We start from the raw sequence: 451,505 nt of genomic DNA on the forward strand, positions 1-451,505 counted from the left end.
GCATGTCATTCACCGGAGGAAGGCGGATCCAGGCGACTGGGTGGCCTGGATCCGCTTCCTAGTGGTCACACGCACTGCAAAGGGTTGCCGCTGGCCGGAATCTTTGAGGTCCGTTCGTCGGCGCCGCCCTACCGGTCTGTCCTGTGATCAGTGAAAGCGGGTCGTGCAGCGCGCTGTTGTCGAGACCATGACGGGACTGCCCTCGGGATCACGCTTGCTGCTGGGCGCGAACGGTTTCGCTGTCCGGTCTGGTCGTCACGGTCACCGATGGTGCTGTGCGGGGCCAGGTCCAGGCGTACCGCACGATGAGGGCGAGAAGGATCAGCTCCAGCACGATGCCGAGGCCGTAGAAGAACAGCCAGGACTCGCCCGCCGCGTTGAAGGCCGTGACGGGGACGTAGACCGAGGCCACGACGAGGTTCGTGATGCGGCTCGCCCGGGCGGGCAGCGTCATCGACAGCACGACCATGAAGATCGGGATGGCCACGAGGGTCAGCGCCGCGGTCGAGAAGGTCTGGGAGAGGTCGAACTCGAAGACCTTGCCGTCGAGGAGGTCGTCGATGACGCCGGGTGTGAAGAAGTTGAGAATGTCCACGTAGGCGTAGAGGAACATGAAGCTCGTCCACGCTGCGGCGAGCTTGGCCCTCACCGGGATCGGCTGGTCCTCCAGAGTGGTGGTGGGTCGACGTGTTCTCATCTTGGGCTCCGTTGTCGTGGTGAGGATCGGTACGTCCACGATCGCAGCGGACGGCAGCGGGCGGATCCGCCTGGAGGCCGGAGTTCCCCTGGCCGATGGCATGGCCCCTATCTCGTACTTTCGGCCGGGCTTGGCCTGGCGACCCGTGGTGGTCGGATGGGGCGTCCCCGGGCTGCTCTCGGTTCTCTTCGTTCGTGGCCTGTCTCCGCTACTCCAAGGCGTAGGCCCGGACCGAGAGGTCCGGGCCTACGTGGTTTTCGGGGCTATGCGGTTCGGCCGGCTAGGAGCGGAAGGGGCCGCTGATCTCGTAGGTGATGCCACCGCTGGAAGAGCCGCTCGTGCCTCGCTGGGAGGAGAAGTACATGCGGTTGCCGGCCGGGTTGAACGCCACGCCGCAAAGCTCTGACGAGCTCTGCCCGGTGACTCGGAGGAACGGTGCCACGACGTCGTCGGGGGTGATGATGCAGATCTCCATGTTGCCGCCGTCCTCGGCGACGTAGAGGTCTCCTGCCGAGGCGCCGGTGATGTTGTCGACGCCGGTGAGCGGTGGGTTGCTGGTCAGGTTGTCGTCGTAGACGACGTCGAGGGTGTTGGCGGCGGCGTTGTAGGCCCACACCTTGTTGTCGCCCTTGGTGGTGAAGTAGCAGATGTCGTTGCGGTAGTAGGCGCCTTCACCGCCGTTGAACAGCTTCATGTTCGACACCTGATCGCGCGTCGGCGTGGGCGATCCGTCGGGGTCGGGGACATCGGCCCAGGTGAGGTTCGTGGTGAGCACCTGCAACTTCCCGGCGGACAGGTCTCCCCAAGTGGTCGGGACGAAGCGGTAGAAGCCGCCGTCGCTCTTGTCCTCGGTCTGGTAGACGACCTTGCGCACCGGGTCGCAGGCCGCGGCCTCGTGCGTGAACCGACCCATCGCGGCACGACGGACGGCTGGCTTGACGCCCCACGGGTCGGTCTCCCAGCTGTAGCCCGTGTCGTGCTCCTCGCACGAGATCCAGGTGTTCCACGGCGTCGGACCGCCCGCGCAGTTCCGGGTGGTGTTGCCGAGGATGCGGTAGGCGTTGGTGATGTTGGCGTTGCTGTCGAACTTGATGGCGCTGACGCCGCCGGCACCGCTGCTCATCTCCGAGTTGGAGACGTAGATCCAGCCGGTTCCGTCGGCGAAGCAGACGCCGCCGTCCGGGGCGCTGTGCCAGGTGTACCCGGTGTTCGCGACAGTCCTCGTCGAGCGGGCGACCACCCGGCTGGTGAACCCTGGGGGCAGCATGATGCCGTTGGCGTCGGCGGCCTGAAGAGCGCCGTAGGGGCTCGGTCCGGTCTTGGCGGGGTAGGCGATGGCGGGACGAGTGACGCTGAACCCGAAGGCGACGGTTCCAGCGCCGACAACGGCGGCACGTAAGAAGTTGCGACGATCCATGGTGGAGTCCTTCTGGAGTCTCGGCAGATGGAAATGTGCGCGACAAACGCTAGAGATCCGGACCCTGGTCGAGGCGTCTTCAGGACGAACAATGCTCAACGCACAGGCGCCGACCGCGGCGGACAAGGAGCGGGCCATGCGACGAGCGACGACCAGGGACCTGGCCGAGCTCAAGCAGGTCCTCGAGTCCTGATAGGGCTTGTGGTCACGCCAGTGCCGCGAGGATCTCCTCGGCGGTCCGTAGACCCGAGCGGACGGCTCCCTCCATGTAGCCGCTCCATTCGGTGGCGTACTCCGATCCGGCCCAGTGGATCCGTCCGACGGGCTCGCGCAGGATCGGTCCGTAGTTCGTCCAGACACCGGGACCGAAACCGGCGCCGTAGCAGCCGCGGGTGAACTCCTCGGCGCTCCAGTCCTTCTCGACGTACGAGATCGGTGTGGCCGCCTCGCTCCCGAAATAGCGCACGAAGCAGTCGATGACGCCGCGGCGGCGCTCTCCGTCGGGAAGACGCTGCCAGCTGCGGGCCTCGCCTGCCTCGACGAAACCGATCAGGATGCCGACCTCCGCGCCGGGAGGGGACACGTCGAAGGTGATCTTGACCGGGCCGAGGTCGGACATCGCCTGGCCGTTGAGCCCCTGCTCGCGCCAGAACGGCTTCGGGTACGCCGCGAAGCACTTCACGACCGTTCCGGCCGGCACACGCTGCGTGAGCTGGTCGCGGCCGGCGGGAAGGATCGGGTCGTAGTCGAGCCGCCCGGCGAGGGTCGGAGGCAGGGTGACGAGAACGTGTCGTGCCGTGTGCGACTCGCCGGCGCGGGTGATGGCGGTGGCACTCGCGTCAGTCTGGACGATCCGTGCCACGGGCGACCCGAACCGTACGTCCTGGCTTTCGGCGAGGCGCTGCGAGACCAGCACCGATCCACCGACGACGCGGTCCTTCTGGGCGCCGCTGTCGGTGGAGGCGAGCGTCTCGAGATCGCCGTTGCTGATCGTGTAGAAGAGCGTGTGCAGCAGGGAGAGGTCGGAGGAGTCGGCCGAGTAGAGCGCCTCGGCCAGCACGCGGAAGTAGGACCGCCCGGTCGCCGTCCTCAGGTTGCGACGGATCCACGACTCGAAGGTCTGCCCGTCCAGCAGCGCGGCCTTGGGGTGAGCCCACGGACGCTCGACGTCGACGCCACGCGCGAGCCTCTCGTAGCGGGCCAGGCCCTGGGCGAGGTCGGCCAGGACGATCGGGTTGAACTTGGGCGTAGCGCCCTTCTGCGGTCCGAGCCGGGACTGCTTGCCGCCGAGGTCGAGGAGCAGCTCTCCGGCGTCGTTCCAGGTCGGGAAGGTCTCCAGGCCCAGCTCGTCGACGAGCCGGTACATCTCGGTGTGACCCTCCCCGATCCACGTGCCGCCGAGCTCGATCGGGTGCCCCTCGAGGATCCCGCCCTCGGTGCGACCGCCGACCCGGTCCCGTGCCTCCAGCACCACGACGGACTTTCCGGCAGCAGTGAGCTCGTGGGCCGCGCTCAGGCCGGCCAGGCCGGCTCCCACCACGACCACGTCGGTATCGTCGGGCATCGCGGGAGCCTCCGTTCACGTCGGTCGTACGGCTGAAATCACGGTACGACGTTCGCGGTGCGGCTGCGGCTGGATCGTTGTGCCTGACGGTCTTTGCCGACATTTGATGACAGGGTTTGGCCATGAGCGAGGACGCGGTCGAAGAGGAGACGACGAGGCTGCGAGCCCTCGGCGTGCGTGTTCGGCAGGGGGCTCGGGACCTGCTCCCGACCACGTCGTTGACGCTGCACGGGGGTGAGGTCGCGGTGGCCGTCGGCCCGCCGGGAGGCGGGCACACGTCGCTGGCTCTGGCGCTGGCCGGCCGGCTCCGGCTGGATGCGGGCAGGGTGGAGCTGGACGGGGACGCGTCGCCTCGGCTCCTGCAGGCGGCGGTGGCGCTGGTCGACGTGCCGGGGGTCTCCGAGCCGGACGAGGTGGTGCCGTTCCGCACGATCCTCGGTGAGGAGCTCGCCATGGCGAAGCACAGGCCGAGCGCTGCAGCCATCGACGGCTGGCTGGGGGAGTACGACCTGGCGACCGGCATCACCACGGAGGCCGTCCCGCCACGACCGCGCCTGGAGATCCTCGCCCGTATGGCGCTGCTGCGGCCAGGCACCCGCTTCCTCGTCCTCACCTATCCCGAGCGGCTCGGCCTGCCGGTCGCACTGTGGCTGGACATCGCCAACGACCTAGCCGGCTCCCAGAGCCGGCCCGGCGTCCTCGTCACCGCGAGTCGCGCGGTGACCATCCCCGCCGGCGTGCGTCGGTTCACCATCGGTCCGACGGAGGAAGCATGAACTCGCTGCGTATCGCCCTGACCGAGCTGCGCCGGATCACGGCCGGACGGCTGGCGAAGCTCGTCATCGTGGCGCTCGTCCTCGTCCCCACGCTCTACGCCGGGCTCTACCTCTACGCCAACCACGATCCGTACGCTCACTTCGATGAGCTCCCGGCGGCCCTCATCGTGGAGGACACCGGGGCCACCACGACCGACGGCACGAAGATCGACGCCGGACGCGATGTCGCCGACAAGCTCCTGAAGTCGGGCGACTTCGACTGGTCGGAGGTCTCTGCGGCCACGGCGGAGAAGGACATCCGGGAGGGCGACTACTACTTCGCCCTGCGGATCCCGGAGGGGTTCTCCCGGACGCTGACCGGGGCGGAGCGGCTCGACCCGAAGCAGGCGCAGATCCAGGTCATCACCAACGACGCCAACTCCTACCTGTCCACGACGATCGCGACCAACGTCACCGACAAGGTCCGCGACGCCATCGCCAGCGAGGTCTCCGAGCAGGCCGCGGCCAACTTCCTGCTCGGCATCTCCGATCTCCGCTCGGGTCTGGTGAAGGCCGCCGACGGTGCCGCGAAGCTGGAGAAGGGCGCGGGTACGCTCCGCGATGGAGCCGGGAAGCTGGCCACCGGAGCCGACGACCTCGAGAACGGCCTGAACACCATCGAGGGCAAGGTCACCGACCTGCCCAGCAAGACGCGCGAGCTCGCCACCGGCGCCCGCAAGGTCGCCGACGCCAACGGCGAGATCGCTGCCACCGGGCAGCGGGCCGCGACCGCGGTCGATGACGCCGTCGCCGCCTACGAGTCGAATCGGGACGACCTCGACGCCCGGCTCGCGGCGCAGGGGCTGGACGAGCAGCAGCGAGCCGAGGTGCTGGCCATCTATGACCGTGGCTCCGCCCCGCTCGACCGTGTCGACCAGCGGGTCGGCGACGTCTCCGGCCAGCTCGACCAGCTCGCCACCGGCGCTGACCAGGTGGCCGACGGCAACGAGCAGCTCGCCGACGCGATGCCCGATCTCGTCGCCGGGATCTCCCAGGCTGCCGACGGTGCCGGCGAGCTCAGCACCGGAGCGACCAAGCTGCGTGACGGCGCCGCCCAGCTCGCCACCGGCGCCGGCGACCTGAAGAAGGGGCTGCAGGACGGCGCCGCGCAGGCACCCGCCACCAACGAGGAGCTGCGGGACCGGATCGCCTCGACCATCGCCGACCCGGTCGCCATCGACTCGGTCTCCGAGGCGAAGGCGTCGTCCTACGGAGCCGGGCTGGCGCCGTTCTTCCTCGCTCTCGGCGCATGGATCGGCGGGTACGTCCTCTTCCTGCTCGTCCGGCCGATCTCGACCCGCGCGCTCGCCGCTAACCAGACCCCGCTGCGAGTGGCCCTGGGAGGCTGGCTCACCCCGGCGCTCATCGGCGTCGTGCAGATGGTCGTCGTGCTCGTGGTCGTCGGTCTCGCCGTCGACATCACCCCGGTGAACTGGCTCGGCACGCTGGGATTCCTGCTGCTCACCTCGGCGACCTTCATCGCGATCGTGCACATGCTCAACGCGCTCCTCGGTGCGCCGGGCCAGTTCCTCGGCCTGGTCCTGATGGTCGTCCAGCTCGTCACCGCGGGCGGAACGTTCCCCTGGCAGACCATTCCCGAGCCGCTGCACTGGCTCCACCACGTACTGCCGATGAGCTACGCCGTCGACGGGCTGCGCCAGCTGATGTACGGCGGGCTCTCGGGACGCGTCGTCGCCGACGCTCTCGTCCTGGCCGCCTTCCTCGTCGGCGCACTGCTGCTGACCAGCTACGGCGCCCGTCGGCAGCGCGTCTGGACGCCCAAGCGGGTGCGTCCGGAGATCGCCATCTGAGGTCAGTACGCCTCGCCGAGCCGTGCTTCGCCGGCGCGGCGAGCGTCCGCGGGGGAGACATGGGTGACCGAGAGGAGCTCCTCGCGACCGCCGGCCCCCTTGTCGATCGTGAGGACCAAGCCGACGTCCGGCGCGTAGAACTTGTGCTCCAGCACGTCGGGTTCGAGCGGGGTCGTGTCGGCGGTCTTCACCAGGTCGTCGTACTCACCGGCGGGGACGCCGGCCCGTTGGTCGAGGTCGAGGACCTCGCCGTTGTCCTCGGCATGGCCTTCGTAGAACTCCTGTCGGTAGGTCATGCCGACCTCGGGAGAGGCGGGCATGATCACTCCGGCCTCGGCGGCGTCCACCCCGGCCTCGAAGGATCCCTCGCGGGTGGTGACTCTCCCGTCCTCGAACTCCGCGGTGTCCTCGCCGAGGTACCAGACCGTGCCGGCCTCGTCCTGGGCGTACCAGTCGAGGGTGTCCTCGATGATCTCGCCGTCGAGGGTGACGGTGTCGCGTACGACCCGGGCGGTGACGCCATTCGCGATCTCGCGGGTCACCGAGGTGGCCGTGACGACAACCTCGACGATCTCGCCGTCCTCGGTGGTCTCGCGGTAGGTCCAGCGGGTTCCCGGGTCGAGCGGGAACCAGGGGTTCGTGATCTCGGTGCTGAACTCGGCGGGGTCGAGATCCACCCGCTCGTCGGATTGTGGGAGCGCCTCGCCCCGGGCGCCGCAGCCGGTGGCCATCAGGACGCAGCAGATCAGGGCGACGGAGAGGCGAGGCATCGTACGACCTCGGGTCAGTCGTCCGAGCGGGAGTCGTCGTCGCCCTCGGTGCCGACGACCTGGAAGTCCTCGTCGAGCTGGACGTCGACCTGGTTGCCGTTGTCGAGGGTCACCTCGACCTCGTACTTGCTCTCCTCGTCGTCGACCTCGGTCCCGGTGACGGTGCCGCCGCCGGTCTCCGCCAGCGCGGCCTGCTCGGCCTGCTCGAGCTCGGTGGCCGGGATGGGTTGTTCGTGGCTGTCGTCGTCGCCGGACAGGGCACGTGCTGCGCCGACGGTCCCGGCCGTGACCGCGGCCGCGCCGGCGACGACCATGGCGATGCGCTTGCGATTCATTCTCGGACTCATGTCACCGACGCTATGCCGGTCGGATGAGGAGCCGATGAGTCTCTCATCCGACCCTCATCTGCGCGCCTAGCATGAACAGCGTGCGGGTGCTGCTGGTCGAGGACGAGGAGAAGCTCGCCGCGCTCGTGGCCCGAGGGCTCACCGAGCACGGCGGCATCGTCGACGCCGTCGGGACCGGGAGGCAGGCACTCGCCTCGGCCCGCGGAGGCGAGTACGACGTGATGCTGCTCGACGTCATGCTGCCCGACCTCGACGGGTTCGAGGTCTGTCGCCGGCTGCGGGCGGCACGGGTGTGGACCCCGATCCTGATGCTGACCGCACGCACCGCGGTGGTGGATCGTATCGCCGGCCTGGACAGCGGCGCCGACGACTATCTGGCCAAGCCCTTCGCATTCCAGGAGCTGCTGGCCCGGATGCGTGCTCTCGCCCGACGTGGCCCGGTGCCGCGGCCGACGGAGCTGGAGGTGGGGGACCTGCGGATGGACCCGGCGGTGCGGCGAGCCTGGCGTGGGTCGACCGAGCTGTCGCTCTCGACCAGGGAGTTCGCCCTCCTGGAAGCCCTCATGCGGCGGTGCGACCAGGTGCTCACCCGAGACCAGCTGCTCGCCCTGGCGTGGGGCGACCAACACGACGTCATCTCCAACGTCGTCGACGTCTACGTTCGCTACCTGCGCGCGAAGATCGACCGACCCTTCGGCGTGAACACCCTGCACACCGTACGCGGCGTGGGCTACCGACTCACCGCGGAGACGTCGTGAGGGCCTGGCCGCCGGCACGATGGCCGTTGCGGACCAGGGTCGCGCTCGCCTTCCTGGCAGCGACAGCGATCGCGGTCGCCGGCCTCGGCGTCCTCGTCCAGCTGCGGGTGAGCGACGCGCTGGAGGATCGTCTCCGGGACTCGGTGGGGGCCGAGGCGGACCGGCTCGAATCGGCGTCGGGGCGCGACCGGCTGGAATCCGTCTCGGCTCTCGGCGGGGAGGTCCATGCCCAGGTCCTGACGGCACGGGGTGACGTACGGGCGTCCTCGAGGCTCGTCGCCGGCCCGCTCCTCGAGCCCGCGGAGCTCCGGGCATCGGGCAGGAGCGGCTGGCTCGAGAGGACCGTCTTCGTCCTCGACGACGACGCCGCAGCCGCGGGAAAGCCTGATCCGGAACAGGAGAGGCTCGTTCTCCTGGTCAAGCCGGTAGAGGAGGGCTTCTTGGTCGTCGGTACGTCGCGGGAGGACGCGGACGAGGCCCTCGCCACCCTGCGCAACCAGCTGCTGATCGCCGGGCCGCTCGCGCTGGCCGTGGCCGGTGGACTCGGATACATCGTCGCCGGTGCGGGTCTGCGACCGATCGAGCGGATGCGCGCCCGCGCGGCCACGATCTCCGCTCGCAGTGCCGGCGAACGCCTCCCGGTCCCAGAAGCCGACGACGAGCTGCGCCGGCTCGCGCTCACCCTCAACGCCATGATCGGGCGCCTCGACGAGGGCCTGCAGCGGGAACGCAGGTTCGTCGCCGATGCCAGTCACGACCTGCGTACGCCGCTGGCGCTGATGCTCACCGAGATCGAGCTGGCGCTGGCCGGAGAGCGGACCCCCGAGGAGCTCAGGCTGGCTCTACACTCCGTCGACGACGAGGTCCGCCGCCTGATCGCCCTGGCCGAGGATCTTCTCGAACGAGCTGGTTCCGGCGAGCTCTCGATGCCGATCGAGTCGCGTCCGGTCGACCTGGTGGACCTGGCCGCGCGCGTCGTGGAGAGGTTCCGGCCGGCCGCCGGGCGTCGTGGCATCGAGCTGACGGCGCCAGGACCCGTCGAGATCCATGGCGACGTCACCCGGCTCGACCGGGCCCTGTCCAACCTCGTCGACAACGCGATCCGGCACGGCGCCGGTGACGTCGAGGTCGCAGTCAGCGCTGAGTCCGGCAGCGCAGTCGTCACCGTCACCGACGAGGGCGACGGCTTCCCGGAGCACGCCTGGCCGCGAAACCCGGGCCTCGGCCTGATGATCGTTCGTGAGATCGCCCGGGCACACGGCGGCTCGCTCGGCGTGGAGCGCGTCAACGGCCACACCTGCGTACGTCTGATGATCGCGTCGCCGCAGGACCGGTAGCCGGCATCGGGCCGGACCAGACCCCGGCCGCGGTAGAGGCGATCGAGCATCCGCCGGCGGCCGTGGCCTTCGAATTCACGCATGGAAACAACAGACGGTTGACAACAGACAAATGATGTCTGATGATTCCAATGACGCCGGTGTCGGGCGGATCCTGCNAGGCGACCAGCGGCGGGAACCAGACGGTGAGCCCGCCGGCCCAGTCGATGTCGGGGCCCCAGGGCAGGTAGGCCAGCGTGTAGCCCAGCCGCGGCACCGGCCGGTGCAGCACCAGCCCGGTCCCGGCGAGCCGGTCACCGGCGTACCAACCCAGCGACTCGCTGCGCCACTCGGTCTTCACGTCGGCCCAGGCGGGGGTCTGCAGGAAGCTGACCGACCGCCGCGACCTGACGTGGTCGAGGTGCTCGGCGGGGCTGATCGGTCGGACAGTGAAGGTCACCGTGCCAGTCAACCCGTGAAGATGTCGTCAGGGCGTATGGCATTTCGGATACGTCGGCGATATGTCCTCAACCTAGGATCAGAGCATGCGGGTGCTGGTGGTCGAGGACGAGCCGTTGATGGCTGGAGCGATCCGGGACGGGCTGCGGCTGGAGGCGATCGCCGCCGACATCGCCGGTGACGGCGACACGGCTCTGGAGCTGTTGAGCGTCAACGCCTACGACATCGCCGTGCTCGACCGCGACATCCCCGGTCCCTCGGGCGACGAGGTCGCCAAGCGCATCGTCGCCTCCGGCACCGGGATGCCGATCCTGATGCTGACCGCGGCCGACCGGCTCGACGACAAGGCATCCGGGTTCGAGCTCGGCGCCGACGACTACCTGACCAAGCCGTTCGAGCTGCGTGAGCTGGTGCTGCGGCTGCGGGCGCTCGACCGGCGGCGTGCCTACAACCGGCCGCCGGTGCGGGAGATCGCCGGCCTGCGGGTCGACCCGTTCCGGCGCGAGGTCTACCGCGACGGCCGCTACGTGGCGCTGACCCGCAAGCAGTTCGCGGTGCTCGAGGTCCTCGCCGCCGCCGAGGGCGGCGTGGTCAGCGCCGAGGAGCTGCTGGAGCGGGCCTGGGACGAGAACGCCGACCCCTTCACCAATGCCGTACGCATCACCGTCTCCGCCCTGCGCAAACGTCTCGGCGAGCCCGCGATCATCGCCACCGTGCCGGGCGTCGGATACCGGATCGATGTCGATTCCTAGACGCCCGGGGATGAGCGTTCGACTCAAGCTGACGCTCAGCTACGCCGGGGTCATCGTGGTCACCGGAGTGCTGCTGCTCGCGGTGGTGTGGGTCTTCCTGCTGCGCTACGTCCCCGACGGGGTGTGGATGGAGTGGCCGCAGGAGCCGGGTCGGCCGAGCGCTCCCTTCGTCCCGAACCGCTCCGACCTCGAGCGTGCCTTCGTGCCGCGGGCGGCCACGATGATGGGCTTCCTGCTCGTGTTCGGGCTGGTCGGGGGCTGGATCCTCGCCGGCCGGATGCTCGCGCCGCTGAGGAAGATCACCGAGGCCACGCGTACGGCAGGCGATGGATCGCTCTCCCACCGGATCGAGCTCGACGGCCCCGGCGACGAGTTCCGTGAGCTGGCCGACGGCTTCGACGACATGCTCGCGAAGCTCGAGTCGCAGGTGGCCGAGCAGCAGCGGTTCGCGGCCAACGCCTCCCACGAGCTGCGCACCCCCCTCGCGATCACGCAGACTCTCCTCGACGTCGCCGGGAAGGACCCGAACCGTGATGTCGACGAGCTCATCGGCCGGCTGCGCCTGATCAACTCCCGCGCGATCGACCTCACCGAGGCCCTGCTCGTGCTCAGCCGCGCCGACCAGCGCTCCTTCGTCCGGGAGCCGGTCGACCTGTCGCTGGTCGCCGAAGAGGCGGTCGAGACGCTGCTGCCGCTCGCCGAGCAGCGCGGGGTGCGGATCGAGACCGCCGGTGGCCAGGCCTCGGTCAGCGGCTCGCCGGCCCTGCTGCTGCAGGTCGCGACCAACCTCATCCACAACGCGATCGTCCACAACCTGCCCGAGGACGGGTCGGTGACGGTCACCATCGGCGCCAACGAGAGGAGCGTCGTCCTCACCGTCGCCAACACGGGCGAGCGGCTCTCCCGCGAGCTCGTCGCGACGCTCACCGAGCCGTTCCAGCGAGGCACCCAGCGCATCCACGGCGACCACGCCGGTGTCGGTCTGGGCCTGGCGATCGTCAAGAGCATCACCCGCGCACACGACGGCAACCTCGCCGTCCTCGCCCGCTCCGGCGGTGGGCTCCGGGTCTCGGTCGAGCTGCCCAGAGCCTCCTGAGCCGGCGGTCAGCGCGGCGCGGCTCCCGTACGCAGCAGGTCCAGAGTGCGCGGCTCGATGAGCGTGGAGAGGGTGACCACGCTGGTCGAGCGGACGACGGCGTGGGACTGGTCGATGCGCACGAGCACCTCCTGGAGCTTCGCGTGCGACCCGGTCGCCACCTTGCAGAAGACGTCGAAGGAGCCGGTGGTGACGTACGCCTCCAGCACCTCGGGGATCTCGGCGAGGTCGCGACGTACGTCCTCGAGGGCTCCCTGGGAGATCTCCAGGGTCACGAACGCCTGCACCGTGTGGCCGGCGGCGGCCGGGTCGACCGTCGGTGCCCAGTCGCGGATCACCCCGGCCTCGGTCATCTTGCGCAGCCGGCTCTGCACGGTGGCGCGGGCGACGCCGGCGACCCGGGAGAGCTCGAGGTCGCCGACTCGCGGGTGGGCGTGCAGGGTCTCCAGCAGGGTGACGTCGAGGTCGTCGAGGTTCATGGCTCGATGGTAGTCAGATTGTCTAGCAAACCGTGGTTCAGACTGGTCTGATCTGACAGATTGCCCAGTGTTTGGTGGTCAACTTGTTTGGTGTGACTCGGCCCACTTGACTTGCCCGCATGACGCTTGCAGACACCCTGACCAACCAAGAGAAGCTCGCCGGACTCGGGCTGGCCGAGTTGGAGCAGCTCGTCGGCCTGGTGGCCTACGACGACACCTCTGACCCCTTCCCGGTGACCGGCTGGGACGCGGTCGTGTGGGCTGTAGGCAACGCCACCCAGACCGCCCACTTCTTCCAGAGCGCCTTCGGCATGGAGCTGGTCGCCTACTCCGGTCCCGAGACCGGCAACCGCGACCACCACTCCTACGTGCTGCGCAGCGGGGGAGTGCGGTTCGTGATCAAGGGCGGCGTCGCGCCCGGGAGCGAGATCATCACCCACCACGCCCGCCACGGTGACGGCGTCATCGACATCGCCCTCGAGGTGCCTGATGTCGACCGCTGCATCGAGCACGCCCGCAAGCAGGGCGCCCGCGTCCTGGAAGAGCCCCACGATGTGAGCGACGAGCACGGCACCGTACGCATCGCCGCCATCGCGACCTACGGCGAGACCCGCCACACGCTGGTCGACCGCTCCGGCTACGACGGCCCCTATCTTCCCGGTTACGTGACCCGCTCCTCGACGCTGAAGAAGCCCGAGGGCGCACCCAAGCGCCTCTTCCAGGCGCTCGACCACGTGGTCGGCAACGTCGAGCTCGGCAAGATGGACGAGTGGGTCGACTTCTACGGCCGAGTCATGGGCTTCACCAACATGGCCGAGTTCATCGGTGACGACATCGCCACCGACTACTCCGCGCTGATGTCGAAGGTCGTAGCCAACGGCAACCACCGCGTGAAGTTCCCGCTCAACGAGCCGGCCATCGCCAAGAAGAAGTCGCAGATCGACGAATACCTGGAGTTCTACCAGGGCCCCGGCGCCCAGCACCTCGCGCTGGCCACCGGCGACATCCTGGCCACCGTCGACGCGCTGCGCGACGCCGGGATCGAGTTCCTCAACACCCCGGACTCCTACTACGAGGACCCCGAGCTGCGCGCCCGGATCGGTGAGGTGCGCGTGCCGATCGAGGAGCTGCAGAAGCGCGGCATCCTGGTCGACCGCGACGAGGACGGCTACCTGCTGCAGATCTTCACCAAGCCGATCGGCGACCGCCCCACGGTCTTCTTCGAGCTGATCGAGCGCCACGGCTCCCTCGGCTTCGGCAAGGGCAACTTCAAGGCCCTCTTCGAGGCCATCGAGCGCGAGCAGGAGCGCCGCGGCAACTTCTGACAGAGCCCCCGCCGAGTCGGCTCATCCTGACCGAATTCCACGCCGAGTCGGCGCGTTATAACGCGCCGACTCNGTACGGCAGCATCAGCATGAACTGCGACGGCACCGGAGAGCCGATCACCGAGAGCACGGACTCGACGTTGGAGGCGAAGCCGAAGAGCAGCGCCGCCAGCGTCGCCTTGATCGGATCCCACTTGCCGAAGATCACCGCCGCCAGCGCGATATAGCCCGCACCGCCGGTCATCTCGCGACCGAAGGACGGCACCGAGACGAGCGTGTACGTCGCTCCACCGATGCCCGCGATCGCGCCGGCCAGGAGGATGGTGCGGTAGCGGGTCGCGATCACGTTGATGCCGACGGTGTCGGCCGCCTTCGGGTGCTCGCCGACCGCGCGCACGCGCAGGCCCCACTTGGACCGGTAGAGGGCCCAGGCGACGAGGAAGACGGCGGCGTACATGATGTAGACCAGCACCGTCTGGCGGAAGAAGATCGGGCCGACCACCGGGATGCCGGACAGCAGCGGGATCTCCAGGCGCGGGAAGTGCGGCGGGTTGTTGAGCGCCGCGGCGTTCTCCGAGAGGACCTGGGAGAACATGAAGCTGGTGAAGCCGATCACCAGCACGTTGAGGACGACACCGACGATGACCTGCTCGACCCAGTAGGTGATCGCGAACAGGCCCAGGAGCAGCGCGACCAGCATCCCCGCGACCATCGCGGCCACCAGGCCGACCCACGGACTGCCGGTGAGGGAGGCGACGATCGCGGCGCCGAAGGCGCCGAAGAGCAGCTGGCCGTCGATGGCGATGTTGACGACGCCCGACCGCTCACCGAGTACGCCGCCGAGCGCACCGAACACGAGCGGCACCGCCAGCGCCAGCGAGCCGGCGAGCAGACCGACCACGGGCAGCGTCTTGCCCGCGACCGCCCAGGCCAGGAACCCGGACACGGCGATCACGGCGAACGCCGCCACCAGCACCAAGGGAGTCTTGCGGCCGGCGCGAGCGTTCCAGGCGGCGTACGCCGTGCACAGGAGGCACAGCGCCACGGCCGTCCACACGATGCCGTTGGCCGGCAGCGTGATGTCGGGGATGGCGAACCAGTCACCGTCGCGGCTCCACCTGAAGGTGGAGTCGCCGGTGCGAGGAGCCAGGATGACGAGCAGTGCTACCAGCACGGTGAACACAGCCATGACGATGGGCGTCTTCCACAGGCCCGGGACGCGCTCGGCGACGACTGGTGCGTCGGAGTTGACCGGAAGATCGACAACGGACACGGTCCTCAGGCCTCCTTCGTGGGGAGTCGGAAGATCGCCTTCACCAGAGGTGGCGCGGCGAGGAACAGCACGATCAGGGACTGGATGACCAGCACGATGTCGACCGGGATGCCTTCGGAGGCCTGCATGAAGAAGCCACCGGACTTGAACGCGCCGAACAGGATCCCGGCGGCCAGGATGCCGAACGGACGCGACCGTCCCAGCAGCGCAACGGTGATCGCATCGAAGCCGATCCCGGCGTCGAGGCCGCTGGTCGCGCCGTCGGTCACCGAGCCGAGCACCTGGTTGACCCCGGCGAGACCGACCAGGGCGCCCGAGATCAGGAACGCGCTGAAGTAGGCCACCCCGACGTTGATGCCGGCCGCCCTCGCCGCCGACGGGTTCTCACCCACCGCGCGGAACCGGTAGCCCAGCGAGGAGCGGTTGAGGATCCACCAGACCAGGATCGTCGCCAGCACCGCCAGCAGGAACCCGGCGTGCAGGTTGAACTGCGGACCGAGCAGATCCGGCAGGACGGCCGACTCCGGCATCGGCGCGGACTTCGGGTTGCCCGAGCCGGGCGCCTGGAGCAGCGACTTGCGGGTCAGCGCGTAGAAGACCAAGTAGTAGCCGACGTAGTTGAGCATGATCGTCACGATCACCTCGTGGGCGCCGGTGAGTGCCTTGAGGATGCCGGCGATCCCGCCCCACAGGGCGGCGGCCAGCGCTCCGACGAGGATCGCCAGCGGCAGGTGCACGATCATCGGCAGGTCGAGCTTGACCGCGACGAACGCGGCCGCGGCGCCACCGAGCAGCATCTGACCGCGGCCACCGATGTTGAAGAGCCCGGCGCGGAAGGTCAGGCCGATGCCCAGCCCGGCCAGCGTCAGCGGCGCGGCGAACTTCAGCGTCTCGGTGATCGGCTTGATCTGCTGGACGAACGTGCCGCCGAGGTCGTTGTAGACCGAACCCCGCCACAGCGAGACGTACGCCCCCGAGATGGCCTCCCACGCGTAGAAGAACGTGTCGGAGGGGCGGGCGAAGAAGTAGGAGAGCCCGTAGCGGACGTCCTCGTCGGTGAAGAGGATCATCAGCGACCCGAAGAACATCGCGAGCAACACCGAGAGCACCGCGACCAGCGCGTTGCCGGTGGTGATCTCTCGCAACGCGACGTGCCAACGGCTCGCCTCCGGCGCCTGGTCGGCGTCGGAGGACGCCTTCACCGCCTCGGTCGTCTCGATCGACTCGGCTGCCTCGTCCGGCTCGGTCGCCTCGATCTTCTCGGCCGGTTCGTTCTCCGGCCCCTTCTCGCTCACGCGTCGCTCCCTTCAGGAGACTCGCCGGCCATCATCAGGCCGAGGGTGTCGCGCGGGGTGTCGGCGGGGACGATGCCCACGACCCGCCCGCGGTAGAGGACCATGATCCGGTCGGCGAGGGCGGCGACCTCGTCGAGCTCGGAGGACACGACGAGCACGGGGACGCCAGAGTCCCGGGCCGCCACGATCTGCTTGTGGATGAACTCGATCGAACCGACGTCGACGCCGCGGGTCGGCTGGGAGGCGACCAGGAGCCGCAGGTCACGGGAGAGCTCTCGGGCGACGACGACCTTCTGCTGGTTGCCGCCGGACAGCTGCCCGGCCAGGGTCGAGACCCCGGGGGCGCGTACGTCGTACTCGGCCAGCTTCTCCTTGGCGAAGGTGTCGAGCTTCTTGAGGTTCAGCGAGCCGCGGGAGACGAAGGGCTCGTCGTAGCTGCGGTTGAGCATGAGGTTCTCGGCGATGGTGAAGTTGCTGACCAGGCCCTCGACCTGGCGGTCCTCGGGGATGAACCCGATGCCCGCCTCGAGCGCCTTGCGCACCGAGCGGCCCACGATCTCGTGGCCGTCGAGGTTGATCGAGCCCTCGACGTGCGGAGCCAGGCCGACCATCGCCTCGGTGAGCTCGGTCTGGCCGTTGCCCTGGACCCCGGCGACCGCGAGGATCTCGCCCGCGTCGATGTGGAAGCTGATCCCGTCGACGTGTATGTGGCCGGTCTCGTCGGTCACGGTGAGGTCGGAGACGACCAGCGCGCGCTCGCCCGGCTCGGCCGGGTCCTTGTGCACCTTGAGCTCGACCGGGCGGCCGACCATCAGGGCCGCGAGCTCGGCGTTGGAGGCATCCGGGGACGCCTCGCCGACCACGGTGCCACGGCGGATGACCGTGATCCGGTCGGCCACCTCGCGCACCTCGCGCAGCTTGTGGGTGATGAACACGATGCCGGTGCCGGACTCCTTGAGCTGGCGCATGATCGCCATCAGCTCATCGGTCTCCTGCGGCGTCAGCACGGCGGTCGGCTCATCGAAGACGAGCACCTCGGCATCGCGCGAGAGCGCCTTGATGATCTCGACCCGCTGCTGGACGCCGACGGGGAGGTCCTCGACGAGCGCGTCGGGGTCCACCTGGAAGCCGAAGCGCTCGGAGATCTCCCGGACCCGCTTGCGGGCGGCGTCGAGGTCGAGGCTGCCGGCGAACCCGGTGGCCTCGTGGCCGAGCATGACGTTCTCGGCGACGGTGAAGACGGGGATGAGCATGAAGTGCTGGTGCACCATGCCGATTCCGGCGGCCATCGCGTCGCCGGGACCCTTGAAGCGCTGCGGCACGTCGTCGATGACGATCTCGCCCTCGTCGGCCTGGTAGAGGCCGTAGAGCACGTTCATCAGCGTGGACTTGCCCGCGCCGTTCTCACCGAGCAGGCAGTGGATCTCACCCGGCTCGACGGTCAGGGAGATGTGGTCGTTGGCGACCAGGGAGCCGAAGCGCTTGGTGATGTCGCGAAGCGCGAGTCTCATGGCACGGATCATTCCTTGCAGGGGTGGAGAAATTCCGGAAGTACGTGGTGAGGGGGCCGGGTGTATCCGGCCCCCTCGTCGTGGTGGTCCCGACGAGCGGGACCACCACCTAGGTCACTTCGCCAGGTAGGAGTTGACCTTGATCGAGCCGTCCTTGATGCCCGCGGTGACTTCCTCGATCTCGTCGGGGAGAGTCTCGGAGACCTTCGACTCGAAGTTGTGGAACGGCGCCAGGCCGACCCCGTCGTTCTCGAGGGTGCCGACGTACGGCGTCGGGTCGAACTTGTCCTCACCGGCGGCGAGGATGACGTCCGTGGTGGAGGTCTTCATGTTCTTCAGGATGGAGGTGAGCACGACGTCCTTGGTGTTCGGGTCGGTCTCGAAGAAGTCGGCGTCGACACCGATCAGGGCGACGTCCTTGCCGGAGTCGGCGATCGCGGTGAGCGCACCCTGGTAGATCGGGCCGCCGACCGGCAGGATCACGTCGGCGTTCTGGTCGATGATCTGGCGGGCGGTGTTGGTGGCCTTCTCGTTGGCGACGAACTCGCCGGTGAAGGAGCCCTTCTCGCCGCCCTCGTAGCCGACGACCTTGACGTCCTTGTTCTTGGTCTTCGCGTAGTACTCGACGCCCTGCTTGAACCCGTCCATGAAGATCGTCACGGTCGGGAACGGCTGGCCGCCGTAGGTGCCGACGACGCCGGTCTTGGTGTAGTCGGCGGCGACGTAGCCGGCCAGGAACGCGGCCTGGGCGGTGTCGTAGAGGATCGGCTTGATGTTCTCGGCGTCGGTCTTGCCGTCGAAGTCGGCGTCGGCCGCGTCGTCGATCAGGACGTACTCGGTCTCGGGGTTGGCCTTGGCGGACTCGATGGTCGCCGCAGAGAGGGCGAAGCCGACGGTCACGATGGTGTCGCAGCTCTGCCCGACCAGACCCTCGAGATTGGCGGCGTAGTCGTTCTCGCTGTTGGACTCGACGTCCTTGTACTTCGAGCCCAGCTCGTCGGCGGCGTCCTTCACACCCTCGAAGCTGAGCTGGTTGAACGACTTGTCGTCGAAGCCGCCCGAGTCGGAGACGATGCAGGGAAGGTAGTCGCTGTTCTTCTCCCCTGCGCGCTCGGCCGGCGCTTCGCCGCACGCGGCGAGGGCGGCAGCGGTCAGGACCGCGGCGAAGCCGCCGGCGGCGGCCTTCTTCATGTTGTTCTTCACTGGTGCCTCCAGGTCGTTGCTCCGCGAAGCGCGGCGCAAAGGACATTCATGTCCGAACGTTCTCCCCAAAGACCGAGCATTGCCAGGGATTACGCGAACGGTTACCAACTTTTGATCTCGACGAAGCCTAAGCCTCGTAGCTTGTGCTCGGTTGTCCGGACAGGCTTTAAGGTCGAACCATGACCGAGAAGCAGACGTACGCCGCAGAGGGCTTTGACTGGGAAGGCCTGCGTGCACAGGCGGTGGAGGCCGCAAAACATGCGTACGCGCCCTACTCCAACTACCCCGTCGGAGTTGCCGGATACGCAGACGACGGACGCCTGCTCAAGGGCTGCAACGTGGAGAACGCTGCCTACGGCGTGACGCTGTGTGCGGAGTGCGGGCTCGTCTCCTCGCTGCACATGACCGGCGGTGGCCGCCTCACCCATGTTGTCTGCGTCAACGGCTCCGGCGAGGTCATCATGCCCTGCGGCCGCTGCCGTCAGCTGCTCTGGGAGAACGGCGGCCCGGAGCTCCTGCTGATGACCGTCTCGGGCGTGAGGCCGATGTCCGAGGTCCTTCCGGACGCCTTCGGTCCGGAGAATCTCGCATAAGCCTCGTTCCGGTTCGAGAAGTGGTCACTTCGGGCCGTCTTCGTGGGCTCGAGGAGGCCCAAAGTGACCACTTCTCCGGGCGGTCGTGGGTGAGGGGCGTCATCCGGTAGCGGACCTGCGGCGGTCGCGCCTTACGCTGTCCGCATGGCGGAACATGATGCGGTCGAGGTGATCCTCGCCAAGCGCGACGGTGGCGAGCTGAGCGACTCCCAGATCGACTGGATGATCGCGGCCTACACGGCCGGGGTCGTGGCTGAGGAGCAGATGTCGGCGCTCAACATGGCGATCCTGCTCAACGGGATGTCGCGGCGCGAGATCGCGCGGTGGACCGCGGCGATGATCGCCTCGGGAGAGCGGATGTCGTTCTCCTCCCTGGACAGACCGACCGCCGACAAGCACTCCACCGGAGGCGTGGGCGACAAGATCACGCTGCCGCTGGCGCCGCTGGTCGCCGCGTGCGGGGTGGCCGTGCCGCAGCTGTCCGGGCGCGGGCTCGGCCACACCGGCGGCACCCTCGACAAGCTCGAGTCGATCCCCGGGTGGCGTGCGTCGCTGTCCAACGAGGAGATGCTGGCTCAGCTCGGGTCGGTCGGCGCGGTGATCTGCGCGGCCGGTGAGGGGCTGGCTCCGGCCGACCGCAAGCTGTACGCGCTGCGCGACGTCACCGGCACCGTCGAGTCGATCCCGCTGATCGCCTCCTCGATCATGTCCAAGAAGATCGCCGAGGGCACCGGCGCGCTGGTCCTCGACGTCAAGGTCGGCGCCGGGGCGTTCATGAAGACGCGCAGCGCAGCGCAGGAGCTGGCGCGCACGATGGTCGACCTCGGCACCGACGCGGGCGTCAACACGGTCGCGCTCGTGACCGACATGGCCACCCCGCTCGGCCTGACCGCCGGCAACGCCATCGAGGTCACCGAGTCCGTCGAGGTCCTGGCCGGCGGTGGACCCGCCGACGTCGTCGAGCTCACCGTCGCGCTGGCCCGGGAGATGCTGGCTGCTGCCGGTGTGTCCGGCCCGGACCCCGCCGACGTACTCGCCTCAGGCAAGGCCATGGACGCCTGGCGGGCGATGATCTCGGCCCAGGGCGGCGATCCGTCGGCGCCCCTGCCGGTCGCCCGCGAGACCCACGTGGTCACCGCGCCGACGTCCGGTGTCCTCACCAGGCTCGACGCGATGGCCGTCGGCCTCGCCGCCTGGCGCCTCGGTGCCGGGCGGGAGCGGAAGGAGGACGCCGTCCAGGCCGGGGCCGGGGTCACCTGGCACGCCCGCCCGGGCGACTCCGTCGCTGCTGGTAAGCCGCTGTTCACCCTCCACACCGACACCCCTGAGCGCTTCGACCGTGCGCTGGCCGCGCTGGAGGGTGGCTACGAGATCGAGGACGGGGCTGCGTACGAGGCGACGCCGCTGATCCTCGACCGCATCGGCTGACGCCTGGGGATAACCGGTCGCTTCGGGCCACTGCCGGAGTCCAGACTTCATCCATGAAGATCGTCAAGCCACCCAAGGCCGTCGCGGGCGACAAGGTCGCCGTGCTGTCACCCTCGTTCGCCGCGCCCGGGGTGGCACCGGCGATCCACGAGCAGGCGCTGACGCGGCTGACCGACGTGACGGGGCTGGTGCCGGTGGAGTATCCGACGACGCGGAAGGTCGGTGCGACGCCGCAGGAGCGGGCGGCCGACCTGAACGCCGCGTTCGGCGATCCGGAGATCCGGGCTGTGCTGGCGACCATCGGCGGCGAGGACCAGATCACCGTGATCCCGCACCTCGACGCCGACCTGGTGCGGGCCGACCCGAAGCCGTTCCTCGGCTACAGCGACAACACCAACCTTCTCAACTGGCTGTGGACCAACGGCGTCGCCGCGTTCCACGGTGGTTCGACGCAGGTCCACCTGGGCCCGGGGCCAGCGCTCGACCCCGTTCACGAGGCCTCGCTCAAGGCCGCGCTCCTCACCGGCGAAACCCTCGAGATCACCGAGCCGGGGGAGTCCGAGGACATCGGCCGTGACTGGAACGACCCGCGCGCGCTGACGGAGTACGGCGAGCGGGAGGCGACCGAGCCGTGGACCTGGGCCGGGCCGGCCCGCGAGGTGACCGGCCGCACCTGGGGCGGCTGCATCGAGATCCTCCAGTGGGCACTGACCGCCGGACGCTTCCCGGCCGACCCGGGGGTGCTGGCGGGCGGCGTACTCCTTCTGGAGACCTCCGAGGAGCTCATCCCGGCGCAGGAGTTCGGCTGGATCACGCGCTCGCTGGGCGAGCGCGGGCTGCTCGAGGCGATCGACGCGGTGATCGTCGCCCGCCCACCGACCTCGGACTTCGAACGCCAGCCGAGCGCCGAGGAGCGTGCCGCGAAGCGCGCCGAGCAGCGCGACGCCGCGATCGAGACGGTCGCCCGCTACAACCCCGACGCGGTGGTCGTCGTCGGCCCGCCGTTCGGGCACACCCGACCGCAGTGGATCGTGCCCTACGGCGGCGAGATGACCGTCGACGGCACGGCCCGGCGTCTGTGGGCCGACTACTCCTGAGCGGGCCTCAGGCCTCCAGCAGGAGCACGACGGACTCCGCGACACATGCGGGCTTGGCGGAGCCCTCGATCTCGATCGTCGTCTTCACGACGAGCTGGAGGCCGGTGGGGAGCTCGGTGACCTCGCCGAAGGTGATGACCGGGCGGATGCGGGAGCCGACCAGGACCGGCATGGGGAAGCGGACCTTGTTGAGGCCGTAGTTGAGCTTCGCGCCGGGGGTCTCCAGCGAGTAGACGCTCACGCCGAGGTAGGGGATGAGGGACAGCGTCAGGTAGCCGTGGGCGATGGTGCCCCCGAAGGGACCCTCCTTGGCCCGCTCCTCGTCGACGTGGATCCACTGGTGGTCGCCGGTGGCGTCAGCGAAGGCATTGACCCGGTCCTGGTCGACCAGGAGCCATTCGCCGGTGCCGATCTCGGTGCCTGCAGCGTCGGAGACTTCTTCGAGAGTGGTGAAAGTGCGCACCCCCGGAATCTAGCGGCATACGGAATGATGGGCCCATGGAACCGTCCGACATGCAGATCAAGGCCGCCCCGAAGGTGCTGCTCCACGACCACCTCGACGGTGGCGTACGTCCCTCGACCCTCATCGAGCTCGCCGCTGAGGTGGGTCACCAGTTGCCGGAGGGGACCCAGGACGATCCGGTCGCGCTGGAGGAGTGGTTCGTGACCAGCGCGGACTCGGGGTCGCTGGAGCGCTACCTCGACACCTTCGCGCACACGCTGGCGGTCATGCAGACGCTGCCCGCGCTGACCAGGGTGGCTCGGGAGTGCGTCGAGGACCTGGCCGAGGACGGCGTCGTCTACGCCGAGGTCCGCTGGGCGCCGGAGCTCCATCTGGCCAACGGTCTCGAGCTGGACGAGGTCGTCGCCGCCGTCCAGACCGGGTTCGACGAGGGCGTGACTGCGGTTGCGGCGACCGGTCGGAAGATCGTCGTACGCCAGCTGCTCACCGCCATGCGGCAGGCCGCGCGCGCCGCCGAGATCGCCGAGCTCGCGGTGACCTGGCGCGACCGCGGGGTCGCCGGGTTCGACATCGCCGGGCCGGAGAAGGGCTTCCCGCCGAGCCGGTTCCTGGCGGCGTTCGAGCAGCTGGCCGCCGACAACATGCGCTTCACGATCCACGCGGGCGAGGGCTTCGGGCTGCCCTCGATCTGGGAGGCGGTGCACCCCTGCGGCTGCGACCGGCTCGGTCACGGCGTACGCATCGTCGACGACATCACCCTCGAGGAGGGCGAGGCGCCGCGGCTCGGCCGGCTCGCCGCGTACGTCCGGGACCGGCGGATCCCGCTCGAGCTCTGCCCGCGCTCCAACGTGCAGACCGGGGCGGCGAAGTCGATCGCCGAGCACCCGATCGGGCTGCTCTACGACCTGGGGTTCCGCGTCACGATCAACACCGACAACCGGCTGATGTCACGCACCTCGATGTCGGCGGAGATGGCCGGCATCGTGAAGGCCTTCGGCTGGGGGCTGCCCGAGCTCCAGCGGCTGACGACCAACGCGATGAAGTCCGCGTTCATCCCCTACGACGAGCGGGTCGACCTGATCCACGAGATCAAGGACGCGTACGCGGCCCTGTGAGTCGCTGGATGGCGATGAAGCCGTGCTTCGGGTAGACCGCGGTGCAGCCCTTCGCGACCGCGTCCGCGACGACCTGCGGCTGCGCGCGCATCAGCGCCAGGCCCCGCTTGACCAACACGTTCGGTGGCTTGCGGCGCTCGCGGAGATCGCGGGTGAGCCGGCGCCAGAACGTCACCGTCGGTGAGTGGGTGACGCAGTAGGCGGCGGCCAGCAGCCCCGCTAGGCGGCACTCGGCCACGATGTCCTGGGCGAAGATCCCTTCGGCGACGAAGAACGGCGCGTCCCCGAGGGTCAGCGACTGCCAGCCGGTGCGGCCGTCGTGGCCGATGTCGTAGACGGGTACGTCGGCTGTGCCCGTCTCGCACAGCGCCGTGATCGCCTTCACCGCGTCCTCGGGATGCCAGGAGTCGGGATGGTCCCAATCGACCAGGCCCGCGTTGGGACCCTCGGTGATCCGGGGGAGCGAGGGGTCGGAGCCGTCCTTGTAGAAGTCGTCCAGCCTCAGGACCGGGAGGCCGAGCCGCTCGGCCAGGCGGGACTTACCGGCGCCCGAGGGGCCGGCGAGGACGATGACCTGAGCGCGCACCGGAGCATTCTCGCCTGTGGCGGGCCGAAGTCAGTAGCCGGCGCCGGGGGTCGACCCCGCCGACCCCGCCAGCAGCGCGCGCGAGCCCGAGACCCCGAGCCTGGTCGCCCCTGCGGCGATCATCTGCTCGGCCTGCTCCATGGTCCGTACGCCGCCCGAGGCCTTGACCCCGAGGTCGGGGCCGACGGTCTTCCGCATCAGCTCCACGGCGTGGACGCTGGCGCCACCGGCGGGGTGGAAACCGGTGGAGGTCTTCACGAAGTCGGCGCCGGCGTTGACGGCAGCCTGGCAGACGCCCACGATCTCGTCGTCCTCCAGCGCGGCGGACTCGATGATCACCTTGAGCACCGTCGGGGCCGGGGCCGCGGCACGCACGGCGGCGATGTCAGCTTCCACGTCGGCGTAGCGCTTCTCCTTCGCGGCGCCGATGTCGATCACCATGTCGATCTCGTCGGCACCGGCCTCGACCGCGGCCGCGGCCTCGGCGGCCTTGACCGAGGAGAGGTGCTTGCCGCTCGGGAAGCCGCAGACGACGGCGACCTTCAGACCGTCCGGGACGGTGACAGGGAGCATCGACGGCGAGACGCACACCGAGTAGGTGCCGAGCTCGGCGGCCTCTGCAATCAGCGCGTCGACGTCGGCGTGGGTCGCCTCGGGCTTGAGAAGGGTGTGGTCGATCAGCTTCGCGATCTCAGCGGGGGTAGGCACGGGGTCAGCATACGAGGGCTAAGGTTTGCGCCGTGAATGACGATCAGCCCGAGGAGTGGTTCCGCAACTCCAGCAGCACCGTGTGGGGATTCCTCTCGGCAGGGGCCGCGATCGCGGTCGTCGTGATCGACGCGGTCACCGGCTGGCACCCCGAGACGACGGCCGGTGGGGTGCTCTTCGCGCTGGTGGCGTACGCCGCGTTCGTCCGCACCAAGGTCGGGGTCAGCGAGGGCGACTTCGTGCTCCACCACCTCTACTCGACGGTGCGCTTCCCGATGGCCGCCCTGGAGAGCGTCTCGGTCGGCCGCACCCTCGGCGCCTACGCCGGCGGCCGCACCTACGTCAGCGGTGCCGTCGGGCGTCCGATGCGGGAGGCGATCAAGGGCGCCAAGCGCGACCACAAGCCGCTGAGCAACCAGGCCGACTTCATCGAGGACCGGCTCAACGCGCTGGCCCAGGACGCCCGCGACCGGCGCCGGATCAAGCGCGACTCCGACGAGCAGTTCGCCCTCGCCGAGGACGTACGCCGCAGCTGGGACTGGCCGCTGATCGCCATCACCGGCGTCGTGGCCGTCGCCTTCGTGGTCCTGCTCGTGATCTAGCCCGTCTAGACGCCGAGGGCGGCGCGGATGTCGACCTTGAGCGCGCCGAGAGCGATCTCGGCGTCCGTACGAGCCTGTGCCAGCGCCTCGGGGGAGTCGACCGGCTCGACGACCTCGAGGTAGCACTTGATCTTGGGCTCGGTGCCGCTGGGCCGCACGATCACCCGCGACCCGCCGGCCAGCTGGTAACGGATCCCGTCAGTCGGCGGCAGCCCGCCGATACCGGTGGTGAGGTCGTCGAGCTGCTGCACGGTGGCGCCGGCCAGCGCGGTCACCGGCCGGTCGCGGAGGCGCTGCATCGCGGCCGCGATCTGGGCCGGGTCCTCGAGCCGTACGGAGAGCTGGGTGGTGGCGTGCAGGCCGTGCTCGACCGCGAGCTCGTCGAGCAGGTCGGCCAGGCCACGACCCTCCGCCTTCAGCGACGCCGCCAGCTCGCACAGGAGCAGGAGCGCCGAGATGCCGTCCTTGTCGCGTACGTGCTCGGGGTCGACGCAGTAGCCCAGCGCCTCCTCGTAGCCGAAGGCGAGCCCGGGTGCGCGCGAGATCCACTTGAAGCCGGTCAGCGTCTCGGCGTAGGCCTGACCGGCGGCCGCGGCGATCTTGCCGAGCAGCGAGGAGGAGACGATCGAGGCTGCGTACGTCCCGGTCACGCCCTTGCGGATCAGGTGGGTCGCCAGCAGCGCGCCGACCTCGTCACCGGTCAGCATCCGCCACTTCTTGCCGACCGGGATGGCGGCAGCGCAGCGGTCGGCGTCGGGGTCGTTGGCGATGACCAGGTCGGCGCCCTTCTTGCTCGCCAGCGCCATCGCCCGGTCCATCGCCCCGGGCTCCTCGGGGTTGGGGAAGGCGACGGTCGGGAAGTCGGGGTCGGGCCGCTCCTGCTCCTTGACCACGAGCGGCTCGGGGAAGCCGGCGAACTTCATCGCCAGGTTCACCAGGTCGCCGCCGACACCGTGCAGCGGCGTGTAGACCGTCCTGAGGTCACGTGGGCCGCCTTCGGCGAGGAGCCCGACGACCGTGTCGAGATAGCTGTCGACCAGGTCCTCGCTGATCGTCTGACCGGCCGGTCCCTGCGGGACCGAGCTCACCTTGTCGACCGCCGCGATCCGCTTCGCGATCTCGATGTCGGCGGGCGGCACGATCTGCGAACCATCACCGAGGTAGACCTTGTAGCCGTTGTCCTGCGGCGGGTTGTGGCTCGCCGTCACCATCACTCCGGCGCTCGCGCCCAGGGCCTTGACGGCGTACGCCAGCACCGGCGTCGGCAGCGAGCGCGGCATCACCAGCGCTTGGAGACCCGCCCCGGTCATCACCTCGGCAGTGTCCTGGGCGAAGACGTCGGAGTTGTGCCGGGCGTCGTAGCCGATCACCACCGGTCCCTGCGCGCCGGTAGCGAGCAGATAGCGGGCCAGCCCCGCGGCGGCCTTGATCACGACCACCCGGTTCATCCGGTTGGGCCCGGCCCCGAGTGCGCCCCGCAGCCCGGCGGTGCCGAACTGCAGCATGCCGGAGAACCTGTCGGCCAGCTCGGCCGCGGCGCCCGGGGCCGTGGAGGTCAGGAGGCTCTCGAGCTCTGCTCGGGTCTGTTCATCTGGGTCTTCGGCCAGCCATTCCCGTGCCTGGACGACAAGCGCAGATTGATCTGTGGGGACCATGGATCTGACCCTAGGTCATCGGGAGCTCGAAGATGGAAGGGCTTCTGTGTTTTGTGGTTGGGTTTGCCGCCGACCCTTTCGGGGAGGGTGTTCTCGGCGGCAGGGTTTGGCGCGAAGGTTTGGGTTGGGCGCAGGCTTGGGGATTCTGGTTGGTGTTTCGTCCCGGTCAGCCGGGCTGGGTGGGAGGCGAACGAATTTTCGTTCGTCCGGAATTTGCCCCGGGACTCGCGAGGTGGGACCTCACGGGGAGGCGAACGAAAATTCGTTCGTCTCAAGATGCCGCCTCAGCCGGGGTGGGGTTGGTGGGGTGGAAGAAGTTTTTCTTTCACGCGGAGACCCCATGGCTGATGTAGGTGTGGAGCGGTCACCTGCCGTCCTTTACTCCGGGGCAGGTCGAGAAGACCCTCGAAGAAAGGGTCGGCGGCCCAGCCCAACCCCGCGGACCACTCAGATCTTGGGCAACAGATCGCCGAGAAGCGCGCCCATCCGGGTCGCGGCGTTGCGGCCGGCCTCGAGGACCTCGGCGTGATCGAGCGGCTGATCGGAGATGCCGGCGGCGAGGTTGGTGACCAGCGAGATCCCGAGGATCTCCATCCCGGCCTCGCGGGCCGCGATCGCCTCGAGGGTGGTCGACATGCCGACGAGGTCACCGCCGATGATGCCGGCCATCTTCACCTCGGCCGGCGTCTCGTAGTGGGGCCCGGGGAACTGGACGTACACGCCCTCATCGAGCGACGCGTCCACCTCCTTGGCGAGGCCGCGGAGACGCGCGGAGTAGAGGTCGGTGAGGTCGACGAAGTTGGCGCCGACCAGCGGAGAGGTGGCGGTGAGGTTGATGTGGTCCTTGATCAGCACCGGGGTGCCGGGGGACCAGGCCGGGTTGAGCCCGCCGCAGCCGTTGGTGAGCACCATCGTCGAGCAGCCTGCGGCCGCGGCGGTGCGTACGGGGTGCACGACGGCGTCGACGCCCTTGCCCTCGTAGTAGTGGGTCCGGCTGAGGAAGACCAGCAGGTTGCGGCCGCTCGCCGACCGGATCGAGCGGATCTTGCCGCTGTGACCCTGGACCGCGGCGGCGCTGAAGCCGGGCAGGTCGGTGGTGGCGATCTCGGTGTAGTCCTCGCCGAGCGCGTCGGCGGCGGGCAGCCAGCCCGAGCCCAGCACCAGCGCGATGTCGTGCTTCTCGATGCCGGTCTTCTCCGCGAGCGCGGTGGCGGCTTCCTTGGCGAGTTCGTAAGGCGTGGTCACTCGCTGAGTTTAGACCTGCCCGGACCTGCTCAGTCGTTGGACCGGCACGGCCGCGTACGCAGCGCGTGCACGTAGTCGGCCGGCGCCCCGGCCGCCTCGGCGGCATCGGCCAGCGCGCCCAAGTGGCGGGCGTCCGGGATGCCACCCTCGTACGTGTCCAGGACATAGGTCTCGCAGAGCAGGTCCTCGGCGAGCGCGGAGATCCGCACCTTGGTCTTGAAGTAGAGGCCGATGTCGGCCAGCTCCCACTTCTCCAGGGCTTCCATGTCCTGGTCCACGACGTCGTAGACCGCGACGAAGACCTGCTCGAACGGGTCCTGGACGATGGTGGCCGTCGGTCCGTCGCTGAGCACGTTGTCCTCGCCGCCGAAGGTGAGTCGCCAACCGCCCAGCCACCCGGTCGTACGCAACGGCGAATGCGGGCACCGCTCACTCATCAGCGCCGGGTCGAGATTGACGCCATAGGCCGCGTAGAGAGTCACGGGTCACGAGGTTACCGCCCAGTCCTCACCCGCTTGGGATCTATCTGTTATTGGCGGTCTACCCTTGGATGCGTGACCCACTTTGATGTTCTCGTCCTCGGCGCTGGCCCCGGTGGCTACGTCGCCGCCATCCGTGCCGCTCAGCTCGGCAAGTCCGTCGCCGTCGTCGAGAAGCAGTACTGGGGCGGTGTCTGCCTCAACGTCGGCTGCATCCCCTCCAAGGCGCTGCTCCGCAACGCTGAGATCGCGCACATCATCACCCATGAGAAGAAGACCTTCGGGATCTCGGGTGACGCGACCATGGACTTCGGCGCGACCTGGAAGCGCAGCCGCAGCGTCGCGGACGCGAGCGCCAAGGGCGTGCACTACCTGATGAAGAAGAACAAGATCACCGAGGTCGACGGCTGGGGCACGCTCACCGGCCCGAAGGCGATCGACGTCGAGGGCAACGACGGCGCAAAGACCTCCTACACCTTCGACAACCTCATCATCGGCACCGGCGCGACCGTCCGTTCGGTTCCGGGTGTCGTGCCCAACGGGCAGAACATCGTGACCTACGAGGAGCAGATCCTCACCGAGCAGCTGCCGAGCTCGATCATCATCGGCGGCTCCGGCGCGATCGGCGTCGAGTTCGCCTACGTGCTGAAGAACTTCGGCGTGGACGTCACGATCGTGGAGTTCCTCGACCGGATGGTGCCGACCGAGGACGCCGACGTGTCCAAGGAGCTGCTGCGTCAGTACAAGAAGCTCGGCGTCAACGTGCTGCTCTCGACCGCGGTCAAGGGCGCCGAGGACACCGGCTCTGGTGTGAAGGTCACCGTGGCCCCTGCTGCCGGCGGCGAGGAGCAGGTGCTCGAGGCTGACAAGTTCCTGGCGGCCTTCGGGTTCGCTCCGCGGGTCGAAGGCTTCGGCCTCGAGAACACCGGCGTCGAGCTCACCGACCGGGGCGCGATCGCGATCGACGCCCGTGGCCGCACCAACGTCGAGGGCGTCTACGCCATCGGTGACTGCACCGGCAAGCTGATGCTCGCCCACACCGCCGAGGCGATGGGTGTCGTCGCTGCCGAGACCATCGCCGACGCCGAGACCATGGAGCTCAACTTCGACATGATCCCGCGCGCGACGTTCTGCCAGCCGCAGATCGCCTCGTTCGGCTACTCCGAGGCGCAGGCCAAGGAGAAGGGCTACGACGTCAAGACGTCGTCCTTCCCGTTCTCCGCCAACGGCAAGGCCCGTGGCATGGCCGATGGTGTCGGCTTCGTCAAGATCGTCGCCGACGCCGAGCACAACGAGATCCTCGGCGCCCACATGATCGGCCCCGAGGTCACCGAGCTGCTGCCCGCGCTGACGCTCGCCCAGCAGTGGGACCTGACCGCCGACGAGGTCGCACGCAACGTCTTCGCCCACCCGACGCTCTCGGAGGCGATGAAGGAAGCCATCGAGGGCATCGCGGGTCACATGATCAACCTCTGACCTGAGCTACAACTGGCCGGCCGGTGCCCCTTGCTAGGGGTGCCGGCCGGCGGCATTTCCCGCCGTGGTCCTTCCAGTACCTAGACGCCCGGCGTGACCGGGCCGATCTCGATCCCGAGCAGGTCCCACGCCCGGCGGGCGGAGGTCTCGCGCGCCTCCGGGGTCGGCCCGTGCACCCCGCCGGAGACCATTGCGAGGGCGAGCAAGAGGTCGTCGGTGCCGAAGGTCTCCCTGGGGAGCGCGTCGATGGCGGTGCGTACCCGGTCGGCCAGGAACCGGGAGCTCTCCTCCCCGCTGAGCCGAATGATGCCGACGAAGGCGGTCGAGTGGATCATCTGCCAGGTGACGACGCCGAGCACATCGGCCAGCGTCGCATCGGGGCGGGCGGCGACCTGCTCGATCTCGCGTACGTTCTCCTCCAGCACCGCCGTGGCCAGGGTGAGCCGGTCGGGGAAGTGCCGGTAGAGGGTGCCCTGGCCGACGCCGGCGCGCTTGGCGACCGCCGACATCGGGGCATCGAGACCCTGCTCGGCGAGCACCTCGCGGGCGGCGGCGACCAGGAGGTCACGGTTGCGGACCGCGTCGCTTCGGGTCGGGTTGGCAGGGCTCGTCATCCCAGCAGGGTAGTGGCCCGCGGATCTTTTTCAGCCCCCGGTCCAATGCGGACAGAAACTGACCTGAACGACTCGTAGCGTTGCTGGTGTCAGAGGGAAACACCACCAAGGAGTCCATGTCATGACCGCAACCGCCGCCAGCGCCATGAAGACCAGCGCCACCGCCACCCTGTCCCGTGAGCGCACCGACCTGCTCGAGACCCTGGCCAAGCACCGCGGCTTCCTGCGCTACGCCGTCCGCAACCTGACCGACGAGCAGGCCCGGCTCACCCCGACCGCCTCCGCGCTCAGCCTCGGCGGTCTGGTCAAGCATGTGTCAGCCGGCGAGCGAGGCTGGGCCGACTTCATCGTCCGTGGCGCGGTGGCGCAGGAGCTCACCCCGGAGAAGTACGCCGAGTTCGCCGCCGACTTCGTGCTCGCCGAGCACGAGACGCTGGAAGGCGTGCTCGAGGCGTACGAGGCCGTGGCCGCCGCCACCGACGACCTGATCCGCACCGTCGATCTCGACGCGGACCACGCCCTGCCCGAGGCGCCGTGGTTCGAGTCCGGCGCCCGCTGGTCCAACCGTCGCGTGCTCGCCCACATCCTGGCCGAGACCGCCCAGCACGCCGGCCACGCCGACATCATCCGGGAGACCATCGACGGTCAGAAGACGATGGGCTGATTCTGCCGCTCCGGGGGCGTGGAAGAATGCGGCCCATGGCGCGGGTGACGATCATTGGTGGGGGTCCAGGCGGATACGAGGCGGCGCTGGTCGCACAGCAGCTCGGGGCGGAGGTCACGGTCGTCGACCGTGACGGCCTCGGCGGCAGCGCGGTGCTCACCGACTGCGTGCCGAGCAAGACCCTGATCGCCACCTCCGAGCTGATGTCGGACCTGACGCTCGCCCGCGACCTGGGCATCCACTTCCGCGACCACCAGGGCGACCCGGCCACGGAGCTCTACGCCGACCTCGGGCTGGTCAACAAGCGGGTCAAGTCGCTCGCGCTCGCGCAGTCGAGCGACATCGAGAGCCGGCTGACCCGCCGCGGGATCCGGATCGTCAAGGGCAGCGGGCGCATCGACGCCGACAAGCGCCAGGTGATCGCGACCCTGGCCGACGACGGCAGCGAGGAGGCCATCGACAACGATGCGGTCCTGATCTCCACCGGCGCCCGGCCGCGGGTGCTGCCCACCGCCCAACCCGACGGGGAGCGGATCCTGACCTGGGAGCAGGTCTACGACCTCGACGAGCTGCCCTCGCACATGATCGTCGTGGGCTCGGGTGTCACGGGTGTGGAGTTCGCCAACGCCTACCTCAACCTCGGCTCCCAGGTCACCCTGGTCTCCTCGCGCGACCGTGTTCTCCCGGGTGAGGACGCGGACGCGGCGACGGTCCTGCAGGACGTACTCGAGCGGCAGGGGATGAACATCCTCAGCAAGTCTCGGATGGAGTCGGTGACCCGCTCCGGCGACGTCGTCACCGTCAAGCTGACCGACGGCCGCGAGGTCACCGGCACCCACTGCATCCTCGCGCTCGGCTCGATCCCCAACACCGAGGGCCTCGGCCTCGAGGAGGCCGGCATCGAGCTCGACGAGGGTGGGTTCATCCGCACCGACAAGGTGTCGCGTACCTCCGCCTACGGCGTCTACGCCGCCGGCGACTGCACCGGCGGCTTCATGCTCGCCTCGACGGCCGCCATGGCCGGCCGGATCGCGATGCGTCACTTCCTCGGCGACGCGGTCATCCCGATGGACCTCAAGGAGGTCGCGGCCAACGTCTTCACCTCGCCGGAGATCGCCACGGTCGGCTACTCGCAGGCGCAGGTCGACTCGGGCGAGGTCGTCGCCGACACCCTGCGGCTCGACCTCAAGGGCAACCCACGGGCGAAGATGCAGGGCATCTCCGACGGCTTCGTCAAGCTCATCTCCCGCCCCGGCACCGGTGTCGTCATCGGCGGCGTCGTGGTCGGCCCGCGCGCCTCCGAGCTCATCCACCCCATCGCGCTCGCCGTCTCCACCGGGCTCACCGTCGACCAGATCGCCAACACCTTCACCGTCTACCCCTCGATCTCCGGCTCCACCGCCGAGGTCGCCCGCCGCCTCCACCACGTCGAGTAGTCACTTACGTCGGCCGAGATGGCAGACTCGGGCTGAGGCTCCTAAACCGGATGCGAGCAACGTCGGCACCTCGCTAGCGTGAGCGCCATGGGTAACTGCTGCATGACGATGATCGTTCGGATCCGCCGCCGCTGACGGCGCGGATCCCACCGAAGCACTCGTACGCATTCGCGCCGCCACCTGGCAACCCTGCCGGGCGGCTCCGAGTGCTACCCGCATGCCGCCCGGCTCCTTCTTTCTTGAGGAGCATCCATGTCCGACGTACGCCCTGGCCGGCACGAGCTCGGCCAGAACTTTCTCACCGACAGGTCGGTACTCGACCGCATCGTCCATCTCGTCTCGCAGCGGCAGGGTCCGCTGGTGGAGTGGGGCACCGGCAACGGTGCCGTCACGTTGGCGCTGGCTGAGCTGGGTCGCCCGCTGGAGGGGGTCGAGATCGACTCCCTCCGAGCCGCCGAGCTGCGCCGACGGACCGGAACGCACGTGTGCATCGCCGAGGGCGACATCCTGCGTCACGCGCCACCGCAGGACGCGGTCGTCGTCTCCAACGTCCCGTTCCACCTGACCACACCGATCCTGCGCCACCTGCTGGCCTCGACGACATGGCGCCATGCCGTACTCCTCACCCAGTGGGAGGTCGCCCGCAAGCGCGCGGGTGTCGGCGGCACGACCCAGCTCACCGCGCAGTGGTGGCCGTGGTTCACCTTCACCCTGGACCGCCGGGTCCCGTCGACGGCGTTCCGTCCGCGGCCCAACGTCGACGGAGGCCTGCTGCTCATCGACCGCCGTCGTGAGCCGCTGCTGCCGGAGTCGGAGCTCCGCGACTTCCAGTCGTGGGTGGCCACGGTCTTCAGCAGCCGAGGCCGCGGGGTCGCCGAGATCCTGCGACGCAACGGCGTCCCCGGTGCGCTCGCCGGCCAGATCGCCCGGCGACGCCGACGATCTCAGGCCCCCGTGCTGCCACGAGACCTGCGTGCGGAGGACTGGGTCGAGGCGTACGCAGCGGTCTGACCCTGCCGAGAAGGCGCGCGCGTCGGCCGAGATGGCACCGAGGTGCCATCTCGGCCGACGCGCGCGNCCGATCGACCTTGACTCGGCAGGGCAGAAGTGAGGATCCAGATGAAGAAGATCAAGGTTGCAGTGGTGTTGGCCGCTGCGAGCATCCTGGCCTTGACCGCGTGCGGCGGCTCCGGCGGGGGCAATGACGCGGAGTCGATCTCCATCGTCGGCTTCGCCGTCCCCGAGACGGCCAACAAGGCGATCGCCAAGGAGTTCAACAAGACCCCCGAGGGCGAGGGCGTCACCTTCCAGACCTCGTACGGCGCCTCGGGCGACCAGAGTCGTGCGGTCGAGTCCGGCCTGAAGGCCGACTACGTCCACCTGTCCGTGGGCACCGACGTACAGCGCCTGGAGAAGGCCGGCCTCGTCGACGCGTCGTGGGACGACGGCGACAACAAGGGCATCGTGTCCAGCTCGGTCGTCGTACTCGGCGTCCGTGAGGGCAACCCGAAGAACATCCAGGGCTGGGAGGACCTCGTCAAGCCCGGTGTCGGCGTGGTCACGGCCAACCCGGCCTCGTCCGGCGCCGCCCGCTGGAACGCGCTGGCCGCGTGGGGCTCCGTGGTGAAGAACGGTGGCACCGAGGAGGAGGGCAAGGCGTACCTCGACAAGCTCTTCAAGAACGTCGTCACCCTGACCAACTCCGGCCGCGACGCCACCACCGCCTTCCTCGGCGGCACCGGTGACGTGCTGCTCGCCTACGAGAACGAGGCGATCCTCGCGGCCCAGCAGGGTGAGGGCTTCGAATACATCATCCCGGACTCCACCGTGCTGATCGAGAACCCCGGCGCCATCCTCAAGGACTCCTCCAAGCCGTCTCAGGCCTGGCTCGACTTCGTCCTCGACCCGCAGGGCGGTCAGAAGCAGTTCGCGCTGACCGGCTTCCGCCCGGTCAACACCGCCGAGCCCGGCGTCGTCGACTGGGACGCGATCGGCCTCAAGCCGGAGGACATCAAGGGCGCCAAGGACCCGGCCGACCCGTTCCCGGCCCCGAAGCAGCTGCTCACCCTGGAGAACGACTTCGGCGGCCGCGACTGGTCGGGCGTCAAGGAGAAGCTCTTCGGCACCGGTGAGGACGGCGAGGCCCTCGGCATCGTGACCGACTCCATCGCCAAGTCCGGCAAGGCCTCGCAGTAGTCCGGTCATGACGACAACCATCCCTACGGTCCGGCCGGCTGCCCGTCGCAGCCGGCCGGGCAACACTCTGACTCGGTCCACTCTTGGGAAGACCAGCGGCATCGGGCTCGGTATCACGATGCTCTGGTTCAGCCTGCTCGTCCTCATCCCGCTGGTGGCGGTGATCATCACCGCCTCCAGCGGCGGCTGGTCCGCCTTCGCGAACCAGCTCACCAACGAGCAGACCGCGTCGGCGATCTTGCTGACGATCCGTGCGGCCATCGTGGTCACCCTGATCAACGTCGTCATCGGCACCGTCATCGCCTGGGTCCTGGTCCGTGACAAGTTCTGGGGCAAGGGCCTGCTCGAGGTCATCATCGACATCCCGTTCGCGCTGCCGACGATCGTCGCGGGCCTCGTGCTGCTCTCCCTCTACGGCGCCGAGTCACCCCTCGGCCTGCACTGGGCGAACACGTCGACGTCGGTCTACCTCGCCCTCGCCTTCGTGACGCTGCCCTTCGTCGTACGCATGGTGCAGCCCGTCCTCGAGGAGCTGGACACCGACGTGGAGGAGGCCGCGGCCTCCCTGGGGGCCTCCCGGTTCACCACGTTCTGGCGGATCATCCTGCCGTCGCTGGCCCCGGCCATCGCGGCGGGCGCGGCGCTCTCCTTCGCGCGCGGGATGGGGGAGTACGGCTCCCTGGTCCTGCTCTCGGGCAACCTGCCGTTCAAGTCCGAGGTCGCCTCGGTGCGGATCCTGTCCGCGATCGAGAACGACAACCCGGAGGGCGCGGCGGCGATCGCGGCGATGCTGCTGGGCGTCTCTCTCCTCGTCATCGTCGTCCTCGACCTGGTCCAGAGGAGGATGGTCCGCCGTGGCTGAGACCCGTCGCGCTCCGCGCACACCACTGACGTACGTCCTCCGCGTCATCGTCATCGCCTATCTCGGGCTCCTGGTGGCCTGGCCGGTGGTCCTGGTCGCCTGGAACGCCTTCCATGTGCCCGATGTCGGGTTCACGACCGAGGCGTTCACCGCGATCTTCGACGACCCGCAGATGATGCACGCGATCCAGCTGACCTGCGTGGCCGCGGTGGTCGCGACGCTGATCAACTTGCTCTTCGGTGTCTCGATCTCGCTGCTGCTGGTGCGTACCGAATTTCCTGGCAAGCGCCTCCTGAGCGCGATGATCGACCTGCCGTTGTCGGTCTCGCCGATCGTCGTGGGCCTGGCGCTCGTGCTGGTCTACGGCGGCCGCGACGGCTGGTTCGGGCCGATGCTCGAGTCGGCCGGGATCCAGATCATCTTCTCGACGCCCGGCATCATCATGGCGACCGCGTTCGTGTCGCTGCCGCTGGTGATCCGCGAGGTCATCCCGGTGCTCGAGGAGATCGGCACCGAGCAGGAGCAGGCCGCCGCGTCGCTCGGCGCGAGCAGCTGGCAGACGTTCTGGCGGATCACGCTCCCGGGCATCAAGTGGGCCGTCATCTACGGCGTCGTGCTCACCCTGGCCCGCTCGCTGGGCGAGTTCGGCGCGGTCAAGGTCGTCTCCGGCAACGTGCTCGGCCAGACCCGCACCGCCACCCTCGCGGTCGAGGAGAAGTACCTCAACTTCGACCAGCAGGGCGCGTACGCCGTCGCCTTCCTCCTCGCCAGCGTCTCGGTCATCTGCATCCTCATCGTCTTCGTGCTGCGCGCCCGCGGTGCGCGCGTGCGGTGAAAGGACACATCCCATGAGCATCGAAGTAAATGGTGTCAACAAGCGTTACGGCGACTTCGTCGCGCTGGAGGACATCAATCTGACCATCCCCACCGGGCAGCTGACGGCCCTGCTGGGGCCCTCCGGTGGCGGCAAGACCACGCTGCTGCGGGTCATCGCCGGGCTGGAGACGCCCGACACCGGGTCGGTCGTGATCGAGGGCAAGGACGCGACCTCGCTGCCGGTCCAGAAACGCAACGTCGGCTTCGTCTTCCAGCACTACGCCGCGTTCAAGCACCTCTCGGTCGCCAAGAACGTCGCCTTCGGGCTGGAGATCCGCAAGCGTCCCAAGGCGGAGGTCGCGAAGAAGGTCGAGGAGTTGCTCGAGCTCGTGCACCTCTCGCAGTTCGCCAACCGCCTGCCCTCGCAGCTCTCCGGCGGCCAGCGGCAGCGGATGGCGCTGGCGCGGGCCCTGGCCATCGAGCCGTCCGTGCTGCTGCTCGACGAACCCTTCGGGGCCTTGGACGCGAAGGTGCGCAAGGAGCTGCGTGACTGGCTGCGACGACTCCACGACGAGGTGCACGTCACCACCGTCTTCGTGACCCACGACCAGGAGGAGGCCCTCGAGGTCGCCGACGAGATCGTGGTCGTCAACCAGGGCGGCATCGAGCAGATCGGCACCCCCGAGCAGCTCTACGACGAGCCCGCCAACGACTTCGTGATGTCGTTCCTCGGCGACGTGACCACCCTGGGCGGGTCCCTGATCCGGCCCCATGACGTCGAGGTCACCCCGTCGCCGATCTCCGAGCACTCGCTCGAGGGCACCGTCTCGCGCGTCCTGCGGATCGGGTTCGAGGTGCGCCTCACGGTTCTCACCGACGACGGTGAGGTCGTGACCGCCGAGCTGACGCGTACGCATGCCCGGGCTCTGCAGCTCGAGGAGGGCGTCAACGTCTTCGTCACGCCGTCGCCCGGGGCTTACACGATGCCGGCGCCGGCGGCGTAGGGGCGGGACGGGATACCCGGTTAACCGGTAAAACTGGCACTTCTCAGGTGTTGCAATGCCAGAGAAGTGCAGGGATACCCGGTTAACCGGGTATCCCAACGCATCAGTGAGGAAGCCAGGCCTCGTCGCGCGCGGTGCGGGTGGTGACCTCGTCGGGCAGCTCGCGGGAGGCGAGCTCGGCGATCGAGACCTTTTCGAAGACCTCGCGCAGCGAGTCGCGTGCGGCGATCCACACGTGCTGGAGGACATCGGCGCGCTCGTTGTAGGTGACGCCTTCGGGACGCAGCCCGTAGACCGAGACCAGCGGACCGTCGACGGCGCGGATCACGTCGGCGACGGACACGTCCGATGCCTTGCGGGCCAGGCGCCAACCGCCTGACTGGCCGCGCTGTGAGATGACGACGCCGGCCTTGCGGAGGTCGGCGAGGATCGCCTGCAGGAACCCGTGAGGGATCTCCTGGGCGCGGCCGAGCTCCTCGGCGCTGACAGCTTTTCCGTCCTCGCGCGCGGCCATCTCGATGAGGGCGCGGAGGGCGTAGTCGGACTTGGCAGATACTCGCACGGCCACATTCTTGCAGATGAATGCAGAATTTCGCTCAATCTAGTGGTCAAGTCCACTTTCATTCACGAGCGTCTCGGCTCGCGCCTTGAGAGCCGCGGCGTGCCGCCGGAACCCGTCCGCGACGCGCGCGGGTCCGGCGAGCCCCACCAGCGGACCGGAGAACTCCTCGACCGTCTCGTAGCGCGTCGGCCCGCCGGGTCGCTGGGTCAGCCGCTGGTGACGTACGCCCCGCACCAGGCCGAGCCGCGCCGGCCAGCCCTCATAGACATAGGCCAGGTACGCAGCCTCGACCCCGTCCTCGCCGACCACCGGTGGCTCGAGCGCCGAGATCCGCTCCGGGGAGCGCGAGCGGCCGCCGTTCGCCCAGGTCACATGCAGCACGATCGGGTTGCCCACGGCCGCCGGCTGCGCCGTCTCGGCCCAGACGACGAACGGGTTCCAGGCGGCGTACGACTCGGTCGCGACCATCACCCGCCACACCACCTCGATCGGGGCGTCGATCTGGACCGAGGCTCTTGGGTGCTGGTAGCTCACGCCCGGAGCCTAGTGGCGCAAGTCCGTGGCCCCAGGGAACGTCCGGTATCGCGAATGGCGCGGTCACAATGCCCGCCGCCGCCAGGTTGACGGCCTGGTCGCGTGCCCCTCGCCGGGATTCAGTCGGCGAGCTCGATCAGGCCGTAGTGCCCGTCGTACCGGTGATACAGCACGCAACCCGCACCGGTGTCTGCGTCGAGGTAGAAGACGAACGGCTCACCGCCAGCCTCCAGCCGGGCTCGCGCCTGGCCCTGGGTCAGCGAGGGTGGTGGGGGTGCTTGGGTCACTGAGGCGGTGGCCCCGCCTGGCTCAGCCCGTTGGGCGTCGTGCCCACCTTCGGGGAGGTGGTGTACGAGGCTGGGCGCGCCCGAAGCGGCGTCTCGGTAGAGGAAGAAGTCGTGGTCGAGCAGGTCCATCTCGTACGCCGCCTCGTCGGGGTTCATCGGCGCGCTTGCGAACGACTTGTGCCGGACCACCTCCCGGGTCCCCTCCGGCCTCGGGAAGTAGGGGACCCGGTGGCGTGGGGGGAGGTCACCGCGGTGCCACCCGTGCTCGGCCGGGATGCCCGTCCGGCGGTGCCGGGTGCGGTTGCGATCCTGCAACTGTGCCAGCTGTCGGCGCAGCCGGTACTCCAAGTCGTCGACGGCCTCCGGCATGGTCGGGGCCGCTGTCTTCGCTCTCACCGTCAGCCCGTCGACGTTTGCCGACGCCTCCGCGATCGCATGGTCCTCCGCCGCTGGGTTATGTCGCCAGTCCAGCACGACGTGCGCCGTCAACACCGGTCCGTGCGCGACGCCCAGCGCGGTGGTGATCTTGTTCCGCGCGTACTCCCCGGCGTACTCTCCGACGTTGCCTCGCAGGGTGACTGCGACCGGGATCGGCTTCTTCGTGGACGTCATCGCCCCTCCTCTCGAGGCTCCATCAGCCCCTCTCGATGCAACCTCGCTCGGGCCGGCCGGGTTAGTGCCCAAGGTCCCGGGGCGGCGTGCCTCTCGGCCCGGCCCACCGCCACTCGGTTCGTCGACCGGCCGGGCCATTCGTCCGCACCGCGAGTGCTGATCGGCCCTACCTGCGAAGCAGTGGGCCCCCGACGCTGGTGATTGATCGACCGATGAGGAGGCGAGGGGATGCGCGACAGTCTCCGGCTGGGTCGGGTGGCAGGCTTCCCGGTCGCGGCCAACTGGAGCGTTCTGGTGATCGTGCTGCTCCTGGCCTGGGGGCTGGCCGGAGGGGTGCTCCCTGAGACGTCTCCGGGCCACGCGACCGCGATCTACTGGCTGGCCGGCATCGCCGGCGCGCTGCTGCTGGTCTGCTCGCTGCTTGCACACGAGCTGGCCCACGCGATCGTCGCGCGACGGGCCGGAGTCAGGGTCGAGGGGCTGACCCTGTGGATCTTCGGTGGCGTTGCCACCCTGCGCGACGAGGCGCCCAACCCGAAGGCGGACTTCCGCATCGCCGTCGCCGGTCCTGCCACCAGCGTGGGGCTCGCCTTCGCCTTCGGGCTCGCCTGGAGGGGTCTCGGCGCTCTCGGCCAGGAGGGGCTGCTTGGGGCCGTGGCTGCATGGCTGGCGAGCATCAACCTGCTGCTTGCCGTGTTCAACCTGCTGCCCGCCGCGCCGCTCGACGGCGGCCGGATCCTGCGGGCTTACCTGTGGCGCCGTCACGGCGACCGCGACCGTGCCTCCGAAACGGCCACCAATGCCGGCCAGGTACTCGGGTACTGCTTGATCGCGCTCGGCGTGGTCGCCTTCCTCGTGGGCGACCCCGTCGGCGGGCTGTGGACGGTCCTCATCGGCTGGTTCATCCTTGCCGTGGCGCGCGCCGAGCAGGTCGACTCCGCCACCCATCGCTACCTGCACGGTGTCACGGTCGGCGACGTGATGAGCCGGGACGTACAAACCATTGACTCCGAGCTGAGCGTCGAGGAGTTCGTGCCCCGCTACCTGCTGCACGGCCGGCACTCCGCCTACCCGGTCGTCGGACCCCGGGGTGAGGTCGAGGGTTTGGTCACCCTCGGGTGTCTGCGCGGGGTCCCGCCGGCGCAGCGGCCGGCGACACGCGTCGGCGACGTGGCAGTAGCGCTGTCAGCACTGGCCACCTGCGGGCCCGACGACTCCCTGGTCGACCTGCTGCCCCGGGTCACCCGCGAGTCCGGGCAGCGCGCCCTGGTCTTCGACCAGGGCCAATTGGTGGGCATCGTCACGCCGGCCGACGTGACCCGGGCCGTGGAGGCCGGGTCGCTGCGTGCGCAGGTGGGCGGTTAGGAACGCGTTCAGATGAGGCCCACCGACACGGCCCACCACTCACACGTGGGCAAGCTGGGAGGATCGGCTGATGCCATCGGCGTGCCGACCGTCGGCGTCGAGGAGGAGTTCACCCTGCTGGACCCGTACAGCGGCGCGGTTGTCCCGGCCGCGGTCGAGATCATTCGCGAATGCGGCTACCCGACACGCGTCGTCGCCGAGTCGATGCGGTTCATGGTGGAGACGCGGACGCCGGTGTGCTCCAACCTCGCGGAGGTCCATGACGCACTGAGCACCATGCGTCGCCGGGTCGCGGAGGTCGCGAGCCGCCACGGGACCGTTGCCGTCGCGACCGGAGTGGCTCCGTTCGGACTGCCCGACCCGCCACTGGTGACGGACGAACCTCGCTACAACGAGCTCGCGCAACGTTTCCCGACAGCCATGCGCGCCAACGGAACCTGCGGCTGCCATGTCCACGTCGGGGTGCCGGCCAGGCAGGTCGCCGTGGAAGCCCTGCTTCGGCTCCGACCCTGGTTGCCGCCACTCATAGCACTGACCGCGAACTCGCCCATCTGGGAGGGCGAGGTCAGTGGCTGGGCCAGCCAACGCTTCATCCTCGCGTCGCGCTGGCCGACTCTCATGCCCGCGCCACCGGCGGGTTCGGTCGAGGAGTACGACCAGATGGTCGACCAGGCGGTCGCGTCCGGCCAGGCGCTGGACACACGCAGCGTGTACTTCCTGGCGCGCCTCTCGCCCAGATACCCCACCATCGAGGTCAGAGCGGCCGACATGAGCTTGACCGCCGAGGAAACCGTGGCGTACGCGGGACTGGTTCGCGCGCTGGTCAGCATGGCAGTCGACGATGCCGCCGCTGGGCGACCCGTGGTACCCGTTCGGCAGGAACTGCTTAGACGGTCCTGTCGGTCCGCCGCCCGAGCGGGCCTCCGCGGGCTGGTGGCCGATCCGCAGACCGGCAGACCCGTCCGCTCCTGGGAGCTCATCGATGACATGGTCACACGAGTCCAGCCGCATCTGCGCGCACACGGAGACGAAGCCCTGGTGCTCTCCGCCATCAACCGTCTACGCGCCGTCGGTGGCGGGGCCGACAGGCAACGTTTCCTGTTCCTGCGAGCCGGGTCGCCTGCTGCCTTCGTCGCCGCGCTGGCGACGATGACGACTGGTGAACCCTACGGGGAATACTCCTTACCCCGTCACCCGTCAGGCCTCTGGCCTGGGCAAGCGCAGCGATTCAGCGGTAGTTGATGAACTGCACCGCGAAGTCGTAGTCCTGGCCCTTGACCAGCGAGATCACGGTCTGCAGGTCGTCGCGCTTCTTGGAGGAGACGCGGAGCTCGTCGCCCTGGATCTGCGCCTTGACGCCCTTGGGCCCCTCGTCGCGGATCAGCTTGGAGATCTTCTTCGCGTCCTCGGAGGAGATGCCCTCCTTGAGGGTGATCGAGATCTTCGACTGCTGCCCCGACTGGCGCGGCTCGCTCGCGTCGAGGATCTTCAGCGACTGCTTGCGCTTGATCAGCTTGTCCTGGAAGACCGAGAGCACCGCGCTGGCGCGGTCGTCGGCGGAGGCCGAGATCTCGATCCCTTGCTCACCGCTCCACTCGATGGTTGCGTTGGTCCCCTTGAAGTCGAACCGCGTCGCGACCTCCCGCGCGGTCTGGCTCAGCGCGTTGTCGACCTCCTGGCGGTCGATCTTGCTCACGATGTCGAACGACGAGTCAGCCATGACTCTCTCCTCTAGCTTCTGATCAAGTCTGTGGTGTCTCACCCTAGGACCTCGTGCCGTTTTCGTACGCCGCCAGCCCCTGCGCTATTGTTTATTGCTGTCGCGATCCCCTTCACGGGGGTTCGTGGACAACCCAGGCAGATTGCCCGAGCGGCCAATGGGAGCGGACTGTAAATCCGTCGGCTTTGCCTTCGAAGGTTCGAATCCTTCATCTGCCACGCCTGGGAGAACACCCCGGGTGACCAGCACAAACACTGGTCACTCGGGGTGTTTCGCGTTGCGTGACCGTGTCCGTGGCTGATCTCTCTGCCGGACTCTGTCCTGCACCGGTGGGGGCCTCGAGGGGCGGTATGTTCCGGTCATGGACCTGAACGCCTACCAGCAGGCAGCGCTGCGCACCGCGGCGACGAAGGGCACGGCCAACGAGGTCTTCCACCTGCTGCTGGGGCTGGTCGGGGAGACGGGCGAGATCGCCGAGAAGGCGAAGAAGATCGTGCGAGACCATGACGGCGACTTCGACCAGTGGGACCTCGATGATCTCGCCAAGGAGCTGGGCGACACACTTTGGTACCTAGCAGTCCTCGCTGACCACTTCGGGCTCCCGCTTGCGGACGTTGCCGAGCTCAACATCAAGAAGCTCGCCGATCGTCAGCAGCGTGGCGCAATCGGTGGAAGCGGCGACGATCGCTGACCGTTGGGGGCCTTGGAAGCCATGGCCCCGGTTCACGAAGGAGCACCATGACAGTCGATGCATCTCCATCCGCCGCGGAGAACGATGAGTTCTGGCGCGAGCGCCGGATCTGCTTCCTGACGACGAGCCGGCCGGACGGGAGTCCGCACCTCGTTCCGGTGGGGGTGACGTTCGATCCGGAAGCCGGGGTCGCGCGGATCATCAGCAGCGCGGGCAGCAAGAAGGTCCGGAACGTACGCGCGGCCGGAGACGCTGCGCAGGCGGCGGTGAGCCAGGTGGACGGGCGACGGTGGTGCACTCTGGAGGGCACGGCCGTGGTCAAGGACGACGCGGAGTCGGTGGCCGAGGCTGAGCGGAGGTACGCCGAGCGCTACCGGCAGCCCCGACCCAATCCGGAGCGCGTGGTCATCGAGATCACCGTGACCCGGGTGCTGGGCAACGTACGTCCTTCGGGCTGGTGAGCGCTCCTACGGGGAGCGGACTGTAGATCCGTCGGCTTTGCCGGGGTTCGCATCCCATGAGGTCAGGATGCGGAGGCGATCGTCCGACGGGCTGCCGGTGGGGGCGGTGAGCACCATCAGGCGCTGCCCGGAACCGTCGGGGCTCTGCCAGGTGTCGCAGTCCAGGGTCAGATCGCCGACCACGGGGTGGTGGTACTGCTTGGTCCCGAAGCTGGCGGAGTTCACATGCCGTTCGGCCCACCAGGTGCGGAAGTCGGCGTCCCTCACGGAGAGCTCGCCGACGAGCGCGGCCAGTTCGGGATCGTCGGGGTCTTTGGCCGCCTCCATCCGGAGGGCGGCTACGGCGTCGCGGGCGTCGTGTTCCCACGTGGCATGCAGTCCGCGCACGATCGGGTGGGTGAACATCAGGCGGATGTAGTTGCGCTCTGGCTCGGGAATCGTCGAGAAGTCGGTGAACAGGGCCGCGGCCGCTTGGTTCCAGTCGAGGACGTGAAGCCTTCTTCCGAGGACCAGCGCGGGCGTATCGACCAGCTGATCGAGAAGCCGGCGCGCGGCGGGCCGGATCTTCTGCACGGTCCGACGTCTTCTGGGGAGCGCATCGACCTTGCCCGCGATCTCATACAGGTACGCCTGCTGGTCCTCGTCCAGTCGAAGTGCGCGAGCCAGCGTCTCCAGGACGGATGCCGATGCCTTCACCCGCCCCTGCTCGAGACGGGTGTAGTAGTCCACGCTGATCACGGCGAGGGATGCGACCTCTTCCCGGCGGAGACCGCGTACCTTCCGGTGATTTCCCAGGTCAGGTAGGCCCACCTGATCTGGGGTCAGGCGTGCTCGACAGGCTTTGAGGAACGCTCCGAGCTCATCGGGCACCGCTGGGTTGCTCATGGATCAATTGTGGCCGGGGCGTACGCGGTCTGGGAGGGAAGGAACATTCCCCGGCAGATACTGGCCGCTTTTGCGGTCCTTCGAAGCGGTGGAACTTGGTGTGTGCCGGAGGCGGACGCCCCCGGTGCGGACCGGAGGGACCGGCCGCCAGCACGAAGGAGAGACCCCATGGTCACCATGCTCGATGTCACATTCGACAGCGCAGGGATTCAGATCGCTGCCCACCTCTACGTCCCCGCAGGCGCCAGCGCCGCGCCCGCCATCGTCGTCGGTCACCCGGGAACGGGTGTCAAGGAACAGGCTTCCGGCTTGTACGCCTCACGGCTGGCCGAGCAGGGCTTCGTGACGGTCGCCTACGACGCGGCGTACCAGGGCGCCAGCGGTGGTCTTCCCCGAGGGTTGGAGGACCCGGCTCAGCGCATCGAGGACATCAAGGCGGCCGTCTCCTTCTTGACCACCCGCCCGGAGGTCGACAGCGAGAGCATCGGGGTGCTCGGGATCTGCGCGTCGGGCGGCTACTCGCTCCCCGCGACAGCCGGCGACCACCGGATCAAGGCGCTCGGGACGGTCTGCGCTGTCGATGTCGCCCGCCAGTTCCGTCTCGGCTCCAACGGCACCCAGGACCCGGCCGTGTTCCAGGCGATGCTCGATGGGGCGGCGGCTGCCCGCACAGCCCGTGCCAATGGCGAAGACCCCGGGGTCCTGCCTCTCTTCCCGGCGACTGCGGACGAGGCGCGAGCCATCGGCGGGGAGCACGCGGCCGAGGGCTTCGACTACTACTGCACCCCGCGCGCCGATCACGAGCGAGCCGCCAAGGCATTCGACTGGACGAGCGTGGACAAGATGGCGACGTTCGACGTGTTCGCGCCGGTGCCGCTGATCGGGCAGCGATCGCTTCTCATGGTGGTCGGCACCCGTGCGGAGACGGCATGGATGACGATCGACGCCTTCCAGCGAGCGGTGGGGCCGAAGGAGATCTTCTGGGTCGAGGGCGCGAGCCACGTGGATCTCTACGACCGGGAGCCCTTCGTCGCCGCAGCCGTGGAGAGACTGGGCGCCTTCTTCACCCAGAACCTCGGCGTCCCAGTCAGCTGATCAAGTTCCTAGAGGAGCCCGCGGTCGCTCAGGACGACTCGGTCGTTGAGGTCCTGGACGTCGCGGCGGTTGCCGGTCGGGAACATGGTGCGGAACCGGCCGATCTGGCGGGGTGAGGCGGTGATCGGGTCGGTGAGCATGACCCACTGGACGTGCTCGGTGTAGGGCGCGGTCGTGAGGGAGCCGTCGTAGCGGTAGGACGTGTGCCGGCGGGGCAGGAGAGCGCCGATGTCGATGTGGCCGACGTGGTCGGCGGTCGAGCACTCGGAGACCAGGTGGTCGTAGAGGCGGGCAAGGGTCGGGTTGGTGAGCCCCGGGCGGACCCACACACCGACGACGAGGGTGTGGCCGGAAGCGTCCTGGTGCACGAAGTGCATCTCGATCGGGTAGTCCCGGGCGGAGAGCAGGTGCTCGCTCGGGGTGTGCCAGTGGAACTGCACCAGGCCGTACGTCACGCCGCCCATCTCGAGCGACCCGACCCCGGGCGGGAGCTCGGCGCGTACGGTCTCCTCGTCGCCACGGACGGTGCAGCCGTCGGGCTCGTCGGTGTCCTCGCGGATGTATTTCATCGTGACGGTCGCGTCGTGGGGATAGTGGACGTGCAGGGCGGGCAGGTGCGCGTGCTGAGTGTCGCCGCGGTAGATGCGGATGGGGCTCTGGTGCGGTGGGCCGGCGGAGGTCGCGGATGCGGCTGCTGACGAGGACAGAGCGGTGAGCCCCGCGATGGCGGCGGCTCCCTGGAGCAGTGCGCGACGGTTCAGCCCGACGGTGGTGCGGTTCATGTCAGATCTCCCGAGATCTACCGGGTCGAGGTGACCCGTGGACCGCAATACGTACCACGAATTGCGGTCGGCAGTGTCGTGTCCGCGACCTAGAGTCGTGATGACGCGAGAGGAGAATCCGATGAGCGTCCAGCTGAACCACACGATCGTCCACGCCTCCGACCGGGACGCGATGGCGACCCATCTGACCGAGATCCTCGGGCTTCCGGAGGCCCAGGTCTTCGGCCCGTTCCGGGTCGTCGAGCTCACCAACCAGGTCAGCCTCGACGTGGTCGAGGACCAGGACTTCCGGCCGCAGCACTACGCGTTCAAGGTGTCCGAGACCGAGTTCGACGAGATCTTCGGGCGGATCCAGGACCGCGACATCACCTACTGGGCCGACCCCTTCCACCGGCGGGAGGGCCAGATCAACCACAACGACGGAGGTCGCGGCGTCTACTGGGAGAGCCCCGACGGACACAACCTCGAGATCATCACGGTGCCGTACGGCGGCTGAGCGTACGCAGCTCAGGCCAGGTCGGCGGCGAGCTGCTTGCCGGCTTCGGTGAGCAGCGGGACGGCGCGCTCGATGAGCTCGTCGCTCATCCGCCCGGTCGGCCCGCTGATCGACATCGCCAGGCGCGGGGCGTAGTCGGGGACGGCGACGGCGACGCAGCGTACGCCTGCCTCCTGCTCGCCCTCGTCGATGGCGTAGCGGCGCTCGCGGACCTGCTCGAGCTGGTCGAGGTAGTCATCGCGCGAGGTGATCGTGGTCGAGGTGTAGGGAACCATGTCGGTGCGCCGGAGGATGTCGCGGACCTGGTCGGGAGCCATGTCGGCGAGGATGGCCTTGCCGACGGCGGTGCAGTGCGGGGAGACCCGGCGGCCGACCTCGGTGAACATGCGCATCGACTGGCGCGACTCGGTGTGGGCCACGTAGACGATCTGGTCGCCGTCGAGCATCGCCAGGTTGGCCGACTCGCCGACCTCGTCGACGAGCCGGGTGAGGTGCGGTCGGGCCCAGGTGCTGAGCATGCGCGAGGAGCTCTCGCCGAGCCGGATCAGCTTCGGGCCGAGGACGTACTGCCGGTTGGCCTCCTGGCGGAGGTAGCCCAGGTCGACGAGGGTGCGCACCAGCCGGTGGATGGTCGGCAGCGGCAGGCCGGAAGCCGCGGCGAGCTGGGAGAGCCCCATGGTCCCGCCGGCATCGGCCATCGTCTCCAGCAGTGCGAAGGCGCGCTCGATCGACTGCACCGCCCCGGTGCGTGCCTTCGGCGCCTTCTCGTTCTCGCTCACCTGAGCTCCCCGATCTATGGGTACTGTCTTCCGGATGACGGAAGTCTAGCGTCGTGTAGAGGAAATCTGGCTGGTTGCGTCCCTTGTCTGGCCGGATTAATATCCGCAATGCGGAAAGAAGAATCCATTCAAAGGAAAACTGAAGCCCTGGGAGGGTGGAGCTCGTGAACATTCAGATCACCGGTGGCGAGGTCGAGCGAGGAGCCGAGATCCTCACCCCCGAGGCCCTCGACTTCGTCGCGGAACTGCAGCGACGGTTCGGGGCCCGCCGTGACGAGCTCCTGGCCGCCCGCCGAGTACGCCGCGAGGAGGTCGCCCGCACCGGCCGGCTCGACTTCCTGCCCGAGACGGCCGACGTACGCGCCGGTGACTGGACGGTGGCGCCTGTCCCCGACGACCTCCAGGACCGCCGCGTCGAGATCACCGGCCCGACGGATCGGAAGATGACGATCAACGCCCTCAACTCCGGGGCGCGGGTCTGGCTGGCCGACATGGAGGACGCCAGCACGCCGCACTGGAGCAACGTGGTCGGCGGCCAGGTGAACCTGTACGACGCCGTGCGGCGGCAGATCTCGGCGATGTCCCCGCAGGGCAAGCTCTACGAGCTCAAGCAGGACCAGCGGCTGGCCACGATCGTGATGCGCCCGCGCGGCTGGCACTTCGACGACCTGCACGTCCTGGTCGACGGCAAGCCGGTCGTCGGCGCCCTGGTCGACTTCGGGCTCTACTTCTTCCACAACGCGCGCGAGCTCGTGGAGCGCGGGAGCGGGCCGTACTTCTATCTCCCCAAGATGGAGAGCCACCTCGAGGCGCGGCTGTGGAACGACGTGTTCACCTTCGCCCAGGAGAAGCTCGGGATCCCGCACGGCACGGTGCGCGCGACCGTCCTCATCGAGACGATCCCGGCCGCGTTCGAGATGGACGAGATCCTCTACGAGCTGCGCGACCACGCCTCGGGGCTCAACGCGGGCCGATGGGACTACCTGTTCAGCCTGATCAAGTACTTCCGCGACGCCGGCCCCTCGTTCGTGCTGCCCGACCGGGCGACGGTCGGGATGACCGCGCCGTTCATGCGTGCGTACGCCCAGCTGCTGGTGAAGACCTGCCACCGCCGCAACGCCCACGCCATCGGCGGCATGGCTGCCTTCATCCCGAGCCGCCGGGACCAGGAGGTCAATGCCACCGCCTTCGCCAAGGTCCGTGAGGACAAGGAGCGCGAGGCCGGCGACGGCTTCGACGGCTCTTGGGTGGCCCACCCCGACCTGGTCCCGATCTGCCGCGAGATCTTCGACGCCGTCTTGAGTGGACCGCTGGGCGACCGGCCGAACCAGGTCGACCGGCAGCGCGACGATGTCGAGGTGCGCGCCGAGGATCTGCTCGACGTCGCCTCGGCGGGCGGCGCGATCACCCTGGCCGGGCTGCGTGACAACGTCGAGGTCTCGCTGGTCTACCTCGACGCCTGGCTCCGGGGCGCGGGCGCCGTCGCCATCCACAACCTGATGGAGGACGCGGCCACCGTCGAGATCTCCCGTTCGCAGATCTGGCAGTGGATCCACAACGAGTCGAAGCTCGACGACGGCACCCAGGTGACCGCGGAGCTCGTACGCCGGGTCCTGGACGAGGAGATGGCGAAGCTGCTCACGGCGGCCGACGGGATCGAGCACCGTCTGGAGCAGGCCCGCACCATCTTCGAGGAGGTCGCGCTCGCCGACGACTACGTCGACTTCCTGACCTTGCCGGCGTACGAGCAGGTGGTGGGGGTATGAGCCATCTCGAGAACCTGATCGGCCGGCTCGACCGGGCGCTCGCCGGCGCCGATGCGGCGCTGGCTGCGAGCTATCCGGGGGATCGTGGCGTACGTCAGCCGGTGCACACCGTCTATGTCCCGGGCGACCGCTACGACGAGAAGACTGTCGCGGAGTGGTCCGCGGAGTCCGGTCAGGTGCTGGCCGAGCACGGGGGTTCGGCGGCCGAGGTCGCCGAGGCGTTCGGTCTCGCTCCAGGCCTGGCGGACGAGATCTACGATCGCGTGACGGCCAAGCTGGCCGCCGAGCCGATCGAGGACCTGCGGATCGACTTCGAGGACGGCTACGGCGCTCGGCCCGACGAGGACGAGGATGCCGCGGTGGTGGCGGCCGCCCGGGCGCTCGCCGCCACCGTCCGTGACGGCTCCGCGGCGCCGTTCCACGGCATCCGGATCAAGTCCTTCGAGGCCCCGACGCGACACCGCGGGCTGCGTACGCTCGACCTCTTCCTCGGCGAGCTCGTCCGCGAGGGCGGGCTGGGTGACGGCTTCGTCATCACCCTGCCCAAGGTGACCTCGGTCGAGCAGGTCACCGCGATGGTCACCGCGCTGTCCGCGCTCGAGGCTGCTCACGGGATCGACGCCGGGAGCCTGCGCTTCGAGATCCAGGTCGAGACGCCGCAGGCGATCCTCGGCTCCGACGGCACCGCGCTGATCGCGCGGATGATCGCCGCCGGCGGCGGCCGCGTCACCGGCCTGCACTACGGGACCTACGACTACTCCGCCTCGCTCGGGGTCGCGGCCGCTTTCCAGAGCATGGAGCACCCGGTCGCCGACCACGCCAAGGACGTGATGCAGGTGGCCGCCGCCGGCACCGGCGTCTTCGTCTCGGACGGCTCGACCAACGTGCTCCCGGTCGGAGACCCCGAGGCCGTACGCGCCGCCTGGCGGCTCCATTCACGTCTGGTGAGCCGGTCGCTGGCGCGCGGGATCTACCAGGGCTGGGACCTGCATCCGGCCCAGCTCCCCAGCCGCTACCTCGCGACCTATGCGTTCTTCCGGGACGGGCTCGAGGTCGCCTCCGCTCGCCTGCGCGCGTACGTCCACGGCGGCGACTCCAGCTATCTCGACGAGCCCGCCACCGCTGCCGCGCTCGCCGCATTCGTGCTGCGTGGCGTGGAGTGCGGTGCCGTCGCGGCCGACGAGGTCGAGACGCTCGCCGGAATCGACCAGGCCAAGCTGGCCGAGCTGGCTCGTCGGCGGATCGGCTGACGCCGGCTGTTTCATTGCGTCGGACATGGCGGCAGGCTGGGTAGCCTGCCGCCATGCGCGTCGAAGCCGAGTTCACCACCGAACCGTTCTGTGGCGAGGGCGAGCCTCCCGAGCACGCGACGGCGGCGCTCGCGGCCGCCCGCGAGGCAGGTCTGGAGTGTGACTTCGGGCCGTTGGGCACATCGGTGCGCGGCGAGCGGGACGCGGTGTTGGCCACGCTGGCCGAGGTGGTGGCCGCGGGCCTGGACCACGGCGCCGACCAGATCACCTTCCAGGTCCGGGTCGAAGGACACAGCGCGCCGCGGCGTACGGCCAGCGGGTTGGACGCGCTGCTCGCCGAGGTCGCCGACAGCCTCGGCGGCGACCTGGCAGCCCTGGACCGCCAGGGGAAGCAGCGCGCCGTGCGGCTGCTGGAGGAGCGCGGCGCGTTCGAGTACCGCAAGAGCGCCGAGATCGTGGCGGCGGCGCTCGGCGTCACCCGCTTCACGGTCTACAACTACCTGAACCGTGAACGGGAGTAGTCCCCAGACTTTTCAACAAACTGTTGACTGTGACGAGAGACACATGCAATCGTTGTTGCTGTACGGAAATTAGTTTCCGCATAGCGAGAGAGAACGGTTCATGGATCTCCAGAGCTTCAACACCTCACCGGCGGACGTCGTACGGCCCTTGCTTCAGGCCTGCTGCGACGCCCCGAGCTGGGTCGCCGCGGTCCTGGCCGGGCGCCCCTACGCCGACGAGGCCGATGTCGTCCGGGCCGCGGACGAGGCGGGCCGACGTTTCACCGCGGCCGACGTCGATCAGGCGCTGGCCGCCCACCCCCGGATCGGGGAGCGCGCCGAGGGCGAGCACGCCGAGGCTGCCTGGTCGCGGCGCGAGCAGGCCGCGGTCGGCACCGACCAGGCCACGGCACAGGCCCTCGCCGAGGGCAACCGGGCCTACGAGGAGCGCTTCGGCCGGGTCTTCCTGATCTGCGCCACGGGCCTCTCGGCCGACCAGGTCCTCGCCTCCCTCCGCGACCGGCTCGGCCATGAGCACGACGAGGAGGCGGCCGTGGTCGCCGACGAGCTGCGGCGGATCGCGCTGCTCCGCCTCGAGCGCGTCCTGGCCGCGGAGGTCTCGGCATGACCAGCGCCATCACGACCCACGTGCTCGACACCGCGCTCGGCCGCCCGGCCGCCGGTGTCCCGGTCCGGCTCAGCCGGATCGACGATTCAGACCATGTCCTCGCCGACGCCGTCACCGACGACGACGGCCGGGTGACCGACCTGGGACCCGATCAGGTCCCGGCCGGCACCTATCAGCTCCGGTTCGGCACCGCCGCCTACTACGCGGCGACCGGTCAGGAGTGCTTCTACCCGCAGGTCTCCGTCACCTTCGCGGTCACCGACCGGCGGCACCACCACGTGCCACTTCTGCTGAGCCCGTTCGCCTACTCCACCTACCGAGGGAGCTGACATGCCCATTCGTCTTGGACCCAACCAGTACGGCAAGGCCGAGAACCGCGTCGTACGCATCTACCGCGACACTCCTCGCCACCAGATCCGCGACCTCAACGTCTCCACCGCGCTGCGCGGAAGCTTCGACGACGCCCACACCAGCGGCGACCAGAAGGACGTACTGCCGACCGACACCCAGAAGAACACGGTCTTCGCCTACGCGAAGGAGATCGGCGTCGCCTCGATCGAGGAGTTCGCGCTGGCACTGGCCGACCGCTTCCTCGAGGCCTGTCCGGCTGCCGAGGGCGCCCGGGTCGAGATCGACGAGTACGCCTGGGACCGGATCCAGACTGATGATCCCGAGTCTGGCGGCGCGGGTCACGACCACTCCTTCGTCCGCTCGGGCGGCGGCGTACGGACCACCGTGGTCAATGTGGACGGCCGCGGGGAGGACAGGGTCGCCCATGTGGTGTCCGGCATCAAGGACCTGGTCGTGCTCAAGTCGACCGGCTCGGAGTTCCACGGCTTCCTCAAGGACGAGTACACGACCCTGCAGGAGACCACCGACCGGATCCTGGCGACCTCGCTCGTCGCCCGCTGGCGCTATTCGGGCACGGAGGTGGACTGGGACAAGTCGTACGACTCCATCCGGGCCCTGCTGCTGCAGCGGTTCGCGGAGATCCACAGTCTCGCGCTGCAGCAGACGCTTCACGGGATGGGCACCTCGGTGCTCGAGCAGCACGGTGACGTCGCCGAGATCAAGTTCTCCGCACCCAACAAGCACCACTTCCTCTCCGACCTCTCGCCCTTCGGCCTGGACAACCCCGGCGAGGTCTTCTTCGCCGCGGACCGGCCCTACGGCCTGATCGAGGCCTCGGTCGTACGCGACGAGGCCCCCGATGCAGGCAACGCCTGGCACGCCATCCCCGGATTCTGCTGAGGCCCGGCCGTGTTAGGTCGCAGGAGGCAGGCCACCGCGCCGATCACGACACGACCTGAGGACGAGCGGCATCCGCCGGGCCAGCTCCTCGCCTACGGCACGCAGCACATCCTGACGATGTACGGCGGCGTGATCGCGCCGCCGCTCATCGTCGGGGGTGCCGCGGGCCTGTCCGGCACCGACCTGGCGCTGCTGGTGACCGCGGGGCTCTTCGTGTCGGGCCTCGCCACGCTGCTGCAGACGCTCGGTCTCGGACCGTTCGGCAGCCGGCTACCGATCGTGCAGGGCATCTCGTTCGCCAGCGTGTCGACGATGGTCACCATCGCCAGCGAGGACGGGCTGCGCCCGGTCTTCGGCGCGATCATCGTCGCCGGCCTGATCGGACTGGTGCTCTCCTCGTTCTTCGCCCAGCTGGTCAGGCTCTTCCCCGCGGTCGTCACCGGCACGATCATCACGGTCATCGGGCTATCCCTGATGCCGGTGGCGTTCCGCTGGGCGATGGGGAACGACGCCTCCGCGCCGGACTACGGGTCGATGACGAACATCGCGTACGCCGGGCTGACACTGCTCATCATCCTGGTGATCAGCCGGGTGTTCCAGGGCGCGATCTCACGGCTCTCGATCCTCATCGGGCTCGTCGCCGGGACCGTCATCGCCGCCATCGCCGGCCGGGCCGACTTCTCCTCGGTCGGCAAGGCCGACCTGGTCGCGGTCCCGCCTTTGCTGCACTTCGGGACTCCGACCTTCGAGGTCGGGGCGATCGTCTCGATGACGATCGTGATCCTGGTGATCATGACCGAGACGACCGCGGACATCCTGGCGATCGGGGAGATCGTGGAGACCGACGTGGACGCCAAGCGCGTCGCCCGTGGTCTGCGCGCCGACATGGCCGCCACGACGGTCGCCCCGCTGTTCGGCACGTTCCCGTGCAGCGCGTTCGCGCAGAACGTCGGCCTGGTCGCGCTCACCGGCATCCGGAGTCGGTACGTCGTGGCGACCGGTGGTCTCGTGCTGTTGCTCCTCGGGCTGCTGCCGGTGGTCGGGGCGGTCGTGGCCGCGATCCCGTATCCCGTGCTCGGCGGTGCCGGCATCGTGCTGTTCGGCTCGGTCGCGGCCAGCGGGATCCGTACGCTCTCGCGCGTCGACTACGAGGACAACCTCAACATGGTGATCGTCTCCGTGGCTCTCGCCGTCGGGATCCTGCCGATCGCCGCCCCGACCTTCTGGGACGCCTTCCCGTCCTGGCTCGGAGTGGTCATGCACTCCGGCATCAGCGCCACCGCCCTGGTCGCCGTCGTCCTCAACCTGCTGTTCAACGAGATCACCGTCGGCAACCGCTCCGGCGCCTCGGTCTTCGCCGCCTCCCAGGATTCTCGGGAGGGCTTCGGCGACCGGCTCGACGACGACATCGAGCGTTCGTGACCGGCTGAGGAATGCCGTACGTCGCAGCGCCCGCTCCCGTAGACGGGCGGGCGCTACCGCAATCCCGATTTTCGTCATACGATTTCCTTATGGGCACTGACGAGCAGATCCAGAAGTGGGCGGACGAGGCCGAGGCGGGTTACGACGTCGAGGAACTGAAGCGTCGCGGGCGCGGTCGCCCGGGGCGGGGCGCCGAGCCGATGCAGGTCGTCGCCGTCCGTCTCACCGCCGAGGAGCTCGAAGCCTTGGATGCGCTGGCCGAACGAGAGCACTTGTCCCGATCCGAGGCGATCAGGCGTGCCCTGGCCGGTTACGCCGCGTGAAAGTCCATCCCAGCGCGCTCAAGCACGGGGTGGCGCATGAGGATGCGGTACAGGCGGCTGACTGGTCGCAGTGGATCGAGCCACTCGAGGAAGACGACTGGCCACACCGTGAGCTGCGTCTCGGCTTCGACACCCGGGCGCGCCTGCTCGAGACGGTTGTGCTGATCTTCGAAAGCGGCGACGAGATGGTCATCCACGCGATGCCGGCCCGAAAGCAGTACTGGGACTTGCTGCCCTGAGCACGGTGCCTGCTTGTTTGCTGAGGAATTGCCGTACGTCGGTCGAGTCGGCCCGTCCTCACCTGAAAACGCGCCGAGTCGGCTCGTCATGACGAGCCGACTCGGCATGCATTTGCGTCAGCCCACGAGGTGAGGGTCGGGGGTGTCGACGAGCTCGCCCTCGATCCAGACGCTGCGTACGTCGGCGGGGGTGCCCAGGGCGAACATCTTGGCCAGGGCGTCGCCGGGGTCGGCGGCGTGGGTGAGGCCGACGTCGAGGGGTGTGCTCGCGGCGGGCTTGATCCACTGGGCGTCGAAGCGGCGGCCGACGCAGAAGTCGCCCACCGCGGCCCCCAGGCCGAGGGCCTCCGCGCCGGCACGCGTGGCCAGGTGGAGGAGGTGGGCGGGGGTCAACGGGTGACCGGCCTCGCCGAGGAGCTGCTGGGCGACGTACGCACTCAGGCCCTCCTTCAGCAGGGAGAACCCGGTGCCGGCGCCGACGTCGGAGCCCATCGCCACGCGTACGCCGTGGGCGCGGTGGCGGGCGAGTGGGAAGAGGCCGCTGCCGAGGGCGGCGTTGCTGGAGGGACAGTGCGCGACGGCGGCGCCGCGGGCGGCCAACAGAGCCAGCTCGGGGTCGGTGGGGTGCACGTTGTGCGCCAGGACGGTGCCGGGGCCGACCAGGCCGTGCCGATCGTAGGAGGTCACGTAGTCGCAGCCGAAGAGCGCCTCGACGGTCTCGATCTCGCGGGTGTTCTCGTTGACGTGGGAGGTCAGCATCGCCCCCGGTACGGCACGGAGCACGTCGGCGCAGGCCGCCAGCAGCGGGTCAGAGCACGACAGCGAGAACCGCGGCGTCACGGCGTAGCGGGCCCGGCCGACGCCGTGCCAGCGCGCCGCGAGCGCAAGGGACTCCTCGCGGGCCCGGTCCGGGTCGGTGAACAGGTCCTCGCGGATGAGCCGGTCGCTGACCACGAGGCCGCTGGTGATCCGCAACCCGACGCGGGCGGCCTCGGCGAAGACGGTGTCGACCGCGGGCGCGAAGTGGCTGCCGAAGACCAGTGCGGTGGTGGTGCCGGCGCCGACCAGGCCGCGGACGAAGTCGCTGGCCACGCCCTCGGCGTAGGCCGGGTCGGCCAGGCGCGCCTCCTCGGGGAGGGCGCACTGGTCGAGCCAGTCGAGCAGCGGCAGGCCGAGGCCGCCGATGACGCGTACCTGCGGGAAGTGCACGTGGGTGTCGACGAATCCGGGCAGCACGAAGCCGCCGGAGAGGTCGACGACCTCCTCCTGGGGGTGCTGGCGGTGCAGATCGGCGTAGCTGCCGCGGGCGCGGATCACGCCGTCGCGTACGAGCAGAGCGCCGTCCTGCTCCGTGCGGAGCCGACCGCCGGTGAAGGGGTCGTCGGGGGTGTCGAGGAAGGTTCCTCGGAAGAGCGTCATCGTGGGGTTCACCTTGATCGTTGTTCGGTTGATGCGGGTTCGCCCGCGAAGATCTGGAGCAGCCGGGCCGCGACGCTGACCGCGATCGTGGCCGGTTCCTTGCCGCCGAGATCGGGAAGTCCGATGGGTGTGGTGATGCGGGCGATCGCCTCAGGGGCGTGGCCCTCGTCGGCGAGCTTGGCCCGGAACCGGCTCCACTTGGCGCTCGAGCCGATCAGCCCGATCGACGCCAGATGCCCGGCGCGAAGCGCAGCGTCGCACAGCGCGGCGTCCTCGGCGTGGTCGTGGGTCATCACCAGCACATGAGTGCCCGGCGGCAGCTCGCCGATGACGAGCTCGGGCAGCACCGGCACCTGGTGGACGTGGATGCCGGCGACGGCGTCGTCCAGTCCCCGCAGCTGCTCCGGCTCGAGCTGGGCCGTGCGGGAGTCGACCAGGTGCAGCTCGAGATCGTGGCGGGCGAGAATCCGCGCCAGCTCGAGCCCGACGTGGCCCATCCCGAAGATGGCCACGGACGGAACGACGGGAAGCGGCTCGAGCAGCAGCTCGACCTCGCCACCACAGCACTGGACGCCGTGCTGGTAGGGCGCCTTGTCGGAGAGCGACACCTTCAGGGTCTCCGGCACCGCACGGTCCTCGGTGAGCATCGCGCGGGCGCGCTCGATCGCGACCGCCTCGAGGTTGCCGCCGCCGACGGTGGCCCAGGTGCGGTCGGCCGAGACGACCATCTTCGCCCCGGCCTCGCGCGGTGAGTGGCCACGCACGGACGTCAGCGTCACGAGTACGCCGGGAACGCGCTGCTCACGCAGCCGCTGGACGGCTTTCAGCCACTCCATGTCATCACTTCCTCGCGGGGCATGGTCTCGGGCACCTCGGGCGTACGTGCCCTGTCGAGCGCCCAGAAGACCGCCTCCGGAGTCGCCGGTGAGGCCAGGTCGACGCTGATGCCGGCCGGGCCGAAGGCGGCGGCCGCCTCGCGCAGCGCCTCGCGGACGGAGAAGGCGAGCATCAGCGGGGGCTCGCCGACGGCCTTGGAGCCGTAGACGGCGCCCTCCTCGTGGGCCTTCTCGAGCAGTTTCACCCGGAAGTCCTCGGGCATCTCGGAGAAGCTCGGCAGCTTGTAGGTGCTCGCCGCCTGCGTCGCCAGCCGGCCCCGGTTGGGTCCGTCGGAGGTGTCCCAGCGCAGGTCCTCCAGGGTCAGCCAGCCGGCGCCCTGCACGAAGCCGCCCTCGATCTGGCCGATGTCGATCAGCGGGCTCAGGCTGTCACCGACGTCGTGGACGATGTCGACGCGCCGCAGCGTGTAGGCACCGGTGAAGCCGTCGACCTCGACCTCGGAGGCCGCGACCCCGTTGGCGAAGTACTTGAACGGCTCACCCTGCATGACGTTGGGGTCCCAGTGCAGGCCCTCGGTGCGGTAGAAGCCGGCCGCCCACAGCTGCACCCGCTGGTGGTACGCGGTGTTGACCAGCTCGTTCCAGCCGATCTCGCCGGAGGCGGGGGAGAGACCGTGGACGACACCGTCGTCGAAACGTACGTCGCTGGGGCTGATCCCGAGCCGGCCGCCGGCGACCTGGGCGAGCCGCTCGCGGATCTGCTCGCAGGCGTTCTTGATCGCGGCCCCGTTGAGGTCGGCGCCGGAGCTGGCCGCGGTCGCCGAGGTGTTGGGCACCTTGTCGGTGCGGGTGGGGGCGAGGCGTACGCGGGACAGGGGGAGGCCGAGCGCGGTGGCGGCCACCTGGAGCATCTTGGTGTGCAGGCCCTGGCCCATCTCGGTGCCGCCGTGGTTGATCAGCACCGAGCCGTCCTTGTAGACGTGGACGAGGGCGCCGGCCTGGTTGAAGGCGGTGAGGTTGAACGAGATGCCGAACTTCACCGGCGTCATCGCCAGGCCCCGCTTGGTGTGCGGGTGGACGTGGTTGAACTCCGCGATCTCCGCGCGCCGCCGCGCAACCTCGCCGGACGAGGCGACCTGGTCCCAGCACGCCGCCAGCCGGTCGGCCTGACGCACGGGCTGGCCGTAGGGCGTCGTCTGGTCCTGCTGGTAGAAGTTGCGGCGGCGCAGCTCGAGCGGGTCGATGCCGAGCAGCGGGGCGCACCGGCCGAGCAGGTCCTCCATGACGAGCATGCCCTGCGGTCCGCCGAAGCCGCGGAAGGCGGTCTGCGAGGTCTTGTTGGTGCGGGCGACCCGGCCATCGACGCGGATGTCGGGCACCCAGTAGGCGTTGTCGATGTGGCACAGCGCGCGGGCCAGCACCGGCTCGGAGAGGTCGAGGCTCCAGCCGCCGTCGGCGGTGAGGGTGGCCTCGAGGCCGAGGATGTGACCCTCGTCGTCGAACCCGACGCGCCAGGTGCTGTGGAAGCCGTGGCGCTTGCCGGACATGGTGATGTCCTGGGTGCGGTTGAGGCGCAGCCGCACCGGCCGCCCTGTGAGGGTGGCGCCGAGCGCGGCGATGGCGGCGTAGCCGTGCGGCTGCATCTCCTTGCCGCCGAACGCGCCGCCCATCCGCAGGCACTGGACGGTGACCTCGTGGCTCGGGACGCCGAGCACGTGAGCGACGATCTCCTGGGTCTCGGAGGGGTGCTGGGTGCTGCTGTGCACCAGCACCTGGCCACCCTCGTCGACCAGGGCGAGGGAGACGTGGGTCTCGAGATAGAAGTGCTCCTGGCCGGCGAACTCGAACTCGCCCTCGAAGACATGGGCGGCGTTCTCCAGGGCCGTCGTGACGTCGCCGCGCTCGAGGTTGCGCGGGGTGCCCTGGAAGCTCTCCGCCGCGATCGCCTCGGTCACGGTGACCAGCGAGGGCAGCGGCTCGTAGTCGACCTCGACCGCGGCCGCGCCCAGCCGGGCGGCCTCCTGGGTCTCGCCGAGCACCCAGCACACCGCGTGGCCGTGGAACATCACCTCGGTAGGGAAGAGCGGCTCGTCGTGCTTGACGCCCGCGTCGTTGATGCCGGGTACGTCGTCGGCGGTCAGCACGCGGACGACCCCCGGGACCGCGTACGCCGGTTCGGTCCGCAGCGCGGTGACCAGGGCGTGCGTGTGCGGGGCCTGGACCGGCCAGGCGTGCAGCGTGCCGGCGATCCGCCCGACCAGGTCGTCGGTGTAGAGCGCCTCGCCGGTGACGTGCAGCGCGGCGCTCTCGTGGGGCAGCGGGATCCCGACGATCGGGTTCTCGGGGCGTTCGGACAGGGCGCTCATGCCGGCACCTCCTGACGGTCGGTGTGGGTCTCCGGGTGGGTGTGGAACAGGCGCAGCAGGGACTGGCCCAGCATCGCCGAGCGGTAGGACGCGCTGGCGCGGTGGTCGTCCATCGGTGTGCCCTCGCCGGCCAGGACGGCCGCGGCGCGGCGTACGGTCTCCTCGGTCCAGGGCCGGCAGACAAGGGCGTCCTCGGTCGCGACCGCGCGCAAGGGCGTCGCGGCGACACCGCCGAGGCCGATCCGGGCGCGGACCACGGCTCCGTCGGCGATCTCGAGCGCGTAGCCCACGGCCACGCTGGAGATGTCGTCGAAGCGGCGCTTGGCGATCTTGTGGAAGCCGACGAGAGAGGCCAGCGGCAGCGGGAGCCGTACGCTGCGGATCAGCTCGTCTGCGGCCCGGACCGTCTCGCGGTAGCCGGTGAAGTAGTCGGCCAGCGGTACGACCCGCTCACCGCGGGGCGAGGCCAGGACGACGTCGGCGTCGAGCGCGAGCAGCGCCGGCGGGGCGTCGCCGATGGGAGAGGCGGTGCCGATGTTGCCGCCGATCGTCGCGCCGTTGCGGATCAGCCGCGAGGCGAACTGCGGGAAGAGCTCGGCCAGGAGCGGGACCCGCCCGTCGAGGCGCCGCTCGATCTCGGTCAGGGTGAGCGCGGCGCCGATCTCGATCATGTCGTCGCCGACCGTGAGCGAGCGGAGCTCGGGCAGCCGGTCCACCGCCACGACCAGCGGCGCCCGGCGGCCGCGGATGTTGACCTCCACGCCCCAGTCGGTCGAACCGGCCACGACCTGCGCCTCCGGCCGCTCGGTGAGCAGCGTGAGGGCCTCGGCGAGGCTCGCGGGGCGTACGAACTCGGCGCCGTCGACGGCGATCCGGGTCGGGCGCGGCTCGGGCGGCGGTGCCTGGCGACGGGCCGCGAGGGCGTCGTCGTCGGAAGGTGCTCCCAGGGCGTACGCCGCGTCGCGGATCGGGCGGTAGCCGGTGCAACGGCACAGGTTGCCGCTCAGGGCGTGCAGGTCGACGCCGTTCGGGCCGTGCTCGTGATCGCAGGGCTCGGCACTGCCACCGGTGGTCGAGCCTGTCGAGACCCGCGCCGGGCGGTAGAACTCCGCGGCCAGGCTGCAGACGAACCCGGGGGTGCAGTACCCGCACTGCGACCCGCCGCGTACGGCGAGCTCCTGCTGGACAGGGTGGAGGTCGCTGCTGGTGCCGAGGCCCTCGCTGGTGACGAGCTCCTGGCCGTCGAGTGCGGCGACCGGGACCAGGCAGGCGTTGACGGCGGTCCACTCGGTCGCGGTGTCGGTGCCGGGCCGGGCGACCAGCACCGAGCAGGCGCCGCACTCGCCCTCGGCGCAGCCCTCCTTGGCGCCGGTGAGGCCGCGGCCGCGCAGCCAGTCGAGGGCGGTGGTGTGGGTGGCGACCCCGGTCAGGGGAACCTGGTCCCCGTTGACCGTGACACAGGGTGCGCTGGGTGTGGTCATGGCTGGCTCCGGATCGGGTTGCGGGTGCGGGCGCTGTGGATCGGGTTGGCGTCACGCAGGAAGTCGTCGAAGCGGTGGCCGGCGATCTTGGCGATCTCGATCAGCGCGGCGGCGTGCTCCTGCCGTTCGCAGTTGCCGAGCCGCGACCGGCCCTCGGCGAGGATCCGGTCGAGCGAGTCGGAGTCGCGTACGGAGATGACCAGCGGGAAGCCGAACCGCTCGTGGTAGGCGTCGGTGAGCGAGGCCAGCGTCTCCTGGTCCGGCTCGGCGAGGTGGGTCAGGCCGCGCGAGGACTGGTCGCGCAGCGACTCCTCGCCGACCATCCCGTCCGAGACCAGACGCGAACCCAGCTCGGGGTAGGCCTCGATCAGCTCGCGCTGCTCCTCGACGGAGCCGCTGAAGAGGGCGTCCTGGAAGGCGCGACGCAGGGCGTGCGTGTCGGCGAAGGGACGCTGCTCCCAGGCCCGCTCCACCATCCACCGCGGCCCCTGGAAGAGACCGTCGAACGTCTCCACGAACTCCGTACGTCCCATCTGGTTGACCTGGTCGAGCCGGACGCCCTCGCCCGGCTGGCCGGCGACGGCGGGGCCGTAGTCCGGGCCGACGTGGTGGAACAGGATGTTGAGCAGGATGGCGGTGAGGCTGCCGAGGGTGATGCCGCTGCCGAAGATGATCTCGGCCCAGTCCGGGACGGCCTGGGCGACCTCGGGCTGCGCGGTGACGTACATCGCCAGGCCGACGCTGGTCGCCACGATGACCACGTTGCGGTGGTCGTGGAAGTCGACCTTGCTGAGCGTCTGGAAGCCGACGACGGCGACGGTCGCGAACATGGCCAGCGCGGCACCGCCGAGGACCGGGTGCGGGATGCCGGCGACGATCGCGCCGACCTTCGGGAGGAGTCCGATGAACACCATGATCAGACCTGCGGCTGCGACGACCCAGCGGCTCTTGACCCGGGTCAGCCGGACGAGTCCGACGTTCTCCGCGAAGCAGGTGTAGGGGAAGGAGTTGAAGACGCCGCCGATGGTGGTGGCCAGGCCGTCGGCGCGCAGGGCGCGGGCGATGTCGTTGCGGCCGATGCGCTTCTCGACGATCTCGCCGGTGGCGAAGACGTCACCGGTGGTCTCGACGGCGGTGATCAGCATGACCACGATCATCGACACGATCGCGGCGGCGGAGAACTGCGGCCAGCCGAAGTGGAACGGCGTGGTCACGCCCACCCAGTCGGAGCCGGCGACCGCGTCGAAGTGGGCGTCCCCGAGGGCCCAGGCGACCAGGGTGCCGACGACCAGGCCGACCAGCACGGCGACGGTCGCCATGAAGCCCTTGAACACCCGCTGGATGACCACGATCAGGGCCAGGGTGCCCAGGGCGTACGCCAGGTTGCGGCCGCTGGTGGGGTCCGAGGTCGGGCCGGCGCCACCGGTCGCGTCCGCGGCCGCGACGGGGAGCAGGGCGATGCCGATGATGGTGATCACCGAGCCGGTCACGACCGGCGGGAAGAACCGGATCAGCCGGCTGAAGTAGGGGGCGATGAAGAAGGTCGCCAGACCGGCGACGATCACCGCGCCGTAGATGACGAGCAGCCCGTCGGTGCCGCCGCCCGCCGCGAGCCCGATCGCGATCATCGGCGAGACCGCGGTGAAGGTGACGCCCTGCAGCAGCGGCAGGCGTACGCCGACCTTCCAGAAGCCGACCGACTGGATGATCGAGGCGATGCCGCAGGTGAACAGGTCGGCGTTGATCAGGTGGATCAGCTCCTGCTGACTCAACCCGATGGAGTTGGCGAGCAGGATCGGGACGATCACCGCCCCGGCGTAGAACGCGAGCACGTGCTGGAGGCCGTAGACGGCGAGCTTGCCCGCCGGGAGCACCTCGTCGACGGGGTGGGTGGGGCGGCCACCGTCCTTCTTCTGGGGCCGTATCGACCTCAGGACTGCTCTCGCGTTCATCCTCACACCTTTCTCGGGGGCGCCCTCGGTGGGCAGGTGAGCTGTGACTTACCCCACAGCCTGGTCTCTCGGGGCCCCGAGCGGCACCCGCCGATCATCCGAAGATGGGATCGTCGCGGATACGGGCTTTGTGTGATGCTCCAGAATGACGTACTGCCTGTTTCGGATCGGTTTCTGCGGGGTGAAACACCGCTCCGGGATCGGCGTGTAACACGCTGTTCGTACGACTATCCGGTCGTTCCAATAGGGCGAGTAGTCCTACGAACGACGTGTTACACGGCGGCGGCCCAGCGCGTTGCGAGGTGGTTCACAGCGATCGGAGAGCGAGGAAGACGTCGACCCGGTCCTCCATCGTGGTCAGGTCACGCCCGGTCAGCTCCTCGACCCGGGAGATCCGATAACGCACGCTGTTGACGTGGAGGTGGAGCGACTCCGCCGTACGCGTCCACGACCCGGCGTACGTCAGGAACCGGTCGAGCGTCGGCACCAGATCGCTGCCGGTGCGCTGGTCGTGCTCGAGGACAGGGCCGAGGACGCGCTGCGCGTAGGTGCGGCGGATGTCGTCGGGGACGGTGGCGAGCAGCAGCACGTGCGAGGTGACCTCCTCCGAGCTGGACAGCGCCACCGCGCCGCCGCCGGAGCGAGCGACCCGGTGTGCGAACCGGGCCTCCTCGAGCGCCCCGGCCAGTGCGTCGATGCCGCTCTCGCCGCTCAGCCCGACCGACAGCGAGCCGCGGACCAGGGCCGGCGCCAACCGGGTGAGCGAGCGACGCAGCTGGTCGGTGAGGTCCGGGCGGGACGGAAGGAAGGCGACGGCGCAGCCGTCCCGCGCGCTCGCGACCACGGACGGTCCCAGGCCGAGGGCCACGTCCTCGAGCACCGCGGCCACCGCGTCCGGCGGACCACCTGGCCCGAGCTCGGCCACGGCGAGCACGAGCGGACGCTCCGGATCGAGCCCGGACTGGCGCAGCCCGGTCGCGATCTCGGCAGGTGAGGCACCGGCCTCCAGGTGGGCGAGGGTCGCCGCGGCGAGCGGTCGCCGGACGCGAAGTCCCTCGTCGCGTCGCGAGCGGTCCAGTGCGGTGATGGCACCGAACTCGTGGACCATGTCGAGGTCCTCCCGTGGCCAGGTGGTGTGGTCGCCCTCGACCGCCACGGTCCATCCGGTGAGGCGGTCGGCCAGGCCCGATCCGATGGGGAACAGGGAGTAGCTGCGGTCGCCCACCTCGGCCACGGCGGGCAGCAGGTCGGCCGTCAGGAAGCGGCGGGTCAGCGCGTCGACCGTCTCCGGATCGAGCTCTCCGGGTCCAGGTACGACATGGCGCCCGCTCGCGGTGAGCACCCGGCACGCGTGGCCGATCTCGGAGGCCACTCGCGCGGCCAGCTCGTCGAGGCTGCGGCCCGAGGCGATGGCGGAGAGGAGCTGGCGCTGACGGGCCAGGCTGGCCGACATCCGGGCGCTCGCACCAGCGGCACCGGCGGCCGCGACGTACTCGGTCACGTCGGCGAACGCCACGTCGCCGGGCACCTCCACCAGAGCGACCTGATGGCGGTGGCAGGCGTCGACGAGGTCGTCGGGAACCGCGCCCAGCAGGGCCGCTCCGGCCAGCAGGCAGGTCGCGCCGCCCTCCGCTATCGAGGACACGAACGTCTCGCTGTCCTCGGGCCCGCGGCGCCAGACCAGGCCGGTGAGCACGAGCTCGCCGCCGTTCAGATAGCGGCCCGGCTCGAGCAGGTCGATCGTGATCGTGCGCCCCACCGGACACTCCAGCGAGCCCTCGGGCGCGTGCAGGAGTCGCAGGCCCAGGCTGGGCGTCTCCAACAGCTCTGCAAGTAGCACGGTGCCTCCACCGGTCCGCCGGTCCATATCGGCCGCGTCTTGGAGGAACGTACAACGCCCGCGCATGTGCACGGGAGGCCCGTTGTCGTTTCTTCACCACTTTGCGGCCGAGTCCTGCCCAGGGTTGACGTGACTCCGCTCACATCCTTATATTTCGAATGTCAGAAATCAAATTCCGCAATACGGAAGGAACGGTGTGATGACCCACCAGCTCCGGTACGAGGTGAACTGCTCGATCCTGTTCACCGAGCTCCCGCTGCTCGAGCGCCCCGCGGCGGTGAAGGCCGCCGGCTTCGACGCGGTGGAGTTCTGGTGGCCGTTCGCCGAGGCGGTGCCGTCCGACAAGGACGTGGACGCCTTCGTCGCCGCCGTGCAGGACGCCGGGGTCCACCTGGTCGGCCTCAACTTCTTCGCCGGCGACATGCCGGCGGGCGACCGCGGCCTGGTCTCGTGGCCGGCTCGTTCGGCGGAGTTCCGCGACAACATCGACGTCACGATCGGCATCGGTGAGCGGCTCGGCTGCACGGCGTTCAACGCGCTCTACGGCAACCGCGTCGACGGCGTCGCCGCCGAGGCGCAGGACGAGCTCGGCGCCGAGAACCTCGCGCTGGCCGCCCGCGCTGCAGCCCGCATCGGCGGCACCGTGCTGGTCGAGCCGGTCAGCGGTGCCGACCGCTATCCGCTGCTCACCGCCGCCCACGCGATCGCGGCGATCGACCGAGCCGGCGAGTCCAACATCGGCCTCCTCGCCGACCTCTACCACCTCGCCGTGAACGGCGACGACGTCGACGCGGTGATCGCTGCGTACGCCGCTCGTATCGCCCACGTCCAGATCGCCGACGCCCCGGGCCGCAACGAGCCCGGCACCGGCGAGCTCCCGCTCGAGCGGCAGCTCGCCGCGCTCGAGGCGGCTGGGTACGCCGGCTGGGTCGGGCTGGAGTACAAGCCGGCCACGACTTCGACCGAGAGCTTCGACTGGCTACCGCGCGAGCGCCGCAGCGCCGCGACCGCCACCCGCTGACGACCCCGTAGGAGACATCATGACCAACATCGCATTCATCGGCCTCGGCATCATGGGCAACCCGATGGCCGTCCACCTGGCCAACGCCGGCCACGCCGTCGCCGGCTACGACCACTCCCTCGAGCGGGCGAAGCCCCTCGTCGAGGCGGGCGGCCGCGCCGCCACCTCGACCGCGGACGCCTGCCGCGACGCCGACGTCGTCTGTGTCATGGTCCCGGACTCGCCCCACGTCGAGGAGGTCCTCGCCGCCGAGGGCGGGGTCTTCGAGACTGCCCCGGCCGGTGCGCTGATCATCGACTTCTCCAGCATCCGCCCCGACGTGAGCGCCGCGCTCGCCGAGCAGGCCACGGCGCGTGGCTTCCGCATCCTCGACGCCCCGGTCTCCGGTGGCGAGGCCGGGGCGAAGAACGCGGCCCTCTCGATCATGGTCGGCGGTGAAGCCGACGACTTCGCCACCGCGAAGCCGCTCTTCGACGTCGTGGGCAAGACCATCGTCCACGTCGGCCCGAGCGGTGCCGGCCAGACGGTGAAGGCGGCCAACCAGCTCATCGTCGCCGCCAACATCCAGGCGCTCTCGGAGGCGGTCGTCTTCCTCGAGGCGTACGGCGTGGACACGAAGGCCGCCCTCGAGGTGCTCGGTGGCGGGCTCGCCGGCTCGAGCGTGCTCAACCAGAAGAAGGAGAACATGCTCACCCGCTCCTTCCAGCCCGGGTTCCGCGTCGACCTGCACCACAAGGACATGGGGATCGTCACCGCCGCCGCCCGCGAGGCCGGCGTCGTGACCCCGCTCGGCTCCTTGGTCGCCCAGCTGATGGCGAGCGCGCGGGCCAACGGCGATGGCGGCCTGGACCACTCCGCGTTGCTGCGGGGCGTCGAGCGCCTGAGTGGCTCTGCGACCAAGGGGGAGAACTGACATGGCACGCATGCGCGCGGTCGACGCCGCCGTCCTGATCCTGGAGAAGGAGGGCGCGACCCAGCTGTTCGGCCTCCCGGGTGCCGCGATCAACCCGTTCTACAGCGCGATGCGCAAGCACGGCGGGCTCCAGCACGTGCTCGCCCGCCACGTCGAGGCGGCCTCGCACATGGCCGAGGGCTACACCCGGGCGAAGGCCGGCAACATCGGCGTCTGCATCGGCACCTCCGGCCCCGCCGGCACCGACATGATCACCGGTCTCTACTCGGCCTCCGCCGACTCGATCCCGATCCTGTGCATCACCGGACAGGCACCGGTCGCGAAGCTCCACAAGGAGGACTTCCAGGCGGTCGACATCGCCTCCGTCGCCGGACCGCTCACCAAGATGGCGGTCACCGTGATGGAGCCCGCCCAGGTCCCGGGCACCTTCCAGAAGGCCTTCCGGCTGATGCGCGAGGGGCGTCCCGGCCCGGTCCTGATCGACCTGCCGCTCGACGTCCAGCTGGCCGAGATCGACTTCGACATCGAGACGTACGAGCCCTTGCCGATCGCCAGGCCGGCGGCCAGCCGTGCCCAGGCGGAGAAGGCGCTGGCGATGATGCTCGGGGCGGAGCGCCCGCTGATCGTCGCGGGTGGTGGCGTGATCAACGCCGCCGCCTCCGACCTGCTCGTCGAGCTCGCCGAGGTCACCGGGGTTCCCGTCGTCCCCACGCTCATGGGCTGGGGCACGATCCCGGACGACCACACGCTCAACGCGGGCATGGTCGGCCTGCAGACCTCCCACCGATACGGCAACGCGACCATGCTGGCCAGCGACTTCGTGCTCGGCATCGGCAACCGGTGGGCCAACCGCCACACCGGCTCGGTCGAGACCTACACCCGGGGACGTACGTTCGTGCACATCGACATCGAGCCGACCCAGATCGGCCGGGTCTTCGCGGCGGACTACTCGATCGTCTCCGACGCCCGGGCGGCGCTCGAGGTGCTCGTCGAGGTCGCGAAGGAGTGGGCGGCGGACGGGAAGAACCCGGACCGCACCGCCTGGGCCGAGGAGTGTGCCGAGCGCAAGCGGACCCTGCAGCGCAAGACCCACTTCGACAACGTCCCGATCAAGCCGCAGCGGGTCTACGAGGAGATGAACCGGGCCTTCGGCTCCGGCACCCGCTACGTCACCACGATCGGCCTGTCCCAGATCCAGGCGGCACAGCTGCTGCACGTCTACAAGCCGCGGCATTGGATCAACGCCGGCCAGGCCGGCCCGCTCGGCTGGACCCTGCCGGCCGCCCTGGGGGTCGCGACCGCCGTCCCCGACGGCCAGGTCGTCGCGCTCTCGGGCGACTACGACTTCCAGTTCCTGATCGAGGAGCTGGCGGTCGGTGCCCAGTTCAACATCCCCTACATCCACGTGGTCGTGAACAACTCCTACCTCGGCCTGATCCGCCAGGCCCAGCGCGGGTTCGAGATGGACTACTGCGTGGAGCTGGCCTTCGACAACGTCAACAGCCCCGAGCTCGACGGCTACGGCGTCGACCACCTCAAGGTCGCCGAAGGCCTGGGCTGCAAGGCGATCCGGGTGACTGACCCCGCCGATCTCGGCGCGGCCTTCGAGAAGGCCAAGGCGCTGATGGCCGAATACCGCGTGCCCGTGCTGGTCGAGGTCATCCTCGAGCGCGTCACCAACGTCTCGATGGGCGTCGAGATCGACGGCGTCGTCGAGTTCGAGGAGCTGGCCGAGCGTGGTGAGCACGCCCCGACCGCGCTCGTCCCGCTGGACTGATCACCCATGGTCCGCGTGCTGGTCGCCTCCGACAAGTTCAAAGGATCGCTCACCGCTGCCGAGGTCGCGGCGGCGGTGAGCGCCGGGATCCGCCGGGGGAGTCCCGGCGTGGTCGTCGATGCCATCCCGGTCGCCGACGGTGGCGACGGCACCCTGGCGGCGGCCGAGTCTGCCGGGTTCGTCCTCGTCCCGGTCACCGTGGCCGGGCCGACCGGGGAGCCGGTGCGGACGGCGTACGCCCGTCGCGACGCAGTCGCGGTCGTCGAGCTCGCCGACGCTTCCGGGTTGGCGCGGCTGCCGGGTGTGCCGGATCCGATGCGGGCCTCCAGCCTCGGGGTCGGGCAGGCGATGGCGGCCGCGATCGATGCGGGCTGTCGCCGGATCGTGCTCGGGATCGGCGGCAGCGCCAGCACGGACGGGGGAGCGGGTCTGCTCTGCGGGCTGGGCGCCAGGCTGTTCTCCCTCGCCGGGAATCCGGTGGGTCCAGGTGGAGCCGGGCTCGAGGAGGTCGCCCGGATCGAGGTCGACGAGCTCCGGCGGCGCCTCGACGGGGTCTCGGTCACCGTCGCGTGCGACGTCGACAACCCGCTCACCGGTCCCACCGGTGCGGCCGCGGTCTACGGTCCGCAGAAAGGGGCCGATGCGGACCAGGTCCGACGGCTGGACGCCGCGCTCGGCCGCTGGGCATCTCTCGTGGCGTCGTTCACCGGGACCGATCTCCGTGGTCACCCCGGCGCCGGAGCGGCCGGCGGTGTCGGCTTCGCCGCACTCGCCCTGCTGGGCGCGGAGCTGCGATCGGGCATCGAGCTCGTGCTCGAGCTGGTCGACTTCGCCGCCGCGCTGGACGGCGCGGACCTCGTCGTCACCGGCGAGGGCGCGCTCGACGAGCAGACCCTCAACGGAAAGGCCCCGGCCGGCGTCGCCGCCGTGGCCGCACGCGCCGCTGTCCCGGTCGTCGCGGTCTGCGGGGTCAACCATCTCGACGACGACCGGCTGCGGGCGGCCGGGATCGGCGCTGCGTACGCCTTGACGGACATCGAGCCGGACCGGCAACGCTGCCTGACCGAGGGCGCCGCCCTGCTCGAGCAGATCGCCGAGCGGATCGCCGCCGACCATCTCATCAAGGAGGACGCATGAGGCTACTGAGTGTGGGTCCGCCGGGCGAGGAGCGCCCCGCGGCCCTCGACGACGAGGACGTACTGCGCGATCTGTCGGCGATCGCGCCAGCGATCGATGGCGATCTCCTCGGCGACCCGGTGCGGCTCAGGTTGATCCAAGACTTGATCGCCTTGGGCAACCTTCCCATCGTCGCCGACGGCACCCGGATCGGACCGCCGGTGGCCCGGCCGGGCAAGGTCGTCGGGATCGGGCTCAACTACGAGGACCATGCGGAGGAGGCCGGCGTCGCGATCCCGGACGAACCGGTCGTCTTCCTCAAGCCTTCGACCTCCGTCGTGGGGCCCCACGACGCGATCGAGCTGCCGCCGGGGTCGACGATGACTGACTACGAGGTCGAGCTGGGGGTGGTGATCGGACGCCGNGCATGTCGCGGGTCCGGAGCAGGTCCTCGATGTGAGCGCTGAGCCGGTCGCGCTCGCCGACCATCATCTCGAAGGCGGCCTCGGAGGTGTCGGCGCTCGGCCGGTCGACGCAGGGGAGGACCTCGCCGATCGTACGGCTCGAGAGCCCGCCCGCGTAGAGCCGCTGGAGGAGGATCACCCGGTCGACGGCCGCCTCCGGATAGTGCCGCTGGCCGCTGGTGCTGCGCTCGGACTCGAGCAGCCCCTGCTCCTCGTAGTAGCGCAGCGAGCGGACGCTCACGCCTGCTCGCCTCGCGAGCTCGCCGATCCGCATCGAACTCCTCCTGGGTGATCTCCGGCACAAGACTTGCCTCTGACGTCAGTGTCAGGTCCTAGCGTACGTGGCGACCCACTGCCACTCCCAAGGAGCTCACCTGTGACCAGCCTCTTCGACCGCCACCACCTGGGCCCGCTGACGCTGCCGAACCGGATCGTGATGGCGCCGATGACCCGCGCCCGAGGCACCGCCGACGGCCTGGCGACGCCGTCGATGGCGACGTACTTCGCTCAGCGGGCGACCGCCGGCCTGCTGATCTCCGACGGGATCGCTCCCAACGGTGTCGGCACCTCGAACCCCAACACCGCCGGGCTGCGTACGGACGCAGAGGCCACCTCCTGGCGGCAGGTCACCGACGCGGTCCACATCAACGGTGGCCGGATCTTCGCCCAGCTCATGCACGGCGGCCGGGTCTCGCACGAGTCGATCTCCGGCCTCCGGCCGGTCGCCCCGTCCGCTGTCGCGGTGGCGGCCGACGTCTTCACGCCGACCGGGCCTCAGCCCGCACCGGTGCCGCGTGCCCTGGAGACCGCTGAGATCGCCGAGCAGGCCGGGTCGTACGCCCAGGCCGCCCGCCGTGCGGTCGGCGCCGGGTTCGACGGGGTCGAGCTGCACGGGGCCAACGGCTACCTGATCAGCCAGTTCCTCTCGACCAACGCCAACCTGCGCACGGACCGCTACGGCGGCTCGGTGACCAACCGGATCCGGTTCGCCGTCGAGGCGGTTGCGGCGACGGTGGACGCCGTCGGCGGGGACCGCGTCGGCATCCGGCTCTCGCCCGGCGCCGGGCTCTGGGACGTCACCGAGCCCGATCATGCCGAGGTCTATGCGGCGCTGCTCACCGAGCTCAACCGGCTCGGGCTGGCGTACGTCCACATCGAGGCCACCACCGACGAGGCCACCATGCTGGACCTGCGCAAGCGCTGGGACGGGACCATGATCGTCAACCCGAGCTCGTGGCCGACCCGCGGCGCGGCGCCGTTCGGGTCCAGGCCGACAGACCTGGCCTCCGCGGACCGCTGGCTGGGGCTGGGTGCCGACCTGGTGAGCTTCGGCCGTGCGTACCTTGCCAATCCGGACCTCGTCGAGCGCCTTCGTCGTCGGCTTCCCCTGGCCGAGGCCGACCCGGCGACCTACTACGCCGGCGGTGATGCCGGCTTCCTCGACCTCCCCGCCCATCACCACGTCGCCTGACTCGCCTCGATCGAGTCCGCATGAACGGACGCCGAATCCGTAATCGTGGGCGACGAAAGTAGACCTTCGTCGCCCACAACTACGGTCTCGTCCGAAAAACTGAGGATTCGGCGGGGCGGGTGTCGTAGGTTGGTCGTTACCCGACCAACGACTCAGCAACGCCGATGCAGGGAGAGCTATGACCAACGACGATCTCAAAGCCAAGATGCGCGAGGCGCTGGAGAAGAAGAACAACCACGACCACGCACGCGCCGAGAGCGCAGGGGCCAAGGAGAAGGCGCACGGGTCAGAGGTAGTCGGTGGCGCACCGAAGATGCACCGCCGGAAGGCGGGCGGCGGCGGGTCCTGACGCTACGATGCCCCCTCGGGGGTGTCGGATCGGTCTGGTCGAGAGGTTACGAGAAGTTGGCGCGCCGCGTAGTGCTCCATGTCGGGGCGATGAAGTCGGGGACGACATATCTGCAGGGTGCCCTGTACAAGAACAAGGCTCTCCTCGCGGAGCGTGGGTTCCTGGTCCCCGGCGCGCGCTGGCGCAACCAGATCGAGGCCGTTCTCGACGTCAAGGGCCGCCGGAAGCACCCACAGGGCAACTCGGTCGCCGGGGCCTGGGATCGCCTGGTCGCCGAGGTCGACGAGTGGGACGGCACTGCGCTGATCTCCGTCGAGCTGCTGGCGCCGGTCGGGCCGGAGACGGTCGAGCGGGTGGCGACGAGCTTCGCGGGTGTGACTCCGGAGATCGTGCTCTCGCTGCGTGACATCAACCGGCAGATCCCGTCGATGTGGCAGGAGCTCGTCCAGAACGGCGTGGACTGGACCTGGGCGGACTTCCTCACCGCGGTCAACAAGAGCCGTCCGGGCTCTCCCGCGCGCCGTCACTCCGGGCCCGGCAAGCGGTTCTGGTCCGAGCAGGACATGGTCGCCATCGCCCGGCGCTGGAGCCAGGCCGGACCTATGCACCTGGTCACCGTGCCGCCTCCGGGCAGCCCGGCGACCCTGCTGCTGGAGCGTTTCGGTGTGGCGATGGGCTTCGACCCCGAGGGGATGAAGAGCCCGCCGCCGAAGAACACCTCCCTCGGCTCCGCGACCGTCGAGGTGCTGCGCGGCCTCAACGCCGAGCTGGACCGGCGTGGCCTGGCCTACCCGGCGGCGATGGGGCTGCGCAAGCACGTCCTCGGCAAGCGCCTGATGCCGGAGCTGACGGTCGACGACCCGCGTATCGGGCTCCAGGCACCGCGCTGGACCGCATCGTTCACCCGAGACCAGGCAGCCGAGCTGAGCGGTCTGGACGCCACCATCCACGGGGATCTCGATGACCTGGCCCCTGTGGACGTCCGCGGGATCGACCCGCGCAAGGTCACCGACAAGCAGGTTCGCGACGCCGCGGTGGCTTCCTATGCGGCGCTGCGTACGGACCTCAACAAGAAGCTCGCCGACCCGACCATCCCTGGTGAGGCCATCGACCCGGGGGAGGGCCGCAAGGCCCCGGCGCGCGCCGTCTCCGCCCTGGCCGACCTCGTGGAGTGGTCCGTTCGGCGAGAGGAGCTGGTCCGCACGTAGGGCCTCAACACACACATATTCGGGGGAACTCTTTGTCAAGCAGCTGGAGTCTGCGCCGTCGTCGCAGACTCGCCGAGGAGGCGGGCGGCACGTCGGCCGCGCCGCCACGGATCGCGGTGCTCACGATCGCCCGCGACGAGGGCGAGATGCTCGCCCGCTGGGTCGACCACTACGGACGAGCGGCGGGTCACGAGAACCTGATCGTCTTCGACGACGGTTCGACCGACGGCTCCACCGACGACCTGTCGTGCACGGTTCAGCGCCTGCCGGGCTTCCGGAAAGGCAACTTCGAGGCCGGCCGGATGGGCCTGGCCAGCGGGGTCGCCCACGGTCTCCTGGGGATCTACGACGTGGTCATCTTCACCGACGTGGACGAGTTCCTCGTCCCGGACCCGGCGAGGTACGCCAACCTGTCCGACTACCTGGCCCGACGGCCCGAGCGCGTGATCGCCCCGTTCGCCATCAACGTCGTCCATCACACCGCGGTCGAGGGACCGCTGGTCAGCGGCAAGCCGATCGTCGGCCAGCGCGCGTACGGCCAGTTCGCGCCGTTGATGTGCAAGCCGTCGGTCAAGCGGGTGCCGGCCGCGTGGACGCTCGCCTCCCACGGGATCAAGGCGCCGTACGTGCCCGATCCCGGGCTGTTCATGCTCCACATGAAGTTCGCCGACCTGGATCTGCTGCGCCGGCAGGCCGACCGCCGCAACGAGCTCGCCAAGGCGGTGGGCCGCGGCAAGGGCAGCTCGTGGGGACGCTCCGGTGATGATCTCGCCGGTCTACTGACCGCCGCGACCGCCTCGGTGAGCGCTGATGTCGAGGAGTTCGACCCGGCCTCGGTCCTGCCGGCCAGGCTCGTCCGTGAGGAGGACGGAGTGCACCGCGCCGTCGGCCCGGGTCACATCGACAACCTCCGCAACCAGCCGCTGTTACGCATCCCGGAACGCCTCCACGGGATCGTCTGAACTAGGTTACCGTCCGGTAATCCACGCACCGCCAGACTCACCGACGAGAGGCCGCAGATGAGCAAGACGAACCCCGGCAACTTCTTCGAGGACTTCCAGGTCGGCCAGGTCATCGAGCACGCCACGCCGCGCACGGTGACCGAGGGCGACCGGGCTGCGTACGGGTCGCTCTACCCGACCCGCTTCGCGGTGCCCTCGAGCGCTGCCTTCGCGGCCTCCGTCGGGCTCGAGCAGCACCCGGTCGAGGAGCTGATCGGCTTCCACATCGCCTTCGGCAAGACCGTCCCGGACGTGTCGTTGAACGCGGTCGCCAACCTCGGCTACGCCGAGTGCCGCTTCCACCAGCCGGTGGTGCCGGGCGACACGCTCTCGACGAAGTCCGAGGTCATCGGCCTCAAGCAGAACTCCAACGGCAAGTCCGGCGTCGTCTACGTACGCTCGACCGCCACCAACCAGCGTGGCGAGGTCGCCATCGACTGGGCGCGCTGGGTGATGGTGCACAAGCGGGACCAGGACGCCGCCGCTCCCGAGACCGTGATCCCGGAGCTGGCCGCGGTCGTCGACGCGAAGAACCTGATCGTGCCCAAGGGCCTGGACTTCTCCTCCTACGATTTCACCGCTGCCGGTGAGCCGCACCGGCTGGCCGACTACGAGGTCGGCGAGAAGATCGACCACGTCGACGGGGTCACCCTCACCGAGTCCGAGCACCAGCAGGCCACTCGGCTGTGGCAGAACACCGCGAAGGTGCATTTCAACGTCGAGGCCCGGCCCGACGGCCGCAACCTCGTCTACGGCGGCCACATCATCTCGCTGGCCCGTGCGCTGTCGTTCAACGGCCTCGCCAACGCCCAGCTCGTCGCCGCGATCAACGCCGGTGCCCACACCTCTCCGGCCTTCGCGGGCGACACCGTCTACGCCTGGTCCGAGGTGCTCGACCGGGTGGAGACCGACGCTCCCGGTGTAGGCGCCCTCCGCCTGCGCCTGGTCGCCACCAAGGGCCGCGACGAGTCGATGACACTGCGCGGCGAGGACGGCAAGTACGCCCCCGGGGTGCTGCTCGACCTCGACTACTGGGCGCTCATTCCTGCGTAAGGACCACGTCATGTCCATCAACACCGCCTCTAGCTCCGCTTCGACACGTAAGAAGGCACTCTTCGTCTCCGGCTCGGCCCAGGGGATCGGCAAGGCGATCGTGGAGAAGTTCGCAGCGCAGGGCTGGTTCGTCGGGATCTACGACATCGACGCCGACCTGGCCCGCGACGTCGCGGCTCTCCTCGGCTCCGACTCGGCCATCGGCGGCACGCTCGACGTCACCGACCCGGCGTCCTGGAACGCGGCGCTGGAGGAGTTCGCCACCGCCGCCGGCGGTCGTCTCGACCTGCTGGTCAACAACGCCGGCATCCTGCGCGCCGGCCGCTTGGCCGAGGTCGACCTGGCCCAGCACCACCAGACCATCGAGATCAACGTCAACGGCGTGATCAACGGCTGCCACACCGCCTACCCCTACCTCCGAGCCACCCCTGGCTCGGGCGTCATCAACGTCTGCAGCGCGAGCGCGATCTACGGGCAGCCGGAGATCGCCTCCTACAGCGCGTCGAAGTACGCCGTGCGCGGGCTCACCGAGGCGCTGGAGCTGGAGTGGCGCAAGGAGGGCATCCGGGTGCAGGCGGTCTGGCCGCTGTGGGTGAAGACCGCGCTGCTCGACGGCAACGCCGCCTCCTCCCACGAGACCCTGGGCATCCAGCTGACCGTCGAGGACGTCGCCGACCAGGTCTGGGAGATGGCGCAGCCGCGCAAGGGGCTGCGCGGGCGAGTGCCGAAGGTGCACACGACCGTAGGGTTCCCGGCCAGAGCGCTCTCGACTGCTGCCGACCTGGCGCCCAACCTACTCGTCCGCGAGGTCAATCGGCTCATCACTCGGGCGTGAGACAGCGGCCGGGCCGATGGCTGGTTGGATGGGGGCATGGCCCTCTACCTCGTCAGGCACGGCACCACCGAGTGGTCCCTCAACGGCCGGCACACCTCCCACACCGACCTTCCCCTCCTGCCCGAGGGGGAGGAGGCCGCCAAGGTGCTCGCGTCACGCCTTCAGGACCAGAAGTACGCCGCGGTGCTGACCTCCCCGCGACAGCGGGCGCTGCGTACGGCTGAGCTCGCGGGCTTCCCCGACGCGGTCGTCACCGACGACCTGGTCGAGTGGGACTACGGCGACTACGAGGGCATCACCACCGACGAGATCCACCGCACCGACCCCGGCTGGAGCCTGTGGTCCGGAAAGACGCCCGGCGGAGAGCCCGCGGCCGCCGTCCAGGAGAGGCTCGGCCGGGTCGTCTCGTCCGCCCGCGAGAGCGACGGCGACACCCTGGTCTTCTCCCACGGACACGCGCTGTGCGCCCTGGCCGCGGTGTGGCTGGGACTCCCGGTCACCGAGGGCCGTCTCTTCCGCCTCGACACCGCGACCGTCTCGATGCTCGACGCCCACCACGGGCAGCCTGTCGTCAAGCACTGGAACACCTAGTCGGAGCACACCGTCGGGGCCGATGCTTGACCGTACGGCTTGACCAGACGGATGCCACGGGTCACCGTTGTGGGGTGGCTCTTGCGGTTGGCTGTCCACGCTGCGCGACGCCGGTGGCGAGCATCGGTGCCGGCGGCAGCAGGTCGTGTCCCGAGCATGGCGTGGTGACGCCGCTGTGGCGTTCGGATACGGCCTCCTACGAGGACCTGGTGCAGGTCCTCTCGCTGGCCGGTGAGGTGCCCACCTACGTTCCCTGGCCGGTCGAGTCGGGCTGGTCGATCGCCGACCTCGCCGTGGTCGGCGACGAGAACAAGGGCGCGGCGACGCTGCTCACGCTGACGGGTGTGACCCCCGACGACGGACCGGTCGAGATGACCGTCGTCACCGAGGAGGCCGGCGTCGGGCTGGGCGCGCGGTGCGCGCGTACGGAAGGACCGGACCCGGGCATCGACGCCTGTGCCGGCCCGCCCACGACGAGGGTCCGGGTCGCCGGGCAGCGGCAGCTGGTGCCGCTGTGGCCGATCACCCAGTGGACCAACGGCGCCGAGGAGTGGGAACGGTCTGTGGTCGTCGGCGAGGCCGCCGGCCGCTGGCTGTGGCTGGTCTTCCGCCCGGCCACGGCGATGCTGATGCTCCAGGACGGCTGGCACCTGCGACAGGTCCGGGACCTGGGCGTACAGATGGTCGAGCTGCCCTTCGGTGGGCCCGGTGGATCTTGGTGGAACTCGCCCTAGGATGGGCGGGTGCGCATCGACCTCCATACTCACTCGCGGGTGAGCGACGGGACCGATTCGCCCACCGAGCTGGTCCAGGCGGCGAAGGCCGCGGACCTCGACGTGGTCGCGATCACCGACCACGACACCGCTGATAGCTGGGACGAAGCGGCAGCCGCTGCCACCGAGGCCGGGATCGAGCTGGTGCGGGGCATGGAGATCAGCACCGACTACGTCGGCCACAGCGTGCACCTGCTGGCCTACCTGCCCGACCGGACCCACCCGACGCTGGTTGCCGAGCTCGCCCGAATTCTGGCTGGCCGGGACGGACGGCTGCCGCTGATGCTGGCCCGGCTGGCGCGTCTCGGCATCGAGGTGTCGCTCGAGGACGTCGCCGCCGTCTCCGGTGATGCCGCCGCCTCCGGGCGCCCGCACCTGGCCGACGCGCTCGTCGCGAAGGGATACGTGCGCAGTCGCGACGAGGCGTTCAACCGCTACCTCGGGGCCGGCAAACCGGCGAACGTCAGCCGTTACGCGGCCCCGCTCGAGCCGATGATCCGCACCGTCGCCGCCGCCGGAGGAGTCACCGTGATCGCCCACCCGTGGGGCCGGTCCGGCCGCGAGCAGCCCGATGAGGCAGCCCTCTCCGCACTGGTCGACGCGGGCCTGTCCGGGCTCGAGGTCGACCACCAGGATCACAGCCCGGAAGTGCGCGAGAAGCTGCGGGTGATCGCCCGCAACCTCGACCTCGTGGTGACCGGATCCAGCGATTACCACGGCACCGGAAAGGTGGGTCACCATCTGGGAGTGAACACCACTGCACCCGCTGAGTACGAGCGGCTCCTGGAGCGCGCCGCCTCAGCCGCGGCCGCCTCCGGACGAGCCACCCCCGAGGTCGTACGTTGACCGAGATCTTCGTCTCCACGTTCGTGACGCTCTTCGTGATCATGGACCCGGTCGGCACGATCCCGATCTTCCTGTCGCTGACCGCGGGACAGTCACCGGGCAAGCAGCGCCGGGCGGCGCTCCTCGCGGTCGCGGTCTCGTTCCTGGTGATCACGATCTTCGCGCTCTTCGGACAGGCGATCCTGCACTTCCTGCACATCTCGCTCGAGGCGCTGCAGTGCGCCGGCGGCCTCCTCCTGCTGCTGGTCGCCCTCGAGCTGCTCACCGACAACTTCGACGACCCCGTCGCCGCAGCCGGAGCCAACGTGGCCATGGTGCCGCTCGGCACCCCGCTCCTGGCCGGCCCGGGTGCGATCGTCGCCACCATGGTCTTCACCCAGGAGGTCGACTCCGTCGGGACCGCCTTCGGGCTGGGCCTCGGGCTCGTCGTCGTCCACCTCGCCCTCCTGGTCGCGATGGTCTTCTCCATCCCGATCCTCAAGGTCCTCAAGGAGTCCGGCGTCCTGCTCATCACCAGGATCGCCGGTCTGCTCCTCTCGGCGATCGCCGTTCAGATGGTCGCCGACGCGGTCACGACCTTCATCGCGAACGCCTGACCCGCGCCGGCCTACTTGCGGCCCAGCGACTGGAACTTCTGGAGTACGCCGGACGGGACCACCCTCGCCACGGTGGCCAGGGCCTTGTAGCGCTTGCTCGGGATCGAGAAGGTCTTGTCGGCGTCGTAGTCCTCGAGCGCCTCGCGGACCAGGTCGTTGACGTCGAGCCACATCCAGGAGGGGGCCGAGTCGTAGCCGGAGCCGAGGCGCTCGTGGAACTCGGTCTTGGTGAACCCCGGCAGCAGGGCCATCACCTTGATGCCCTGGCCGGCGTACTCGTTGTGGGCCCACTCCGTGAAGGAGTTGATCCACGCCTTGGCGGCCGAGTAGGTGCCGCGGGGGAGGTAGGAGGCGACCGAGCCGACGTTGATGATGCCGCCGTGGCCGCGGGCCACCTGGGCGCCCAGCGCGGCGTGGGAGAGGCGCAGCGGGGCGATGACGAGCACCTCCGCCATCGCGGCCTCCTCGTCGGCGGTGTTGTCGAGGAAGCGGTGCTTGAGACCGTGACCGGCGTTGTTGACCAGCAGGTCGACCGGGTGCTCGGCGTCGGCCAGGCGTGCCTCGACCTTGGCCAGGTCGGCGCTGTCGGTCAGATCGGCGCGGAGCACCTCGACACCGATGCCGTGAGCGTCCGTCAGGTTCTTGGCCACGCCGTTGAGACGCTCCTCGTCGCGGGCGACGAGGACGAGGTCGTGTCCGCGGGTGGCGAGCTGCTGGGCGAAGGCGAGTCCGATGCCGGCGGTTGCGCCGGTGACCAGGGAGGTGGGGTTCGACATGGGCCAATCCTGCCACCACGGGTCGCGAGGGAGATCCAGGCGCCGGGCCGTCGGTTCACAGGCGGAATCACGGTTTCTGTCTGTCGTGTGACAGTTGACTTGCGGTGATACGTGTTTGGATGATGTTCGACGTGGATTTCGTAGGGGGACTCGGGCGCGTGATGGAGAAGTGAGCCGCACTGCGCGCCACATGAGATCTCGGCCTCTCCGGCGCACCAAGATGCTCTTCGCCGCGTCCTTGTTGACGTCGGCCGGCCTGTACGTCGGGATCGAGGTCATCGCCGAGCCGGTGGCCAACGGCCGGCCCAGCGTGGCCGACAGCGGGATGAAGCTGGGCGCGGACGCCGGGGCACGCACCCCGGTCTGGCCGCACGACAGCCAGCGTGAGGCCGCGATCGACCGTCATATCGATGCGCGGACCGCCGCCGCGGAGAAGGTGCTTCCGGACGACTCCGGCACCGGTCGCCGGGCGGTCTTCTCGATCAGCCGTCAGCGGGTCTGGATCGTGTCCGCGGCCGACCGGACGCGGCGTACGTATCCGGTCTCGGGCAGCATCTACGACAACCTCGAGCCCGGCACCTACAAGGTCTTCTCCCGCTCCGAGCACGCGAGGGGGATCGACGACTCGGGCCGGATGAAGTGGTTCGTACGCTTCACCAAGGGCCCCCGCGCCGCGATCGGCTTCCACAACATCCCGGTGGACAAGGGCAAGCGCGTGCAGACCCGCGCCCAGCTCGGCACCCCGCTGTCGCACGGGTGCATCCGCCAGGCCGAGCCGGACGCGAAGGCGATGTGGCGCTTCGCGCGGCTCGGCACCAAGGTGGTCGTGATCCCTTAGGCAGGCTCAGGCGTCGGCCTTGGGCGCGGAACCGCCCGACGAGCGGCGGCGACGGCGGCGACGGGGAGCGGAGCCCTCGGACTTGACCTCGCCGTCGGCGGGCTTCGTCGACTCAGCGGACTCGGCGGCAGCCGGAGCGGCAGACTTGTCGACGACCTGGCCGCTGCGCGAACGGGTGCGCTGACGGTCGCGGTTGCGGGGAGCGCGCTCGCGCTTCTCGCCGTCCTTCTCGGAGTCCTTGTCCTTGGGCTTCGCAGGCGCGGCGGCCTTGATCCGGCCCTTGGTGCCCTTCGGGATGCCCATATCGTGGAGGAAGTGCTCCGAGGAGGAGTAGGTCTCCTGCGGCTCGTCGAAGGGAAGGTCGAGAGCCTTGTTGATCATCTTCCACTTGTGGAGATCGGCCCAGTCGACGAACGTGACCGCGACACCGGAGGCGCCGGCGCGGCCGGTGCGGCCGATGCGGTGGACGTAGGTCTTCTCGTCGTCGGGGGTCGTGTAGTTGACCACGTGGGAGACGCCGGTGACGTCGATGCCGCGGGCGGCGACGTCGGTGGCCACCAAGACCTCGACCTTGCCGTCACGGAACTTCTGCATCACCCGCTCGCGGGCTGCCTGCTGCATGTCGCCGTGCAGGGGAGAGGCCGGGAAGCCGCGCTCGGCGAGGTCGTCGGCCACGCGCTGTGCCTGCCGCTTGGTGCGGGCGAAGACGACGACCTTGTCGTGGTCCTCGCACTGCAGCAGGCGGCCGATCATCTCGGGCTTGTCGAGGTCGTGGGCCTGGTAGACGAACTGCGCGGTGGCGGGCACGGTCTCGCGCTCGCTCGCGGACTCGGCGCGGATGTTCATCGGGTGGCGCATGTAGGAGCGCGCCAGCGCCACGATCGCACCCGGCATGGTGGCCGAGAAGAGCAGCGTCTGGCGGGTCTCCGGGGTGAGGGTGACGAGCTTCTCCACGTCGGGCAGGAACCCGAGGTCGAGCATCTCGTCGGCCTCGTCGAGGACCAGGGCGTGCACGTGGGAGAGGTCGAGGACCTTCCGGTTGGCCAGGTCGATCAGGCGGCCAGGGGTGCCGACCACGATGTCGACGCCCTTCTCCAGCGCGTCGATCTGGGGGTCGTAGCCCGCGCCGCCGTAGACGGTCAGCACGCGGAGGCCGCGGTCCTCGGAGATCATCGAGATCTCGGCGGAGACCTGCATGGCCAGCTCGCGGGTCGGAGCCACGATCAGAGCCTGCGGCTTGCCCTGCGGGAGGTCGATGTAGTCGCGGTCCTTGGGGGACACGCTGCGCTGCACGACCGGGATGCCGAAGGCCAGGGTCTTGCCGGAGCCGGTGCGGGCCTGGCCGATCAGGTCGGTGCCCTGCAGGGCGACCGAGAGGGTCATCTCCTGGATGGCGAAGGGGGTGGTGATGCCTTTGCGCTCGAGGGGAGCGCAGATCTCGGGATGTACACCGAGGTCCTTGAACGTTGTCATGATTCGTCGCTACTCGCTTGTCTCATCGAATGCGGCGAGCGACTCACGGGTGTCTCGAGCTTGCCAAGCGAGTGCCACGCCGCGCACATACGGGAACCAGACCACCGCGATATGAAGTGCATTACAGCGGCGCTGGGTCGGTCAAAAGGCATTCTATCGGTAGGGTTCTCCCGTGGTTGCATCGTCAGAGTTCACGGGCCCTCAGGATCCGTTCGGTGATCCTGTTTACAAGGCTGCCGTCATCGACCTTCTCGGGGCGGTCGCCTATGGCGAGGTCTCGGCTGTCGAGCGGCTGACCGACGACGCCAAGATGGCGCCCTCACTGGAGGACAAGACGGCTCTGCTCGCGATGGCGGCCGCTCAGCACGCCAAGATCCAGCCGGTCCTCGACCGGCTGGCGGAGCTCGGGACCGACCCGTACGCGGCCATGGAGCCGCTGCGCGAGGGGTTCGACGAGTTCCACATCCACACCAAGCCCGCGGACTGGTGGGAGTCGCTGGTCAAGGCGTACGTCGGTGACGGGCTCGCCAACGACTTCTACCGCGAGGTCGCCGGCTTCCTCGACGAGGACACCCACAAGCTCGTGGTCACCACCCTCGAGGACGCCGGGCGGTCAGACTTCATCGTCGACCGGGTGCGGGCCGGCATCGAGGCCGATCACCTCATCGGCGGACGCCTGGCGCTGTGGGGCCGTCGCCTCATGGGCGAGGCGATCACCCAGGCGCAGCAGGTCGCGGCAACCCGTGAGGGGCTCAGCGAGCTGATCGCCGGTGGCCACCTCCCCGGTCTCGACCTCGGCACCATCGGCGAGATGCTCACCCGGCTCACCCAGCGTCACGTCGAGCGAATGGGCAAGCTCGGGCTTGAGCACTGACATCCGCTGGACCGGCTGGGCAGGGACGCAGATCGTCCCCGAAGCCGGTGTGTGGACGTCTCCCGAGGTCAGCCCCGGGTTCTGCTTCGACGAGCTGGTCGCCTCCTGGAACGTGGTGACCCCGCCCGGGACCTGGGTGGAGGTCGCGGCTCAGGTGGTCGCCGAGTCAGGGGAGCGGAGCGGCTGGCTGGCGCTGGCGCGCTGGTCCTCGGACCCGGCCTTCACCTCCACCTCCGTCGCCGGTCAGGACGACCCGGTCGCGGTCGCGTCCGACGACACCATCCTGGGGCGGGACGGGCGCAGGTTCACACAGTTCTCGCTGCGGCTGAGCCTGAGCGGCCCCGCCGAGAGCCTGCCGCGGGCGAGCCTGCTCGGGGCGATGGTCTCGGCCGACGCCCGGGACTCGGCGCCGGCGCCTGGGGCGGTGCCTCGCGGGACGGTTGTCGGTGGCGTACCCGCCTATTCGCAGCAGCTCCACCGTGACCGCTATCCGCACTGGGACGGTGGCGGGCAGTCCTGGTGCAGCGCCGCCTCGACGGCGATGATCGCCGACTTCTGGGGTGCCGGGCCGACGCCCGCCGAGACGGCCTGGGTGGACTACGAGACCCCCGACCCGCAGGTGCCGTTCACCGTCCGGGAGGTCTACGACGAGTCTTTCGGTGGCGCCGGCAACTGGGCCTTCAACACCGCCTATGCGGGCGCCCGGGGGCTGGTCGCGTACGTCACCAGGCTCCGCTCCTTCGCCGAGGCCGCCCGGTTCGTCGAGGCCGGGATCCCGCTCGTGCTGGCCGTGTCGCACCAGGCCGGCGAGCTGACCGGCGCCGGGTACGTCACCAACGGTCATCTGCTCGTGCTGACTGGCTTCGACGAGGCTGGCGACCCCGTCGTCCACGACCCCGCCTCCCACAGGATCGTCAGCGATGCGGAGGTGCGGGCGACGTACGCCTTCGGCGAGCTCGACCGCGCCTGGGCACGCTCCGGGCGGATCGTCTACGTCATCCGGCCCTCGGACGTGGTCCCGCCGGAGCCGCCGGCGCAGCCCAACTGGTGAAGCCGGCTGCAACAACAGAAGCGGTCCCACCCCACAGGGCGGGACCGCTTCGAGTGACCTGGACGAGACTCAGGCCTTGGACCTTCCGGTGACACCGGAGGCGATGACCACCAGAACGGCGGCGATCACGACCTGCCAGATGTGACGCCACCAGTCAATGCCGTTGGTTGCGTTGTCCCACGTAGCCGCATGGCCGTCGAACGGCCCGTTGTTCTGACCGAAGACGAACCAGTAGATGAAGCTGCCGATCAGCATGCCGCCGATACCGCAGACAATCGTCAGCCAGAACGGAATGTTGTCCTTATCGCCCGGCGCGAAGAACTTGCCGAGGGCACCAATGATGACGCCGCCGATGAGGGTGACGAGGATCGTAGAGATCATGCCTTTTCCCTTCAGGTTGTGAGTGGCGCCATGAATGCGCCCATCGTTTGATATTGCACCTGTTGGGACTGGAATGCACGGACAACATGGCTCAAACTCGGAAGTTCGTCACCGGAATCAGGGCCATCCCTGAGTTGTGCAGCCCGGAGTGGGTTCAGCCGGCGAATCCGACCTTGCCGACCTTGGCCGGGCCGATCTCGATGTAGGCGAGCTTCTCGGTCGGGACGATGACCTTGCGGCCCTTGCTGTCGGTCAAAGCGAGCACAGCGCCGCCGCCGAGGGCGTCGGCGATGAGCTTCTCCACCGATTCGCTGGACTCCTCGGTCTCTACGACGAGCTCACGGGCGGCCTGCTGGACGCCGATCTTGACCTCCACGGGTCCTCCTTGCGATGGGTCGATCAATGCTCGGGAATCCTCTCACATGGACCGTGAGGAACCCCGCTGTTGCGCTACGAGCGGAACTTCGAGTGGATTCAGTCGGTCTTGGGATAGCCGCCGATGCCGCGCCAGGCGAGCCCGGCCACGAGACGCGCCGCGTCGGCCTGGGAGAGCTCGCCGTTGTTGTGGAGCCAGTAGCGAGCGCTGACCTGGATCTGGCCGACCAGACCCACGGCGAGCAGGTGGGAGGCGGTGGGAGCGAAGCCGGTGTCCTCGGCGATGACCTCGGCGATGACCTCGGCGCACTCGTTGGTGACCCGGTCGACCTGCTCGCGTACGGCGGGATCGTTGGTCAGGTCGGACTCGAAGACGAGCCGGAAGGCGCCGGACTCGGAGGCCACGTAGTCGTAGAAGACCTCGACGGTGCGGGCCACGCGTTCCTTGTTCTCGTCGGTCGACGCCAGCGCCTCCCGGCAGCGATCGATGATCTCGTTCGCGGACTTCTCCAGCAGGGCCAGGTAGAGGTCGAGCTTGCCGGGGAAGTGCTGGTAGAGAACGGGCTTCGAGACCCCTGCCCTCTCGGCGATGTCGTCCATCGCGGCGGCGTGGAAGCCGTAGGCGACGAAGACCTCGAGAGCGGAATCGAGAAGCTGGGCTCGTCGTTCCGTCCGGGGCAGTCGCGCCCCTCGCGGTCGAGTGGGGTCGAGCTCGGATTGGTGCGTGGTCACCCCAGCAGCCTACCCGCTGGTACTCGGATCGCGGGACGCGTCGTTGTCTCGTCCTCGGATGAGGGAACATGGAGAAGTGCCTGCGGTGTTCAAGTAGGCATACGTACGTCCGAACTGAGGAGCAGTTGTGTCCCTAGCCCCGCTCGTGGAGCCCGCTGACGAGCTGACGATCGACGAGGTGCGCCGCTACAGCCGCCACCTCATCATCCCCGACGTCGGCATGGCCGGGCAGAAGCGCCTGAAGAACGCCAAGGTGCTGGTCATCGGCGCCGGCGGTCTCGGCTCGCCCGCCCTGCTCTACCTGGCCGCGGCAGGCGTCGGCACCCTCGGCATCGTCGAGTTCGACGAGGTCGACGAGTCCAACCTGCAGCGCCAGATCATCCACAAGCAGTCGACGGTGGGCCAGCCGAAGGCCGAATCCGCCGCGGCGGCGATCAAGGAGGTCAACCCGTACGTCAACATCGTGCTGCACGACGTGCGGCTCGACAACGACAACGTGCGCGAGATCTTCACCGGCTACGACCTGATCGTCGACGGCACCGACAACTTCGCGACCCGCTACATGGTCAACGACGCGGCGTACTTCCTGGGCATCCCGTACGTCTGGGGCTCGATCTACCGCTTCGACGGACAGGCTTCGGTCTTCGCGCCGACCCTGACCGACGACGCCCCGTGCTACCGCTGCCTCTACCCGGAGCCCCCGCCCCCGGGCATGGTCCCCTCCTGCGCCGAGGGCGGCGTGCTGGGCGTCCTCTGCGCCTCGATCGGCTCGATCCAGGTCAACGAGGCCATCAAGATGCTGACCGGCATCGGTGAGCCGCTGGTCGGCAAGCTGATGATCTATGACGCACTCGAGATGGAGTACCGCAAGCTGAAGGTCCGCAAGGACCCCAACTGCGCGCTGTGCGGCGAGAACCCGACGGTCACCGACCTGATCGACTACGACGCATTCTGCGGTGCGATCTCCACCGAGGCGGCCGACGCCGCGGCCGGCTCGACCATCTCGGTCAACCAGCTCTCCGAGATGATCAAGGAGCGCGAGGAGGGCAGCCGCGACTTCGTCCTCGTCGACGTGCGCGAGCCGAACGAGTACGAGATCAACAAGATCCCCGGCGCCGTCCTGATCCCCAAGGGTGAGTTCCTCAACGGCAACGCGATCCCGCAGGTCGCCGAGCTCACCGGAGACGGTGCCAAGCCGCTCGTGTTCCACTGCAAGAGCGGCGTGCGCAGCGCCGAGGTGCTCGCGATCGCCAAGGGCGCCGGCTACGCGGACGCGGTCCACGTGGGTGGTGGCGTGGTGGCATGGGTCAACCAGATCGACCCGTCGCAGCCCTCGTACTGAATCAACACGGTCTGAGCATTACTGAACTGTTGGCCAGCGGTGGCTCCTCTGGGGCCGCCGCTGGCTTTATCTGTGAGTGGCGATACCGATAGTTTTGCGATCGCAGCTGCGGGGGGCGGAGTTGCATCAATGCCCGAACCTCGGAGGATTCGACGTTGTCCACACGCGCTCGTCTCAGCGCGACGCTCGCCGGTGCCACCCTGGCCGGCGGACTGTTTCTCGGTGCCCCTGCCAACGCGAGCGACCAGGCCCCGGAGCCGGCCTCCGGCGCGGCCGTAGGCTCTGCGATCGACCCGGAGAGGCTGGAGTCGAACGTCGCGGACCCGACCCGGGGCGTACCTCCGTCCTATGTCTTCGCCGGGGTCGGTGCGCTGCTGATGGGGGCGGGGGCCGGAATGGCCATCCGTCGCAGACGAGCTGAGGCTGTGGCACGCTCGGCAGAGTGAGCAACGGCCACCACCCCCACGAGGCTCCCCGACGACCCAGGCAACCCAACCTGAGGACCTTCCTCGGGGAGATCTTCGTGGTCGTCCTCGTGGTCGCGGTCGCCGTGCTCGGCTATGCCGCCTACGACTACTACACCAAGCTCGACGACGCGAAGAAGAGCAACGCGACCCCGCCTGGGACGACCTCCTCGATCCCTGCCGAGGCGCTGGCGGAGGTGCCGAAGAAGAAGGGCAAGGTACGCGGCGTCTCGATCCAGTCGCTCAACGTGCATGCCGACGTGGTGCCGCTGGCCATGGAGGACGGCACGCTCACCCCGCCCGCCGACGCCTCGCTCATGGGCTGGTGGAAGGGCGGCGCGAAGCCCGGGGCGGATGACGGCACGGTGCTGATCGTCGGCCACACCCTGCACAACGGCGGCGGCATCCTCGACCGGCTGGGCGAGGTGAACGAGGGCGACGAGATCGTCGTGCGGACCAAGAACGACGAGTTCAGCTACACCGTCCGGTCGGTGCGCGACCTCTCCAAGGAGCAGGTCGCCAAGCGCAGCAAGAGGCTCTTCGACACCGACGGCGAGCCGAAGCTGGTCGTGGTGACGTGCGACGACTGGGACGGCACCTCGTTCCAGGGCAACACCGTGGTGGTGGCCGTCCCGTAACCCAGGGCCGTCGAGCCTCGTTACTTGTGAGTCACATCACCTACAGACCGAGGCCCCCACATGCTCCGCACACGCCGTTCCGTACGCCGCGCCGCAGCCGTCGCCGCCGGCACCCTGACCGCCGCCCTCGTCCCGGCCCTGATCCCGTCTCCGGCCCACGCCTGGGCCCCGGCCGACACGGCCACCATCACCCCGGGCGTGCAGATGTACACCGGTGGGGCCCAGTGCACCGCCAACTTCGTCTTCGCCGACTCCGCCTCGAACGTCTACGTCGGCTACGCCGCCCACTGTGCGGGTCTCGGCGAGGCCACCGACACCAACGGCTGCGCCGCCAAGTCGCTCCCGCTGGGCACCGAGGTGACCTTCAACGAGGGCGGCTCCCTGCTGAGCGAGGGCACCGTGCTGGGCAAGGGCAAGCTGGCGTACTCGTCCTGGCTGACCATGCAGAAGGCGGGCACCAAGGACGAGAACACCTGCGCCTACAACGACTTCGCCCTGGTCAAGGTGAACGCCGCCGACGCCGGCAAGGTCAACCCGAGCGTGCCGATCTGGGGCGGTCCGACGGGCATCGACACCGACGGCACCGTCGCCGGCGACAAGGTCTACTCCTACGGGAACTCCTCGGTGCGCGCCGACCTGGACCTGCTCTCGCCGAAGATCGGCCTCTCCCTCGGTGACGATGTCAACGGCACCCGCTGGTCGCACCCGCTCTACAACCTCACCCCCGGCATCCCTGGTGACTCCGGCTCCGGCTTCCTGAACGCCGACGGCAAGGCGGTCGGGACGCTGTCGACCCTGGGCCTGCTCCCGCTCGCCGGGTCCAACAACATCGGTGACATGGACCTCGAGCTGAAGTACGCCCAGGCGAACTCGGGCATCTCCGGTCTGCGTCTTGTCGAGGGCACGGAGCCGTTCAGCCCCATCCTCTGAGCACAGCCTGTGACACCGCGCTAATCATGCCCGGCATGAGCGAGCGGGAGGCGTACGTAGAAGCCGTTCTGCGTCTTGTCGAGCAGATCCCACGCGGGCAGGTGACGACGTACGGCGCGATCGCCGATGCCCTCTTCGACGAGTTCGGAGGCGGGCCTCGGCAGGTCGGCTCGGTGATGGCGCGCGAGGGCGCGGGGATGCCGTGGTGGCGGGTGGTGCGGGCCGATGGCTCGCTCCCCGCCTCCCACGGTGAGGAGGCGCGGCAGGCCTATCTCGAGGAGGGCACCCCGCGCCGCGTCTCGGGGGCGGTGGACCTGCGCGCGGCGATGTGGCTGCCGCCTACGATGAGCACGTGATGTATCGCGTCCTCCACGCCGTCGTGCCACCCCTTCTACGGGCCGTCTGGCGCCCCACGGTGACGGGGGCAGAGAACGTCCCGCGCACCGGCGGCGTGCTCCTGGCCAGCAACCACCTCAGCTTCGCCGATTCGATCGTGATCCCGTCGGTCTCGCCCCGGCCGGTGCACTTCCTGGCCAAGTCGGACTACTTCACCGGCACCGGGCTCAAGGGTGCTGCCCAGCGGGCGTGGTTCGAGGGCATGGGGATGCTGCCTGTGGACCGTGACGACCCGCAGGCCGCGCTCGGCTCGCTGGAGGTGGCCCTGGAGGTCCTCGACAAGGGTGAGGCGTTCGGGATCTACCCGGAGGGCACCCGGTCGCGCGACGGTCGGCTCTACCGCGGACGCACCGGGGTGGCGCACCTGGCGCTGACCGCCGGCGTGCCCGTGGTGCCGGTGGGCCTGCGGGGGACCGCGGAGCTCCAGCCGGTCGGGTCGAGCCTGCCGCGGCTGGCGAAGGTCACGGTCGAGTTCGGGCAGCCGATCCAGGTGGCCGGCCGCTTCGACGGCGTACCTCTCGGCAAGGCCCGCCGGGCTCTCACCGACGAGGTCATGGAGGCGATCGCCGCGCTGAGCGGCCAGGACGTGGCCGGGGTCTACAACGAGCGGCCCGCCGACGTCTGATCGCCCGGTTGCCTGTTGCGCGGGGGCGAGAAGGGGCGCATTCTGGAGGGTGACCGAGTAATCAGTGGGCTAGCAGCCGAGGTGAGGCAGATGGCCACCACGACCGTGTTGCAGGACGAGCTGCGACACAAGCACGACGAGCTCGCTGGGCGCCTGGCCCACGCTCGGAGCATCATCGCCAGGCCGGAGCAGACCCGCCGGGGCTGCCCGCCGATCGACCAGTTCAACGCCGGTACGTCTCGCCACCTGCACGCGGTGGACGAGGTACTGCTGCCGGCGGTCTCCGCTCACTGCGAGGGCGGAGCAGGTCTGGTCCATGACTACCTCCTCATCGCGCGGCATCTGGAGGTGCTGCTCTTCCACGTGAAGGCGCACGAGTACGGCTCCACCTGGGAGACCACCCACGGGTGGCCGACGCTGTGGGGCGAGGTCGAGGAGGCGCTCATCGACCAGGAGGAGAGGGAGGGCGAGCTGGTCTCGCGCCTCGCCGAGGAAGCCTCCGACGACGAGCTTCTCCTGATCGCGGAGCGGATGGCCGCGGCCGAGCGGAGGGCACCTTCGCGTCCGCATCCCCACCTGCCGCACACGGGTCTGCCCGGCAAGGTCGTGCGCCGCCTGGCCCGCCCCGTCGACGCCGTCTGGGACTCGGTCGAGAGCCGCTCGGTCGGTGGTCCCAAGCCGGTGCCGCACAAGAAGCCGGGACTGATCTGGCAGTACCTGCTCGGCGACCCGCGCTTCCCCGACGACCCGGCCGACGAGACCCGGCACAATGAGCCGGGTGACCGCTGACTCCATCACCTCCGCTCTTGACCTCGCGCCGCATCCGGAAGGCGGGGCGTTCCGGCAGACCTGGGCTGCTGCCGAGACCGTCACCCTGCCCGACGGGCGGGTGCGTCCGACCGCGACCTTGATCTACTTCCGGCTCCTGGCCGGGGAGTCGTCCGCGTGGCACCGCGTCACCTCGGACGAGATCTGGCTGGCGCACACCGGCGTCGTGTCCCTGCAGTTCGGCGGCGCCGGTTCGGCTCCGGTCGAGGGGGAGACCGTGCTCGTCGGGGTGGACGTCACCGCCGGCCAGGTGCCGCAGGCGGTCGTGCCGGCGGGGGTGTGGCAGCGTACGGTCCCCTCGGCCGAGGACGCGCTGGTCTCCTGCGTGGTCTCGCCAGGGTTCGACTTCGACGACTTCGAGCTTGCCCCAGAATCAGGCACTGCGGAGTAGGAGATGGAGTACGCGTTCGAAGGGGCCGTCATCGAGTGGCGCGGACCGGCGCCGTTCTACTACGTGCCGATGCCCGTCCAGGACGCCGAGGACCTCAAGGAGGACGCTCGGGGTCTGGAGTACTGGGGCCAGGTCGCCGTCACCGCCACCATCGGCGCGACCACGTTCACCACAGCGCTCTTCCCCAAGGACGGCACCTATCTGCTGCCGTTGAAGGTGGTCGTCCGGAAGGCCGAGGGGATCGACCTCGACGACGTCGTGGCGGTGAGGATGCGTCTGGGGCGTGACGCCTGAGTGTCGGTGCTCTCTGGTTGGGTGGGACCTGTGAGCGTCGCCTACCGCCTTGCCCCGCCACCGAGCGCCGTCGGCGTGCCGGTGCTCGACGAGCACCAACGGTCGGTCGTGGAGCATCCCGGCGGGCCGCTGCTGGTGCTGGCCGGACCAGGGACCGGCAAGACGACCACGCTGGTGGAGGCGGTGGTCGACCGGATCGAGAACCGCGGCGTACGTCCTGACCAGCTGCTGGCGCTGACCTTCTCCCGCAAGGCCGCCGAGCAGCTGCGCGACCGGGTGACCGCGCGGTTGGGCCGGACGCTGTCCGGGGCGGTCTCCTCGACCTTCCACTCCTTCGCCTACGGGCTGGTGCGTCGCTACGCACCGGCCGAGCTCTACGCGGCCCCGCTGACCCTGCTCTCCGCGCCGGAGGCCGATGTGGTGCTGCAGGAGCTGCTGGCCGACCACCCGGAGTCGGTGAGGTGGCCGGAGCGGTTCCGGATGGCGATCGGGACCCGCGGGTTCGCGCGTGAGGTGCAGACCGTGATCGCGCGGGCGCGCGAGCGTGGGCTCGACCCCGACCAGCTGGTGGCGCTCGGCCGGGAGGAGGGCATCGAGGAGTTCGTCGCGGCCGGGTGGTTCCTGGAGCAGTATCTCGACGTGCTCGGCGCGCAGTCGGCCATCGACTACCCCGATCTGATCATGCGCGGGGTGATCGAGGCCGAGCGGCATGCGGCCGAGCTCCGGGCCGAGTTCGCCTGCGTGTTCGTGGATGAGTACCAGGACACCGACCCGAGCCAGGTCGCGCTGCTGCAGGCGCTGGCCGGTGACGGGCGCGACCTGATCGTGGTGGGTGATCCCGACCAGTCGATCTACGGGTTCCGGGGCGCGGACGTCAACGGGATCCTCGACTTCCCCTCGCAGTTCCTGACCCGGGAGCGCCGGCACGCGCCGGTGGTGGCGCTCGGGACGACCCGCCGGTTCGGGTCGCGGCTGTTGCGCGCGTCGCGGTCGATCGCGGCGGGCATCTCGGTGCGCGGCTCGATCCCGGCCGCGGCCTACGACACCTTCCGCAACCCGCATCCGCTGGCCCAGGACCCCGGCCGGGCCGAGGTGCTCACCTTCGACACCGACCGCGCCGAGACCGAGCACATCGCCGACCTGCTCCGCCGGGCGCATCTCGAGGACGGCATCGACTGGTCCGACATGGCCGTCCTGGTGCGCTCGGGTCGCACCTCGATCCCGCAGCTACGGCGGTCGCTGACCGCCGCAGGCGTGCCGGTCGAGGTCGCCGCCGACGAGACACCGCTGGTCCGCGAGCCCGCCGCCGCGGTCCTCCTCGATGCGCTCGGGATCGTCGTCGACGCCGACGTCGAGTCCGACCTCGACGAGCGCTACGTACGCCCCGATCGCTGCGAGGAGCTGCTCACCGGTCCTCTCGGCGGCCTCGACGCCACCGATGTCCGCGCGCTCACCCGCACTCTGCGGGCGAGGTTCCCCGACGTCGCCGCGCACGACCTCGTACGCCGTGCCGTGCTCGATCCGTCGCTGCTCGCCCTCGACGAGAACGGGGACGGCGAGGAAAGGGTGCTGGGGCGGGTACGCCGGCTCGCAGTGCTTCTTTCCGAGGCTCGGGCCGCGCTCAAGGAGGGCGCCGGGGCGGAGCAGGTGCTGTGGACGCTGTGGGACGGCGCCGAGTGGGGGCAGCGGCTGCGGGCGCAGGTCGAGTCGGGGGGTGCGGCGGCGCGACTGGCCCACCGTGACCTGGACGCCGTCGTGGCGCTCTTCGACACCGCCGCCAAGATCGAGGGCCGCCAGGAGTTCACCTCGGTGGAGACCTTCCTGGCCACCCTCCGTGCCCAGGAGATCCCGGCCGACACCCTGGCCGACAAGGGCGTGCGTGGCTCGGCGGTGCGGCTGCTCACCGCCCACCGCTCCAAGGGGCTGGAGTGGGGTCTCGTGGTCGTCGCCCACGTCCAGGAGGGCGCCTGGCCCGACCTGCGCCGGCGCGACTCGCTCCTCGGCCCCGACCGGATCGCCCCGGCGCTGCCCGACGGCCGTCACGGCGGGCTGCTGCCGCCACTGACTCGTTCGGCGATGCTCGCGGAGGAGCGCCGGCTCTTCTACGTCGCCGCCACCCGCGCCCGGTCCCGGCTGGTCGTGACCGCGGTGAAGTCGCCCGACGACGACGGTGACCAACCCTCGCGGTTCATCAACGAGCTCGGCCTGCGCGAGGACCAGATCCGTCACCGCGTCGGCCGGCCGACGCNCCCTTGGCGTAGACGGCCGAGTCCGGGTCGTTGGGGCGACCGTCTTCGTCGAGGCGCTCCCAGTAGCGCGGGAAGGCGAGGCGCGCCTGGAGCGGGTGGGCGTGCAGCTCGGTGAGCACGTTCTCCAGGTGGAGAGCGGCGTGGCGGCCGCCGCTGTCGCCGCCGTAGGAGACCAGCGCGACCGGCTTGGCCTGCCACTGGGTGAAGTGCCAGTCCAGGGCCGACTTCAACGAGGCCGGATAGCTGTGGTTGTACTCCGGTGTGACGACGACGAAACCGTCGGCGGCCTCGAGCGCGTCGGTCAGGTCCCGCTGACCATCGGGCCGCGGGTAGTCGTCGCCGGCCGCCTTCGGCGACTCGGCGGGCAGGGACAACGGGATCTCATGGTCGGCCAGGTCGATCAGCTCGACGTCGAGACCGCCGTACGCCTCGGCCTGCTCGGCCATCCAGGAGCCGAAGATCGGGCCGCCGCGGCCTTCCCGGACGCTGGCGGTGATGACTGCGATACGTAGTGGTTGGGTCATGCCGTCCAGATTCACGCGGATCGGCGAGCGGCGGGAGACCGAGCCGAGGCTGGCCCCAGCAGGGCCACCCTGACCGCCCCGCCGGGCCGTAGGCTTGATGACATGCCAGCCAACGCGGGAGCCCTCGGCTCGTTCATCCGGGACCGCCGCGACCAGACCACGCCGGAGAGCGTCGGTCTCCCGGAGGGCGTACGCCGCCGGGCACCCGGCCTGCGGCGCTCCGAGCTGGCCACGCTGGCCGGGATCAGCGTCGAATACCTGGTCCGGATCGAGCAGGGCCGCGACCGGCACCCCTCACCGCAGGTCCTACGGGCGATCGGTGACGCGCTCCGCTTCGACGCCGCCGCGCACGAGCACCTGCGCACCCTCGCGATGGCCTCCAGCGGCCAGTGCCTCGGTCCGTTCTCCTCCGGTCGTGACGTACGCCCCGGCGCACGGGCCCTGGTGGATCAGTTCGAGCCGGGCATCGCCGTGCTCACCAACCGGCTCGGCGACCTGTTGGCCCACACGTCCACGTTCGACCTGCTCGCCCGGCCCCTGGGGATGCTCGACCACGCGGAGCCCAACCTGACCGCGTACGCCTTCCTCCACCCGCGCGCCCGGGAGGCGTTCCCCGACTGGGCGCGGGTGGCCGACGACTTGGTCGCCAACCTCTACCGAGGCCCCAACCCGGTCGCCGCGCGGATGATGATCGAGGCGATGTCGGACCGGGCGGGGCCGGAGTTCACCGACCGGCTGACCCGCCACGACCCGCCCCACGGCGGCGTATGGCGCTGGCTGCATCCCGACGCCGGCGAGCTGCGGTTCGACGTCGAGGAGCTCGAGCTTCCGGCCGCCGACAACCAACAGATCCAGGTGCTCATGCCGGCCGACGACGCCACCGCCGAGGCCCTCGACGCGATGCGGCGCCGCCGCTCCGGCGCCCTGCGCGCGGTCTGACGTAGATCAGCCTCGGCCGCTCTTCTCAGCGTCGTCGTCGGCCGACAAGCTGTGCCAGACCTCGTAGGCGATGGAGGCCGCCCCCTCCGCGTCGCCGGATGCGAGCAGATCGATCAGGGTGTCGTGACGCTCGACCGAGGCCTTGCCATCGGCGCCGAAGCGGAGTCGCTCGGCGCGGCGCACCAGCGGGTCGAACTGCTCGAGGACCGTCTCGATGGCGCGGTTGCCGAGGACTGCCACGGGAATGCGGTGAAGCTCCTCGTCGGCGTCGAGAGCCGCGCTGACGTCACCGGCATCCACCGCCTCCGCGAACCGGCGGTTGGCCTCGCGCATGCGATCGAGGTCCCTCTCTCCCAGCTTGCCCGCGACCTCGCGTGCGGTCAGCTGGTGCATCGCCGCTACCACGTCGCGCGCGTCCCGCACGGCTTGCGACTCGATCGCGCTCACGGTCGTCGACCGTCCGGGCAGCGCCACGACGAGCCCGCTTCCCCCGAGGCGCAGTAGCGCCTCGCGGACGGGGGTGCGGCTGACACCGAGCCACGCCGCCAGCTCGCCGTCCTTCAACTGCTCGCCGGGGCCGAACGTGCCATCGACGATGGCATCTCTCAGCCGTCGGTAGACGTCGTCCCGGAGGAGTGTTCGGTCGACCGAGGGAGTACCTGAGGGGATCGGCATACAACATATTGCACACGCTTCCCGGGGCCGATGCAAACCCGGAACATCTCCTTGCCTTCGGTTGTTGCGTGCAATATATTGCACATTGGTGGCAAAAACCGCCGCCGAAACTGCTCGCGGGACCACCTCGCGGCACACGAAAGGAACGGCAGCATGAGCACCATCGGTCAGCAGATCAAGAACATCGTCCTGGTGCACGGGGCATTCGCCGACGGCGCGGGATGGCGCCGCGTCTACGATGACCTCACCGCCCGCGGATACCGCGTCAGCATCGTCCAGAACCCCCTGACGTCGCTCGCCGACGACGTCGCGGCAACTACGCGGGTCCTCGATCGTCAGGACGGTCCGACCGTCCTGGTCGGTCACTCGTGGGGCGGCACCGTCATCACGGAGGCGGGCAACCACCCGAACGTCGCCGGCCTCGTCTACGTCTCGGCGCTCGCGCCGGCTTCGGGCGAGACGACCGCGCAGCAGTACGAGGGCTTCGCCCCCACCCCCGATTTCGTCATCGAGGTCGGCGAGGACGGCTACGGGTTCCTCAACTCCGAGAAGTTCAAGGTCGGCTTCGCGGCGGACGCGACCGATGAGGACGCCGCATTCCTCCGCGACTCGCAGGTGCCGATCAACATGTCGGTGTTCGAGGAGGCCGTGACCCGCGCCGCGTGGGCCGACAAGCCCAGCTGGGCCGTCATCGCCACCGAGGACAAGTCGTTCGACCAGGCGATGCTCCAGCACATGGCCAGCCGTGCGGGCGCCAAGATCACCAACGTGTCCGCGAGCCACGCGTTGTACATCACCCAGTCGGGCGTCGTCGCCGACACGATCGTCGACGCCGCCGAGCACGCACTGACCGCGGTCGGCTGAGTCACGCAGGCACTGGGTTCATCCCACCGCTGATGCACGGGGAACGGCCCGGCCTGCCGCAGCCCGGGCCCCACTCCTCGAAGGAGACACACCATCATGATCACCACGCTCCAAGCGCCCCTGTGGATCGAGCTGCTTGCGGCCGGCCTCGGCGGACTACAGGGCGCTCTCTTCGCCGCCGGCGAGCGCCACCGCCGCATCGACGTCCTGGGAGTCGTCGTCATCGGCCTCTCCGTCTCACTCGGCGGCAGCCTGCTGCGCGACATCTTGCTCAATCAGCCGCCCGTGGTGATCTGGAGCAACTGGTACCTGCTCGTGGCCGGCGCCTCCGCGGTCCTCGGAATGCTGGTTCAGCGTCTGCTGGCGCGCGCCGACTGGACGCTCACCGCTCTGGATGCGGTCGTGATGGGGCTGTTCGGAGCGATCGGCGCCTCCAAGGCGCTCGCGCTCGGGGCGGGTGAAGCCGGTGCACTGGTGGTCGGGGTCGTGGGCGCCATCGGCGGCGGGATGCTGCGCGACGTCATCCTGAGCCTGCCCTTCTCGTTCCTACAGGTGGGGACCCTGTACGCCGTCGCGGCTGGTGCCGGCGTAGGCGTCCTCATCCTGCTCGTCGGCGTCGGCACCCCGGTGGCGGTGGCGGGCCCGGTCTGCGTCATCGTGACGGCGACCCTCCGACTGATCGCCGTGCGCTTCGAATGGCGTTTCCCCGAGCAGGGCCCGCTGCGCCTCCGGCGACGCGTCGGGCGCGGCGGCGAACACGCGTGAATCGAGAGCCAGCGATCAGTTCAGTGGGATGTAGAGCTTGTAGCCCGGAGGCAGCTTGTCGGGCAGCCTGGAGCCGTTGAAGATCCGCAGCTCCTCCTCGGTGATGCGGAACCTCTTGGCGACGCTTGCGTAGGTGTCCCCGGCGACGGTCGTGTAGACGGTCTCTCCGGAGCCGGGCTGGGGTTTCGGCTTGGGCTTGGGCTTGTCGGTCTTCGCCGGGATCTCGATCGTCGTGCCGGCGAGCAGCTTGGTGGCGTCCTCGTAGCCGTTGTGCGCCATCAGCGCATCCGCCGTGACACCGAACTTCTTACCGATGCTGAAGAACGTGTCACCGGCGACGACCTTGTACTTCTTCAGCTTCGGCTTTGCCGTCGGGATCTTGATCTCGCTCCCGGCCAGCAGCTTGGTGGGATCTTCGTAGCCGTTGTAGGCCATCAGCTCGCCGACATCGACGCCGAACTTCTTGGCGATTCCGGAGAAGGTGTCACCGGGCGCCACGGTGTACGTCTTCCCGGCCGGCTTTGCGGGCGGGCTCACCACGAGCTCGGCCCCCGCTCGGATCTTGGCGGGGTCGGCGATCTGGTTCCAGGCCGCGAGGTCGCTGACCTTGACGCCGTACTTCCCGGCGATCCCGGAGAGAGTCTCCCCCGGCTGGACGGTGTGGGTCTTCCGGTCGGGCTCCGCCTGAGCCACGCTCCGATCCACACCCTGGGTCGGTGCCGCCTCCACCGGCGGCAGACCCGCGCCCAACGACGCGATCGAAGCTGAAACCCCGATACCGGCCACACCCGAGAGCAAACGTGCCATTCGCTTGGCCATGGTCAGCACATTAATCCGTGCGGGCGCTCAAGCGTGCGCATTCGGAGCAATTCCGCCAGAGATGACGACCGCCCCGCGACCGTGACGGTCGCGGGGCGGTCAGGAACTGACGTACGTCAGAGGGACTGCAGGATCTCGCGAGCGAGAGCAGCGGTCTCCGACGGAGTCTTGCCGACCTTGACGCCGGCGGCCTCGAGGGCCTCCTTCTTCGCCTGCGCGGTGCCGGCGGAGCCGGACACGATCGCACCCGCGTGACCCATGGTCTTACCCTCGGGCGCGGTGAAGCCGGCGACGTAGCCGACGACAGGCTTGGAGATGTTCTCCTTGATGTAGGCCGCGGCCCGCTCCTCGGCGTCGCCACCGATCTCACCGATCATGACGATGAGCTTGGTCTCGTCGTCCTTCTCGAACGCCTCGAGGGCGTCGATGTGGGTGGTGCCGATGATCGGGTCACCGCCGATGCCGATGGCGGTGGAGAAGCCGAAGTCCTTCAGCTCGTACATCATCTGGTAGGTCAGCGTGCCCGACTTGGAGACGAGACCGACCGGGCCCTTGCCGGTGATGGTGTGCGGGGTGATGCCGGCCAGCGACTCACCCGGCGTGATGATGCCGGGGCAGTTCGGGCCGATCATCCGGGTGGCCTTGCCCTGCAGGTAGGACCACACCTCGGCGGTGTCCTGGACCGGGACGCCCTCGGTGATGACCACGATGAGCGGCATCTCGGCGTCGATGGCCTCGATCGCGGCGTCCTTGGTGAACGCCGGCGGCACGAAGAGCACCGACACGTTGGCGCCGGTCTCCTTCATCGCCTCCGCGACCGTGCCGAACACCGGGAGCTCCACGTCGGCGCCCTGGGCGTCCTTGTGGGTGACCGTGGTGCCGGCCTTACGGGCGTTGACGCCACCGACGATCTGGGCGCCCGAGTCGAGCATCAGGGCGGTGTGCTTCGCACCCATGCCGCCGGTGATGCCCTGGACGATGACCTTGCTGTCCTTGTTGAGGTAGATGCTCATGTTTCTCTCTCCTGACCTCAGGCGTTGGCCAGCTCGGCGGCCTTGTCGGCGCCGCCGTCCATGGTGTCGACGATGGTGACCAGCGGGTGGTTGGCCTCACTGAGGATCTGGCGACCCAGGTCCACGTTGTTGCCGTCCAGACGCACGACGAGCGGCTTGGTGGCCTCGTTGCCGAGGATGTCCAGCGCGCCGACGATGCCCTTGGCGACCTCGTCACACGCGGTGATGCCACCGAAGACGTTCACGAACACGGACTTGACCTGCTCGTCGTTCAGGATGACGTCGAGACCGTCGGCCATGACCTGCGCGTTGGCGCCGCCACCGATGTCGAGGAAGTTGGCGGGCTTGACGCCGCCGTGAGCCTCACCGGCGTACGCGACGACGTCGAGGGTCGACATGACCAGACCCGCGCCGTTGCCGATGATGCCGACCTGGCCGTCGAGCTTGACGTAGTTGAGGCCCTTGTCCTTGGCCTTGGCCTCGAGCGGGTCCTCCTCGTCACGGATGACGAACTGCTCGTGGTCCTCGTGGCGGATCTCGGAGGCGTTGTCGTCCAGCGACACCTTGCCGTCGAGAGCCTCCAGCTTGTCGCCCTCCAGGCGAGCCAGCGGGTTGACCTCGACGAGCGTCGCGTCCTCCTCGGTGAACACCGTGTAGAGGCTCTGGATCATCGCGACGGCCTGCTCGAAGACGGGCTCCGGGAAGCCGCACTCGGTCGCGATCTCGCGCGCCTTGGCCTCGTCGACGCCCTTGCCGGGGTCGATGCCGATCTGCTTGACGGCGTCGGGGTTGGTCTTGGCGACCTCCTCGATCTCCACACCACCCTCGACGGACGCGATGCAGAGGTACTGCCGGTTCGACCGGTCCAGCAGGAAGGAGAAGTAGTACTCCTCCACCGGCGGGGTCGCCGGCGTGATCAGCACCCGGTTGACACGCAGGCCCTTGATCTCCATACCGAGGATGTTCGAGGCGTGCTCGAACGCCTCGTCCGCGGTCTTGGCCAGCTTCACGCCGCCGGCCTTGCCTCGGCCACCGGCCTTGACCTGCGCCTTGACGACGCAGAAGCCGATCTCCTCGGCGGCCTTCCTGGCTTCCTCAGCCGTCTCGACGACGACACCTTCGGTCACGGCGACGCCGTGCTTGGCGAAGAGCTTCTTCGCCTGGTACTCCATGAGATCCACTGATCCACCTGGTCTGTGTGTTGCGGTACGGGGGCCGCACCGCATGGATCAGCGGTCGACGCCCTCGTCTTCAGATGTGTCCGTCCAGCACCATAGACCCCGCCGAGCCGGACTTACGAGCCCAGGGCACACGACGTGACGTACGCCACTAGCGGGGCGTGGGGCCGGACACACCGGACATATACCAACAAGTCGGCAACCTTGGGTAACAGTCCGTAGCCCCACGTAGTGACCCCCGTCTGACCCCGTACGACGCGGCCCGAGGTCCGGGGATCGGCAGGTTTTGACACCGTATCGAGGCTCAAATGGACCGAAGACACGCGTTTCGGGTGACATGAATATGCCGCAATCGAGTTCCGAATCTGGCGGAAATACGCAGATCAGCGACTGATTCGGCCATCACTGAAGGTGAAATCAGCGAAACGGGCGTGCCACATTTCTTGACCGCGCCCTCCGGTCCGTTACAGTCATGGCTCGCCGTCTGACCCCGAACAGCGGAGATATGAACTGATGGGCAACCACCGAGCCGACGTCACAAGTGACAGTCCGCGTTCGGTCACCCCTTCCCCCGGAGCAACCACGAGCAGCAGCAGCTACGTTGGGAAGCGGCGCGCAGCGCCGGCGACCGACAGCCCTGCCTCCAGGCCTGCCCCGCGAGCGACCGGATCGACCTCCTACGTCGGGAAGCGGCGCGCCGCGCCGTCCCCTGCCGTTGGGACCGCGAAGCCATCCCCCGCCCCTGAGATTCCTGAAGAGCCGGTCGCCAAGGCCCGGCCCAACCGCGTGGTCCTCGAGCAGACCGGCAAGCTGCCGGTCGTCGGGTCCCCGCGCATCGACGACGCCCACGACGGCCGCATCTCGACGGGTGAGCTGCGTGCTCTCGTCGAGGGCGACGGCCCGTCCTTCCCGGCGTCGTTCCCGACGCCGCCGCCTCCCGCGGCAACCCCGATCGTGCCCGTGCAGCGCCGGGCGGCCCAGATCGACCCGGTCCTGGCCGACCTGCTCTCCTCGATGGGCATCGACCCGGACAAGGTGACCCCCGAGGTGCTCGAAGACCTCGGCGTCGGAGGCATGACGACCTCCGAGCTCACCATGTTCCTGACCCAGCCGACCAAGCCCGCGCCGACCAAGGCGACGTCGAGCAGGTCGGTCTCGACCAAGACGCCGCCGCGCGGCGTACCGGCAGTTCCGGCAGCTCCGGCAGTTCCCGCGCCGGTGCTTCCCGAGCCGGTCGCTCCCGTCGCTCCTGAGCCGACCTTCCAGGCGCCCGAGCCGACGCACACCCCGAAGCCGCTGCGGATGGCCAACACGTTCGCGCCGCTGACCGGGAAGATTCGCGCCGTGCGCGAGGCCCGCCAGATCCCGGCTCCGCCGGTGGCCCCGGCTGCTCCGGCCTACGAGCCGGAGATCCAGGAGCCCCGCGGGTTCCAGGAGGCGTTCGACGCGCCGCCGACGTCGTTCAAGATCGACACGACCTCGTTCCCAGCCCCGCCCGTATCGCTGCCGCAGCAGATCGACTTCGACTCGATGGCGATCGACCTCCCGGCCGAGACCTACACCGTGGACGCGCCCTACTACGAGGCGCCGCAGCCGCACGAGGCGTACTACCAGGACGACTACGCCGACGGCTACAACAGCGACCCGCAGCAGGCCGAGACCTACTTCCGCGCCGACACCGGCAGCATCGACCTGCCGAGCATCAGCGAGATCGCGACCTACCGGCCCGAGCTGCACGACCTTCCGGCGGTGGAGACCACCGGCACGATGGTCGGCATCGGCGGCCCCACCCGTCCCCGCACCCGCCGCGCCGCCGCTGCGGCGGCCGGTGGCCGCCCGACGGTCCCGCTGACCGCCGGCGCCGCGGCTCTCGCCGCCGCCATCGGCGGCATCGCGCTGACCGGTGGTCCGACGATGGTCGCCGCCGATGACGTACGCCTCGTCGGCGCCACCGCGCTCGGTGGCGACAGCGACATGGTCGTCGTCGGTGACCGCTCCGCGACCGTCACCCGCAACGACGAGCGCTCCGAGGCCGACACCGCGGCGAGCGACCGCGAGAAGGCACTCCAGGGCGTCGACGTCCAGGCCGACAAGCAGGACAAGTTCCTCAAGTCCAACATGTGGGAGCTGCCGATCCCGGCGGGCGTCTACCGCATCACCGGCACCTTCGGCTCCTCGGGCTCCAACTGGTCGAGCACCCACACGGGTCTCGACTTCGCGGCCCCCTACGGCACGCCGATCCACGCGATCGCCCGCGGCACGGTCACCGAGACCGCCTGGGGCGGAGCGTACGGAAACCGGACGATCATCACCCTCGAGGACGGCACCGAGATCTGGTACTGCCACCAGAGCGACTACGGCGTCTCCGTCGGCCAGACAGTCTCCCCCGGTGAGGTCATCGGCTACGTCGGCTCGACCGGCAACTCCACCGGCAACCACCTCCACGTGGAGGTCCGCCCCGGTGGTGGTGACGCCGTCGACCCCGACGCCGCTCTCAACGAGCACGGCGTAGACCCGAGCTGACGCCGAGTCGGCGCATCCTGACCGAAAATCCCGCCGAGTCGGCTCGTTATGACGAGCCGACTCGGCGTGTGGGNCCAGGGCTCGCGAGGTGTCGCCGTCCAGGTAGGCGCTGAAGCCGAGCTGGCCGAGCGCCTCGATGTCGTCGGCGACCTCGGGAGCCTCGGCCGTCACCAGGTCGTCGAGACCGTCGAAGTCGACGTAGACCACCCCGGAGGAGTCCTCGGCGTTGGGGACCGCGTTCTTGAACTTGTCGGTCCCTGCCAGACCACCGTCGGCCAGCAGCTCTTTGCTGTAGTCCCCCATTCCGACGGACGTCACGTCGCCCTCGCTGTCGACGCTGACGATGCCCTCGGCACCGAAGCCGGCAGTGAGGTCGCCGACGAACTTCTCCACATCGGCCGAGTCGGCACCATCGATCTTGATCCCGATGTCCAGGGAGTCGGGAGCGCTCAGGTCGATCTCGCCGGCCGCGATCGCGAAGCTGTCACCGAGGAGCTTCTCGAGGTCACCGGGAGCCATCCCGAGCATCTGCGTGAACTGGTCCTCCGCGCCGCTCCCGGCCAGGCCGGTCGTGAGCCAGCCGTCGGCCGGGTTGGCCGCGATCACCGCGGTGGTGTCCTTCGGCAGGGTGCCGGCGATGGTGCCGGCCTCCATCGACTCGGCCTGCTCGCCCATCGACGAGGCGGCCTCGAGCTCGAAGGCGTTCTCCTCGGCACGTACGGTGAAGGCCGCGCCACCGAAGTCCTTCATCGCCGACCGAATCGTGTCGGCCAGGGCAGCCGGATCGGGCAACGGCGCCATCCCACCCATCGGGTTCTCGGCGAGGTCACCCTCGGCCTCGTCGAACGCGCCGTTCTCAGCCGCCTCGGCGATGGCGTCGGGCAGCTCCTTCGCGGCGTACGCCGTGATGACCCCGGTGCCGCCGACGTCACCGGTCCACTTCTCGAAGCCAGCGTCCTCGGCCAGGGTGCCGGTCGCCGCCGCCTTCTCGATCGCGGCAAGGTCGTCGTCGGTCTCCGCGATGAGCGCCCAGCCGTCGCCGACCGACCAGGCCGACTCCGAGCCGCCGCACTCAGCGAGCTTGGGAAGGCCGGCCTCGGCATCGGACTCGTCGGTGACCTGGAGTGCGAACGCGAGCACCGGCTCCGTGTCCGTCGGGACTGCGCCGACCGCGGCCTTGTAGCCGATCCACGGCTCGACGTCCTTCGCGAAGTCGAGGTCGTCACATGCGTTGGTGAACAGCGCCTCGCGCGGGTCCTCGCCCTTCTCCAGGCCGAGCTCCTTGTCGACCGAAGGCAGCTTGCGCAGCGTCGGCAGGGCGTTCTTGGCCTCGGTCAGGTCGATCTCGGCGTAAGCGACGGTCGAGGCGGGGAACGCCTCTGCCGGGGAGCCACCGGCGTTGCTCAGTGCGACAGCGGTGAGGGTGCCGGCGGTCGCTAACACAGCGACGCCGACGACGGCTGCCGCGCCGATGATCAGCGGCTTCCTGCTCTTCGCGGCAGGATCCCCGCCGAGATCGAGGATCTCTGCCGCCTCCGGTCCAGACGGGTTCTGACCGGGCGTGTTCTCTGACATCAGTGACTCTCAGGTTCTGTCGGTCAGCATTGTGCCAACCGTCCAACCTGTTGAATCTATGCCGTCCGACGGCGACTGTCCGCCGAATTTACCTTTCGGTCGCGGGCCGCTGCCCGTCGAGCTCGTGATCCGCGGGAGGGTGCGGCGCCCACATCAAGAAGATGACCATCAGCGCCAGCATCGCCGAGCCCGGGACGAGCAGGACCAGCCACGGCGAGGCCAGCTGGAAGCTGTCCTCTAGCACGGTGCCGTCGGCGGCACCCTTGGCGAGACCGTTGGGGTCCTCGGGCGAGAGCAGCGAGGTGATCACCAGCATCAGGCCGCCACCGATCGCACCGCCGACTATCAGCGCGCCCAGGGTGACCAGCTCGGAGCGGTTGAGCCAGACCGCGGCCGCGATGCCGACCAGCAGGCCGAGCACGATCGCGCAGACCGAGAACCAGCCGGTCGCGGCGAAGACGCCCTGATCGATGTTCTGCCCGATGGCGGGCGGGTCGATCGAGATGAGCCCGCGGTACCACTTGTCCTCGAGCACCATCCCGGTCGGCGGCGTCCACAACGTCGCCGCCGCGAGACCGGCCGCGAGGCCGCCGACGATGAAGGCGGCCACGATGATGGCCACCTGGACCAGCACCGGACGGGACAGGTCGGGGCGGGCGGGGCGGTGGCCGGTCGCGTAGAGACTGGGCGGCGGCGGCACGATCAGATTGTCAGGCATCCTGGTCCGAGGAGTTGTTTGAGGTCGGCGAACAGCTCGGGAGTCGGTGCCACCCGCAGCCGGTCATCGAGCTTCATGACCCGGGTCGCGTCCCGTGTCATCAACCGTAGCCTGACCTCGGCTACTCCGGGATAGGTGGTCAGTACGTCACGCAGCGACGCGATCACCTGCGGCGTGCACCGCGTCGACGGCAGCGAGATCACCACCGGTCCGCCGGCCGCACCCGGGCCACCGGTCAGGTCCGGGACGGTGACCTCCTGGCCGCGCAGCTCGGGCTGGTCCTTGTCGCGGGAGAGCTGGCCCTTGACCCGGATGATCGAGTCTTCGACCAGATGCGGCGCAGCCAGCTGATACGAGGACGGGAAGAGCAGCACTTCGACCGAGCCCTCGAGGTCCTCCAGGGTCACCGTGGCCCAGGCGTCGCCCTTCTTGGTGATGCGCCGGTTGACGTTGGTGACCAGGCCGGAGACCGTGACGGTGGTGTTGTGGGGGCGCGTCTCGTCGGTCATCAGCTGACCGATGGTGCAGTCGGTGCCGTTGGCGAGGACGTGCTCCAGGCCCATCAGCGGGTGGTCGGAGACGTAGAGACCCAGCATCTCCCGCTCATGGCCGAGCAGGGTCATCTTGTCCCACTCGTCCATGTCGGGGATGGCCACCGAGACGCCGAAGCCGTCGCCGCCGTCCTCGTCGAGGCCGCCGAAGAGCGAGTCCTGGCCGATCGCCTCGTTGCGCTTGATGTCGATGTACTGGTCCACGGCGGTCTCGTGGATCGCCACCAGCGCGCGGCGACGGTGCTTCATGTCGTCGAAGGCACCGGCCTTGATCAGCGACTCGATCACGCGCTTGTTGCAGGCCCGCTCGGGCACCTTGGAGAGATAGTCGTTGAAGTCCTCGAACCGGCCCTTGGAGGTGCGGGCCTCGACGATCCCGTCGACCACCTGGGCGCCGACGTTGCGGACGGCGGTCAGGCCGAAGCGGATGTCGCTGCCGACCGCGGTGAAGTCGTGGGCGGACTCGTTGACGTCGGGCGGCAGCACCGCGATCTTCATCCGGCGACACTCGTTGAGGTAGATCGCCATCTTGTCCTTGTCGTTCTTCACCGAGGTCAAGAGCGCGGCCATGTATTCGGTCGGGTAGTTGGCCTTGAGGTAGGCGGTCCAGTAGGTGACCACTCCGTAGGCCGCCGAGTGCGACTTGTTGAAGGCGTAGTCGGAGAACGGCAGCAGGATCTCCCAGATCGTGTCGATCGCCTTCTGGGAGTAGCCGCGCTCGAGCATGCCTGCCTGGAAGCCGGCGTACTGCTTGTCGAGCTCGGCCTTCTTCTTCTTGCCCATCGCGCGGCGCAGGTTGTCGGCCTGTCCGAGCGAGAACCCCGCCAGGACCTGGGCGATCGACATCACCTGCTCCTGATAGACGATCAGGCCGTACGTCTCCCCCAGCACCTCCTCGAGCGGCTTCTCGAGCTCGGGGTGGATCGGCACGATCGGCTCGCGGCCGTTCTTGCGGTGGGCGTACTTGTTGTGGGAGTCGGCGCCCATCGGGCCCGGCCGGTAGAGCGCGGAGACCGCGGTGATGTCGGCGAACCGGTCGGGCAGCATCGAGCGCAGCAGCGCGCGCATGCCACCACCATCGAGCTGGAAGACGCCGAGCGTGTCGCCGCGCTGCATCAGCTCGTAGGTCGGCTTGTCGTCGAACGGGACCTCCTCGAGCACCAGGTCGATGCCGCGGTTGGCGCGGATGTTGCCGAGCGCGTCCTCGAGGGTGTGGAGGTTGGAGAGGCCCAGGAAGTCCATCTTGACCAGGCCGAGCGCCTCACAGGTCGGATACTCGAACTGCGTGACGACCTGGCCGTCCTGCTTGGGCTCCATCAGCGGGACGATGTCGATGATCGGCTCGGAGGCCATGATCACGCCCGCGGCGTGGATGCCGGTCTGCCGGATCTGGCCCTCGAGACCGAGAGCGGTCTCGTAGATCTTGCGGACGTCGGGATCGGTGTCGTGCAGGGCCCGGAAGTCGCCGCCCTCGCCGTAGCGCTTGTGGTCGGGGTTGAACAGCTCCTTGAGCGGAACCCCCTTGCCCATCACGTCAGGCGGCAGCGCCTTGGTGATCCGGTCGCCGATCGCGAAGCCGTGGTCGAGGATGCGGGCCGCGTCCTTGATCGCCTGCTTGGCCTTGATCCGGCCGAAGGTGGCGATCTGGGCGACCTTCTCCGCGCCGTACTTCTCCGTGACGTACTTGATCGTCTCGCCGCGGCGGTGGTCGTCGAAGTCGATGTCGAAGTCGGGCATCGAGGGACGCTCGGGGTTGAGGAACCGCTCGAAGAAGAGTCCGTGCTCGAGCGGGTCGAGATCGGTGATCCGCAGCGCGTACGCCACGATCGAGCCAGCACCGGAACCACGGCCCGGTCCGATCCGGATGCCGTTGTCCTTGGACCACTGGATGAAGTCGGCGACCACCAGGAAGTAGCCCGGGTAGCCCTTCTGCAGGATGACGTCGATCTCGAACTCGACGCGGTCGCGGACCTCCTGGGTCGTCTTCTCGCCCGGGTAGCGCAGCTCGATGCCGCGCCAGGTCTCCTTGCGCAGCCACGACTCCTCGGTCTCGCCCTCGGGGATGTCGGCGAGCGCCATGTAGCCACCGGTCGACTCGGTGAACTGCACATCGCAGCGCTCGGCGATCAGCAGGGTGTTGTCGCAGGCCTCGATCAGGTCCTGCCGGCCCCACAGCTCGCGCATCTCTGCGGCGGTCTTGATGTAGTAGCCGCTGCCCTCGAACGCGAACCGCTTGCCGCCCTTGGAGTAGGGCGGCTCGGTCATCCGGCTGCCCGACTGGACGCACAGCAGCGCCTCGTGGGCGGCGGCGTCCTCGGGGTTGTTGTAGTGGGAGTCGTTGGTCGCGACCGGGCGGATGTTCATCGCCTTGCCGAGCTTGAGCAGGTCGTCGCGGACCCGCTTCTCGATGGAGATGCCGTGGTCCATCAGCTCGAGGAAGACGTTGTCCTTCCCGAAGATGTCCTGCAGCTCGCCGGCCTCCTTGAGCGCCTCGTCCCACTGACCCAGCCGCAGCCGGGTCTGGATCGCGCCCGAGGGGCAGCCGGTGGAGACGATGATCCCCTTGGAGTGCTCGGCGAGGATCTCCTTGTCCATCCGCGGCTTGAAGTAGTAGCCCTCCAGGCTGGAGCGGCTCGAGAGCCGGAAGAGGTTGTGCATCCCCTCGGTGGACTCGGCCCACATCGTCATGTGGGTGTAGGCACCACCACCCGAGACGTCGTCGCCGCCCTCCTGCGCCTGGTCGCCCTTCCCCCACCGCACCCGCTTGCGCTCACCGCGCGGGGTGTTCGGCGTGATGTAGGCCTCGATGCCGATGATCGGCTTCACGTCGTGCTTGCGGGCCTTCGACCAGAAGTCGTAGGCGCCGTGCATGTTGCCGTGGTCGGTCATCGCGATCGCCGGCATCTCCAGCTCGGCGGTGCGCGAGAACAGCCCGTCGAGGAGCGAGGCTCCGTCCAGCATCGAGTATTCGGTGTGAACGTGCAGGTGGACGAATGAGTCCTTGGAGCCGGCCGCCATTGGCGTGGAGCCCTCCTCGAGGTCGAACGGATGGAGCGGGCGCAGGAGCCCGTGCTCAAACGGACGACCTGGGGGAAGGACTACAGACTATCTGGCGGCACCGACAGTTTCGTCGACGCCCCAAGGCGTTTCTCGGGCGGCTGGCCGTACAGTCTTGAGTCATGGTGACGATCCTCGACGGCGGCCTGTCCAACGCGCTGGAAGCACGCGGTCACGATGTCTCCGGGGCCCTGTGGACGGCCCGGCTGCTGGACGAGTCACCCGCGGAGATCGCCGCGGTCCACCGCGCCTACTTCACCGCCGGCGCCGACGTCGCCACGACCGCGAGCTACCAGGCCAGCGTGCCCGGCTTCGTGGAGGCCGGGATGACCCAGACGTACGCCACCGAGCTGCTGCGCCGCAGCGTCCGCGTCGCGCGCGAGGTCGCCGAGGAGGCTCCCGGACGCCTGGTCGCCGCATCGGTCGGACCCTATGGCGCCTACCTGGCTGACGGGTCCGAGTACCGCGGCCGCTACGGCGTCTCGGCGGCCGTGCTGCGTGACTTCCACGCACCCCGGCTGGCGCTGCTCGAGACCGAGGACCCCGACCTCATCGCGATCGAGACCATCCCCGACATGGAGGAGGCCGAGGTGCTCGTCGACCTCCTCGACGACATCGGTCTCCCGGTGTGGTTCTCCTACTCCTGCGCCGGCACCCGCACTCGCGCCGACCAGCCCCTGGCCGACGCGCTGGCGTTGGCCGCGGGCATCCGCTCGGTCGTCGCCGTCGGTGTCAACTGCTGCGACCCGGCCGACGTACCCGCCGCCGTCCAGCTGGCCACCGCCACCGGCGAGCCCGCCGTCGTCTACCCCAACACCGGCGAGACGTACGCCGACGGCGCCTGGACCGGCACCCCTCACTTCCGGCCCGGAGAGGCCCTCTCCTGGGCGCGGTCCGGGGCCGAATACGTCGGCGGCTGCTGCCGCGTCGGACCCGCCGAGATCGCCCTCATCGCGGCCGAGATGGACCACCTGAAGGGCGAGGCGTCAGGTACGTCGGCCGAGTAGGCATCGACGTGCCATCTCGGCCGCCAGAAGTGACTTCTCGGCCTACCGGACTGACGCTTCGGCTAGGGCCAGGCCATCCGTACGTCGGGAGTCTTCTCCTGGTTGGCCGAGCCGTCGGTGCGTTCGACCTCGCGCAGCCCGTGGCGGGCGTAGAAGGCTCGGGCCGGGGTGTTCATCTCGAAGACCCAGAGGCCGAAGCCTTCGGGGGTCAGCGACTTCACCAGGTCGAGCAGCATGGTGCCGAGGCCGGTGCCCTGGGCGCGGGGGTGGACGAAGAGGTCGTCGAGCCAGGTCGGGGTGAAGGCGACGAAGGCCGAGACGACGCCGTCGACCTCCGCGACCCAGACCTGCGACCCCTTCTGGGGTGCCAGGACCTTGACCGCGAGCCACTCCCGGATGTCCGACTCCGGGTAGATCGGCGCCGGCATCGGCGCGGCGGCACGGGCCTCGACGTAGGTGCGGACGATCTCGGCGATGTCCTCGGACTCCGCCGGGCGGAGCACCGCCTCAGTCGGAGTCGCGGATGACATCGAGCGCGTGCTGGAGGTCGTCGGGGTAGGTCGACTCGAAGGTGACGTACTCACCGGTCTCCGGGTGCTCGAAGCCGAGCTGCACCGCGTGCAGCCACTGCCGCTCGACCCCGACGCGCCGCGCCAGAGCGGGGTCGGCGCCGTAGGTGAGGTCGCCGACGCACGGGTGCTTCAGCGCCGACATGTGGACGCGGATCTGGTGGGTGCGCCCGGTCTCGAGGTGGATCTTGAGCAGCGAGGCGAACCGATGCGCCTCGAGCGTCTCGTAGTGGGTCACCGACTGACGCCCGTCCGCGCGGACCGCGAACTTGTAGTCGTACTTCGGGTTGCGCCCGATCGGTGCGTCGATCGTCCCCTCGAGCGGGTCGGGATGGCCCTGGACCAGCGCGTGGTAGGTCTTGTCGACCGTACGCTGCCGGAACGCGTTCTTGAGGACGGAGTAGGCGTGCTCGGACTTGGCGATCACCATCACGCCCGAGGTGCCGACGTCGAGGCGCTGGACGATGCCCTCGCGCTCCTTGGCCCCCGAGGTGGAGATCCGGAAACCGGCCGCGACGAGGTGACCGACGACGGTCTTCCCCTGCCAGCCCGGCGAGGGGTGGACCGCCACACCTACCGGCTTGTCGATCACCACGAAGGCGTCGTCGTCGTAGATGATCTTGATGCCCTCGACGATCTCGGGCTTGATCTCCAGAGGGTCTGCCAGCGACGGGATCGTCGCGTCGAGCATCGACCCGGCGCTGACCCGGTCGCTCTTGGCCACGACCGAGCCGTCAACGGTCACCAGCCCTTCGGCGATCAGCTCCGCCGCGCGGGTGCGGGAGAGGCCGAACAGCCGCGCCATGGCGGCATCGACCCGCTCCCCCTCCAGACCGTCCGGGACATGCAGCGTGCGCTGGTCGGCGTGACCGAAGTTCACTTCTTCTCGCCCTCGGGCTTGTCCGAGGTGTCGTCGGACTTGTCCGCTGCACCGCCGTCGACCGACCCGTCCAGCCCGATCCCCTTGAACGAGAAGACCACGATCAGCACCGCGGCGACGTTGATGCACATGTCGGCGACGTTGAAGATCGGCCAGTTGGGCAGCTGCAGGAAGTCGACCACGTGCCCGACGTAGAAGCCCGGCTCACGCATCAGCCGGTCGACCAGGTTGCCGCTGATACCGGCGACCAGGATGCCGAGCGCGATGGCCCAGCCACGGTGGCGCACCCGGCGCGCGAACCAGAGCACACCGATCGTGGCCGCGATGGAGAGCGTCGTGAAGACCCAGGTGTAGCCGGTCCCGGTCGAGAAGGCCGCTCCCGGGTTGCGGATGATGTTGAGCTGGAGCACCGAGCCGATCAGCTCCTGCGGCTGCCCGGGAACGAGCGTCGCGACCGCCCAGAGCTTCGTGATCTGGTCGATGACCAGCAGAAACACTGCGACGGTCGCGAACTCGGCCCACCGAACAGGGCGCACGTCGGACTCAGGACCGGTATGTGCGTCGCTCAGCGACGCTCCTCGCGCTGCTTGCATGTCATGCACAGTGTGGCACGCGGGAACGCCATGAGTCGCATCTTGCCGATCGGCTCCCCACACGACTCACAGATGCCGTACGAGCCGTCCTCGAGGTATCCCAGGACACGCTCGATCTGGGCCAGCTTGTCCTTCTCGCTGTTGACCACGGTCAGCTCGTGGTCACGCTCGAAACTGGTCGCGCCCATGTCGGCCTGGTCCTGGCCGGCGCCGTCGCCGGAGTCCTTCATCAGGCCGGAGAGCTCGGCTTCGAGAGCGGTGAGCACCTCGAGGCTGTGAGCCCTCATCTCGTGAAGCTCGTCGATGACCTCGTTGAGCTCATCCTTCGTCCACGGGTCCTCGCCGTCCTTGACCTTCAGCTGGTCAGGAGAGACGACGGTCTTGGTTGCTTTCTTAGGCACGGCACTCGCTTTCTGGTGTGAGACACGGCCCCCCGGGCCGCACGGTGGTCGGTTTTGGCTTAGGCGCTCGCCGCGGCCACCGACGTGGAAGCCGTGACGTAGGAGCTGGTATTCCCAGAAAGCTCGGGCGTCGCCACCTGGACGCGCCCGACTGCCGCGCTGGCGCGACACCTCATCGGTACAGACATGGAGTCCCCTTTCTCCTGCCGTCACTTCGCGCCGCCGAGTCGGTGCGGAGTGCGTGCCCGGAATGTAGCCCGGGATTCGGCTCCGCTCAACTAACACACCGAAACTGCACGCATATTGGTCCGCAGCGTGGAAAAACTCCGAAATCCTCTTACAGGACCCGCCTCACCTGCTACAACGCGTTCCTGCCGGAGCCGACGGGCCACGGCAGGAACGCAGCGGACGTACGCATCGGCCGGCCCCGCGATGCGGGACCGGCCGATGGAAGCCTGACTACGAGGACCTCAGCCCTCGTCCTCCCCCAGGATGGAGCGCAGACGCTTGGGCGCCGGGCCCGACTCGTTGACAGCGGCGGCCATCACGGGCGCCTGTGACTCAGCCGAGTTGTTGAGCGCGTCGAGCTGCTGCGTGAAGTAGCTCTTCAGGCGGGAGCGGTACTCACGCTCGAAGTTGCGCAGGGTGTCGACCTCGGTGGTCAGGTTGTCCTTCTCACGCTCGAGCTCGCCGAAGAGCTGCTGGCGACGCTCGGCGGTCTCGCTGTCGAGCATCTGCGCACGGGTGCGCGCGTCGGCCTCCATGCGGTCGGCCTTCGACTTCGACTCGGCCTCGAGGCGCTCGGCCTTGGTCCGGGCCTCGCCGACGATCTTGTCGGCGTCGTTCTTGGCAGTGTCGATGAGCGCGTCGTGGTTGCGCGTGGCCAGCTCGAGCAGGCGCGCGGCGGCGTTGGACGCCTCCGGCACGGTCTCGACCCGGATCGTCTCGATGCCGCCGGTCTGCGGTGCCTCCTGATACATCGGCATCTGGTGCGAGACCGGCTCAGGAGCCGGCATCGGCTCAGGAGCAGGCGGCTCGGGAGCCATCGGGAAGGACGGACCCCCACCCGACTGCGCAGATGCCAACTTCCCGCGAAGGTCGTCGTTCTCCCGGGTGAGACGTGCCAGTTCGGCCTCGACCTCGTCGAGGAACTGGTCCACCTCGCCCATGTCGTAGCCCTCGCGGAGCCGGACGGGAGTAAAGCGCTTGTTGCTCACGTCCTCTGGCGTCAGCGGCATGACCTCACCCATTCATTACTCGGTTGACTCAGACGTACGGACTGCACCGCCGGGGGGCGGCATCAGGTAATGCTGTCGAAACTCTAGCGCCTGTCCGTAGACATGCCAGATGCGGACCGCATCCAGGCACCTACGAGCAGGTGTCGAAGGCCTCAGCTCTGGTTGAAGAAGCCGCCCTCAACGATCCTCTGCTTTGCCTCAGCCGTGACCGAAACGTTCGCAGGTGAGATAAGAAACACCTTGTTGGTGACCCTCTCGATGTTCCCATAGGTAGCAAAGATCAGGCCGGCCGCAAAGTCGACGAGCCGTTTTGCGTCCGGATCGTTCATCTCGGTGAGGTTCATGATCACCGGCGTTCCGTCGCGGTAGTTCTCGCCGATCTGACGCGCTTCGTTGTAGGACGTCGGGGTCAGCGTGATGATCTTGGAAAGCTCTGCCACTGCAGGCACCACCGTTGCTCGTCGCCGCTCGGAAAGGTCAGCCACCGGAGCCGGGCGTGACTGCTTCGACCGCACCGGCGCCTTGACGGCCTGGTGGGAGCGGGTCTCGTCGTCGTCACCCTCGTAGACATCGTCGTCGTACCCGGTGTCCTCGAGCAGGCCGAGGTATTCACCGAACCTGCGCATCGCGCCGCTCATGTAGCCACCTTCCCCAAAGTATTGCTGACCGAGACATTACTTGACAGTTGGCCTCTCTCCGAGGACCGCAGACCCGACACGTACGTGTGTCGCGCCATGGGCAATCGCCTGTTCCAGGTCGCCGCTCATCCCCGCCGACAGCACCGTCGCCTCGGGATACTCGACCAGGAAGTCCTCCCGGATCCGCGCGAGCCGGACGAAAGCCTGCTCAGGTTCCTCACCGAGAGGCGCGACCGCCATCAGGCCTCGCAGCCGGAGCCCGTCGGTCGTCTCGACCTCAGCAGCCAGGTCGTGTACGTCACCGGGATCCGCCCCTGCGCGACCCTCGCGCCCGGGCGGGTCGAGGGACACCTGCAGGAGCACGTCGAGGATCTGACCTCGCTCCCCCGCGCCGCGGCTGAGCCGAGGCAGCAGCGAGGACCGGTCGACGGACTCGACCACGTCGGCGTAGCCGGCCACGGCGGCCGCCTTGTTGGACTGGAGCCCGCCGATGTAGTGCCAGCGCAGACCGAGGTCGGCGCACTCGGCCGCCTTGGCCGCCGCCTCCTGGTGGCGGTTCTCGCCGACGTCGGTGACGCCGAGGCCGGCCAGGATGCGTACGTCGGAGGCGGGGAAGAACTTGGTGACCACGACCAGGTGGACGTCGTCGGCGGGGCGACCGGCGGCCTTGGCGGCCACCGCGATCCGCTCGCGGGTCTCGGCGAGCCCCGCGGCGATCTCATCGACGCGATCGGTCGCCATCAGGCACCACGCAGCCGGATCAGGGCGCCCAGCGACATGCCGGCGCCGTCGCGGCGGTAGGAGTAGAGGTCGTCGGACTCGCGGGTGCAGCGGCTGGCGTCGACCGTCTCGACGCCCTCGCGGGCCAGCTGGGCGAGCACTCCAGCGCCGACGTCGAGGCTCGGGGTGCCCCAGCTCGTGGTGGCGCGCGCGGCCGGCTCGACCGCGACGATCTCCTCCTGCATCTCGGCAGGCACCTCGTAGCACTTGCCGCACACGTGCGGCCCCACCCAGGCGCTGATCCGCGTCGCGCCGAGCGCGCGCATCCGGGCGATGGTCTCGGGCACGACCCCGGCCGCCATCCCCTTGCGTCCGGCGTGCGCCGCGCCGATGACCCCGGCCGCCTCGTCCGCGAACAGCACGGGTACGCAGTCGGCGGTGCGGACCAGCAGCACCAGGTCACGCTCGGTGGTGACGATTCCGTCCGCCTCGGGGCGGGTGCCGCACTCCGCGTCGACGACCGCGTTGCCGTGGACCTGGTAGAGGTCGGCGTAGGGCGCGCCGCCGGCGAAGTCGGCCAGCAGCAGCCGATGGTTCTCGGCCTTCGCCTCCGGCGAGTCCGAGCCGTTGACCGCCAGGTTGAGCTCGGCGTACGGAGCGAGACTGACCCCGCCGTACCTGTCGGTGAACGCCAGGTCGACGAGGCCTGCTGAGGCTCGGAAGGAATACAAGAAGGGACCTACTTCAAACTGTGCTTACTTGAGACTGTGTTCACTTCAGGAAGTCGGGAACGTCGAGCTCGTCATCGCTGTACTGGACACTCGGAGCGGGCTTCTTGGCGACCGGGGCGGGCTCGGCCGGCGGAGACGCGGGCGGAGGCGTGGCCGGGGCCGGCTTGGCGGGCTTGGCCGGCGCGGCGGCCGGGGTCTCCTCGGCCTCCTCGGCGCGGCGGGTCGCGACCGCGGTGGCCACGGCGGCGGTCTCGCCGTTGTTGGCGGACTGGGAGCCGGTGGAGCGGCCCTGCACGCTGCCGAGCGCCGACTGCCCCTCGCGGCGCTTGGGCATGCCACCGTCGAAGCCGGCTGCGATCACCGTGACCCGGACCTCGTCGCCGAGCGCGTCGTCGATGGTCGCGCCGAAGATGATGTTGGCCTCCTGGTGGACCGCGTCAGCGACCAGCGCGGCGGCCTCGTTGATCTCGAAGAGGCCGAGGTCGGAGCCGCCCGCGATCGAGAGCAGGACTCCGTGGGCGCCGTCGATCGACGCCTCCAGCAGCGGCGAGGAGACGGCCATCTCGGCGGCCTCGACGCTGCGGTTGTCACCGCGCGCGGAGCCGATGCCCATCAGCGCCGAGCCGGCGTTGGACATGACCGACTTGACGTCGGCGAAGTCGAGGTTGATCAGGCCGGGCGTGGTGATCAGGTCGGTGATGCCGGAAACACCCTGCAGCAGCACCTGGTCGGCCTGGCGGAACGCGTCCATCACCGAGACGTTGCGGTCCGAGATCGACAGCAGCCGGTCGTTGGGGATGACGATGAGGGTGTCGACCTCCTCGCGGAGCTTGCTGATCCCCTCCTCGGCGGAGTTGGCGCGACGACGGCCCTCGAAGGCGAACGGGCGGGTCACCACACCGATGGTCAGGGCGCCGAGGGAGCGGGCGATGCGGGCCACGACCGGCGCGCCACCGGTGCCGGTGCCGCCACCCTCGCCGGCGGTCACGAAGACCATGTCGGCGCCCTTGATGACCTCTTCGATCTCGTCGGCGTGGTCCTCGGCGGCGCTCTCTCCCACGCTCGGGTTGGCGCCGGCACCGAGACCGCGGGTCAGCTCGCGACCGATGTCGAGCTTGACGTCGGCGTCGCTCATCAGCAGCGCCTGGGCGTCGGTGTTGATGGCGATGAACTCGACCCCCTTGAGGCCGACCTCGATCATCCGGTTGACAGCATTGACGCCGCCGCCACCGATGCCGACGACCTTGATGATCGCCAGATAGTTCTGTGCAGCTCCCACGGTGGTCGCCCCTTCGATCGCTGGTTGGTCCTTACGGCGGGTTCTCAACCCTTACCCTCAACCTGAGGGTTATAGTTATGTCAACCTCGCCGTTCTCAGAACAGTAGGCAGACGTACGTCCTCAAACTGGCGCGACACGCGGACGCGGATCAGTTGTGCCCATCCGTTGCCGTCCGGTAGAGAAGATCCCTACGCCGGATCAGTCGACGCTCTTGCTGGTGACCGGCTGGCCGGGCACGGAGACGTCGTAGCGGGCCACGTCGGGCTCGGCCTTCATCAACGCGACCAGCACGTCGGCCTTGGTGTCGGACTGGGCGCTGCTCCCCCACACCACCCGCTTGTCGTTGCGCAGCTCCAGGGAGATCGAGTCGACGGTGGTCACCTCGACGTGGTCGACCGTCTTGGCGAGGTCGGCCGGGAGCGCCGAGGCCACCGCGGCGGCCTCGCGGAGCGCGTCGGAGTTGGTGCCGGTCACGGTGTTCACCATCGGCAGACCTCGCGGCGCCTTCTTGTAGTCCCAGAAGACGGTGCCGGTCTCGTCGAGAGCACGGAGCCGGCCGCCGATGGAGACGACGGCCACCGGCGTACGTTCGGTGACGTCGACCCGGATCTTGTCCGGCCACTCGCGCGAGACGTTGACCGAGCGCACCATCGGCAGGCCGTTGAGCACGCGCACCTGCACGGCCTCGAGGTCGGCGGTGGCCAGCGGCTCGCCGACCGGGACGGCCGCGAACTCGACGACCTGCTTCGCGCTGGTCATCTTCATCGAGCCGTGCACGGAGGTGCCCTTGACCTGCAGCCAGGTGGAGAAGTAGACCGCCCAGATCCCACCGAGCAGGAGCGCGATGACCAGGGTGCCGACGATCAGATAGCGCCACGCCAGCCAGCGCCGGCGCCACTGGCGGCGGGCGAAGGCCTTGCGGCTCTTCAGGGTCGCCGGATCGACCGGCGCACGCTCGTCCTGAGACTCCTCCGGCTCCGGTTCGGTGCTCGACTCGGCGCCGGCCTCGGCCTCCTCCGAGTTGAGGTCGATCTCGCGCTCCCCGGACGCCGACTGGGCGATCTCCAGGGCCTCGGCGATCTCGGTGTCCGACCCCTTCTCCCCCATGCTCGCCTCCCCCAGCGTTACTGCTCTGCCGTACGTAGCCTGGCGAGCACCATCGGGCCCACTTCCGTCACGGTACCTGCCCCGAGAGTCAGAACCAGGTCACCCGGACGGGCGCGGCGGGCCAGCTCGGCGGCGGCCTCCTCGAGCCCGGCGACGCTGACGACCCGGTCGGGCGGCAGCGGCACCGCGTCGGCGACGAGCTTGCCGGTGACCTCGGGGTCGTAGTCCTCGCGGGCGAGGTAGACGTCGAGGACGACGACCTCGTCGGCGGCGCCGAGCACGCGGCCCATCTCCTCGCCGAAGATCCGGGTGCGGGAGACCATGTGCGGCTGGAACGCGACGATGAGCCGCCCCTGTCCTGCCACGGACCGGCCGGAGACGAGGTCGCCGGCGATCTCGGAGGGGTGGTGGGCGTAGGAGTCGTAGACGCGTACGCCTGCGGCCTCTCCCTTGCGCTCCATCCGCCGCCGGGTGCCGGTGAACGACTCCAGCCCCGCCTTGAGCAGGTCGAAGGAGTGACCGAGACGCAGGCCGACCGTCAACGCGGCCAACGCGTCGGCGACGTAGTGGCGCCCAGGGATCTGCAGCGTGATCCGGCCCAGCTCGTCGAGCCCGTCGACGACGGTGAAGGAGGAGGTGGTGCCCTCCAGGACGACGTCGACGGCGCGTACGTCGGCCAGCTCCGACTCACCGACGCCGATGAAGCGGCGGCCGAGCGAGTGGGCGACGTGACGCAGGTCGGCCGCGCCGGGGTCGTCGATGACCGCGACCAGGAACCCGTCGGGAGCCAGCCGCCCCACGAACTGGGCGAAACCCTCGCGGTAGGCCTCCTCGGTCCCCCACTGGTCGAGGTGGTCGGCCTCGACGTTGGTGACGACCGCGGCGTAGGGCTTGTAGACCAGGAAGGCGCCGTCGGACTCGTCCGCCTCGGCGACGAACAGGTCGCCCGAACCCTCGGCGGCGTTGGTGCCCGAGGCGGCCAGCTCGCCACCGACGGTGTAGGTCGGCGCGGCGCCCGCGGCCTGCAGGGAGACGGTCAGCAGCGAGGTGGTGGTGGTCTTGCCATGGGTGCCGGCGACGGCGAGGACGCGGCGGCCCTCCATCACCGAGGCCAGACCGGCCGAGCGCGGGTAGATCCGCAGGCCCTTCTCGACGGCCGCGACGTACTCGGGGTTGTCCTCGCGGATCGCGGTGGAGACGATCAGCGTGTCGACGCCGTCGACCTGGGACGCGTCGTGACCGACGTAGACGGTCGCGCCCTCCTCGCGCAACGCCGCGACCATCGACGAGTCGGCGCCATCGCTGCCGGAGACCTCGATCCCGCGGGCCAGCATGACCCGGGCGATCGCGGACAGACCCGCCCCGCCGATGCCGATGAAGTGGACCCTGCCCAGCTGCTCGGCCGGAAGGATGTGCTCAGGAACGGGCACCCTCATGACTTACCTCCTGCTACGACCTCGAAGATCATCCGCGCCAACCGTTCGTCGGCGTCGCGCGGCACCAGGTCGCTGGCGGCCTTCGACATCGCCTCGAGGCGGGCGCGGTCGGTGACGATCGGGGGTACGTGGCTGGTGACCCAGGCGGCGTTCATGTCGGCGTCGGAGACGAGCACGGCGCCGCCGGCGTCGACGACGGCGCGGGCGTTGAGGGCCTGCTCGCCGTTGCCGATCGGGAGAGGTACGTAGACGGCCGGCACTCCCACGGCGCTCGCCTCGATCACCGAGTTGGCGCCGGAGCGGCAGATCATCAGGTCTGCCGCGGCCAGCGCGAGGTCCATCCGGTCGACGTAGTTGAGCACGTGGTAGCCGGGGCCTGGCGAGACCATCTCGTTCTTCGGGCCGATCACGTGGAGCACCTGGATCCCGTTGCTGGCCAGGGCCGGGTAGGCGCCGGAGACCGACTCGTTGATCGTCCGGGCGCCCTGCGAGCCACCGGTGACCACGATCGTGGGGCGGTGCTGGTCGAGCCCGAAGAAGCTGCGTGCCTCGGCGCGCAGCGCCCAGCGGTCCATCGTCGAGATCATCCGGCGGATCGGCAGCCCGATGTATTCGGCCTTGGGCAGCTTGGTGTCCGGGAAGCTGACCGCGACCCGGTCGGCTAGCCGAGCACCGACCTTGTTGGCGTAGCCGGGCATCGAGTTGCCCTCATGGACGATCACCGGGATGTGGCGCCGCTTCGCAGCGATGTAGGCCGGCACCGAGACGTACCCGCCGTAGCCGACGACCACGTCGGGCCGGACCCGGTCGAGCACCTCGTAGGTCGCGTCGACCGCGCCCTTCAGGTTGGCCGGCACCTTCAGCAGGTCGCTGCTGAGCTGGCGCGGCATCGGGACCGGCGGGATCAGCTCGAGCGGGTAGCCCGCGGCGGGAACGACCTGGTTCTCCAGGCCGCGAGGCGTGCCGAGGCAGGTCACCTCCACGCTGGGGTCCAGGCGGCGCAGGGCATCAGCCGTGGCGAGCAGGGGGGATGTGTGTCCGGCGGTGCCACCACCGGCGAGGAGGGCCTTCATGATGCGTCCGAACTTATCGGTTGCGTTGAGCGGACCGGTAGGCGGCTGCCTGGCGTGCCCGATCCTTTGCCAAGGCTTTACGCTGCTTCAGCGCAGCGGCCGCCGCCGGTTCACGACGGGCGAAGCCGATCACGACGCCCAGCGCCACCATCGACGGGATCAGCGCCGAGCCGCCGTAGGAGACCAGCGGCAGCGGGATGCCGATGACCGGCAGCAGCGCGAGCACCATGCCCACGTTGATGATCATCTGGCCCAGCAGCCAGACCAGCACGCCGAAGCTGAAGTAGCGTACGAACGGCCGGTCGGTCTGGCGCGCGACCTTGACCAGCGCGAATGCGAGGGTCAGGAAGAGGCCGACGACGAGCAGGGTGCCGACCAGGCCGAGCTCCTCGCCCAGCACCGCGAAGATGTAGTCGGTGTGGGCCTCGGGCAGGTCGCCCCACTTCTGCTGTGACGCCCCGATCCCCTGGCCCAGGATGCCGCCCGAGCTGAGTGCGTAGAGACCGTGGGAGGGCTGCCAGCCCTGTCCGTGGTAGTCCTTGAACGGGTCCGCGAAGCTGGTCAGCCGGGCAAGCCGCTCGGTGTCGGTGCTGATCAGGAACAGCACCGAGACGCCGATGATCGAGATCGCCATCCCGAACAGCCGCCCGGGCGCTCCGACCACCCACAGCATCCCGAGCACGATCGCGAAGAAGACCAGGGCGGTGCCGAGGTCTCGACCGGCGAGGACGAGCCCGGTGGCCAGCGCGATGCCGGGCAGGACCGGCATCAGCACCTCGTGGAGGCTGTCGAGCCGGCGCTCCTTGAGCGCGTAGACGTGGGCCGCCCACAGCACGATCCCCAGCTTGGCGATCTCGCTCGGCTGGATCTTGACCTGGCCGGCCCCGATCCAGTTCTGCTGCCCGTTGACGTCGTGGCCCAGGAAGATGGTCAGGAAGAGCAGCACGCAGGCGATGACGTAGCCCGGCCAGGCCAGGCGTCGCAGGTGCTTCGGTCTGATCCTGGAGGCGATGAACGCACACGGGATGCCGATGATCACCCACAGCACCTGCCGCCCGACGATCGCGTAGGAGTTGCCCATCTGGGTGTAGGCCCACACGCTCGAGGCACTCAGCACCATGATCAGCCCGATGGTCAGCAGCAGCGCGGTGCTGGTGAGCAGCAGGTAGTAGGCGGCCAGCGGCCGGTTCAGCGCAACCCTCAGCGCGTGGAACCAGGCCTTGAGGTAGCCCAGAACCGACTTCGGGTACGCCTTGGCCTGCTCGGCCGAGCCGGAACCGGTCTGGTCGGGGCTGGTGGTCGTCACGGCCTACCTCCCAGTTGCGGTGCGACGTACGTCCATTACATTCTCGCCGCCGTCTCTACGATCGCGGCGCATCTCCCCCGCGTGTCGCCCCGGCCGAGGCGGGTGGGGTCAGAGCTGGCGGCGTACGGCGTCGGCGAAGGCGTCGCCGCGGGCCTTGTAGTCGCGGAACTGGTCCTGGCTGGCGCAGCCGGGGGCCAGCAGCACGGTGTCGCCGGGCTTGGCCAGGGCTGCGGCGATCTCGACGGCCTCCGCGAGAGCGGCCACGCCGTCGGGGTCGTCGAGCTCGACGATCTCCAGGTCGCCGGCGTGGGCGGCGAGGGCGGAGGCGATGACGTCGCGGTCCTGGCCGATCAGGATGACTGCCCGCAGCCGGTCGTGAATGGAGGCGACCAGGTCGTCGAAGCGGGCACCCTTGGCCAGCCCGCCGGCGATCCAGATCACCGGGTCGTAGGCCTGCAGCGAGGCCTGGGCGGCGTGCGGGTTGGTCGCCTTGGAGTCGTCGACCCAGGTGACGCCGCCGGCCTCGGCGACGACCTCGATGCGGTGGCCGTCGGGGCGGAAGGACTTCAGCCCGTCGCGTACGGCGGCCTGGGAGACCCCGTGCGCCCGGGCGAGCGCGGCCGCGGCCAGCGCGTTCTGGACGTAGTGGGGCGCGGAGGAGGCGAGGTCGGAGATCTGGCACAGCTCCGCGGCGGAGGTCTGACGCTCCTCGATGAAGGCACGGTCGACCAGGATGTCCTCGACGATCCCGAGCTGGCCCACCGCCGGGGTGCCGAGGGTGAAGCCGATCGCGCGGGCGCCCTCGACGACGTCGGCCTCCTCGACCAGGTGCAGCGTGGCCTCGTCGGCGACGTTGTAGACGCAGGCGCGCTCGACGCCCTCGTAGACGCGGCCCTTGTCGGCGGCGTACTCCTTCATCGAGGGGTACCAGTCGAGGTGGTCCTCGGCGATGTTGAGGACGACGGCGGCCTCGGCGCCCATCGAGGAGGTGTAGTGGAGCTGGAAGGAGGAGAGCTCCACGGCGAAGACGTCGTAGGGCTCGGGGTCCATCACGGCCTCGACGATCGGCAGGCCGACGTTGCCGACGGCGACGGACCGGAGCCCGGCGGTACGCAGGATGTTGTCGAGCATCTGCACGGTCGTGGTCTTGCCGTTGGTGCCGGTGACCGCCAGCCAGGGGGCGGCGTTGTCGGGGTCGCGCAGCCGCCAGGCGAGCTCGACCTCTCCCCAGATCGGGATGCCGCGCTCGCGCGCCTGGGCGAGCAGCGGAGCCGTCGGCCTCCAGCCGGGTGAGGTGACCACGACGTCGACGTCGTCGGGCAGCACGTGGGTGGCACCCTCGCCGAGGCGTACGTCGGCACCCAGGATGCCGAGGAGCTTGGCCTTCTCCTGGCGCTCCTCGTCGCCCGGCGACTCGTCGAGCGCGATCACCGAGGCACCCAGGTGGGTGAGGTTGTCGGCGGCGGCGAAACCGGAGACGCCGAAGCCGGCCACGACCGCCTTCACGCCCTCCCAGGAGTCGTTGCGGCCGAGCTTGTCGAGCTTCGCGGACTTGTCGTCAGGCTCAGTCATCAGATGGTCGCCACCCATTCGGCGTAGAAGATTCCCAGACCGGCCGCGACGCAGAGGCCGGTGATGATCCAGAACCGGATCACCACGGTGACCTGTTCCCAGCCGAGCATCTCGAAGTGGTGATGGATCGGTGTCATCCGGAAGATCCGCTTCGGGGTGCCGGTCACCTTGCGGGTGATCTTGAACCAGCCCGTCTGCAGGATCACCGAGACCGTCTCGGTGACGAAGAGGCCACCGAGGATGATCAGCAGGAACTCGGTGTGCGACAGGATCGCGAACCCGGCCAGCACGGAGCCGAGCGCGAGCGAGCCGGTGTCACCCATGAAGATCCTCGCGGGGCTCGCGTTCCACCACAGGAAGCCGATGCAGGCGCCGCTGATCGCGGCGCCGAGGATCGCCATGTCGAGCGGGTCGCGCACCTCGTAGCAGGTGCCGATCTCGACGCTCGGGCGGCCGCAGCGCTGGTTGTTCTGCCAGATCGAGATGATCGTGTAAGCCGCGAAGACGATCGCCGAGGAGGCCGCCAGCAGACCGTCCAGGCCGTCGGTGAGGTTGGTGGCGTTGGACGTGCCGGTGACCATGATCCAGAAGATGACCAGCAGCAGGGCGCCACCGAGCCAGTAGAGGATCCCGTCCCCGCCGAGGAAGTGTGGACCGAAGTCACGGATGAAGGAGAGCTGGTCGGCCGCCGGCGTGATGCCGTCGGCATTGGCCAGCCCCGGGTGGATCGCCACCGCGCCGAAGCCCACCGCGACCAGCGTCTGCCCGACCATCTTGGACCACGCGCGCAGACCGAGGTTGCGCTGCATGAAGACCTTGATGAAGTCGTCGACGAAGCCGACCGCGGCCATGCCCACCAGGAGGAAGAGCAGCAGATAGGCCGTCGCGCTCGGGGCGTCCCCGGTCAACAGCTTGGCCGCGAAGTAGCCCACGACGACCGAGATCACGATCGCGACGCCACCCATGGTCGGGGTGCCGCGCTTGGTGCGGTGGGTGGTCGGGCCGTCCTCGCGGATCTCCTGGCCGTAGCCCAACTTCGTGAACTGTACGATCGCAAATCGGGTGCCGAGCAGCGAGAACAGAAGCGCAATCGCTCCGCTCAGCAAGATCGCTCTCATGTCAGCCGGGTGCCTTCCTTGCCATGCCGTTCCATGTCCTTGCCCCCGGGCCGGTGTGCATAGCGAAGACACCGGCCCCCGGCATTCTTCCCTACGGGTTCGCCGGCTCTGCGGCACCCCGCCGTATCAGCACATCGATCACTGTGACGCCAACGCCGTACGCACGACCTCGCGGTCGTCGAACGGGTGGGTGACGCCGTTGATCTCCTGGCCCGTCTCATGCCCCTTACCTGCGACGACGACGATGTCGCCGGGCTCGGCGAGGCTGATCGCGCGGACGATCGCGGCACGCCTGTCGCCGATCTCCTCGACGCTCGCGCTGCCGCCGGTCGTGCCCTCCAGCACCTGTCGCCGGATGCTCGCCGGGTTCTCGGTGCGCGGGTTGTCGTCGGTGACGATCACGTGGTCGGCCAGCCGCGCGCTGATCTCCCCCATGATCGGCCGCTTGCCGGTGTCGCGGTCTCCCCCGGCACCGATCACGACGATCAGCCGGGACTCGGTCAGCGGACGGAGCGTGCCGAGCGCGGCCTCGACCGCGTCCGGCTTGTGCGCGTAGTCGACCACGACGGTGAACGGCTGGCCCTCGTCGATCCGCTCGAGGCGTCCCGGGACGCCGGAGCCCTTGGCGAGGGCGGTCGCGANGTGCTCCGCGTAGCGGTTGCGCTCGACGGCGGCCACGATCCGCTGCAGCGCGAGCATCGGCTCGCGATCCTGCAGATGCGGGGCCAGGCCAGTGGCCTCCTCCCGGGGTGAACGGGTCCCGGTCCAGGGGAGACCGAGGTCGATCGCGGTGTCGCCCAGCTCGCTCCAGCCGGCCTCGGCGTCGCCCGCGAGCCGCGTCGTACGCCGCCGGCGCCGGATCACGGCCGGCGCCGCGAGCGCGATCAGGCCGACCAGGGCCACGATGCTCAGACCGGTCCAGACGGCGCCGGCGTTGGACTCCTCGGCGCCGGTGTCGGCGACTTCTGGTGTGTCCGGCTCCTCGCGCTGCGGCCGGTTGGGCACCGGCGCGACGCTCGTGCCGGCGCTGGGAACGGGCGCCTCCGGCTCGTTGCGGGCGTTGCCCAGCGCACCGGTGGTGTAGCCGGGCTCGCTGGTGTCGGCGGCCGCCGGGGTCGGCTCGAAGCGGATCCAGCCGATGTCCTCGAACCACAGCTCGGGCCAGGCGTGCAGATCGCGGCCGCGGAACTGCCACACGCCGTCCTCGTCCTGGTCGCCGCCCAGGAAGCCGAAGGCGACCCGGGCCGGGATGCCGAGCTCGCGAGCGAGCACGGCCATGGCCGTGGCGTACTGCTGGCAGTAGCCGATCTTGTTGTCGGTCAGGAAGTCCAGCAGGGCCGCGCTGTCGGAGCCGACGTCACGCTCCAGGCTGTAGGTGAACTCCCCGCTGTGGCGGAACCAGTTCTGCAGGGCGACCGCCTTGGCGAACGGCCGGTCCTGGCCGGCGGTCCGCTCCAACGCGATCTCCTCGATCTCGTCGGGGAGCAGCGGCAGGTCGGTCATGCCCGGCGGGGCGCCGACGCCTGGGTCGCCGGCGGCGAGGAGGCGCTCCTGGGAGGGCTCGACGGGGGCGGCGGTCATCCGCCAGCTCTGCCCGGCGACGGTCTGGTCCCTGCCTTCGGTGGACATGAAGTCGAGGGTGTCCTCGTCGTAGCGCCACGGCCCCCGGGCGGTGACCTCGAGGGGATGGGCGAAGATCGGCAGCCAGGTCGACTGGAACTTCGCGCTCGCCCGCAGTTGGTAGGTCGTGGGATCGCCGAGCAGGGACGCGTCGGACATCGGCGGCTCGAAGGTGGCCACGCCGCTGTGGTCGGAGGGCACGTCGCGGTTGCCGGAGGTCCACTCCGTGCCGGTGAACTTGGTCAGGGCGCCGACGCGGAGATACGACGGGGGAGTCTCGGTGTCGCCGTAGACGGGGGTCACGGACACCATCACCTGGTCGCTCTGCCGGCGCAGGTCGTCGTAGAGCCCGACGGTCGGGTTGATCACTCGCAGGGGGCCGTTGCCGTCGCCCGGACCCAGACCGGGAAGGGAGACGTTCGGGCTGGGCAGCCAAGCCGGGGTGAGCAGGGCGATCACGACGGCGGAGACGCCGATGACCGCCGGCCCGGCGGCGGGCACCACCGGGAGGTCGTCGTCGAGGCGCCGGCCCCATCGGCTCAGCTGCTGGGCTCGGTCGAGGCGCAGCATCACCAGGAACGAGATCGCGGTGAGCGCGAAGACGACCCAGGAGACCCCGCCCCAGCCACCGGCGCCGATGATGCTGAACGGCACCGTGAATACGCCCAGCACCACCAGCCCCATCATCGGCGGCCGCCGCAGCGAGACGGCGAGGATGTCGGCCAGCAGCACCGCCGCGACACCACCCGGGATGAGGTAGGGCGCCACCTCCGACCCGGACATCGGCAGGTCGAACGGGTTGAACGCGACGTACGCCTCGGTCATCTCGGCCGTGACCCGTGCCCGGCCGCCGCCGGTGATGGGGAAGGGGTGCTGCACGACCAGGAGGCCCGTCGCGATGGTGCCGAGAAGCACCTGCAGCAGGACCACGACCGAGCCGTGCACGCGCAGCAGCCGCGCGGAGATGCCGGTGCCGACCACGAGCAGGCCGGCGACCAGGATCGGGCCGAGGTAGGGGAACCGGGTGCTCGTGAACGATCCCCATGACGACAGCGCGAACAGCACCGTCAGGAAGCAGGTCAGCGGCACCGCCATGGCGGGCATGACGCCGCGTGCGTCTCGGGAGGTCATCATCGCGCTGCCCCCGCTCCTGCTGCCGCGCCCCGGGTGCCGAGCTCGCGCCAGCGCGTGGCCACCGAGTCGCCGACCCCGAGCTCGACCGCCTTCCAGCCGTGCTGGATGAGCAGAGGTACGCCGCTGGGCCGGCGTTGCTCCGGCGCCAGGTGCACCGCGCTCCAGCCGTCGACGGCGAGCGAGAAGGCGAGCGCGGACCCGGTGTGGTGACGTACCCGGCGAAGCACGCCGGCGTCGTCCTCGTCGAGAGAGCCGAGAACCGCGACGGTGACTCCGCCCTGCCCGGCCTCGCCGATCCAGGAGGCGTCGATGCGGTGGTGCTGGACGGTCTCGACCACGGCGAGCGCCTCCAGCAGGGCGGCCGCGTCGGCCTGGCCCTCGCGGTCGTGCCAGCCGGCGTTGAGCTCACCGCTGCCCGCGGCGCCGGGGGTGTTTCCGCCGGAGGTCACCAGCCGCACCGAGTAGCCGGCCTCGACCAGGTGCACCGCGACCGAGGCGGCGACCACGACGGCGTGCTCGAAGGAGGAGCCTGCGCCCTGGCCGCGGTGGACCGAGCGACGGTTGTCGAGGAAGACGGTGGCACGGGCCTGCCAGGGCTGCTCCTCGCGGCGCACCATCAGCTCGCCGAGGCGGGCCGAGCTGCGCCAGTGCACCCGCCGCAGCTCGTCGCCGCGGCGGTACTCACGCACCGTGACGTCCTCCGCGCTGCCACCGAGGAACGCCCTCGGCCGGGAGTCGCCCGACGAGGTCGCGTTGCCGGTCAGGGGAGTCGGGGGCAGCGGGACCACTCTCGGCGTGACCGTGAACGGGACCGTGGACTGGAAGGCGCGGTTGAGCTCGACCAGTCCGAACGGGTCGGCCACGGTCACGCGCATCGGGCCGATGTCGAAGCGGCCCCGGATCTCGGAGCGGATCTGGTAGCCGAGCTTGTGACGCCACCCGAAGCCGATCCGGTCGACCACGAAGCGCGGGCGCCCACCCAGGGCGTACGGCACCGTCTCCTCCAGCAGCAGGGTCCCGGTGGGGATCCGGCCCTCGTTGGCGATGGTGAGCTCGACCTTGGCCGGCTGACCGGCCTCGGTCAGGTGCGGCTCGATGTGGCGGACGAGCGCGAGCCGGTAGCGGCCCCAGGCGGCGACCACCACGGTGACCAGCGGCAGCGCGACCAGCAGCATCCCGATCCGGGACAGTGTGGACTGGTCCAGCAGGATCCCGCAGACGATGGCGGTGATCCCGGCGGCCAGGAAAGCCCGGCCCCGGATGGTCAGTCCGGACAGTGCCTCACGCATCGCGCCCCTCCTTGAAGTCGGCCCGAGGGTCAGGTCTGTGGCACCGGCACGGCGGACACGACGGACTCGAGGATGTCGGTGACCGACCGGCCGTGCATCGCCGCGGAGGCGCTGGGGAGAAGACGATGGGCAAGGACCGGACCGGTCAGCCTGCGTACGTCATCGGGAAGGACGAACTCGCGTCCGTGCAGAGCGGCATGAGCCTTGGCGGCCCGCAGCAGGTGGAGGCTCGCCCGCGGCGAGGCGCCCAGGGCGAGCTCGTTGTTGGTGCGGGTCGCCGCGGTCAGCGCCACGGTGTAGCGGCGGACCGCCTCCGAGACGTAGACCTGGTTGACGACGCCGACGAGCTTGCGGATCTCCACCGCGTCGGTGACCGGGTCGAGGTCGTCGAGCGGGTTGGCCGCGCTGTGGTTGGCCAGCATCGCGATCTCGGAGGCGACCGGCGGATAGCCGACCGAGACCCGCGCCATGAACCGGTCGCGCTGCGCCTCGGGGAGGGCGTACGTCCCCTCCATCTCGATCGGGTTCTGGGTCGCGATCACCATGAACGGCGACTCCAGCTGGTAGGTCACGTTGTCGACGGTGACCTGGTGCTCCTCCATGCACTCCAGCAGCGCCGACTGGGTCTTGGGGGAGGCACGGTTGATCTCGTCGCCGACGACGATGTTCGCGAAGATGCCACCCGGGCGGAACTCGAACTCCCGGGTGTTCTGGTTGAAGATCGACACCCCGGTGACATCGCTCGGGAGCAGGTCGGGCGTGAACTGGATGCGGCGCACCGAACAGTCGATCGAGCGCGCGAGCGCCTTCGCGAGCTGGGTCTTGCCGACCCCGGGCACGTCCTCGATCAGGAGGTGTCCCTCGGCGAGCAGCACGGTCAGCGTGGAGTCGACGACGTCGGTCTTTCCTTCGATCACCTTCTCGATGCTGTCGCGAATGCGGCCCGCGACCCGCACCAATGTCTCGATCTCTGCCCCATGCGATGAGGCCTCCAACGGCGTCGTCACGTCGCGTCCTTCCGACTCACCCTGCTTATGGGAACACCGTACGGGGTAGCGCCTACGGGCGTCTGCGTCATTCACCCGACTGTGACCTGTAGGCGGTACGCCGCCGGCCTCCGCCGCACGCGGGCCGGGGGAGCGGGCGGTGGTGGGAAATCGCCTCGTGGGGGAGGAAGGTGGTTTGAATGTGGGGGATTGTGGGGTACGGTGGGGCAAAGTGGAGGAACGATCCACGTTGAGCTGACCGCGGGGGCGAGCACATGTTCTTCATGGGCACGTACACGCCGAAGCTCGATGAGAAGGGCCGGATCTTCCTCCCGGCAAAGTTCCGAGATCGACTGGCGGAGGGGGTTGTCGTGACGCAAGGTCAGGAGAACTGCCTCGTGGTGTGGCCCGAGGACGTCTTCATGCAGGAGGCGCAGCGGGCCCAGCAGACGCCGCTCACCTCTCGGGACGCGCGTGACTACGCCCGTGTCCTCTTTGCGGGGGCCGAGCAGACGACACCCGACAAGCAGGGCCGGATCGGCATTCCGCCGCTCCTGCGCGACTACGCCGGGATCGTCAAGGACGTGGTCGTGATCGGTGTGATGGACCGGATCGAGATCTGGGACCCGGCCAAGTGGGCGGAGTACTCCGCGGGTGCACAGGCCAAGTTCGCAGACCTCGACGAGTCGACGGACTGATAAAGGGACAGATCGACAAAGCGACAAGCAGCAGAGCTGATCAGAACCGAAACAAGTCAACAGCGGATCCGCAGGACGAGGTCTCAGTCCCGCTCCACTCATCCAGCCATCCGGGGCACCTTCCCCGGCTCCGGACGGCACCTGGTGACGGAGCGGGCATGAGACCTGGCTCTGCGGATCCGCGGCGTTGTCAGCCCGTAGCTCTGCCAAAGAGCTGGGGGAGAACACACACCAGACGAAGCCGTGCGATGGGGGTCGAGGCGGTGACGAACCAGAAGCACGTGCCGGTGATGCTCGACCGCATCGTCGACCTGCTCGCGCCGGCGCTCGCCGATGGTGGCGTGCTCGTCGACTGCACGACCGGTCACGGTGGTCACACGGAGGCCGTCCTCGAGCGCGTTCCCGGGTCGCGGGTGATCGGCATCGACCGAGACACCTACGCCCTCGGCATCGCGGGGGAGCGGCTGGCCCGCTTCGGCGACCGGTGGACAGGCGTCCACGCGGTCTACGACGAGATCCTCGACGTCGTCGCCGGGCAGGGCCTGGACGAGGTCCAGGCGGTCCTCTTCGACCTCGGCGTCTCCTCGATGCAGCTCGACCAGCGCGAGCGTGGCTTCGCCTACGCGGAGGACGCGCCGCTCGACATGCGGATGGACGCCACCCGGGGCCAGACCGCGGCGGACGTCCTCAACAACTACTCCGCGGCGGACCTGACCCGGATCCTGCGGGACTACGGGGAGGAGAAGTTCGCCAAGAAGATCGCCTACGCCATCGTCAAGCGTCGCGAGACGGTGCCGTTCACGACGAGCGGGCCTCTGGTGGAGCTGCTCTACGCGGAGATCCCGGCACCTGCCCGTCGCACCGGCGGACATCCGGCCAAGCGCACCTTCCAGGCGCTGCGGATGGAGGTCAACGACGAGCTCGGGGCGCTGCGTACGGCACTGCCGGACTCGCTCGAGGCCGTCGGCGTCGGTGGCCGCGTGGTGGTCGAGTCCTACCACTCGCTCGAGGACCGGCTCACCAAGCGGGCCTTCACCGAGGCGACCAAGCTGGACGTACCTCCCGACATGCCGTTCGTGCCGCCCGAGGCCGAGCCGTCGTTCCGCCTGCTCACCCGTGGTGCCGAGCAGGCCAACGAGGCAGAGATCGAGGAGAACCCGCGCGCCGCCTCGGTGCGACTGCGCGCGGTGGAGCGCACCAAGCCCCGAACCAACCTTCCCAAGCCGAACCCTGGAGCAGCCAGATGAGCATCGCCGCCGCGCCACAGGCGCCCGTGCGCAGCCCGGACCGGGCCAACGAGACGACCCAGACACGGCTCACCGCCGTGCCTGCGCCGCTGCCTGCCCCGATGGCGCCGCGGCTGCCGTTCGTCGTGCTCGTCTCGATGCTGCTCATCGGTGGCGTCGTGGGTCTGCTGGTCTTCAACACCTCCATGCAGCAGTCGGCCTTCCAGGAGCAGCGTCTCCAGGAGCAGGCGACCACGCTGGCCGCCCGGGAGCAGGCGCTCGACGGTGAGCTGAAGAAGATGGAGGACCCGCACAAGATCGCCGCCAAGGCGAAGGATCTCGGCATGGTCGTCCCGCAGAACGCGGCCATGCTCCGGGTCCCCGAGGCGAAGATCGAGGGCGAGGCGGCCGCGGCCGACCGGTCCGCGACACCGCCGCTGCACCCGAAGGTCGCCAAGCCCTACAGCGTGCTGGTCGCCGAGCAGAAGGCGGCCGAGGCGGCCGCCGCGAAGAAGAAGGCGGCCGAGCTCGCCGAGAAGAAGCGCGCCCGGGAAGCGGCCGAGGAGCAGCAGCGTACGTCTTCGGGCGAGGCCCGGTAGGGGAGCGGAGCGATGGCCCAGCGACAGGTCAAGCGGAAGGTCCGCCGGCCGGCGCGCCGCCCTGCCGCGCGGTCGACGCCGAAGGCGACGCAGCGACGCGGGCCGGTGCACATCCGGCTCCGCGTCGGCTTCATCCTGGTGGCGATGGTGCTCTCGGTCTTCGGGGGCCGGCTGGTGCAGCTGCAGGGCATCGACCCGCACTCGTACGCCGCGATGGCGGCCGCCGAGAACGTCGTCGATGTCGTGCTTCCGGCCGAGCGCGGCGAGATCCTCGACCGTGACGGCGAGGCGCTGGCCGACTCCTCCGACGGGCTGATGGTCCTGGCCGACCCGAAGCAGACGAAGAAGGACGCCCCGGCGATCGCCGCGTTCCTGGCCAAGGAGCTCGGGGTCGACTACGCCTCGGCGCTCTCGAAGCTCCGCAAGGACGGCAGCCGGTTCCAATACATCAAGCGTCAGGTGCCCGCGACCCAGGCGACCGCCGCGGTCGAGAAGGCGGGCAAGGAGGGTTACCAGGGGTTGTGGACCAGCCGCGACCCGCTGCGCAACTACCCCAACGGCGACGTCGCGGCCAACCTGGTCGGCTTCCTCGGCAACGACGGCCCGCTGGCAGGCCTCGAGGCAGCCTTCGACAAGCACCTGGCCGGCAAGGACGGCCACGCCGAGTACGACGCGACCAGCCCGGTCAGCGGCACCCGGATGCCGCTGGGCACCAACAACCGCGTCGATCCGGTCGACGGCACCGACCTGACCCTCACCATCGACCGCGACCTGCAGTACTACGTGCAGCAGACCCTGATGGACGCCGTGCAGAAGTCGCGCGCGGAGTCGGGGATGGCGGTGGTCATGGACACCCAGACCGGCGAGATCCTGAGCCTGGCCGACTACCCGACCTTCGACGCCCGCGACCCGGCGGCCTCGCCCAAGACTCTGCGGGGGAGCGCGGCGCTGTCCAACGTCTACGAGCCGGGCTCGGTGCAGAAGGTGCTCACCGTCGCCGGCCTGCTCGACCAGGGGCTCGTCTCGCCCTCGACCCGGCTCAAGGTGCCGGGGTCCTACCGCTCGGGCGACGCCGACATCCACGACTGGTACGAGCACGGCATGGAGAAGCTCACCCTGGCCGGGGTGATCGCGAAGTCCTCCAACATCGGCACCGTGATGGCCGCCGACAAGTACGAGGACGGCCAGCTGCGCGACTACCTGGCCGCCTTCGGTCAGGGCCGGCGCACGGGCCTCGGTCTCGACACCGAGTCGGCCGGTCTGCTCGCCTCGCCGGAGACCTGGAACCCGGCCGACGAGGACCGCATCGACTTCGGCCAGTCGATCTCGGTCAACGCCGTGCAGATGACCGCCGCGCTCAACACGATCGCCAACGGCGGCGTACGCATCGATCCCAGTCTCATCGCCGGGAGCGCCACCAACAACTCCGGCATCGAGGTCGGCACCGACACCGCCGATCGCACCCGTGTGGTCTCCGAGGAGGCCGCCTCCCAGACCGCGGAGATGATGGAGCGGGTCATCAACGACCCCGTCAACGGCACCGCCAAGCAGGCCGCCGTCCCCGGTTACCGCGTCTCCGGCAAGACCGGAACCGCGCAGCGGGTCAACTCCGAGTGCAAGTGCTACGACGGCACCACCACGGTCTCCTTCGGCGGTTTCGCCCCCACCGACGACCCGCGGTTCACGGTCTACGTGGCCATCCACAACCCCGGCAACGGCGGTGGCGGCGGCACCGTCACCGGCCCGGTCTTCTCCCAGATCATGTCCTTCGCCCTGCGTCGCTACGGCGTCCCGCCGACCGGCACCGAGCCTTCGAAGATGCCTACTGGTTGGTGAGTTGCGCGGTCGCAGGAATACCCGGTTCACCGGGTATTCCTGCACTTCTCTGGCATTGCAACACCGGAGAAGTGCAGGCATTGCCTGTGCGCTGTGACGGATGAGACAGATGATCCGCCCGAAATGCATAACATAGGTATGTTATGTTTCTTGGGTGAGCACGACTTCTGCCTCCGGACGTGACCTCTCGCTCGCCCTCGAGAAGGTGGTGCGACTGGTGCGGGAGGTGTCGACCGCAGGGGACGTGTCGCCGACGGCGGCCACGGTGCTGGCCGGCCTGGCGAGGACGGGCCCGCAGCGGGTCACCGACCTGGCTCGGGTGGCCGGGGTGTCCCAGCCCGCGATGACGCAGCTGGTCAACCGGCTGACTCAGCAGGGGATGCTCGCCCGGGTCGCCGATGACGCCGACAGGCGGGCGGTCCTGGTCGAGGTCACCGACGCCGGACGAGAGGTCCTCGAGACCAGGCGCGGGCAGCGTGCCGGTGTGCTCGACGCCGCCCTGGCCCGGGTCTCCGCCGAGGACCGTGTCGCCATCGCGGCGGCGCTGCCCGCACTAGACCGGCTCGTCGACGCCGTGCTCGATTCCTGACGCGCCGGCCTGCCGGCGACGCGTACGAAACCAACGTCTGAGAAGAGGCAAGAAGAATGAGCTCCCACCAAGGGGCAGCTGCCGCAAGTCCGTTCAAGCAACCACGCGCCGTGTGGGCGGTCGCGTTCGCGTGCGTGGTGTCGTTCATGGGCATCGGGCTCGTCGACCCGATCCTGCCGGTCCTCGCCGAGGAGTTGGCCGCGACGCCGGCGCAGGTGTCGCTGCTGTTCACCAGCTACCTCGTGGTGACCGCCGTGGCGATGATCGGCGTCGGCTGGGTCTCCAGCCGGATCGGCGCCAAGTGGACGCTGATCCTCGGCCTGGTGCTGATCGTGGTGTTCGCCGGGCTGGCCGGGACCGGCGACGGTGTCGACGGCATCGTCGGCTTCCGGGCCGGCTGGGGCCTGGGCAACGCGCTGTTCATCTCCACCAGCCTGGCCGTCATCGTCGGCTCGGCGACCGGCGGGTTCGCGGGGGCGATCATCCTCTACGAGACCGCGCTCGGCCTCGGCATCGCGGTCGGTCCGCTCCTCGGCGGCGTCCTCGGTGGCATCTCCTGGCGCGGCCCGTTCTTCGGCGTCTCCGCGCTGATGGCGATCGCGCTGGTGGCCACCCTGGTCTTCCTGCCGCCGACGCCCAAGCCGGAGAAGAAGGTCACCCTGCTCGCGCCGCTCGCCGCGCTGCGCCACCGCGGGCTGCTGACGATGGGCATCATGGCGCTGCTCTACAACTGGGGCTTCTTCACCCTGCTCGGATACGCGCCCTACCCGATGGGGCTGCACGACCCGCTCCAGCTCGGCTGGGTCTTCTTCGCCTGGGGCATCCTGGTCGCCGTCTTCGCCGTGTGGGGCGCGCCGTGGGCGCAGCGCCGCTTCGGCACCGCGCCGACCCTCTACGTGAACCTTCTCGGTCTCGGTGCTCTGCTCGCCGTCATCGGCCTGGGCGTCTCCTCGCCGACCGTGGTCATCGTGGCCGTGATCCTGTCCGGCATCTTCGTCGGCCTCAACAACACGCTGACCACCCAGGCGGTCATGCTGGTCTCGCCGGTGGAGCGGCCGATCGCGTCGTCGGCCTACGGTTTCGTACGCTTCATCGGCGGCGGTCTCGCACCCTTCGCCGCGGGCAAGATCGCCGAGGCGACCGACCAGTCGGTGGCCTTCTACGTCGGCGCCGCGGCCTTCCTGATCGCGATCCCCGTCCTGGCCAGCGGTCACAAGCTGATCACGGCCGCCGAGTCGGCCGAGACCGCCGAGCCGGTCACGCCGACGCTCGAGCCCGTCGGCCCGGTCCGCGGTGAGGGCCGGCCGGTGCTGGTCGCTGTCGGCGCCACCCTCGACGCCGACGCGGTCGTCGACCGGGCAGCCGAGATGGCCGCAGCCGAGGGCGCACCGCTCGAGGTCGTCCACGTCCGCGAGACCGAGGTGGTCGAGGAGCTGGCGATCGACGCCGAGGAGCCGGAGATGGCCGCCGCGACGGTACGCGCCCATCTGGACCGCCTCGCGGCCCGCGGCGTGACCGCGACCGGCCTGGTGCTGCACAGCGTCGGCGACCACGCCAGCGCCGGGATGGTGCTGGCCAGGTACGCCACCGAGGCCCGGGTCCGCACGATCGCGCTCGGCTCCTCGCCCCGGGGCCGTGCCGCCCAGCTCGCCGACGGCTCGATCACCTTCGCGGTCGTGCGGAACGCCGGCGTACCTGTCGTGCTCGTCGTTCCCGGCCAGGAGCCGCACGAGCTCAGTGCTGCCGCATTGACCCAGCTACGCCACGCCTGAACGCCACGCCAGGGGTCGGCCCGGCGGGACCTGGTCCCGCCGGGCGGATAACCTTCGCCAGGTGAGCAGTGCGTACGAGACGGCGGATCCCAAGAGCCCGACCCGCCCGCGAGTGACCGAGCCGGTGACGCTGGCCGAGCTGGCCGGCGAGTTCGATCTGGACGTACGCGGCGAGGCCCGTGTCACCGGGGTCACGCTGAGCTCCCAACGGGTGCTGCCCGGTGATCTCTACGCCGCCCTCCCCGGGAGCCGGGCGCATGGCGCCAGCTACGCCGCCAGTGCCGTCGAGGCCGGGGCGGTCGCGGTGCTCACCGACGCCGCCGGCGCCGCCGAGCTGGAGGCCCAGGGTCTCGGTGAGGTGCCCGTACTGCTCGTCGAGAAGCCGCGCAAGGTGCTCGGCTCGCTCTCGGCCCGCGTCTACGGCAACCCGTCGGGCAAGCTGCGGCTGATCGGGGTGACCGGCACCCAGGGCAAGACGACGACCACCCGGCTGGCCGAGAGCGCGCTGCTCGACGCCGGCCACCGCGCCGGCGTCATCGGCACCGTCGGCACCCGGATCGGCGGGCGCGACGTGAAGACGCCGCTGACCACGCCCGAGGCTCCCGACCTCCACGGTCTCTTCGCCCGGATGGTCGAGGAGGGGACCGAGGCGTGCGCCATGGAGGTCTCCTCGCACGCCCTGGTGATGGGCCGCGTCGACGGGGTCGTCTTCGACGTCGCCGTCTTCCTCAACCTGGGCCGCGATCACCTCGACTTCCACGAGACGGTCGAGGACTACTACGCGGCGAAGGCCGACCTGTTCACCCCGGAGCGGGCGATGTTGGGCATCGTCAACATCGACGACGAGCACGGCCGCCGCCTCGCCGCCGAGGCAAGCATCCCGATCCTCACCTACGCGCTGCACGACGACACCGCCGACTGGCGCGCCACCGACGTCGAGCTGCGTCCCGACGGCTCCAGCTTCACCGTCCACGGCCCCGACGGCCTGGAGTTCCCGGGCGCCAGCCCGCTGGCCGGCGACTACAACGTCAGCAACACCCTCGCCGCCTTGGCCAGCATCCACCACGCGTACGGCGAGGAAACGGTGGTGCGCGACGTCGCGACCGCCCTCGCCAAGGGCTCCGGGGTCNACTGCCGAAGATGCCCTCGTCCCCCAGGGCCCGCCGTACGTAGAAGTGGGCCGGATGCTCCCAGGTGAACCCGATGCCGCCATGCAGCTGCACCGCCTCGTGCACCGTTCGGATAACGGCATCGGTGGCCACGGCCCCGGCGACCTCGGCAGCCAGGGCCGCATCCGGGGCCTCGTCGTAGAGCGCCGCCGCGTAGACGACGGCTGAGCGCGCACGCTGAAGGTCGGCGAGTACGTCGGCGAGGCGATGCTTGATCGCCTGGAAGGAACCGATCGGCCGCCCGAACTGCTCCCTCTGACCGACGTACTCGATCACGGTGTCGAGCTGATGGCGGACGATGCCGACATGCTCGGCCGCGACGGCGGCAGTGGCGGCCCGGCGCACGTGCGTCAGGACCTGCTCGGCCCTCTCGGGACCGACGACGCCGACGACCTCTGCCCCGCTGAGCACGACGTCGGCCTGACGACGGGTCGTGTCGAGGACCTCGAGCCGGCGGCTCTCGACACCGGGGTCGGTGCTGCGCACGACGAAGACTCCGTCCTCGCCACCGAACACGACGAGGTCGCTGTCGGCACCTGCGACGACTCGGGCGAGAGTCCCGGTGGCCCTGCCGCCAGCCACCTGGACCGATCCGGCGAGCGCGACCGTGCCGACGAGGTCGCCCGCCATGACGGCGGCCAGCAGCTCACGGACCGCCACAGTGTCGTCCGCGAGGGAGAACGTCAGCGCGGTCAGCACCGAGGACTCGAGGACGGGCTCGGGAAGCAGAGCCGCCCCTGACTCCTCCAGCACGACGGCGAGGTCGCGCAGGCCGAAGCCGGCTCCCCCGCGCTCCTCGGGGACGATCATCGAGCTGATCTCCACCTCCTTGTTCAGCCTGCGCCACAGGTCCTCGGACCAACCTCGCGCCGAGTCGGCGGCGCGACGTACGGCCTGATGGTCAGCGTCGCGATCGAGCAGATGACGAACCACGTCGCGCAGCTCCTCGTGCTCTGCGACCGGCGCAACGATGGACGGGGCGGCTTCTGGCCAGACGGCCAGGCTCTGGGTCATGGGCTTCTCCTCGGACCGGGTATCCGCTATCGTCATCACACTACTTGAATTCACTTCAATTACAAGAGCGCCCGGCACAACGAGCGACAGGAGGCGTGATGACCGAGATCGCGACGGCGTCGGCGGCAGAGCTGGCGGGACTCGAACGGCTCGCGCCAGCACTGGTCGAGGAGACCGGCGAGACCGGGTGGAGTGAGGTCGGAGCCGAGCTGATCAGCGGCGGCAAGTCGAACCTGACCTTCCTGCTCTCCTCCCCCGCCGGCGAGCTCGTGCTGCGCCGCCCACCGACCGGCGAGCTGCTGCCGAGCGCTCACGACATGCTCCGCGAGGCGCGCGTGCAGTCGGCACTGGCGGGCTCGCCCGTGCCGGTACCGCGAATCGTGAGGGCCGACGCCGGCGAGCTGATCGGGATCCGCTGCTACCTGATGGAGCGCGTCCGCGGTCACATCATCCGCAATGCCCTCCCCACCGGGTACGCAGCGACCGCCGAGGAGCGGGAGCGCCTCGGCTTCGCCTTCATCGACACCCTCGCCGCACTCCACTGCGTCGACCCGGACCAGGTCGGCCTGGCCGGCTACGGCCGCCCGGACGGCTACGCCGAGCGACAGGTACGCCGCTGGACCAGGCAGTGGGAGAGCTCGCGCAGCCACGACGTACCCGAGGTCGACGAGCTCGCAGACCGTCTCCGCGGCCACGTACCCGCACAGCGGGCCACCTCGATCGTCCACGGCGACTACCGCATCGACAACTGCGTCTTCGACCTCGACGACCCGGGGAGGATCAACGCGGTCCTCGACTGGGAGCTGTCCACGCTCGGCGACCCGCTCACCGACCTCGGCTATGCGTTGATGTTCTGGCGCCACCCGGGCGAACCGCCGATCTCCTCGCTGACGCCGACCGTCACCGACCAGCCCGGCTTCCCGACCCGTTCGCAGCTGCTGGAGCGCTACGCCCGCGCGACCGGGCTGAGCCTCGACGACCTGGACTTTCACCTCGCGCTGGCCCACTTCAAGTTCGCCGTCATCGCCCAGGGGGTCGCCACCAGGTCCCGCGAGGGAGCGATGGGCGGCCAGGACTTCGGTGACCTCGACGACGAGATCCTCGCGCTCGCCCGCGCCGGCCTCGACCTGATCTGATCCGATCCCTAGGAGCATCAAGATGGACTTCGCACCGTCGGCCAAGGCCCAGGAGGCCTGCGAGAACATGTGGGACTTCATGCGTACGCATGTCTTCCCCGCCGAGCCGGTCTGGCACGCACACCTGCGCGAGCACGGCGAGCACACGCATCCGCCGGTCATGGAGGACCTGAAACACGAGGCGCGCAGACGCGGGCTGTGGAACCTGTTCCTCCCCCAGCACTCCGGTCTGACCAACGCCGACTACGCGTCGGTCGCCGAGATCTCCGGCTGGTCGCCTGTGATCGCGCCCGAGGCGATCAACTGTCAGGCACCGGACACCGGCAACATGGAGACCCTCGAGCTGTTCGCCACCGACGAGCAGCGCAAGCAGTGGCTCGAGCCGCTCCTGGCCGGCGAGATCCGCTCGGCCTTCGCGATGACCGAGCCGGAGGTCGCCTCCTCCGACGCCACCAACATCACCACCCTCATCACCCGCGACGGCGACGACTACGTCATCAACGGCCGCAAGTGGTTCATCACCGGCGTCGCCGACGAGCGCTGCCAGATCCTCATCGTCATGGGGAAGACGGACCCCGACGCCGAGACCCACCGGCAGCAGTCGATGGTGCTGGTCCCTCGAGATGCCCCGGGCCTCGAGATCCAACGGCACCTGCCCATCTTCGGCTACCAGGACCAGCACGGACACTCGGAGATCGTCTTCCGTGACGTACGCGTCCCGGCCGGCAACCTCCTCGCCGAGGAGGGCGACGGGTTCCGCATCTCCCAGGCACGGCTCGGGCCGGGGCGGATCCATCACGCGATGCGGGCCATCGGCATGGCTGAGCGCGCCCTCGCGCTCATGGTCGAACGCGCACGGAGCCGGGTCGCGTTCGGACAACCGCTGTCCGACTACGCCAACGTTCAGGACCACATCGCGCAGTCACGTATCGAGATCGATCAGGCCCGGCTCCATGTCCTCGACGCGGCCTGGAAGATCGACACCTACGGGATCAAGAACGCCCGTAGCGAGGTCAGCGCGATCAAGGTCTCGGCGCCCGCGATGGCCACCGCGGTCATCGACCGCGCGATCGAGGTGTTCGGTGGTGCCGGCGTCTCCGACGACACCCCGCTGGCGTACTTCTATGCCTGGGCACGAGTCCTGCGCATCGTCGACGGTCCCGACGCCGTCCATCGCCGGACGGTGGCGCGGCTGGAGATGAGGAAGACCCCGCCGTACGTCGGCTGATCCTGCTCCCGGCGGTCGGACCTCGCGGCTCGTCCACCGGGAGCAGCGCGTTCGGCGCGGGTCAGAGCTTGCCGCCACCGTCGACGTACAGCGTCTGACCAGTGACGTACGACCCCTCGTCGCTCGCCAGGAACGCCGCGGTGGCAGCGATGTCCTCCGGCATACCGACCCGCTTGACCGGGTTGGCCTCCGCGTTGAGCCTGCGGAACTCGTCCGGCTCGAGCCCCAGACGCGCAGCGGTCTGATCGGTCATCTCGGTGGCGATGAACCCGGGAGCGATGGCGTTGACATTGACGCCGTACGGCCCGAGCTCGATCGCCAGCGTGCGCGTGAAGCCCTGGATGCCCATCTTGGCGGCCGAGTAGTTGGCCTGGCCGCGGTTGCCGAGCGCGGAGGTCGAGGAGACGTTGACGATCTTCCCGTAGCGCTGCTTCACGAAGTGCTTCTGCGCTGCCTGCGACATCAGGAACGCGCCCTTGAGGTGCACGTCGACGACCTGGTCCCAGTCGGCCTCCGACATCTTGAAGAGCAGGTTGTCGCGGGTGATGCCGGCGTTGTTCATCAGCACGTGCAGCCCACCGAGCTCGGCGACCACGCGCCCGATCGCCTCCTCGACGGCCGCCGACGCAGACACGTCGGCCCCGATGCCCAGATGACCGCTACCAGGAAGCTTTGCGGCCGCCTCCTTGGCAGCCGTGTCGTCGAGATCGAGCACCGCGACCTGGCCGCCCTCCTCCGCGAAACGCTGGGCGCAGGCGTACCCGATGCCGCGCGCGGCCCCAGTCACGACGACGACGCGCCCCTTGAATCGACCCATCTCTTCACTCCGTTCACTCGGTGGAGGCTCATCACGATCGGCCCTCCACGGAGTACGATACCTAAACCGAATTCAATCCAGGAGGAATCATGACGTTGACCCTCGACGGGATCGACGGCGTACGCGCCGCCACCGGCACCGACCTCGGCCCAGGCCCGTGGTTCGAGATCGACCAGCCCCGCATCTCGTCCTTCGCGGACGTGACCGAGGACTGGCAGTGGATCCACGTCGACACCGAACGGGCGGCCGGCAGCGACCTCGGCAGCACGATCGCTCACGGCTATCTGACCCTGTCGCTGATCCCTCGCCTGAGCAGCGACATGTTCACGTTCGCCAGTATCGGCCGCGCCCTCAACTACGGGCTCGACAAGGTCCGGTTCCTCTCCCCCGTCCGCCCCGGCGATCGCATACGAGCCCGCGCGACGATCGTCTCGGCCGACGACTCCGGCGCCGGCGTCCTCGCCCGGGTGCGCTACACGATCGAGATCGAGGACCAGGAGCGGCCGGCATGCGTCGTCGAGGCGCTGATGCTGGTTCTCCCGGCAGCGGACTGAGCCGCTGTCAGGCGCCGAGCAGCGCGCTGTGAGCCACGCAGATCGGCCTGCCACCACGTATCCGCGATGACAGGCCGATCTTTGTTGGTTCCGAGGACTACTGGTACTGACCCGTGTTCGACACCTGCTCGATCGAACGACCTGGCTCGGTGTCCTGCTTGCCGGTGATGAGCGTGCGGATGAAGACGTGTCTGCACCAGCGGACGATGCTGCTGGCCTTCTACGAGGCCACAGCAACTTCGGAGCGACCGCAGCTCGACTCGGCCTGCACCACAACACCATCCGCTACCGCCTCGACCAGATCGCGGAGCTGCTCGGGCGGCCCCCAACCGAACGGCGCCTGCAACTCGAACCCGGGGCGTCGAACTCTCCGCGCCATCTTGACCCATAGCCCGGTTCAAGCCCCTCACGCCGAGGCAGAACCACCATTGGCATACGTCGGCGGGACCGTCGTTGGAGCTGCGATGCCGGGCGATGCCCGGGGCCGCAGCGCCCAGCAAGGCAATCAGCGCCTGATCAGTCGAGAGGGCTGGCTGCTCCATCCAGCATGGCCCCGGCCCGAATCTCGGTGTCGGTGGTGTGTTCCACGAATGCCAAGAAACCAGGGATGTCATGGGCTCCCGCGTTGGCCGTCTCGGCGGCTTCCTGGGTGGCATAGATCCAGACGTCGGTGTATGACCCGTCGTCCAGTCGCGCGACACACGGCACATCCACCAACGCGGGGTGTGCGGCCTTGACGTCGAGGATCGCCTGCCGGCGCAGCTCCATCAGCTTCTCCTCCTCGATGTCGTCGGCCCGGTAGCTCACATATTCCACGAATACAGCCATTTGTTTCTCTGTTCCTTAACAGTTCCAGTTTGCGGTCACTTCTCGCCAAGGTCGGCCAGCACTCGGCGTGCCGACCGCTTGGCGCTCTCGATGGCACCGTCGATGAACCCGGCCCACCCCTCTGCGTAGTCAGAGCCGGCGAGGCGTACTCGTGACTCCGGCGCTCGCAGCTCTGACATCGCCTCGGTGAGCTGTCCGGGGCGAAGCATCGGCCAGGTCTCTTGGGAGTACGGATCGTGGACCCAGTCGTGGCCGTCCACCGCGACCACCCGGACATCCGGCAGCCATTGCCGTAGCCCCGACTCGACGGCAGCACGGTCGGTGACGTCGAGGCCGTCCGCGTCAGGCCCGAAGCCGACGACGAGACTGTCGCCGTCGACGTGGTACTCCAACTGGGCGAACGTCATCGGCTCCTTGCTCGTGGCCATGGCCACGAACGGCGCCAGCTCGCCCTGGATCCGCGCCCAGAACTTGCACCCGGTCGAGGCTTGGCCCTCCGCAGCAGCCTTCGCCTTGACCGGGCTCAGCGCCGGCTCGAACTCGACAGAACGGAGTGCGTTGAGCGGCAGGGTGATGATCGCCTGCTTCGCCGACACGACCTCGCCCGACTCGGTGGTCACGCTCACCCCGGCCGCGTCGTGCACGACCCGCCGGACCGCGGTGTCCAACCGGATGTCCGCGGCGCCGGCGTCGCTTGCGACGGCGTCGAGGAGTGCACGAGTCCCGCCGGCCAGCTTGTACGTCGCGCATGCCTCGAACATGAGCTGCCAGCTTCCCCCGGACAACGCTGCCCAGCGGAGCCCCTGGGTCCAGGCCGAGTTCTCCGGGTGGCCGTTGAAGTTGAGCGCCCACATGCCGTCGAGCACGTCGCGTTGCTCTGCCGATACGTCCAGGGAGTCGAGCTTCTCCCGGAAGCTGAGCGTGTCCGCCTCCTTGAGCTCCGGGACGTCGAGGTCGGGCTGGTGGGGATTGGGGAAGTGCCGCATGGCAGGATCCAGCACGGCCCGCATCCCGGGATCAAGCAGGTCGATCAGCTCGTCCGGAGTGCCCTCCTTCACCTGTCCGTCGGTGAGCCAGAGCGCACGTTCCGGGACCGGGCTGGGCACGATCCCCAGGTCGTAGCGGACGATCTCTGCCCAGACGTGGGGCTGGATCCAGTGCACCCAGGTTCCGCCGATCTCCAGGGTCCGACCGAGCGGCGACTCCCGGGTCCATGTGCGCCCACCAAGGCGGCTGCGCGCCTCGAGGAGGACGACGCTGCGACCGGCCTGGGTGAGCTCCCGAGCCGCAGTCACACCCGCGAAACCGCCTCCGATGATGACGACATCGACATAGTTGTTCATGATTCTCCTTCGGTGGGCCATCACACGGGCTGGAGCGCGGCGGCGAGCATCAACAGCAGGGACAGGGGCATGGCGACTGCTCCGATCCTGTCGATCCAGGTGACATCTTCGCGCCGTAGCTCGCGAACGGTCATGACGAGATATGCCGCGGTGCCGAACACCGCTACGACGCACAGTCCGGCAAGAGCCAGCTCGTGGCCGGCAGCGTGGGCGTTGCCGACGTCGTGGTGATCGACCGCCAACACGTGGACATGGCCGCGCACCGCCATCAAGGCGGCGCAGACCCCCATCAGCGCCGTGCCGAACGCACCGTGCCGGCAGGGCGGGACGAGCTGTCGCCGTTCCGCCAGCATCAGCGCCCCGGCGAGCGCGAGGAGGACGACGGCCCAACCACCGGCCGGAGCCACGACCGCGGACCCCAGCGCCATGTCCACCATGGCGAGGACCATCACCACACCGGCCACCAGTTCAGCGATCCGGCGGCGGTCCACGGCCACGCAGCACACGCCGAGCGCGGCCGGGAGAACCGCACCAGCGTGCAACGCCTCGCTCATGAGTCGCTCCCGCAGCATCCGCTCGACGTCTCGGCCGGGTCTGCATCACAGTGCTTCGCCGGCGCGGGCAGGTCGAGGGTGGGGTTGCGGTCGAAGAAGCCGTCGGGCTTCAGCACGAAGCCGGCGTAGTCGACAGGCATGATCGGCCAGTCCTCGAGCCGCGGGAAGTGAGTGAGGCCGAAGGTGTGCCACAGCACGATGTCCTGACCGTCGATGTCCCGGTCTTCTTGGGCGTAGGTCGGCAAGCCGGCACCGCCCGGGTGCTGGTTCACCAGCTCGCCGGACGCCCACAGCTGCTCGTCGTCGTACCGGGTGACCCACAAGGCCTTGGTCGCGAAGCTCGCCCGCTCTCGAATGGAGGCGCCGTCTGCGGCGAGGAGCAGCGGCGACTGGGTCGGGAACAGGACGTACGCCGGGCGCCGGCCCATGCGGTTGGCCTTCTCGGTGTTCACGACCGCCCAGGTGCGGCCGACGGACGCATCCGCCTCACGCTGCGCCTCCGACTCCGTACGCAACCGCCTGATCGAGCGGGTGAACGCGTTGCCGACGGGGTTCCCCTCCCCCATCGGAACCCGGACGACGTCGATCTCCTCGACCGCGTTGGTGATCCCGTCGACCTCCATGTCGAGCCGGGCGGAGAACAGGTGCTGGTGCACCGGCGCGCCGAGGCCGGGGGCGAGCTCGGTCGCGTACGGGTAGTCACCACCCGGGTGACCGGAGGTGAAGACGATGCCGGTGGCCTTGGCCTCGAGCTCGATGCCGCCGTCGAGGTAGAGGTACCAGTAGAAGCCGTAGTCGTAGTTGCCCACGGTCACGAAGAACGAGATCACGAGCCGGCGTTGCCTGCGTACCTCGCTGGTGCCGGAGAACATGTCGTTGTGCTTCCACAGGATGCCGAAGTCCTCCTCGTGGATGCAGATGGCGTTCTTGATCTCGCGAGGATTGCCGTGGTCGTCGGCGACGGTCGCGGAGACGTAGGTGATCTCTCCCAGACAGTCGCAGCCGAGCTCGAGGGAATTGGCCAGCCTGCCGAACTGGTACTCCCCCACGTCGAAGTAGTTCTGCCAGTCGTGCGTCGGGGTCGGATCGCCGTAGGGCACGACCATCTCAGCGATCGAGGCACGGTTGATGATCGGGCGCTCGGTGCCGTGGTCACCGAAGGTGATCCGGTGGAGCGTGAGTCCCTCGCGGCCGTTGAAGCCGAGGCGTACGCTCCAGTTCTCCCAGGTCAGGACGTTGTCCTCGAGGGTGAACGAGACGCCCTCCGGCTGGGCGATGACCAGCGGTTTGAGGCTGTCGCGGACCGGGCCACGGACATCGGGATCGAGGTAGTCCCCCGACTCGTCGGGCACGTGGTCGATGTCGGTCTCGACGACCCGCAGCACGCGCTGGTTCGTCAGGTCGACGTGTGCGACCACGCCGTCCACGGGATGTGCCCACATCGAGTCGGTCGGGTGGGTCAGCTGGAAGGCGAGCACCCGAGCGGCGCGTACGTCACGCTCGTCCTTGTAGTCGAACGACCCTGCCGACAGCGCGACGCAGCGCAGCTGGTCTAGATCTGTGATGCCGCGCCGGCGGACCGCCTCCACCCAGTGCTCGTCGGCCTTGCAGATGCCGTCCACCCGCTCGAAGTCCTCGTCGAGGATCGGCCCCTGACCCGTTCCGGGCGCGATCGGGCGAGTCTCCAGCACCGTTTCGGCGGTGACGTCGACGTCGACCCAGACCGTCGTACGCTCGGCGAGGTCCAGCAGCAGCGCCCGCACCTGCCGGCGAACCGGGGCCCCTGGGACGTATGCGGCGACGACCTCCTTGGAAGGCTCGACGAGGGAGACGTAGGCGAACCGGGTCGCGTCGGTGACCATGCCTTCGGCGAGGAGGACCTCGCGGAACGCGGTGATCTCGGCGGCGCTCAACGGGGCGAGCGGGTGCGTGTCGGTCTGGCTGGCGGTGATGGTGTCGATGCTCATGAAGATCACTCCTCGGGGTCGTGGGGGTCAGTCGACGAGTTCTGGTGTGGGCATGCCGACCGGGCGGCGCGCGCCTCGCGCCACCAGCCAGCCGGCGAGCGCGACGACCGGCACCGACCCGAGAAGCAGGACGCAGGTGGTGACGCTGCCGCCGGTCAAGACCTGGAAGTTGCCTGCGATGAGCGCGAGCTCGCCGGTCATGCACACGACCGACAGCGCGGGAGCCACCACCCCGGTCCACGTGGTGGCGCCCGGGTTTCGGCGGAAGTACGCGATGATCGCCGCGGAGGTGAGCAGGTAGAGGGCCACCAGCGTGGCGACCGCCTGGCCGCTCAGCCAGGCGAAGAGCGTCGTGAGCGGATCCAGGCCGGCGACCGCGAAGGGCGCTACCACCAACGTCACCGAGACCGTCTGGACGGCGGCTGCGACCGCCGGTGCCTGGAAACGGTTCGTCTGCGCCAGTCGGTTGGGAAGCTCACCGTTGAGCGCCATCGCGTGCAGGTAACGGTTGATGACGTTGTGGAACGCCAGGATGCCCGCGAACAGTGAGGTGCTCAGCAACACGGCGGCGACGTCGGCGGCCCACGAGCCGAGGATCTCGGTCATGGGAACGAGTACGAACGACGCGGGGTCGTCGGCCAGAGTCTCGAGCGCTCTCTGCTGAGCCGCACCGGCGCCGTAATAGGTGATCAGGATCCACATCAGGAACGCCAGGAACAGCGCGATGGCCACGACCGCGGTGTAGGTCGCCCGCGGGATCGTTCGGTTCGGGTCCTTGGCCTCCCCCGCGTAGATCGCGGTCGACTCGAAGCCGAACATCGACGCGATCGCGAACAGGATGGCGATGCCGGGAGCGCCGACCAGTATGGCGCCGGGAGAGAAGCTTGCCGCCAGGTCAAGACCGTCAGGGCCTCCCCCGGTCATCAGGACACCGGCGCTCATCGCCAGCAGGATCGTCACCTCGCCGATGACGAGCACCGCCAAGACTCGTGCCCCGGCCTCGATGTTGCACACGCCGAGGCCGTACACGATCACTCCGGTGACCGCGACCACGACCCACCACGGCACGGCGAGACCGAGGTGTGCCTGCAGGAGCCCGGCCGTGGTGACGCCGTAGAGGCCGTACATGGCCGCCTGGATGGTGGTGTAGCTGATCAGCGCGAGCCAGGAGGCGATCGATCCGACATCGCGCCCCAGGCCGGCCCGCACGATGGCATAGAACCCTCCGCGGCAGTCGACCCGCCGCGCCATCGTGGTGTACCCCACGCTGAAGAGCAGCAGCACGGCGCCGACGATGACGTACGCACCGGGGGCACCGGCACCGTTGCCGAGCGCCACCGCCAGCGCGGCGGCGCCGACGACCCCGGTCAGGGGCGCCTGTGCCGAGAGAACGAAGAAGAGGATGCCGAGAAGTCCGACCGCGTCCTTGCGGAGGGATGTGTGCTGGCTCGCAGCTGACTCAGTGGTCTGGGACATTGTCGACCTCGATCGGTTTGAAACTTTCCAATTGGATAGTATTGATGCAAGTAACACTGGCTCTGATGCAACTTGTCAATTGACAAGTTGGGATTTAACGAAGACTTGACGCACGTTCGGCGGCGGCTGCCGCCCGGATACCGCTGCGCGTTTGGCTATATTCGCGACCACGACACCGACGTTGGAGGACCCACATGACCGCTCGCACCGTGTCCTACGGAGGCGGCCGGGAGGCACTTCTCGAAGCGACGGTCAGGGTCGTGGCCCGTGCGGGGCTGCGGAAGCTGACCAATCGGGCAGTGGCGGAGGAGGCCGGGGTGACCCACGGGCTGGTGGGACACCATTTCGGTAGTCGAGACGCACTCATCGAAGCGGCGATGCGGTACGTCGTCGAGCGCAGCGTGGCTGAATCAGAGCTGGAGTCGCCGACCGGCTCCGTCGACGACTTCGCCCGTGGGCTGGTGGATCTCGTCGCCGCGGACCCCGAGATCCAGGCGTTCCAGTACGAGCTCAGTCTCGAAGCCCGGCGGCGCCCCGAGCTGACACGATTCATCCGTGAGCAGAACGACGCCTACCGCAGCGCCGTTCGGAAGGCGCTCGACGGCATGGGAATCGGTCATGTCTCCGACCTGGACCTCGCCGTCTTCGCAACCCTCGACGGCCTGGTGTTCCACCAGGTCACCGAAGACCGCCCAGAGGACACCGAGGCCGGGCTCACGGCCCTGCGAGCCCTCCTGCGCGCCGCCGGGGCACAGTGACCCCGACGACCTAGCCGTTGAGAACCTGAGGAAGGGCGACACCCTTCAGGCCCTCGACGCCGAACTCCAGCCCGAAACCGGACGTCTTGACACCGCCGAACGGGACGAGCGGGTTCACCATCCCGTGGGCGTTGATCCACACCGTTCCCGCCTCGAGCCGCGCCGCCACCTCCCGTGCCCTCTCAGGATCGGCGCTCCAGACGGAGGCTCCCAACCCGACGTCGAGGCCGTTGGCCATCAGGACCGCTTCCTCCACGTCGTGGTAACGAATGATCGGGAGGGCCGGGCCGAACTGCTCCTCTGCGACGAGGGGGTTGTCGTTCGCGATGTCGCCGACGAGAGTCGTCGGGTAGAAGTAGCCGGGAGCCTTCGGGTCAGGATCTCCGCCCAGGAGGATCTTGGCACCGGACTCCCGGGCGGCCTCGACCAGCCCGTCGACGATGTCGTACTGCGCGCGGTTCTGCAGCGGCCCGAGGACGTTGCCCTCGTCCAGGCCCCGACCCATCGGCATCCTGCCGGCGACCTCCACCAGGGCGGCGCACACCTCGTCGTAGATGTCTGCGTGGACATAGAGCCGCTTGAGCGCCGCGCAGGTCTGCCCGGTGTTGATGAAGGCCCCCCAGAAGAGACCCTCCGCGATCGCGCGGGGGTCCGCGTCTGGCAGCACGATGCCGGCATCGTTGCCCCCGAGCTCCAACGTCAGGCGCTTCACCCCGTCGGCCGAGCCACGGATGATCGCCCTACCTGTAGCCGTGGATCCGGTGAACATGATCTTGCCGACGTCCGGGTGCGAGGTCAGCCGGGCACCGATGTCACCGCCTCCCGGCACCACCGTGAGCACGTCGTCCGGGAAGATCTCGTTGAGCACCTCGACCAGTGCCAGCACGCTCAACGGGGTGTACTCCGACGGCTTGACGACCACCGTGTTGCCCATCCTGAGCGCCGGAGCGATCTGCCAGATCGTGATGAGCATCGGCCAGTTCCAGGGACCGATCGCCCCGACCACGCCGACGGGTCGGTACCTCACCTCCGCACGGACGTCGTCGCCGGCCTGCAGCGGGCCCCCGGGGAGCTCGATCCCGGCGGTGGCGCGCAGCCACGCCGCGCAGCCACCGACCTCGAACCGTGCCCCGATCCCGTCGAGCGGCTTTCCCTGCTCGCGAGAGAGCAGTTCGGCCAACGCGGCGGCGTTGGCCTCGACCGCGTCTGCGGCCTGGTTCAGGAGCCGAACTCGCTCCTCGTCGGCGCGGGCCGCCCAGGCAGGCTGTGCCAGGCGGGCGTTCGCTACCGCCCGGTCCAGGTCGTCGACGGACCGGACCGGCGCTCGGCCGACCTCGTCCCCCGTCGCCGGGTCCAGGATCGCGTCACCGGCCGGGTCGGCGACCCTGGCCAGCAGCGACTCGACGTCGTGAATGGGCATGGGAAACTCCTTCGTCACGTGACCGCAGTCACACTCTCTGCGACCCATCCTGGACGCCACGGCCGAGCGGGACATTGGACGATGACGCACAACGATGGGCAGATCGTGCACGGCTGAGAGGGCCGCGGCGAACACCTGCCACCACGCCGACGAGATCGCTACTGCGACTGATGCCGAGCGCGGTACTCCCCCGGCGGCTGCCCATAACGGGCACGGAAGACGCGGGAGAAGTGACCGGGATCGGGGAACCCCCACCGCGCACCGACAGCTGCGGCGGTCCGCTTCTCCAGAGGATCTGCCAGCGCTGCGGCGCATCGCTCTAGGCGCAGGGTCCGGATCCGACCAGCCACCCCCTCACCGTCCTGCTCGAACGCCTTCTGCAGCTGCCGCAGGGAGACAGAGTGGGCTCCGGCGACTCGGCGTGCGTCCAGACCCGGGTCGGCGAGGTGGGCGTCGATGTACGCATCGACCCGGTCGCGGAGCACAGAGAGGCGGCGGCCGAGTGACCGCGGGTCCACCTCCGGCTCGTCAAGACAGGCAGCCAGAAGGCTCAGGAGCGCGTCACCGACATGCCGTTGCCCTTGGAGGGTGCCCCGCCGCATCTGGGTTGCCACCTCACGCACGGCATGAGCCAGCAGGGCCCCGCTTCCGGAAACGCTCGCGAGCGGGCGCGCCACACGTTCGGCCAGCTGGCGGTCCGGGATGCGGAGCAGGTCACGACGGAACATCAGCACGAGCATGCGGTAGTCCTCGGAGAAGATCAGGTCGTAGGGCCTGCCCGTGTCGTAGACCGCGATATCGCCTGGCTTCAGCACAGATGTCCGTCCGACCTGCCGCAAGGTGGCCTCGCCGGCGATCTGAAGACCCACCTTGAGGAAGCGTCCTCCATCGTCCCCGGTCAGGCGGCGCACAATGTGGGGCGATGCCTCCACCGCCGTGATCTGGAGCATCCCGACCTGTCCCGACGCGATCCGACCACTGAACGGCCGTCGATCGCCGGCGGGCTCCACAGCCAGGGGGACGAAGGTCGTCGAGGCAGCCTCGCGAAACGCTTCGAACCTATCCGCGGCAGTGTGGTCCGCGGTATCGACGACCAGCGTCATGGCTTCCTCCGTGAGACTCCTGTGGACACAGCGTCCAGCGAGGCCGATAACTTGTCAAGTGGCTAGTTTCTTTACCGCCACTTGGCGGGGACCACACGTCCACGTGCCTCACCCAGGCCGAGGCGGCGCCCTCCAACGGCCGGAGCGGTGGCCGTGAGGCTGACCTCATCGCCGTCTTCGAGGAACGTACGTTCCACACCGCCGACCTCGACGGGCTGCTGACCATCCCAGGTGAGCTCGATGAAGGCGCCCCGCTCGTCCTTTCCCGGCCCGGAGATGGTGCCCGAGGCGAAGACGTCGCCGGTACGCGTCGGGGCGCCGTTGACCGTCAGGTGGGCGAGCATCTGGGCCGGTGACCAGTACATCGCGGCGTACGGCGGCCGGCTCACGACGTGGCCGTTCCACACCACCTCGAGGTCGATGTCGAGACCCCACGGCCTCTCGAGCGCGAGATAGGGGAACACCTCGGGCTCCTGGGCGGGCGTGTCGACGCGGGCGGCTACAAGGGCGAGCATCGGGACCACCCACGCGGAGATCGTCGAGGCGAACGACTTGCCGAGGTTGGGTCCGAGCGGGACGTACTCCCAGGCTTGGATGTCGCGGGCCGACCAATCGTTGAAGAGCACCACTCCGAAGATGTGGTCGTCAGCGTGCTCGGCCGGGACCGGCTCGCCCATCGGGCTTCCGGTGCCGACCACGAAACCGAGCTCGGCCTCGATGTCGAGCCGGATCGAGGGCCCGAAGAGCGGCGCCTCGTCCTGCGGTCCTTTCCGCTGCCCGGATGGCCGCACGATGTCGGTGCCCGACACGACGATCGACGCTGAACGTCCGTGGTAGCCGATCGGCAAGTGCTTCCAGTTCGGGGTCAGCGGGTCCGGGTTGTCGGGCCGGAACAGCCGCCCGAGGTTCGATGCGTGGTGCTCGGAGGCGTAGAAGTCGACATAGTCAGCCACCTCGAACGGCAGGTGCAGGGTCACCGCGTCCACGGGATGCACCGCGGCCTCCGGCACATCGGAACCCAGCGCCGTGGTGATGGCGGCACGGACCTTGTTCCAGCGCTCCCGGCCTTGCGCCATGAAGGTGTTGAGCGTGGACCGGCCGAAGGTCTCCTCGTCGCCGAGGAGCAGGCCGACGTCAACCACGTGGCCGCCGTAGCGTACGGCGACACGCGGCTCCTGTCCGGGCACGGAGTAGACGCCGTAGGGGAGGTTGTGCAGGCCGAAGAGGTCGTCGTCGGGCACGGTCAGTCGGGTCATCACAGGTCCTTCATGAGGTGGGTGTCCAGCAGACCGAGGCCGACCATGTCCTCGATCGGGATCGATGTTGCGCAGGGCGTGGTGCAGCCCGCGGTGGCCTTGAAGGCGCTCATCCGTCTGTCGACCCCGTCTCCGCGTGGTCACCGCGCACCCAGGAGTAGGCGTACACGCCGTCGTCGGTGGCCCGGGCGCCCTCGCCGAGCTCGAGTGGGCGGAAGGTGTCGACCATGACAGCGAGCTCGTCGAAGAACTCAGCCCCGATCGAGCGCTCGTAGGCGCCCGGCTGCGGACCGTGCGGATGACCGCCCGGGTGCAGTGAGATCGAGCCCTGGCCGATGCCCGATCCTTTACGCGCCTCGTAGTCTCCACCGCAGTAGAACATGACCTCGTCGGAGTCGACGTTCGAGTGGTAGTACGGCACCGGAATCGACAGCGGGTGGTAGTCCACCTTGCGCGGCACGAAGTTGCAGATCACGAAGTTGTTGCCCTCGAAGACCTGGTGGGCCGGCGGTGGCTGGTGCACCTTGCCGGTGATCGGCATGTAGTCGGCGATGTTGAAGACATAGGGGTAGAGACAGCCGTCCCAGCCGACCACGTCGAACGGATGGTCGGGCAGCACGTGGATGGTGCCGGCGAGACCGCCGGGGCCGGGGCCGCGGTGCTTGATGTAGACCTCCACGTCCACCCCGTCGACCATCCGTGGCTCCTCGGGGCCACGAAGGTCGCGCTCACAGTACGGCGCGTGTTCCAGCAGCTGACCGAACCGCGACAGGTAGCGCTTCGGCGGCGTGATGTGCGAGTTGGCCTCGATCGCGTAGATCCGCACACGGCCCTTCGGCACGATCCGATGGGTCGTGGCCCGCGGGATGATGACGTAGTCGCCCTCCCCGACCTCGAGGTCTCCGAAGACGGTCTCGACGACGGCCTCGCCAGCCTCGATGTAGAGGCACTCGTCGCCGATGGCGTTGCGGTAGTAGGGCGAGGTGGAGTCGGCCACCACGTACGACAGGCGTACGTCGGCGTTGCCGAGCAGTAGCCGGCGACCGGTGACTGCGTCGACACCGGTGACGCTCTCGTCGAAGAGCTTGTGCGTGGAGAGATGGATCGGCACCAGCGGATGGTTCGCGACAGTGGACAGGTCGGGCAGCTCCCAGGCCCGGTACTCGCTGATCGCCGAGGGAATGCTGCGGTGGTAGAGCAGCGAGGAGTCGGAGGAGAACCCCTCCTCCCCCATCAGCTCCTCGAAGTACAGCCTGCCGTCGGCGGCGCGGTGCTGGGTGTGGCGCTTCTGCGGGACGTGTCCCACGGATCGGTAGTACGGCATGTCGGTTTCCTGTCTTTCTCGTGACCGTCAGGACGCCACACCGATGGCGCGGCGGGTGGCGGCGTCCAGGTCGCCCGGGGTGGCAGAGGTGAGCACGGCGGCGACGTGCCCGTCGGGACGGATCAGCCAGGTCTCGCCCGGCCCCGCACCGAGCGCGCCCCCCAGCGTGCCCTCGGGGTCGATGTCGGCAAGCCGAAGCACGCGAGACGGCGCATCGGTGGCCGCCTTGAGCGCGATGGCGGTCTCGGCAGCGTCGACGCCGTCGGTGGTGAGGGCCAGTACGCCGTCGCGTACCAGCTGGCGCAGCCGGACCACGTCAGGACGGTCGTGCACGATCACCGGAGCGTCCGGCACGAGAACGCCGGGGACGACGGCGGGCATCTCGCCGCGAGGCGGCCGGCCGGCGAACGCTCGCACCGGGTCGCTCGTGGTCAGTGGGGAGTCGAGGTACCAGAACGGCTCGGCGAAGCGACCGCTGTCGACGCGCGAGCGAGCCTCGGAGCTCGTGACCGCCTCCTCCAGCAGGCTTCGGCGCGCCTCCCTCTCGAACTCGTCCTGCGGGACGAGGAAGCGCATCGTGTCGCTGGTGACCTCGAGATTCTCGTGGGCCGCCGAGAGGCGCTCCACATCGTAGGTGTCGAGGAGGGCGTCAGGTGCCCAGCCGTGCAGCACGAACGCGAGCTTCCACGCGGCGTTCTCAGCATCGGCGACACCGGAGTTGAGGCCGCGGGCTCCGAACGGAGCGACCAGATGGGCGCAGTCCCCGGACAGCAGCACCCGGCCGACGCGCATGCGGTCCACGCTTCGCGCGTGGAATCGATAGACCGACTTCCACACGATCTCGTAGGGCCGCTCCCCGATGATCTGCCGGATCCGGGCATCGAGACGTCCGTCGGCCGCCTCGCCGTCCAGGTCGAACTCGGCAGGCACCTGCCAGTCGATACGGAAGGTGGAGTCGGGGCAGGGGTGGATCAGCACCTGTCTCCCCGGGTTCCAGTCCGGGTCGAAGTGGAACCGGCGCTCGGTCTCCCAGCCCGGTAGATCGGCCCTGATGTCGCAGATCAGGAATCGGTCCTCGAAGGTTTGGCCGTCGAAGCCGACCCCCAGCATTCGCCGGACGTCGTCACCCCGAGCTCCGGCCGCAGCGACGGCGTACGCTGCCCGGACTCGGGTGCGCCCGTCGGCCGTGGCGCAGGTGATCGTCACACCGTCCGCGTCCTGGTCGATCGCTACGACCTCATGGCCCCAACGCACGTCGATCTGCGGACGGGTCGAGATCTGCTCGTCCAGGACCTGCTCGGAGTGGCACTGGGAGACGTTGACGAAAGCAGGCAGGGGCGAGTGGCCGCGGTCGACGAAGGACCAGCTGAAGAGCTCCCGGTCCCGGTAGAACGTACGAGCCGTGGTCCAGGTCAGTCCGTCCTCAGCGATCCGGCCGGCGCCGACGGTCGACCAGATGTCGAGGACGTCACGCTGCTGGCAGATCGCCTTCGAGCCGACCGTGTCCCGCTCGACACGGGCGTCGAGTAGAACGGCGGGAATACCCCATCGAGCCAACAGCAGCGCCGCCGTCTGCCCCACCGGACCGTTTCCGATGACCGCAACTGGGAGTCCGGAGTAGGTGGGCATGCTCATCGAGCTCATCCCTGCAACTCGTTCCAGACATCACGGTCCCGCTCGGCGGTCCAGACCTGCGGCCAGTCGACTCCGTTGAACTCGTCCCACAGACGGGAGACGTCGAACGGCAGGCAGTGCTCGAAGATCGGCCAGGCACCGAACTTCGGCGCCAGCGCCGTGTGGGTGGCCTCGAAGGCCTCCTTGAGGCTTCCACCGCGGGCATGCACCCCGCCGACCTTCTCGCGCATGACGAGGAGGAAGTCGCGGGTCTGCTCGATGGCGGCGTCGACGGCCTCCCGACCCCGCGGCACTACGCCACGCCCACCGACGAGGACCTCTGCCTGGAACGCCTTGACCCTGTCGAGGGTGCCGGTGGACCAGTCAGCGTGGAACGCATCGCCTGTGTAGAGCGCCGCCTCCGCCTCGACGAGGTCGCCGGCGAAGAGCACCTTCTGCCGTGGCAGCCACGCGACGATGTCGCCGGCGGTGTGGCCACGGCCGCAGTACTGCAGGACGAGCTCGCCCCGGTCACCACCGAGGTCGATGGTCATGGAGTCGCTGAACGTGACATCCGGCCAGGTCAGTCCGGGCACCGAGTCGGGGTCACGGAAGAGCCGTGGCATCCTGCCGAACTCGCTGTCCCAGTCCTCCTTGCCCCGCTCCTCGATGAGCCGGCGAGTGTTGTCATGGGCGACGATCACCTCGGCGTCGAAGGCGGACGCACCGAGCACCCGGACCGCGTGGTAGTGCGAGAGGACCAGATACTTGACCGGCTTGTCGGTGTGCTCCCTCAGCTGGGCGAGCCAGTCACGAGCCGCGACCGGAGTGGCGCGGGCCTCGAAGGCGACGACGAAGTCCTCCCCCTCGATGGCCCCGACGTTGGGGTCGCCCTCGGCGGTCAGCGCGTAGACGCCGTCGGCGAGGACCTCGAGGGTCTCGGTCTTCTCACCGAGATCGGCAGAGGAGGCAAAAGGCTTGGCAGCCATGATGATGGTCCTTTCAGGATGGTTGTGGGTCAGTGCGTGGAGACGCGGGCGTCTCGTGCCACCAGCGCCAGGCAGCCGAGGCTGAGGAGCGAAACGGCGACCAGGTAGACGGTCACCGGAGTCGAGGAACCGCCGGCGGCGTACAACGCCGTCGCCAGGGTCGGAGCGAGGCCGCCACCGAGGATCGACCCGATCTGATAGCCCAGCGAGGCACCGCTGTAGCGCACCTTCGCCTTGAACAGATCGGAGAAGAGAGCGGCGATCGGGCCGTAGGTCACGCCGAGGAAGAAGGCGGTGCCGAGGATGCCCACCAGGACCACCCCTGGACGCGCGGTGTCGACGAGCGGGAAGAGGACGAGCATCCAGCAGGCCAGTCCCGCCGATCCGAGAAGCAGTACGCGATGGCGACCGTGGCGGTCGGACACCGCCGAGGCCCACGGGATGATGCCGAGCCAGGCGAAGGCGCCGATGAGCGTGAGGGTCAGCATGAGGCTGCGGTCGATGCCCAGCACATTCGTGCCGTAGCCGAGCAGGTAGGCCATGAAGATGTAGCCGACGGTGTTGTTGCCGACGAACCCTCCGGCCGCGAGCAGGACCTGGCGCCAGTGGTCCTTGAGCACGGTGACGATCGGCATCCGGTCCGCCTCGCCCGACTCCTTCACCTGCTCGAACTCGGGGCTCTCGGTGATGCTGAACCGGATCACGAGGCCGACGGCGACCAGGAGCGCACTGGCGAGGAACGGCACCCGCCATCCCCAGGCCGCGAAACCGGCGTCGCTGAGGTTGCTGGAGACCAGCAGGAAGACCAGGTTGGCCAGGATCAGCCCACCGGGAACACCCATCTGCGGGAAGCTTCCGTAGAAGCCACGCCTGTTCCCGGGGGCATGCTCGACGGCCATCAGCACGGCACCTCCCCACTCTCCGCCGACCCCGATGCCTTGCACGAAGCGCAGGGTGACCAGAAGGACCGGTGCCCAGACCCCTACCTGGTCGTACGTCGGCAGCAGGCCCACACCTGCGGTCGCGACCCCCATCAGGAGAAGGGAGGTGACGAGCATCGACTTGCGGCCGACCTTGTCACCGAAGTGGCCCATCACGATGCCTCCGAGCGGGCGGGCGAGGAACCCGACCGAGTACGTCGCGAACGCGGCGAGAGTTCCGGCCATCGGGGAGAAGGACGGGAAGAAGAGCGGACCGAAGGCGATCGCCGCGGCCATGCCGTAGATGAAGTAGTCGTACCACTCGATGGCGGTTCCGACGAACGATGCTGTGGCCACCTTGAGCGGGCTCACCCGCGTGGTGGGCGACGCCGGTGAGTGGGTCGCGGTCATGAGGTGCTCCTCGGGTCGGGCTTGGGTTCACTCACTGTGGCAGCCGTCACGTAGTGTGGAAAAGAACAAGTAATCTCTGATCTTCATAAGGTGAGCCAATGAGTGTTCGCTTCTCGCTCCGCCAGCTCGAGTACTTCGTCGCCATCGCGGAGGAAGGCACCCTGAGCGACGCCGCGGCGCGCCTGCACGTATCCCAACCAGGGATCTCCCAGTCGTTCACGGACCTCGAGCGCGCACTCGACGTGCAGCTCGCGGTGCGCAGGAAGGCGCACGGCGTGACCCTCACCCCGACCGGCACTCAGGTGTTGCGCCACGCTCGGGAGCTGCTGCGGCATGCCGAGGACCTCGCCAGCGTCGCCTCGGGCGGCGACGCGCTCAGCGGCGTACTGACCCTGGGCTGCTACGTGACGCTCGCCCCGACGGCTCTGCCGCCGCTGTTGCAGGACTTCACGGCGCTGCACCCCGGACTGACCATCGACTTCGTGGAGGGAACTCAAGACGTCCTTCAGCGCAAGCTGCTCCACGGCGAGCTCGATCTGGCGATCGTCTACGACATGGAGATCCAGCCCGAGATGGAGCGGGCGGTCATCGACTCCCGACGGCCCCACATCCTTCTACCCGCCAGCCACCGGCTCGCCCACGAGCAGGCCGTGTCGCTCGCCGATCTGGCGGACGAGCCGATGGTTCTGCTCGACGCGCCACCCAGCTCCCACAACACCTTGGCGATCTTCGACGAGTTCGACATCCGACCCGACGTCCGCTACCGCCCGACGACGTTCGAGCTGACCCGGGCACTGGTGGGGCGCGGGATGGGCTACGCACTACTCGTGCAGCGTCCTGCCAACGACCGCACGTACGAGGGCCGCGAGGTCGTGGTGAAGGAGATCGCCGATCCGGTCGGCGAGTCCCACGTGCTGGTGATCTGGCCGCAGGCTGCCCGCCTCAACCGGCGGGCGGCGGCGTTCGTCGAGTTCTCCCAGCAGCGTCGGCAGGGCTGAGACGCCAGACCTTGGGCGCGCCACCCTCACCGGGGCACATGGTCGTCATATGCCCAACAGCCCCGCGTCGTCGTGGCACCTGTGACGTGAGGCCCCTAAAGGATTCCCTCACCCCAGGGCAGGACTCCTCCAATGGCCGGTTGACCTGCGCGATTCCTACTGTGCTTTGGTCCACACCACACCAGGAGATCCCATGACCGACACGACGGCACCGGAACGCATCACACCCGCCCAGACCAGACGACTGGCCATCGGCGCCGGCGCCGGGACATCGCTGGAGTTCTTCGACTTCTCGATCTACACCGTCGCCTCGGCGCTGGTCTTCCCGGCCGTCTTCTTCTCCGGGGACACCGATCCCTGGTTCGCATCCTTCATGAGCCTCGCGACCTACACGCTCGGGTACGTCGTCGCTCCGCTCGGCGCCATCGTCATGGGCTGGGTCGGCGACCGCCACGGCCGGCGCCGGGCCATGCTCATCACGTTCTACCTGATGGGCGGGGCCACCGTCCTGATGGGCCTCCTCCCGTCGTACGCCTCCATCGGGGTCGCCGCACCGGTCCTGCTGATCGTGCTGCGCATGGTGCACGGGTTCTCCCGCGGCGGCGAGCTCGGCGGTGCTTCGGTGCTCGCCGTGGAGCACGCGCCGCTCCCTCAACGAGCCGCGTACGGCGCCTTCGTCGCGCTCGGCTCGCCGCTCGGCGCGCTCCTCGCGAACCTGGCATTCGTGCTCGTCTTCTACCTGCCGGCGAGCACGGTGCAGAGCTGGGGCTGGCGTATCCCGTTCCTCGCCGGAGCCCTCGTCCTCCTGCTCGGGATCTGGGCCCGGCGCGCGCTCGAGGAGTCGCCGGTGTTCCGGGAGTTGGCCTCCGAGCAGACGCCCCAGCACATCGTCCGCATCCCGATCTGGAGCGTCCTGCGTGACAACTGGCGCCGACTGCTGCTGGCCGCCGGCGCCAACATGGGCCTCAACGCCGTGATGTTCGTCCTGGCCGGCTTCATGCTCTCCTACGCCGCCTCCCCCGCCCCCAAGGGACTCGGTCTCGACATCAAGTCGGTCCTGTGGTGCACGCTGCCCGGCCTCGCCGTGCACGCCGTCACCGTAGTAGCCGGCGCCCGGCTCTCCGACCGGCTCGGGCGCAAGCCGGTCATGCTCGCAGCGGCGGCGGCCGTCCTGGCGTACATGCTGGTCCTCTTTCCCATCGCCCAGCAGGGGTCGCTGGCCACGTGGGCGCTCGCCATCGCCGGCGGCTTCTTCCTGACCGGTTTCCTGTTCGGGCCGCTCATCACCTTCCTCACCGAGCTGTTCACCCCCGAGCAGCGCCAGTCCGGTGCGGGTCTCGCCTACCAGGTCGGCGCGGTGCTGGGTGGCGGTCTGTCCCCCTCGGTCGCCAACCGGCTCATCGAATGGACCGGTCAGGCGGCCTCCGTCGGCTACTACCTCGCCGCCGGGATGGCCGTGACCGTGGTGTGCCTGCTCATGCTCCCCGAGACCGCGCCGATCCGTACGAGGACGGGCCGATGACCGCCGAGCTGGAGGCGCTGCGGCGCCGAGTGGCGGTCCTGGAGGCGGAGGCGGACATCCGCCGCCTGCAGGCCCGCTACATGTTCCTGTGCGACACGCCCTGTCCCGAGGCGGGCGTGACCGACGATGCCCGACGCATCGACCTGGTGATGGACCTCTACGCCCCCGACGCCGTATGGGAGGGCGTCGGGGAGCAGTACGACGGCCAGTTCGGCCGGGCGGTGGGTCACGACCAGATCCGGGCCCACTTCGAGCGGTTCTGGTCACCTGACCGGACGCCGGCTCTGGTGCTCAACGCCCACTACCTGACCTCGGAGCAGATCCACGTCGACAGCGACCGGGCGGAGGGACAGTGGATCCACATGCAGCCGTGGCTGTTCGCCGACGGCACCGCCCTGCTGCGGTCGAGCCGGCTCAACAACGCCTTCCGGCGCGAGGACGACGGCCGCTGGCGGATCACGCGTACGCGCACCGAGAACGTGTTCGTCGCGCCGCTGCCTGACGGCTTCGCCTCGGCGTACCCGACGACATCGGTCCTGATGGACCCGCCGGGACCGTCCGGGACGTGACTAGACCGTGACGCGGTACTGCAGTACGTCCCGGACGAGCGTGCCGAGGCTCTCGGCCTCGGTCTTCGCCTTGATCCGGGCGCGGTGCACATCGACCGTCTTGACGCTGGTCCCGAGCTGGCGCGCGATGTGCTGGCTCGGGAGCCCGGCGATGACGAGGCGGAGCACCTCTCGCTCGCGCGGGGTGAGCAAGTCGATCCGCGCGGAGACGGCGCGGCGGCACCGGTCCTCGGCGAACCGGCGGGCCGCCACCGCGAGGTGCTCCTGGACGACCTCGAGCATCTTCTGCGGCTCGTAGGGCTTCTCGAGGAAGTCCACCGCGCCCTGGCGCAGGGCACGCACCGACATCGGGATGTCGCCGTGGGCCGAGCAGAAGATCACCGGCGCGGGATATCCCCGCGCCACCAGCTGCTCCTGCAGCTGGAACCCGCTCAGTCCGGGCATCCGTACGTCGACGATGACGACGCTCGGCTCATCCGGGTCCATCTCGTCGAGGAACGTCGGTGCGTCCGGGTAGATGAACGCGGTGATACCGACACTCTCGAACAGGAAAACCAGCGACTGCCGGAGGTCCTCGTCGTCATCGACGATGTGGACCACCGGATCCACTGGGTCAACGGGCTGCGCGGAGTCGGAAGGGTTCATGGGGTACCACCCTCACTCTAGGACCGGAGCAACCCGGTCAGGTGTCGTTCCACCCACGCGGCATGGCCGAGCAGGTCCGTCTCGCCGCGCCGGGGGCCGACCAGCTGGACACCGAGCGGCAGCCCATGGTCGTCGACCAGACCAGGGACCGCCACCGTCGGCAGTCCCATGGCCTGCCAGGCTCGGCTGAGCACCGGGTCGCCGGTGGCGTCGAGCCCGTGCGGTGCGGGGCCGGGAGCGGCCGGCCCGAGGACGACGTCGTAGGACGACAGCAGTCGGCCGACCACGCCCTCCCCGACATCCACCACCTCGGAGGCTGCGCGATAGTCCACCAGGGACGTCGCCTCCCCCGTCCGGAGCAGCCCGGCCAGCTGATCGCTGATCTCATCGGCCCTGGCCAGCTCCTCGGCACGCTCGCGGGCAGCCTCGAACGACATCACGACCGGGTGCGCGCGGGTCAGGTCCGCGACGAGCCGCTCCTCGGGGAACCGGTCGACGATCGCCCCGGCCGCGCGCAGTCGCTCGACCGCTGCGGCGAACGCGGCGCGCATGGGTTCCTCGACGACGTCGAGCGGATCGGCGGTCCACAGCAGGATCCGCGGCGGAGGCCCGAGCGGGCCGACGCCCACGTCCCGGGCGCCGGTGAGGGCTGCCCAGGCGAGCGCGAGGTCGGACACCGAGGCGGCGAGGACTCCGTGGCTGTCCAGGCTCGGGCTCAGACCGGTGACCCCGGTGACCGGGAACCGTCCATGGCTCATGACCAACGACGCGACACCGCAGTAGGAGGCGGGCCTGGTCACCGAGCCGGCGGTCTGCGAGCCGAGCGCCAGCGGCACCTGGCCGGATGCGACCGCGGCCGCCGAACCGCTCGAGGAGCCACCCGGAGTGTGCCCCGGCGCTGCTGGGTTGGCGGTCGGCCCGGGTGCGAAGAAGGCGAACTCGGTGGTCACGGTCTTGCCGGCCGGGATCGCACCCACGGCACGCCAGGCCGACACGATCGCGGCATCCGCCTCCGCCGGCAGAGCGTCAGAACGTACGGCGGCACCGCACCGGGTCGGCAACCCGGCCACGTCGATGATGTCTTTGACCCCGAGCGGGACGCCACCCAGCGGTCCCTTGGCGGGCGCCGGGGCCGGGCCGGCGAGAGCCACCCAGGCGCGCAGGGCCGGATCGGTCTCCTCGACCCGCTCACAGAACCGTGTCCACACGGCCTCGGACGTGGTCCGGCCGGTTCGCAGATCCTCGACCAGCGTACGCAACGACCACGGAGACCTGGTCACGCCTCCTCCACCCAGGCGGCATCCGCCTCCCAGTAGTCCATCCCGCTCGCGCTCACCGCGTGCCGCCACTCGGACGTACGCCGCAGCGACGGCTCGACCCTCGCGGTGACGTCGTCGGCGGCGTCGGGGCCATCGGCGGGGACCTGCCAGTGCACCCAGTTGAGCTCTCGGCCCTCCGCGTCGTGGACGAAAAGATCCACATGGCGCCAGCCGTAGCCGTGGGTGTCGTTGTAGCACATCAGCGTCGTACGTTCGCTCATCTGGCTCCCCGCTTCAGGCGCTCGCCGCGACCCGCGTCGCGGGCGTGATCTGATGGAATCCGCGCTGGAAGTAGAGCAGCGCGCCAGCCTCTTCGTGCACGCTGACGTGGTCCACCTCGACGAAGAGAACCGTGTGGGTTCCCTGGGTGAACTCGGCTCCCACGCGTCCGACCAGGACGGCTGCCGCGTCGTCCAGCACCGGTACCCCGTGACGGTCGTGGTCCCAGGCGGGAAGGGCGAACCGCTGCTCCATCGACAACCCGGTCGCACCCGCGAAGTGCATCGCGAGCTCCTCGTGCTGACGGCCGAGGATGTTGATGGCGATCCGTCGGTTCGTACGGAAGATGTCGTGGGTGTAGCTGGACTGGTTGACGCACACCAGCAGTGTCGGCGGCGTGTCGGTCACCGAGCACACCGCACTGACGGTTATCCCGGCCCGCCCGCTGACGCCATCGGTCGTGACGACGTTCACGGCGGCCGACAGGTTCGCCATGGCGGCGCGGAATTCACGCTGGTTCGTGGTGAGCTCGTCGGACATGTCTCGACGTTATGCCCGGCTCCGGCCGCCGAGATATCGAGAGTTCCACCCCGCCCGCTGAGGATTTCCCCTAGGCCGCCGGCTCCTCGGCCAGAGGGAGCGCGAAGCCGAAGCGGGACCCGCCGGACTCACGGTGCTCCGCCCAGATGCTCCCGTGCTGGCGGGTGATGATCCGATGGCTCAGCGCCAGACCGATCCCACTGCCCGCCTCCTTGCTGGTGAACGACTCGGCGAACGGGTCGCGCGCGAAGCCTCGGCCCTGGTCGTCCACAGTGACCACGCCCATCCCGTCCGTGGTCCGCACGGTCACCTCGATCCGCCGTACCGCCTCGTCGCAGGCGGCCATCTCGTCGATCGCGTTGAAGCACAGGTTCATCACCACCTGACCGGTCAGCACCTGCTCGCAGCGAACCAGAACGGGTACGTCGCCCAGATCAACCTGCAACTCGACGTCGCTCGCGGCTGCCCGGAGCCGGATGAAGTAGAGGCACTCGCGGACCACCTCGTTGAGGTCGACGACCTGCTCGACCTGCTCGAGGTGGCCGACGAACGAGCGCAGCGCGCTGACGATCCCGGTCGCGCGGTCGATCTGGCGGGCGGCGCTGTCCAGCCCGTACGCCACCTGGTCGGCGAAGCGCTGCGGCATCTCGCCGTCCTGGGCCAGCGTGGTCGCGCGCCCCCGGATCCCGGCGATGAAGTTGCCGGCCGCCGCCAGGGGCTGGCCGAGCTCGTGCGCGATCGCCATCGCCATGTCGCCCATCGCGTTGTAGCGGGCGAGATAGTTCTCGTGGCGCAGCTCCAGCTCACGCCGGGCCTCGCCCCGGACGCGCTCCGAGACGTCGTGCAGGATCATCAGGTAGGCGTCGACCTCCTGGACACGCAGCCGCTCGATACTCCCTTCCAGCCAGGTCGTGCTCGCGCCGTCGCCGAACAGCTCGAGCTGGACCGGCCCGACCGGCGCAGCACCCGCCGCGGTGTCCTCCCACGACACCGGCCGGCCGCCCCTCCGCAGCCGCCCGTACGTCGTCAGCGGGTGCCCCGCGGGCGGATCGTCGTCGCCGGTCAGCCCGATGTAGCTGAGCGCAGAGTCGGTGGCGAAGCGTACGGCACCCGCCTCGTCCAGCAGGAACGCGACGGTCGAGGTGTGCCGCGCCAGCGCGTCGACGTACGACGTGGTCAGCTTCAGCTCGCGCTCGACCTCCTGCTCCCGCGCGATGTCGCGGAACTGCACCATGACGGCGGGGCCTTGGGCGAGCTCGACCCGGACGGCGATCGCGTCGGTCGGGATGATCCGGCCGGACCGGGAGCGATAGTGCCACTCGATCCGGCTGGAACCGCGTTCGACGGCGTCCTGGAGCCACGCCCGTCCGAGGACCCGGTCGTACTGCTGGGCCGAGCTGCTCATGTCGTTGGCCTTGAGCGGCCGGATCTCGGTGACCGTGAACTCGAGCATGTCGCAGGCCGCGCGGTTGGCCCACAGGATGTTCTTCGTCCCGGCGTCGTGGATCAGCACGCACATGCTGGACGCGTCCATCATCGCGACGAAGTCATCGGTCACCAGCTCGGGTGCTGCGGAGTCGACCTGCATACCGGCCAGCGTAGGAGCGCCCCGCGGTCTACGGCAGCCCCTGGCATGCCGAGCTGCTGAAGGAATCCCCTACGGCCCTGGGAGGGAATCCCCCGACGCCGCAGGCAATGACCAATCGACGCTGCCCCGGCCCGAACCTAGCGTCGGGGACAGACCCGATCGATGAGGAGCAGCCCGATGGTCCAGACCCAGGAGAGCCGTACAGCGACGGTCCCGCTCGAGGACGTTCTGGTGGAGCTCGCCAGCCGCCGGCAGGAGTTCCGCGACCAGCGTTACGTGTCGCGAGACTTCGTCGCCCGGCTCAAGGAGACAGGTATCTACCGTGCCTCGACCCCGCAGCGGTTCGGCGGGGAGCCGCTGCCGCCGGCGGAGTTCCTGAGGCGGATCGAGCGGATCTCGGCGGTGGACGGATCCACCGGCTGGGTCGCGAGCTTCGGCTCGGCGCTGGTCTACCTCGCCGCTCTTCCGCTCGAGACACAGGCCGAGCTCTATGCCGACGGTCCGGACGTGTGCTTCGCGGCCGGGCTGTTCCCCGTCCAGCACGCGGAGCCCACCGAGGCCGGCTTCCTGATCAACGGCCGCTGGAAGTTCGCCAGCGGGTGCATGGGCGCGGACATCCTCGGCGTCGGCATCCCCGGCGACGACTCCACGGCCGGCAAGCCGCGCACCGCGCTGCTCCGTCCCGACCATGTCGAGATCGTGCAGGAGTGGGACGTCATCGGCATGAAGGGCACCGGCTCGTTCGACCTCGCCGTCGACCACGTCGAGGTGCCCCGCGAGTGGACCTTCATCCGTGGCGGCGAGCCGACCGTGGACGAGCCGCTCTACCGCTACCCCACCCTCGCGTACGCCGCCCAGGTGCTCGCCGTCGTCGGCGCCGGCGTCGCCCGGTCCGCGCTCGACTTCGCCACCGAGGTCGGGGCCGGACGTACCGGCGTCACCGGGGCACCGAAGCTCGCCGACCGTGCCTACTACCGGATCGGCCTCGCCGAGGCCGAGGCGAGCCTGCGGTCGGCCCGGGCGTACTTCTACGAGGTCACCGACGAGACCTGGCAGACCGTCCTCGCCGGTGACCCGGCCACGAGCCACCACAACGCCCACCTGCGCCTCTCCGCGACCCATCTCGCAAAGACGGCGGCCGAGGTCGTGAACCAGGTCATCCACCTGTCCGGCACCGGCGCGATCAGCACGACCCATCCCCTGCAGTGGCTGCTCGGCGATGCCCTGGTCCCCCAGCAGCACGCGTTCCTCGGGCCCGCGATGTACGACGCCGCCGGCGCCGTGCTGATGGGCCAGCCGCCCACCGTCCCCGCCTTCCAGTGAACCGCCCCTTACCCGAGAGGAGACCGCCCATGAACGCGCCGCCGCTCCGCGTCCTGTTCTGCATCGGCATCAACCAGAACTTCTTCGACCTGCCCGAGGGCGGGGTCGAGCCCGGCGACGTCTGGACCGCGTTCGTCGGCCTGATGGACGGCATCAAAGCGCTGCCGGGGGTCGACTTCATCGGAGACATCGACGATGACTCCCACATGGTCGGTCCCTCCGAGGGCTGGCCCTGGACCTGTTACCTGCTCTGCGACGTCGACACCCAGGAGACGGTCAAGGAAGCGTGCGGCCTGCTGCGGACCATCGGCGTCGGCACGAGCCCCTGGAAGCTCTGGAAGTTCGCCAAGATCGAGGCGCGGATCGGCCGCGCCCTCTCACCACGCGAGTACGAGGAACCCGAGAAGAAGGACGCAGTCCGATGACCACCGATTTCACGGCCGACACCGTCCACGACCTGCCCCCTGCCGACCTGGTGCTCGATGACCGCGTCGCCGGGCGGATGTACACCGACCCGGAGATCTTCGAGCAGGAGATGACGAAGGTCTTCGAGAGTACCTGGGTCTGGGTCGCCCACGAGTCCGAGCTGCCCAAGGCCGGCAGCTTCAAGTCGACGTACGTCGGCAGGCAGCCGGTCATCGTGACCCGCGACCGCAAGGGCAACATCCACACCATGGTCAACCGGTGCCGGCACCGGGGTGCCTCGCTGTGCGAGCAGCGCACCGGCCACGCCAACGGCTTCACCTGCCCCTACCACGCGTGGTCCTACGGCCTGGACGGCCAGCTGCGCGGAATCCCGTACCCGGACGGCTACGAGGGAGTCATGGACAAGTCCGGGCTCAGCCTGAAGAAGCTGCGCACCGAGTCGTACGGCGGGATGGTCTTCGCGACGTTTGCCGAGGACATCGAGCCGCTGGAGGACTTCCTCGGCGACGCGAAGCTGTGGATCGACCGGTTCATGGCGCAGGGCGGCGGCTACCCGATCAAGGTGCTCGGCACCCACCAGTTCAAGTTCAAGGGCAACTGGAAGATCCAGCTCGAGAACACCACCGACGGCTACCACTTCCCGATCGTGCACCGGTCGTGGATGGCCTCGGTCGACGCCGAGACCGCCGAGATGATGTCGTTCATGACCGACCCGACGGCGGTCACGCACGACCTCGGCAATGGCCACTCGGTGATGCAGATGGTGCCCGAGCACTCCGACCTCGAGACCGACGACGGCAGCGAGCCGCTGCAGCCCCGGTTCGACCAGCTCGTCGCCGAGCTGCGCGAGCGCGGCGTCGACGAGGCCGAGATCCGCCGGCTGGTCCGGGCCGCGCACGGCACCGGCTTCAACCTCAACCTGTTCCCGAACGTGTCGATGTCGATCTCCTTCTTCCGTGTGCTGCGGCCGATCAGCGTGAACGAGACCTACATCGAGCATGTCGCCCTCGGCCCCGACGGCCCGGCCGAGATCGTCGACCCGGTCAACCGTGAGCGGCTGCGTGCCCATGAGCACTTCCAGGGCCCGTTCGGCTTCGGCACCCCGGACGACTCCGAGGGCTGGGACCGCGTACAGCGCGGCGCGCAGGGCGCACCCGAGATGCCGATCATGGTCAACCGCGGCCTGGGCCGCGAGAAGCCGTCCGGCGAGGGCTGGCCCACCAGCCACGTGACCGACGAGACCGGGATGCGCGCCGCGTACCAGCAGTGGAAGCAGATGATGAGCGATGACTGAGACCCTCCCGGAGACCCCGGCGCTGTCCCTGACCGATCCGCGGGTGGTCCGCGCGATCGAGCTGATCTGGCGCGAGGCCGCCGCCCTCGACGCCAAGGACTACGAGACCTGGCAGGCCCTCTATAGCGACGACGCGGTCTACGCCATCCCGATCGACCGCGACGCCGAGTCGTTCGACGACATCCTCAACATGGTCTACGACGACGCCCGGATGCGGCGGCTGCGCGTGGCCCGGATGACCGAGGGCTTCGCCATCGCCGCGGTCGATGCCGCCACGACCGTACGCACCGTGTCCCGCTTCGTACCGACCGCCGTGTCCGACGACGAGGTCTCATTGCGCGCCGCCCAGATCCTGGTCGCCTACAAGCGAGGCAGCCACGACCTCTGGGCGGGCGACGTGGACCACGTGATCCGGCTCGGAGCGACGCCTGTCGAGGACCGTATCGTTCGCAAGGTGGTCCGCCTCGTCGACGCCGACGACGCCGTCCCCGCGGCCGGGTTCCTTCTGTGAGCGCCGAGGCATCGGCCCCGGCCGCGGTGGTCACCGGCGGCGCGACCGGGCTGGGCCGTGAGATCGTCCGCCGACTGCACGCCGGCGGGCACCGCGTCGCGGTCGCCGACATCTCCGGCCAGGCGGCCTCCGGTCTTGCCACCGAGCTCTCCGCGCAGGGCCCGGAGGTGCGTGCCTACCCCGTCGACGTCGCCGAGCGTGAGGCGGTCGAGCAGCTGCACGCCGCCGTCGTGGCCGACTTCGGTGGCATCGAGGTGCTCGTGAACAATGCGGCCCGCACACAGGCCCGGCCGTTGCTCGAGATCACCCCGGACGAGCTGGACCAGGTCATGCGGGTCAATCTCAACGGCACCTTCTACGCCTGCCAGGTGTTCGGGGCGGCGATGGCCGAGGCAGGCTACGGCCGGATCGTGAACATCGCGTCGCTGGCCGGCCAGAACGGCGGCACCGCCACCGGCGGCCACTACGCCTCCTCCAAGGGTGCGGTGCTGTCGGCGACGAAGGTCTTTGCCCGTGAGCTGGCGGCCCGCGGGGTCACGGTCAATGCCGTCTCCCCCGGCCCCCAGGACAGTCCGATGGTCCACGAGCTGGTCGGCGACGGGCTCGACGGACTCGTCGCCGGCATCCCGGTCGGCCGTCTCGGGAGCATGCGCTTCATCGCCGAGATGGTCGCCCTCCTCGCCTCCCCCGACGCCGCATCCGTCACCGGCGCCTGCTGGGACGCCAACGGCGGTCTCTACCTCCGCTGACCCGCAACCGCACACACCAGGAGCACCCGATGACGAACATCGTCTTCCGTGTCGTCGACATCGCCGAGGAGGCACCGGACATCCGCACGCTGCGGATGGTGCGCGCGGACGGCCAGGCCCTCAAGCCCTATCCGGCGGGCTCCCACATCGACGTCGTCGGGCCCACCGGCGTGCTCCGGCAGTACTCCCTGTGCATGCCCCCGGACGATCCCGAGTCGATCCTGATCGCAGTGAAGCGGGAGCCCCGGTCGCGGGGCGGATCGGCGGCGATCCACGAGGTCCAGGTCGGTGACCACCTCAAGGTGAGCAAGCCGCGCAACCTGCTCGCGGTCGCCGACGACGCCGACCAGCACGTCCTGGTGGCGGGCGGTATCGGGATCACGCCGATGCTGTCGATGGCGTACGACCTGCACAGCCGTGGCGCCGAGTTCGAGCTCCACTACTTCGCCCGCTCCCGCGAGGAGGCCGCCTTCGTCGACCTCCTCGAGAGTCGTGCCGAGTTCCGAGACCGGGTCCGGATCCACCTCGGCGTGCCGCGGGCCAGGCACCCGGAGGTCCTCGCCACGATCATGCCCCGGCTCACCGCCCGCAGCCACGTCTACACCTGTGGGCCGCAGGGATTCATGGACCTGGTCGTCGCGACGTTCACGGACAAGGTCGGCGAGGCCCAGGTCCATATCGAGAACTTCGTCGCTGCCGACGTCGACACCAGCGGCGACCGCGCGTTCACCGTCGAGCTCGACACCGGCGAGACGTTCCAGGTCCCCGCGGACCGCTCCATCCTCGGGGTCCTCGAGGACAATGGCGTCGACGTCTTCAAGTCCTGCGAGGAAGGCGTCTGCGGATCGTGCGTTTCGGGCTTGTTGGAGGGAACCGTCGACCACCGGGACAACTGCCTCACCACCACCGACAGGGATACCCAGCTGGCTCTCTGCGTCTCTCGCGCCACCAGCGACCGGCTGCTGATCGAGCTCTACTGATGTGTGGAGCTTTCTACGTTGCGATGGGCGTGAACCTCGAGGGCGTTCGAGACGTCCTCGGGATTTGGGTCGGACCCAGCGGCGGGGAAGGCGCCAAGCAGTGGGGCACCATGCTGTCCGATCTGAAGAACCGAGGTGTCCAAGACGTGTGCACCGTGTGCTGTGACGGGCTCAAAGGGCTCCCGGACTCGATCCGCGCGGTCTGGCCCGACGCGACCGTGCAGACCTACGTGGTCCACCTGGTCCGCAACAGCCTGCGTTTGTCGAGCAGGAAGGACTGGGGCAAGGTCACCACCGGGCTCCGGCGGATCTACACCGCACCCACCATCACCGCTGCGTAGGCCGAGTTCGCCGACTTCACCGAACGCTGACAGGAGCGCTATCCCGCGATGATCAACACCTGGCGCAACGCCTGGGACGAGTTCGCCCCGTTCCTCGCGATTCGACACCGTGAGAAGAACAGGGGCAACAACCCCACCGGCCGAGTCAACGGCTGACAGCCCATCCTCAACGTATTATCAATGACCTACGGCGATCGCATAGGACTCATCTAGCCGATGACCGTTCGAGTATCAACACACAGGTGAGTGGCACCGCGCTCACGCCACGCGGACACGAATTCGAATGCCTCCTGATCGTCATCGTCGCCACGTAGAGCGTCGGCTCGATCCCGATGTCGGCGAATTGTCGTCCTGCCTTCGCGGCCGCGTCGCCAACCTGCACGAGACACACTGCCGCGCGCTTCCCAGGCGTGACATGGACTGGCGGAAACCAACGTCGCCGAGTCGGCCGATCCGCTCCAGGACTGCTGGTGCCTCTCCCTCGAACCAGATCGGCATCGGGCGCTGAAGCGGGTTCGCTGTCCGGCTGCGCCCCCCGCGTTTCGGGGCCGCTTCGGAGTCTCCTGCGTTCGGCTTCTTCTCCCCTCGCTTGGTTGCGTGCACATTCACGACCGCAGGTCGCGGCATGCGGCGGATTGGGTGACTGCCGAGGCGGTAGGTTCCCGTCGTGCCCGCGGAGCCTGCTTCGCTCGAGACCTGCAGCAGACCGGTGGCCGCGCGATGCTGCAGGTCGCGGGCGAGGCCGGCGGCCTGTCGAACACCACAATTGTCGAGGATCTGACGCGCGCGGCACGCCCTCACCAAGACCGACCCGCCTTCGAGCTCACACCGAGGAACGGCGCTGCACCCCGATCAGGACAGCGCACGGTGCACGGCGGCACCCTGGCGATGCTCTCGTGGACTGAGCCCTCGGGTGCGCGGTCCACACCAAGCTCAATGCAGGCACCGGCGACACGTCGCTCGCAAGGTCCTGGGGGGCTTCACCAATGGTTGCGAAGTGCCCGCTTGTCGAGCTTGCCCACGGTGTTCTTGGGCAGCGCGTCGAGCACATGGATCGCGGTGGGTCGCTTGTAGCCACTGAGCTGCTCCTGACACCTCGACATCAGGCCCTCGACGTCGATCGTCGCGCCCGGACGAGCCTGGACGAAGGCGACCACGACCTCGCCCCACTTCTCGTCGGGTTGTCCGATCACAGCGACTTCGAGGACTGTCGGGTCGCCGGCGATGACGTCCTCGATCTCCTTGGGGTAGATGTTCTCGCCACCTCGGATGATCATCTCCTTGGACCGGCCGACGATGGTGAGGTAGCCGTCCTCGTCGAGGTGGCCGAGGTCGCCGGTCGTGAGCCAGCCGTCCTTGATGACTGCGGCGGTGTCGTCTGGGCGGCCGAGGTATCCGCGCATGACGTTGGCCCCGCGGACGGTGACCTCGCCGTTCTCGCCGGGAGGCACCGGGTTGCCGTGCGCGCCGAGGATGCGCAGCTCCTGGCCGGGGAACGGCAGCCCGACGGTTCCTGCCTTGCGGGGGCCGCCGACCGGGTTGATGGTCGAGCCGCAGGTGGCTTCGGAGAGTCCGTAGCCCTCGATGAGCGGGAAGCCGAAGCGGTCCTCGAACCGGGCGAGCAGGTCGGCTGATGCCGGGGCGGCACCGCAGACCGCGAACCTGACCGTGCTCGTGTCAGGACGTACGTCGTCGGGAAGGGCGGCGAGCATGCTGTAGATCGTGGGGACCGCCGAGAAGAACGTCGGACGCTCCTGCTCGACGGTGTCGAAGAACGTGTGCGGGTTGAACCGGTCCGCGATGACGACGCTGGCACCGACGAGGAGCGGGGTGAGGATGCTGACGACGATGCCGTTGACGTGGAAGAGCGGCAGGATCAGCAGGCAGCGGTCCTCGGGACCGACCTCGAGGGCATCGCGCCCCATGGCGGTCATGGCCTCGAGATTGGCGTGGTCGAGCATCACCCCCTTGGGTACGCCGGTGGTGCCCGAGGTGTAGATGAGCAGCGCCAGCAGCGCGCTGTCCACGACTGGCGCGGGCGCGTCGTGCCTCGGCTCCCGGTGCAGGTCGGAGACCGAGAGGGCGGGTATGTCACCGATCGGGTGAGCGCCGGCTTCGATGACGTGCAGCTTCGCGCGGGAGTCGTCGAGCTGCCGCGCGACCTCGGAGTCGGTCAGGGCCGGGTTGATCGGCGTGATGGTCGCTCCCAGTCGCCACGCGGCGAAGAGCAGCACGACGAACTCGACGCGGTTGGTGAGCTTGAGCGCGACGACGTCCCCGGCACTGATGCCGAGCTCGGCGAGATGTGCTGCACCGGCACGGACCAGGTCGAGGAGCTCGGCGTTGGTGAGCCGTTGGGACGAGTCGGCGATGGCTGGACCGGTCGGGTCGTCGGTGGCGCGCCGGTCGATGATGGTGGAGAACGTCATGGTTCAGGCCTCCAGGTGACGGGTGAGGAACTCGGTCTGGTCGGCGACGACGGTCTCGAACGGTTCGCCGAGGTAGATGTCGAAGTGGCCGGCGTCGTACCGCTTGATCTCGCCGCGAGGCGCCGTGCGCGCGTAGGCGAGCGTCTCTTCGGGCGGCGTGACGGAGTCGTGGTCGCAGATGCAGAAGAGGATCGGCATCCGTACGTCCTTGGCGAGCTTGCCCGGACGATGACGGGTGATGGTGGGGGCTACGCGGGCGGCGACCTCGTTGACGAAGCCGGTGTCCTCCGGGACGAGGGCGAGGTAGCCGGGCAGGGCGTCCGGGGCGGTCATCAGCGCCTTCTCCCCCGGCGCCCCGGCCAGCGTGATGAGCACAGGGTCCCGCCGCAGGGTCGCTGCGACGAGATCGCGGGCGACGGTGGGCAGCAGCCGCATCGTGCCGACCGGGCCGAGAGCGCGGGCCGACGCGAGGCCGTCGGTGAACGGGCACTGGGACACCGCCGCGCGCAGCTCCGGATGGCGGGAGGCGACGACGATGGCGTGACCGCCACCGAACGAGCTCCCCCACACCGCGACGCGGGTGCCGTCGACGTCGGGGCGCGCCTTGACGTACGCGATGGCGGCGTCCCAGTCGGCCAGCTGCCGTTTGATCGACAGCAGCTGCCGGGGCTGGCCGGTGGAGTCGCCGAAGTGGCGATAGGTGAACGCGAGCGCCGCGATCCCGGCCTGGGCGAATCGCTCGGCGAACGCGTCCAGGCGCATCTCCCGGGTGGCGCCCAGACCATGCCCGAGGATCACCACGGGAGGATTGGTGACGCCGTCGGGCAGGAAGAGCCAGGCGGCGCAGGTGTCGCCGGCCGAGTCGAAGCCGACATCGTGGCGGGTGACGGTGTGGCCGCTCATCGCCGGACCTCCTGACGCTCGGCCCCGGCACCACGGGTGGTGCCGGCATGGAGCACTTCCTCGAAGACTCCGGGCTGATACAGCGGCAGCTCACCAGCAGCCTCCGTGTTGGCCATGTAGTCGAGCATCAGCTCCTGGCCGATGTCGGAGAGCGCGGTGGCGAGGAACTCGGAGCGTTCGATGTGCAGCCCCTCCTCGAGGCTCGTCGAGCCGCCGAAGTAGACCGACCGCTTGATCGCCGCGCGCGACGCCTTCGGCCGCGACCCCAGGTGCTCGGCCAGCTCGATCGCTCGGTCGAGCACCTGGTCCGGCGTCACGACCTCGTCGACCGCGCCGATCTCCAGCGCTTGCGCAGGTGTGAACGGCTCGCCGGACAGGATCGCGAGCAGCGCCTTGTGGTTGCCGACCAGGCGCGGAAGCCGCTGGCTGCCACCGCCGCCGGGCATGATCCCGAGCAGGACCTCCGGCTGACCGATGACGTAGTCCCCCTCAGCCATGACCCGCAGGTCGTTGGCCCAGCTGAACTCGGCCCCGAGACCGAGCGCCGACCCGTTCAGGGCCGCGACGAATACGACGCCGCTGCGGTTCATCTTCAGGAACGTCTGGTGCACCCGCTCGAGCTGGACCGCCGGCCACAGCGGTGTCCTGCCGAGCGCTGCCTTCAGTCCGCCGGCCCGGTTCACCCCGCGCGCCGTGCGGGCGAGGGCGGAGGCACCCCGGACGCCGACCGAGGGGACGGTGGCCCCGCCCTCCTGCAGCCAGCGCACCTCGGCGTGCGAGACGAAGCGGTCCGGATGGGTGCCGGTGAACACGACGGCCTGGATCGCCGGATCGCTGTCCGCGCGGTCGACGAGCGCGTCGAGCTGCTCGGCGATGTCGTTGCCGAACAGCCCGAGCGGACCGCCATCGATGCGGGCGATCAGCACCGGGCCGCGGTCCTCGATCTCGAGGTCGCCTCGTACTTCTTCTGTCATGACCGGTCTCCGTTGCATGTGCTGCGAGCGCGTTCGTGCGACGCTTGTCACACGACAATAACGAAGTTATCGTGACGCCACAACCCCGAGGAGATGTCATGAACAGCACCACTCATCCCCCGTTCGACCACGACTGGGTCGTGGTCGGGTCCGGCTTCGGCGGGAGCGTCGCCGCCCTGCGCCTGGCCGAGAAGGGTCACCGGGTCGCGGTCCTCGAGCGCGGCCGCGCGTACGCCGACGAAGAGCTGCCCGCATCGGCAGCCGACAGCCGCCGCTTCATTTGGGCGCCAGAGATCGGGCTTCGCGGGATCATGCGCAACGTGCTCTTCCGGGACGTGTTCAGCTCCACCCAGACCGGGGTCGGCGGCGGAAGCCTCGTGTACGGCGGCGTCCTGTTTCGCCCGCATGAGGCCTTCTTCGCCAACTCCCAGTGGGCAGGGCTCGACCGATGGGAGGAGACCCTCGAGCCTCACTACCGCGAAGCGGAGCGGATGCTCGGGGCGCGTACGACGCCGTGGGAGTCCGTGACGAGCGGGCTGACCCGCGAGGTCGCCGACCGGTTCGGTGGCAGCTTCTCTGCGGCGCCGGTCGGGGTCTTCTTCGGCGAGCCGGGCGTCACGGTGCCGGATCCCTACTTCGGCGGCGAAGGCCCGGACCGCACCGGCTGCACCCGGTGCGGGCAGTGCATGACCGGGTGCCGTACCGGTGCCGCCAACCGGCTCACCAAGAACTACCTCTGGTTCGCCCAGAAGCACGGCGCACAGATCTTCGCCGAGCGCGAGGTGGTCGACGTGACTCCGCTCGGCGCGGCCGACGGCAGCGACGGCTACCGGGTCACCACCCGCGGTCCCGGAGGCCTCCGGCGCGGCCGCCGCACGAGCATCACCACGCGCGGGGTCGTGTTCGCCGCCGGCGCGGTGGGCACCAACGCCCTCCTCGCGGACTGCAAGCACCGTGGGACACTTCCCGCGCTCAGCGACCGCCTGGGCCACCTCGCGCGTACGAACAGCGAGGCGGTGCTCTCCGTCCTGCTCCCCGAGGACGTCTGCACCTGGCGCGACGTCACCGCGAGCAGCCGGGTGGTCCTCGACGGCGACACCCAGATCGAGTTCCTCACCTACGGCCCGCGCGGCGACTTCATGCGCCTGATGTTCACGGTCCTGGTGGGCGAGGGCCGGGGTGTACGGCGCCTGTCGGCCTGGCTCCGCACCGTGGTGCGCCACCCCCGCCGCTGGTTCTCGACGATGCGATCGGGCTGGTCGGCACGCACCTTGATGATGCTGGTCATGCAGCCGCGAGACAACGCGATCCGGTTCGTCGCGCGGAAGCGACTCCTAGGGACGGGATATCGGCTCACCACCGGGCGCGACACCGAACGGCCCGCGCCGACGTACATCGACGCAGGCCACCGGGTCGCGAAGTGGCTGGCCCAACGCACCGGAGGCATCGCGCAGAGCAGCGTCTTCGAGGTGTTCGGCAACCGGCCGATGACCGCCCATGTGCTCGGTGGCGCCGTGGTCGGCACGAGCCCGGCCACCGGAGTCGTCGACGCCGAGCTGCAGGTGTTCGGCTACCGAAACATGGTCATCTGCGACGCCGCCGCCCTTCCGGCCAACCCGGGCGTCAACCCGGCCCTGACGATCACGGCACTGGCCGAGCACGCCATGTCGCACATCTCCGACGCCGGTTTGGGACGATGACGGCCATGTCGAGGAATTCCACGATGACGGACGGCCCCTCCAACGGGATCCCGGAGCGACTCATCGCCGCCGCCGTCACGATGCTCGCCGAGGAGGGCCCCTCGGCCATCAAGGCCAGGACGGTCGCTGCGAAGGCCGGCATGTCGAGCATGGTCGTCTACAACTACTTCGGCGGCGTCCCGGAGCTGCTCGGTGCCGTGGTGGACCACGGCTTCGACCAGCTGGGCGAGGCGTTCGCTCAGATCGGTGCCAGCGAGGACGCCATCGCCGACCTGTTCACGATGGCACTGACCACGCTGTCCTACGCCCAGGCGAACCCGCACCTGTACGACGCCATGTTCGGCCTCTCCACCAGGGCGACCTACCGACCCACCCCGACCAAGGGCGAGCGGCGAGCCGGACACTCCCCCGCGTTCAACGCCGCCTACGCGCACGTGGTCGAGGCGGCCACGCGGCTGAGCACCACCAGCGACCTCACCATCGACAACCCGAGAGCGGCCGCCGGGGCCATGTGGAGTTACGTCCACGGCTACATCACCCTCGACCTGGCCAACCACTTCGTCGAGTTCGCCGACCCGGTCCGAGAGGTGCTGGTCCCGATGGGCGTCACGTTCTGCGTCGGCCTCGGAGCCGACCCCGCTTCCGCCCTCGCCTCGCACGAGACCGCACTCTTGCGCGCCTGGCACCCAGGCCCATGATCAGTCCGGTCGGCTCATCGCCGCTCTGGACGCCGCGGACTCGGTCTTCGGGCCGAGGAAGTCCAGGACCTCGGGGACGAACTCGTGGTGGTACTGGAACACGCCGCCGTGACCGGAGGACGGGTAGATCCGCAGCCGGGAGTCGGGGAGCCGGGCCGCCATGTCCTTGGAGTGCTCGCTGGCGACCATCAGGTCCTTGTCACCGTTGGCTACGAAGACCGGGATCTTGATCTGCTCCAGGTCGTCGGCGGAATGCATCCCGGCGCTGGTGATCGCACGCAGCTGAGCCAGGCCCGCCTGCGAGGAGATCGGCTTGTCCCGACCCGTCGTACGCTCCGCGAGCCGCTCGAAGTAGGCGTTGGCCGCCTTCTTGCCTTCGGTGGTGCGCGGGAAGAAGAGGAAGTGGCGCGGGTCCTTCCGAGTCAGGAACGCCTTGGTGTAGGCACCACCGACGATGAACGGCATCTTCCAGATGCCGCCGCCACCGCGCGGGCCGCTGCCGGCGACCACCATGCGGCGTACGAGGTCGGGCGCCTGGAGGGCGACCATCTGGGCGACGGCACCGCCGAGCGAGAAGCCGATCAGGTCGACCTGCTCGTGGCCGAGCGCACGGATGAAGGCGATCGCGTCGGCCCCCATGTCCTCGATGTCGTTCGGCACCCGGCCGCCGGTCGCGCCGACGCCGCGGTTGTCGAAGGCGATCACGTGGTGCTGGGAGGCGACGCCGTCGAGGACGCGCGGGTCCCAGTCGTCGAGGACGGCGGTGAAGTGGTGCAGGAACACCACCGGTACGCCGCCGGGCTTTCCGAGCTCGCGGTAGGCGAACGAGGTGCCGCCGACGTCGATCGTCTTGTTGGGAGTGGTCTTCCAGGTGGTGGTCATGGCTTGTTCCTTCGTGAGAGTGCCGCCGGGACGGCGACGGGAGGCGTGGAAAGGCGGGCATCGAGACGGGCGAGGACGTCGAGGATGCGGCGGTCGCGGGCGAAGCGGGAGTCGAGCACGGGCCCCAGGAAGCCGCGCCAGGAGGAGACCGGACGCCACAGGTTCGGCCGGATGACGCGGGCCGCGCGCGCCTCGAGTCCGTCGGCGATACCGGCCGCGGCCTGCGCCGGGGTGATCCGCTTCAACATCGCCTTGGGCAGCGCGCCGAGCAGCTCCATGACGACCGGGTCCTCGTCGACGCCGCGGGCGATCATGTCGGTCTGGACGAGCGAGAAGTAGGCCGTGAGGACCGAGACACCGTGGTCGGCGAGCTCGACACGGAGGCCGCGTCCGAGCTGCTCGACGGCCGCCTTGCTCATGGCGTACGGAATCGTGCCCATGCCGTTGAGGAAGGCGAACACGGAACTGATCAGGACGACCTGGCCACGCTGCGCGATCACGTGGGGCAGCGCGGCCGAGACCGTGTTCGCGACACCGGTCACGTTGACCGCGAGGGTGGCCTCGATGTCCGCGGTGGGCGTGTTGCGCAGCGTCGCGGCCTTGGCCAGGAGACCGGCGTTGGCGATCACGACGTCGAGTCGGCCGTACCGGTCGACGGTCTGGGTGACCGCCGCCTGGAGCGAGGCGGGGTCGCGTACGTCGGCGACGCATCCGAAGGTGTCGGTCGCATGCAGCTCACCGGCCCGCTCGGGCGTCGTCTGGTCGATGTCGGCGACCGCCACGCGGGCTCCTCGCTCGAGCAGGGTGCGGACCGTGGCGGCACCGATCCCGCCGCTGCCACCGGTGACCAGGACGACCTTGTCGGCGAGGTCGTAGGCGCGGCGGCTCATTTCAGGCCCCGGCGCGGCGCGAACGAGACCCGGCCGTTGCGGCGCACCATGGCCACCGCGGTGCGCAGCACACCACGGTCGAGATCCGGCTCCTGCCCGCGGGCGAGCCGGTGCATCTGGTCGGTGTTCCAGGCGAGGTTGAGGACTCCGTCGAGAGCCTTCAGATCTGCGAACCGGCCGAGCAGACCGCGCATGCCGGGACCGATCTCGTGGGTGCTCAGCTCCGCTGCGTGTCCCTTGAGGATCACATCGGCGGAGTCGGTGGTCGTCACCGTCGGGCGCCCGATGCCGATGAGGTCGCAGTCCCCGGCGGTGAGCGCCTCCTGCATCCCGGAGCGCGAACGGAACCCGCCGGTCACCGCGAGCGGTACGTCTCCGGCCGCCTCTCGAACGGACCGCGCGTAGTCGAGGAAGTACGCCTCACGTGCCCGCGTCGAGGAGGCGGCCGAGCCCGACATGGCCGGTGACTCGTAGTTGCCGCCACTGACCTCGATCAGATCCACCTCCTCCAGCGCCAGGGCCTCGACGACGGCGCGCGAGTCGTCCTCGGTGAACCCGCCACGCTGGAAGTCGGCGGAGTTGAGCTTCACAGACACGGCGAACCCGGGACCCACCCGGCCGCGTACGCGGCGTACGACCTCGATCAGGAAGCGCATCCGCCGCTCGGCGTCGCCGCCCCATTCGTCCTCGCGCAGGTTGGTCAGCGGCGAGAGGAACTGGGTGGCGAGGTAGCCGTGGGCCGCGTGGAGCTGTACGCCGTCGAAACCGGCATCCTCACAGACCTTCGCCGCGACGGCGAAGCGCTCGATGATCTCCTCGATCTCCGCGCCGGTGAGCTCGCGGGGAACGGCCGCACCGGGAAGCGCGAGCGGTACGGCGCTCGGCGCGACCGGCTGGTGGCCGAGGTCCATCAGATTGGACTGACGGCCGGGATGGTTGAGCTGGGCGAAGATCGCGGCGCCGCCGTCGTGTGCGGCCTTGGTCCACGCGGTCAGCTGCGGAAGGGCACGGTCGTCCTCGATCACGATGTTGCCCGGCTCCCCCAGGTGCCGGCGGTCGACCATGATGTTGCCGGTGACCAGCAGGCCATAGCCGCCCTGTGCCCACCGGCGGTAGAGCGTGACGATGCGCTCGTCGGGCGAGTTGTCCGCATCGCCCAGAGCCTCGCTCAGCGCCGCCTTGGCGATGCGGTTGGGCAGACGTACGCCGGACGGAAGGTCGAGCGGATCAGCAAGCGAGGCCATGGGATGCTCCAGTTCGTGGATTGCAGTACGTTCGTAATAGTATGATCGTAATGCTACGATTCTGACAACCCCTGGAAGGAGACTCACCCCATGGCGAGATACAGCCCGGAGCACAAGGAGGCGACACGGCGCCGGATGATCGAGACCGCCGGCCGTCGGTTCAAGAGCGACGGCATCGACGGCTCCGGCATCGCGACGCTGGTCGCCGACGCCGGTCTGACCAACGGTGCCTTCTACGGTCACTTCGACTCGAAGGACGATCTGGTCGCCTCGGTCGTGGCCCAGCAGCTCGCCGACCAGGTCGCCGTAGTCGACGCGCTGGCGCCTGGCGCCGCATCCGTCGAGGCCTTCCTCCGCGAGTATCTCTCCCCCGCACACCGCGACGATCTCGCCAACGGCTGCCCGTCGGCCGCCCTGCTGGACGAGATCGGCCGCTGCGGCGAGACCACCCGAGACGCCTACACCGACGGCGCCCGCTCGATGATCGAGGCGATCTCGCGCCGCCTCGACGGCGAAAACGCTCAGCAGATCGACGAGCGTGCGATCGGCATCTTCACGCTTCTGGTCGGCTCCGTGCAGCTGGCTCGAGCGGTCACCGACACCGAGCTGTCCGACCGCATCCTCGCCGCTGCGTACACCCAAGCCATGACCATCGCGAGTGCCCGTCCGGGGCCCGCGACAACACCCACCCCGGAGTCGCCGTCGCATGGGGCCTTCTCGAGCACGGCGATCGATTCGCAGATCCGGTCCACGTCTTGTGCTGACGCGCGGGACGAATGAGTCTATGAGAGCACATGTCACCACTCGATGACCGCTCCTGGCTCTCCTGTCCCGCGACCTTCCAGGACGAGAAGGGCCCGACCTGCGTGCGTTCAACCTGCGCGCCGACGACTTGCCGACCACGACATCCCTCAGTTCGAGCGTGACATCTCCGTCAACCTAGGTGCGTCATGCGGAGGCCAGGAAGCTACGGAGGATCCGAGTCGTTTCTGCGGGGAACTGGTCGACGAAGAAGTGTCCGCTGGGCAGAGTCGCCGTGCGCATGTGTGACAGCCGGGCCGACCACACTTGCTCCATGTCGATGAGTCGAGCGATTCCCCGTTCACCCCAGAGCACCAGGGCCGGGCAGTCGACCTTGCGGTGGAGATCGGCTTCGTCCAGGCGTACATCGACCTCGCCGGCGGCGCGGTAGTCGGCGCCGGTGGCGAAGATGAAGTCGCGATCGCGCCAGGATCGGCGGTAGGACGCGAGCTGTTCGGGGTCGAAGTCGCTCAGCTCCATCGCTCCCCAGCCGGTCAGGCAGCCCTCGAAGAAGTGGTCGGGGTTGGCCGCGATGATCTTCTCGGGGTACGGGGCCGGCTGTTGCAGGAAGTACCAGTGCCAGTAGGCCCTTGCCGTGGCCGCGTCGACGCGCTGGAACATGTCGTAGGTGGGCGCGATGTCCAGCAGAGCGAGCGAACGTACTGCCTCGGGGTGGTCGAGGGCCATGCGATGCGCGGTCCGTGCACCGCGATCGTGGCCGACCACATGGAACTGCTCGAAGCCGAGGGTCCGCATGACATCGACCTGATCCTGCGCCATCTGGCGGAAGCTGTAGTTGGCCAGGTCCTCGTCCTGGACAGGCTTGTCCGAGTCACCGTAGCCACGCAGATCAGCGCAGACCACGGTGTAGTCGGCAGCAAGAGCTGGGGCGACCTGTGCCCACATCGAGAGGTTCTGCGGATAGCCGTGCAGGAGCAGCACGGGACTGCCACTGCCGCCGACGACCGTGTTGATGGTGATCGCGGTGCGGACCGCCTTCTGGCGGAAGTCGTCGAACATGACTCACACCCTCCCGTAGTTCCGCACCGCGCGACGCCCCCATCCGCCCCGTCCGCCTAGAAATTCGCTAGGCGTTGACGTCGACGACCGTCCGCCCGCGCACTGTTCCGGCGAGCACCTGCTCGGCCACCTTGGCTGCCTGACCGAGAGGCACCGTCGTGGCCATCTGCTCGAGCAGGTCTGCGTCGAGCTTCGCGGCGAGCAGGTCCCAGGCGTCGTTCCGCTTGGTCTGCGGAGCGTTGACCGAGTCGATCCCGGCTAGGGTGACGCTCCGCAGGATGAACGGCGCCACCGATCCCGGAAGGTCGAGTCCCTGGGCGAGCCCGCAGTTCGCCACGACTCCCCCGTAATGGATCTGGCTGAGCACGTTCACCAGTGTGTGGCTGCCGACGCTGTCGACGCCGCCTGCCCATCGCTCGCTCTGGAGGGGCGCCGCGGCCGGCTCCGAAAGCTCCCCGCGCGAGACGATCGTGGAGGCGCCCAGATGGCGCAGGTACGCCTCTTCGGCGGGTCGTCCGGTCGAGGCGTGCACCTCGTAGCCGAGCGCGGCGAGCAGTGCGATCGCCACCGATCCAACGCCACCAGCCGCACCGGTGACGATGACCGGTCCGTCCTGGGGCTTCACCCCGTGCTGTTGCAGGGCCACGACACTGAGCCCGGCGGTGTATCCGGCGGTGCCGATCGCCATCGCCTGCCAGGTGGTGAAGCGCTCAGGTATCCGCGTGATCCATGCTGCGGGCACTCGTGCCTTGGTGGCGAAGCCACCATTGTGGTTCACGGCCAGTCCCCATCCGTTGACGGCGACCGCATCGCCCGGCGAGAACCCGGACTCGGCGGAAGCCTCGACCACGCGGCCGGCGAGGTCGATGCCGGCGACCACCGGGAAGCGCTCGACCACCGGTACGGCACCGGTCACGCCCAGCCCGTCCTTGAAGTTGACCGCCGAGTACTCGACGGCGATCGTGACGTCGCCGTCTCCGATGTCTTCGTCGGGGATCTCGGTGAGCTCGGCGCGCTGGCCGGCGTCGTCCTTCAGGATCTGTACTGCTCTCATCTGGTCTCCTTGGAAGGTGCTTGGTCGGCCTCGGGCTGTCCGAGGTCCGCGGAAGGACGGGCGGCGGTCACGCCAGGCAGAAGCCGGCGTCGATCTTGAACTCGAGACCGGTGACGAAACGGGCCTCGTCCGAGACGAGGAACAGCACGGCGTCGCTGACGTCCTGGGCGTCGACCCATGGGGTCGGCATCGGGTTCAGCGTCGCGAAGACCTCGGCCGCCTGCTCGCGCGTCGGGGTGTCGATGTGGGGCACGAACAGCTTGTGCACGGCCTCGTTCTGCACCATGGGTGTGTCTGCGATGCTGGGGTTGACGGTGTTGACCCGGATCTTTTCGGCGGCCAGCTCGAGTGCCATGACCCTCATCAGGCCGATGACACCGGACTTTGCGGCGACGTAGTGGGCCATGTTCGGCATCGCCCGGATGCCGAGCGCGGAACTGGTCAAGACGATCGATCCACCCGCGCCTCCTGCTCGGATGTGCGGGATCGCGGCCTTGGCGGCGTGGTAGACGCCGGTGAGGTTGACGTCGATCATGTCCCGCCAGCTCTGCTCCGGCAGGGTTTCAGTCGAGGCTGCCGAGAGGATCCCGGCGTTCGCCACGGCGATGTCGAGCCGTCCGAGTTCCGCGACGCCGTCCGTCACAGCGGCCTCGAGTGCCGAGAGGTCCCTCACGTCGGCGTGGCTCGCCACGATCTTGCGGCCGAGGCCCTGGACGAGGTTCACCGTCTCCTTGAGGTCGGCCTCGGTCGCCAGCGGGTACGGCACGGAATCGATCGGTGCGCAGATGTCGACCGCGATGATGTCGGCTCCCTCTGAGGCCAGTCGGACGGCATGTGCCCTGCCCTGTCCCCGGGCTGCCCCGGTGATGAAGGCGACCTTGCCTTCGACGCGTCCAGTCATGTTTTAGCTCCTTGGTTGTGTGGATGAGTCCTGGAATCAGATCTTGTTGGCGAAGCCGCCATCGACCGTCAGAGTCGTCCCAGTGACGTAGCGGCCGTCGTCGGAGACGAGGTAGAGGACCGCATTGGTGACGTCTTCGACCGAGACGAGGCCCACTGGCATCGCGTTGGCGACATGGGAGACGAGCTCGGGGTTCTCCTCGAGGAAGGCGTCGATCGACGGGGTGACGATCATGGGCGTCTCCACCCCGGTCGGGTGCACGGTGTTCACCCGGATGGAGTGGGCCGCCAGGTTGTTGGCGTAGGACCGCATCAGCCCGACCAGGCCGTGCTTCGAAGCGACGTACGCAAGCGACCCCCGGGACGGACCCAGGATTCCGCGCAGACCCGCTGTCGAGCTGGTCAGCACGATGGCACCGCCCGCGCCGCGCTCGATCATCGACGGTACGACTGTCTCCAGGGTGTTGAAGACACCCGTGAGGTTGATGTCGATCGTGTCCTGCCACGCCTCGTGCGGCTGGTCCACCGCGAACAGGGCAACCCCCGCGTTGGCGATGACGATGTCCACCGGGCCGATCTCGGCTACGCCCTCCCGGAACGCCTCCTCGAGCTGCTGCTCGTCACGTACGTCCACCTCGACGGAGATCGCCCGACGCCCCAGTGCCTCGACTGCCTTGCGGGTCTCGACCAGGTCCTCGGATGTGGCCAGGTCGTAGCGCGCGGACGGCAGCTGCCTGCACATGTCCAGCGCGATGATGTCGGCGCCCTCCGCGGCCAGTCGCAGCGCATGGCCACGCCCCTGTCCGCGGGCCGCCCCGGTGATGAACGCCACCTTGTTCTCGACTCGTCCCATGAGCTTCTCCTCGTTGTTCGAACTGAACGGAATCGGCCGTCACGGCCGTTCCGTGTGAAAGCGAGGCGTCGTGGCTGCGGTGCAGCCCGGCGTCGTGGTCGATCAGCGCGCCGCCTGGGCCTCGATCGCGCCAAAGGCCTCCCGAAGGCGGTCGACGACATCGGGATCCTCGATCGTCGGTGGCACCTGGACCGGCCCTCCGGTGGCGAGGTCGCGGAGCGTACGACGAAGGATCTTCCCCGAACGGGTCTTCGGAAGCTGGTCGACGACAAGAACCGTCCGGAAGGACGCAACTGCGCCGATCCGCTCACGGACCATCGCCACCAGCTCGCCCGTGATGGCGGCTGGGTCACGGTCGGCGCGCGCCTTGAGCACGACCAGTCCCGTCGGCAGCTCGCCCTTCAACGGATCGGGTGCACCGATCACCGCACACTCGGCAACATCAGGATGGGCGGCCAGCACCTCCTCCATCGCACCCGTGGACAACCGGTGCCCGGCCACGTTGATGATGTCGTCGGTGCGGCCGAGCACCCAGACGTCACCGTCCCCATCGACGCGCCCGGCGTCACCCGTGCGGTACCAGCCCGGAAAGTCCTCCAGGTACGACGCCCGGTAGCCCTCGTCGTCGCCCCACAACGTGGGTGCGCATCCCGGTGGAAGCGGAAGTCGGATCGCGAGGTTGCCGGTCTCCCCCGCGGCCAGCGCACTGCCGAGATCATCGAGCGCGGCGACCTCGAACCCCGGGCTCGGTCGCCCTCCGGAGCCAGGCTTGAACGGGGTCAGCTCTCCGCCCCGGAACCGGGCCGTGATCGGCCAACCGGTCTCGGTCTGCCACCAGTTGTCGATGACAGGTCGGCCAAGCTGCTCCTGCAACCAGATCGCGGTCGGGGGGTCACAGCGTTCGCCGGCCAGGAACACCGCCTGCAGCGAGGACAGGTCGTGTTCCGACTTCAGGTCCAGCTCCGGGTCCTGACGCCTGATCGCCCGAATCGCGGTGGGTGCGGTGAAGAGGACGTTGACCCGGTGCCGCTCGATCACACGCCAGAACGCGGCCGCGTCCGGCGTGCCCACCGGCTTGCCCTCGTACATCACCGAGGTCAGCCCGGCGAGCAGCGGCGCGTAGACGATGTAGGAATGCCCGACCACCCACCCCACATCCGAGGCGGCCCAGTAGACATCTCCTTCCCCGAGTCCGAAGATCGTCGGGATCGAGGACGCGAGGGCCACCGCGTGACCACCGTTGTCCCGGACGATGCCCTTCGGCCGACCCGTCGTACCCGAGGTGTGCAGGATGTACAGCGGATCCGTCGCCCCCACAGGCACCGGATCATGCGGGCTCGCCGCCCGCTCCGCGGCCAGCAGGTCGTGGTCCCGACCTGGCATCAGCTCCGCCGGTGCCTGCGGACGTTGGAGCACGAAGCACGCCCCCGGGCGATGGCGCGCAAGCGTGAGCGCCTCGTCGAGCACCGGCTTGTACTCCACCACCCGGCCTGGTTCCAGTCCGCACGATGCCGCGATCACGACGCGCGGAGTCGTGGCGTCGATCCGCGTCGCCAGCTCGGAGGACGCAAAGCCGCCGAACACCACCGAGTGGACAGCGCCGAGTCGTGCGCACGCCAGCATCGCGATCGCCGCCTCCGGAATCATCGGCATGTAGATGACCACCCGATCGCCCCGGCCCACGCCTACACCAGCGAGTGCCCCGGCCAACTTGGCGACCCGGTCGCGAAGCTCGCGGTAGGTGTGGGTCACGACCTCACCAGTCATCGCGCTGTCCCAGACGAGCGCCGGGCGGTCACCAGCACCTGCCTCGACGTGACGATCCAGGCAGTTGTAGCTCGTGTTCAGCCGGCCGTCGGGAAACCAGCGGCCGTACGGGCCGTCGGCCGCGTCGAAGACCTCGGACCACGGCGTGTCCCAGGAGATCAGAGAGGCCTGCTCTCCCCAGTAGCCGAGCGGGTCCTCCCGCCAGCCCTGGTAGAGGTTGCCGTGGTCGGTCATCGAGGCGCTTCCGCGTCTTGGGCGCTGAGGAACCGGTTGACCTGGGCCGCAACGGTGTCCGGGTGCTGCTGGTGGGGCGCGTGGCCGGCCTGGGGGTAGATAGCCAGCTGCGCATTGGGCAGCTCGCGATACAGCAGCCACTCGTTCTTCAAGGGGAAGAAGTGGTCGTCGTCCCCGTTGATGATGAGCGCCGGCTGACGCAGTTCGGCTAGCCGCGCGAAGTGGTCGGTCTTGCCGCCCATGAAGTCCAGGATCAGGCCCACCATGGCCTGGATCGTCTCCTCGGAGACAAGCGGTTCACGATCGGTCCGCAGCGCGTGGCGCTCGATGTAGGCCCGGGTCTCGGCGTCACGGCCCTCCGAGAAGAAGAGATAGCGGACATCCTCAAAGGCGTACTCGGGCTTCAGAGCGATCTCGAAGACGATGTCCGTGGGCGGATCGGTCTCCGCGTTGCCCCCCGGCCCCGTCCCGATCAGCACGACATTACGCACCAGCTCGGGCTCCGCCATGGCGATCGCCTGGGCGACGAATCCGCCCATCGAAAAGCCCAGTATGTCGACGCTTGCAAGGCCGAGTGCACGCACGAACGAGGCCGCGTTGCGAGCCTTCTCGTCAACGGTCGTCGCCGGCGCTCCCGTCGACGAACCGACCGCCGCGTCACTGAACAAGATCACGTGCCGCTCCGCGGCCACAGCGTCCACGAAGGCCGGGTCCCAGTCATCCAAGGTCCCCCGAAACCTGTGCAGGAACACCAGGGGCGTCGCGTCGACCGGCTGCGCCGGACCGAGTTCGCGGTAGGCATACCGCACTCCGTCGACCTCGACGTACTTCGTCTCGATCTCCACCGAGCGGTACTTGCTGTCAATCACCAAAGAGCTCACAACACACCTCGTTCGCTTGAAGGACTGGTAACGAGTGGAATGTAACGCCCGTCACTACCATGACGCAAGTGACTACGATCATGGAATTTTCTCACTACGCGATGGGGCGGCCATCAGAACAGGGCCGCTCGGCTAGACTTCCATCATGGAACGCACGAGCTTCGAAGGCATGAGCTGTCCGGTCGCGCTGGCCCTCGAGCGGGTCGGCGAGTGGTGGAGCATCCTGATCCTGAGGGACGCCACGCATGGCCTCACCCGTTTCGAGCAGTTCCAGAAGAGCCTCGGCATCTCCCCCAACTCCCTGTCGCGCAGGCTCGCCGCCCTCGTTGATGCAGGCCTCCTCGAACGGCGCCGATACAACGAGCGCCCGCCCCGCGACGAGTACGTGCTCACCGAAGCCGGGCACGCCTTCCGCCCGGTGCTGATCGCGCTGTACGCATGGGGCAACCAGCACTACCCGCCCGAGGCAGTGAACGTTCTCCTGGTCGACAGCGAGACCGAGGCCGAGGTCGACCCCGTACTGGTCGACCGATTGACCGGCAAGCCGCTTGACGAGGAGCACACCTCATTCCGGCCCGGACCTGCCGCCGACGACCGGCTCCGCGCAGTGCTCGCGCAAGTGGGTCATTCCAAGGTGTAGCCGGCGGAACGCGGCGTGGATCGCGGAACGGTAGTCGGCGCGTTGCCGGCGGTACGACACCAGCTGCCGCGGGGTGCCGGCGGAGCGCCCGAATCCTCGGTAGTCGAAGAGCAGGACGTCGAAGCCGGCGGCGGCGGGGCCCTCGCCGAAGCCGAGGATGCCGCCGCCGACGGTGCCGCTGAACCCGTGCGCCATGACGACGCAGGGCCTTGGCTCCGACGCCGAGTGCTCCCCGCGCAGGTGGATGCCGGCGCATGTGGAGCCGACGCTGTTGAAGGTGATCTCGCGGCCCTCCACCGTCGTCAGCTCGCCGTCGACAGGTGGCGCTTCAGACCTACGTTGGACAGACGCAGCCCGGGGTCGTCGAGCGGGTCTCGGAGGAGTCGGTCGCGATCTGTCCGGTAGTTCTGCTCCATCGACCACGGCCCGTGCGATCCACGCCGAGGGACGTGTCGATCGCCCGTTGCACGTATCCGGCATGGAAGTCGAGCATCGGGCTCAGGTCGAGCGTGGGATCGTTGGCGACCGGCGTCGCGACCTCGTGCCCACCGTCGTCCATATGGGCGAGCAGCCGGCAGAGATGCTCGGCGACGAGGTCGACCTTCAGCGTCCACGCGGCGTTGGTGTAGCCGACGGCGAAGGCGAAGTTGGGTACGCCGGAGAGCATCATGCTCTTGTAGACCACCGTGTCCGCGGGGTCGATGGCTGCACCGTCGACCGAGAGGACCATCGCACACAGCGACTTCATCCGCAGACCGGTCGCGGTCACGATGATGTCGGCCTCGAGATGCTCACCGGTTGTCAGCTCGATCCCATGGTTCGCGAGCCGTGCGATCCGACCCGTGACGACGGCGGCGCTGCCATCACTGATCGCCTCGAAGAAGTCGGCATCGCGTGCGAAGCACATCCGTTCCTCCCAGGGGTTGTAGCGCGGCCGGAAGTGCTCGTCGACCGGGTAGCCCTTGGGGAGTGCCCGCTTGTTGGTCCAGCGCACCAGCGCCCGCATCAGGTCCGGGTAACGGCGACTCAGTGCATAGATAACGGCGAGTCGGTCGCGGTTGAACCGCCTGATCGCCGGGTACGACAAGCGCTCGGGCAGGAGTTTGCGAAGGGCGACAGTCACGACGTCCCGGCTCGGGAGGGAGATCACGTAGGTCGGCGAACGCTGCAGCATCGTGACCTGTGCCGCATCCTGCGCCATCGCCGGGACCAGCGTGATCGCCGTTGCTCCACTGCCGATGATTACGATTTTCTTGCCGGTGTAGTCGAGCTCTTCAGGCCAGTGCTGGGGGTGGATGAGCTGTCCCTGGAAGCGCTCCTCCGCTTCGAAGCGGGGCCGGTGGCCCTCCTCGTGGTCGTAATAGCCCGTCGCCCCGAACAGCCATCGGCACTGAACCCTTGACGCTTCGCCCGACACGGAGTTGACCAGCCGGACGGTCCACAGGCCCTGTTCAGAGGACCAATCCGCCGCCACGGCCTTCCAGCCGAGTCGGAGATGCGGTGACAGGTCGTTCTCGTCCGCTGTCTCCCGGAGGTAGTCGAGGATCTCGGAGCCGTCAGCGAGCGCCTTTCCCCCGCCAGGGCTTGGACTCGAATCCGAAGTTCTGCGCATCGGTGTCGGCGCGCAGCCCCGGATACCGGAAAAGGTCCCAGGTGCCGCCGATGTTCTCGCGTGCGTCGATGATCAGGAACGACTTCTCCAGCAGGCGCGACTTCAGGCGACTAGCGGTGCCGATGCCCGAGATCCCGGCGCCGACGATGAGCACGTCGACGAACTCGGCTCGCTCGCTGCGCTCCCTTGCCCGGGCCTTGGTCGTGGTCGTCATGCTCGGTCGTTTCAGGTACGGCGATGTGTCGTGTGTCACAAGAATCACGTCGCGGCCAGTGCAAGCTCAAGAGCAATCCGCCCAATCCGCGGGGCGCGATCTGTGCAATCTGCTCAGCCGACGGGCTAGAAGGCGGCGCCGACAGCGAGATCCTCCGACCCCGCGGCTCTCGCTCAGATCTGAGTCAGGCCCTCGAGCTTCTGGCGCAGGGACTCCCGGGAGTGCCTCTCCATGATCTCGTGTGCGAGCTCGATGTCCTGGGCGCGCATTGCTTGGACCAGTTCGCGATGGTCCTTGATCTCTGCGTCCTCCTGGACCCTTCGCCCCAGGGCCGGGGTCAGGTGGTTCATCCTCCTGGCCTCATCGACGAGGCCCAGCAGAACGCGTTCGGCACGCTTGTTGTTCGCGAGCTTTGCGATACCGACATGGAAGGCCGTGGCTTGGTCGAGTGCCGCGTCGATGTCTTCAGCCGCTTGTTGGGCATCGACGATGCGCTCGAGCTCATCGAGTTGCGCGGGGGTGCTGCGTTTGATGGCTTCGACGACGAGGGTGGGTTCGATCATTCGGCGGAGCGCGAAGATTTCGCGCACGTCCTCGAAGCGGAGTGGTCGCACCAGGTACCCCTTACGGGGCAGCACGGTGACCCAGCCCTCGTGAACAAGGAGCCTGAGCGCCTCCCGGATGGGTGTCTTCGATACGCCGAACTCGGTCGCCAGCTCATGCTCGAGCAAGAGCGTCTCGGGACGGCGTCGAGCCGTCAGGATCTCCGATCGCAACGTCTCGTAGACCCGTTCAGTCAATGAGCGGCGCTCGCCGTTGTCGATGCTCATCGAGTGCATATCCCCGTTCTGCAGGTAGGACGCTCAGCGTAATGGAGTGGTTGACATCACATGTGACGCCTGACATATTCGTTCGAACATCACTGAATATATCACAGATACATCGCTCGAAACCGCGCGCAGACCTGCCCCACGGTGCTTGCGACGTCCGCCAGGTTCTCGGGCAACACATCAGGCGAACTGGGCATCGGCCCAGGGCCTACGAACCAGGAGTAGAAGCAGATGAAGCACTCACGTGTCGCCGTCGTTCTCGCGGCTGGGCTGCTAACCACCACCGGGTGTTCGGGTGGAGCGTCGGGAGGCTCAGCTGACTATCCGTCCGGACCGATCACACTGACCGCGCCCACCGAGCCGGGTTCAGGGTTCGACCTGACCATGCGCACCGTGGCCGAGGTCGCGAAGACGGGGTCGATCGTCGATGCCCCGCTGACCGTGCAGAACCGTCCCGGTGGACTGACCACCACGTGGGAGAAGACGATGATCACCCAGCACAAGGGTGACGACGACCAGATCTCGGTGGCCTCGCTCTCGACGGTCCTGCTCGATGTGGAGGAGAGGTCCGAGTACACGCTCGACGATGTCACTCTGCTCGGCGGCCTGGTGCAGGAGAATTTCGCCATCGTCGCGGCAGGTGACTCGCAGTATCAGGACCTCGACGCGGTGATGGCGGCCCTCAAGAAGGACCCCAAGTCCGTCAAGGTCGCCTCTCAGCTGGAGGACACGCTGGCGTTCGCGCTGCTCGCCGAGGAGGCGGGCGTCGATGCTTCCAAGGTCACCTTCGTGTCCTACGAAGGCGGTGGCGAACAGGCCACCGGCGTCATGAACAGCGACGTCGACATCGCCGTGGCAGGGGTGAGCGAATTCGTTGGTCTCATGCAGTCCGGAGACCTCAAAGGCCTCGCAGTGATCGGCAAGGACGCCGCCCCCGGACTGGACGTGCCCACCACCGCGGACCTCGGCTACGAGACCGAGTTCGCCAACTGGCGAGCACTCATCGGCCCTCCGGACATGCCTGCCTACGCGGTCGACTACTGGGAGGACGCGATCGGGAAGATCACGTCCAGCGACTCGTGGAAGAAGGTCGCCGAGCGCAACAACTGGACCACGACGTACCGCACGGGTGACGAACTGCAGACACTCGTGGACGACACCTACAAGCAGATCACCGCGGCGGAGGATGACCTCGGAAGGACGATCATCCCGTGAGCGGCACCACCAGCGCGGTCCGCGACGGCGCCGACCTCAAGGACGCGGTGGCCGGCGCTGTCGTGGCCGTCGTCGGCGGGCTGCTTCTGCTCGATGCGCTCTCCTTCACCTCGCCCGGAGCCCAGGCAGAAGGCGTCGGTCCGCGATTCTTCCCCCTGGTCGCCAGCAGCATCCTGGTCGTCGGTGGGCTGAGCCTGATCGTGAACAGCTTCAGGCACAGAGGGGCCGACGAGACGGCCTCGGGTCCATCGGGCGAATCACCGATCCCACCAGGACGGCTCGCCGTCGTCATCGCTCAGTTCGTCGGCTTTCTGCTGATCTTCGAGCCGATCGGCTTCCTGCTCGCGACGGCGCTCTTCATGACGCTCATGACCAGCTATGTGCGACCCGACAAGTGGCGCGTCAACACCATCGTCGCCGTGGCCACGTCCGTGACCGTCTACTTCTCGTTCACCGAGCTCCTCGGCGTCGGCTTGCCGCCCGGGATTCTCGGCTGAGGAGGCATCCATGGAATCCCTCTCCTTCTTGCTCGACGGCCTTGGCAGCGCGCTCACGCCGCAAAACCTGCTCTTCGTCTTCCTCGGCGTGATGATCGGCACGATCGTCGGCGTGATCCCGGGGCTAGGCCCGATCACCGCGATCGCCATTCTGATCCCGCTGTCCTACGGCCTCGACCCTGCGACCGCGATCATCTTGATGAGCGGCATCTACTACGGCGCGATGTACGGCGGCTCGATCACCTCGATCCTGATGAATACCCCCGGGGAGGCGGCCAATGCCATCACGGTGATCGACGGCTACAAGTTGGCCCGTGCCGGACGAGCGGGTGCGGCGCTGGCCACGGCCGCGATCGGCTCCTACGTCGGTGGACTCTTCGCCTTGGCCGGGTTGGTGCTCATGGCGCCTCTGCTCACCAGCTTGGCGCTGTCCTTCGGATCGGCCGAGTACACGGTCCTCCTGTTCATGGCGTTGTTCCTGACCGCGACGCTGATGTCTGGGTCTCGCATCAAGGGCCTCGTCTCGGTGGCGATCGGCATGACGATCGGGATGGTCGGCATCGACGGACAGAGCACGGTCGAGCGGTGGACCTTCGGTGTGCCGCAGCTGATGGACGGCATCGACCTGGCCATCACCGCCATGGCTCTGTTCGCCATCCCGGAGGCCCTGCGGTGGCTGGCGCGAGGGCAGCAGGAGAACCACGAGCGCTTCACCATGCAGGGCTCCCCACGGCTGAGCCGCACCGAGTGGCGGCGCTCGCTCCCCGCCTACGGTCGCGGCTCGATCGTCGGCTTCCTCGCCGGCATCTTCCCTGGCCTCGGCCCAACGATCGGCACCTTTGCGTCGTACGCGGTGGAGAAGCGATTCGCCCGCAAGCAGCACCGCGATGAGCTGGGCAACGGCGCGATCGAGGGTGTCGCGGGTCCGGAGACGGCGAACAACGCCGGCGCCGGGGGCGCGATGATCCCGATGCTGACGCTTGGCATTCCCGCCACTGCCACCACCGCGCTGTTGCTCTTCGTGTTCCAGATGTACGGCCTGCAGGCAGGGCCTCAGCTGTTCGATACAGACCCGGACCTGGTGTGGACGATCATCGCGAGCCTGCTGGTCGGCAACACCATGCTGCTGCTCCTGAACCTGCCGCTGGTACGAGCCTTCGTCCTGCTGCTGAAGATCCCGCCGCCGATTCTCTACGCCGGTGTCCTGCTCTTCACCGCGGTCGGCGCCTGGGCAACCGCATTCAGCCCGTTCTCCCTCTTGGTGCTGCTGGCCATGGGGCTGATCGGCTACTTCATGGAGGCCTATGGGTTCCCACTCGCTCCGGCGATCCTCGGTCTCGTGCTGGTCCCGCTGCTCGAGACGAACCTGCGTCGGACGCTGCTGCTCTCCGACGGCAGTTACCTGGTGTTCTTCCAGCGTCCGGTATCAGCCTCGATCCTCGCGGTCGTGGCGGTCGTATTCGCCATCGCCCAGATCCGAGCGTGGCGATCCCGCGCACGCCAGTCAGCCGAACCGCCAGACGAGCTCGTGCCCACCGCCTGACCCCTCCAATCCCACTCATGACAGGACTGCCGCCCATGCCCAAGACAGCTGCCGACAAGATCTGGGACGCCCACATCGTCAGGAGCGATGACGCCGACCGCGACCTGCTCTACGTCGACCTCCATCTGCTCCACGAGGCAAACACCCCCGTCGCCTTCGACAACCTGCGGGTCAAGGGACGCCTGGTCCGTCGCCCCGAGCTCACGCTGGGCACGGAGGATCATGTGACGCCCACCGTGGACGTACCGCGCGATCTGCGTGGCACTGTCGCCGAGCGGTACGTCGGTCACATGCGGCGCAACTGTGAGGAGTTCGGCATCGAGCTCTACTCCCTGGGCCACGAGTCGCGCGGCATCGTCCACGTCATCGGGCCCGAGCTCGGCCTTTCGCAACCCGGAATGACGATCGTGTGCTGCGACTCCCACACGACCACCCACGGCGCGTTCGGTTCCCTGGCCTTCGGGATAGGCACCAGCCAGGTGGAGCACGTCCTGGCCACCCAGACGCTCCCGATGAAGCACATGAAGAACATGCGGGTGACTGTCGACGGGGGGCTCCCGGCCGGCGTCTCGGCGAAGGACGTCGCACTGGCCATGATCGAGAAGATCGGTACGGCGGGGGGCCAGGGCTACGTCATCGAATACCAGGGCTCGACCATCCGATCGCTCTCCATGGAAGGCCGGATGACGCTGTGCAACATGAGCATCGAGGCGGGGGCCCGCGCGGCCCTCGTGGCGCCTGACGAGGTGACCTTCGCCTACCTGGAGGGTCGCCCGCACGTCCCGTCCGGGCCCGCGTTCGAGACCGAGAAAGCGCACTGGCAGACCTTCACCAGCGACCCCGACGCCGCGTTCGATCGGGAGGTCCACATCGATGCGAGCGAGCTCTCTCCGCGGGTCACGTGGGGCACCAACCCGAGTCAGACCATCGGTGTAGCCGACACGGTCCCGGCACCTGGGTCGTTCATCGGCGCCGCTGAGCGGCTGGCCGCTGAGCAGGCCCTGTACTACATGGATCTCGTGCCCGGCACGCGCATGCGCGACGTCTCGATCGATGCCGTCTTCATCGGCTCGTGCACCAACGGGCGGATCGAAGATCTCCGCGCGGTCGCGGAGGTCTGGAAGGGCCGTCGAGTCGCGAACGGTGTGCGCGTGCACGTGTCGCCGGGCTCCGAAGCAGTCCGACGCCAGGCGGTGGAGGAAGGGCTCGACGTCATCTTCGAGGCCGCCGGGGTGCCGTTGCGTGCGTCGGGATGCTCGATGTGCGTCGCGATCAACGGGGAGGTGCTCGCCCCCGGGGTCCGCACAGCGTCCACCAACAACCGCAACTTCGAAGGACGGCAGGGACCGGGCGTACGCACCCACGTGGTCTCGCCATCCGTCGCTGCCGCCACCGCGGTGGCCGGACACTTCGCCACTCCCGACGACCTCTGAGGATGACCATGAATCCACTCGTCACGCACACCGGTACCGCGGTCCCGCTGCGGCGCTCGAACGTCGACACCGACCAGATCTACCCTGCTCAGCTGATCCTCAGCGCGCCCGTCAGCAGCACCGGTCATGCCGACGCGCTGATGGCGGAGTGGCGCAAAGACCCTGACTTCGTCCTCAACCAGCCCCGATACCGAGGAGCCTCCGTTCTCGTCGCCGGGATCGACTTCGGCACAGGATCGTCCCGTGAGTGGGCGGTCTGGGCCTTGGCCGACTACGGCTTCCGGGTGATCCTGGCTCCGCGCTTCGGTGACATCTTCCGCGGCAATGCCGCCGAAAACGGGCTGGTCGCCGCCCAGGTCGCCGAGACGGACGTCGAGAAGCTGTGGGCCGACATCGAGGCAGAACCGGCGACACCGCTGACCGTCGATCTCGAGACTTGCACGGTGCGCAGGGGCAGGGCGACGTACTCGTTCGACTACCCAGACCACCTGCGCAGTCGCGTCATGCGCGGGCTGGACGAGATCGCGGCAACCCTCCACTACGAAGGGGACATCCGCGCCTACGAGGCCCGGCGGCGCCCCGCCATGCCGGAGGTCCACCGCGCGGAGACAGTGCTATGACGACCGATCCGTCCGATGAAATGCCCGCTGAGGTGACCGAGCGCCTGGTCGGTCAAGTCGACCCGCGAGCGATCCTCACCACGGCCGTCCCACGGCATGATGCCGGCCTCGTGGAGACCCTCCTCGGCATTCCGGACATGGCATCCGCGGTCGCGGACGCGTTGGATGAACTCGGGGTGGGGAACGTGCTCGGCACCTCTGAGCTCGCGCCGCTGGGAGCGGGGATGCGGGTCTGCGGGCCGGCTGTGACGCTGCGCTACGTCGCGGTCCCCGGCGAACCGGCCGTGCACCGTGCCACTGGGGCGAAGGTGCTGGTGGGCGACCGAGACCTCTACGGCGTCGCCTCAGCCGGTGACGTGGCCGTGGTCGACTGCGGGGAGGTCCGCACCGCGGCCGTCATGGGCGAGCTGTCGGCCCGGTGGGCCCTCAAGGCCGGCGTCGCCGGCTGCATCGTCGACGGCGCCGTCCGCGACTCGGCCAGCATCATCGGCACCGGACTGCCCGTGTGGAGCCGAAGCTGCATCCCGCTCGCTGCCCGTCACCGCGTCCAGGCGGTAGCCCTCAACGACGTCGTCAACGTCGCCGGAGTGTCGGTCAGGCCCGGTGACTATGTCGTCGGTGACAGCGACGGCCTGTGCATCGTGCCGTTCGACCGGTTCCCGCAGGTGGTCGAGATGTGCCTCCGCGGTCAGGAGGCGGAGCGGCATCTGCTCACCGCCCTCGACCACAGCCTCGACCTCCCGGACCTCGTACGGCGCATTCGCTCCACGACCATCGCCGACTGAACAGGACAGGACACCACAGCCATGGCTTTCTCTCTCGACGACCGCTACACCGTCCCCGACGGAACCATCTACCTCACCGGCGTCCAAGCCCTCGTCCGTATGGTGCGCGACAATGCCATGGCCGACCGGGCTCGCGGACTGCGCAGCGGGTCCTTCGTGTCCGGCTACGAAGGGTCACCACTGGCCGGGTACGACCTCGAGCTGGCCAGGCGCCGTGCCCTCTTCAATGGCCTCGATCATGTGCACGCACCCGGCGTCAACGAGGAGCTGGCGGCGACGTCGGTGATGGGCACCCAGCTGGCTGACCAGGTCGGCACCATGAGGTGCGACGGGGTCACCGGCTACTGGTACGGCAAGTCGCCAGGCGTCGATCGCGCCACGGACGCGCTGCGCCACGCCAACCTGGTCGGCACCCACCCTGCCGGCGGGGCCGTCGCGCTGGCTGGTGACGACCCGGCGGGCAAGTCCTCCTCGGTCCCGTGCGCGTCCGAGCACACACTGGCCGACCTGCAGATTCCCACCCTCTACCCGGCAGACCCGCAGGAGGTGCTCGAGCTCGGCGCCCATGCGGTCCATCTGTCTCGCCACACCGGCCTGTGGTCCGCCATCAAGATCGTCACCGCCGTGGCCGACGGTGCCTCGACCGCGGTGGTGCGGCGCGACCACGTGGCACCTCCGGAGGGGCTGGAGAAGAGCACCCACCGGCCGGATGCCTTCCTCGCCGGCCCCAACCTGATCGCCCTCGAGCGCAGCCTCGTCTCGCAGCGCCTCCCCCGCGCCCTGGAGTATGTCCGAGCGGCGCGCCTGAACCGTCAGGTCGTCCGCACAGCCGATGACCGAGTCGGGATCATCAGCGCAGGCAAGACCTGGCTCGACGTCCGCGACGCGCTCGACCGCCTCGGGCTGGACAGCGCCGAGCTTGAGCGCCGCGGTGTTCGCCTGCTGAAGCTCGACCTGATCTGGCCGCTGGACCGAGATCTGGTCCGCGACTTCGCCCAAGGCCTCGACGAGATCATCGTGGTCGAGGAGAAGCGCCCGTTCGTCGAGGACGGTGTCCGCAACGCCCTGTATGGCGTGGCCGGCGCCCCCCGGGTGCTCGGCAAGCTCGACGACGCCGGTCGTGAGCTGGTCTCCCCTGTCGGCGAGCTCGACACCGATCAGGTGACCCGCGCGCTCGTCCGCCGGCTCGGTGACGTGCACCGGATCCCATCGGCCTTGGCGTGGAAGGAGCAACAGCCCGCCACCCGCACCGCGCTGCCGCTGCTGGCGCGGACGCCGTACTTCTGCTCGGGATGCCCGCACAACAGCTCCACCAAGGTCCCCGACGGCTCGGTGGTCGGTGGCGGCATCGGCTGCCACGCCATGGTGCTCTTCATGGACGACAAGCAGACCGGCAAGGTGACCGGATTGACGCAGATGGGCGGTGAGGGCGCCCAGTGGCTGGGTATCGCCCCCTTCGTCACCGAGGAGCACTTCCTGCAGAACATCGGCGACGGGACCTTCACGCACTCCGGCAGCCTGGCCCTCCGGGCTGCCGTCGCGTCCGGCCGCAACGTGACGTACAAGCTGCTCTACAACTCGACTGTCGCGATGACCGGAGGCCAGGACGCCGCGGGCGAGTTCTCCCTCCCACGCCTGGTCGATCTGCTCCTGGCCGAGGGGGTGGCCAAGGTGGTGGTGACCTCGGAGGATCCGAAGGTGACCCGCCGCCGCAGGCTGCCGCGCGGGGTGGAGGTGCGAAGTCGGGACGACATCGTCGACGTGCAGCGCGAGCTCGCCGCCATCCCCGGCGTCACCGTCCTGGTGCACGACCAGGAGTGTGCCGCGGAGAAGCGACGCAAGCGCAAGCGCGGCAAGATCGAGACACCCAGCAAGCGGGTGCTGATCAACGAGCGCATCTGTGAGGGTTGCGGCGACTGCGGAGAGAAGTCGAACTGCATGTCCGTGCACCCCGTCGAGACCGAGTTCGGCCGCAAGACCCAGATCCACCAGTCGTCCTGCAACCTCGACTACTCCTGCCTGAAGGGCGACTGCCCGTCCTTCGTGACGGTCGAGGTGGGGACGCAGAAGCCCCGGCGAGCCAAGGCCCCAGACCTACCGGCCGACGCCGTGCCGACCCCCGCCGAATCCGTTACAGCCGACGACTTCGGACTCCGCATCACCGGCATCGGCGGCACCGGCATCGTCACGGTGTCCCAGATCATCTCGACCGCCGCCGTCATCGATGGCCACGAGGTCCGCAGCCTGGACCAGACCGGACTGGCGCAGAAGGGTGGCGCGGTCGTCTCGGACGTGCGGTTCACCCGCCGTGACGTGCCTGGCAAGGTCCCGAGCCTCGACTGCGACCTCTACCTGGCGTGCGACGGACTGGTCGGCACGGACCCCACGAATCTGAAGGTCGCCGACCCACGCCGTACGGTCGTCGTGGCCTCCACAGCCGAGGTCCCCACCGGCCGGATGGTGGTCGACACCGGCACCCGGTTCCCCGACGGCACAGCCATCCGGGACTCTCTGGAGTCGGTCGCTCGGCGCTACCTGGCGGTGGATGCGGGCAAGCTCGCGGAGCGGCTCTTCGGCCATGAGCAGTACGCCAACATGCTCCTGGTCGGCGTGGCCTGGCAGCTCGGGCAGATTCCGGTCACAGCCGCGGCGATGGAGCACGCCATCGAGCTCAACGGTGCCGACGCCGCCGTCAACGTCCAGGCCTTCCGCCGCGGCCGCCAGGTGGTGCACGACCCGGCGGCAGTCGAGGCGCTGGCCTATCCACGCGAGGCCGAGCGTCGAGCGTCCTCGCCGGCCGCGGAACACATCACCACGATGGTGGCAGCCGAGCAGGCCTCGGCGCTGGAACGAGTCGTCGCCGTCCGGGTGGCCGAGCTGGTGGCCTACCAAGACGAGGACTACGCACGCGAATATGCCACCTTCGTCGAGGGCATACGGCGTGCCGAGGAGGCCTCGGTACCGGGCTCGACGACCCTAGCCGAGGCCGTGGCACACCAGCTTCACAAGGTGATGGCCTACAAGGACGAGTACGAGGTCGCCCGGCTCGTGCTCGATGCGGGCCTGGATGACTCGGTCGCAGAGGAGTTCGGAGCGGACGCCACCTACCGCGTCCAGCTGCACCCGCCGCTGCTCCGGTCGATGGGCCTCAACCGCAAGATCGGCTTCGGACCGCGAACCATGCCGATCTTCCGCGCGCTGTATGCATCCCGACGGCTGCGCGGCACCCGGCTCGACGTCTTCGGCTATCACCGCGTTCGACGCATGGAGCGGCAGCTCATCACCGAATACCGCGATGCGGTCATGTCGACGCTCGAATCCCTCGGCCCAGACACCCTCGCCGGCGCAGTCAAGATGGCTCAGCTACCCGACCAGATCCGCGGGTACGAGGACATCAAGCTCCGCAACATCGTGGGCTACCGCACCGACCTCGCCGAGAAACGCGCCGAACTGGCGCGAACGGTGAATCTCCGTCCGTCATCCACCACCCGCTGAGGAGAAGAGTGCACCGCACCCGCGACAGCGGGTCAACGGTCGTCTTGATGGAGGCGTGTCCGACCCGACGCGAGATCTCGTACATGTCCATCCCCGCCGCAAGCACCATCATCTCCGACTTGCGCCACCCTGCGGAAACCAAGAACGCCAGGAGTCATAGAGATCCAGGTCAAGTCTGCGTGCCGCATCAAGGAACTGGACGACCTCGGGCGCGCGCAGACCTTTGGGATCGATGCGACGCACCTTCGGTAGCTTGCTCCGGTCGCACGGCGAGGTGTCGAGGATCTGCTGGCGGTGCTCGGTGGCCCAGTCGAACATCTTCTTCAGGTTGGCATAGCGACCGCTGACCGTGTTCGGCGCTAGGCCTTCACGCACCCACGAGTCGACGACATCCTGGATGTCGTCGGGGTCGATCAGGCCACAGTCGCGGTAACCGAGGTGAGGCTCGATGTTGTTCTCGTAGTTCAGCTCATAGCGGCGGACGGTCTCACCTGTCAGGTCGCCGGTGATGCGATCGAGGTCCATCGCCTTGATCCACCGGTCGAAGAGTTCGTCAACAGTGACGTTGCGACTGACCTCATCCTCCACTAGTCGGTCTTCGAGCCTCTTGAGAGCGCGGTCCGGCCCGAAGGCCTCCACCTCAGCCTTGAAGACCTTGGCGTAGTCCAGGTCTTCAAACGTCTCCGAGGTCTCCTTGCCTCCATGCCGGAAGCGGATGTTGTACGTCGTCACCCCGTCCTTGCCCGTCCGGGACCGGACGCTCGCCACGGTGGCCTCCTCGTCCTCGACGACCTTTCCCGATGGGTGTCCACGAAGAGCCTCCACGTACACGTCGACGCCTCGATCATAAGCACGCGTGTGGACACCGCGTGGACACGAACGATTTCGCAGGTCGTTGCGGAGCACCTGAAGAGCCGTCACGACGGAGCTCAGGACCCGGAGGAATCGACCCTGAACGACCAAACTGGCCCGCCACCTGTTCTCCCAGGTGACGGGCCAGTTTGATGGATCTGATGGCTACAGGTACTGCCCCGTGTTGGAGACCTGCTCGATGGAACGGCCGGGCTCGGTGCCCTGCTTGCCGGTGATGAGCGTGCGGATGAAGACGATCCGTTCGCCCTTCTTGCCGGAGATGCGGGCCCAGTCGTCGGGGTTGGTGGTGTTGGGGAGGTCCTCGTTCTCCTTGAACTCGTCCACGCAGGCCTGGAGCAGGTGCTGCACCCGCAGGCCCTTCTGGCCGGAGTCCTCGCCGGAGTCCAGGAAGGACTTGATGGCCATCTTCTTGGCCCGGTCGACGATGTTCTGGATCATCGCGCCGGAGTTGAAGTCCTTGAAGTAGAGGATCTCCTTGTCACCGTTGGCATAGGTGACCTCCAGGAAGCGGTTCTCCTCGGACTCCGTGTACATCCGCTCGACGACCGTGCGGATCAGCTCGTCGACGGTGGCCTGCTTGTCGCCGTTGAACTCGCCCACGTCGGTCGGGTGCAGCGGCAGGCCGGGGACCAGGTACTTCGAGAAGATGTCACGAGCACCCTCGGCATCGGGACGCTCGATCTTGATCTTCACGTCCAGACGGCCCGGGCGAAGGATCGCCGGGTCGATCATGTCCTCACGGTTGGAGGCACCGATGACCAGCACGTTCTCCAGAGCCTCGACACCGTCGATCTCGGAGAGGAGCTGCGGGACGATGGTGTTCTCCACGTCGGAGGAGACACCGGTGCCACGCGTACGGAACAGCGAGTCCATCTCGTCGAAGAAGACGATCACCGGGGTGCCGGCCGCGGCCTTCTCACGAGCCCGCTGGAAGACCAGGCGGATGTGGCGCTCGGTCTCCCCGACGTACTTGTTGAGGAGCTCGGGGCCCTTGATGTTGAGGAAGTAGGACTTGCCGTCGGCTCCCGTCTTCGCGGCGACCTTCTTCGCGAGGCTGTTGGCGACAGCCTTCGCGATCAGGGTCTTGCCACAACCCGGAGGACCGTAGAGCAGCACGCCCTTGGGTGGCTTGAGCTGGTGCTCGATGAAGAGGTCGGGGTAGAGGTACGGCAGCTCGACCGCGTCCTGGATCTGCTCGATCTGGCCGGCGAGGCCACCGATCGACTCGTAGGAGATGTCGGGCACCTCCTCCAGGACGAGCTCCTCGACCTCGGACTTCGGCACCTTCTCGTAGACATAGCCCGATCGTGGTTCGAGCAGCAACGAGTCACCCGCGCGGATCGCGTCCTGCAGGAGCGGCTCGGCAAGACGTACGACCCGTTCCTCGTCGGCGTTGGCGATGACCAGGGCGCGCTCACCGTCGGCGAGCAGCTCCTTGAACATCACCACCTCGCCGACCTTCTCGAACTCCATCGCGGCCACGACGTTCAGCGCCTCGTTGAGCATGACCTCCTGGCCATAGCGCAGCTCGTCGAGGTCGACGTTGGGCGATGCGGTCACCCGGAGCTTGCGCCCACCGGTGAAGACATCGATCGAGTCGTCCTCGTTGCGCTCGATGAAGGTGCCGAAGCCTGCTGGCGGCTGTGCCAGCCGGTCGACCTCCTCCTTGAGCTTGATGATCTGGTCTCGGGCATCCCGAAGCGTCACGGTGAGTCGCTCGTTCTGCGACGTCACGGCGGCCAGGGAGCGCTGCGCGTCAGCGAGCCGCGCCTCCAGGCCACGCGAAGATCCGGGCATCTCAGTCAGTCTGTGCCGCAGGTCGGTCACCTCAGCTTCGAGGAAACGGACATGACTCTCGAGCTCCTCGGGGCTGCGCCCCTCGGAATGGAATCCATCGGATGTCGACATCAGCACACCTCCTCTACTCCCTCGACCCTACAAGGGTGAGGGGCAGGAGCGGAGAAGGATTTACCGGTGTTGGACACTATTCGCCGACAACGGCCAAGTTCGTGTCAACCCGTGGCACACGTTCTGCAGAGTGGACTCAGTCCACTTCGGCGCCATCCTCGGGCAGGACCTCCACGACGGGCTCGGGAGCCGGCATGTCGGCCGGGCGCGGGCCGGTGTAGTCGGATCCGTACGCCCCAGGTGCAGGTCGGCGCGTCTTGCGCGGCGCGCGCTCGCCCGGCGCCAGCCTTCGCGCCGTCACCAGGAACGCGGTGTGGCCGATCATCTTGTGACCCGGCCGGACCGCGAGACCCTCGACGTGCCAGTCGCGAACGAGCGACTCCCACGCCTGCGGCTCGGTGAACCCGCCGTGGGCGCGGACCGTCTCGACGAAGCGGGACAGCTGGGTGGTGGTCGCGACGTAGGCGCAGACCATGCCGCCGGGGTAGAGCGCCTCGGCCGCCGCGTCGACGCACTCCCACGGCGCGAGCATGTCGAGGATCAGCCGGTCGCAACGGATCTGCTGGCGTGGCAGCTCCTCCTGGAGGTCGCCCAGGTTGAGCGACCAGCTCGGGTGGGACTCCCCCGCCGGGGTGCCGAAGAACTGGTCGACGTTCTTGCGCGCGACCTCGGCGAACTCCTCGCGGCGCTCGAAGGAGGTGACCTTGCCGAACGGACCCACCGCGCGCAGGAGCGAGCAGGTCAGGGCACCGGAGCCGACCCCGGCCTCCACGACGGAGGCACCCGGGAAGATGTCGGCCATGGCGACGATCTGGGCGGCGTCCTTGGGGTAGACCACGGCGGCACCGCGCGGCATCGAGACGACGAACTCCGACAGGAGCGGGCGGAAGACCAGGTACTCACCGCCCGTCGAGGCCGTGACGGTGAAGCCCTCCTCGCGACCGATCAGCTCGTCGTGGTCGATGTGGCCCTTGTTGGAGAAGAAGCGCTTGCCGGCGACGAGCTCGAAGTTGTGGCGGCGACCCTTGGTGTCGGTCAGCCGCACCCACTCGCCCTCGCGAAGCGGCCCGCGGTGCACACCCGCTCGGGCCTCGGCCGGAATGTCTGGAATATCAGCGCTTGACACCCGCCGAGGCTACCCGTTTTCCTGGCCAACCCGGCAAACCGCGGCTCGGTCCGGCTCAGGCTCCCGCGCGGAAGGCCGCGTCGACGTCGGAGGTGACCAGTACGCCGTAGATCGAGCCGTCGGGCTCGACCAGGAGGTATTCGGGCGCCGGGGTCTTCGAGATCGCCTGGATCAGGGACTCCCCGTCGATGTCGGCCGGGAGGGTGAGGCCCTCCTCGAGCTGACGGGTGACCGTCGAGGTGGCCATCCAGGGACGACGGTCCTCCGGGGTCGCCAGCAGCGCGCCCTCGTGGACGAGACCGATCGGCTCGCCGCCGCTGCTCACCGTGACGATGCTGCCGGCCTCGGCCTCCTGCGCGCGGCGTACGGCCTCGGCCAGCGGGAGATCGGCGGGTACGGCCAGGGTGCGGCGGGCGAGGTCGCGGGCGACGAGCAGCGGGAGCCGCATTCGTGCCCTCCCCGACATGATCGCCGCGGAGGCACCGCTCCAGAGGAAGACGCCGATGATGACGGCGAGGACGTAGTCGGTGAGGTCGGGCTGGACGCCGAGGATCTGGCCCTGGATGAAAGGCCACAGCAGCACGACGACCGCGAGGACCCGTCCTGCCCAGCCGGCGACGATGCTGCCGCGGTTGATGTTGCCGGTCGCAGCCCACACGCCCGCCTTGAGCAACCTGCCGCCGTCGAGGGGCAGGCCGGGGACGAGGTTGAGCACGCCGACGAACAGGTTGGTGAACCACAGGCCAGTGATGAACAACCCGACCAGGCCGCCGGGAGTGAGGAAGGAGACACCGAAGGCAGCGGCGGCGACTGCCAGCGAGACCAGCGGCCCGACGACGGCGATCCAGAACTCGTCGCGAGGCCGTTTCGCCTCCTTCTCCACGGCGGTCGCGCCGCCGAGGAAGTGGAGCATGATCGCGCCCACGGGGTAGCCGAGCCGCTTGGCGACGACCGCGTGGGCCGCCTCGTGCAGCAGCACCGCGCCGTAGAGGACGATCGCGAACGCGAAGCCCGCGACGTACGTCAACCAGCCCAGGCCGGGCTCCACGGCATCGATCCTGGGCGCCATCACCCAGGCGATCAGCGCCGCGATCAGGAACCAGGAGGGCGTCACCAGGACGTCGCTGCCCGCGATGGAGCCGACCTTGATCGTGCCCGGGACTCGCGAGGTGGGCTCCGCCTCTTCGACCGGCTTGTCGCCGCCGGGGCGTGGGTCAGGGTCTGCCACATCCCGAGCGTACTTGAGCGGCGGTCGTCAGGTGGTGGCGACCCGGATTGTCGGTGCCTGCGAATAGTCTCGATGTCCATGAGCACCTCACCCGCCGAATCGCTGTCGACCCCGGTCGACGGCGTCAACGTGCTGGGGTCGCTCTCACCGAGCCGCGCGAGCGACTTCACCTCGTGCCCGCTGCTCTACCGGTTCCGCACGATCGACCAGCTGCCCGAGCCACCGTCGGAGGCGGCCGCACGCGGGACCGTGGTCCACAAGGTGCTCGAGGACCTCTTCGACCTGCCCGCTCCCGAGCGCACTCCCCGGCAGGCGAGATCGATGGTGGAGCAGGCGTGGGAGGACGTACGCAGCCTCGACCCGGCGCTGGCAACGCTGTTCACCTCGGAGACCGAGGGCGCCGAGGAGGGCTGGCTGGAGTCGTGCCGGCAGGTGCTGCGGCGCTACTTCGACCTGGAGGACCCGCGTCGTCTGGAGCCCGCCGAGCGCGAGCACTACGTCGAGGCGCTGCTCGACTCCAAGCTGTTGCTGCGCGGCTTCATCGACCGTGTCGACGTCGCCGCCGACGGCCGGATCCGCGTGGTCGACTACAAGTCGGGACGGGTGCCGAGCGAGGCGTACGAAGCGAAGGCGCTGTTTCAGCTCAGGTTCTACGCCCTGGTGATCTGGCGGACACGGGGAGTGGTGCCGGCGATGCTGCAGCTGATCTACCTCGGTTCCGGCGACATCCTGCGCTACGTGCCGGACGAGGCCGACCTGCTGGCGACCGAGCGCAAGGCCGAGGCGATCTGGCGGGCCATCCGCACCGCCCAGGAGACCGGCGAGTGGCAGCCGAGCCCCGGGAAGCTGTGCGGCTGGTGCGCCCACAAGTCGCTGTGCCCCTCCTTCGGCGGCACTCCTCCCCCGCTCCCGACCACCACAGGCCCTGTCGCCGCGGGCGACGACCTCGACCTCGACTAGGCGCGTCTACCAGGATCGGCCGGTTACGAGAGTTATCGTCGCGACGAATGTGACGGATGCGCTTGGCTGAGGGAGGTGCGGCTGCCCGTGAGCTCGGGGCCACTACGTTCAGACCCCGGAGGAGGGACCTCGTCTCGGCACCGTCCCGACATCCAGGGGCTCCGCGCGATCGCGGTGCTCGCGGTCGTCGCGCTGCACGTCGGCTTCGGATCGCTGACCGGCGGCTTCGTCGGCGTCGACGTCTTCTTCGCGATCTCAGGCTTCCTGATCACCCAGCAGCTCATGCGGCAGGTACGCACCGAGGGCCGGGTCAGCCTGCTCGGCTTCTACGCGCGCCGGGCCCGCCGGATCCTGCCGGCCGCGACCGTGGTGCTCCTCGCGACGGTCGTCTACGCAGCCCTCTTCCTCGGCTTCGTACGCACCCGGGAGATCGCCCTCGATGCGCTGTGGTCGGCGGCGTTCGCCGCCAACTTCCGGTTCGCGTCGCTGGAGACCGACTACTTCTCGGCGGCACTGCCGCCCTCGCCGCTGCAGCACTTCTGGTCGCTCGCGGTGGAGGAGCAGTTCTACCTGGTCTGGCCGCTGATGATCCTGGGCTGCCTGTGGGCGATCAAGCGGCGCGGCGAGAAAGCCGCGACGGACGGTCCCGTCACCGCCGATTCCCGCGGGCGCAGGCGCGTGCTGGTCATCGCTCTCGGCGTCGTCATCGTGGCCTCGCTGCTGGCCTCGGCGGTGCTGACCCGGACCAGCCCGGAGGCGGCGTACTTCTCACCGTTCACCCGCGCCTGGGAGCTCGGCCTGGGCGCGATCGCGGCGATCGCGTTCCGTGACGACGGGCCCCAGGACGCCACCGCGCGGTGGCGGGCGCAGGTGCTCTCCGCGTTCGGGATGTTCTTCATCGTCTGCGCCTGCCTGCAGTTCAACGACGCGACCCCGTTCCCCGGCACCCCGGCGCTGGTGCCCGTCCTCGGCAGCGTCTTCATCATCGTGGCCGGCACGCTGTGGCACGGCCCGACGGTGGTCGGCCGGCTGCTGTCGGTGCCGCCGCTGCAGGTCGTCGGCAACTGGTCCTACTCGCTCTACCTGTGGCACTTCCCGGTGCTGGTCCTCGCCGAACTGCAGCTGGGCCGCGAGCTGCGCTGGTGGGAGCAGGTGCTCCTCGTGGCGCTGGCGCTCGGTCTGGCGGGACTCTCCTACCACTACGTGGAAGAGCCGTTCCGGCGCGGCATCCTCTGGCGCCGTCCGGCGTTCGGTCGAGCCGCCACGCTTGGCCCGGTGGCGCTCTATCCGCTGAGCATCACTCTGGTCGCGGTGACCTGCTTCGGGGCCAACACCTACGCCACGGGGACCGCCCGCGACGGCTACCAGCCGGCGATCACGCTCGCCGAGGCCGACTCCTCCGCGTCTTCCGAACCGTCTAAGCAACCCGACCGGCCGGCATCGAGCGCCGCACCGCCCGCCGCCGAGACGCAAGAGCCCGACCCGCTCCCAGCGCTGCTGAAAGCCTCGGTGCTCGCGGCCCGCAAGAACCAGGCGATCCCCACCAACCTGAAGCCGGGCCTCACCAACCTCTCCGACGACGTGGAGTCGGTCGGCGCGTGCAACTACTACTCGACGAACGTACGCAAGCTGTGCCCACGCGGTGACGCCGACGCCGAGAAGACGATCGTGGTCATCGGCGACTCCCACGCCCGCCACTGGACGCCCGCGGTCGAGGAGATCGCCAAGCGCTCCGGCTACCGCGCCTACATGCTGGCGATGCCGCAGTGCACCGTCTCGCTGGTCACCCCCGACAAGATCGACAGCACCGACCCGATGACGTCGTGCGACGACTTCCACGACTTCATGCTCTCCTCGGTCAAGAAGCTCCGCCCCGACCTGCTGCTGATCTCCTCGCGCCCGATCAGCGCGGCCTACCACGACTCCTCGGGCCGGCACACCGACCGCGCAGACGTACGCCGCGCGGTCTACCGCGGCTACCAGCGGCTCCTGGCCCAGGTGAAGCCCGCCGCGAAGCGCACCGTGTGGCTGCGCGACGTTCCGGCGCTCGAGTTCGACCCGGCCACGTGCCTGAGCAGCAACAAGACGCTCTCGCCCTGCACCTACAAGCCGCTCGAGAGCCAGCAGGACGGCGCCGACCTGCAGATGCAGGCGGCCAAGTCAGCTCGCGTCGAGACCGTCGACCTCGACGACATGTTCTGCGACAGCGTCGGCATCTGCACGACCGTCGTCGGCGACACCATCACCCATCGCGACGGCCACCACCTCACCGCGACCTACTCCAAGGAGCTCGGTCGCACGCTGGGCGAGCGCCTCGAGATCTGGTGACACTCACTCGGCGTCGTCGGGCTCGGGCGGTGTCTCGGCGCCGTCGCGCTCGTCCCGGTCGGCCCACTCGAGCAGCGGCTGGATCGAGAACGGATGGTCGTCGATGTCGGCGTGCAGGTCACCGATCTCCGCGAACCGTGCCGGCACCGTACGCATCGTGAACTCACGCGGGTCGACGTCCTTGGTCTCCTCCCAGGTGATCGGGGTGGAGACCCGGCCGTCGGCGACGCCGCGGATCGAGTAGGCGCACGCGATCGTGTGGTCCCTCGTGTTCTGGTTGAAGTCGACGAACAGCTGCGCCGGGTCGCGATCCTTGCGCCACCAGGCGGTGGTGACCAGCTTCGGTGCCCGGCGCTCGACCTCGCGGGCGAAGGCGTGCGCGGCGCGGCGTACGTCAGCGAACCCGTGCTCCGCCGGAATCCGGACGTACACGTGCATCCCCGAGCCACCGCTCGTCTTCGGGTAGCCGACCGCGCCGAGCTCATCGAGGAGCTCGCGTACGACGCCCGCCACCGTCTGCACCGTCGAGAACGGGCACTCGGGACCGGGATCGAGGTCGATGCGCCACTCGTCGGGCTTCTCGGTGTCCTCGCGGCGGCTGTTCCAGGGGTGGAACTCGACCGTCGACATCTGGACGGCCCAGATCACCGCACCGAGCTCGGTCACGCAGAGCTCGTCGGCGGTGCGGCCCCAGCGCGGGAAGTAGAGGCGTACGGTCTCGATCCAGTCGGGCGCCCCCTGCGGCAGCCGCTTCTGGTGCACCTTCGGCCCCGCCAGGCCCTTGGGGAACCGGTGCAGCATGCACGGCCGCTCCCACAGCGCGTTGACGATCCCCGGTCCGACGGCGAGGTAGTACTGCGCCACGTCGAGCTTGGTCGCCCCGGTCTCAGGGAAATAGACCCGATCGGGGTTGGAGATCCTGACGACGCGGTTGTCCACCTCGATCTCCACCGACGGCGATGCCTTGGCCATGCTCGCCAGCGTAGGCGCTGAGATGATGCGGTGAAACGAAACTCGCTGATCCAGATCCTCGCGGGGGGTGTCACGTGGACCTCGCTCCGAGGCGTCGAAGGGATGTGAGCACATCGACCGCGATGACCCCCGCTGAGGAGTTCGCCGACTTCGTCCACGCGACGGGCGGCGCGCTCTACCGCACCGCGCTGCTGCTGACGGGCGACCATCACCTCGCCGAGGACCTGACCCAGACCACGTACGCCCGGGTCTTCGCGTCCTGGCGACGGGTCAGCAGGGCGGACAACCCGACGGCCTACGCACGACGTGTGCTCCTCAACGGATTCATCTCCCACCGACGGCTCCGGCGAAACGCCGAGACGCCGACCTCGACGCTGCCGGACGATCCGGGCAGTGATGCCGACCCCAGCGCCCGGATCGACCTGCTTGCCGCTCTCCAGCGGCTGTCGCCGACCGACCGGGCCGTGCTCGTCGCGCGCTATTGGGAGGACCGATCCGTGTCCCAGACCGCTGCCGACCTCGGACTGACCGAGACGGCGGTCCGCACCCGCGCGAAGCGTGCCCTGGAACGGCTGCGCCCGCTGGTTGCGGACATCTTCCCGGAGAGGACCGCCCGATGAACGACCCAGAGACCAGCTTCCGTACGGCATTGCAGGAGCGTGTCGCCGACCAGCACCCTGACTACGCCCGGATCTCGGCCCGCGCGATCAGCGCGGGCTCACGCATCCGTCGCCGCCGGCGCATCACCGTGACCGCCGGAGCCGCTGCGGCCGTCGGCGCCTTCGCCGCGGGTGGGCTCGGGCTCTCCCAGCTCCTGACCACGACCGCGGTCGACCAGGCTCCTCTCGGCGCTGCCGGCGCACCGTCGGCGTCGGCCTCGCCGTCGACTGCGCCGCTCGCCTCCGGGCAGAGTCTCGACCTCGGCAACGGTGTCACCGGACAGGTCGTCACCAACGATGAGGCGAAGACGATGGACATCACCATCCAGGCGGCCAGCGCTCGACCGGGCACCGGGACCGGCTTCACCATCGTCCTGTCCGGGCCGGCCGGCGCGGTCGAGCAGACCTGGAGCAACGGTACGGTCCTCGAGGACTACCCAGGAGCCACGATCGCCACCGAGGGCGCACGCGTAGGGCTCGTCGACAAGGTTCCCGTCGAGCGGCCCGCCGGGTGGGCGTGTGAGTGGTATCTGATCGACGACAAGGCCTCCTGCACCTCCGAGGACGGTGGCGTGGCCGCCTTGGTGATCCGCCCGGCGGAGGACTACCCGGACTGGAGCAAGAGCCCCGACAAGGCCGGCCCCGGCTCGGGTTCCTACATCACCCCGGTCCACGGCGACATCTTCATCAGTGTCCAGAGCGGGGAGGGCACCACCGACGCCGAGCTCGAGACGCTCGCGAGCTCGCTCAGGTGGACCGACTGAGCCGCTACGGAGTACGCCGCAGCAGTGCCAGGAACATCGCATCGGTGCCGTGGCGGTGCGGCCACAGCTGCACGGTGCCTGCCAGCGGCCCGGCGCTGTCGGGCACCGTGCCGGCTGTGGCGCCGATCGGCTCGAGGATCGCATCGGATCGGTCCTCGAGCACGCTCCGCACCACGCCCTCGGTCTCGGCCAGAACCGGCGAGCACGTGGCGTAGAGCACGACACCGCCCGGCCGGGTCAGGTCGATCGCCCGGTCGAGCAGGGAGCGCTGGAGGTCGACGAGTACGTCGAGGTCGGCTGTCGCACGTCGCCACCGTGCCTCCGGCCGGCGGCGCAGCGCTCCCAGGCCGGTGCACGGGGCGTCGACGAGGACCCGGTCGAACGTCGCGTCCTTGAACGGCGGTCTGGTCCCGTCGCCGGCCACGACCCCGGCGGACCCGTCCACGTGCGTGCCGGACGACCGGTCGGTCAGGTTGGCGAGGACGAGTCCGGCACGGTGCGGCTGGCGCTCGTTGGCGACCAGCGTAGCGCCCTGCTGCGCTGCCAGGGCGGCCAGCAGCGCCGACTTGCCGCCGGGCCCGGCGCACAGGTCCAGCCACGACTCCGTCCCGGATTCCTGCTGGTCGAGGTCGGCCTCGGCCAGAGCGATCGCGACGAGCTGGGACCCCTCGTCCTGCACCCCGGCGCGCCCCTCCGCCACGGCGGCGATCCCGGCCGGTGAGCCGGAGTCGAGGGTGACTCCGAAAGGCGAGTAGGGGGTGGGCGTGCCGCCGAGCTCGTCGACAGCCGCTCGCCCCGGACGGGCGACCAGGGTGACCGACGGCGGCACGTTGTCGGCCTCGAGCAGCGCATCGATCTGGTCACGACCGACAGCCTCGGCGAGCCGCTGGACGACCCAGCGCGGGTGGCTGAAGGCGACCGCGGCCCAGCCGTCGTGGTCTTTCTCGCGCGCGGGCGCCACCTCGGCGACCCACTCGTCGAGGGACTTGCGGGTGACCTTGCGAAGCACGGCGTTGACGAACCCCGCCGGACCCTGACCGACCTTCGACCGGGTCAGGTCGACGCTGGTCGAGATCGCGGCATGGTCGGGCACCCGCATCGACAGCACCTGGTGTGCGCCCAGCCGCAGCACGTCGAGCACCTTCGCCTCGACCTTGGCCAGCGGCCGATCGATGCAGGCGGCCAGCACGGCGTCGTACGTCCCCTGCTGCCGCAGCGTCCCCGAGACGAGCTCGGTGGCGAAGGCCGCGTCGCGACCTTCCAGTCCGAGGCGGCCGAGGACGTGGGGCAGCACCAGGTTGGCGTACGCCTCATCGACCCGCACCGCCTTCAACACCTCGAATGCGGCGAGCCGAGCCGGATCGGCGGGCTTGGTGCTGCCACGCGGCCCCGATCGAGCCGGTCCCTGTGGCCGCCGGCCGGGGCCTGAGCGCCTACCCGGCTGTTCCCTATTCGAAGGCGACACCGGACTCCAGACGTACGCCGCGGGCCCAGTCAGCGGCCGGCATCTCCTTCTTGCCGAAGGCCTTCACCCGGCCGAGCCGGACCGCCGTGGTGCCGGTGCCGACGAGGACCTCGTTCTTGCGGACGATGAGCTCACCGGGAGCCAGCGTGTCCTCGGCCATCGTGACCGGCCCGACCTTGAACCGCTCGCCGTCGAGCAGGGTCCAGGCTCCCGGCGCCGGGGTGCAGGCGCGGATCTGCCGGTCGATGGCGACGGCGTTCTGCGTCCAGTCGATCTGGGCGTCCTCGACGGTGATCTTGTCGGCGTAGGTGACGCCTTCGGTGGGCTGCTCGCGCGCCTCGAGGGAGCCGTCCTCGATGCCGTCGAGCGTGGACACCAGCAGCCGGGCCCCACCTTCGGTGAGCTTCTCGAAGAGCGACCCGGAGGTCTCGTCGGGCGCCAGCGCCTGGGTCATGGTGCCGAAGACGGGGCCGGCGTCCATCGCCTTCACGATCCGGAACGTGGTGGCCCCGGAGATCTCCTCGCCGGCCCAGACCGCGCGCTGCACCGGAGCTGCGCCGCGGTAGGCGGGCAGCAGCGAGAAGTGGAGGTTGACCCAGCCGTGCGTCGGGATGTCCAGGGCCGACTGCGGCAGCATCGCGCCGTAGGCGACCACCGGGCAGCAGTCGGGCTCCAGCGCCTTCAGCTCCGCCTGGAACTCGGGATCGCGGGGATGCTCCGGCTTGAGCAGCGGCACCCCCAGCTCCTCGGCCCGCTGGGCCACCGGCGAGGGCACCAGTCGCTTGCTGCGCCCCTGCGCGGCATCGGGACGGGTGACGACACCGACGAGCTCGTGGCGCGAGGCGGCGATCGCGTCCAGCGAGGGGACGGCCACCTCGGGCGTACCTGCGAAGACGACCCTCATCAGAACCCGAACCCGTTCGTCGCGTGCGGCGAGACCTTCACCGTGGGCTTCTCCAGGCCGAACCACTCCGACTCCCGGATCTCCTTCATCGCCGCCTTGCGCGCGGCCTCGTCGAGCCGGTCGATGAAGAGGATGCCGTCGAGGTGGTCGGTCTCGTGCTGGATGGCCCGGGCGAGCAGCTCGGAGCCCTCGATGGTGACCGGCTCACCGTGCATGTCGAAGCCCTTCGCCACGACCGACAGGGCCCGGCGGCAGTCGAAGGTGATGTCGGGCAGCGACAGGCAGCCCTCTCCCCCGTCCTGCGTCTCCTCCGACAGGGTGAGGTCCGGGTTGACCAGGTGACCCACCTGGCCGTCGACGTACCAGGTGAAGACCCGCAGGCTCACTCCGATCTGGGGAGCGGCCAGTCCGGCGCCGGGCGCCTCGAGCATGGTGTCGGTCAGGTCGGCAACGAGCTTGCGCAGCTCCTTGTCGAAGTCGACGACCTCGATCGCTGGCTTGCGCAGCACGGGGTCGCCGAAGAGTCGGATGGGCTGGACTGCCACTGTTCTCCTAGGTGGTCGAGCGTGTCGAGACCACAATACGTGGGCTGAGCGTGGGTCAGAGCGTCGGCGGATCCACCTGGACCCGCACCGGGTCGAGCTTGCGCGCCGACCGCACCCGCTGCAGCTCTCCCAGTGCTTCGGTGAGCCTCACTCCGAGGGATCGCGGCACCCGTACGACCGCGCGCAGCCGGGGCTCGCCGGTCGACGTGGGCTCGGCGGGGACCGGCCCGAGCACCTCCGCGCCCGGCGGCAGCGCGAGCAGGGTGAGCGCGTCGTCGAGCGCTCCCGGAGTGCCGGTGATGGTGGCCAACCGCGACGCCGGCGGGAGGTGGGCCTCCTGCCGCGCGGCCGCCTCGCGCTGGGCGAACCCGGGCTGGTCCCAGCGCACCAGCGCCTGCAGCACCGACAGAGCCGGGTCGCCGACGACCAGCACCCGCCCACCGGGCCGCACCAGGCCCGCGGCGTTGCTCCAGCGGCGCAGCGCCTCCTCGTCCGTGCGCAGGTCCGGCCGCCCCAGCAGCAGCCAGGTGTCGAGCAGCAGCACCCCGGCATAGCCGCCATCGGCGACGGGCTCGGCGCCGATGGTCGCGACCACGATCGCCGGAGTGCCCGGCACCGACTGCTTGACCGCCCCTGCCGAGGAGGTCACCACTCGCACCCCGGCGAAGGAGCGGCCCATCTCCTCGGCCGTACGCGCCTCGCCGATGATCGGCGCCCGCAGCCCGAATCCGCCACAGGCTCCGCACGCCCACGCAGTCTCGACGTGACCGCACCAGCCGCACGTCGGCGGCGCGGTCGGTCCGCCGAGCTGCAGCGGCCCCTGGCAGGCCGAGCACCTGGCTGGCGTACGACAGCGGTCGCAGGCCAGCGAGGCCGCGTATCCGCGCCGCGGCGTCTGCAGCAGGACGGGTCCGGTGGTGAGCGCCGCCCGGATGATCTCGTGGGCCTCGCGAGGCACCCGGGAGGCGCGGGTGAGCGGGTCCTTCTCGAGGTCGAAGTCGGTGTCGCCGGTGATCTCGATGCTCACCCGCTCGCGGGCCAGCGCACGGGTGGGCCGGATCTCCTGCGCCCAGCCGGTCTCGGTCAGGAACCCCGCCTCCACCGTCCGCGCGAAGCCACCCACCAGCGCGGCCGCCTGCTCCTGCTCGGCCCGCAGCAGCAGCACGTCGCGCGCGTGCGGGTAGGGCGAGCGCTGCTCGGCGAGCAGGTCGTCGCCGTCGTCCCAGACGACCACCAGCCCGAGGTCGTGCACCGGCGCGAAGGCCGCCGCGCGGGTGCCGATCGCCACCTTCACCGCGCCCCGGGCGACCCGCAGGAACTCCCGGTAGCGCGAGGCTGGCCCAGCGTCGGCGGCCAGCACGGCATGCTGCCCCTCCCCCAGAACCTTGGTCATCGCGGTGTCGAGACGGGCGAGGTCCTTCCAGTCCGGCACCACGACGAGCGCGCCGCGTCCGGAGGCCAGCGTCGTCGCGGTGGCATGGGCGATCAGGTCGGCGTGGTCGGTGCCGGCCGCGGCGTGCCAGACCGCGCGCGGCGCACCGCCGGAGGCCAGATGTCGTAGGAACGCGCCCGCCGGCTCGTGACCGCCCCAGGCCGCCGCCGCGGCAGCGGCGTCGAACGGCCGCCCGGCCGGGGCGACCGCTGCGGGCTCCTTCTCGGTCGACGCGTGCCGGGGCGGGATCGCCAGCCGGAGCACGTCGGCCCGAGCGCCCGCGTAGCGCCGGGCGACCGACTCGCTCAGCGCCGCCACCTGCGGCGTGAGCACCGGCTCGGAGCTGACGACCCGCTTGAGCGGCTGCAGGTTCGCGTGCTCGGAGGCTTCCGCCCGCGCCACGACGAACCCGTCGACGTCCTTGGGACCGAATCGCACCTTCACCCGGACCCCGGGCTGGGCCTCCTCGGCCATCGAGGCCGGGACCGCATAGTCGAAGGGCCGGTCCAGGTGAGCCATCGGCAGGTCGACCAAGACCTTGGCGACCGGATCGACCTCGGTGATCGTCGCCTCCGCGGCCTTCCGTGCCCGCGTCGCCGCGGCCTTCGCCCGCCCCTCCTTGACCCGGTCGCGAACCAGCCCGGGCAGCTCCAGCTCGGCTGCCCCGGCTGCCTCCTGCGGTCCCCGGGTCACAGTGGTCATTTCTACCAGCCGCCGCCGACAACGCATCGGCACCGACCACGCCAAAACGCCGCTGGCGCCCGTACCAGGTGGACGGGCGCCAGACTTCTCAGGCAATTCCTGCACTTCTCTGGCATTGCAATGCCAGAGAAGTGCAGGAATACCCGGTTAACCGGGTATTCCTACCTCAGGCCCCGGCAGCAGCCTTGAGGGCGTCGGCGCGGTCGGTGCGCTCCCAGGTGAACTCGGGAAGCTCGCGGCCGAAGTGACCGTACGCAGCGGTCTTGGCGTAGATCGGACGCAGCAGGTCGAGGTCGCGCACGATGGCGGCGGGGCGCAGGTCGAAGACCTCCAGGACGGCCTTCTGGATGTTGGCCTCGGGCACGGTGTGGGTGCCGAAGGTCTCCACGAAGACACCGACGGGCTGGGCCTTGCCGATGGCGTAGGCGACCTGGACCTCGGCGCGACGGGCCAGGCCGGCGGCGACGATGTTCTTGGCCACCCAGCGCATGGCGTACGCAGCCGAGCGGTCGACCTTCGACGGGTCCTTGCCCGAGAAGGCGCCGCCGCCGTGACGGGCCATGCCGCCGTAGGTGTCGACGATGATCTTGCGGCCGGTCAGGCCGGCGTCGCCCATCGGGCCACCGACCACGAAGCGGCCGGTCGGGTTGATGTGGAGCTTGTAGCCGTCGAAGGGGACCGACGACTTGAACTGCTCGAGCACCGGCTCGATGACGTACTTCTTGATGTCGGCGTGCAGCTGCTCCTGGCTGGTCTCCTCGGAGTGCTGGGTCGAGAGGACGACTGTGTCCACGCGGACGGCCTTGTTCTCGTCGTCGTACTCGATGGTGACCTGGGTCTTGCCGTCGGGACGCAGGTAGTCCAGCGTGCCGTCCTTGCGGACCTCGGTCAGCTTCTCGGCCAGCGTCTGCGCCATCTTGATGGGCAGCGGGAAGAGCTCGGGCGTGTCGTCGCAGGCGTAGCCGAACATCAGGCCCTGGTCACCGGCGCCCTGCAGGTCGAGCTCGTCGACCGAGCTGTCCAGACGGTGCTCCTCGGCGGTGTCGACGCCCTGGGCGATGTCCTGGCTCTGGGCGCCGATGGCGACCTGGACACCGCAGGAGTGGCCGTCGAAGCCCTTGAGGGAGGAGTCGTAGCCGATGTCCAGGATCTTCTGGCGCACCAGCTGGGCGACCGGCGCATAGGCGTCGGTGGTCACCTCGCCGGCGACGACGACAAGGCCGGTGGTGAGCAGGGTCTCGACAGCAACCCGGCTCTTGGGGTCGTGCTCGAGCAGGTAGTCGAGCACGGTGTCGCTGATCTGGTCGGCGATCTTGTCCGGGTGCCCCTCGGTCACCGACTCCGACGTGAAGAGACGTCCGGTCACGTGTAGCTCCGTTTCAAAGGTTCGTGTGGGTTGAACAGGTAGGCAAACGTCAATCGTTCTGGTCGACAAACATAGACCCCGAACCCCAGGACCGTTGGGGTGGTCCTCATCGTGGCGCGTGGCGTGTCGTCAGTTTGTACGTTGTTCATCCAGGCGTAAGGAGATCTGGTCCCAGATCACCTCTGCGAGGGCGGATTTCGCCCCTTCCTGCACGTCGACGTGGCCTCCGTCGGCGCCCAGGATGACCGCCTTGTTGACCTCGCTGCCGAAGACCGCACCGCCGCTGACGTCGTTGACGACGAGCAGGTCGCAGCCCTTCCGTTTCAGCTTGGCCGCGGCGAGCTCGAGCACCGAGCCGGTCGAGTCGCCCGTCTCCGCCGCGAATCCCACGACGACCTGACCGGGCTTGGTCCGGTGGTGGGAGATCTCGGCCAGGATGTCGGGGTTCTGCATCAGCTCGATCGTCGGCGCCGACCCGTCGGCGGCCTTCTTGATCTTGGCCTCGCTCACCCCGGTCGGCCGGAAGTCGGCGGGGGCGGCGGCCATGACGACCGCGTCCGCACCGGTGGATGCGGATACCACGGCATCGCGCAGCTCGGCGGTCGTGCCGACACGCACGACCTTCAGGCCGGCCGGGTCGGGCAGGGTCACGTTGGCGGCGACCAGGGTCACCTCGGCACCGCGGGCGGCCGCGGCACGGGCGATGGCATAGCCCTGGAGCCCGGACGAGCGGTTGCCGAGGAAGCGGACCGGGTCCAGATACTCCCGGGTGCCGCCGGCCGAGACGACGACGCGTCGACCGACGAGGTCGGCACGCCCGCCATGGGCGAGCACGGCACGGGAGAGCTCGAAGATCTCGGCCGGCTCGGGCAGGCGGCCCTTGCCGGTGTCCTTGCCCGTCAGCCGGCCCTCGGCGGGCTCGATGACGATGTTGCCGCGCTCGCGCAGGGTGGCGACGTTGGCCTGGGTCGCCGGGTGCTCCCACATCTCGGTGTGCATCGCCGGAGCGAAGACGACCGGGCATCGCGCGGTGAGCAGTACGTTGCTGAGCAGATCGTCCGCGAGGCCGTGGGCCGCACGGGCGAGCGTGTTGGCGGTCGCGGGCGCGACCACGACGAGGTCGGCCTGCTGCCCGATGCGTACGTGCGGGACCTCGGTGATGTTCTCGAAGACGCCGGTGGCGATCTCCTTGCCCGACAGCGCCGCCCAGGTGGGGGCGCCGACGAACTCGAGGGCGGCGGCCGTGGGGACCACGGTCACGTCATGGCCGGACTCGGTGAACCGGCGTAGCAGCTCGGCCGCTTTGTAGGCGGCGATGCCGCCGGCGACCCCTAAGACCACGCGCGGCCGCTCCCCCTCGAGGGGAGCGGCCGAAGTGGTGCTGTTGGTGGACAGCGGAAGACCTGGACGATCAGGCGTCGCCGGCAGGCGCCTCGGCAGCGGCAGCCTGAGCCGCAGCCTGGGCGGCCAGCTCGGCCGGGTCGATGTCCTCGCAGGTCAGCAGGTCCTCGTTGATCTCGCGCAGCGCGATCGATAGGGGCTTCTCCTGAACGTGGGTGTCGACCAGCGGGCCGACGTACTCGAGGAGGCCTTCGCCGAGCTGGGAGTAGTAGGCGTTGATCTGGCGAGCCCGCTGGGCGCTGTAGAGAACCAGCTTGTACTTGCTGTCGGTCTTCGTCAGCAGGTCGTCGATCGAGGGGTTGGTCACGCCCTGGGCGTCGATCTGAGGGGCAGCCACGTGAGCCTCACTTGTCGGCTTGGTCGGATTTCTTGCTCGGAAGCCCGAGCGTCATCAAGGTTACCAACTCATCGGCTGCCTGATGAACTTCGTGGTTCACGATCGTGACGTCGAACTCCTTCTCCGCCGCCAGTTCGACCCGCGCGGTCTGCAGGCGGCGCTCCCGCTCGGCCTCGGTCTCGGTGCCTCGACCGACCAGCCGGCGGACGAGCTCTTCCCAGCTCGGCGGGGCCAGAAAGACGAAGATCGCCTCGGGCATGGTCTCGCGCACGAGCCGGGCGCCCTGCAGGTCGATCTCGAGCATCGCCGGGCGTCCCTCGGCCAGCGCCTTGTCGACGGGACCACGAGGGGTGCCGTAGCGCGCCATGTTGTGGACCGTGGCCCACTCCAGCAGCTCGCCACCGGCGATCATCGCGTCGAACTCCTCGTCGGAGACGAACAGGTAGTGCACACCGTGGACCTCGCCAGCGCGCGGCTTGCGGGTCGTCGCCGAGACGGACAAGAAGACCTCGGGGTGGTCGTCGCGCACCGCAGCTGAGACGGTGCCCTTGCCGACCGCGGTCGGACCGGCCAGGACGACCAGTCGCTTCTCGTGGCCCTCGCCGGCGCCTGCCGGGGTCTTCTCGTCCGCCATCAGACTCATCGGCGAGCGAACTCCTCGACCAGCGCGGCCACCTGCTTGGGGCCGAGGCCCTGCACACGGCGGCTCATCGCGATGCCGAGACGCTCCATCATCTGGGTTGCCCGCACCTCACCGAGGCCGGGGTGGGAGGTCAGCAGGTCGATGACCTTCATCTTGCCGACGACCTCGTTCTTCTTCCCTTCCTCGATGACCTCGAGGACGGACATGCCGCCAGTGCGGACCTTGTTCTTGACAGCAGCCCTCTCCTGGCGCGAGGCCGCGGCTTTGACGAGCGCGGCAGCGCGCTGTTCAGGGGTGATGTCCGGAGGCAGAGCCACGAAGACTCCCTTTCACGATCAATGTGTAGTCGACAGGGCAACCGGGTCGCGCGGTACAGGGATCGTGCCCCCCGGCTGAGCGCTGAAAGTAAGCGCTCGCGCCAATCTAGCCATTACGTTGCCGGGGCGGCAATCGGGGTCGCCTATCTGGTGTCCATTCGGTTCACAGGGTCAAGGACGTGTGACAGACGTCCCGGGCCTGCTGCTGGACGCGTACGGACGCCTCCTGCGTCTTCGTGCTGCTCACCTTCGTGGCCGCGTCGGCGATCTTCTTCGCCTCGGCGCCGCTGACGCCCTCGGGCGGCTCGCCGTTCTCGAAGTCGTCGGCCGAGACACCGGCGTCCTCCAGAGCCGTGCTGAGCCCTGAGATCGCCCCCGTGAGCGTCTTCCAGTCCTTCGCGATGTCGTCGGGCGCGTTGCGCTCGAGGTCCTCGAAGATCGGCAACGCGGCGATCAGCCCGCTCGTGCCGTCCTCCCCCAAGGTGTTCGTCAGCTGCTCCTGATGGCCCTTGAGGGACTCGCAGTAGTCGTCGATCGGATCACCGCACGAGCTCAGGCCCGTGGCGAGGATCGGCAGGACGAGGAGCTGGGCGGCCATCCGGAGACTGGTCATGGCGCCAGTGTCTCAGCCGAGCTCGTCTCGCAGCCTCAGGGCCTCGTCGCGCAGCGCGGCCACGTCCGGGCCCTTGCGCAGCAGTCCGCGGCTGGTGCTGGCGACCACGTTGGCGTTGGCGGACCCGAAGATCCGGGCGAGGTCGCCCGGGGTGCCGCCCTGCTCACCGAAGCCCGGCGCCAGGATGGGGCCGTTGAACCCGAAGTCGTACGCCACCCCCGCACCGTCCGCGCCGTCGATCGTCGCACCGACGACCGCGCCGAAGGAGCCCAGTGGAGTCTCGGCCTCGTTCAGCCGGCGCAGGTGGTCGAGCATGACCCGGCCGACGCTGCGGCCGTCCTCGACCGTCGCGTGCTGCACCTCTGGGCCCTCCTTGTTGGAGGTCAGGGCGAGCACGAACAGCCCGGCGTCGAATTTCGTGGCCGTCTCGACGAACGGGGTCAGCGAACCGAAGCCCAGGTAGGGGCTCACGGTCACCGCGTCGCTGCCGAGCGGGCTCGCAGGATCGAGGTAGGCGTCGGCGTACGCCTGGCTGGTGGAGCCGATGTCGCCGCGCTTGATGTCGAGGAGCACCAGCGCACCGGCGGCCTTCGACTCCGCGATCACCCGCTCCAGCACCGCGACGCCACGCGATCCGAAACGCTCGTAGAAGGCGCTCTGCGGCTTGACCACGGGTACGTAGGGGGCCAGGCCCTCGACCGCGGTCAGGGCGAACCTCTCCAGGCCGGCGAGGTCGTCGTCGAGGCCCCAGTCGAGGAGCAGCGAGGCGTGCGGGTCGATCCCGGCGCAGAGCCTCCCCCGTTCCTCGAGAGCGGCGACATAGCGGGCACCGAAGCTCATCGAGCCACTCCGTTCGCGATCCGGCGGGCGTAGAGCGGGCCCTCGTAGATGAACCCGGTGTAGCCCTGGAGCAGGTCGGCACCGGCCGCGAGGCGCTCTCGCGCGTCCTCGACGGTGGCGATGCCACCGACCCCGACGAGGGTCATCTCGGGACTGACCCGGCTGCGGAGCAGCCGCAGCACCTCGAGCGCTCGCGCCTTGAGTGGGGCGCCGGAGAGGCCACCGGCACCGGCGGCGGTGATCTCGGCAGGCGCCGAGACGAGGTGCTCGCGGCCGATGGTGGTATTGGTCGCGATGATCCCGTCCAGGCCGATCGCGGTGGCCAGGTCGGCGACCTCGACGACGTCGGAGTCGGCCAGGTCGGGGGCGATCTTGACCAGCAGCGGGACCCGGTGCTTGGTGACCTGGTCAGCGATGGAGCGGACATGCTCCAGCAGCGGCTGCAGCTTCTCGACCGACTGCAAGCTACGCAGGCCGGGCGTGTTGGGCGAGGAGACGTTGACCACCAGGTAGTCGGCGTAGGGAGCCAGCAGCCGGGCCGACTTGGCGTAGTCGGCCTCGACGGCCGACTGGTCGTCCTCGGGCACGAGCTTGGTCTTGCCGATGTTGATGCCGAGGACCGGTCCGCCGGCGGCCGTGCCACGGCGCTCCAGACGGCTCGCCAGCCGGGCGGCGACCGCCTCGGCGCCGTCGTTGTTGAAGCCCATCCGGTTGATCACGGCGCGGTCGGCGGGCAGCCGGAACAGGCGCGGCGCCGGGTTTCCCGGCTGCCCCTCCCCCGTGACCGTGCCGATCTCCACGTGCCCGAAGCCGAGCCCGCCCAGCGCGTCGATCCCGACCGCGTTCTTGTCGAAGCCCGCAGCCAGGCCGATCACGTTCGGGAAGGTGAGCCCCATCGCGTGCACCGGGGATCCCGGCGTACGTGTCCTGGACAGCGCCGGGCCGGCCGCACGGATCGCGGCGAACGCCTGCTGGTGGACTCGCTCCGGATCCGTCTTCGTCAGTACCTTGTCGAACAGAGTCCGGTAGGTCCTCATTTGGCCGACACCCCGCCGTCGTGGTGGCCGACGATGTCGCGCCACTCCTGCAGGCTGCGTACGTCGATCTCACCGCGCCGCAGCGCCTCGATGCCCTGCACGGCGGCGCCGAGGCCCTGGACCGTGGTGATGCAGGCGATGTTGGCCATCACCGCGGCGGTGCGGATCTCGTAGCCGTCCATCCGGGCGGACTTGGCGTTGGAGGTGCCGTTGGGCGTGTTGATGACCAGGTCGACCTCGCCGTCGAGGATCCGCTGGACGGTCGTCTTCTCTCCATCGGGCCCCGTGCCCTCGGAGTGCTTGCGCATCAGCCGCGAGGGCACGCCGTTGCGGCGCAGCACCTCGGCGGTGCCCTCGGTCGCGAAGATCTCGAAGCCGTGGTCGGCGAGCACCTTGATCGGGAAGATCATGGTGCGCTTGTCGCGGTTGGCCATCGAGACGAAGATCCGGCCCTGGGTCGGCAGCGGGCCGAACGCGCCGGCCTGGCTCTTGGCGAAGGCGCGGCCGAAGTCGGAGTCGAGCCCCATGACCTCGCCGGTCGACTTCATCTCCGGGCCGAGCACGGTGTCGACCTGCTGGCCCTCCGGGGTGCGGAACCGGTTGAACGGCATGACCGCTTCCTTGACCGCGATCGGCTGGTTGGGCGGCAGCGCGCCACCGTCGCCGGTCGCCGGAAGCACACCGGCCGTACGCAGCTCCGCGATCGACTCGCCGAGCATCACCCGCGCCGCGGCCTTGGCCAGCGGGGTCGCAGTCGCCTTGGAGACGAACGGGACGGTGCGGGAGGCGCGCGGGTTGGCCTCGATGACGTAGAGCACGTCGGAGCCGAGCGCGTACTGGATGTTGAGCAGGCCGCGTACGCCGACGCCTTCGGCGATCGCCAGGGTGGCGACGCGGATGCGCTCGACCTCGGCGGCGCCAAGGGTGATCGGCGGCAGCGCGCACGAGGAGTCACCGGAGTGGATCCCGGCCTCCTCGATGTGCTCCATGACGCCGCCGAGGAACAGCTCGGTGCCGTCGTAGAGGGCGTCGACGTCGATCTCGACGGCGTCGTCGACGAACTTGTCGACCATCACCGGCTTGTCGGGGGTGACCTCGGTGGCGGCCTCGATGTAGGAGCGCAGCGCGTCGTCGTCGTAGACGATCTGCATGCCGCGCCCGCCGAGGACGTAGGAGGGACGCACCAGGACCGGGTAGCCGATCTCTGCAGCGATCTCGCGGGCCTCGTTGAACGTGGTGGCCATGCCGTGCTTCGGCGCGACCAGGCCGGCCTTGTGGAGCACCCGGCCGAAGGCGCCGCGCTCCTCGGCGAGGTGGATGGCCTCGGGGCTCGTGCCGACGATCGGCACACCGTTGTCCTTGAGCGCCTGCGCGAGCCCGAGCGGGGTCTGGCCGCCGAGCTGGCAGATGACCCCGACCACCGGTCCGGCCTGCTGCTCGGCGTGGACGATCTCGAGCACGTCCTCCAGGGTGAGCGGCTCGAAGTAGAGCCGGTCGGAGGTGTCGTAGTCGGTGGAGACCGTCTCCGGGTTGCAGTTCACCATCACGGTCTCGTAGCCGGCCTCGCTCAGCGCGAGAGAGGCGTGCACGCAGGAGTAGTCGAACTCGATCCCCTGCCCGATCCGGTTGGGCCCGGAGCCGAGGATGATCACCGCCTCCTTCTCCCGCGGTGCGACCTCGGTCTCCTCGTCGTAGGAGGAGTAGTGGTAGGGCGTACGCGCCTCGAACTCGGCCGCGCAGGTGTCGACCGTCTTGTAGACCGGGCGGATTCCCAGGGCGTGGCGTACGCCGCGGACGACGTCCGCGGTCATGCCGCGCATCTTGCCGAGCTGGTAGTCGGAGAAGCCGTGGCGCTTGGCGTAGCGGAGCACGTCGGCGGTCAGCTCGGGCGCCGCGATGATCTCCTGGGCGATCTCGTTGATCAGGAAGAGCTGGTCGATGAACCAGGGGTCGATCTTGGTGCTCTCGAAGATCTCCTCCGGCGTGGCACCGGAGCGGATCGCGTCCATGACCCGCTTGAGCCGGCCGTCGGTGGGGACCTTGATCTCCTCCAGCAGCGCGGGCTTGTCGAGCTCGACGACCTCCTGGGTCCAGTCGAAGACCGCCTCGGGCTTCTCCAGGCTTCGCAGCGCCTTCTGGAGGGCCTCGGTGAAGTTGCGGCCGATCGCCATCGCCTCGCCCACGCTCTTCATGTGGGTGGTCAGGGTCGTGTCGGCGCCAGGGAACTTCTCGAAGGCGAAGCGCGGGACCTTGACGACGACGTAGTCGAGGGTCGGCTCGAACGACGCGGCGGTCGAGCCGTTCGGCCCGGCGGTGATGTCGTTCTCGATCTCGTCGAGGGTGTAGCCGATCGCGACCTTCGCGGCGATCTTGGCGATCGGGTAGCCGGTCGCCTTGGAGGCCAGCGCCGAGGAGCGCGAGACGCGGGGGTTCATCTCGATGACGATGATCCGGCCGTCGGCCGGGTTGACGGCGTACTGGATGTTGCAGCCGCCGGTGTCCACGCCGACGGCGCGGATGATGCCGATCGCCAGGTCGCGCAGCTTCTGGTACTCGCGGTCGGTCAGCGTCAACGCCGGGGCGACGGTGATCGAGTCACCGGTGTGCACGCCCATCGGGTCGAGGTTCTCGATCGAGCAGACGATGACCGAGTTGTCCTTGCGGTCGCGCATGACCTCGAGCTCGTACTCCTTCCAGCCGAGGATGGACTCCTCCAGGAGCACCTCGGTGGTGGGGCTGGCCGCGAGGCCGGCGCCGCCCAGACGCCGCAGCTCGGTCTCGTTGTACGCGAAGCCCGAGCCCGAGCCACCCATGGTGAAGCTCGGCCGGATGACCACGGGGTAGCCGAGCTCCTCGGCGCCGGCGAGCAGGTCGTCGATGCTGTGACAGATGACCGACTTGGCGCTCTCGCCGCCGAGCTCGGCGACGATCTTCTTGAACTCCTCGCGGTTCTCACCGCGCTGGATGGCGTCGATGCTCGCGCCGATCAGCTCGACGTCGTACTTCTCCAGGATCCCGCGCTCGTCCAGCGCCACCGCGCAGTTGAGCGCGGTCTGGCCGCCGAGGGTGGCCAGGAGAGCGTCGGGGCGCTCCTTGGCGATGACCTTCTCGACGAACTCCGGGGTGATCGGCTCGACGTAGGTCGCGTCGGCGAACTCCGGGTCGGTCATGATCGTGGCCGGGTTGGAGTTGACCAGGACGACCCGGATCCCCTCCTCGCGCAGCACGCGACAGGCCTGGGTGCCGGAGTAGTCGAACTCGCAGGCCTGGCCGATGACGATCGGCCCGGAGCCGATCACGAGCACGGACTTGATGTCCTCGCGCTTGGGCATCGCTCAGACCTCCTTCGCCATGAGAGAGATGAACCGGTCGAAGAGGTAGGCGGCATCGTGCGGGCCGGCCGCTGCCTCCGGGTGGTACTGGACGGAGAAGCCCTTGAGCTTCCCGGTCTCGGCGTCCTTGAGCTCGAGGCCCTCGACGCAGTCGTCGTTGAGGTTGACGTGGGAGACGGTCGCGATGCCGTAGGGCGTCGTGGTCTCCTCGCCGATGGGTGCGTCGACAGCGAAGCCGTGGTTGTGGGCGGTCACCTCGACCTTGCGCGTGGTGAGGTCCATGACCGGCTGATTGATCCCGCGGTGACCGTACTTCAGCTTGTACGTCCCGAAACCGAGCGCGCGGCCGAAGAGCTGGTTGCCGAAGCAGATGCCGAAGTAGGGGATGTTCTCGGCCAGCGCCGCCTTGAGCAGCTCGACCTGGCCGGTGGTCGCCGCCGGGTCGCCGGGGCCGTTGGAGTAGAAGAGCCCGTCCGGCTGCGTGGCGAGGACGTCCTCGAGGGTCGCGGTCGCCGGGAGCACGTGGACCTCGATGCCGCGCTCGGCCATCCGCTCCGGGGTCATCTCCTTGATGCCCAGGTCGAGGGCCGCGACGGTGAACCGCTTCTCGCCCTTCGCGGGGACGACGTACGCCTCCTGTGTGCTGACCGCGTCGGAGAGGTTCGCACCGCTCATCTCGGCGGAGGCGAGCACCTTCTTCAGCAGGACCTCGGGATCGGTCTCGATCGTCGAGATCCCGACGCGCATCGCGCCGCGCTCACGCAGGTGGCGGGTCAGGGCGCGGGTGTCGATGCCCGCGATGCCCACGACCGACTGGTCGCGGAGGTCGTCGTCGAGGCTGCGCTGGGCGCGCCAGTTGGAGGGGACCCGGGCCGGGTCGCGTACGACGTATCCGGCCACCCAGATCCGACGGGACTCGGGGTCCTCGTCGTTCACGCCGGTGTTGCCGACGTGCGGGGCGGTCATCACGACCACCTGCTGGTGGTAGCTCGGGTCGGTCAGCGTCTCCTGGTAGCCCGTCATACCGGTGGAGAAGACCGCCTCGCCGAAGGTCTCACCCTCGGCACCGAACGACTCCCCCCGGAACGATCGACCATCCTCGAGTACGAGGAGTGCTTCTTTGTGGGCATGCAGCGGCACGCCGTACCTCCTTCTCCGCCTCACGGGACGGTGCTTAAAGGATGTCGGTCAACTTGCTGGTGACAGTATCAAGCAGATGCCGGTTGACGGCAGTTGGCGTCCGCCGCGTACGCCAGCACTGTGACGTACGCGGCATTCGGCCTGCTGTGGTCGGGCTCAGCTGTGCGAGTGGGGCGGCACGACCCCGCCCTCGGACGGCTGGACGATGACGAAGCCGGCGCCGTGGAAGGCGACCTGGAACGCCTCGCCGCTGCCCCGGCCGATGAGCGCACCGGCGGTCAACGACTTCTGCAGGCTGGTCTGCAGGCCGAGCGACCAGCCGACGACCGCGTTGGTGTCGGTGAAGGTCGGCGCATCGCCGGCGTTGAGAACGACCGGGTCACCCTCGGTGGTGACGGCGATCCAGCCGGTGCCGCGCAGCGTGGTGTTGAAGAGACCGCCGGTGAGCATGCCGGCGCCCTGGACCCGCTCGATGTTCCACTGCAGGCCGCCGGAGAAGGCGAGCACGTGGTCACCGTTGATCGAGATGCCGGAGTTGTTCAGCTGGAGGATGTGGACCTCCTTGGCCGCGTCGGCCAGGAAGACGTCGCCCTGACCCTCGACGCCCATCAGGCTGAGGCCCTCACCGGTCACGGCCCGCTTGAGGAACTTCCCCACGCCGCCGCCCTGGTACTTGAACTGCACGTTGCCCTGATAGGCCACCATCGAGCCCTGACGCGCCTGGAACGGCTCCCCGACGCGTACGCGCAGGAGCCTCTTGTTCTGCAGCACCGCGCCGTCGCCCTGGATCTCGGCGAAACGGCCGTCGATCAGGTCGCCCGAGATCCCGGCGAACGGGTCGCCCGTGGGCTGGACCTGGGCGTGGGCCTGGGCGTGAGCCTGCGCGTGGGCGGCCTGCTGCCCGTACTGGGCCGACGCAGCCTGGGCCGGCTGCGCCTGGGCGCTCTCGCCGTAGGCAGCCTGCACCGCCTGCGCCGACCCGACCTGCGTCGGCGCCTCCTGCTCCACAGTGGCCTGAGGCGGCGTCAGGGGCGCCGTCGACTGCTGCCCGCCCGTGGAAACGTGCTCCGTCCACTGGCTCCCGTCGTAGTAGCGAAGCTCGGCCTGTCCGGTCGGGTCCGGGTACCACGCTGCGTCCGTCATCTCTAACCCTTGCGTTCACGGACCCACATCGGTCCTTCTCGACTCCATCCTGGCATGTGCTTGATGCGCGACTCACCGGTGTTCCACTCGGCCGCCCTATTCTGTGACCGTGACGACGAGGTTCGGGGCGACCGACGTCCACTACCCACCATCCGGTGGGGGGCATGCCGCCCTGGTGGTGAGTGACGACCCCGAGTTCGGCGCGATCATCGAGCGACGTACGGCCTGGCTCGATACCGTCGCCGACTACGCCCCTGGCAGGTTCTACGAACGAGAGCTGCCCGCCTTGACGGCCCTCCTCGCTGACGCCGACCCGCTCGACGTACTCATCGTCGACGGCTACGTCGACCTCGACTCGCACGGACGACCAGGTCTCGGGTGGCACGCCTGGAACGCCGGCCTCGCGCCAGCGGTCATCGGCGTCGCCAAGACCAGCTTCCGCGCCGCCAACCACGCCGAGCCCGTCCTCCGCGGAACCTCGACAAGGCCGTTGTACGTCACGGCCGCGGGAATGCCGCTGGCAGATGCCGCTCACCTGGTCCGCACCATGGCCGGCTCCGCCCGCCTACCTGATGCCTTGCGACTCGTCGATCGCCTCGCCCGGGCCGCGCCTCCTGTCCCCGGCCACGAACAGATGATCTAATCAAGGCAACTCAGGCGATCACTCCGAAGTACCGGGCCAGCCAGGTCCGCGAGAAGGGGCCGCCAGTCGCGAGGGTAAGTAATAGCGCCATTGGCGCCTCCAGGAGCGGCGAACGTACCGCCTGCAATCGCAGGCGGTGATTCGTACGCCTCCAAGGAGAACGCGCCATGACCGACTCTGTTTCGCTGCCCGACGGCTACGCCACGTGGCTTAACGACCTCAAGACCCACATCCGCAGGGCGCAGCAACAGGCGGCAGTCGCGCTCAACGCAGCCATGATCCGGCTCTACTGGGACATCGGCCACGAGATCGTCGTCAAACAAGAGGCCGAAGGCTGGGGTAGCAAGATCGTCGAACGACTCGCCGGCGATCTGCGGCAGGCCTTCCCGGGGATGACCGGATTCTCACGTGCGAACCTGATGTACATGCGCTCGTTCGCGGCGGCCTGGACCCGGGAGGCAATTGTCCAACGGCCGTTGGACAATTTGTCCTGGGGCCACAACATCGAGTTGCTCAGCAAGCTGAAGAACACCGATGAACGGCTGGCGTACGCCACCGCGGCAGTCGAACACGGCTGGTCCAGGGCCGTGCTCGTCCATCACATCCGCCTCCGGACCCTTGAGCGATCCGGACGAGCGATCAGCAACTTCGAACGCACGCTTCCGCCGGAGGCCTCGGATCTCGCTCGAGAGATCGTCAAGGACCCCTACAACTTTGAGTTCCTCGGCGTCGGCGGCGAAGCCATGGAGCGCGAGATCGAGAAGGCCCTGGTCGACCACGTCACCGAGTTCTTGGTCGAGCTCGGAGTCGGGTTCGCGTACGTCGGGCGTCAGGTTCTGCTTGAGGTCGGGGGCGAAGACTTCTTCATCGATCTGCTCTTCTATCACCTCAGGCTGCGCTGCTACGTCGTCATCGAGCTCAAGGCCGGGAAGTTCAGGCCCGAGCACCTGGGGCAGCTCAACTTCTATCTGGCGGCGGTCGACGGGGAGATGGCGCATCCCGACGATGCCCCGACGATCGGGATCCTGCTGTGCCAGAGCCGCAACCAGGTCGTCGCGGAGTACTCGCTGCGCGGTTCAACACAGCCGCTCGGAGTAGCCGAGTATCAGTTGCGGGCCAGCCTGCCGAGTGTCGAGCGACTCCAGCAGGAGCTGAGCGGTCCTGAGTGAGGCTCAGGCTCCGAGGGTCTTCAGCTTGTCGAGCATTCGACCCATGTGCGGGTCGAAGGAGCTCGAGTCGGCGGCGCGGATCTCGGAGGGCGTCCACCAGCGCACACCGGCGTACTCCCGCTCGTCCGGCACCAACGGGACTCGGCGGTCGTGGGCGAGGACGAACCAGAGACTGACGTCGGTGTGCGGGTCCGGGCGGTCGGGCCTCGTCGTGGTCACAGTGATGAACAACGGCCGTGGTCCGAGGCCGGGCTGGAACCGTGCCTCGACGCCCAACTCTTCGACGCACTCCCGGCGAACGGTCTCGGCGGGATTCTCGCCCGGCTCCACGTGACCTCCCGACGGCAGCCACAGGCCCGACTTGCGGTGGTCGCCCAGCAGGATGTGGCCGCTCACCGGATCGACGAGCAGGAAGTAGGAGACCAGGTGCTTGGCCGGCTCGGTCGGAGCGGTGGTGCGCCGGAACACGTCGTTGGTCACGCACAACCACGCCGACGCGTCGGCGATGTGGCCGCTTTCGACCGGGTCCATCGGCTCGATCGAGTCCACCATGATCGTGATGTCGGTCAGCAGTCGGTCTTCCGGGCTCGTGGTTGTGGACCATAGAGGCGAGCACCGACATCCCGGCCAGGCACGGCGCCAGGTGAGTGCGACACGATGTGACGGTTGTCGCAGGTCATTGCGTTGCATGGTTGTGCACCGCTAGCGTTTCGATGTTTCATCCAGATTTCCGTGCGGGGGTACGCAATGACCGAGACGTCGATCAGCATCGACAAAGAGCTGTTGGCCGAGGCGAGGAAGATCGCTGGGACGACGACCAACCAGGCTGCGATCGACCACGCGCTGCGTGACCTCGTCGAGCGTGAGGCCGCCTCGGCGGAGTTCGACCGCATCGTCTCGCGCGAACTCGGCGACACGAAGGTCACGCTGGAGTTCTGAGCTCGCCGAGCGCGTCCAACGGGACCGGCCAGAAGTCTTGGTCGGTCGCGAGGTGGATGACATCGACCGGTACGGCGGCCACGGCACACGCTCCGTAGAGATGAGCGGCGTTCTTCCGGTCGGACTGGCTCGGTGGACCACCGCCCGGCCGGCACAGCAGGAGCTCGACCCGGTCGAGGCCCAGCTCATCGATCAGGTCGTGCAGCATCGTGGCGACATTGCCCGCACCGTCGTCACCGATCTCGACAGGCACCTGCTCGATCTGGCACAGCTGTGGGAACGGAACGCCGTCTGCCCCGACGAGCATGAACCACAGCCGCGGCTCGGGCCAGCCGAGTGGATTGATCAGGTGTCGCCAGGCCGCCTCGACGTCGGCCTGGGTGCGGAGGACTGGAGCGTACGGAATCTTGTCGGTCATGGGTCAAAGGCACCATGGCCCGTCGAGTAGGACAACGAGGATCCCGGCGCCTGTGGATAACGCTGCTCATCCACAGGGTTTCGCTCGCAAGTGGCCCGTCAGGGCACGAGCCGGTGCTCCTGACCGATCCAGCGCTGCCGCAGCCAACGGTCGTGGGAGGCCACGACGATCGTGCCCGCAGTGGCTCCGATCGCCTCCTCCAATTCACCCGCCAGGGTGAGCGAGATGTGGTTGGTGGGCTCGTCGAGAAGCAGCAGGTCCGGGCCGGTGGCGATGGCGATCGCCAGGTCGAGCCGCCGACGCTGGCCGACGCTCAGCGCGCCGACGGGCCGGTTGAGGTCGCGCGGGTGGACCAGGCCGAGGTCGCGTAGCGGCACCTGGGCCGCCAGCACCTCCCCCACCGACTCCAGGTAGACGTCGGCGACTTTGCGGCGCAGATCCCCGAACTGCGGGTCCTGGGTGAGCTCCTCGACATGGCGCGCGCTGACCTGGACCTCGCCCGAGGTCGGCTTCACGCGCCCGGAGATCACGCCGAGCAGCGTGGACTTGCCGCTGCCGTTGGGCCCGGTGATCAGCAGGTGCTCCCCTGCCACGATGTCCAGGACCGGCAGGCTGACCCGCTCCTCGATCACCAGGTCGTGTACGACGACCATCCTCCCGCTCGTGCCCGCGGCCGACAGCGCCGCGTTGAGCCTCAGAGGCGGTGGTGGCTTGCGTACCTGTGCCTCCTCGGCCTCCTCCAGCCGGCGGTTGGCGTCCTTCTTGCGGCGGGCGACGGTGCGCTCGACGTTGCTGCCCTTGAACTTGTAGATGAACTTGTCGTTGTCGGTCGGGCCGCGGTTGTGGGCGATCGCGTCGTTGCCGATCCTGGTCGCGGTGCGGAGACGCTTGAGCTCGTCCTGCTGTTCTGCGTACGTCTGCTCCCACCGCTCGCGGGCGGCCTGCCGTGCCTCCTCGTAGGCGCTCCACCCGCCTCCGAAGAGCCGACCGCCGGCACCATCGGTGCCGAAGGCGGTCGGGTCCAGGTCGAAGAGGCCGGTGGCGACCTCGTCGAGGAAGACGCGATCATGGGAGGCCATCAGCACGACGCCGGGGAGGTCGCGTAGGAACTCCCCCAGCACCGCAACGGCCTCGTCGTCGAGGTGGTTGGTCGGCTCGTCGAGCAGCAGCGCGTCGGGACGGCGGGTGATCGCGGTCGCCAGCGCCAGCCTGGTCCGCTGCCCGCCGGAGAGCGTGCTGATCGGGCGCTCGCGGTCCAGGCCGCTGAGGCCGAGACGCTCAGCGGCCAGGATGGCCCGCCGGTCGGCGTCCCACGCGTCGTGGGCAACCGCGAAGTCGAGGGCGCTCGCGTACGTCTCGGCGACCGCGGGGTCGTCGAGACGGTCAGCGAGCGTCTCGACCGTGGCGACGGCCTCCCGGAGCGGACGCAGAGTGGTGGCGAGTACGTCCTCGATGCTCGCCGCGTCGCGGAACGGCGGCTCCTGCGGCAGCCAGACGAGGTCGTCGGGCGCCTCGAGCGTGCCTGTGCGCTGGGCGGTGCGCGGGAGCTGGTCTGCGATAGCGCGGAGCAGCGTCGACTTGCCGGCACCGTTCTCCCCCACGAGCGCGATCCGCTCGCCCGGGGAGACGGTGAGGTCTATCCCGGCGAGGACGGAGCCGCTGCGGAAGGAGACGGAGAGGTCGCGGACGACGATCGGTCCGGAAACGATGGAAGATGACATCAGAGCGCTGGCCTTCGGGTTCGAGGACGACCCGCCGGGCATGTGCCTCGGGCGCGGGTCGGAGGTCAGCGCAAGAACTTCATGATGAGTAAAGAATACGCGGTCGACCGCTGCGCAGTCCAACCGATTAACCGCGCAGGATCTTCTCCATCGCCTTGCCCTTGGCCAGCTCGTCGACGAGCTTGTCGAGGTAGCGCACCTGGCGCATGACCGGGTCCTCGATCTCCTGCACCCGCACACCACAGACCACACCGGTGATCAGCTCCGAGCTCGGGTTGAGGTCGGCCGCGGCGAAGAACTCCTCGAAGCTCGTCCCCGCCTCGATGTGCTTGGCGATCGCGTCGTCGTCGAAGCCGGTCAGCCAGGTGATCACCTGGTGCAGCTCGGCCGTGGAGCGGCCCTTCTTCTCCACCTTCGTCACATAGTGCGGGTAGACGGAGCCGAAGGGCATCTTGTAGACGCGCTCGAGGTTATCCACGTTGCCGAGCCTAACCCGGTCGCTCCGCGACGAGCTGGTACATCCCGGCGATGCGTACGAACGGCTCCTGGTCGCACAGCTCGCGCTCGAGCTCGAGGAGGCGGTCGAAGTAGGCGGGGTCAGCCTTGGCGTCGTCGTCGGTGAGCAGGTCGTTGGCGATCCTGGTGCCGAACCGGCCGGTGAGCCGCAAGCCCGCCGAAACGAGCTCGGCCTCGAGGTCGTCCATCGGGACCTTGCGTACGTCATGGTCGAAGGTCACGGTGCGCTTGGTGTCGGCGCGCAGCTCGGTGAGCGCGGCCTCGGGACCGCCCGTGACCAGCTGGCGCAGCACCATGCTCGCCGGGTTGGGGACCATCACCGAGAGGCGGCCGCCCGGGCGCACGGCGGCCGCGAGGCGGCGTACGTCTCCGGCGGCGGCCGACCGATAGTGCAGCACGAAGTGGCACAGGACCAGGTCCCACTCCCCCTCGGGCAGGTCGTCGAGGCCGCCGACGAGCGTGGCCAGGTCGGCACCGGAATCCGCCGCCCGACGCTTCGCCTCGGCCAGCCAGGACTCCGACGGGTCGAGGATCGTGACGTCGTGACCGGCCAGTGCCAGCGGCAGCGCGTCCATCCCGTCCCCGCCGCCGACGTCGAGGATCCGCAGCCCCTCACCCAGCTCCGCACACTGGCGCCGGAGAATCTCCTCGACCACGGTGTAGCGGATCCGGCCCCACGGGGTCGCGGTGTAGGCGCGCCACTGCGCCAGCTTCTCGGAGAAGACGTCGGTCATGGCGGTGGAGCCTAACCGGCGTAGGTCTGCTTCCCCCGCAGGTAGGTGGCGACGACGCGACCGGTGAGCTTGCGGTCGTGCCAGGGGTTGTTTCGAGACAGCGAGAGCGAACGGTCGCGATCCACGACGTAGGTCGCGGCCGGATCGACCAGGGCCAGGTTGGCCGGCTCTCCGACCGCGATCGGGCGCCCGTGCTCCTCGAGACCGGCGATCCGGGCCGGGGTCGAGGACATGACCCGGGCGACGCCGGCCCAGTCGAGCAGACCCGAGGAGACCATGACGGTCGAGACCACCGAGAGCGCCTCCTCGAGACCGAGCATCCCGAAGGCGGCGTCGACGAAGGCGTGCTCCTTGTCCTGGCGAGCGTGCGGGGCGTGATCGGTGGCGACCGCGTCGATGGTGCCGTCAGCCAGCGCCGCACGCAGGGCCTCGACGTCTTCGGCAGGGCGCAGCGGCGGGTTGACCTTGAAGGTCGGGTCGTAGCCCGCGAGCAGGTCTGTGGTCAGCAGCAGGTGGTGCGGGGTGACCTCCGCGGTCACCGCCCAGCTGCCGTCCTTCTCCGCCTGCGCCTTCGCCCAGCGCAGCACCTCGACGGTGCCGGCGGTGGAGGCGTGGGCGACGTGTACGCGCGAGCCGGTGTGACGGGCGAGCATCACGTCGCGAGCGACGATGACCTCCTCGGCGACCCCCGGCCAGCCGGGGAGACCGAGCCGCCCGGAGAGCTCACCCTCGTGACAGCAGGCCGAGCCGTAGGGCGCCAGCGACGGGTCCTGGGAGTGCTGCGAGATCACGCCGCCGAACGCCTTGACGTACTCCAGCGCCCGCCGCATCACCCGTGGGTCCGAGACGCAGCGGCCGTCGTCGGAGAAGACCTTGACGCCCGCCCGAGAACGGTTCATCAGGGACAGCTCGGCGAGCTCCTCGCCGGCCAGACCCTTGGTCACCGCCCCGACCGGGAACACGTCGGCCAGTCCTGCCTCGCGGCCGAGGTCCCACACCGAGACCGCGGCCTCGGCCGTGTCGGTGACCGGCGAGGTGTTGGCCATCGCCAGCACTGCGGTGTAGCCGCCGGCGGCGGCCGCCGCCGCACCCGAGGCGACCGTCTCGNTGGTGACAGCACGCGTCTCCCGAGGACGGCTCCGATGACGGTGCACAGTGGGCCGCCGCGCTCGACGGCACGTTGAGTGTCGGGTTTCGGTCGAAGAAGCCGTACGGCACCAGCTTGAAGCCCGCGTAGTCGACCGGCATCACCGGCCAGTCCTCGGGCCGCGGGAAATGGGTCAGGCCGAACGTGTGCCACAGGACGACATCGGCCCCGTCCAGCGGTCGGTCGGCCGCCATGTAGGCGGGCAGCCCGTCGCCGCCCGGGTTCTGGTTGACCAGGTCACCGGCCGGATAGCGCTCCGACGGCGAATAGGCGGTGACGAAGAGCTCCTTGGTGGTGAAGCCCGCCCGCGCCGCGACCGAGGAGGACGGGTCCGCGAGCAGCGTCGGGTTCTGATCGGCGTGGAGCGCGTAACCGGTCGGCCGGCCGTACGCGTTCGTACGCTCCGTGGAGACCACGTGCCAGGTGCGGCCAAGAGCGGAGTCGGCCGAGCGGGCGCCCTCGGCCTCCGAGGCCAGACGTGTGGAGGAGTAGGTGAACGCGTTGCCGTACGGGTTCGTCTCCGAGACCGGCAGCCGGACCGCCTCGACCTCCTCGACCGCGTTGCTGACACCGTCGACCATCATGTCCAGGCGGGCGCTGAACAGATGCTGGTGGAACGGCGCGCCGACGCCGGGCGCGACCTCGGTGGCGTACGGCCATTCCTCCATGCCTTTGTAGGAGGACGGGAACAGGATGCCGGTGAGCTTGGCCTCGCACTCGATCTTGCCGTCGAGGTAGAGATACCAGTAGAAGCCGTAGTCGTAGTTGCCGACCGTGGTGAAGAACGAGATCACCAGGCGGCGCTGGCGACGCACCTCGGAGACGCCCTCGACGAAGAGATCGGTGTGCTTCCACAGCGTGCCGAAGTCCTCCTCGTGCATGCAGATCGCATTCGGGATGAGCTGCGGGTTGCCGAACTCGTCAGCGAGGGTCGCGTCGAAGTAGCGGATCTCGCCGAGGCAGTCGCAGCCGAGCTTCAGGGAGTTGGCGAAGCGGCCGAAGATGTACTCGCCGGTGTCGAAGTAGTTCTGCCAGAACCGGGTGGGAGAGGGGTCGGCGTACGGGACCACCATCTCGGCGATCGAGGCCCGGTAGACGACCGGACGGACCTCGCCGTCCTTGTCGGGGTCGCTGTAGGCGAGATTGTGCAGGACGAGGCCTTCGCGGGCGTCGAAGCCGAGGCTGAAGCTCCAGTTCGCCCAGGTCACGGCGTCGCCGTCCACCTGGAAGGACGGACCCTCGGGCTGGGTGATCTCGATCGGCTTGAGGCCCTCCAGCGGCGCCGGGCGCCCTTTGTCCAGGTGAAACTGCGAAGGTTCGGCCGGCACCGGGAGCACCTCGTTGTCGATCAACTCGATGACCTCGCCCGCGGTGATGTCGACGTAGGCGCAGAGCCCGTCGATCGGGTGTGCCCAGGGATGGTCCGTGGGATCGGTGAAGCCGAACGGGAAGACCCGGATGATCCTCTTCCCCTCCTCGCCGGGGTTCTCGTAGTAGCCCGGCGAGAGCGGCGCGGTGACCACGTCGGTGACGGCGTAGCCACGCTTCTCCAGCGCGGCTGCCCACGCCGGGGAGGCCTGGACGATCGGATCGATCGCCTCGAACTCTTCGACGAGGATCGGCAGCTGGCCCCGGGAGCCGTCCACCTCGCTCACCGTGACCGTGCCGGCGGTGAGGTCGACCAGCGTGTCCAGGCCTGCTCCGGTCGCGGTGTCGAGGAGTAGGGCCCGTACGCAGCGGGCCGGCGCTGGCCCGCCGGCCAGCGCCGCGAGCACGTCGGCCTTCGCAGGCTCGTCGAGGCCGACGTAGGCGAACCTGGTCGTCTCGCTCACCTGTCCGGACTCGTGGAGAAGCTTGCTGGCGGCGGTGATCTCGGCGGCGGTCAGCGAGGAGACCGGGTTGGTCCGCACGGTGGGTGACAACTGCAGGGTCATGGGATTCCTCACTCGGAGATGGTGTCGATGACGTTCGCGTAGGTCTGCGGGCGGCTGCGTCTCAGGACGTACGCCTGGACGATCCCGAGCACCGGGAAGGCGCCCATCACGATCAGGAAGGTGACCGTGAGGGTGCCGAAGCGCGGCGCGCCGGCCGCGTCGACGTCGCCGAGGAGCAGGGGGAAGTTGATGAACAGGACGGCGGTGACTGCGACCAGCCCCACGAGCCCGACCCCGGGTGCGATCCAGGTGTGCCAGAGACCGGCGCCGACCCGGTTGCTCACCAGGTAGACGATCACCGCGAGGCAGGTCAGCGCCATCAGGACCACGATGGCGAAGGTGGCCACGCCGGAGAACCAGGTGAAGACCTCCAGGTAGGGGTCCAGGCCGAGCACGGCGAAAGCGATGGTGAAGAGCGCCGCGGTGGCGGTCTGCACGAGCGAGGACACGTGGGGCGACTCGTGGCTGCCATGCACCTTGCCCACTGCCGCGGGCAGCAGCGAGGCGTGAGCCATCGAATGCTGGTAGCGGGTGATGACGTTGTGGAAGGAGAGCACGCAGGCGAAGAGGCTGGTCATCAGCAGGACCGCGACGATCTCGGCGCCGGCGCCGCCGAGGTAGCGCGTGGCGGTGGTGCCGATGAAGCCCTCGTAGTCGGTCTGGATCTCCTCGGTGAAGCCGTCACCCCATCCCTGCACCAGGGCCCACGAGGTGAAGGTGTAGAAGACGGCGATGATCGCGACCGCGGCGTACGTCGCCAGCGGGATCGTCCGAGCCGGGTCCCGGGCCTCGTCGCGGAAGATCGCGGTCGACTCGAACCCGATGAAACCGGCCATGCAGAACATCAGCGCCAACGCCGGGGTGCCGGAGGCGATCACCGACGGCGTGAACGAGGAGGCGCTGATCCCGTCGGCACCGCCCTGCGCCAGGATCACGACGGAGAGCACCAGGACGATCCCGACCTCAGCGGCCAGCAGCGCTCCGAGCACCTTCGCGGAGAGCTCGACGTGGCGGTAGCCGAGCACGCCGACGACGACGATCAGGGCGAGCGCCCAGGCCCACCAGGGCAGCGCCAGGCCGGTCTTCTCCTCGACCCATCCCGCGAGAGTGAGACCGAGGAAGCCGTAGACCGCGATCTGCACGGTCGTGTAGGTCAGCATCGCGAGCCACGCCGCCGCGATCCCGCCGGGGCGGCCCAGGCCGTAGCCGACATAGGTGAAGAAGGCGCCGGGGCGGGCGACGTACCTGCTCATCGTGGACAGCCCCACGGCGAAGAAGAGCAGGATCACCCCGCCGATGGCGAACATGGCGGGAACGCCGGCACCGTTGCCCAGCAGGGCGGCCAGCGGAAACCCGCCGCCGATGACGGTCAGGGGCGCCGCTGCGGCGACGACCATGAAGACGATCGATCCGGCGCCGAGCTGTCCGGACAGTCGCCTGGTGGCGGGTGGGGCGGCCGCCGCGACGGTGGCCGGATCTGCGGTGGTCATGGGGAAACTCCTGGGTCGGGGGCAGGCGGTTCCACCGTTTCCGACCGCGCTTTCGTCCCCGTCACCACGACGCAAACAAGCGATGCAGACCGAACGGGAACGCCGTTCTCAGTTGGTGCGTCGCGCGGCGTGACGGCCGCGTAACCAGCCCGAAACCATCGCGCCCCTAGCCTGGTCCGAACCTCTCGAGCAGGACGCGAGGCGGATGGAAAGCAGGCACCGATGAACGCACTCGACCGGGCGATCATCGACCCACCTCGGGTCGCCGAGGTGGGCGAGCGGTCGCCCATGGCCGGCCTGGAGCGACGTACGGTCGGGTTCGTCGACGTGCTCGCGCAGTCTGTCGGGGCCACCGCTCCGGCGGCCGCCGCAGCGACCCTTCCGGCACTGATCGCGGTCCGCTCGGGGCACTCGCTCCTGGTCTGTCTGGTGCTGGCCTGGATCCTGGTGGCCGGTGTCGGCGCGGCGGTCGGTCACTTCACCCGCCGGATGGCGGCACCCGGCTCGCTCTACACGTTCGTGACCAAGGGGATCGGGCCGAGCGCCGGGTTCGTGACCGCTGCGGGGCAAGCCGTCGGGTACGCCTTCGTGGCGATGTTCGGGCTGGTCGGAGCGGCATTGTCGGTGCAGACGTTCCTGGCCTCGGTCGGGGCAGCGGCCTCCTCGGCGGTGGTGACCGGTCTCGCTGTGGTGGCGCTCGGCGTTGTCTGCTTCGTGGTGCTGCACCGAGGCATCAGGACCTCGGCGCGGGTCACCCTCGTGGTCGAGGTGGTCTCGGTCGCGGTGCTGCTGGTTCTGCTGGTGACCGTGCTGTCCCGGGCCGGGGCTGAGGCGTTGGCTGCACCGTTCCGGGCGGGGTTGCCGGGGCCGGGCGGGCTGGTCGCGGGCACCGCGGTCGCGATCACCGCCTTCGTCGGCTTCGAGACCGCGGCGTCCCTGGGCCGGGAGGCGGAACGCCCGTTCCTGACGGTGCCGCGCACGATGCGCTGGACCCTGATCGTGGTCGGGTTCACCTATCTGCTCTCCGCCTACACGCAGGAGGCGGGCGGGGTCTCCTTCGGTCTGCAGGTCGCCGACAACGACGTCGCGCTCAGTGCGCTCTCCGACGGCGCCGGCGTGCCGCTGCTGGGCCGCCTGCTGGACCTCGGCCAGGCCACCTCGTTCCTGGCCTGCGCGATCGCGTCGCTGACGGCGCTCGCGCGCGTGGTCTTCAGCCTCGGCCGCGAGGGCGTGCTGCCCAGGGCGGTCGGGTTCACCGATCCGTTGCGCAGCACTCCGCTCGGTGCCCTGGCGGTCGTAGTACCCGTCACGGTGGTGCTGCCGCTGGTGCTACTCGCCGGTGGACTGTCGCCCTGGCGGGCGATGAGCGTGCTGATCGCGGTCGCCGCGGTCGGCTACATCGTCGCGTACGTCCTGGTGGCGGTCGCCGCGCCCGCCTTCCTGCACAGGATCGGGGAGCTGACCCGTGCGGCGGTCTGGAGCTGCGGCGCCGTGGCGGTGGCTCTCGCGGGTGTGCTGGGGGTCTATCTCGCCGTCGTCGGCGGCACCGACCCGCTGGCCCTGGGCTTGGTCGGCGCGGTCGTCCTGGCCGGTGGGGCCGGCTACCTGTTCGTCCGGCTGCGGCGACGCGAGGGGTTCGCCCGGATGGGCCTGTTCGACGAGCCGATCTCGGACGATCTTCTGAGTGGCCAGTGAGCCCGGGCGGCGATGTCGGCGGCCGGCAGCCGCATGCCGTACGCAGCGCACTCTCGGTCCTGGAGGAGGTGGCGCGGGCCGGTCCAGGCGTCACCGCCAAGCAGATATCTGCAGCGCTCGGGCTGCCGCGGGCCACGACGTACAGGCTGGTCAACCTGCTGGTGCAGGACGAGTATCTTGTCCGGTTGCCCGACCTGTCAGGATTCGCGCTGGGCCACCGGGTGACGCTGCTGGCATCGAACGCGGTCCCGGACCGCGAGCGCGAAGCTGCGGAGATCCTGGCCGGGATGCGGGGCCGGATCCGGGCGGGCGTTCACCTGGCATCGTTCCGGGACGGGCGCCTCGAGCTGGTCGATGTCGATCCCGATTTCCCGGTGACCGCCGCCGCGCTCGCGGACCCGCCGGAGATCGGCGCGGACCCGGGTGCCGCGGCGCTCGGGCTGCTGCCCGCGGCCGGTGCCGTGGAACGCTATGTCGTCTGTGTCGGTCAGCCGGGCTACGGATCTCTGGCGGCGGCGGTCCGCGACGACGCCGGCGTGCTGGTCGCCGGCGTCGCGCTGGCGGTCCCGGCGCCGCGGCTGGAAGACCCCGCCGGTCTCTATGCCCTGGTTCATGACGACATCGAGCGGCTGCGGGCGGTGCTGACCCAGGGCTGACCCGGGGCTGACCCGGGGCTGCCCGCGGCTGTCAGTGCATCCCCGGCTCGTGGGCCAGGTGCGTCTCGGGCTCGAGCTGGAAGGTGGAGTGCTCGACGTCGAAGTGACCGGCCAGGCAGGCCTGGACCCGGTCGAGGACCTTCGGCGCGCTGCCGTCGAGGAAGCACTCCGAGAGCAGGGTCAGGTGGGCGGAGACCGCGGGCAGGCCCGAGGTGACCGTCCAGGCGTGCAGGTCGTGCACCTCGACGACGTGGTCGACCCCGAGCAGGTGCCGGCGAAGGTCCTCGACGTCGACCTCGGCCGGCGCACCCTCGAGCAGGATCCGGCCGCTGTCGCGGAGCAGACAGACACCGGCGTACGTCATCAGGGCGACGACAACGAGCGAGGCGACCGGGTCCGCGCGGGTCCATCCGGTGAGCAGGATGACGATCGCGGCGACGAGGGTGCCGGTGAAGCCGTAGAGGTCGGAGAGGACGTGCTGGTAGGCGCCCTCGACGTTGAGCGAGGTGCGGTTGGCGCGCGCCATCAGGGCCGCCGCGAGGATGTTGACGCCGCAGCCGACGAGCGCGACCACGAACATCGGCCAGCCCTCGGCGTCGGGTGGGTCGATCAAGCGCCGGATCGCCTCCACGCCGACGACCGCGGCGAAGACGAGCAGGGTGATGCCGTTGAGCGCCGCAGAGAGGATCTCGGCGCGCTTCCAGCCGTAGGTCCACTGGCCGTGCGCCGGGCGCGACGCGAGCCGCATCGCCCACAGCGCCGCCGCGATCGCGCCGACGTCGGTCAGCATGTGGCCGGCGTCGGCCAGCAGCGCGAGCGAGTCGGCGAGGATCGCGACCGTCACCTCGCCGATCAGGAACACACCCAGGAGCGACATCGCGGCGATCAGGTATCGCCGGTCCGCCGCGGGTGAGATGTGTTCGTGATCGTGGCCCATGTTCATCGATCCTAGGCCGGAAATCTGGTTCTCGGCTGCGCCGTCCCGTGGCAGGGTGACCGGCATGTCGCTCGCCGAGAACTTCCTGTCGCTGCACTTGCCCGGACGCCCGCTGCTGATGCCCAACGCCTGGGACGCGGGCTCGGCCAAGGTCCTGGCCTCGCTGGGTTTCCCGGCGCTGGCCACGACCAGCAGCGGGTACGCCGCGACCCTGGGCCGCCTCGACGGCCAGGTCAGCCGCGAGGAGGTGATCGCGCACGCCACCGCGCTGGTCGAGGCGGTCGACGTGCCCGTCTCGGCCGATCTGGAGGAGGGCTTCGCAGCCACCACGGCCGAGGTCGAGGAGACGTTCCGGCTCGCCGTGGCCGCCGGTCTGGCGGGAGGGTCCATCGAGGACTACGCCGGGACCGAGAAGGACACGATCTACTCCGTCGAGGAGGCCGCCGAGCGGGTCGCGGCAGCGGCCGGAGCCGCCGGTGACGATTTCGTCCTCACCGCCCGGGCTGAGAACCACATCCGCGGCCGTGACGATCTGGACGACACCATCGCCCGCCTCCAGGCCTATCAGGAGGCCGGCGCCGATGTGCTCTTCGCGCCCGGTGTCATCGCCGTCGAAGACGTACGCCGCCTGGTCGACGCAGTCGACCGCCCGGTCAACGTCCTGCTGCTGCCGGGCGGCCCGTCGGTGCCGGAGCTTGCCGAGGCGGGGGCGGCGCGCATCTCGGTCGGCGGGGCGTTCGCGTTCGCTGCCCTCGGTGCGGTCAAGCGGGCCGCGGAGGAGCTGCTCGGCGCCGGCACGACCGGCTACTCGGAGCTGGCGGCCGAGGGTGCCGAGGCGTTTCGCAGCGCTGGTTGACTGGCCCCGTGATCGATGAGCTGAAGGTCGCGCGGGCGGGGTTCGCGCCGATCAAGGGGACCAGGCACCTGCCCTACGACCGAGTGGTGCTCGACGCCCAGGGGGTCGTGGGAGACCGCGGCTTCGCGCTGGTGTCGGTCGACGAGATCGACTCGGCCCACGGGCGGGTGCTGCGGACCGTGCAGCACCCCTCGCTGGTCGCGGTGCGGGCGGAGCTGGCCGGCGACCGGCTCGAGATCGTGCTGCCCGACGGGGAGACCACCTCGGCGGAGCCGGCCGCGACAGGCGAGCGGCTCACCTGCGACTACTGGGGCCGGGAGGTCGAGCTGGAGCTGCTCGGCGGCCCGCACGCGGCGCTGTTCTCGAGGTGGCTCGACCGGCCCGTGCGGCTGGCCCGTGCCCGTCGCGGAGACGTCGTCTTCGCCGGTGCCGTGTCCGTGGTGACCACGGCGTCGCTGCGCGACCTCGCCCAGCAGGTCGGTCAGGACGCCTTGGACGCGGCACGCTTCCGGCCGAACCTGGTGGTCGAGACCGACGAGCCCTACGCCGAGGACACCTGGCTCGGCCGGGAGATCCGCGTCGGCGGGGCGACGCTCCGGATCGGCGTACCCATTCCGCGCTGTGCCGTGATCGACGTCCAACCGGAGACGGGGGAGCGGGACGTACGACTGCTGAAGACGTTGGCCTCGCACCGCCCGCTCAACCGCGCCGGCGAGCCGGCGTTCGGGGTCTTCGCCGAGGTGGTCACGCCCGGGACCGTGGGCCGGTAGCCGCCCGCACAGCCCACGCACAGGAACACGCCAGCGCGGACTCAGGTGGAGTGCGTACGCTCCTGAGGGTGGATATGCAATCGCTGTTGTCGCGCGACTCCGTGAAGGTCGCCCTCGTCGTCAACGCCGGCTCGCGCCGGGGACAGGACGCGCTGGCCTCGTCGGAGGAGATGCTGCGGTCCGCAGGGATCGAGGACGTGCGCTCCTACGCAGTCCACTCGGGGGATGAGCTGGAGGCCACTCTCGACAAGGTCGCAGCCGACAAGCCCGACCTGCTCGTCATCGGCGGCGGCGACGGCTCGGTGGGTGCCGCCGCGGCCCGGATCGCCGGCAGCGACGTCGTGCTGGCGGTGCTGCCGCTCGGCACCGCCAACGACTTCGCCCGCACGCTCGAGCTCGACCAGGACCCGCAGACCGCGGTCCAGCAGATGCTCGAGGGAAAGATCATCAACGTCGACATCGGGCGTGCCAACGGCCACACCTACCTCAACGTCGCCTCCTTCGGCCTCTCCGTCGCGGTGACCGAGGCCCTGAACCCGCGCCTGAAGAAGCTCATCGGGCCGGCGGCCTACCCCGTGGCGACGCTGCAGGCCTACCGCCACCACCGGCCCTTCACCGCGCGGCTGGAGTTCCCCGAGGGCGACCACGAGACGGTCGAGCTCGACGACCTGCTCCAGGTCGCGGTCGGCAACGGCCGTCACTACGGCGGCGGCAACACCGTCTCGCCCACGGCCTCGGTGGACGACGACCTCCTCGACGTCTACGCCATCGTCCGGGGCCGTATGCGCGACCACGTCTCCATCGCGCGGCTGCTCAGGAGCGGCCACTTCATCGAGCACGACCACGTGCACCACGTGACCACCTCGGCGGTGCGGATCACGACCGACGAGGCGATGCCGGTCAACCTCGATGGCGAGATCCTCACCGAGACGCCGGCCGACTTCACCCTCGAGAGCAACGCGCTCCACGTCGCGGTGCCGATCCGCAGCCGCGCCGGCCGCCTCGACGGTCCGCCGCCGGACGTCCAGAGCTAGGGGCGTCCGGCCCGGGGCACGTCGACCCGGATGGCCAGCAGCCGTGCCTCGGTGTTGGCCTTGCGTGCCTCCTCGAAGAAGTCGGGCGCGGCGCAGACGTACAGCGTCTTCCCGTCGCTGCCGCCCAGCATGCAGGCGAAGACGCCACCGCCCGGCTCGATCTGCTCGAGGATCTCGCCGCCCTCGGCGACCCTGACCAGCCGGCCGAAGACCGCGTCGGCGGTCCACACGGCGCCCTCGGCGTCCAGGCAGCAGCCGTCGGGTGCGAGCACGGCGTCGCCCATCGCCTCCGCGAAGGCGGTGTGAGTGCTGAGCTCGCCGAACTTCGCCCACGTACGCCGGTTGCTCAGCGACCCGTCCTCCGCGATGTCGAAGGCGCTGATCCGGTTGCCGCAGGTCTCGTCGACGATGAGCGTGCCGTCGTCGGTGATCACGCTGCCGTTGGGGAACCACAAGTCGTCGGCGACCTCGGTCACCGTCCCGTCCGGGTCGACCCGCAGCAGCACCGTCGGCGCCACGTCGGCACCGGCCATGATGTCGAAGCCGAAGTTCCCGACGTACGCCCTGCCCTGCTCGTCCACCACCATGTCGTTGAGGTGGTGACCGACATGACCGCTGAGGTCGGCATGGGTCACCAGCGAGCCGTCCGACTCACGACGCAGGATCCGGCGATCGCGCATCGAGACGACCAGGAGGTGGCCGTCGGGCAGCCAGCCCAGCCCCGACGGCTGTCCCGGCACGTCCGCCTCGACCTTGAGATCGGATCCGTCCTCCTGCGCCGAGTAGACCTTGTGGGAGTAGAAGTCCACGAACCAGATCCGGTCCTGGTGCCATCGCGGGCACTCCAGGTAGTGCAGGTTCTCCACAACGGTGCTGATCTCTCGGGCCATCGCAATTGCTCCTCGGGTCGTCGTCGACTGCCCCCATCATGCCGAGAAGTCAGGTACGTCGGGCGAGAAGTCACTGACGCGAATCGAGTTGGCACCGAGGTGGCATCTCGGCTGACGCAAGTGACGTCTCGGCCGACGGGGGTGACGCCTCGGCTACTCCTCCAGGCGCCAGGCCGCCTTGAGGGAGAGCTGACCGCCGGTCTGGAGCAGGGCGCGGCTGTAGAGGCGCTCGGCGAGGCGTACGAGAGCTACGCCGAAGGCAAGGAGCAGGACCACGGCGATGATCGGCTCCCACCAGGCTGCGGTGCCCTCGACCAGGCGCATCGGCATCAGGACGGCCGAGAGCGGTGGGACGTACGAACCGATCTGCTCGCCGACGCCGTCGAGGTAGAGGGCGCCGAAGAACATCACCATGAGCAGCATCGTGATCGGGGTGGAGGAGGACTGCAGGTCCTCGGTGCGCGAGGCGAGCGCGCCGGCGACCGCCCACAGGGTCGAGAGCACCACGAAGCCGATCAGGAAGAAGACCACGAACCAGCCGATCGCGCCGGACAGGGCCGGTAGGGCGAAGCTGAAGTCGGTCAGGCTCAGCCCGACGAGCCCGACGGCCACATAGATGAGCATCTGCCCGACGGCGATGACGGCGTTGCCGATGATCTTGCCGGCGAGGAGCTGCCGCAGCGGTACGGCGGCGGCGATCATCTCCACGATCCGCGACTGCTTCTCCTCCACGACGCTGTTGGCCAGCGTCATCCCGAACATGATCGAGGCGAAGTAGAAGACGATCGCGAGCGCGTATCCGACGACGTAGCGGATCGCGGACAGCTCGCTGTCGCCCTCGAGCTGCTCGACTCCGACCGCCGAGCCCTTGGTCAGCTCGTCCGCGGTCGTGCCGGCCGCGTCGGCGTTGCCGGCCAGGACGATCGCCGCGACCGACTGGCTGACCACGTCGCGCAGCTCCGAGTCGGCGTCATCGAGCGTGACCAGGGTCCAGCCTTCGGTGGCCGGGCGCAGATAGGCGTCGGCCTGCTCCTCCTCGAGCGCGTGCCGGGCGGCGTCCACGTCGTCGACGGCGACCGGCACGATACGTACCTTCTCGTCGATGTCGGAGGCGCGCTCGGCGATGCCCTCGACCATTGCCTGCGAAGCCGTGGAGGAATAGGCGAGGTCGTAGGTCTTCTCGCGGCTCTCGCTCCAGGCGGTGAAGCCGAGCACGCCCACGATCACCGCGAGCATCACCGCGGTGCCGATCAGGGTCGACTTGTCGGTGGCGCGGACCGCGATCTCGCGGCGCGCGACGATCTGCCAGACGGGCTGGCTCCTGGTCTTCACGGTGGTCATGCGGTGACCTCCCGGTAGATCTCGGACAGACGGGGTACGACGCGGTGGAAGTCGAGTACGTTCCCGCGAGTGGTGGCCTCGACGAGCAGCTTCTGCTCGGCACCTGTGGAGACGACCTCGATCTCGGCCTCGGGGCCGGAGACGTCGCGGACGTGGAGCCCCGGCAGGTCGCGTACCCAGCCGGCGTCGCCGTCGAGGACGAGCCGGTAGCGGAGCGCGGCGTCGGCGCGCAGCTCCTCACCCGTCCCCTGGGTGACCACCCGGCCGCGGGCCATCACCACCAGCCGGTCGCACAGCCGGTCGACGAGGTCGAGCTGGTGGGAGGAGAAGACGACGGGTACGCCGTCGCGAGCATGCTCGCGCAGCAGGTCGGCCATCGCGTCGATGGCGTCGGGATCCAGTCCGGAGAAGGGCTCGTCGAGGATCAGCGCCATCGGCGTGGGGACGAGCGCGGCGATGATCTGGACCCGCTGCTGGTTGCCCAGCGACAGCTTCTCCAGCGGATCCTTCATGCGACCGCCGAGGCCGAACCGCTCCAGCAGCACGGTGATCTCCCGGCGTGCGTCGGCGGTGGACATGCCGCGCAGCCGGGCCAGGTAGACCAGCTGGTCCAGGATCGGCTGCTTCGGGTAGAGCCCGCGTTCCTCGGGCATGTAGCCGAACCGGCGCCGGTCCTCGCGGGTCACCTCGTGCCCCTGCCAGGACACCGTCCCGGCGTGCGCGGCCAGCACCCCCATGATCATTCGCATGGTGGTGGTCTTCCCGGCACCATTGCCGCCCACGAACCCGGTGAGCCCACCGGAGGGGACCGGGAAGGACACGTCGTCGACGGCGACCATCTCGCCGAAGCGGCGGGTCAGCCCGCTGACCTCGAGCATCGAATCTCCTCTGCGTTGGAAACGAACGGGACCCACGCTATTTCAGCGCCGCGCCGGGCGGATCCGTCGCGAGGATGAGCTCGGCCTCACCCGTTGGGCGGGCCGGCCGGGAGCAGGCCGTGACGGTGGATGAAGACCACGGTCTGCACCCGGTCGCGCAGCTGCAGCTTGGCCAGGCAGGCCGACACGTGGGTCTTCACGGTCGCCTCGGTGAGGAACAGCCGGCGGGCGATCTCGTTGTTGCTCAGTCCCTCGCCGATGAGCAGCAGCACCTCACGCTCCCGAGCGGTGAGCAGGTCGAGCTCTCTGGGTGGCTTCGGTCTAGGCGCCGACGGGGCGTTGTCGCTGGTCACCCGGCCGATCACGCGCATCGTGACCTCCGGGGCGAGCAGCGCATGCCCGTCGGCGGCGGCCCGCACCGCCTCGGCCAGGGAGTCGGGGTCGGCGTTCTTGAGCAGGAAGCCGCTCGCGCCTGCGGCGAGCGCGTCGAAGAGGTAGTCGTCGCGGTCGAAGGTGGTCAGGATGATCACCTTGGCATGCCCCTCGGCGACCACCGTGCGTGTCGCCTCGATGCCGTCGGTGCCGGGCATCTGTACGTCCATCAGCACCACGTCGGGCCGCAGCTCGCGCGCCTTGGCGATCGCGTCGGCGCCGTCGGAGGCCTCACCGACCACCGAGATGTCGTCCTCCATCGAGAGGATGAGACGGAATCCCGAGCGCACCAGCTGCTGGTCGTCGGCGAGCAGCACCCGGATCATCGCGCCGCTCCCGCCGACGCGACGGGGGAGTCGAGCGGGAAGCGCACCCGCACCCGGAATCCCTGCACGGCCCTGGGCCCGATGTCGACCTCCGCCTTCCGGACGGCTGCTCGTTCGCGTACGCCCAGCAGACCCAGGCCGCTGCCGGAGGTGCCGTGCCGGGGTCGGCCGTTGTCGGTGATCTCGACCTCGGCGTACGGCGCGGCCGCCGCCCGGTCGACGCGGAGGACGACCTGGGCGCGGTCGGCGGTGGAGTGGCGGCGTACGTTGGCCAGCGCCTCCTGGACGATCCGGTAGACCGAGTGCGCCAGCGGCAGCGAGAGGTCATCGACCGGCCCGACGGCCTCGTAGTCGACCCGCAGCCCGCTCTCGCGCACCTCGTCCAGGAGCGCGGGTAGGTCCTCGAGGCGCGGCTCAGGGCGGCGTACGCCTTCGGCTTCCGTCTCCGCGTCGCCGGCCGGGTCGCGCAGGGTGCCGAGCAGCGAGCGCATCTGGGTGACCCCCTCGCGCGCGGACGCCTCGACGTTGCCGAGCGCCTCGGCGGCGCCCTCGATGTCGTCGGGACGGCCGCGTTCGAGCAGCTTGCGCCCGGCGGCGGCCTGGACGCCGACGACAGCCACATGGTGGGCGACGACGTCGTGCAGCTCGCGGGCGATGCGTAGGCGCTCGTCGATCACGGCGCGGCGCTGGAGCTGTCCGGACTGGGCGGCGATGGTCGCGGCCTGCTCGGCCAGCTCCGCCTTCTGCCGTGCGCCCCGCCAGGCGACCTGGCCGCCGACGATCGCACCGGCGAAGTAGAGCAGGTTCATCAAGGTGGTGAGCAGCACGTAGGCGGTCACCGGGCCGATGATCGAGGAGCCTTCCGCGTCGGCGGTCGCCTCACGGATCTCGTCGATGCCGCTCCCCACCGCGAACTGCCAGGAGAGCCAGGCGAACATGAACAGGGTGATCAGCCCCATCACGACCACCATGTCCCGCCGGCGCCGCGCCCAGGCGGCGCCGGCGAAGAAGGCCACGAAGTAGATGATCTGCATCGGCAGCAGCCCCATCACGGTCGGGAGCCACACCCCGGTGACGAACATGTGCAGCCCGGCCAAGAGCGCGATCGTGAGCGGGAAGCGCCGCCTGAAGACGAGCAGCGCCGCGCCGATCACCACCGCCGTCCACTCGACCCAGGTCGGCGCGTCGCTGGAGTCGAGCGTCCCGACTCCCCGGATCAGCTCCAGGGTGACCAGACTCGCGATCAGCACGACCGCGCCGACCAGCCAGTCGCCGAGCGTGATCGAGCCTTCCCGCTCCCAGTCGTCGTCGGTCGCGAAGAAGGTCGCCAGCCGGCCGGAGGAGCCGTAGTCGTGCACAGTCACCCGGCCAACCCTAGTTCCGCCGATCGGCGCCGTCCTCAGTCTGAAGTCGGAGTACGCCCCGCTGGTCGAGCCGTGAGCGCCAGCGAGCGTGTCGAGACCAACACGGTCCTTATCGAGCGCCGAATCGACTGTGCTGGTCTCGACACGCCTACGCCTAGCGGCTCCGGCGGCTCGACCAGCGGTGGCTGGGGTCAGCGGCTGCCGGTGGCGCGCTGACGCTTGCGCGCGCGCGAGCCGGGGCGGCTCTTTCGGTTGCCGGTGCCCTCGCCGGCGGGGCGGCGCGGCGGCTGGGCGACGACGGGGACGAACGGGCCGGGCCGGGTGCGCTCGCCCGGAGCCAGCTCGACCAGGATCGGGTGCGAGGGCCCGTCGAGACGGGTGGTGGTCGGCTTGATCCCGGCGGCCCGGGTGAGCGTACGGACGTCCTTGACCTGGTCGGGCAGCATCAGGGTGACGACGGTGCCGGAGGCACCGGCGCGGGCCGTACGGCCGGAGCGGTGCAGGTAGGCCTTGTGCTCGGCGGGCGGGTCGGCGTGGACGACGAGGGTGACGTCGTCGACGTGGATCCCGCGGGCGGCGATGTCGGTGGCCACCAGGGTGGTCGCCCGGCCGGAGTGGAATGCCTCCAGGTTGCGCACGCGGGCGTTCTGGGAGAGGTCGCCGTGGAGCTCGACGGCCGGGATGCCGGCGCGGCCGAGCTGGCGGGCGACGCCCTTGGCGCCGTGCTTGGTGCGGGTGAAGACGACGGTGCGGCCCGGAGCGGCGGCCAGGTCGGCGAGCACGGGGATGCGGTGCTCGCGGGCGGAGAGGTGGAGCACGTGGTGCTCCATCTCGGCCACCGGCGACTGCGCGGAGTCGGCCTCGTGGACGACCGGCTGCTGGAGGAACTGCTTGACCAGCACGTTGACGCCCTTGTCGAGCGTGGCGCTGAAGAGGAGGCGCTGGCTGCCCTTCGGCGTCATCGCCAGCAGGCGGCGCACGGCGGGCAGGAAGCCGAGGTCGGCCATGTGGTCGGCCTCGTCCAGGACGGTGACCTCGATCGAGGACAGGTCGGCGTGACGCTGCGCGATCAGGTCCTCGAGCCGGCCGGGGCAGGCGAGGACGACGTCGGCACCCTTGCGCAGGCCGATGACCTGCGGGTTCTGCCCGACACCACCGAAGACGGTCTGCACGCTCAGGCCGGCCTCCGCGGCGAGCGGCCGCAGCGACTCCTCGATCTGGCGGACCAACTCACGGGTCGGGGCGAGCACGAGCGCCCGCGGCTTGCCCGACTTCGCCCTGGCGCCACCCGCGAGGCGGGCGACGAGCGGAAGCAGGAAGGCGTACGTCTTGCCCGACCCGGTCCGCCCACGACCGAGCACGTCGCGCCCGGCGAGGGAGTCCGGCAGGGTCGCGGCCTGGATCGGGGTGGGGGAGGTGATGCCGTGGTGATCGAGGACGGCGGTGAGGTCTGCGGGCACGCCGAGCGCGCTGAAGCTCTGCTGAGACAAGGAGTCAACTTTTCAAGCGAGGTGTCTCGCCATAATGAGTTGATACCGAGAGCGGCCGGGGCAAGACCGGAACGGGCCGCTGATGGATCAGATACTACCGGTAGGTGATCCGTCCACCAGAATCGTCGGTGCCGTGTCTCGTGTCACGCCCACGGATCGACGAGGATCTTCGCGTGCGTCTCCGGGTCGGCCAGATCCGAGAACGCCTGGGCGACGCCGTCGAGCCCGACGGTGCCGGTGTGCAGCGGCGAGGGGTCGACCTTCCCGCCGGCGATCAGCTCCAGTGTGCGCGCGAACTCGGCAGGGTCGTAGCCGAACACGAACCGCAGGTCGATCTCCTTGTGGATCGCGATGGCGGGCCGGATCGTGTCCGGCTCCATGCACACCCCGACCACCACGACACGCGTGTGCAGCGGTGCCGCGGTCATGATCTGCTCGAGCATCCCCGGGACCCCGACGCACTCGAAGACGACCGGGCCCGTCGGCGACTGGCCGAGGCGGTCGGCGTTGAGCAGCACCGTCTCCCAGGGGAGCAGCGGGATGCGGCGTACGACCTGCATCGCGTCGATCCCGAAGCCCAGGTAGTCGGTCAGCGAGTTGACCGGGCCGCGCTGCTTGTAGGCGTCCCACGGCGAGGACTCGCGCGGGTCGACGACCACGTCGGCACCGCACTTCACCGCGAGCGCGCGCCGTGCGGGGGAGAGGTCGGAGGCGACCACCGTCTTCACCCCCTGCGCCTTGAGCATGAGGATGACGGCCAGCCCGATCGGGCCGCAGCCGATGACCACGGCCGGGCGCCGTGCGGAGACCGCCCCGCGGCGTACGGCGTGGAAGGCGACGGCCAGCGGCTCGGTGAACACGGCCTGGTCGGGCGAGACGCCGTCGGGCACCGGGAAGGTGAAGGCCTCCTGGACGAGGCAGTACTCCGCGAAGCCACCGGGGGAGTCGACGTCGAAGCCGACCATGTGGACCGCCCCGTCCGTACGCAGGACCGGCAGCGCCGTCACCGGGGTGCCCGGCTCCCAGCGACCGCGGGTCTGTGGTCCGTAGGCGACGACCGAGCCCAGGATCTCGTGTCCCAGGACGATCTCCTGCTCGGGCGTCATCGCGGTGGTGTAGCCGATCTCGGTGACCACCTCGTTGAGCTCCTCGGCGTGCTCTCGGACGTGCAGGTCGGAGCCGCAGATCCCGGCGCGCAGCACCTTGATCAGCAGCTGTCCCGGCCCGGGCTCGGGACGCGGGACCGACCGCACGGAGAGCTCGCCCTTGTGGACCACGGTTGCGCGCATCTGGTTCATCGACGCCGACGCTACCTCAACCCGTCCTCACCCCGCCCTCACCCTGTTCTCACCCGGTCGGCAGCGATCCGGCGGAGGCGATCCGGTGCAGGTGGGCGGTGAACGAGTGCTGGTGGTCGACGCGCGGCAGTCGCAGCGCGGCGCCGGTGACCAGGTGCAGGGTGACGTCGATGCGCGGGTTGGCCTTGCGCTCGTCGACGACACCGGTGTCGATGCTGGTCACGTCCTCCCAGAGGACGACGTCGGTGTGCCGGGCGTACTCCAGGACCAGGCCGCCTTCGTAGAGGCCGAGGTCCACCGCGAACGGGCGCCGCAGCCCGAGCCAGGCCAGCCGGAACCCCAGGATCAGCCCGCTGAGCGCAACCAGCCCCCCGGCCAGCACGAGCACCATCGGCAAGTGTGGCCGAGTGGCGACCCAGGCGCCGAGCGCGATGAGCGCCGGGCCGAGGACCAGCCCGACCGGCGCCAGCCACGCCCGTCCGTGCGCGGGATGGGTGCTCAGCCGGATGTCGAGGTCCTCGCTGAGCGTCTCCTCGCCCGGCGTACGCAGCCACGACCGCCGCGTCGGCAGCACCACCAGTCCGAGCACGGTGAGCGCGATCCCGCCCCAGAGCACCGGGTCGCGGCCCATCCCGACGATGCGGGCCGGCCACGGATTGATCGCATGCTCTCCGTAGGCGTCGGAGTCGACCACCCACATCCGGTAGGTCGCCTTCGAGGGGTCGGGGTCGCGGCCGATGTCGCGCAGGGTGCCGTGGATGCTTCCGGTGACCCGCTCGCCGTCGACGCGCCACTGGCCCCGGCAGGAGGTGATCTCGCCGGTGCCGCTGTCGAAATCGCACCGCTCCACCACGCTCACCTCCGCCCACTGCCCGCTGTTCCACCGGTCGGCGGCGTGCTGTGCCACGACGGTGGCCGGGAACAGCATCGCCAGCGTGCCGAGGCCCAGGGTGATCAGGACGGTTGCCAGCGACGTACGCCGCTGTAACCGGAGCACCCGGCGAGACGGGTCGATGAGACGGGACTTGGGGCCGGTGGTGGGGAGCACGAGGCCTTTCACTTCAAAGACTGGGACGGACGTCGATCGAGGCTCGGAATTCTAGCCGCATGCCCCCACGGGTTCTCGCCGACCGAGTCGAGGACTCGGCACCGTCCGGGCTGCTGCGCGCCTGTCTCACGACCGTATCTGACACGGGTTCACCCATTCGCAGTACGCCGCCGGCGGCGGATACGATCGGAACGCCGCGCGAGCATCGCGGTCCACACATCACTGGAACCCACAGGAGCATCCGTGTCCGAGATCAAGATCGCCGTACTCACCCCCGACGGGCGCGAGGAACGGGCGGTCACTACGGGCACGAAGGCGTGGGAGCTCTTCGCGGACAACCCCGACGTGATCGCGGCCAGGGTCGGCGAGGACCTGAAGGACCTCTCCTACGAGCTGGTCGACGGCGACGCCGTCGAGGGCGTCCTGATCGACTCCAAGGACGGCCACGACATCCTGCGTCACTCGACCGCGCACGTGATGGCGCAGGCGGTGCAGGAGCTCTTCCCGGAGGCCAAGCTCGGCATCGGGCCGCCGATCACCGACGGGTTCTACTACGACTTCGACGTCGAGACCCCGTTCCACCCGGAGGACCTGGTCAAGATCGAGTCCCGGATGAAGAAGATCATCAAGGCCAACCAGAAGTTCTCCCGCCGGGTCACCACCGACGACGACGCCCGCGTCGAGCTGGCCGAGGAGCCCTACAAGCTCGAGCTGATCGGCCTCAAGGGCTCGGCCGCCGACGCTGCCGAAGGCGCCAGCGCCGAGGTCGGCGGCGGTGAGCTGACCATCTACGACAACCTCGACCGCAACGGCGAGATCGCGTGGAAGGACCTGTGCCGCGGTCCGCACCTGCCGACCACCAAGCGGATCCCGGCCTTCAAGCTGATGCGCAGCGCCGCGGCGTACTGGCGTGGCGACGAGAAGAACAAGCAGCTCCAGCGCATCTACGGCACCGCCTGGGAGTCCAAGGAGGCGCTCGACGCCCACCTGGTCCGGATCGAGGAGGCCGAGCGCCGCGACCACCGCAAGCTCGGCCGCGAGCTCGACCTGTTCTCCTTCCCCGACGAGATCGGCTCCGGCCTCCCGGTCTTCCACCCCAAGGGCGGGATCATCAAGCGGGAGATGGAGGACTACGTACGCGCCAAGCACATCGAGCACGGCTTCGAGTACGTCGGCACCCCGCACATCGCGCGTGAGCAGCTCTTCCACACCTCCGGCCACCTGCCCTACTACGGCGACGGCATGTTCCCGGCGCTGGACGTGGACGGCCAGGACTACCGTCTCAAGGCGATGAACTGCCCGATGCACAACCTGATCTTCCGTTCGCGCGGGCGCTCCTACCGCGAGCTGCCGCTGCGGCTGTTCGAGTTCGGGTCGGTCTACCGCAACGAGAAGTCGGGCGTCATCCACGGGCTCACCCGCGTGCGTGGCTTCGCCCAGGACGACTCCCACTCCTACTGCACCAAGGAGCAGGCGCCGGCCGAGGTCAAGCACCTGCTCGACTTCATGCTGACCGTGCTCAAGGACTTCGGTCTCGACGACTTCTACCTGGAGATGTCGACCCGCGACGACTCCAACAAGGACAAGTTCGTCGGCAGCGACGAGGACTGGGCCGAGGCGACCAAGATCCTCGAGGACGTCGCGACCGAGACCGGTCTCGACCTCGTGCCCGACCCGGGCGGCGCGGCGTTCTACGGGCCGAAGATCTCCGTCCAGGCCAAGGACGCCATCGGCCGGACCTGGCAGATGGGCACGGTGCAGTACGACTTCAACCAGCCCGCCGCGGACCGGTTCAACCTGGAGTACCAGGCGGCCGACGGCACGCGCCAGCAGCCGGTGATGATCCACTCGGCGAAGTTCGGTTCGATCGAGCGGTTCCTGGGTGTGCTGGTCGAGCACTACGCCGGCGCCATGCCGCCGTGGCTCGCCCCGGTCCAGGTCGTCGGGATCCCGGTCGCCGACGCGTTCGACGACTACCTCTACGAGGTCGCCGCCAAGCTGAAGGCCAAGGGCATCCGGGTCGAGGTCGACGAGTCCGACGACCGCTTCCAGAAGAAGATCCGCAACGCCCAGCTCCAGAAGATCCCGTTCATGCTGATCGCCGGTGGCGAGGACGTCGAGAAGGGCGCGGTCAGCTTCCGCTACCGCGACGGCCACCAGGAGAACGGCATCCCGGTCGACGAGGCGATCGAGCGGATCGTCGCTGCCGTGGAGTCCCACGAGCAAGTCTGATCCGAAACCTCTCGAGGGCGGTGCGTGAATGTCACGCACCGCCCTCGCGGCATTTCCGGGCGGTCCTCGAGCAGCGGAAAGATAAACGTGACACGAAGTCGCGCGTACTCTTGTTATCGGGACGCGTGTCCGGGTAACGTGGGTCACGTCGTTAGCAGCTCAACGTAGAACTCAACGGTGAAGGAGCCATCGTCATGACCGCCGTTCAGGATGAGAAGTCCACTGGATACGTCCGCCAGGGCAAGCAGGCCTACCTCGACACGCTTCGTACGCTGTCCGAGGCCTCGGTGGAGGTGCACTTCGACCCGTTCAAGGACATCGACTGGGACTCCGACGAGCTCGCTGTGCTGCCCGATGACGAGCGCTGGATCCTCAACGACGCCGACGAGATCGGTGCCCACCCGTGGTACAAGGCGCTGCCCAAGCAGCGCCAGATCGAGATCGGGATGTACCGCTGGGCCCAGGTCGCCAAGGTCGGCCTGCAGTTCGAGCAGCTGCTCATCGGCGGCGTCATGAACCACCTGGTCTGGTCGAAGAACAACAACCCGGAGTTCCGCTACGCGACTCACGAGGTGACCGAGGAGACCCACCACACCCAGATGTTCCAGGAGTTCGTCAACCGGGTGAACCCCGACGTGGCGGGCGCGCCGACCTACTTCAAGGTCCTGGTGCCCTTCATGGCCTCGGCGGGCGCGTTCTTCCCGGAGGCCTTCTTCACCGGCATCCTCGCCGGCGAGGAGCCGATCGACCACCTGCAGAAGGGCGCGATGCGCTCCGGCGGCAGCCACCCCGCGGCCAACCGGATCATGCAGATCCACATCGCCGAGGAGGCCCGCCACATCGGCTTCGCCCACCAGTACCTCGAGCAGCACGTGCCCGAGCTCGGCCGGGTGAAGAAGACCCTGCTGGCCTACATCTTCCCGATCATCATGCGCCTGCTCTGCGACGTGATCATGGTCCCGAGCAAGCAGGCCCGCCACGACATGGGCATCCCGGACGAGGTCGCACGCGAGATCTGGTGGAAGTCGGAGGAGTCCGAGAAGCTGCTGCGTGACCTCTTCGGTGACGTACGCCTCCTGGCCGACAACCTCGGCATCCGCAAGGGTCCGGCCAAGCTGCTGTGGAGGATGACCGGCATCGACGGCCGTGCCTCGCGCTTCCGTGCCGAGCCGCGCGCGGCGTCCTACTGATCCCCCTGAGCCCGACGCCCTAGAACGGTAGTCACAACGTGCCTCATGTCGTCACTCAGTCGTGCTGTGCGGACGCCTCGTGCGTGGTCGCCTGCCCGGTCAACTGCATCCACCCCGCCCCGGGCGAGCCCGGCTTCGGCGAGGCCGAGATGCTCTACGTCGACGCCAAGAGCTGTGTCGACTGCGGAGCCTGCGTCACGGCCTGCCCGGCCGACGCGATCGTCCCGCACACGACCCTGACAGCCGCGCAGACGCCGTTCCTGGCGATCAACGCCGAGTACTTCGAGGTCTTCCCGCACAAGGACCGCACCCCGCTCGCCCTGGTCCACCCCCAGCGCCGACTGACCCGCACCGGACCGTTCCGGGTCGCGGTGGTCGGCGCCGGGCCGGCGGGGATGTACGCCGCCGACGAGCTGCTCAAGCACCCCGAGATCACCGTCGACGTCTTCGACCGGCTGCCGACGCCGTACGGCCTGGTCCGGGCCGGCGTCGCGCCCGACCACCAGAACACCAAGCAGGTCGAGAAGCTCTTCGCGCAGATCGAGTCGCAGCCCGGGTTCCGCTACTTCCTGGGCGTCGAGGTCGGCAAGGACGTCTCCCACGCCGAGCTCACCGCTCGCTACCACGCGGTCGTCTACACCGTCGGCGCGGCGAGCGACCGCGCTCTCGGGATCGACGGCGACGACCTGCCCGGATCGCTGAGCGCGACCGACTTCGTCGGCTGGTACAACGGCCACCCGGACAAGCAGGACCTGCCCGTCCACCTCGACCCGGAGTCCCTCCTGTCGGGGCGGGTCGTCCTGGTGGGCAACGGCAACGTGGCGCTCGACTGCGCCCGGATCCTCGCCGAGGACCCGGAGCGGCTGGCGGGCACCGACATCGCCGAGGGGCCGCTTGCGGTCCTGCGCGACAGTGCGGTGCGGGAGGTCGTCGTCCTTGGGCGCAGGGGGCCCGAGGAGGCGGCTTTCACCGTGCCCGAGCTGGTCGGGCTGATGGGCCACAGCGGCGTCAACGTGGCCGTCGACACCGGCGATCTCCCGATCGAGGAGGCGCTCGCCGGCGGTGAGACCACCGTCCGGCTGCTGCGCGAGCTCGCCGGCCGCGAGGTGCGTCCGGAGCTGCGTACGATCGTCCTTCGCTTCCTCAGCTCGCCGGTGCGCGTGCTGGGCGAGGACCGGGTCACCGGGGTCGAGGTCGGCCGCAACCGCCTCCGGCGCGACGAGAACGGCGTCGTCCGGGCTGTTCCCACCGGCGAGACCGAGGTCCTCGAGACCGGGATGCTGCTGCGCGCGGTCGGCTACAAGGGGCTGCCCGTGGCCGACCTTCCCTACGACGCCTCGACCGGCACCGTCCCCAACGAGCGTGGCCGGGTGCTCCCGGGCGTCTACGTCGCGGGCTGGGTCAAGCGTGGTCCCAACGGCTTCATCGGCACCAACAAGTCCGACGCCGAGGAGACCGTCGAGCAGGTGCTCGACGACCTCGACACGGACCGCATCCCGGCTCCGGTCGGTGACGCCGGCGAGATCACCGCGGTCGTACGCAGCCGCCAGCCCGGCATGGTCGACCTGGCCGGCTGGCAGGCGATCGACCGCGAGGAGAAGCGACGTGGCGCCGAGTCCGGCCGTCCGCGGGTGAAGATCACCGATGTCGAGGAGATGCGGGGCATCGCGGCGAAGTCGCGGAAACCCCGATACTCTCTTGGGCGTCGCAAGGAGCGCTGAGACGCTCTCGAGAGACGTCACGGGAGCAGGGGGAGAAGCGGGTGGCCGGGGAGAAGCGCGATGGTCGGCAGGACCGGTGGAGCAAGCACAACGAGCAGCGCCGCCAGCAGATCATCGATGCCGCCATCGCGGTGATCGAGGCCGGTGAGCCCGGCGCCGACGTTCAGGTGCAGCAGATCGCGGTTCGCGCCGGGCTGTCCCGCACGGTCATCTACCGCCACTTCGAGGACCGCGCCGACCTCGACCGGGCCGTACAGCAGGCGATCCTCGACGGGCTCTGGTCCGACCTGATGCCCGGGATCACCCTCGACGGCACGGTGCCGGAGATCATCGAGCGGATCGTCGGCACCTACGTCCGCTGGGCCCGGGCCCATCCGGCGCTCCACCTCGCCGCCGACCACGACATCGACGGTGGCGGCGACGGCCCCTTCCAGCAGGGCATGGAGCAGCTCGCCGGCCGGATCTCGGCGATCGTCGGCACCGCCGTCCTCGCGCTCGGGGGCCAACCCACCGAGGAGGAGGCCGAGGCGCTCGACCCGCTGATCTACGGTCTGGTCGGCGCGGTCTTCGGTGCCGTACGCCGCTGGCTGACCCGCACCGGCGAGCGCCTGCCCGCCGAGACGCTGGAGCGGCTCACCGCCCAGTCGATCTGGTTCGTCATCGACGGCCACGCCCGCGGGTTCGGGATCGAGCTCGACCCCGACCTTCCTCTGGAAGAACTCCTGTCCAAGGACATCCTCGCGGTATAGCCTCCCGGTATCACCCGGCCGTACGGCCGTTCATTCCAGGAGAAGACCATGCCCCACATGCGCAGACTCTCGATCGCCGTCACCGCGGGCCTGGCGGCCACCGCCGGGTTCGCCGTCCCGCTGAGCCCGGTGACCGCGGCCCCTGGCAGCGGCTCCTCCGAGGGCACCGCCCGCGTGTTCATGGTGAACCCGGTCCAGTCCAGCAACGACCAGTCCCTGAGCGACCAGAAGGACGCGGCGAGCGCCGTCCCGGACAGCGCCTACGCCGAGGTGCCGCTGACCCACCTCGACGGCTCGGGCTACCTCCGCGGGGACTACGCGGTCGTCGAGTCGAGCACCGGTACCCCCGCGCGCTCCACCACCAACAGCTTCTCCTACGACCGCCACCAGGACCAGTTCGAGCAGGTCATGGGCTACTTCTGGGTGACCCGGGCGCAGACCTACCTGCACACCCTCGGCTTCGGTGAGACGCTCCCGGGCGTCCTGAACGAGCCGTTCTCGGTGAAGATCAACCAGTACGGCGGCGACAACTCCTACCAGACCGACAAGCCCTACCGGATCCGGCTGGGCAAGGGCGGTGTCGACGACGCCGAGGACGCCGAGGTGATCGTCCACGAGTACGGCCACGCCGTCCACGCCAGCCAGGTGCCCGGCTACGGCAGCAGCCTGGACGCCGGTGCGATCGGGGAGTCGTTCGGCGACTACCTCGCCGTGACGGTCGGGCTCGACGCCGCCTCTGAGTTCGGCTGGCCGGTCGCCGCCGACCCGTCCTGCCCGATGGACTGGGACGCGACCTCCTACACCGACGCCCCGCACTGCATTCGCAGCTTCCACCTCGACCTGACCCTCGAGGACCGCCGCAACCAGGTCCACTACGACGGCCAGATCTGGAGCCAGGCGCTGTGGGAGATCCGCGAGGGCTACGAGGCACTCGGCCTCTCCACCCGCGACTGGGACACCACGCTGATCTTCTCCCAGTTCTCCTACGCCCCGGACACCAGCTTCCAGGCCGCGGCCGCCGAGACGTACGCCGCAGCGGCGGCTCGCGACGGCCAGGCCGCCGCCGACCTGGTCCGCGACCGATTCGCCGCCCGGGGGATCACCTTCTGATCATCACGCTGCTCCGCTAGGCCTCGCGCAGGTAGGCGAGGACGGCGGAGACGCGTCGGTCGGTTGTGGGGTCGAGCCGGAGCTTGGCGAAGATGTTGCCGACGTGCTTGCGCACGGCGGCCTCGGAGACGAACAGCGCGGTTGCGATGCTGCCGTTGGTGCGGCCCTCGGCCATCAGGGCGAGGACCTCGCGTTCGCGCTCCGAGAGCACGTCGAGCGGACCGTCGGGTTGGTGCCGGTTGAGGAGGCCGCGTACGACCTGGGGGTCGACGACCGTCTCGCCGCCGGCCACCCGGTCCAGGCTGTCGAGGAAGTCTCGGACGTGGCCGACCCGGTCCTTGAGCAGGTAGCCGATGCCGCCGCCACCGGTGGTGTCGAGGAGCTCGGCGAGGTAGGCGTCGGCGACGTAGGCCGAGAGCACCAGGACGGCCAGGTCGCGGTGCCGCCGTCGCAGCTCGGCGGCGGCACGCAGCCCCTCGTCGGTGTGGGTCGGCGGCATTCGGATGTCGGTGATGACCACGTCGGGCCGGGTGTGGTCGGTGAAGGCGAGCAGGGCGTCCGCGTCGCCGACCGCGGCGATGACCTCGTGGCCGGCTCGCTCGAGGATGGCGAGGAGGCCCTCGCGCAACAGCGCGGCGTCCTCGGCCAGGACGATCCTCAGGGGAGCGCGGTCGGGCACGTCATCCTCACTTCCGTGGGTCCGCCCGGTGGGCTGGTGACCTCCAGGTGGCCGTCCAGGGCGGCCAGACGCGTGGCCAGACCGGCGAGACCGCCCCCGGGACGCACCGTGGCGCCGCCGACCCCATCATCGCGTACGCCGACCTCGAGCCGGCCACCGGTGACCTGCCCCTGCACCCGGGCCGAGCGAGCACCGGCATGGCGGACCGCGTTGGTGAGTGCCTCGGCGACCACGAAGTACGCCGCGGCCTCGACCGGCGCCGGCAGCCGGCCGCCCACCTGCAGGTCGACCGAGACCGGCAGCCCGGCGGCGTCGGCGAGCTCGCGGACGGCAGCGGTGAGCCCGTGGTCGACCAGCACCCGCGGATGGATCCCGCGGACGGTGGCGCGAAGCTCGGCCAGCGCCGTCTCGGCCTGAGTGTGCGCCTGCCGGACGAGGTCGAGCCCGGCACCCTCGGGCACCTCCAGCTCGGCCAGGCCGAGGGTCATGGTCAGCGCGACCAGCCGCTGCTGCGCGCCGTCGTGGAGGTCGCGCTCGATCCGGCTGCGCTCGGTCTCGAAGGCGTCGACGAGGTCGACACGGGACCGACGCAGGTCGGCGACGGCCGCGGCCATCCGGGTCTGGGCCGGCTCGAGCAGGAGCCGGGCGAGGCTTGCCTGGGCGGCGGCGAGGAGGGTGGCGGCGTACAGACCGGCGATCAGCAGCACCAGCCCCGGGGCCACGGCGATCCAGGCCTCGGTGGGCGTGTTGAGCTGCCAGGGACCGAAGGCGACGGGACCGTCGAGCCGGACCAGGATCGGGGCCAGCACGAGCACGCCCGGGATGGTGATGATCAGGTTGAGCGCGACGGCGTCGACCAGCCACATGACCGTGGCGAGCAGCACGGTGTAGCCGACCTCGGGCCCGGAGACTCGCAGCCGGCGCAGTGCCCGGAGGCGGTCGCTCCAGGCGATCGGCTCCGGCCGCTCGGCCGGTCCCGGGCGGACCTCGGGAAGGACCAGCCGGAGGCGTACCCGTTCCACGTCGGCGACGAGCGCCGCCAGCAGCGGGATCCCGGCGAGAACCAGCACCCCGACCAGGAGGACCAGGGTGAGCAGTCCGACGCCGACCAGCACGAACAGCAGGAAGGCGACGACGAGACCGATCAGAGCGCCGGAGGCCAGGTAGGCCAGGGCGCGCCAGGGCCAGCTGGAGGCGAGCAGCCGCCAGGGAGAGGAGCGCAGCGCGGCCCAGACGTCGGGTGGAGGTCTCATGGCTCTCGAGCCTAGGCAATCACGACCCCGCGGCGAGGTAGCGCACGCGCTACCTCGCCGTCGCGTCTGCGCCCGTGTGCGTGCCGCGTGCGAGGCGTTTGCTGGAAGCCATGACCGCCACCCTCCCGGCCGCCGTCCACGCGCCCCGGCCGCCCGGCCCGCCCGCCGTCGTGCTCGACGACGTCACCCGCACCTATCGCTCCCGCTCCGGCAAGGTCGACGCCCTACGGGGCGTGAGCCACGCCTTCGCGTCCGGGACGTTCACCGCGATCATGGGCCCGTCGGGATCGGGCAAGTCCACGCTGATGCAGATCGCGGCCGGCCTCGACCGGCCCACCAGGGGCAGCGTCCGGGTCGCCGGCACCGCCCTGGCCGGCCTGAACCGGACGACGCTGACGAAGCTGCGCCGACAGATGATGGGCTTCGTGTTCCAGCAGTACAACCTGCTCGACGCTCTCACCGCGTACGACAACGTCGCCCTTCCCGCCCGCCTCGCCGGGCGGCGCCCGGATCGCGCCCAGGTGATCGGGGCGCTCGAGCAGGTCGGTCTGCACGGGCTCGCCCGGCGGCGGCCGCCGGAGCTCTCCGGCGGCCAGCAGCAGCGCGTCGCCATCGCGCGTGCGCTGCACGCCCGGCCCGCGGTGCTCTTCGCCGACGAGCCCACCGGTGCGCTGGACCGCCACGCCGGACGCGACGTGCTCGAGCTGCTGCGCAACCTCGTCGACGCGCCGGTGACCCACGGGCCGGCGCAGACGGTCGTGATGGTCACCCACGACCCGCTCGCCGCGTCGTACGCCGACAGCGTGCTGTTCCTCGCCGACGGCCGGGTCGTGGGGCAGATGGAGCGCGCCGATCCGGCCCGGATCGGCGCCCGCATGGCCGAGCTGGAGCCCGTGCGATGAACCTCGTCTCGCTGGCCGCGCACAGCCTCAAGAGCCTGCGCCAGTCGTGGCCTCCGTACGCCGGGGCCGCGGTCGCCCTCGCCGGCGGCATCGCCCTGATCACCCTCGCCACCAACATGCTGGGAGCGCTCGGCACCGCCACCGACGGGCTGGACCCGCAGACCCGGACGCAGATCGACGACCTCGGGTCGCTGTTCGGGATCATGGCCGGCATCTCGCTCTTCCTGGCGCTCTTCGTGGTCTCCTCGACCTTCGGGTTCGTGGTGGCCACCCGGCGCCGTGAGCTCGGCCTGCTCCGCCTGCTCGGCGCCACCCCGCGCCAGGTGCGGACCCTGCTGCTCGGAGAGGCGCTCGCGGTCGCGGCCGTGGGCACGGTCGCGGGCTGCCTGCTCGGCACAGCGGTGACGGTGCCGGTGCTGCGCATCCTGCACCAGGCCGGGGTCACTCCGGTCCTGCTCGCGATGCCGAGCCAGGGCACCGGATGGGCGATCGCCGCCTCCTGCGGTGTCGGGGTCGCCCTGGTCGGGGCCTGGCGCGCGGGCGCCCGGGCGGGACGTACGCAGCCGGTCGAGGCGCTCCGCGACGCGGTGCTCGAGCGGCGACGGCCGACGGTGGTCCAGGCGCTGGTCGCGCTCGCCGCGGCCGGCGCGCTGGTCGCGACCGCCGTGCTCGCTCCCGAGATGCCGCTGCTGTTCGCCCTGCTCGTGGGCATGTTCCTGCCGATCGTCGCCGTGATCGGGGCCAACGCGGTGGGCGGCCTGCTCTACACCGAGCTCGCGGCGTACGCCGGTGCCACGGTGGCGCGACGGGACCCGGCGGCGCACCTGGCCCGCGACCTCGCCCGCACCAGCAGCCGGATGACCGCCGCGGTGGCGGCGCCGGTGGTGGCCATCATGGCGGTGGCCGGCTCGATGGTGCTCGCGGTCGGTGCGACCGCCGACTGGAGCGAGGGTGCCGACCGGGCCTCCCTCAGGGCGGAGCTGGTCGTCGAGCAGGCCGAGCGCCCCGAGGGGATCCAGGACGTTCCCGGGGTGGATGTGAGCGACGTACGCCGCACGGCGCAGGTCGGGTTCGGGGGCGGTCCTGAGGACGTCGAGGTCGTCGACGTCTCCAGCGCTGCCGCGACGCGCAGCCTGCAGGCGACGCAGGGGAGTCTCTCCGACCTGCACGGCCGGGCGATGGCGGTCACCGCCTCCTACGTCACCGACCTCGGTGGCCGGGTCGGCCAGACCCGCCGGATGCGCATCGACGGCCGGACCGTCAAGGTGCGCCTGGTCGCGGTCGTCCCCGACGCCCCGAACCTGTGGAGCGACATCATCGTGCCCGGCGACCTGCCACGCATCGACAGGGTCGCCCGCGACACCGGAACGGTCTTCGTGCGCACCGACGCCGGCGCGGACGTCGCCGGGACCGCACGGTCGATCCGGGAGACCGGGGCCGAGGTGAGCACCGGCGAGGAGTGGGTCGGAGCGGTCTCGGCCGAGGCGCGCGAGATGAACACGGTCGTGCTGTGGGTGATGCTCGGCCCGGCCGGTGTCTACGCCGCGATCGCGGCCGTCAACGCGGTTCTGATCGGGGCGAGCCAGCGCCGCCGCCAGACCGCCACCGCCCGGCTCGTCGGCGCAACCCCGGCACAGGTGCGCCGGACCGCGCTCTGGGAGACGGTGTTCACCGGCGCCGGCGCCCTGCTGGTCGGCGGCGCGGTCACCGGGTTCACCGGCTGGCTGTTGCGGCAGGCGGTCGTACGCGACGTGCCCGAGGCGCCGCTGACGTTCCCCTGGCAGGCACTGTCCGGGATCACGGCGGCCTGCCTGGTCGTGCTGCTCGCCGCCGCCGTCGCCGGGACCTACGCGCTGCGGGGCGGGGAAGCGCCCGACTGAGCCTGTTCTGAATGGGCCTGTGAGGGGTTAAGTAGTGTTTGCCGCGTGACAGAGATGGACGGCGTACTCACCCAGGACGGCATCGGCGAGGGCGACGGTCTGGAGCGGCTGTGGACGCCCTACCGGATGGCCTACATCCGCGGGGAGAACAAGCCCACCGACCCCTCGGAGACGAAGTGCCCGTTCTGCCGGGTGCCGACCCTCGAGGACGCCGAGGGCCTGGTCGTCCACCGCGGCGAGACCTGCTTCGTGGTGCTCAACCTCTATCCGTACGCCCCGGGCCACATGATGGTCTGCCCCTACCGTCACGTCGCCGGCTACGTAGAGACCACCGACGAGGAGGCCGCCGAGATGGCGGTGCTGACCAAGCAGGCCGTACGCACCCTCGCGGGCGTCTCGCAGGCCGAGGGCTTCAACATCGGGATGAACCAGGGCACCGCGGGCGGCGCCGGCATCGCCGCCCACCTGCACCAGCACATCGTGCCCCGCTGGGTCGGCGACCAGAACTTCATGCCGATCATCGGCCGCACCAGGACCCTGCCGCAGCTGCTGACCGACACCCGCGACCTGCTCGCGCACGCTTGGGGTTAGTCGGCGGTCCAGCTCGCCCGATGGCTGCCCGGGTCAGTGTGCGTCCGAGGAGGCAATGACAACGATGGTGCCGTGGACGTCGCAGGTGGCGGCAAGGGTGTTGTAGACGGTTCCGTAGCCTGCCAGGTTGCGTTGCAACAGGTCGAGACGCCGTTGAGGTTCGTTGGTGACCAGCCGCAGTTCGTAGACGAATTCGGTGAACATCGGCGGTGCGTCCTGGCGGCGGGCGGTGACCTGCACCTCGGCGCGCTCGTACTGGAACGACAGCAGGTCGTTGGCGCGCGCCAGGTTCTTCAGCAGGCACGCCGCCAGTGCCGCGGCGAGCAGATGTGCTGGACCTGGTAGCTCGGACGGTGCCGCACCCCAGCTGGCGTCCAGGGCGACGGTTTCGCCGGCGGTGTGGACATGAGCGGGTCCGCCTGCAATCGAGCGACCCGTGACCGTGTAGGTCATCGGGGCGGCGGACGACGGTGTGCCTGTGTCGGTGTCCATCACCTGAGAGTCGTCGCGGTGCCTGGATGTGGACAGGGCAGGACGTCCCGGAAGCGAGGGCCCAGCGGCCCATGTTGCACCCAGCATCCGCATCTCCACCGACCAGGCTCCGGCCCCTGCGCACACCTGCCGCGCGAGGAGATGCTCGTCGAGATCGACGCGCTCGCGGTCGCCCGCTGAGCTAATCGATCACCCTGACGAGCTCCTCGCTGAGGTAGGGCGCCAGGGTGCGGGCGTAGCGCGAGGTGATGTGGTTGCCGTCGCGGTAGACGATGACGTTGCCGATCACCGCCGGGCAGATCTTGTCTCCACAGAACAGGTGGGTCAGGTCGACTAGGTGCGCGTTGGGGTCGAGGGCGACCGCGTCGCGGTGCGGGTCCTTGACGAGTACGTCGGTGCGCGGCCGCCCGCACGCCTCGCCCGCGGTCTCGGGGGAGTGCCGCTGGATGCAGCCCAGCGTGGTGCGGAGATAGGCGGCGTTGTCGGGCTCGAACATCGGGTTGTCGACGAGCGCGATCACCGGGACGTCCTTCGAGGGCCGGTGGCTCCAGGCCTCGACCAGACCGTTGACCGTGGACTCGTACGGCGTCTCGCCGCCCAGCGGCTGGGTGGTCTTGCGTGCCGAGTGGGTGACGATGATCGCGTCGAGGTCCTGCTGCTCGGGAGCCCGCAGGTAGGCCTCGAGCTGCCGGTTCCACTCCGCGCAGGCGGGGCGGTTGTCGGCGATGTTCCGGCCGAGCGGCCGGGCGTTCCAGTGGCAGGCGGCGCGGGCGGCGACGTCGATGCGCCAGTTGCGCTGGTCGCCGATCAGGTCGAGGGCGCCGACAGGGGCGACGGCGTGCGAGTCGCCGACCATCAGCAGCCGCTTCTGGTAACCGTCGACCGCCCCGTTGGGGCAGGCGTTGAAGCGCACCGGACGTTCCTCGAAGGACCAGCACTGGCCCCGGTTCTCGTCGTCCGCGCCGATCGCGGCCACCGCCGGGATCAGCTCACCCCGAAGGTCGGGGTTGCGGCACGAGCCTCCCGCGGAGCTCACCGCCAGCGCGGACGCACCGAGGCACTCGGTCGTGAAGGGGTCGGCGGTGGCGAGCCGGGCCGCCGCCGCCATCGCCCTGTCCTCGGAGTGGTCGATCGCAGCCAGGCCGCTCCAGCCGGCGCCGACGGCGACCACGAGAGCAGCCAGGGTGGCGACCAGGGCTCGCGGTCCGCCTGGCCTGATGACGTACGTCTGGACCTGGCGGGTCACCAGCCGGTTGGTCGCCCAGGCGAGCAGCGTCGAGACCGCCAGCACGCCCGCGGCCGAGGCGACGGTGAGTCGCTCCCCGCCGGAGTAGTAGAGCCACGCGATCAGCAGCGGCCAGTGCCACAGGTAGAGCTCGTAGGAGACGTCGGCGACGAACCGCAGCGGGCGGGTCTCCAGCAGCTGGCGCGGCCCACGTGGCGACGGGGTGGAGCCGACCATCACCAGCAGCGCCCCGGCGACCGGCCACAGGGCCAGCGGCCCCGGGAAGTGGTCCGCGCCGTCCATCACGAAACCGCAGGTCACGACCAGGGCTAGGCCGGTCCATGCGACGTACGGCTTGATCTTCTCGGGCAGGCTCAGGCGGCGCAGAGCGAGCGCGGCGAGGGCGCCGGCGGCGATCTCCCAGAAGCGGGTGACGGAGTTGAAGTACGCCGCCGCCTGGTCGGATCCGGAGACCTTGATCGCGTAGACGAAGGAGAGGGTGAACGCGGCCGCGGTCAGCACGAACAGCACCCGTGCGAGGCTGAGCCGCCTCAGTCGGCCGCGCGCCACGATGCGGAGCACCAGAGCCAGCCCGACGACCACCAGCGGCCACAGCAGGAAGAACTGCCCCTGCACCGCGAGCGACCAGAAATGCTGCACCGGAGTCGAGGACGGCCCCGCGGCGCCGTAGGAGAGCTGGCTGGCGATGAGCTCCCAGTTGAGCGTGTAGGTCGCCGCCGCGATGAGCTCGCGGGTCGTCTGCGTCCACAGCGTCTGCGGGATGAAGACCACCATCAGCGCGGCCGTCGCGGCCAGCACGATCAGCGCCGGCGCGGCGAGCCGCGCGAACGTACGTCCATAGTGCTCGCCGAGCCTCACCCGGCCGCGCTCGGCCCTGCCCACCAGTGACCGGGTGGCGAGGAAGCCGGAGATCACCAGGAAGACGTCGATCCCGCCCGAGACCCGGCCGTTGCCGAAGAGATGGAAGGCGACCACGAGCGCCAGGGCGATGCCGCGCAGGCCGTGGATCTCGCTGATGTGTCCAGCGGTGTGCCCGGAGCTGTGCCCAGATTTGGGGCTGTTGGGATCGCTGTCGGCCCGGTTGGTCGTGGGCGTGCGGAAATCCGAGGTGGCGGTCACGTGATCGCTGTTCTAGTGGACGTGGGCGGGTGGGAGCGGTCGCAACGTAACGAGCATTGGTGACCTGAAGGCATACGGCCGTTATCAATCCGCTGTCGAGATCTCCTCAGAACGGCTTCACATCGCCGCTGAAGGAGATAGGTTGCACCCCGACGTGACTTAGATCACACCCAGGACTGAGGAGTTCGACGATGAACACGCACAAGATCGGCCGCCTGATGGCGGTCGCAGCGGTGGCGACCCTGTCGACCGCATCGCTCGTTGCATGTGGAGGCTCGGATGACGGTGGCGACTCGGGAGACTCGGGCGGCACCGACGTCGGAGTGATCCTCCCCGACGCGACCACGTCTCCCCGGTGGGAGTCCCAGGACCGGCCCAACCTCGAGAAGGCGTTCGCCGATGCCGGCCTCGAGGCCACGATCCAGAACGCTCAGGGCGACACCGCCAAGTTCGGTCAGCTGTGCGACAGCATGATCAACGAGAACGTCAAGGTCATCATCATCACCAACCTCGACTCCGAGTCGGGGGCGTCCTGCCTGAAGAAGGCCGCCGACGCGGGCGTGACGAGCATCGACTACGACCGGCTGACGCTCAACGGCGGCGCCTCCTACTACGTCTCCTTCGACAACGTGAAGGTCGGCGAGCTGATGGGCACGGGCCTCGACGAGTGCATCACTGCCGCGGGCAAGAAGGGCGGCAACATCGTCTACGTCAACGGCGCGGCCACCGACAACAACGCGGCCCTGTTCAAGTCGGGCTACGAGAAGGCGCTCGAGCCGAAGATCGCCGACGGCACCTACAAGCTCGTCGGCGACCAGTCGGGGGAGTGGGACGCCACCAAGGCCGGGAAGGTCTTCGACCAGATGTACACCGCCAACGGCGGAAAGATCGACGGCGTGGTCTCGGCCAACGACACCATGGCCGGCGGCATCATCGCCCGGCTGAAGGCCAACAACGCGCAGGGCAAGATCCCGGTGACCGGCCAGGACGCCTCGGTCGAGGGTCTGCAGAACATCCTTCAGGGCTTCCAGTGCGGCACCGTCTACAAGAACACCGCGCTCGAGGCCAAGGCCGCCGCGGACCTGGCGATCGCGCTGATCGAGGGTGACAAGGATGCTGCCGAGGCGCTGGCCACCGGCAGCGTCGAGGACACCGAGGCCGGAACGGACGTGCCGTCCGTGCTCGCCGAGCCGGTCTGGGTCACCAAGGAGACCGTCGGTACGGTCATCGAGGACGGTCAGGCCGACGCCGCGGAGGTGTGCGCCGGCGCGATCGCCGACCTGTGCACCGAGAACGGCGTGCCTCAGTGAGTTCGCTGCTGGAGCTGCGCGGCGTCGAGAAGTCCTTCGGCGCCGTGCAGGTCCTGAGCGGAGTGGACCTCACGGTGCGGGCGGGCCGGGTCACCGCGCTCGTCGGCGACAACGGCGCCGGCAAGAGCACCCTGATCAAGGGCATGGCGGGGATCCATCTCTTCGACGCCGGTGACTACCTCTTCGAGGGTGAGCCGGTGAAGGTGACCAACCCCAAGGAGGCCGCCGCGCTCGGGATCGAGGTCGTCTACCAGGACCTCGCCCTGTGCGACAACCTCGACGTCGTCCACAACATGTTCCTCGGCCGGGAGATGAGACGACTGCGGCTGGTCGATGAGGACACCATGGAGCAGCGCGCTCGCGAGACGCTCGACGGTCTCTCGGTACGTACGCTGACATCGGTGCGTACGCCGGTGGCCTCCCTCTCCGGTGGCCAGCGCCAGACCGTGGCGATCGCCCGAGCCGTGCTGTGGAACTCGAAGCTGGTCATCCTCGACGAGCCGACCGCCGCGCTCGGACTGGCCCAGACCGAGCAGGTGCTCCGGCTGGTGCGGCGCCTGGCCGACCGGGGCCTCGGCGTCGTGCTGATCAGCCACAACCTCAACGACGTCTTCGAGGTCGCCGACGACATCGCGATCCTGTATCTGGGCCGCATGATCGGTCAGATCGAGGCCGCCTCCACGACGCGCGAGCAGATCGTGCAGGCGATCACCACCGGCGTCGTTCCTCAAGGAGGTGCGGCATGAGCCTTGATGCCGATGACCCGACGATCGCCGCGGCGCCGGATCCGGAGCCCGACAACTCGCTGGGTGGGATCTTCCGGGCCTACATGGCCAAGCTCAGGGGTGGTGAGGTCGGCTCTCTGCCGGCGGTGCTGGGTCTGATCGCGCTGGTCGTGGTCTTCTCCGCGCTGCGCCCCGACCAGTTCACCAACTCGTTCAACTTCGCCAACCTGATCGGTCAGTCGGCAGGCGTGACCGTGCTCGCGATGGGCCTGGTCTTCGTGCTGCTGCTGGGCGAGATCGACCTGTCGGCGGGGTTCGCGGGCGGCACGTGCGCCGGGGTGCTGGGTGTGCTCCTGACCCGTCAGGAGTGGCCGCTGGTCCCTGCGCTGCTGGGGGCTCTGCTCACCGGAGCGGTGATCGGCCTGACCATCGGGCTGCTGGTGGCCCGGCTCGGGATCCCGTCGTTCGTGGTCACGCTGGCCGCGTTCCTCGGGCTGCAGGGCGTACTCCTGACGATGATCGGCGAGGGCGGGACGATTCCCTACCGCAACGACTTCATCAACGGTCTCAACAACGCCAACCTGCCGGTCTGGCTCGGCTGGGTGCTCGGCATCGTCTGCATCGTGGGCTATGCGGCCTTGACGTACGTCACCGATGCGCGCCGCCGCGCCAAGAACCTCACCGTCCAGCCCATCCTGCTATGGGCGCTGAAGACAGGGCTGCTGACGGTCGTGGTGCTCGCCGTGGTCGGCTATCTCTCCGTCGAGCGCAGCCGAAACCCGGCGCTGACCTCGCTCAAGGGGGTGCCGGTCTCGTTGGTGGTGATCGTCGGCCTGCTGATCGTGCTCACCTTCACGCTGACCCGCTCCGCCTGGGGCCGGCACGTCTACGCGGTCGGCGGCAACGCCGAGGCGGCACGTAGGGCCGGGATCAACGTGTTCCGGGTGCGCCTGTCGTGCTTCGTTCTCTGCTCCACCATGGCGGCGGTGGCCGGCATCATGATCGCCAGCCGGACCAACTCGGTGAACCCGAACACGGGCGGCGAGACGACCCTGCTCTATGCCGTGGGTGCTGCCGTCATCGGCGGCACCTCGCTCTTCGGTGGCAAGGGCCGGGTCATCGACGCCGTCATCGGTGGCACCGTCGTGGCAGTCATCGACAACGGGATGGGCCTGCTCGACCAGCCCCAGGGCACCGTCTGGATGGTCACCGGCCTGGTCCTACTGGTCGCGGCCAGCGTCGACGCGATCTCCCGGCGGAGAGCATCGGCGACAGGGCACGTGTAGCCCTCCTCGCCGAGACTGCAGAAGTGGCGGACGAAACGACAGTTTCGTCCGCCACTTCTGNAGGCGCTCGCGCTCGTCGCGTACGCCGGTCTGGCGGGACTGGGCGAGGAGCTGCTCCTGGAGACGGGCGTTCTCGGCGAGGGCGTTCTCCAGCCGGACGATCGTGTCGGCCCGCTCCTGGCTGACGGCGTCGAGGTGCATGCTGTAGCGGGCCATCAGGGTGGCGAGGCCGAAGTTGACCACGAAGAGCACGGGCAGCGCCGCGCTCTGCCACGGGCTGTCGTACGGCGGCGGCCCGCCGGTCTGGCCGGTGGCCATGATCAGTGAGGTGGCCGCCATCGCCACCCATCTCCAGCGGCCGCGGAAGGACTCGAAGGCGTCCAGGAAGCCGACCCAGGCGAAGATGCAGAAGAGCGGATGGACGATGGTGAGGGCGGCGGCCAGCAGGGTGCGCCCGACGTAGCCGACCGGATGTGGGCGGCCGTAGACATACATCCACCGCCAGATCCACACCGCGGTCGCGGCCACCAGCACGCCGAGCGTCACCTGCATGCCGAGCGTGTGCGGGCCCATCTCCGGGATGGTCGCGACGCTGATCACCGTGGCGAGCGCGAGCAGCACGAAGGGCAGCACCTTGAGGTTGCGCTCCCAGCGCTGCTCGTGCTCGACGGCCGAGGTCATGGGTAGGACCCTCTCATTCCCAGCGGAAGGCGCGCACGGCAATCAGGTAGAGCACCACCGTCCAGCCGCCCATCACCACCAGATCCATGAGCGCGGGGAAGTCCCCGGCCGCGGCGTCGTTGAGCGCGTTCGAGGCGGCGCCGTAGGGCGTGAACGAGATGATGTCGCGCACCGTGCCGCTGAAGACCTCGACCGGGAAGTAGACCCCCGCCGTGAACATCGACGGGAAGAAGACCACCATCCCCACCACCTGCCCCGTCTTCGCGTTGGGGGAGACCGCGGTGATCGCGGCACCGATCCCCAGCGAGACGGCCAGCGCCAGGACGTACGCGACGACGTAGCCGACCAGCGACTCCGGCAGCGGTGTCCCGAACACCACCCGGCCGAGGACGATCACGATCACCGACGACGCCGCGACCGCGACCGCGTGCACCAGCACCTGACCGAGGAGGATCGAGGTGGGGCGGGCCGGCGTGGTGCCGAGGCGTCGCAGCACGCCGCTCTCGCGGTAGCCGGTCAGTGTCGGCGGCATCGTCATGATCGCCGCCATGATCATCGAGAGCAGCACGGTGACGGGCACGTAGAGGTCGATCAGGCTCCGGCCGCCGAGGTCGGCGCTGTCCTCGCGGAAGCTCGGGATCACCCCGAGCACCCCGAGCAGCAGGCTCGGGAAGAGGACGATCCAGAAGAGCGAGAGCCGCTCGCGGGCGAAGAGCCGGGACTCCGTACGGATCACGGCGATGGTCGGGCTGGTCATCGGGGCGCCTCCTGGCGGGTGTCGGTCTCGGTCTCTGCATCGGTCTCTGCATCGGTCTCGGTGAGGTCGAGGTAGGCGGCATCGAGGCTCCCCGCGGCGACCCGGAGCCGCTGCGGGGCGACGCCCTGCGTACGCAGCACCTCGACGACCGCGAGCGCGACCCCTTCGGTGCCCTCGACGGTGACGGTGCCGTTCTCGCTGCGCGCGGCGGTGACGCCGTCGAGCTCGCGCAGGGAGGCCAGGTCGATCGCGACCGGCGTCTCGAAGGTGGTGATGGTGGCCGCGGACGCCGAATCGATGAGCCCCGCCGGGGTGTCCAGCGCCCGGATCCGGCCGGCGTCGACGATGGCGATCCGGTCGCAGAGCGTCTGCGCCTCCTCCATCGAGTGGGTGACCAGCAGGACGGTCACACCCCGGTCGCGTACGTCGCGCACCAGGTCCCACACCTCACGACGGGCCCGTGGGTCCAGGCCCGTGGTGAGCTCGTCGAGCACCACGACCCGCGGCCGGCCGATCAGCGCCAAGGCGATCGAGAGCCGCTGCTGCTGACCGCCGGAGAGGTTCTCGAACCGCTGCCGCAGATGAGGACCGAGGCCGAGCCGCTCGGCCAGCGGCGCCCACGGCTCCGGGTCGGGGTAGAAGGCGCTCCACAGCTCCAGCGCCTCCTGGACGGTGATCTTCTGCTGCAGCTTCGCCTCCTGGAGCTGTACGCCGAGCACCTCGGTCACGGCAGCACGGTCCGTCCATGGGTCGATGCCGTGGACCCGGATCCGGCCGCGGTCGCCGACCCGCAGGCCGGCGATCGACTCGACGGTCGTGCTCTTGCCGGCTCCGTTGGGGCCGAGGATGCCGAAGATCTCGCCTTCGTGGACGCTCAGGCTGATCTCGTCGACCGCCACCTTGTCGCCATAGGTCTTGCGCAGGCCGTCCACGACGACCGCTGGTTCTCGCTCCTGATGCATACCTCCAGCCTGGTCGGTGACGCGGTCTCACGGATCGGGCGATCGGCGCGAGTGGGCATCAGTCGATCGGTTGATGCGACGATGGACCCCATGCGCTACGACAACCTGCTGGCGTCGGTCGGGGGCACCCCGTTGGTGGGGCTGCCCCGCCTCTCGCCCTCTCCCGACGTACGTCTGTGGGCCAAGCTCGAGGACCGGAACCCCACCGGCTCGATCAAGGACCGCCCGGCTCTTCGCATGGTCGAGGAGGCCGAGAAGGACGGCAGGCTCCGTCCGGGCTGCACGATCCTGGAGCCGACCTCCGGCAACACCGGGATCTCGCTGGCGATGGCGGCCAAGCTCAAGGGCTACCGGATCGTGTGCGTGATGCCCGAGAACACCTCCGAGGAGCGGCGCCAGCTGCTGCGGATGTGGGGCGCCGAGATCGTCTCCTCGCCCGCCGCCGGTGGCTCCAACGAGGCCGTCCGGGTCGCCAAGCGCCTCGCCGCCGAGCACCCCGACTGGGAGATGCTCTACCAGTACGGCAACGCCGCCAACGCGCGCGCCCACGAGGAGGGCACAGGACCCGAGATCCTCGCCGACCTCCCCTCGATCACCCACTTCGTCGCCGGACTCGGCACGACCGGCACGCTCATGGGTGTCGGCCGCTTCTTCCGCACCGCCAAGCCGGAGGTACGCATCGTTGCCGCCGAGCCGCGCTACGGCGAGCTCGTCTACGGCCTGCGCAACCTCGACGAGGGCTTCGTCCCCGAGCTCTACGACGCGTCCTTGATCGACGCCCGCTTCTCGGTCGGCCCACGTGACGCCGTACGCCGCGTCCGCGAGCTCCTCGAGCTGGAGGGCATCTTCGCCGGCATCTCCACCGGCGCCATCCTCCACGCCGCCCTCGCCCAGGCCGCCAAGTCACTCAAGGCCGGGGAGAAGGCGGACATCGCCTTCGTCGTCGCCGACGGCGGCTGGAAGTACCTCTCCACCGGGGCGTACGAAGGCACCATCGACGACGCCGAGGAAGGCCTCGAGGGCCAGCTCTGGGCCTGACCGCCGCTGGTCGAGCCTCAGCGGCAGAAGGCGTAGACGACGAGGCCGTGGTCCTCGCCGGAGAAGACCTGGTCGAGGGCCTTGCCGGTGAGGTGGGCGTCGACGTAGCGCGGGGCGGGGCCGGTGGCGACGATGGCGTGGCCGGGGAGCGTGCCGGTCATGTCGCGCGGGGCCTCGGCGCTCCAGCAGTCGTGCTTCGCGATGAGGGCGGCGGGGCTGCCGGGGGCCATCGGGCGCCCCGACCAGACGCTCCCGGCCTCGGACTCGGCGCCGAGCTGCACCAGCACTGCGGCGACGGCCGATGCGTACATCGCCCAGATGCCGAGCGCCAGGAACCCCTTGCGTCCGAGGAAGGCTCTCACTCCTGGGAAACGCGGCAGCAGGCCCCGGAGTTACGGTCGGTGGCCGGGGGCGGCCACGTCGTGGTCGTGGATCCAGGCGAGATGACGGTCGTACGCATCGCCTGACCCGAGCCGCTTGTTGCGGGCCTGGGCGCGAGGGCCGTCGGGGAGGTGGAGGACGTCGGCGGCGGCCAGCGAGGCGACCTGGATCCGGCGGGTGCGGTCGCGGCGGCGTAGCTCATAGGTCGTGGTGGCGCGGTCCCAGTCGTCGGTGGCGAGGCAGTCGGCGAGGACGATCGCGTCCTCGATCGCCTGGGCGGCACCCTGGCTGTGGTGGGGCACCATCAGGTGAGCGGCGTCGCCGAGCAGCGTGACCCGGCCGCGCGACCAGGTGGCCAGGGGTGGACGGTGGAAGAGGCCCCAGTGCTCCGAGCACGGTGCCGCGGAGATCATCTGGACCACGGCCGGATGCCAGCCGGCGTACGCATGGACGTGCTCGTCCGGGTCGGCCGGCCAGGACCACGAGTCCGGTGCCCATGGTCCGAGCTGCCGCTTGACCAGCAGGAACGCGTGGTCGCCCTTGCCGACCGGGTGATGCATCAGGTGGCCGTCGGTTCCCGTCCACACCTGCACACGGCCAGGATCGGGGAGCAGGGTGAGGTGCGAGCGCGGGACGATCCCACGCCAGGCGATGCAGCCGGAGAACTGGGCGTCGTCGTAGCCGACGACGTGCTCGCGCAGCATCGATCCAGCGCCGTCGGCGCCGATGACCAGGTCTGCCTCGACCGACTCGCCGCCGGCGAACTCCAGCGTCACGGGGCCGTCGCCGGGATCGGTGAGCGCGACCAGACGGTGGCCGAGGTGGAGCCCCTCGGTGCCGACCGCCTCGCTCAGGAGCGCGTGCAGGTCGGCGTGATCGATGCCGTAGCACGGAGCCCCGGCGCGGTCGGCGTACTCCGCGGCGGAGAGCACCCGTCCGATCGCGGCGCCGGTGTGGCCGTCGCGCCAGACCCAGCCGCCGACGGTCGCCGCCGCCTCACCGAGATCGGGCTCGAGCCCGAGGCGCTCCAGGAGCCGGGTCGCGTTGGCCGGTAGCAGCACGGCGTCGCCGGCAGGGCGCGGATCGGTCACAGCCTCGTACACCTCGACCTCGACGCCCCGCCGGCGAAGCTCGACGGCGAGAGTCAGGCCGCCGATGCCGGCGCCGATGATCGTGACCCGCCGGGCACGACGATCCCTGCGTAAAGCTGCCCGAGCCATCCGGGTGACTGACATCGCACGCTCCTTGGGGAGGTTACGTTCGAAACGTACCTCAGGGGCGTGTGTGCTCGTGGACGGTTATGGCAAACATCATTTGACGTCGAGCGTCTGCTTCTTGCCGATGTCGCTGGTCCCGATGGGGCCGAGGCCGAGGAGATCCAGGGCCAGGTTGCCGAGGTCGGCGTTGCGTACGGGCTGAGGGCCTTCGTAGTCGGGCCGGCCCTTGCCGGGGTCGCGGTAGTCGTCGGCGTTGAGCTCGTAGAGATCCGTGCCGGCGCCGGCGTCCGGTCCCCAGACGATGAACGGGATCCGGTAGTTCTCGTAGACCTTCTCGGAGTGGTTGGTGATGCCCGGCTTGAAGCCGTGGTCGGCGGTGAGGATGACGTCGAGCTCCTTCGCCAGCCCGCGGTCGGCGTCGACGACGTCGAGGAACTCGCCGACCTGGGCGTCGGACTCCTCGACGGCCTCCAGATACTCCGGCGACATCCCGCCCGAGGCGTGCCCGGCGACGTCGGGAAGCGACAGATGTACGAAGGTGAGGTCGCGCCGCTCGTCGGCGAGGTCCTCGGCGGCTTCCGGGACCAGCTCGTCGTGGTCGTCGATCGGCACGTAGAGGTCGATGTCGTCCTCCCAGGCCCGCTGCCACAGCTCGAACTTCTGCTTGGTCACGAAGACCCCGGTGCTGAGCCCGGCCTCGTGGGCGACGGTGAACATCGAGTCTTCGTTCTTCGATATCGACTTCGACGGGTCACCGACGTTCCAGGTGACCCCGTGGCCGCCGTCGTCGGCGTTGATCGGGTCGCTGGTGACCATGCTGGTGTGGTTGGGCAGGGTGATGTTCTTCTCATAGGCCGTGCGGGCGTTGAGCGTCGAGGCGCCCTCGTCGATCATCCGGTGGATGTTGGGCGTCTTCGCCGGTCCCAGCTTCGCCAGCGCATCCGGGTTGAGCCCGTCGATCGAGATCGCGAGCACCTTGCGGCCGACCTGGGTGGGCTCACGCTCCGCACGGTCGCGACCATCGCCCGTGTCGCCACCGCTACCGCCGCCGTCCCGGTCGGGCAGGGCGGTGAACGCCACGACGAGCACGACCACGAGGAAGATGCCGAGGGAGACGAGGGGAAAGAGGCGACGCACCGGCACACCCTAAGTGAACCCGATGGCACCCCGGGCGAACGCTCAGCGAATGTCTAGTGACTGAGTTGAGTTCAGCGTGCTGCCGGGGATCGGGCCCAGGCCGAGCAGGTCCAGGGCCAGGTTGCCGAGGTCGCCGTTGCGGATCGGCTGCCTGCCGGCGTACGTCGGCCTGGTCGTCCCCGGCGCGAGGTAGTCGGGGTTGAGCCGGTAGAGCGAGGCACCGCGAGCGACCCCGGGACCCCACACGAGGAACGGGATCCGGTAGTTGGAGTAGAGGTGGGCACCGTGGTCCCTGGCGGCGGCCTTGAAGCCGTGGTCGGCGGTGAGGATGACGTACGTCGACCGCTTCAGCGTCGTCGAGGAGTCGATCGCCTTCAGGAGCTTGCCGATGCGGGCGTCGGTGCGAACCACCGAGGCGCGGTAGGCCGCGCTCATCCCGCCGTCGCGGTGGCCGTAGTGGTCGGGGGAGCCCAGATGGACGAAGGTGAAGGCACGCTTGTTGGTCGCCAGGTCGGCGGCCGCCCGGCTGACCAGGTCGGCGTCGCTGTCGACCACGAACCGGTCGATCGAGGGCCAGGAGCGGTCGAAGAGGCCGAACTTCGACTTCGACGCGAACAGGGCACTGCTCCGGCCGGTGCGCTCGACCTGGCTGAAGACGGACGAGACCGGATGCCCGGCGGCCTCCTGCACCGTCATCCACGACCGGTCGGTGTTCCAGGTGACGCCGTGGCCGTGGGCGGAGCGGGTGATCCGGCGGCCGGTGACCATCGAGGTGTGGTTGGGCAGGGTGACGTTCTGCTCGTACTCGCTGCGCGCCTGCCGGGTCGAGGCGCCGCCGCGCATCAGCCGGTAGATGTTGGGCAGGTTGCCCGGGCCGAGCTCCTCGATCGCGGTCACGCTGAGACCGTCGACGGAGATCGCCAGCACCCGCTTCGTGGTCGCCGCCTGCGCGGGCCGCCCGGGCAGCTCGACGACCGCGAAGGTTACGCCCAACAGGGTGATCAGGACCATCAGCACCAGCGAGCGCCGAGAAATCGTCATAACCGGACGTTAACAACACTGATCCGGCCCGCTCATGAACGTGAGATGGATCTCGGGTATGTCTCGAGTGACCCCCAGCACTGCGAAGTTGCGCTGTTTGGGCCTAGCCTTGACGATCGTGCAGTCCGTCTCGTCCCTGGGTTCGCCCTCGCCCCTGGGTTCAGCCCAGCCCGACCGCGACGCCCCGATCGGGATCTTCGACTCGGGCTTCGGCGGTCTCACCGTGGCACGGTCGGTGATCGACCAGCTCGCCCACGAGTCGATCCTGTACGTCGGCGACACCGCCCGCGCACCCTACGGGCCCAAGCCGATCGCCGAGGTGCGCGAGTACGCCCTGGAGTGCCTCGACCATCTCGTCGCGCAGGGTGTGAAGGCGCTGGTGATCGCGTGCAACTCGGCCTCGGCCGCGATGCTGCGCGATGCCCGAGAGCGCTACAAGCCGCTGCCCGTCGTCGAGGTCATCCTGCCGGCGACCCGCCGCGCCGTCGCCGCGTCCCGCACCGGCCGGATCGGGGTCATCTGCACCCATGCGACCGCCGAGTCGATGGCCTACGACGACGCCTTCGCCGCGGCTCCCCACGTCTCGCTGCACACCCAGGCGTGCCCCCAGTTCGTCCCGTTCGTCGAGGCCGGCATCACCGGCGGCGACGAGCTCCTGGCCGCCGCGCACGAATATCTGGACCCGCTGACCAGCGCCGGGGTCGACACGCTGATCCTCGGGTGCACCCACTATCCGCTCCTGACTGGTGTGATCTCTTATGTGATGGGCGACAACGTGACGCTGGTCAGCAGTGCCGAGGAGTCGGCGAAGGACGTCTACCGCGTCCTCGCCGAGCACGACCTGATGCGCGAGGGCGGCGAGCCGACCTACACGTTCCTCACCACCGGCAACCCCGCCGAGTTCAAGGCGATCGGTGCTCGGTTCCTGGGCCCGGAGCTCGCCGCAGCCCAGCAGTTCGCCGGAGGGATGGGATGACCTCCGGGATGCGGCTGACGGTCATCGGATGCTCGGGCTCCTATCCCGGGCCCGACAGCCCCGCCTCCTGCTATCTCGTCGAGGCCGACGACGAGGCCGGACGTACGTGGCGGATCGTGCTCGACATGGGCAACGGTGCGCTCGGGGTCCTGCAGCGCTACATCGACCCGCTGCTGATCGACGCCGTCCTGCTCTCGCACCTGCACGCCGACCACTGCGTCGACATGACCTCCTACTACGTGCTCCGCAAGTGGCACCCCACCGGCCCGCAGCCGCCGATCCCCGTCTACGGCCCCAAGGGCACCGGACGCCGCCTGGCGAAGGCCTACGACCTGCCCAAGCGCCCCGGGATGCGCGAGGAGTTCGCGTTCTCCACCTACACCGGGCCGATCCATCTCGGCCCGTTCGTGATCACCCCGACCGCCGTGGAGCATCCGGTCGACGCGTACGGGCTCCGGATCGAGGCGCACGGCAAGGTCATCGCCTACAGCGGCGACACCGCCGAGACCGAGGCGCTGCTCGACATCGCCACCGACGCCGACCTGTTCGTCTGCGAGGCCGCCTTCCGCGACGGCGTCGACAACCCGCCCGGCGTGCACATCACCGGCGTCCACGCGGGGGAGTACGCCACCAAGGCTCATGTGAAGAAGCTGGTCGTCACCCACGTCCCGCCCTGGCACGACCCCGCCGACGCCCTTCGCGAGGCGCGCTCGGCGTACGACGGTCCGACCGAGCTGGCGGCGACGGGGGCTGTCTACGAGGTTTGATGCCGGGGCAGGGATACCCGGTTAACCGGGTATCCCTGCACTTCTCAGGCATTGCAACACCTGAGAAGTGCAGGAAAACCCCGAGCGGTGTGACGCATGTGGTCGGTGAGGCGAGCGGCTCAGACCAGGCCGGCGTCGTGCACGGTGATCGCGATCTGGACGCGGTTGGTGGCGCCGAGCTTGTCGAAGAGGCGCGAGACGTGCGCCTTGACGGTCGGGATCGAGAGGTAGAGCTCCTTGGCGATCTCGGCGTTGCTCAGCCCGCGCCCGACCGCGAGGGCGACCTCGTGCTCGCGCTCGGTGAGCGCCTCGAGCCGGCGGCTGGCGGCAGCGGCGCGCTCGCCGGTCGGCTCGGCGCGGAGCCGGGTGATCAGCGTGCGGGTCGCCTTGGGGGAGAGGATCGGCTCGCCGGAGGCGACCGCGCGGATCGCCGCGACGATCTCGGGCGGGGGCGTGTCCTTGAGCAGGAACCCGTCGGCGCCGGCGGCGAGGGCGTCGACGACGTACTCGTCGGCACCGAAGGTGGTCAGCACGATGACCCGCGGCGACCGGGCCTCGGTGAGCACCCGCCGGGTGGCCTCGAGGCCGTTGACGCGCGGCATCCGGATGTCCATCAGCACCACGTCAGGGGCGGACGTACGCACCAGAGCGAGCGCCTCCTGGCCATCGGTCGCCTCGCCGACGACCTCGATGTCGGCCTGACCTCCGAGCATCAGCCCGAGGGCCGAACGCACGAGCGGGTCGTCGTCGACGATCCCCACCTTGATCTTGACCGGACTCTCTGGGCTGGTCCCTGGGCTGCTCACTGGCCCCACGGTAGCCATGCTTCGAGGATGAAGACATCCTTTTCCGTACGGTGCGCGAGGCGGCCCCCTGCGAGGTCGACGCGCTCGGTGAGCCCGACCAGGCCCAGCCCGGCGCCGGGCGTGTTGGAGTCGAAGCCGAGCCGGTTGCGCAGCAGTACGTCGATCCCGTGCTCCTCGGAGCCCTGCAGCGACACCTGCAGGGCCGCCCCGGGCGCATGCTTGCGGGCGTTGGTGATGCCCTCCTGCACGACCCGGTAGATCGACCGCCCGACCGCCTCTGGCGGCGAGCCCTCGACGTCGTCCTCGAAGGTGATGTTCATGCCGCTTTCGCGGGCCTCCTCGACGAGGCGGCCGAGCTCGGCGTACGTCGGCTGGGGCGCGGTCTCGGGATCCTCGCCGTTGCCGCGCAGCACGCCGAGGACGGTCCGGAGGTCGTCCAGTGCCCGATGGGCACCGTCGCGGATGGTGCCCACCTCACCGCGGATCTGTTCGGCGGAGAGGTCCTCGCGGTAGGCAAGCGCGCCGGCCTGCATGGAGATGTGGGAGATGCGGTGGGCGAGCACGTCGTGCATCTCGCGGGCGATCCGCCTGCGCTCGGTCTCGCGGGCCTGCGAGACGCGCAGCGCCTGCTCGGCCTCGGCGGTCTCGGCGCGGAGCCGCAGCGTCGCGATCAGCTCACGGCGCGAGCCGATGTACATGCCCCAGGCGACCAGGGCGGCGACGACTACGACGTTCAGGCCGATGTTGAGGCCCCACATGGCGACGGCCGGGGTCAGGTCGTCGGACGACGTCGAGGTGTCCATGAACGCGAACCAGAACATTCCCGCACCCAGGCTGAGCAGCGATATCGGGATGATCTCGCGCCAGCGACGGCGGGTCGCCAAGGAGACGAGCGCGAGCGCGGAGGCGCCGGCGGAGAGGAGCGAGACGGCCCCCGCGATGGTCGTGAACGTGGCGATCGCGACCGGCCAGCGCCGCCGCCAGAAGACCAGGACCAGGCTGACGACGCCCAACCCGATGTCGAGCGCGAAACGCCAGTCGGACCACCCACCGACGCTGGACGTCAACCCGAGAGCACTGATCCCCAGCGCGGCCAGATAGCGCCAGACGTGTCCCCACACGGTCAGGCGTGGCTGATAGTCGTCTGGGGAGCGTTGCTGCACGGCGTACACGTTAGTGAACCGAAGCCAGGCGGACCCGATGCCGCGGTCGCGCCAGGCCCCATACTTTCGTCGGGTCGGGGGTCATCCGTATGTCCGATGCAGTCTGCGCCGGAGGCACGGCAGGATGTACGTCATGATCAAAGTCGAAGGACTGACGAGGGTCTATGGGACCTTCACCGCGGTCGACGACGTGTCGTTCACCGCCGAGGCCGGCAAAGTCACCGGCTTCCTCGGCCCGAACGGCGCGGGCAAGTCGACCTCCATGCGCATCATGGTCGGACTGACCAACCCCACCAAGGGTCGGGCAACGATCAACGGCAGCCTCTATGCCGACCTCCCCAACCCCGGCCGCCACGTCGGCGTGCTGCTCGACGCCAGCGCCCAGCACGACGGCCGCACCGGCCGCGAGGTGCTCACGCTCGCCGCGATGACGATGGGCCTGCCCAAGTCACGCGTAGACGAGATGCTCGAACTGGTCTCGCTGACGCCGTCTGAGGCGAAGCGCCGGATCAAGAACTACTCGCTGGGAATGAAGCAGCGCCTCGGCATCGCGCACGCGCTGATCGGTGACCCCAAGGTGCTGATCCTGGACGAGCCGGCCAACGGCCTGGACCCGGCGGGTATCCGCTGGATGCGTGGCCTGCTGAAGGAGTACGCCGACCGGGGCGGCACCGTCCTGCTCTCCTCCCACCTGCTGCACGAGGTCGAGCAGATCGCCGACGAGCTGATCCTCATCGGCAACGGCCGCATCGTGGCCGAGGGCACCAAGGACGCCATCCTCGCCGGTCAGGGCACCGCCGGTCAGGCGCTGGTCACCTCCCTGGACAACGAGGCGCTCACCGTGGCGCTCAAGGCCAAGGGCTACAGCGTCGAGCCGATCGGCACCGGCATGCGCGTCTCCGCCGCACCGGCAGAGGTGGGCAAGGCCGCCCTGGAGGCCAACGTCGTGCTCACCGACCTGCGTGACGGCGGCGCCGGCCTCGAGGACATCTTCCTGCAGCTCACCGCCGAGACCCAGCGCGAGAGCACCACCCAGATCCACGCCGAAGGAGTCTCCGCATGAGCGCCGTATCCGTAGCGCCCTCCACCCCGCTCCCGGCAGTGACCAAGGTGCCGTTCGGCCGGCTGCTGCTGGTCGAGTGGCGCAAGATGACCGACACCCGGGCCGGACGCGCCCTGCTGATCATCTCGGCCGGCATGCTGCTGCTGGTCATGGGCATCGTGGTCCTGGTGGCCGCGCTCAACGAGACCTTCTCGCTCGGGCTCTCAGCCTGGTCCTCGATCCTGACGATCCCGCTCTCGCTGCTCACCCCGGTGCTGGCGATCATGATCGTCACCCAGGAGTGGGGCCAGCGCACCAACATGGTGACCTTCAGCCTCGAGCCGAGCAGGCTGCGGGTGATGGCGGCCAAGCTGGTCGCCGTCGTCGCGCTCGCGATCGCGCTGATCGCGGTCGCGCTGCTGTGCGGCATCGTCGGCAACGCACTCGCTGCCGCCGTCGGTGGCTACGACGCGAGCTGGACGATCGACGGCGAGATCCTGGCCTGGACGATCGCGCAGCAGCTGCTCTACTTCGTGAGCGCCTTCGGCATCGCGATGTGCCTGCTCAGCACACCGTTCTCGATCGTGGTCGTCTACGTCGACCAGCTGATCCTGCCGCTGATGGTGTGGTCGACGCTGTTCTTCATCTTCGACTGGGCCGCCGACGTGATCCCGTTCATCGACATGGGCTACGCGATGTCGCCGTTCATGGGGGCCGGCGGCATGATGCCGGACGGGACGCAGCTCCCCGACCCCGGCACCCAGCAGGTGCTCGCACTCATCTGCAGCATCTTCCTGTGGGTGGTCGTCCCGGTCGTGCTGGGTGCCTACCGGGTGCTCAAGTCCGAGGTGAAGTAGTTCATCGGACCGTTCGCGACACGACACGCGGGGGTGGGTGCTTCGGCACCCACCCCCGTCACCGTTGTGAGCCGTGGGCACCTACCTGCGTTACGCGGCGCTGGGCGACAGCGCCACCGTTGGGCTCGGCGACCCGGTCACCACGGGTTGGCGAGGATGGGCCCGGCTTCTCGCCGAGGCTCTGGGACAGACGTACGACATCTCCTTCTGCAACACCGCGGTGATCGGGGCGACGTCGACCGTGGTGGTCGAGCAGCAGCTCGCCGACGCGGTCGCGCACCGGCCTGACGTGGCCTCGCTGATCGTCGGGGTCAACGACGTGATGCGGTCCGGCTGGGACACCGAGCGTCTCCGCAACGACCTGATGACCTGCGCCGACGCGCTCGCGGGCCAGGGTGCGCTGCTGATGACGGCGCGCTTCCACGACCACTCGGTGATGTGGCCGATGCCGGGCTGGATGAAGCGGTCGATCCAGCGGCGTACGGACGATCTCAACGAGATCTGGGACGAGGTCCATGCCACCTACGGTGGGCTGAGGCTGGACCTGGGTGCGGTTCCCGACCTGCAGGAGCGGAGGTTCTGGGCCGCCGACCGGCTGCATCCCTCCGAGCTCGGCCACCGGCGGATGGCGCGTGCGTTCGGTGAGCAGCTGGTGACGTACGGCTTCACCTTCGAGCCGCCGTCGCTGGAGCCGGGCGGCGGGCTGCCGACGAGCTGGCGGCAGGATCTGGCCTGGATGGCCGGCGAGGGCGTGCCGTGGATGGGGCGCCGGGCGCGCGATCTGGGGCCGTGGGTCGTACGCCGGGCGTGGGCACGGGAGACCGTTGCATAGGGTGGTCCCGTGACCACACGAGCTGACGGGCGCGCCGACGACGAGCTGCGCCCCATCAAGATCACCCGCAACTGGCTCGACCACGCGGCCGGTTCCGTCCTCATCGAGTTCGGCAAGACCCGCGTCCTGTGCGCCGCATCGGCCTCCGAGGGCGTGCCGCGCTGGCGCAAGGGCTCCGGGCTGGGCTGGGTGACGGCGGAGTACGCCATGCTCCCCGCCGCCACCCACGAGCGCTCCTCGCGCGAGTCGGTGAAGGGCAAGATCGGCGGACGTACGCACGAGATCTCGCGCCTCATCGGGCGCTCGCTGCGCGCCGTGATCGACTACAAGGCCCTGGGCGAGAACACGATCAACATCGACTGCGACGTGCTGCAGGCCGACGGCGGGACGCGTACGGCAGCCATCACCGGCGCCTACGTCGCGCTGTCCGACGCGGTGGCCTCGCTGGGCGTGCAGAAGGCGCTGACCGGCTCCGTCGCGGCGATCTCGGTCGGGATCATCGACGGTGTGCCGCGCCTTGACCTCCCCTACGAGGAGGACGTGCGCGCCGAGACCGACATGAACATCGTGATGACCGGCGAGGGCAAGTTCGTCGAGGTGCAGGGCACCGCCGAGGGCGTCGCCTTCGACCGCGCCGAGCTCGACGCCCTGCTGGCGCTGGGCGAGAAGGGCTGCGCCGACCTGACCAAGCTGCAGGAGGCCGCACTTGCCGGCTGAGCCGAAGATCCACGTCGCCTCGCGCAACGCCAAGAAGCTGGAGGAGATGTTCCGGATCCTCTCGCCGCTGGTGTCCGGGGTCTCGGTCGTCGGCCTCGACGACGTCGCCCACTACGACGAGCCGGTCGAGGACGCGCCTGACTTCGAGGGCAATGCGCTGATCAAGGCCAGGGCCGGTTTCAAGGCCACCGGGCTGCCGACCGTCGCGGACGACTCGGGTCTCTGCGTCGACGCGCTCAACGGGATGCCCGGTGTGCTCTCGGCGCGCTGGGGCGGTCCGCCCAAGTCGGACTCTCGCAACAACGAGCTGCTGCTCGCACAGCTCTCCGACGTCCCCGACGAGCGCCGCGGCGCTCACTTCGCCTGCGCGATCGCCTTCGTCTGGGACGGTGGCGAGATCGTCGTCGAGGGCCGCATGGACGGCCGGATCATCCGCGAGGTCCGCGGTGACGGCGGCTTCGGCTACGACGTCCTGTTCGTCGCGGTCGACACCGCGGACGGACGTACGTCCGCCGAGCTGTCGATCGAGGAGAAGGACGCCATCTCCCACCGCGGTCGCGCCCTGCGCGAGATCTCCCCGCAGATCGCCGCCGCACTCGGCTAGAGGTCACTAGCCTCGGCGCGTGACCATCTTCGACGCGCAGCACCGTCAGCACGCCTACCGGTTCCGGCTCGAGTGGGGGCCGGTAGGCGCCGAGGCGGTCGGGCCGGTGGACATCGCCGTCGTGGTGGACGTGCTCTCGTTCACCACGACGCTGACGGTCGCCGTCGAGCGCGGGACCGAGGTGTTCCCGTTCGCGTGGCGGGACGACCGGGCGGAGGCGTACGCACGCGAGCACGACGCCGTTCTCGCGGTGCAGCGCCAGGACGCGGTGCCCGGCCGGCCCTCGCTCTCACCCGCGTCGCTGCGGGAGTCCGAGGGCCTTCGGCGGCTCGTGCTGCCCTCGCCGAACGGCTCGACGATCAGCAGCCTGCTCGCCGAGAGCGGTGCCACGGTCGTCGGTGCCTCGCTCCGCAACCGCACCGCGGTCGCCGAGTGGCTGGCTCCTCGCTGTGCCGAGGGCGCCATCGTCGCGTTCATCGCGTCGGGGGAGCGCTGGCCGGACGGCACGCTCCGCCCCGCGGTCGAGGACCTCTGGGGTGCCGGCGCGGTCCTGGCCGCACTCGACCCGAGCGACCTCTCGCCCGAGGCCGCGATGGCGCGCGACGCGTTCCATGCGGCCGATCTTCCGGACGCGCTCCATGCCTGCGCCGGCGGGCGCGAGCTTGCGGCGAAGGGCTACGCCGACGATGTGGTCGTGGCCTCCGAGGTGGACGGCTCGTCGGTGGTTCCGCTCCTGCGCGGCCGGTCGTTCTCGTCGGCCACAGGCGGGCTCACTGATCCGTGCTGAGCCGACCCTCCAGACCGATCTGCCAGTCGAAGAGCCCCTGCTCCACGAGCAGGGTGAGCAGGGCCTTGTCCAGCCCGGTCGCGATCGCGACGCCGATGAGCACGAGGACGACGCCGAGCACCTTGTGGAAGGCGCCCTCGGGGTCGATCGCCCACCTGAGCCGGGCGATCAGCGCCCGCCCACCCGCCATGACCGCGGCCAGCAGGAGCGTCAGGCCCGCGACGTACGCGAGCAGGTAGCCGAGCTCGCGCAGCGGCTCGGCAGGGAGGATGGCGGCCACGATCAAGGCGTACGTCGGGCTGCAGGCGCTGAAGACCGGCCCCATGCTCGCGCCCAGGAGGATGTCGCCGCCGAACCCGCGACGGGTGCTCGCCCGGGCCATACGCTCCTGGGCGCGCGATCCGATCCCGAGCCGGAACGCCACCGCGTCCCACAGCCGAGGCCAGATCATCACCACACCGAAGAGCGCCACGATCACACCCGAGACGACGCTCCAGAACCGTGGCGGGACGTCGATCAAGAGGGTCGTCGACTTGAGCAGGACGCTGAACACGATGACGGAGACGCCGAGCGCGGCCACCGCCACCCACGGCCGACGCTCGCCGGTCCCGCGGGAGAGGCCGTACCCACGGGAGAATATGGCCGGCACGAACGCCACCACGCACGGTGCGAGCACCGAGAGCGCGCCGGCGAGGAACGACGCGAGCAGCAGCGTCACTGGGTGTTCTCGAGAATGGCGTCGACCGACTTGTCCTGGCCGTAGCCGGACCAGAGCTCGACCGTCTTGCCGGCGGGGTCGACGCGTACGAAGGTCGACTGGATCGTCACCCCGTGCTGCTTGCGCAGGTCGGTCGCGGAGTCGTAGTCGACCTTCAGGATCTGTGCCCCGTCAGGCACCGCGCCGCTCTTGATCGCCTCCTCGAACCCGCGGCACTCGGGGCACCAGGGCGCGTGGAAGAAGAGGATCGTGTCGGTGTAGCACTCGTCGGCGACGGCCGCATCGGAGTAGTCGGCGTAGCGTCCCGTTGCCTCGCAGGAGGGGGACGAGTCGTTCCCGGCGGCGGGCGAGGTGGGCGGCGTGCTCGCGCTGGTGGTGGGCGATGCGGAATCATCGGCGGTCTCCGCCGAGCCGCAGCCGACGGTCACCGCGCAGAGGATGGTCAACAGGGCCAGGATTCGGGTGCTCACGGGCATGGGTTCGGAGCGTACGTCTCCCCGGACTGGTGTGTGCATCGACCTCATTGAAGAGCGGCGGTCAGGCGCAGCACGTTGTCGACGTACGCCGCGACCTTCGGCCGCGCGAGCCACTCCTCGAGCAGCAGCTCACGCGAGATGGCCCGGTAGCTGTCCTCGACCTTCCGCAGCTGAGCCACCGGTTCGCCGTCGAAGAGCATCAGCGAGATCTCGTAGTTGAGGGCGAAGGAGCGCATGTCCATGTTGCTCGAGCCGAGCACGGCGACCTCGTCGTCGATGCTGAAGTGCTTGGAGTGGAGGACGGCGGGCTTGGGGTAGAGGTAGATGCGGACACCGGCCTCGAGCAGCGCCTCGTAGTAGGAGCGCTGGGCGTGGTAGACCATGAACTGGTCCTTGCCCTCGCTGACGAAGAGCTCGACCTCGATGCCGCGGCGGGCGGCGGTGGTGACCGCGTAGAGGAGCGACTCGTCGGGCACGAAGTAGGGGCTGGTGATCGAGATCCGCTTCTTGGCGGCGTACATGAGATGGGTGAACGCGCGCAGGTTGTTCTCGGCGTCGACACCGGGCCCGCTGGGCACGATCTGGCCGGTCACGTCGCCGGCGGGCAGCGCAGTGGCGGCCAGCTCGGACCGCAGCAGCTCGCCGGTCTCGGTGTCCCAGTCGCTGGCGAAAACGACGTTCAGCGCGGTCACCAGCGGACCCTCGATCCGGGCGTTCAGCTCGACCCACTCCCGGCCGGCCCGGTGGTTCCTGGGCTTGTTGTAGCCGGGCTCGATGAGGTTCTGGGAGCCCGTGAACGCGACCCTGCCGTCGACCACCAGGAGCTTGCGGTGGTTGCGCAGGTCGGGGCGGCGGATCTGGCCGCGGAGGGGGTCGATCGGCAGCAGTGGGTGCCAGTCGATGTCGGAGGCGTCGAGCCGCTTGACGAGCTGTCGCCAGAGCGGGATGCCGCGCGAGCCCAGGTGGTCGAGGAGGAGCCGGACGCTCACCCCACGCGCCGCGGCCCGGTCGAGGGCGTCGAAGAACGGCTCGGTCATGTGGTCGCAGGCGGTGATGTAGAACTGCGCGTGCACGTACGTCTCGGCCTCGTCCACCGCGGCCGTCATCGCCTCGATGGAGGCGGCGTAGTCGTCGATCAGATCGATCCGGTTCCCCGCCCTGGCGGGCAGCGAACCGAGCCGCTCGTTCAGCTCGATCGTGGCCGCGTCGACCTCGGAGATCGTCTTCTGGTGCGGTGTCCTCGGCAGGCCGCGTACGTAGCTCAGCACCTCCTCGTTGAGCGCCCGCTGCCGCTCGTGACGCCGCCGGTCGAGCCGGGTCTGACCGAGCAGCAGGTAACCGATCAGGCCGATTCCCGGGATGAAGAAGATGGCCAGCAGCCACGCCATCGCACTGCTCGGACGCCGGTTCTTCGGCACGACTCCGAGCGCGATGACCTTGACCAGCAGGTCGATGATGTAGATCGAGGTCCCCATGACCCCCGCCACTGTCATGCGCATCAGCATGCACCACCGCCACTCGTGTGGGAATCTTCTGACATGGTTCGACTCTTCCCTGCCGCCCGCCGTGCCATCGCTGCCGAGGAGGCCTCGCCGCCGGTGTGGGAGGTCGACGTCGCCGCCCAGCGGGACCAGGCCCGCAAGCTGGCCGCGGCCGAGGCGAAGGAGGGGGTCGCGGAGGTCACCGGGATCGACGCCGACGGAGTTCCGTGCCGGCTCTACACCCCCGAGGACGTACGCGAGGGTGTGATCGTCCACCTCCACGGCGGTGGCTTCGTCTTCAACGACGTCGAGGTCCACGACGCCGCGTGCCGCCAGCTGGCCAACCGGAGTGGGTTGCGGGTGCTGTCGGTCGACTACCGCAGGCCTCCGGAGCACCCCTATCCCGCGGCTCCCGACGACGTCGACACGGTCGTCAAGTGGCTGGGCAACGACCCGCTGCTGAGCACGTTGCCGGCGTACGTCCACGGCGACAGCGCCGGCGGCAACCTCGCCCTCGTCGCGGCGCTGCGCAACCCGGGCGTCTTCGGCGCGATGGTGCTCGTCTACCCGTTCCTCGACCCGTCGATGAGCACCCCGGGCTACGCGATGGAGGACGGCTGGAACGAGGAGGCGGCGTGGTACTGGAAGCAGTACGCCTCGACCGAGGCCGATCTCCGCAACCCCGACCTCGGCCCCTATCTCGCCTCTGACGAGGAGCTTCGCGGCCTGCCGCCCACGCTGATCGTCAGCGCGGAGGGCGACATCCTCACCGACGAGAACGAGGACTTCGCGCTGCGCCTGGCAGATCTCGGCGTCGAGGTGGTCGCCTTCCGTGCCGTCGGCCAGATCCACGGTTTCTGGCGCCACGGCCAGACCTTCCCCGCGGCGGAGTCGGTGATGGCGATGACCGCTGCCTTCGTGCGGGGACGCCCGTGACGGAGCCCTACGACGTCACCGAGGTCCGGGCTGCCTACGACACCGTCTCCAAGGCGTACGCCGAGATCGTCGACCCGACGATCACCGAGACCTCCTTCGATGCGGGTGTCCTCGACACGTTCGTCAGCTACGTACGCAAGGACGGTGGTGGGCTGGTCGGCGACATCGGCTGCGGGCCCGGGCGGGTGACGGCCTATCTGGCCGAGAGAGGGATCGACGTCTTCGGGGTCGACCTGTCGACGGGCATGATCGCGCAGGCCAAGGAACGGCATCCGGCGCTCCGGTTCGAGGTCGGCGACATGGCTCGCCTCCCGCTCCGCGACGGTGAGCTCGCCGGGGTGCTCGCCTGGTACTCCCTCATCCATACGCCGCCCGCGCGCCGGCCCGACGTCATCGCCGAGCTCGCCCGGGTCACCCGCCATGGCGGCCGGTTCGTGACCGCGTTCCAGGTCGGGGACGAGCACGTACGCCACATCGGCGCCTATGGCCACGACGTCACCTTCGACGGCTACCGGCTCCCGGTCGAGGCGACCAGCGCACTGCTCGAGGAGGCGGGTTTCGAGGTCACCGCGACCGTGGTGCGCTCCGCCGAGGACTGGGAGCGGACGCCGCAGGCATATCTCGTCGCGCGCCGTCGCTGACGACCGATAGGTTGCGCCCATGACGCAGCAGCCGTACCACGTGCCCCGCTTCTACCTTCGCCAGAAGGTGACGCCCTTCGCCAACAAGTACGTCGCCCAGGCCGCCAACGCCGACGGCTCGGAGGGGCAGGTGCTCGCCTTCGCGCAGCAGAAGCGGCTGGCGTTCAAGGAGCAGGTGACGTTCTACGCCGACGAGTCGAAGTCGCAGGCCGTCTTCGCGTTCAAGGCGCGTGCGGTGATGGACCTCAACGCCGGTTACGACGTCACCGACCCGAGCGGTGCGGCGCTGGGCTTCTTCCGCAAGGACTTCGGCAAGAGCCTGCTGCGCTCGACCTTCCAGGTCGAGGGCCCCGGCTACGCCGGCACCGGTCAGGAGCGCAACCAGGTGATCGCCATCCTGCGCCGCTTCACCGAGCTCGACTTCCTCCCGATCCACTTCGACTACGTGTCCTCCGAGGGTCAGCCGCTGATCTCGATCGAGCGCCGCTTCGCCTTCCGCGACAAGTACACGGTCACCGTCCACGACCCGCGCGTCGACTTCCGGGTCGCCGCTGCGCTCGCGGTCGCGATGGACGCACTGATGCAGCGCTGAGCCACTCGGCTCAGGCTGGGCTCGTCCGGTCCGGGTCCGCCGCCTCCAGGTGCGGACGGACCAGGTCCAGCAGTAGCTGGTGGGTGGCCGCGTCTGCCGCGGCGATCATCCCGCGGCCGGTGTGGATCGGGTCGCCGTTCAGGTCGGTGACGACGCAGCCGGCGGCCTGGCACAGCGCGATGCCGGCGGTGAAGTGGACGCTTCCCTCGAGGTGGCCGTCGGTGACGTACGCCGCCCGCCGCCCGGCCGCGACCCAGGCGACCGCGAGGGTGGAGGACATCACGCGCGGGCCGAACTGGGCTCGCAGGCGCGGGTCGGCGACGAGCTGCCCGCCGACGAACGGCCGGTTGAGCGGACCGTCGCACTGGATGTCGACGAGCCGGGTGCGCGGGCTCGGTGTCAGGACGGTGTCGCCGCCGCCCTGGCGCAACCAGGCGGAGGTGGCGTCGGTCCAGAAGATCTCTTCGCTGATCGGATCCGCCGAGACCGCCGCCTCGACACCATCGGGTGTCACGAGCGCGACGTTCACGGCGGCGAGCGGGGTCTGGGCGGCGTAGTTGAGGGTCCCGCAGAGCGGGTCGACCAGCCATCTCCGCTCGCTGTCGCCGCTGCGCCCGGTCTCCTCGCCCTCGAAGGCGTCCTCGGGTCGATACGTCGCGATCGTCTCCCGGATCGCCTTCTCCGAGGCGATGTCCGCCTCGGTCGCTCTGTGCATGTCTTTTTGGCTAGTCGGGGACTTGTCGAAGTGGGTCAGGTCGGTGCCGTACATCCCCCTGACCACAGCCGCCCCCGCCGTCGCGGCCGCGATCGCGACGGCCCGGTCCGGGAACGCCGCCCGGAAGGCGTCGATCGCCGGATCAGGGGACTCCTCCGGCTCGTCGCCGATGAAGACCGCCACCACCTCGGCCTGGGGGTCCTCGGTCAGCGCCGGCAGGATCCTGTCGCGCCAGCTCCGTACGTTGGGATGGTCGTACTCGACGTACGCCTCCGCGGGCGAGATCAGCTCGATCGCCCGCTCGAGCTCCTCTCGGGACAGCCGGTACGCCGCGGTTCCGCGCTTGTGACCGACGACTGTTGCGATCACCACAGCCGGGAGGCGGTGGCCGTAGGCGTTGACCAGGGGAAAGTGTTCTGTCCCGTGGCCGGCTGCTGTCGATGGGCGGAGGCCCACGCCGTGGGCGTTCGGGGGCGTCCAGCCGTCGATCGCTGACTCGAACCTTGATCTTGCCGCGAGGATCTCGTCCATCGTCGTCCAGTGGTCCACGGTGGGGGAATCTATCGGTCCGTCCGTCTTTCGCGGACTGCTTTTCGGGGTTGGGGTTGGCCGCCGACCCTTTCTTTGAGGGTCTTCTCGACGGGCCCCGGAGTAAAGGACGGCCTTCGGCCGCCGGCTTCGCCGGCCGCTTCGCGGTCCTTGACACCGGGGCCCGTCGAGAAAGATCTGGCTGGCTATCGGGGCGGCGGCCGGGGAGTGGCGCGGAGAGATCTTGCTTGGGACGGGTGGTGTTGATGGGGCGGGAGGCGGCCCTTCGGGCCACTTACCATCCACAGATGCGAGGTCGTTCGCTCACCGCAAAACGGCATTTGACCAGGGAAAATAGGTGTTAGGCAGGGGTTGAAAGTAGTAGAATCAGACCCATCACAACACCCGTCTGAAGGGACGGCGCGATGACTCTCGGCCGCTCGATCGACCACTGGGGCACCAACCCCGGCGGTGCGATCGACGCTGCCCTGACGGCCATCGAGACCGCCCTCCAAGAACTCCTCGCGACCGACCCTGCCTATTGGCGCACGGGACAGAAGAAGGACCTCTTGGAGCGGTTGGAGAAGCTCCAGGCCCAACAAGCGGCACTGAAACTCCGGGTGCTGGCGTCCGCCGGCGACATCGCCGAAGAGACCGGCGCCAAAGACGCCTCCGGATGGATGCGGACCGAGCTCTTGGTCGACAGAGCAGTCGCTCGCTCGCAGATCAAGCTCGCGAGCGGTATGGCGAAGTACGACCTCGTGGCCGCTGGACTGGCCGATGGTGTCGTGTCCCAGGACAAGGCCCGGGTGATCACCCAAGCCCTCGACGCCATCGAGACCGATCCTGCCGCCAGCGCTGAAGACCTGGTCTTGGCCGAGAAGCTGCTGGTCGACTACGCCACCCGGTTGACGGCGAACGAGTTGAAGATCGTCGGCAAACGGATCCTGGCCGAGATCGACCCTGAACGGTTCGAAGCCGCAGAAGCCAAGGCGCTGCAGCGGGAGGAGGAGCACGCCCAGCGGCGTACGTTCTTCCAGTCCCGCGACAACGGCGACGGCACCATCGACATCCACGCCCGCGTCTCACGCGCCGTCGGGATGCGGCTCCGGACCCTGCTGGACTCGCTGGCTCAGCCGCGGAAGCTCTCGGCCGAGAACCGTGGCCGCAAAGCCCCCTACGCCCGGCTGCTGGGTCAGGCGTTCGCCCGCGTCATCGAGACCTACGACGTCGACCAACTGCCCCGCCACGGTGGCCACGGCACCACGGTGTTCATCACCATGAGCGTGGAAGACCTCCGCAAGGACCTCGGCACCGCAGCCCTCGGGTTCGACGGCGAGCAGATCACCGCCGCCGAGGCCCGCCGGATGGCCTGCAACGCCGACCTCGTCCCGGTCGTGTTGGGCACCGACTCCGAGATCCTCGACCTCGGCAGGACCGCGAGGTTGGCGTATCCGGTCCAGCATCGAGCCTTGCGGTTACGAGATAGGTGCTGCCAGGCCGAAGACTGTGATGCCCCGGCAGCGTGGACCGAAGCGCATCACCTGAAACCGTGGTCCGAAGGCGGTCGAACCGACCTGGCCAACATGGTCTTGTTGTGTCCGAGTGATCATCGCCGGAGCCACGACCCCAACTACGGCTATGAGCGCCTCTCAAGCGGGCGGATCCGGTTCGCCCGCCGTACCTGAGCGTGCTCCGTACGACCGCTCCCTCATGCCTCGGCCGCCAGGAGCGGCCGGCCCGAGATCCAAGCCCAACAAGCAACACCAACCACCAAATCCGAAGATCCAGCAGCGGTAAGAGAGGATGGGCGGCATGCGCGTCCACATCGGCTGTGACCACGCCGGTCTCGAACTGAAGTCCCACCTGATCAACCGTCTGACGGAGCTCGGCTACGAGCCTGTCGACCATGGCCCGTTCGTCTACGACGCACTCGACGACTACCCGGTCTTCTGCATCCGGGCGGCCGAGGGGGTGGCCCGGGATCGGGAGCAGGGGCTGGACAGCCTCGGGGTCGTGATCGGGGGGTCGGGCAACGGTGAGCAGATGGCGGCCAACAAGGTGACCGGCATCCGCTGTGCGCTCGCGTGGAGCGAGGAGACCGCCAAGCTCGCCCGTGACCACAACAATGCCCAGGTGGTTGCGGTGGGTGGCCGGATGCACAGCCTCGAGGACATGACGAAGTTCGTCGAGATCTTCCTGGCCGAGCCGTTCAGCGAGGACGAGCGGCACGTACGCCGCATCGACCAGCTCCACGCCTACGACGCCGACGGCGTACGCCCGCCGCTTCCCGACTCGGCCAAGGGCCTGGGGCCCGCCGAGGACCAGGACTGATCCGGGGATGCCCGAGGGGCACACCCTCCACCGCCTCGCGCTCGATCTGAGCGTCGCCTTCGCCGGCCGGCAGGTCCGGGTCAGCAGCCCGCAAGGTCGGTTCGCCGACTCCGCCGTGCTTCTCGACGGCCAGGTCTTCACCGGCGCCGAGGCGTGGGGCAAGCAACTGTTCCTCGAGTTCCCGGGGGAGCAGTACGTCCACATCCACCTCGGCCTCTACGGCAAGCTCGACCTGAAGCCGTACGCCACCGAGCCGCCGCTGCCCGTGGGCCAGGTCCGACTGCGCCTGGTCTCGACAAGCTCGACCACCGAGGATGGGACGTACGCGGATCTGCGCGGCGCCAACACGTGCAACCTCGTCACCGCGGCCCAGCGTGACGCGGTGGTCGCGAAGCTCGGGCCGGACCCGCTGCGCGACGACGCCGACCCGGGCCGGGCGTGGCTGCGGATCAGCCGGAGTCGTACGACCATCGGCGCACTGCTCATGGACCAGTCCGTCCTGGCCGGGGTGGGCAACGTCTATCGGGCCGAGGTGCTCTTCCGGCACCGGATCGATCCGATGCGGCCGGGCAACACCCTGCGCAGGCAGCAGTGGGACGCCATCTGGGACGACCTGGTCGAGCTCATGAAGCTCGGCGTTCAGCAGAACCGCATCGACACCGTCCGCGACGAGCACACCCCCGAGGCGATGGGCCGTCCGCCACGCAAGGACGACCACGGGGGCGAGGTCTACGTCTACCGCCGCCACGGCCAGCCCTGCCTGGTGTGCGGCACGAGCGTACGCACCACGGAGCTGCAGCAGCGCAACCTGTTCTGGTGCCCGAAGTGCCAGCGCACCTACCGGCCCCGGACGACCGTAAAGAAGTAGCCCGCACTACTCTCCGGCCTGCGAGAACGACCACGCAGCCCCCACCACGAGACCTAGAGTGAGGCCATGTCGAGCCATGCCTTCGCAGACCGCCTGCGGAGCAACGCGATCCGCCGCAGATTCCGTGACCCGGAGCTGCGAGCGGTCCTGTGGCTCGGGCTGCTCACCATCGTCCTGACGGTCCTCGCGGCGGCTCAGACGGGCTGGCTGCAGGTGGTCCCGGTGGCGGTGCTCACCGTGCCGTTGCTCCTCGGAGCGGTGCTGCTCGGGCCGCGTACGCTCAGCTGGTTCGTGGTCTTCGTGATGGTGATGATCGTGGTCGCCGCCAGCCAAGTGACGCTCTCCGACAGGGACGCCGCCGCCATCGGTGTGCACTTTCTGCTCGGCGCGATAGTGCTGTCCGTCGCGATGCGCCGCACCTACCTCGGGGTGGGCGGCCTGAACGACGAGCTGATGCTGCTCGACCTGACCCACAAGCTCGACCAGGGTGCGATCCCCCCGATGCCTCCCGGGTGGCTCGCGGACTCGGCCGTCCTACCCGCGGGCGGCACCCGGTTCGCCGGCGACTTCGTGGTGGCCGCGCGGGAGGCCGACCGGCTGGAGATCGTCGTCGTCGACGTCTCGGGCAAGGGGGAGCGTGCGGGCACCAGAGCACTTCAGCTGTCCGGTGCGTTCGGCGGACTCCTCGGTGCCGTCCCGCCGGCCGAGTTCCTGCCCGCCGCCAACCGCTACCTCCTCCGCCAGGACTGGCAGGAGGGCTTCGCGACCGCGGTCTACCTCTCGATCGACCTCGACAACGGTGCGTACGAGATCCGCACGGCCGGCCACCCGCCCGCGCTGCTACGCCGTGCCGCCACCGGCCGCTGGGAGGAGGCCGAGAGCAACGGCCCGGTGCTGGGGCTCATCGACGACGTCGAGTTCGACGCCTGCGAGGGAGTGCTCGGGGTGGGCGACATGGTGATGCTCTACACCGACGGCGTCGTGGAGGCGCGAGGCGTCGACCTCGAGCGCGGCATCAGCAATCTGGTCGCCACCGCCGACCATCTCGCGGTCACCGGACGAGGTGGGGGAGCGCGCCGTCTGCTCGAGGGACTGAGCGCCAGCTCCGACGATCGTGCGCTTGTCGCGGTCGGTCGCAGGTGACCGAACCGACTCTGCGAACCGGCCGGTAGGGGAGCCGGTTACAGGTGTGAGCCAGATCTATGGCAGGATTTCGCAGGTCGCACGAGGGCGCTGGCTCTCGCGTGCGCGGATGTAGCTCAATGGTAGAGCCTCAGTCTTCCAAACTGATTACGCGGGTTCGATTCCCGTCATCCGCTCCAAGTGCCATTCCCGCTGATTGGGGAGGGGCCCTTGACGGGGCGTAGCGTAGTGGCTAGCGCGCCTGCTTTGGGAGCAGGAGACCGCAGGTTCGAGTCCTGTCGCCCCGACATCTCATTGCCCTGCACGCGACATCATTCTCAGAAACAAACGACAGGAGACACCCTGTGAAGAGCGCCGTCGAGACGTTGAGCCCGACCCGGGCCAAGCTGACCGTCGAGGTGCCCTTCGAGGAGCTCAAGCCGAGCCTCGACGCGGCGTACAAGCAGATCGCCAAGCAGATCAACGTTCCCGGCTTCCGCCGGGGCAAGGTCCCGCCCCAGGTGATCGACAAGCAGGTCGGCCGCGGCGCGGTGCTCTCCGAGGCGGTCAACAACGTCCTCCCGCAGATGTACTTCGACGCCCTCCAGGAGAACTCGCTCGAGCCGCTCGCGCAGCCCGAGATCGAGGTCACCAAGCTCGAGGACAACGAGACGCTGGAGTTCACCGCCGAGGTCGACGTCAAGCCCGAGATCACGCTGCCCGACTACGAGGGCATCGAGGCCAAGGTCGAGGACATCGAGCTCACCGACGCTGACGTCGAGGAGCAGATCCAGGCGATGCGCGAGCGCTTCGGCACCCTCAAGGATGTCGAGCGTGCCGCCGCCGACGGCGACTTCGTGGTCATCGACCTGAAGGCGACCAAGGACGGCGAGGACGTCGAGGGCGCCGAGGCCGTCGGGATGAGCTACCAGGTCGGCAAGGGCGGCATGCTCGACGGTCTGGACGAGGCCATCGTCGGTCTGTCCGCCGGCGAGTCCAAGGACTTCAAGAGCACCCTCGTGGGCGGTGAGCTGATCGGCCAGGAGGTCGACGTCAACGTCACCGTCAACCAGGTGCAGGAGCAGGAGCTCCCGGCGTACGACGACGACTTCGCCCAGCTCGCCAGCGAGTTCGACACCGTCAAGGAGCTCGAGGAGGACGTCCGCGGCCGCCTCGGCAACGGCAAGCGCCTCGAGCAGGCCGCCGCCGCCCGTGACGCCGTCCTCGAGGCGCTCCTGGAGCAGATCGAGATTCCGCTGCCGGAGAGCATCGTCACCGACGAGCTCAACGCGCGCCGCGAGGGCATCGAGCAGCAGCTCGGCTTCGCCGGCCTCACCTTCGAGAAGTACCTCGAGGACGAGGAGCAGACGATCGAGGAGTTCGAGGCCGACCTCGAGCGCCGCGTCCGTGACGCCGTCGCCGCCCAGCTGATCCTCGACCAGATCGCCAAGGAGAAGGAGATCGGGGTCGAGCAGCAGGAGCTGACCGAGCACATGATGCGCCGCGCGCAGCAGTCCGGTCAGGACCCGCAGGAGTTCGTCAACCACATGCTCGAGCACAACCACGTGCCCGAGCTGGTCCAGGAGATCCTGCGCGGCAAGGCGCTCGCCCAGCTCGTCGAGGCCGCCAAGGTCACCGACGAGTCCGGCAACCACGTCGAGCTGAAGAACCTCCGCCCCGACGGCACCATCGGCGAGGACGAGCCCGAGGCTGAGGCCGAGGAGGCCCCCGAGGAGACCGAGAAGGCCGACGCCTGATCACCCTCAGACGTACGTCACAGCGCCCCTGCCTCGCGGCAGGGGCGCTGTCGTTTTCGGGTGAGTCGGTGCTACTGAGCGTCGAAGTTGTCCGTCGGGTCGCCTGAGACCTCCAGGTGCTTGGCCGCGCAGTCGGTCTTCGAGAGGCTCTGCTCGACGCACCACTCCAGCGCGGGTGTGGAGGTGTCGCTGGGACGGGGCACCACGACGGCGTACATCCCCGGCTTCACGTACGAGCTCGGCCACTCGCCGGTGTCGAGGAGCAGCGCCTCGGGGTGGGCGGTCTTGATCTTCTGGTAGCGGGTCAGCGCCTGGTGCCAGTCGGCGTCGCCGCCGTCCCCGGCACCGACCGCCGCGAGCTGTGGGATCCAGGTGCCGATGAGCTTGGTGGCCGCTTCGGTGTCGAGGCGGGAGATGCGGAGCAGCTGATCCTCCGGCGGGGCGCTCGGGTCCACGGAGGGCACGCTCGACGGCTCGCTCGTGGGGCTGGTCGAAGGCTCAGGCTCCGCCTCGGACTGCACCGGTCCGGCCCCGTCCTTGCCGAAGATGAACCCGAGCACACCGGCGACGAGCACCAGCACCACGATCATCACCAGGATCGGCGCGGTGCGGCCCTTCCGTTGCGCCGGGGGTGGCGAGGCGACGTCGTCGAAGAAGTATCCCCGCGTGCTGCGACCCGTGGTCGCATCGTCGCCGAGCTCGTCCACGAAGAGCGGACGATGCTGCTCCGGGGGAGCCAGGAGCGGGGTTCCGCAGCCGATGCAGTAGATGGCCCCGGGCAGCAGATCATCGCCGCACGACTGGCAGTGTGATTCCTTCTCATCGCTCACGCACGGACACCCCCTTCCGCATCCGACGGTAACCCGCGGAGACCGCTGTCGTCACGCAACACCAGTAACAACAGCATCACGGACACCATACGCGTGAGTGAACGCAAACGTACTGAATGCGGTCGAGGTGATGTGATCTGAGACACAGACGGGCCGGACAGTGGGCACAGGTGATCCTGTCCGCCCCGCGTAGGCCCTACGCTGCCAGCGTGACCTCCAGCCCTGAGACCGTCCGCGCCGTTGTCCTCAACGTCGAGGACGCCCCGGTGGACCCTGACACCGAGGAGCTGCTCGACCGCGGTCAGGGCAAGGTGGCCGGTCTCGTCGGTCTGGCGAAGCTCGCCTGGCGGATCACGGCCTTCGCGCGGCGCCCGTTCGCGGCCCCGTTCGCGCTCGCGACCCCGATCATCCGCGGTGTCGTCAACACCGACTCCGGACCCGCCGTCGCGGTCCGGCACCAGGGCCGCATGGTCAGCCCGAAGGAGTGGGCCGACGCCCAGCGGCAGGTCGGGACGAGCCCTCGGATCCTGGTCCTGATCCCGCCGGCGGGCAAGGACGAGACCGTCTGGGACGAGGGCTCGCAGGCGACCGGGGCGACGTACGCCGACCGGCTCGCCGAACTGCTCGGCTGGATGCCGCTGCACATGCACGTGTCGGTCGGCAGCAAGTCGGTGCCCGCCGCGGTGGCGCTCAGCAGCCGGATCCAGGAGTGCGTCGACGCCCTCGTGGGGGAGCCGCGCATCGTCCTGGTCGGCTACGCCGGCGGTGGTCTGATCGCCCGCAACGCGCTTGGTGTGGCCACCGCCGGGCCACGGCCGTGGACGACGTACGTCTCCGAGCTGATCGCCCTCGGCACGACGCCCTACGCGGTCACCTCCGCCCCGATCTCGGGCGGGGTCGGCAAGCAGCTCGACGAGCATCTCGCCGGGATCGCGGTCGTCGGGGCCGACGAGGCGATGCTCCCGCCGCGACCGGACGTCGACTATCTGCTGGTGACCGACAAAGCGACCTCGCGCCCCAACCGGGTCGGGCGACTCTTCGGGGAGATGCTGTGGTGGCGGCACAAGACGCCGCTGCGGTCGCGCCGGGTGCGCGATCTGTTCCCGACGGCGGAGCGCTTCACGCTCTCGACCGCCGAGACGCCGCTGTCGAACCATCCGGCGGTTCACGACGCCCTGCTGCGCTGGCTGGCGTAGCCGTGGGAATCGCGGCGTCCCTCGGATTGCGACGCGATCCCCAATAGTTCTGCCGTCGGCGAACAATGGCACACCAGCCGTGGAACAACTGGATGTGGCGGCTAGTGTCGATCCTGTGAACATCGACTCCAGCGCGGCTGACGCTCATGCCGGTGCCCCAGGGCTCTCTCCGAGCCTGGGCGGCAACGGCGGCGGTCTGAGCCTTCTCGACGACAACATCTACAACCGACTGCTGCGGGAGCGCATCGTCTTCCTCGGCTCCGAGGTCCGCGACCAGAACGCCAACGCGATCTGCGCGCAGCTCCTGCTGCTCTCCGCGGAGGACCCCGAGGCCGACATCTTCCTTCACATCAACTCGCCCGGTGGCTCGGTGGATGCCGGTATGGCCATCTACGACACGATGCACTACATCCCCAACGACGTCGCCACCGTCGGCATGGGCCTGGCCGCCTCGATGGGCCAGTTCCTGCTGTGCGCCGGCGCGAAGGGCAAGCGCTACGCGCTGCCGCACGCGCGGATCATGATGCACCAGCCCTCCTCGGGCATGGGTGGCTCGGCCTCCGACATCAAGATCCAGGCCCAGCAGTCGCTGCACATCAAGAAGGTGCTGCTCGAGCTGATCAGCGAGCACACCGGCCAGAGCGTCGAGCAGGTCACCACGGACGCCGACCGCGACCGCTGGTTCACCGCCGCCGAAGCTCTCGACTACGGCCTGGTCGACCAGGTCATCCGGAGCGCCAAGGAAGCCTCCGACGAGGGCCGACCCGCTCACAAGAAGGACTGAGGACATGAACTACTACATCCCGCAGTGGGAGGAGCGTACGTCTTACGGCGTGCGCCGGATCGACCCCTACGCCAAGCTCTTCGAGGACCGGATCATCTACCTGGGCACCCCGATCAGCGACGATGTCGCCAACGCGGTCATCGCCCAGCTGCTCTGCCTGCAGTCGATGAACCCGGACCAGGACATCTCGATCTACATCAACAGCCCCGGTGGCTCGTTCACGGCCTGCACCGCGATCTACGACACGATGCAGTTCATCAAGCCGGACGTGCAGACCGTCTGCATCGGTCAGGCCGCCTCGGCCGCCGCGATCCTGCTCGGCGCTGGTGCCCACGGCAAGCGGATGGCGCTGCCCAACAGCCGGATCCTCATCCACCAGCCCTACACCGAGGGCACCTTCGGCCAGACCTCCGACATCGAGATCCAGGCCAACGAGATCCTGCGGATGCGCGAGCTGCTCGAGAAGATGATCGCCGACCACAGCGGCAAGTCGATGGACGAGGTCAGCCACGACATCGAGCGCGACAAGATCCTCACCGCCGCCCAGGCGGTCGAGTACGGCCTGATCGACTCGGTGCTCGAGTCGCTCAAGACGCCGGCGCTCGTTTGACCATCGGGCCCCGCGCCGCTCCCACATCGAAGGCGCGGCGCGGGGTACCGTCAGTAATTATTCGGACCTAGCAGCACAAGTCGGGGAAGGAAGGCCACTCGTGGCACGCATCGGCGACGGAGGTGACCTGCTGAAGTGCTCCTTCTGCGGGAAGAGCCAGAAGCAGGTCAAGAAGCTCATCGCGGGTCCCGGCGTCTACATCTGCGACGAGTGCATCGACCTCTGCAACGAGATCATCGAGGAGGAGCTCAACGAGGGCTCCGAGGTGGAGATCGCCGACCTCCCCAAGCCGAAGGAGATCTTCGACTTCCTCAACTCCTACGTCATCGGCCAGGAGCAGGCGAAGAAGTCGCTCGCGGTGGCGGTCTACAACCACTACAAGCGCGTCCAGGCCGGCCTGCAGCCCGGCGGCCCGCAGGGCCCCGGCAAGCACGCCAAGGAGGAGCAGGTCGAGGTCGCCAAGTCCAACATCTTGGTGATCGGCCCGACCGGCTGCGGCAAGACCTACCTGGCGCAGACGCTGGCCCGGATGCTCAACGTCCCGTTCGCGATCGCGGACGCCACCGCGCTGACCGAGGCCGGCTACGTCGGTGAGGACGTCGAGAACATCCTCCTCAAGCTGATCCAGGCCGCCGACTACGACGTCAAGAAGGCCGAGACCGGCATCATCTACATCGACGAGATCGACAAGGTGGCCCGCAAGGCGGAGAACCCCTCGATCACGCGCGACGTCTCCGGTGAGGGCGTGCAGCAGGCGCTGCTGAAGATCATCGAGGGCACCACCGCCTCGGTGCCGCCGCAGGGCGGCCGCAAGCACCCGCACCAGGAGTTCATCCAGATCGACACCACCAACATCCTCTTCGTGGTGGGTGGCGCTTTCGCCGGCCTGGAGCACATCATCGAGCAGCGGGTCGGCAAGAAGACCCTCGGCTTCACCGCCGAGGTGCGCGGCAAGGCCGAGAAGGAGTCCGAGGACCTGCTGAAGCTGGTGCGTCCCGAGGACCTCACCAAGTTCGGGCTGATCCCGGAGTTCATCGGCCGGCTGCCGCTGATCGCGAGCGTCGAGAAGCTCGACCAGGCCGCTCTGGTCCAGATCCTGACCGAGCCGCGCAACGCGCTGGTGAAGCAGTACCAGAAGCTCTTCGACCTCGACGGCGTCGACCTCGAGTTCACCGAGGACGCGGTCACCGCCATCGCCGACAAGGCCCTCGAACGTGGCACCGGTGCCCGTGGCCTGCGGGCGATCATCGAAGAGGTCCTCCTCTACGTGATGTACGACGTGCCCTCCCGTGGCGACGTCGGCAAGGTGATCGTGACCCGCGAGGTCGTCGACGACGGCGAGATGCCGACCCTCGTGCCTCGTGAGAAGGAAACCAAGAAGAAGTCCGCGTAGCCCGTTTGGGTCATTTTCGCCGCCCGGGTCGGTATTGGCCCGGGCGGTCGGACACAATACGCACTGATGAGCATCTGTACCTTTCCAGCTCCGTCACTCGGTAGGGAAGTGGGCACGTGAGGTTCCAGAGGGGCCCGTTGATGGCCTACGCCGCCGTAGTGCTCATCGGCCTGCTCGTGGTCATCCAGACCCTCAGCCCGGACGTCTCCGCGCTGCACCGGGTGCCGCGTACGCTCTCGGGCCAGGCCGACTTCACCGTGATCCCACCGGCGCCGTCTCCCGGCGTCTCCGGGGTGTCGACGATCCCCAGCACCACGCCCGACGTGGACCGGGAGCGCGACCGGGAAGACTCCGCCCCGCCGGAGCGCCGGGACGACGAGAAGCCGGACAAGGCGCCGTCCGCGCCTGCCGAGCAGCCCGACGTACCGCCCTCCGAGGAGCCGACGACGCCCGCCGAGCCCGGTGAGGACGAGGGCAACGGCAAGCCGCCCACGCTGGTCCCGTCCGCGGGACCGATCCCGGGGATCATGGCGCCGCTGCTGTGGCCGTTCGTGGCCGAGGAGGACGCCCGGCCCGTCGACGAGGCCGTGCCGATGTTCCTGCGCCAGCTGATCGCCGCAGACGCCGGTGTCCCGGTCGAGGATCTTCCGCTGGAAGATCCGAAGGAAGACCGGGAGACCGATGAGGCGACCACGGAGACGAAGGAGCCCGACGCGGATTCGACCAAGCACGAGTCCGAGACCGAACGGGTCGCCGAGGACGCCTGCGAGCTCACCGCCGCGATCGCCGAAGATGTGAAGACGCTGCCCGGATCGAACGAGGGTTCCGAGCCGGAGGCCACGCCGGAGTGCGATGAGGCGTGCGCTGAGCCCAAGACCCCGGTAGGGTCGTCGCCCGCAGCCGAACCCGAGGCCACCGCCGAATCCGATGAGCCGTCCGACACTGAGCCGTCCAACGCCGAGACGACGGATGCACCGGAGCCGGAGCAGGAGCCGAAGGAAGGCAGCAAGGACGACCAGACTTGTGCCGAGAAGTCGGTGCAGTAGGGATCACTCCGATGGCGACTGCACCACGCCAGAGTGAACGGCCGAGCGATTCCCCCCGGGCGCTTGGCTGGAGTGAGGGACGAAGCAGGCCCCGGACCGCATCGCGGTCCGGGGCCTGCTCCGTCGTTCGGGCTCTTTCGGCCTGAGCCTCAGGCCTCNTGGCGCACTATCGCACACCCTGGTTGCCTGCCGCGATAGCGCACCCGAACCGCGGGCTAAGGTGGCGCCGTGGACCAGATCACCGTGTACGAGAAGCCGACCTGCACGACGTGTCGGAACCTGTTCGTTCTCCTCGAGGAGGAGGGCGTCGACTTCGAGAAGGTCGATTACCACGTGCTCGGCCTGCGGGCCGAGGAGGTCAGGGACATCCTGGCGAAGACCGGCCTGAGCGCTCGTGACGTGCTGCGGAAGCGGGAGCCGGTCTACAAGGAGCTCGACCTGGCCAACCGCGACCTCTCCGAGGACGAGCTGGTCGCGCTGATGGTCGAGCACCCCGCCCTGCTGCAGCGCCCGATCGTCCTCAAGGGCGACCGCGGCGTGCTCGCGCGGCCGATCGAGAGGGTCCGCGAGCTCTTCTGAGCCTCAGGCGCGCAGCCGCTCGGCCGGCTGGCCGGTCGTGCGGGTGATGAGGTCGACGTCGTTGTCGGCGTGGAGCACGGTGAGCTCGGCCTCCTCGGCGACCGCGGCCACCAGCAGATCCGGCACCGACGGCGCCCGGTGGCGGCCGTCGCGGAGCACGATGCGCTGGATCTCCAGCGCCCGTGCCTCTGCGCGCGGCGTGAGGTTCGCGAGCGGCATGTGGATCACCGGCACGTCCTCGACGAGATCGGACCATTCCCGCTCCGAGCGGGCCAGATGGCCGATCTCGAGCAGTGTGGTGGTGGTGATGCGTACTTGTCCCAGCTCGATCAGGCGGGACCACTTCTCAGCGTCGGGGCTGGTGGACATCCGGGCGAGTGCCGACCGGTGCATCAGCCAGGGTCGCCTCACGACCATGCGTCACGCATCAGACCCCGGTCGGCGAGCGGGGCGAACTTCGCGAAGTCGCCGCCGGCCACGGGTCGCGCCGGTGGCAGCGGACGCAGAGCGTCGGGCGTGAACCATCGGCGGAGATACTCGTTGCGGGTGAGCCCGAGCCGCGTCGCCTCGGTGTCGATGCGCGCGAGCTCGTCATCCGAGAGTCCTCGGATCAGTACGTCGGACATGTCTGTCCACCTCCTGGACGCAAGATGGTAGCCGAGGGCAGGGTGTCGAGGTGGGATCAGGGCCGGGTCGCCCGATGGACCCAGGTGGACTCGACCTCCATGCCGACGTGGAGATAGAGGTCGAGTGCGCCGGTGCGGGAGTCCGTCGACAGGGTCGCGCGCGTCGCTCCGTGGGCGCGGGCAGCGCCGAACGCGTCGGCGAGGAGCGCCTGGGCCAGGCCACGGTTGCGCTGGTCCTTACGGGTGGCCAGCCTGCTGACGTACCCCTCCCGGCCGTCCTCGGTCATCACGAGCACCGCGGCGGCGACCACGGCGCCGTCCGGGCCGGTGACCACGCGCACGTTCCACGGCTCGGCGCCGGGACGCTCGATGGTGGTGGCGAGCCAGTCTGCGTAGGGCTCCCGCTCGCGCTCGGACCACTCCAGGAAGGCGTCCTCGATCACGGTCCACACCTGCTCGTGGTCCTGCGGGGTGGCCGCCCGGATGGCGTACGCCTCGGGCAGCTCCCGCACCGGGATCGCCGCGTCCTGCGGCAGCGCCAGCACCCAGGACTCCCAGCGTGGGAACCAGCTCAGAGACTCCAGCAGCCGGTCGCCGGGCGAGCCCTGGGGGACCGGCATGCCGATGACCGGCTCCCCGAGCTCGGCCGCGCGGGCGCTGATCCAGCCGGCCAGCGCGGTGCCGATCCCGCGATCCCAGTGCTCGGGGTGGACGGCCGCATCGGCGCGGGCACCGCCGGAGCACTCCGCATAGGCCACCAGCTCGCCGTCGGGTCCGAACACGCCGACGGTGGCCGCACCGACATCGAAGGAGGGCCGCTGCCACTCCGCGACGATGTCGGCCTCTTCGATGAAGACCTCGCCCACGGTGGCCAGCTCGTTCGCCGCCATCACGCGGGTCACGGCGGCGGCATCGGCGAGTGTCAACGGCCGCTCGGTGTAGCGCGGCGGGAGCTGGAGTGGGGCAGGCATGCGAGCACCGTCTCACCTGCGAGACCAGGGCCGCCACGGGTTAAATCGTGGCGGCCCCGAAGTCACAGAGTGGTGGTGCGCCCCACCAGGTGGAGCGTGTCCGAGCCACGCTTGTGGAGCGAGAAGTCGTAGCCGTCGAGGTGCTTGAGCGAGCCGAACGCGACCGAAGAAGGCAGGAAGACCGGCTTCTTGAACGCCACGTCCACGCGTACGGCATCGCTCAGCCGGTTCTCCAGCGCCGCGATGCAGCGCGCCTTGGTCCACATTCCGTGCGCGATCTGCCGCTTGAAGCCGAGCGCCTTCGCGGTCAGCGGGTAGAGGTGGATCGGGTTGTAGTCGCCGGCGACCTTGGCGTAGCGCCGGCCCAGGTCGGCCTTGAGCGGGAAGACCGGCCCGGAAGGGTCCACCTCGATCAGATCAGACTTCCAGGCGACGTCGGGGTTCCGCTTCCCGCGGACCAGGTATGTCGAGGTGGACTCCCACACGACCTCACCCTCGACGGTGGCGACGGTCAGGAACCGGTACGCCTTGCCGACCGGGTGCGGCTCCGGCTGGCCCACGGTCGCGGTGACCGCGACCGCCTCGCCGACCGAGATCGGGCGGTAGCCGCTGATCGAGTTCTCGATGTGGACCATCCCCATCGCGGGGGAGGGGAAGTCGGGCGAGGACATCAGCGCCATGTGCAGCGGGAAGGCCAGCATGTGCGGGTAGGGGAGCGGCACGGTGTCCTTGATCGGGAAGCCGCACAGCTCGGCGTAGGCCTCGACTGCGTCCCGTTCGAGGACGACCGGCTCGCGGGTGAGGTTGAGCTCCTCGTAGGCGACGCCGGTCTTCTTGATCCCCGGGAGCGCATTGATGCCCGGGATGGCCGGCAGTGCCGCCCGGAGGAGCAGGCCGGGACCGGACCTGCCGGTGAAGATGTCACTCATCAGGCCCCCAGCATCATCTGGCCGCACACGCGCACGACGTTGCCGTTGACGCCGGTGGAGGCGGGCGAGGCGTACCAGGCGATGGTCTCGGCGACGTCGACCGGCAGGCCGCCCTGCGCCATCGCGTTGAGCCGCTGGCCGACCTCACGCGTCGCGAACGGCACCGCGGCGGTCATCTGGGTGATGATGAAGCCGGGCGCGACCGCATTGATCGTGATCCCGTCGGGAAGCTCCTCGGCCAGGGAGTCGACGAAGCCGATGACGGCGGCCTTCGAGGCGCCGTAGGAGGTCTGGCCGAGGTTGCCGGCAATGCCGGCGATCGAGGAGACGCCGATGATGCGGCCGTTGGGCCGGACCAGCTTCTGCTCGAGCAGCTCGGCGGTGATCCGCTCCGGTGCGGTGATGTTGATCTCGAGCACCTTGCCGAAGCGGTCGGCCTTCTGGTTGGCCAGCTTCTTGTCGAGGGTGACGCCGGCGTTGTGCACGACGATGTCGACGCCGCCGAACTTCTCCTGGAGGTAGGCGGCGATGGTGGCCGGCGCGTCCGCGGAGGTGATGTCGGCGGTGATGTAGTCGGGGGTGACCTTCTTGAGGTCGTCCTCGGCCGGCGGGATGTCGAGACCGACGACGGTCGCGCCGTCGCGCTGCAGGACCTTGGCGATCTCCTCACCGATGCCGCGCGCGGCACCGGTGACGAGCGCGACCTTGCCGGTCAGCGGCTTCTTCGGGTCCACCTGCTCGGCGGCGGGGGAGGCGTTCTTGGTGCCGATCCGCACGACCTGGCCGGAGACGTAGGCGCTCTTCGGGGAGAGCAGGAAGGCCAGCGTGGAGAGCAGCGAGCCCTCGAAGCCCTCGGCGACGTAGACGAGCTGGACGGTGCCGCCCTTGCCGATCTCCTTGCCGAGGCTGCGGGTGAAGCCCTCCAGGGCCCGCTGGGCGACCCGCTCGGCTCCCTTGAGCTGCTCGGGCGGGGTGCCGATCACGACCACGCGCGGGTTGTTCTCCAGGCTGCGCAGCACCGGGGTGAAGAACTCCTGCAGCGCGACCAGGTCGGCGGTCGAGGTGAGGCCGGTGGCGTCGAAGACGAGCCCCTTGAACCGGGTGCCGGCCGTCGCCGTGTCGGTCGAGGTGACGTCCAGCTCGCCGAGGAGCCCGCCCAGCGACTCGGCCAGACGACCACGCCCGCCGATGAGGACAGTGCCCTTCACGAGCGGGGCACCGGCTGCGTACCGCTCGAGCTTGGCGGGGCTCGGCAGCCCGAGGTTCTTGACGAGGACCTTGCCGATCGCCGACTGGGTGAAGCTCTGGTACTTGTCGCTCATGGTCTCTCTGATCCTTCTGGACGTGGTCTCTGAGGCGTACATTGGTATGTTACTGACCAGTTGTAACTAGGCGTGTAACTCGGTGTCCACTTTTCGTGATCTCCCTGACATACCCTTCTCCAAAGCGCTTCATCAGACAAGGATGAACCCATGACCACCACTCGCCGTGTCGCCATCGTGGGCGGCAACCGTATTCCTTTCGCCCGCTCCAACGGTGCGTACGCGACCGCGTCCAACCAGGAGATGTTCACCGCCGTCCTCGATGGCCTCGCCGCTCGCTTCGGCCTCGAGGGAGAGCGCATCGGTGAGGTCGCCTCCGGCGCGGTGCTCAAGCACTCGCGCGACTTCAACCTGACCCGCGAGTCGGTGCTCGGCTCCAAGCTTGCCCCCGAGACGGCCGCCGTCGACCTGCAGCAGGCCTGCGGCACCGGCCTCCAGGCCGCGACCTACATCGCCAACAAGATCGCGCTCGGCCAGCTCGACTCAGGCATCGCGGGCGGCACCGACACCACCTCTGACGCGCCGATCGCACTGGGCGAGAAGCTCCGCAAGGTCCTGCTCGAGGCCAACCGTGCCAAGACCAACATCGACCGCGTCAAGGCCTTCGCCAAGCTTCGCCCCGCGGACGTCATCCCCAACATCCCGGCCAACGTCGAGCCGCGCACCAAGCTCTCCATGGGTGAGCACGCCGCGCTGACGGCGCAGGAGTGGGGCATCACCCGCGAGGCCCAGGACGAGCTGGCCGCCGCCTCCCACCAGAAGCTCGCCGCCGCGTACGAGGCCGGCTGGTTCGACGACCAGATCACCCCGTTCCGCGGTCTGGAGAAGGACAACAACCTCCGCCCGGGCTCTACCGTGGAGAAGCTCGCGACGCTCAAGCCCGTCTTCGGGGTCAAGGGTGAGAACCCGACCATGACTGCCGGCAACTCGACGCCGCTGACCGACGGCGCCTCCGCTGTGCTCTTCGCGAGCGAGGAATGGGCCGCCGCCAAGAACCTGCCGGTCCTGGCCTACTTCGTCGACGCCGAGGTCGCCGCTGTCGACTACGTCGCCGGCGGCGAGGGCCTGCTGATGGCTCCCGCCTACGCCGTCCCGCGCCTGCTCGCCCGCAACGGCCTGACCTTCGACGACTTCGACTTCTTCGAGATCCACGAGGCGTTCGCGTCGCAGGTCCTCTCCACCCTCGCCGCCTGGGAGTCCCCGGACTTCTGCAAGGACAAGCTCGGGCTCGACGCCCCGCTCGGCACCGTCCCGCGCGAGAAGCTCAACGTGAAGGGTTCCAGCCTCGCCGCCGGCCACCCCTTCGCCGCCACCGGCGGCCGGATCATCAACAACCTCGCCAAGCTGCTCGACGAGAAGGGCTCAGGCCGCGGCCTGATCTCGGTCTGCGCCGCCGGCGGCCAGGGCGTCGTCGCGATCCTGGAGAAGTAGTCCCTCGGGCCGAGAGGTCACCCGCGTTGGCCGAGGCGTCACCCGCGTTGGCCGAGGCGTCACCCGTGTCGGCCGAGAAGTCAGCCGCGTCGGCCGAGAAGTCACTCCCGTCGGCCGAGCTGGCACCTGCGTGCCGGCTCGGCCGACGTACGTGACGCCTCGGCCGTTGTTTTCTCGGCGAATCGGTCGGCGTCCAGACAGGCGCCTCGGTCGACGCCGGTGACGTGTCGGTCGACGTACCTGACGTGTCGGTCGACGCCGGTGACGTGTCGGTCGACGTACCTGACGTGTCGGTCGACGTACCTGACGTGTCGGTCGACGTACCTGACGTGTCGGTCGACGTACCTGACGTGTCGGTCGACGTACGTGACGCCTCGGCGCTACTTGGCGGTGAGGGCCAGGGCGGAGGTGACCAGGAAGTCGCGGACCTGGTCGGGGGAGACGGAGCCGACGGTGGGTACGCCGGGGGCGGACTCGGAGACCAGGATGCCGACGCGGGCGAGCTGGAGGGCGCCGAGGCCGGAGGCGTAGAGGGTGTTGGCGAGGAGGTTGGCGTCCTTGACGTGGAGCTCGCCGGAGGCGGCACCGTCTTCGAAGACAGTGGTGAGGATGGTGAGGCAGCCGTTCATCGCCCGGCCCAGGCGGAACAGGGCGCTCTCGGAGAGCTCGTCGAGCAGGTCGGAGCCGCTGCGGCGCATCAGGGTCTGGGCGCAGTCGACGAAGGCGGGATGCTCGATCCCGTAGTCGACGAAGGTGCCGACGACGTCTCGGACCACGTCGGTGGGGGCGCTGTCGCCCTCGGTCGCGGTGAGCATCCGCTCGCGGAGCTCGTCGAGGTAGCCGACCAGGGTCAGCGCGAAGATCTCGTCCTTGCCGGTGAAGTGCCGGTAGACGATCGCGCGGTTGATGCCGACCGCCTTGGCGATGTCCTCGATCTGGGCGTCGCTCACTCCGCGCTCGTCGAAGAGCCTGCGGGTGGCAGCGACGATGTCGGCCTCGCGGGCACGGCGTCGGGCGGCGGCGGCCGAGCGGCGTCCGTCGGACTCGGTGCCGCGGGCCGAAGCGGAACCCGAGGCGGAGTGGGGACTGGTTGATCGGGTGCTCACAAGCACACTGTACGCGGTGTGCAACTCGGAGTTGCACTGTGAGTGTCAGTCCTCACATCCGCCTAGTGGAGCAGTGCGCGCCGAGCACCCGCGACGTCATCGGTGGTGACGTAGTCGACCCCCGCGACCGCTGCGCGGAGCACGGACGCGGTGCCGACCGCCGGCCAGGTGCCGACCTCGGCTCCCTGGTTGCGGTAGCGGTCCACGAGGGCGGCGTCGAGCAGCCGGGTGTGGAGATGCACCTGGGTGAACTCGCCATCGTGGAGGTCCGCAGGATCGGGCTCGTCCTTGACGGCGACCGTCTCCATCCCGGTCCGCTCGAATCCGGGGAAGTCGAAGTGGCTCGCCTCGAAGCTCATGAAGATCGCCTTGTCGCCGTGGCCCTTCCTGGAGACCCAGTCCGGACGCAGCGAGACGACCTTGCGGTAGAGCGCGCGCATCTCGGCGGCGCTCTCGCCCTTGAGTTCGACCACGAGCCGGACCCGGTGGCCGTGGAGCCGCTCGGCCGACTCGATGGCGTCGAAGGTCTCCTCGATGGTCGGTACCCGGACGCCCCGGAACTGCGGCCCCATCCATGAGCCCGCGTCGAGCGACTGCACCTCGGCGAGGGTGAACTCCCGCGGACTCGCCTTCCTGCGCTCGGGGAAGCGGTGCTCGACATCGGTCGTACGCCTGAAGTCGCCGTCGTGCAGCAGGACCCACTCGCCGTCGGCCGTCGGCTGGAAGTCCATCTCGATGAAGTCGGCCCGTTGCCGCACCGCGCTCCGGAATGCGTCCAGGGTGTTCTCCGGGTAGTTGAGCGAGTCGCCGCGCCAGGCCATCACCCCGACCGGTCTGTTCCCGATGGCGTAGACCGCCGCCGAGGAGCCCACGAACGCCGGCGCGCCGTGATGTGCCCGGGCGACGGCCCGGAACCGCGTCTTCGCCACCTCCCGGGTCTTGAAGACGTACGTCGCATGGCCGGTCGGGCCGGTGGTGAGGTTGGCGACGTTCTTCCATCCGTTGCCGCTGTCGCGCTGGAGGGTGAGCACCCGCCCGGGGCGGGCAGGAGCGGCGAAGAGAGTGAGCCGCACCGCGCTCCCGGCGCGCACCGACCTCGCCATGCTGGTCGTGACGGCCTGCGGCTGCCCGAAGAGCGTACGCGGCGCCGAGACCCGCTCCGCCCAGTTCCGCCCCTCCCGCTCGACACCGGGGGCGAGGACCCGCCAGCGCATCCGCCACGACGACTGGCTCACGGTGAAGGAGTAGTGCCCGGTCCGGGCGGCGATCTGCTTCTGAACGGGTTGCCAGTCGCCGTCGTGGTAGCGCTCCAGCCGGACCATCCTGCTCACGCCAGGCCCGAGCGAGCCGCTCAGCCTGAACGACTCACCCAGGATCGGCCGGGAGACGCTGGCGCCTGGCGCGGCGACCGATAGGTCGGCGGAGGCGCCGGTGGCCGCCGGGGCCGGGTAGACGGCGGCGGTCCCCAGGATCAGCGTCAGCGTCGCGAGAATCGCAACGCGGCGGGCATAGGCGTGTGGGGGCACGCGCAGTGAGGTTAAAGGATCGGTCGGGGCCACCTGCACCCGGTATCCCGATCAGGTCACTGAAGATACATTCTGACGGCATCTATCGTGTCGGCCTCCGCCGGCGACTTGTCCTCGCGATACCGCACCACCCGGGCGAAGCGCAGTGCGACGCCGCCCGGATAGCGCGTCGAGCGCTGCACCCCGTCGAAGGCGATCTCGACCACCTGCTCGGGGCGGACCTTCACCTGCCAGTCGTCGGTGCCGCCGACGGCGAGCTCGGTGAAACGCTCGGTCTGCCACGCCAGCATCTGGTCGGTCATGCCCTTGAACGTCTTGCCGATCATCACGAACTCGCCGTCGGCGCCTCGGGCGCCGAGGTGGATGTTGGAGAGCCAGCCCTTGCGGCGTCCCGAGCCCCACTCGATGCCGATGACGACCAGATCGAGGGTGTGGACGGGCTTCACCTTGATCCAGCCCGAGCCACGCCGCCCCGCCTCCCAGGGCAGGCCGACCCCTTTGACGACGACGCCCTCGTGGCCGGCGGCGAGCACGTCGGTGGCGAACCTCTCCGCCTCCTCGGTGTCCACCGTGACCAGCCTCGGCGCCCGATGCCGCTCGGGGACGACCTGGTCGAGCTCGGTGAGGCGCTGGTCGAGCGCCAGGTCGATGAGGTCGCGGCCGTCGACGTGGAGGATGTCGAAGAAGTACGGCTCGACGACCGTGTCGGCGGCCGCCCGGGTCGCGGTGCGCGAGGCGGTCTCCTGGAACGGCCGCGGCCGCCCGTCCTGGCCGAGCGTCATGGCCTCGCCGTCCAGCACCAGCGTGTCGGCCGGGAACGAGGCGACGATCTCCGCCACCTCGGGCAGCCGCGCGGTGATGTCCTCCAGGGTGCGGGTCGCGATGCGTACCTCCGAGCCCGACTTGTGGGCCTGGATCCTGATGCCGTCGAGCTTGGTGTCGACCACGACCGGCTCGCCGAGCTTGGCCATGGCCTCCTCGACCGAGCCGGCCGACGACGCGAGCATCGGCAGCGCGGGCCGCCCCACGACCAGGCCGACCTCGGCGAGCGACTCCTCGCCGTCGAAGGCGAGCCCTGCGACCACCACGGTCGAGCCGGCCAGCATCGCGGCGCGGCGTACGGCGGGCAACGGCACCCCGGCAGCCACCGCGAGCGCCTCCTGCACGAGCGAGTCGAGCGCCCCCTGGCGTACCTCTCCGGTGATCACGCCCCGCAGCCACACCTGCTCCGCCGTGGTCGCCGCGCCGAAGAGCGTCTCGGCCTCGGCTGCCCGGGCGACCTGCGAGCCCGAGCCTGCCAGCAGCGACATCCGCTCGAACGCCTCGTGCACGTCGCTCACCGTGAGCGTCGCCTCCGTCGCAGGCGACGGGAGCGTGGTGAGCGAGCGCCACCCCAGCCCCGTACGCCGCTGCAGCAGCGTGCCGGCGAGGTAGGCGGTCACCACCGGCAGCTCGTTGCGCGTGGCCGCGCCGAGGCACTCTGCCAGCGCGGCGACCTTCGCCTTCCGCGACCGGGTCGCGGCGACGGCGTTCGAGGTGGACACGATGTCGGCGAGCAGCATGTCTCCAGTGAACATCAAGGCACCGACACTTCCCAGGAACGTCAGGCGGCCGCCTCCTGGTCCGGATCGCGGCCCAGGAGGCGCAGCGCGTCGCCCCAAGGGTCTTCCTTGTCCTCGGTGAGCGGCGCGCCGAACACCGGTGTCCCGCCCGGTCTCGCGGCGATCTGCCGGGCCATGTCGAGGACGACGGTGACGGTGGCCTCGGTCGGCCGGTAGGTCTGCCCGAGTGCCGTCGCGACGTCCCAGGCGTGCACGGCGGCGTCGAGGAGCTGCATTCCCAGTGCGACCGCAACGGTTGGACAGAAGCCGAACTCGGCGAGGTGGACGGTCGCCTCCGGGTCGGCGGCGCCGAACGCGTCCCGGACCCGGGTGGCCGAGTCCTGCCACGTCCGGGCGACGTCATCGGTGGCGACCGGCACGGACTCGTACGCAGCCACCGGCGCGTCGCCCTCGGCGACCGCAGCGGCGAAGCCGAGGTTCTGGCCGACCATATGGCCGAACAGGTCGGCGAGGTCCCAGCCCGCGCACGGGGTGGGAACCGTCAGGTCGCCGGCCCTGGAAGCGAGCACGGTGGTGTCGTCTAGAGCGCGGCCATAGGCGGTGAGCATCTCTCCAAAAGTAAGCATAAGTAGATCGTAAGCACATGTAGACGATATGTCGAACGGTTAGGATTCTGCGGTGGATCGACCCGAGCTCGGCTTCCTGCTGTCCCGTCTGATGCGCGAGGTGATGGCCCGCGAGAAGCCGATCCTCGACGCAGCCGGCCTGGAGATGTGGGACTACGCGGTGCTGAGCGCGCTGTCCGAGTCGGACGCACCCACCCAGGCGCAGCTCGCCGCCACGACGGGTCGTGACAAGACCCGCCTGATCGGCAACCTGGACCGCCTCGAGGCCCAGGGCATGGTCGAGCGCGAGCCCGACCCGGCCGACCGCCGCAACCGGATCGTCTCCTTGACCCCTGCCGGCTCTCGGATCCTCCGCAGCTGCCGCGACGCCATCGGGGCCATGGAGGCCGAGCTGCTGGCCGATCTCGACCCGGCCGACCGGGCGGCGTTCGAGCGCGCCCTGACAGCTCTCGCCGACACCGAGCGCTGAGCCGATCCCGCCTATCCTCGCCCCATGTCGCTTGCCGCCGCCCGCTCCTGGATCGAGTCCGAGCTGCCCGCCCTGCTGGCGCGTCGCCGCGTGCCGGCGGCGGCTGTCGGAGTGCTCCAGGACGGCCAGGTCATCGACCACGCCCGCGGCATCCTCAACCTCGAGACCGGCGTGGAGGCGACCACCGACTCGCTGTTCCAGGTCGGCTCGATCACCAAGCTGTGGACCACCGACCTGGTGATGCAGCTCGTCGACGAGGGCCGGGTCGGCCTCGACGACGAGATCAGGCGCCACCTGCCGGGATTCGGGGTCGCCGACGAGGAGGCGTCCGCGACGATCACGATCCGTCAGCTCCTCTCCCACACGGCCGGCTTCGAGGGCGACATCTTCACCGACCACGGGCCGGGAGACGACGCGGTCGAGCGGTTCGTTGCGTCCATGGGCGACCTGCCGCAGATCTTCACCCCGGGGGAGCGGTTCTCCTACTCCAACGCGGGCTTCGCCGTCCTCGGGCGCCTGGTGGAGGTGCTGCGCGGCACCACCTGGGACCGAGCGCTCCAGGAGCGTCTCGCCGCCCCGTTGGGTCTCACCCACATCGCCACCACGGCATACGACGCGATCAGGTTCCGTGCGGCGATGGGCCACATCGACCCCGCTCCCGACCATGTCCTGCGACCGGGACCGGCGTGGGGGATGGCCCGGGCCAGCGGCCCGGTCGGCGCGATGCTGTCGATGCGCGTACGCGATCTGCTCGGCTTCGCCGCCATGCATCTCGCCGGCGGGACGGCCCCTGGCGGAACCCGCGTCGTCTCGGCGGCCTCCTGCGCCGAGATGCTCACCCGACAGGTCGACCATCCCGCATCGACCCGTTCCGACGCACGCGGCCTGGGCTGGTCCCTCGACGACATCAGCCAGGGGCTCGTCGGCCACGACGGCCAGACGATCGGGCAGTCGGCCTTCTTCAGGATGGTGCCCGAGCACGGATTGGCGGTCGTGCTGCTCACCAACGGCGGCGACACCTACGGGCTCTACCACGACGTCGTCGGCCACCTCCTCGACGACCTCGCGGGCGTCCGGATCGCGCCCGACCCGGTGCCACCGCCCCAGCCGCCCTCCGGCTTCGACGCCGGCCGGCTCCTCGGCACCTACCGCGCCCGCATCGTCGACTGGACGCTGCGCCAGGAGCCCGACGGCCGGCTGTGGGCCGAGGAGATCCCTGGCCCCGAGGGCGTCGCTATCGGCGACGAGCCGCAGAGCTACGAGGTCCTTCCGTACGCCACCGACCAGGTCGTCACCGCCGACGCCCTCCACGGCGCACACCGTGTCTTCGGCTTCACCGGCCGCGACCCTGCCGGCCGGGCGACCCATCTGACCACCAGCCGGGTCTTCCCGCGGGCTAACCTCGAAGCATGAGTGCGCAGCGGACGGTCCGGCCGGGCTACGCCGTCGGCCTCGCGTCGATGCTGCGGCCGCTTCGTCGTGGACTGGGCGACCCGACGTACAAGATCCTCGGCGAGGACCACTGGCGAGCCGTCCGTACGCCACAGGGCCCCGCCACGCTGAGGCTGCGCCAGCGCGACGCCGAGGTGGATTCCGAGGCGTGGGGCGAGGGCGCGGAGTGGGCGCTGGAGCACGTGCCCGGGCTGCTGGGAGCGGGCGACCGCCCCGAGGAGTTCCACACCGACGACCCGCTGCTCGCCGGCCTGCTGGAGCGCTTCGAGGTGCCGCGCTTCGGGCGTACGGGCCTGGTGATGGAGGCGCTGGTGCCCTCGATCATCGAGCAGAAGGTGACCAACAACGAGGCGTTCCGCGGCTTCGGCAACCTGGTCAGGCGGTTCGGCGAGGTCGCCCCCGGCCCGGGCGCCGATCACGGGCTGCGCCTGCAGCCGACACCCGAGACGCTCCGGACCATCCCCAGCTGGGACTGGCTGCGCCTGCCGGTCGACCCGGCCCGGTCCAAGGCCGTCCTCCAGGCCGCCCGGGTCGCGACGGCGGTCGAGCGGACCGCCGGCCTCCCCGGTGAGGAGGTCGAGCGCCGGCTCACCACCATCCCGGGCATCGGGGAGTGGACCGTCGCCGAGGTGCGGCAGCGGGCGCTCGGCGACCCCGACGCCGTCAGCTTCGGTGACTACCACCTCGCCAAGGACGTCGGCTGGGCGCTGACCAACAACGCCTGGGACGACGACCGGCTTCGCGACTACCTGGAGCGGTTCCGCCCGCATCGTGCTCGCGTGGTCGCGCTCATCTACCGCGGTGCCGGGAAGCGCCCCAGGCGAGGGCCGAAGATGTCGCCGCGGACACATCTGCCTTCTTGAGTGCCGAGTCGGCGGACCTTCAGAGCAGCGGGCGCAGGGGAGTTAGGACCAGCTCGGTGAACTTGCGGTGGATGTCGCGGGCGGCCCACTCGTCGGCGGTCAGCTCGAGCGCGTTGGACTCGTCACGGGCGAAGATCTCCTCCATCTGCTTGGCGACGTCGCGGTCGAAGATCTCCAGGTTGATCTCGTAGTTGCCGGTCAGCGAGAGCCGGTCGATGTTGGCGGTGCCGACGGTCGACCAGAAGCCGTCGACGGTGGCGGTCTTGGCGTGGATCATCGCGTCCTTGAACCGCAGGATCCGCACTCCTGAGCCGAGCAGCTGGGAGAAGTAGCCGCGCGAGATCCAGTCGACGACGATGTGGTTCGACTTCAGCGGCAGCAGGATGCGTACGTCGACCCCGCGCTGCGCTGCGGCCTTGAGGGCGTCCACGAAGTCCTCGTCGGGGACGAAGTAGGCGGTGGTCAGGTAGATGTTGCGCGAGGCCCGGTTGATCGCCTCCAGGTACATCGACCGGATCGGGAACATCCACAACCGGGGTACGTTGCGGTGGAACCGGAGATCGGGCTCCCATGACGGTGCGGTCTCGATGAGCAGCGGTCCCTCGGCGCCGTTCGGGTGGGTCAGCGGGTGCGGCCGCCGCCGGTTGAGGTTCCAGAAGTCGGCGAACGCGCGGCGCAGGTCCCACACGCCGGGGCCGGTGATGCGCACGTGCGTGTCGCGCCACTCGGTGGCGTACGCGGTCCCGATGTTGTAGCCGCCGACGAACCCGACCGTGTCGTCGACGACCAGGATCTTGCGGTGGTCGCGGCCGTAGCGGGAGAGGTCGAAGAAGCGCCACCCCGCCGCGTAGGTGGGATAGCGCAGGACGTGCATCCCCTCGGGGAAGCGCTTGAACCGGGAGGGCACCACGAGGTTGGCGAGCTCGTCGTAGACGCAGTAGACGTCGACCCCTCGCTCGGTCGCCGAGGCCAGCGCCTGTTTGAACCGCTGACCGACCTCGTCGCCCTTCCAGATGTACGTCTCGAGGAAGATCTGCTTCTTCGCGCCATCGATGGCGGCGATCATGTCCTCGTAGAGGTCGTTGCCGAAGGTGTAGGTGGTGACCGTGCCGTCGCCGACGCTGTTGGTCAGCGGTGGCGTCACCGGGAACGGCTTGCCCCTTCGGCCTCGCTTGCCGCGGCTGCGGTAGCCGTCGACGAGGCTCATCACGACGGCCAGCGCCACCGGCACGCCGAACACGGCGAGGAGCAGGCGGCGTAGGAACCTCATGACGCCCCCCGGCGACAGTCTCATCACAGTCCCCAATCTAACCGGCTCGGCGCGGCGAGACACACCGGTGCGGACTTCTGGCCCCGCCGAGAGCCCCGGCGCGTGCGATCACGCTCAGGACCAGCATGCGAGAGCCGACCTTCTCCGACGGTGGCGCAGGGGTGGAGGATCCTGTGATCCGCGTCACCTACCGGCGGGTAAGTCGTTGGACCGGAATACCTCCCACCCTGTTCCCGGGCATGTCGCGGCGGGTCGTTGCCCTCAGAACTGAAACATGTTCTACTACAGGCTTGAAACGTGAGCCGAGTCACAAGACCACGCGAAAGGTGAAGGATGGCAGTGCAGTTCGCATCGCTGGTCCGAGGTGTCGGCGGGATGGGCCTGATGACCGGAGAGGTCGTCAAGGGGACGTTCACGACCAAGTTCCAGATGCGGGAGTTCCTCGAGCAGGCCTGGTTCATCACGAGCGTCACGTTGCTGCCGGCGGTGCTGGTCTCGATCCCGTTCGGTGCGGTCATCTCGCTGCAGGTCGGCAACCTCGCCGGCCAGCTCGGAGCACAGTCGTTCGCGGGGGCGACGGCGGTGCTCGCGGTGGTCAGGGAGGCAGCGCCGATGGCGGCCGCGCTGATCATCGCCGGGGCAGCCGGGTCGGCGATCTGCTCCGACATGGGCTCGCGCAAGATCCGTGAGGAGATCGACGCGATGGAGGTGCTGGGCATCGACCCGGTGATCCGGCTGGTGATCCCGCGGGTCCTGGCGTGCCTGTTCGTCTCGGTGATGATCAACGGGATCGTGATCGCGACCGGGATCGGTGGCGGCTACTTCTTCACCGTGATCGTCCAGGGCGGCTCGGCCGGCGCGTTCCTGTCGAGCTTCACCGCGCTGGCGAGCCTTCCGGACCTCTACATCTCGATGGTCAAGTCGGCCCTGTTCGGGTTCCTGGCGGCCATCATCGGCGCCTACAACGGCCTCAACGCCCAGGGTGGTCCCAGCGGCGTCGGCCGAGCGGTCAACGAGGCCGTGATCATCGCGTTCATGATGCTGTTCGTCCTCAACTCCATCATGACCGCTGTCTACTTCCAGATCGTTCCTCAGGACGGGTTGTGATCCCCCGGTGACGAACACGCTCGCCCAGGTGGGCAACCAGATCGTCAAGGAGCAGCGCCAGGCCGTCGAGGGCTATGGCGACCAGCTGCTCTTCTACGTCAAGGCCCTGGCCTGGGCTCCCCGCACCATCCGCCGCTACAAGCGGGAGGTGCTCAACATCCTGGCCGAGGTCGCCTTCGGTGCCGGCGGCCTGACCATGATCGCAGGCACCGTCGGCGTGATCGCGTTCATGGCCTTCTTCGCGGGCTCCGAGGTCGGCATCCAGGGCTACGCCAGCCTGAGCCAGATCGGTGTCGCGAAGTTCTCCGCGTTCATCTCGGCCTTCTTCAACACCCGCGAGGTGGCCCCGCTGATCTCCTCGATCGCGCTGGCCGCGACGGTGGGCTGCGGCTACACCGCCCGCCTGGGCGCGATGCGCATCAGCGAGGAGATCGACGCGCTCGAGGCGATGGGCGTGCCGAGCCTTCCCTACCTGGTCACCACCCGGATGATCGCCGGGTTCCTGGCCGTCATCCCGCTCTACATCGTCGCCCTGTGCGCCTCCTACCTCAGCCCGCGGCTGATCACGACGCTGATGTACGGGCAGTCGGGCGGGACATACGACCACTACTTCCTGGCGTTTCTGCCGCCGATCGACATCCTCTACAGCTTCCTGAAGCTGATCATCCTCGCGGTCGCGATCATCCTGATCCACTGCTACTACGGCTACACCGCCTCCGGCGGCCCGGCCGGGGTCGGCATCGCGGTCGGCAAGGCGATCCGTACGTCCATCGTCACCGTCGTCGTCGCGGACTTCTTCCTGAGCTTCGCGATCTGGGGCTCGACGACCACGGTCCGGATCACGGGATGAGGTGGGCAGCCAGATGTTGATGGGCATCCAGCGCGACACCCGCGCCGAGCACACCAAGCTCTTCGTCTCCGGCATCGCCTTCACGGTGACCCTCGCCCTGCTGATCACGCTGTGCATCGCGATCTACCAGAAGGCGTTCGTGCAGTTCACCACCGTCAGAGTCGAGGCCGACCGGGCCGGCCTGCAGCTGCCGCGCTACGGCGACGTACGCATGCACGGCGTCATCGTCGGCCAGATCCGCGAGATCGACCAGGACGGCAAGAAGGCCGTCATCGAGCTCGGCCTGGAGCCGGAGCAGGCCGAGCAGATCCCCGCCAACGTCAGCGTCGCGATCAAGCCGACGACGCTGTTCGGGCAGAAGTACGTCGAGTTCATCGACCCCGAAGGAAAGCGGACCGGCGCACTGAGCGACGGCACCGTGATCCCCGCCGACCGGGTCCGCACCAGCGTCGAGCTCGACGTGATCCTGGCCCGGCTCTTCCCGCTGCTGAAGTCGATCCGGCCCCAGGACCTCAACAGCACCCTGCACGCCCTCGCCACCGCGCTCTCCGGCAACGGGGAGAAGCTCGGCGAGACCATGGTCCAGCTCAACGACTACCTCGAAGAGATGAACGTCCACCTCCCCACACTCGAACGCGATCTCGAGGACATGGCCGACGTCGCCGAGACCTACTCCATGGCCGCGCCCGACCTGGTCAAGGTCCTCGAGAACACCACGACCACCGCCAACACCGTCACCGAGCAGCGCGCCCGCCTCGGCGGCCTGCTGACCTCCGTGACCGGAGTCGCCGACACCTCCAAGAACCTGCTCGCCGAGAACGAGAAGGCGATCAGGTACGAGACCGAGCTGGCGGTCCCGCTGCTCAAGCTGCTCTCGGACTACTCGCCGGAGTACACCTGCCTGCTCAAGGGCCTCGACGACTACACCGAGCTGCTGGCGACCGTCTTCCAGCAGAACCGCGTGCGCCAGACCATGGTCCTCGACGGCACCCAGAAGCCGGCGTACGGCCGCGACGACCGCCCCGAGTGGGGCGAGATCGGCCACGGCCCGTGGTGCGACGGCCTGCCGAACCCGAAGGTGCCGGCCGGCCCGAAGGAGCTGAAGAACGGCACCGAGGACGTCCCGTGGGCACCCGGGAACGGGGGTCTGCAGTGAACAAGCGCGATCTGAAGACCGCGGTGGCCGGGACCAAGCTGGTGATCTTCACCGTCCTCTCGATCCTCGTCACCGGCACCCTGGCCTCGATCATGGGCAACGTCGGCTTCGGCGACCGGGTGCCGTACCGGGCCGAGTTCACCACCGCCTCGGGCCTGAGCGAGGGAGATGACGTACGCGTCGCCGGCATCACCGTGGGGGAGGTGCTCGCCGTCGAGATCGAGGGCGGCGACCACGCGATGGTCACCTTCCGGGTCGACAAGTCGGTGCCGCTGACGACCGCCAGCGGCGCCCAGGTCCGCTACCTCAACCTCGTCGGTGACCGCTATCTGGCGCTGACCCAGGACGCCGGTGCGCAGGAGGCCGGAGCGGATGCGTCCCCGTTGCGGCAGGGACAGGCCATCGCGATGGCCAACACGACTCCGGCGCTCGACCTGACCGAGCTCTTCAACGGCTTCCAGCCGCTCTTCCAGGCGCTCCAGCCCAAGGACGTCAACAAGCTCTCGCTCAACCTGATCCGGGTGCTTCAGGGGGAGGGTGGCACGGTCGCGAGCCTCCTCTCGGAGACGGCCGAGCTGACCAGCGCGCTGGCTGAGCGCGACCAGCTGATCGGCGACGTGATCACCAATCTCTCCAAGACGCTCAACACCGTCAACGAGCACCACACCGAGCTGGCCGAGCTCATCCAGCAGCTCAGCGGCTGGATGAAGGACCTGGCGCGCGACAAGGAGGCGATCGGCGACTCGATCTCCTCGATCGGCGACCTCACCGACGAGCTGGCCGGGCTGCTCACCGACGTACGCCCGTTCCTCAAGGAGGACATCAAGCAGCTCAAGCGGGTGGTGGACATCCTCAACAAGCCCGGCAACCAGAAGCTGCTCGACAGGACGCTCGAGCGGCTCCCGGAGACCCTCGAGTCGCAGGCGCGGATCGGCAGCTACGGCTCCTGGTACAACTACTACCTCTGCGACCTCGACTTCTCGATCAAGCTGCCCTCCCTCGGTGAGCTGCTCGACAACTCGCCCGCCGTCAAGGCGATCCAGAAGCAGCTCGACAACGTGGCGTTCTACAGCCGGGCCGAGAGGTGCAAGCTATGAGTCACCACTCCGACACCCAGCTCAAGCGCACCGGCGTGATCACGATCGTGGCGATCGCGCTGGCGCTGACCGCGGCGTTCAACCTGCGCAAGCTCCCGTGGTTCGCGGGCACCACCTACCAGGCCGAGTTCTCCGACACCAGCGGCCTGCACGTGGGCAACCGGGTGGAGATCGCCGGCATCCGGGTCGGCCGGGTCAGCGACATCGAGATCGAGGGCGCCAAGGTGGTCGTCTCGTTCTCGGTCGAGGGCACCGAGATCGGCCATCGCAGCGAGGCCTCGATCGGCGTGCTCAACCTGCTGGGGGAGAAGTACCTCGACATCACCCCGCAGGGCGGCCGCACGCTCGATGCCGGCTCGAAGATCCCGTTGGCCCGCACCAGCGCCGGCAGCGACATCGTCGGCACGTTCGGCGACCTCGCCGAGACGACCGAGGCGATCGACACCCAGCAGTTGGCCAAGGCACTGACCACGATGTCCGGCACGCTCGACAAGGCCGGGCCCGAGGTACAGGGCGCCTTCCAGGGCATCGCCGCGCTCTCCCAGACCATCGCCGCCCGCGGCGACGAGCTGGAGTCGCTGCTGCAGGACGCCGAGAAGGTCGTCCAGCTCGTCAACCAGCGCAAGCAGGACATCATCAGCGTGATGGAGAACGGCGACCAGGTCTTCGCCGAGCTCATCCAACGCCGCCAGGCGATCCACCAGCTGCTGGTCAACGCCACCGCCCTGGCCGAGCAGCTGCAGGCCCTGGTGAAGGAGAACCAGAAGCAGATCGGGCCCGCGCTGGACGCGCTCGACCAGGCGCTGAAGTTCCTCAACGCCCGCGACGAGGACCTGACCAAGACCATCCAGAACTACGGGCCGTACGCGTCGATCCTGATCAACATCATCGGCACCGGCCCCTGGTTCGACGCCTACCTCGCCAACCTGACCGGCATCGTGAGCGGCGAGTTCGTGCCCGGACGACGACCAGGGATCGTGGAATGACAAAGAACTTCTGGGGCCGAAAGTGGGCCGCGCTCCCGATCGCGCTCGTGCTGATGTGCGGGCTGCTGCTCGTCTCCGAGGTCGCTGCCCCCGACACCAAGATGGTGACCGTCAGCTTCCCGCAGGCGGTGAGCATCTACGAAGGCTCCGACGTCGTCATCATGGGCGTCAAGGTCGGCAAGGTCGCCTCGCTCGAGCCGAAGGGCGACCACGTGGACGCGGTGATCGAGTACGAGAGCGACTACAAGCTCCCGAAGGACGTCAAGGCGGCGATCGTCACCCCGACGCTGGTCGCCGACCGGTTCGTACAGCTGACCCCGGCCTACACCGGCGGGCCGGCCATGGCCGACGGCGGGGAGATCCCGATCGAGCGCACGGCGGTCCCGGTCGAGCTCGACCGCATCTACGCCAGCCTCTCCGAGCTGACCACCGCGCTGGGACCCAACGGGGCCAACAAGAACGGCGCACTGAGCGACGTCCTGCGTGAGGGTGCCGACGCCCTGGAGGGCAACGGCAAGATCGGCAACCAGGCGATCGCCGACATGTCCGAGGCCGCCCAGGTGCTCGGCGGCAACTCCGAGCAGCTCTTCAGCACTCTCTCCCAGCTCTCCGAGGTCACCCGCACGCTGGCCCGCAACGACGACACCACCGAGAAGTTCCTGACCGACCTCGGGACCGTCTCCACCCAGCTGGCCGGTGAGAGCGACGAGCTCGACCAGGCGCTCGCCGCGATCGCGCAGGCGGTCAAGGTGACGAAGTCCTTCGTGGAGAACAACCGCGACGCCCTGGTCGGCGACGTCAGGGAGCTCAACAAGACGCTCAACATCCTGGCCAAGGAGAAGGAGACCCTCGGCACCGTCATCGACCTGGCGCCGCTCGGTATCGGCAACCTGGCCGAGTCCTTCGACCCGGCGTCGGGCTCGGTCGGCTTCCGGCTGCAGGTCGGGCCGATCGGGTCGGATCTGTCCAACATCCTCTGCATGGTCGTGGAGAACGACAAGATCCCAGGAGCCAAGGAGATCTGCGCACTGTTCAAGGCGCTGCTGCCGACCGGGTCGACCGCGCCGGCCGGCAAGGCGCTCACCGAGGCCAGCGCCCCCACCGACCGCGACACCGCCACCGGGCTGCCGCTCGATACCGGCACCCAGGCCAAGCAGCCGGAGGTGGAGCCCGAGGTGGTCACCCAGGGCGGCATCACCGAGCTGACCGGCTCGCTCCAGGAACTGATGTCGGGAGGCAAGAGATGAGGACGCGTGTCTTCCTGGCGATGGTCGGCCTCGTCGCGATGGCGAGCGGGTGCGGCGTACAGGCCTATGACCTCCCGCTTCCCGGCAAGGAGGTCGGCGAGGGCGACGGCTACGTCGTCACCGCGGAGTTCAACGACGTAGTCGATGTGGTGCCGCGCACCAAGGTGATGGCCAACGACGTACCGGTCGGCCAGGTCGACAAGGTCGAGCGGGAGGGCTGGCACGCGAAGGTCACCATGACCCTGCGGAAGAACATCGAGCTCCCGGCCGACGCGCTGGCCAACGTACGCCAGACCAGCCTGCTCGGGGAGAAGTACATCGCCCTGGTGGCGCCCGAGGGGTCCACCATCGCCAGCGCCGGCCGGCTTGGCGACGGGGCCACCATCGGGCTCGACCGCACCAACCGCAACCCCGAGGTCGAGGAGGTGCTCGGCGCGCTCTCCTTCCTGCTGGCGGGTGGCGGCGTCGGGCAGCTGAAGACGATCAGCGACGAGCTCAACACCATGATGGACGGGCGCACCGGTGACATGCGGGCGCTGCTGGGCAACCTGGAGACCACGGTCGCCTCGCTCAACCAGCAGAAGGGCTCGATCATCAGGGCGATGGAGCAGGTCGACCGGCTGACCCGCACCCTCAACAAGGAGTCCGAGAAGATCGAGGCGGCCATCGACTCCTTCGGCCCGGCGCTCGAGGTTCTCCGCCAGCAGCACGCCGACCTGCTGAAGATGATGAAGGCGCTCGACCGGCTCGGGGTCGTCGCGACCCGGGTGATCAACCAGAGCGGCGCCAACCTGACCACGGCGCTCGACGAGCTGGCACCGACGCTGCGCGAGCTCGCCGACGCCGGTGACTCGCTTCCGCGCGGCCTGATGATGGCGGCCAGCTTCCCGTTCCCCGAGAACGCCTCCGGGCTGGCGATGGGGGACTACTCCAACGCGCTGTTCCACATGGATCTCGACCTCGGCAAGCTGGTCGGCAGCCTCACCAACGGCGAGTCGAGCGGCATCATCCCGCAGGTCTTCCAGATCTGCCTGTCCTACTCCAAGGGCTGCGAGGCGATCCAGCCGCTGGCCAAGGCGCTGTGCGACCTGACCAACCTGCAGCTGGTCTGCTCGGTGGTCGGCAAGGAGGACACGGCGGCGAAGCCGGGGGAGAAGACGCCGAAGCTGCCCGACCTCTCCGACCTGCTGCCCAAGAGCTCGACCTCGACCAAGACTCCGGGTCTCAACGACCTGGTCCCCGAGATCGCCGAAGGCCTCTCGGCCCCGACGGAGACCGAGTCGCCCACGGCCGAGCCGACGACCGGAGGCCTGGCCGGCCTCCTCGGACTGCTGGGAGGCGGTAGCTGATGACACGGAGCGTCCGCAACAAGCTGGTCATCTTCCTCATCCTCGCCGCGGTCGGGATCTTCTACGTCTCGGCCGCCTACCTCGGCGTCGTCGACCGGGTCCTGGGCCGCCACGTGGACGTCTCGGTCGACCTGCCGGCCTCCGGTGGCCTCTACGAGGGCAGTGAGGTCAACTACCGCGGAGTCAGCATCGGCCGGGTCGCCTCGATGACCGTCACCGACGAGGGCGTACGCGCGAAGCTGGAGCTCGACCCCGGCACCGAGGTGCCGCGGGACGCAGAGGTGGAGGTCCACAACCTCTCGGCGGTGGGGGAGCAGTACATCAACTTCATCCCCGACTCCGCCTCCGGGCCCTACCTCGCCGAGGGTGATGTCGTGACCGCCGGGCCGGAGTCGATGCCCGGCACCACCGACGAGCTGCTCACCGAGCTGAACAGCTTCACCACCTCCATCAACGGCGAGGACCTGAGCACCGTCGTCGCCGAGCTCGGCACGCTGTTCCGCGGAAACGCCGAGAACCTGCGTACGCTGCTCGACTCGGGCTCCACGCTGGTCGACCAGGCCTCCGCCCACCAGAAGGAGACCGTGCGGCTCCTCAACACCAGCCAGACCGTGCTCCAGACGCAGAAGGAGCACAGCGGCGACATCCGCGAGTTCGCCGACGGGCTCGAGGAGGTCACCGCGACGCTCGACAAGCGCGACCCGGAGCTGCGCGAGATCCTGCAGGGAGGCGAGGCGACCGCGGTTCAGGTGCAGTCGCTGCTCGACGGGCTGCAGCCGCTCCTGCCGGTCTTCCTGGCCAACCTCAGCACCGTCAACGAGGTGCTCACCGCCCGGCTGCCCGCGATCGAGCAGACCCTGGTCACCTTCCCGCGCGTCGTGGCGACAGGGTGGACCGGCTCGCCCGGCGACGGCTACGGTCACCTGTCGATGGGCTTCGTCTACACCACACCGCCGTGCCAGGAGGGCTACAAGCCCGCCGACCAATGGATCCCCGGCACCGTGATGGAGGACCAGCCGCTCTATCCGGCCAAGTGCACCGACGAGCGCGCCCAGCCCGGCTACGAGGGCGACAACCCGATCATGCAGCGCGGTGTCAACATGGTCCCCGAGCCCGAGGGCGTGGGGAAGTACGTCACGACCTACGACCCGAAGACCGGGCGCACCAACCTTCCAGATGGAAAGACGGTCACGATGTCCACCCCGACCGATGACGGAGGCCTGGTCTCCGCCCTGTCCGACGACTCCTGGCGATCGATGATCCTGGGAGAGGAGTGAGCCCGGTGCCTGAACCTGTCGAACCGGCCAACAACGCCCTCGATGTCAAGCTCTCCATCGCCAGACTGGGGCGGCTCAACACCGTGCTCGCGACGGTGGTGGTGATCCTGGTCGTGCTGGCCGCGGCGGTCTTCATCGGTGGCGCCCGGGTGCTGCCCTGGACGACGCCCGCCGAGGCCGCGGCCGCCGACTACGACGAGGTGAAGGCGGTCGCCGAGGACGGCGTGATCGCCTTCCTCGATGTCGACTACCGCGACATGGACCCGAGGATCCAGGCCGTCAAGGAGATCTCCACCGGCACCTTCGGCAAGGAGTACACCGCCATCGCCGAGCAGATCCGGCAGGCCGCGATCCCGGCCCAGACCATCTCGAAGGGCAAGGTCAAGCAGGTCGGCATCCGCGCGATCGGGTCGAAGAAGGCGGTCGTGCTGGTCGCCGTCGACTCGGTCGTCACCAGCAGCCAGACCGCTGAGCTGAAGAAGAGCGACACCTGCCCCTACGACGGTGCGCGGTGCTCGAAGTACCGCTTCAAGGTGTCGCTGGCCAAGACGAAGGACGGATGGCGCATGTCCGACCTGGCAGGAGTCAACTGATGACAGGCGTACGAGCGAACGGATCGGTCTCCACCGGCCAGAAGGAGTGCCCCTTCTGCGCGGAGACGATCAAGGCCGCCGCGATCAAGTGCCGTTACTGCGGCTCCGACCTGCTGCCTCCGGCCGAGGAGCAGGATAAGGACGTACGTGACGAGGTCGCTGCTCCGGAGGAGAGCGACGCCGGCGCGGCCGAGCCCGAGGACGCCGGGACCGAGACCGCAGAGCCTCAAGCTGAGGTTGAGGGTGAGGGAGATTCCGAGGGGCGCGCCGGGCTCACCGAGCGGTGGTTGGGTGACGGCAGCCGGGTGCTGACGGCCGTTCTCGGCGTACTCGTCCTGGTGGCAGGCGGCGTGCTCTGGCTCGCCGTCGACATGGCGTCGAACGACGATGTCGCGCCGGGAGGTGAGCTGACCGCGGCCGGGTCACGGGCGGCGATCATGGAGCACTCGGTCGACCTGGCGCAGACGGTGATGTCCTACCAGGCCGCCAGCGCGGAGAAGGACATCGCGGCGGCGAAGAAGCTGATGACGCCGGCGATGCAGAAGGACTACGAGAAGACGCTGCCCGGCGAGGACAAGCGCAAGGAGCAGGCCGACCTCGGCATCAAGGTCGACGCCGAGGTGGCGCCGCTCTCCGAGGAGGGCGCGAAGGCCGCCGAGGAGGGCAAGGCCTGCGTCGACGAGGACTGCGCCGCGTCCATCATCTCGGCGACCGAGGAGTCTGCGAAGGTGCTGCTCTTCGTCAATCAGAGCGCGACCGCGCCGAAGACGAAGAACACCGTGGTCAGCCCGACCTGGGAGGTGCTGACGCTGGTCAAGGACGACGGTGGCTGGCTGATCTCGGAGATGAAGGCCGCGTCCTAGTCGAAGCGGAGCCCGAGACGATGGGCCTAGTCTCACCATGAGGTCCCACCAGGGGACCGCTCCACCCTGTTATGGTAGAACGTGTTCTAGTTTCACTGCTCGAGGAGGGCACATGGCCGGCACCCGCCAGTCCGTACAGCTGACCGACGCCGAGATCGAGGACTTCCTCGGCTCGCAGATGAAGGTGCAGGTCGCGACCGTCGGTCCTGACGGCGCTCCACACCTGACCACACTGTTCTACGTGCTCGACGAGGGCAAGATCGTCTTCTGGACCTACGGGTCCTCGCAGAAGGTCCGCAACCTCCGGCGTGACCCGCGGGTCACCTGCCTGGTCGAGGACGGCGTCGACTACTTCGAGCTGCGCGGCGTGAGCATCACCGGGCGGGCGAGGCTCGTCGAGGACTATGACGAGATCAAGGGCATCGGGTTGCGGGTGATGACCCGGATGGCCGGTGGGGCCGATCTGGGTGAGCTCGGCGAGGACCTGGTCTCGAAGCAGGCGCACAAGCGCGTCGGCATCGTCATCGAGCCCGACAAGGTCGCAAGCTGGGACCACCGCAAGCTAGGCGCGCTGCCCGGCCAGGGCTGAGTTCAACCACGGCGAAGACAGAGGAGACGGACATGGCAAAGGTGATCGCGGACTTCGACCTGTGCGAGTCCAACGGGATGTGCGAGGCGTTCGCTCCCGACGTGTTCGAGATCGATGACGACGACTACCTGCAGATCGAGGACCCGACGGTGACCGACGAGAACCGTGGCCGCATCGAGCAGGCCGTGGCCGGCTGCCCCAAGGCGGCCCTGAGGATCGAGGAGTAGCACCACGTGAGCGTTGACCTGGATGGAAGAATCGCGATCGTCACCGGAGCCGGAGCGGGTCTGGGCCGCGCCGAGGCGGTCGCCCTGGCCCGGGCCGGCGCCCGGGTAGTGCTCAACGACCTGCCAGGCGCAGCCGAGGAAGCGGTCGAGGAGATCCGCGGCTTCGGTGGCGAGGCGGTGATCGCGGCCGGCGACGTGAGCGAGCGCGCCACCGCCGACGCGATGATGGCTGCGGCCGTCGACGGCCTCGGCGGGCTCGACATCGTGGTCAACAACGCGGGCATCACCCGCGACAAGATGCTCTTCAACATGTCCGACGAGGAGTTCGATCTCGTCGTACGCGTGCACCTCCGCGGCCATTTCCTGCTGACCCGCAATGCCTCGGCGCACTGGCGCTCGGTCGCGAAGGCGACCGGCGCCCCGGTCGACGCCGCGGTGGTGAACACCTCCTCCGAGGCATTCCTGTCCGGGCCTCCCGGGCAGGCCAACTACGGCGCCGCGAAGGCCGGGATCACCGCGCTGACGATGTCCACGGCCCGCTCGATGGGCCGTTCCGGCGTACGCGCCAACGCGATCTGCCCGCGAGCCGCGACCGCGATGACCGAGGGCGTGCTCTCGGGTGACTTCTACGGTCCCGAGCACGTGGCGCCACTGGTCACCTACCTCGCCTCGCCGGCCGCCGCCGCGATCACCGGGCAGGTCTTCGTCGTCTACGGCGGGATGATCGCCGTGCTCGCGCCGCCCACGGTGGCCGAGCGCTTCGACAACGCGGCCTGGGACCTGGACTCGCTCGACAAGCAGGTCGGTGGCTGGTTCGCCGACCGCGACCCCGCGGCCGGGTTCTCGGCCGACTCGATCATGCAGCTGAAGCTGAAGGAGCAGTGATGGCACGTCTCGACGATGCTGGATGTCGAGGGCTCCGCCTCGACGGGAAGACCGCGATCGTCACCGGTGGTGCGCAGGGCCAGGGAGCCGCCATCGCGCGCGCCTTCGTCTCCGAGGGCGCCAAGGTGGTGATCGCCGACGTGGCCGACGAGCCGGGCAAGCTGCTCGCCGACTCGCTGGGTGAGTCCGCCCTCTTCGTGCACCACGACGTCAGCTCCGAGGAGTCCTGGACTTCACTGGTGGCGGAGACCGCTGAGGCGTACGGGCCGGTCAACATCCTCGCCAACAACGCCGGCATCCTGCGCTTCGGCGAGATCCTGACCCAGCCGGTCGAGGAGTTCGAGCTGCTGTGGCGGGTCAACACCCTCGGCTGTTTCCTCGGGATGCGCTCGGTGATCTCGACGATGAAGGAGAACGGCGGCGGCTCGATCATCAACGCCTCCTCGATCGAGGGCCTGGCCGGGATGGCGTTCGTGGCCGGCTACACCTCCACCAAGTTCGCCATCCGCGGCATGACCAAGGCCGCCGCTCTCGAGCTCGGCCCCAGCGGCATCCGGGTCAACTCCGTACACCCCGGCATGATCGACACCCCCATGACCCGCGGAGTCGGCGCCGACGATGCCGCCATGGAGTTCGGAGCCTCCAAGGTCGCCCTCAAGCGCGTCGGCCACCCCGAGGACATCGCCCCGTTGTACGTCTACCTCGCCTCCGACGAGTCCAGCTTCGTCACCGGCGCCGAGATCGCCATCGACGGCGGCGCCACCGCCACCCACGCCTACGGCGGCTGACGGGCCGTAGGTCGACTGTCCCGGCGTGGGTGAGTCGGCCACACGGGATGCTCGTCTCCGGCATACTGCGACCCGGAGTTTCAGTCAGCGGGGACGAACCGAAAGCCAACAGAACTTGTCTCGACGACGCAGTGCGTTCGCCACTACCGCCGTGGTCGGCGTCTTCGCCTGGTTCTACTCGTTCGCGTTGGCGGTCCCGATCAATACCAGCAGCGTGTCCGCGCTCTGGCAAGCGCGTGGGCACGCGTGGTTCGGGGCTTTCCTGGCTCGGGTGCTTGACGGTCTGTCGTTCCTCTGGGGATCGGTGGTCAGGTACGAGTACGCCGTCGCGCCCGAGTCCGCGTGGCCGGTGCTGGTCTTCGTCGTCCTCCTCTCCGGGTTGGTCTATGCGAGCCTCCGAACCGGAGCGGACGGCGCCTACGCGGTCGCCGGCCTAGTGTTGGGTGCGTCCCTTCTGGCGGGCGGACTCACGAACCTGTTCGTCATCCTCGGGGCCGTCAAGGCTTCCCCCGACGGGGCCGCGATGTTGTCGGCGATGGTGTGGTCGCTTCCTGACGACGGGATCTGGCTCGGTCTGAGCCTAGGACTGGTCGGCGGCGTGATGGCGGCGCACGTGGTGGCGTTGGCCCAGCTCACGGCCGCTGCTGTGGAACACGGCGAACGTGACGACGAGCCGGCGTCGATGGAGACGCCGAGGCTGAGCCGTGCGCCGGGACGAGTGCGGACCGTTCGGGTCGCGACCTGGGGCGCGCTCCCGACGCTGGCTCTCGCGCTCGTCGGCGGCTTCGCCTGGGATTACGGTCCTGACGCCTACTCCGACGCCACCGTCAGTGCGCGCCAGGCCTGGGTGCACGTGGTCTGGTTCGCCCATGCCAGCCTTGCGGCGCCCGATGACCCCTACTCGCTCGGTGGCACGTTCGACACGTTGATCTGGCTACCGCGCACGCTGAGCTCGGTCGTCCTGGTGGCACTCAGCTGGCTCGCGATCCGCCTGATGGTGGCTCGCTGGCAGCGCGGCGCGGAGCCGAGCGTACTCGGCGTCGTCATGCGGTGCTGGGGCATGGTTGCGGTGCTCGCCGTGGTCGTCGGTCTGGTCGAAGGGGCCATCTTCCCGGCTCCCGACCTCGCCCTGCCTGCCTACACCCGGGCGTTCGACAACGTGGCCGACGCGCTTCGCTTCGCTGCCTGCTTCGGCTGGGCGACCGGAGTCGCTGTGGCGCTCGCGCTTCGGCTGTCCGGCGGATCCGTGACCGAGCCGGAGCCGGCTGAGCGTCTACCCGAGGGGAGCATGGAGCGATGACCCGGCAGAGGGCTGAAGAGCCCGTGGAACCCGAGGAGGCCGCGACGGTGGCCGCGACGGACGCGCCCGCACCGGCCGGCGACGTACGCCGTCGGGGTGTGTTGCCGTGGGCGGTGTCGCTGCTGAAGAAGCCGACCGCCTGGGTCGCCGGCGTGGTCCTGCTTGCGCTGGGGGCGACGTTCGGTTCCGGCCTGCAGAATCTCTTCACCGGACTCCTTCCCGAAGGCTGGAGCGATCCGGGCAAGGGCATCCAGCTGGTGGACGTACGCCGGCAGGCGATGAGCGGGCCGGTGCTGATCCCGGACGGTTCGAGCGCGGCTCCGTTCAAGAGCGTCGCCCAAGCGATGAAGGCGGTCAACGATCCTGACTGGCAGGCGAAGCACGAGTGGTACGCCGTAGAAAGCGTGACCTGGGAGGTCACCCTGGTCGGCCGGCACAGTGAGGACGTGGTGATCACCGATCTGCGGCCGAAGCGTTCCGCACCGTGCACGTCGATCCTGCGCCAGGGCACCCTTGTGGAGGACGAACCCCAAGGTGAGGGAGGGGACAAGATCCTGCTGAGGACGGACGTGGGAGCGCCGGTGCCGGCGCTGACCTCGGAGACGGACGGTTCGCCCTACTTCACCAGCCGGACGGTGATCCTCTCCAAGGGGGAGACGGTGGTCATCCCGATCACGGCGACGAGCTCAGGCCCGACCTGCCGCTGGGTGCTCGAGGTCGACTACGTCGACCATGGCAAGCGCGAGTCGATGACCATCAAGGCTCCTGGCGACCGCGAGTTCGGGATCACCGGCACCCCCGACGGGCATCCCTATGCGCTCACCTGGAGCGTGAGCTGCGGAAAGGCGATGAGACCGAAGGACTGGGCTGAGCACGAGAAGGACCAGGACTACTGCCCGAGGTGATCCTTCAGCGGAGCAGCAGGCGTACGGCCACGTCGATCGACTTCTCGACGTCCTTCTCGTCCATGCGGCCGGTGACCCAGGAGATGAGGGCGGAGAGCCATACGTCGGAGATGATCCGGATGATGGCGGCCTCCTCCTCGGTGACCTCTCCGTGGTCGGGGGTGCCGTGCATGGCGCGGGCGATGACGGTGGTCAGGCTGGTGCCGACCTCGTGGATCTCGCCGGTCACCGACTGGTCGGCGAACATGAAGGCGCGGACCAGGGCCTCGGTGAGCTTGGGCTGCTTCTGCAGGGCGCGGGTGCGGCGGTTGAGGACGTACATGATCCGCTCGTGGGCGGTGTCGCCCGGCGTCGCGCGGATGGCGGAGCGGTCGACGTCCTTGGTGAACTCACGCGCCAGCGCGGAGACCAGCAGGTGGATCTTCGAGGGGAAGTAGCGGTAGAGGGTGCCGAGCGCGACCTCGGCCTGCTCGGCGACGGCTCGCATCTGCACGGCGTCGAAGCCACCTTCGGCGGCGAGCGCGATCGTGGCGTCGAGGATGCGCCGACGGCGCTCTCGCTGGGCTGCGGAACCGCCGGTGGGTGCGGTGGCCGGAGTCGGGCCATCGGTGTCGCGTGGCTCCGTGCTGACGGACGTCACTGGTTGGTCCCCCTAGGACTATGACCGGATCTCGATCTATGGCTCTCAGGCTAACCGCAACGGCGCCCGAGAGTGAAACACGTTCCTTCGTGAGTCTAGACTTGTAACACGTTCTACATCAGTCTCTATTCCTGAAGGCCGCGGAACCAGACGGAAATAGTAGGAGGTCCCTGTGCCGATCGGCATCACCGACGAACACCAAGCCCTCAGCGAGAGCCTGCGCGACTGGGCCAAGGGGCTGGGTGGCATCGCGATCGCCCGTACGGCAGAGGGCACCGCATCCGCGGATTTCGACGAGGTGTGGCGGGGTGTCGAGGAGTACGGCGTCGCCGGTATCGCGGCGCCCGAGCCGAACGGTGGTGGCGGGACGCTGCTGGATGCGGCCGTCGCGCTCGAGGCCTGCGCTCATGAGCTGCTGCCGGGCCCGCTGCTCGGCAGCACGGTCGCCGCGTTCCACGCGGGAATGGCTGGGCTCGGCGATGTGGTCGGTGCCGTCGCCGCTGGCGGCTGCGGGATCGCGCTCGACCCGATCCTCGAGCTCGGCGACCGCCTCCGGGGGACCGTTCCCGTGGTCTACGACGGTGGCGGAGCCGCGCAGCTGCTGCTCGGTGCTCGCGGCGCTGACGGCGAGGATCGCTGGTTCTTCGTGGCGGCCGAGCGGGTGGACGTACGTCCCCAGGCAGGCCCCGATCTGACCAGGCGGGTGGCCGAGGTGCGGGTCGACCTCGATGCCCGCGAGGCGGTCGAGGTGTCTGGCCTGCGCGGCGACGCGGTGCGGCGTACGGCCCTCACGCTCGCCGCCGCGGAGGCCTCCGGGATCGCGCAGTGGTGTCTGACGACGGCTGTGGAGTACGCGAAGGTGCGCGAGCAGTTCGGAGCGCCGATCGGGTCGTTCCAGGCGATCAAGCACCTGTGCGCCCAGATGCTGGAGACTGCCGAGGCGGTGGCCGCGGCCGCTTGGGACGCGGCCTCGTCCGCCGAAGGTGGCGACACCGACCAGTGGGCCTTCGCGGCCGAGGTCGCCGGCGTCACCGCGCTCGACGGAGCGGTCCGGGCGGCCCAGGACTGCATCCAGGTCCTCGGCGGCATCGGCTTCACCTTCGAGCACGACGCCCATCTCTACCTGCGCCGTGCGGTCGCCCTGCGAAGCCTCCTCGGTGGTGGCGACGCCCACGCGGTCGCGCTGGCGGAGCACGCCGTGGCCGGCATCCGCCGCTCGGTCCGTGTCGACCTCGACGGCAAGGACGACGCGATCCGTCCCCGAGTGCAGGAATCTGTTGCCGCGATCGCGGCGCTTCCCGAGGCGGAGCGCCGGGATGCGCTCGTCGACGCGGCCCTTCTCGCCCCGCACTGGCCCGCTCCGTACGGGCTCGGTGCCGGTCCCGTCGAACAGCTCGTCATCGACGAGGAGCTTGCCGCCACTGGGGTGTCGCGGCCCGACATCAAGATCGCCGGCTGGGCCGTGCCGACCATCCTGAAGCACGGCACCGACGCCCAGCGCGAGCAGTTCGTCGAGGCCTCGCTGCGCGGCCGGATCGTCTGGTGCCAGCTCTTCAGCGAGCCCGGCGCCGGCTCCGACCTGGCCTCTCTGGCGACCCGCGCCGAACGTGTCGAAGGCGGCTGGCGGCTGACCGGCCAGAAGGTGTGGACCTCGCTCGCGGCCGACGCCGACTGGGCGATCTGCCTGGCCCGTACGAACCCCGGCGTCCCCAAGCACAAGGGCATCACCTACTTCCTGGTGGACATGCGCAGCGATGGGATCGACGTCCGGCCGCTGCGCGAGCTGACCGGCGACGCACTCTTCAACGAGGTCTTCCTCGACGGTGTCTTCGTGCCCGACGACCTCGTCGTCGGCGAGGTCGACGGCGGCTGGCGCCTGGCCCGTACCACGCTGGCCAACGAGCGGGTCGCGATGGCCTCGACCAACCTCGGCGGCAGCGTCGAGCGCGCGGTGGCGCTCGCCGGCGGTCGCGGTGAGGCCGATCTCGCCCGGATCGGCCATGCCGTCGCGCTCTCGACGGTCTGTGCGCTGCTCGGCGTCCGCTCCACGCTCAAGGCGCTTGCCGGGCGAGGGCCGGGCGCGGAGTCCTCGGTGGCCAAGCTGTTGACCGTACGCAACCGCCAGGACGCCTCCGAGCTCGTCGTAGACCTCCTCGGCCCGCTGGCGCTGACCGACGACCCGCAGGTCCGCGAGGACCTGCACCAGTCCCAGCTGACCCGCTGTCTCTCCATCGCCGGCGGCACCACCCAGGTGCTGCGCAACGTGGCTGCCGAGCAGATCCTCGGTCTGCCGCGATAGGACAGCGAGCCCTCTCGCGATCAGAACTAGAACGCGTTACAGTTCTGAGCATGGTCGATTCTGCTTTGGACGCTGTGCGGGCTGTTGTCGGGGAGGTGCTCGCTCGGGAGTCGGACCGGGGGGACTGGGCGGCTTGGGCGAGCGCGGGGCTCACCTCGCTGCCGGTTCCCGAGGCAAACGGAGGCGAGGGGTTCGGGCCGGCGGAGGTCGCGGTGCTGCTGCGCGAGGCCGGGCGCCATGCGGCGCGGGTGCCGGTCTGGGAGACCCTCGCCGTCGGTGCGCTGACGCTGGCCGGCCATGGGACGCCGGAGCAGCAGGGCGCGATCCTGCCCGGCGTGGCGAGCGGGGAGACGCTGCTGACTCCGGCGTGGCTCGAGCCGGGACGCCCGCAGACGCCTTCGGCCACCTACCGCGACGGCGCCGTCAGCGGTCGCAAGACCGGGGTGACGTACGCCGCCGAGAGCTCCCGCCTCCTGGTCACGGCAACCGCCGCCGAGACCGGGGAACCGGTCGTGGTGCTCGTCGACCCGAGTGGTCCGGGCGTCACGCTGGCTCCCGCGAGCGCGTCGGGCGAGGTGCCCCAGCACACGGTCGTGCTCGAGGAAGCCCCGGCAGAGCTGCTTGGCCCGGGGGCCTTCGAGGCTCTGATCGGTCTCGCGACCGCCGGGCTGGCGGTGAGCGCCGCGGGCGTGCTCTCCGGTGCCCGGGACCTGACCGCGGCCTACGTGAAGAACCGGCAGCAGTTCGGCCGTGCCCTCGCCGAGTTCCAGGCGGTGGCGCTGCAGATGGCCGACGTCTACGTCACCTCCCGCACGCTCGACCTCGCCGCCGACAACGCGGTCACCGCCATCAACGCCGGCCGCGCGACCCCGACCGACCTGAATGTCGCCGCCTACTGGGCCAGCCAGGTCGCGCCGTACGCCTTCCGCACCTGCCACCATCTCCACGGCGGCATGGGTGTCGATGTGACCTATCCGCTGCTCGCGTTCACGACCTGGGGCACCGACATCGCCCACCAGCTCAACACCTCTGCAGCCGACGTCCCGGTCGAGACCGCGGAGGCCAAGAACCTCGAGCTCACCGAGGCGCAGCGCAGCCTGAAGGCTGAGGTCAGGGCCTACTTCGCGGGCCTCTCGCACGAAGGTGAGCCGGGCGACCCCGGCCCCGAGGGATCGTGGGACCGGCACGGCCCGACCTACCAGAAGCTCATCAAGCAGCTCGGCGACGACGGCTGGATGGGCGTCGGCTGGCCCAAGGAGTACGGCGGCCACGGCCTCGGTGAGGTCGAGCAGACGATCTTCGCCAACGAGGCGCAGTACGCCGACGTGCACCTGCCGGCGGTGACCCTGCAGACGGTCGGCCCGACGCTGATCCGCTACGGCACCGACAAGCAGAAGGAGATGTTCCTCAACCGGATCCTCGCCGGTGAGGTGCACTTCGCGATCGGCTACTCCGAGCCCGAGGCGGGCACCGATCTGGCCTCGCTCCGCACCACGGCCAGACGGGACGGCGACCACTACGTCGTCAACGGCCAGAAGCTGTGGACCACCGGCGGCCACGCCGCCGACTACATCTGGCTGGCCGTACGCACCGATCCGGACGCCCCCAAGCACAAGGGCATCTCGATCCTGATCGTCGACACCACCGACCCGGGCTTCTCCTGGACGCCGATCATCACCGCCGACGGCTCCCACCACGTCAACGCGACGTACTTCAACGACGTCCGCGTCCCGGCCGACATGCTGGTGGGGGAGGAGAACAAGGGCTGGAAGCTGATCACGACCCAGCTCAACCACGAGCGCGTCATGCTCGGTCCGGCCGGCCGGATCGAGGGCCTGCGCGACCGCGTCTTCCGCTGGGCACAGTCCCAGGGCATCACCGACAGCCCGGACGTACGCGCGCTGATCGGAAAGACCACCGCCGTCTTCCGGGTCAACGAGCTGCTCAACTGGGAGGTCGCCAAGGCCGCCGAAGCTGGGGACATCGAGGTCGCCGACGCCTCCTCGTCGAAGGTCTTCGCGGCCGACCAGGTCCAGCACCTGCTCGCCGACCTGATCGCACTGGTCCATCGCCATGGCGATCCCGGGGATCCCGTCACGAAGAGCCTGCTCGACTATCTCGACGCCCAGGCGAAGCGGAACCTCGTGCTCACCTTCGGCGGCGGCGTCCAGGAGGTCCAGCGCGAGCTGATCGCGATGTTCGGACTGGGAATGCCGAGGGTCCCGCGATGAGCGAGAAGCAGACGCTCGTGGACGAGGCCGTCCACGAGAAGATCATGGCCGCCGCCGAGGAGGTCAAGGCGTGGGGCGAGGCCGCCGAGCGCGACGCCCGCGACCTGGTCAACCAGCCCACGATCAACAACTGGCTCGAGGCGATGGGCCTGGAGTCCGACCGGTTCCACCAGGGTGAGGCGCCGCCGTCGATGGCGCAGGTGTGGACGATGTACGGCCAGGGCGGCAAGCACCCCGACCGCGACCCTCTCCACGCGATGATGAACGTGCTCACCGACGCCGGCTTCGACGGCGTCCTCGGCACGAACTCCGAGCAGAGCTACGACCGCTACCTCCGCGTCGGCGAGCAGGTCCGGATCACCACGGCGCTGGACTCCGTCGTCGGCCCGAAGAGCACCGGGATGGGCGTCGGCTACTTCGTGACCTCGAAGAGCACCTGGTACGTGGGCGAGGAGCGGGTCGCGACCATGCTGTTCCGCGTCCTCAAGTTCATCCCCAAGGGCAAGGGTGGCACGGCATGAGCGGCCCGGTGCGGCCGGTGATCGGCCGGGACAACGCGTACTTCTTCGAAGGCACCGCCAAGCAGGAGCTGCGGATCCAGAGCTGCAACGCCTGCGGGGCACTGCGCCACCCGCCGGGTCCGGCGTGCCTGAGCTGCGAGGCGTACGACCGCGGACACGTCGTCGCCCGGGGCGAGGGCACCGTCTACTCGTTCACCGTCGTGCACGCGCCGAAGCTGCCCGGCAAGGAGCTCCCGCTGGTGGTGGCCCTGCTGGATCTGCCCGAGGGCGTACGCATGGTGGCGGAGGTGACCGGCGTGCCACCCGAGGGTGAGGACGGCCTGCGGATCGGCGAGCGGCTGGTCGTGGACTGGAACGTCATCGACGAGGAGCTGACGCTCCCGATCTGGAGGAGGCCCTGATGAAGGCTGGCGACGAGATCCCGGTCTGGGAGCTCCCGATCACCCCGACGCTGGTCGTCTCGACGGCGATCGCGACGCGGGACTTCCAAGACGTTCACCACGACCGCGACCGTGCCCAGGCGGCCGGCTCGAAGGACATCTTCATGAACATCCTGACCTCGACGGCGCTCTGCGAGCGGTACGTCACTGACTGGGCCGGTCCCGACGTGCAGATCAAGGGCATCTCGATCCGGCTGGGCGCCCCGGCCTACCCCTACGACACGCTGTCGTTCTCCGGGGAGGTCACGGACGTGACCGACGGGATCGCCACGATCACCGTCACCGGTGCCGTCTCGCTCGGTGCGCACGTGACCGGCACGGTGAAGGTCGCGGCATGAGTCTGAGCGGGAAAGCAGCCATCGTCGGGATCGGCGCCACCGAGTTCTCCAAGGACTCCGGCCGGTCCGAGCTCCAGCTGAGCGTCGAGGCGACCAGGGCAGCCCTGAAGGACGCCGGCCTCGCCCCAGCAGATGTCGACGGGGTGACCACGTTCACCATGGACACCAGCGCCGAGATCGCGCTGGCCCGTGAGCTCGGGCTCGGCGACCTGCGGTTCTTCTCGCGGATCAACTACGGCGGCGGCGCGGCCTGTGCGACGATCCAGCAGGCCGCGATGGCGGTCGCGACGGGTGTAGCCGATGTGGTGGTCGCCTACCGCGGCTTCAACGAGCGCTCGGGGCAGCGCTTCGGGCAGGTGCAGCCGTGGGCTGCGCAGCAGGTCAACACCAACGGCATCGACAACGCCTGGACCTACCCGCTCGGTCTCTCGACCCCTGCGGCGACGGTCGCCATGCAGGCACGCCGCTACATGCACGACTACGGCGTGAACAGCGCGGACTTCGGTGCCGTGGCCGTCGCCGACCGGCGCCACGCCGCGACCAACCCCGCCGCGTTCTTCTACCGGAAGCCGATCACGCTCGAGGACCACCAGGCCTCCCGGATGATCGCCGACCCGCTCCACCTGCTCGACTGCTGCCAGGAGTCCGACGGCGCTGTCGCGATCGTCGTCACCAGCCCCGAGCGGGCTCGCGACCTGCCCAACCCGCCGGTCACCATCGCCGCGGCCGCCCAGGGCAGCGCCGCCGACCAGTACGTGATGACCTCCTACTACCGCGACGAGATCGGCATCCCGGAGATGGGCGTGGTCGCCAAGGATCTGTGGCGCCAGTCGGGCCTCACCGCGGCCGACATCGACACCGCGGTGCTCTACGACCACTTCACCCCCTACGTACTCATGCAGCTCGAGGAGCTCGGCTTCTGCGGCAGGGGAGAGGCGAAGGACTTCGTACGCGACGAGGCCATCGAGATCGGCGGGCGGCTGCCCGTCAACACCCATGGCGGCCAGCTCGGCGAGGCGTACCTGCATGGCATGAACGGCATCGCCGAGGGTGTACGCCAGGTGCGCGGCACCTCGGTGAACCAGGTCACCGGCGCCGCCCACGTGCTCGTGACGGCGGGCACCGGCGTACCGACGAGCGGACTGGTGCTGACTGCACCCTGACCGCGCCGGACCGCCGACGCGCGGCTCTGAAATTTTGCGCAAAGTCTTGCACCCCTGGGCTACGCCCGGGGGTGCTGCTTTGAGACGTCCTCGCGTCAGGGGTTGACGTGTGACCGGCATCACTCATACGGTCGGGCTGCAAGATCTTGCAGCAAGATTCAGCCGCGCTGTGTCACCCCACCACCCCCATCCGGACACGGCGCGTTGCCTTCGACCTAGGAGGATCCATGGCCCGAAAGTCCATGGCTGCCGCACTTGCCCTCTCGGCGGGAGCTGCTGTCGCGCTCACGATCCCGGTCTCGGCCCCGGCACAGGCCGCGCCACCGGGAGACAAGGACGTCACCGCGGTGATGTTCGAATGGAACTTCGCCTCGGTGGCCCGCGAGTGCACCAGCACCCTGGGCCCGGCCGGCTACGGCTACGTCCAGGTGTCCCCACCCCAGGAGCACATCCAGGGCTCGCAGTGGTGGACGTCCTACCAGCCCGTCAGCTACAAGATCGCGGGCCGGCTGGGTGACCGCACCGCCTTCAAGAACATGATCGACACCTGTCACGCCGCCGGCGTGAAGGTCGTCGCCGACGCCGTCATCAACCACATGTCCGCGGGCTCCGGCACCGGAACAGGCGGCTCGTCCTACAGCAAGTACGACTATCCCGGCCTCTACTCGAGCTACGACCTCGACAACTGCACGGCCACGATCAGCAACTACCAGGACCGCACCAACGTCCAGGAGTGCGAGCTGGTCGGCCTCGCCGATCTCGACACCGGCGAGGACTACGTACGCGGCAAGATCGCCGGCTACCTCAACGACCTGCTCTCGCTCGGCGTCGACGGCTTCCGGATCGACGCCGCCAAACACATGGCCGCCTCGGACCTGGCCAACATCAAGTCCCGGCTGAGCAACCCGAACGCCTACTGGAAGCAGGAGGCCATCTTCGGCGCGGGGGAGGCGGTCTCGCCCAGCGAGTACCTCGGCAACGGCGACGTCCAGGAGTTCCGCTACGCCCGCGATCTGAAGCGGGTCTTCAACAACGAGAACCTCGCCTACCTGAAGAACTACGGCGAGGGCTGGGGCTACATGTCCTCGGGCAGCTCGGCCGTCTTCGTCGACAACCACGACACCGAGCGCGGCGGCGACACGCTCAACTACAAGGACGGCGCCAACTACACCCTGGCCAACGTCTTCATGCTGGCCTGGCCGTACGGCTCGCCCGACATCCACTCCGGCTACGAGTGGAGTGACAAGGACGCCGGCCCGCCCAACGCCGGCACCGTCAACGCCTGCTGGCAGGACGGCTGGAAGTGCCAGCACGCGTGGCCCGAGATCAAGAAGATGGTCGCCTTCCGCAACACCGCCCGCGGTCAGGCCGTCACCAACTGGTGGGACAACGGCGCCGACGCCATCGCCTTCGGCCGCGGCAGCAAGGCGTACGTGGCGATCAACCACGAGTCCTCGTCGCTGACCCGCACCTTCCAGACGTCGCTGGCAGCTGGCACCTACTGCGACGTACAGAGCGGCAAGAACGTCACGGTGAACGGCTCCGGCCAGTTCACCGCCACCCTCGGGGCCAACACCGCCCTCGCGCTGCACGTCGGCGCGATGACCTGCAGCTGATCCATTCGTCCGACCGTCCGGCGTCGCCCCCCATGGGCGCCGGGCGGTCGGTCTCCACCGCATGCCCCCGCACAATCCAGAGAGGCCCTCAAAGGTGAATCGAAGAAGTGGCGCACACGGCGCGCCCAGGATCGCAGCGACCGTGCTGGCGACCGCACTGCTCGCCACGGTGCTGCAGACGGCCACGTCGGAGTCGGCGACCGCCGCCGCCCCGAAGCCGCCGTCGGACGCCAAGCTGGCCGCCGAGCCGGCCCGTCACGAGGCGACGAAGGAGCAGTTCTACTTCGTGCTGCCCGACCGCTTCGCCAACGGCGAGACCGGCAACGACAAGGGCGGCCTGACCGGAAGCCGTACCGAGACCGGGTTCGACCCGACCGACAAGGGCTTCTACCAGGGCGGCGACCTCCAGGGCCTCACCGAGCGGCTCGACTACATCAAGGGCCTCGGCACCACCGCCATCTGGATGGCTCCGATCTTCAAGAACAAGCCGGTCCAGGGCGAGGGCGCGAACGCCTCGGCCGGCTACCACGGCTACTGGATCACCGACTTCACCCAGGTCGACCCGCACTTCGGCACCAACGAGGACCTCGAGACCCTCGTCGACGCTGCCCATGCCAAGGGCATGAAGGTCTTCTTCGACGTCATCACCAACCACACCGCCGACACCGTCGACTACGCGGAGAAGAAGTACGGCTACCGCCCCAAGGGCGCCTTCCCGTACATCGACACCGAGGGCCGTCCCTTCGACGACGCCGAGCCCAGCTCGGACGACGCGAAGGTCGACGACGACTCGTTCCCCTACACCCCGGCCAACACCGGCGAGATGGTGCCGTCCTGGCTCAACGACCCGACGCTCTACCACAACCGCGGCGACTCCACCTGGGAGGGCGAGTCGACCACGTACGGCGACTTCAGCGGCCTGGACGACCTCTGGACCGAGCGCCCCGAGGTCGTCGAGGGGATGACGAAGATCTACCAGCGGTGGGTCCGCGACTTCGACATCGACGGCTTCCGCATCGACACCGTCAAGCACGTCGACCTGGACTTCTGGACCGAGTGGGCGACCGCTCTGGACGCCTACGCCGCCAAGCAGGGTCGCGAGGACTTCTTCATGTTCGGCGAGGTCTACTCCGCCGACAGCGACGTCACCTCGCCGTACGTCACCCGCGGCCGTCTCGACGCCACCTTGGACTTCCCGTTCCAGGACGCTGCCCGTGCCTACGCCTCGTTGGGTGCCCCGGCCGACCGGCTCGCCAAGGTCTTCGCCGACGACTACAAGTACGCCACCGACAAGGCCAACGCCTACGAGCAGGTCACCTTCCTCGGCAACCACGACATGGGCCGGATCGGCACCTTCCTCGCGGCCGACCACCCCGACGCGACCGACGCCGAGCTCGTCCAGCGCGCCCGGCTGGCCAACGAGCTGATGTTCCTCTCCCGCGGCAACCCGGTCGTCTACTTCGGCGACGAGCAGGGCTTCACCGGCGCCGGCGGCGACAAGGACGCCCGTCAGACGCTGTTCGGCTCGAAGGTCGCCGACTACCTCGACGACGACCAGATCGGCACGGACCGCACGCATGCCGACGACGCGTACGACACCAATCATCCGCTCTACACCGCGATCACCGCGCTCGCGAAGCTCCGCAAGGACCACCCCGCGCTGACTGACGGCACCCAGCAGGAGCTCTACGCCAAGGACTCCGTCTACGCGTTCTCGCGCACCGGTGAGGACCGGGAGTACGTGGTCGCGGTCAACAACGCCACCGAGGCGAAGACCGTATCCCTGCCCGTGGAGTCGGCCGCCTTCGAGACGATCTACGGCGGCGACGCCACCGAGACCGCGGCCGACGGCGAGGTCGAGGTGACCGTCCCCGCACTCTCCTCGGTCGTGCTGCGCGCCGAGGCCGAGCTCCCGGCGGCCACCGCGAAGCCCACCTTGTCGCTGACCGCCCCGGACCCCGGCGCCACCGGCACGGTCACCCTCTCCGCCGACCCGGGGGAGACCGACGGTGCCCGCGTCGTCTTCGCCGCCCAGGTCGGCAACGGAAAGTGGCGCACGCTCGGCTCGGTCGACCACGCTCCCTACAAGATCACCCAGTACGTCCCCGCGACCGTCGCCGCCGGCACCGCGCTGCGCTACAAGGCGGTGGTCGTCGACCGCGACGGACGCACCGCGAGCGACCTGGCCGAGACCACGGCGGGACAGGCGCCCGAGGCCGAGAAGCCGAGCGCCATCGACCGCGACTACGCGGTCGTGCACTACCGGCGGGCCGACGGCGACTACACCGGCTGGACCCTCCAGACCGCTGGTTCCGCTGGCGAGGGAAACGGCGAGTTCAGCGGCCGCGACGCCTACGGCGCGTTCGCCTGGGTGAAGCTCCCCGACGGCGCGTCCTCGGTGACGTACACGCTCGAGAAGGACGGCACCGCCGACGGCGGCGAGCGGACGATCGATCTCGCCGAGACGGGCGAGGTCTGGGTCGAGGCCGGCAGCGACGGCCAGCAGACCACCAGGCCCGACGGCGTCTACCCGGCGCCCGACACGTCCAAGGCGGTCATCCACCTGCACCGCGCCGACGGCGACTACGACGGCTGGGGCCTGCACACCTGGACCGGCGCCGCCAGCCCGACCGAGTGGTCCAAGCCGCTGCAGCCCACCGGCGAGGACGCCTACGGCGTCACCTTCGAGGTGCCCCTCGTCGACGGCGCCACCTCGCTCAACTACATCGTCCACAAGGGCGACGAGAAGGACATCCCCAACGACCGTTCGCTCGACCTGACCACGTACGGCCACGAGGTGTGGCTCAACTCCGGCGACACCGGCTACCTGCTGCCGTCGGTCGGCTCGGCACCCGAGCTCGACCTGACGAAGGCGCAGGCACAGTGGATCGACCGGGAGACCGTGGTGTTGCCGAAGGAGATGGCGAGCGGCTCGGCGCTGTCCACGCAGCTGGTCTACGACCGCGACGGCGGCATCACCGTCGAGGACGGCGCCCTCAGCAGCGAGGGCCGCTGGCTGCGGCTCCGGGCCGCGACCCTGAGCGAGGAGCAGAAGGCGCGGTTCCCGCACCTGAAGGACTACGCCGCCTTCACCGTCGACACCCGCGACCGGGACCGGATCCGGGAGGCGCTCTCCGGCCAGGTCCTGCTCACCCAGCGCATCGGCAACGGTGCCCTGGTCACGGGGACCGGTGTCCAGACGCAGGGCATCCTCGACGACCTCTACGCCGCGAAGGCGGAGAAGGCATCGCTCGGACCGGTGTTCAGGGGCGGCAGGGTCACCCTGTCCGTCTGGGCGCCGACCGCCCACGAGGTCTCGCTCGAGCTCGGGGCCAAGACGGTTCCGATGCGCCGTGACGGCGCCAGCGGTGTCTGGTCGGCGACCGGCTCCGCCACGGCCTGGCGCGGCAAGGAGTACCGCTACGCCGTGACCGTGTGGGCGCCGAGCGGGCAGAAGCTCGTCACGAACAAGGTCACCGACCCCTACTCGGTCGCACTAACCGCCGACTCCGAGCGCAGCCTCGTCGTCGACCTCGGCGACAGGTCGCTCGCCCCCAAGGGCTGGACCACCCTGAAGAAGCCGAAGGCCGTGGCGATGAAGGACGCCCAGATCCAGGAGCTCCACATCCGCGACTTCTCCGTCGAGGACGAGACCAGCGACCACCGAGGTGGCTACCTCGCGTTCGCCGACGAGGACAGCGACGGGGTGAGGCACCTGCGCAAGCTGGCCGAGGCGGGCACGTCCTACGTCCACCTGCTGCCGGCGTTCGACATTGCCACGATCCCGGAGAGGAAGAGCGACCAGACCATGCCCGACTGCGACCTCGCGTCCTACGCCCCTGACAGCGACAAGCAACAGGAGTGCGTCGCCGCGGCGGCTGCCGGGGATGCGTACAACTGGGGCTACGACCCCTACCACTACACGGTCCCGGAGGGCTCCTACGCCACCGATCCGGACGGCACCGACCGGACCGTCGAGTTCCGGCAGATGGTGAAGTCGCTCAACGAGGACGGTCTGCGCGTCGTCATGGACGTGGTCTACAACCACACCACCAGCAGCGGCCAGGCGAAGACGTCCGTGCTCGACAAGATCGTGCCCGGCTACTACCAGCGGCTCCTTGCCGACGGCTCGGTCGCCAACTCCACCTGCTGCTCCAACACCGCACCCGAGAACGCGATGATGGGCAAGCTAGTCGTCGACTCGATCCTCACCTGGGCCAAGGAGTACAAGGTCGACGGCTTCCGCTTCGACCTGATGGGCCACCACCCCAAGGCCAACATCCTGGCCGTCCGCAAGGCGCTCGACGCCCTCACGCTCGAGAAGGACGGCGTCGACGGGAAGAGGATCATCCTCTACGGCGAGGGCTGGAACTTCGGTGAGATCGCCGACGACGCCCGCTTCGTGCAGGCCACCCAGAAGAACATGGCGGGCACTGGCATCGCCACGTTCAGCGACCGCGCCAGAGATGCCGTACGCGGCGGTGGGCCGTTCGACGCCGATCCGGGCGTCCAGGGCTTCGCGAGCGGTCTCTACACCGACCCCAACTCCTCGACCGCCAACGGCACCGAGGCGCAGCAGCGGGCGCGGCTGCTGCACTACCAGGACCTGATCAAGGTCGGGCTGTCCGGCAACCTCGCCGACTACTCGTTCACCGACACCGCGGGCAACCAGGTGAAGGGTTCCCAGGTCGACTACAACGGCTCGCCGGCCGGCTACGCGGACGAGCCCGGAGACGCGCTCGCCTACGCCGACGCCCACGACAACGAGTCGCTCTACGACGCGCTCACCTTCAAGCTGCCCGCATCGACCAGCACCGCGGACCGCTCCCGGATGCAGGTGCTCGCCATGGCCACGGCCGCGCTCTCACAGGGCCCGGCGCTCTCCCAGGCCGGCACCGACCTGCTCCGCTCGAAGTCGCTGGACCGCAACTCCTACGACTCCGGCGACTGGTTCAACGCCATCCACTGGGACTGCGACGCCGGCAACGGCTTCGGTCGCGGTCTGCCGCCCGCGGCAGACAACGAGGACAAGTGGCCCTTCGCCAAGCCGCTGCTGACCTCGACCTCGGCGCCGGGCTGCTCAGAGATCGACGGTGCCTCGGCCGCCTACCAGGACCTGCTGAGGATCCGTACGGACGAGCCGGCCTTCCACCTGTCCACCACCGGCCAGGTCCAGGAGAAGCTCGGGTTCCCGCTCTCGGGGAAGGACGAGACGCCGGGAGTGATCACCATGCGACTCGGTGACCTCGTGGTCGTCTTCAACGCGACCACGACGACGCAGCAGCAGACGGTGAAGGAGGCTGAGGGCACCGGCTACCGCCTGCACCCGACTCAGGCCGAGGGCTCGGACGAGGTCGTGAAGTCGTCCTCGTTCGAGGCGGGCTCGGGCACCTTCACGGTGCCTGCCCGGACGGTGGCGGTCTTCACCCGCTGATCCGGACTGGTCGAGAAACGTACGCGGCCCCGGCTCATCGAGCCGGGGCCTGCGGCTTCCTGGTCAGGAAGTCGGCGTCAGGATCAGGAAGGGCTGTTGCCGGCGATTGCGCCGACCACCACGAGCGTGATGACAACCAGGGCGGCGATGACCATGAGGCCGGCCGGGCTCCGGAAGTCGAACATGGGGATTCCTTTCGGCTAGTTCGGCGACAGGCGTCGAGTGGGGAACGATGGCCTGCGGACGCGTCGGGGAGCCAACACCGGCGATGCCCGTGGCGTCGCGTATACATAACCAGCCAGGCTCGCGATGCGCGTAGGGTCGAAAGTCCTAATTTTTACCAAAGCCATTCACGTCTGAAGAGTTATGTGATATGGCAACAGTTCGCTTGGTGAGCGTATGTAAAGACTAGCCGGAACCTGGGGTCGGCCGGCGATCGGTCTCGCCGGACGCGCCGAGGTTGTGAGGCCCGTCACCCGTGCCGGTCAGTCCAGCCCGGCCGCATGGCGCCCGGCGCGCCGGCCGAAGTAGGAGCCGTCTCCGAGCTGCATGCCGGATGCGTAGCCCTTGGCGTCCTGGGCGAGGTTGGCCGCGCAGGCGCCGGCGGCGTACAGGCCCGCGATCGCGGAGCCGTCCTCGCGGCGTACCTCACCTTCGACGGTGGTCGCCAGACCACCCATGGTGAACCCGGCGTACATCGCCTTGCCGAGGGAGAGGTCGTAGGCGCCCCAAGGGCCGGTGTCCTGCGGCTCGGTCCACTCCGGCGCCTTGTGGAGCTCGGGGTCCTCGCTGCCGGCGGCATGGGTGTTGTAGGAGGTCAGTGTCGCGTTCAGGGCGTCGATGGGTACGCCAAGGCCGGCCGCCATCTCCTCGACCGTCTCCCAGCCGTCGATGAACGGGCACAGCGGCATCTTCGGGTGCTCGATGTGCGCCGAGTCGACGATCAGGAACGCGGCCGAGTCCGGCTGCTCCATGACGAAGGCGGCCGTACGCGCGTGGTAGGAGTCCTCGGCCACGAACCGCTTGCCGTGCTTGTTGACGATGATCCCGGTGAGCAGGATCGAGGGCGGGTAGAACGGCGCGGTCTGGAACGGCTCGTCCATGAACCGCCAGCGGCCGCCCGCGGAGGCGCCCAGGCGCAGCCCGAGGCCGTCGTCGTAGGTGGAGGCCAGCGGGAAGAGCTTCTCGCCGAGCCGAGGCGTGTGCTCGGCGACCATGTCGGCGTTGCCGACGAAGCCGCCGGCGGCGAGGATCACCGCCTTGGCGCGGATCGCGCCACGCTCCTCGAACCGGCGCCAGGCCAGGCCGACGACGCGGCCGTCCTCGATCACCAGGTTGGTGGCACCGGTCTCGTAGCGGATCACTGCCGACGTCTCGGCCAGCCGGTCGGCCATCCGGTCGACGACCAGCTTGGCGCCGCCGGTGTCGCCCGGGACCGGCACCTTGTGACCGCGCGGCGCCGGGACGGCAAGGTCACGGAAGGGGTGGACCTTCTCGTTGCCGGTGTACATCAGCCCCTCGGTGCCGGGCTGGATGACGGCCTTGCCCGGCCAGAAGGTGCGCTCGAACTCGAAGCCGAGCGCTTCGAGCCAGTCGAAGTGCTCGACCGAGTCGTCGCAGTAGGCCCGGATCTTGTCGTCCTCGGGTTCCTTGGAGACGGCGCGGATGTAGTTGAACATCTCCTCGGCGGAGTCCTCGATCCCGGTCGCCTTCTGCACCGCGGTGCCGCCGCCGAGGTAGAAGTGGCCGCCGGCCATCGCCGAGGTGCCACCGGGCTCGGCAGCGCGCTCCAGGAGGATCGTGCGGGCGCCCGCCCTGGCCGCCTCCAGCGCCGCGGCCCCGCCGGCCACGCCGAAGCCGACCACGATCACGTCGGTCTCCTCCGACCAGCCGCCGAACCGCTCCTCGACGTCGGCGGGGGAGAGTACGTCGGGGAGTGTCGTGCCGCTCATGCCGTCCTCGCCTGTAACACGTCGTTCGTAGGACTATCCGGTCGTTCCCATAGGGCGAGTAGTCCTACGAACGACGTGTTACACCTCGCGCGGCTCATCGCACCTCCTCGCTTCGCTCGGTTGCTCCGGTCGCCTCCAGGTAGCAGTCGGCGAGGACAGGGGCGCCGTCACGCGCCGGATCAGCTGACGAGATCGTGGCTCTGACCAGGATCTTCGGCTTCTCGTCCCACGCCTCGATCGAGATCGTCTCGCAGGGGAAGACGATGCCGGCGAACCTGGCGCCGAACCCGGCGACCCGGGTCGCGTCGCCGTCCAGGAGCAGCCGGGTCGCCTCGCGCAGCACGATTCCGTAGGAGCACAGCCCGTGCAGGATCGGCTTGGGGAAGCCTGCCTTGGCGGCGAAGGCGGGGTCGGCGTGCAGCGGGTTGCGGTCGCCGCACAGCCGGTAGAGCAGCGCCTGCTGCTCGGTGACGTCGTACGCACTCACAGCATCCGGCGCGCGGTCGGGAACCGGCAGCGACGTCGACGGCCCGCGCTCGCCTCCGAAGCCGCCCTCGCCGCGTACGAAGATCGAGCTCCTGACCGTCCACAACGGATCGCCGGACGTGGTCGTGGCGACGCCTTCCTGGACGATGACGGCGGCCTTGCCCTTGTCCCAGACCTCGGCGATCCGGGTCGAGACGACGGCCTCTCCCGCGGTGGGGATCGGGCCGTCGACGTGGATCTCCTGGGAGCCGTGGAGCACCGAGGCCAGGTCGATGTCGCAGCCCGGGAGGTCGAGCGAGGGCGGCTCGGTGACGTGGAAGGTCGGCGCCACGACCCCGAAGGACGGCAGCACCGTCAGAGCGTCGGAGTCGAGTGTGTAGCGCAGCGCGGCCGGGTCGGTCGCGTCACCGGGACGCGATCCGGCGCCGATGCCGAGGTGGTAGAGCAGCACGTCGGAGGAACTCCACGAGAAAGACTGGGACGGCAACTCCGCGCCGATGGCCTTGGCCGGGTCGATGGGCATCAGCTGTGCTCCTTGTCTTCGGGCTCGGTGAGCGAGACGGCGCAGTCCTCGGCGGCCAGATAGCCGAAGACCAGGGCGGGACCGATGGTGGCGCCGGGACCGGCGTAGGTGCGGCCCATGACGGCGGAGGAGACGTTGCCGGCGGCGTACAGGCCTTCGATGGCGGAGCCGTCGGGGCGCAGGACTCGGGCACGCCTGTCGGTGACCAGGCCGCCCTTGGTGCCGAGGTCGCCGGGAGCCATCTTGACGGCGTAGAAGGGCGCCTGGTCGATGACGTTGAGCGAGCAGTTCGGCTTGACGGTGGGGTCGGAGTAGTACTTGTCGTAGGTCGACTCGCCGCGGTGGAAGTCCTCGTCGACGCCGGACTCGGCGAAGCCGTTGAACCGGGCCAGCGTCTCGCGCAGCCCGTCGACGGGCACCTCGATCTTCTCGGCCAGCGCCTCCACCGTCGAGGCCTTCACCACGACCCCGCTCTTGAGCCAGCGGCCCGGGAACGGCTGCCCGGGTCCGAGACCGGCGAAGATGTAGCGGTTGCGGTAGCGCTGGTCGAAGACCAGCCAGGCCGGGACGTGTGAGACGCCAGTCTCCTGGCCCTTGTAGATCTCGTGGACGGCCTCGACGTAGGGAAGCGCCTCGTTCATGAACCGCTTGCCCGCGCCGTTGACGATGATCGAGCCGGGCAGGTTGCGCTCGGCGAGCGCGAACCACGGCCGACCGGGGAACGGGATCGTCGGACCCCACCAGGACTCGTCCATCAGGTCGGTGTCCGCACCGGCCGCGATCCCGGCCAGGATGCCGCCGCCGGTGTTGGAGAAGGCGCCGGTGGTCCACTCGACCGAGGTCGGGGCGGGCAGGTACTTCTCCCGCATCTCCAGGTTGCGCTCGAAGCCACCGGAGCCGAGGATCACGCCGCGCCGTGCCCGGATCACTGTCGTCGGACCGGACTCACCGTGGCGCACCTCGACTCCCACGACGCGGCCGCCCTCGGTGACCAGGCCGACGAGCTCGGTCTGGTAGCGGATCTCGACGCCGGCATCCAGGAGCCCCTTGCGCAGCCCGATCGCGAGCGCCGCGCCCATGGCGTACATCTTCTTCCCGAGAAGTCCGGCGAGGATCCGTGCGACAGCGATCTTGACCATCGTGATCGGGCCCCTGATCGTGCGCATGCCGAGGCTGATCTTGCGGAAGTCGGCCTGGGTGACGACCATGTTGGCCGGCGACTTCGTATAGGGCGGATGCAGTCGCGAGAGTTCCTCGCCGATCACCCGGGCGTCGAGCGGGACCGGCTCCACGGAGCGGCCGGCACCGCGGCCGCCGGGGGCCTCGGGGTGGTAGTCGGCGTAGTCGGGGACCCAGTTGAATCGCACCGGCGTCTTATCGCAGACGAACGAGAGCACCTCCGGGCCGCGGTCGAGGAACGTCTCACGCCGGTCGCTGGGCACGACGTCGCCGACGATCGACTCGAGGTAGAGGCTGGCGGCCTCGGGGGAGTCCTTCTGGTGGGCCGCCTCGAGGGCGTGGTTGCGCGGGATCCAGACCCCGCCGCCCGAGCGGGACGTCGAACCGCCGAAGTAGGCGCTCTTCTCGATGACGACGGTCTCGAGGCCGTGGCGGCGGGCGGCGGCAAGCGCGGCGGTCATCCCGGCGCCTCCGGCACCCACGACCACGACGTCGTACGTCTCGTCGCTGGCCGCCTCGGTCACCGGCTGCCCCGCATCACTCTGTCCCATGGTGCTCCCTCAACCTCGCCTCTGTCTCAGAACTGAAACACGTTCTACCATAGACGACAGTGCACTAAACACGCCCGGGGACTCGACAAAACTGAAACGTGTTCTAGTATTGATCCATCGGCAGCGCACGAACCGCGCCGCCCGAGGACTCATGGACACCATGCAGGAAGGCAGAGCGGTGAGCGAACCGACACAGCGCCCCCACAAGGACGCACAGACCGTCAGGGACGGGGTGCAGGACCTGCTGCCCACGATCAGGGAGCGCGCCGAGGAGACCGAGCGTCTCCGGGTCGTGCCCGAGTCCAGCGTCAAGGAGCTGGAGGAGGTCGGCTTCTTCAAGCTGCTGCAGCCGGCCCGGTTCGGCGGTCTCGAGGCGGACCCGGTCGACTTCTACACCTGTGTGCGCGACATCGCCTCGGCATGCGGATCGACGGGCTGGGTCTCCAGCGTCCTGGGTGTGCACCCCTGGCAGATCGCGCTCTTCGACGACGAGGCCCAGCAGGCGGTCTGGGGCGAGGACCCCGACACCCGGGTCTCCTCCTCCTACGCCCCGGTCGGCAAGGCGGTCATCACCGAGGGCGGCTTCAACCTCTCGGGGCGTTGGTCGTTCTCCTCCGGCTGTGCGCACGCCACCTGGGTGCTGCTCGGCGGCCTCGTCTTCAACGACGAGGGCCAGGTGGTCGACTTCCGTACGTTCCTGGTGCCGCGCGAGCGCTACGAGATCGTCGACGTCTGGAACGTCGTCGGCCTGGCGGGCACCGGCTCCAACGACATCGTGGTCGAGGACGTCTTCGTCCCGGAGACGTTCACGCTCTCGATGGCCGAGACCGGACGCTGCAAGGGTCCCGGGCAGGCGGTCAACACCGGTGACCTCTACAAGCTGCAGTTCCACTCGCTGTTCACCACCACGATCACCACGCCGATCATCGGCATGGCCCGCGGCGCCTACGAGGAGCACGTGGCCATGCAGCAGAACCGGGTCCGCGCCTCCTACGGTGAGAAGGCGTCCTTGGACCCCTTCGCCGCCGTGCGCGTGGCGACGGCGTCCTCCGACATCGACGCCGCCTGGGCGCTGCTGATGGGCAACATCCGCGAGCAGCAGGCCTACGTCGCGCGCGGCGAGAAGATCCCGATCACCCAGCGGCTGCGGATCCGGCGCGACCAGGTCCTCGGCACCCAGCGGGCGATCGACGCGATCGACCTGCTCTTCGAGGCCTCCGGCGGCCGGGCGCTGGCCAACGGCACCCCGCTCCAGCGGGCCTGGCGCGACGCCCACGCGGGCCGCGTCCACGCCGCCAACGACCCCGAGCGGGCGCTGCAGATGTACGGCGCCTCCGAGTTCGGGCACAAGGTCGACCCGGGGATGTACTGAGATGGTTCTCGTGAAGGATGACGTCGCCCACGACGTCCGGATCAAGACCGAGGCGGCGGGGGAGATCTCGCTGCGCTACTACGATCTCGGCTCGCCGCAGGACGATCGGCTGCCTCTGGTGATGCTTCACGGCGGGGGTCCCGGGGCCTCGTCGTGGTCCAACTTCGGCACCGCGCTGGAGGGCTTCGCGGCCGACTTCCGCACGATCCTGGTCGACCAGCCCGGCTTCGGGGCCTCCGACAAGCCGGAGGTGGTGGGCAACTACTACCGCTTCGCCGGCGATGCGGTGATCGCCCTCCTCGACGAGCTGGGCCTGAAGAAGGTGCACCTGCTGGGCAACTCGCTCGGTGGCGGGACCGCCATGCGGATCGCGCTGACCTACCCGGACCGGGTGGGGCGGCTGGTGCTGATGGGGCCGGGCGGGCTCTCGCTCAACCTCTTCCATGCCGATCCCACCGAGGGCGTACAGCGCCTGATGGACTTCTCCGGCGACCCGACACGGGAGGCGCTCAAGGCGTTCATCTCGACCATGGTCGTCGATCAGCGGCTGGTCACCGACGAGCTGGTCGAGGAGCGGTTCGCGGACGCGACGGCGCCCGGCGCGCGCGAGGCGATGGCGTCGATGGGGTGGTCGTTCTACAACCCCGAGACCGCCGAGGACGGCATGCTGTGGCGCGAGGCGCACCGGCTCAAGCACCACACCCTGCTCACCTGGGGGCGCGAGGACCGGGTCAACCCGCTCGACGGAGCGTTCCCCGCTCTCAAGCTGATCCCCAAGGCGCAGCTGCATGTCTTCCCGCGCTGTGGGCACTGGGCACAGATCGAGGCCGCCGACGAGTTCCGCGAGATCGCGGTCAACTTCCTGAAGCGGCACAAGGAGCGCGCATGATCGACATCAAGTCCATGGGCTACGTACGCGTCACCAGCACCGACCTGGAGGCGTGGCGTACGTTCGCGGAGAAGGTCCTCGGGCTGATCACGGCCAAGGGGCCGGACCCGGATCACCTCTACTACCGCATCGACGAGGTCTCGGCCCGGCTGGTGATCGAGCCGGGCGATGTGGACCAGCTCAGCTGCGTCGGCTGGGAGGTCGCCGACCACACCGCGCTGGCGCAGGCCCGCGAGCACCTGGAGAAGTCCGGGGTCGAGGTCGAGGAGGGCACCCCTGAGGAGCTCGCCGAGCGCCGGGTGCAGGAGATGCTGCGCTTCCGCGACCCCTTCGACAACGTCTTCGAGCTCTTCCACGGCATCACCTACGAGCGCCGCCCTGCGGTCTCGCCCTACGGCCACACCTTCGTGACCGGCGAGCAGGGGATGGGCCACGTGGTGATCCCGGTCTCCGACGACGTCGAGGCACTGGAGTTCTACCGCGACACGCTCGGGTTCCGGCTGCGTGACTCGATGAGCATGCCGGGGGAGTTCGCAGGCAAGGAGCCCGGCACGAAGATCTGGCTGCGGTTCCTCGGGATCAACCCGCGCCACCACTCGCTGGCGTTCCTGCCGTTCCCCAACGACTCCAAGTGCGTCCACATCATGCTCGAGGTCGACAAGCTCGACGACGTCGGCCGGGCGCTGGAGCGGGTGAAGAAGTACGGCGCGAAGCTCTCGGCGACCCTCGGTCGGCACATGAACGACGAGATGGTCTCCTTCTACGTGAAGTCGCCGGGTGGTTTCGACATCGAGTTCGGCACCGAGGGGCTGCAGGTCGACGACCAGAAGTGGGTCGCCCGGGAGTCCACGGCCGTCTCGTACTGGGGTCACGACTTCGGCGTAGGCCAGTGATCGGGTATGCGTATAGAGGTGCCTGATGGGATGTCTCCCGATGCCGCCGAGAGCTGGCCGCATCCGGAGCTGATCGAGTCCTTCCACGGTCGCTTCGACTTCGAGGCGCCACCGTCCCCACCGGAGACCCCTGCCGACGCGGAGGCGGACGCCCGGTTCCGTACGGTGCTGGGCCGGTTCGCCTCCGGCGTCACCGTGATCGCGGCGCAGACCGCCGAGGGCCCGGTCGGGATGACCTGCCAGTCGTTCTCCTCGGTGTCGCTGCGGCCGCCGCTGATCCTCTTCGCGCCGACGAAGTCCTCGCGGGCCTGGGCTCGGATCCGTCGCGCCGGGCACTTCTCGGTCAACATCCTCGCCGCCGGCCAGGAGGCCGTCTCGAACCAGTTCGCCTCGCGTGCCGCGGACAAGTACGCCGACATCTCCTGGACCCCGTCGGCCCATCACGGCGACCCGCATCTCGACGGCGCCGTCGGCTATCTCGACTGCGCGGTCCACTCGGTCCACGAGGAGGGCGACCACTATCTCGTCGTCGGCCGCGTCCTGGACCTCGAGGAGGGCGCCGCCACGGAGCCGCTGCTCTTCTTCCGCAGCAACTACCGGGAGCTGGACTGACCGGTCCTGCGACGGTTCAGCTTTTGCTGAATACATGTTTCGATGTACTGTCGCGGCATGGTCACCGCCACCACCTCGTCTCTGGACGCCCTCGCCCGGTTCGGGCACGCCCTCTCCGACGCCACCCGGGCCCGGGTCCTGATGCAGCTGCGCGAGGGGCCGGCCTACCCCGCCGAGCTGTCCGAGTCGCTGGGCGTGACGCGTCAGTCGATGTCGAACCACCTGGCCTGCCTGCGCGGCTGTGGCCTGGTCGTCGCCGTCCCCGAGGGCAGGCGGACGCGTTACGAGCTCGCCGACGGCCGCCTCGCGCACGCACTGGCTGACCTGCACGACCTGATCCTGGTCACCGACCCGGAGGCCTGCCGCGACTCCGCCGAGCAGGGCTGCTGCTGATGGGCCACGGTCACGGACACGGGCACGGCGCCGCTGTGGGTCACGCCGGTGGCAGGCACAGGTGGCGGCTGGCGGTCACCTTCGCCATGGTGGCGGCGTTCCTGGTCGTCGAGCTCGTCGCGGGCCTGTGGTCGGGGTCGTTGGCGCTGATCTCGGATGCCGGCCACATGACCGCGGACGTCGTCGCGCTGGGCGCGGCGCTGGTCGCGACCCGGATCGCCACCCGCGCCGACACCACCGGTCGCCGCACCTACGGCTCCTACCGGGTCGAGGTGTTCGCCTCCGGCCTGACCGTCCTGGTGATGCTCGGGGTCGCGGTCTACGTCGTGCTCGAGGCGATCGGCCGCATCGGGGAGGGATCCGAGGTCCAGACCGGGGCGATGCTCGTGGTCGGCGCCATCGGCCTGGCCATCAACCTGGCCTCGATGCTGCTCCTGCGTGCGGGGGCCAGCGAGTCGCTCAACCTCAAGGGCGCCTACTTCGAGGTGGTGGCCGACGCCGCCGGAAGCGTCGGTGTGATCGTGGCCGGACTGCTGGTCGCGGCCACCGGGCAGCCGTTGTGGGACACGGCAGTCGCCGTCGCCATCGGAGTCTTCGTCGCCGTACGCGCCGTCTCCCTGGGCCGTCAGGTCCTGGCGGTTCTCGGCCAGCACGTCCCCGAGGGCATGGAGGTCGACCAGGTCGTCGCCGACCTCGAAGCGGTCCCGGGCGTGGACGGCGTCCACGACCTGCACGTGTGGACGTTGACGTCCGGGATGCATGTCGCCACCGCGCATCTCGTCCTGGATGCCGGCACCGATGCTCAGACCGTCCTGGCCGAGGCGCAGACCGCGCTCGCCACCCGGCACCAGATCGAGCATGCCACCCTTCAGACCGAGACCGCCCCGACCCGGCAGTGCCATGAGGTGAACTGGTGAGCTCCGAGCTTCCGATCCATGTCATCGGCCGACGCGAGGATGTGCCGCCGCCGGTCTCGGGCCCCGAACCGTCTCGGCGGGCTGTCCTGGTGCGACGGGTCCGCCTCCTGGTCGCCTTCACCATCGCCTACAACGTGATCGAGGCGGTGGTGGCGATCGCGGCCGGAGCGATCGCCGGCTCGGCGGCGCTGCTCGGCTTCGGTCTCGACTCGGTCATCGAGGTCTCGTCCGCTCTCGCGGTCGCCTGGCAGTTCGCCGGCCGCGATCCCGAGGCCCGCGAGAAGGTAGCGCTGCGGATCATCGCGCTCTCCTTCTTCGGGCTCGCCGCCTTCGTCTCCTATGACGCCGTCACCGGCCTGATCGCCGGGCACGCCGCCGATCACTCCGGCCTCGGCATCGGCATCGCCGCACTGAGCCTGCTCGTCATGCCCGCCGCCTCCTGGATCCAGCGGCGCACCGGCAACGAGCTCGGCTCCCACTCCGCCGTGGCCGACTCGAAGCAGACGCTGCTGTGCACCTACATGTCCGCCGCGCTGCTCGTCGGCCTGCTCGCCAACAGCGCCTGGGGCTGGTGGTGGGCCGACTCGGTCGCCGCGCTCGTCATCGCGGCACTGGCTGTGGGGGAGGGGATCAACGCGTGGCGTGGTGAGGTCTGCTGCACTCCCGCCGGGGCCCTGACCGGCCACGAGGACTGCGACAACGGATGCGCCTGCTGCTGACCGGGGGGCGGCCGGGTGTCCGGAGCGGCGCTCACAGCTCGTCGAGGCGCTTGATCGCGGCCGCTTCCTCGGGGTCGGGATCGGTCTCGTCGAGGAAGGCTCGGGTGACCTCGACCGCGACGTCGGGGGCGAGGCGCTTGAGGCTCATCGCCAAGACGTTGGCGTCGTTCCACAGGCGCGCGTTGTGGGCGATCCAGGGCTCCCAGGCGAGGGCGGCGCGTACGCCGGGGACCTTGTTGGCGGCGATCGCCGTGCCGGTGCCGGTCCAGCACATCACCACGCCGACGTCGGCACGGCCCTCGACGACCGCCCGGCCGATGCCGGCGCCGAGGTCGGGCCAGGAGTCGGTCTCGATGACCTCGACGTCCCCGCGATCCCGCAGCTCGGCGAGCACGGCTCGGGTCGTCTCGTTCTCGTCGTCGCTTCCGAAGGCGATCCGCATGGTGCCGAACCTACCGCCGTTTCTCAGGCGTGCGTGGCCGGTCCGCCGGGTCCGGTGAATTTCGCGTGCGGCTGGTCCTTGAAGCTGGTGGTGAGCTCCCAGGTGCGCTCGTAGCCGGTGTGGGCGATGCGCCAGCCGAGCGGCGTACGGATATAGCGGTCCTCGTAGAAGGCGGCGCCTTCGAGGGCGAACTCGTAGGCGGGGGCGAAGACCTTGTCGTAGAGATACCAGCGGCCGGTGGCCGCATCGCCATCGACCGCGATCTCCGGGTGGTGGAGGTGGTGCATCGTGATGATCTCCGCGGGCAGGTTGGTCCGCATGTAGTCGACCAGCTCGGCGGGCGAGGTGAACGAGAGCCCGGCGTAGTCGGCGGTGGCGTCGTCGCTGAAGCAGGTGGCGAACTCGTCCCACTGCTTGGTGTCGAGGAGGCGTACGTAGCGGTACTTGAGCTGCTCTATCTCGCTGATGTCACTCATGGCCCGATCATAGTAGAACGTGTTCTATTTTGAGAGGCGTCTACGTGAGCTGTGCGGTGACGTTCGACCACCGGTTGGCCGTACGTCATGACGAAGACCGCCGTCGAGGTGCAGGATCGCGGTGTGGACGGGATGGTCGAGCTGCGCGAGCGGCGCGCGGCGCTGTTGGCGAACCGCCGCCTGACCTGGGTGTTCGGAGCGGACGACCCAGGCGTGGTGGTGCGCGAGGCATGGGCCGGCGAGATCCGGCTGCGGGTCCACGTCCCACGAGCCCAGGCCTCGGCGCGGCCGATCGTGCTGGCCTTCCATGGCGGCGGCTGGTGCTGGGGATCGCCCGAGCAGTCGCGCTGGATGGCCGGCCGGATCGCGGCCCGCACCGGGGCGATCGTGGTCGCGCCGGCCTACCGGCTCGCCCCGGAGCACCCCTATCCGGCGGCGGTCGAGGACTGTTGGGCCGTGCTGACGTGGGTCGTCGCGAACGCCGGCGAGCTCGGCGCCGATCCGACGAGGATCGCCGTCCTGGGCGACAGCGCCGGCGGCACGCTGGCTGCGGTCCTGGCGCTGCGCGCCCGGGACGAGGGTGAGTCCTGGATCCGCGGCCAGGTGCTGATCTATCCGCTCGTCGATCTCGTCGGCCTGCGTGGTCGGGGGCTGGGTGAGATCGTGAAGAACTACCTCGGCGGCGACGGGTCGCTCGCCGAGGAATGGCAGGCCTCGCCGCTGCGGGCGAGATCCCATGCCGGACTGCCGTCTGCCCTCGTGCTCACCGCGCGGTTCGACCCGCTGCGCCCGCATGCCGAGCGCTACGCCGCGGCGCTGCGTACGGCTGGGGTGGAGGTGGCCTTGCATCGTCCCCGGCTGGCGACCCACGCCTACCTCACCCTGCCGGGCATCTCGCCGGCCTCGCGAGGCGGCCTGGCTCGGATCGTCGGCTTCCTGCGCGAGCGGCTGGGGTGATCAGCCGAGGTCGAGCCTGCCCGCGAGCTTGTCGAGGTAGGTGAGCACACCGGCCGGCTCGGTGTCGGGGACGCCCCAGATCAGCTCGTCGGCCACCGACCACTCGGCGAGATCGTCGGGTGTCGGCCGCTTCGCGACGAGGACGCGGACCTCGGGTTTGCCCGCGCGGCCGGCCGACTCCCACTCGTCCTGCAGTGTCTTCACCTTGTCGCCGATGCCGGCCTCGGTCGGGGTCGACATCCAGCCCTCCGCGTTGCGGGCGATCCAGCGCAGCGTCTTCGGGCCGCCGCCGGCGCCGACGATCGTCGGGATCCGGCCCTGTGGCGGCTTCGGGTAGGCCCACGACGGGCCGAATGAGACGAACTCGCCCGCATAGGAGGCCTCCGGGTCGGTCCACAGCGCGCGCATCGCCTCCAGATACTCCTTCAGCGCGGTGCGCTTGCGGTCGCCCGGGATGCCGTGGTCGGCCAGCTCGTCGGTGTTCCAGCCGAACCCGACCCCGAGCGAGACCCGGCCGCCGGAGAGATGGTCGAGGGTCGCGATCGTCTTGGCGAGCGTGATCGGGTCGGACTCGACCGGCAGTGCGACCGCCGTGGAGAGCCCGATCCGCGAGGTCACCGCGGCGCAGGTCCCGAGCGTGACCCAGGGGTCGAGCGTACGCAGGTAGCGGTCGTCAGGGAGCTCGGTGCCGCCGGTGGGGTGCAGGGCGTCGCGGCGCACCGGGATGTGGGTGTGCTCGGGCACGTAGAACGTGTCGAAGCCGCGCTCCTCGGCGGCGGAGGCGAGCTCGGCGGGCGCGATGCCGCGGTCCGAGGTGAACAGGACGATGCCGTGGCGCATGACACAACAGTAGAACGTGTTCTAGTCTTTGCGGAAGGGATCGCCGGGAGAGAGAAGTGAACATGGAAGCCGACTACATCGTCGTAGGCGCCGGGAGCGCGGGCTGCGCCACCGCCCGCAGGCTGGCCGAGAGCGGTGCCAGCGTGATCGTGATCGAGGCGGGCACCAAAGACACCGCCTTCGGGATCAAGAACCTGCTCGAGCTCCCCGGCGCGGTCGCCGCGATGCTCTCCACGCCACAGCTGAAGAAGCTGGTCGACTGGGGCTACAAGTCGGTCCCGCAGAGTGGTGCCCTCGACCGGGTCATCCCGATGACCCGCGGCAAGGTGCTGGGCGGCTCGTCCTCGATCAACGGCATGCTCTGGGTGCGCGGCAACCGCCAGAACTTCGACGACTGGGCGGCCGACGGCGCGACCGGATGGTCCTACGACGACGTGCTGCCGGCGTTCAAGCGGATGGAGGACTTCGAGGGCGGCGGGGACGAGTTCCGCGGCCAGGGCGGGCCGGTGAAGGTGCGCTACCAGAAGGACCTCACCCCGGCGACGCAGACCTGGCTCGACGAGGCGCCCAAGCGGCTCGGGGTCAGCGCCCTCGACGACTACAACGGCAAGGAGCAGGAGGGTGTCGGAGTCGTCCAGCTCAGCGCCTCCGAGGGGCGCCGCTACTCGGCCTCGAAGGCCTACCTGCGCGAGCAGCCGCTGGACAACCTGCTCATCCTGACCAAGGCCCAGGTCACCCGCGTACGGATCGAGGGCTCGCGTGCCACCGGCGTCGAGGTCGTCGGTGCCGACGGCGACAAGCAGACCATCCGGGCGACCCGCGAGGTGATCGTGGCGGCCGGCGTCTACGGCTCGCCGCACCTGCTGATGCTCTCCGGAATCGGTCATTCCGACCACCTTCGCGACCACGGCATCCAGGTCCACGCCGACCTTCCCGTCGGCGACAACTTCCACGACCACCTGTTCGTGCCGGTCTCGTTCCGGATGGATTCGGCGCTGCGGCGGCCCACGCCCGCCTACTTCGCCGCCGGCTTCGCGAAGTCGCGGCTCACCCGCAAGGGCTGGGCTGCCGGCTCGCAGTTCGAGGCCTTCGGCTTCGTACGCAGCGCCCTGGCCGATCGGGTCCCCGACCTGCAGCTGCACGTCCTCTACTGGGTCTACCCGTTCCCGAACCAGGACGGCGACAAGGGCATCCGGCCACCGACGAGCAAGCCTGGCCTGTGCATCCTGCCGACGCTGATCTACCCCGAGAGCCGCGGCACCGTACGCCTGGCCAGCGCCGACCCGCTCGCGCACCCGCTGCTCGACCCGGCGTACCTGAAGTCGGGCAAGGACACCGAGGTGCTCCTGGACGGGATCGCGAAGGTGCGCGAGATGATGGTCGGTCTCGGGGACAACCAGGGCGAGATCTCGCCCGGCCCGTCGTACGCCGCCCCGGAGGCGACCCGTGAGCTGCTGCCCAACATCGTGCACAGCGTCTACCACGGCGTCGGCACCTGCCGGATGGGGTCGGACGAGCGTGCCGTGGTCGACCCGTCGCTGCGGGTGTTGGGCATCGACGGCCTACGCGTGGCCGACGCGAGCGTGATGCCCTCGATCACCGGCGGCAACACCAACGCGCCCTCGATCATGATCGGCGAGCGCGCCGCCGACCTGATCCTGGGCCGATAGGAGACACATGTCCGACCTGCTGCTGAGCCAGGACCGCGACCGCGTCCGTACGCTCACCCTCAACCGTCCCGACCAGCTCAACGCCTTCAATTCGGCGCTCTACTCCGAGGTCGCGGAGGCGCTGCACGCCGCTGTCGAGGACCCGGGGGTGGCCGTGGTGGTGCTCACCGGAGCGGGCCGGGCGTTCTCCGCCGGTCAGGACCTGCTGGAGATGGCCGAGCTGGCCCAGGGGGAGTCCTCGGACCTGTTCGGGGCGGATTATGGCTTCGTCAAGCTCGTGAAGGCGCTCGAAGCCCTGGACAAGCCACTGGTCCTTGCGATCAACGGGATCGGCCTGGGGATCGGGCTGACCATCATCGGCTATGCCGACCTGGTGCTGATGTCGACGAAGGCTCGTCTCAAGACTCCGTTCACCAGCCTCGGCGTCGCGCCGGAGGCGGCCTCCTCCTACCTGCTGCCGCGGCTGGTCGGGCGGCAGGAGGCGGCCTGGATCCTGCTCTCCTCGGAGTGGGTCAGCGCCGAGGACGCGCTTCGGATGGGCCTGGTCTGGCGGCTGGCGGAGCCGGACGCCTTGGCCGCCGAGGCGCACCGGGTGGCGGCCACGCTGGCCAGGCAGCCGATCTCCAGCCTGCGGGCGGTCAAGGCCACCATGACCGCACCGCTGCGCGAGGGTGCGGCAGCCGCGCGGGAACGTGAGAACGCGCTCTTCGCCGAGCTGATGGGCGGCCCGGCGAACGCCGAGGCCCTGGCGGCCTTCGCCGAGGGGCGGGCTCCGGACTTCACCAACCTCCCGCCAGGAATGTGAAACGTGTTCCAGAATTTCCTTGCAGTCAGTTAGAACACGTTCTAATCTGGACACATGTCCAGTCAGGTGCACGACACCACTCGCCGCGGTCTCGACGGCCGCCAGGCGCGTACGGTCGAGCGGCTCATGACCGCCGGCGCCGAGGAGCTGCGAGCCGTCGGGCATGAGGCACTGACTGTCCGCGGAGTGGCGCTGCGCGCCGGGGTCTCCTCGGCGACGGCCTACACCTACCTCGCCTCCAAGAACCACCTCTTCGTCGAGCTCTTCTGGCGCCACCTCACCGAGGCGCCGGCGGTCGAGGAGACCGGATCCGGCGCGGATCGGGTGCAGGCGGCCGTACGCGGCCTGACCACCCGGATCGCGGAGGAGCCGGCGCTCGCGGCGGCGGTCACGCCGGCGCTGCTGGGCAGCGATCCCGACGTCGAGCGGCTGCGGCTGCGGATCGGTGCCGAGTTCGCCTCGCGGTTCGAGGCCGCGCTCGGGGACGGTGCGGCCGACGCCGTGCGGGAAGCCCTGCTGCTCGCCTTCTCCGGGGCTCTGCTGCAGGCGGGCATGGGCCTGATGACCTACGACGAGATGGCCGACCGGCTCGCCCCGGTCGTGACCGTGATCGTCGGTAAGGAGTGAGATGACCAGCACAGCGACCGAGATCTTCGACCCCTACGACTACGACTTCCACGAGGACCCCTACCCGGTCTATGCCCGGCTGCGGGACGAGGCGCCGCTCTACTACAACGCGTCCGACGACTTCTGGGCGCTCTCCCGGCATGCCGACGTGCACGCCGCGGTGAAGAACGACATCACCTTCTCCAACCGGATGGGGGTCTCGCTCGACGCCAGCGCGTGGAACGCCGACGCCCATCGGGTGATGTCCTTCCTGGCCCTGGACGGCAAGGAGCAGACCCGGCTGCGGAAGCTGGTCTCGGCCGGGTTCACGCCCCGGCGCGTACGCGAGCTCACCCCGCAGATCCAGGCGCTCGCCGACCGCTACCTCGACGCGTTGGTCGCGGCCTGCGCCGAGACCGGAGAGGCGGACTGGATCGCCGAGCTCGCCGGCAAGCTCCCGATGGACGTCATCTCGGAGATGATGGGCGTCCCCGTCGCCGACCGCGACGAGGTGCGCCGCCTGGCCGACCTGGTGGTGCACCGTGAGGACGGCGTACGCGACGTGCCGGAGGCCGGGATGACGGCCGCGCTCGAGCTGATCGGCTACTACGCCGAGATGGTCGCGCAGCGGCGCAAGCAGCCCAGCGAGGACCTCACCTCGGCACTCGTCGAGACCGAGGTCGACGGCGACCGGCTGCTCGACCACGAGGTGATCGCGTTCCTGTTCCTGATGGTCGTGGCAGGCAACGAGACCACCACCAAGCTGCTCGGCAACGCGCTCTTCCACCTCGGCGCCCACCCCGCTCAGCTCGCCGAGGTCTTCGCCGATCCCGAGGACACCGCGCCGGTGGGCGCATGGATCGAGGAGACCCTGCGCCACGACACATCCAGCCAGATGCTGGCCCGCTACGTCGCCGAGGACGTCGAGCTCCACGGCCAGGTCGTTCCGGCCGGTTCGAAGCTGCTCGTCCTGCTCGGCTCGGCCAACCGCGACGAGCGCGTCTTCACCGCCCCGGACGTCTTCGACATCCATCGCCCCTCCGACGAGCTCGGCAGGATCATGAGCTTCGGCGTCGGCCGGCACTTCTGTCTCGGCGCCAACCTCGCCCGGCTCGAGGCCCGGGTCGTGCTGGCGGAGCTGGTGCGGCGTACGTCTGGCTTCGAGGTCCACGCCGGCCGCGCTGTCCGCGTGCACTCCACCAGCGTGCGTGGGTTCGCCGAGCTGCCCGTCACGTTCGCCCGGAGGGCTGTGCGATGAGCAAGTACGCACAGCCCGACCGCCGTCCGGCGGTGATCACCGGCGCCTCCTCCGGGATCGGCGCGGAGACCGCGAAGGCGCTGGCCACGGCTGGTCTCCCGGTGGCGCTGGGCGCTCGGCGGCTCGACCGGGTCGAGGAGATCGCCGCCGCGATCCGGGCCGACGGGGGAGAGGCGGTCGCGCACCCGCTCGACGTGACCTCGGACGAGTCGGTCGCCGAGTTCGCCGCGAAGGCGGTCGCGGACCTGGGCGACGTCGAGGTCGTGGTCAGCAACGCCGGCGTCACCCATCCGGGCGCGACCGTCGACGTCTCCACCGAGACCTTCGGCGGCCAGGTCGACATCAACCTGCTCGGCGCCCACCGGATCCTGCGCGCCTTCGGGCCCGGGATGATCGAGCGGCAGCGCGGCGACCTGGTCTTCCTCTCCTCCGACGTGGCGGTCAGGCCGCGGCCGTTCATGGGAGCGTACGCAGCCTCCAAATGGGGCCTGGAAGGCATGGTCAACGCGCTCCAGATGGAGCTCGAGGGCACCGGCGTCCGGGCCTCCATCGTGCGACCCGGTCCGACGCACTCCGACATCGGCAACGAGTGGCCCGCCGAGCTCGGCGGCTTCGTGCTGGAGCAGTGGGTCAGGTGGGGTCTCGCGCGCCACCCACACTTCCTCAAGGCCCAGGCGCTGGCCGACGCGATCACGTCGGTCGTGACCGCCAAGCGCGGAGTCCACATCAGCACCATCGACGTCAACCCCGAAGCCCCTGTGCAGGAGCCACGATGACGATCCCCACCGTCTCCACCGTTCTGGACGACCAGGACCCGAGCGTCCCCGAGATCATCCGCGGCACCGGACATCTGCCCGAGATGCGGGTCGACCCGATCTCGCTGTTCTCCCGCGTCCGCGAGGAGTGCGGCGACCTCGGGCGCTTCCGCCTCGCTGACAAGGACGTCGTCCTGGTCACCGGGGCCGAGGCCAACGAGGCGTTCTTCCGGGCGCCCGACGACGTGCTCGACCAGGCGGCGGCGTACCCGTTCATGACGCCGATCTTCGGCAAGGGCGTCGTCTTCGACGCCTCTCCGGAGGAGCGGCAGCAGATGCTGAAGAACCAGGCCCTGCGCGGCGACATGATGCGCGGGCACGCGCAGACGATCGAGGCCGAGATCCGCCGGATGATCGCCGGCTGGGGCGATGAGGGCGAGATCGACCTGCTCGACTTCTTCGCCGAGCTGACCATCTACACCACCTCGGCGTGCCTGGTCGGGAAGCCGTTCCGCGAGGAGCTCGACTCGTCCTTCGCCCAGCACTATCACGAGCTGGAGCACGGCACGGACGCGATCGCGTACGTCGACGCCTACGCCGACATCGAGAGCTTCCGGATGCGCGATGAAGCCCGTACGAGGCTCGTCGCGCTGGTCCAGGCGATCATCGACAAGCGGGTCGCGCGGGCCAAGGAGAATGGGGGCAGCGTAGCTCGCGAGGAGCGCGACCTCCTCGACGTGCTCATCTCGATCGACATGGACACCGACACCATCACCGGGGTCTTCATCTCGATGATGTTCGCCGGCCATCACACCTCCTCCGGCACCGCGTCCTGGGCGATGATCGAGCTGCTGCGGAACCCGTCGGTGATGGCGGACGTCGTCGGCGAGCTCGACGACCTCTACGCGGACCCCGATGGAGATGGCGCAGTGGAGGTGAGCTTCCAGGCGCTGCGGTCCATCCCGGTGCTCGAGGCGGCGCTGAAGGAGACGCTGCGGCTGCACCCACCCCTGATCATCCTGATGCGGCTGGTACGCGAGGACTTCGAGCTGCTCGGCGAGACCATCCCCGCCGGCACCCTGCTCGCCGCCTCGCCACGGGTCTCCAACCGGATCGAGGCCGACTTCCCGAAGGCGGAGTCCTTCGACCCGAGCCGCTACATCGACCCGCGCCAGGAGGACATGCAGAACCGCTGGACCTGGATCCCGTTCGGCGCCGGCAAGCACCGCTGCGTCGGCAACGCGTTCGCGATGATGCAGATGAAGGCGATCTTCTCGGTCATCCTGCGCGACTACTCGTTCGAGGCGGCGCAGCCGCTGGAGTCGTACGCCGACGACTTCACCAAGATGGTGATCCAGCTCCAGCAACCGTGCCGCGTGCGCTACCGGAGGCGGTCGCCGTGAAGCTCGCTGCTGATCTGGGACTGTGCCAGGGACATCAGGAGTGTCTCGCGGAGGCACCCGAGCTCTTCGCCTTCGACGAGGAGAGCTATCAGGTCGTCGTACGTGTCCCCGAACCGTCCGTGGAGCAGGTGCCCGCCGCGCGTGCGGCCGTCAAGTACTGCCCTGCTTTCGCCCTCACCCTGGAGGACTGACATGAACCGCACCGAGATCGAAGGGTTCTGGGCCGACTGGCTCAGCCTTAACCGTCAAGCAGAGGCTGAGGGTGATTGGGCACCGCTGGCCGACGTCTACGCCGAGGATGCGACGTACGGCTGGATGTACACGCCCGATGAGCACTTCATGGCCGTCGGCCGCGAGCAGATCCGGGAGTGGGCGCTCGGCACCGAGATGGCCGGGCTCGAGGGCTGGCACTACGACTACCAGGCGACGGTCATCGACGACGTGAATGCGATGGTCATCGGCTTCTGGCGGCAGCGGGCCGGGATCATCGACGACGCGACCGGCGAGGAGTACGAGATCCTCGGCATCGGCGGCTCCTGGTTCGGCCTCGCGCCGCGGCCCGACGGCGACGGGCTGGAGTTCGCCTGGCAGCGGGACTGGTTCGACCTCGGGTCCACCGCGACCACCTTCCTCGACATCGTCAAGGCCAAGAAGGCCACCGCCGGGCTGTTGGAGCGGATGTCGCTGAACGGCATCGAGCAGCCCGGCCACTACCGACTCGCCGACCTGCCCTCGACCGTCTGGCCGCCGCCCGTCGCGGCCGGGACCTTCGTGACCCAGGAGCTGCCGAGATGACGCGCATCCCCACCAATCCGCCCGCCCAGCAGCTCGTCGACGGCAAGCTCGGCGCGGCCAGCTCCGGCGAGACGTACGCCATCCTCAACCCGGCCACCGGAGCCGAGATCGGGCGCGCACCCGACTCGACGGCGCAGGACATGGACGCGGCCATCGCCGCCGCGCGCAGGGCGTTCGACGAGACCGACTGGTCGACCAACGTGGCGTTCCGGGTCCGGTGCCTGCGCCAGCTGCACCAGGCGATCGTGGACGAAGCCGAGATCCTGCGAGAGCTGACCACCGCCGAGGTCGGAGCGCCCGCGTTCCTGGTCGCCGGACCGCAGTTCGACACCCCGGTCGAGACGTTGAAGTGGACCATCGACCTCGCCGAGTCCTTCGAGTGGGAGCGGGACCTCGGCGTCGGAGTCACGATGGGCATCTCCTCGCGGCGTACGGTGCGGCGCGAGGCCGTCGGTGTCGTCGCGGCGATCACGCCATGGAACTTCCCCAACCAGATCAACCTGGCCAAGATCGGCCCGGCGCTGGCAGCGGGCAACACCGTGATCCTCAAGCCCGCCCCGGACACGCCGTGGCTGGCCGCGGAGCTGGGCCGGCTGGCGGCCGAGCACACCGATCTCCCGCCGGGCGTCTTCAACGTCGTCACCCCGCGCGACAACCGGGTGGCCGCGATGCTGGCCGAGGACCCGCGAGTCGATCTGGTCTCCTTCACGGGGTCGACGGCCACCGGCCGGGCGATCATGGCAGCCGCTGCACCCAGCCTGAAGAAGGTCTTCCTCGAGCTCGGTGGCAAGTCCGCGGCGATCGTCCTCGATGACGCCGACGTCGCCTCGGCCGCCTCGATGGCGGCTTTCTCGGTGGCCGTGCACGCAGGTCAGGGGTGTGCTCTGACCACCCGGCTGCTGGTTCCTCGTGAGTCCTACGACGCGGCCGTCGAGGCGGCCGCGGCGACGATGGCCTCCCTCGGGGCGGGCGACCCGGCCGATGCCGGCACGATCTGCGGCCCGGTGATCTCCGCGGTCCAGCGCGACCGGATCCTCGGCTACCTCGCGCTCGCCGAGGAGGAGGGTGGTCGCATCGCCACGGGCGGAGCCGTCGCGGTCCAGGACGGCGACCTCGCCGGCGGCTTCTGGATCGAGCCCACCGTCGTCGCCGGCCTCGACAACTCCGCCCGCGTCGCCCGCGAGGAGATCTTCGGCCCCGTGCTCACGGTGATCCCGCACGACGGCGACGATGACGCCGTACGCATCGCCAACGACTCGCCCTACGGTCTCTCCGGCTCCGTGGAGTCCGGGTCGCTGGAGCGTGCGAAGTCGGTGGCCGCCCGGATCCGCACCGGCACCGTCGGCGTCAACGGCGGCCAGTGGTTCGGCCCCGACGCCCCCTTCGGCGGCTACAAGCAGTCCGGCCTCGGCCGGGAGATGGGCGTCGAAGGCTTCGAGGAGTACCTCGAGACCAAGCTGATCGCGGAGCCCGCATGAGCACAGGAGAGACCATGAGGTTCACGGACAAGGTCATCGTCGTCACCGGCGCCGCGCAGGGCATCGGCGAGGCGTACGCCAAGGGGCTGGCCGCCGAGGGCGCCGCCGTCGTCGTCGCCGACCTGAACGAGGAGAAGGGGCAGCAGGTCGCCAAGGAGATCGAGGCGGCCGGCGGCGTCGCCAGGTTCGTACGCTGCGACGTCTCCGACCACGCGTCGGCGGCCGCGCTGGTGGCCGAGACGACCGAGGCGTACGGCGGGATCGACGGGCTCGTCAACAACGCCGCGATCTACGGAGACATGGCCTTCGACCTGCTGATCACCGTCGACTGGGACTACTACGAGAAGTTCATGAGCGTGAACCTCAACGGGGCCCTGGTGATGACGCGCGCCGTCTACCCGGCGATGCAGAAGCGGGGCGGTGGGGCGATCGTCAACCAGTCCTCGACCGCCGCCTACCTCTACTCCGGCTTCTACGGGCTGGCCAAGGTCGGCATCAACGGGCTGACCCAGCAGCTCGCCCACGAGCTCGGCGGGATGAACATCCGGGTCAACGCGATCGCGCCGGGGCCGACCGACACCGAGGCGACCCGCACCCAGGCCGGTGACGCGGCCAAGGAGATGACGAAGCAGATGGCGATCAAGCGCCTCGGCACCACCGAGGACATGGTCGGAACCGCGAAGTTCCTCCTCTCCGAGGACTCCTCGTGGATCTCCGGCCAGATCATCGCCGTCGACGGCGGCGGGACGTTCCGGCTGTGACCGCGGTGCCCAGGACGCGCGCCGGGTTCGTCGGGCTCGGCAACATCGGCAAGCCGATGGCGCTCCAGCTCGCCGGCACGGACGGGATCGAGCTGTGGGTGCACGACATCGCCGAGGAGCCCGTCGCCGAGCTCGGTGCCGCCGGTGCGAAGGCGGCAGGCTCGGTCGCCGAGCTGGCCTCGGCCGTCGACGTACTCGGCGTGATGGTGCGCGACGACGACCAGGTGCGCCAGGTGCTCGCCGAGGTGCTCACGTCCGTGGGTGACCGTCCGGGGCCAGACCCACTGACGGTCCTGGTGCACTCCACGGTGGCCCCGGAGACACCGGCCGAGCTGGCGGCGACCGCCGAGCCGCACGGGGTGAACGTGCTCGACGCCCCCGTCTCCGGCGGCCCGATGGGAGCCGCCGAAGGCACCCTGGCCATCCTCGTGGGCGGCAGCCCGGAGGCGTACGCAGCGGCCGGCCCGGTCCTGACCGCGATGGGCTCCAAGGTGGTCCATGCCGGCCCGGTCGGCGCCGGGACCAGGTTCAAGCTGGCCCGCAACCTGCTCCACTTCGCCTCCTTCACCGCCGCCACCGAGGCCCAGCGCCTCGCCGAGGCGGCCGGGCTCGACCTGGTGGCGCTCGGCGATGTCGTACGCCACACCGACGCGATCACCGGTGGCCCGGGCGCGATCATGCACCGCGACACCACCGCGCCGATCGAGGAGACGGACTTCTGGCACGGCGTCTTCGGCCACGTGGTCGGGCTGGGGGAGAAGGACCTCGGCTTCGCGATCGCGCTCGCCGACGAGCTCGGCGTCGAGGTTCCGCTCGCCCGGCTCGCGCTCGAGCGCCTGGCACCGGGGCTCGGCCTCCCCAAGAACTCGTCCCACTGATCAAGGAACCATGGACATGAGTACAGAACACATGAGTGAGGGCCCCGACAAGTTCGCCGACCTCCCCGAGCAGCGCGCCAAAGGCCTGCGCAAGATGGAGGAGGTCTACGGCTTCGACATGGCCGATGGCGAGGGCGACTTCTTCCGCTACACCGCCGACCACCTCTTCGGCGACATCTGGCAGCGCCCGGGCCTGACCACCCGCGACCGCCGCCTCCTGCTGATCGGCCTGCTCGCCGGCCAGGGCGCCGCGGACGTACTCGGGATCCAGATCCCCGCGGCGTACGCCAACGGCGAGCTCTCCGAGGACGAGCTGCGCGAGATCGTGGTGTTCCTGAGTCACTACGCGGGATGGCCGAACGGTGCCAGGATGAACACGGTCGTCGAGGAGGCGATCGGCAAGGCCCAGAAGACGGCTCAGCGGAAGGCTCAGCGCTCATGACGTACGTCATCACCCAGTCGTGCTGCAACGACGCCTCCTGCGTGGAGGTCTGCCCGGTCGACTGCATCCACCCCGGGCCCGACGAGCGTGGCTTCGGTGCCGCCGAGATGCTCTACGTCCACCCCGACGAGTGCATCGACTGCGGAGCCTGCGAGGACGCCTGCCCGGTCAACGCGATCTTCCCGGACTACGAGGTCCCGGACGCCTTCGCTCCCTACGTCGACATCAACGCCGCCTTCTTCGAGTTCACCGGCGAGCAGGACGAGCCCGCGCCGCTGCCGTCGCCGGGTCCCAAGATCACCGGCACGGGCCCGCTCAAGGTGGCCGTGGTCGGGGCCGGCCCGGCCGGTTGGTACGTCGCCGAGGAGCTCGCCGCCACCCGCCGCTGCGACGTCGAGATCACCGTCATCGACCGGCTCGCGACTCCCTACGGTCTGGTCCGCTACGGCGTCGCGCCGGACCACCTGGACACCAAGGAGATCGTCTCCGGGTTCGCGAAGACGGCCCGCCACCGCCGGGTGCGGACGCGCTACAACGTCGAGATCGGGCGCGACGTCACCCACGAGGAGCTCCTCGGCGCCCACCACGCGGTCGTCTACACCACCGGCGCGGGCGAGGGCCGCAGCCTCGGCCTGCCGGGGGAGGAGCTGCCGGGCTCGACCTCAGCGGCGGAGCTCGTCGGGTGGTACAACGGCCATCCCGACCGGGCCGAGCTCACCTTCCCGCTCGCGCACGAGCGGGCCGTCATCATCGGGAACGGCAACGTCGCCCTCGACCTGGCCAGGCTGCTGCTGGCCGACGAGGCGGCCCTGACGGCTTCCGACCTGGCTCCGGCCGCGCTCTCCGCCCTGGCGGCCAGCGGCATCCGCGAGGTCGTCGTGACCGCCCGCCGCGGCGCAGAGCACGCCGCCTTCACCAGCCCCGAGCTGCGGGCACTGGCCGATGCCCGGGGCATCGAGGTCGTGGTCGACGAGGCGGACCTGGCCGCACTGCCGACCGAGGCGGACACGACCGAACGCAATGCCGCCACCTTCGGGGCGCTCCAGAAGGCCGACCTGCTCCGCGACCTGGCCACCCGGCCGCGTACCGACGCCGCGAAGCGGCTCGTCCTCCGCTTCGGCCTCACGCCCACCGAGATCCTCGGCACGGAGACCGTCGCCGGGGTGCGCTTCGACGGCGGCGAGGAGATCGAGGCCGGCCTGGTGGTCCGCGCCACGGGCTACCGCTCCGCCGGGGTCGCGGGCGTTCCGACCGAGGAGGGCAGCGGTCGTTTCCCCCATGAGGCCGGCCGGGTGATCGGCGTCGACGGCACCTACACCGCCGGCTGGGCGAAGCGCGGTCCCAGCGGCGTGATCGGCACCAACCGCGCCTGCGCAGCCGAGACCGTACGCACCCTCCTGGACGACTACGCCGCCGGCTCGCTCGCCGACCCCGCCGGAGAGTCCCTCGACGATCTCCTGGCCGAACGCGGCGTGATCGTCGTCGACCAGACCGGCTGGAACACGCTCGACACCCACGAGTGCGAGTCCGGCAAGGAGATGGGCCGGCCGCGGGCGAAGGTGACCGACCGGGAGGAGCAGGTGCGGATCGCGGCCCTCGCTCGCGTTTGACCGGTGCCCGTTGGGCATGTCTGCAAGAGTGGGTGAAAACCGATTCCTCGGGGGAAAGGCACTCCATGTCTGGCAGCGACTACAAGGACTGGAACCAGTCGATCATCGACGAGTTCCGCTCGAACGACGGCAACGTGACCTCGGTGCCGTTCGGGCGCGGGCTCGTGCTGGTGCACCACACCGGCGCCAAGACCGGCACCGAGAGGGTCTCGCCGGTGGCCAACCTCCACCCGGACTCCGACACCTGGCTGATCGCCGCGTCCAAGGCAGGCGCGCCCGAGAACCCGGCGTGGTACCACAACCTCCTGGCCCACCCGGAGACCAAGATCGAGACCCCGGACGAAGGGGTCGTCGAGGTCGAGGTGACCGAGCTGACCGGCGACGAGCGCGACGCCGCCTGGGATCGCTTCAAGGCGATGAGCCCCGGGTTCGGCGAGTACGAGGCCAAGACCGACCGGGTCATCCCGGTCCTCGCGCTGCGCCGCCGCTGAACCTCAGACCGGTGTGATCGGCAGCGACCGGCGCGGCTCGAAGGCGAAGTCCGCGCCGGTGCTGAACCTCACCACCGCGACCTCGGATGCCTCGGGAGCGGGTTCGGTGCGGCGTACGACCTCGACCCGCCAGCCGTTCTCGACCGTGTCTCCGACGGACTCCACCTCGACGTCGAGGTGAGGGTCGAGGGCCTGCACCGCGACCCGGAGCGGAACGAACCATTCCGGCCCGATCAGCGAGACCCAGGCACCGTCCTCGTCAGCCGGCGAAGGGCGGATGGTCAGCACGTCGGTATCCACCTCGACCGAGACGTACGCAGCGGGGTTGAGCATCGGGTGGAGCGCGAGCAGCCGCAGGGCGCCCTTGGTGTCCGGTGGCAGCGAGAGCGCCTTGGCGAGACGTGAGCCGGCGATGCCGGCGACCCCGACCAGCTGCTTGCGGTGGATCTCGAGCAGCTGCTCGGGCGAGGTCACCCGGGACTCCAGTGCGAGGGTGAAGCCACGGTCGAGCAGCGCCATCTGCAGGCAGACCTCGTCGGCGATGCGCACCAGCGCCGAGTGGGAGAAACCGGCCAGGTCGAGGTCGGAGACCAGCGGCCCGGCGTAGTCGGCCGCACCGTCCTCCGACGGATCGATCGGCGCGAGCTCGAGCCGCGCTGCCCGGGAGAGCTCGTTGACGGCCAGCTCCGGGATCGCCACCGCCTCGGGATGGGCGTCGTCGATGGTCACCGTCCAGCGGCAGTGCGGCGTCCGGTCGGCCGGCGTCCGCGGCGGCCGGTGGACCGGTCGCACCTGGGCCCGGGGGTGGGTCGCGATGGCGGTGGCGTCGAAGGTCGGGTCCTCGATGTCGTGGCACATCCCACGGACGTACTCCTCGCCCATCGGCTCGACGTCCATCAGCGCGCCGCAGTGGTCGAGGTGGAACTCGCCGTGGCGGGCGTCGTGGACGGTGTAGCAGAAGTCCATGAACTGCGGCGGCGCGCCGATGTCGAGCTGGAGGCCCTTGAAGATCGTCGGTACGTCACCCTGCCCGGCCACGGCCGGCGCGTAGCCCAGCGCGGTCTGCATCCGCCGGGTGTAGATCGGCGAGGCGGCGGCCCACTCGACGATCGCGATCCGGAGCATCTCCTCGCGCCCGAAGGCGGAGATGCACCACGCCATCCCGGAGCGGTCGATCAGCTGGCCGATCAGGAGGAGCTCGCGGACGACCTCGGCGAGCTTCTCCCGGGTCAGCTCGGCATAGCGGGAGAGGGGCGTCAACGGATGTGGAGCTTCCGCATCCACCGCAACGACGCCTGCATCTGCTTGGCATAGTCGTCGAAGGTCTGCTTGCCCTGCGGCCCCATGACCTGCTTCTTCAGGGTCGCGACGTTCTGGGTCTCGGTGTACTTCAGCAGTCCCTGGTCGCCGTGACGGGCACCGACACCGGACTGCTTCATGCCGCCGGACGGCGTCGACTTCGAGGCGTACGCGGTGGCGAGGCCGTCGTTGATGTTGACGTTGCCCGACTCGATCCGTGCCGCGACCTGTTGGGCGCGCTTGAAGTTCGTGGTCCACACCGAGGCGTTGAGCCCGTAGTCGGTGTCGTTGGCCAGCTCGATCGCCTCCTCGAGGGTGGAGTAGCGGTGCAGCGATACCACTGGCCCGAACGTCTCGGTCACCCCGTGGAGCATCTCCTTCGTGGTGCCCTCCAGGATGGTCGGCTCGAAGAAGGTCGGCCCGATGTCGGGACGCGCCTTGCCGCCGGTCAGCACGGTGGCGCCCTTGGCGACCGCGTCCTCGACGTGCGACTGCACCCGCGCCAGATGGTCGGGGGAGACGAGTGCACCGAGGTCGGGCCCGAAGGCGTACGCCGCCTCGATCCGCATGCTCTCGACGGCGGCCACGAACTTGTCGCGGAACTCGTCGTACATCGCCTCGGGGATGTAGATCCGCTCGATGTGCATGCAGATCTGGCCGGTGTTGCCGAAGACCGCGAACATCGAGCCGCCGACGGTCTCGTCGATGTCGGCGTCGTCGAGGACGATCATCGGGTTCTTGCCGCCGAGCTCGAGGCAGGCGCCGATCAGGTTGCGCCCCGCCTGCTCGCCGATCACCCGGCCGGTCGCGGTCGAGCCGGTGAACATCGCGTAGTCGACGTTGTCCAGCATCGTCGGGCCCACGTCCGGGCCCTCCCCGCAGACCACCTGGAACAGGCCCTTCGGCAGGCCCGCCTCCTCGAGCAGCGAGATCCCGAACAGCGGCGAGAGCGCCGTCTTGTTGTCGGGCTTGAGCAGCACCGCGTTGCCGGCCATGAGCGCCGGGATCGCGTCGGAGAGACCGGTCGCGAACGGGAAGTTCCACGGCGCGATGATCCCGATCAGGCCCCGCGGCGGGTGACGCTCGATCGAGCTGGACAGCACCGGCATCACACCCGGGCGCTTCTTGTCCTTGAGCAGCTTCGGCGCCCGCTTGAGGTAGTGCGAGATCACCATCGGCGGGTCGCAGACCTCCTCGAACGCGATCCGGCGGGCCTTGCCCGACTCGGCTTGGATGAGGTCGGCGATCTTGTGCTGGTTGCGCAGGATCAGCTCGTGTGCGCGCTTGAAGACAGCCAGCCGTTCCCGGAGCGGGGTCGCTGCCCATGCGTGCTGGGCAGCCCGTCCGGCTTCGGCGGCCCGCTCCACGTCCGCCGGTGAGGACTGCGGCAGCGCCACCAGCACCTCACCGGTGTAGACCTCGGTCAGCATCCACGACGCACCCGTCGAGGACGGGACCCGGGAGACCAGCCCGGCCAGGAGTTCCTCGGTGATCCAGTCGGGGCGGCGTACGTCTGCTGTCTTCGCGGTGTCAGTGCTCATGTCTGCTTCCGATCAGCGGTTGTCGAGGACGGCTCTACAGATTTTCGTCAAGGACGAAGGATGCGCAACGGTCACCGATCATGACCGCCGGAGCGTTGGTGTTGCCACCGATGATCGACGGCATGATCGAGGCGTCGGCGACGCGGAGGCCGTCGATGCCGCGTACACGGAGCTGCGGGTCGACCACCGCGCGATCGTCGACGCCCATCCGGCAGGAGCCGACACCGTGGTAGATCGAGGTCGCGCGGTTGGTGACCTCGTCCTTCATCGCCTCGGCGTCGATCGCCTTGCCGGGGTGGATCTCCGACTTGACCTGGTCACCGAAGGCCGGGGAGGCCATGATCTCGCGGATCATCTCCACGCCTTCGAGCAGCACGCGCTTGTCGTCGGGCTCGGCGAGGTAGTTGAAGTCGATCAGCGGCTCGGCGGTCGGGTCCGCGCTGCGCAGCCGCAGCGTCCCGCGCGAGCGCGGGTAGATCAGGGATGACATCACCGTCAGCGCCGCCCGAGGGTCGACCTCGTGGCGGATCGGCGCGTCCTGGTTGGGAGAGGGATAGGCCCAGGGGAGCACGTGCAGCTGCAGGTCGGGTACGTCGGTGGCCAGCGAGGTGCGTACGAAGCCGACCGTCTCGAAGACGGTGTGGCCGAGGATCGACCTGCCGACCGTCTGCTCCTTGAGGAGCGCCTTGCCGAAGTAGCCGGCGGTGCCGTGGTGCAGCGCGGTCGGCATCTCCCAGGTGGTCGGTACGAACATGTGGTCGTGCAGGTTGTCGCCGACGGGCAGCTCGTGGATGGCGGTGATCCCGTGCTCGGCCAGGTGGGCGGAATGACCTATTCCGGAGAGCATCAGCAGCTGCGCGGAGCCGAAGACGCCTGCGGAGACGATGACCTCCTGGGTCGCCGAGATCGTCAGCGGACCTTGCCTCGTGAGGATCTCGACGCCCTTCGCGCGGCCGTTCTCGATCACGATCCTCGAGACGTGCACCTGGGTGAGCGTGGTCAGGCTCGGCAGCTCCTGGTCGTGGAGGTAGCCCCGCGAGGCCGAGTAGCGCAGCCCGTCGATCGCGCTCTGCTGGAACGTCGAGACGCCCTCCTGCTCGGCCCCGTTGTAGTCGTCGAGCACCTTCACGTCGAGGGTCTCGGCGGCGGCGCGCTGGAAGGAGAGCGACGCCTCGGTCGGCCGCGGGTGCTTCGTGACCTTGATCGGCCCGCCCGTGCCGCGGTAGTCGGAGCCACCGCCCTCGTAGTCCTCGACCCGCCGGTACGCCTCGTTGACCGAGTCCGCATCCCAGCCGGTATTGCCCTCGGCGGCCCAGGCGTCGTAGTTGGCCCGGTTGCCGCGGACCCACAGCAGGCCGTTGATGGAGGAGGAGCCGCCGAGCACCTTGCCGCGCGGTTGGGGGAGCTCGCGGTTGCGGGCGTGCTGCTGGGGGACCGTGTGGTAGCCCCAGTCGACGAGCTTCTTCAGCCGCGGCTCGGCGTGGAGCGGGCCGATCATGCCCGGCTTCGTCACCAGGTAGTTGCGCCTGTCGTTCTTCCCGGCCTCGAGCAGGATGACCGACTTCCCGGCCGCTGCCAGGCGGCCGGCGACGGCGCAGCCGGCCGAGCCGGCGCCGACGACGACGTACTCGGCCTCGGTGACCTTCTCCTTCGCCCGCGCCATCTCAGATCCTCTCGATGATGGTCGCGGTGGCCTGGGCGCCGCCGGCGCACATGGAGACCAGGGCCGTGCTGGCGTCGCGACGCTCGAGCTCGTGCAGCGCCGCGGTGAGCAGGCGGGTGCCGGTGGACCCGACCGGGTGACCGAGCGCGATCGCGCCGCCGTTGACGTTGATCTTCTCCTCGGGGACCTGGTGCACCTTGGCCCACGACATGACCACGCCGGCGAAGGCCTCGTTGACCTCGGCGATGTCGATGTCGCCGATCGTCATCCCGGTGTCCTTCAGTGCCTTCTCCGTCGCCTGGACGGGGCCGTCGAGGTGGTAGTACGGGTCGGCTCCTACGAGGTTGGACGTGACGATCCTCGCCCGAGCCTTCAGCCCGAGCGAGGCGGCGACCGAGGAGTCCATGAGCAGCAGCGCCGAGGCGCCGTCGGAGATCTGCGAGGAGGTGCCGGCGGTGTGGGTGCCGCCCTCGAGCACCGGGCTGAGCCCGGCCAGCTTCTCGAGCGAGGTGTCGCGGATGCCCTGGTCCTCGGTGACGGTGCGTACCTCTCCGGTGGGCTTGCCCTCGTCGTCGAGCATGGGGGCTTCGACGGCGAAGATCTGGCTCTTGAAGTGGCCGGCGTCGCGCGCCTGGCGCGCCTTGACCTGCGACCACAGCCCGAACTCGTCGACCTCGTTGCGGGAGAACCCGCGGTTCTTCACGATCCGGTCGGCGCCCTCGAACTGGTTGGGCAGATCGATGTTCCAGTCTGCGGGACGCGGATCGCCGGCGCCCTTGGGCACGTTGGCGCCCAGCGGGATGCGTGACATCGACTCGATGCCGCAGGCGATGCCGACCTTGATCTGGTCGGCGGCGATCATCGCGTTGATCAGGTGCGTGGCCTGCTGGGCCGAGGAGCACTGCGCGTCGATGACGGTGGAGCCGGTGTGGATCGGCAGGCCCGCGTGGAGCCAGGCGCGGCGGACCATGTTGTTGGACTGCTCGCCGGCCTGGGAGACGCAGCCGCCGATGACCTGATCCACCAGGTCAGGGTCGATCCCGGCACGCTTGAGCACCTCGACCTGGGCGGCGCCGAGCAGGACGCCCGGGTGCAGGCCCGTGAGCCAGCCCTTGCGCTTGCCGATGGGGGTACGGACGGCTTCGACGATGACGGGCGTGCCCATGGAACCTCGCTCTTCGGGGGTTTCGACAAGTCGCTGGTGCGCGGGCGCGCACCGTCACGCCTGATGACGTGACACCGGTTACACTCGATTGTCCCAAAGTAGAACGTGTTCTCGTTTAGCGCAACCCTTGTGTGATCCTGGGCACTGTGTGACGATAAACTAGAACGTGTTACAGAAAAGACCTCGAAGGAGCACACCCGTGACCGCTCTCCCCGTGGATTTCGATCCGACTGATCCCGTGCTCAACGAGGAGCGCGTCCCGCTCCAGGAGTTCATGGAGCTGCGGCGTACGGCTCCGGTCTTCTGGATCGAGCAGAAGCCCGAGGCGCGAGCAGGGTTCCTCGACACCGGCTTCTGGGCGGTCAGCAAGCACGAGGACATCCTCGCCGTCTCCAAGGACAGCGAGAACTTCAGCACCAACGAGAACGGCGTCATCATCAGGTTCGCGCCGGACATGACCCGCGAGCAGGTCGAGCTGCAGCGCGCGATGCTGATCCACCACGACGCTCCCGACCACACCAAGCTGCGCCAGATCATCAGCCGTGGCTTCACCCCGCGTGCGATCAACGCTCTCAAGGACCGTCTGGTCGAGCGGGCCAACAGCATCGTCGACGATGCGCTGGCCAAGGGGGAGGGCGACTTCGTCGCCGAGGTCGCTGCCGAGCTCCCGCTCCAGGCGATCGCCGAGCTCCTCGGCGTCCCGCAGGAGGACCGGCGCAAGCTCTTCGACTGGTCCAACCAGATGCTCGCCTACGACGACCCGGAGTACAACGCGGACCCCGAGGCCGCCTCGATCGAGATCCTGACGTACGCGATGACGCTGGCCGCCGAGCGCAAGGCGGACCCCAAGGACGACATCATCTCCAAGCTCGTGAACGCCGAGCTGGAGGGCGGCGCGCTGGGCGATGACGAGTTCGGCTTCTTCGTCATCCTGCTCGCGGTCGCAGGCAACGAGACCACCCGCAACGCGATCTCCCACGGCATGCAGGCCTTCTTCGAGAACCCCGACCAGTGGGAGCTGTGGAAGAACGAGCGCCCCGACACGATGGTCGACGAGGTGATTCGCTGGGCGACCCCGGTGACCGTCTTCCACCGCACCGCGATCAACGACGTAGAGGTCGGCGGCCAGCTCATCAAGGCCGGGCAGCGCGTCGGGCTCTACTACGCCTCGGGCAACCACGACGAGGACGTCTTCGACGACCCCGACACCTTCGACATCACCCGCGAGCACAACCCCCATCTCGCCTTCGGTGGCCACGGCGCCCACTACTGCATCGGCGCCAACCTGGCCCGGATGGAGGTCCGGATCATGTTCGACGTGATCGCCGACCGGATGCCCGACCTGAAGCCCAACGGCGCACCGCGCCGCCTGCGTCATGCGTGGATCAACGGCATCAAGGAGCTGCCGGTCACCTACGCCTGACCGGCCATCGCGATCTAAGGCAGCTCCACGTTGGAGAAGTGGGGCCGGCGGAACGGATAGTGCGCCGGCACCCACTTCTCCAGCGCTTCGTGAACCACCTCGTAGAGCCCCTGCTCGTACGCCTCGGTGGTCACCCACCAGCTGACGTCGACGTCGTAGGCGGCCAGCTCCTCGCTCAGCTCCTGCCGGACGCCCAGCGGGTAGAGATAGGCGCAGCCGACGTAGCCGAGCGTGGGCGTCTCCAGGACGTAGGAGAACGACTTGTTCTCCTTCCACTCGCCCTCGTGCCAAACCAGGTCGATGTAGTCGTCCTCCTCCGACGTCGGCCCGTCCGGCCACCCGCCACCCCGAGTCGCGTTGATCAGTTCGCGGTCGGCGTTGATGGCGCGTACGTCATCGGCCAGGCACTCGCGCGACAGCGGCCGCGCCGTCAGGTCGCCGTGGGTGAGCACCCGCGGCGCCTCGAACCCGTCCGGGACGACGAGCAGCTTGCTCAGTCCTGCGTAGCTCACCCCAGTTCCCCGGCGAGCTGCCGTCACGATCGATCCGCGAGGCGTGTCCGCCTCGGCGTCGGCGATGGCGCAGGTCCGGCATTCCATGGCACCGCACGCTATCGGAGGCCGGGGTTGAGATGAACAGAACAGGAGTGGCGCGTCAGCGCATCATCACGACGATCTTGCCCTGGTTGTCACCGCTCGCGAGATGTGCGTACGCCGCCACCGTCTCGCTCAGCGGGAACGTGCTGTCGATGACGGGCGTGACGACGTCGCTCGTGACCAGCGCGGTGATCGCCTCGAGGTCTGCGCGCGACTGGGGCACGACGAGTACGCCGACGTCCTTGCCGGTCCGTGCCTTGACGAGCGGGCGAGCAGGCAGGGCGGCGAGCAGGATCCGGGTCGAGCCGCCGACCATCCGGTAGGTGCCGCCCGGGCGCAGGGCGCGGTGGACGCGGAAGGGGGAGCGGTGAGCGACCAGGTCGACGATCAGGTCGTAGCGTTCGCGGTGATCGGCCCAGTCCTCGGCCTCGAAGTCGACGGTGGTGCTCGCGCCGATCCGGTGCATGAAGTCGGCCTTGTCGGCCCGGTCGACGGCGGTGACCTCGGCGCCCCGGGCTTTGGCCAGCCCGACGACGAGCGGTCCGCCCGAACCGCCTGCGCCGTTGACCAGCACCCGGTCGCCCGGATGCACTCGTCCTTCGATGGCGCGCCAGGCGATACAACCGGCCTGCGGGATGGAGGCGGCTTCGACGTACGTCAAACCGGCCGGCTTGCGCGCGAGCAGCCGCGGCTTCGTGGTGACGTACTCGGCCAGCCCGCCGCGGTAGCCGGCCAGCTCCCCGAAGACCTCGTCGCCGACGGAGAACTCGCTCACCTCATGTCCTACCGCTGAGACCACACCCGCGATGTCGGATCCCGGCACCGGCCGCCGGGGTCTGTGCAGGCCGCCGATGCGCGAGTAGAACGGCGAGCCGGCGAGGTTCTCCCGGTCGGACCCGTTCAGCGAGCAGGCATGGACCTCGACCAGCACCTCGTCGGCCTTCGGCGCGGGCACCGGGAGATCAGCCATCTCGACCGCGTCGAGCCCACCGTACGTTCTCTGGGTCAGCGCCAGCATCGCTGCCTCCTGTCTCGCGGGGCAACGCTAGCGCTCCGGCCGGAGGCCGACATCCGGTTTCGCCGAGGTCAGTCGCGCAAGTGCGGTGAGCGCTTCTCGTTGCGCGCGGCGACGGCCTCACGTCGAGTCGGCTCATCCTGACGCCGATCTCGTCGAGTCGGCGCGTCAGGACGAGCCGACTCGACGCGGCACNGCGCATCGAGGCGTGCGAGGCGGCGAAGAGCTCACCGATCGCGGCCCAGTCGCCGCCACCGAGCGCGGTCACGGTCGGCTCGACGCGGGCGATCTCGGTGACGATGTGGCGAGCGCGGCGGCGTACGACCTCGTCGTCGAGGGACTCGACCTGGTCCAGGGTGGCCTCGCGCAACGAGCGCAGCCCGAGATCGGCGGCGGCCTTCTCGCACTGGGCGCGCCGGGAGGCGTAGCCGCCGTCGGTCAGCTGGTGCTTGACCCGGGTGTCGGTGACCAGGATCGTGCGCTCGCCGAGGGCCAGCGGGACGTTGCGGTGCGCGCCGGAGTCGAAGTCGATCAGCAGAGCACCGCCGGCCTCGGCGAAGACCGCGACCGACTGGTCCATTCCGCCGGTCGGCGCCTTGGCGACCTCGGTCTCGGCCCGGATCCCGGCCGCGACGACCGCACGCTGCAGGTCCTCGTCGAGAGTCCGGCCGGCGATGCCGAGCGCCGCTGCCGCGGTGGCGCACTCGACCGACGCCGACGAGGACAGGCCGGCGCCGAGCGGGACCGACGACTCCAGGTGCATGTCCAGGCCGCCGGTGACGAGGCCGGCCTCGCGCAGCGTCCAGAGCACCCCCGCGACGTACGCGGCCCAGCCCTCGATCTCAGGACCGAGCTCGTCGATGTGGCTGGTGAAGGGTTCCGGCTCCTGGCCCGAGGAGATCCGGATGACGCCGTCGGTGCGCGGCGCGGCCGCCGCGTAGGTGGCGTGGGGGAGCGCGACCGGCAGTACCAGCCCGGCGTTGTAGTCGGTGTGCTCGCCGATCAGGTTGACCCGTCCCGGCGCCCTCCCGACGACCGTGGCCTCGGCGCCGAAGGTGGTATGCAGCGCCTCGATCGCGCGCGCGGTGAGGTCGGTCGGTTCGAGCATGGTGCAAAGTCTGCCGCGTGCGTGCGGCCCGTGCGGACCCGGGTCGCTCAGTAGACCGCGATCACCCGGACGGTCGCGGTCCGGTCGGCGGTGCTGAGGTTGCGGAGCACGCCGACCACGACCACGTTGTCGCGGTGCTCGAGCTCGTCGAAGTCCTCCTGCTTCCCGCGACTGCCCACGTGCATGGTGATGGTGAGCCCATGGCTCTTCTGCTCCAGCGTCCCGGTGTTGTCGCGTCCGTCAGTGGCTGGCGCGGGGACCGCGAGGATCGCCTGGCGCACGTCCGGTCCGGCGACGGTGAACTGGAGGAACTGGTCGTCTGAGGCGGTCTGCGCGACCAGGCCGGCGACCCGGTCGAGCTCGCCGTCGGGTTCGTGCAGCAGCCTGCGCTGCTGCAGCTCGGCCAGCACGTCGCCGACCAGGGTCTCCCGGGTCGGCCGAGCCTCCTGGGCATACTTCCTGGCGACGTCGCGGACGTACTTGGTCACCGCCTTGACCGGCGGCACGTCGAGCCCGGCCTCCGCGCTGCCGGAGGAGCTCCTGACGACCTCGCGGAGGACGGTTCCGACCTCGCCGCGGAAGAGCTGGGCGTGCAGCATCGCGATGCGGGTCTCGGAGAGGAAGTAGTAGGTGTGGATCGGTCGCCCCTCGATCCCGTGCGGTGGCGGCGGCTTGGGCCCAGGCCGCTCGCGGCGGTTCGCGCGGACGGCAGCGGAGCCGGCACCGATCGCGAGCGCGCAGACCGCGCCGACCGCCCAGCCCCACGCGCTCGTCGCGACGGCGGCACCGGCCAGCGGCACGGCGAGGACCGCTCCGGCGGTGGTGAAGCCGGAGTTGATGATGGTGATGAGCGTCGATTCGGGCCTACTGGTAGTCACGGATCTCCTGGAAGATCTTGCGGAGGTCGGCGGCGTCCTTGGCGACGACCTCGCGGCCGCCGGTGTGCTCGGCGAAGCCGACCAGCTGCTCGATGCTCGCGTCGGCCGAGATGGCCGCATCGCCGACGAGCACCACGTAGAGCGGCACCCCGAGATCGCGGTAGGCCGCCTCGTACTTCTTGCTGAGCTGGGCAAAGGACTGCCCGCCGTTCTGCTCGCCGTCGGTCATCAGCACGATCGAGGTGGTGGAGCCCTCCTCGGGCGAGGCCGCGATGTCGGCGTACGCGGCGTCGATGGCGTCGTAGTAGGCGGTGCCGCCGTGGCCGGTCAGCTCGCCGACGCGGTCGATGAGGCCGTTGAGTGCCTCGTCCCGCTCCGGCTGGTTCTTGACGACGAGGGATCCGAGGGACTCCGTCTCGTCGGCGTAGGTGTAGACCGAGAGCCGCTCGCCCTTGCGGAAGCGCTTGAACTGGCCGCTGATCGAGGTGTCGTCGCCGGCCAGCCCCTCGAAGGCCCGCCGCAGCTGGTTCATCTTGATCTCGTCCATCGAGGCGGAGGTGTCGAGGAGATAGGTCGTCCGCGTCTTGGGCGCGAACTCGTCGAAGTAGGTGAAGATCAGCTCGTCGATGGTGCCGAGATCGTCGGGCAGCGGAAGGGTCTTGACGTCGTTGTCGGGTACACCGGGGGAGGGCGTCACGCTCGTGAGCCCCGGCCGGCGCCCGCTCTTCTCGCTCAGCTCCTCCTGGACCTCGGCCGTACGCAGCCACGCGACCGCCGTCTCGTACGCCTTCTGCTTCTCGGCGTCGACGAGCGTGAGCGGGTAGGTGGCCTCGGTGGTGCCGTCGCTGGGGTAGATGATGTCGAGGCGGTGTCCTGAGCTTGTCGAAGGGTCCTCGACCTGCTCCGCGAGCGCCAGCAGCTCGGACTCGTAGTTGAAGATCGCGTCGTAGGCCGTCGGGTTCTCGCGGAACGTGTCCGAGAGCCATCCGGAGCTGGCCGCGCGGCCGAGCTGGCCGCTGAAGAGCTGGCGTACGTCGTCCTGGACCAGGCCGACGTCCTCGCTCCGCAACGGTGGCTCGGCATCGAAGGCGGTGGCCACACCGGCGAGCGTGGACAGGCCGGAGTTGGAGGAGGCGGGGCTGGTCATCAGGAAGCCGAGCTCGCCGTCGCCGGCGCGGCGGGCGATCTCCTCCCAGGAGACCTCGGCGTCGCCGGTCCAGCCGAGCCGGGTGGCGACGTCGTGGTGCACGCCGAGCACCACCGGCGAGCGCATGATCGGGTCGGAGGAGGTCAGGTCGTCCGTGCCCTTGGCCGCCAGGGCCAGCCGCAGGTAGTCGTCGGAGGCGAACCATGCGGCGTCGTAGCGTCCCGGGTCGGCGACGATCGCGTCGGCGGCCTCGAGGGTGCCGATGAACTCGGGCTCGAGCGCGACGTTGGTCTCCTCCCGGAGCCGCTTCACGAGTGCGCTCGGCTCACAGCGCACCGGCGTGCCGGTCGACTCCTCGGCATTGCTGGTGCCGCCGGCGCAGAGAACGTCGTCGAGCTCCGAGCCTGCCGCGACCGTCAGGGTCACCGGGTCGGCCAGCTTGTCCGGCCCGGAACCGCCCGGGAGCGCGTTGGCGACCAGGAACCAGGCGAGCAGGACAAGCCCCAGACTTCCTGCGACGACGGTCGTCCACCCCGTGCGGTTCACCTGAAAACGCCTGCCTTCTGTCTGGATCGGGCAGAGTCTAGGGACGAGCGCCGAGACCGCTGGGTGGAATGGAACCCAGGCGAGGCAGATGTCGCCAGGCGTTCACCCGGCATTTGCCGGGGGCCTCAGTGGCGAGAGGAGTTCCGCGAGCGGCCGCGGACGATGCCGATGAAGGTCTGCACCCGCTCGTCGTCGTTGTCGATCAGCCAGGCCAGCCCGACGGTGGTGGGCTCGATGCCGGCCACCGGCCGGGAGACGGCGTCCTTGCGGTGGTAGAGCCGCGCGATCGACATGGGGAGGATCGCGATCCCGGTGCCGGCCGCTACCGTCTCGACCGCGTCCTTCTCGCTCATCGCGGGCCACTTCATCTGCTCCGCGGACGGCTTCCAGCCCCCGCGCTCGGGGAGGACCAGCTGCTCATCGGCGAGGTCGTCGAGGGTGACCTCCTCGAGCAGCGAGAGCAGGTGCTCGTGGCCCATCACCGCGACCGGCTGCTCCTCGTAGAGCGGGATGCAGTGGAGGCCGTCGCGGTCCACGGGGAGGCGTACGAGACACATGTCGAGCTCGCCCTCGCGCAGCAGTCGCTCCTGGTCCTCCTCGGTGACCGGGATCAGCTCGAGCCGCTCACGGCTGCGCTCTCGCCAGGTCCGGGCCCACTTGTCAGGGGTGGCTCCGGTGACGAAGCCGACGGTGAAGGTCACCTGCGCATCCTCTCATCGATCGGTGCTGAATCCCGTGCTGAAGAACGCAGCGTTCCTTGTTGCCGGGAAGTTTCTATCGTGTGACAGGTTTGCTAAGGTCGAAGACGTCAGCCGAGACCGGCTGCCGGACGAGGGAGCCGTACCCGGAAGCGCGACAAGACGGCCGTCTGGAGTGGTCATGTCCTGGCTTTTTCTTGTGGTATCCGGCGTCCTCGAGGCCGTGTGGGCACTCGCCCTGGGTCGCACCGAGGGGTTCTCGCGGCTGGTCCCGTCGATCGTCTTCGGTGTCGCCCTGATCGGCAGCCTGGTGGGCCTCGCGATGGCCATGCGTACCCTGCCGATCGGCACCGCCTACGCGGTCTGGGTCGGGATCGGCGCCGCGCTCACCGTCGGCTACTCGATGGTGGCGGGAGAGGAGGCGATCAGCCCCGTACGCGTCGTGCTGATCGTCGCGCTCGTCGGCTGCGTCGTCGGGCTCAAGCTCACGCACTGACCGGTTCGAGGGTGGACACGTCCTCTGGCGCTTGACTCTTTCGATATGAGTGCGAAACTTACCCTCTCCAATGTTATCTATCGCACGACAGAAAAAGGCGATGCCACGGTGTCACAGATCTCGCCGCGTCCGGGTCGCGGCCGTCCACGGCTGCTCCCCGGAAAGATTGCGGCGAACCCTCGAGATCAGATCCTCGCTGCCGCTGCCGAGCTCTTCGTGAGCCGCGGCTATGCCGGCACCACCACCCGCGAGATCGCGGACGGTGCCGGGCTGCGACAGGCCTCCATCTACTACCACTTCGGCAGCAAGGAGGAGATCCTCGCGGTGCTGCTCGAGCGCTCGGTCCAGGACCGGGTCGAGCAGGCCGGGAAGATCGAGGCCGGGATGGGGTCGGTCACGCCCGACGTCGGCCTCTACGCCCTCGCCGTCAGCGACATGAGCGCGCTGGTCGCCATGCCCTACAACATCGGCATGCTCTACCGCCTGCCCGACGTCATCGCCTCACCCGTCTACGACCGCTACGGCCATCTGCGCGGTGACCTCGTCGCCGGCTACAGCCGGGTCGCGGAGCGCGCAGCGGGGGAGCGGGTCGCGGCGAGCAGCGGCGAGCCCGGGCTCGGCGAGCTCCTCGTGCAGATGGTCGAGAGCGTGGTCAGCCTCCGNCGCACCCGTTGTGTCCCGGATGAATAGAGCACGCCTCGGTTTGAGGTGGTCGGCCTTCACGTTTACGCCTGCGCCGAGCCTACCACACAACGCAAAACAATCGAACCCAATCAGGGACAGATATCCCAGGCCAACGCCAGACCGCTGCTGGAAGCCCGCAAGACACCCAAATGGCACCCACCCCAGACACCCTGCTTCTAAATCTCCCAACCCAAACAACGTATTGGCCCCACCCACGCTGGAACCCAAGCACAAATGCCCGATCCGTCGAATAACCTGCAGCCATGAGTGAGCCGCTGGACGACGGGCCGTTCTACCACGGCACAAAGGCCGATCTTCGCGAAGGAGATCTACTCACCGCCGGGTTCCGCTCCAACTACAAGCCCGACGTCGTGATGAACCACATCTACTTCACCGCCCTTCCCGACGGCGCAGGTCTCGCCGCCGAGATCGCCCCCGGCGACGGAGATCCACGGGTCTACCTCGTCGAACCGACCGGCGAGTACGAGAACGACCCCAACGTCACGGACAAGAAGTTCCCCGGCAACCCGACCCGCTCCTACCGCAGCAGGGCACCGCTCCGGATCGTCTCCGAGGTCCACGACTGGACCCGACTGACCCCCGAGGCCTTGCAGACGTGGCGAGACCGCCTCGTTGCCATCCGAACGGACGACCGGGCCGAGATCATCAACTAGCCGATCAGTGCAGGGCGGCGTCGGCCGAAGTCGTACGCCAGGCATGGAAGGCGATCGTGAGCCCTGCCCGCGTGGGTGCACAGGTGAACGGCCCGGCCTCGGCGACGAGGTCCGGAGCGAACGGAACCAGTCGGACGAGCCGAAGAGACCCACCGTCGACCGCGGCCCGGATGGTGAGCGCGTCACCGGATCGGCTGACCCGCATGAGGACCCTGCGATCGCGCCAGTCGGGCACCGGCGCCAGGGACCAGTCCGACCGGCCGTCGGTGACGACGGCACCGAGCTGCGGACGGCCGTCGGCGTACTCGACGCCAGCCTTGACCCAGTGCGTCTCGCTGACGCGTACGAAGATCCCGGCCTGATCGAACTGCCGCGAGAACGCGGCCGTGAACTCGACCTCGACCGCGGTGTCCTGGCCGAAGGGAGCCAGCAGGGCGTGCTCGCTGTCGTGGACGAACCCGTAGGAGGTCGTACGCCACGCGTCGCTCCCCTCGGCGGCGGTGACGAGCAGGTCGGAGCCGCGCTCGACAGCGGCGACGGGCGGATGGGTCCAGCGCCCACTCCCCCAGCGGATCGAGGTCAAGGCGTGTCAGCCCTCGCGAATCGTCATCTTGGTGAGCCGGTCCCCGTCGATGTCGAAGACGAACTTCGAGCGTCCGTTGGCGTGGGTGGAGCGCCAGTCACCGATCACGGTCACGGTGGCGCCCGCGGCCTCGACCTCCTCGACGGCGAGGGTGCCGTTCGCGCCGATGAACTCGTTGTCGCTCCACCCCTTGATCTGCTCGCGTCCGGTGAAGACACGGCCCCAGTCGTCGACGGCTCCACTCTCCGTGAAGGCGTCGAGGAACGCGGACTCGTCGTGCCGGTTGACGGCCTCGATGAAGGTCGCGACCGGCTCAGGGATCGTCTGCTCTGTCATGTGCACTCCTTCTCAGCGGGTGGTGTCGCGAGTATTCAGTGTCGCTCCTCGAGCCCCACGGCCTCACGCAGGATCCGCACCGAGTCGGCGAGCTCCTCATCGTCGCGAGCACGGGACTCCATGAGATCGGAGAGGGCCGAGGCGATGACGTTGAGCTTCTCGTGGGACGCCTCCTCCGAGCGCCGCCCGGCGTTCTGGAGCAGCACCAGCAACAGCAGCGAGAGGACCGAGGAACCCGTGTGCACTGCCAGCTCCCACTTGGTGCTCGAGGACCAGAGCGGGAAGCTGACCGCCCACACCAGCAGAACAACGACGATCACGTAGAAGAACGGAGCGTGGCTGACCACGGAGGTGACCACCTCCACGAAACGCTCGAACCCGTTCCGTCCGTCGCCTTGCTGACGAGATTTCCTGGCCTTGTTCTCTACGGTCATGCGCACACGGTAGTCCCGATCGCCGCCGCTCAGGCCGCGATGACGGAGGTGACCAGGACGTACGCCGCCGTGCCGGCGAAGATGCTCAGCGTCATGCTGCCTCGCCACAGGTGCAGCCCGATCGTGATCGCGAGGGCCAGGGCGGCCGGTCCGGCAGAGGTCAAGACGACAGGGTCGGTGTCGCGGAGGGTGTAGGTCGCAAGGATGACCATCACGCCGACGGGCATCCGGTCGCCGATGTAGGCCAGCAGCGCGCTGTGGCGCAGCGGAGCGAGCATCGCGAACGGAGCCGCGCGAAGGGTCCAGGTGACGGCCGCGGAGACGAGGACGGCGGACAGGACGTACCAGGGATCAGTCACGCCTGCTCCTGCGGGCGGCGAGGACGTACGAGCAGACCAGCGCGGCGCAGAACGTGCCCATCGCGATCAGCAGCATGTTGTCCCGCGAGATCAGCGCCGCGACGATCGCGCAGCCCAGAGCGAGAGCCGAGATCGGCACCGACCGACGGACCTTGTACGCCTCGATCCCCAGCACCACGAACAACGCGGTGACGGCGAAGTCGAGGCCGACCACCTGTGGCGGGATCAGCGAGCCCAGCCCGGCGCCGGCGGCTACGCAGAGCACCCACGCCAGATGGAAGAACGCCTGGATGCTGATGATCCGCGTCCGCGACCAGCCCGCTGCCTCCGGCGTCGCGGTGAGCGCGTACGCCTCGTCGGTCAGGGCGAAGGTGCTGTAGGCCCTCCACCCGCGGCCGTGCACCCGATGCATCGGGAACGAGATGGCGTAGAAGACGTGCCGGAAGTTCACCAGCAGCGTGCTGACCGCGATCTGCGCCAGCGGAGCCGCGGCGGCCAGGAGGCCGACCAACAGGAACTCCATGGAACCGGCGAACACGACCGCGCCGAGCACCGGCGCCCACCACCAGGCGAGCCCGGACTGGACCACAAGCACGCCGAGCGCGAGCCCGAGCGGGACGACCGCGACACAGGCGGGAAGGACGATGCGCCATCCCTCCGCGACCTCGTTGCACGCCTCGTCACGCCCCTGGGGAACTGCCTCTGACTCCATCACCTGCACGTCGCAAGCCTAGGAAAGTTCTGACGTGCTTGGGTTGCCCATTGCCGATGCTAAAGTGCGTCTGTGCGCAATGATCATGCGATTGACGACCTGGATCGAGCAATCATTGCCGAGCTCGAAGACGATGCCCGGCTGAGCAACGCCGAGCTGGCCCGACGGGTCGGGCTCACCCCGGCGCCGTGCCTGCGCCGGGTGCAGAGGCTGGAGCGCGACGGCGTGATCAAGGGCTACCACGCCAGCATCGACCCGAAGAGCGGCGGACGCGGGTTCGAGGTGATCGTGGCCATCGACATCGCCGTCAACGACGGCAAGACCATCGAGGACTTCGAGACCGCTGCCGTCGCCGTCCCCGAGGTCACCGAGATGCGCCGCATGCTCGGCCAGCCCGACTACTACCTGCGCGTCCAGGTCGCCGACCCCGATGCGTACGAGGCCCTCATCGTCGGGACCATCTCCCGACTGCCCGCGGTCAACAGGCTGCTCTCGCACCAGACCATGCGGCTGATCAAGGGGTAGGTCAGCGCGGCAGCACGCCCACCAGCGCCGCGGTGAAAGAGGTCCGCAGGGCGTCGCGCAGATCCAGATGGAGTACGCCGAGGTCCGGCTCGTCCGCATACGCGGCGAGGACGCTGGGGGGCGGCGGGACGTACGCAGCCAGGGCGCCCGCCGAGATCAGGCTCATCAGGCAGAACGTCTGGGCACCGTCGCCGAGCTCGGGCAGATGGCGGCGTACGAGCTCGAGCATGGTCACGAGCTTGGCGTGGGAGGAGCGCTTGTGGCGCTTGACGACCTCGACCGAGACGTTGTGCTCGAGGACGCCACCCTGTGCACCGAAGAGGTCGCAGAGCACCATCCGCTCCGACAGCGACCGGCTGAGGACCTCGGCCAGCTGGTCCGCGCGCACCTCCGGTGACGCGTCCGCCTCGATACCGGCGGCCAGCTCCTCGGCCAGCTCCTCGAGCCACGTCCCCAAGAAGTCGTCGAGCAGCTCGAGCAGCACCGCCTCGCGCGACTCGAAGTAGCGCAGCACGTTCGACTTGGCCAGCCCCACCCGCCGACTGAGCTCGTTGAGGCTCACCTCGGCCACCGGCATCTCGTCGAGCATCGCTGCCGCCGTGTCCAGGATCGCCCGGCGGCGGATCTCCCGTTGCTCGTCGCTTCGCGCCCGCTGGAATGTCACAACCCCAGACTAACTTAAAGACCGCCGGTCCCTTGACATTAGACCACCGGTCTCTTAAGTTCGTACTAACAGACCGATGGTTCCTTAGGAGTGGACAATGAGCGACACCTGGACCGAGCAGCACATCCCCGATCAGCAGGGCAGAGTGGCGATCGTGACCGGCGCCAACACCGGGCTGGGCTTCGAGACCGCGCGGATGCTCGCCGGGCACGGGGCCCACGTGGTCCTGGCGGTCCGCGACGTCGAGAAGGGCAAGCAGGCGGCCGCACGCATCGACGGCGACGTCTCCGTCCAGGTCCTCGACCTGACCTCCCTGGGCTCGATCCGATCAGCGGCGGCCGACCTCCGCGCCGCCCATCCGCGGATCGACCTCCTGATCAACAACGCCGGCGTGATGTACACCCCGAAGCAGACCACCGAGGACGGCTTCGAGCTGCAGTTCGGCACCAACCACCTGGGCCACTTCGCCTTCACCGGGCTGCTGCTGGACCACCTCCTCCCCGTCCCCGGGTCCCGAGTCGTCACCGTCAGCAGCATCGGCCACCGCATCCGGGCCGACATCCACTTCGACGACCTGCAGTGGGAGCGTTCCTACAGCCGCGTCGCCGCGTACGGCCAGGCCAAGCTCGCCAACCTGATGTTCACCTACGAGCTTCAGCGCCGGCTCGCACGGCACGGCACCACGGTCGCGGTGGCCGCTCATCCTGGCGGGTCCAACACGGAGCTCGCCCGCAACACCCCCGCCGCGCTTCGGGTGCCTCTCACCTGGCTCGCGCCGCTGATCACCCAGCCGGCCGAGATGGGCGCCCTGCCCACGCTCCGCGCCGCCACCGACCCGGCCGTCATCGGTGGCCAGTACTACGGGCCCGGCGGCCGGGGGGAGGTCCGCGGACATCCGAAGCTGGTGACCTCCAGCCCCTTCTCCTACGACCTGCCGACCCAGCAGCGGCTGTGGACCGTCTCCGAGGAGCTCACCGGCGTACGCATGCCCCTAGACAGCTGAGCCGCGTATGCCATGCAGCAGGAGCGACTGATCACGGGCTGAGCACCTGTCGCGTCCGGTCGTCGGCAGGGACGAAGGTCTCCAGATGGAGGCCGTTGAGCGTGACGTCGGAGGCGCTCTCGATCTGGCTGGCGACGCTGAAGAAGCGGAGCACGAGGCCGCCTGCCTCGATCTCCAGCGGGACGACCGGGTCGGCCAGCGGCCGGGCGGACGGCCCGTCGCCGGAGGGGTAGGCGGTGACCTCGTCGCGGAGCTCGACCAGGGCCGGGTCGCCGCCGGTGTGCGTGATGCGCCGGCCGAGCTGGTGGAGCAGGTGGGCACGCCAGACCGACAGATTGCGGATGCGCGGGGCGAGCCCCCGCGGGTGCAGGCAGAGCCGGATCACGTTCAGCGGAGGCTCGAGCAGGCTGGGGTCACAGCCGGCGAGCAGCCCGTCGACGGCCTCGTTGGCGTCGACGATGTCCCAGTGGTCGTCGAGTAGCAGGGCCGGGTACGGCGCATGGGCGTCGAGCAGGCTGCGGAGGCCGGCCATCACCGGTGCGAGCGCGTCGTCGTCGGTGGCGCGGTGCGGGTAGCGAGGGGCGAACCCGCCGGCGAGCAGGAGCCGGTTCTGCTCGGCCATGGGCACCCGCATCACCTCGGCCAGCCGGACGATCATCTCCGGCGTCGGCCGGGAGCGTCCGTTCTCGACGTAGCTCACGTGCCGGGTGCTCACCTCGGCCTGGGTGGCGAGCGCGAGCTGACTCAGGGACCGCAGCTCACGCCAGCGGCGAAGCTCGCTGCCGACCGACGCTGACGGTGACGGTGACGTCGCGGTTGAGATCACGGCCCGAGGCTAGCCAACCCCGCATCTCAGCGGCCATGACCTCGCAGGTTATCGACCGCTGCACCGACCAGCGGCGAACCTTCTCGTGGCAACCCGATCCGAGAGAAGGAAGACACCATGAACGACATCGTGACGCGCTACCTCGACACCTGGAACGCCACCGACGAGTCGGTGCTCACCGAGCTGCTGGCCAAGCACTGGGCCGACGACTGCGTCTACGTCGACCCCCTCGCCGACGTCCAGGGCCGCGAGGCCGTCGGGGCGACCATCCAGGCCGTACGTGCACAGTTCCCCGACTTCGTGTTCACCCCCGTGGGCACGATCGACTTCCACCACCAGCAGGCCCGCTTCCAGTGGGGTCTGGGACCGGCCGGCGAGGAGCCGGTCGTCATCGGCTTCGACGTGGTCGTGGTCGACGCGGACCAGCGGATTCGTGACGTACGCGGCTTCCTGGACAAGGTTCCTGCCTGACATCAGGCCTGGTCCGCGACCACCGGCGAGAGCGGCCGCTCGAAGAATGTCTCCAGGACCACCGTCGCCTGCGTTCCGCTGACGCCCTCGATGGCGTAGATCCGGCGCAGCACGTCCTGCAGTTGCTCGGTGGTCGCGGTCCTGACCTTCACCAACACCGAGGCGCTGCCCGCGATGATGTGCGCCTCCACGATCTCCGGGAGCGCGGCGAACGCTTCCGCCGAGTCCCCCATCCACGACGTCGAGTCGACCATGACGTACGCCAGGACGGAGCTGCCCACGGCGGCCGGGTCCACGTCGGCGGTGGTGCGCCGGATGACGCCACTTTCACGCAGCTTGCGCACGCGCTCGTGAGCCGCGCCCGCGGAGAGGCCGACAGCTTGGCCCAGCGCGGCGTAGGACTGGGTGGCGTCGCTCTGGAGCTCGGCCAGCAGCTCGCGATCGATCTTGTCCACAGGGTCTCCGTTCAGAAATATCTTGCGTCAACCATATCTGATCTTGCACTCTTCGTATCAGGCCGATTCAGGTTCGGCATATTGGACATCGAGGAGTGGACTCCATGAGCAGCGATCGCCCTGGGCTGTACGAGATGCTTGACGACCGGTTCCGCACCGGGCGGTGCATGAACGGTGACGAGGCGCTGGAGGTGCTCTTCACCGGGTGCCGTTGGGCCGAGGGGCCGATCTACGTGCCCGCCTGGCGTCAGGTGGTCTGGAGCGACATCCCCAACGACCGGATGCTGCGCTGGGACGAGGAGACCGGAAACGTGGGCGTCTTCCGCCGCACTGCCGGGCACACCAACGGCAACACCCTCGACCGCGAGGGTCGGCTGATCACCTGCGAGCAGGGCAACCGGCGGGTCACCAGGACCGAACACGACGGCACGATCACCGTCCTGGCCGAGCGCTGGCAGGGCAAACGCCTGAACAGCCCCAACGACTCGACCGTGAAGTCCGACGGCTCGATCTGGTTCTCCGACCCCGACTTCGGCATCACCAGCGACTACGAGGGCTACCGCGCCGAGAGCGAGATCGGCTCCAACAACGTCTATCGGATCGGCCCCGCCACCGGCGAGGTCCGCCTGGTCGCGGACTGCTTCGGCGCACCGAACGGGCTGGTCTTCTCCCCCGACGAGCGCCGGCTCTTCGTCTCTGACACCCGCGCCGGCAAGATCTGGGTCTTCGACGTACGCGAGGACGGCACCCTCTCAGACGGATCGGTCTTCGCCGAGGCCGGCGCCCGTGAAGACGCCCGCTTCGACAACCTCCGCTTCGACGACGGCGGCCGACTCTGGGTCGCCGCGATGAACGACGGCGTGCACTGCTACGACCCCGACGGCACCCTCATCGGCCGGCTGAACGTCCCCGAAGCCGTCTCCAACGTCTCCTGGGGCGGCGCCAAGCGCAACCGACTCTTCATCACCGCCGAGACCAGCCTGTACTCCGTCGTCATGGGCGTCACCGGTGCCCACCCGACCGGACCCGGACGACGGCCCTGGCTGTAGCAGGCGACCGCTCTGAGTTGGCGCCCGTGCCAGCAGACGCACGGCGTTTCAAACGGCTGGGTGGCTCTCGGCGAGGTCCTGCACGGCGGCAATCACCTCGGCAGAGTTGGTCATCATGGGTAGGTGGGCGCTGGCTATCTCGGTTACGCCGCTCGCGCCGAGCTGCCCTGCGTAGCCTCGCTGCATACTGACGGTCAGCTCGGCGTCATCGGTTGTGACGACGTACTTCTTGAGCGGCACCGCGCGCATCGCTCCGTTCCCCGTCGTGCGGGTGGTGAAGTACTTCACCGGCTCGGGTTCGAGGTCGGCGATCAGCCGCTGCACGGTTTCTTCGTCGAGCCCCGCGGCGAGGCCCTTGCGGATCACTGACTCGGGCGGCCTGGTTCCCGCGACGCGGAGGATCAGGGGGAGCACGATCTTGTTGGGGAACGGTAGCGACAAGGCGAAAGATGCACCGGAAGCGGGGATCACGGCGGCGACTCCGAGCACCGCGGCCACTCGACCCGCGGCGAGACGTGCCAACTCCGCGGCGACCACGCCTCCAGCAGAGTGCGCGACGACGCCAAATGATCCCTCGGGAGCGGCGTCGAGAGCCGCTCGAGCGTACTCAGTGACGGTCCCGGAACCCGTCGCGGGGCGAGGTGCGACCGCCGACGGGGCGGTGATCCCAGAACGAACCTCGTCCCAGATCCAAGAGGGTAGCCCGGCGCCGGACAGGAAGAGAAGAGGAAGTGTCATACGCTTCAAACTACGGTTAGAGGCCGACAGGCCGATGTCGGCATTAGGGTCGCGTTGTGGCGTTCTCCAGATCGGCCGATCCGCATCTGACTCTCCGTCGGATCGAGCGGCAGCACGCTCTCATCGAACAGCTGCGATGGCAGCGCGGCGTACCGAAGTCGGCACTCGCCTTGGCCCATGCTCTCGATGTGACCGCACGGACCGTCGAGCGCGACATCGCCCGGATGCGTGAGAGCGGCATCCCCATCCGTGTCCAGCGAGGTCCGGGGGGCGGCTATCTCTTGGATGTGCGGTCGAAGCTGGACCCCATCTCGCTCGAACCGGACGAGGTGGCGGCGCTGATCGTTGCCCTGGTTGCACTCGGCCCCACCGCGACCGACTCCGCGCGGACAAGCATGCACAAGCTCACCCGAGCGCTGCTGCCCTCGGTGTAGCTGCGACTGCGTCGCGCGTCTTCGACGATCGCGTAGGCAGGACTGGGTGCGCGTACGATCGAGTCAGGAGCTGACTCTGGTTCCCCAATGATGGGAGTCCGGATGTCCGGCGCTGTTTCACCTCTTTCCACCGCCACCAGCTCGTCGACCAGCACGCTGCTCACCCTCGGAATGCTCGCGGCTTCCTCGATGGAGAACGAGCGGCGGCTGCCGATCCACCCTCATCACCTCGATCTGATCGATCCGGACATCCGCGCGCGGATGATCGTCGAGCGTGGCTACGGCGCTGACTTCCAGCTGAAGCCCGGCTACGTCGAGTCGCGGGTCGGCAGGGTCGCGGAGCGCTCCGCGGTGATCGAGGCGGCTGACGTGCTGCTGCTCCCGAAGCCGCAGGCGGCCGACGTGGCCGTGATCCCCGAGGGCCGTGTGCTGTGGGGATGGCCGCACTGCGTGCAGGACCCCGCCCTGACGCAGACAGCGATCGACCGCCGGCTGACGCTCATCGCATTCGAGGCGATGAACCACTGGAGCCGCCGCGGTGACTTCAGCCTGCATGTGTTCCACAAGAACAACGAGCTCGCCGGCTATTGCTCGGTGCTCCATGCCCTGAGCCTCATCGGATCCACGGGTATGTACGGGCCTCGTCGCAGCGCGGTCGTCATCGGCTTCGGTGCGACGGCACGAGGTGCCGTGACCGCGCTCACCGCGCAGGGGATCCACGACATCCAGGTCCTCACCCAGCGCGGCGTCGCGGCGGTCGGCTCCCCGATCCACGGTGCGCACATCGCCCAGCTCAACACCGGTGACGGCGAGACCCATCTCAGCGAGGTGCTCACGAAGGACGGCAACGTCCTGCTCCCGGACTTCCTGGCATCGCACGACATCGTCGTCAACTGCACCCTCCAGGACGTCGCCGCACCGTTGACCTATCTGCGGACCGAGGACCTGGCGGGGTTCGCCCCAGGAAGCCTGATCGTCGACGTCTCGTGCGACGAGAAGATGGGGTTCGAGTGGGCGAAGCCCACCACGTTCGACGACCCGATGTTCACGGTCGGCGACGGCGTCAACTACTACGCGGTCGACCACACCCCGTCGTACCTGTGGAACTCGGCCACCTGGGAGATCAGCGAGGCGCTGCTGCCGTTCCTGCGTACGGTCATGGAGGGGCCGACCGCCTGGGCGACCGACCCGACCGTCTCCCGGGCGATCGAGATCCACGACGGGGTGATCAAGAACCCGAGCATCCTGAGCTTCCAGGGCCGCGACGCGGCGTATCCACACGTTCGCGTTGCCTAGGAGGACTGCGATCTTCATGGGGACTCCTGAGTCTCAAGGACACCGACTCCCCCGGCGGCGGGCGGGTGCGCCGTCGCGGCGACTCCGTGGCTCTAGGTCATTCGGGGCCGATGGAGTCGGACGCCTCGATCTGGTGCACGTGCCGCACCGACACCGAACCGGCGTACCCCTCGACGAAGCCGACCACCACGTCGTACTCATCTTGCGCGGTTGAGCGCAGGGCGAGCGTCCAGGAGTTGTCGGCCGAGTGGTGCTCCTCGGCACGGAGCGACAGGGCGTCCGGGTCTAGGGCGTACGCCGTCGCGGCCGCGCTCCGGGCACGCTGAACCGCCGACTCCCGCGAGGTCAGCGTCCGCTCCGGCCGGCCGGCCACCTCCATCACGTCGCGGAAGGCGCGGGTCACCCCGTCGTACGACGCCTCCGAGAGGGCCGTGGTCCGAGGCCCGGTGGTCACCAGCAGCCCGATCTCGAGGGCACCTGGACTGGCGCCCCAGCTGGTGTGCCATCGGTGCTGGTGCAGCGAGTAGTGCCGCCGCGCGTCGGCCCCGGCGTACAGGACCGGCTCGAGCGCGGCGAGGACCCGCCGCTCGTCGAAGACGTCGGCGCCTCCCCCGCCGTCCGACTCTGGGACCGACAGGTCGAGCAGATAATGCCGATCCACCCGCTCCTCCGGGCTGGCCCGATAGCCGACCTGGACCCGCACCGAGTCCACCCGGCCGAGCGTCAGCAGCGAACGCGGATCATCGACCGCACGACTAGTCATCTCTCCAGACTTCCCCTGGTCCCCGCCCGGGTCAAGCACCACAGCGCTCTACGCGTTGGTACGCCCGGACCGTGCGCCGAGCGCTTCGCGTAGCTGTTTCGAGGCGGACCGCGGCGTAGCGCCCGCCCGCCAGATGGCGAGCAGCAGATCCGCCCGCGGCCGGCCAGGCTCGGTCCAACTCGGCCCGAGTCCTGCCTGGCGGAGCGCGTCGATCAGGTCGTCGTCGGCTGCCGTACGCGCTTCGGCCCAGGCCAGCGCGTACGCCTCATCGACCCGGTTCAAGGTCGTCTCGGTCTCTACGATCGCAGGCGACACCGCGACCACGGCTCGGGACTCCTGTCGGTGACGCAGGAACGCGATGAGGAAGTAGACCAGGGCACCAGCCCAGCTGAAGACCAGAACCATCGCGATGTCGAGGACGTCCAGCCCGACGAACCGGCCCCGGGCAGCGATACTGCGGCCGATCAGGACCAGCGCGACGATCGTCGGGCCGTTCCACAGCACCACGAGCGTCAGAATCCACATCGCCTCGCTCTGGGCATCCATCGCAGCTCCACTCCGTCAGCCGAGACCTCGGCCGAGACTAGCCGCGGTTCATCGGCCGTCGACGGCGAAGCAACAAAGACGGTCGCGGCACCCAAGGGCCGTCAGGCCTCAGGACTGGCGAGGGCATCCGTCAGCCATACGTTCCGTCGCTCCAAGAGCGTCGTCATGTACGGCGTCAGTACGAGGAGATTCACCAACCGCCCAACCGCTCCGGCAGGCGCTTCGAACTCCACGACGTCAATCATCAACGTGCCGCCGGCGGTCGGCACGAATCGATGCTCGTGCCACCACCGCCGGAACGGGCCCGACCGCTGCTCGTCCACGAACCGGTGCGGAGCGTCGTACTCGCTGATCACCGAGGTCATCGTGACTGGGACTCCGAAGTGGCGGGCCTTCCAGGTCACCGTGTCCCCGAGGCGCATCACCCCGGAGGTGACGCCGGCGACAGCTCGCTCACCTGATTCGGACATCGAGGACTGATGCGCATCCACGGACAGGCTCAGTTCGAAGCACTGCTCCGGCGTCGCCCGGATCTCCGTCGTGAGCTCGATGCGTGGCACTCGGTGATCGTAGGCGCCCGACATCCCACCAGGCGATCGAGGACCGGAGATCCGGCTGGACCTCGGTCAGTCGAGGCCTTCGACGATGCGGAAGTCGCGCTCGGCGCCGTCGGAGAGGGCGGCCAGCGCCTCTTGGTAGGCGGCGCTCTCATGCGTCGCGACGGCCTGCTCGAAGCTGTCGAACTCGATCAGGACGGTGCGCTCGGCGATTCCGGCTTCATGCGCCACGACACGACTGCCACGGGTGAGGACCCGACCACCCCCGGCCTTGACGGCCACCGGGGCCAGCTTGCCGTAAGCAGCCAGCTTGTCGGGGTCCGAAATGTTGCGGTAGACGCTGACCCAGTAGCCCTTGGGCATGGAACCTCCAGTGTTGTCGTGAGTGCACGGGTGACCGATGACGGCCGGCGCTCAGACGTTAAACCTGAACTCCACGACGTCACCATCGGCCATGACGTAGTCCTTGCCCTCCATGCGTACCTTGCCGAGGTCACGGGCCTTGGCCACCGAGCCGGCGGAGATGAGGTCGTCGTAGGAGACGATCTCGGCCTTGATGAAGCCCTTCTGGAAGTCGGTGTGGATGACACCGGCGGCCTCCGGGGCGGTGGCGCCCTTGGGGATCTCCCACGCCCGGACCTCCTTCGGGCCGGCGGTGAGGTAGGTCTGCAGGCCGAGGGTGTCGAAGCCGACGCGGGCCAGGATGTCCAGGCCGGGCTCCTCGACGCCGGCGTCGGCCAGGAACTCGCGGGCCTCGTCCTCGTCGAGCTCGACCAGCTCGGACTCGAACTTCGCGTCCAGGAAGATCGCCTCGGCGGGGGCGACCAGCTCGCGCATCGAGTCCTTCAGGGCCTCGTCGGCGAGCTCGTCGGAGTCGCAGTTGAAGACGAAGATGTAGGGCTTGGCGGTGAGCAGCATCAGGTCGCGGATCAGCGCACGGTCGATCTTCGTGGCGATGATCGGGGTGCCGGCCTCGAGGGCCTCCTTGGCCTCGACCGCGGCGGCGAGGTTCGCCTTGAGGTCGGGGGCCTTGCGCGACTCCTTCTCCAGCCGCGGGATCGCCTTCTCGACGGTCTCCAGGTCGGCGAGGATCAGCTCGGTCTGGATGGTGGAGATGTCGTTGGCGGGCTCGACCTTGCCGTCGACGTGGGTGACGTCGTCGTCACGGAAGACCCGGGTGACCTGGCAGATCGCGTCGGACTCACGGATGTGGGAGAGGAACTTGTTGCCCAGGCCCTCACCCTGCGAGGCGCCGCGCACGATGCCGGCGATGTCGACGAACTGCACCGTGGCCGGCAGCAGCTTCTGGGACCCGTAGATCTTCGCCAGCTCGGCCAGCCGCTCGTCGGGAACCCCGACAACGCCGACGTTGGGCTCGATGGTGGCGAACGGGTAGTTCGCCGCGAGTACGTCGTTCTTGGTCAGAGCGTTGAAGAGGGTCGACTTGCCCGCGTTGGGAAGTCCCACGATGCCGATGGTGAGTGCCACGATCGACAATCCTAGGGTCGTACGCCGACCACGGCCGAAACGCCGGACAGCGCTGGGGGCGGCCAGGCCAGAACCGCCGATCACAAATTCCGACGGTAAAGGGACCTCACCCAATAGGCTCGCGCCCGTGAACGCCCCCGACGCACCACAGCGACTGCGCGAACCCGCACATCAGGTCTCCGAGCGCGCACCGGCGTACTGGCGTACGGCGGAGGCGATCGGCGCCGTGATCTGGCTGGCCCTCGCGGTCGGTGCGGTCGTGGCGGCGGTCCTCGTCCCGGAGGGCTTCTGGACGTGGATCCTCTGGCTCGTCGCCGTGGTCTTCGTCCTGGCGCCGGTGCCGGGCCTGACTTTCGTGCCCTCGATCCGGTTCCGGATCCACCGGTGGGAGGTGACCGACATCGCCGTCCACGTACGCCACGGGTGGCTCACCGTCGTCGACGAGATCGTGCCGCTCTCCCGGGTGCAGACGGTCGACTCGACGCAGGGGCCGCTGATGCGGCAGTTCGGGCTGCGTACGGTCAAGGTCTCCACCGCCTCCTCGGCGGGCATCGTGCAGATCGCCTGCCTCGACGACGCGCTCGCGCTCGAGGTCGTCGCGAAGCTGGTGGCGATCACCGCCGCGACGCCTGAGGACGCGACGTGAGCACACCCGAGGTCCCTGACGTTCCTGAGGTTCCCGAGGTCCCTGACGCTCCTGTCGCTCCGGACGCGGAGTGGCAGCGGCTGGCCGGCTGGACCGCGGTCGTCAGCCCGCTCTCGACGCTACGTCAGGCGATCATCCCGGCCGCGATCGGTGCCTTCGGTGCCGGGCAGGCGAACGTGTTCATCGGTCTGCTGGTCGCGGCCGGCATCGCGGTGGTCGCGGCCCTGGCCGGCATGGTCCCGTGGCTGACCACGAGCTATCGGGTGACGCCGACACACCTGGAGGTACGCAAGGGTCTGCTTAACCGCACCACCCTGACCGCCCGGCTCGACCGGGTGCGCAGCGTCGACCTGAGCTCGACCCTCATCCATCGCGCGCTCGGGGTCACCAAGGTCAACGTCGGGACCGGGGTCGACGAGGGCCAGATCACCCTCGACTCGCTCACCAAGGAAGCCGCCGCCCGGCTGCGGCGCGAGCTCCTGCACGCGGCCCCGGCGCCATCGGAATCCGCTCCATCCGCGTCCGACGTGCCCTCAGCTGAAGGCTCCTCACCAAAGACCGAGCCCGTCGAGGCCCCGTCCGAAGGCGAGGTCATCGCCAGGCTCGACTGGTCCTGGATGAGGTACGCCCCGCTCAACCTCAAGAACCTCGCGATCGCGGTCGGCGGTCTGGGCGCGGTCTTCGGTGCCTTCTCCGACCTCATCCCGTGGGAGTCCTTCGGCGTCCGGGTCACCAACGGCGAGGTCAACGGCGTCCCGGTCGACGAGGTCGTGCGCATGCTGTTCATCGCCATCCCGATCGCGATCGTCGGGGCGGCCGCGGTGTGGGCGATCGGGTCGTGCGTCGGCTACGCGGTGCGTTGGTGGGATCTCCAGGTCGTGCGCGAGCAGGGCCGGGAGGGCACCACGCTGCGGCGCAGCTTCGGCCTGACCAGCACCCGCGCGACGACGGTGGAAGAGGCGAAGGTACGCGGCGCCACCTCCACCGTCGGCCCGCTGATCGGCCTGGCCGGCGGCGCCGACCTCAACCTGCTGACGACCGGGCTCGACGACAACTCCCCCGCGGTCCTGCCGACGGCCCCGGAGCAGGTCGTCTCCGAGGTCGGCACCGACATCCTCGGCGAGGATGCGTTCTCGGTGGCGCTCACCGGCCACGGGCCGCGGCCACGCCGGCGCTACTGGTTCCGGGCGGTCGTCGCCACCGTCGTGTGGACGCTCGCCGCGCTCGCCCCGACCGTGCTGATCGGCGTCTTCGGCGACGTCTGGCTCTGGTGGATCCCGGTCGCCATGCTGGTGGTGGCCCTCGTTCTCGGGATGCTCGGTGCCGAGCTGCGCCACCGCCACCTCGGCCACGCGCTCACCGACCGCTACCTGGTGGTCCGCTCCGGCTCCTACACGGCCGTGCGCACGGCCCTGCAGACGGACGGCATCATCGGCTGGCGGGTCAGGCAGACGTTCTTCGACCGCCGCATCGGCCTGGCCCAGGTCACCGCGATGACCGCGGCCGGCCACGAGCACGTCGACATCCCGGACGTGCCGCTCGAGACCGCCGTCGCCCTGGCGGCGGCGGCCACGCCGCGTACCGTCACGGAGTTCGTCGAATAACCCGTTCCACTTCGGACGGGCTTCGGTGGATGATCCGGCCATGACTATCCAGATCCGCCATCTGACGTTCGACTGTGCCGACCCCCGCAAGCTCGGGGAGTTCTGGTCGGCGGTCACCGGCTGGCACCTCTTCTACGACGAGGACCCCGAGGTGATCGTCGCCCGCAGCTTCCCGTCGAAGGAGCTGATGTTCCTCTTCGTCCCGGTGCCCGAGGCGAAGTCGGCGAAGAACCGGGTCCACATCGACATCAAGCCGGAGGACACCACCCGCGACGAGCTCGTCGAGCGTGCGCTCTCGCTCGGCGCGACCGTCTTCGGTGACCACCGCAAGGAGGACGGGAGCGGCTTCGTCGCGCTCCGCGACCCCGAGGGCAACGAGTTCTGCATCGAGCGCGGCGAGCACGAGATGACCTCGAGCGGACCGATGACGATCGGCCTCAAGATCTGACCTCAGCGGGCGAGCACCCCGACCCGCCCGCCCGCACCGGCGGCCCAGCAGGTGCCTTTGGCACAGTCGACGGTGTGGAAGCGGGTCTGGGTGGCGCCGAACGGCTTCCAGGAGCGGCCGTTGTCGTAGCTGATGTCGCTGCCGTTGGGGCCGACGGCGATCGCGGTGCGGCCGCCGATCCAGGCGACCGCTTCGCGATATCCGCCCAGGTCAGAGCTGGAGTTGGTCCAGGTGCGGCCACCGTCGGTGGAGTAGGCGGCGCGGTCGACGCCGTCGTCCTCGAGGCCGAAGTCGCCACCGACCGCGATCCCCTGGCGAGGGTTGCGGAAGCCGAGCCCGAAGACGCCGGCGGCCTCGCCGGTCGCGATCGTGGAGTCGGCGGCGGACCAGGAACGACCACCGTCGTGGGTGGCGTAGATCTTCGCGGCGGCGCCGCCACCGCCGATCCAGGCGTCGCGCGCACCCGCGGTCACCAGGCAGGTCCCGCTGGCCGAGTAGCCGAACTCGCCCGGCGCCTCCAGGCCGCGCGTGTCGGCGATCGTCCAGGTGTCGCCGCCGTCCGAGGTCGTGATGATGCGCCACTCGCCGTCGACCGGGTCGCTCATCGCGATCCCGCGCTTGCCGCCGGGCCAGAAGTCGACGCAGTTGTAGAACGCGGACGGCTCCGCGGACCGGAACGTCTCGGTCCAGGTCGCTCCGCCGTCGACGGTCTTGTAGATCCGGCTCGCCTCGCCCTCCCCGATGGAGAGCACCACCGCCTCGCTCGCCGAGCGCGCCTCGACGTCGCGGAAGAGGAGCCCGTCGGATTCCGGCGGCGAGACCTCGTCCCAGGTCCGGCCGCCATCGGACGTGCGGAAAACTCCCCCGCCGTCCCCGCCGACCCACGCGGTCTTCGCGTCGACGGCGTCCAGCGCCCGGAACCCCTGTGTCGTATCGACGTTCACAGACGTCCAGTCGTACGCACCCCCTGACCGCACTGACTGCACAGCCTGCGCCGCCGGCGCGAAGGTGAGGGTGGTGAGAGCGAGAGTGGCCGCCGCTGCGGCTCCGACAACGATGCGCACGAAGGTTCACCCTGGCCCTGCGAGGCCGTTCTGTCCACCGATCCGGCAAAACTCGTCCGCCGAATCGGTGGCATCGGCAGGCGAATCTGCAGTTGTGGACGACGAAGGTCGAGTTTCGTCCTCCACAAGTGCAGATTCGGCGGGCCAGATGTGCGGACTCGGGAATTTTCTTCCGTGACCGGTTGGTAGCCCCTAGAGTGAATCGCCGTGCCGCGTACCAGCGGTGCAGATGGGGAGGTTGTCATGAGCAGAACGACACTGACCAGACGCGGAAGGTTGGCGGCTGCGGGACTCGCGGCCGCGGTGGCCGTTGCGACGCCGTACGCAGCAACCCACGCCGCAGAGCCGGATCCGCCCGCGACGACCGCCGCCAAGACGCCGACGCAGCACGGCCAGATCGTCTCGCTGATGCAACACATGTCGCTGCGGCAGAAGGTCGGCCAGCTCTTCGTGATCGAGGTCTACGGACGCGACGCCAACAACGTCAGCGACGCGGCGAAGGCCGGCAACCAGCGGCTCTACGGGGTGGACACCCCGGCTCAGGCGATCGCCAAGTACCAGCCCGGTGGGGTCATCTACTTCACCACCCGCGGCCCCGACAACATCGGTGACGCGGCCCAAGTGGCGACGCTCTCCAACGGTCTCCAGCAGGCCGCACTGCAGCAGCGGCCCAAGATCCCGCTCAACATCGCCGTCGACCAGGAGGGCGGCGCGCTCGTGGCCCGCTTCGGGCCGGCCAGCGGCGCGACCCAGATGCCCGGCCAGATGGCCCTGGGCGCCGGCGGCTCGACCGACGATGCCGCCCGGTCGGCCGAGGTGATCGGCACCGAGCTGGCCGCGGTCGGGGTCACCCAGGACTACGCGCCCGTCGCCGACGTCAACCTCAACCCCAACAACCCGGTGATCGGGATCCGCTCGGCCGGGGCCGACTCGGCCGCGGTCTCCGACATCGTCGAGGCCGAGGTCGGCGGCTTCGACGACGGCGACCTCTCCTCGATCGCCAAGCACTTCCCGGGCCACGGCGACACCGGCACCGACAGCCACTACGGGCTGCCCGAGGTGACCCACAGCCGCGAGGAGCTCGAGGCGATCGACCTGCCGCCGTTCGAGGCCGCGATCGACGCCGGGATCGACGCGATCATGACGGCCCACGTGACCGTGCCCGCGATCGACCCGAGCGGCGAACCGGCCACCATGTCCGAGCCGATCCTCACCGGCCTGCTCCGCGAGGAGATGGGCTTCGACGGCCTGATCGTGACCGACGCCCTCGACATGCAGGGCGCGAGCGCGACGTACCCACCCGACGTCGCCCCGGTCGAGGCATTCCTCGCCGGCGCCGACCAGCTGCTCATCCCGCCGCAGATGGACACGGCGTACGCCGCGGTCCTCGACGCCGTCAAGGACGGCACCATCTCCCGCAAACGGCTCGACGAGTCGGTCTACCGGATTCTGAAGCACAAGCTCGACAACCAGATCTTCAAGAGCCCGTACGTCGACCCGGCTGCCGCTTCGGCGGTCTTCAGCAACCCGGTGCACAAGGCCGACGCCCAGGCGATCTCCGATCGCACCACCACGCTCGTGAAGAACGACGACGACCTGCTGCCGCTGGCTCCCGGAGCGAAGAACGTCCTGGTCGCGGGCTGGGGTGTGGACACGACGGCGGGCATCGCGGCCGGGCTCCAGAAGCGCGGCGCGACGACCCAGGTGCTGCAGTCGGGAACCACCCCGACCGACGCGCAGATCGACGCCGCCGTCGAGGCCGCCGCGGGCAAGGATCTGGTGGTGGTGCCGACCAACAACGCCTGGCAGATCAACCCGGCGACCGGCCAGCCGACCCCGGCGTCCGTGGCCCAGACCAAGCTGGTCAAGGCGCTGCTCGCCACCGACACCCCGGTGATCGTGACCGCGATGCGCAACCCCTACGACGTCACTTCCTTCCCCGAGGCCGCCACGGTGCTCGACACCTACGGCTACACCTCTCACCAGCTCGAGTCGCTGGTGCGGGTGCTCTACGGGGAGGTGAACCCGAGCGGCAAGCTCCCGGTGGAGATCCCGGACCTCTTCCCGCTCGGGCACGGGCTGTCGTACTAGCAGCTACATGAAGGCGGCCCTCCCGGAAACCGGGAGGGCCGCCATCGTGTTGCCAGGGGATCAGGANCCCCGGAGCGAGGTCCCCGGCCAGGATCTGGTCCTTGATCCCGGAGACCACGCGGTCGGCGAGCCCGGCGCTAACTGTCATGCCGAGAACTTAGCCGTCTCCACGGTGAGCTTGCGCATCTGGTCACTGAGAGTGAAGCCGAGACCCGGACGGTCCGGGACCCACATCTGGCCGTCGTGGATGTCGATGCGCTCCTCGAAGAGCGGGTTGAGCCACTCGAAGTGCTCGACCCACGGCTCGGTCGGGTAGGCCGCGGCCAGGTGCAGGTGGATCTCCATCGCGTAGTGCGGCGCGAGCGCCAGACCGGCGTGGGCGGCGAGGGTGGCGAACTTCAGGAACGGGGTGATCCCGCCGATGCGCGGCGCGTCGGGCTGCACGATGCCGCGGTAGCCGGCGTCGATGAGCGCCATGTGCTCGGGCACCGAGGTCAGCATCTCGCCGGTGGCGATCGGGGTGTCGAACGTACGCGAAAGGTCGGCGTGGCCGACCGCGTCCCAGGCGTCGAGCGGCTCCTCGATCCAGATCAGGTCGAACTGCTCGAGCTCACGACACATCCGGCGGGCGCGGGCGCGGTCCCACTGCTGGTTGGCGTCGACCATGAACGGGGTGTCGCCGAGGTGCTCGCGCAGGGCGGCGACGCGGCGCAGGTCCTCGGCCCAGTCGGGCTGGCCGACCTTGATCTTGATGCCGCCGATGCCGGCCTCGAGCGAGGCGGTGGCCTTCTCCTTGATCTCCTCGACACTCGCCTGAAGGAAGCCGCCGGAGGTGTTGTAGACGCGGCAGGAGTCACGGTGGGCGCCGAGCAGCTTGGCCAGGGGCAGGCCGGCGCGGCGCGCCTTGAGATCGTAGAGCGCCACGTCGAGGGCGGCCACGGCCTGGGTCGCCACGCCGCTGCGACCGACGGAGGCGCCGGCCCACATCAGCGACTCGTAGATCTTGGCGATGTCGGAGGGGTCCTGGCCGATGGCGACCTGGGCGATCTCCTTGAGGTGGGCGTACTGCGCCGGGCCACCGGCGCGCTTGGAGTAGCTGAAGCCCATGCCCTCGAAGCCCTGCTCGGTGGTCACCTCGACGAAGAGCAGCACGGTCTCGGTGAGCGGCTTCTGCCGCCCGGTGAGCACCTTGGCGTCACTGACCGGGTTCTCGAGCGGGAGGACGACGTGGGAGAGAGTCAGTGAGGTGATGCGGTCGGCGGCCATGGCGGGATGCTCCTCGATGGGCTAAGTTGTATGACAAGTTCAGAACTTATCCGATGAGTGATGAGGAGTCCAGAGCGTGGCCGCCGATTCCCAGGTTGTCCGGCAAGTCGTCCGGCAGGTCCCCCGATGGCGCGATCTGGCGCCCTTCCTGCGACCGCGACCGTTCCGGTGGCGAGCCGCCGACCGCCGGCTGGCCCGCTGCCTCAGCGTCGACGACCTGGAGCGGGCCGCGCGCCGGCGGGTGCCGACGGCGGTCTGGGACTACGTCTACGGCGGCTCGGACGGCGAGCACGCGATGCGCCGGAACCGGGACGCCTTCGACCGCGTGGAGCTACGGCCCACTGCCTTCGGCCAGGTGGGCGAGCCGGAGGTGCGTACGTCGATCCTCGGGCGGCCCTCGGCGGCACCGATCGTGCTGGCGCCGACCGGCTACACCCGGCTCAGCCACCACACCGGTGAGCGGGCGGTCGCCGCGGCTGCGGCCGCGGCCGGGCTGCCCTACACGCTCTCGACGTACGCGACGACCTCGATCACCGACGTCGCCTGCGCGGCACCGCAGGGGCGCAACTGGTTCCAGGTCTATCTGATGAAGGACCGGGCGGTGACCCTGGGCCACATCACCGAGGCGGCCTCGCAGGGCTATGAGGCGCTGATGCTGACCATCGACACGACAGTGACGGGGATGAAGCGCAAGGACAAGCTCAACGGGTTCGCGATCCCGCCCCAGCTGAGCCTGCGTACGTTCGCGGACATGACCCGCCATCCCGGCTGGGTCGCCAACATCCTGACCACCGAGCCGCTGCGGTTCGCGACGTTCCCCGAGGGATCGCACCACGGCCGCTGGGGCATGTCCAACGAGCTGCGCGAGCAGGCGATCCGGCCCTCCGACATCGGCTGGCTCAAGGAACACTGGGACGGCCCGGTGGTCGTCAAGGGCGTGCTCTCGGTCGCCGACGCCGTGGCCGCCGTCGACGCCGGTGCCGACGCACTGGTGCTCTCCAACCACGGCGGCCGCCAGCTCGACCGCGCCCCGGTCCCGCTGGAGCTGCTGCCGGCGGTGGTCGACGCGGTCGGCGACCGCACGGAGGTGTACCTCGACTCCGGCGTCCGCTCCGGCGGCGACATCGCGGCGGCCCTCGGCCTCGGCGCCCGCGGCGTGGTGATCGGTCGGCCCTACCTCTACGGCCTGATGGTCGCCGGGCAGCAGGGCGTCGACGCCACCCTGACGCTGCTGGTCGAGGAGCTGCGGCGGGCGATGTGCCTGCTCGGCACTCCCGACATCGCCTCGATCGGCCCCGAGCACGTACGGCTGCGGTCGGCATGACCGCGGCCGCCCCCACCGACCGAAGGAGAACCGTGACCGACCTCGTCCATGACCTGCGCACCGCCCTCGGCGAGAGCGCCGTGCTGACCGATCCGGTCGACATGGCGGCGTACGTCACCGACTGGACCGGCAGCTTCACCGGCACCGCCCTCGCGGTGGTGCGCCCGGCCTCGACCGAGCAGGTCGCGAGCGCGATCCGGCTGTGTGCGGCGGCGGGCGTCGGGATCGTCCCGCAGGGCGGCAACACCGGCCTCGTCGGTGGCGGCGTACCTGACTCCGGCGGCGACCAGGTGGTGCTCTCGCTCGGCCGGATGCGCCGCGTCCGGGAGGTGGACCCGGTCGCCGACACCCTCACCGTCGAGGCCGGCACCCCGCTCGCCACCGTCCAAGAGGCCGCCGCGGCCGCCGGGCGGCTCTTCCCGCTCTCTCTCGGCTCGGAGGGATCGTGCACCATCGGCGGCACGATCGCGACGAACGCCGGCGGCACCGCGGTGCTGCGCTACGGGATGATGCGCGAGCTGGTGCTCGGCCTCGAGGTCGTGCTCCCCGACGGCCGGGTCTGGGACGGGCTGCGGCCGCTGCGCAAGGACAACACCGGCTACGACCTCAAGCAGCTGTTCATCGGCTCCGAGGGCACTCTCGGCGTCGTCACCGCGGCGGTGCTGCGGCTGCTGCCGGCGACCCCGCGCCGGGCGACGGCGTTCGTGGCGCTCGAGTCGGTGGAGGCGGCCACCTCGCTCCTCCCCCTGCTCCGCGAGCACGGCGGCGGGCAGCTGACCACCTGGGAGCTGCTCGGACGCCAGGCCGTCGACCTGGTCCTCGCCCACCTGCCGGGCGTGCGCGACCCGTTCGCGGACCGGCACGAGTGGTACGGCCTCGTCGAGCTCGCCGGCACCTCCGCCGACGTGGACGAGCGCCTCGAGTCAGCGCTCGGGGCCGCCGCCGAACAGGGGCTGCTCCTCGACGCCGTGGTCGCCGGCAGCCCCGCTCAGCGCGAGTCTCTGTGGGCGCTGCGCGAAGGCGTCTCGGAGGCGCAGAAGAGCGAGGGCGCGACCCTCAAGCACGACGTCACCCTGCCGATCACGGCCCTGTCCCGGTTCGTCGCCGAGGTCGGCCCGGCGCTGCTCGCCGCACTGCCGGGGCTGCGGCTGGTGACGTACGGACACATCGGGGACGGCAACCTGCACTACAACATCTCCGCGCCCGTCGGCGACGACGCGGCGCTGAAGCGGGACGCCCCCACCCTGACCCGGATCGTCTACGACGCCGTCACGGCGCTCGGCGGCAGCATCTCCGCCGAGCACGGGATCGGCGCGCTCAAGCGGGACGCGGCTGCTGCGTACAAGACGGGTGTCGAGGTCGACCTCCTGCGAGCCGTCAAGCAGGCGATCGACCCGCTCGGGGTGATGAATCCCGGGAAGGTGCTGCTATAGGAGCGGGGGCATTTTCCCGCCATGGCGGGAAAATGCGGGCCGTCGGCCGCCCAACGCGCCGCATTNATGTCGTGCGGCTCACCGACATCCCGGGGCGGCCCGATCCGGTCGGCACCGAGGTGACCCGCTATCTCCGCGACTCCGGCTGGATCTCACAGAGCCCCGAGGACGGGTTCGGGGCGGGGCAGCCGCAGTTCACGTACGAGATCCCGCTACGCCACCCGGATGGAACCGCCCGGTCCGAGGACGACGTGCTCGCCGGGATGAACCAGCTCTGGCGACGCAACATCAAGAAGGCCGTCAAGGCCGGCGTCGAGGTCACCACCTCCGTCGGCGGCGAGGACCTGAAGGCGTTCCACGACCTCTACGTCCACACCGCCGAGCGCGACCGCTTCACCCCGCGGCCGCTGGCCTACTTCGAGAAGATGTTCACAGCCTTGTCCGCCGAGGGCAGCGAACGGATCAAGCTCTACCTCGCCCGTCACGACGGCGACCTGGTGGCCGCGACGATCTACGTCCGCGTCGGCGCCCACGCCTGGTACGTCTACGGCGCCTCCTCCACGGAGAAGCGGGACGTACGCGGCTCCAACGCCTGCCAGTGGGCGATGATCCGAGACTCGCTGGCCGCCGGCTGCGACGTCTACGACCTGCGCGGGATCACCCCGACCCTGTCCACCGACGACTCCCACGTCGGGCTGATCCAGTTCAAGGTCGGCACCGGCGGGCAGGCGGTGAGGTACGTCGGCGAATGGGACCTGCCGCTGCGGCCGATCGTCTACAGGGCCTTCGACCTCTACATGAGGCGGCGGGGTCGATGAAGGTAGGTCCGACAAGAGAAGAGGAGCTCCGATGATCGTGAACGAATCAGGGTCGCTGACCGAGACGGGCATCGTCGTGCTGACGATGCTGGCATTTCCGGTGGCTGTGCTGGCGGTGCCGGTGCTGGCCGTCCTGCGCCGGGGCTTCGGCGTCGCCTGGCGGCGGGCATGGCGCCACTCGCTGGCGGAGGTCGCCATCGTCTACGGCACCGTGCCGGGTGTGATGCTGACGCTGTTGCCCGGCAACAACGGCATCCTGTCGGGCAACGTGAGCCTGGTGCCCTTCGAGGACATGTCGACCATGGGCCCCGTCGGGCTGATCGGCAACCTGCTGATCTTCGCCGCTCTTGGCTTCTTCGGCCCCATCCGCTTCCCGGCCCTCCGCTCGGTGTGGCGGGTCCTGATCCTGGCCGGCGCCGCCTCGGTGTCGATCGAGGTGCTGCAGCACCTGCTGCCGCTCGGCCGGGTCTCCTCGGTCGACGACATCATCCTCAACGCCGGCGGCGCCACCGCCGCCGCGATCTTGTCGTGGCCGTGGTGGCGCCGTCGTCGTCCGCGTCCGGGAGCCTCAGCCGAGCGCCGCGGCGACCTGGTCGAGGCGGGCTCCGCGTGAGGCCTTGACGAGCACGACGTCGCCGGGAGCGAGGTGGCTCCGGAGCCACTCGCTCGCGGCGGCGTTGTCGGGCAGTGCGATCGCCCGCTGTCCCGCACCGTCCGCGATCACGGCGGCGGCCTCGCCGACGGTGAGGACCAGGTCGGCCCGGGTAGCGGCGTACGCCCCGATCTCGTGGTGGGCGTCGCGGCTCGCCTCGCCGAGCTCGAGCATCTCGCCGAGCACGGCGATGCGGCGCCTGGCGTCGATCGAGGCGAGCGCGTCCAGACCGGCGCGGGTGGACTCGGGGTTGGCGTTGTAGGAGTCGTTGAGGAGGGTCGCGCCGCTCGCGAGAGCGCGCAGCTCCATGCGCCACTTCGAGATCGAGGCGGTGTTCAGCGCCGTCGCGGCCTGCTCGAGCGGGACCCCGGCGGCCAGCCCCGCCGCCGCGGCGGCCGCGGCGTTGAGCGTCCAGTGGGCGCCGACGAACGGGAGCGTGACGACGACCTCGGCGGCGGCGTGCTGAAGGGTGAAGGTGGGACGGCCGAGCCGGTCGAGGGACAGGTCGCGCACGCGTACGCTCGCCCGCTCGCCGGCGCCGAAGGCCAGCACCGGACCGTCGGTGAGGTCGCCCATCGCGAGCACCCGTGGGTCGTCGGCGTGGAGCACGGCCGTGCCGGCGGTCGCCAGCCCACGCACGAGCTCGCTCTTGGCCACGGCGATGGCCTCGCGGGACCCGAACTCGCCCAGGTGGGCCTGCCCGACGTTGGTCACGACGGCGATGTCCGGCGCGACCAGGCCGGTCAGCTCGGCGATGTCGCCGATGTGCCGGGCCCCCATCTCCAGGACGAGGAACCTCGTGGACGTGTCGGCGCGCAGCATGGTGAGCGGTACGCCGAGCTCGTTGTTGAACGAGCCGGAGGTCGCGACGGTCGGTGCCGCGCTCGCCAGCACCGCCTCGATCATGTCCTTGGTGCTGGTCTTGCCCTGGGAGCCGGTGACCGCGACCACGGTCATCTCGTCGCGCAGGAGCGCGACGACGTGGGCGGCCAGCCGCTGGAGCGCGGCCTGCGCGTCGTCGACGACGACCGTCGGGAGCGCCGTCGGGCGGGAGCCGAGCACGGCGACGGCCCCAGCCTCGGCGGCCTGGGGTGCGTACTCGTGGCCGTCGGTGTGCTCACCCGCGAACGCGACGAAGAGGCCGCCCGGGTCGGCCTCGCGTCCGTCGATCACGGCCGGCGCGCTCACGGTCACCGAGCCGTCGCCGACGACCTTCCCGCCGACCAACGAGGCGATTTCGTCCAAGCTGAGGGGAATCATCCCCTCAGTCTTCGAAATCCCACGTTGCCGGCGTGTATCAGCTAATCGATATACGGACGATAACTCGCCCGGGTCCGGCCACGTTGATCCACGCAGGCACCTATCGTCGGCATATCGGAAATTCCATACGGGGCCGCAACTGCTCCTGGGGTTTGCTGGCGTCGATGATCTACCACGAGCCGACCCTGACGGCGCCGACCGAGCCGATGGAGCAGACCGTGATCTCGCCGACCGTCGGGATCACGGTCTACGGCTGCGCCCCTGATGAGAGCCTCCTTTTCGACTCCCTGGCGCCCGCTCTCGGGGTCTCGCTGAGGACCACGATCGAGCCCGTCTCCGAGGACAATGTCGAGTTCGCGGCCGGAGACCGGTGCATCAGCGTCAGCCATAAGTCGCCGATATCGAACGAGACCCTTCTCGCTCTGCAGAAGAGCGGTGTCCGGTATATCTCGACGCGAAGCGTCGGTTTCAACCACATCGATGTCGACTTCGCCGAGAGCATCGGGATAACGGTCGGAAACGTCTCCTATTCGCCCGACTCCGTGGCCGACTACACGTTGATGCTGATGCTCATGTCGGTGCGCCAGGCGAAGTCGACGATCCGGCGCACCGACGCCCACGACTACCGCCCGGCGGCCACCCGCGGCCGCGAGCTGCGCGACCTGGCCGTCGGCGTGGTCGGGACCGGGCGGATCGGCGCGGCGGTCATCGACCGGCTGCGGGGCTTCGGCTGCGACGTACTCGCCTATGACATCCGGCCCCGGCCGGCGGCCGAGGGGGTGGAGCACGTCGATCTGGACACGCTGGTCGAGCGCAGCGACATCGTCACCCTCCACGCGCCGCTCAGCGAGGAGTCGCACCATCTCCTCGACCGGCGGCGCATCGACCGGATGCGACCCGGTGCGTACGTCATCAACACCGGTCGCGGCGCGCTCGTCGAGACGCCGGCGCTCATCACCGCGCTCGAGGAGGGCCGGCTGGGCGGTGCGGCGCTGGACGTCATCGAGGGCGAGGAGGGCATCTTCTATGCCGACCTCCGTGGACGCGAGCTCCCCAACGGCTGGCTGGAACGGCTCCAGGAGATGCCGAATGTGCTGATCAGCCCCCATATCGCCTACTTCACCGACCATGCCCTCATGGACACGGTCGAGAACTCCATCGTGAACTGTCGTGAATTCGAAAGCAGGTTTCCGCATGTCTAAGCTCAAGGTCGGCATCATCTTCGGTGGCGTCTTCGAGGAGCACCCCGTCTCGGTGAAGTCGGCGCAGGAGGTGGCCAAGAACCTCGACGCCGACAGGTACGAGGCCTACTGGATCGGCATCACCAAGAGCGGTGACTGGCGCCTGTGCGACGGCCCCGGGGCGAGCTGGGAGGACGGCGCGCACCGCCCGGTCGTGCTCTCCCCCGACCGCAGTGTCCACGGGCTGCTCGTCCTCGACCAGGGCAACGGCGAGGGCAGCTACGAGACGATCCGGCTCGACGTCGTGCTCCCGGTCCTGCACGGCAAGCTCGGCGAGGACGGCGCGATCCAGGGTCTCTTCGAGCTCTCCGGGATCCCGTACGTCGGCTGCGACGTGCAGAGCTCGGCGCTGTGCATGGACAAGTCGCTGGCCTACACGGTCGTCGGCGAGGCAGGGATCCCGACGCCGACGTTCTGGACTCTGTTCCCCGGCGACACTGTGCAGACTATTGGCGATCCCGGCGTACTCCCCTATCCGGTCTTCGTGAAGCCGGCCCGCTCCGGGTCCTCGTTCGGGGTCAGCAAGGTGACTTCGACCGACGAGCTGGCCGGCGCGGTCGCGNACCGCGGTCACCGCGGTGCCGGTGACGACCTTCCGCCGGGTGATTCGAGATTCATTCATGCCGCCCAGAATAGGCACGTCGGCAACGGACGTCCCTCGCCGAGCGCAAACCTTCGGGCAAATCTCGATCTCGGGTCAGGAGGCGCTGACCTTCTTCCGCGTCGCCGGCTTCTTCTTGGCCGCCGTCTTCTTGGCCGCCGTCTTCTTGGCCGCCGTCTTCTTGGCTGCCGTCTTGGCCGGCTCCGCCTTCGCCTTCACCGGCTTGTCCGGTGGCTGCTCGGCGGCCTTGCCGTCGAGCAGCGGGGCGAGGAAGCCACCGGTGTGGCTGCCAGGGGTCTCGGCGACGGTCTCGGGAGTGCCTTCGGCGATCACCGTGCCGCCGCGGTTGCCGCCCTCCGGACCCATGTCGATGATCCAGTCGGCGGTCTTGATCACGTCGAGGTTGTGCTCGATCACCAGCACCGTGTTGCCCTTGTCGACCAGCGAGGAGAGCACACCGATGAGCTTGCGGATGTCCTCGAAGTGGAGGCCGGTGGTGGGCTCGTCGAGGACGTAGAGCGTCTTGCCGGTCGAGCGCTTCTGCAGCTCGGCGGAGAGCTTGACCCGCTGTGCCTCACCACCCGACAGGGTGGTCGCGGGCTGCCCCAGCCGCACGTAGCCCAGGCCGACCTCGACCAGGGTCTTCATGTGACGCGCGATCGCGGGCACCGCGGCGAAGAACTCCACCGCCTCCTCGATCGGCATGTCGAGCACCTCGGCGATCGACTTGCCCTTGTAGTGCACCTCGAGCGTCTCGCGGTTGTAGCGCGCGCCGTGGCAGACCTCGCACGGGACGTACACATCGGGGAGGAAGTTCATCTCGATCTTGATCGTGCCGTCACCCGAGCAGGCCTCGCAGCGCCCGCCCTTGACGTTGAACGAGAACCGCCCCTGCAGGTAGCCCCGCATCTTGGCCTCCGGGGTGGAGGCGAAGAGCTTGCGGATGTGGTCGAAGACCCCGGTGTAGGTGGCCGGGTTGGACCGCGGCGTACGCCCGATCGGGGACTGGTCGACGTGGATCACCTTGTCGACGTTGTCCAGGCCGGAGATCTTGGTGTGCCGGCCCGGAACGGTGCGGGCGCGGTAGAACTCCTTGGCCAGAGCGGTGTAGAGGATGTCGTTGACGAGCGTCGACTTGCCCGAGCCGGAGACGCCGGTGACCGCGAGGAAGAGCCCCAGCGGGAAGGTGACGTCGATGTCCTTGAGGTTGTTCTCCTTGGCACCGTGGACGGTCAGCTCGCGCCCGGCGGTGCGGGGGCGGCGTACGGCCGGGACGGCGATCTCGCGACGGCCCGCCAGATACTGACCGGTCACCGACTGCTCGTTGGCGAGCAGTTCCTCGACCGTGCCGGAGTGGATCACCTGGCCGCCGTGCTCACCGGCGCCGGGGCCGATGTCGACGACCCAGTCGGCGACCTTGATCGTGTCCTCGTCGTGCTCGACGACGATCAGGGTGTTGCCGAGCCGCTTGAGCCGCTCGAGGGTCTCGATCAGCCGGTGGTTGTCGCGCTGGTGGAGGCCGATGGACGGTTCGTCCAGCACGTAGAGGACGCCGACCAGGCCGGACCCGATCTGGGTCGCCAGCCGGATCCGCTGGGCCTCACCGCCGGAGAGCGAACCCGAGGGCCGCTCCAGGGAGAGGTAGTCGAGGCCCACGTCGAGGAGGAAGCGCAGTCGCGCCTGGATCTCCTTGAGGACCTGCTCGGCGATCTGCCGCTCCCGGCCACTGAGCTCGACCTGGTCGAGCCATTCCGCGGCCTCGTTGATCGGCAGCGCGCACAGCTCGGCGATGTTGAGACCGCCCTCGCTCCGCTCCCCGAGTGTCACCGAGGTCGAGACGGGCTTGAGCCGCGTGCCCTTGCAGGTCGGGCACGGCACCTGGCGCATGTAGCCCTCGAAGCGCTCCCGAGTGGTGTCGGACTCGGCCTCCTTGTGGCGCCGCTCCACCCAGCGGCGTACGCCCTCGAACTCGGCGTCGTAGGAGCGGCGGCGGCCGTAGCGGTTGACCGAGACCACGTGCACCTTGCGTCCGTGACCGTCGAGGATCGCCTTCTGCCCGGCGGCCGGGATGTCGTCCCAGGGGGTGTCCAGGTCGAAGCCGAGCTCACCGCCGAGAGCCTCCAGGAGGCGCAGGAAGTATTCGGCGACGTGGGCCTGGGACCAGGGCTGCAGCGCGCCCTCGGCCAGCGTGGCGGCCGGGTTGGGGACGACCAGCTCGGGGTCGACCTCCATCCGGGTGCCCAGGCCGGTGCAGGCCGGGCAGGCTCCGAAGGGCGAGTTGAACGAGAACGACCGCGGCTCGAGCTCGTCGGTGTCGAGCAGGTGGTCGTTGGGACACGACATCCGCTCGGAGAACTTCATCTGCTCGCCAGGCCCCCCATCAGGCCCAGTGACGAAGTCGAAGACGACCAGCCCGCCGGCGAGCTCCAGCGCGGTCTCGACCGAGTCGGTCAGCCGCCGCTTGGAGGACTCCTTGACCGCGAGCCGGTCGATGACCACCTCGATGGTGTGCTTCTTCTGCTTCTCCAGCTTGGGCGGAGCGTCGAGCTGGTGGGTCTCGCCGTCGACCCGCACCCGGGAGTAGCCCTGCTGCTGCAGCTGGCTGAAGAGCTCGACGTACTCCCCCTTGCGGGCCCGGATCACCGGGCTCAGCACCTGGAAGCGACGCCCCTCCTCCAGCGTGAGCACGTGGTCGACGATCTGCTGCGGCGTCTGGCGCTCGATCGGCGCACCACAGGTCGGGCAGTGCGGACGGCCCGCGCGCGCGTAGAGCAGACGCAGGTAGTCGTAGACCTCGGTGATGGTGCCGACCGTCGAGCGCGGGTTCTTCGAGGTCGACTTCTGGTCGATCGACACCGCCGGGGAGAGCCCCTCGATGAAGTCGACGTCGGGCTTGTCCATCTGACCGAGGAACTGCCGAGCGTAGGCCGACAGCGACTCGACGTAGCGACGCTGGCCCTCCGCGAAGATGGTGTCGAACGCGAGGCTCGACTTACCACTTCCGGACAGGCCGGTGAACACGATCATCGAGTCCCGAGGCAGGTCGAGGGAGACATCCTTCAGGTTGTGCTCCCGGGCTCCCCGGATGATCAGCTGCTGCTCCGCCACGTTCTTTCCTCGTCCAGTGCTTATCGCATCGCGCTACTGCGTCGAACAGATGTTCGCATCATACGACGCTGGGAAGACTCCCAGACGGCACCCTCTCACGGAGCACCGACATTTTACTTCTGGTCGTGTCCGACGTGCTTGCATAGACGCATGAGCGATGCCCCTACCACTTATACAGGCGCGGTGAAACCGGGCGGCCCGGCCGACGTACGAAAGCTCGACCGGCTGACCGTCACGAAGGTCGCCGTCGACGCGCAGATGTCCAACAACTGCTACCTGCTGCGCTGCCGATCGACCGGCGAGCAGCTCCTCATCGACGCCGCGGCCGAGCCGGAGACCCTGCTCCCCCTCATCGGCGAGGAGCTGGCCACCGTCGTCACCACCCACCAGCACTGGGACCACCACCGAGCCCTGGCCGACGTGACCGCAGCGACCGGCGCCGCCACGCTCGCCGGCGAGCCCGATGCCGCCGCGATCACGGAGGCCACCGGCGTACCGGTCTCTCGCACGCTCTCCCACGGAGACACCGTCGCCGTCGGCGACTGCACGCTCGAGGTCATCGCGCTGCGCGGGCACACACCCGGGTCGGTCGCTCTCGTCTACCGCGACCCCGAAGGCACGGCTCACCTGTGGACCGGCGACAGCCTCTTCCCGGGCGGCGTCGGAAACACGCAGCAGGATCCCGTACGTTTCACCCAGCTGCTCGACGATGTCGAGGAGCGCATCTTCGGCACCCTCCCCGACGAGACCTGGTTCTACCCGGGCCACGGCGACGACTCCACGCTCGGCGCCGAACGTCCGCACCTCGCTGAATGGCGCGAGCGAGGATGGTGACTACGGCTCCGTAGTCGGGGTCGCGGTCTCCGTCGGCGTCGGCTCCGTGGTCGGATCGGCCGACTCGGTCGGCTCGGCGGTCGGCTCCGGTTCCGTCGTGGGCGTGGGCCTGGAGGTGGGCGTCGAGCCACTGGTCTCGGCGGGCTCCTCCGGCTCACGCGACGCCGTCGGCCGGTCCGGGTCGCCAGCCGCGGAGGGGTCGGTCTCCCCCGGTTCGTGCGTCGCGCTGTCACGATCGGCCGCCGCACCACGCGGACGCGCCGAATAGCCCGCGGAGGGCCCCTCCGACGGCTTCGAGCCGGGCGGCGGCAACGGATCCACATCGGGATAGGCGTTCCCGACGTCTTCGAAACCCTTGACCGGGTCACGAACGGGTCGCTCGGCCTCCGCCAAGCCGGCGAGTAGGACGACCACCCCGAGACCGGTCATGACCGCGCCGGTCAGGATGCCTGCCACGGCGACCTGCTTGCTCTGCAACTCGACTCCCTGTACCCGCCCCGCGCCTGGTGTGGCGCACAGCGTAGGGCAGCGCCGCCGCGAGCGTTACCCACCCGGGGGCATCGCGGCCGGCACTCGAGGAGTCGGAGTCAGTCGGTCGGGCTCTCGCTCGGCGACTCGCTGGGCTCACTCGGCGACTCGGTCGGCTCGCTCGGCGACTCGCTGGGCTCGCTCGGCGACTCGCTCGGGTCGCTCGGGCTTTCGCTCGGCGACTGGCTGGGCTCGCTCGGCGACCCGGTCGGCCTGCCCGAAGGCCTCGGCTCCGACGGCACCTGAGTGGGGCGCGCCGGTAGCGGGGACATCGAGCCGTCTGCCGACTCTTCGACCGACCGCGGGCTCGCCGGGACCGGCTCAGCAATCTCGGGAACCTCGCTCCCCGGACCCATCTGGCTGGGTGGACCGGCCTGCGACGGCGTCGAGGACGACTTCTCCAACGGTGCCACCGGCGAGACCGGCGAGATCAGGCTGACCCCGGACTCGTCCGTGGCGTAGCTGTGTCCTGGCTCTTCCGCTCCGGCGTTGCCGACGATCAGGCCACCAATCCCGATGCTCGTCATGGCCAGCCCCGTTGCCATTCCAGCCAAGGCGATCTGCTTGCGATGCAACACGATTCCCCCGTGATACCAACGACTCGACAAGTTCTCTGGTCGTGCACAGTAGACCTACAAAGATCGAAACTGTGCGACCACTATCGGGGTGTCGGGCCTCGCTGGCAAGTCCTTGTCATCTATCGTTCGACCGATATAACCCCTGGTAAGGGGTCTGTTCGCCCGGCGCGAACGGCCCGTTCGGCCCTCGCGTGGAGCGCTACTGTGTCAGCATGGGCGAAGTGATCAGGTTTCCCGGCCATCCGCTGCCGGACCACGACAAGCCGGCACCGCTGTGGCGTGAGGCCGCCGGCAAGGTGATCCGCGACGAGCGGTCCCGCCAGGAGCGCACGCTGGCCGACGTCGCTGACGATGCCGGTGTCTCGACGCAGTATCTCTCCGAGATCGAGCGCGGCCGAAAGGAGCCGAGCTCCGAGGTGCTCGAGGCGGTCGGTGGTGCGCTGGGCCTCGGCCTCGTCGACCTCACCGAGCGGGTCACCCGCACGCTGCGCGCGGGCGCCCGCCCGTCCGGCCCCATGGCTCTCGCCGCCTGACCTCCGCAGGCCAGGTCACCCCAGGTCACACCGAGGCGAGCTTGCGGCTCTCCAGCACTGCATCAACCAGGCCGTACGCCACCGCCTCCTCGGCCCCGAGGACGAGGTCACGCTCGGTGTCGGCGTGGATCTGGTCGGTGCTCTGACCGGTGTGGCGTGCCAGCAGCGCGTCCATCTCGGCTCGCACCCGGCCGATCTCCTTCGCCGCGACCTGCAGGTCGGTGACATCGCCCCGCTGACCGTCCTGGCCCGGCTGCTGCAGCACCACTCGCGCATGCGGCAGGACCGTACGCCGCCCCGGCTCCCCCGCGGCCAGCAGCACCGCCGCTGAGCCCGCCGCCTGGCCCACGCAGGTGGTCGCCACCGGCGAACGCAGGAACTGCATCGTGTCGTAGATGCCCAGCATCGCGGTCGGGTCACCGCCAGGCGAGTTGAGATAGAGCTCGATCTGCGTGTCGGGCGCGTCCGACTCCAGGTGGATCAGCTGCGCGATGACCACGTTGGCGACCCCGTCGTCGATCGGCGTACCGAGATAGACGATCCGGTCCGAGAGCAGGCGACTGTAGACATCGAGCGCCCGTTCGCCGCGCGGGGTCTTCTCGATCACCGAGGGGATCGTGTAGGAGCTCATCGCGCACCTCCCGCCGCGGAGAGACCGAAGGCGGCGCTGCGCTGCTGCACCGGCGTCACCGACTGCACGTCGTTGAGCACCTCGTCCACGAATCCGTACTCACGCGCCTCCTCGGCGGTGAACCACCGGTCGCGCAGCGAGTCCTGATCGATCTGCTCGACGCTCTGACCGGTGTGCTCGGCGGTGATCCGCAGCATCTGCTCGGTCATCCGCGCCAGCCGCGCGGCCTGCACCTCGATGTCGGCCGCCGAGCCGCCGATCCCCGCGGACCCCTTGTGCAGCAGCACCTCGGTGTGCGGCAGGACGTAGCGCTTGCCCGGAGTGCCGGCGGTGAGCAGGAACTGCCCCATGCTCGCCGCCATCCCCATCCCCAGCGTGGAGACGTCGTTGGGGATCAGGTGCATCACGTCGTAGATCGCCATCCCAGCGGTCACCGAGCCGCCCGGTGAGTTGATGTAGAGAGAGATGTCGCGGTGTGGGTCCTCGGCGCTGAGCAGGAGCAGCTGGGCGCAGATCCGGTTCGCGATCGCGTCGTCCACCTCCTGGCCGAGCACGATGATCCTCTGGTTCTGCAGTCGTGCCGTGAGCTGCTCGTCGAGCGGCCCGGCCGTGATGGGTGTCTGGGTCATGCTGTCGAGCCTGATCCAGGCGTACGCCGGATTCCAGCGAATCTGCCGCAGGCAGATCTGCCCACAGCAGAACACCATCCACCCGATAGGTTGCGATCGTGCGCTGCGTGATTCTCGACGACTATCAGGACGTGGCGAGGACGTACGCCGCATGGGACTCTCTCGACGGGGTCGAGGTGATCTCGCTGACCGAGCACCTCGGGCCGGACGCTCTGGTCCGGGCGCTCGACGGTGCCGAGATCGTGGTGGCGATGCGGGAGCGTACGCCGTTCTCTTCGGCCGTCCTGGAACGGCTGCCCGACCTGAAGCTGCTGGTCACGACCGGGATGCGCAACGCCTCGATCGATCTCGCTGCGGCGGCCCGGCTCGGGGTCACCGTGTGCGGCACGCCGTCGAGCCCGCACCCGCCGGTCGAGCTGACCTGGGCGCTGATCCACGCGCTGACCCGCCACGTCGTGACCGAGGCGACCGGTCACGGCTGGCAGCGGACGGTCGGGAGCGACCTCCATGGCCGGACCCTCGGCCTGCTCGGTCTCGGCAAGATCGGCGCCCGGGTCGCGGGCGTCGGGCAGGCGTTCGGGATGGACGTGATCGCCTGGAGTCCCCACCTCAGCGCCGAGCGCGCCGAGCCGCTCGGGGTGCGCGCGGTCGACAAGGCCACCCTGTTCGAGACCAGCGACATCGTCTCGCTCCATCTCGTGCTGTCGGAGACCACGCGACACATCGTCGGACACGCCGACCTGGCCTCGATGAAGCCGACCGCCCACCTGGTCAACACCTCGCGCGCCGGACTGGTCGACACCGAGGCGCTCATCGCTCACCTCGGCTCCGGCACGATCGCCGGGGCGGGCCTGGACGTCTTCGACGTCGAGCCGCTTCCCGCCGACGATGCGCTGCGCCACCTCCCGAACGTGGTGGCGACGCCGCACCTCGGCTACGTCACCGAGGACAACTACCGCCGCTTCTACGGTGGCGCCGTCGAGGACATCGCCGCCTGGCTGGCCGGTGGCCCGATCCGTACTCTCCTGCCGAAGGACTCTGATGCCTGACCCGATCCAGCTCGCCGCCGACCTGGCACCGACCGGAACCCTGCGTGCCTCGATCAACCTCGGCAACCCGGTCCTCGCCCAAGGCACCCCCGAGGCGCCGAGCGGGGTCACCGTGGACATCGCCCGAGAGCTGGCGAGCCGGCTCGGCGTACCGGTCTCCTTCCAGTGCTTCGACGCCGCCCGCAAGTCCTTCGAGGCGCTGCGGACCGGGGCCGCCGACGTCGCCTTCCTCGCGGTCGAGCCCGCCCGGGCCGCCGAGGTCGAGTTCACCGCGCCGTACGTCCTCATCGAGGGCGTCTACGCCGTCGCGGCCGACTCCCCGATCCGGACCGCGGACGACGTCGACCGCCCGGGCGTTCGGGTCGGCGTGAAGGAGGGCTCGGCCTACGACCTCTTCCTGACCCGCACGCTGGTGAACGCCGAGGTCGTACGCGGCACCGACGGGATCGACGCCTTCCGCGAGCTCGGGCTCGAGGTCGCCGCCGGGATCCGGCAGCCCCTCACCCGGCACGTCGCGGCCGACCCCGGTCTGCGGCTGGTCGAGCCGCGGTTCATGCAGATCCGCCAGGCCGTGGCGATCGCGCCGGATCACCGACCTGCCACCGTGAGCTTCCTGCATGAGCTGGTCGAGGACCTGAAGGCGAGCGGCCGGATCGCCGAGTCGCTGGCCACCTCGGGGCAGGACGCGTCGGTCGCTCCCTGATCAGCGAGGGCTGCGCCGGACGTAGGGCGTGGTGGTGCCGACCTTCGCCAGCCCCGAGCGCTCCAGGATCGGCCGGGAGAACTCGGTGGAGTCGCTGTGGATGTAGCGCTTGCCCCGGGCGATGGCGGTGCGGGCGCGAGCGGCGGTGAGGGCGCGGTAGATGCCGCGGCCGCGCCACTTCTCCAGAGTCGCACCGCCCCAGATGCCGGCGAACTCCGTTCCCGGCACCATGTCGATCCGGCCGGCGCTGACGATCTCTCCGTCCGCCTCGGCCACCCACATCTCGCTCTCCCCCGCCGCGATCCCACGCAACTGACTCTCGACCCGAGCCTCCGAGGGCGGCGAGCCGAAGACGCCGTCCTGCACGATGCTGGCGGCGCGTACGTCCTGCTCGCTGGTGATGGCACGCAGGCCGATCCCATCCGGCAGGGGCACGTCGACGGCCAGAAGCGCAGCCTCACCGACCATGATCGACTCCGGATCGTCGGCCGCGAAGCCGTGCCGCAGCAGCGTGTCGTGCAGCCCCGGGGCGTGGTCGTGGCCGCGGGTCTTCCACTCGACCTCCTCGATCGCCGGGTCGGCATCGAAGTGCGCGACCGCCGCGGCGACCAGCTCCTCGACGCCGGCTGCGTCGGCCCCGTCGAGGTCCTGGTAGGAGATGAATCCGCGCCCGCCACCGAAGGTCGCGAGGCGCAGCGGTCCGTGCCGGGTCACCGACACCGCCCCGGAGGTCTCGGCATCGGTTCGCAGCTGTTCGTCATAGGCCTTCAGCACGGCGAGAAACCTACGCCGAAGTCGTACGCCGAAGCATGTAGTTATCGGGCAGCCAGCTCCGTTCCCTCCGTGAATGGCGCTTACAAGGAGCGTCCGAAGTGGAAGGGTGAGGACATGCCTCGCTACCTGATGATCCTCGACTACCAAGCCGGCACCGACGAGACTCCCGGCGGGATGGCCGGGTGGAAGCCGGAGGAGGTGCAGGGCCACATGAGCTACTACGAAGCGCTCAACAAGGCCCTGACCGAGTCCGGCGAGCTGGTGCACGTCGAGGCCCTGACGCCGCCCGACCAGGCGTTCGTGGTGACCTCCGACGGCACCGACAAGACCGTCACCGACGGGCCGTTCCAGGAGTTCAAGGAGTGGGTCGCCGGCTACATGATCATCGACGCCGAGACCGAGGAGCGGGCCCTGGAGATCGCCGGGCTCTACTCCGCCGCGCCCGGCCCGGGCGGGCGGCCGATCGAGCAGCCGATCCAGGTGCGCCGGATGTACCACGGCACCGACGGCTCCTCCGTCGACGACACCATCGCCTTCGGCGAGGCGAGCATCGAGTGACCGAGGCGTTGCCGGGTGACCTCTTGCGCGACCTCACTCCGCAGGTCGTCGCCGTCGTCACCCGGCGCTGCGGGGACTTCGACGCCGCGGAGGACGCCGTCCAGGAGGCGCTCGTCGAGGCGGTACGCACCTGGCCGGAGCGCGGCGTCCCGGAGAACCCTCGCGGCTGGCTGATCGCCACCGCGACGCACCGCCTCATCGACGCCAAGCGCAGCGAGTCGCGCCGTCGCGACCGCGAGCAGGCTGACCATCTCGCCGAGCCCGAGGGGCAGGATGCCTCTGGAATCGATCCGACCGCTTCGGGCTCCGCTTCAGCAGATGACTCCCTCGACGTACTCCTGCTCTGCTGTCATCCCAGCCTGACTCCGGCCTCGGCGGTGGCGCTGACCCTGCGCGCGGTCGGCGGGCTCACCACCCGGGAGATCGCGAACGCCTACCTCGTCCCGGAGAAGACGATGGCGCAGCGGATCTCCCGGGCGAAGGCGACGATCAAGGGCCGCTCGCTCGGGATCGACGGCGCCGCCGACCTCGCCGCGCGGATCCCGGCGATGATGAAGGTGCTCTACCTGCTCTTCAACGAGGGGTACGTCGCGACCGAGGGCGACCAGCTGCAGCGGGTCGACCTGTGCGCCGAGGCGATCCGGCTGACCCGCCTCGCCCGCACCGCGCTCGCCCGGATGACGGGGAGCGCGCACGGCGAGCTCGGCGGTCTGCTCGCCCTGATGCTGCTGCTCGATGCTCGCCGCCCCGCCCGGATCGACGCGCACGGCGCCGTGGTGCCGCTGGCCGACCAGGACCGGAGTCTGTGGCGCCACGAGGCCACCCGCGAGGGGATCGCGCTTGTCGACGCCGTCATCGGCACCGGCCGGCCGGGGACCTACCAGATCCAGGCGGCCATCGCCGCGCTCCACAATCGCGCGCCCACCGCGGCGACGACCGACTGGCTGCAGATCACCGCGCTCTACGGGTTGCTGGAGAAGATCGCGCCCGGGCCGATCGTGACGCTCAACAAGGCCGTCGCGGTCGGGTACGCCGACGGCCCGGGCCCCGCCCTCGCGCTGCTCGACGAACTCTTGCGCGACTGTGCCGAGAACGGAGCCGGCGGCTTCGCGGACCATCCGCGGGTGCCCGCGGTGCGCGCTCATCTGCTGGAGCTCGCCGGCGACCTGGACGGTGCTGCCGCTGCGTACGATCTGGCCTCGGTGCGGGCCACCAATCTCGCCGAGCGCCGTTTCCTGACGTCGAAGGCGGCCGCGCTGCGCGATGCTCGCTGCTGAAGCGGAGCCCGAAGCGATAAGCACTGCTGACGTACCGCTGAATTCTAGTGAGAACCGTTCTCAGGATACGCTGTGCCTGTGATCGAACTGCGCACCCCGACCCAGATCGAGCAGATGAAGCCTGCCGGCCGATTCGTGGCCGATGTCCTGACCGCACTCCGCGAGCACGCTGCCGTGGGTGTCAACCTGCTCGAGCTCGACGAGCTGGCGCACAAGATGATCAAGGACCGTGGCGCGGAGTCCTGCTACATCGACTACCACCCGAGCTTCGGCGCGATGCCGTTCGGGAAGGTGCTCTGCACCTCGGTCAACGACGGTGTGCTGCACGGCCTGCCCTTCGACTACAAGCTGCAGGACGGCGACCTGCTCAGCGTCGACTTCGCGGCCAGCGTCGACGGCTGGGTCTCCGACTCGGCCCTCTCCGTCGTCGTCGGTACGCCCCGCCAGGAGGACCTCGACCTGATCGAGACCACCACCCAGGCGCTCGCCGCCGGCATCGACGCCGCGCGCGTCGGCAACAAGGTCGGCGACATCTCCCACGCGATCGCCGGCGTCGCCCGCGCGAAGGGCCTCAAGATCAACACCCAGTTCGGCGGCCACGGCGTCGGCCGCACGATGCACGGCGACCCACACATCGCCAACGACGGTCGTCCCGGCCGCGGCTTCAAGCTGCAGCCCGGTCTCGTCATCGCGATCGAGCCGTGGTTCCTGCACACCACCGACGAGATCTTCACCGACCCCGACGGCTGGACCCTGCGCAGCGCCGACGGCTCCCGTGGCGCCCACATGGAGCACACCGTCGCGATCACCGAGGACGGCCCGCTCATCCTCACCGCCAGGTGAGCGGCCTCACCGCACACGACTGACGTACAAGCAACGGCGCCCCGCCTCCCGAGAGGGAAGCGGGGCGCCGTGCTTTCACTCGCCTACGACAGGTTCACTGCCGTGTCATCGATCAGGAAGCTCGTCCCGAGGGAGGAGTCCTCCGTCCCGGTGAAGGTGAGGGTGACCGTCGAACCCGCCTGACCGCTGAGGCTGAGCGACTTCTGGACGTAGCCCGAACCCTTGTTCAGGTTGGAGTAGGTCGCCAGGGTGGTCGACCCGGCCTTGACCGTCAGCTTGTCGTACGCCGTGGTCGTGGTGGTCTCATCGGAGTCGACGTAGAGCCAGAACGTCAGCGTCGCAGCACACCCCGACGGGATGGTGACCGACTGCGAGAGCGTGTCGGTGTGAGCCGACCCGTAGCCGTTCAGCCAGGCCTTGTACGACCCGGCGTGCGCCGGCGCGCTGGTCGAGCTGTCGATCACGCCCGAGGAGGCGGTCCAGCCGGTCGCACCGGACTCGAAGCCCGGGTTGGTCAGCTTCTGGCCCGAGCAGGTGCCACCTCCGGAGCCGGAGACGGTGAAGGTGAACTGCACGCTGCCGGTCACACCGGCAGCGTCGGTCGCGGTGACCGTCGGCGTGTATGTGCCGGCGGTGGTCGGCGTACCGGAGACCGTGCCCGAGGACGAGATCGAGACGCCCGCCGGCAGGCCGGTCGCGGTGTAGGTGTAGGGCGAGGTGCCACCCGAGGCCGAGACCGTGAAGGACGAGATCGCAGTGCCGACAGTGCCGGTCCTGGAGCCCGGCGAAGCCACCGTGACGGGGCTGCTGCCGCCACCCGGGGTGCAGGTCGGGTCACCGGTCTGAGCCGGAACCGAGACGGCGTTCCAGGCGGCCTTGACCGCGTTGAACTCGGTGCAGGTCGTGGTGCCGTACAGGTTCTTGGCCGCGGTGAGCGTCCAGGTGCGGTACTTCAGGTACGACGACGACGAGGTCTTCAGCAGCATCGCGTTGTACATGATCTTCATCGCCTTCTGGATCCCGACACCGGTTACGGTGGACGAGTTGCAGGTCGGCGAGGTCGGCTGGCCGTTGGTCGGGTTGGAGCCCTCGGCGAGCAGGTAGAACCAGTGGTTGCCGGGTCCGGCCGCGGCGTGGACCTCGTCGCCCGGCGTCGAGGACGAGTAGCAGTTGTCGTCGCCGACCAGCGAGGGGTTGTACATGTTGCGGATCGGCCCGGCGCCCACGAGGTCGACCTCCTCACCAACGGTGTAGTCGGGGGTGTCGTTGGCGGTCTGGTTGTCGTACCACTCGGTCGCCGCACCGAAGGTGTCCGCGACGAACTCCTGGGTGTTGCCACCCGAGATCCCACCGGGGGTGTGGTCGTCGATGCCGTGGCCGAACTCGTGCGCGACGACGTCGAGCGAGCCGATCCAGCGCGAGCCGGACTGCGAGTGGCCGATCTGCACCTGGGTGCCGTCGTAGTAGGCGTTCACGTCGGCCAGACCCACCCGGATCGGCAGCCAGCCACCCGAGCCGTCCATGCCCGAGCGACCCAGCCACGAGGTCAGCATCCCCTTCTCCTGCTGGGCGGCGTAGAAGGCGTCGACACAGCCGGTCTCCCGGTTGGTCGGGTCGCCGTTGCCCCAGCTGTCGTCGGTGCCGCTGTAGGTGACGTTGCCGCTCGCGTTCTGACACTTGAGCGTCGTCGCGGACGGGTCGGTCATGGAGTACGTCGAGCCGGAGAGCTGCGTCGAGATCGACACGGACCCGGAGTAGCCCGAGTTGCCGGTGCCCTCGACGACGTGCTCCTTGGTGGAGAGCACCTTGCCGGTGGCGGCGTCGACGAAGACCGAGAGCCGGGAGGGCTCGCCCGCTCGGGTACCGGTCACGATCGTCTCGTACGCCAGGTCCGAACCGGACTCGCCCTGGACGATGACCAGCTCGCTGGACTCGACCGCCGGCTTGGTCACCTGGCCCTTGGCGACCGTCCGTGCCTTCGCCTCGGTGATCGCAGGCTTCGTGGTGGAAACCTTGACCGGGGCGTCCTGGGCGACCGAGGTGCCCAGCAGGTTGCCCTCGGCGTCCACGGCGACGACGAAGTCACCGCCGACGACGCGCAGGCCCTGGTGGTTGCGGTCGTAGGAGACGTACTGCAGTCCGGAGGACTGGTACGTCTTCAGCCTGACGGCCTCGTCCTTGGCGCCGAGCTTCAGCGCCGCGGGGTCGGCGGCGACGAAGGCCGATGCCGACTTCTCAGCCTTGGTCCTGGCCTCCTTGCCGCTGACGACCGCGCGGCCGTCGTCGGTCTCCTGGGACGCCGCGGCATCCTTGCCGGGCTTGGGGTCACTGGCCGCCTGCACGCCTGTGGGCATGCTGATGGCGGCCACTGCCGAAATGAGGGCCATGGTCAGGCCCTGTGCTACGCGTCTGTTGTTCACGCAGACTCTCCTTGAGCCGGCCCCGCCGAAGCGGAGCAGCCGATGCTGACTCATGGACAGTGGCGATCGGCCGCGCAGCCGGTCAATCAGGTTAGTGGTTCATAACCGCGCAGTGCACGGAGTCGTATTTACGACAACGACACGCTGACCGGGCGCCACATATGAATACCCATGGGAACATGACGGATGCGTCAGTTCGCGCGGCAAAACAGAAGTCAGCCGCTGGCGTCTCGGGTCACCAGCGGCTGACAAGAAGAACGTTAGCCGACGAACCCGAACACGTGCAAGCACCTGCAATGCATAAGACTGCAAATGACCCGACCGGGCTACTCAGACCACCCAGGAGGGCTATGAGCGCGGGTTCTTCGAGCGCTGCGTACGCCGCGCGTCGCGCTGCCGTCGCAGCCGGCGCACCAGGACGCCGTCGTAGGCGAGCGCCTCGGGCTTGTCGATCAGGTCGTTGACGGCTCGGTGGTATTCGGCCGCACTCATCCCGAGTTGCTCCCGGACCGCGTCGTCGCGACCGGTGCCGGCCGACCACCAGGAACGCTCGAAGTCGAGCAGTCGCTTCTCGTTCTCGGAAAGGCCCGGCTGCCCGTCGGCAGACCCGGGGCTGTGGGGCGCCTCGGTCATGCGTACATCATCCCAGGCGTGACGGGCGGCCTCGAAACCGCCACGCGTCACCGTCTCGAACTACCCGGCATAGCCCATCTGGGCCATCTTCATAAAAGTGCAGATCAACTCTTTGAAGCTCGCCGGACCGTCCGCTAATCTCTTCCATGTCAGCCGCTGGTGACCCGAGACGCCAGCGGCTGACTTCTATTTCAGCGGGTGTCACGCCTCCGCGGTGTCCTCGCCGTGCGTCCCCGGACGCGGCGCCCAGGGCAGCTCCCTCGCGGCCCGCACGACGACCAGCCGGTCCCCGCGCGACAGGGTGCCGACGACCGGGTCGAAGTAGCGGAAGACCTTCTCGTCGCGTACGACTGCGATCACCTGGTCGGCCAGCTGCTGCGGCTGCTTGCCGACCTCGTTGACCAGCAGGTCGCGCTCGGCGACCTCCAGGCCGGTGCCGGAGTTGAGCAGGTCCTCCATGACCGACCCCAGGGTCGGCGAGATGGTGGACAGACCCATCAGGCGGCCGACCGCGTCGGCGGAGGTGATCACCGAGTCGGCTCCGGACTGCTTCATCAACGGCGCGTTCTCGCGCTCGCGTGCGGCAGCGACGATCCACGCCTCGGGGTTGATCTGCCGCACCGTCAAGATCGTGAGCACGTTGGAGTCGTCACGGTTGGTGGTGATGATGACCTGCTCGGCGTCCTTGACGCCCGCCCGCATCAGCACCTCGCGCCGGGTCGCGTCACCGGTGACCACCGCGATCCCGTCGGAGTGGGCATCCGAGCGCGCCACCGGGTCCGGGTCGACCACGACGAACTCCTCCGGATCGGCTCCGCTGCTGAGCAGCGTCTCCACGGCGCTGCGGCCCTTCGTGCCGTAACCGACGACGACGATGTGCTGGGACATCTTCTTCCTCCAGCGAGCGACTCGGATGAGGTCTCGGCCCTGCTTGGTGAGGACCTCGAGGGTGGTGCCGATCAGCAGCACCAGGAACGCGATGCGGGCCGGCGTGATGATGAACGCGTTGATCATCCGCGCGTGCGCCTCGACCGGGGCGATGTCGCCGTAGCCGGTCGTGCTCAGCGTCACCGTCGTGTAGTAGATCGCATCGACCAGGCTGATCTGGCCGGTGGGATCGTTGTTGTCGGCGTACGCGTCGCGGTCGAGATAGACCAGCAGGACCGTCCCGACCAGGATCGTCAGAGCGGCCAGCAGCCGCCGCCCGAGCTGCCACCAAGGGGACCGCACCGTCTCGGGAAGAGCGACCTGCTCGACACCGGCCCACTTCGGGGCGTATGCAGATGTCTCGGACACATCTGTGACCATATCCGCCGCGCTCTATCGTCTGTTGCATGAGTGCCTCCGACATCCGCCGTGTCACCAACCAGGCGCCCGCGCTCGCGGGTCACAACGTGGTCACCGGGGACGTCGCACTGTCGGCGGCGGTCCTGCGTCACGCAGGTGCGGAGACCCTCGACTCGCTCGTCTCCCTGGGCGCCGAGGCCGGCACCGCCGAGGCACAGGAGCACGGCCGCCTCGCCAACCGCTTCCACCCCGAGCTGGTCCCCTACGACCGCTACGGCAACCGGATCGACGAGGTCGCCTTCCACCCCTCCTGGCACTGGCTGATGGACAGGGCCGTCGGTCACGGCCTGGCCGCCGCGCCCTGGACGCTGGCCGAGAAGACCCGCGCAGAGAAGTCCAGCGAGCACGCCCACGTACGCCGCGCCGCCGGGTTCCTGGCCTGGTCCCAGACCGAGCCCGGCCACCTGTGCCCGATCTCCATGACGTACGCCGCGGTCCCAGCGCTGCGCGCCGACGAGTCCCTCGCCGAGGAGTGGGTGCCGAGGCTCGCCTCGACGACCTACGACTTCGGTCTCCGCGAACCCGCCGAGAAGCTCGGCGCCCTGGCAGGCATGGGGATGACCGAGAAGCAGGGCGGCTCGGACGTACGCCAGAACATCACCGAGGCACATCCCGTCGGCGACGGCGTCTACGAGCTCCACGGGCACAAGTGGTTCACCTCGGCCCCGATGAACGACGTCTTCCTGGTGCTGGCCCAAGCGCTGAGCGGACTCACCTGCTTCCTCCTCCCCCGCATCCTGCCTTCGGGAGAGCGGAACCGCCTCGATGTGGTGCGGCTCAAGGACAAGCTCGGCAACCGCTCCAACGCCAGCGCCGAGCTCGAGTTCCGCGGCACCACCGCCTACCGGCTGGGCGAGGAGGGCCGCGGCGTACGCACCATCATCGAGATGGTCGCCGCCACCCGCCTCGACTGTGTGCTGAGCTCGGCCGCCCTGATGCGCCGGGCCGTGGCCGAGGCGAGCTGGCACGTCGCCCACCGCTCCGCGTTCGGCGCCACCCTGGCCGAGAAGCCGCTGATGCAGAACGTGATCGCCGACCTGGCCGTCGAGTCCGAGGCGGCCACGACCCTGGCGATGCGCCTGGCCGCCGCCGTCGACCGACCGGACGACGAGCACGAGCGAGCCCTGCGCCGCATCGCCCTGCCGCTGGCGAAGTTCTGGGTCTGCAAGCGCACGCCGGCGATGGTCGCGGAGGCGCTGGAGTGCCTGGGTGGCAACGGCTACGTCGAGGAGTCGGTGATGCCGCTGCTCTTCCGCGAGTCCCCGCTCAACTCGATCTGGGAGGGGTCCGGCAACGTCAACGCCCTCGACGTCCTGCGTGCCATCCAGCGCGAACCCGGGGTCCTCGACGCGTGGATCACCGAGGTCGGCAAGGCCAAGGGCGCCGACCGGCGCTACGACCGGGCCGTCGACGCAACCCTCTCCCTCCTGGGCGAGTCGATGACCAGTCCCGAGGAGCTGGAACGCTCAGCCAGGCGTCTGGCCGGCAGCATGGCGACCCTCCTCCAGGGGAGCCTCCTGGTCCAGCACGGCCCCGAGGAGGTGGCCGACATCTTCTGCGCCAGCCGCCTGACGGGCCACGGCGGGACGTACGGCATGCTCGCCGGCGGTGACCAGCTGGCGGTCATGCGGCGAGCGACGCCGGCAGTGTAGGGGGCCCTGGACGCGCAACGGGCGCCATGCTCCGGAAGGAGACATGACGCCCGCCGCTTGCGGACCGAACCTCAGCCCTTGACGGACCCGGCCGTGAGCCCACGGACGAAGTAACGCTGCAACGAGAAGAACACCAGCAGCGGCACCGTCATCGTGATGAACGCACCCGCGGTGAGCAGGTGCCACTCCTGGCCCCGGTCGCCGATCAGGTCGCGCAACGTGATCGTGACGACCTCGTTGTCACCCGCCCCGAGGAAGATGAGCGCGACGAGAAGATCGTTCCAGACCCAGAGGAACTGGAAGATCGCGAACGCTGCCAGCGCGGGCACCGACATCGGCACGATCAGCCTCCAGAAGGTCTGGAAGTGGGAGGCCCCGTCGATCTCGGCGGACTCGATGATCTCCTGCGGCAGGGTCGCCATGTAGTTGCGCAGGATGAAGACCGCCAACGGCATCCCGAACGCGGTGTGGGCCAGCCACACCGCGAGGAAGGTGCCGTTGAGGTCGTAGCTCCCGAACAGGCTGAGCAGCGGCACGAACGCCACCTGCAGCGGGACCACCAGCAATCCGACGATCAGCATGAACAGCACGTTGCGTCCCGGGAACCGCATGAACGTGAACGCGTACGCAGCGAACGCGGCGATCATGATCGGCAGCACCGTCGCGGGGACGGAGACGACGATCGAGTTCACGAAGGCGTTCGCCATCCCGCTCTCGAGGACCTGCGTGTAGCTGTCGATGGTCCACTGGGAGAACGGGTCGGTGATGACCGTCCACCAGCCCGACGACTTCACGTCGGCCTCGTCGCGGAACGACGAGATCAGCAGACCCAGCGTCGGGATGAACCAGAGGAAACACAGCAGGACGATGCCCACACGGACAGCGACGCTGCCGAGGGTGAAGCTCCTCATCGACCGGCCTCCTGCTTCTTGAACTGGCGCATCTGGTAGATCATCACCGGGATCACCGCGATCATCAGGATCACGACCACCGCTGCCGCGCGGCCGGCGTCACCGAACTCGAAGAGCTCGAGGACGAAGGTGTTGGCCAGCACCGAGGTGCCGGACCGCCCACCGGTCATCACGTAGACGATGTCGAAGACCTTCATCACCAGAATGAGGATGGTCACGAAGACCACGATCACCGTCGGCCAGATCTGCGGCACGACGACCTTGAAGAAGATCTGGATCTCGCTGGCCCCGTCGATCCGCGCAGCCTCCACCGTGTCTTCGGGGACGCCCTTGATCGCCGAGGAGAGCAGCACCATCGCGAACCCCGCCTGCAACCAGATCATGATGACGATCAGGAGCAGGTCGTTGAGGTTGCCGGTCTGGATGCGAAGCCAGGCGACCGGCTCGAAGCCGAGGCTGGTCGAGATCGCCGAGAGGAGCCCGATCTGCTTGTCGCCCTGCGCGAACCTGGTCGCGTAGACGAAGCCCCAGATCGTGCTCGCCCCGACGAAGCTGATCGCCATCGGCATGAAGATGACCGACTTCGCGACCCGCTCCGGGAACGCCTTGAGCTGGTCGGCCAGCACCGCCACGAGCAGGCCGACGATGACGCTGGCCGCCGGGACGATGAGGATCCAGAGCAGGTTGTTGACCAACGTGCCGATGAACTCATCGTCCCGGAAGAGCGCCGTGTAGTTGTCGAACCCGACCCAGTTGATGCTGTTGTCATCGGCGAAGCTGTAGATCACCGTCATCAGGGCCGGGTAGACCAGGAAGACAGTGACCACCAGGATGGCCGGGCCGATGAAGACGTACGGCTTGATCCGCCTGTCCCACTTGCCGGGCAGGAGGCCTGAGAGGAAGTTGAGCACCCAGTAGAGAGCGGCGGTGCCGCCGACCCCCAGGACGATCGCGATCAGGCCGTTGAGGATCTTCAGGTAAGGATCATCGCTCATCCTCGCCAGCTCTCCTCGATCGCGTCGGCCGCCTCCTGAGCGCTCTTCTCACCTCCGACGTAGGCGTTCATCTCGCTCCAGAACGTGCCGGCGCCGACCTGCGCGGGCATCAGGTCCGACCCGTCAAAGCGGAAGGTGTCGGCGTCCTGCAGCAGGGTCGCGATCTCTCCGAACATCGGGTCGGCGTAGTTGGAGTTGTCGAACTCGACGCTCGGCGAGAGCCAGCCACCGGCCTGGGCCCACTCGGCACCGAAGTCGGGGGACGCGAAGAACTCCATCAACTCGACCACGTCGGTGTCGTTGGTGAAGGCGGTCGCCATGTCGCCGCCACCGAGCACCGGGTTGCCCTCGAAGCCGCCCTCCATGCTGCCCGGCAGCGCGAAGACGCCGACGTTGCCGGCCAGGTCCTGCTGGACGTCCTTCGGGAAGAAGGTCGTGATGAAGTTGGCCTGGCGGTGCATCTGGCAGCCGGGCTTCGCGTCGAAGAGCGGGAGCGGGGAGTCGCCGAAGGGCTCGCTCAGGGTGCCGTCGGCCCCGCCGCGTACGTTCTTCGGCTTGTTGATGATGTCGCCCATGGTCTCGATCGCCTCGACGATCTTCGGGTCGTTGAAGGGGACGTCGTGGGAGACCCAGTCGTCGTAGAACTCCGGGCCCTCCTGGCGCAGGACGATCTCCTCGACCCAGTCGGTGTAGACCCAGCCGGTGTCGGCACCGGCTTCGGCGCCGAGGCACCACGGGGTCTGGCCCTTGGCGATCATCTGGTCCTCGAGGCTCCGCAGCTCGTCCCAGGTCTCGGGCGCCTTGTAGCCGGACTGCTCGAAGTTCTTCGGGGTCCAGACCAGCGACTTCATCGAGACGCGGATCGGGACGCCGTAGGTCTTGTCGTCGATCTCGACCGAGTCCATCAGGCCCGGGATCATGGTGTCGTCGAGCGAGCCGACGTCGATGAGGTCGTCGAGCGGGAGCGTGTCACCCGACTCGGTCAGGTCACCGACCAGACCGGGCTGCGGGAAGAGCGCGATGTCGGGCGCGTCGTTGCCGTTGACCTTGGTGCGGATCTCGGTGGTGAAGTCCGTGGAGGGGGTGTAGGTCACCTCGATCCCGGTCTCCTTGGTGAACGTGTCGAGGGCCGCGTTGAGCCCCACTGCCTCGCCCTCGGGGATCGCGCCGAGGATCTGGATGCTGCCGTCGCCCTCTTCAGTGTCGCCGGCATCGTTGCTGCCACCGCCACCGGGGACGCCGCAGCCGGTCACGGCGAGCAGACCTGCGACTGCTGCTCCGATTTGCCACTTTCGCACGTGCATCTGATTGCACCCTCCATCGTCGTTTTGATCCACGGAGTCGTGCCACGCAGGCCGCGTCGGGTCCACGAGGCAGCGCCTCGTTATGTGATCTCCATAACATTAGTCGTTATGGTCCATCGATGTCCCGGGCAAATTGTCGAACACTCACCCGAGAACGCGCAGGACGATACCTGTCACGCACTCCGGCACCATGACGACCCGCCATCCCGGTGTGGCTCCGGCGGCGGAGTTAGGCCAGAATCAGCGCCCAAATGAACTATCCGCACCCTCCCCATCAAGGCCCCGGTCAAGGGCCCCATCACCAGCCGCCTCGTGACCCGCTGGCCGTCGCCGGCCGGCTGGCCGCTGTCATCTGCTCGATCCTCTTCTGGCTGATCGGAGCGATCGCGGTGATCGCTGCCGTCATCGGCATCTTCCGTGCCTTCGGCGGCGACCTGGCCTGGCGTACGGTCGGGATCTGGGCCGTCGCCGGGCTCGGCTGCTTCGCGTTCTCCTGGATCGTCGCCGCCCTCGGCCGGATCGGGCTCGACGACGAGCCGATCGGCTCGTGGCGCGCCGCGCCGTTCGAGCTGGCGCGGATCCTCTACCGCAACCGATGACAACAGGCCGTACGTCGCGCGTGTCGCGCGGCGTACGGCCTGTTGTCGTGGGGTCTAGACGAGCGCCTTGTCGGTCTCTGCCGCAGGCGGGGCGGCATGGTCGTCGACCATGGTCGTCTCGTCGAACGGGTCCTGACCGTCCAGGACACGGTCGAGCTGGCCGTGGTCGATGGTCTTGGTCCAGTGGCCGACCAGGACGGTGGCGACCGAGTTGCCGGCGAAGTTGGTCAGCGCGCGGGCCTCGGACATGAACCGGTCGATGCCCACGATGAGCCCGACCCCGTCGACCATCTCCGGGCGGTGGGACTGCAGCCCGCCGGCCAGGGTCGCCAGGCCGGCACCGGTGACACCGGCGGCACCCTTGGAGGCGATCATCATGAACAGCAGCAGGCCGATCTGCTCGCCGATGCTCAGCGGGTCACCCATCGCGTCGGCGATGAAGATCGAGGCCATCGTCAGGTAGATCGCGGTGCCGTCGAGGTTGAACGAGTAGCCCGTGGGGACCACGACGCCGACGGTCGCCTTCTCGACACCGGCGTGCTCCATCTTCGCGATCAGGCGCGGGAGGGCCGACTCGGAGGAGCTGGTGGAGAGGATGAGCAGGAACTCGCGGGCGAGGTACTTGAGCAGCTTGAAGAGGTTGACGCCGGTGGCCAGCTTGAGGAGCACGCCCAGGATGCCGAAGACGAAGATCGCGCAGGTGATGTAGAAGGCGATCATGATGACGGCGAGGCTCTTCAGGGCGTCGATGCCGGTCTCGCCCACCACACCGGCGATGGCGCCGAAGGCGCCTACCGGGGCGGCCCACATGATCATCGCGAGCACCCGGAAGATCAGGTTCTGGATCATGGTGATCGCCTTGAGGATCGGCTTGCCCGACTCACCCATCCGCTGCAGCGCGAAGCCGACCAGGAGCGCGACCAGCAGCGTCTGCAGCACCACGCCGGAGGTCAGCGCCGAGAAGAGCGAGGTCGGGATGATGCTGAGGAGGAAGTCGGTCGTGCTCGCGTGCCCGTCCGAGGCAGCCTCCTGGCCAGCGCTGGACGCGTCCGAGCTCAGCTGGAGGCCGGTGCCCGGGTCGATGATGTTGCCGACGATCACGCCGATCGCCAGGGCCACCGTGGACATCACGATGAAGTACGCCAGCGCCAGGCCACCGACCTTGCCGACCTTGGCCGCGTTGGCGACCGAGCCGACGCCGATGACCAGGGTGCAGAAGATGATCGGCTGGATCATCATCTTGATCAGGTTCACGAAGGCTGTGCCGATCGGCTTCAGCTCCACCGCGAACGACGGGGCGATCAACCCGACCAGAATGCCGAGGACCACCGCGGCGATCACCGCGATGTAGAGATAGTGTGTCCGGTCCTTCTTGGGTCTTGTCTCAGTGGTGGTCGTACTCATCGTTCCTCCTGGTCCGGTGTGTCCTGCCCTCCGGGGCAACTCGGGCAACTCTCCGGGAGAACGTGACGACCGTCACTGTTGTGTTCGTTGTGTTCGTGGCCGCGATCACATCCACGCAACGGAGGTGGTCCAGAATGTTGTCGTGCCCCGTGTCCACCCGTTCCGCCCCCGCGTTCTCCGCGATCGGCCGGTGGCCCAGCAGGTGCTTCTCCTGCAGTTCGGCACGGTGCTGCTGCTCGTCGTCACCGGCATCCTGATGGCCTCCTACGACGCCCAGCGCGACTCCTACAGCCGCGCCACGCAGCGCGCGGTGGCAGTCGCCCAGACCGTTGCCGACTCCCCCACCGTCAGCACGGCGCTGCGCGGCGAGGACCCGACGGCGACCCTCCAGCCCTGGACCGAGCAGGTACGCCGCGACACCGACACCGACTTCGTCGTGGTGATGGACCTGGACCGCACCCGCTACACCCACACCGATCCGCGTCAGATCGGCGGAAAGTTCGTCGGCGACCTCGGCGGCGCGCCCGACGGCAAGGTCTTCACCCAGCAGTACACCGGGACGCTCGGCCCGTCGGTCCGCTCGGTGGTGCCGGTCGAGGACGGCGACGAGGTCGTCGCGCTCGTGTCCGTGGGCATCACGGTCAGCGACATCAACCGCGGTCTCAGGCGCGACGTCACGATCGTGCTGCTGTGCGGCGCCCTGGTGCTGGCCGTCGGGCTGACCGGTGCCTGGCTGCTGAGCAGACGCCTGCACCGGCTGACCCATGGCATGGGCGAGCGTGAGCTGGCCCGGATGTACGAGTACTACTCCGCCGTCCTCCACTCGGTCCGCGAAGGTCTGCTCCTGCTCGACGGGGAGGGGCGCGTGCAGCTGGTCAACGACGAGGCCCGGCGCCTGCTGGCGCTGCCGGACGACGTCATCGGCACCCGGATCGAGGACCTCGACCTGGCACCCGGACTGGTCGCCGCCGCCCGCGGCCGCACCGCCGAGTCCGACGACCTCTACCTCGCCGGCGAGCGGATCCTCGTCGTCTCCTCAGCACCCGCGCTGTGGGACGGCCGCGAGGTCGGCGCAGTGGTGACGCTGCGCGACCACACCGAGCTGCGCTCGGTGACCGGCGAGCTCGAGGTCGTACGCCGCCTCACCGAGTCGCTCCGGTCCCAGAACCACGAGGCGGCCAACCGGCTCCACACCGTGGTCTCCCTGATCGAGATGGGCCGCGAGCAGGACGCGGTCGAGTTCGCCACCGAGGAGCTCCAGGTCGCCCAGCTCCTCACCGACCGGGTCGTCGGCGCGGTCGAGGATCCCGTCGTGGCCGCGCTCCTGCTCGGCAAGTCGGCAGAGGCAGCCGAGCAGGGCGTCGAGTTCCGTATCGTCGGCGAGGTGCCGCCGGGCACGGGCATCCCGCCCCGCGACCTGGTGACGGTGCTGGGCAACCTCGTCGACAACGCCTTCGATGCCGTCTCCGGCTTCGAGCCCCGTCAGGTCGAGGTCCACCTGACCGGTGACGACGACACCCTCACGGTGCGTGTGGGCGACAGCGGACCTGGCCTGGACGACGCCGACTCGGCGCGCGTCCTCGACCGCGGCTGGACCACGAAGGCCGAACCCGGCACGGGCCGCGGCCTGGGCCTCGCGCTGGTCGGGCAGATCGCCCGGCGTCATGGTGGCGGGGTCGTCGTCGGCCGCTCGCACCTCGGCGGAGCCGAGTTCACCGTCACCCTAGCGACAGAGGTGACGCCATGAATGTGCGTGTCCTGGTCGTCGAGGACGAGGCGCTGGCCGCCGAGGCCCATGCGGCGTACGTCGGGCGGGTCTCGGGCTTCGCCCTCGCCGGGATCGCGCGGTCGGCACGGGAGGCTGTTCGCGCGCTCGACGCGGCCCGCGACGCAGGCACTCCGGTCGACCTGATCCTGCTCGACATGAACCTGCCCGACGGGCACGGGCTCGGGCTGCTCAGCAGGCTGCGTGCCGCCGGGCACCTGTGCGACGTGATCGCGGTGACGGCGGCGCGGGACACGAAGGTGGTGCGGCAGGCCGTCGTGCAGGGGGTCGTGCTCTACCTGCTCAAGCCGTTCACGTTCGCGACCTTCCGGGACAAGCTCGAGCAGTACGCCGACTATCGTGCCCGCTTGGACGCTGCCCCCGAGGAGGTCGTCCAGGACGAGGTCGACCAGCTGCTGGGGTCGCTGCGGCCAACCGGCAGCACACCGCTGCCCAAGGGCATGAGCGCGGAGACGCTGCGGGCCGTGACGGCCGCGCTGCGCGAGGCCGAGCGGGACCTGTCCGCGAGCGAGGTCGCCGCGGTGGTCGGCTCGTCGCGGGTGACCGCGCGGCGCTACCTCGAGCACCTCGCCGACAAGGGCCTGGCCGCGCGCGGGGTCCGTTACGGTGCCAGCGGCGGCCGGCCCGAGGTCGGTTACTCCTGGCGCTGAGCCGGACGGGCCTAAATGGTTCGCGCCCGGGGTGTGTCGCCGGGCAGAGTCGATGCCCATGACCAGCAGCGACCTGTGGACCCGTGACGACGCCGAGCGCTACGACGACCCCGACGACTGGGTCAACGCAGCCGAGGTGACCGGGCCGGTGGCCCGCTTCCTCGCCGAGCTCGCCGACGGCGGCCCCGCGCTCGAGCTCGCGATCGGGACGGGCCGGATCGGCGTACCGCTGCGGGAGCTGGGTGTGTCGGTCACCGGCATCGAGCTGTCCCAGCCGATGGTCGACGTCCTACGGCGCAAGGTCACCGAGGATGAGATCCCGGTCGTCGTCGGCGACATGGCCGCCGCTGAGGCGCCCGGGGCGGGGACGTACTCGTTGGTCTATCTGGTCTTCAACACGATCGGGAACCTGCGCACGCAGGAGGAGCAGGTCGCCTGCTTCGCCAATGCCGCTCGTCATCTGGCGCCGGGAGGGCGCTTCCTGGTCGAGGTCGGCGTGCCCGGACTGCGACGGCTTCCCCCGGGCAGCCCGGCGATCCCGTTCGACGTCTCCGCAGCGCACCTCGGGTTCGACACCTACGACCTGGTCACCCAGCAGGCGATCTCGCACCACTACACCCGCGAGGCCGACGGCCGCTTCCGGTACGGGCCGCACAACTTCCGGTTCGTGTGGCCCTCCGAGCTCGATCTGATGGCGCGGTTGGCCGGGATGACGCTGGAGGCGAGGTACGCCGGCTGGGACCGCTCCGAGTTCACCAGCGACTCCACGAGTCACGTGTCGGTCTGGCGCAAGCCTGAGTAGCGCTGGAACTCCCAGGCGATCCGGATCGCCTCCCGGACGGCATCCGGAGAGGCACGGTCGAGGTAGGCCTCGACCTTGTGGTGGGCCTCCAGCTTCGGCGGGATGCCGAAGGCGTCCGGCCAACGTTCGATCAGCTCCTCGCGGCGCTCGATCGGGACCCGGACGAGCAGGGTCGTCGCGTCGACCAGCCTGGCGACCAGGCGGTCGTGGACATACCAGCCGCGCGGTTTGTGGCGGCAGCCGTCCAGCGAGGACACGAAGGCGTCGACCTCGTCCGGAGTCATGCCTCCGGAGCGTACGCCGTCCGCCATCGCTCGGCAGCCACCTGCGCGGCCTCGCCGATCAGCGCGGTCAGCTCGGGCCGGTCCGGGACCGGGAACGAGGTGTAGGCGCTGCGGCCGCCCTCGACCGGACGGCCGTAGGCCTTGGCCGCGAGGCGCCCGTCGGGCAGGAGACGTACGTTGAGGGTGCTCAGCCGGAAGACCACGTCGCGTCGGGTGTCCGTCCACTGAAGGGCCTCGGGGACGGCGACATTGATCGCCAGGGCACTGACCTCGACCTCATCACTCGTCACGGGCCGAGTCTAGGGCTGCCACAGCCCGATCTCCGCCGCGAAGCGGGTCGCGATGGACTCGATCACGCCACCCGCGGCGAGCAGCGCCTCGGTCTCCTCCGTGAAGGCGCCGCCGCTGTCACACAGCGTCTGGAGCCTGGCCAGCTCTGGCGCCCACGCCGGTTCGATCTCGCTCCAGCGGGCGGCGGCCGCGAAACGGTCGGTGGTCCAGGTGCGGTCGTGGACGCTGACCAGGCCGGCCACGGCGAGGAGAGACTTGCGCGCGATCCGGCGGGACAGGTCGCTCGGGTCGTCGCGGTCGAGGACGGCGCGCCACCTGCGCAGGGCACGCTCGATGTCGCCGTTGAAGCCGCGCGCGGCACGCGCGTCCGCCGGGAATCCCGGCAGGGCTTCGCCCAGGCCTGGGCCGGCAAGATGGGCGCAGTAGTGGCGCAGGAAGGCCCGGTTGCCGTACGCCTCATCGCCCTCGCCGAGATAGTCGTCCGGGGACGCCGCGGCGATCTCCACGCCGCGGCAGACCTCGGCGAAGGCCGCCGACGCCTCGGCGCCCAGGGCGGAGGCGTCGGCCACCGGGAGTCCGATCGTCAGCAGGTCGACGTCGGAGGTGGGCACGGCGGCCGTGCCGTTGGCGACCGAGCCGTAGACGTGGACCGACACCTCCGGCGAGACCCGCCCGAGGACGTACGCCAGGACCGGCTCATACGCCGGCGGCACTCGGTCGCGGCGCGCACCCGTGACGATCAGACCGTCAGGGGTCACGCCCTCGCGTGGGTCGGCCACCGCGGTCAGGTGAGGCGGAGCGCCATCTTCGACTCGGTGCGCGGGTCGCCCTCGGGGAAGGGCTGCGTCTCACCGGTGAGCTCGAAGCCGAGGCGCTCGTAGAGGCGGCGCCCGGACTCGTTGCCGTCGACGACCCACAGGGTCAGCACCGAGGCACCGTCACGACGCGCCCAGCCGGCGACGGCCAGGATGAGTCCCTCGGCGAGACCGTGACCACGCGCCTCGGGGGCGAGCCACATGTTGATCAGGTGGTGCTCGTCGTCGTGGATGATCCCGGCGGCGAGCCCTGAGGGCTTCTCGCCGAGCCAGGCGATGTAGGCCGCGCCGGACGCAGCCCACAGCCGCCAACGCTCGTCGGGCCAGGTCACCACCTCGTCGTAGGAGGCCCAGAACGCACGAGGGGTGTCCTGGAGAGCCGCGAGACGCACCTTCTTGAGCGCCGGCCACTCGTCCTCGACGACGACACGCACCTCCGCCGTCGGGACCACCTTCTCAGGGGCCCCGACGCCGGGGATCGAGCTGGGTCGCTTCGGAGCAGGCACGGGATCAGGCGAGGTCGAGACCGGGGTACAGCGGGAACTTCGCGAGCAGCTCCGCCGCAGCGGCCTTCGTGTTGTCGGCGACGGAGTCCTCGATGGCGTAGGACGCCTTGGACGGGCCGCCGGCCTTCGTGGTGCCGGGGGTCGTCTTCGAGAGCACGTCGACGATGAGCTCGGCGACGCGGTCGAACTCGTCGGCGCCGAAGCCGCGAGTGGTCAGGGCCGGGGTGCCGAGGCGGATGCCCGAGGTGTACCAGGCACCGTTCGGGTCGGCCGGGACCGAGTTGCGGTTGGTGACCACGCCGGAGTCGAGCAGCGCCGACTCGGCCTGGCGGCCGGTGAGGCCGAAGCTGGTCACGTCCAGCAGGACGAGGTGGTTGTCGGTGCCGCCGGTGACCAGCTTGGCGCCGCGCTTGAGGAAGCCCTCGGCGAGCGACTTGGCGTTGTCGGCGACCTCCTGGGCGTAGGTCTGGAAGCTCGCCTGCTTCGCCTCGGCGAAGGCGACGGCCTTCGCGGCCATGACGTGCGAGAGCGGGCCGCCGAGGACCATCGGGCAGCCGCGGTCGACGCTCGGGGCGTACTCCTCGGTGGCCAGGATGAATCCGCCGCGCGGGCCACGGAGGGACTTGTGGGAGGTCGAGGTGACGACGTGGGCGTAGGGAACCGGGTTCTCCTCGCCCTGGAACACCTTGCCGGCGACGAGGCCGGCGAAGTGGGCCATGTCGACCATCAGGGTGGCGCCGACCTCGTCGGCGATCTCGCGCATCTTGGCGAAGTTCACCCGGCGCGGGTAGGCGGAGTAGCCGGCCACGATGATCAGCGGCTGGAACTCCTTGGCCTTGGCACGCAGCGAGTCGTAGTCGAGCAGCCCGGTCTCCGGGTCGGTGCCGTACTGGTTCTGGTGGAACATCTTGCCGGAGATGTTCGGGCGGAAGCCGTGGGTGAGGTGGCCGCCGGCGTCCAGCGACATGCCCAGCAGGCGCTGGTTGCCGAGCTCGCCGCGCAGCGTCTCCCAGTCGGCCTCGGAGAGCTCGTTCATGTTCTTGACGGCCATCTTCTCCAGCCACGGGCCCTCGACCCGGTGGGCGAGGATGGCCCAGTACGCCGTCAGGTTGGCGTCGATGCCCGAGTGCGGCTGCACGTAGGCGTACTCCGCGCCGAAGAGCTCCTTGGCGTGCTCGGCGGCGATCTGCTCGACGGTGTCGACGTTCTGGCAGCCGGCGTAGAAGCGGTGACCGACGGTGCCCTCGGCGTACTTGTCGGAGAACCAGGTGCCCATCGTCATCAGCGTGGCGGGGCTCGCGTAGTTCTCGCTCGCGATCAGCTTGAGGCTGGCACGCTGGTCAGCGAGCTCCTGCTTGGTCGCCTCGGCGATGCGGGGCTCCACGGAGGCGATGACCTCGAGGGCTTGGTTGTAGGCAGAACTCACAGTGCCTGAATTCACCGGGGCAGACAGATCGCTCATAGGTCACAGCCTAGTCAGCCGCGCGGACGAGAGCAGCATCGTGGTCGCCTGGTGCGTTGCGTACGTCCTCTATCACCGCCCGCGGGAATGACCGACTGCTCAGCCTGGTTAAGAGACCGTGACCAGATGGTGACCTCGGCCACACTGCCCGCGTGAACAAGCGGGAACGTCCCACATAACGGACCGATGTCTCATATATCGGGATTCCAGATTGCGTGAGGGCCGTCCGCTACCTGAGACTCCTTGACATGGTCACTGCTGCAACACATGCGCACCTCGTGGTTCGACGCCACGTGGACTATTGCCGCATCCGCAGCTCGATCTGTTGGCGCCACTGACGCCCAGCGCTCCGCATCCCCCGCGTCGAGCCGCTGGCC

At 69.3% G+C, this 451,505-nt stretch carries 437 protein-coding genes, 3 tRNA genes, 6 pseudogenes and 1 riboswitch; of the genes and pseudogenes, 233 read left to right on the forward strand and 213 right to left on the reverse strand.

Translation table 11 applies throughout. The annotated features are described in order from the left end of the window. Nucleotides 1–208: 208 nt before the first annotated feature. The 3 genes from ACFX43_RS26425 to ACFX43_RS26435 form a co-directional block, all read right to left on the reverse strand. The gene (locus ACFX43_RS26425) at nt 209–697 is read right to left on the reverse strand and encodes a DUF6326 family protein (RefSeq protein WP_378838403.1); all 489 of its coding nucleotides are present in this window, start codon (nt 695–697) and stop codon (nt 209–211) included. Between the two features lie 280 nt (nt 698–977). Beyond that, nucleotides 978–2,114, reverse strand: coding sequence for an alkaline phosphatase PhoX (locus tag ACFX43_RS26430; protein ID WP_378838408.1), 1,137 nt, complete (start codon nt 2,112–2,114; stop codon nt 978–980). 205 nt (nt 2,115–2,319) lie between these two features. Next, nucleotides 2,320–3,678, reverse strand: coding sequence for a flavin monoamine oxidase family protein (locus ACFX43_RS26435; protein ID WP_378838414.1), 1,359 nt, complete (start codon nt 3,676–3,678; stop codon nt 2,320–2,322). Between the two features lie 122 nt (nt 3,679–3,800). Between ACFX43_RS26435 and ACFX43_RS26440 the strand changes: the two genes are divergently transcribed. Both ACFX43_RS26440 and ACFX43_RS26445 read left to right on the forward strand, forming a co-directional pair. Continuing rightward, entirely contained in the window at nt 3,801–4,454 is a 654-nt protein-coding gene (locus ACFX43_RS26440; protein ID WP_378838417.1) for a hypothetical protein, read from the forward strand. Continuing rightward, nucleotides 4,451–6,304 (forward strand): YhgE/Pip family protein, encoded by a 1,854-nt coding sequence (locus ACFX43_RS26445; protein WP_378838420.1) that lies wholly within the window; start codon nt 4,451–4,453, stop codon nt 6,302–6,304. Before ACFX43_RS26440 ends, ACFX43_RS26445 begins: the two co-directional genes overlap by 4 nt. 2 nt (nt 6,305–6,306) lie before the next feature. On the opposite strand, the gene ACFX43_RS26450 is transcribed toward ACFX43_RS26445, so the two are convergent. Together ACFX43_RS26450 and ACFX43_RS26455 are read right to left on the reverse strand one after the other, a co-directional pair. Next, nucleotides 6,307–7,074, reverse strand: coding sequence for a hypothetical protein (locus ACFX43_RS26450; RefSeq protein WP_378838425.1), 768 nt, complete (start codon nt 7,072–7,074; stop codon nt 6,307–6,309). A gap of 14 nt (nt 7,075–7,088) precedes the next feature. Then, nucleotides 7,089–7,421: a PepSY domain-containing protein gene (locus ACFX43_RS26455; RefSeq protein ID WP_378838431.1), complete on the reverse strand. Its 333-nt coding sequence runs from the start codon at nt 7,419–7,421 to the stop codon at nt 7,089–7,091. 80 nt (nt 7,422–7,501) lie between these two features. Here ACFX43_RS26455 and ACFX43_RS26460 point away from each other — a divergent pair, with 80 nt between their 5' ends. Both ACFX43_RS26460 and ACFX43_RS26465 read left to right on the forward strand, forming a co-directional pair. Beyond that, on the forward strand, nt 7,502–8,179 hold the full coding sequence (locus ACFX43_RS26460) for a response regulator transcription factor (RefSeq protein WP_378838440.1): 678 nt from the start codon (nt 7,502–7,504) through the stop codon (nt 8,177–8,179). Between the two features lie 26 nt (nt 8,180–8,205). Then, a complete protein-coding gene (locus tag ACFX43_RS26465; protein WP_378838444.1) occupies nt 8,206–9,516 on the forward strand; it encodes an ATP-binding protein in 1,311 nt (436 codons plus the stop codon). Here ACFX43_RS26465 and ACFX43_RS26470 read toward each other — a convergent pair. Then, nucleotides 9,464–9,955, reverse strand: a complete 492-nt coding sequence (locus ACFX43_RS26470) for a peptidoglycan bridge formation glycyltransferase FemA/FemB family protein (RefSeq protein WP_378838451.1) — start codon at nt 9,953–9,955, stop codon at nt 9,464–9,466. The two genes, ACFX43_RS26465 and ACFX43_RS26470, sit on opposite strands and share 53 nt — an antisense overlap. Nucleotides 9,956–10,040: 85 nt before the next feature. Here ACFX43_RS26470 and ACFX43_RS26475 point away from each other — a divergent pair, with 85 nt between their 5' ends. After that, the gene (locus tag ACFX43_RS26475) at nt 10,041–10,706 is read left to right on the forward strand and encodes a response regulator transcription factor (protein WP_141804182.1); all 666 of its coding nucleotides are present in this window, start codon (nt 10,041–10,043) and stop codon (nt 10,704–10,706) included. A gap of 10 nt (nt 10,707–10,716) precedes the next feature. Then, nucleotides 10,717–11,802 (forward strand): sensor histidine kinase, encoded by a 1,086-nt coding sequence (locus tag ACFX43_RS26480; RefSeq protein ID WP_378838463.1) that lies wholly within the window; start codon nt 10,717–10,719, stop codon nt 11,800–11,802. Between the two features lie 8 nt (nt 11,803–11,810). On the opposite strand, the gene ACFX43_RS26485 is transcribed toward ACFX43_RS26480, so the two are convergent. After that, the gene (locus ACFX43_RS26485; RefSeq protein WP_378838469.1) at nt 11,811–12,281 is read right to left on the reverse strand and encodes an Lrp/AsnC family transcriptional regulator; all 471 of its coding nucleotides are present in this window, start codon (nt 12,279–12,281) and stop codon (nt 11,811–11,813) included. A 119-nt stretch (nt 12,282–12,400) separates the two neighbouring features. Here ACFX43_RS26485 and hppD point away from each other — a divergent pair, with 119 nt between their 5' ends. Beyond that, complete coding sequence (gene hppD, locus ACFX43_RS26490) at nt 12,401–13,606, forward strand: 4-hydroxyphenylpyruvate dioxygenase (protein ID WP_378838474.1); 1,206 nt, start codon at nt 12,401–12,403, stop codon at nt 13,604–13,606. Nucleotides 13,607–13,661: 55 nt separating this feature from the next. Here the strand turns inward: hppD and ACFX43_RS26495 are convergent, their stop codons facing one another. The 4 genes from ACFX43_RS26495 to ACFX43_RS26510 form a co-directional block, all read right to left on the reverse strand. After that, the gene (locus ACFX43_RS26495) at nt 13,662–14,879 is read right to left on the reverse strand and encodes an ABC transporter permease (RefSeq protein WP_378838476.1); all 1,218 of its coding nucleotides are present in this window, start codon (nt 14,877–14,879) and stop codon (nt 13,662–13,664) included. A 5-nt stretch (nt 14,880–14,884) separates the two neighbouring features. Next, on the reverse strand, nt 14,885–16,174 hold the full coding sequence (locus tag ACFX43_RS26500; RefSeq protein ID WP_378838481.1) for an ABC transporter permease: 1,290 nt from the start codon (nt 16,172–16,174) through the stop codon (nt 14,885–14,887). After that, nucleotides 16,171–17,685, reverse strand: a complete 1,515-nt coding sequence (locus ACFX43_RS26505) for an ABC transporter ATP-binding protein (protein ID WP_378838486.1) — start codon at nt 17,683–17,685, stop codon at nt 16,171–16,173. Before ACFX43_RS26505 ends, ACFX43_RS26500 begins: the two co-directional genes overlap by 4 nt. A 114-nt stretch (nt 17,686–17,799) precedes the next feature. After that, complete coding sequence (locus ACFX43_RS26510; protein ID WP_378838490.1) at nt 17,800–18,888, reverse strand: BMP family protein; 1,089 nt, start codon at nt 18,886–18,888, stop codon at nt 17,800–17,802. Between the two features lie 179 nt (nt 18,889–19,067). On the opposite strand from ACFX43_RS26510, the gene ACFX43_RS26515 reads away from it, so the two are divergent. The 3 genes from ACFX43_RS26515 to ACFX43_RS26525 all read left to right on the forward strand — a co-directional run bounded on the left by ACFX43_RS26515 (nt 19,068) and on the right by ACFX43_RS26525 (nt 22,006). Beyond that, nucleotides 19,068–19,481, forward strand: coding sequence for a cytidine deaminase (locus tag ACFX43_RS26515; RefSeq protein ID WP_355019714.1), 414 nt, complete (start codon nt 19,068–19,070; stop codon nt 19,479–19,481). Between the two features lie 144 nt (nt 19,482–19,625). Next, nucleotides 19,626–20,909 (forward strand): thymidine phosphorylase, encoded by a 1,284-nt coding sequence (locus tag ACFX43_RS26520; protein WP_378838495.1) that lies wholly within the window; start codon nt 19,626–19,628, stop codon nt 20,907–20,909. A gap of 53 nt (nt 20,910–20,962) precedes the next feature. Further along, nucleotides 20,963–22,006, forward strand: a complete 1,044-nt coding sequence (locus tag ACFX43_RS26525; RefSeq protein WP_378838502.1) for a S66 peptidase family protein — start codon at nt 20,963–20,965, stop codon at nt 22,004–22,006. A gap of 7 nt (nt 22,007–22,013) precedes the next feature. Here ACFX43_RS26525 and ACFX43_RS26530 read toward each other — a convergent pair whose 3' ends face one another. Beyond that, nucleotides 22,014–22,469, reverse strand: coding sequence for a MaoC family dehydratase (locus ACFX43_RS26530; RefSeq protein WP_378838505.1), 456 nt, complete (start codon nt 22,467–22,469; stop codon nt 22,014–22,016). Nucleotides 22,470–22,504: 35 nt separating this feature from the next. Here ACFX43_RS26530 and ACFX43_RS26535 point away from each other — a divergent pair, with 35 nt between their 5' ends. After that, nucleotides 22,505–23,584, forward strand: a complete 1,080-nt coding sequence (locus ACFX43_RS26535; protein WP_378838510.1) for an adenosine deaminase — start codon at nt 22,505–22,507, stop codon at nt 23,582–23,584. On the opposite strand, the gene ACFX43_RS26540 is transcribed toward ACFX43_RS26535, so the two are convergent. Beyond that, nucleotides 23,559–24,170 carry a uridine kinase gene (locus ACFX43_RS26540; protein ID WP_378838514.1) on the reverse strand — a complete coding sequence of 204 codons (612 nt, stop codon included), beginning with the start codon at nt 24,168–24,170 and terminating at the stop codon, nt 23,559–23,561. The genes ACFX43_RS26535 and ACFX43_RS26540 overlap by 26 nt on opposite strands. 30 nt (nt 24,171–24,200) lie before the next feature. After that, nucleotides 24,201–24,878, reverse strand: coding sequence for a deoxyribose-phosphate aldolase (gene deoC, locus ACFX43_RS26545; protein ID WP_378838519.1), 678 nt, complete (start codon nt 24,876–24,878; stop codon nt 24,201–24,203). 32 nt (nt 24,879–24,910) lie between these two features. On the opposite strand from deoC, the gene ACFX43_RS26550 reads away from it, so the two are divergent. Beyond that, entirely contained in the window at nt 24,911–25,480 is a 570-nt protein-coding gene (locus ACFX43_RS26550; RefSeq protein WP_378838523.1) for a hypothetical protein, read from the forward strand. A 5-nt stretch (nt 25,481–25,485) separates the two neighbouring features. Here ACFX43_RS26550 and ACFX43_RS26555 read toward each other — a convergent pair whose 3' ends face one another. The 3 genes from ACFX43_RS26555 to ACFX43_RS26565 form a co-directional block, all read right to left on the reverse strand. After that, nucleotides 25,486–27,135: a phospho-sugar mutase gene (locus tag ACFX43_RS26555; protein WP_378838527.1), complete on the reverse strand. Its 1,650-nt coding sequence runs from the start codon at nt 27,133–27,135 to the stop codon at nt 25,486–25,488. Nucleotides 27,136–27,582: 447 nt separating this feature from the next. After that, nucleotides 27,583–28,380 carry a purine-nucleoside phosphorylase gene (locus ACFX43_RS26560; RefSeq protein WP_378838531.1) on the reverse strand — a complete coding sequence of 266 codons (798 nt, stop codon included), beginning with the start codon at nt 28,378–28,380 and terminating at the stop codon, nt 27,583–27,585. A 29-nt stretch (nt 28,381–28,409) separates the two neighbouring features. Further along, complete coding sequence (locus tag ACFX43_RS26565) at nt 28,410–28,862, reverse strand: gamma-glutamylcyclotransferase family protein (protein ID WP_378838537.1); 453 nt, start codon at nt 28,860–28,862, stop codon at nt 28,410–28,412. 72 nt (nt 28,863–28,934) lie between these two features. Here ACFX43_RS26565 and lpdA point away from each other — a divergent pair, with 72 nt between their 5' ends. After that, a complete protein-coding gene (gene lpdA, locus ACFX43_RS26570) occupies nt 28,935–30,335 on the forward strand; it encodes a dihydrolipoyl dehydrogenase (RefSeq protein ID WP_378838544.1) in 1,401 nt (466 codons plus the stop codon). 80 nt (nt 30,336–30,415) lie between these two features. Here lpdA and ACFX43_RS26575 read toward each other — a convergent pair whose 3' ends face one another. After that, a complete protein-coding gene (locus ACFX43_RS26575) occupies nt 30,416–30,949 on the reverse strand; it encodes a TetR/AcrR family transcriptional regulator (protein ID WP_378838547.1) in 534 nt (177 codons plus the stop codon). Nucleotides 30,950–31,070: 121 nt separating this feature from the next. Between ACFX43_RS26575 and ACFX43_RS26580 the strand changes: the two genes are divergently transcribed. The 7 genes from ACFX43_RS26580 (at nt 31,071) to ACFX43_RS26610 (ending at nt 37,927) form a co-directional block, all read left to right on the forward strand. After that, nucleotides 31,071–31,613 carry a DinB family protein gene (locus ACFX43_RS26580; protein ID WP_378838551.1) on the forward strand — a complete coding sequence of 181 codons (543 nt, stop codon included), beginning with the start codon at nt 31,071–31,073 and terminating at the stop codon, nt 31,611–31,613. Between the two features lie 35 nt (nt 31,614–31,648). After that, entirely contained in the window at nt 31,649–33,049 is a 1,401-nt protein-coding gene (locus tag ACFX43_RS26585) for an NAD(P)H-quinone dehydrogenase (RefSeq protein ID WP_378838554.1), read from the forward strand. A gap of 252 nt (nt 33,050–33,301) precedes the next feature. Beyond that, nucleotides 33,302–34,060 carry a 23S ribosomal RNA methyltransferase Erm gene (gene erm, locus ACFX43_RS26590; protein ID WP_378838556.1) on the forward strand — a complete coding sequence of 253 codons (759 nt, stop codon included), beginning with the start codon at nt 33,302–33,304 and terminating at the stop codon, nt 34,058–34,060. 108 nt (nt 34,061–34,168) lie between these two features. After that, nucleotides 34,169–35,245 carry a sulfate ABC transporter substrate-binding protein gene (locus ACFX43_RS26595; RefSeq protein ID WP_378838563.1) on the forward strand — a complete coding sequence of 359 codons (1,077 nt, stop codon included), beginning with the start codon at nt 34,169–34,171 and terminating at the stop codon, nt 35,243–35,245. Between the two features lie 7 nt (nt 35,246–35,252). Then, nucleotides 35,253–36,107, forward strand: a complete 855-nt coding sequence (cysT, locus tag ACFX43_RS26600) for a sulfate ABC transporter permease subunit CysT (protein WP_378838566.1) — start codon at nt 35,253–35,255, stop codon at nt 36,105–36,107. Beyond that, nucleotides 36,100–36,942: a sulfate ABC transporter permease gene (locus ACFX43_RS26605; protein ID WP_378838571.1), complete on the forward strand. Its 843-nt coding sequence runs from the start codon at nt 36,100–36,102 to the stop codon at nt 36,940–36,942. The genes cysT and ACFX43_RS26605 overlap by 8 nt, the downstream gene beginning before the upstream one ends. A gap of 13 nt (nt 36,943–36,955) precedes the next feature. After that, nucleotides 36,956–37,927 (forward strand): sulfate/molybdate ABC transporter ATP-binding protein, encoded by a 972-nt coding sequence (locus tag ACFX43_RS26610; RefSeq protein ID WP_378838577.1) that lies wholly within the window; start codon nt 36,956–36,958, stop codon nt 37,925–37,927. A gap of 103 nt (nt 37,928–38,030) precedes the next feature. Here the strand turns inward: ACFX43_RS26610 and ACFX43_RS26615 are convergent, their stop codons facing one another. The 3 genes from ACFX43_RS26615 to ACFX43_RS26625 form a co-directional block, all read right to left on the reverse strand. Continuing rightward, the gene (locus ACFX43_RS26615; protein WP_091044275.1) at nt 38,031–38,489 is read right to left on the reverse strand and encodes an Rrf2 family transcriptional regulator; all 459 of its coding nucleotides are present in this window, start codon (nt 38,487–38,489) and stop codon (nt 38,031–38,033) included. Between the two features lie 39 nt (nt 38,490–38,528). Continuing rightward, complete coding sequence (locus ACFX43_RS26620) at nt 38,529–39,023, reverse strand: SRPBCC domain-containing protein (RefSeq protein WP_378838581.1); 495 nt, start codon at nt 39,021–39,023, stop codon at nt 38,529–38,531. 119 nt (nt 39,024–39,142) lie between these two features. Further along, nucleotides 39,143–39,922: an HPF/RaiA family ribosome-associated protein gene (locus ACFX43_RS26625; protein ID WP_378838584.1), complete on the reverse strand. Its 780-nt coding sequence runs from the start codon at nt 39,920–39,922 to the stop codon at nt 39,143–39,145. Nucleotides 39,923–40,150: 228 nt separating this feature from the next. Here ACFX43_RS26625 and ACFX43_RS26630 point away from each other — a divergent pair, with 228 nt between their 5' ends. Both ACFX43_RS26630 and ACFX43_RS26635 read left to right on the forward strand, forming a co-directional pair. Beyond that, the gene (locus ACFX43_RS26630; RefSeq protein ID WP_378838587.1) at nt 40,151–41,287 is read left to right on the forward strand and encodes a site-2 protease family protein; all 1,137 of its coding nucleotides are present in this window, start codon (nt 40,151–40,153) and stop codon (nt 41,285–41,287) included. Between the two features lie 45 nt (nt 41,288–41,332). Continuing rightward, nucleotides 41,333–42,529, forward strand: coding sequence for a YbdK family carboxylate-amine ligase (locus ACFX43_RS26635; protein ID WP_378838593.1), 1,197 nt, complete (start codon nt 41,333–41,335; stop codon nt 42,527–42,529). On the opposite strand, the gene ACFX43_RS26640 is transcribed toward ACFX43_RS26635, so the two are convergent. Beyond that, complete coding sequence (locus tag ACFX43_RS26640) at nt 42,516–43,007, reverse strand: YajQ family cyclic di-GMP-binding protein (protein WP_378838598.1); 492 nt, start codon at nt 43,005–43,007, stop codon at nt 42,516–42,518. The two genes, ACFX43_RS26635 and ACFX43_RS26640, sit on opposite strands and share 14 nt — an antisense overlap. Nucleotides 43,008–43,143: 136 nt before the next feature. On the opposite strand from ACFX43_RS26640, the gene ACFX43_RS26645 reads away from it, so the two are divergent. The 3 genes from ACFX43_RS26645 to ACFX43_RS26655 all read left to right on the forward strand — a co-directional run bounded on the left by ACFX43_RS26645 (nt 43,144) and on the right by ACFX43_RS26655 (nt 44,159). Continuing rightward, nucleotides 43,144–43,225, forward strand: a tRNA-Tyr gene (locus tag ACFX43_RS26645). Nucleotides 43,226–43,368: 143 nt separating this feature from the next. After that, nucleotides 43,369–43,698: a nucleoside triphosphate pyrophosphohydrolase family protein gene (locus ACFX43_RS26650; RefSeq protein WP_378838601.1), complete on the forward strand. Its 330-nt coding sequence runs from the start codon at nt 43,369–43,371 to the stop codon at nt 43,696–43,698. Between the two features lie 47 nt (nt 43,699–43,745). Further along, entirely contained in the window at nt 43,746–44,159 is a 414-nt protein-coding gene (locus ACFX43_RS26655) for a TIGR03618 family F420-dependent PPOX class oxidoreductase (RefSeq protein ID WP_378838604.1), read from the forward strand. Between the two features lie 6 nt (nt 44,160–44,165). Here the strand turns inward: ACFX43_RS26655 and ACFX43_RS26660 are convergent, their stop codons facing one another. Continuing rightward, on the reverse strand, nt 44,166–45,044 hold the full coding sequence (locus tag ACFX43_RS26660; RefSeq protein WP_378838609.1) for a helix-turn-helix domain-containing protein: 879 nt from the start codon (nt 45,042–45,044) through the stop codon (nt 44,166–44,168). Nucleotides 45,045–45,212: 168 nt separating this feature from the next. Here ACFX43_RS26660 and ACFX43_RS26665 point away from each other — a divergent pair, with 168 nt between their 5' ends. Beyond that, nucleotides 45,213–46,139, forward strand: coding sequence for an alpha/beta hydrolase (locus ACFX43_RS26665; protein ID WP_378838612.1), 927 nt, complete (start codon nt 45,213–45,215; stop codon nt 46,137–46,139). A gap of 8 nt (nt 46,140–46,147) precedes the next feature. On the opposite strand, the gene ACFX43_RS26670 is transcribed toward ACFX43_RS26665, so the two are convergent. Next, the gene (locus tag ACFX43_RS26670) at nt 46,148–46,921 is read right to left on the reverse strand and encodes a carbonic anhydrase family protein (protein ID WP_378838615.1); all 774 of its coding nucleotides are present in this window, start codon (nt 46,919–46,921) and stop codon (nt 46,148–46,150) included. A gap of 121 nt (nt 46,922–47,042) precedes the next feature. Here ACFX43_RS26670 and ACFX43_RS26675 point away from each other — a divergent pair, with 121 nt between their 5' ends. Beyond that, complete coding sequence (locus tag ACFX43_RS26675; protein WP_378838634.1) at nt 47,043–47,417, forward strand: VOC family protein; 375 nt, start codon at nt 47,043–47,045, stop codon at nt 47,415–47,417. Between the two features lie 11 nt (nt 47,418–47,428). On the opposite strand, the gene ACFX43_RS26680 is transcribed toward ACFX43_RS26675, so the two are convergent. Further along, the gene (locus tag ACFX43_RS26680; protein WP_160025653.1) at nt 47,429–48,196 is read right to left on the reverse strand and encodes an IclR family transcriptional regulator; all 768 of its coding nucleotides are present in this window, start codon (nt 48,194–48,196) and stop codon (nt 47,429–47,431) included. Nucleotides 48,197–48,360: 164 nt separating this feature from the next. Between ACFX43_RS26680 and aceB the strand changes: the two genes are divergently transcribed. From aceB to ACFX43_RS26725, 9 genes are all read left to right on the forward strand, one after another. Then, nucleotides 48,361–49,962, forward strand: coding sequence for a malate synthase A (gene aceB, locus ACFX43_RS26685; RefSeq protein ID WP_378838646.1), 1,602 nt, complete (start codon nt 48,361–48,363; stop codon nt 49,960–49,962). Then, nucleotides 49,959–51,212: a DUF6986 family protein gene (locus tag ACFX43_RS26690; protein WP_378838651.1), complete on the forward strand. Its 1,254-nt coding sequence runs from the start codon at nt 49,959–49,961 to the stop codon at nt 51,210–51,212. The genes aceB and ACFX43_RS26690 overlap by 4 nt, the downstream gene beginning before the upstream one ends. Nucleotides 51,213–51,265: 53 nt before the next feature. Further along, nucleotides 51,266–51,733 (forward strand): helix-turn-helix domain-containing protein, encoded by a 468-nt coding sequence (locus ACFX43_RS26695; protein WP_378838658.1) that lies wholly within the window; start codon nt 51,266–51,268, stop codon nt 51,731–51,733. Between the two features lie 100 nt (nt 51,734–51,833). Then, entirely contained in the window at nt 51,834–52,340 is a 507-nt protein-coding gene (gene uraD / locus ACFX43_RS26700; protein WP_378838662.1) for a 2-oxo-4-hydroxy-4-carboxy-5-ureidoimidazoline decarboxylase, read from the forward strand. Further along, nucleotides 52,337–52,669: a hydroxyisourate hydrolase gene (gene uraH, locus ACFX43_RS26705; RefSeq protein ID WP_355228221.1), complete on the forward strand. Its 333-nt coding sequence runs from the start codon at nt 52,337–52,339 to the stop codon at nt 52,667–52,669. The genes uraD (ACFX43_RS26700) and uraH overlap by 4 nt, the downstream gene beginning before the upstream one ends. 1 nt (nt 52,670) lies before the next feature. Continuing rightward, nucleotides 52,671–53,591: a factor-independent urate hydroxylase gene (gene pucL, locus ACFX43_RS26710; protein ID WP_378838683.1), complete on the forward strand. Its 921-nt coding sequence runs from the start codon at nt 52,671–52,673 to the stop codon at nt 53,589–53,591. 9 nt (nt 53,592–53,600) lie between these two features. Next, a complete protein-coding gene (locus ACFX43_RS26715; protein ID WP_378838688.1) occupies nt 53,601–55,013 on the forward strand; it encodes a nucleobase:cation symporter-2 family protein in 1,413 nt (470 codons plus the stop codon). Between the two features lie 89 nt (nt 55,014–55,102). Then, nucleotides 55,103–55,336: a ribbon-helix-helix domain-containing protein gene (locus tag ACFX43_RS26720; protein ID WP_355019402.1), complete on the forward strand. Its 234-nt coding sequence runs from the start codon at nt 55,103–55,105 to the stop codon at nt 55,334–55,336. Beyond that, nucleotides 55,333–55,575, forward strand: coding sequence for a hypothetical protein (locus tag ACFX43_RS26725; RefSeq protein WP_355019401.1), 243 nt, complete (start codon nt 55,333–55,335; stop codon nt 55,573–55,575). Before ACFX43_RS26720 ends, ACFX43_RS26725 begins: the two co-directional genes overlap by 4 nt. A gap of 117 nt (nt 55,576–55,692) precedes the next feature. On the opposite strand, the gene ACFX43_RS26730 is transcribed toward ACFX43_RS26725, so the two are convergent. From ACFX43_RS26730 to ACFX43_RS26755, 6 genes are all read right to left on the reverse strand, one after another. Beyond that, nucleotides 55,693–56,994: a guanine deaminase gene (locus tag ACFX43_RS26730; protein WP_378838694.1), complete on the reverse strand. Its 1,302-nt coding sequence runs from the start codon at nt 56,992–56,994 to the stop codon at nt 55,693–55,695. An 8-nt stretch (nt 56,995–57,002) separates the two neighbouring features. Next, complete coding sequence (gene xdhC / locus ACFX43_RS26735) at nt 57,003–57,830, reverse strand: xanthine dehydrogenase accessory protein XdhC (RefSeq protein WP_378838699.1); 828 nt, start codon at nt 57,828–57,830, stop codon at nt 57,003–57,005. Continuing rightward, nucleotides 57,818–60,196 (reverse strand): xanthine dehydrogenase molybdopterin binding subunit, encoded by a 2,379-nt coding sequence (gene xdhB / locus ACFX43_RS26740; protein ID WP_378838704.1) that lies wholly within the window; start codon nt 60,194–60,196, stop codon nt 57,818–57,820. The genes xdhC and xdhB overlap by 13 nt, the downstream gene beginning before the upstream one ends. After that, the gene (locus tag ACFX43_RS26745; RefSeq protein ID WP_378838707.1) at nt 60,193–61,677 is read right to left on the reverse strand and encodes a xanthine dehydrogenase small subunit; all 1,485 of its coding nucleotides are present in this window, start codon (nt 61,675–61,677) and stop codon (nt 60,193–60,195) included. Before ACFX43_RS26745 ends, xdhB begins: the two co-directional genes overlap by 4 nt. After that, nucleotides 61,674–63,629, reverse strand: a complete 1,956-nt coding sequence (gene uraD, locus ACFX43_RS26750) for a 2-oxo-4-hydroxy-4-carboxy-5-ureidoimidazoline decarboxylase (protein WP_378838712.1) — start codon at nt 63,627–63,629, stop codon at nt 61,674–61,676. The genes ACFX43_RS26745 and uraD (ACFX43_RS26750) overlap by 4 nt, the downstream gene beginning before the upstream one ends. Nucleotides 63,630–63,936: 307 nt before the next feature. Next, on the reverse strand, nt 63,937–65,469 hold the full coding sequence (locus ACFX43_RS26755) for a PucR family transcriptional regulator (protein WP_378838716.1): 1,533 nt from the start codon (nt 65,467–65,469) through the stop codon (nt 63,937–63,939). Between the two features lie 199 nt (nt 65,470–65,668). Here ACFX43_RS26755 and ACFX43_RS26760 point away from each other — a divergent pair, with 199 nt between their 5' ends. From ACFX43_RS26760 to ACFX43_RS26780, 5 genes are read left to right on the forward strand one after another with little or no spacing between them, the layout of a single operon-like run. Then, a complete protein-coding gene (locus ACFX43_RS26760; RefSeq protein ID WP_378838719.1) occupies nt 65,669–66,490 on the forward strand; it encodes a hydroxypyruvate isomerase family protein in 822 nt (273 codons plus the stop codon). A 19-nt stretch (nt 66,491–66,509) separates the two neighbouring features. Next, a complete protein-coding gene (locus ACFX43_RS26765; RefSeq protein ID WP_378838726.1) occupies nt 66,510–67,403 on the forward strand; it encodes a 2-hydroxy-3-oxopropionate reductase in 894 nt (297 codons plus the stop codon). A gap of 1 nt (nt 67,404) precedes the next feature. Continuing rightward, nucleotides 67,405–69,180, forward strand: a complete 1,776-nt coding sequence (gene gcl / locus ACFX43_RS26770) for a glyoxylate carboligase (RefSeq protein WP_378838729.1) — start codon at nt 67,405–67,407, stop codon at nt 69,178–69,180. Between the two features lie 6 nt (nt 69,181–69,186). Continuing rightward, nucleotides 69,187–70,317: a glycerate kinase gene (locus tag ACFX43_RS26775; RefSeq protein ID WP_378838733.1), complete on the forward strand. Its 1,131-nt coding sequence runs from the start codon at nt 69,187–69,189 to the stop codon at nt 70,315–70,317. After that, nucleotides 70,314–70,763, forward strand: coding sequence for a fumarylacetoacetate hydrolase family protein (locus ACFX43_RS26780; protein ID WP_378838748.1), 450 nt, complete (start codon nt 70,314–70,316; stop codon nt 70,761–70,763). The genes ACFX43_RS26775 and ACFX43_RS26780 overlap by 4 nt, the downstream gene beginning before the upstream one ends. 133 nt (nt 70,764–70,896) lie before the next feature. Here the strand turns inward: ACFX43_RS26780 and ACFX43_RS26785 are convergent. After that, nucleotides 70,897–71,034: pseudogene (locus ACFX43_RS26785) on the reverse strand (MerR family DNA-binding transcriptional regulator); the annotation flags it as partial. 102 nt (nt 71,035–71,136) lie between these two features. On the opposite strand from ACFX43_RS26785, the gene ACFX43_RS26790 reads away from it, so the two are divergent. From ACFX43_RS26790 to ACFX43_RS26835, 10 genes are all read left to right on the forward strand, one after another. Further along, complete coding sequence (locus ACFX43_RS26790) at nt 71,137–72,231, forward strand: alkene reductase (RefSeq protein ID WP_378838754.1); 1,095 nt, start codon at nt 71,137–71,139, stop codon at nt 72,229–72,231. Nucleotides 72,232–72,409: 178 nt separating this feature from the next. Beyond that, entirely contained in the window at nt 72,410–72,580 is a 171-nt protein-coding gene (locus tag ACFX43_RS26795) for a DUF5302 domain-containing protein (protein ID WP_160027349.1), read from the forward strand. 56 nt (nt 72,581–72,636) lie between these two features. Beyond that, complete coding sequence (locus ACFX43_RS26800) at nt 72,637–73,788, forward strand: hypothetical protein (protein WP_378838761.1); 1,152 nt, start codon at nt 72,637–72,639, stop codon at nt 73,786–73,788. 32 nt (nt 73,789–73,820) lie between these two features. Next, the gene (locus tag ACFX43_RS26805) at nt 73,821–74,750 is read left to right on the forward strand and encodes a glycosyltransferase family 2 protein (protein ID WP_378838766.1); all 930 of its coding nucleotides are present in this window, start codon (nt 73,821–73,823) and stop codon (nt 74,748–74,750) included. A gap of 57 nt (nt 74,751–74,807) precedes the next feature. Further along, the gene (locus tag ACFX43_RS26810) at nt 74,808–75,842 is read left to right on the forward strand and encodes a MaoC family dehydratase (RefSeq protein WP_378838771.1); all 1,035 of its coding nucleotides are present in this window, start codon (nt 74,808–74,810) and stop codon (nt 75,840–75,842) included. A 10-nt stretch (nt 75,843–75,852) separates the two neighbouring features. After that, the gene (locus ACFX43_RS26815; RefSeq protein ID WP_378838776.1) at nt 75,853–76,677 is read left to right on the forward strand and encodes an SDR family oxidoreductase; all 825 of its coding nucleotides are present in this window, start codon (nt 75,853–75,855) and stop codon (nt 76,675–76,677) included. A 36-nt stretch (nt 76,678–76,713) separates the two neighbouring features. Further along, entirely contained in the window at nt 76,714–77,268 is a 555-nt protein-coding gene (locus tag ACFX43_RS26820; protein WP_378838782.1) for a histidine phosphatase family protein, read from the forward strand. A gap of 74 nt (nt 77,269–77,342) precedes the next feature. Continuing rightward, the gene (locus ACFX43_RS26825) at nt 77,343–78,002 is read left to right on the forward strand and encodes a DUF6758 family protein (RefSeq protein ID WP_378838787.1); all 660 of its coding nucleotides are present in this window, start codon (nt 77,343–77,345) and stop codon (nt 78,000–78,002) included. Nucleotides 78,003–78,011: 9 nt separating this feature from the next. Beyond that, nucleotides 78,012–78,887 carry a PHP domain-containing protein gene (locus ACFX43_RS26830; protein WP_378838790.1) on the forward strand — a complete coding sequence of 292 codons (876 nt, stop codon included), beginning with the start codon at nt 78,012–78,014 and terminating at the stop codon, nt 78,885–78,887. Continuing rightward, the gene (locus tag ACFX43_RS26835; RefSeq protein ID WP_160027365.1) at nt 78,884–79,483 is read left to right on the forward strand and encodes a MarC family protein; all 600 of its coding nucleotides are present in this window, start codon (nt 78,884–78,886) and stop codon (nt 79,481–79,483) included. Before ACFX43_RS26830 ends, ACFX43_RS26835 begins: the two co-directional genes overlap by 4 nt. A gap of 11 nt (nt 79,484–79,494) precedes the next feature. On the opposite strand, the gene ACFX43_RS26840 is transcribed toward ACFX43_RS26835, so the two are convergent. Then, the gene (locus tag ACFX43_RS26840) at nt 79,495–80,259 is read right to left on the reverse strand and encodes an SDR family NAD(P)-dependent oxidoreductase (protein WP_378838794.1); all 765 of its coding nucleotides are present in this window, start codon (nt 80,257–80,259) and stop codon (nt 79,495–79,497) included. Between the two features lie 190 nt (nt 80,260–80,449). Here ACFX43_RS26840 and ACFX43_RS26845 point away from each other — a divergent pair, with 190 nt between their 5' ends. Next, entirely contained in the window at nt 80,450–81,097 is a 648-nt protein-coding gene (locus tag ACFX43_RS26845; protein ID WP_378838797.1) for a L,D-transpeptidase, read from the forward strand. Nucleotides 81,098–81,103: 6 nt separating this feature from the next. Here the strand turns inward: ACFX43_RS26845 and ACFX43_RS26850 are convergent, their stop codons facing one another. Continuing rightward, the gene (locus ACFX43_RS26850; protein WP_378838800.1) at nt 81,104–82,570 is read right to left on the reverse strand and encodes a DEAD/DEAH box helicase; all 1,467 of its coding nucleotides are present in this window, start codon (nt 82,568–82,570) and stop codon (nt 81,104–81,106) included. 172 nt (nt 82,571–82,742) lie between these two features. Here ACFX43_RS26850 and ACFX43_RS26855 point away from each other — a divergent pair, with 172 nt between their 5' ends. Continuing rightward, entirely contained in the window at nt 82,743–83,444 is a 702-nt protein-coding gene (locus ACFX43_RS26855) for a ferritin-like fold-containing protein (RefSeq protein WP_378838807.1), read from the forward strand. Then, nucleotides 83,434–84,495, forward strand: a complete 1,062-nt coding sequence (locus ACFX43_RS26860) for a C39 family peptidase (protein ID WP_378838810.1) — start codon at nt 83,434–83,436, stop codon at nt 84,493–84,495. Before ACFX43_RS26855 ends, ACFX43_RS26860 begins: the two co-directional genes overlap by 11 nt. 69 nt (nt 84,496–84,564) lie before the next feature. On the opposite strand, the gene ACFX43_RS26865 is transcribed toward ACFX43_RS26860, so the two are convergent. From ACFX43_RS26865 to ACFX43_RS26875, 3 genes are all read right to left on the reverse strand, one after another. Further along, nucleotides 84,565–84,876: a hypothetical protein gene (locus ACFX43_RS26865; protein WP_378838818.1), complete on the reverse strand. Its 312-nt coding sequence runs from the start codon at nt 84,874–84,876 to the stop codon at nt 84,565–84,567. Between the two features lie 154 nt (nt 84,877–85,030). Beyond that, nucleotides 85,031–85,252: a DUF3107 domain-containing protein gene (locus ACFX43_RS26870; RefSeq protein ID WP_091052608.1), complete on the reverse strand. Its 222-nt coding sequence runs from the start codon at nt 85,250–85,252 to the stop codon at nt 85,031–85,033. A gap of 98 nt (nt 85,253–85,350) precedes the next feature. Further along, on the reverse strand, nt 85,351–85,983 hold the full coding sequence (locus ACFX43_RS26875; RefSeq protein WP_328529078.1) for a TetR/AcrR family transcriptional regulator: 633 nt from the start codon (nt 85,981–85,983) through the stop codon (nt 85,351–85,353). A 127-nt stretch (nt 85,984–86,110) separates the two neighbouring features. Between ACFX43_RS26875 and moeZ the strand changes: the two genes are divergently transcribed. The 10 genes from moeZ to ACFX43_RS26925 all read left to right on the forward strand — a co-directional run bounded on the left by moeZ (nt 86,111) and on the right by ACFX43_RS26925 (nt 94,255). Beyond that, nucleotides 86,111–87,325 (forward strand): adenylyltransferase/sulfurtransferase MoeZ, encoded by a 1,215-nt coding sequence (gene moeZ / locus ACFX43_RS26880; protein WP_350721131.1) that lies wholly within the window; start codon nt 86,111–86,113, stop codon nt 87,323–87,325. Nucleotides 87,326–87,480: 155 nt separating this feature from the next. Beyond that, entirely contained in the window at nt 87,481–87,771 is a 291-nt protein-coding gene (locus tag ACFX43_RS26885) for a hypothetical protein (RefSeq protein WP_378838835.1), read from the forward strand. Continuing rightward, nucleotides 87,768–88,427, forward strand: a complete 660-nt coding sequence (locus ACFX43_RS26890) for a class F sortase (protein ID WP_378838838.1) — start codon at nt 87,768–87,770, stop codon at nt 88,425–88,427. Before ACFX43_RS26885 ends, ACFX43_RS26890 begins: the two co-directional genes overlap by 4 nt. Nucleotides 88,428–88,487: 60 nt before the next feature. After that, complete coding sequence (locus ACFX43_RS26895; RefSeq protein ID WP_378838842.1) at nt 88,488–89,357, forward strand: hypothetical protein; 870 nt, start codon at nt 88,488–88,490, stop codon at nt 89,355–89,357. Between the two features lie 35 nt (nt 89,358–89,392). Continuing rightward, nucleotides 89,393–89,713 (forward strand): MGMT family protein, encoded by a 321-nt coding sequence (locus tag ACFX43_RS26900; protein WP_378838847.1) that lies wholly within the window; start codon nt 89,393–89,395, stop codon nt 89,711–89,713. Then, nucleotides 89,713–90,378 (forward strand): lysophospholipid acyltransferase family protein, encoded by a 666-nt coding sequence (locus ACFX43_RS26905; protein WP_378841169.1) that lies wholly within the window; start codon nt 89,713–89,715, stop codon nt 90,376–90,378. The genes ACFX43_RS26900 and ACFX43_RS26905 overlap by 1 nt, the downstream gene beginning before the upstream one ends. Nucleotides 90,379–90,468: 90 nt before the next feature. Then, the gene (locus tag ACFX43_RS26910; RefSeq protein ID WP_378838852.1) at nt 90,469–91,167 is read left to right on the forward strand and encodes a hypothetical protein; all 699 of its coding nucleotides are present in this window, start codon (nt 90,469–90,471) and stop codon (nt 91,165–91,167) included. Then, nucleotides 91,148–91,597 carry a cupin domain-containing protein gene (locus ACFX43_RS26915; RefSeq protein WP_378838855.1) on the forward strand — a complete coding sequence of 150 codons (450 nt, stop codon included), beginning with the start codon at nt 91,148–91,150 and terminating at the stop codon, nt 91,595–91,597. The genes ACFX43_RS26910 and ACFX43_RS26915 overlap by 20 nt, the downstream gene beginning before the upstream one ends. Before the next feature lie 3 nt (nt 91,598–91,600). Then, nucleotides 91,601–91,891 (forward strand): DUF1905 domain-containing protein, encoded by a 291-nt coding sequence (locus ACFX43_RS26920; RefSeq protein ID WP_378838860.1) that lies wholly within the window; start codon nt 91,601–91,603, stop codon nt 91,889–91,891. A 30-nt stretch (nt 91,892–91,921) separates the two neighbouring features. After that, nucleotides 91,922–94,255, forward strand: a complete 2,334-nt coding sequence (locus ACFX43_RS26925; RefSeq protein ID WP_378838865.1) for an ATP-dependent helicase — start codon at nt 91,922–91,924, stop codon at nt 94,253–94,255. A 4-nt stretch (nt 94,256–94,259) separates the two neighbouring features. Here the strand turns inward: ACFX43_RS26925 and ACFX43_RS26930 are convergent. Next, nucleotides 94,260–94,664 (reverse strand): annotated as a pseudogene (locus ACFX43_RS26930) (NADPH-dependent FMN reductase); the annotation flags it as partial. A gap of 102 nt (nt 94,665–94,766) precedes the next feature. Between ACFX43_RS26930 and ACFX43_RS26935 the strand changes: the two are divergent. Then, nucleotides 94,767–95,603, forward strand: coding sequence for a helix-turn-helix domain-containing protein (locus ACFX43_RS26935; protein WP_378838872.1), 837 nt, complete (start codon nt 94,767–94,769; stop codon nt 95,601–95,603). 6 nt (nt 95,604–95,609) lie between these two features. On the opposite strand, the gene ACFX43_RS26940 is transcribed toward ACFX43_RS26935, so the two are convergent. Beyond that, nucleotides 95,610–96,278 carry a GntR family transcriptional regulator gene (locus ACFX43_RS26940; RefSeq protein WP_378838875.1) on the reverse strand — a complete coding sequence of 223 codons (669 nt, stop codon included), beginning with the start codon at nt 96,276–96,278 and terminating at the stop codon, nt 95,610–95,612. Nucleotides 96,279–96,431: 153 nt separating this feature from the next. On the opposite strand from ACFX43_RS26940, the gene ACFX43_RS26945 reads away from it, so the two are divergent. Then, nucleotides 96,432–97,142: an alpha/beta hydrolase gene (locus tag ACFX43_RS26945; RefSeq protein ID WP_378838882.1), complete on the forward strand. Its 711-nt coding sequence runs from the start codon at nt 96,432–96,434 to the stop codon at nt 97,140–97,142. Between the two features lie 96 nt (nt 97,143–97,238). Beyond that, nucleotides 97,239–97,907, forward strand: coding sequence for a trimeric intracellular cation channel family protein (locus ACFX43_RS26950; RefSeq protein WP_378838888.1), 669 nt, complete (start codon nt 97,239–97,241; stop codon nt 97,905–97,907). 15 nt (nt 97,908–97,922) lie between these two features. Here the strand turns inward: ACFX43_RS26950 and ACFX43_RS26955 are convergent, their stop codons facing one another. The 3 genes from ACFX43_RS26955 to sucC all read right to left on the reverse strand — a co-directional run bounded on the left by ACFX43_RS26955 (nt 97,923) and on the right by sucC (nt 100,920). After that, nucleotides 97,923–98,600, reverse strand: coding sequence for a LysM peptidoglycan-binding domain-containing protein (locus ACFX43_RS26955; protein ID WP_378838893.1), 678 nt, complete (start codon nt 98,598–98,600; stop codon nt 97,923–97,925). Between the two features lie 242 nt (nt 98,601–98,842). Continuing rightward, nucleotides 98,843–99,739 (reverse strand): succinate--CoA ligase subunit alpha, encoded by an 897-nt coding sequence (sucD, locus tag ACFX43_RS26960; protein WP_008364062.1) that lies wholly within the window; start codon nt 99,737–99,739, stop codon nt 98,843–98,845. 17 nt (nt 99,740–99,756) lie between these two features. Next, on the reverse strand, nt 99,757–100,920 hold the full coding sequence (gene sucC / locus ACFX43_RS26965; RefSeq protein WP_091052902.1) for an ADP-forming succinate--CoA ligase subunit beta: 1,164 nt from the start codon (nt 100,918–100,920) through the stop codon (nt 99,757–99,759). Between the two features lie 783 nt (nt 100,921–101,703). Between sucC and ACFX43_RS26970 the strand changes: the two genes are divergently transcribed. Next, on the forward strand, nt 101,704–103,440 hold the full coding sequence (locus ACFX43_RS26970; RefSeq protein ID WP_378838906.1) for a peptidoglycan DD-metalloendopeptidase family protein: 1,737 nt from the start codon (nt 101,704–101,706) through the stop codon (nt 103,438–103,440). A gap of 427 nt (nt 103,441–103,867) precedes the next feature. Continuing rightward, on the forward strand, nt 103,868–104,623 hold the full coding sequence (locus ACFX43_RS26975; protein ID WP_378838911.1) for a hypothetical protein: 756 nt from the start codon (nt 103,868–103,870) through the stop codon (nt 104,621–104,623). 480 nt (nt 104,624–105,103) lie between these two features. Here the strand turns inward: ACFX43_RS26975 and ACFX43_RS26980 are convergent, their stop codons facing one another. Continuing rightward, complete coding sequence (locus ACFX43_RS26980; RefSeq protein WP_378838914.1) at nt 105,104–105,733, reverse strand: hypothetical protein; 630 nt, start codon at nt 105,731–105,733, stop codon at nt 105,104–105,106. Then, nucleotides 105,718–109,302: a DNA polymerase III subunit alpha gene (gene dnaE / locus ACFX43_RS26985; RefSeq protein WP_378838917.1), complete on the reverse strand. Its 3,585-nt coding sequence runs from the start codon at nt 109,300–109,302 to the stop codon at nt 105,718–105,720. Before dnaE ends, ACFX43_RS26980 begins: the two co-directional genes overlap by 16 nt. A 161-nt stretch (nt 109,303–109,463) precedes the next feature. Between dnaE and mmuM the strand changes: the two genes are divergently transcribed. Continuing rightward, the gene (mmuM, locus tag ACFX43_RS26990) at nt 109,464–110,348 is read left to right on the forward strand and encodes a homocysteine S-methyltransferase (protein WP_378838922.1); all 885 of its coding nucleotides are present in this window, start codon (nt 109,464–109,466) and stop codon (nt 110,346–110,348) included. A 62-nt stretch (nt 110,349–110,410) separates the two neighbouring features. On the opposite strand, the gene ACFX43_RS26995 is transcribed toward mmuM, so the two are convergent. From ACFX43_RS26995 to ACFX43_RS27080, 18 genes are all read right to left on the reverse strand, one after another. Continuing rightward, nucleotides 110,411–110,878: a GNAT family N-acetyltransferase gene (locus ACFX43_RS26995; RefSeq protein ID WP_378838929.1), complete on the reverse strand. Its 468-nt coding sequence runs from the start codon at nt 110,876–110,878 to the stop codon at nt 110,411–110,413. Continuing rightward, on the reverse strand, nt 110,856–111,722 hold the full coding sequence (locus ACFX43_RS27000) for an RluA family pseudouridine synthase (RefSeq protein ID WP_378841173.1): 867 nt from the start codon (nt 111,720–111,722) through the stop codon (nt 110,856–110,858). Before ACFX43_RS27000 ends, ACFX43_RS26995 begins: the two co-directional genes overlap by 23 nt. Nucleotides 111,723–111,793: 71 nt before the next feature. Continuing rightward, nucleotides 111,794–112,390, reverse strand: coding sequence for a signal peptidase II (lspA, locus tag ACFX43_RS27005; RefSeq protein WP_378838935.1), 597 nt, complete (start codon nt 112,388–112,390; stop codon nt 111,794–111,796). Next, entirely contained in the window at nt 112,363–112,791 is a 429-nt protein-coding gene (locus tag ACFX43_RS27010) for a TraR/DksA family transcriptional regulator (RefSeq protein ID WP_160024321.1), read from the reverse strand. The genes lspA and ACFX43_RS27010 overlap by 28 nt, the downstream gene beginning before the upstream one ends. A gap of 470 nt (nt 112,792–113,261) precedes the next feature. Then, nucleotides 113,262–114,029 (reverse strand): DivIVA domain-containing protein, encoded by a 768-nt coding sequence (locus ACFX43_RS27015; protein WP_229788310.1) that lies wholly within the window; start codon nt 114,027–114,029, stop codon nt 113,262–113,264. A 152-nt stretch (nt 114,030–114,181) separates the two neighbouring features. Further along, nucleotides 114,182–114,667 (reverse strand): cell division protein SepF, encoded by a 486-nt coding sequence (locus tag ACFX43_RS27020; RefSeq protein ID WP_141803932.1) that lies wholly within the window; start codon nt 114,665–114,667, stop codon nt 114,182–114,184. A 36-nt stretch (nt 114,668–114,703) separates the two neighbouring features. Then, nucleotides 114,704–115,408 carry a YggS family pyridoxal phosphate-dependent enzyme gene (locus ACFX43_RS27025; RefSeq protein WP_378838944.1) on the reverse strand — a complete coding sequence of 235 codons (705 nt, stop codon included), beginning with the start codon at nt 115,406–115,408 and terminating at the stop codon, nt 114,704–114,706. Next, nucleotides 115,408–116,118 (reverse strand): peptidoglycan editing factor PgeF, encoded by a 711-nt coding sequence (gene pgeF, locus ACFX43_RS27030; protein ID WP_378838951.1) that lies wholly within the window; start codon nt 116,116–116,118, stop codon nt 115,408–115,410. Before pgeF ends, ACFX43_RS27025 begins: the two co-directional genes overlap by 1 nt. A 40-nt stretch (nt 116,119–116,158) precedes the next feature. Further along, nucleotides 116,159–117,397, reverse strand: a complete 1,239-nt coding sequence (ftsZ, locus tag ACFX43_RS27035) for a cell division protein FtsZ (protein WP_378838959.1) — start codon at nt 117,395–117,397, stop codon at nt 116,159–116,161. A 199-nt stretch (nt 117,398–117,596) separates the two neighbouring features. After that, nucleotides 117,597–118,505: a cell division protein FtsQ/DivIB gene (locus ACFX43_RS27040; RefSeq protein ID WP_378838962.1), complete on the reverse strand. Its 909-nt coding sequence runs from the start codon at nt 118,503–118,505 to the stop codon at nt 117,597–117,599. A gap of 17 nt (nt 118,506–118,522) precedes the next feature. Further along, nucleotides 118,523–119,941 carry a UDP-N-acetylmuramate--L-alanine ligase gene (gene murC, locus ACFX43_RS27045; protein WP_378838967.1) on the reverse strand — a complete coding sequence of 473 codons (1,419 nt, stop codon included), beginning with the start codon at nt 119,939–119,941 and terminating at the stop codon, nt 118,523–118,525. Further along, the gene (gene murG, locus ACFX43_RS27050) at nt 119,938–121,014 is read right to left on the reverse strand and encodes an undecaprenyldiphospho-muramoylpentapeptide beta-N-acetylglucosaminyltransferase (protein WP_378838971.1); all 1,077 of its coding nucleotides are present in this window, start codon (nt 121,012–121,014) and stop codon (nt 119,938–119,940) included. Before murG ends, murC begins: the two co-directional genes overlap by 4 nt. A gap of 13 nt (nt 121,015–121,027) precedes the next feature. Next, complete coding sequence (gene ftsW / locus ACFX43_RS27055; protein ID WP_378838975.1) at nt 121,028–122,320, reverse strand: putative lipid II flippase FtsW; 1,293 nt, start codon at nt 122,318–122,320, stop codon at nt 121,028–121,030. A 108-nt stretch (nt 122,321–122,428) separates the two neighbouring features. Continuing rightward, entirely contained in the window at nt 122,429–123,892 is a 1,464-nt protein-coding gene (gene murD / locus ACFX43_RS27060; protein ID WP_378838982.1) for a UDP-N-acetylmuramoyl-L-alanine--D-glutamate ligase, read from the reverse strand. Continuing rightward, nucleotides 123,892–125,010, reverse strand: a complete 1,119-nt coding sequence (gene mraY, locus ACFX43_RS27065; RefSeq protein ID WP_160024331.1) for a phospho-N-acetylmuramoyl-pentapeptide-transferase — start codon at nt 125,008–125,010, stop codon at nt 123,892–123,894. The genes murD and mraY overlap by 1 nt, the downstream gene beginning before the upstream one ends. 138 nt (nt 125,011–125,148) lie before the next feature. Continuing rightward, the gene (locus ACFX43_RS27070) at nt 125,149–127,764 is read right to left on the reverse strand and encodes a transglutaminaseTgpA domain-containing protein (protein WP_378838992.1); all 2,616 of its coding nucleotides are present in this window, start codon (nt 127,762–127,764) and stop codon (nt 125,149–125,151) included. Next, complete coding sequence (locus tag ACFX43_RS27075; protein ID WP_378838997.1) at nt 127,761–129,053, reverse strand: DUF58 domain-containing protein; 1,293 nt, start codon at nt 129,051–129,053, stop codon at nt 127,761–127,763. Before ACFX43_RS27075 ends, ACFX43_RS27070 begins: the two co-directional genes overlap by 4 nt. A 29-nt stretch (nt 129,054–129,082) precedes the next feature. Then, nucleotides 129,083–130,060 carry an AAA family ATPase gene (locus tag ACFX43_RS27080; RefSeq protein ID WP_378839000.1) on the reverse strand — a complete coding sequence of 326 codons (978 nt, stop codon included), beginning with the start codon at nt 130,058–130,060 and terminating at the stop codon, nt 129,083–129,085. Nucleotides 130,061–130,323: 263 nt separating this feature from the next. On the opposite strand from ACFX43_RS27080, the gene mraZ reads away from it, so the two are divergent. The 7 genes from mraZ (at nt 130,324) to ACFX43_RS27115 (ending at nt 137,957) form a co-directional block, all read left to right on the forward strand. Beyond that, nucleotides 130,324–130,737, forward strand: a complete 414-nt coding sequence (gene mraZ, locus ACFX43_RS27085) for a division/cell wall cluster transcriptional repressor MraZ (protein WP_231380332.1) — start codon at nt 130,324–130,326, stop codon at nt 130,735–130,737. Between the two features lie 248 nt (nt 130,738–130,985). After that, nucleotides 130,986–131,984: a 16S rRNA (cytosine(1402)-N(4))-methyltransferase RsmH gene (rsmH, locus tag ACFX43_RS27090; protein ID WP_378839007.1), complete on the forward strand. Its 999-nt coding sequence runs from the start codon at nt 130,986–130,988 to the stop codon at nt 131,982–131,984. After that, nucleotides 131,981–132,562, forward strand: coding sequence for a hypothetical protein (locus tag ACFX43_RS27095; RefSeq protein WP_378839010.1), 582 nt, complete (start codon nt 131,981–131,983; stop codon nt 132,560–132,562). The genes rsmH and ACFX43_RS27095 overlap by 4 nt, the downstream gene beginning before the upstream one ends. Nucleotides 132,563–132,574: 12 nt before the next feature. Beyond that, complete coding sequence (locus ACFX43_RS27100) at nt 132,575–134,398, forward strand: peptidoglycan D,D-transpeptidase FtsI family protein (protein WP_378839017.1); 1,824 nt, start codon at nt 132,575–132,577, stop codon at nt 134,396–134,398. 154 nt (nt 134,399–134,552) lie between these two features. Further along, on the forward strand, nt 134,553–134,987 hold the full coding sequence (locus ACFX43_RS27105) for a MarR family winged helix-turn-helix transcriptional regulator (protein ID WP_378839020.1): 435 nt from the start codon (nt 134,553–134,555) through the stop codon (nt 134,985–134,987). Between the two features lie 56 nt (nt 134,988–135,043). Continuing rightward, nucleotides 135,044–136,759, forward strand: a complete 1,716-nt coding sequence (locus ACFX43_RS27110) for an MFS transporter (RefSeq protein ID WP_378839023.1) — start codon at nt 135,044–135,046, stop codon at nt 136,757–136,759. Between the two features lie 61 nt (nt 136,760–136,820). Further along, complete coding sequence (locus ACFX43_RS27115; protein ID WP_378839028.1) at nt 136,821–137,957, forward strand: Mur ligase family protein; 1,137 nt, start codon at nt 136,821–136,823, stop codon at nt 137,955–137,957. Nucleotide 137,958: 1 nt separating this feature from the next. Here the strand turns inward: ACFX43_RS27115 and ACFX43_RS27120 are convergent. Continuing rightward, nucleotides 137,959–138,978 (reverse strand): annotated as a pseudogene (locus ACFX43_RS27120) (acyl-CoA dehydrogenase family protein); the annotation flags it as partial. Between the two features lie 62 nt (nt 138,979–139,040). On the opposite strand from ACFX43_RS27120, the gene ACFX43_RS27125 reads away from it, so the two are divergent. Both ACFX43_RS27125 and ACFX43_RS27130 read left to right on the forward strand, forming a co-directional pair. Then, nucleotides 139,041–140,078, forward strand: coding sequence for a phosphotransferase family protein (locus ACFX43_RS27125; protein WP_378839033.1), 1,038 nt, complete (start codon nt 139,041–139,043; stop codon nt 140,076–140,078). Between the two features lie 22 nt (nt 140,079–140,100). After that, nucleotides 140,101–141,306: an acyl-CoA dehydrogenase family protein gene (locus ACFX43_RS27130; RefSeq protein WP_378839038.1), complete on the forward strand. Its 1,206-nt coding sequence runs from the start codon at nt 140,101–140,103 to the stop codon at nt 141,304–141,306. Nucleotides 141,307–141,367: 61 nt separating this feature from the next. Here ACFX43_RS27130 and ACFX43_RS27135 read toward each other — a convergent pair whose 3' ends face one another. After that, on the reverse strand, nt 141,368–142,123 hold the full coding sequence (locus tag ACFX43_RS27135) for an SDR family NAD(P)-dependent oxidoreductase (protein ID WP_378839048.1): 756 nt from the start codon (nt 142,121–142,123) through the stop codon (nt 141,368–141,370). 89 nt (nt 142,124–142,212) lie between these two features. Between ACFX43_RS27135 and ACFX43_RS27140 the strand changes: the two genes are divergently transcribed. Together ACFX43_RS27140 and ACFX43_RS27145 are read left to right on the forward strand one after the other, a co-directional pair. After that, entirely contained in the window at nt 142,213–142,677 is a 465-nt protein-coding gene (locus tag ACFX43_RS27140) for a MaoC family dehydratase (protein WP_378839051.1), read from the forward strand. Between the two features lie 187 nt (nt 142,678–142,864). Further along, entirely contained in the window at nt 142,865–143,068 is a 204-nt protein-coding gene (locus tag ACFX43_RS27145) for a helix-turn-helix domain-containing protein (protein WP_378839056.1), read from the forward strand. A 125-nt stretch (nt 143,069–143,193) separates the two neighbouring features. Here ACFX43_RS27145 and ACFX43_RS27150 read toward each other — a convergent pair whose 3' ends face one another. Genes ACFX43_RS27150 through ACFX43_RS27170 form a run of 5 tightly spaced genes read right to left on the reverse strand, consistent with a single transcriptional unit; the run spans nt 143,194 to nt 148,845 of the window. After that, nucleotides 143,194–143,505: a hypothetical protein gene (locus ACFX43_RS27150; protein ID WP_378839059.1), complete on the reverse strand. Its 312-nt coding sequence runs from the start codon at nt 143,503–143,505 to the stop codon at nt 143,194–143,196. Between the two features lie 35 nt (nt 143,506–143,540). Continuing rightward, nucleotides 143,541–144,848 (reverse strand): flavin monoamine oxidase family protein, encoded by a 1,308-nt coding sequence (locus ACFX43_RS27155; RefSeq protein WP_378839062.1) that lies wholly within the window; start codon nt 144,846–144,848, stop codon nt 143,541–143,543. Nucleotides 144,849–144,868: 20 nt separating this feature from the next. Beyond that, nucleotides 144,869–145,402 carry a hypothetical protein gene (locus ACFX43_RS27160; RefSeq protein ID WP_378839065.1) on the reverse strand — a complete coding sequence of 178 codons (534 nt, stop codon included), beginning with the start codon at nt 145,400–145,402 and terminating at the stop codon, nt 144,869–144,871. After that, a complete protein-coding gene (locus ACFX43_RS27165; protein ID WP_378839068.1) occupies nt 145,399–147,369 on the reverse strand; it encodes a primary-amine oxidase in 1,971 nt (656 codons plus the stop codon). Before ACFX43_RS27165 ends, ACFX43_RS27160 begins: the two co-directional genes overlap by 4 nt. A gap of 27 nt (nt 147,370–147,396) precedes the next feature. Beyond that, nucleotides 147,397–148,845 carry an APC family permease gene (locus tag ACFX43_RS27170; protein WP_378839075.1) on the reverse strand — a complete coding sequence of 483 codons (1,449 nt, stop codon included), beginning with the start codon at nt 148,843–148,845 and terminating at the stop codon, nt 147,397–147,399. A 194-nt stretch (nt 148,846–149,039) separates the two neighbouring features. Here ACFX43_RS27170 and ACFX43_RS27175 point away from each other — a divergent pair, with 194 nt between their 5' ends. Then, on the forward strand, nt 149,040–149,603 hold the full coding sequence (locus ACFX43_RS27175) for a TetR/AcrR family transcriptional regulator (protein ID WP_378839091.1): 564 nt from the start codon (nt 149,040–149,042) through the stop codon (nt 149,601–149,603). A gap of 10 nt (nt 149,604–149,613) precedes the next feature. Here the strand turns inward: ACFX43_RS27175 and ACFX43_RS27180 are convergent, their stop codons facing one another. From ACFX43_RS27180 to ACFX43_RS27210, 7 genes are all read right to left on the reverse strand, one after another. Then, nucleotides 149,614–151,023 (reverse strand): aldehyde dehydrogenase family protein, encoded by a 1,410-nt coding sequence (locus ACFX43_RS27180; RefSeq protein WP_378839096.1) that lies wholly within the window; start codon nt 151,021–151,023, stop codon nt 149,614–149,616. A gap of 158 nt (nt 151,024–151,181) precedes the next feature. After that, on the reverse strand, nt 151,182–152,126 hold the full coding sequence (locus ACFX43_RS27185; protein WP_378839102.1) for a helix-turn-helix domain-containing protein: 945 nt from the start codon (nt 152,124–152,126) through the stop codon (nt 151,182–151,184). 71 nt (nt 152,127–152,197) lie between these two features. Further along, entirely contained in the window at nt 152,198–153,382 is a 1,185-nt protein-coding gene (gene fahA / locus ACFX43_RS27190) for a fumarylacetoacetase (protein WP_378839107.1), read from the reverse strand. A gap of 109 nt (nt 153,383–153,491) precedes the next feature. Further along, a complete protein-coding gene (locus tag ACFX43_RS27195; RefSeq protein ID WP_378839112.1) occupies nt 153,492–154,706 on the reverse strand; it encodes a homogentisate 1,2-dioxygenase in 1,215 nt (404 codons plus the stop codon). A 27-nt stretch (nt 154,707–154,733) separates the two neighbouring features. After that, the gene (locus ACFX43_RS27200; RefSeq protein ID WP_378839115.1) at nt 154,734–156,341 is read right to left on the reverse strand and encodes an FAD-dependent monooxygenase; all 1,608 of its coding nucleotides are present in this window, start codon (nt 156,339–156,341) and stop codon (nt 154,734–154,736) included. Between the two features lie 5 nt (nt 156,342–156,346). Continuing rightward, nucleotides 156,347–157,309, reverse strand: coding sequence for an MBL fold metallo-hydrolase (locus ACFX43_RS27205; protein WP_378839129.1), 963 nt, complete (start codon nt 157,307–157,309; stop codon nt 156,347–156,349). Between the two features lie 29 nt (nt 157,310–157,338). Next, nucleotides 157,339–158,640, reverse strand: a complete 1,302-nt coding sequence (locus ACFX43_RS27210; protein ID WP_378839134.1) for an MFS transporter — start codon at nt 158,638–158,640, stop codon at nt 157,339–157,341. Between the two features lie 98 nt (nt 158,641–158,738). Between ACFX43_RS27210 and ACFX43_RS27215 the strand changes: the two genes are divergently transcribed. The 3 genes from ACFX43_RS27215 to ACFX43_RS27225 all read left to right on the forward strand — a co-directional run bounded on the left by ACFX43_RS27215 (nt 158,739) and on the right by ACFX43_RS27225 (nt 161,729). Beyond that, nucleotides 158,739–159,638, forward strand: a complete 900-nt coding sequence (locus ACFX43_RS27215; RefSeq protein WP_378839140.1) for a LysR family transcriptional regulator — start codon at nt 158,739–158,741, stop codon at nt 159,636–159,638. A 193-nt stretch (nt 159,639–159,831) separates the two neighbouring features. Beyond that, nucleotides 159,832–161,160, forward strand: coding sequence for an MFS transporter (locus tag ACFX43_RS27220; protein WP_378839145.1), 1,329 nt, complete (start codon nt 159,832–159,834; stop codon nt 161,158–161,160). Next, a complete protein-coding gene (locus tag ACFX43_RS27225; protein ID WP_378839149.1) occupies nt 161,157–161,729 on the forward strand; it encodes a nuclear transport factor 2 family protein in 573 nt (190 codons plus the stop codon). Before ACFX43_RS27220 ends, ACFX43_RS27225 begins: the two co-directional genes overlap by 4 nt. Here the strand turns inward: ACFX43_RS27225 and ACFX43_RS27230 are convergent, their stop codons facing one another. The 5 genes from ACFX43_RS27230 to ACFX43_RS27250 all read right to left on the reverse strand — a co-directional run bounded on the left by ACFX43_RS27230 (nt 161,730) and on the right by ACFX43_RS27250 (nt 166,040). Then, nucleotides 161,730–162,374 (reverse strand): response regulator transcription factor, encoded by a 645-nt coding sequence (locus ACFX43_RS27230; protein ID WP_378839154.1) that lies wholly within the window; start codon nt 162,372–162,374, stop codon nt 161,730–161,732. It abuts the gene before it with no gap. A gap of 17 nt (nt 162,375–162,391) precedes the next feature. Further along, a complete protein-coding gene (locus tag ACFX43_RS27235; protein WP_378839157.1) occupies nt 162,392–163,654 on the reverse strand; it encodes an amidase in 1,263 nt (420 codons plus the stop codon). Next, nucleotides 163,651–163,914: a hypothetical protein gene (locus ACFX43_RS27240; RefSeq protein WP_378839161.1), complete on the reverse strand. Its 264-nt coding sequence runs from the start codon at nt 163,912–163,914 to the stop codon at nt 163,651–163,653. Before ACFX43_RS27240 ends, ACFX43_RS27235 begins: the two co-directional genes overlap by 4 nt. A gap of 13 nt (nt 163,915–163,927) precedes the next feature. Beyond that, nucleotides 163,928–164,452, reverse strand: coding sequence for a flavin reductase (locus ACFX43_RS27245; protein ID WP_378839165.1), 525 nt, complete (start codon nt 164,450–164,452; stop codon nt 163,928–163,930). A 70-nt stretch (nt 164,453–164,522) separates the two neighbouring features. Next, entirely contained in the window at nt 164,523–166,040 is a 1,518-nt protein-coding gene (locus ACFX43_RS27250; RefSeq protein WP_378839170.1) for an ATP-binding protein, read from the reverse strand. A gap of 177 nt (nt 166,041–166,217) precedes the next feature. Here ACFX43_RS27250 and ACFX43_RS27255 point away from each other — a divergent pair, with 177 nt between their 5' ends. The 7 genes from ACFX43_RS27255 to ACFX43_RS27285 are packed head-to-tail and all read left to right on the forward strand — an operon-like array spanning nt 166,218 to nt 171,664. Then, entirely contained in the window at nt 166,218–167,363 is a 1,146-nt protein-coding gene (locus tag ACFX43_RS27255) for an acyl-CoA dehydrogenase family protein (protein WP_378839176.1), read from the forward strand. 29 nt (nt 167,364–167,392) lie between these two features. Next, entirely contained in the window at nt 167,393–167,788 is a 396-nt protein-coding gene (locus ACFX43_RS27260) for a hypothetical protein (protein WP_378839180.1), read from the forward strand. After that, nucleotides 167,785–169,083, forward strand: a complete 1,299-nt coding sequence (locus tag ACFX43_RS27265) for a Rieske 2Fe-2S domain-containing protein (RefSeq protein WP_378839184.1) — start codon at nt 167,785–167,787, stop codon at nt 169,081–169,083. The genes ACFX43_RS27260 and ACFX43_RS27265 overlap by 4 nt, the downstream gene beginning before the upstream one ends. Next, complete coding sequence (locus ACFX43_RS27270) at nt 169,076–169,594, forward strand: aromatic-ring-hydroxylating dioxygenase subunit beta (RefSeq protein WP_378839190.1); 519 nt, start codon at nt 169,076–169,078, stop codon at nt 169,592–169,594. The genes ACFX43_RS27265 and ACFX43_RS27270 overlap by 8 nt, the downstream gene beginning before the upstream one ends. Then, nucleotides 169,591–170,343 (forward strand): SDR family NAD(P)-dependent oxidoreductase, encoded by a 753-nt coding sequence (locus ACFX43_RS27275; protein ID WP_378839197.1) that lies wholly within the window; start codon nt 169,591–169,593, stop codon nt 170,341–170,343. Before ACFX43_RS27270 ends, ACFX43_RS27275 begins: the two co-directional genes overlap by 4 nt. A gap of 29 nt (nt 170,344–170,372) precedes the next feature. Continuing rightward, nucleotides 170,373–171,323, forward strand: a complete 951-nt coding sequence (locus tag ACFX43_RS27280) for a PDR/VanB family oxidoreductase (RefSeq protein WP_378839201.1) — start codon at nt 170,373–170,375, stop codon at nt 171,321–171,323. Further along, complete coding sequence (locus ACFX43_RS27285) at nt 171,323–171,664, forward strand: transposase (RefSeq protein WP_378839204.1); 342 nt, start codon at nt 171,323–171,325, stop codon at nt 171,662–171,664. The genes ACFX43_RS27280 and ACFX43_RS27285 overlap by 1 nt, the downstream gene beginning before the upstream one ends. Nucleotides 171,665–172,644: 980 nt before the next feature. Here ACFX43_RS27285 and ACFX43_RS27290 read toward each other — a convergent pair. From ACFX43_RS27290 to ACFX43_RS27300, 3 genes are read right to left on the reverse strand one after another with little or no spacing between them, the layout of a single operon-like run. Further along, nucleotides 172,645–174,093 (reverse strand): class I adenylate-forming enzyme family protein, encoded by a 1,449-nt coding sequence (locus ACFX43_RS27290; RefSeq protein WP_378839208.1) that lies wholly within the window; start codon nt 174,091–174,093, stop codon nt 172,645–172,647. A gap of 3 nt (nt 174,094–174,096) precedes the next feature. Next, the gene (locus tag ACFX43_RS27295; protein ID WP_378839213.1) at nt 174,097–174,996 is read right to left on the reverse strand and encodes an alpha/beta hydrolase; all 900 of its coding nucleotides are present in this window, start codon (nt 174,994–174,996) and stop codon (nt 174,097–174,099) included. Continuing rightward, nucleotides 174,993–175,970: an enoyl-CoA hydratase/isomerase family protein gene (locus ACFX43_RS27300; RefSeq protein ID WP_378839216.1), complete on the reverse strand. Its 978-nt coding sequence runs from the start codon at nt 175,968–175,970 to the stop codon at nt 174,993–174,995. Before ACFX43_RS27300 ends, ACFX43_RS27295 begins: the two co-directional genes overlap by 4 nt. Nucleotides 175,971–176,068: 98 nt before the next feature. On the opposite strand from ACFX43_RS27300, the gene ACFX43_RS27305 reads away from it, so the two are divergent. Together ACFX43_RS27305 and ACFX43_RS27310 are read left to right on the forward strand one after the other, a co-directional pair. Further along, entirely contained in the window at nt 176,069–177,670 is a 1,602-nt protein-coding gene (locus ACFX43_RS27305; protein ID WP_378839221.1) for a GMC oxidoreductase, read from the forward strand. Between the two features lie 23 nt (nt 177,671–177,693). Beyond that, nucleotides 177,694–178,368 carry a TetR/AcrR family transcriptional regulator gene (locus ACFX43_RS27310; protein ID WP_378839227.1) on the forward strand — a complete coding sequence of 225 codons (675 nt, stop codon included), beginning with the start codon at nt 177,694–177,696 and terminating at the stop codon, nt 178,366–178,368. Here the strand turns inward: ACFX43_RS27310 and ACFX43_RS27315 are convergent, their stop codons facing one another. Genes ACFX43_RS27315 through ACFX43_RS27325 form a run of 3 tightly spaced genes read right to left on the reverse strand, consistent with a single transcriptional unit; the run spans nt 178,369 to nt 181,384 of the window. Beyond that, the gene (locus tag ACFX43_RS27315) at nt 178,369–179,250 is read right to left on the reverse strand and encodes an alpha/beta fold hydrolase (RefSeq protein ID WP_378839230.1); all 882 of its coding nucleotides are present in this window, start codon (nt 179,248–179,250) and stop codon (nt 178,369–178,371) included. Then, nucleotides 179,247–180,140: an SDR family NAD(P)-dependent oxidoreductase gene (locus ACFX43_RS27320; RefSeq protein ID WP_378839235.1), complete on the reverse strand. Its 894-nt coding sequence runs from the start codon at nt 180,138–180,140 to the stop codon at nt 179,247–179,249. The genes ACFX43_RS27315 and ACFX43_RS27320 overlap by 4 nt, the downstream gene beginning before the upstream one ends. Then, a complete protein-coding gene (locus tag ACFX43_RS27325; protein WP_378839239.1) occupies nt 180,137–181,384 on the reverse strand; it encodes an NADH:flavin oxidoreductase/NADH oxidase family protein in 1,248 nt (415 codons plus the stop codon). Before ACFX43_RS27325 ends, ACFX43_RS27320 begins: the two co-directional genes overlap by 4 nt. 90 nt (nt 181,385–181,474) lie before the next feature. On the opposite strand from ACFX43_RS27325, the gene ACFX43_RS27330 reads away from it, so the two are divergent. After that, entirely contained in the window at nt 181,475–182,164 is a 690-nt protein-coding gene (locus tag ACFX43_RS27330; protein WP_378839243.1) for a TetR/AcrR family transcriptional regulator, read from the forward strand. 168 nt (nt 182,165–182,332) lie between these two features. On the opposite strand, the gene ACFX43_RS27335 is transcribed toward ACFX43_RS27330, so the two are convergent. The 6 genes from ACFX43_RS27335 to ACFX43_RS27360 all read right to left on the reverse strand — a co-directional run bounded on the left by ACFX43_RS27335 (nt 182,333) and on the right by ACFX43_RS27360 (nt 188,894). Continuing rightward, nucleotides 182,333–183,205 (reverse strand): alpha/beta fold hydrolase, encoded by an 873-nt coding sequence (locus ACFX43_RS27335; protein WP_378839248.1) that lies wholly within the window; start codon nt 183,203–183,205, stop codon nt 182,333–182,335. Between the two features lie 67 nt (nt 183,206–183,272). Beyond that, the gene (locus tag ACFX43_RS27340) at nt 183,273–184,259 is read right to left on the reverse strand and encodes an MDR family oxidoreductase (RefSeq protein WP_378839253.1); all 987 of its coding nucleotides are present in this window, start codon (nt 184,257–184,259) and stop codon (nt 183,273–183,275) included. Between the two features lie 67 nt (nt 184,260–184,326). After that, nucleotides 184,327–185,160 carry a mycofactocin-coupled SDR family oxidoreductase gene (locus ACFX43_RS27345; RefSeq protein ID WP_378839256.1) on the reverse strand — a complete coding sequence of 278 codons (834 nt, stop codon included), beginning with the start codon at nt 185,158–185,160 and terminating at the stop codon, nt 184,327–184,329. A gap of 36 nt (nt 185,161–185,196) precedes the next feature. Further along, a complete protein-coding gene (locus ACFX43_RS27350) occupies nt 185,197–186,012 on the reverse strand; it encodes a mycofactocin-coupled SDR family oxidoreductase (protein WP_378839263.1) in 816 nt (271 codons plus the stop codon). A gap of 102 nt (nt 186,013–186,114) precedes the next feature. Continuing rightward, nucleotides 186,115–188,013, reverse strand: coding sequence for an AMP-binding protein (locus ACFX43_RS27355; RefSeq protein ID WP_378839266.1), 1,899 nt, complete (start codon nt 188,011–188,013; stop codon nt 186,115–186,117). Next, nucleotides 188,010–188,894 (reverse strand): alpha/beta fold hydrolase, encoded by an 885-nt coding sequence (locus ACFX43_RS27360; RefSeq protein ID WP_378839269.1) that lies wholly within the window; start codon nt 188,892–188,894, stop codon nt 188,010–188,012. The genes ACFX43_RS27355 and ACFX43_RS27360 overlap by 4 nt, the downstream gene beginning before the upstream one ends. A 145-nt stretch (nt 188,895–189,039) precedes the next feature. On the opposite strand from ACFX43_RS27360, the gene ACFX43_RS27365 reads away from it, so the two are divergent. Continuing rightward, complete coding sequence (locus ACFX43_RS27365; protein ID WP_378839272.1) at nt 189,040–189,534, forward strand: winged helix-turn-helix transcriptional regulator; 495 nt, start codon at nt 189,040–189,042, stop codon at nt 189,532–189,534. Here the strand turns inward: ACFX43_RS27365 and ACFX43_RS27370 are convergent. The 4 genes from ACFX43_RS27370 to ACFX43_RS27385 form a co-directional block, all read right to left on the reverse strand. Beyond that, a complete protein-coding gene (locus tag ACFX43_RS27370; protein WP_378839275.1) occupies nt 189,460–189,831 on the reverse strand; it encodes an alpha/beta hydrolase in 372 nt (123 codons plus the stop codon). The two genes, ACFX43_RS27365 and ACFX43_RS27370, sit on opposite strands and share 75 nt — an antisense overlap. A gap of 37 nt (nt 189,832–189,868) precedes the next feature. Beyond that, on the reverse strand, nt 189,869–191,146 hold the full coding sequence (locus ACFX43_RS27375; RefSeq protein WP_378839277.1) for a flavin-containing monooxygenase: 1,278 nt from the start codon (nt 191,144–191,146) through the stop codon (nt 189,869–189,871). Then, a complete protein-coding gene (locus ACFX43_RS27380) occupies nt 191,091–191,360 on the reverse strand; it encodes an NAD(P)-binding protein (protein WP_378839281.1) in 270 nt (89 codons plus the stop codon). The genes ACFX43_RS27375 and ACFX43_RS27380 overlap by 56 nt, the downstream gene beginning before the upstream one ends. A 173-nt stretch (nt 191,361–191,533) precedes the next feature. After that, nucleotides 191,534–192,190, reverse strand: coding sequence for a GntR family transcriptional regulator (locus ACFX43_RS27385; RefSeq protein ID WP_378839286.1), 657 nt, complete (start codon nt 192,188–192,190; stop codon nt 191,534–191,536). A gap of 384 nt (nt 192,191–192,574) precedes the next feature. Between ACFX43_RS27385 and ACFX43_RS27390 the strand changes: the two genes are divergently transcribed. From ACFX43_RS27390 to ACFX43_RS27420, 7 genes are read left to right on the forward strand one after another with little or no spacing between them, the layout of a single operon-like run. After that, entirely contained in the window at nt 192,575–193,405 is an 831-nt protein-coding gene (locus ACFX43_RS27390) for a tripartite tricarboxylate transporter substrate-binding protein (RefSeq protein WP_378839291.1), read from the forward strand. Next, nucleotides 193,402–193,902 (forward strand): tripartite tricarboxylate transporter TctB family protein, encoded by a 501-nt coding sequence (locus ACFX43_RS27395; RefSeq protein WP_378839295.1) that lies wholly within the window; start codon nt 193,402–193,404, stop codon nt 193,900–193,902. The genes ACFX43_RS27390 and ACFX43_RS27395 overlap by 4 nt, the downstream gene beginning before the upstream one ends. A gap of 10 nt (nt 193,903–193,912) precedes the next feature. Next, the gene (locus ACFX43_RS27400; protein WP_378839299.1) at nt 193,913–195,445 is read left to right on the forward strand and encodes a tripartite tricarboxylate transporter permease; all 1,533 of its coding nucleotides are present in this window, start codon (nt 193,913–193,915) and stop codon (nt 195,443–195,445) included. Between the two features lie 35 nt (nt 195,446–195,480). Then, nucleotides 195,481–196,878, forward strand: a complete 1,398-nt coding sequence (leuC, locus tag ACFX43_RS27405) for a 3-isopropylmalate dehydratase large subunit (RefSeq protein WP_378839306.1) — start codon at nt 195,481–195,483, stop codon at nt 196,876–196,878. Between the two features lie 8 nt (nt 196,879–196,886). Further along, complete coding sequence (gene leuD, locus ACFX43_RS27410; RefSeq protein ID WP_378839311.1) at nt 196,887–197,498, forward strand: 3-isopropylmalate dehydratase small subunit; 612 nt, start codon at nt 196,887–196,889, stop codon at nt 197,496–197,498. Next, a complete protein-coding gene (locus ACFX43_RS27415) occupies nt 197,495–198,283 on the forward strand; it encodes an RraA family protein (protein ID WP_378839315.1) in 789 nt (262 codons plus the stop codon). Before leuD ends, ACFX43_RS27415 begins: the two co-directional genes overlap by 4 nt. Nucleotides 198,284–198,304: 21 nt before the next feature. Continuing rightward, complete coding sequence (locus ACFX43_RS27420; RefSeq protein WP_378839319.1) at nt 198,305–201,778, forward strand: indolepyruvate ferredoxin oxidoreductase family protein; 3,474 nt, start codon at nt 198,305–198,307, stop codon at nt 201,776–201,778. Between the two features lie 108 nt (nt 201,779–201,886). Here the strand turns inward: ACFX43_RS27420 and ACFX43_RS27425 are convergent, their stop codons facing one another. From ACFX43_RS27425 to ACFX43_RS27440, 4 genes are all read right to left on the reverse strand, one after another. Beyond that, on the reverse strand, nt 201,887–202,609 hold the full coding sequence (locus ACFX43_RS27425) for a hypothetical protein (protein ID WP_378839323.1): 723 nt from the start codon (nt 202,607–202,609) through the stop codon (nt 201,887–201,889). 186 nt (nt 202,610–202,795) lie between these two features. Continuing rightward, complete coding sequence (gene arc / locus ACFX43_RS27430) at nt 202,796–204,559, reverse strand: proteasome ATPase (protein ID WP_378839326.1); 1,764 nt, start codon at nt 204,557–204,559, stop codon at nt 202,796–202,798. Nucleotides 204,560–204,695: 136 nt separating this feature from the next. Continuing rightward, nucleotides 204,696–205,685 carry a tRNA (adenine-N1)-methyltransferase gene (locus ACFX43_RS27435; RefSeq protein ID WP_378839330.1) on the reverse strand — a complete coding sequence of 330 codons (990 nt, stop codon included), beginning with the start codon at nt 205,683–205,685 and terminating at the stop codon, nt 204,696–204,698. 55 nt (nt 205,686–205,740) lie between these two features. Next, nucleotides 205,741–206,913, reverse strand: a complete 1,173-nt coding sequence (locus tag ACFX43_RS27440) for a site-2 protease family protein (protein WP_378839333.1) — start codon at nt 206,911–206,913, stop codon at nt 205,741–205,743. Nucleotides 206,914–206,991: 78 nt separating this feature from the next. On the opposite strand from ACFX43_RS27440, the gene ACFX43_RS27445 reads away from it, so the two are divergent. Next, nucleotides 206,992–207,873, forward strand: coding sequence for a RecB family exonuclease (locus tag ACFX43_RS27445; RefSeq protein WP_378839338.1), 882 nt, complete (start codon nt 206,992–206,994; stop codon nt 207,871–207,873). An 87-nt stretch (nt 207,874–207,960) separates the two neighbouring features. Then, nucleotides 207,961–210,201 carry an acyltransferase family protein gene (locus ACFX43_RS27450; protein ID WP_378839341.1) on the forward strand — a complete coding sequence of 747 codons (2,241 nt, stop codon included), beginning with the start codon at nt 207,961–207,963 and terminating at the stop codon, nt 210,199–210,201. A gap of 3 nt (nt 210,202–210,204) precedes the next feature. Here ACFX43_RS27450 and ligD read toward each other — a convergent pair whose 3' ends face one another. Next, on the reverse strand, nt 210,205–211,173 hold the full coding sequence (gene ligD, locus ACFX43_RS27455) for a non-homologous end-joining DNA ligase (RefSeq protein WP_378839345.1): 969 nt from the start codon (nt 211,171–211,173) through the stop codon (nt 210,205–210,207). 104 nt (nt 211,174–211,277) lie between these two features. Here ligD and ACFX43_RS27460 point away from each other — a divergent pair, with 104 nt between their 5' ends. Both ACFX43_RS27460 and ACFX43_RS27465 read left to right on the forward strand, forming a co-directional pair. Then, complete coding sequence (locus tag ACFX43_RS27460) at nt 211,278–211,793, forward strand: SigE family RNA polymerase sigma factor (protein ID WP_378839349.1); 516 nt, start codon at nt 211,278–211,280, stop codon at nt 211,791–211,793. After that, nucleotides 211,790–212,596 (forward strand): hypothetical protein, encoded by an 807-nt coding sequence (locus ACFX43_RS27465; protein WP_378839354.1) that lies wholly within the window; start codon nt 211,790–211,792, stop codon nt 212,594–212,596. The genes ACFX43_RS27460 and ACFX43_RS27465 overlap by 4 nt, the downstream gene beginning before the upstream one ends. 4 nt (nt 212,597–212,600) lie before the next feature. On the opposite strand, the gene ACFX43_RS27470 is transcribed toward ACFX43_RS27465, so the two are convergent. From ACFX43_RS27470 to ACFX43_RS27540, 15 genes are all read right to left on the reverse strand, one after another. Continuing rightward, entirely contained in the window at nt 212,601–214,061 is a 1,461-nt protein-coding gene (locus tag ACFX43_RS27470; RefSeq protein WP_378839359.1) for an RsmB/NOP family class I SAM-dependent RNA methyltransferase, read from the reverse strand. Further along, on the reverse strand, nt 214,045–214,965 hold the full coding sequence (fmt, locus tag ACFX43_RS27475; RefSeq protein WP_378839364.1) for a methionyl-tRNA formyltransferase: 921 nt from the start codon (nt 214,963–214,965) through the stop codon (nt 214,045–214,047). The genes ACFX43_RS27470 and fmt overlap by 17 nt, the downstream gene beginning before the upstream one ends. Continuing rightward, nucleotides 214,965–215,510: a peptide deformylase gene (def, locus tag ACFX43_RS27480; RefSeq protein ID WP_160022989.1), complete on the reverse strand. Its 546-nt coding sequence runs from the start codon at nt 215,508–215,510 to the stop codon at nt 214,965–214,967. Before def ends, fmt begins: the two co-directional genes overlap by 1 nt. Nucleotides 215,511–215,565: 55 nt before the next feature. After that, entirely contained in the window at nt 215,566–217,644 is a 2,079-nt protein-coding gene (locus tag ACFX43_RS27485; RefSeq protein WP_378839373.1) for a primosomal protein N', read from the reverse strand. Between the two features lie 166 nt (nt 217,645–217,810). After that, complete coding sequence (metK, locus tag ACFX43_RS27490; RefSeq protein ID WP_091041325.1) at nt 217,811–219,010, reverse strand: methionine adenosyltransferase; 1,200 nt, start codon at nt 219,008–219,010, stop codon at nt 217,811–217,813. A gap of 129 nt (nt 219,011–219,139) precedes the next feature. Further along, nucleotides 219,140–220,351 carry a bifunctional phosphopantothenoylcysteine decarboxylase/phosphopantothenate--cysteine ligase CoaBC gene (gene coaBC / locus ACFX43_RS27495; protein ID WP_378839384.1) on the reverse strand — a complete coding sequence of 404 codons (1,212 nt, stop codon included), beginning with the start codon at nt 220,349–220,351 and terminating at the stop codon, nt 219,140–219,142. 70 nt (nt 220,352–220,421) lie between these two features. After that, entirely contained in the window at nt 220,422–220,748 is a 327-nt protein-coding gene (gene rpoZ, locus ACFX43_RS27500) for a DNA-directed RNA polymerase subunit omega (RefSeq protein ID WP_160022984.1), read from the reverse strand. A 7-nt stretch (nt 220,749–220,755) separates the two neighbouring features. Then, nucleotides 220,756–221,391, reverse strand: coding sequence for a guanylate kinase (gene gmk / locus ACFX43_RS27505; RefSeq protein WP_378839393.1), 636 nt, complete (start codon nt 221,389–221,391; stop codon nt 220,756–220,758). After that, complete coding sequence (gene mihF, locus ACFX43_RS27510) at nt 221,388–221,708, reverse strand: integration host factor, actinobacterial type (RefSeq protein ID WP_168381123.1); 321 nt, start codon at nt 221,706–221,708, stop codon at nt 221,388–221,390. The genes gmk and mihF overlap by 4 nt, the downstream gene beginning before the upstream one ends. A 163-nt stretch (nt 221,709–221,871) precedes the next feature. Beyond that, nucleotides 221,872–222,321 carry a hypothetical protein gene (locus ACFX43_RS27515; RefSeq protein WP_378839398.1) on the reverse strand — a complete coding sequence of 150 codons (450 nt, stop codon included), beginning with the start codon at nt 222,319–222,321 and terminating at the stop codon, nt 221,872–221,874. Between the two features lie 12 nt (nt 222,322–222,333). Further along, complete coding sequence (gene pyrF, locus ACFX43_RS27520; RefSeq protein WP_378839401.1) at nt 222,334–223,161, reverse strand: orotidine-5'-phosphate decarboxylase; 828 nt, start codon at nt 223,159–223,161, stop codon at nt 222,334–222,336. Beyond that, nucleotides 223,158–224,198: a quinone-dependent dihydroorotate dehydrogenase gene (locus tag ACFX43_RS27525; protein WP_378839406.1), complete on the reverse strand. Its 1,041-nt coding sequence runs from the start codon at nt 224,196–224,198 to the stop codon at nt 223,158–223,160. Before ACFX43_RS27525 ends, pyrF begins: the two co-directional genes overlap by 4 nt. After that, nucleotides 224,195–227,530, reverse strand: a complete 3,336-nt coding sequence (carB, locus tag ACFX43_RS27530; protein WP_378839416.1) for a carbamoyl-phosphate synthase large subunit — start codon at nt 227,528–227,530, stop codon at nt 224,195–224,197. Before carB ends, ACFX43_RS27525 begins: the two co-directional genes overlap by 4 nt. A gap of 3 nt (nt 227,531–227,533) precedes the next feature. Continuing rightward, nucleotides 227,534–228,670 (reverse strand): glutamine-hydrolyzing carbamoyl-phosphate synthase small subunit, encoded by a 1,137-nt coding sequence (gene carA, locus ACFX43_RS27535; protein ID WP_378839428.1) that lies wholly within the window; start codon nt 228,668–228,670, stop codon nt 227,534–227,536. A gap of 156 nt (nt 228,671–228,826) precedes the next feature. Further along, nucleotides 228,827–229,813 (reverse strand): AIM24 family protein, encoded by a 987-nt coding sequence (locus ACFX43_RS27540; RefSeq protein ID WP_378839432.1) that lies wholly within the window; start codon nt 229,811–229,813, stop codon nt 228,827–228,829. 109 nt (nt 229,814–229,922) lie between these two features. Between ACFX43_RS27540 and ACFX43_RS27545 the strand changes: the two genes are divergently transcribed. Continuing rightward, entirely contained in the window at nt 229,923–230,456 is a 534-nt protein-coding gene (locus ACFX43_RS27545; protein WP_378839437.1) for an endonuclease V, read from the forward strand. Nucleotides 230,457–230,623: 167 nt separating this feature from the next. Beyond that, entirely contained in the window at nt 230,624–231,625 is a 1,002-nt protein-coding gene (locus ACFX43_RS27550; RefSeq protein WP_378839440.1) for a YhcG family protein, read from the forward strand. Between the two features lie 3 nt (nt 231,626–231,628). On the opposite strand, the gene ACFX43_RS27555 is transcribed toward ACFX43_RS27550, so the two are convergent. Beyond that, entirely contained in the window at nt 231,629–232,177 is a 549-nt protein-coding gene (locus tag ACFX43_RS27555) for an NUDIX hydrolase (protein WP_378839443.1), read from the reverse strand. A 195-nt stretch (nt 232,178–232,372) separates the two neighbouring features. On the opposite strand from ACFX43_RS27555, the gene ACFX43_RS27560 reads away from it, so the two are divergent. Further along, entirely contained in the window at nt 232,373–232,564 is a 192-nt protein-coding gene (locus ACFX43_RS27560; protein WP_350658798.1) for a type II toxin-antitoxin system VapB family antitoxin, read from the forward strand. Here the strand turns inward: ACFX43_RS27560 and ACFX43_RS27565 are convergent. The 7 genes and pseudogenes from ACFX43_RS27565 to ACFX43_RS27595 form a co-directional block, all read right to left on the reverse strand. Next, nucleotides 232,548–232,982: a hypothetical protein gene (locus ACFX43_RS27565; RefSeq protein ID WP_378839451.1), complete on the reverse strand. Its 435-nt coding sequence runs from the start codon at nt 232,980–232,982 to the stop codon at nt 232,548–232,550. The genes ACFX43_RS27560 and ACFX43_RS27565 overlap by 17 nt on opposite strands. A gap of 98 nt (nt 232,983–233,080) precedes the next feature. Further along, on the reverse strand, nt 233,081–234,703 hold the full coding sequence (locus tag ACFX43_RS27570) for an ABC-F family ATP-binding cassette domain-containing protein (RefSeq protein ID WP_378839458.1): 1,623 nt from the start codon (nt 234,701–234,703) through the stop codon (nt 233,081–233,083). 127 nt (nt 234,704–234,830) lie between these two features. After that, on the reverse strand, nt 234,831–235,181 hold the full coding sequence (locus ACFX43_RS27575) for a DUF2200 domain-containing protein (RefSeq protein ID WP_378839462.1): 351 nt from the start codon (nt 235,179–235,181) through the stop codon (nt 234,831–234,833). A gap of 10 nt (nt 235,182–235,191) precedes the next feature. Next, nucleotides 235,192–235,953, reverse strand: coding sequence for a methyltransferase domain-containing protein (locus ACFX43_RS27580; RefSeq protein WP_378839467.1), 762 nt, complete (start codon nt 235,951–235,953; stop codon nt 235,192–235,194). An 11-nt stretch (nt 235,954–235,964) separates the two neighbouring features. After that, nucleotides 235,965–237,107 (reverse strand): dihydroorotase, encoded by a 1,143-nt coding sequence (locus tag ACFX43_RS27585; protein WP_378839471.1) that lies wholly within the window; start codon nt 237,105–237,107, stop codon nt 235,965–235,967. Nucleotides 237,108–237,147: 40 nt separating this feature from the next. After that, nucleotides 237,148–239,034, reverse strand: a pseudogene (locus ACFX43_RS27590) (primary-amine oxidase); the annotation flags it as partial. A gap of 8 nt (nt 239,035–239,042) precedes the next feature. Further along, nucleotides 239,043–240,524, reverse strand: a complete 1,482-nt coding sequence (locus ACFX43_RS27595) for an APC family permease (RefSeq protein ID WP_378839476.1) — start codon at nt 240,522–240,524, stop codon at nt 239,043–239,045. A 222-nt stretch (nt 240,525–240,746) separates the two neighbouring features. On the opposite strand from ACFX43_RS27595, the gene ACFX43_RS27600 reads away from it, so the two are divergent. Further along, entirely contained in the window at nt 240,747–242,219 is a 1,473-nt protein-coding gene (locus ACFX43_RS27600; RefSeq protein WP_378839479.1) for an APC family permease, read from the forward strand. Further along, nucleotides 242,216–242,875, forward strand: a complete 660-nt coding sequence (locus ACFX43_RS27605; RefSeq protein ID WP_378839484.1) for a helix-turn-helix domain-containing protein — start codon at nt 242,216–242,218, stop codon at nt 242,873–242,875. The genes ACFX43_RS27600 and ACFX43_RS27605 overlap by 4 nt, the downstream gene beginning before the upstream one ends. A 31-nt stretch (nt 242,876–242,906) precedes the next feature. Here ACFX43_RS27605 and ACFX43_RS27610 read toward each other — a convergent pair whose 3' ends face one another. After that, nucleotides 242,907–243,818, reverse strand: a complete 912-nt coding sequence (locus tag ACFX43_RS27610; protein ID WP_378839488.1) for a cation diffusion facilitator family transporter — start codon at nt 243,816–243,818, stop codon at nt 242,907–242,909. Nucleotides 243,819–243,876: 58 nt separating this feature from the next. Here ACFX43_RS27610 and ACFX43_RS27615 point away from each other — a divergent pair, with 58 nt between their 5' ends. The 3 genes from ACFX43_RS27615 (at nt 243,877) to ACFX43_RS27625 (ending at nt 246,472) form a co-directional block, all read left to right on the forward strand. Continuing rightward, entirely contained in the window at nt 243,877–244,668 is a 792-nt protein-coding gene (locus tag ACFX43_RS27615) for an isocitrate lyase/phosphoenolpyruvate mutase family protein (protein WP_378839493.1), read from the forward strand. An 8-nt stretch (nt 244,669–244,676) separates the two neighbouring features. Continuing rightward, nucleotides 244,677–245,438: an MOSC domain-containing protein gene (locus ACFX43_RS27620; RefSeq protein WP_378839496.1), complete on the forward strand. Its 762-nt coding sequence runs from the start codon at nt 244,677–244,679 to the stop codon at nt 245,436–245,438. A 74-nt stretch (nt 245,439–245,512) separates the two neighbouring features. After that, nucleotides 245,513–246,472, forward strand: coding sequence for a lipid kinase (locus ACFX43_RS27625; RefSeq protein ID WP_378841176.1), 960 nt, complete (start codon nt 245,513–245,515; stop codon nt 246,470–246,472). Here ACFX43_RS27625 and ACFX43_RS27630 read toward each other — a convergent pair. From ACFX43_RS27630 to ACFX43_RS27665, 8 genes are all read right to left on the reverse strand, one after another. Beyond that, the gene (locus ACFX43_RS27630) at nt 246,469–247,362 is read right to left on the reverse strand and encodes an SMP-30/gluconolactonase/LRE family protein (RefSeq protein ID WP_378839499.1); all 894 of its coding nucleotides are present in this window, start codon (nt 247,360–247,362) and stop codon (nt 246,469–246,471) included. The two genes, ACFX43_RS27625 and ACFX43_RS27630, sit on opposite strands and share 4 nt — an antisense overlap. 153 nt (nt 247,363–247,515) lie before the next feature. Beyond that, nucleotides 247,516–248,703 carry an ABC transporter permease gene (locus tag ACFX43_RS27635; protein ID WP_378839503.1) on the reverse strand — a complete coding sequence of 396 codons (1,188 nt, stop codon included), beginning with the start codon at nt 248,701–248,703 and terminating at the stop codon, nt 247,516–247,518. Continuing rightward, nucleotides 248,700–249,581, reverse strand: a complete 882-nt coding sequence (locus tag ACFX43_RS27640; RefSeq protein WP_378839507.1) for an ABC transporter ATP-binding protein — start codon at nt 249,579–249,581, stop codon at nt 248,700–248,702. Before ACFX43_RS27640 ends, ACFX43_RS27635 begins: the two co-directional genes overlap by 4 nt. Before the next feature lie 86 nt (nt 249,582–249,667). Continuing rightward, on the reverse strand, nt 249,668–250,339 hold the full coding sequence (locus tag ACFX43_RS27645; RefSeq protein WP_350714919.1) for a response regulator transcription factor: 672 nt from the start codon (nt 250,337–250,339) through the stop codon (nt 249,668–249,670). Beyond that, nucleotides 250,336–251,703, reverse strand: coding sequence for a sensor histidine kinase (locus ACFX43_RS27650; protein ID WP_378839514.1), 1,368 nt, complete (start codon nt 251,701–251,703; stop codon nt 250,336–250,338). Before ACFX43_RS27650 ends, ACFX43_RS27645 begins: the two co-directional genes overlap by 4 nt. A gap of 191 nt (nt 251,704–251,894) precedes the next feature. Further along, a complete protein-coding gene (locus ACFX43_RS27655; RefSeq protein ID WP_378839520.1) occupies nt 251,895–253,193 on the reverse strand; it encodes a DEAD/DEAH box helicase in 1,299 nt (432 codons plus the stop codon). Between the two features lie 143 nt (nt 253,194–253,336). Further along, entirely contained in the window at nt 253,337–254,491 is a 1,155-nt protein-coding gene (locus ACFX43_RS27660; protein WP_378839523.1) for a zinc-binding dehydrogenase, read from the reverse strand. A gap of 49 nt (nt 254,492–254,540) precedes the next feature. Beyond that, nucleotides 254,541–255,539: a hypothetical protein gene (locus ACFX43_RS27665; RefSeq protein WP_378839526.1), complete on the reverse strand. Its 999-nt coding sequence runs from the start codon at nt 255,537–255,539 to the stop codon at nt 254,541–254,543. Between the two features lie 243 nt (nt 255,540–255,782). Here ACFX43_RS27665 and thrS point away from each other — a divergent pair, with 243 nt between their 5' ends. The 5 genes from thrS (at nt 255,783) to ACFX43_RS27690 (ending at nt 262,541) form a co-directional block, all read left to right on the forward strand. Beyond that, nucleotides 255,783–257,771, forward strand: coding sequence for a threonine--tRNA ligase (gene thrS / locus ACFX43_RS27670; protein ID WP_378839531.1), 1,989 nt, complete (start codon nt 255,783–255,785; stop codon nt 257,769–257,771). A 194-nt stretch (nt 257,772–257,965) separates the two neighbouring features. After that, nucleotides 257,966–258,961 carry a diiron oxygenase gene (locus ACFX43_RS27675; RefSeq protein WP_378839535.1) on the forward strand — a complete coding sequence of 332 codons (996 nt, stop codon included), beginning with the start codon at nt 257,966–257,968 and terminating at the stop codon, nt 258,959–258,961. 38 nt (nt 258,962–258,999) lie between these two features. Continuing rightward, nucleotides 259,000–260,682 (forward strand): FAD-dependent oxidoreductase, encoded by a 1,683-nt coding sequence (locus tag ACFX43_RS27680; RefSeq protein WP_378839540.1) that lies wholly within the window; start codon nt 259,000–259,002, stop codon nt 260,680–260,682. Between the two features lie 41 nt (nt 260,683–260,723). Next, nucleotides 260,724–261,431 carry a TetR/AcrR family transcriptional regulator gene (locus tag ACFX43_RS27685; RefSeq protein WP_378839545.1) on the forward strand — a complete coding sequence of 236 codons (708 nt, stop codon included), beginning with the start codon at nt 260,724–260,726 and terminating at the stop codon, nt 261,429–261,431. 57 nt (nt 261,432–261,488) lie between these two features. After that, nucleotides 261,489–262,541 carry a M36 family metallopeptidase gene (locus ACFX43_RS27690; RefSeq protein ID WP_378839548.1) on the forward strand — a complete coding sequence of 351 codons (1,053 nt, stop codon included), beginning with the start codon at nt 261,489–261,491 and terminating at the stop codon, nt 262,539–262,541. Between the two features lie 16 nt (nt 262,542–262,557). Here the strand turns inward: ACFX43_RS27690 and ACFX43_RS27695 are convergent, their stop codons facing one another. Both ACFX43_RS27695 and ACFX43_RS27700 read right to left on the reverse strand, forming a co-directional pair. Next, nucleotides 262,558–263,220, reverse strand: a complete 663-nt coding sequence (locus ACFX43_RS27695) for a response regulator transcription factor (RefSeq protein WP_045552031.1) — start codon at nt 263,218–263,220, stop codon at nt 262,558–262,560. Beyond that, nucleotides 263,199–264,473, reverse strand: a complete 1,275-nt coding sequence (locus tag ACFX43_RS27700; protein WP_378839555.1) for a sensor domain-containing protein — start codon at nt 264,471–264,473, stop codon at nt 263,199–263,201. Before ACFX43_RS27700 ends, ACFX43_RS27695 begins: the two co-directional genes overlap by 22 nt. Nucleotides 264,474–264,583: 110 nt before the next feature. Here ACFX43_RS27700 and ACFX43_RS27705 point away from each other — a divergent pair, with 110 nt between their 5' ends. Genes ACFX43_RS27705 through ACFX43_RS27715 form a run of 3 tightly spaced genes read left to right on the forward strand, consistent with a single transcriptional unit; the run spans nt 264,584 to nt 267,846 of the window. Further along, nucleotides 264,584–265,375, forward strand: coding sequence for an ABC transporter ATP-binding protein (locus ACFX43_RS27705; RefSeq protein WP_378839560.1), 792 nt, complete (start codon nt 264,584–264,586; stop codon nt 265,373–265,375). Beyond that, a complete protein-coding gene (locus tag ACFX43_RS27710; RefSeq protein WP_378839563.1) occupies nt 265,372–267,255 on the forward strand; it encodes an FtsX-like permease family protein in 1,884 nt (627 codons plus the stop codon). Before ACFX43_RS27705 ends, ACFX43_RS27710 begins: the two co-directional genes overlap by 4 nt. A gap of 54 nt (nt 267,256–267,309) precedes the next feature. Beyond that, nucleotides 267,310–267,846, forward strand: coding sequence for an HIT family protein (locus ACFX43_RS27715; protein ID WP_378841179.1), 537 nt, complete (start codon nt 267,310–267,312; stop codon nt 267,844–267,846). A gap of 33 nt (nt 267,847–267,879) precedes the next feature. On the opposite strand, the gene ACFX43_RS27720 is transcribed toward ACFX43_RS27715, so the two are convergent. Further along, nucleotides 267,880–268,338 (reverse strand): OsmC family protein, encoded by a 459-nt coding sequence (locus tag ACFX43_RS27720; protein WP_378839567.1) that lies wholly within the window; start codon nt 268,336–268,338, stop codon nt 267,880–267,882. 181 nt (nt 268,339–268,519) lie between these two features. Then, the gene (locus ACFX43_RS27725) at nt 268,520–270,703 is read right to left on the reverse strand and encodes an acyltransferase family protein (protein WP_378839572.1); all 2,184 of its coding nucleotides are present in this window, start codon (nt 270,701–270,703) and stop codon (nt 268,520–268,522) included. A 191-nt stretch (nt 270,704–270,894) separates the two neighbouring features. Here ACFX43_RS27725 and ACFX43_RS27730 point away from each other — a divergent pair, with 191 nt between their 5' ends. Genes ACFX43_RS27730 through ACFX43_RS27740 form a run of 3 tightly spaced genes read left to right on the forward strand, consistent with a single transcriptional unit; the run spans nt 270,895 to nt 274,024 of the window. Continuing rightward, complete coding sequence (locus tag ACFX43_RS27730; RefSeq protein ID WP_378839575.1) at nt 270,895–272,013, forward strand: sugar ABC transporter substrate-binding protein; 1,119 nt, start codon at nt 270,895–270,897, stop codon at nt 272,011–272,013. Beyond that, nucleotides 272,010–272,759, forward strand: a complete 750-nt coding sequence (locus tag ACFX43_RS27735; RefSeq protein WP_378839592.1) for an ATP-binding cassette domain-containing protein — start codon at nt 272,010–272,012, stop codon at nt 272,757–272,759. Before ACFX43_RS27730 ends, ACFX43_RS27735 begins: the two co-directional genes overlap by 4 nt. Further along, the gene (locus ACFX43_RS27740) at nt 272,756–274,024 is read left to right on the forward strand and encodes a sugar ABC transporter permease (protein WP_378839597.1); all 1,269 of its coding nucleotides are present in this window, start codon (nt 272,756–272,758) and stop codon (nt 274,022–274,024) included. Before ACFX43_RS27735 ends, ACFX43_RS27740 begins: the two co-directional genes overlap by 4 nt. A gap of 694 nt (nt 274,025–274,718) precedes the next feature. On the opposite strand, the gene ACFX43_RS27745 is transcribed toward ACFX43_RS27740, so the two are convergent. Next, nucleotides 274,719–275,462, reverse strand: a complete 744-nt coding sequence (locus ACFX43_RS27745; RefSeq protein ID WP_378839603.1) for an ABC transporter permease — start codon at nt 275,460–275,462, stop codon at nt 274,719–274,721. Further along, on the reverse strand, nt 275,459–276,424 hold the full coding sequence (locus ACFX43_RS27750; RefSeq protein ID WP_378839607.1) for an ABC transporter ATP-binding protein: 966 nt from the start codon (nt 276,422–276,424) through the stop codon (nt 275,459–275,461). Before ACFX43_RS27750 ends, ACFX43_RS27745 begins: the two co-directional genes overlap by 4 nt. 90 nt (nt 276,425–276,514) lie before the next feature. Between ACFX43_RS27750 and ACFX43_RS27755 the strand changes: the two genes are divergently transcribed. After that, nucleotides 276,515–277,462 carry a PLP-dependent cysteine synthase family protein gene (locus ACFX43_RS27755; protein ID WP_378839612.1) on the forward strand — a complete coding sequence of 316 codons (948 nt, stop codon included), beginning with the start codon at nt 276,515–276,517 and terminating at the stop codon, nt 277,460–277,462. A 17-nt stretch (nt 277,463–277,479) separates the two neighbouring features. Here ACFX43_RS27755 and ACFX43_RS27760 read toward each other — a convergent pair whose 3' ends face one another. The 4 genes from ACFX43_RS27760 to ACFX43_RS27775 all read right to left on the reverse strand — a co-directional run bounded on the left by ACFX43_RS27760 (nt 277,480) and on the right by ACFX43_RS27775 (nt 281,238). Continuing rightward, nucleotides 277,480–277,824, reverse strand: coding sequence for a hypothetical protein (locus ACFX43_RS27760; protein ID WP_378839615.1), 345 nt, complete (start codon nt 277,822–277,824; stop codon nt 277,480–277,482). 30 nt (nt 277,825–277,854) lie between these two features. Next, nucleotides 277,855–279,078: an FAD-dependent oxidoreductase gene (locus tag ACFX43_RS27765; RefSeq protein WP_378839619.1), complete on the reverse strand. Its 1,224-nt coding sequence runs from the start codon at nt 279,076–279,078 to the stop codon at nt 277,855–277,857. A 75-nt stretch (nt 279,079–279,153) separates the two neighbouring features. Beyond that, the gene (locus tag ACFX43_RS27770) at nt 279,154–280,197 is read right to left on the reverse strand and encodes an alkaline phosphatase family protein (protein WP_378839626.1); all 1,044 of its coding nucleotides are present in this window, start codon (nt 280,195–280,197) and stop codon (nt 279,154–279,156) included. Between the two features lie 42 nt (nt 280,198–280,239). Beyond that, nucleotides 280,240–281,238, reverse strand: coding sequence for an alkaline phosphatase family protein (locus tag ACFX43_RS27775; RefSeq protein ID WP_378839631.1), 999 nt, complete (start codon nt 281,236–281,238; stop codon nt 280,240–280,242). Nucleotides 281,239–281,356: 118 nt separating this feature from the next. Here ACFX43_RS27775 and murI point away from each other — a divergent pair, with 118 nt between their 5' ends. Then, entirely contained in the window at nt 281,357–282,214 is an 858-nt protein-coding gene (gene murI / locus ACFX43_RS27780) for a glutamate racemase (protein ID WP_160024693.1), read from the forward strand. Then, nucleotides 282,211–282,981, forward strand: a complete 771-nt coding sequence (locus ACFX43_RS27785) for an MBL fold metallo-hydrolase (RefSeq protein ID WP_357353688.1) — start codon at nt 282,211–282,213, stop codon at nt 282,979–282,981. Before murI ends, ACFX43_RS27785 begins: the two co-directional genes overlap by 4 nt. A 119-nt stretch (nt 282,982–283,100) precedes the next feature. Here the strand turns inward: ACFX43_RS27785 and ACFX43_RS27790 are convergent, their stop codons facing one another. After that, on the reverse strand, nt 283,101–283,787 hold the full coding sequence (locus tag ACFX43_RS27790) for a response regulator (protein ID WP_378839640.1): 687 nt from the start codon (nt 283,785–283,787) through the stop codon (nt 283,101–283,103). Next, the gene (locus tag ACFX43_RS27795) at nt 283,784–284,950 is read right to left on the reverse strand and encodes a sensor histidine kinase (protein ID WP_378839644.1); all 1,167 of its coding nucleotides are present in this window, start codon (nt 284,948–284,950) and stop codon (nt 283,784–283,786) included. The genes ACFX43_RS27790 and ACFX43_RS27795 overlap by 4 nt, the downstream gene beginning before the upstream one ends. 133 nt (nt 284,951–285,083) lie before the next feature. Here ACFX43_RS27795 and ACFX43_RS27800 point away from each other — a divergent pair, with 133 nt between their 5' ends. The 6 genes from ACFX43_RS27800 to ACFX43_RS27825 all read left to right on the forward strand — a co-directional run bounded on the left by ACFX43_RS27800 (nt 285,084) and on the right by ACFX43_RS27825 (nt 289,789). After that, nucleotides 285,084–286,013, forward strand: coding sequence for an ABC transporter ATP-binding protein (locus ACFX43_RS27800; RefSeq protein ID WP_378839649.1), 930 nt, complete (start codon nt 285,084–285,086; stop codon nt 286,011–286,013). Continuing rightward, complete coding sequence (locus ACFX43_RS27805; RefSeq protein ID WP_378839652.1) at nt 286,010–286,849, forward strand: hypothetical protein; 840 nt, start codon at nt 286,010–286,012, stop codon at nt 286,847–286,849. The genes ACFX43_RS27800 and ACFX43_RS27805 overlap by 4 nt, the downstream gene beginning before the upstream one ends. A 73-nt stretch (nt 286,850–286,922) precedes the next feature. Then, nucleotides 286,923–287,681: an SGNH/GDSL hydrolase family protein gene (locus ACFX43_RS27810; protein ID WP_378839657.1), complete on the forward strand. Its 759-nt coding sequence runs from the start codon at nt 286,923–286,925 to the stop codon at nt 287,679–287,681. A 9-nt stretch (nt 287,682–287,690) separates the two neighbouring features. Next, entirely contained in the window at nt 287,691–288,398 is a 708-nt protein-coding gene (rph, locus tag ACFX43_RS27815) for a ribonuclease PH (RefSeq protein ID WP_378839662.1), read from the forward strand. Beyond that, on the forward strand, nt 288,388–289,002 hold the full coding sequence (gene rdgB, locus ACFX43_RS27820) for an RdgB/HAM1 family non-canonical purine NTP pyrophosphatase (protein ID WP_378839666.1): 615 nt from the start codon (nt 288,388–288,390) through the stop codon (nt 289,000–289,002). Before rph ends, rdgB begins: the two co-directional genes overlap by 11 nt. 19 nt (nt 289,003–289,021) lie before the next feature. After that, nucleotides 289,022–289,789, forward strand: a complete 768-nt coding sequence (locus ACFX43_RS27825) for a 2-phosphosulfolactate phosphatase (protein WP_378839669.1) — start codon at nt 289,022–289,024, stop codon at nt 289,787–289,789. Here the strand turns inward: ACFX43_RS27825 and ACFX43_RS27830 are convergent. Genes ACFX43_RS27830 through cls form a run of 3 tightly spaced genes read right to left on the reverse strand, consistent with a single transcriptional unit; the run spans nt 289,773 to nt 292,476 of the window. Next, entirely contained in the window at nt 289,773–290,507 is a 735-nt protein-coding gene (locus ACFX43_RS27830) for a cytochrome c biogenesis CcdA family protein (protein ID WP_378839674.1), read from the reverse strand. The genes ACFX43_RS27825 and ACFX43_RS27830 overlap by 17 nt on opposite strands. Continuing rightward, nucleotides 290,504–290,983, reverse strand: coding sequence for a thioredoxin domain-containing protein (locus ACFX43_RS27835; RefSeq protein ID WP_378839679.1), 480 nt, complete (start codon nt 290,981–290,983; stop codon nt 290,504–290,506). The genes ACFX43_RS27830 and ACFX43_RS27835 overlap by 4 nt, the downstream gene beginning before the upstream one ends. A gap of 44 nt (nt 290,984–291,027) precedes the next feature. Beyond that, nucleotides 291,028–292,476 carry a cardiolipin synthase gene (gene cls / locus ACFX43_RS27840; protein WP_378839684.1) on the reverse strand — a complete coding sequence of 483 codons (1,449 nt, stop codon included), beginning with the start codon at nt 292,474–292,476 and terminating at the stop codon, nt 291,028–291,030. A 45-nt stretch (nt 292,477–292,521) separates the two neighbouring features. Between cls and ACFX43_RS27845 the strand changes: the two genes are divergently transcribed. The 3 genes from ACFX43_RS27845 to ACFX43_RS27855 are packed head-to-tail and all read left to right on the forward strand — an operon-like array spanning nt 292,522 to nt 294,633. Next, nucleotides 292,522–293,400 carry an alpha/beta hydrolase gene (locus ACFX43_RS27845; protein ID WP_378839689.1) on the forward strand — a complete coding sequence of 293 codons (879 nt, stop codon included), beginning with the start codon at nt 292,522–292,524 and terminating at the stop codon, nt 293,398–293,400. Then, complete coding sequence (locus tag ACFX43_RS27850; RefSeq protein WP_378839693.1) at nt 293,397–294,041, forward strand: methyltransferase domain-containing protein; 645 nt, start codon at nt 293,397–293,399, stop codon at nt 294,039–294,041. The genes ACFX43_RS27845 and ACFX43_RS27850 overlap by 4 nt, the downstream gene beginning before the upstream one ends. A gap of 19 nt (nt 294,042–294,060) precedes the next feature. Continuing rightward, on the forward strand, nt 294,061–294,633 hold the full coding sequence (locus ACFX43_RS27855) for a hypothetical protein (RefSeq protein WP_378839696.1): 573 nt from the start codon (nt 294,061–294,063) through the stop codon (nt 294,631–294,633). Between the two features lie 10 nt (nt 294,634–294,643). On the opposite strand, the gene ACFX43_RS27860 is transcribed toward ACFX43_RS27855, so the two are convergent. After that, on the reverse strand, nt 294,644–295,897 hold the full coding sequence (locus ACFX43_RS27860; RefSeq protein ID WP_378839699.1) for an inositol monophosphatase family protein: 1,254 nt from the start codon (nt 295,895–295,897) through the stop codon (nt 294,644–294,646). Between the two features lie 404 nt (nt 295,898–296,301). On the opposite strand from ACFX43_RS27860, the gene ACFX43_RS27865 reads away from it, so the two are divergent. The 7 genes from ACFX43_RS27865 to tig all read left to right on the forward strand — a co-directional run bounded on the left by ACFX43_RS27865 (nt 296,302) and on the right by tig (nt 301,957). Continuing rightward, entirely contained in the window at nt 296,302–297,564 is a 1,263-nt protein-coding gene (locus ACFX43_RS27865; RefSeq protein ID WP_378839704.1) for a DUF222 domain-containing protein, read from the forward strand. A gap of 127 nt (nt 297,565–297,691) precedes the next feature. Next, nucleotides 297,692–298,210: a ribose-5-phosphate isomerase gene (locus tag ACFX43_RS27870; RefSeq protein ID WP_350716267.1), complete on the forward strand. Its 519-nt coding sequence runs from the start codon at nt 297,692–297,694 to the stop codon at nt 298,208–298,210. Between the two features lie 7 nt (nt 298,211–298,217). Then, entirely contained in the window at nt 298,218–299,078 is an 861-nt protein-coding gene (locus tag ACFX43_RS27875) for an Fpg/Nei family DNA glycosylase (protein ID WP_378839711.1), read from the forward strand. 66 nt (nt 299,079–299,144) lie between these two features. Beyond that, nucleotides 299,145–300,221: a PP2C family protein-serine/threonine phosphatase gene (locus ACFX43_RS27880; protein ID WP_378839716.1), complete on the forward strand. Its 1,077-nt coding sequence runs from the start codon at nt 299,145–299,147 to the stop codon at nt 300,219–300,221. A 105-nt stretch (nt 300,222–300,326) separates the two neighbouring features. Continuing rightward, nucleotides 300,327–300,400: transfer RNA gene (locus ACFX43_RS27885), tRNA-Gly, on the forward strand. A gap of 35 nt (nt 300,401–300,435) precedes the next feature. Then, nucleotides 300,436–300,508 (forward strand) — tRNA-Pro (locus ACFX43_RS27890). 57 nt (nt 300,509–300,565) lie between these two features. Further along, nucleotides 300,566–301,957 carry a trigger factor gene (gene tig, locus ACFX43_RS27895; protein ID WP_378839720.1) on the forward strand — a complete coding sequence of 464 codons (1,392 nt, stop codon included), beginning with the start codon at nt 300,566–300,568 and terminating at the stop codon, nt 301,955–301,957. 71 nt (nt 301,958–302,028) lie between these two features. Here tig and ACFX43_RS27900 read toward each other — a convergent pair whose 3' ends face one another. Beyond that, a complete protein-coding gene (locus ACFX43_RS27900) occupies nt 302,029–302,787 on the reverse strand; it encodes a hypothetical protein (RefSeq protein ID WP_378839724.1) in 759 nt (252 codons plus the stop codon). Between the two features lie 209 nt (nt 302,788–302,996). On the opposite strand from ACFX43_RS27900, the gene ACFX43_RS27905 reads away from it, so the two are divergent. The 6 genes from ACFX43_RS27905 to ACFX43_RS27930 all read left to right on the forward strand — a co-directional run bounded on the left by ACFX43_RS27905 (nt 302,997) and on the right by ACFX43_RS27930 (nt 308,395). Continuing rightward, on the forward strand, nt 302,997–303,983 hold the full coding sequence (locus tag ACFX43_RS27905) for a hypothetical protein (protein WP_378839727.1): 987 nt from the start codon (nt 302,997–302,999) through the stop codon (nt 303,981–303,983). Between the two features lie 175 nt (nt 303,984–304,158). Further along, a complete protein-coding gene (locus ACFX43_RS27910) occupies nt 304,159–304,767 on the forward strand; it encodes an ATP-dependent Clp protease proteolytic subunit (RefSeq protein WP_168381170.1) in 609 nt (202 codons plus the stop codon). A 4-nt stretch (nt 304,768–304,771) separates the two neighbouring features. After that, nucleotides 304,772–305,377, forward strand: a complete 606-nt coding sequence (locus ACFX43_RS27915) for an ATP-dependent Clp protease proteolytic subunit (RefSeq protein ID WP_091049270.1) — start codon at nt 304,772–304,774, stop codon at nt 305,375–305,377. 100 nt (nt 305,378–305,477) lie between these two features. Then, nucleotides 305,478–306,770 carry an ATP-dependent Clp protease ATP-binding subunit ClpX gene (gene clpX / locus ACFX43_RS27920; RefSeq protein ID WP_160024669.1) on the forward strand — a complete coding sequence of 431 codons (1,293 nt, stop codon included), beginning with the start codon at nt 305,478–305,480 and terminating at the stop codon, nt 306,768–306,770. A 116-nt stretch (nt 306,771–306,886) separates the two neighbouring features. Then, entirely contained in the window at nt 306,887–307,816 is a 930-nt protein-coding gene (locus ACFX43_RS27925) for a hypothetical protein (RefSeq protein ID WP_378839735.1), read from the forward strand. Nucleotides 307,817–308,044: 228 nt separating this feature from the next. Next, a complete protein-coding gene (locus tag ACFX43_RS27930) occupies nt 308,045–308,395 on the forward strand; it encodes an arsenate reductase family protein (RefSeq protein ID WP_378839739.1) in 351 nt (116 codons plus the stop codon). A gap of 3 nt (nt 308,396–308,398) precedes the next feature. On the opposite strand, the gene ACFX43_RS27935 is transcribed toward ACFX43_RS27930, so the two are convergent. The 5 genes from ACFX43_RS27935 to ACFX43_RS27955 form a co-directional block, all read right to left on the reverse strand. Beyond that, nucleotides 308,399–308,788 (reverse strand): PIN domain-containing protein, encoded by a 390-nt coding sequence (locus tag ACFX43_RS27935; RefSeq protein WP_378839745.1) that lies wholly within the window; start codon nt 308,786–308,788, stop codon nt 308,399–308,401. A gap of 14 nt (nt 308,789–308,802) precedes the next feature. Continuing rightward, entirely contained in the window at nt 308,803–309,021 is a 219-nt protein-coding gene (locus tag ACFX43_RS27940; protein WP_091041496.1) for a hypothetical protein, read from the reverse strand. A 56-nt stretch (nt 309,022–309,077) separates the two neighbouring features. Next, nucleotides 309,078–309,992 (reverse strand): GNAT family N-acetyltransferase, encoded by a 915-nt coding sequence (locus tag ACFX43_RS27945; protein WP_378839751.1) that lies wholly within the window; start codon nt 309,990–309,992, stop codon nt 309,078–309,080. 62 nt (nt 309,993–310,054) lie between these two features. Then, nucleotides 310,055–310,921 (reverse strand): MaoC family dehydratase, encoded by an 867-nt coding sequence (locus ACFX43_RS27950; RefSeq protein ID WP_378839757.1) that lies wholly within the window; start codon nt 310,919–310,921, stop codon nt 310,055–310,057. Next, nucleotides 310,921–312,243: a 3-oxoacyl-ACP reductase gene (locus tag ACFX43_RS27955; protein ID WP_378839762.1), complete on the reverse strand. Its 1,323-nt coding sequence runs from the start codon at nt 312,241–312,243 to the stop codon at nt 310,921–310,923. Before ACFX43_RS27955 ends, ACFX43_RS27950 begins: the two co-directional genes overlap by 1 nt. A 150-nt stretch (nt 312,244–312,393) precedes the next feature. Here ACFX43_RS27955 and ACFX43_RS27960 point away from each other — a divergent pair, with 150 nt between their 5' ends. Beyond that, the gene (locus ACFX43_RS27960; RefSeq protein WP_378839766.1) at nt 312,394–313,674 is read left to right on the forward strand and encodes an acetyl-CoA C-acetyltransferase; all 1,281 of its coding nucleotides are present in this window, start codon (nt 312,394–312,396) and stop codon (nt 313,672–313,674) included. Between the two features lie 380 nt (nt 313,675–314,054). Here ACFX43_RS27960 and ACFX43_RS27965 read toward each other — a convergent pair whose 3' ends face one another. From ACFX43_RS27965 to ACFX43_RS27980, 4 genes are all read right to left on the reverse strand, one after another. Then, complete coding sequence (locus ACFX43_RS27965) at nt 314,055–314,780, reverse strand: TetR/AcrR family transcriptional regulator (protein WP_378839770.1); 726 nt, start codon at nt 314,778–314,780, stop codon at nt 314,055–314,057. A 62-nt stretch (nt 314,781–314,842) separates the two neighbouring features. Continuing rightward, entirely contained in the window at nt 314,843–316,306 is a 1,464-nt protein-coding gene (locus ACFX43_RS27970) for a glycerophosphodiester phosphodiesterase (protein ID WP_378839773.1), read from the reverse strand. 56 nt (nt 316,307–316,362) lie between these two features. Beyond that, on the reverse strand, nt 316,363–317,883 hold the full coding sequence (locus tag ACFX43_RS27975; RefSeq protein WP_378839777.1) for an ATP-dependent DNA ligase: 1,521 nt from the start codon (nt 317,881–317,883) through the stop codon (nt 316,363–316,365). Between the two features lie 26 nt (nt 317,884–317,909). Next, complete coding sequence (locus ACFX43_RS27980; RefSeq protein WP_378839780.1) at nt 317,910–318,494, reverse strand: TIGR03086 family metal-binding protein; 585 nt, start codon at nt 318,492–318,494, stop codon at nt 317,910–317,912. A 52-nt stretch (nt 318,495–318,546) separates the two neighbouring features. Here ACFX43_RS27980 and ACFX43_RS27985 point away from each other — a divergent pair, with 52 nt between their 5' ends. Genes ACFX43_RS27985 through ACFX43_RS27995 form a run of 3 tightly spaced genes read left to right on the forward strand, consistent with a single transcriptional unit; the run spans nt 318,547 to nt 321,278 of the window. Next, complete coding sequence (locus tag ACFX43_RS27985; RefSeq protein WP_378839784.1) at nt 318,547–318,963, forward strand: MarR family winged helix-turn-helix transcriptional regulator; 417 nt, start codon at nt 318,547–318,549, stop codon at nt 318,961–318,963. Between the two features lie 24 nt (nt 318,964–318,987). Further along, nucleotides 318,988–320,376, forward strand: coding sequence for a serine hydrolase domain-containing protein (locus ACFX43_RS27990; protein WP_378839789.1), 1,389 nt, complete (start codon nt 318,988–318,990; stop codon nt 320,374–320,376). After that, nucleotides 320,373–321,278, forward strand: a complete 906-nt coding sequence (locus tag ACFX43_RS27995; protein ID WP_378839793.1) for a DNA-3-methyladenine glycosylase family protein — start codon at nt 320,373–320,375, stop codon at nt 321,276–321,278. The genes ACFX43_RS27990 and ACFX43_RS27995 overlap by 4 nt, the downstream gene beginning before the upstream one ends. A gap of 19 nt (nt 321,279–321,297) precedes the next feature. On the opposite strand, the gene ACFX43_RS28000 is transcribed toward ACFX43_RS27995, so the two are convergent. Beyond that, the gene (locus tag ACFX43_RS28000; protein WP_378839797.1) at nt 321,298–322,548 is read right to left on the reverse strand and encodes a phosphatidylserine/phosphatidylglycerophosphate/cardiolipin synthase family protein; all 1,251 of its coding nucleotides are present in this window, start codon (nt 322,546–322,548) and stop codon (nt 321,298–321,300) included. Between the two features lie 375 nt (nt 322,549–322,923). Here ACFX43_RS28000 and ACFX43_RS28005 point away from each other — a divergent pair, with 375 nt between their 5' ends. From ACFX43_RS28005 to ACFX43_RS28080, 16 genes are all read left to right on the forward strand, one after another. After that, nucleotides 322,924–323,655 (forward strand): ABC transporter permease, encoded by a 732-nt coding sequence (locus ACFX43_RS28005; RefSeq protein WP_305367616.1) that lies wholly within the window; start codon nt 322,924–322,926, stop codon nt 323,653–323,655. Nucleotides 323,656–323,662: 7 nt separating this feature from the next. Continuing rightward, the gene (locus tag ACFX43_RS28010) at nt 323,663–324,505 is read left to right on the forward strand and encodes an ABC transporter permease (RefSeq protein WP_160023206.1); all 843 of its coding nucleotides are present in this window, start codon (nt 323,663–323,665) and stop codon (nt 324,503–324,505) included. A gap of 13 nt (nt 324,506–324,518) precedes the next feature. Beyond that, nucleotides 324,519–325,661, forward strand: a complete 1,143-nt coding sequence (locus ACFX43_RS28015; protein WP_378839802.1) for an MCE family protein — start codon at nt 324,519–324,521, stop codon at nt 325,659–325,661. Beyond that, complete coding sequence (locus ACFX43_RS28020) at nt 325,658–326,758, forward strand: MCE family protein (protein ID WP_378839805.1); 1,101 nt, start codon at nt 325,658–325,660, stop codon at nt 326,756–326,758. The genes ACFX43_RS28015 and ACFX43_RS28020 overlap by 4 nt, the downstream gene beginning before the upstream one ends. Beyond that, nucleotides 326,755–327,744 carry an MCE family protein gene (locus ACFX43_RS28025; protein WP_378839808.1) on the forward strand — a complete coding sequence of 330 codons (990 nt, stop codon included), beginning with the start codon at nt 326,755–326,757 and terminating at the stop codon, nt 327,742–327,744. Before ACFX43_RS28020 ends, ACFX43_RS28025 begins: the two co-directional genes overlap by 4 nt. Next, entirely contained in the window at nt 327,741–328,991 is a 1,251-nt protein-coding gene (locus ACFX43_RS28030; RefSeq protein ID WP_378839813.1) for an MCE family protein, read from the forward strand. The genes ACFX43_RS28025 and ACFX43_RS28030 overlap by 4 nt, the downstream gene beginning before the upstream one ends. Beyond that, nucleotides 328,988–330,340 (forward strand): MCE family protein, encoded by a 1,353-nt coding sequence (locus tag ACFX43_RS28035; RefSeq protein ID WP_378839816.1) that lies wholly within the window; start codon nt 328,988–328,990, stop codon nt 330,338–330,340. The genes ACFX43_RS28030 and ACFX43_RS28035 overlap by 4 nt, the downstream gene beginning before the upstream one ends. After that, nucleotides 330,340–331,617, forward strand: a complete 1,278-nt coding sequence (locus ACFX43_RS28040) for an MCE family protein (RefSeq protein ID WP_378839820.1) — start codon at nt 330,340–330,342, stop codon at nt 331,615–331,617. The genes ACFX43_RS28035 and ACFX43_RS28040 overlap by 1 nt, the downstream gene beginning before the upstream one ends. Nucleotides 331,618–331,622: 5 nt before the next feature. After that, nucleotides 331,623–332,210: a hypothetical protein gene (locus ACFX43_RS28045; RefSeq protein WP_378839824.1), complete on the forward strand. Its 588-nt coding sequence runs from the start codon at nt 331,623–331,625 to the stop codon at nt 332,208–332,210. Beyond that, entirely contained in the window at nt 332,210–333,073 is an 864-nt protein-coding gene (locus ACFX43_RS28050) for a hypothetical protein (protein ID WP_378839828.1), read from the forward strand. Before ACFX43_RS28045 ends, ACFX43_RS28050 begins: the two co-directional genes overlap by 1 nt. Nucleotides 333,074–333,185: 112 nt before the next feature. Next, the gene (locus ACFX43_RS28055; RefSeq protein ID WP_378839833.1) at nt 333,186–333,662 is read left to right on the forward strand and encodes a pyridoxamine 5'-phosphate oxidase family protein; all 477 of its coding nucleotides are present in this window, start codon (nt 333,186–333,188) and stop codon (nt 333,660–333,662) included. 32 nt (nt 333,663–333,694) lie between these two features. Next, nucleotides 333,695–333,889, forward strand: a complete 195-nt coding sequence (locus ACFX43_RS28060) for a ferredoxin (RefSeq protein WP_141804749.1) — start codon at nt 333,695–333,697, stop codon at nt 333,887–333,889. Nucleotides 333,890–333,895: 6 nt separating this feature from the next. Next, entirely contained in the window at nt 333,896–334,774 is an 879-nt protein-coding gene (locus ACFX43_RS28065; protein WP_378839838.1) for an SDR family oxidoreductase, read from the forward strand. Further along, entirely contained in the window at nt 334,774–335,562 is a 789-nt protein-coding gene (locus tag ACFX43_RS28070; RefSeq protein WP_378839844.1) for a glucose 1-dehydrogenase, read from the forward strand. Before ACFX43_RS28065 ends, ACFX43_RS28070 begins: the two co-directional genes overlap by 1 nt. A 115-nt stretch (nt 335,563–335,677) precedes the next feature. After that, the gene (locus tag ACFX43_RS28075; RefSeq protein WP_378839847.1) at nt 335,678–336,862 is read left to right on the forward strand and encodes a hypothetical protein; all 1,185 of its coding nucleotides are present in this window, start codon (nt 335,678–335,680) and stop codon (nt 336,860–336,862) included. Then, nucleotides 336,859–337,767 (forward strand): hypothetical protein, encoded by a 909-nt coding sequence (locus ACFX43_RS28080; RefSeq protein WP_378839850.1) that lies wholly within the window; start codon nt 336,859–336,861, stop codon nt 337,765–337,767. Before ACFX43_RS28075 ends, ACFX43_RS28080 begins: the two co-directional genes overlap by 4 nt. Nucleotides 337,768–337,771: 4 nt before the next feature. On the opposite strand, the gene ACFX43_RS28085 is transcribed toward ACFX43_RS28080, so the two are convergent. Next, a complete protein-coding gene (locus tag ACFX43_RS28085; RefSeq protein ID WP_378839856.1) occupies nt 337,772–338,407 on the reverse strand; it encodes a TetR family transcriptional regulator in 636 nt (211 codons plus the stop codon). Nucleotides 338,408–338,579: 172 nt separating this feature from the next. Between ACFX43_RS28085 and ACFX43_RS28090 the strand changes: the two genes are divergently transcribed. The 8 genes from ACFX43_RS28090 (at nt 338,580) to pulA (ending at nt 352,449) form a co-directional block, all read left to right on the forward strand. Continuing rightward, nucleotides 338,580–340,706 carry an acyl-CoA dehydrogenase family protein gene (locus ACFX43_RS28090; protein WP_378839862.1) on the forward strand — a complete coding sequence of 709 codons (2,127 nt, stop codon included), beginning with the start codon at nt 338,580–338,582 and terminating at the stop codon, nt 340,704–340,706. Nucleotides 340,707–340,756: 50 nt separating this feature from the next. After that, nucleotides 340,757–342,937, forward strand: a complete 2,181-nt coding sequence (locus tag ACFX43_RS28095) for an acyl-CoA dehydrogenase (protein ID WP_378839867.1) — start codon at nt 340,757–340,759, stop codon at nt 342,935–342,937. Then, nucleotides 342,934–343,458 (forward strand): MaoC family dehydratase N-terminal domain-containing protein, encoded by a 525-nt coding sequence (locus ACFX43_RS28100; protein ID WP_378839870.1) that lies wholly within the window; start codon nt 342,934–342,936, stop codon nt 343,456–343,458. Before ACFX43_RS28095 ends, ACFX43_RS28100 begins: the two co-directional genes overlap by 4 nt. After that, on the forward strand, nt 343,455–343,859 hold the full coding sequence (locus ACFX43_RS28105) for a Zn-ribbon domain-containing OB-fold protein (RefSeq protein ID WP_378839874.1): 405 nt from the start codon (nt 343,455–343,457) through the stop codon (nt 343,857–343,859). The genes ACFX43_RS28100 and ACFX43_RS28105 overlap by 4 nt, the downstream gene beginning before the upstream one ends. Continuing rightward, the gene (locus ACFX43_RS28110; RefSeq protein WP_378839879.1) at nt 343,859–344,236 is read left to right on the forward strand and encodes a MaoC family dehydratase; all 378 of its coding nucleotides are present in this window, start codon (nt 343,859–343,861) and stop codon (nt 344,234–344,236) included. Before ACFX43_RS28105 ends, ACFX43_RS28110 begins: the two co-directional genes overlap by 1 nt. Next, the gene (locus tag ACFX43_RS28115; protein WP_378839883.1) at nt 344,233–345,399 is read left to right on the forward strand and encodes a lipid-transfer protein; all 1,167 of its coding nucleotides are present in this window, start codon (nt 344,233–344,235) and stop codon (nt 345,397–345,399) included. The genes ACFX43_RS28110 and ACFX43_RS28115 overlap by 4 nt, the downstream gene beginning before the upstream one ends. A gap of 227 nt (nt 345,400–345,626) precedes the next feature. Next, nucleotides 345,627–347,015 carry an alpha-amylase family protein gene (locus ACFX43_RS28120; RefSeq protein WP_378839887.1) on the forward strand — a complete coding sequence of 463 codons (1,389 nt, stop codon included), beginning with the start codon at nt 345,627–345,629 and terminating at the stop codon, nt 347,013–347,015. Between the two features lie 142 nt (nt 347,016–347,157). Beyond that, nucleotides 347,158–352,449, forward strand: a complete 5,292-nt coding sequence (gene pulA, locus ACFX43_RS28125; RefSeq protein ID WP_378839890.1) for a pullulanase-type alpha-1,6-glucosidase — start codon at nt 347,158–347,160, stop codon at nt 352,447–352,449. A gap of 485 nt (nt 352,450–352,934) precedes the next feature. On the opposite strand, the gene ACFX43_RS28130 is transcribed toward pulA, so the two are convergent. The 3 genes from ACFX43_RS28130 to kstD all read right to left on the reverse strand — a co-directional run bounded on the left by ACFX43_RS28130 (nt 352,935) and on the right by kstD (nt 357,140). Further along, nucleotides 352,935–354,401 (reverse strand): FAD-binding protein, encoded by a 1,467-nt coding sequence (locus ACFX43_RS28130; RefSeq protein ID WP_378839895.1) that lies wholly within the window; start codon nt 354,399–354,401, stop codon nt 352,935–352,937. A gap of 94 nt (nt 354,402–354,495) precedes the next feature. Continuing rightward, the gene (locus ACFX43_RS28135; protein ID WP_378839904.1) at nt 354,496–355,410 is read right to left on the reverse strand and encodes a MaoC/PaaZ C-terminal domain-containing protein; all 915 of its coding nucleotides are present in this window, start codon (nt 355,408–355,410) and stop codon (nt 354,496–354,498) included. After that, nucleotides 355,410–357,140 carry a 3-oxosteroid 1-dehydrogenase gene (gene kstD / locus ACFX43_RS28140; protein ID WP_378839917.1) on the reverse strand — a complete coding sequence of 577 codons (1,731 nt, stop codon included), beginning with the start codon at nt 357,138–357,140 and terminating at the stop codon, nt 355,410–355,412. Before kstD ends, ACFX43_RS28135 begins: the two co-directional genes overlap by 1 nt. A gap of 178 nt (nt 357,141–357,318) precedes the next feature. Between kstD and hsaA the strand changes: the two genes are divergently transcribed. The 7 genes from hsaA to ACFX43_RS28175 are packed head-to-tail and all read left to right on the forward strand — an operon-like array spanning nt 357,319 to nt 362,935. Then, nucleotides 357,319–358,512: a 3-hydroxy-9,10-secoandrosta-1,3,5(10)-triene-9,17-dione monooxygenase oxygenase subunit gene (gene hsaA / locus ACFX43_RS28145; protein WP_378839926.1), complete on the forward strand. Its 1,194-nt coding sequence runs from the start codon at nt 357,319–357,321 to the stop codon at nt 358,510–358,512. 1 nt (nt 358,513) lies between these two features. After that, the gene (gene hsaD, locus ACFX43_RS28150; RefSeq protein ID WP_378839932.1) at nt 358,514–359,401 is read left to right on the forward strand and encodes a 4,5:9,10-diseco-3-hydroxy-5,9,17-trioxoandrosta-1(10),2-diene-4-oate hydrolase; all 888 of its coding nucleotides are present in this window, start codon (nt 358,514–358,516) and stop codon (nt 359,399–359,401) included. Beyond that, nucleotides 359,398–360,294, forward strand: coding sequence for an iron-dependent extradiol dioxygenase HsaC (gene hsaC / locus ACFX43_RS28155; RefSeq protein ID WP_378839938.1), 897 nt, complete (start codon nt 359,398–359,400; stop codon nt 360,292–360,294). The genes hsaD and hsaC overlap by 4 nt, the downstream gene beginning before the upstream one ends. Before the next feature lie 30 nt (nt 360,295–360,324). Further along, the gene (locus ACFX43_RS28160) at nt 360,325–360,906 is read left to right on the forward strand and encodes a flavin reductase family protein (protein WP_350720171.1); all 582 of its coding nucleotides are present in this window, start codon (nt 360,325–360,327) and stop codon (nt 360,904–360,906) included. 57 nt (nt 360,907–360,963) lie between these two features. Further along, nucleotides 360,964–361,299 carry a metalloregulator ArsR/SmtB family transcription factor gene (locus ACFX43_RS28165; protein WP_141804731.1) on the forward strand — a complete coding sequence of 112 codons (336 nt, stop codon included), beginning with the start codon at nt 360,964–360,966 and terminating at the stop codon, nt 361,297–361,299. Next, nucleotides 361,299–362,216 carry a cation diffusion facilitator family transporter gene (locus tag ACFX43_RS28170; RefSeq protein ID WP_378839947.1) on the forward strand — a complete coding sequence of 306 codons (918 nt, stop codon included), beginning with the start codon at nt 361,299–361,301 and terminating at the stop codon, nt 362,214–362,216. The genes ACFX43_RS28165 and ACFX43_RS28170 overlap by 1 nt, the downstream gene beginning before the upstream one ends. Beyond that, nucleotides 362,213–362,935, forward strand: a complete 723-nt coding sequence (locus ACFX43_RS28175) for a cation transporter (RefSeq protein WP_378839954.1) — start codon at nt 362,213–362,215, stop codon at nt 362,933–362,935. Before ACFX43_RS28170 ends, ACFX43_RS28175 begins: the two co-directional genes overlap by 4 nt. 31 nt (nt 362,936–362,966) lie before the next feature. Here ACFX43_RS28175 and ACFX43_RS28180 read toward each other — a convergent pair whose 3' ends face one another. Both ACFX43_RS28180 and ACFX43_RS28185 read right to left on the reverse strand, forming a co-directional pair. Next, nucleotides 362,967–363,377 carry an RpiB/LacA/LacB family sugar-phosphate isomerase gene (locus ACFX43_RS28180; protein WP_378839958.1) on the reverse strand — a complete coding sequence of 137 codons (411 nt, stop codon included), beginning with the start codon at nt 363,375–363,377 and terminating at the stop codon, nt 362,967–362,969. Nucleotides 363,378–363,400: 23 nt separating this feature from the next. Continuing rightward, complete coding sequence (locus ACFX43_RS28185) at nt 363,401–363,853, reverse strand: nuclear transport factor 2 family protein (protein ID WP_378839963.1); 453 nt, start codon at nt 363,851–363,853, stop codon at nt 363,401–363,403. An 87-nt stretch (nt 363,854–363,940) separates the two neighbouring features. Here ACFX43_RS28185 and ACFX43_RS28190 point away from each other — a divergent pair, with 87 nt between their 5' ends. Then, nucleotides 363,941–364,810 (forward strand): alpha/beta hydrolase, encoded by an 870-nt coding sequence (locus ACFX43_RS28190; RefSeq protein ID WP_378839967.1) that lies wholly within the window; start codon nt 363,941–363,943, stop codon nt 364,808–364,810. Here ACFX43_RS28190 and ACFX43_RS28195 read toward each other — a convergent pair whose 3' ends face one another. Further along, on the reverse strand, nt 364,811–365,650 hold the full coding sequence (locus ACFX43_RS28195) for an LLM class F420-dependent oxidoreductase (RefSeq protein WP_378839972.1): 840 nt from the start codon (nt 365,648–365,650) through the stop codon (nt 364,811–364,813). A 62-nt stretch (nt 365,651–365,712) separates the two neighbouring features. Between ACFX43_RS28195 and ACFX43_RS28200 the strand changes: the two genes are divergently transcribed. The 14 genes from ACFX43_RS28200 (at nt 365,713) to ACFX43_RS28265 (ending at nt 378,602) form a co-directional block, all read left to right on the forward strand. Then, nucleotides 365,713–367,320, forward strand: coding sequence for a GMC family oxidoreductase (locus tag ACFX43_RS28200; RefSeq protein ID WP_378839979.1), 1,608 nt, complete (start codon nt 365,713–365,715; stop codon nt 367,318–367,320). Nucleotides 367,321–367,327: 7 nt separating this feature from the next. Further along, nucleotides 367,328–368,125, forward strand: a complete 798-nt coding sequence (locus ACFX43_RS28205; protein ID WP_378839983.1) for an enoyl-CoA hydratase/isomerase family protein — start codon at nt 367,328–367,330, stop codon at nt 368,123–368,125. A 54-nt stretch (nt 368,126–368,179) separates the two neighbouring features. Next, entirely contained in the window at nt 368,180–368,752 is a 573-nt protein-coding gene (locus ACFX43_RS28210; RefSeq protein ID WP_378839987.1) for a TetR/AcrR family transcriptional regulator, read from the forward strand. 1 nt (nt 368,753) lies between these two features. Continuing rightward, a complete protein-coding gene (locus tag ACFX43_RS28215) occupies nt 368,754–369,989 on the forward strand; it encodes a cytochrome P450 (RefSeq protein ID WP_378839992.1) in 1,236 nt (411 codons plus the stop codon). Then, entirely contained in the window at nt 369,986–370,765 is a 780-nt protein-coding gene (locus ACFX43_RS28220; protein ID WP_378839995.1) for an SDR family oxidoreductase, read from the forward strand. The genes ACFX43_RS28215 and ACFX43_RS28220 overlap by 4 nt, the downstream gene beginning before the upstream one ends. After that, the gene (locus ACFX43_RS28225; RefSeq protein WP_378839998.1) at nt 370,762–372,147 is read left to right on the forward strand and encodes a cytochrome P450; all 1,386 of its coding nucleotides are present in this window, start codon (nt 370,762–370,764) and stop codon (nt 372,145–372,147) included. The genes ACFX43_RS28220 and ACFX43_RS28225 overlap by 4 nt, the downstream gene beginning before the upstream one ends. Beyond that, nucleotides 372,144–372,338: a ferredoxin gene (locus tag ACFX43_RS28230; protein WP_378840001.1), complete on the forward strand. Its 195-nt coding sequence runs from the start codon at nt 372,144–372,146 to the stop codon at nt 372,336–372,338. The genes ACFX43_RS28225 and ACFX43_RS28230 overlap by 4 nt, the downstream gene beginning before the upstream one ends. A 1-nt stretch (nt 372,339) precedes the next feature. Continuing rightward, nucleotides 372,340–372,942, forward strand: coding sequence for a hypothetical protein (locus ACFX43_RS28235; RefSeq protein WP_378840004.1), 603 nt, complete (start codon nt 372,340–372,342; stop codon nt 372,940–372,942). Then, on the forward strand, nt 372,939–374,420 hold the full coding sequence (locus tag ACFX43_RS28240; RefSeq protein ID WP_378840009.1) for an aldehyde dehydrogenase: 1,482 nt from the start codon (nt 372,939–372,941) through the stop codon (nt 374,418–374,420). Before ACFX43_RS28235 ends, ACFX43_RS28240 begins: the two co-directional genes overlap by 4 nt. Before the next feature lie 14 nt (nt 374,421–374,434). Next, nucleotides 374,435–375,181 (forward strand): SDR family oxidoreductase, encoded by a 747-nt coding sequence (locus ACFX43_RS28245; RefSeq protein WP_378840012.1) that lies wholly within the window; start codon nt 374,435–374,437, stop codon nt 375,179–375,181. Then, complete coding sequence (locus tag ACFX43_RS28250; RefSeq protein WP_378840015.1) at nt 375,178–376,059, forward strand: NAD(P)-dependent oxidoreductase; 882 nt, start codon at nt 375,178–375,180, stop codon at nt 376,057–376,059. Before ACFX43_RS28245 ends, ACFX43_RS28250 begins: the two co-directional genes overlap by 4 nt. 16 nt (nt 376,060–376,075) lie before the next feature. Next, the gene (locus tag ACFX43_RS28255; RefSeq protein WP_378840031.1) at nt 376,076–376,501 is read left to right on the forward strand and encodes a carboxymuconolactone decarboxylase family protein; all 426 of its coding nucleotides are present in this window, start codon (nt 376,076–376,078) and stop codon (nt 376,499–376,501) included. Next, a complete protein-coding gene (locus ACFX43_RS28260) occupies nt 376,498–378,111 on the forward strand; it encodes an FAD-dependent oxidoreductase (protein WP_378840045.1) in 1,614 nt (537 codons plus the stop codon). The genes ACFX43_RS28255 and ACFX43_RS28260 overlap by 4 nt, the downstream gene beginning before the upstream one ends. Nucleotides 378,112–378,176: 65 nt before the next feature. Next, nucleotides 378,177–378,602, forward strand: coding sequence for a nitroreductase/quinone reductase family protein (locus tag ACFX43_RS28265; RefSeq protein ID WP_378840050.1), 426 nt, complete (start codon nt 378,177–378,179; stop codon nt 378,600–378,602). 3 nt (nt 378,603–378,605) lie between these two features. Here the strand turns inward: ACFX43_RS28265 and ACFX43_RS28270 are convergent, their stop codons facing one another. The 4 genes from ACFX43_RS28270 to ACFX43_RS28285 are packed head-to-tail and all read right to left on the reverse strand — an operon-like array spanning nt 378,606 to nt 384,270. Beyond that, a complete protein-coding gene (locus ACFX43_RS28270) occupies nt 378,606–379,886 on the reverse strand; it encodes a hypothetical protein (RefSeq protein WP_378840053.1) in 1,281 nt (426 codons plus the stop codon). Continuing rightward, nucleotides 379,859–381,442, reverse strand: coding sequence for a succinic semialdehyde dehydrogenase (locus ACFX43_RS28275; RefSeq protein ID WP_378840056.1), 1,584 nt, complete (start codon nt 381,440–381,442; stop codon nt 379,859–379,861). The genes ACFX43_RS28270 and ACFX43_RS28275 overlap by 28 nt, the downstream gene beginning before the upstream one ends. A gap of 34 nt (nt 381,443–381,476) precedes the next feature. Beyond that, a complete protein-coding gene (locus tag ACFX43_RS28280) occupies nt 381,477–383,105 on the reverse strand; it encodes a GMC family oxidoreductase (protein ID WP_378840063.1) in 1,629 nt (542 codons plus the stop codon). Nucleotide 383,106: 1 nt separating this feature from the next. Then, complete coding sequence (locus tag ACFX43_RS28285; protein ID WP_378840071.1) at nt 383,107–384,270, reverse strand: steroid 3-ketoacyl-CoA thiolase; 1,164 nt, start codon at nt 384,268–384,270, stop codon at nt 383,107–383,109. Nucleotides 384,271–384,469: 199 nt separating this feature from the next. Here ACFX43_RS28285 and ACFX43_RS28290 point away from each other — a divergent pair, with 199 nt between their 5' ends. Then, nucleotides 384,470–385,693: a cytochrome P450 gene (locus ACFX43_RS28290; protein WP_378840079.1), complete on the forward strand. Its 1,224-nt coding sequence runs from the start codon at nt 384,470–384,472 to the stop codon at nt 385,691–385,693. A 14-nt stretch (nt 385,694–385,707) separates the two neighbouring features. Here the strand turns inward: ACFX43_RS28290 and ACFX43_RS28295 are convergent, their stop codons facing one another. The 6 genes from ACFX43_RS28295 to ACFX43_RS28320 all read right to left on the reverse strand — a co-directional run bounded on the left by ACFX43_RS28295 (nt 385,708) and on the right by ACFX43_RS28320 (nt 391,684). Beyond that, nucleotides 385,708–386,292: a GNAT family N-acetyltransferase gene (locus ACFX43_RS28295; RefSeq protein WP_378840082.1), complete on the reverse strand. Its 585-nt coding sequence runs from the start codon at nt 386,290–386,292 to the stop codon at nt 385,708–385,710. Nucleotides 386,293–386,347: 55 nt separating this feature from the next. Continuing rightward, on the reverse strand, nt 386,348–387,307 hold the full coding sequence (locus ACFX43_RS28300; protein ID WP_378840086.1) for an NAD(P)-dependent alcohol dehydrogenase: 960 nt from the start codon (nt 387,305–387,307) through the stop codon (nt 386,348–386,350). Then, nucleotides 387,252–388,412, reverse strand: a complete 1,161-nt coding sequence (locus ACFX43_RS28305) for a galactokinase (protein WP_378840089.1) — start codon at nt 388,410–388,412, stop codon at nt 387,252–387,254. The genes ACFX43_RS28300 and ACFX43_RS28305 overlap by 56 nt, the downstream gene beginning before the upstream one ends. 47 nt (nt 388,413–388,459) lie before the next feature. After that, the gene (locus tag ACFX43_RS28310) at nt 388,460–389,290 is read right to left on the reverse strand and encodes a hypothetical protein (RefSeq protein WP_378840092.1); all 831 of its coding nucleotides are present in this window, start codon (nt 389,288–389,290) and stop codon (nt 388,460–388,462) included. Continuing rightward, nucleotides 389,277–390,983 (reverse strand): VWA domain-containing protein, encoded by a 1,707-nt coding sequence (locus ACFX43_RS28315; protein ID WP_378840096.1) that lies wholly within the window; start codon nt 390,981–390,983, stop codon nt 389,277–389,279. Before ACFX43_RS28315 ends, ACFX43_RS28310 begins: the two co-directional genes overlap by 14 nt. A gap of 125 nt (nt 390,984–391,108) precedes the next feature. Continuing rightward, on the reverse strand, nt 391,109–391,684 hold the full coding sequence (locus tag ACFX43_RS28320) for a LysR family substrate-binding domain-containing protein (protein WP_378840100.1): 576 nt from the start codon (nt 391,682–391,684) through the stop codon (nt 391,109–391,111). Nucleotides 391,685–391,788: 104 nt separating this feature from the next. After that, a riboswitch (guanidine-III (ykkC-III) riboswitch) is annotated at nt 391,789–391,852 on the forward strand. 10 nt (nt 391,853–391,862) lie between these two features. Between ACFX43_RS28320 and ACFX43_RS28325 the strand changes: the two genes are divergently transcribed. The 3 genes from ACFX43_RS28325 (at nt 391,863) to arr (ending at nt 393,535) form a co-directional block, all read left to right on the forward strand. Next, nucleotides 391,863–392,177 carry a multidrug efflux SMR transporter gene (locus ACFX43_RS28325; RefSeq protein ID WP_355232519.1) on the forward strand — a complete coding sequence of 105 codons (315 nt, stop codon included), beginning with the start codon at nt 391,863–391,865 and terminating at the stop codon, nt 392,175–392,177. A gap of 108 nt (nt 392,178–392,285) precedes the next feature. Beyond that, nucleotides 392,286–392,867 (forward strand): TetR/AcrR family transcriptional regulator, encoded by a 582-nt coding sequence (locus tag ACFX43_RS28330; protein WP_378840107.1) that lies wholly within the window; start codon nt 392,286–392,288, stop codon nt 392,865–392,867. 257 nt (nt 392,868–393,124) lie between these two features. Beyond that, the gene (gene arr, locus ACFX43_RS28335; protein WP_378840110.1) at nt 393,125–393,535 is read left to right on the forward strand and encodes an NAD(+)--rifampin ADP-ribosyltransferase; all 411 of its coding nucleotides are present in this window, start codon (nt 393,125–393,127) and stop codon (nt 393,533–393,535) included. Between the two features lie 4 nt (nt 393,536–393,539). On the opposite strand, the gene ACFX43_RS28340 is transcribed toward arr, so the two are convergent. Genes ACFX43_RS28340 through ACFX43_RS28360 form a run of 5 tightly spaced genes read right to left on the reverse strand, consistent with a single transcriptional unit; the run spans nt 393,540 to nt 395,959 of the window. Next, complete coding sequence (locus ACFX43_RS28340; RefSeq protein ID WP_378840113.1) at nt 393,540–394,118, reverse strand: DUF1349 domain-containing protein; 579 nt, start codon at nt 394,116–394,118, stop codon at nt 393,540–393,542. A 6-nt stretch (nt 394,119–394,124) separates the two neighbouring features. Beyond that, nucleotides 394,125–394,454, reverse strand: a complete 330-nt coding sequence (locus ACFX43_RS28345; RefSeq protein WP_378840116.1) for a nuclear transport factor 2 family protein — start codon at nt 394,452–394,454, stop codon at nt 394,125–394,127. Nucleotides 394,455–394,489: 35 nt separating this feature from the next. Beyond that, on the reverse strand, nt 394,490–394,888 hold the full coding sequence (locus ACFX43_RS28350) for a low affinity iron permease family protein (protein ID WP_378840119.1): 399 nt from the start codon (nt 394,886–394,888) through the stop codon (nt 394,490–394,492). 29 nt (nt 394,889–394,917) lie between these two features. Next, a complete protein-coding gene (locus ACFX43_RS28355; protein ID WP_378840124.1) occupies nt 394,918–395,247 on the reverse strand; it encodes a branched-chain amino acid transporter permease in 330 nt (109 codons plus the stop codon). Next, entirely contained in the window at nt 395,240–395,959 is a 720-nt protein-coding gene (locus ACFX43_RS28360; protein WP_378840129.1) for an AzlC family ABC transporter permease, read from the reverse strand. Before ACFX43_RS28360 ends, ACFX43_RS28355 begins: the two co-directional genes overlap by 8 nt. 72 nt (nt 395,960–396,031) lie before the next feature. Between ACFX43_RS28360 and ACFX43_RS28365 the strand changes: the two genes are divergently transcribed. Then, a complete protein-coding gene (locus ACFX43_RS28365) occupies nt 396,032–396,484 on the forward strand; it encodes an Lrp/AsnC family transcriptional regulator (RefSeq protein WP_350838185.1) in 453 nt (150 codons plus the stop codon). Nucleotide 396,485: 1 nt separating this feature from the next. Here the strand turns inward: ACFX43_RS28365 and ACFX43_RS28370 are convergent, their stop codons facing one another. After that, nucleotides 396,486–397,148 (reverse strand): TetR family transcriptional regulator, encoded by a 663-nt coding sequence (locus tag ACFX43_RS28370; RefSeq protein ID WP_378840135.1) that lies wholly within the window; start codon nt 397,146–397,148, stop codon nt 396,486–396,488. 97 nt (nt 397,149–397,245) lie between these two features. Between ACFX43_RS28370 and ACFX43_RS28375 the strand changes: the two genes are divergently transcribed. Beyond that, on the forward strand, nt 397,246–398,151 hold the full coding sequence (locus tag ACFX43_RS28375) for an SDR family NAD(P)-dependent oxidoreductase (protein ID WP_378840140.1): 906 nt from the start codon (nt 397,246–397,248) through the stop codon (nt 398,149–398,151). Between the two features lie 31 nt (nt 398,152–398,182). Here the strand turns inward: ACFX43_RS28375 and ACFX43_RS28380 are convergent, their stop codons facing one another. Then, entirely contained in the window at nt 398,183–398,977 is a 795-nt protein-coding gene (locus tag ACFX43_RS28380; protein WP_378840147.1) for a helix-turn-helix domain-containing protein, read from the reverse strand. A gap of 117 nt (nt 398,978–399,094) precedes the next feature. Here ACFX43_RS28380 and ACFX43_RS28385 point away from each other — a divergent pair, with 117 nt between their 5' ends. Beyond that, nucleotides 399,095–399,448, forward strand: coding sequence for a nuclear transport factor 2 family protein (locus ACFX43_RS28385; protein WP_378840156.1), 354 nt, complete (start codon nt 399,095–399,097; stop codon nt 399,446–399,448). 2 nt (nt 399,449–399,450) lie between these two features. On the opposite strand, the gene ACFX43_RS28390 is transcribed toward ACFX43_RS28385, so the two are convergent. Continuing rightward, nucleotides 399,451–399,903, reverse strand: a complete 453-nt coding sequence (locus ACFX43_RS28390) for an Lrp/AsnC family transcriptional regulator (protein WP_378840161.1) — start codon at nt 399,901–399,903, stop codon at nt 399,451–399,453. A gap of 104 nt (nt 399,904–400,007) precedes the next feature. On the opposite strand from ACFX43_RS28390, the gene ACFX43_RS28395 reads away from it, so the two are divergent. Next, nucleotides 400,008–400,952, forward strand: a complete 945-nt coding sequence (locus ACFX43_RS28395) for an SMP-30/gluconolactonase/LRE family protein (protein ID WP_378840166.1) — start codon at nt 400,008–400,010, stop codon at nt 400,950–400,952. Between the two features lie 48 nt (nt 400,953–401,000). Here ACFX43_RS28395 and ACFX43_RS28400 read toward each other — a convergent pair whose 3' ends face one another. After that, the gene (locus tag ACFX43_RS28400) at nt 401,001–401,690 is read right to left on the reverse strand and encodes an alpha/beta hydrolase (protein ID WP_378840169.1); all 690 of its coding nucleotides are present in this window, start codon (nt 401,688–401,690) and stop codon (nt 401,001–401,003) included. A 56-nt stretch (nt 401,691–401,746) separates the two neighbouring features. On the opposite strand from ACFX43_RS28400, the gene ACFX43_RS28405 reads away from it, so the two are divergent. Both ACFX43_RS28405 and ACFX43_RS28410 read left to right on the forward strand, forming a co-directional pair. Continuing rightward, the gene (locus ACFX43_RS28405; protein WP_350662473.1) at nt 401,747–402,124 is read left to right on the forward strand and encodes an HTH domain-containing protein; all 378 of its coding nucleotides are present in this window, start codon (nt 401,747–401,749) and stop codon (nt 402,122–402,124) included. Nucleotides 402,125–402,226: 102 nt separating this feature from the next. After that, nucleotides 402,227–403,420 (forward strand): N(5)-(carboxyethyl)ornithine synthase, encoded by a 1,194-nt coding sequence (locus ACFX43_RS28410; protein WP_378840176.1) that lies wholly within the window; start codon nt 402,227–402,229, stop codon nt 403,418–403,420. 97 nt (nt 403,421–403,517) lie between these two features. Here ACFX43_RS28410 and ACFX43_RS28415 read toward each other — a convergent pair whose 3' ends face one another. The 5 genes from ACFX43_RS28415 to ychF form a co-directional block, all read right to left on the reverse strand. Beyond that, entirely contained in the window at nt 403,518–404,183 is a 666-nt protein-coding gene (locus ACFX43_RS28415; protein WP_378840180.1) for a hypothetical protein, read from the reverse strand. Between the two features lie 48 nt (nt 404,184–404,231). Beyond that, nucleotides 404,232–404,729, reverse strand: a complete 498-nt coding sequence (locus ACFX43_RS28420; RefSeq protein ID WP_378840183.1) for a hypothetical protein — start codon at nt 404,727–404,729, stop codon at nt 404,232–404,234. Between the two features lie 101 nt (nt 404,730–404,830). Then, nucleotides 404,831–405,289, reverse strand: coding sequence for an SRPBCC family protein (locus tag ACFX43_RS28425; RefSeq protein ID WP_378840186.1), 459 nt, complete (start codon nt 405,287–405,289; stop codon nt 404,831–404,833). 66 nt (nt 405,290–405,355) lie between these two features. Next, complete coding sequence (locus ACFX43_RS28430) at nt 405,356–405,649, reverse strand: DUF1330 domain-containing protein (protein ID WP_378840192.1); 294 nt, start codon at nt 405,647–405,649, stop codon at nt 405,356–405,358. Nucleotides 405,650–405,700: 51 nt separating this feature from the next. Continuing rightward, entirely contained in the window at nt 405,701–406,774 is a 1,074-nt protein-coding gene (gene ychF / locus ACFX43_RS28435) for a redox-regulated ATPase YchF (protein WP_141803377.1), read from the reverse strand. A 127-nt stretch (nt 406,775–406,901) separates the two neighbouring features. On the opposite strand from ychF, the gene ACFX43_RS28440 reads away from it, so the two are divergent. Genes ACFX43_RS28440 through ACFX43_RS28450 form a run of 3 tightly spaced genes read left to right on the forward strand, consistent with a single transcriptional unit; the run spans nt 406,902 to nt 409,472 of the window. Beyond that, nucleotides 406,902–407,420, forward strand: coding sequence for a PH domain-containing protein (locus ACFX43_RS28440; protein ID WP_378840197.1), 519 nt, complete (start codon nt 406,902–406,904; stop codon nt 407,418–407,420). After that, nucleotides 407,417–409,024, forward strand: a complete 1,608-nt coding sequence (locus tag ACFX43_RS28445) for a PH domain-containing protein (protein WP_378840200.1) — start codon at nt 407,417–407,419, stop codon at nt 409,022–409,024. The genes ACFX43_RS28440 and ACFX43_RS28445 overlap by 4 nt, the downstream gene beginning before the upstream one ends. A gap of 40 nt (nt 409,025–409,064) precedes the next feature. Continuing rightward, entirely contained in the window at nt 409,065–409,472 is a 408-nt protein-coding gene (locus tag ACFX43_RS28450; protein WP_378840206.1) for a VOC family protein, read from the forward strand. A gap of 2 nt (nt 409,473–409,474) precedes the next feature. Here the strand turns inward: ACFX43_RS28450 and ACFX43_RS28455 are convergent, their stop codons facing one another. Beyond that, on the reverse strand, nt 409,475–410,536 hold the full coding sequence (locus tag ACFX43_RS28455; protein ID WP_378840210.1) for a WD40/YVTN/BNR-like repeat-containing protein: 1,062 nt from the start codon (nt 410,534–410,536) through the stop codon (nt 409,475–409,477). A gap of 243 nt (nt 410,537–410,779) precedes the next feature. On the opposite strand from ACFX43_RS28455, the gene ACFX43_RS28460 reads away from it, so the two are divergent. Continuing rightward, nucleotides 410,780–412,627, forward strand: a complete 1,848-nt coding sequence (locus ACFX43_RS28460) for a glycoside hydrolase family 3 protein (RefSeq protein WP_378840216.1) — start codon at nt 410,780–410,782, stop codon at nt 412,625–412,627. A gap of 144 nt (nt 412,628–412,771) precedes the next feature. Here ACFX43_RS28460 and ACFX43_RS28465 read toward each other — a convergent pair whose 3' ends face one another. After that, on the reverse strand, nt 412,772–413,893 hold the full coding sequence (locus ACFX43_RS28465) for a mandelate racemase/muconate lactonizing enzyme family protein (RefSeq protein ID WP_378840223.1): 1,122 nt from the start codon (nt 413,891–413,893) through the stop codon (nt 412,772–412,774). A gap of 76 nt (nt 413,894–413,969) precedes the next feature. Here ACFX43_RS28465 and ACFX43_RS28470 point away from each other — a divergent pair, with 76 nt between their 5' ends. The 4 genes and pseudogenes from ACFX43_RS28470 to ACFX43_RS28485 all read left to right on the forward strand — a co-directional run bounded on the left by ACFX43_RS28470 (nt 413,970) and on the right by ACFX43_RS28485 (nt 418,081). Then, nucleotides 413,970–415,217, forward strand: a complete 1,248-nt coding sequence (locus tag ACFX43_RS28470; RefSeq protein WP_378840226.1) for an alpha-hydroxy acid oxidase — start codon at nt 413,970–413,972, stop codon at nt 415,215–415,217. Nucleotides 415,218–415,249: 32 nt separating this feature from the next. Then, a complete protein-coding gene (locus ACFX43_RS28475; RefSeq protein ID WP_378840229.1) occupies nt 415,250–416,650 on the forward strand; it encodes an FAD-binding oxidoreductase in 1,401 nt (466 codons plus the stop codon). 86 nt (nt 416,651–416,736) lie between these two features. Continuing rightward, a pseudogene (locus tag ACFX43_RS28480) lies at nt 416,737–417,468 on the forward strand (lipid II:glycine glycyltransferase FemX); the annotation flags it as partial. A 31-nt stretch (nt 417,469–417,499) separates the two neighbouring features. Next, nucleotides 417,500–418,081: a VanZ family protein gene (locus ACFX43_RS28485; protein WP_378840232.1), complete on the forward strand. Its 582-nt coding sequence runs from the start codon at nt 417,500–417,502 to the stop codon at nt 418,079–418,081. Here the strand turns inward: ACFX43_RS28485 and murF are convergent. Then, a complete protein-coding gene (gene murF / locus ACFX43_RS28490) occupies nt 418,037–419,380 on the reverse strand; it encodes a UDP-N-acetylmuramoyl-tripeptide--D-alanyl-D-alanine ligase (RefSeq protein ID WP_378840239.1) in 1,344 nt (447 codons plus the stop codon). The genes ACFX43_RS28485 and murF overlap by 45 nt on opposite strands. Nucleotides 419,381–419,586: 206 nt before the next feature. On the opposite strand from murF, the gene ACFX43_RS28495 reads away from it, so the two are divergent. Together ACFX43_RS28495 and ACFX43_RS28500 are read left to right on the forward strand one after the other, a co-directional pair. Then, nucleotides 419,587–420,582: a D-isomer specific 2-hydroxyacid dehydrogenase family protein gene (locus tag ACFX43_RS28495; protein ID WP_378841187.1), complete on the forward strand. Its 996-nt coding sequence runs from the start codon at nt 419,587–419,589 to the stop codon at nt 420,580–420,582. Next, nucleotides 420,575–421,180: pseudogene (locus tag ACFX43_RS28500) on the forward strand (D-alanine--(R)-lactate ligase); the annotation flags it as partial. The gene ACFX43_RS28495 and the pseudogene ACFX43_RS28500, both read left to right, overlap by 8 nt. A 138-nt stretch (nt 421,181–421,318) precedes the next feature. Here the strand turns inward: ACFX43_RS28500 and uvrA are convergent. Next, entirely contained in the window at nt 421,319–424,330 is a 3,012-nt protein-coding gene (gene uvrA, locus ACFX43_RS28505; RefSeq protein ID WP_378840243.1) for an excinuclease ABC subunit UvrA, read from the reverse strand. Between the two features lie 150 nt (nt 424,331–424,480). On the opposite strand from uvrA, the gene ACFX43_RS28510 reads away from it, so the two are divergent. Next, nucleotides 424,481–425,164: an MBL fold metallo-hydrolase gene (locus tag ACFX43_RS28510; protein WP_378841192.1), complete on the forward strand. Its 684-nt coding sequence runs from the start codon at nt 424,481–424,483 to the stop codon at nt 425,162–425,164. Here ACFX43_RS28510 and ACFX43_RS28515 read toward each other — a convergent pair whose 3' ends face one another. Continuing rightward, a complete protein-coding gene (locus tag ACFX43_RS28515; RefSeq protein ID WP_378840245.1) occupies nt 425,165–425,641 on the reverse strand; it encodes a hypothetical protein in 477 nt (158 codons plus the stop codon). 110 nt (nt 425,642–425,751) lie between these two features. Next, nucleotides 425,752–426,219 carry a hypothetical protein gene (locus ACFX43_RS28520; RefSeq protein WP_378840247.1) on the reverse strand — a complete coding sequence of 156 codons (468 nt, stop codon included), beginning with the start codon at nt 426,217–426,219 and terminating at the stop codon, nt 425,752–425,754. Between the two features lie 263 nt (nt 426,220–426,482). On the opposite strand from ACFX43_RS28520, the gene ACFX43_RS28525 reads away from it, so the two are divergent. Beyond that, the gene (locus ACFX43_RS28525; RefSeq protein WP_378840252.1) at nt 426,483–426,803 is read left to right on the forward strand and encodes a helix-turn-helix domain-containing protein; all 321 of its coding nucleotides are present in this window, start codon (nt 426,483–426,485) and stop codon (nt 426,801–426,803) included. Nucleotides 426,804–426,828: 25 nt separating this feature from the next. Here ACFX43_RS28525 and ACFX43_RS28530 read toward each other — a convergent pair whose 3' ends face one another. Together ACFX43_RS28530 and ACFX43_RS28535 are read right to left on the reverse strand one after the other, a co-directional pair. Beyond that, on the reverse strand, nt 426,829–427,434 hold the full coding sequence (locus ACFX43_RS28530; protein ID WP_378840255.1) for a ClpP family protease: 606 nt from the start codon (nt 427,432–427,434) through the stop codon (nt 426,829–426,831). After that, complete coding sequence (locus ACFX43_RS28535) at nt 427,431–428,063, reverse strand: ClpP family protease (protein ID WP_378840260.1); 633 nt, start codon at nt 428,061–428,063, stop codon at nt 427,431–427,433. Before ACFX43_RS28535 ends, ACFX43_RS28530 begins: the two co-directional genes overlap by 4 nt. A 98-nt stretch (nt 428,064–428,161) precedes the next feature. Here ACFX43_RS28535 and ACFX43_RS28540 point away from each other — a divergent pair, with 98 nt between their 5' ends. Further along, nucleotides 428,162–429,112, forward strand: a complete 951-nt coding sequence (locus tag ACFX43_RS28540) for a D-2-hydroxyacid dehydrogenase family protein (RefSeq protein ID WP_378840263.1) — start codon at nt 428,162–428,164, stop codon at nt 429,110–429,112. Then, complete coding sequence (locus ACFX43_RS28545) at nt 429,105–429,815, forward strand: transporter substrate-binding domain-containing protein (protein WP_378840268.1); 711 nt, start codon at nt 429,105–429,107, stop codon at nt 429,813–429,815. The genes ACFX43_RS28540 and ACFX43_RS28545 overlap by 8 nt, the downstream gene beginning before the upstream one ends. Here the strand turns inward: ACFX43_RS28545 and ACFX43_RS28550 are convergent, their stop codons facing one another. Then, nucleotides 429,816–430,589 (reverse strand): GNAT family N-acetyltransferase, encoded by a 774-nt coding sequence (locus tag ACFX43_RS28550; protein WP_378840273.1) that lies wholly within the window; start codon nt 430,587–430,589, stop codon nt 429,816–429,818. Nucleotides 430,590–430,703: 114 nt separating this feature from the next. On the opposite strand from ACFX43_RS28550, the gene ACFX43_RS28555 reads away from it, so the two are divergent. The 3 genes from ACFX43_RS28555 to map all read left to right on the forward strand — a co-directional run bounded on the left by ACFX43_RS28555 (nt 430,704) and on the right by map (nt 433,267). After that, a complete protein-coding gene (locus tag ACFX43_RS28555; protein ID WP_378840277.1) occupies nt 430,704–431,147 on the forward strand; it encodes a YciI family protein in 444 nt (147 codons plus the stop codon). Next, nucleotides 431,144–432,424 (forward strand): RNA polymerase sigma factor, encoded by a 1,281-nt coding sequence (locus ACFX43_RS28560; RefSeq protein ID WP_378840281.1) that lies wholly within the window; start codon nt 431,144–431,146, stop codon nt 432,422–432,424. Before ACFX43_RS28555 ends, ACFX43_RS28560 begins: the two co-directional genes overlap by 4 nt. A 78-nt stretch (nt 432,425–432,502) precedes the next feature. Further along, a complete protein-coding gene (map, locus tag ACFX43_RS28565; RefSeq protein WP_378841199.1) occupies nt 432,503–433,267 on the forward strand; it encodes a type I methionyl aminopeptidase in 765 nt (254 codons plus the stop codon). Between the two features lie 83 nt (nt 433,268–433,350). Here map and ACFX43_RS28570 read toward each other — a convergent pair whose 3' ends face one another. The 3 genes from ACFX43_RS28570 to ACFX43_RS28580 form a co-directional block, all read right to left on the reverse strand. Then, nucleotides 433,351–435,687: a M4 family metallopeptidase gene (locus ACFX43_RS28570; protein ID WP_378840284.1), complete on the reverse strand. Its 2,337-nt coding sequence runs from the start codon at nt 435,685–435,687 to the stop codon at nt 433,351–433,353. Between the two features lie 348 nt (nt 435,688–436,035). Continuing rightward, nucleotides 436,036–436,320: a DUF3263 domain-containing protein gene (locus ACFX43_RS28575; protein WP_355020826.1), complete on the reverse strand. Its 285-nt coding sequence runs from the start codon at nt 436,318–436,320 to the stop codon at nt 436,036–436,038. 201 nt (nt 436,321–436,521) lie between these two features. Further along, nucleotides 436,522–437,616: a potassium channel family protein gene (locus ACFX43_RS28580; RefSeq protein WP_378840290.1), complete on the reverse strand. Its 1,095-nt coding sequence runs from the start codon at nt 437,614–437,616 to the stop codon at nt 436,522–436,524. Between the two features lie 38 nt (nt 437,617–437,654). Here ACFX43_RS28580 and ACFX43_RS28585 point away from each other — a divergent pair, with 38 nt between their 5' ends. Further along, nucleotides 437,655–439,319 (forward strand): acyl-CoA dehydrogenase family protein, encoded by a 1,665-nt coding sequence (locus ACFX43_RS28585; RefSeq protein ID WP_378840293.1) that lies wholly within the window; start codon nt 437,655–437,657, stop codon nt 439,317–439,319. A gap of 71 nt (nt 439,320–439,390) precedes the next feature. Here ACFX43_RS28585 and ACFX43_RS28590 read toward each other — a convergent pair whose 3' ends face one another. The 3 genes from ACFX43_RS28590 to ACFX43_RS28600 are packed head-to-tail and all read right to left on the reverse strand — an operon-like array spanning nt 439,391 to nt 442,523. After that, complete coding sequence (locus ACFX43_RS28590; RefSeq protein ID WP_378840298.1) at nt 439,391–440,230, reverse strand: carbohydrate ABC transporter permease; 840 nt, start codon at nt 440,228–440,230, stop codon at nt 439,391–439,393. Next, entirely contained in the window at nt 440,227–441,225 is a 999-nt protein-coding gene (locus tag ACFX43_RS28595; protein WP_378840303.1) for a carbohydrate ABC transporter permease, read from the reverse strand. The genes ACFX43_RS28590 and ACFX43_RS28595 overlap by 4 nt, the downstream gene beginning before the upstream one ends. Then, nucleotides 441,222–442,523, reverse strand: coding sequence for an ABC transporter substrate-binding protein (locus tag ACFX43_RS28600; RefSeq protein ID WP_378840308.1), 1,302 nt, complete (start codon nt 442,521–442,523; stop codon nt 441,222–441,224). The genes ACFX43_RS28595 and ACFX43_RS28600 overlap by 4 nt, the downstream gene beginning before the upstream one ends. A 257-nt stretch (nt 442,524–442,780) precedes the next feature. Between ACFX43_RS28600 and ACFX43_RS28605 the strand changes: the two genes are divergently transcribed. Next, on the forward strand, nt 442,781–443,128 hold the full coding sequence (locus ACFX43_RS28605) for a hypothetical protein (protein ID WP_378840311.1): 348 nt from the start codon (nt 442,781–442,783) through the stop codon (nt 443,126–443,128). A 54-nt stretch (nt 443,129–443,182) separates the two neighbouring features. Here ACFX43_RS28605 and ACFX43_RS28610 read toward each other — a convergent pair whose 3' ends face one another. After that, entirely contained in the window at nt 443,183–444,532 is a 1,350-nt protein-coding gene (locus ACFX43_RS28610) for a cation:dicarboxylate symporter family transporter (RefSeq protein ID WP_378840314.1), read from the reverse strand. Nucleotides 444,533–444,674: 142 nt separating this feature from the next. Here ACFX43_RS28610 and ACFX43_RS28615 point away from each other — a divergent pair, with 142 nt between their 5' ends. From ACFX43_RS28615 to ACFX43_RS28625, 3 genes are read left to right on the forward strand one after another with little or no spacing between them, the layout of a single operon-like run. Then, entirely contained in the window at nt 444,675–446,279 is a 1,605-nt protein-coding gene (locus ACFX43_RS28615) for an ATP-binding protein (RefSeq protein ID WP_378840317.1), read from the forward strand. After that, a complete protein-coding gene (locus ACFX43_RS28620; protein ID WP_378840322.1) occupies nt 446,276–446,968 on the forward strand; it encodes a response regulator in 693 nt (230 codons plus the stop codon). Before ACFX43_RS28615 ends, ACFX43_RS28620 begins: the two co-directional genes overlap by 4 nt. A gap of 58 nt (nt 446,969–447,026) precedes the next feature. After that, nucleotides 447,027–447,770 carry a class I SAM-dependent DNA methyltransferase gene (locus ACFX43_RS28625; protein ID WP_378840325.1) on the forward strand — a complete coding sequence of 248 codons (744 nt, stop codon included), beginning with the start codon at nt 447,027–447,029 and terminating at the stop codon, nt 447,768–447,770. Here the strand turns inward: ACFX43_RS28625 and ACFX43_RS28630 are convergent. The 5 genes from ACFX43_RS28630 to ACFX43_RS28650 are packed head-to-tail and all read right to left on the reverse strand — an operon-like array spanning nt 447,740 to nt 451,128. After that, nucleotides 447,740–448,054: a hypothetical protein gene (locus ACFX43_RS28630; protein ID WP_378840328.1), complete on the reverse strand. Its 315-nt coding sequence runs from the start codon at nt 448,052–448,054 to the stop codon at nt 447,740–447,742. The genes ACFX43_RS28625 and ACFX43_RS28630 overlap by 31 nt on opposite strands. Then, nucleotides 448,051–448,344, reverse strand: a complete 294-nt coding sequence (locus ACFX43_RS28635) for a hypothetical protein (RefSeq protein WP_378840331.1) — start codon at nt 448,342–448,344, stop codon at nt 448,051–448,053. Before ACFX43_RS28635 ends, ACFX43_RS28630 begins: the two co-directional genes overlap by 4 nt. 9 nt (nt 448,345–448,353) lie before the next feature. Beyond that, entirely contained in the window at nt 448,354–449,124 is a 771-nt protein-coding gene (locus ACFX43_RS28640) for a hypothetical protein (RefSeq protein WP_378840334.1), read from the reverse strand. 5 nt (nt 449,125–449,129) lie between these two features. Beyond that, nucleotides 449,130–449,666 carry a GNAT family N-acetyltransferase gene (locus ACFX43_RS28645; RefSeq protein WP_378840336.1) on the reverse strand — a complete coding sequence of 179 codons (537 nt, stop codon included), beginning with the start codon at nt 449,664–449,666 and terminating at the stop codon, nt 449,130–449,132. 4 nt (nt 449,667–449,670) lie between these two features. After that, nucleotides 449,671–451,128, reverse strand: coding sequence for a glycine hydroxymethyltransferase (locus ACFX43_RS28650; protein WP_378840339.1), 1,458 nt, complete (start codon nt 451,126–451,128; stop codon nt 449,671–449,673). Between the last annotated feature and the right edge of the window lie 377 nt (nt 451,129–451,505).

The sequence above is a fragment of the Nocardioides sp. YIM B13467 genome (genome assembly GCF_042788075.1).
In the GTDB taxonomy this organism is placed as follows: Bacteria; Actinomycetota; Actinomycetes; order Propionibacteriales; family Nocardioidaceae; genus Nocardioides.

Excerpts from the sequence above, each read along its gene's own strand:
- xdhC (WP_378838699.1), bottom strand. The coding sequence starts at position 57,830 with ATGGAGTGGCTGAAAGCCGTCCAGCGGCTGCGTGAGCAGCGCGTTCCC.
- ACFX43_RS26910 (WP_378838852.1), top strand. The coding sequence starts at position 90,469 with ATGGCCACCACGACCGTGTTGCAGGACGAGCTGCGACACAAGCACGAC.
- ACFX43_RS28535 (WP_378840260.1), bottom strand. The coding sequence starts at position 428,063 with ATGACCCAGACACCCATCACGGCCGGGCCGCTCGACGAGCAGCTCACG.
- ACFX43_RS27875 (WP_378839711.1), top strand. The coding sequence starts at position 298,218 with ATGCCCGAGGGGCACACCCTCCACCGCCTCGCGCTCGATCTGAGCGTC.
- ACFX43_RS26865 (WP_378838818.1), bottom strand. The coding sequence starts at position 84,876 with ATGATCTCTACGATCCTCGTCACCCTCATCGGCGGCGTCATCATTGGT.
- murC (WP_378838967.1), bottom strand. The coding sequence starts at position 119,941 with ATGAGGGTGCCCGTTCCTGAGCACATCCTTCCGGCCGAGCAGCTGGGC.
- ACFX43_RS26455 (WP_378838431.1), bottom strand. The coding sequence starts at position 7,421 with ATGAGTCCGAGAATGAATCGCAAGCGCATCGCCATGGTCGTCGCCGGC.
- ACFX43_RS26425 (WP_378838403.1), bottom strand. The coding sequence starts at position 697 with ATGAGAACACGTCGACCCACCACCACTCTGGAGGACCAGCCGATCCCG.
- ACFX43_RS26535 (WP_378838510.1), top strand. The coding sequence starts at position 22,505 with ATGGAACCGTCCGACATGCAGATCAAGGCCGCCCCGAAGGTGCTGCTC.
- ACFX43_RS27125 (WP_378839033.1), top strand. The coding sequence starts at position 139,041 with ATGACCGAGATCGCGACGGCGTCGGCGGCAGAGCTGGCGGGACTCGAA.
- ACFX43_RS27870 (WP_350716267.1), top strand. The coding sequence starts at position 297,692 with ATGCGCGTCCACATCGGCTGTGACCACGCCGGTCTCGAACTGAAGTCC.
- ACFX43_RS26485 (WP_378838469.1), bottom strand. The coding sequence starts at position 12,281 with ATGAACCTCGACGACCTCGACGTCACCCTGCTGGAGACCCTGCACGCC.
- ACFX43_RS28575 (WP_355020826.1), bottom strand. The coding sequence starts at position 436,320 with ATGACCGAGGCGCCCCACAGCCCCGGGTCTGCCGACGGGCAGCCGGGC.
- ACFX43_RS27100 (WP_378839017.1), top strand. The coding sequence starts at position 132,575 with ATGGCCCAGCGACAGGTCAAGCGGAAGGTCCGCCGGCCGGCGCGCCGC.
- ACFX43_RS28095 (WP_378839867.1), top strand. The coding sequence starts at position 340,757 with ATGGTCGATTCTGCTTTGGACGCTGTGCGGGCTGTTGTCGGGGAGGTG.
- ACFX43_RS28460 (WP_378840216.1), top strand. The coding sequence starts at position 410,780 with ATGAGCAGAACGACACTGACCAGACGCGGAAGGTTGGCGGCTGCGGGA.
- cls (WP_378839684.1), bottom strand. The coding sequence starts at position 292,476 with ATGACAGTGGCGGGGGTCATGGGGACCTCGATCTACATCATCGACCTG.
- ACFX43_RS28105 (WP_378839874.1), top strand. The coding sequence starts at position 343,455 with ATGAGCGGCCCGGTGCGGCCGGTGATCGGCCGGGACAACGCGTACTTC.
- ACFX43_RS28215 (WP_378839992.1), top strand. The coding sequence starts at position 368,754 with ATGACCAGCACAGCGACCGAGATCTTCGACCCCTACGACTACGACTTC.
- ACFX43_RS27350 (WP_378839263.1), bottom strand. The coding sequence starts at position 186,012 with ATGGGACGAGTCGAGAACAAGGTGGCGTTCATCACCGGGGCGGCCCGC.
- pyrF (WP_378839401.1), bottom strand. The coding sequence starts at position 223,161 with ATGAGCTTCGGTGCCCGCTATGTCGCCGCTCTCGAGGAACGGGGGAGG.
- ACFX43_RS28030 (WP_378839813.1), top strand. The coding sequence starts at position 327,741 with ATGACAAAGAACTTCTGGGGCCGAAAGTGGGCCGCGCTCCCGATCGCG.
- ACFX43_RS27745 (WP_378839603.1), bottom strand. The coding sequence starts at position 275,462 with ATGACCAGCCCGACCATCGCCGTGATCCGTACGGAGTCCCGGCTCTTC.
- ACFX43_RS28070 (WP_378839844.1), top strand. The coding sequence starts at position 334,774 with ATGGCACGTCTCGACGATGCTGGATGTCGAGGGCTCCGCCTCGACGGG.
- ACFX43_RS27865 (WP_378839704.1), top strand. The coding sequence starts at position 296,302 with ATGACTCTCGGCCGCTCGATCGACCACTGGGGCACCAACCCCGGCGGT.
- ACFX43_RS27180 (WP_378839096.1), bottom strand. The coding sequence starts at position 151,023 with ATGCCCATTCACGACGTCGAGTCGCTGCTGGCCAGGGTCGCCGACCCG.
- ACFX43_RS26435 (WP_378838414.1), bottom strand. The coding sequence starts at position 3,678 with ATGCCCGACGATACCGACGTGGTCGTGGTGGGAGCCGGCCTGGCCGGC.
- ACFX43_RS26555 (WP_378838527.1), bottom strand. The coding sequence starts at position 27,135 with ATGGTCCCCACAGATCAATCTGCGCTTGTCGTCCAGGCACGGGAATGG.
- murD (WP_378838982.1), bottom strand. The coding sequence starts at position 123,892 with ATGACTGAGCCTGACGACAAGTCCGCGAAGCTCGACAAGCTCGGCCGC.
- ACFX43_RS27915 (WP_091049270.1), top strand. The coding sequence starts at position 304,772 with ATGAACTACTACATCCCGCAGTGGGAGGAGCGTACGTCTTACGGCGTG.
- ACFX43_RS28035 (WP_378839816.1), top strand. The coding sequence starts at position 328,988 with ATGAGGACGCGTGTCTTCCTGGCGATGGTCGGCCTCGTCGCGATGGCG.
- ACFX43_RS26935 (WP_378838872.1), top strand. The coding sequence starts at position 94,767 with ATGCCAGCCAACGCGGGAGCCCTCGGCTCGTTCATCCGGGACCGCCGC.
- ACFX43_RS27270 (WP_378839190.1), top strand. The coding sequence starts at position 169,076 with ATGACTGAGACCCTCCCGGAGACCCCGGCGCTGTCCCTGACCGATCCG.
- ACFX43_RS27805 (WP_378839652.1), top strand. The coding sequence starts at position 286,010 with ATGAGCGCCGTATCCGTAGCGCCCTCCACCCCGCTCCCGGCAGTGACC.
- ACFX43_RS27710 (WP_378839563.1), top strand. The coding sequence starts at position 265,372 with ATGAACCTCGTCTCGCTGGCCGCGCACAGCCTCAAGAGCCTGCGCCAG.
- ACFX43_RS28415 (WP_378840180.1), bottom strand. The coding sequence starts at position 404,183 with ATGACTAGTCGTGCGGTCGATGATCCGCGTTCGCTGCTGACGCTCGGC.
- ACFX43_RS28225 (WP_378839998.1), top strand. The coding sequence starts at position 370,762 with ATGACGATCCCCACCGTCTCCACCGTTCTGGACGACCAGGACCCGAGC.
- ACFX43_RS27305 (WP_378839221.1), top strand. The coding sequence starts at position 176,069 with ATGAACAGCACCACTCATCCCCCGTTCGACCACGACTGGGTCGTGGTC.
- ACFX43_RS27640 (WP_378839507.1), bottom strand. The coding sequence starts at position 249,581 with ATGCTCGAGGTCAGCGGGCTGACCCGCCGCTTCGGCGAGATGGTCGCC.
- ACFX43_RS26845 (WP_378838797.1), top strand. The coding sequence starts at position 80,450 with ATGAGATCTCGGCCTCTCCGGCGCACCAAGATGCTCTTCGCCGCGTCC.
- ACFX43_RS27400 (WP_378839299.1), top strand. The coding sequence starts at position 193,913 with ATGGAATCCCTCTCCTTCTTGCTCGACGGCCTTGGCAGCGCGCTCACG.
- pucL (WP_378838683.1), top strand. The coding sequence starts at position 52,671 with ATGCCCATTCGTCTTGGACCCAACCAGTACGGCAAGGCCGAGAACCGC.
- ACFX43_RS26950 (WP_378838888.1), top strand. The coding sequence starts at position 97,239 with ATGATCACCACGCTCCAAGCGCCCCTGTGGATCGAGCTGCTTGCGGCC.
- ACFX43_RS26745 (WP_378838707.1), bottom strand. The coding sequence starts at position 61,677 with ATGACCACACCCAGCGCACCCTGTGTCACGGTCAACGGGGACCAGGTT.
- ACFX43_RS28110 (WP_378839879.1), top strand. The coding sequence starts at position 343,859 with ATGAAGGCTGGCGACGAGATCCCGGTCTGGGAGCTCCCGATCACCCCG.
- ACFX43_RS27165 (WP_378839068.1), bottom strand. The coding sequence starts at position 147,369 with ATGAGCATCGACACCATCACCGCCAGCCAGACCGACACGCACCCGCTC.
- xdhB (WP_378838704.1), bottom strand. The coding sequence starts at position 60,196 with ATGAGCGCCCTGTCCGAACGCCCCGAGAACCCGATCGTCGGGATCCCG.
- ACFX43_RS27000 (WP_378841173.1), bottom strand. The coding sequence starts at position 111,722 with ATGGCGCGGCTGTTCGGCCTCTCCCGCACCCGCGCGGCGGAGCTGATC.
- hsaD (WP_378839932.1), top strand. The coding sequence starts at position 358,514 with ATGGTTCTCGTGAAGGATGACGTCGCCCACGACGTCCGGATCAAGACC.
- ACFX43_RS28595 (WP_378840303.1), bottom strand. The coding sequence starts at position 441,225 with ATGAGCGATGATCCTTACCTGAAGATCCTCAACGGCCTGATCGCGATC.
- ACFX43_RS28160 (WP_350720171.1), top strand. The coding sequence starts at position 360,325 with ATGTCTCCCGATGCCGCCGAGAGCTGGCCGCATCCGGAGCTGATCGAG.
- ACFX43_RS27740 (WP_378839597.1), top strand. The coding sequence starts at position 272,756 with ATGAGCCTTGATGCCGATGACCCGACGATCGCCGCGGCGCCGGATCCG.
- ACFX43_RS27880 (WP_378839716.1), top strand. The coding sequence starts at position 299,145 with ATGTCGAGCCATGCCTTCGCAGACCGCCTGCGGAGCAACGCGATCCGC.
- ACFX43_RS27015 (WP_229788310.1), bottom strand. The coding sequence starts at position 114,029 with ATGCCGCTGACGCCAGAGGACGTGAGCAACAAGCGCTTTACTCCCGTC.
- ACFX43_RS27835 (WP_378839679.1), bottom strand. The coding sequence starts at position 290,983 with ATGCCCGTGAGCACCCGAATCCTGGCCCTGTTGACCATCCTCTGCGCG.
- ACFX43_RS27160 (WP_378839065.1), bottom strand. The coding sequence starts at position 145,402 with ATGAGCGAGGCGTTGCACGCTGGTGCGGTTCTCCCGGCCGCGCTCGGC.
- ACFX43_RS26580 (WP_378838551.1), top strand. The coding sequence starts at position 31,071 with ATGACCGCAACCGCCGCCAGCGCCATGAAGACCAGCGCCACCGCCACC.
- ACFX43_RS28245 (WP_378840012.1), top strand. The coding sequence starts at position 374,435 with ATGAGGTTCACGGACAAGGTCATCGTCGTCACCGGCGCCGCGCAGGGC.
- ACFX43_RS28235 (WP_378840004.1), top strand. The coding sequence starts at position 372,340 with ATGAACCGCACCGAGATCGAAGGGTTCTGGGCCGACTGGCTCAGCCTT.
- ACFX43_RS27135 (WP_378839048.1), bottom strand. The coding sequence starts at position 142,123 with ATGGGTCGATTCAAGGGGCGCGTCGTCGTCGTGACTGGGGCCGCGCGC.
- ACFX43_RS26850 (WP_378838800.1), bottom strand. The coding sequence starts at position 82,570 with ATGACAACGTTCAAGGACCTCGGTGTACATCCCGAGATCTGCGCTCCC.
- ACFX43_RS28015 (WP_378839802.1), top strand. The coding sequence starts at position 324,519 with ATGTTGATGGGCATCCAGCGCGACACCCGCGCCGAGCACACCAAGCTC.
- ACFX43_RS26995 (WP_378838929.1), bottom strand. The coding sequence starts at position 110,878 with ATGTCATCCGCGACTCCGACTGAGGCGGTGCTCCGCCCGGCGGAGTCC.
- ACFX43_RS27150 (WP_378839059.1), bottom strand. The coding sequence starts at position 143,505 with ATGGCTGTATTCGTGGAATATGTGAGCTACCGGGCCGACGACATCGAG.
- ACFX43_RS27385 (WP_378839286.1), bottom strand. The coding sequence starts at position 192,190 with ATGAGCATCGACAACGGCGAGCGCCGCTCATTGACTGAACGGGTCTAC.
- ACFX43_RS27320 (WP_378839235.1), bottom strand. The coding sequence starts at position 180,140 with ATGAGCCGCCGCGCCTACGACCTCGCCGACAAGGTCGTCCTGGTCACC.
- erm (WP_378838556.1), top strand. The coding sequence starts at position 33,302 with ATGTCCGACGTACGCCCTGGCCGGCACGAGCTCGGCCAGAACTTTCTC.
- ACFX43_RS26775 (WP_378838733.1), top strand. The coding sequence starts at position 69,187 with ATGGTCCGCGTGCTGGTCGCCTCCGACAAGTTCAAAGGATCGCTCACC.
- ACFX43_RS26515 (WP_355019714.1), top strand. The coding sequence starts at position 19,068 with ATGACCGAGAAGCAGACGTACGCCGCAGAGGGCTTTGACTGGGAAGGC.
- gmk (WP_378839393.1), bottom strand. The coding sequence starts at position 221,391 with ATGAGTCTGATGGCGGACGAGAAGACCCCGGCAGGCGCCGGCGAGGGC.
- ACFX43_RS27525 (WP_378839406.1), bottom strand. The coding sequence starts at position 224,198 with ATGAGGACCTACCGGACTCTGTTCGACAAGGTACTGACGAAGACGGAT.
- ACFX43_RS28135 (WP_378839904.1), bottom strand. The coding sequence starts at position 355,410 with ATGCCCATCGACCCGGCCAAGGCCATCGGCGCGGAGTTGCCGTCCCAG.
- ACFX43_RS27340 (WP_378839253.1), bottom strand. The coding sequence starts at position 184,259 with ATGAGAGCAGTACAGATCCTGAAGGACGACGCCGGCCAGCGCGCCGAG.
- ACFX43_RS27170 (WP_378839075.1), bottom strand. The coding sequence starts at position 148,845 with ATGTCCCAGACCACTGAGTCAGCTGCGAGCCAGCACACATCCCTCCGC.
- ACFX43_RS26585 (WP_378838554.1), top strand. The coding sequence starts at position 31,649 with ATGGCGCGGGTGACGATCATTGGTGGGGGTCCAGGCGGATACGAGGCG.
- ACFX43_RS27230 (WP_378839154.1), bottom strand. The coding sequence starts at position 162,374 with ATGAACCCTTCCGACTCCGCGCAGCCCGTTGACCCAGTGGATCCGGTG.
- murF (WP_378840239.1), bottom strand. The coding sequence starts at position 419,380 with ATGATTCCCCTCAGCTTGGACGAAATCGCCTCGTTGGTCGGCGGGAAG.
- uraH (WP_355228221.1), top strand. The coding sequence starts at position 52,337 with ATGACCAGCGCCATCACGACCCACGTGCTCGACACCGCGCTCGGCCGC.
- ACFX43_RS28170 (WP_378839947.1), top strand. The coding sequence starts at position 361,299 with ATGGGCCACGGTCACGGACACGGGCACGGCGCCGCTGTGGGTCACGCC.
- ACFX43_RS27420 (WP_378839319.1), top strand. The coding sequence starts at position 198,305 with ATGGCTTTCTCTCTCGACGACCGCTACACCGTCCCCGACGGAACCATC.
- mmuM (WP_378838922.1), top strand. The coding sequence starts at position 109,464 with ATGGTGACGATCCTCGACGGCGGCCTGTCCAACGCGCTGGAAGCACGC.
- ACFX43_RS26675 (WP_378838634.1), top strand. The coding sequence starts at position 47,043 with ATGAGCGTCCAGCTGAACCACACGATCGTCCACGCCTCCGACCGGGAC.
- ACFX43_RS28620 (WP_378840322.1), top strand. The coding sequence starts at position 446,276 with ATGAATGTGCGTGTCCTGGTCGTCGAGGACGAGGCGCTGGCCGCCGAG.
- ACFX43_RS28495 (WP_378841187.1), top strand. The coding sequence starts at position 419,587 with ATGGAGCAGACCGTGATCTCGCCGACCGTCGGGATCACGGTCTACGGC.
- ACFX43_RS27415 (WP_378839315.1), top strand. The coding sequence starts at position 197,495 with ATGACGACCGATCCGTCCGATGAAATGCCCGCTGAGGTGACCGAGCGC.
- ACFX43_RS28545 (WP_378840268.1), top strand. The coding sequence starts at position 429,105 with ATGCCTGACCCGATCCAGCTCGCCGCCGACCTGGCACCGACCGGAACC.
- ACFX43_RS27040 (WP_378838962.1), bottom strand. The coding sequence starts at position 118,505 with ATGGGGGAGAAGGGGTCGGACACCGAGATCGCCGAGGCCCTGGAGATC.
- ACFX43_RS27715 (WP_378841179.1), top strand. The coding sequence starts at position 267,310 with ATGGACGGCGTACTCACCCAGGACGGCATCGGCGAGGGCGACGGTCTG.
- ACFX43_RS27245 (WP_378839165.1), bottom strand. The coding sequence starts at position 164,452 with ATGTCCGACGAGCTCACCACGAACCAGCGTGAATTCCGCGCCGCCATG.
- ACFX43_RS28345 (WP_378840116.1), bottom strand. The coding sequence starts at position 394,454 with ATGACAGAGCAGACGATCCCTGAGCCGGTCGCGACCTTCATCGAGGCC.
- ACFX43_RS26475 (WP_141804182.1), top strand. The coding sequence starts at position 10,041 with ATGCGGGTGCTGGTGGTCGAGGACGAGCCGTTGATGGCTGGAGCGATC.
- ACFX43_RS27285 (WP_378839204.1), top strand. The coding sequence starts at position 171,323 with ATGTGTGGAGCTTTCTACGTTGCGATGGGCGTGAACCTCGAGGGCGTT.
- ACFX43_RS26945 (WP_378838882.1), top strand. The coding sequence starts at position 96,432 with ATGAGCACCATCGGTCAGCAGATCAAGAACATCGTCCTGGTGCACGGG.
- ACFX43_RS27310 (WP_378839227.1), top strand. The coding sequence starts at position 177,694 with ATGACGGACGGCCCCTCCAACGGGATCCCGGAGCGACTCATCGCCGCC.
- ACFX43_RS26695 (WP_378838658.1), top strand. The coding sequence starts at position 51,266 with ATGCGCGTCGAAGCCGAGTTCACCACCGAACCGTTCTGTGGCGAGGGC.
- ACFX43_RS27560 (WP_350658798.1), top strand. The coding sequence starts at position 232,373 with ATGACCGAGACGTCGATCAGCATCGACAAAGAGCTGTTGGCCGAGGCG.
- ACFX43_RS27365 (WP_378839272.1), top strand. The coding sequence starts at position 189,040 with ATGGAACGCACGAGCTTCGAAGGCATGAGCTGTCCGGTCGCGCTGGCC.
- ACFX43_RS27110 (WP_378839023.1), top strand. The coding sequence starts at position 135,044 with ATGAGCTCCCACCAAGGGGCAGCTGCCGCAAGTCCGTTCAAGCAACCA.
- ACFX43_RS28275 (WP_378840056.1), bottom strand. The coding sequence starts at position 381,442 with ATGAGCACTGACACCGCGAAGACAGCAGACGTACGCCGCCCCGACTGG.
- ACFX43_RS27330 (WP_378839243.1), top strand. The coding sequence starts at position 181,475 with ATGGCGAGATACAGCCCGGAGCACAAGGAGGCGACACGGCGCCGGATG.
- ACFX43_RS27755 (WP_378839612.1), top strand. The coding sequence starts at position 276,515 with ATGCGCTACGACAACCTGCTGGCGTCGGTCGGGGGCACCCCGTTGGTG.
- ACFX43_RS27845 (WP_378839689.1), top strand. The coding sequence starts at position 292,522 with ATGGTTCGACTCTTCCCTGCCGCCCGCCGTGCCATCGCTGCCGAGGAG.
- ACFX43_RS26760 (WP_378838719.1), top strand. The coding sequence starts at position 65,669 with ATGACCCACCAGCTCCGGTACGAGGTGAACTGCTCGATCCTGTTCACC.
- ACFX43_RS28000 (WP_378839797.1), bottom strand. The coding sequence starts at position 322,548 with ATGAGGTTCCTACGCCGCCTGCTCCTCGCCGTGTTCGGCGTGCCGGTG.
- ACFX43_RS26730 (WP_378838694.1), bottom strand. The coding sequence starts at position 56,994 with ATGACGCTCTTCCGAGGAACCTTCCTCGACACCCCCGACGACCCCTTC.
- ACFX43_RS28325 (WP_355232519.1), top strand. The coding sequence starts at position 391,863 with ATGTCCTGGCTTTTTCTTGTGGTATCCGGCGTCCTCGAGGCCGTGTGG.
- ACFX43_RS26765 (WP_378838726.1), top strand. The coding sequence starts at position 66,510 with ATGACCAACATCGCATTCATCGGCCTCGGCATCATGGGCAACCCGATG.
- ACFX43_RS27025 (WP_378838944.1), bottom strand. The coding sequence starts at position 115,408 with ATGGCGACCGATCGCGTCGATGAGATCGCCGCGGGGCTCGCCGAGACC.
- ACFX43_RS26630 (WP_378838587.1), top strand. The coding sequence starts at position 40,151 with ATGCGCGACAGTCTCCGGCTGGGTCGGGTGGCAGGCTTCCCGGTCGCG.
- ACFX43_RS26520 (WP_378838495.1), top strand. The coding sequence starts at position 19,626 with ATGGCGGAACATGATGCGGTCGAGGTGATCCTCGCCAAGCGCGACGGT.
- murG (WP_378838971.1), bottom strand. The coding sequence starts at position 121,014 with ATGAAGGCCCTCCTCGCCGGTGGTGGCACCGCCGGACACACATCCCCC.
- carB (WP_378839416.1), bottom strand. The coding sequence starts at position 227,530 with ATGCCCAAGCGCGAGGACATCAAGTCCGTGCTCGTGATCGGCTCCGGG.
- arr (WP_378840110.1), top strand. The coding sequence starts at position 393,125 with ATGAGTGAGCCGCTGGACGACGGGCCGTTCTACCACGGCACAAAGGCC.
- ACFX43_RS27550 (WP_378839440.1), top strand. The coding sequence starts at position 230,624 with ATGACCGACTCTGTTTCGCTGCCCGACGGCTACGCCACGTGGCTTAAC.
- ACFX43_RS28300 (WP_378840086.1), bottom strand. The coding sequence starts at position 387,307 with ATGCTGGCGCTGACCCAGAGAACGTACGGTGGGCTCGACGCGGTCGAG.
- ACFX43_RS27645 (WP_350714919.1), bottom strand. The coding sequence starts at position 250,339 with ATGATCCGGGTGCTGCTCGCCGACGACCAGCAGCTGGTGCGCTCGGGA.
- ACFX43_RS27445 (WP_378839338.1), top strand. The coding sequence starts at position 206,992 with ATGAGCACCTCACCCGCCGAATCGCTGTCGACCCCGGTCGACGGCGTC.
- ACFX43_RS27580 (WP_378839467.1), bottom strand. The coding sequence starts at position 235,953 with ATGACCGACGTCTTCTCCGAGAAGCTGGCGCAGTGGCGCGCCTACACC.
- ACFX43_RS28260 (WP_378840045.1), top strand. The coding sequence starts at position 376,498 with ATGACGTACGTCATCACCCAGTCGTGCTGCAACGACGCCTCCTGCGTG.
- ACFX43_RS28265 (WP_378840050.1), top strand. The coding sequence starts at position 378,177 with ATGTCTGGCAGCGACTACAAGGACTGGAACCAGTCGATCATCGACGAG.
- ACFX43_RS28120 (WP_378839887.1), top strand. The coding sequence starts at position 345,627 with ATGGCCCGAAAGTCCATGGCTGCCGCACTTGCCCTCTCGGCGGGAGCT.
- ACFX43_RS27690 (WP_378839548.1), top strand. The coding sequence starts at position 261,489 with ATGCGCAGACTCTCGATCGCCGTCACCGCGGGCCTGGCGGCCACCGCC.
- ACFX43_RS27185 (WP_378839102.1), bottom strand. The coding sequence starts at position 152,126 with ATGACGCTGGTCGTCGATACCGCGGACCACACTGCCGCGGATAGGTTC.
- ACFX43_RS28025 (WP_378839808.1), top strand. The coding sequence starts at position 326,755 with ATGAGTCACCACTCCGACACCCAGCTCAAGCGCACCGGCGTGATCACG.
- ACFX43_RS28430 (WP_378840192.1), bottom strand. The coding sequence starts at position 405,649 with ATGCCCAAGGGCTACTGGGTCAGCGTCTACCGCAACATTTCGGACCCC.
- ACFX43_RS27980 (WP_378839780.1), bottom strand. The coding sequence starts at position 318,494 with ATGCTTACTTTTGGAGAGATGCTCACCGCCTATGGCCGCGCTCTAGAC.
- ACFX43_RS27995 (WP_378839793.1), top strand. The coding sequence starts at position 320,373 with ATGAGTGCGCAGCGGACGGTCCGGCCGGGCTACGCCGTCGGCCTCGCG.
- ACFX43_RS26650 (WP_378838601.1), top strand. The coding sequence starts at position 43,369 with ATGGACCTGAACGCCTACCAGCAGGCAGCGCTGCGCACCGCGGCGACG.
- ACFX43_RS28420 (WP_378840183.1), bottom strand. The coding sequence starts at position 404,729 with ATGGATGCCCAGAGCGAGGCGATGTGGATTCTGACGCTCGTGGTGCTG.
- ACFX43_RS28220 (WP_378839995.1), top strand. The coding sequence starts at position 369,986 with ATGAGCAAGTACGCACAGCCCGACCGCCGTCCGGCGGTGATCACCGGC.
- ACFX43_RS28610 (WP_378840314.1), bottom strand. The coding sequence starts at position 444,532 with ATGAGTACGACCACCACTGAGACAAGACCCAAGAAGGACCGGACACAC.
- uraD (WP_378838662.1), top strand. The coding sequence starts at position 51,834 with ATGGATCTCCAGAGCTTCAACACCTCACCGGCGGACGTCGTACGGCCC.
- ACFX43_RS27200 (WP_378839115.1), bottom strand. The coding sequence starts at position 156,341 with ATGAGCATGCCCACCTACTCCGGACTCCCAGTTGCGGTCATCGGAAAC.
- ACFX43_RS26905 (WP_378841169.1), top strand. The coding sequence starts at position 89,713 with ATGTATCGCGTCCTCCACGCCGTCGTGCCACCCCTTCTACGGGCCGTC.
- ACFX43_RS27130 (WP_378839038.1), top strand. The coding sequence starts at position 140,101 with ATGGACTTCGCACCGTCGGCCAAGGCCCAGGAGGCCTGCGAGAACATG.
- ACFX43_RS28650 (WP_378840339.1), bottom strand. The coding sequence starts at position 451,128 with ATGAGCGATCTGTCTGCCCCGGTGAATTCAGGCACTGTGAGTTCTGCC.
- ACFX43_RS28080 (WP_378839850.1), top strand. The coding sequence starts at position 336,859 with ATGACCCGGCAGAGGGCTGAAGAGCCCGTGGAACCCGAGGAGGCCGCG.
- ACFX43_RS27140 (WP_378839051.1), top strand. The coding sequence starts at position 142,213 with ATGACGTTGACCCTCGACGGGATCGACGGCGTACGCGCCGCCACCGGC.
- ACFX43_RS27800 (WP_378839649.1), top strand. The coding sequence starts at position 285,084 with ATGATCAAAGTCGAAGGACTGACGAGGGTCTATGGGACCTTCACCGCG.
- gcl (WP_378838729.1), top strand. The coding sequence starts at position 67,405 with ATGGCACGCATGCGCGCGGTCGACGCCGCCGTCCTGATCCTGGAGAAG.
- ACFX43_RS28585 (WP_378840293.1), top strand. The coding sequence starts at position 437,655 with ATGAGTGCCTCCGACATCCGCCGTGTCACCAACCAGGCGCCCGCGCTC.
- ACFX43_RS27675 (WP_378839535.1), top strand. The coding sequence starts at position 257,966 with ATGACCGCCGTTCAGGATGAGAAGTCCACTGGATACGTCCGCCAGGGC.
- ACFX43_RS26480 (WP_378838463.1), top strand. The coding sequence starts at position 10,717 with ATGAGCGTTCGACTCAAGCTGACGCTCAGCTACGCCGGGGTCATCGTG.
- ACFX43_RS27570 (WP_378839458.1), bottom strand. The coding sequence starts at position 234,703 with ATGTCATCTTCCATCGTTTCCGGACCGATCGTCGTCCGCGACCTCTCC.
- ACFX43_RS28280 (WP_378840063.1), bottom strand. The coding sequence starts at position 383,105 with ATGGCGCGGGCGAAGGAGAAGGTCACCGAGGCCGAGTACGTCGTCGTC.
- ACFX43_RS26505 (WP_378838486.1), bottom strand. The coding sequence starts at position 17,685 with ATGAGACTCGCGCTTCGCGACATCACCAAGCGCTTCGGCTCCCTGGTC.
- ACFX43_RS27155 (WP_378839062.1), bottom strand. The coding sequence starts at position 144,848 with ATGAACAACTATGTCGATGTCGTCATCATCGGAGGCGGTTTCGCGGGT.
- kstD (WP_378839917.1), bottom strand. The coding sequence starts at position 357,140 with ATGGGACAGAGTGATGCGGGGCAGCCGGTGACCGAGGCGGCCAGCGAC.
- ACFX43_RS26525 (WP_378838502.1), top strand. The coding sequence starts at position 20,963 with ATGAAGATCGTCAAGCCACCCAAGGCCGTCGCGGGCGACAAGGTCGCC.
- ACFX43_RS27215 (WP_378839140.1), top strand. The coding sequence starts at position 158,739 with ATGAGTGTTCGCTTCTCGCTCCGCCAGCTCGAGTACTTCGTCGCCATC.
- ACFX43_RS28555 (WP_378840277.1), top strand. The coding sequence starts at position 430,704 with ATGCCTCGCTACCTGATGATCCTCGACTACCAAGCCGGCACCGACGAG.
- ACFX43_RS28465 (WP_378840223.1), bottom strand. The coding sequence starts at position 413,893 with ATGGCCGCCGACCGCATCACCTCACTGACTCTCTCCCACGTCGTCCTC.
- lspA (WP_378838935.1), bottom strand. The coding sequence starts at position 112,390 with ATGCAAGCAGCGCGAGGAGCGTCGCTGAGCGACGCACATACCGGTCCT.
- ACFX43_RS26445 (WP_378838420.1), top strand. The coding sequence starts at position 4,451 with ATGAACTCGCTGCGTATCGCCCTGACCGAGCTGCGCCGGATCACGGCC.
- ACFX43_RS28485 (WP_378840232.1), top strand. The coding sequence starts at position 417,500 with ATGATCGTGAACGAATCAGGGTCGCTGACCGAGACGGGCATCGTCGTG.
- ACFX43_RS28295 (WP_378840082.1), bottom strand. The coding sequence starts at position 386,292 with ATGGAATGCCGGACCTGCGCCATCGCCGACGCCGAGGCGGACACGCCT.
- ACFX43_RS27295 (WP_378839213.1), bottom strand. The coding sequence starts at position 174,996 with ATGAGCGGCCACACCGTCACCCGCCACGATGTCGGCTTCGACTCGGCC.
- ACFX43_RS27635 (WP_378839503.1), bottom strand. The coding sequence starts at position 248,703 with ATGACCACCGTGAAGACCAGGAGCCAGCCCGTCTGGCAGATCGTCGCG.
- ACFX43_RS27625 (WP_378841176.1), top strand. The coding sequence starts at position 245,513 with ATGCAATCGCTGTTGTCGCGCGACTCCGTGAAGGTCGCCCTCGTCGTC.
- ACFX43_RS26915 (WP_378838855.1), top strand. The coding sequence starts at position 91,148 with ATGAGCCGGGTGACCGCTGACTCCATCACCTCCGCTCTTGACCTCGCG.
- ACFX43_RS28590 (WP_378840298.1), bottom strand. The coding sequence starts at position 440,230 with ATGAGGAGCTTCACCCTCGGCAGCGTCGCTGTCCGTGTGGGCATCGTC.
- ACFX43_RS26575 (WP_378838547.1), bottom strand. The coding sequence starts at position 30,949 with ATGACGAGCCCTGCCAACCCGACCCGAAGCGACGCGGTCCGCAACCGT.
- ACFX43_RS26640 (WP_378838598.1), bottom strand. The coding sequence starts at position 43,007 with ATGGCTGACTCGTCGTTCGACATCGTGAGCAAGATCGACCGCCAGGAG.
- ACFX43_RS26660 (WP_378838609.1), bottom strand. The coding sequence starts at position 45,044 with ATGAGCAACCCAGCGGTGCCCGATGAGCTCGGAGCGTTCCTCAAAGCC.
- ACFX43_RS26975 (WP_378838911.1), top strand. The coding sequence starts at position 103,868 with ATGTCCAGGGAGTCGGGAGCGCTCAGGTCGATCTCGCCGGCCGCGATC.
- ACFX43_RS26810 (WP_378838771.1), top strand. The coding sequence starts at position 74,808 with ATGAGCAAGACGAACCCCGGCAACTTCTTCGAGGACTTCCAGGTCGGC.
- ACFX43_RS27720 (WP_378839567.1), bottom strand. The coding sequence starts at position 268,338 with ATGGACACCGACACAGGCACACCGTCGTCCGCCGCCCCGATGACCTAC.
- ACFX43_RS28190 (WP_378839967.1), top strand. The coding sequence starts at position 363,941 with ATGACGAAGACCGCCGTCGAGGTGCAGGATCGCGGTGTGGACGGGATG.
- ACFX43_RS27280 (WP_378839201.1), top strand. The coding sequence starts at position 170,373 with ATGACGAACATCGTCTTCCGTGTCGTCGACATCGCCGAGGAGGCACCG.
- ACFX43_RS27210 (WP_378839134.1), bottom strand. The coding sequence starts at position 158,640 with ATGACCGCGACCCACTCACCGGCGTCGCCCACCACGCGGGTGAGCCCG.
- ACFX43_RS26670 (WP_378838615.1), bottom strand. The coding sequence starts at position 46,921 with ATGAACCGCACCACCGTCGGGCTGAACCGTCGCGCACTGCTCCAGGGA.
- ACFX43_RS28115 (WP_378839883.1), top strand. The coding sequence starts at position 344,233 with ATGAGTCTGAGCGGGAAAGCAGCCATCGTCGGGATCGGCGCCACCGAG.
- ACFX43_RS28375 (WP_378840140.1), top strand. The coding sequence starts at position 397,246 with ATGAGCGACACCTGGACCGAGCAGCACATCCCCGATCAGCAGGGCAGA.
- ACFX43_RS27175 (WP_378839091.1), top strand. The coding sequence starts at position 149,040 with ATGACCGCTCGCACCGTGTCCTACGGAGGCGGCCGGGAGGCACTTCTC.
- rsmH (WP_378839007.1), top strand. The coding sequence starts at position 130,986 with ATGGGGGTCGAGGCGGTGACGAACCAGAAGCACGTGCCGGTGATGCTC.
- ACFX43_RS26655 (WP_378838604.1), top strand. The coding sequence starts at position 43,746 with ATGACAGTCGATGCATCTCCATCCGCCGCGGAGAACGATGAGTTCTGG.
- ACFX43_RS26820 (WP_378838782.1), top strand. The coding sequence starts at position 76,714 with ATGGCCCTCTACCTCGTCAGGCACGGCACCACCGAGTGGTCCCTCAAC.
- ACFX43_RS28165 (WP_141804731.1), top strand. The coding sequence starts at position 360,964 with ATGGTCACCGCCACCACCTCGTCTCTGGACGCCCTCGCCCGGTTCGGG.
- ACFX43_RS26900 (WP_378838847.1), top strand. The coding sequence starts at position 89,393 with ATGAGCGAGCGGGAGGCGTACGTAGAAGCCGTTCTGCGTCTTGTCGAG.
- sucD (WP_008364062.1), bottom strand. The coding sequence starts at position 99,739 with ATGAGCATCTACCTCAACAAGGACAGCAAGGTCATCGTCCAGGGCATC.
- ACFX43_RS26920 (WP_378838860.1), top strand. The coding sequence starts at position 91,601 with ATGGAGTACGCGTTCGAAGGGGCCGTCATCGAGTGGCGCGGACCGGCG.
- ACFX43_RS28040 (WP_378839820.1), top strand. The coding sequence starts at position 330,340 with ATGACACGGAGCGTCCGCAACAAGCTGGTCATCTTCCTCATCCTCGCC.
- ACFX43_RS27630 (WP_378839499.1), bottom strand. The coding sequence starts at position 247,362 with ATGGCCCGAGAGATCAGCACCGTTGTGGAGAACCTGCACTACCTGGAG.
- ACFX43_RS26440 (WP_378838417.1), top strand. The coding sequence starts at position 3,801 with ATGAGCGAGGACGCGGTCGAAGAGGAGACGACGAGGCTGCGAGCCCTC.
- ACFX43_RS27205 (WP_378839129.1), bottom strand. The coding sequence starts at position 157,309 with ATGGCTGCCAAGCCTTTTGCCTCCTCTGCCGATCTCGGTGAGAAGACC.
- ACFX43_RS28510 (WP_378841192.1), top strand. The coding sequence starts at position 424,481 with ATGAGCGATGCCCCTACCACTTATACAGGCGCGGTGAAACCGGGCGGC.
- arc (WP_378839326.1), bottom strand. The coding sequence starts at position 204,559 with ATGTCGACATCCGATGGATTCCATTCCGAGGGGCGCAGCCCCGAGGAG.
- ACFX43_RS26895 (WP_378838842.1), top strand. The coding sequence starts at position 88,488 with ATGCTCCGCACACGCCGTTCCGTACGCCGCGCCGCAGCCGTCGCCGCC.
- ACFX43_RS27375 (WP_378839277.1), bottom strand. The coding sequence starts at position 191,146 with ATGCGCAGAACTTCGGATTCGAGTCCAAGCCCTGGCGGGGGAAAGGCG.
- ACFX43_RS27240 (WP_378839161.1), bottom strand. The coding sequence starts at position 163,914 with ATGAGCGAACGTACGACGCTGATGTGCTACAACGACACCCACGGCTAC.
- ACFX43_RS27250 (WP_378839170.1), bottom strand. The coding sequence starts at position 166,040 with ATGCAGGTCGACTCCGCAGCACCCGAGCTGGTGACCGATGACTTCGTC.
- ACFX43_RS27465 (WP_378839354.1), top strand. The coding sequence starts at position 211,790 with ATGAACGACCCAGAGACCAGCTTCCGTACGGCATTGCAGGAGCGTGTC.
- ACFX43_RS28520 (WP_378840247.1), bottom strand. The coding sequence starts at position 426,219 with ATGACGAGCATCGGGATTGGTGGCCTGATCGTCGGCAACGCCGGAGCG.
- ACFX43_RS27660 (WP_378839523.1), bottom strand. The coding sequence starts at position 254,491 with ATGAACCAGATGCGCGCAACCGTGGTCCACAAGGGCGAGCTCTCCGTG.
- ACFX43_RS27325 (WP_378839239.1), bottom strand. The coding sequence starts at position 181,384 with ATGGCCTCGCTTGCTGATCCGCTCGACCTTCCGTCCGGCGTACGTCTG.
- ACFX43_RS28385 (WP_378840156.1), top strand. The coding sequence starts at position 399,095 with ATGAACGACATCGTGACGCGCTACCTCGACACCTGGAACGCCACCGAC.
- ACFX43_RS27775 (WP_378839631.1), bottom strand. The coding sequence starts at position 281,238 with ATGACGATTTCTCGGCGCTCGCTGGTGCTGATGGTCCTGATCACCCTG.
- ACFX43_RS27960 (WP_378839766.1), top strand. The coding sequence starts at position 312,394 with ATGACCACCACTCGCCGTGTCGCCATCGTGGGCGGCAACCGTATTCCT.
- ACFX43_RS26610 (WP_378838577.1), top strand. The coding sequence starts at position 36,956 with ATGAGCATCGAAGTAAATGGTGTCAACAAGCGTTACGGCGACTTCGTC.
- ACFX43_RS26430 (WP_378838408.1), bottom strand. The coding sequence starts at position 2,114 with ATGGATCGTCGCAACTTCTTACGTGCCGCCGTTGTCGGCGCTGGAACC.
- ACFX43_RS28195 (WP_378839972.1), bottom strand. The coding sequence starts at position 365,650 with ATGCGCCACGGCATCGTCCTGTTCACCTCGGACCGCGGCATCGCGCCC.
- ACFX43_RS28060 (WP_141804749.1), top strand. The coding sequence starts at position 333,695 with ATGGCAAAGGTGATCGCGGACTTCGACCTGTGCGAGTCCAACGGGATG.
- dnaE (WP_378838917.1), bottom strand. The coding sequence starts at position 109,302 with ATGGCGGCCGGCTCCAAGGACTCATTCGTCCACCTGCACGTTCACACC.
- ACFX43_RS27730 (WP_378839575.1), top strand. The coding sequence starts at position 270,895 with ATGAACACGCACAAGATCGGCCGCCTGATGGCGGTCGCAGCGGTGGCG.
- ACFX43_RS27945 (WP_378839751.1), bottom strand. The coding sequence starts at position 309,992 with ATGCCTGCCCCACTCCAGCTCCCGCCGCGCTACACCGAGCGGCCGTTG.
- ACFX43_RS26665 (WP_378838612.1), top strand. The coding sequence starts at position 45,213 with ATGGTCACCATGCTCGATGTCACATTCGACAGCGCAGGGATTCAGATC.
- ACFX43_RS26815 (WP_378838776.1), top strand. The coding sequence starts at position 75,853 with ATGTCCATCAACACCGCCTCTAGCTCCGCTTCGACACGTAAGAAGGCA.
- ACFX43_RS27615 (WP_378839493.1), top strand. The coding sequence starts at position 243,877 with ATGTCGCTCGCCGAGAACTTCCTGTCGCTGCACTTGCCCGGACGCCCG.
- ACFX43_RS27940 (WP_091041496.1), bottom strand. The coding sequence starts at position 309,021 with ATGTCCGACGTACTGATCCGAGGACTCTCGGATGACGAGCTCGCGCGC.
- ACFX43_RS27225 (WP_378839149.1), top strand. The coding sequence starts at position 161,157 with ATGACCGCCGAGCTGGAGGCGCTGCGGCGCCGAGTGGCGGTCCTGGAG.
- ACFX43_RS28200 (WP_378839979.1), top strand. The coding sequence starts at position 365,713 with ATGGAAGCCGACTACATCGTCGTAGGCGCCGGGAGCGCGGGCTGCGCC.
- ACFX43_RS27255 (WP_378839176.1), top strand. The coding sequence starts at position 166,218 with ATGGTCCAGACCCAGGAGAGCCGTACAGCGACGGTCCCGCTCGAGGAC.
- ACFX43_RS27075 (WP_378838997.1), bottom strand. The coding sequence starts at position 129,053 with ATGCGTGAGGCACTGTCCGGACTGACCATCCGGGGCCGGGCTTTCCTG.
- ACFX43_RS28205 (WP_378839983.1), top strand. The coding sequence starts at position 367,328 with ATGTCCGACCTGCTGCTGAGCCAGGACCGCGACCGCGTCCGTACGCTC.
- ACFX43_RS28055 (WP_378839833.1), top strand. The coding sequence starts at position 333,186 with ATGGCCGGCACCCGCCAGTCCGTACAGCTGACCGACGCCGAGATCGAG.
- ACFX43_RS27565 (WP_378839451.1), bottom strand. The coding sequence starts at position 232,982 with ATGACCGACAAGATTCCGTACGCTCCAGTCCTCCGCACCCAGGCCGAC.
- ACFX43_RS28005 (WP_305367616.1), top strand. The coding sequence starts at position 322,924 with ATGGGCCTGATGACCGGAGAGGTCGTCAAGGGGACGTTCACGACCAAG.
- ACFX43_RS27355 (WP_378839266.1), bottom strand. The coding sequence starts at position 188,013 with ATGACCGACCACGGCAACCTCTACCAGGGCTGGCGGGAGGACCCGCTC.
- ACFX43_RS27300 (WP_378839216.1), bottom strand. The coding sequence starts at position 175,970 with ATGACAGAAGAAGTACGAGGCGACCTCGAGATCGAGGACCGCGGCCCG.
- ACFX43_RS28285 (WP_378840071.1), bottom strand. The coding sequence starts at position 384,270 with ATGGGCACGCCCGTCATCGTCGAAGCCGTCCGTACCCCCATCGGCAAG.
- ACFX43_RS27610 (WP_378839488.1), bottom strand. The coding sequence starts at position 243,818 with ATGAACATGGGCCACGATCACGAACACATCTCACCCGCGGCGGACCGG.
- ACFX43_RS28210 (WP_378839987.1), top strand. The coding sequence starts at position 368,180 with ATGTCCAGTCAGGTGCACGACACCACTCGCCGCGGTCTCGACGGCCGC.
- ACFX43_RS27515 (WP_378839398.1), bottom strand. The coding sequence starts at position 222,321 with ATGACCAGTCTCCGGATGGCCGCCCAGCTCCTCGTCCTGCCGATCCTC.
- ACFX43_RS28450 (WP_378840206.1), top strand. The coding sequence starts at position 409,065 with ATGACTATCCAGATCCGCCATCTGACGTTCGACTGTGCCGACCCCCGC.
- ACFX43_RS28185 (WP_378839963.1), bottom strand. The coding sequence starts at position 363,853 with ATGAGTGACATCAGCGAGATAGAGCAGCTCAAGTACCGCTACGTACGC.
- leuC (WP_378839306.1), top strand. The coding sequence starts at position 195,481 with ATGCCCAAGACAGCTGCCGACAAGATCTGGGACGCCCACATCGTCAGG.
- ACFX43_RS27390 (WP_378839291.1), top strand. The coding sequence starts at position 192,575 with ATGCGCACCGTGGCCGAGGTCGCGAAGACGGGGTCGATCGTCGATGCC.
- ACFX43_RS26940 (WP_378838875.1), bottom strand. The coding sequence starts at position 96,278 with ATGCCGATCCCCTCAGGTACTCCCTCGGTCGACCGAACACTCCTCCGG.
- ACFX43_RS28240 (WP_378840009.1), top strand. The coding sequence starts at position 372,939 with ATGACGCGCATCCCCACCAATCCGCCCGCCCAGCAGCTCGTCGACGGC.
- ACFX43_RS27485 (WP_378839373.1), bottom strand. The coding sequence starts at position 217,644 with ATGACCACTGTGACCCGGGGACCGCAGGAGGCAGCCGGGGCAGCCGAG.
- ACFX43_RS28360 (WP_378840129.1), bottom strand. The coding sequence starts at position 395,959 with ATGGAGTCAGAGGCAGTTCCCCAGGGGCGTGACGAGGCGTGCAACGAG.
- fahA (WP_378839107.1), bottom strand. The coding sequence starts at position 153,382 with ATGACCCGACTGACCGTGCCCGACGACGACCTCTTCGGCCTGCACAAC.
- ACFX43_RS27950 (WP_378839757.1), bottom strand. The coding sequence starts at position 310,921 with ATGAGTGACATCTTCACCGGCAGGTCCGGTCCCGGCCTGCTCCTCCGG.
- ACFX43_RS28605 (WP_378840311.1), top strand. The coding sequence starts at position 442,781 with ATGAACTATCCGCACCCTCCCCATCAAGGCCCCGGTCAAGGGCCCCAT.
- mraY (WP_160024331.1), bottom strand. The coding sequence starts at position 125,010 with ATGAGAGCGATCTTGCTGAGCGGAGCGATTGCGCTTCTGTTCTCGCTG.
- ligD (WP_378839345.1), bottom strand. The coding sequence starts at position 211,173 with ATGGCCAAGGCATCGCCGTCGGTGGAGATCGAGGTGGACAACCGCGTC.
- ACFX43_RS28350 (WP_378840119.1), bottom strand. The coding sequence starts at position 394,888 with ATGACCGTAGAGAACAAGGCCAGGAAATCTCGTCAGCAAGGCGACGGA.
- ACFX43_RS27955 (WP_378839762.1), bottom strand. The coding sequence starts at position 312,243 with ATGAGCGACAAGTACCAGAGCTTCACCCAGTCGGCGATCGGCAAGGTC.
- ACFX43_RS26795 (WP_160027349.1), top strand. The coding sequence starts at position 72,410 with ATGACCAACGACGATCTCAAAGCCAAGATGCGCGAGGCGCTGGAGAAG.
- ACFX43_RS28630 (WP_378840328.1), bottom strand. The coding sequence starts at position 448,054 with ATGACTCCGGACGAGGTCGACGCCTTCGTGTCCTCGCTGGACGGCTGC.
- ACFX43_RS27935 (WP_378839745.1), bottom strand. The coding sequence starts at position 308,788 with ATGCACCGGTCGGCACTCGCCCGGATGTCCACCAGCCCCGACGCTGAG.
- ACFX43_RS27975 (WP_378839777.1), bottom strand. The coding sequence starts at position 317,883 with ATGTTCACTGGAGACATGCTGCTCGCCGACATCGTGTCCACCTCGAAC.
- ACFX43_RS28255 (WP_378840031.1), top strand. The coding sequence starts at position 376,076 with ATGAGTACAGAACACATGAGTGAGGGCCCCGACAAGTTCGCCGACCTC.
- ACFX43_RS28130 (WP_378839895.1), bottom strand. The coding sequence starts at position 354,401 with ATGAGCGGCACGACACTCCCCGACGTACTCTCCCCCGCCGACGTCGAG.
- ACFX43_RS27335 (WP_378839248.1), bottom strand. The coding sequence starts at position 183,205 with ATGTTCGACGACTTCCGCCAGAAGGCGGTCCGCACCGCGATCACCATC.
- ACFX43_RS27020 (WP_141803932.1), bottom strand. The coding sequence starts at position 114,667 with ATGAGCGGCGCGATGCGCAGGTTCGGTGAATACCTCGGCCTGCTCGAG.
- ACFX43_RS27380 (WP_378839281.1), bottom strand. The coding sequence starts at position 191,360 with ATGACGACCACGACCAAGGCCCGGGCAAGGGAGCGCAGCGAGCGAGCC.
- fmt (WP_378839364.1), bottom strand. The coding sequence starts at position 214,965 with ATGAGGGTCGTCTTCGCAGGTACGCCCGAGGTGGCCGTCCCCTCGCTG.
- ACFX43_RS27765 (WP_378839619.1), bottom strand. The coding sequence starts at position 279,078 with ATGTCAGTCACCCGGATGGCTCGGGCAGCTTTACGCAGGGATCGTCGT.
- ACFX43_RS27595 (WP_378839476.1), bottom strand. The coding sequence starts at position 240,524 with ATGACCACCGCAGATCCGGCCACCGTCGCGGCGGCCGCCCCACCCGCC.
- ACFX43_RS27260 (WP_378839180.1), top strand. The coding sequence starts at position 167,393 with ATGAACGCGCCGCCGCTCCGCGTCCTGTTCTGCATCGGCATCAACCAG.
- ACFX43_RS28050 (WP_378839828.1), top strand. The coding sequence starts at position 332,210 with ATGACAGGCGTACGAGCGAACGGATCGGTCTCCACCGGCCAGAAGGAG.
- ACFX43_RS27700 (WP_378839555.1), bottom strand. The coding sequence starts at position 264,473 with ATGAGACCTCCACCCGACGTCTGGGCCGCGCTGCGCTCCTCTCCCTGG.
- ACFX43_RS28530 (WP_378840255.1), bottom strand. The coding sequence starts at position 427,434 with ATGAGCTCCTACACGATCCCCTCGGTGATCGAGAAGACCCCGCGCGGC.
- ACFX43_RS27195 (WP_378839112.1), bottom strand. The coding sequence starts at position 154,706 with ATGCCGTACTACCGATCCGTGGGACACGTCCCGCAGAAGCGCCACACC.
- ACFX43_RS26595 (WP_378838563.1), top strand. The coding sequence starts at position 34,169 with ATGAAGAAGATCAAGGTTGCAGTGGTGTTGGCCGCTGCGAGCATCCTG.
- ACFX43_RS26720 (WP_355019402.1), top strand. The coding sequence starts at position 55,103 with ATGGGCACTGACGAGCAGATCCAGAAGTGGGCGGACGAGGCCGAGGCG.
- hppD (WP_378838474.1), top strand. The coding sequence starts at position 12,401 with ATGACGCTTGCAGACACCCTGACCAACCAAGAGAAGCTCGCCGGACTC.
- ACFX43_RS27855 (WP_378839696.1), top strand. The coding sequence starts at position 294,061 with ATGACGCAGCAGCCGTACCACGTGCCCCGCTTCTACCTTCGCCAGAAG.
- ACFX43_RS27265 (WP_378839184.1), top strand. The coding sequence starts at position 167,785 with ATGACCACCGATTTCACGGCCGACACCGTCCACGACCTGCCCCCTGCC.
- ACFX43_RS27555 (WP_378839443.1), bottom strand. The coding sequence starts at position 232,177 with ATGGTGGACTCGATCGAGCCGATGGACCCGGTCGAAAGCGGCCACATC.
- ACFX43_RS28625 (WP_378840325.1), top strand. The coding sequence starts at position 447,027 with ATGACCAGCAGCGACCTGTGGACCCGTGACGACGCCGAGCGCTACGAC.
- ACFX43_RS27290 (WP_378839208.1), bottom strand. The coding sequence starts at position 174,093 with ATGACGTTCTCCACCATCATCGACCGGCGCGCCACCGACGACCCGACC.
- ACFX43_RS28400 (WP_378840169.1), bottom strand. The coding sequence starts at position 401,690 with ATGACACTTCCTCTTCTCTTCCTGTCCGGCGCCGGGCTACCCTCTTGG.
- ACFX43_RS26840 (WP_378838794.1), bottom strand. The coding sequence starts at position 80,259 with ATGTCGAACCCCACCTCCCTGGTCACCGGCGCAACCGCCGGCATCGGA.
- ACFX43_RS28410 (WP_378840176.1), top strand. The coding sequence starts at position 402,227 with ATGTCCGGCGCTGTTTCACCTCTTTCCACCGCCACCAGCTCGTCGACC.
- ACFX43_RS27345 (WP_378839256.1), bottom strand. The coding sequence starts at position 185,160 with ATGACTGGACGCGTCGAAGGCAAGGTCGCCTTCATCACCGGGGCAGCC.
- mraZ (WP_231380332.1), top strand. The coding sequence starts at position 130,324 with ATGGGCACGTACACGCCGAAGCTCGATGAGAAGGGCCGGATCTTCCTC.
- leuD (WP_378839311.1), top strand. The coding sequence starts at position 196,887 with ATGAATCCACTCGTCACGCACACCGGTACCGCGGTCCCGCTGCGGCGC.
- ACFX43_RS28100 (WP_378839870.1), top strand. The coding sequence starts at position 342,934 with ATGAGCGAGAAGCAGACGCTCGTGGACGAGGCCGTCCACGAGAAGATC.
- uraD (WP_378838712.1), bottom strand. The coding sequence starts at position 63,629 with ATGAACGCGAGAGCAGTCCTGAGGTCGATACGGCCCCAGAAGAAGGAC.
- ACFX43_RS26625 (WP_378838584.1), bottom strand. The coding sequence starts at position 39,922 with ATGACGTCCACGAAGAAGCCGATCCCGGTCGCAGTCACCCTGCGAGGC.
- ACFX43_RS27785 (WP_357353688.1), top strand. The coding sequence starts at position 282,211 with ATGACCTCCGGGATGCGGCTGACGGTCATCGGATGCTCGGGCTCCTAT.
- ACFX43_RS27220 (WP_378839145.1), top strand. The coding sequence starts at position 159,832 with ATGACCGACACGACGGCACCGGAACGCATCACACCCGCCCAGACCAGA.
- ACFX43_RS27095 (WP_378839010.1), top strand. The coding sequence starts at position 131,981 with ATGAGCATCGCCGCCGCGCCACAGGCGCCCGTGCGCAGCCCGGACCGG.
- ACFX43_RS27315 (WP_378839230.1), bottom strand. The coding sequence starts at position 179,250 with ATGACCACCACCTGGAAGACCACTCCCAACAAGACGATCGACGTCGGC.
- ACFX43_RS28180 (WP_378839958.1), bottom strand. The coding sequence starts at position 363,377 with ATGCGGATCGCCTTCGGAAGCGACGACGAGAACGAGACGACCCGAGCC.
- ACFX43_RS27750 (WP_378839607.1), bottom strand. The coding sequence starts at position 276,424 with ATGCATCAGGAGCGAGAACCAGCGGTCGTCGTGGACGGCCTGCGCAAG.
- ACFX43_RS26690 (WP_378838651.1), top strand. The coding sequence starts at position 49,959 with ATGAGCCATCTCGAGAACCTGATCGGCCGGCTCGACCGGGCGCTCGCC.
- ACFX43_RS27990 (WP_378839789.1), top strand. The coding sequence starts at position 318,988 with ATGTCGCTTGCCGCCGCCCGCTCCTGGATCGAGTCCGAGCTGCCCGCC.
- ACFX43_RS27705 (WP_378839560.1), top strand. The coding sequence starts at position 264,584 with ATGACCGCCACCCTCCCGGCCGCCGTCCACGCGCCCCGGCCGCCCGGC.
- ACFX43_RS26980 (WP_378838914.1), bottom strand. The coding sequence starts at position 105,733 with ATGCCTGACAATCTGATCGTGCCGCCGCCGCCCAGTCTCTACGCGACC.
- cysT (WP_378838566.1), top strand. The coding sequence starts at position 35,253 with ATGACGACAACCATCCCTACGGTCCGGCCGGCTGCCCGTCGCAGCCGG.
- ACFX43_RS26450 (WP_378838425.1), bottom strand. The coding sequence starts at position 7,074 with ATGCCTCGCCTCTCCGTCGCCCTGATCTGCTGCGTCCTGATGGCCACC.
- ACFX43_RS27600 (WP_378839479.1), top strand. The coding sequence starts at position 240,747 with ATGAACGCACTCGACCGGGCGATCATCGACCCACCTCGGGTCGCCGAG.
- ACFX43_RS28395 (WP_378840166.1), top strand. The coding sequence starts at position 400,008 with ATGAGCAGCGATCGCCCTGGGCTGTACGAGATGCTTGACGACCGGTTC.
- ACFX43_RS27540 (WP_378839432.1), bottom strand. The coding sequence starts at position 229,813 with ATGACGGACGCAGCGTGGTACCCGGACCCGACCGGACAGGCCGAGCTT.
- ACFX43_RS28525 (WP_378840252.1), top strand. The coding sequence starts at position 426,483 with ATGGGCGAAGTGATCAGGTTTCCCGGCCATCCGCTGCCGGACCACGAC.
- hsaC (WP_378839938.1), top strand. The coding sequence starts at position 359,398 with ATGATCGACATCAAGTCCATGGGCTACGTACGCGTCACCAGCACCGAC.